Origin of the sequence: Sorangium sp. KYC3313 (genome assembly GCF_052075895.1) — a bacterium.
GTDB lineage: Bacteria > Myxococcota_A > Polyangia > Polyangiales > Polyangiaceae > Sorangium > Sorangium cellulosum_B.
Window position 1 is genome coordinate 10,885,880 of the sequence record NZ_CP197255.1, and the last position, 461,373, is coordinate 11,347,252.

The window sequence follows — 461,373 nt, forward strand, 5'->3', positions numbered from 1 at the left end:
AGCGGGACGTGCGGCACGAGCGGATCGTGGCCCACCACGTAGCGCGAGCGCTCGATCCGGCTGTACCCGAAGTACCCGCGCGCCACGCCCTCGATCCGCTCGCTCAGGCGGGCGCGATAACGCACGCTGGTCAGGACGAGCGACTGCGTGTTGTCGTTGCGGGCGTCGTCAAAGGCCCCGACGCGGTTCTCGTGGAGATCCATGAAGGGCGCGGCCCACGACGAGCGCGTCGCCTGCGCGACGGCGCTCAGGTCGCCGGCGTCGAGGCGCACGAAGGCGCCTGCCTTGCGGCGAAACCACTGCTCCTCCACCGTGCCGCCCCAGAAGCCGGGCTCGGCGTGCGAGCCGAGATCCATGACGGACACGCCGTCCGCCAGGACCGGGAGCCGCTGCTTCGGGAAGCTCACCTCGGGCCCCTCGAAGCGGTGGATGTCGACCGCCGCCACCACGCCCGCGGGCTGCCCGAGCAGCGTGAAGCGGCGCCCGAAGCCGAGCGTCGCCGTGCTCTCGCCCCCGACGCGCTCGACGTCCGGCGCCCTGATGTCGCCCGATTCGTCGAGCGGCGGCGACGCCCCGAGCGTCAGGGAGGCGCGGAGGCCCTGGTGATCGGCGGCCTTCTTCGTGACGACGTTGATGACCCCCAGCATGGCCTGCGCGCCGTAGAGCACGGAGCCAGGGCCCAGGACCACCTCGATATGGTCGACGATCTCGATCGGGATATCGTGCAGGAAGACGGCGCCGCCGCCCTGCTCGTTCACGACCATGCCGTCGAGCACGATCAGCACGTGGCTGTTCGAGTCCCGGGTCAGGGCGACCCCGCGCGCGCCGACCTCCGGGACCGACATGCGGTCGTGCGCGAAGACGCCGCTCGCGAGGAAGGTGAGCGCGTCGGCGAGGCGCCGTATGCCGAAGAGCTTGAGCTGCGCGCCCGTGATCACCGACGACATGGCGGGCGCGTCGCTCTCGCGCTCCGCGGAGCGCGAGGCGCCCGACACGACGTTCTCTTCGAGGATCTCGAGGAGCGAGCTGACGTCCTCGGCCCGCGCCGCGCGCGGGGCGGCGGTCGACCACGCGAGCGACGCGGCGCAGATCAGTGCGAGACGGGTCGAGCTCACTCAGTAAATCCTTGCCAGTTTGAGGATGGGAGCGGGGAAGTCGATGTGCTGGGCCCGGGCCTGCGCGAGGTTGATGCTCATGCGCGGCTTGCCGTCCGCGACGTCGACGCCGAGCACGGCCCCCTGCGAGACATAGGGCTCCACGGCCGCGAAGCTCAGGATGCCCGTGTCCGTGAGCGCGCCGCGTATCGCGGCGACCTCCCTGCCGAGCCCCGAGGAGATGTACACGACGTTGATGTCGCGCGCGCGGCACGTCGCGGCGAGCTCGGACGCGCTCGAGTACTCGGCGCTCTCCACGCGGATCGGTTTGTCACGCACCTTGCCGATGTCGTTCAGCGCCCTCCTCATCTGGAGCGCGGCGCTCGCCGAGTCCGCGTCGCCGGCCCGAGAGAGCAAAAGGAAAGAGACCTGTCCCCTCACCCGCTCTGAAAAGCCCCTGTCGTACGGCAGGATGCGCGTGACGATCTCCGCTTGCACGGCGAAGGGCGCCGTCGCCGGCTCCGCCATGACATGGAGCGGGACGAGGGCCGCCGCGACGAAGAGGCCGAGCACGAGGGCGCGCCGGCGAGGCGTCATGTCTTGCGTTCCTTGCCGCGCGACAGGCCGGCGAGCTTGCGGATGCGGAGCGCCGCTTGCACCTGCGGGGTGAGGGCGAGGAGATCGCCTTTCCTGCTGAAGACACCGTCGAAGCCGAGCTCCGCGTAGCGCGATCCGGCCTCGGCGTCCGTGGTGTAGAGGTAGAAGAGCGGCGGCCTCTCGCCCTCGGGCACGGCGGCCTTGAGCGAGCGGAGGACGGCGGCGCCGTCGAGGCCCGGCATGAAGAAGTCGACGATGACGAGATCGCAGCCGCGCAGGTGACGGGCCGTGCCCACGAGCTGCGTCGTCGTGGCCACCTCGTAACCCGCGCTCGACAGCTCGACGCGGATCCGCATCAGCACGATCTCGCTGTCATCGATCACCAGGATGCGTCCGCCGTGTGACATCGAGTCATTCTCCGTTGCTGAGAGGGACAGCCTGGGGGCGGATCACGAACGCCGCGCCGGTCCGGCGCGACGCGTCCACCTCGATGAGCCAGCCGACCGAGAGGAGATCGGCGCGGACCGCGGAGAGGCCGATGCCGCGGCCCGCGAGGTCGCTCACGTCGCCCTTCGTGCTCACGCCGGGGGTGAACAGGAGCTCGCGCGTCCGGCGCAGATCCTTCGGATCGACGCCGGCGCTCGTCGCGAGGGCGTCGAAGTCGATGCCCTGACCGTCGTCCTCGACGAGGAGGGTGGGCAGCGGCCGCTCGTCGATGCAGCTGGCGCGGATCACGCCGACCTCGGGCTTGCCCATCCGGGTGCGCGCGTCGGGAGGCTCGATTCCATGGGCGATCGCGTTCCGCACGAGGTGGAGGAACACGCCCGGGAGCAAGCGGGCGAGATCCGAGGGAATGGAGGCCTCGCGGCCGTCGATCTCGAGGCGGGCGCGCTTGCCCTCCCGCTCGGCCCAGCGGGGGACGCGCTCGAGGAGCGGCGCGAGCACCTCGCCGAACGGCCGGGCCGCGAGGCGGCGGACGATCTCGGCGGCCTCGCCGCCCTGCGGGCCGACGAGCTCGCCGAGCCGGGTGACGTCCGTGCGGCGGACCGTGATCTGGTCGAGGATCGCGCTGCCCACGGGCGAGGCGTCGACGAACGTCTCCTGGGCGCGCGTGAGCTCGTCCGCGACGCGGGTGAGCCGCGAGCGCCACGACGCCGAGTGCCCCTCGACCGAGGGCCTGTCCTCCGAGCGCGCGCGCGCCTGGACCCTGGAGAGCTCGTCCTCGAGCGTCATGATCTCGTCCGCGAGGCGCTCCAGGTCGAACGACCGGGCCTCGCCCTTCATGGTGTGCAGCTGCTGCAAGAGCTCGTCGATGTCGGCGGGGCAGAGCTCCCCGCCGGGCCTCAGGATCTCGCTGCACCGGGCCACGCGCTCGCGCGAGATCTCGATGAAGCGGACGAAGACCTGGCCGCCGCCGGCGATGAGGCGGCGCATGGCGGCGATCTGGCGCGCGTGCTCCTCGTCCTTGGTCTTGACGCTCTCCGTGAGGCGCCTGAGCTCGGTCTGGTCGGTCGCGAGCAGCATGATGCGCGCGATCTTCTGGCCGGAGACGATGGGGCAGAACTCGATCCGCAAAAACCTCCGGTCGCCCGGCGCGCGCTCGAACCACACCTCGCGCGGGGCGAGCTCGGCGACCTCCGGGAAGGCGTCGACCTCCGCGTCGAACGCCGCGTCGACCCATTGCCGGAGCGCCTGGCTCTCGACGCAGAGCGGCCCGCCGCGGTAGAGGAGCTCGGCGACGTGGTTGCCCTCCGCGGCGCGGTCGCCGAAGATCTGCCTGGCTTCTTTCGAGGCCTCGCTGCCCAGCCGGCCGTCGGGCCCGAAGGCGACGATGGCCTCGCGCATGTTGTCGAAGAGCTCGCGGAGGCTCTCCGTGGCCATCTCGAGCCTGCCCTCGCGCTCGAGGATGGCAGAGCTCATCGCATTGAAGACGTCGGCGAGCCGGCCGAGCTCGTCGTTCGTGCGGACGTTCACGCGGACGGCGCGGTCCCCCTCCCCGACGCGCCGCGCGGCGTCGACGAGCCTCGAGAGCGGACGCACGATCTGCCACCTTGCGAACGCGAGGAGCAGGAAGGCCGTCATCGCGCCGACGATGCCCGCGAACTCGAGGATGTCGCGGCGGGCCGCGGCGAACGCGGCGTTCTCGGGCTCGAGGGAGAAGACGAGCACGAGCGTCCCGAGGCGCCGCCCGTCGTCGCGCACGACCGGGCGGGCGACGCGTATCTCGCGCTCCAGGACCAGGTTCTCGGCGCCGCGCGCGGTGAACGCCGACAGGCCGCCATCCGGCTGACCGATCTTGGCGACGGGCTCGGCGTCGCTGCCCCACGCGACAGCGGCGATGAGCGCGCGGTTCGACCGGAGCTGGTCGAGGTCGCCCTGCGCCGTGTCGCGATCGCCGAAATCGAGCGGCGCGGTCAGGGAACCCGAGAGAAGGTCCGCCATCATCGATGCGGCGTTCGCCTTCGCCGACACGAGGTCATCTCGTGTCTTCTGGATCACCTGATTGGCGACCAGCACGGTGACGCTGGTGAGGACCACCACGGTCGCTGCGGCGAGCTTGACGCCGATGCCGAGCTGAACGCCGGAGCGCCGTTGAGCCGCCGGGGGCCGGGAAACAGGGGCAGAGACCAACATCACGCGCTCGGCGCGGCAGGCCGTATCCGAGCCAAGAAATGGTCGAAACCAAGAGCGTGCGTCATCCGCGCCCCCCTCCACGACAGAAGCTTCGCCAGGCGCACCATCGGAGGCACCCGAGGGGCGAGGACAGGCGCACGGCGATGCCCTTCCGACCTCGACGGTACGTAGTTCATTTCATTTCTGCAACAGGATTTTCCGGTCCCGGCGACGGTGACCCTACGGGATCGTGTAGGCTCGCGGACATGCCCATCACGCGACTCACGAAGCCTGATTCGAAGTTTCGCCTCGATGACGTCTCGACCGATCCGCCTCGGGACGCGACGAAGCAGGAGGCGGCGGAGCGGCTCAAAAAGCTCGGCGAAGAGCTGCTCGAGATGCAGGAGCTCATGTGGGGGGCGAGGACGCACAGCATCCTCATCGTCCTTCAGGGCCGCGACGCGGCCGGCAAGGACGGGGCGATCAAGAACGTCGTCGGCGCGCTGAACCCGCGCGGCGTCACGGTGAGCTCGTTCGGCGTGCCCACGACGGAGGAGCGAGAGCACGACTTCTTGTGGCGTATCCACCGGCAGGCGCCGCGCGCGGGGGAGTTCGCCATCTTCAACCGCTCTCACTACGAGGATGTGCTCGTCGTGCGCGTGCACGACCTCGCGCCCAAGTCGCTGTGGGGGGAGCGCTACGGCCACATCAACGACTTCGAGGAGCTGCTCGCCGAGCACGGGACCATCGTGATCAAGTTCTTCCTGCACATCAGCAAGAAGGAGCAGGAGGAGCGGCTGCTGGAGCGCGAGGAGAACCCGTCGACCGCGTGGAAGCTGAACGTGAACGACTGGAAAGAGCGGGAGCACTGGGACGAGTACACCGAGGCTTACGACGAGGTCTTCCGGCGCTGCTCGGCCAAGCACGCGCCCTGGTACATCGTGCCGGCCGATGCGAAGTGGTACCGCAACCTCGTCGTCGCCGAGACCGTGGCGGAGACGATGCGGGAATACCGCGACGGCTGGCTGAAGACGCTCGAGCGGAACGGGAAGGCAGGCCGCGAGGAGCTCGACGAGTACCGGAGGTCGCGGGGTGGGCGGAACAAGGGGTGAGCGCGCCCGACCGATATCCGCCCTGACCAGGCGCAGAGCGCAAGTCGCGCGCTGCGACCTGCGTGGGCTCCCGACGCCATGGCACGGAGCGCCACGCGAGGGATTCCTTGGTTGCATGAACCATTGAGTTCGCCAGCCGGCGGGGCCAATCGACGACCTTTGTACCCGTCGGCGATCTCAACACGTGGCCACGCGCGGCGCAGTCAGGAGGTCGTCCACGGTGGCCGCCGGGGGGACGGCCCTCGGCTCGCCGACGTGCTCGTCTTCCACGGAGGCCGTGGCCGGGCGCCGCCGCGCGTGCGCCGTGCGGGGCCGAGCGGCTCGGCCGATTGACGCGCTGTCGCTCGGGTGATGCAATTCCGGCGAGGAGGAGGGGGCATGCAGCTCGACGATCCCAGGCACGAGTACAACCCGTACGCTGCTCCGACGACCGGCGACGCGCGCTCCTATGGCGAGGACGAGCCGGACGAGCACGTCCTCGCCGAGCGCGGCGCGCGGTTCGGCGCGCGGGTCCTCGACAATCTGCTGCTCGTCGGCTCGGCGATCCCCGTCATGAGTCGTCGTCGCCCCGCCCAAGGCGGGATCCTGATCGCCCTCCTCGCCGCATGATCCACCGCGACACGCTCCGCGAGCCGCTCGACACGAGCGCCGAGATCGAGACACCGGAGCACGTGCGGTTCCGCCACCAGATCGCGGGCCCCGCGCGGCGCGCGCTCGCGTACCTCATCGATCTGGTCGTGCGCGGCATCATCGTCTTCGCGGTCGGGATGCTCGCCGCGATCGGCGGCATCGCCGTGGGGCCAGCGCTGCGCGGCGCGTCGACGGGCTTCGTGCTGCTGGTCCTCTTCGCGATCGAGTGGGGGTATTACGTCTTCTTCGAGACCCTCTGGAGCGGCTGCACGCCCGGCAAGCGCGCCCTCTCGCTGCGCGTCGTCACCGACGGCGGCCAGCCGCTCCGCTTCGGGGACAGCCTGCTGCGCAACCTGCTGCGCGCCGCGGATCTCCTCCCCCCGTTCATCGATCCGCTCTCGTTCCTCGGCACGTACGCGGTCGGCCTCGCCGTCATGGGCCGTGATCCGCGCTTCCGCCGCCTCGGCGATCTCGTGGGCGGCACCCTCGTGATCGTCGAGGCGCGCCACACGGTCGCCGGCCCGCTCGTCCTCCGACCTGCGCCGAGCCCCGCGGAGCTCTCGAGGTTGCCCGCGCGCCTCCCGCTCTCCGGCGAGGAGCTCGACGCCATCGAGCTCTTCCTCCGCCGCCTCGATCGCCTCTCGCCCGCGCGCGCGAGCGAGCTCGCGGAGATGACCGCGCCCGTGTTCGCGCGGCGCATGGGCGTCCGCTACAAGGACGCCACGCGCTTCCTCGGCGTCCTCCACCACCGCGCGCACGCGCACCGGGGCGGCCAGGAGGGGGCCGCGAGCGGCCCGGAGCCCCGCCGCGAGCGCAAGAAGGAGGTGAGCGCGTGATCGGCGCCCGCTCCCAGGACGAGTTCGTCGCGGCCCGCAGGCGGGACTGGCAGGAGCTCGATGGCCTCCTCCTCCACGACAGCGGTTCGCTCGCGAAGAAGGACGGCGCCGCCATCTCGCGCCTCGCCGCGCTCTACCGCTCGCTCTGCACCGATCTGATGCGCGCGCGCGCGGCGCGCTACACGCCCGATCTCACCGCGTACCTCGACGCGCTCGCCGCGCGCGCGCACGCGACGCTCTACGGCGCGGAGCCCTTCCGCCTCCCCGACATCGTCACCTTCTTCACCCGCGATTTCCCGGGCGCATTGCGCGCGAACGGCCGCTTCTTCGCGATCGCCTGCGCGCTCTTCTTCCTCCCCTCGCTCGTCGGCATCGCGGGCGCGCTCGCCTCCGACGAGTTCGCCACCCACGTGCTCCCGAGCCCGGTGCTCCAGGGCATGGCCCAGATGTACAGCGAGGGCCTCGACGGACGCGACGCGGGCACCGACACGGGCATGGCGGGGTTCTACGTCTTCAACAACGTCGGCATCGCCTTCCGCTGCTTCGCCACCGGCGTGCTCTTCGGCGCGGGCAGCATCTTCTTCCTCATCTACAACGGCCTCTTCACCGGCACCGTCGTCGGCCACGTGATGAGCGTGGGCCACGGCGGCAACATCTGGACGTTCATGTGCAGCCACGCGCCCTTCGAGCTCACCGCGATCGTGATCGCCGGCGGCGCGGGGCTCGAGATGGGCTACGCGCTCGTCGAGACGCGCGGCCGCACGCGCGTCGGCTCGCTCCGCCGCGCGGCGCCGTCCATCGTGCGCCAGGTCCTCGGCGCGGCGGCGATGCTGCTGATCGCCGCGGGGATCGAGGGCTTCTGGTCCCCCTCGGGGCTCCCCCCGCCGGTGAAGTGGACGGCCTCGGGCGTCTTCTCGCTGCTCATCGTCCTCTACCTCGCGCTCGCGGGTCGCCCCGCGAAGGAGGCCTCGCGATGAACCTCGGCGCCTCCGCGATCGTGCTGCGCCCGCGCTCGCTCTCCGAGATCCTCGATCTCGCCTGCCGCCTCTGCATGTCGCTCGCGCTCGGCCTCTACGCGCGGCTCTCGGCGATCCTCTTCCTCCCGATGCTCGCCGGCTGCCTCGCGCTGCGGCATGCGGCGGGCTGGTCGTGGCCCGAGGTGTGGGGCGTCGCGATCGCGCTCGGCGGCGTCGCGCAGGGCGTATTCACCGTCGCGGTGGGGCGCCTGCTCTTCTCGGAGGAGCTCGGCGCGGGCCAGGTGCTCCGCCTCTTCAGGGCGCGCCTCTCGTCGTACCTGTGGATGCTCTTCTTGAGCCGCCTCCTGCTCGCCGCGGCCGCGCTCCCGCTGCTCCTCGGCCTCCCCCTCGCCTGGCCGCGCCTCGTCTTCGTGCACGAGGCCAGCTTGCTCGAGGCCGCGCGCGCCGGCGACGCCATCCAGCGCAGCAGCCGCTTCGTCACCGGTCGCGTCGCCGCGGTCCTGGGCGCGCTGATCGCGCTGCTCCTCGCGCAGGCCGGCGTCGCGCTCACGGTGGAGCTGCTCGGCCAGTCGCTCGTCGACGCGATCCTCCAGCTCGGCAAGCCGTTCGGCGCGCTCCTCGACGACGGCGGCTCGCCCTTCGCGCTCGCGGGCTTCTTCGCCGGAATCCCGTACGTCGCGACCGCGCGCTTCCTCCACTACATCGACGCGCGCACGCGCGCCGACGGCTGGGACATCCAGCTCCGCTTCCTCGCCATCGCCGCGCGCGAAGGCGAGAAGAGGGCCGCCGCGTGAGCCGCCGCGCGCGCCTCGTCGCCGCCCTCTTCGCCCTCTCCGCGGGCGCGCCGCTCGCGCGAGACGCCCGGGCGGAGGACGTGGAAGAGAACGTGTACGGGAGCGTGCGCGACGCCCTCGAGGACGATCGCTACCGCTTCTGCCACGAGGCCGACTACCCGCTCACGCCCGACGAGCACGCGTGGTGCCCGATCATCGCCGGATCGAGCGACGTGTGCCCGGAGCTCCCCGCCGCGTGCAAGCTGCCCCCGGTCGAGCTCTCGCGATCGGCCGCGCCCGGCCGCGGCGGCCGCGGCGCGTCCGGCAAACATCGCGCGGGCGGCGCGCCGGTCGATCGCGGCCCGAGCGAGGACGACCGCCGCCGCCCCTGGCCCGAGATGCGCGTCGATCTCTCGGGGATGAGCTTCTTCGCGTCGGTGCTCTTCATCGGCCTGCTCGTGGTCTTCTTCGGGGGGGTGATCCACGCGCTGCTGAAGAACCTGCTCCGCGATCGCGCGCCCGCCGACGAGGCCAAGGAGGAGAGGGCGCCCGCGCGCGGCCCCACGCCCGAGGACACGGCGAAGCGCGAGGTCGAGACCGACGTGCAGCGCCTGCTCGCGCGCGCCCGCAGCCACGCGGCCCGCGGCGACCACGCGCGCGCGATCGACGACGCGTACGCCGCGCTCCTGCGCCGCCTCGACGGGGATGGTCTCATCGAGATCCACCCCTCTCGCACCAACGGCGACTACGTGCGCAGCCTGCGCGAGCGCCCCGATCTCAGGGGCGCGATGAGATCGATCGTGCGCGACGTGGAGGGCGTGCAGTTCGGCGTCACGCCGCCCTCCGAGCCGATCTTCCGCGCGGTGATGGACCGCGTCGTCCCGCTCGTGAGCCGCGCGCTCGCGCTCGCGCTCGTCGCCTTCGGGCTCTCCGCCGCGCTCTCCTGCACGCCGCACGGCGGCGGCGACGAGGGCGGCGGCGATCGGTCGCCCTCGGGCACCCAGGCGGTGCTCGAGGTGCTCGAGGAGCAGGGCTTCAAGGCGCGGCGCCGCGGCGAGGCGCTCACGGCGCCCGATCGCGCGCTCGCGCTGGTGGTGCTGCCGGGCGCGGCGATCGACGACGCGACGTGGAAGGACCTCTTCGCGTGGGTGAGCGACGAGGGCGGCACGCTCTTCCTCGCCGGGCTCCCGCGCCTGCCCGACGAGGTCGAGCTCGGCCTGCGCGTGGCCCAGGACGCCGAGACGTCCACGGCGCTCGCCGCGGACTGGTCGCGCGGGCTCCGCGCCTCGCTCCCGCCCGGCAAGCGCCTCGTCGACGCGGCCGGCGACGAGCCCGAAGAGCTCTACATGATCACGCGGGGCGAGTCGTTCTCGACCGCGGGCGTCGTCCGCCGCCTCGGCCAGGGCAAGGTCATCGTCGTCGCGGACGATCGGCTCGTGTCGAACGTCTCGCTCGCGGCCCCCGACAACGCGAAGCTCTTCCTCGATCTGCTCCGGTTCGCGCCGTACGCGACCGAGGTCGAGCTCGTCGACGAGTGGACCGGCGTCGGCGCCGAGACGCCCTTCGCGGCCGTGCGCGACGCGAACCTCTGGCCCGTGATCGCGCAGCTCTTCCTGCTCCTCGCGCTGCTCTACCTCTGGAAGGGCAGCGCCTTCGCGCGCCTCCGCGATCCGCCCGCCGCGGGCCGGCGCGCCTTCGCCGATCACGCCCGCGCGCTCGGCCTCGCCTACCGGCGCGCGCGCGCCTCGCGCCACGCCGCGGGCCTCTACGCGAGCTGGGCGCTCGATCGCCTGCGCGAGCGCGTGCACCGGTCCGGCCGGCGGGGCCTCATCCCGCTCGCCGAGGCGATCGCCGCGCGCACCGGCCGCCCCGAGGCCGAGGTGATGCGCGTGCTGGTCGAGGCCTCCGGCGCCCGCGACGACGCCGCGCCCGCCTCGTCGCTCCGCGCGCCAGAGAGCGCGCGCGGCGCGCGGCCCTCGCCTCGCTCGCGCGACGGCGCCGCCGCCGATCTCGAGCTCGTGCGCGAGCTCCAGGGCTTCCTCGACGCGACCGGTCAGCGAACCTCCGATCGAAAGACGACATGAACCCGATTGAATTCCGCGATCGCTTCGATCTCCTCCGCCGCGAGGCCGGCAAGGTGCTCCTCGGCCAGGACGATCTCATCCTGCACACGCTCGTCGCCGTCCTCGCCGGCGGCCACGTGCTCATCGAGGGCGTGCCCGGCCTCGGCAAGACGCTGCTCGTGCGCACCCTCGCGCACGTGCTCGGCGCCACCTTCAAGCGCATCCAGTTCACGCCCGATCTGATGCCGAGCGACGTCACCGGCGGCAACGTCTTCAACCAGAAGGAAGACCGCTTCGTCTTCCACGAGGGGCCGATCTTCACGCAGCTCCTCCTCGCCGACGAGATCAACCGCGCGCCCGCCAAGACGCAGAGCGCGCTGCTCGAGGCGATGCAGGATCTCGCGGTCACCTCCGACGGCATCACGCGCGCGCTGCCGGATCCGTTCTTCGTCATCGCCACGCAGAACCCCATCGAGTCGCAGGGCACCTACCCGCTCCCCGAGGCGCAGCTCGATCGCTTCTTGATCCAGGTCAACGTCAAGCACCCCTCGCAGGCGGTCGAGCGGCTGATCCTCAAGAACCACGTCAACGGCTTCCACGCGGCGCGCCTCGATCGCTTCGAGATCCAGCGCGTCGCCACCGCCGCCGAGCTCGTGGAGATGCGCGAGGGGCTCGCGCGGATCCGCGTGGACGACGGCATCATCGAGTACATCGCCGACATCGTCGGCCGGAGCCGCGTGCACCGCTCGGTCTACCTCGGCGCCTCGCCGCGCGCGTCGATCGGCCTGCTCGCGGTCGCGCGCGCCATGGCCGCGAGCGAGGGCCGCGAGTACGTCATCCCCGACGACGTGAAGGCGCTCGCGCCCGCGGTCCTGCGCCACCGGCTCATCCTCCACCCCGATGCCGAGATCGAGGGCGTGAGCGCCGACGACTGCGTCGACGACATCCTCCGCGAGGCCAAGGTGCCGAAGACGGCGGCCTGAGCGCGATGATCCCCTCGCGCGCCCTCGTCCTGCTGGCGGTCGTGCCCCTCGGGCTCGCGGTGGCGACGCTCGTCGATCGCACGCTGCTCCTGCCCATGCTCGCCGCGGACGCGGGCATCGCGCTCTGGGCCGCGATCGACGCGCTCCTCGCGCGGAGGCCGCTGGTGACGGTGAGGCGCCACGCCCCCGCGGTGCTCTCCATCGGGCGCCTCAACCTGATCACGCTCGAGATCCGCTCGCTCTCCCGCCGCAAGCTCTCGATCGAGGTCGCCGACGATCTCTTCGATCACGCCGAGAGCGACGACCTGCCGGTGAAGCTCGAGCTCCCGCCCAGGGAGCGCGCGACGGCCCGCTACCACGTGCGCCCCACCCGCCGCGGCGCGCACACGCTCGGCGATCACCACGTGCGCTACCTCTCGCCGTTCGGCCTCTGGATCCGGCAGGTCACGGTGCCGGCCGAGACGCCGGTCAAGGTGTACCCCGACGTGCAGGCCGTGCGCACCTTCGAGCTCATGGCGCGCCAGGATCGCGATCCGTCGGCGCTGCGCGCCTCGCGCAAGCGCGGCGGCGAGAGCGAGTTCGAGCGCCTGCGCGAGTACCGCCGCGGCGACGAGTTCCGCTCCATCGACTGGAAGGCGACCGCGCGGCAGAAGAAGATCATCAGCCGCGAGTACCAGCTCGAGAGCAACCAGAACCTCCTCTTCCTCCTCGACGCGGGCCGCCTGATGACCGCGCAGACGCAGGGGCTCTCGCTCTTCGATCACGCGCTGAACGCGAGCCTGATGCTCTCGCACGTCGCCGCGCGCGGCGGCGACCGCGTGGGCCTGCTCGCCTTCGCCGACGGCATCAAGAGCTACGCGCCCCCGGTGAGCGGCGCGGGCGCGGCCAAGCACGTGCTCTCCGCGGGCTACGACCTCTACCCCGAGCTCGTCGAGACCAACTACGGCGCGGCGTTCCAGCACGTGGGCCTGCGCGTCCGGAAGCGGAGCCTGATCGTGCTCTTCACGCAGGTCGTCGACGACGTCGCCGCGAGCGAGCTGCTCCGCCTGATGCGCGGGGTGATGCCGCGCCACCTGCCGCTCATGGTGCTGCTGCGGGACGTGGAGATCGACGCGCTGGTCGAGGGCGGCGACGCCGACCCTTACACGCGCGGCGCCGCCGCCGAGCTCTCGAGCTTCCGCGACCGGCTCGTGCGCGACCTCAAGAACCACGGCGCGCTGGTGCTCGACGTGGCGCCCGGCCAGCTCACCGGGCAGCTCATCAACCGGTATCTCGAGATCAAAGCGCGCCATTTGCTCTGATCTGCGCGGTGGCCCTGGCGCCCATTGCTGCTCCAGCAGCAATGGGCGCTGATCCATTGCTCCTGCACGAGCACACCGGCGCCGGCCCGAGCGGTCGATCAGGGCTCAGCGCGTCACATTCGGCGGGGTGATCGCTTTAAGATGAGCCCATGTCCAGCGAGCAACCCGAGCCGTCCCTTCCCCTGCCCCGCGCCGAGCTCCGCGGGGCGAGCCGCGTCCTCGACGCGCTGGAGCGCGCCGGCAACAGGCTGCCTGATCCGGCGGTGCTCTTCGTCCTGCTGGCCGCGGCGGTCGTGCTCCTCTCCACGGCGCTCGCGACGCTCACGTTCAGCGAGATCGACCCGCGCACGAAGCAGCCGCTCGTGATCCACAGCCAGCTCTCGGGCAAGGCGATCACGGAGTTCCTCTCGACCATGGTGCAGACCTTCACGAGCTTCCCGCCCCTCGGCGTGGTGCTCGTGGCCCTGCTCGGGGTCGGCATCGCCGAGCGCTCGGGCTTCATCAACGCCGGCCTGAAGAAGGTCCTCGCGGTCACGCCGAGGGTGCTGCTCACGCCGATGCTGATCCTCGTGGCCATCGCGAGCCACACCGCGGCGGACGCGGGGTACGTGCTCGTCATCCCGCTCGGCGGCGTCATCTTCCAGGCCGCCGGCCGGCACCCGCTCGCGGGCATCGCCGCGGCGTTCGCGGGCGTGTCGGGCGGCTTCAGCGCGAACTTCATCCCGTCGAGCCTCGACCCGCTGCTGCAGGGCCTCACGCAGGCCGGCGCGAGCATCCTCGACCCGAAGCGCACCGTGAACCCGCTCTGCAACTGGTTCTTCTGCAGCGCCTCCTGCCTCGTGATCGTCGCGGCCGGCTGGTACATCACCGACCGCGTGATCGAGCCGCGCGTCGCCCGGACCCCCGTGGACGCCGCGCCCGAGGCGGAGCAGCGCATGACGGCGGCGCTCACGCCGCGCGAGGCGCGCGCGCTCTGGCTGGCCCTCGCGTCGATGGCGGCCAGCGTCGCGCTGCTGGTCGCGGCGAGCGTGCCGGCCTCGTCGCCGCTGCGCGCCCCGAGCGGGCAGCTCACGGTCAGCGGCGCGCCGCTCATGGGCGCGATCGTCCCGCTCATCTTCCTCTTCTTCCTCGTCCCTGGGCTCGTCTACGGCTACGCGGCCGGCACGTTCACGAGCCACCGCGACGTCATCGACGGCATGAGCAAGACGATGAGCACGATGGCCTATTACCTGGTCATGGCCTTCTTCGCCGCGCAGTTCATCTACCTCTTCAACCGCTCGAACCTCGGCGCGCTCCTCGCGCTGAAGGGCGCCGCGGGGCTGCAGGCATTGGCGCTCCCGAGCGCGGTGACCATCGTGGGCGTCATCCTGCTCACGGCGATCACCAACGTCTTCATCGGGTCCGCGTCGGCGAAATGGGCGCTGCTCGCGCCGATCCTCGTGCCCATGCTCATGTCGATCGGCATCTCGCCGGAGCTCACGCAGGCGGCGTACCGGGTCGGGGACTCGACGACGAACATCGTCTCACCGCTGATGGTGTATTTCCCGCTCGTGGTGGTCTTTTGCCAGAAGTACGTGAAGGGCACGGGGATCGGCACGCTCGTCGCGCTGATGGTGCCTTACTCGGTGACCTTCCTCGTCGCCTGGACGCTGTTCCTCCTCGCGTACTGGCAGCTCGGGCTCCCGCTCGGGCTGGACGCGCCCTATGTCTACCCCTGAGAATGGACCTCTCCGGGACGGTCGCGCACGAGCCCGCCCTGGAGCCACGTCCTGTCGCACGGCGCCCGGCGCGACGAGGCGCTGGCCCGGGCGCGGCTCCTGAACCCGGCCTGTCGAAGCGGCGAGGGAGCGCGCTTACGGGCAGCCGCCGCCCGGACAGGTGTTGCAGGTGACGGTGATGCCGCCCGCGGAGTCGTCGACGCGGCACGCGGGACAGCCCGGGTCCGCACATTCGCAGGTGACAGGGCCGGTTCCGCAGGGATTGGCGATGCACGTCCCGAAGAAGGCGCCGCCCTGGATGACCGAGCAGATCTCGCCGGGCATGCACTCCTGGCTGTCGGTACAGGGAAACGCGGCGCAGGGTCGCGTCTCGAGCGTCCACCCCGATACCAGGCAAGTCGCGACCGTACGCTGGCCGCCTTCGCAATCGCCATAGAAACAGGAGGGGCCGTTTTGCTGCCGGCACTCCGCCTCGGGCACCGGAATGGCCTCCGGGCAAAGCGCGGTCGGAGGCGGTCCGCCGGCGCCGCTGGTGGTGGCCGCGCCGCCGGTCTGCGAGCCTCCGGTGGTCGCGCCGCCCGCGCCCGCGCCGCCGGTCGTCGAGCCACCCGTGCTCGCGCCGCCCGAGCCGCCGCCGCCATCCAAGCTATCGCCGGATCCGGACGTCGCGCCGGCCCCCGCGCCTCCGCTGCCCCCCGATCCGCTTCCGGCGTTGGTGCTCTCTCCGCCACAGCCATGGAGCGCGGCGAGCACCAGTACAAAGCTACCACGAACGTGAACAAATGCGGTTCCTGACATGGGCAGAGCGATTAACAAGCCGTGTACCAAGCGGTTAATTGCACGGGAATCCGAGCAGCTCGTGGCGCTCCTGCGCCGGCCGGCCCGATCCAGACGCCAGAGGACGCCGACGTGGTGGCACACTCGTGCGCTGCTCGTGCTCGCGTGAGCGAGCGCCGCGCCCACCGGCGTGTCCTGTGGACATGGTTGGATGGAACATCGCAGCAGCGTCGTTCGCCAGGTAGGCGCAGGCTGGCTGGCTGCGCTCGCGCTCCTCGCCTCCGAACGCCGACGCGTTCGTCCCTGCCGCCGATGTGGACACCCGTTCCTATGGAGTGTACACTCGTCCATATGCCGACCCCTCACGATCCCCGGTCCATGCGCGAGCGGATGCTCGCTGGCGACCTCTACATCGCCGACGATCCCGAGATCGCCGAGCAGAGCGCGGCGGCGCTCGATCTCATGGCGGCCTACAACGCGACGTCGCCACGGCAGCGCCCGCTGCGCCGCCGCTTGCTGGAGCAGCTGCTCGGCGCGATCGGCGAGGGCACCGAGATCCGCCCGCCGTTCTACGTGGACTACGGCTCGCGCATCACCCTCGGGGCGCGCTGCTTCGCGAACTTCGGGCTGGTCGCGCTCGACGTCGCGCCGATCACGATCGGCGACGACGTGCAGATGGGCCCGAACGTGCAGCTGCTGACGCCGACCCACCCGGTGGAGCCCGAGCCCCGGCGGCAGAAATGGGAGGCGGCGAAGCCCATCACGATCGGGAACAACGTGTGGCTCGGCGGCGGCGCCATCGTGCTCCCGGGGGTGACCATCGGCGACAACACCGTGGTCGGCGCGGGCTCCGTCGTGACGCGCGACCTGCCGGCCAACGTGGTCGCGGTCGGGAACCCCGCCCGCGTGATCCGCGCCCTCGACGCCGCCGGGGCCGCGCAGGCGCCGGGCGAGGCGCGGGGGTGACGGAGGCGCGATGAGCGCCACCAGGGCGAGGCGCGCCGCCCCCGCGCGGCGGGCCCGCCGCCACGACCCAGGGCGCCGGGAGCGGCTCCTGGCGACCGCGCTCGACGTGATCGCCGAGCACGGCGTCGCCGGCGCGTCTCACCGCTCGATCGCCCGGGCCGCCGACGTGCCGCTCGGCTCGACCACGTACCACTTCGCCTCGATCGACGAGCTGCTCGCCGCGGCGTTCACCCGGCACGCGGATGCCGTGGCCACCCGCTTCGAGGAGCAGATGCGCGCCGCGTGCGACCGCGGGGCCGCGGTCGAGCTCCTCGTCGAGCACCTCACCACGGCCCTGCTCGGCTCGGAGCGCGACCTGGTGCTCAGCGTCGAGCTCTACGTCGCCGCCGCCCGGAGGCCCGCGCTGCGCGCCGTCACCCAGGCCTGGATGCTGCGGAGCCGGCGCGCGCTGGAGCTCCACTTCGACCCGGTGACCGCGCGCGAGCTCGACGCGCTGATCGAGGGCCTCGTGCTGCACAGCGCCCTGTCGACGGATCCCATGGCGCCCGAGCAGATCCGGCACGCCATCCGCCGCTTCACCCGCTGACCTCCCGCAGGAGATTGCCCGTCAGGGGCGAGCGCTCGCCCGTCACTTCAGCACGACGCGGACGAGCGCGAACTCCGACCCGAACCAGCCGCTCGTCGGCCGCGAGTACGTGATGTACTGCACCCGGCCGCCGTCCTCCTCGTACTCCGCGTGGTGGACCGCGTCGTACGGCGCGCGCTCCTCGGGGGCCGAGTACAGGGTGGCCTCGTCCGACCAGGGGCCGGTGAGGTCCGGGGCGGTGCGCGCCACGATCCGGTGGTCGAACGGGGGCGAGTAGACCGCCAGCCACGCCCCGAGGTGCTCACAGTACGAGACGGACATGATGGGCGCGCCGTCGAACAGCTCCGCGGCATCCCCGGCGTCGTCGCTCCAGCCATCGCCGTCGAAGTAGCGGAAGGCGCCCCGGTCGAGGGGCGTCTCGAGCGGCACGCGCGCGAGGCGGCACGGCTTGGACAGGCTGCCGTCGCACGCGAAGGTGTACAGGTCGTCGCCGTGGGCGACCAGCGCGGCGCCCCAGCCGGGCTCGCCTTCCCCGAAGAGCAGGTCGGGGTGCTCGGCGCTCGCGTCCACGATCGGCCGCTCCGGCGCCTCATCGAGGCCCCCCCAGATCGCGAACGACTGGCCCACGCCGCGGAAGTTGAAGTCGCCCGGCTCCGCATAGATGAGGCCATACGGGATCAAAGCGCGGTCGCGCGCCGCATCGAACACCGGCGCCCCGGGCCACACCGCCCAGCGGGCGCCGCACGGCGCCTCGGCGCAGTCATCGCCGGCGTGAGCGTCGTTGAACGCCTGCTCGTCCGCGGTGGGCGCGATGAAATACCCCGGCGCCCCCGCGCCGTCGGCCGGGGATGAGAAGCCACCGATGCCGTCGGACGCGTCGAGATCGTCCGAGATGTCGAACGAGTTATGGTGCCAGTTCGTCCCGGCCTCGTCAGCGTTGGTGAGAACGGTATCGCCATAGACCCAGACCGACTTGCCCCACGCGACAGCGCTGTCCCCACCGTCGCGCCCGTCGATCCACGAGCTCTTCTCGATGACGCCGATCTCCTCGGCAGACTCGACGCCTGGGCCCGGCTCCCCGCCGCACGCCGCGACGACCAGGAGCGCCAGGACCCTGGCGACGGAACGGCACGGCGCGGTGGATCGGAGCACGGTGCACATGACACCATCATCTCACGACAGCCGACCGTGCAGCTCGGCGGAGCAGATTTTGGCCTTCTCAGGCCATCCGCCGGACCATCCTCGTGTGCGGGATCCCCGCCTCGTCGAAGATCGGCCCGTCCTCGACGAAGCCGAGCTTGCGGTAGAACGCCGCCGCAGCGACCTGGGCGTTCAGGACCAGCGCGCGCGCGCCCTCGGCCCCGGCGACGCGGATCGCCTCCTCCATCAGCCGCCGCCCGAGGCCCGCGCCGCGAAGGTCTTTCCTTACGGCCACGCGGCCCACCTTGAGCGCGCCCTCGTACGGCACGAGCCGCATCGTCGCAACGACCTCGCCGCCGTCGAGGACCACGAAGTGTTGCGCGACGGCGTCGAGCTCGTCGATCTCGATGTCCTCGGGCACGGACTGCTCGACGACGAAGACCTCGCGCCGGAGGCGGAGCGCGCCGGCGTAGAGCGGCGAGTCGCTGCGGATCGGGAGGACGTCGCCGGCCATGCCCGCTTCGTGCGCCGTCTCGGGCGCCGCGTCCACCCGGTTCAGCGCGCCTTTTGACTGCTCCGCGCAGCCGCCCCGGCCTCGGAGGAGCTAGCCTGATCGGACCGTGAAGATCATGACCTTCAACATCCTCTTCGGCGGCGAGGATCGGTTCGAGGCGATCCTCGCGATCGTCGCCGCCGCGCGCCCCGATCTGCTCGTCCTCCAGGAGTGCGTGGGCTGGGAGGACGGCGCCCGGCTCCGGGCCGTCGCCGAGGCGATCGGCGCGCCCGCCGGCGAGCGGCACGCCGTCCTGGGCAACGCCAACCCGCGCCCGAACGGGAGGCGCAACCATGTCGCCGTCGTCAGCCGGGCGCCGCTCGCCGGCGCGCGCGTGCACGCGCCCGAGGCGCTGGCCCACTGCCTCGTCGAGGTGGAGCTCTCGCTCGGCGGCGAGCCGCTCGTGGTGCTCGGCACCCACCTCAACGCCGGCAGCGAGGATCGCCGGCTCACCGAGGCCCGCTGGCTGCTCTCGCTCGTGCCGCCCGCCCGGTTCGCCGCGGGCCTCTGGGCGCTCGCCGGCGACCTCAACGCGCTGTCGCGCCGCGACCCCTACCCTCCGGACCTCGGCGCGCGCCTCGCGGCGGCCGGCATCGAGAAGTACGGCAGCCCGCCGCGGTTCGACACGATGGATTCGATCGAGGCGTTCGGCTGGGCCGACGCCCTGCTCCTGAGGCCGCGCTCCTCGCGCTGGTTCACCGCGCTGCGCGGGCGCGACGGCGCGCAGGTGGAGACGCGGACCGACTACGTGCTTCTGTCTCCGCGGCTCGCCGGCCGGCTCGCGCTGGCCGACGTCATCGACGTCGGCGCCGCGTCCGACCACCACGCGGTCGTCGCCGAGCTCTCCTGACGCCGCGCGCCGCGCGGAGGATCCGTCCACGCCTCTGCACCTGCAACAGCGAAGCACCGTTCGCTCAGCAATCCTCACGGCCAGCGCGGCGGCGGCGGCGCTCGAGCAGCGGACGGAGCGCCGGTGTGACCGGGTCGGACCGGGACGACGCCACTGGAACAGCACACGATGCGATGTCTTCGGCTCGCCAGCGGCCGACAACATGATTGAATCGGCGGTATCGCGCGCGACACGCGCGGGGGCTCCGGTACGCAAACGCTTCGGTCCGCGCCATGGATTCACCCTACCGCCTGCACGCTGGCAGCATCATCGGCGGCGACTTCGAGGTCGTGCGCCCGCTCGGCTCGGGCGGCATGGGCAGCGTCTATCTCTGCCACCAGCGCAGCACCGCGCGCCAGCGCGCCGTGAAGGTCATGCACCCGGTGCGCGCCGTCGACCCCGAGGAGCGCCGCCGCTTCGAGCGAGAGGCGCGGGCGCCTGGGCTCATCGGGTCGCCGCACATCGTCGAGGTGCTGATCGCCGGCGTCGACGGCGTGACGGGCCTGCCCTACCTCGCGATGGAGCTCCTCCAGGGCGAGACCCTCTCCGCCTGCGTCGAGCGCGCAGGCCCGCTCCCGATCGCCGAGGCGCGCCGCGTCCTCGGGCAGCTCGGGCGCGCGCTCGAGGACGCGCACGGCGCGGGCATCGTTCACCGCGATCTCAAGCCCGAGAACGTCTTTCTCGAGGAAGCCGGCGGCGGCGCCGCGCCGCGGGTCAAGCTGCTCGATTTCGGCATCGCCAAGATCATCGCCGACGCGCGCGCCTCGCTGACGGCCGCCGTCGGCACGCCCCTCTGGATGGCCCCCGAGCAAGCGCGCGAGAGCCAGGGGGCGCTCCCCCAGAGCGACGTCTGGGCCTATGGGCTCCTCGCGTTCTTCGTCCTCACGGGCAAGCCCTTCTGGCAGGGCCGAGACGTCCCGGCGCTCCTCCGGGAAGTCCTGTTCGAGCCCATCCCCACCGCGAGCCGGCGCGCGGGCGAGCTCGGACTGCCGCCCTTCTTCGCCGGATTCGACGCCTGGTTCGCTCGCTGCGTCGAGCGCGACCCCCTCGCCCGCTTCACCAGCGCGTCCGCGATGTGCCCTGCCCTCGATCGCCTCCTCGACGGCGCCGCGCGCGTGGCGCCGACCGCGCCGGCGTCGACCGCGCCGGCGTCGACCGCGCCGGCGTCGCGCCGCCGCACCTCGCTCCCGCCGCCGGAGGCGTCGCTCGGCGCCGCGGCGTCGCGTCGCCGCAGCTCGCTCCCGCCGCCCGAGGCCTCCCCGGCCGGCATGGTCACGGCGAGGCCGCCCGCCCCGGTCTCCGCCTGCTTCAACAGCACGCTCGCGGCCCCGCCGCTCAGGGACCACGACGATCCCGCGCCGCCCGCGAGCTCGCCGCCGCCGCGCAGCGAGGGGGGAAGCAGGGCGACGAGGCCTTTCCTCCACGCGCTGGATGAAGATCACTGCGTCGCCACCTGGAAGGGCCTCCTCTTCCAGATCTGGCGCCGGCACACCACGGCAGCCGCGGTGAGCGAGGTCCGGAGCATCCTGCGCGAGCGCGGCAGCGAGCTGCAGGCGACGCTGGTCATCCTCGAGGAGAACACCGTCCCGGCGGGGCGGGAGGTCCGGAGCTCGCTGGCGGAGCTCTCCAGGGAGCTCGCGGCCCGCGGCATGTGCGCCGCGCTGGTGTTCGAGGGCCACGGCTTCAAGGCGTCGCTCGTGCGCAACGTGGCCATCGAGTTCATCCTGCTGAGCCGCTCGCGGCTTCGTTACGAGGTGTTCAGCACCATGGACGACGCCGTCGCCTGGCTGATGCGCAATCGCCCGACGCGGGACTGGCTCAGGGAGCTGCCGGGGGTCACGGAGGCCCTCCGCCGCGAGGTGGCGGCGCACGCGGCGCGGGCGTCGCACATGCCCTAGCGAGGAGGCCGGGGGCGCCGACCCGGGACGAGCGCGGCAGCTCGCCGGGCGCGCTCCGCGATGATCCTGCGCGCGCCGCCTTTCGGCTACGCTCGCCGCGCGACCTCTCGCGGGAGGAGGAAGCAGGAGGAGAAGCGAGCGTGGTGGATCTGCCGATCATGGACCGTGCGCCCGGGGGCGACGCGGCGGCTCGACGCGACCGCCTGCTCGCCGCGCTGCTCCGCGGGCCGGACGCCCTCGTGCTGCTCCGCTGCGATCCGGGCCTGGCGTTCCTCGCGGGCAGGTCGGCGCCCCTCCAGATCGCGCTCGTCACGGCGCCGGGGGACCCCACGGCCGACGAGATCCACGCCCTGCTCGAGCCGCTCGTGAAGGCGGTGCGGCCCGGCGGGCCGCCGACGCACGTCGTGCTGGTGGGCGGCGGCGCTGCCCCAGGCCAGGCCGCGCTCGCCAAGGTCGCGCCGTTCGTGCAGCCCGTGCCGATGGGCTTCCACCACCTCGACGCGGCGGGCGAGCTCGCGCGCGTGAAGGGGCAGGCCCTGCCGGCCCTCGAGCGGGCCCACGAGCGCCTCGCCGAGGCGGGCCCGCTCGAGCCCGAGGCGCTCGCCGAGGCGCTCGCCGAGGGGCAGGCGCTCGCGCAGCAGGAGCGCGCGATCGTCGACCGGCTGAGGGGCAGCCGCCGCGTCACGGCGACGCTCATGATCGCGTGCGCCGCGCTCCTCGCCGTGAGCTACGCCTTCGGCTCGGGCACCCACCAGGCGGCGCTGTGGCGCATGGGCGCCAACAGCGGCGAGGCGGTGCGCCATGGGGAGCTCTACCGGCTCCTCGCCTCGGCGTTCCTGCACGCCGACCCGATCCACCTCTTCGTCAACATGCTGGCGCTGTGGTCCTTCGGCCCGATGCTCGAGGCGCTCCTTGGCCCGCGGCGCTTCCTCCTGCTCTACGGGGCCTCGGCGCTTGGCGGGTCGCTCGCGAGCGCGATGCTGGAGGACCGGTGGAGCGTCGGCGCGTCGGGCGCGATCTGGGGCCTGATGACGGCCGGCATCGGCGTCGCGCTCCGGCCGCACGGGCTGCTGCCCCCCGCGATGATCGCGCAGATGCGCAGCCGCGCGTGGCTGCCGCTCGGGATCAACCTCGTCTACAGCTTTCAGCCCGGCGTCGACCTGCTCGCGCACCTGGGCGGCGGCGTCGTCGGCTTCGCGCTCGTCGTCACGGTCCTCCCCCGGGGCCTCACGCCCGTGGACCGGCGCGAGCGCGCGGCGGACGCCGAGCCGAGGCCGCGCTCCCTCCTCACGGCGGCGGCCGCCCTGACGGCCGCGGCGATGGCGCTGTCCGTGGCGACGGCGTTCGCCGCCGGCCGCCCGTGGGAGCTCCGCGCGCCGCCGGCGCTGACGCGCACCGCGGTCGCGGACACGGGCGTCGCCCTGGACCTGCCGGAGGCGCTCGCGAGCGCCGCGTCCGTGGAGGAGCTGTCCGGCGTCCGCTTCCACACGTACGGTCAGCTGCCCCGGACGCCCGTCGTGTTCCAGGTCGCCGTCTTCCCGCTCGAGGGCCCGGTGCCGCCCGATCAGCTGGACGCCCTCCTCGAGCAGGAGCGCAAGGTGCTCGACGAGCAACGGCCGGCGAACACCGTCACGAAGGGCCCGGCGGCGCGCGTCACGCTGGGCGGGCGGCCGGCGGTGAGCGTCAAGAACGGGCTGAAGAACGGGGTGCAGATGGTGAGCTACGTCGTCGTGCTCGGGGACCGCGAGGTGATGCTCCAGGCCTACTCGACGGCGGATCGGCCGGCGACATGGGAAGGGATCGAGGACAGGGTGGCGGCGACGATCGGGGCGCAGTAACACGCTGCTGGCGGCGCCCGCGGCCGGCGCCGCGAGCGAACCACCTTGCGGAGATAGCGATCCCGTGGAGCACATGAATTCTCTGATGCAGCCGATCGGCCACCCTCTCCCCGGCTGGACGCCGCGGCCGCTGCCGCCGCGCGAGATCCTGCTCGGGCGCACGTGCCGACTCGAGCCGATCGATCCCGAGAGGCACGCGGCGGACCTCCATGCGGCCAACCTCGCGGACGCGGAGGGGCGAGGCTGGACCTACCTGCCCTATGGGCCCTTCGCGACCCTGGCGGACTACCGCGCCTGGATGGACGCCACGTGCCTGGGCGATGATCCGCTGTTCCATGCGATCATCGACGCGACGACCGGACGGGCGGTCGGCGTCGCGGCGTACCTGCGGATCGACCCCAATAACGGCGTCATCGAGGTCGGGCACCTCAGGTACTCACCGCTCCTTCAGAGGACGCCTGCTGCGACGGAGGCGATGTACCTGATGATGCGGCGGGCATTCGACGAGCTCGGCTACCGGCGCTACGAGTGGAAATGCCACGCGCTCAACGCGGGCTCGCGGGCGGCGGCGGTGAGGCTCGGGTTCCGCTTCGAAGGCGTGTTCCGGCAGGCCGCGGTGGTCAAGGGGCGCACCCGCGACACCGCGTGGCACGCGATCATCGACAAGGAGTGGCCGGCGGCGAAGGCGGCGTTCGAGCGCTGGCTCGATCCATCGAACTTCGACGGCGCGGGCCGCCAGCGGCAGAGCCTCTCCGCGCTGATGGGCGCGGAGGACCGGCGGTAAGCGGGGGTGACCGGGCGACGACGAGGCGCTCCGCGTCGCCCGGTGGTGGGGTACTTTGGCCGAAGGTGGCGTCTTTTAAACCGCCAAGACGCCACGAGACGCCAAGAAAACAAGAATAATCTTGGCGTCTTGTGGCGTCTTGGCGGCTCCATCATTCCGGCAGAATGGGGGAATTCCCCACCACCTGCATTTCATCCCCACACAACGCGGTCGAAGTCCGGATCGATCCCCGGTCGGGTCGCGTCGGCCCAGGCGCGACGTTCGTCGATCTCGTACTCGAGCGACTCATCGGCGAAGGCCTCCTGGATCTCCTCCCATCCATAACCTGGGCCCTCCGTCGTCCGCAGAACGTGGGTCTGCGTCCAGTACCTCACCGCCGCGCGCGCTTCGCCCGACCCAATCCACGAGAGCGCGGCCCGCACGGCGGCCGACTCCTCGAACGTGGCGGCGTCGTCCAGCGCGAGCAGGAGCTCTCGAAGGCACCACGCCTGACCGAGCGCCGCGAGCGCTGCGGCGACGTCCGTCCGGACCGCGGGCGTGCTCGATCGCAGCCCCCGGCGGAGCGCGGCGAGCGCGTGCGGAGGCGCATGCTCGAGGAGCAGCAGGGCAAGCTCGCCGAGGAGCGGGTTGCCCAGGTAGCCCTCGACGACCTCGACGCCCGCGAACGCCAGCACCACCTCGACCGCGCGATCGCGCTCTATCCCGCGGCGCAGCAGGTACCGGGCCGCGGCGTGCACGGCGTAGGGATGATGCAGCGCCGGATCCGCGCGGGCGAGCAGCCTGGCTACCGCCGGACAGACGGGGTAGTCGGGGTGTACGTCGAGCCGTTCGATCGCGCGCCCAGAGGTCGTGTTCACCGACGCGTCGATCAGCCCCGCGCACACATCGACGAACTCCGCTGGATCGAGCGCTACCTCGAGGGGCTCGATGAACGCGCTTGCCGTCGCCTCGCTCGCGATCCCCGCGAGCAAGTACCGCCTGTAGGCCTCGCGCTGCGCGGCGGCACGCGCCTGGGTGGCCGCCGAGGGCCGCTCGACGGCGAGCAGCTCGTGATCGCCGAGGTGCTCCGCCCAGCGAGCGCGGAGGGACGCGTCGGAGAAGTCGATCGAGGCGAACGCCCCGGCGTTCTCCTCGATTTCAGGGACGACGCGGAAGACGTGCCCGCGCTCGTTGACGACGAGCGGTCCCTCCCGGGTGAGCTCGCGGATCGCGGCGGCCATGACGTCCGCGGTCGGAAGATATGCGAGCAGGCGCCGCTCGGGGAGCGCGGGGCAAGGTAGGCTCAGGATGCGCTGCGTGAAGAACCAAGGATCGATCGTGAGACCGTTATCGCCGTGGTCGTCGACGTCGATCGTCTCGCCGTCGGGTGCGGTCAGGCAGAGGCCGATGCCGTGAAAGTAAAACTTCCAGCCCGGCATGCCCGGTACGTCGCCACGGCGGGAGGCATGAGAGAGGCGCTCACGCTGGACCCGCACCAGCCAGCGCTGCCGATCGACCTGCCGCGCGAGCGCCACGAGGAGCCACGCGTGCCACGGGTCAGGAGGCGGACCGGCGGCGACGGGGCCCCCGGCGAGGGCGGTGCGAACGGCAATAAGGACGGGATGCACAGGCGTCGTCGTGACGCGGCTGAGCGTGCGCGGCAAGGCGGGGGGGCGGGCGTCGACGTGAGCGCTGGGGGGCCGCTTCATCTCGTCGGCCACGAGGCGATCGCGGGTTCGCGGCCAGTACTTGGGCGGCAGCCTGTCTCAAACCTGCTGGCATTGCCCGCTACACCGAAGGTACCAGGCAGGTCACGCTCCATGACCTCATGTGCTGCCATCCCATCGAATTCATTGCTTTTATGATCCAGCGGGCGACACATCGCCCCCTTCAACGCCCGCGCGCATGGCTCAGCCAAAGCATGTATTTCTTGGGCCGATTGACGCACCTCGCCACTGTCCGACCCGGCCCGATCAGCTGGTTGATCCGCCTGACGATTTCGAGGTCCCCGCTGAGGAATCGGCCGTTCCGGCGCCGAGCTTTCCCGCTGCGTGAAGTTCAAGGAGCTGCTCGTATGCGCCTTCGAACGACGCAAGGCTTTCAAGAACTCCCCGAACGTCAAGCGCGCCCGCGGATCCGTTCCCACAGCACCTTGGCGCCGCCCGCGACAGCCACCAGGCCGAAGACGACGAGCTTCTTGCTGGCGAGCAGCAGGGCGAACAGCCCCTTGAACAGCCCCGCCTTGGCCGCCACCTTGCCCGCGACCAGGGCGCCGATGCCGTACACGGCCACCTGGTCGATCTTCTCGTTGAAGTCCTCGTAGCGGTTGCCGGGCTTGAACTCGACGAACTTCAGCACGCTCTGCATCTCGCCCCGCACGGACGCGAGCTGCTTCATGCCGGAGACGGCGTTCAGCTCGAGCACGCCTTTGCGCCCGAGCACGCGGATCGAGTAGTTGAGCGTGTGGTGCTCGTTGCCCTCGAACTCGAGCTCCTTGGCCCAGTACAGCTTCTTCGTCGCGGGATCGTAGTGAGGCGGCTCGGCCCAGCCGATCAGGCGCACGGCGGGGAAGCCCGCCTTCTGGCGCTCCAGGTTCCCCTCGCCGGTGTCCTTCTGCATCTCGGCCAGGAGCTCGCCGAAATCGATGTCCTTCGCGTCGTCGTCGTCGACGTGGCCCTCCTCCACGTAGCTGATCACGACCCCCCACGAGTCGTCCGCGATCGGGCTCAGGCCGGCCGGGAACAGCATGCCGAGCGCTTCGGACCCCGGAGGATTGCCCCAGGCCTCGAGCACCTTCCTGGTGCCTTCCGGGCCCGTGAAGCGGAACGCCTCCGGCACGTCGAGCTCGGCCAGGTTGTCGCCGACCGTGACCTTCCCGCTCTGGAGCTTCAGCTCGGCATCGAACTTCTGCATCGCCGCGGCGATCTCCTCCGCCGTCGGCTCCCGCGCTGCGTCGCCGGATGGCTCCGCCGCAGCCGGCTGCGCGTCCCCCGCGGGCACGGCGCTCGCCGCTCCGGCCGCGGCCCCGGCGGGCGCGGCAGGGCTCGGGTCCCCGGCCGCGGCGAGCGCGCTCGCGCCGAGCACCAGGGCCACCGAAGCGATCGAAGCGAGTTGACGATTGGACATTTTCCCCACTCCTGACGGAACACCCTGCCGTCTTCGAGAATATTCGGGGCATTCAACCAGAGTGCTCCATGGCGCACAAGCGCAGCGTGGCGCTCCCGCAGGCTGTGGAGAAGGCAGCTCCTTCAATGCATGGATAAGTTGTTGATGCAGTGTCATTTTTCCAGGAGGGGGGGCGGGGCGCGTCAGAAACGTGCTTTCGCCGCGAATGCAATACAGCCGATTCCCTTCGCCAAGCACCGCTAATGGACATGCGGCTCCACGATCCGGCTGGGTGCACGACACCTTCCGGCCAGATTCATCCAGTCGACCTGTGCGTGACTGCCCGGAGCAATCCGCCACCGCGAAGGCGACGGCCTCCCCCAGGCGGGCGTACACGGGGGCTCAGCTCTCCCCGGCGAGCTCGACCCCTCCCCGACCGCCGCGCAGGCGCCCTTCCCGCCCGCAACGCACGCCGCCTGGCCGGCGGCGCCGCTGCGCCCTACCCTGACCGCCATGAAGAAGCTCCGTATCGATGTCTGGTCCGACATCGCGTGCCCCTGGTGCTACGTCGGCAAGCGCCGGCTCGAGGCCGCGCTCGCCAGGTTCCCGCGCCGGGAGGCCGTCGAGGTCGTCTGGCGCGCGTTCGAGCTCGACCCCTCGGCGAAGCGCGTCCTCGACACCGACGTGTCCTACGCCGGGCGCCTCGCGAAGAAGTACGGCATGCCCGTCGCCAAGGCCGAGGCGATGATCCGGCAGATGACCGAGGTGGGCGCGGCGGACGGCCTCGATCTCCGCTTCGACAAGGTCCGGCCCGGCAACACCTTCGACGCGCACCGCGTGCTCCACCTCGCGGCCGAGCGCGGCGTGCAGGACGCGGTGAAGGAGCGGCTGCTCCGCGGCTACATGACCGAGGGCGAGGCCATCGGCGAGCCGGAGGTGCTCGCGCGCCTCGCCGGCGAGGCGGGGCTCGACCCGGAGGAGGTCCGCGCGGCGCTCGCGAGCGACGCCCACGCGCGCGAGGTGCGGGCCGACGAGGCCGAGGCGCGCGCGATCGGCATCACGGGCGTCCCCTTCTTCGCGTTCGGCGGGCGGTACGGCGTCTCCGGCGCGCAGCCGGCCGAAGCCCTCCTCGGCGTGCTCCAGAAGACGTGGGACGAGGCGGCCGACGCGCCCGAGCAGGCGCTCCCCGAGGGGGCGGCCTGCGGCCCGGACGGGTGCGCGTGAGCCGCAGGGCGTGATAGAGCTCCGCGACGGATGTCGATCCAATGGTATCCAGGCCACATGACCAAGGCTCGGCGCACGATCGCCGAGTCGATCCCGTCGCAGGACGTCGTCATCGAGGTGCTCGACGCCCGGATGCCGCTGGCCAGCGAGAACCCCGTCCTGGCCGAGCTGCGCGGCCAGAAGCCGTGCATCAAGGTCCTGAACAAGAGCGATCTGGCGGACCCGGCCGTCACCACGGCGTGGCTCCGCTACTTCGAGGCGGAGCGCGCCGCGCCGCCTGACGAGGCCGAGCGCGGCGCCTCGCCGGCGGGCCAGGTGCTCGCGATCGCGATCTCCGCGAGCCAGTCGTCCGAGGCGCGGCGCCGGATCCCGGAGCTCTGCAAGCGCCTCGCGCCCCCCAAGAACGGCCCCGGCAAGGTGGTGCGGGCCATGATCGTGGGGATCCCCAACGTCGGCAAATCGACGCTCATCAACGCGCTCATGGAGCGCAAGGTGGCCAAGGTCGGCGACGAGCCCGCGGTCACGAAGAGCCAGCAGCTCGTCACCTTGAAGACCGGCATGGCCATCTCCGACAACCCGGGGATCCTCTGGCCCAAGATCGACGACGAGGCGGCCTCGTTCCGCCTGGCCGTGGGCGGGGCGATCCCCGACACGGCCATCGACTACCAGAGCGTCGCCCTGTTCGCGGCGGGGTACTTCCTGCGGCGCTACCCCGAGCTCCTCGTCGCCCGCTACAAGCTGAAGGAGCTGCCGGAGACGGCCGCCGCGCTGATCGAGGAGATCGGCCGCCGCCGCGGCTGCCTGCGCAGCGGCGGGTCGGTGGACCTGCACAAGGCGTCGGACATCCTGGTCCACGACTTCCGCGCCGGCCGGCTCGGGCGCATCAGCCTGGAAGAGCCGCCGGGGCTGGAGTCGCCGTCGGGGATCGAAGAGAGCGCGTGAGCCGAAGCGCGGCGCCGACGGCCAGGCTGGCCGATCGACGTCGGCGTCCAGGATCTTCGACCCGAAGGCCGCCGACGCCCGCTACCATGCCCACCGCGACGGCTGCCCAGCGGCGCCGCCCGTGACGTTCGCCACGCTCCCTGCGCTCCCTCCCCCATTCACCCGACGAGGACCTCACTCCATGGCCGGAAGCAGCCTGCTCGCCCTGATCGACGACATCGCCACCGTGCTGGACGACGTTGCCGTGCTGACGAAGGTGGCCGCCAAGAAGACCGCCGGCGTGCTGGGCGACGATCTGGCGCTGAACGCGCAGCAGGTGACGGGCGTCAACGCCGACCGCGAGCTGCCGGTCGTGCTGGCCGTGGCGAAGGGCTCGATGCTCAACAAGGCCATCCTGGTGCCGGCGGCGCTGGCGATCAGCGCCTTCGCGCCCTGGGCCGTCACGCCCCTGCTGATGGTCGGCGGCGCCTTCCTCTGTTACGAGGGCTTCGAGAAGGTCGCCCACAAGGTGCTGCACAGCAAGCACGAGGACGAGGCGCACCACGCCGAGCTCGTGCAGGCGCTCTCCGATCCGAAGATCGACCTCGTCGAGTTCGAGAGGGACAAGATCAAGGGCGCGGTGCGCACCGACTTCATCCTGTCGGCCGAGATCATCGCGATCACGCTGGGCACCGTGACGGCGTCGCCGTTCGGCACGCAGTTCGCCGTGCTGAGCGGCATCGCCGTGCTGATGACGGTGGGCGTCTACGGCCTGGTCGCCGGCATCGTGAAGCTCGACGACGCCGGCCTCTACCTGAGCCGCCAGAGCGGCGATCTGCAGCAGTCGCTGGGCAGCGGCATCCTGAGGGCGGCGCCCTGGCTGATGAAGGGCCTGTCGGTCGCCGGCACGGCGGCGATGTTCCTCGTCGGCGGCGGCATCCTGACGCACGGCGTGCCGTGGCTGCACCACCCCATCGAGGACATGACCCAGGGCGCCGGCGCCATGCTCGGCGCCGTGGTGCCGTCGCTCGCCAACATGATCGTCGGCGTCGCGGCCGGCGCGGTCGTGCTGGGCGTCGTGACCGCGGTGAAGCAGGCGATGAGCCGCGAAAAGGACGGCCACTGACCCTGGAGCGCGGGCTCGCGCCGCTCAGCCCTGTCCGGACCGCCCTGGCCGCACCAGCGTCGCGAGCAGCCGATCGAGCGCCGCGGCCGGGTCGGCGCCGAGGCCCGCGTGGACACGCGAGGGCTGGACGACGGTGCTCGCCGGGGACACCACCCAGCCGAAGCGCTCGGCCTGGGGGAGCTCGGCGACGTACCCGCACGCCCGATCGCCGGCGCAGACGCGGCGGATGAAGTCGAGGTGGCCGCGGACCGCCTCCAGGTCGAGGTCGGGCCAGAGGGCGAGCAGGCGCCGCTCGTCGGGCTCGAAGCGCGCGTCGAGGAAGCCCCGGGCGCGGCAGAAGAGGACCACCCCGACGTTGACGCGCTCGCCGCGCTCCACGCGCGGGACCACGCGCAGCACGGCGTAATCGAACGGGTCGGCGGCGTCGGCGTCGCGCGCGCCCGGAGGGCTACCGCCGGGCACGTGCTGCATCGAGCGCCTCCTCGACGAAGCCCCGCGGCGACGCGAGGCGGTGGGTCAGGTAGGCGGCGTACGCCGCGCGCCGCGCCGCGACCGGCGCGGCGTCGGGCTGCGGCGCATCGACCGCGTCGGGCGAGAACGCGGACCGCCGCTCGCCCGGGGGCCGGTCGCGGGGGTCCTGGTCGGCCAGCCACGCGTCCGGGATCGCGGCGACGATCCCCGCGATGCGCTCGGGCGTGAGCCGGGCGCTCAGCGCGGCGTCGGCCGCGGCGAGATCGCCCGCGAACGGGAGCAGGACATGGCTCTTGACGAGCGGGAAGCGGTCGTCCGCGTCGGCGCGCGGGTCGGTCGCGTCGGTCCAGGCGTGGTGGACATAGAGCGCCGCGCCGTGGTCGATCAGCCAGAGGCGGCGGTGCCACAGGAGCAGGTTGGGGTTCTTGGGCGTCCGGTCCACGTTGCTCGTGAAGGCGTCGAACCAGACGACGGCGGCGGCAAGCCCCGGGTCGATCGCCGGGCCGGCGAGCGGCTGGAAGGCGAGCGAGCCGGGCAGGTAGGCGAGGGCGAGGTTCAAGCCGGCGCTTGCCGAGAGCAGGTCGGACAGCTCCGGATCCGGCTCGGCCCGCCCGAAGGCGGGGTCGAGCTCCATGAAGACGATCTCCGGCACCGGGAGCCCGAGCGCGCGCCCGATCTCCCCGGCGACGAGCTCCGCGATGAGCGCCTTCGGCCCCTGGCCGGCGCCGCGGAGCTTCAGGACATAGAGCCCGTCGTCGTCGGCCTCGACGAGGGCCGGCAGCGACCCGCCCTCGCGGAGCGGGGTGACGTAGCGGGTCGTGTGGACGGTTCGGATCATGCAGCAGCAGCGTGGTGGGCGGGGGGATTCCCCCACCCTGCCGGAAGGATAGGGCCGCCAAGACGCCATGAGGCGCCAAGATTTTTGTGTTTTTCTTGGCGTTTTTGGCGTCCTTGGCGGTTCAAAAGACCTCGCCGTCGGCCAGAGCCCCCGCAGTTACGTGAGACGGGGACGCTGGTCGAGCTGAGCGCACCGGACGCGCGCCCTCGAGGATCGATGAGGCGGGCCGGGCGCTCGCCCCGCGCAGCAGCGGGAGAGCGAGCGCCGCAGGCCCTCGTGGATCACTCGCCGAGGGGATCCAGCCTCGAGCCTACCACGGGCTGGTAGTCGCCGACCTGGAAGTTCTGCAGCCCGTCCGTGAACTCGAACGGACCGATCACATGGACCACCTCGCCGCTCGCGCCGCCGGCGCCGCCCTCGCCGCTCGTGCCGCCAGCGCCGCCCTCACCGGTGGCGCCCGCCGAGCCGCCCTCGCCGCTCGTGCCGCCAGCGCCGCCCTCACCGGCGCCCGCCGAGCCGCCCTCGCCGCTCATGCCGCCAGCGCCGCCCTCGCCGCTGCCGCCAGCGCCGCCGGCACCACCCTCGCCGCCGGCACCACCCTCGCCGCCGGCACCACCCGCGCCGCCGGCGCCGCCCGAACCGCTCGTGCTAGCCGGCCTCGTGACGGTGATGGAGTCGATATAGACGATGGTCGGGTTGGCCCAGGGCCCCTCGGCACCTGCGTCGACCTTGACGCCGATACGCCTCACCTCGGTACTCTCGAATTTCCCGTTAGCAGCGGCATCGGCCGCATCAGAGGCATCGACGTCGATGGTGAGGTCGGTCCACTCTTTCAGATCGCTGAAGCTCGTCCACGCCCAGGGGACGCCCGCCCAGTTCTGCCCTTCTCCGTTCTGCACGAAGACCTGCAGACCACCGCCGGTGGCGGTTTGAGCCTTCACACGGAACGTGACGGTAGCGCCGGTCAGGTCGACCAGCGGAGCGAAGTCGAACTGGAACAGCGTCCCCGTGGAAGCCGTGGTGAGCGGCACGGCCAGCCGGGCGCAACCCGAGCAGCTCTCCTCCGGACCGGGACCGATGTCGGGGGCCCCGCCGCCTTCGCCGCCGGCGCCGCCTTCGCCGCCGGCGCCGCCTTCGCCGCCGGCACCACCGTCGCTGCCGCCCGCGCCGCCTTCGCCGCCTTCGCCGCCGGCGCCGCCGTCGCTGCCGCCCGCGCCGCCTTCGCCGCCGCCCGAGCTCGACGTCGTGCTGGAGCTGGTCTCACCGCCCGCGCCGCCCGCACCGCCGCTGCCGGTGGTGTCGTCATCACCGCAACCCGTCATGGCGAATGCGCCGACCAGCATCCCGCACATTGCCAAAGAAAGAACTGATCTCATCCTGACCCTCTCCTGATGTGCACCACGAGGCCACGCAGCCCGGGCCGCCGTTCGCCATGGCGGTTGCCACCGCCCGCTAGCTCCACCGAGCCAGCCGCCTGGCGCAAGCTACCCTGGGCAGAAATTTTTCTCAACAGCCCGAACGTGTGTGCCCGCCAACCAGATCACCCCCGTCGAGGCGCGGCGCTCGGCGCACGCCCGACAAAAGCGCCGCGGCGGGCCCGACGACGGCGCCGCGACGGAATCGTGCGGCACGCCCTCGCCGGGGCGGCCCCTCAGGCCGCGCCCCCGCGCTTCACGTCGTACCGGAGGAGCGAGACGCCGTTCGCGTACGACGTCGCGCCGAGGAGCGCCAGCTCGACCTTCCTGGAGCTGCCGCCGAAGAGCCGGACCCCGTGCCCGAAGACGATGGGGTTCACCTTGAGGACGAGCTGATCGATGAGGTCGTGATCGAGGAGGAAGCCCGCGAAGGCGCCGCCCCCGCAGAGATAGATGCCTGAGAAAAATTTGTGGGTGAGCCATTCGGGCGCCGGCAGGTTCCCGAGCGCGTAGTAGAGGGCGATCTCCGCGTGGTCGAGTCATCGTCGAATCATCGTCGAGTGCAAGGCGGCGGCCGCCCACAACCTGCGCGGCGCCTCGCGGGCGGAAGCGCGGCACGGCGGTGTTGTTCAGCTGCCGCACGCGGGATCTTGGCTGGTTTGCGGAAGCGGACGGCGGACGGCGCGCGCTGGTAGCGCCTGCGCCGCGCCGGCCGCGTCGTCGGCGGACGGGCTGGCCCGTGGACAGGGCGCCCCGCCGGCGTCAGGGGGTGTAGATCTCGGCGCTCGACACGGCGGGGAAGAAGCCGTCGCTGCCGCCCACGACCAGCACCTTGCCGTTCCCGAGCCGGACCGCTGCATGAGCGAACCGGCCGCTGCTCAGCTCCCCAGTCAAGAGGGCGTGATTCGTCACGGGATCGTAGAGGAAGACGGTCCTCCGCGCGTTCGAGGGCAAATTCAGGCCCCCTGTGATCAGCACCTTGCCGTCGTTGAGCAACGTCGCGGTCGGCGAGGTGCGGGCGCCAATAATATTAAGGATGCCGGACCACGTATTGGACGCTGGGTCATAGACATCCGCGTCGGTCGTCGCTCCCCCCGCCGCCAGCACCTTGCCGTTGCCCAGCAACGTCAACGTATGATAGCCGCGAGCTGGGCTCACCGAAGCTGCGGAGGACCAAAAATCGATCAACGGGTCGTAGATATAGCTGCCGGCGAGCGCCCCCGTCGAGTTCACACCTCCCGAGACGAGCACCCTGCCATCGGGGAGCAGCGTCGCGGCATGGTAGGCACGCGCAGCAGCCGAAGCCGGCAAGGAGGCGACGGCCGACCAGGTGTTGGTCGCCGGATTGAACAGCGCCGCGTCGCGCAGATAAGTCGTGGGGGAGGCGGGCACCTGCACGCCTCCGACCACCAGCACCTTGCCGTTGGGGAGCAGCGTCGCGGTGTGCCCCTGGCGGTTGAGGTTCGGGTTTGACGAGGAGCCCACGGACGACCAGGTGTCGGTCGTGGGATCGAACAGCTGGGCGTTCGCGGGAGCCGCGAAGGTCTGAACGCCCACGACCAGCACCTTGCCATTGCCGAGCAGCGTCGCCGTATGGTACTCGCGTCCCGCGCTCATCACCGGCCCCGGGGCCCAGGTGTTGGTCGCCGGATTGTACAGCTCGGTGGTCGTTCCCGACACCAGATCACCGCCCGCTACGAGCACCCTGCCATCGTTGAGCAGCGTCGCGGTCGGCGCCATGCGAGTAGTTATCATCGATGCGACCGGCGCCCACATCGTGGCCGCCGGATCGTACAGTTCGGCGCTCGAGTAGTACGTGTTATTGGGAACGCCAAAGTTGAGCCCACCCGCGAGTAGCACCTTGCCGTTGCTCAGCAGCGTCGCAGTATGACCGACGCGGACGTTGCTCATCGACCCGGCCGCTGCCCAAACGTTGGTTCCCGGATCGTAGACCTCGGCGCTTGCACTGGCGACCATGGGGGCGCTCCACCCGCCCGTCAGGAGCACCTTGCCGTTCGGGAGCAGCGTCGCGGTAGGGTTGGAGCGCTTGCTGCTCATCGGCGTCGCCGTCGTCCAGACGGGTGGCGACGAGGACGGGTCGTAGATCTCGACGCTCTGCAGCTCGCTGGTAGCATTGATGTAGCCGCCTGCGACGAGCACCTTGCCGCTCACGAGCAGCGTCGCGGTGGCGTTGTGGCGGGGCCCGGTCATCGAGGCCGTCGGCGACCAGGCGCCGGTCCCCGGATCGTAGAGCTCGGCGCTCGACAGAGAAGCGGCGTTGCTCCCGCCGGCGACGAGCACCTTGCCGCTCCCGAGCAGCGTCGCGGTGTGCATGGAGCGGCTCGCCCCCATCGGTGAAGCGGGCGACCAGACGCCGGTCGACGGATCGTACAGCTCGGCGGTCGCCATCGCCACAGAGGAGGCGTTCCATCCCCCGGCGACCAGCACCTTGCCGTTGCCGAGCAGCGTCGCCGTGTGGCGGCCACGGCCCGCGGCCAGCGCGCCGGTAGCCGTCCAGGTATTGGATGCCGGATCGTACAGCTCGGCGCTCGTATGGACCACCGAGCCGCTGGCGTCCCCGCCCACGACCAGCACCTTGCCGTTGCCGAGCAGCGTCGCCGTATGATGGTAGCGGGCCGCGGCCAACGTTCCGGCCGGCCACCAGGTATTAGAGCACCTAACAAAAGCCCGTTCACCCCGCTTGCTTGAGGGAAGCCGATGGTGCGGCAGAATACAGCGTGGGCAAGCTGTTGGTGCCGGACGAACTCTGGGAACGAATCGTACCTCTATTGCCGAAAACGGAGCCGAAGCCGCAGGGGGGCCGGCCGCGTACGCCTGATCGGATCGCGCTGACCGGTATCTTGTTCGTGCTCAAGACCGGGATCCCTTGGGAGTATCTCCCGCAAGAGCTCGGCTGCAGCGGCATGACGTGCTGGCGCAGGTTGCGCGACTGGCAGCAGGCTGGCGTCTGGGATCGGCTCCACGAGGTCTTGCTCGATGAGCTCGGCGAAGCCGATAGGATCAACTGGGAGCGTGCTGCGCTGGATGCCTCGCTGGTTCCGGCAAAAAGGGGGGTGAAAAAACTGGCCCGAACCCCACGGATCGCGGCCGGCCGGGCACGAAATATCACCTTCTGGTCGATCAGAATGGTATCCCGCTCGCCGTCGAGATGACGCCGGCGAACGTCCATGACTCGAGGATGTTCACTCCTATGGTGGACGCGGTGCCGCCGATCGCGCGTCCTTGCGGCCGACCGCGGCGCCGCCCCAAGAAACTGCATGCCGATAAGGCCTACGACGACCCGGCCCTGCGGTTGGCTTGTCATCTGCGCCACATCGTGCCCCGCATCGCTCGCAAGGGCATCGAGTCGTCGGAGAAACTCGGCCGTTACCGCTGGGTCGTCGAACGGACGATCGCTTGGCTCCGGCGCTTCCGGCGCTTGACCGTGCGGTATGAGCGCCGTGCCGACATTCACCGAGCGTTCCTCCTGCTCGCCGTATGCCTGATCTGCCTCAACTATATCCCGACGGGCTTTTGTTAGGCGCTCTTAGATACCGTATCGTACAGCTCGGCGCTCCCCAGCACAGAACCCGCATTCTGCCCACCCACGACGAGCACCTTGCCATTCCCGAGCGGCGTCGCCGTGTAGTTGGCGCGCGCTGCGCTCATGGCTCCTATCGGCGCCCATATCGGGTCGACCAGCACCTCGTCGCTGCCCGCGTCGACCCACAGCGCGATCGTCGCCCCGCGCACCTCGAGCCGCGCCTCGACCGGCCGACCGCCGCTCGCATACGCCGCCGGCGCCGTCACCCGCAGCCGCGCCGCGCCCGCGTCGTCGACGACCTCGACCGCGTCGCCCTGCTGTCGCAGCGTCGCGCCGTCGACCTCCCATTCCGCCACCGGCGCGCCGCCGTTCGCCACGCCGGCATCGAGGAGCAGCCACTCCTCGTAACCAGCGTCGACCGCAGACCAGAACGACGTCCCGCCCTGGCGCCGATACGCCACGGCGCGCTCGACGACCGCGCCCTCGCCCTCGGCGCCGATCTCGCGCACGCCGATCTCGAAGCCGCCGGGCAGATGGAAGCGAACCTTCCCTTCTCCGCTCGCAGGCAGCACGGCCTTCAGCCCGCCGCGGCGCTCGAACCGAGCCTCGATCTCACGGGTCGAACCGCCTGTCGAGGCGAGCGCGAAGCCTTTGTCGACCGCGACGAACCCCTCGTCGCCCAGGAGCACCTGCGCCGCCTGGCCAGGGAAGCGAAAACGCAGCTCGTCGCCCCCTGGCGGCGCGGCGTCGAGCGCGCATCCGAGGCCGCTCAGGAAGAGCGCTCCGATGAGGAGCGCGGTGAGCCGTATAAATGATGAGAAAGGTAAACCCCGAAGCACGAAATGGACACGCGTCATGAATGCCCCCTTGGCAGGAAGAAAAGCCCATCAGGCCCGCATGGTATGGAGCGCGATGAGGCTCGCGATCGAGAGCGGTCGGGGATCGCACGCCGCACACGGGGACGCAGAGCTTGGCTTCCGGCCAACTGCGCCATCGCGGCTCGCGTCCCCGGCGCGAATGAACCCCGCTTCTCGATCAAAAAAAACCGGAAGTTGACCCCAGTTTGAAAGATGACACACACCATCTGCTCGATTCGCTTCTCGGTCAAGTTCAAATTTCCGCCACGTTGAGCGACGCTCCGCGCGCTTCGATGCGAACAGGCGCAACGGTCGCCTCTCCAGAGGCTCGCGACCCCATGCACGTCGCCACGCGCACCGCATCCAGACGCGTCCTTCACGCGCTCGACACGCGAGAGCGGCACGACGGCCAAGCGTGCATGTACACGAGCGTCCCGCCCTTGTCGTTGAACGCGGCGTGCGGCCCGTCTCGAACCTGTTGGTATTGTCCGCCCCGGCAACAGGCTCAGCCCCGTCGAGGTGCGGCGCTCAGCGCCCGCCGACGATCGCGTCGCGACGGAATCGTGCGGCACGCCCTCGCCGGGGCGGCCCCCTCAGGCCGCGCCCCCGCGCTTCACGTCGTACCGGAGCAGCGACACGCCGTTCGCGTACGACGTCGCGCCGAGGAGCGCCAGCTCGACCTTCCTGGTGCTGCCGCCGAAGAGCCGGATCCCGTGCCCGAAGACGATGGGATTCACCTTGAGGACGAGCTGATCGATGAGGTCGTGATCGAGGAGGAAGCCGGCGAAGGCGCCGCCCCCGCAGAGATAGATATCGGCCCCGTCGCCCTCCTTCAGCCGCTTCAGGGCCGCGATCTCGTCACGGTCCACGACCTCCACCTCGGCGCCCTCGCCGAAGCGGAGGGTCTTCGAGAAGATGTAATGTGCCATGTGCGGGTAGGCTCGCTTCCCGGGGACGAGCCCGAAGGGATAGCCCCACTCGTACGTCCTTCGCCCCATCACGACGGTGTCGTAGCCCTTCAGGCGCTCGACGTAATCGGCGGCGTGCTCTCCTTGCATCGCGAAGCCGTCCACCGAGCCGTCCTCGTGCGAGATGAAGTTGTCGAGCGTCACCGCGATGTCATAGACGATCTTTCTCATTCGAATCCTCCTTGATACGCTGTCCTGAGCTCGCCGGGGGTCCGTCCATCGAGCGCACCGGGTCCTGGCGCGTCGAGGCCATTCTCATCGCGCCGCTCGCGCCAGCGCCACCGGAGAAAGCTCGCCGGGGGGCTGTCGAGCCCCTCCGGCTGGCTTTGTCAGGGTTCAGGCTGTTGGATGCTCTGGCGCGCCTTGCGCGCTTCGCTGCGTCCGGTGCAGCGCGCTCCCCGGCTGCGCCGGGATCACTCGGCGATGTGGGTCAGCAACGAGCCGGCCACCGGCATGTAGTTGCCGATCACCATCGGCTCCGCGCCGGCCGTGAACTCGAACGGACCCACCACGTGGATCACCTCTCCACTGGAGCCGCCGCCTTCACCGCCCGCGCCGCCGACACCGGCCGAACCGCCTTCGCCGCCCGCGCCGCCGACACCGGCCGTGCCGCCTTCGCCGCCTGCGCCGCCGACACCGGCCGAACCGCCTTCGCCGCCCGCGCCGCCGACACCGGCCGTGCCGCCTTCGCCGCCCGCGCCGCCCACGCCGCTCTCGCCGCCGGCGCCGCCCACGCCGCTCTCGCCGCCGGCGCCACCGTCGCCGCTCCACCCGCCGGCGCCGCCCTCACCGCCGGCGCCACCCTCGCCGCGCTCGCCGCTCGGTGCGGCGCCTCGCGCGGCGCTCGGAGCGCCGGGTTTCGTGACGGTGATGGAGTCGACGTAGACGACGGTCGGGTTGGTCCAGGGCCCGGTGCCGCCCGCCGTGAGCTGAAGTCCAATCAACTTCACCTGCGTGCGTTGGAAGGAGGGCTTCGACCCGGCCAAGGCGTCGACATCGATCGTGATCTCTTGCCAGTCTGCCAGGCCGGAGATCGAATTCCACGAATAACCGATGTTCTGATAGCCCAGCTCCACCCCGTTTTGCACGAACGGCTGCACGCCGCCGCTGGTGCCGGCGTGGGTCCTCACGCGGTACGTGACCGTGCTCCCCGTCAGGTCGACCGGCGCGGCGAACTCGATGAAGAACTGCGTCGCGGTATTCGCGGTCGTGAACGGCACGGACAGCCGCGCGCAGCCGGAGCAATGCTCCTCCGGGACCGAGCCGCCGCCGCCTTCACCCGAGCTGCCGCCGCCTTCGCCCGAGCTGCCGCCGCCGCCAACACCCGGGCTGCTGCCGCCGTCGCCCGAACCACCGCCGCCGTCGCTCGAACCACCGCCGCCGTCGCCCGCACCCCCGCCGCCATCCGCGTTTGAACCGCCATCACCCGCGCCGCCGCCGCCGTCAGAGCCCGAGCTGGTCGAGCTCGACGACGTGCTGGAGGTGGACGAGCTCCCGCCGCCCGTCCCGCCCGCACCGCCGCTGCCGGTCGACTCGTCGTCACCGCAGCCCGTCATGGCGAACGCGCCAACCAGCACCCCGTACGCCGCAAAAGAAAGTACTGATCTCATCGTGACCCCTCCTGGATAGGCCCCCGCGAGGCTGCGCGACCTAAGCCGCCGTTCGCCGGAGCGGCTCTCACCGCACTCGATCTCTACCGAGCCAGCCCCGCAAGCAGCGACATTATCCCGGACAGACGACTTTCTCAACAGTCCGGACGTGCGAATCCGTCGCCAAAACCCAACACGCTCGGCATCGCTCGGCGCTGGCGCCGCTGCGAGCGCGGCAGCCACATGAGACCACCTGCGGAGCCGAGCAAAGCGGGGCGCGGCAGCCACATGAGACCACCGGCGGAGTCGAGCCCGAGCACAGCGCGGCATCCCGAGAGCGCGGATCAGCGCGCTCTCATGCCAATCGCTTCATCAGCGACCGTCGTCGCCGCGACGACGCCACCGACGGCGCACCTCGATCATTCAAGGCACCTCCGGACGCGGCAGCGCTCTGCTCGTCGAGCCCCTCGCCGTCGCGCCCGGAATCGTCGTCAGATCGGTTCAGATGGATTGCTTCAACACGCCTCGTGAACCTCGCTGACGGGGTACAGCGGGCGCCACGGGATAGCCAGGGGTCACGGGGCGACGTGGGTCACCGTCGAGCCTTCCACGGGCTGGTAATTGTTGATCTCCATCGGCTCCTCGCTCGTCGTGAACTCGTACGGACCCATCACATGAATCACATCGACGCTGGAGCCGCCGCCTTCGCCGCCTCCGCCGCCTTCGCCGCCTCCGCCGCCTTCGCCGCCTTCGCCGCCTCCGCCGCTCGCGCTGCTGCTGCTGCTGCTCGAACTGCTGCTGCTCGCGCTGCTGCTGCTCGCGCTGCTGCTGCTGCTCGCGCTGCTGCTGCTCGCGCTGCCGCCGCCTTCGCCGCCCGCGCCTCCGGCCCCGGCCACCCCACCCGCGCCTCCTGCGCCGCTCATACCCCCCGCGCCGCCATCGCCGCTGGTGCCGCCCGCGCCTCCGGCGCCGCTCATCCCCCCGGCGCCGCCCGCGCCTCCGGCGCCGCCCGCACCTCCGGCGCCGCCTTCGCCGCGCTCCCCGCTAGCGCCAAAGAAGAAGCGCTGGCTGCTCGGAGCCCCTTCGCCCGTGCCGGGTCTCGTGACCGTGACGTAGTCGACATCGACGACGGTCGGATTGGCCCAGGGCCCCGTGTTGCCCGCCGTGACCTGAACCCCGATCATCTCCACCTCGGTGCGGTTGAAGGATGTATTTGTCGGAGCCAGCGCATCGACATCGACCTTGATCTCCGTCCACTGTCCCAGGTCGACAAGCGCGTTCCACGAGTAGCCGATGTTCGCATAGCGGAGATCGCCCCCGTTCTGCACGAACGGCTGCAGACCGCCGCTCGTGCCGGCACGGGTCCTCACGCGGAACGTGACGGTCGCGCCGGTCAGGTCGACCTTCTCGTTGAAGAAGATCATGAACTGCGTGGCCTGCATCGCCCTCGTGAGCGGCACGGAGAGCCGCGCGCAGCCAGGGCAGCCATCGCCCGGATCAACGATGCCTCCACCCACACCGCCGCCGGCACCGCCACCTGCGCCGCCATTACCGGTGGTCGCTGCGCCGCTCGAGCTGCTGGTCGCGCCCGAGAGGCCCGACGATGTGCTCGGGGGGAAGGGGAAGCCCCCGCCCGTACCGTCCTGGTACGCGGGGTTGTCCGTGCAACCCATCACGGCGAACGCGAAAACCAGCAGCCCACACCCCGCTGTAGAACGAACTGTTCTCATCCTAGCCCCTCCTAGATCCATCCCGCGAGGCCCCGCGGCCCATGCCGCCGTTCGCCTCCAGCGGCTCCGATCGCGCCCGAGAGCCAAACAGCACGGGACGAGACTATCCTGGACAGAGCAACTTCTCAACAACACGGACGTGTAGATCCGTCGTTACAGTTCAGCGCATTTCGCGATCACCGACGGCGGCGCCAATGCGCGTGAAGAGGCCACATCATGCCACCTGCGAAGTCGCGTCCGGAGCGCGGGCGCCCGCCGGCGCCAGCGGCTGAGTGTCCCTGGCTGCTCGGCCGTGGTGCCATGTCGAGGCCACGGGGGCGCGCGCCGCGCGGCGCCCGCGGCGCGGCCCATCGGTCATCGGGGCGCAGGGCTCAGCGCCCGCCCGACGACGGCGCCGCGGTGGGGTGGAGTAGCATCATGGCAATGGCGATCACATAAAACGAGAGGCCGACCAGCAGGAACGCGATGGCGACACGGTAGATCGAGGTCTTGCGATCGCGGTAGGCGAGCGAGGCGAAGAGCCAGCCGCGCAGGTCGTCGCCCGGTTGCTGCGTGAGCCAGCGGATGTGCTGCACACCCCAGACGATCAGGGTCGCGGAGAGCAGGACGATCGCCACGCCGGCGATGATCAGCCCCTGCGCGTGGGGGCTGGTGCCGGCGATGAGGCGGCCCGAGAAGCCGGTCGTGGTGATGACGATGCCGCACAGACCGATGAGCACCTGGGCGCGGTTGTGGAGGACGGCGAACTGACGCTCCAGGATCCCGTGGATGACGTCCCATGTCCCGGCGCCGACGAGCTCGACGAGCCGGTCCACCTCTTCCTCTCTCTCGATCTTCTTCATGACAGGCGCCCTAGCACCGCGGCGCCCGCGCCTCATCACGCCGCGCCGCGCGCGCGACGAACAGGGCGAACGCCGCGCTCGTCAGCGCGACGAGGAGCGCGCCCGAGGCCCACAGCACGGGGCGGTGCCCATAGCGATCGACGCCCATCCCCACGACGGGCCCGAGCAGCACGAAGGCGAGGCGGAAGAGGAAGCTGCGGAGCGAGACGCAGCTCGCGCGATCGCCGTCGGGCGCGAGGCGCTGCTCCTCGTGGTGGAGCAGCGGCATGTGCAGCCCGCGCACGAGCGTGAGCAGGAAATAGAACGCGACCCCGAGCACGTGGCGCGAGAGCGCAAGGCCGAGGTACCCGACCGCCACCAGGACGACGCACGCGAGCAGCGTCCCCGTCATGCCGAGGCGGCGGCCGGCGCGCTCGCTCAGCATCGAGCCGAGCGCGGTGGTGAAGCTCGCGACGGCCCACATGGGGCCTATCCACGCGACCGGGGCGCCGGCCTCGGTCGCGTACAGCGCCATGAGCCACGTCGGCAGGTACGACGCCAGCGCGAGCGCGACGCCGAGCAGCAGCACCGCGCGGAAGTCGGCGCGCTCGAGCAGCGCGTCGCGCACGATCGCGCGCATCCGGCCCAGGTGGTCCTCGACCTTCGGCTCGGCGCGCCGGGTCTCGCCGAACCGGAGGGCGATCCCCGCCCCGAGCGCCCAGGCCGCGGCCTCCATCGCGAACGGCAGGCGGGACCAGCGCGCGTAAAGGAAGCCCGCGGCGAGCGCCGCGCTCCCCGAGGCGATCTGCGCGATCGAGCGCATGCGGCCGTACCAGCGGGCGAACTCGTGCTCCTTGCCCTGCTCTCGCAGCGAGTCGAAGAGGAGCGCGGAGTCCGCCCCCGAGACAAGGGAGAACCCGACGCCGAGCACGAGCTCGGCGAGCAGCACCGACCAGAGCCCGCGCGCGAGCGCGTAGAGGACCCAGCCGATCAGGATGCAAAAGGCGGCGATCACGAGCGCGCGGCGGTGGCCCAGGCGATCGGCGATGTAGCCCGACGGGAACTCGAAGAGCACGATGCTCAGGCTGAACGCGCCCTGCACCGTCATCATGGTGGCCACGCTCATGCCGATGTCCTGCGTCCAGAACAGCGGGAAGATGGCCGCCGGGAACATCAGCGACTGAACGCCGTGGTAGACGCAGATGCGCCAGGGGTTCTGCTGGACGGACGACATGGCGGGGAGCCCTGGGGCCCGCGCTGCTGCGGGCGCGCCGGACGCCTAGAACTCGGTCCCGATCCTGTACCTGAGTTGCCCCGTCTTCAGCGAGAACACGTAAAGCGCCGTCCAGCTGGCGAAGAAGACGTCGTTCGCCGAGATCGCGATCCCGGACGAGACCTGCGACTTCTTGTGGACCTGCACGTCCCACAGCCGCTTGCCGGTGCCGGCCTCGAAGCAGGCGAGGCGCGTGCCGTCCTTGTGATCCTTCATGTCATAGGGGATGACCAGGAACCCGCCTTCATAGGCCCCCACGTCCACCCCCGTGGCCTTCGTGGTCAGCGGGTCGACGCCGGGCACCACCGTCGTCCAGAGGACCTTCTTCTTGTCCACCGCGGCCACCATGCCGACCTGGCTGCCCTTGCTCCGGCCACCGAGCAAGAACCGCGGCCCGGGCCCGCTCGGGATGATCGCGCCGCGCACCGACATGCCCTCGACTTCATGCGAGCCGGGCAGCCCGAGCTCGTCGAACTCGTGCCAGCGGGCGAACCGATACCCGGGCGCCTCTTCCTGGATCGAGCTCGGGACCGCCTTGCAGGCCGCGTCCTTCGCGAGCTCGCGCCGCTTCCCTGTCGCCGGCTCGAGCCCGTGCTTCGCGTCGTCGACCGTCTCGACGACGATCACACCGTCGCCCTCGCACAGCCGCCTCGCCTTCTCGCCGAGCAACGCCGACCACGACGGCGCCCCGGTGCGCAGGTCATAGGCCTGCACCTTGCCGAGCGCGTCGATCGAGATGAGACGGCCGGAGGCGATCGCGCGCCGCGCCTCGTGGTTGGCCGCGTCCTTGGTGAGCGCCGCCGTCTTCCAGATCGGCTTGCCGTCGCGCCCGTCGTAGGCCGCGATCCACTCCTCGCCGCCGGGGACGTTGCTCTTGCCGATCACGTCCGGCGCGCCGTCGCCGTTCACGTCGGCGAGCATCGGCCGATCGCTGAAGTACGCCTTCGGTCCCAGGCCGACGAGCGGCGCCGACCGGCCCTTGGACGGCCCCGACGCGCTGAACATGACGGCGCCGGCGACCGCGCCGGCCACGACCATGCCCATGACGACCGACATCACGATGACCCCCGCCGCGTTGCTGGACGGCGGGGCGACCCGGACGACGTGCATGCCCTGCGGGATCGGCGCGGTGGTGGGCTTCCTGCCGCGATCGATGAGCGACCGCGCGCCGCAGTACTGGCAGGTGACTGCGTCCATCGCCGGCTGAATCGGCAGCGGGGCGCCGCAGCGCGGACACCTGGAATCGACGATCCGTGCCATCGTCCCACTCTACACGAGCTCGAGACCGACTATTTCTTCTTCTCGCGCTCGCCCGGGGCCGCGCGCGACGCCGCGCGGCCCGAGGGCGGGGGTTCCAGCAGCGCCGCGCGGGTGAGCCCCTTCCCGCCGAAGCGCTCGGCCACCTCCGCCACGACGCCCTCGAGGCGCCGGCGGCGCTCGGAGGCGACAGGGAACAGGCTCAGCGTCGGGCCGCCGGTCTCGCTCGTCAGGTCGCTCGCGGCGACGCCGACGAGCCGCACCGGCCGCGAGAGATCGAAGCGCGAGAGCAGCCCCTTCGCGCAGGTGTAGATCGAGTCCGTGTCGCTGACCGGCTCGGACAGCGTCGTCTGGCGCGTCCGCAGCGTGAAGTCCGCGTACTTGAGCTTCACCACCACCGCGCGGCAGGACAGGCCCGCCTTGAGCAGGCGCCGCGCCACGCGGCCCGACAGATCGAGCAGCCAATGCTCGATCGGCTCCCTGCCCCGGAGGTCCTCCTCCACGGTCTCCTCCGCGCCGATCGACTCCGCCGCGCGGCCCGGGACGACCGCGCGCTCGTCGGCGCCCGCGGCGAGCAGCCGCACGTGCTCGCCCCACGCGGGGCCGAGCAGCTCGTGGAGGCGCGGCGCGGGGCAGCGCGCGAGATCGCCGATGGTCGCGAGCCCCGCCGCGCGCAGCCGCTCGGCCGCGCGCGGGCCCACGCCCCACATGCGCTCGAGCGGCAGCGGCGCGAGGAAGGCGGCGACGTCGCCGGGGACCACGACGAGGCCGTCGGGCTTTCGCAGATCGCTCGCGATCTTCGCGGCGAACTTGCAGGGCGCGACGCCCGCGGAGGCCGTGAGCCCGGTCTCGTCGCGGATCGCGCGCTTGATCTGCGCCGCGATCGCCTCGCCGTCGCCGAAGAGAGCGCGGCTCGCGGTCACGTCGAGGAACGCCTCGTCGAGCGACAGCCCCTCCACGAGCGGCGTGAAGCGGCGGAAGATCGCGAAGACCTGCGCGCTCACCTCGGCGTAGCGGGCGTGCCGCACCGGCACGACGATCGCCTGCGGACAGCGGCGGAGCGCCTCCACCATCGGCATCGCCGAGCGGGCGCCCGAGGCGCGCGCCTCGTACGAGGCGGCCGCGACGACGCCCCGCCGGGAGGCGCCGCCCACCAGGACGGGGCGGCCTCGCAGCGACGGGTCGTCGAGCTGCTCGACCGACGCGAAGAACGCGTCCATGTCGATGTGGAGGATCTGTCGCATCGCGGGGCGCCGATCGCACCCGAGAAGCGCGCCGGGATCAACCGCCGGAGCGCGCCAGCGCGCGCCGCGAGCCGCCCGGGTCGGGTCAGCCGCCGGGCGGGCCCAGGATCACCGGCCCTGGCGAGAGGACGTGGGTGCCGTTCATCAACCACACCGCAATCTGGCTCGTCCCCAGGCGTTGCCACACGACATCCGCCATCAGATCGGCGTTGACGTCGCCGGCGGTGATCGCTCTCCAGCCGTCGCCGATCGGCCCGGGGATCACCGGCCCCGCGGCGAGGAGCTCGACGCCATTCATCAGCCACACGGCGACGAGGCCCCTCTCCTCGTTGGTCCAGAGCACGTCCGCCATGCCGTCAGCGTTGAAGTCGGCCGCCCAGAGGACGTCCCATCCCTCGCCGATCGGCCCGGGGATCACCGGCCCCCGCCCGATGACCTCCGTGTTGCTCATCAGCCATACCGTCATCAGGTTGTGCACCTCGTCGTTCCAGATCACATCCGCGATGCGATCGAAGTTGACGTCGGGCACGGAGCCGATCTCCCAGTCGCCGCCCGGCCCCGGGATGAACGGGCCCGGCGCGAGCAGCTGGAGGCCATCCATCAGCCACACCGTCATCAGGTTCTGCTCGTCGCTGTAAAAGAGCACATCCGAGGCGGCGTTGCGGTTGAAGTCGTTCGGCCGGATCACCCAGCCTCCGCCTCGCGGCCCGGGGAGCATCGGGCCCTGCGCGAACGGCCGGCCTCCGTCCGTCAGCCAGATGGTTATCAGATTCCGCTCATCGTGACGCCAGATCACGTCCGCCATGCCGTCGAGGTTGAAGTCGTTCCCTATGGCGATCCAGCCTCTACCGGCCGGCCCACGGACGATCGGGCCCGGCGCGAGCAGCTGGACTCCGTCCATGAACCAGATGGCCATGAGGCTGCGCTCGGGGTCGATCCAGAGCACATCCTGCTTTCCGTCGAAATTGTAGTCGATCGCCTGGATGACCCGCCACCCGTAGGTGCTGGCCCGCTGCTCTGCGACCCCGAGGGTGGGAGCCGCAGCCGCCGCGGATCCGCCCTCGTCGAGCAGGTCGACGCCGGCCGCGCAGCCGAGCACGGCGTGAATCGCGGCGGCGGCACACAGATACTTGGTCACGACCACAGGACTCGTCACGCTCGCCTCTCTTGCGCCGGGTGCGCGGCAAGGCCGCCGATCCTGGGGGGGAATGCGCGACCTCGCCCGTGGGCACGCCGCTCACGCGCCTCGTGGGACGGCAAGCGGCAGTCCATCCGGGATCGGCCCTCGGACACCAAGGCGAGCGCAGCGGTCGCGGCCCTCGTTGGGCTCCGTATCGCAGGCTTCTTCGGGTTCTCGAAGAAGTGGGAAGGACGGTACTGACATCCTCGCCCGGAGCGGTGATGCCGGTGCGAGCGCTATGCCTGGCAGCAGAACGTCGACGGCTCGGCCGGCAGCAGCTCGCCGGTGGGCTCACCGCCGCTCGGGGCGCAGCCGCCGGGATCCACGGCCACGACCTCCGCCGACTTGCTGCCGAGGGCGACGCCGGGCGGGGTGACCCCGCAGAACGGCGCCATGGAGCTGACGAGGTTCGATGCGACCTGCTCGGCGCACGCGCCGTCGCTGTAGACCGAGGCCATGACGATGCACGACGCGCCCTCCGGCTCCCCGCAGCCGCACTCGGAGCAGCCGCGCGTGTCGTCGGCACCGCCGTAGAAGACGTGCCTGTCCAGGTAGGGCTCTTCGCACGTCACGTCGCCCTCGTGGAAGATGCACGTCAGGAAGCCGCCGGGCGGCGGGACCCCGGGCTGGTCCGGCGAGGGCATGCAGGTGCTCCGGTCGCCTGGGCACTCGGTGTAGGCGCCGGGCAGGCAGGCGAGCGCCCGGGTCTGCCACGGATCGAGGAGCGCCGGCGGCGGGGGCTCGTCGACCCTCGGCGTGCAGGCGGCGGCGGTGACCAGCACGGTGGGCGCGTCGATCGAGATCGACTTCACACACGGCTGCCCGCCGCAGTCCTGGCCAGCGGAGATGGCGTTCTCGGCGGTGCAGGCGCCGTCCCAGCCGTCGGGCGCAGCGAAGGGGGTCGCGACGCTGCCGGGGTCGCCGGCGCAAGTCATCGAAGAGTGCGCCGACCAGCCCAGCGGGAGCTGGCACGAGGCGGTGGCCGCGTCAGGCGGATCGCACAGGCAGGCCGCGCAGGCGAGCGGCGCGGGCGCCAGGTCGGCGAACCCCTCGTAGCCGACGTTCGGCGCGGCGGCGGGGCAGTCCGGCACCTGGTCCCGCGGGCCGAACCAGAGGAGCGCCGGGCCGAACCAGCCGAGCGGCGCCGGTGGGACGCAATCGCCGGCGCAGGCGGTCTCGTCGCCGCCACCTGCACCGCCACCCCCGCCTCCGCCCCCATCCCCGCCATCGCCCGCATCCCCCGTGCCTGCCTCGGGATAGGGGCACGCCGAATGCTGGCCCCATTCCCTTGGCTGACACGGGCCTTCGATGGTCGGAGTTTCGCCGCAGCCCGATAGCAACAGAAGACCGACGATCGAAGAGGAGCAGATGCGCATGCCGCGCAGACTACCCGAAGCCAATGCAAGCGCGCAATTGGCCTCTTTCTTCGTGCTTCCACCGCGCTCGTCATTCCGATGTCCTTTTCGAGATTCTCACCCGATGTTCTCGGCCGGATGTTCTTTTTCCGAGCGCCAGTCAGTTCGTGGCCGTAATGCCTAGCCCGAAGACGCCGCCGAGCGGCGGTGACGTCCAAAAGACGGCGCCTGGCGTAGCTCTGTCGTACGGTCTACGCCTGAGCCCCGCATCGTCCACAATCCAGGTCGCCTCGGCATACCCGAGCACGGACCACCTGCCGGAGAGGGGCCACTCGGCGCCGAGCCGCGCCCCGAAGCCGAAGAGGACATCGCTACGCGAGCGCATGGTCCACGGGTCCCGAGGGGTAAAGCGAACTGCACCGAGGGTGGCGAGCCCGCATCCGAACAGCAGGCGGCCGCGATAGCAGGCCACAGTAGCGGCTGTGAACGCCCTGGTGCCGACGGGCACCGCTTCCACCTCCTGCGCCAGGGCTACGAACCCCCTCCCCTCCACTGCGACCGACCACTCGGACCAGCGAGCGCCCGCGGACAGCGTCATCCCGGCCGCCATCCCCGGCGTGATCCCCAGGCCCAGGGTCGCCCCGAGCCCCGCTTCGAGCCGCAGCCGCTCCGGCGGAGCCAGCGCCGCCTCCGGCCGGAAGGACGCCTGCGACGGCTCGGCCGGCCGAGGTGGCTCCGGCGCGGCACGGTGCGCTTGCGGGGGCGGCGCCGCGGGCGGCGAGGGCTCGGCCAGCGGCGAGGGCTCGGCCGGCGGCGATGCCGGCTCCCGCGCGCTCAGGACGCGCGCCACGATCGCCAGGGCCACGCCGGAGAGCAGCTCCTCGCAGCCGCTCCGGGTGCCGAACCCGTCAGCCCACCGGGTATCGCCCTCGCGGTCGCGCAGCGCCAGCAAGGCGGTGAGCTCCGGCCCCTCCTGCGCGATGCGGACCGTGAGCACCCGCGGCGCGTCGTCCTGGAACGGGTCGGCGCCGAGCCGGCGCGCCACCTCCGCGCGCAAGAACGCGTCGCCTGGGCAGCTTTCGGCGCCCGGGCCCCGCACGACCTCGATCCGCATCGCCGCGCGCGGCGCGTCCGGCGCGGCGCGGGCGTCCCCGGCGCCAAGAAGGACAGTGGCCGCCGCCACGGCGGAGCGCGCCGAGCGCCCCGCGCCCCGGAGCGGTCCGGTGGCGCAGAGGCCGCGGGCCGGTGGCGCGCCGAGCCCCGGTCTCGGTCTCGCCCTGGACCGGCTCATCGCGCCGGCCCTCTCCCTGACGCGCCCGGCTCCTGATGGGTGAGGCGCGCCCGGGCTGCCGTGCGAAGCTGCTCTCGCACGGACTTCAGCCGCCCTGCGGGGAACCGCGCCTCGTGCGCGGCGAGCTGCCGGAGCGCCCCGGCGGGATCGCCCGTGGAGAGGCGCTCTTGCGCCGCCGCGAGCAGCCGGCGCTCCTCCGCGAAGGCGTCCTCCCGCGCGCCGGCCGGCGGCGCCGCCCGCGGCGCGGCCGGGCACGGGCGCGCGGGTGCGTCGACCGCCGCCGCCACCGGCCGCGATTCCGGGGTTTGCTGCGACGGCGGCGACGGGGGAGCTGCACGGCCGGCGCTGGCCGCGGGGAGCTCGTAGACCAGCGCCGCCTCGAAGCGGCGCGCCCAGGCGGGCCGCGACGGGGCGAGGGCAAGCAGCACGGCGGCGGTCGCGGCGCCGCCCGCCGCGGCGGAGCCGACGGCGCGGCCGAGGCGGGCGAGCCGCGCTCGCTGACTCGAGCCGGCAGGCGCGCCCGGCACGCCGGCCAGCGGTGCGGCGGCGCTCGCGCCGCCGTCGCGCACGAGGAAGTCGGACGCCAGGGGAAGCACGAGCCAGCAGGCGCGCAGCGCCTGTCGCCGCTCCGGGCGCAGCCGCTTGACGGCGGCACGGTAGTCCTCGCGGGCAAGGCGCAGCCGGTTGCTGGCGGTGTTGTAGTTGAGGCCGAGCTCGCGCGCGATGTCGACGAGCGGCACCTCGTAGGCCTCGTGGAGGACCAGGAGGACCCGCCGCTCGGGCGCGATCGTCAAGAGCACGTCCCTCGCGACCTCCAGCCGCTCTTGCTCCGCGATGCGCTCCTCGCTGAGCGGCGCGGGATCGATGGCCTGGTAGCGCGACGCCGGACGCAGGCCGTCGGGCACCTCGCGGCGGCGGTAGGCGCGATCCAGGTGGTGGCTGACCTTTCGCCACGCGATCCCGAACACCCAGCGGGCCTCGGGGCTGCTGTGCTGGCGCCGGCCCTCCCGGCGCAGCGGATCGCCCGCGGCCCCGGCCTCGCGCTCCGGCGGGGACCAGGCGGGGTCGAACCGATCCAGGCTCTCGTACGCCGCGAGCAGGACCTCTTGCAAGACGTCGTCGATGTCGGGCTCGGCGACCCCCAGGAGCCGAAGCGCGCGGGGGAGAATTTCCACCGCAGCAGCGTGAACGGAATTCCATGTATGGTCGCGGGAGGAGCCTTCGGCGGGGAAAAGAAGTGCGCTCATATTCTCAAATTGCGCGGAGCTTTCCGGGGTTGTTTGTAAAACGCGCCTCCCGGTGCGCGGGGTTGGAGGCACGCCGCCCGCGGTGGGAGGCGCCCCGGTCCGCCGCGATCGCCCCAGGCTAGCTCCGCTGCCCCGGCGCACCGGCCGCGGTCGCCCCTGCCTGGCTCGGCTGCCTCCGGCGCACCGGACACGGTCTTCCCGGGGCAGCCACGCTGCCCTCCGCACACCGGACACGGTCTTCCCGGGGCAGCCACGCTGCCCTCCGCGCACCGGACACGGTCTTCCCGGGGCAGCCATGCTGCCCTCCGCACACCGGACACGGTCTTCCCCGGGCAGCCACGCTGCCCTCCGCACACCGGACACGGTCTTCCCGCGGCAGCCACGCTGCCCTCCGCACACCGGACACGGTCTTCCCGGGGCAGCCACGCTGCCCTCCGCGCATCGGACACGGTCTTCCCGGGGCAGCCACGCTTGCCTCCGGCCCCCCGGATACGGTCGTCCCTGGCTAGCTCCGCTGCCTTCGGTGCACCGGCCGCGGTCGCCGTCGATGCCCTTCGTCGCAGATGGCACAGCCTTCGCTCCAGGTCGACGCCGACGCAGGCGCGAAAGCCGTGGCGCAAGATTACGACTCTGGCGGCACCTCGTTCATGAATTCAGCCGGCACCGTTGACACCCCACGATGCGTCATTACCCCTGGCCGGAACGTCCGGCGCGCGCCGGACGCTCACATCACGTCCAGCGCGGGGGTCGGGAAGCATGGCAGTCCGTGTTCTCTCGGCGCCCGGCGAAGGACATCGACGAGAGGTGCTCCCCTCATGACCAAGCCTTCGACTCCGATCAAGAAAAAGCCCGCTCCCAGGAAGCCCGCAGCCCCGCCCCAGGCGGCGGCGGCGTTCGACAGGGCTCTCCCCGAGATCGCGGCGCTGAGCCCGGATCGGCTCGTCGCCATCAACCTCGATATCCCCCGCGCTGTCTCCCAGGTGCTGGGCGTGCTGCCTGGCCTCCTCGCGCTGCGCCCCGCCATCGCGGAGCAGCTCCAGAAGCACGATCTCGCGCTGCTCGATCGGCTCGAGACCTACGCGCTCGCCGCGTGGCACGCGCACCTCATGTGGCTGTCCAGCAGAGCCCCCGAGAGCGGGGTGAAGCCGCTCCTCGCAGAGGCGGTCCCGCTCCGCGAGAACCTGCTGGGCGACGCGGAGGCGCTCGCCCGCCGCGGCCTGCTCGACGCGGAGGCGGTCGCGGAGATCCGCGCGGGACAAGGGCACATCGACACAGCCAACGACCTCGTCGCCCTCTCGGCGCTCTTCAACGGCAGCTGGGCCGAGATCGCGGGCAGGACGGCGGCGACCGAGGAAGAGGTGAAGCGAGCCGGGGAGATCGGGCCGCAGCTGCTCGCCTCCCTCGGCGTGAGAGAGCACGGCGCAGGGCCCGGGCCGACCGAGGCCGCGGACAGGCGAGCGCGCGCGTTCGCGCTGCTCGTGCGCGCCTACGACCAGAGCCGCCGCGCCGTCGCCTACCTGCGGTGGGACGAGCGGGATGCCGACACGATCGCGCCGTCGCTCTACAAGGGCCGTGGCCGCGCGGCGTCGTCGAGCGACACCGCTGCTGCGCCGGAGGACGCCGCGCCGCCCGGCGCTGCACCGGCGGGCACGCCGGCGCCGGCGGCGCCCGGCGCAGCGCCGGGCGGCTCACCGCCGCTCAACTAGCTTCACTCCGGGAAGTTGCCCCGGATCAGCAGAAAAACCGCCAAGGACGCCAAGGACGCCAAGGACGCCAGGGGGAGAGGGGGAAGGGGCATAGGCGTCAACCACGATCGTTCGGTCACGTTACGCCTGTGCCCCTTCATGCCAGGATCGACTCAAGGGCTCTTGAGCCGGTAGCCCACGCCTGGCTCCGTGATCAGGACCGACGGGCGCGCAGGATCGCGCTCCAGCTTGTGCCGGAGCTGCGCCATGTAGACGCGCAGGTAGTGCGCCTGCCCCGCGTAGGCAGGCCCCCACACCTCGCCGAGGAGCTGGCGATGGGTGAGGACCTTGCCCGCGTGCCGGATCAGCGTCGTGAGCAGCTTGTACTCGATAGGAGTCAGGTGGACCTCCTCGCCCGCCCGCAGCACGACCCGGCGCGCGAGATCGACCTCGATGTCCTGGACCGCGAAGCGGTGGCCCTCCGCCGTCGCCCCGCGCGCCGCGCTGGCGGCGTGGCGTAAGGCCACGCGCAGCCGCGCCAGGAGCTCGCCGGCGCTGAAGGGCTTGGTCAGGTAATCGTCGGCGCCGCCGTCCAGCGCGTCGATCTTGTCCTGCTCCTGACCGCGGGCCGACAGCACGATGATGGGGACGGCGCTCCACTCCCGGAGCCGCCGGGTCACCTCCTGGCCGTCCATGTCCGGGAGCCCCAGATCGAGGAGCACGAGATCCGGATTGCGCGTCGTCGCCTGGGCGATCCCGTCTCCGCCCGTCTCCGCCTCCACGAGCCGGTAGCCGCGGGCCGCCAGCATCGCGCGGAGGAACCGGCGCATCTGCGGCTCGTCCTCGATCAGCAGCACGAGAGGAGACGCTTCCGCCATCGCCCACCCACGAGTTCAAGCGCCCGCGACCGCCGGCAGCTCCGGGGCGGCGAGGTTCGGCGGGCAGCCCTCGATGGGCAGCGTCACGCGGAAGGTCGCGCCCCCGTGAGGCCGGTTCTCCGCCGCGATCCGCCCGCCGTGGGCGGTCACGATACCACGGCAGATCGTGAGGCCGAGGCCGATGCCCCGCTGCGTGTGGCCGCGCCCCCGGTGGAACTTCTCGAAGATGCTCTCCTCCTCGCCGGGCGGTATGCCCGGACCGCGATCCTTGATCTCGAGCGTGGCCACGTTCCCCTCGGTGAACCCCCGGATCCCGATCGGGCTGCCGGCGGGCGAGTACTTGAGCGCATTCTCGAGCAGGTTGAGGAGCACCTGCTCGATCAGCACACCATCCATCGGGACGAGCTCCGTCGCCCGGTCGAGCTCGATCGAGACCTCCCGGCCTTGAAGGTGCTCCTCGACCCGGTTCAGCGCAGCCCCGACGACCTCCTCCAGCGGCAGCCACTCCTTCCTGACCGCGAGCGCCCCGGACTCGAGCCGCGTCATGTCCAGCAGGTTGCGCACGAGGCGCTCCAGCCGCTGCGCCTCCTCCAGCACCGTCTGCGTCAGATCGCGGCGAGCGGCCGGGTCGAGCGCCGCCCCGTCGTTGCCGTCATCGAGCAGCGCCCCCGCCGCGCCGGTGATCGTGGCGAGCGGCGTGCGCAGATCGTGCGAGACGGAGCTCAGGAGGGCGTTGCGGAGCTCCTCCGCCTGCGCCTTCAGCCGGGCGCGCTGGGCCTGCCTCGCGAGCAGGGCGCGCTCCAGCGCCAGCGCCGTCTGCGTGGCGAAGGCGCCGAGCAGCTCGCGCCGGCTCAGGTCGAGGAACGGCCACGGTCGGCTCGGGCGGACGCTGAGGACGCCGATCGGCCCGGAGGAGCCCTGGAGCGGCAGGTGCATCGCGCTCGCGCTCGGGAGGGTGTCGGTGCCGGCGCCCGCGGCCTTGCCGCGCGCATACGCCCACTCCGCGACCGCCCGCTCCTGCTCCCCCGCGACCAGATCCTCGGCCGTGCCCGCCCGGACGGCGAGGCGGCCGTCGGGGCCGGGCAGGAGGACGACGGCGTCGGCCTCGAAGACCTCGCGCACATGGCGCGCGGCGGCCAGGCCGAGCTTGTCGATCCCGCGCAGAGCGGCCAGCTCCCGGCTCATCGCGTAGAGCGCCGCGGTGCGCTGCTCGCGCTCGCTGGCGCTCTCGGCCTGGCCGCGGATGCGCGCGGTGAGGCTGGCGATGACGAGGCCCACGCCCAGCATGATAGCGAACGTGAGGAGATAGCGAAGGTCGCCGACCGCGAAGGTCAGGTACGGCCTTACGAAGAAGAAATCGAAGGCGGCGACGCCGAGCACCGACGCGAGCACCGAGGGCCCGGCGCCGAAGCGGCTCGCGACGAAGACGACCCCGAGCAGGTACACCATGATCAGGTTCGCCACGTCGGAGAACGGGTGCATGAGCCACGAGACCAGCGTGCAGATCACCGCCGCGCACGCGCCCCAGGCGTAGGCCAGCGGCCGGAGCCCGCGCCGCTCCGGCGGCCCGGGCTCCGGCTTCGCCGCCTCCGCCGCCCCCTGGATGACGTGGACGTCGATGTCGCCGCTCTGCCGCACGAGATCGTCGAGCAGCGAGCCGTAGATGAGATCCTTCCAGCGGGGGTGGGTCGGCTTGCCGACGACGATCTTGCTGACGTTGTGCTTCCTGGCGTACCGCAGCACCTCCCCGGCGACCTCCGCGCCGTGGAGCTGGACCGTGGTGGCGCCGAGGCGCTCGGCGAGCGCGAGGTTCCGGTCGACCCGCTCGCGATCGGCCTCGGACAGCCGCGCCTGGGCCGGCGTCTGCACGTAGACCGCGTGCCACTCCGCCTTCAGGCCGCCGGCCATCCGCCGCGTCGCCCGGATGAGCCGCGCCGACATGGGGCTCGGGCCGACGCAGACGACGATCCGCTCGGCGACGGCCCACGTCTTCTGGATCCCGTGGGCGCGCATGTAGCCGCGCATCTGGTCGTCGACGCGCTCGGCGGTGCGCCGCAGGGCGAGCTCGCGCAGGGCGATGAGGTTGCCCTTGCGGAAAAAGTTGCTCGCCGCGCGCTCGATCTGCTCCGAGAGGTAGACCTTGCCCTCGCGCAGCCGCTCGAGGAGGTCGTCCGGCGGGAGGTCGATGAGCTCGATCTCGTCGGCGCGCTCGATCATCGAGTCGGGCACCGTCTCCCGGACCACGACGCCGGTCACCTGGGCCACCACGTCGTTCAGGCTCTCGATGTGCTGGACGTTGACGGTGGTGTGGACGTCGATCCCCGCGTCGAGGAGATCCATGACGTCCTGCCAGCGCTTCGGGTGCCTGAGCCCCGGCGCGTTCGTGTGCGCGAGCTCGTCGACGACGAGGAGCTTCGGCCGGCGCTTCAGCGCGGCCTCGAGGTCGAACTCGCGCAGCGTCCGGCCGCGGTGCTCGACCTCGATCGCCGGCAGGCGCGGCAGCGGCGGGGGCTCGTCGAGGAGCGCCTCCGTCTCGGCGCGGCCGTGCGTCTCGACCCAGCCGACGACGACGTCGACCGCTTCCTCGCGGAGCGACCGCGCCGCCTCCAGCATCGCGTACGTCTTGCCGACGCCGGGCGCGGCGCCGAAGAAGAGCTTGAGCTTGCCCTTCTTCCCGCGCTCCTCCTCCTCGCGGGCCGCGGCGAGCAGCGCCTCGGGATCCGGCCGGTCGTCGCTTGCGTCCACCACCTCGCGCTCTCCTCAGCGGGCGCCGTCGAGGGCGAGGTTCAGGAGGAGCACGTTCACGTGGGGCTCGCCGAGGAGGCCGAGCAGGCGCCCCTCCGTGTACCGCGCGACGAGGCGGCGCACGTCGTCCTCTGCCAGGTTCCGCGCGCGCGCCACGCGCCGCACCTGGTACTCGGCCGCCGCGGGGCTGATGTGCGGATCGAGTCCGCTGCCGGAGGCGGTCACCAGATCGACCGGCACCGGCGCGGTGGCCTCCGGATCCGCGGCGCGGAGCGCCTCGATCCTGGCCTTGACCGCCTCGGCCAGGGCGGGGTTCGTGGGCCCGAGGTTGCTCCCGGCGGAGGCTTGCCCCGCGTAGGGCACAGGGCTCGTCGCCGAGGGGCGGCCCCAGAAGTAGCGCACGTGGTCGAACGGCTGGCCGAGCAGGCTCGATCCGACCACGCGGCCGTCCTTGAGCACGAGGCTGCCGTTCGCCTGATGGGGGAACGCGGCCTGCGCGATGGCGGTCGAGAGCAGCGGGTAGGCGAACCCCGCGAGGCCGGTGAAGACGAGGAGGAGGACGAGGGCGGGTCGCAGGTGCGCGAGCATGGTGTTCTTTCCTTGGGACCTCAGGCGAGGCCGAGGGCGGAGAGGAGCAGATCGATGAGCTTGATCCCCACGAACGGCACGACGAGCCCGCCGAGGCCGTAGACGAGCAGGTTCCTGCGGAGCATCCGCTCCGCGCCGACGGACCGGTAGCGGATGCCCCGGAGCGCGAGCGGGATGAGCGCGACGATGACGAGCGCGTTGAAGATCACCGCGGAGAGCACGGCGCTCCGCGGCGTGGCGAGCCCCATCACGTTGAGCCGCCCGAGCGCAGGGTACGTCGAGACGAAGGCCGCCGGGATGATGGCGAAGTACTTGGCGACGTCGTTCGCCAGGCTGAAGGTCGTGAGCGCGCCCCGCGTCATCAGGAGCTGCTTGCCGATCTCGACGATCTCGATGAGCTTGGTCGGGTTCGAGTCGAGGTCCACCATGTTCCCGGCCTCCTTCGCGGCCTGGGTGCCGGTGTTCATGGCGACCGCGACGTCCGCCTGCGCCAGCGCCGGGGCGTCGTTCGTCCCGTCGCCGGTCATGGCGACGAGCCGGCCGCCCGCCTGGTACTCGCGGATCATCTTCAGCTTCGCCTCGGGCGTGGCCTGCGCCAGGAAGTCGTCGACGCCGGCCTCGGCGGCGATGGCCGCGGCGGTGAGCGGGTTGTCGCCCGTGATCATCACCGTCTTGATCCCCATGCGCCGGAGATCGCCGAAGCGCTCCTGGATGCCGCCCTTCACGATGTCCTTGAGGTGGATGACGCCGAGCACCGCGCTGCCCTCGGCGACCACGAGCGGCGTGCCTCCTTTCCTGGCGATGGCCTCCGTCACCGAGCGGACCGGGGCCGGGACCGCTCCGCCCTTCTCCTTGACGTAGGCCTCGATCGCGTCGAAGGCGCCCTTCCGGATCTCGCGCGCGCCGCTGTCGACGCCGCTCATCCGGGTCTGTGCGGTGAAGGGGACGAAGCGGGCGCCGAGGGCCGAGAGATCGCGCTCGCGCAGGCCGTACTTCTCCTTGGCGAGCACGACGACGCTGCGCCCTTCGGGGGTCTCGTCGGCGAGCGACGCGAGCTGCGCGGCGTCGGCGAGCGCCCTGGCCTCGACCCCGTCCGTCGGGATGAGCTCCGTCGCCTGCCGGTTGCCGAGCGTGATCGTGCCGGTCTTGTCGAGCAGCAGCACGTCCACGTCGCCCGCGGCCTCGACCGCGCGGCCCGACATGGCGATGACGTTCGCCTGGATCATGCGGTCCATGCCGGCGATGCCGATCGCCGAGAGCAGCCCGCCGATCGTCGTCGGGATCAGGCACACGAGCAGCGCCGTGAGCACGGTGATGCTGATCGGGGTCCCCTGCCCTGCCGCCCGGACGCCGAAGACCGAGTACGGCAGCAGCGTCACGGTCGCGAGGAGAAAGACGATGGTGAGCGCGGCGAGCAGGATGTCGAGCGCGATCTCGTTCGGCGTCTTCCTCCGCTTCGCCCCTTCGACCATCGAGATCATCCGGTCGAGGAACGCCTCGCCGGGGTTCGCGGAGATGCGGAGGATGAGCCAGTCGGACAGGACGCGCGTCCCGCCGGTGACGGCGCTCCGGTCGCCGCCGCTCTCCCGCACCACCGGGGCGCTCTCGCCGGTGACGGCGCTCTCGTCGACCGACGCGACGCCGACGACGATATCGCCGTCGCCGGGGATGATCGCGCCCGCCTCCACGAGCACGAGGTCTCCCTTCCGGAGGCTCGACGCGGGCACGGCGACCCGCTCCGCGTCGCGCTCCGGGCGGGCGAGCTTCACGGCCTCCACGTCGCGCCGCGCCTTGCGGAGCGTGTCCGCCTGCGCCTTGCCGCGGCCCTCGGCGACGGCCTCCGCGAAGTTCGCGAAGAGCACGGTGAACCAGAGCCAGAGGGAGATGGCGAGGATGAACCCGGCCGGCTCCTCGCCCTCCCCGACGAGCGCGTGCACGAACAGGGCCGTGGTGAGCGCGCTCCCGGCGAGGACCACGAACATCACCGGGTTGCGTACCTGGTGGCGCGGGTCGAGCTTGCGGAACGCCGCGACGATCGCCGGCTTGACGATCGCCGGGTCGAAGAGCGGCCTCGCCGCGGTCTTCTTCCCCTCCACGTCGCGGGACGGGTGGCGCGGCCTCGGCGGCGGCGACAGCTCGGGGGGCGGGGGCGCGGGGGCGCCGGGCTTGGCCCTGGCGATCGCCTGTCCGGAGGTGTGAAGGTTCATGGTCATCGCGTCATCTCCAGGTGCTCGACGACCGGCCCCAGCGCGAGCGCCGGGACGAACGTGAGCGCTCCGACGAGCAGCACGGTGCCCGTCAGGAGCCCGACGAACAGCGGCGTGTGCGTGGGCAGCGTGCCCGGGCCGGCCGGCACGAGCTTCTTCCTCGCGAGCGAGCCCGCGAGCGCGAGCACGGGGACGATCACCGCGTAGCGGCCGACGAGCATCGCGACGCCGATGGCGGTGTTGTAGAAGGGGCTGTTCGCGCCGAGGCCGCCGAAGGCGCTGCCGTTGTTGTTCGCGCCGGACGAGAACGCATAGAGCACCTCGCTGAACCCGTGCGGCCCCGGGTTGAAGACGCCCTTCTGCCCTCCCTCGGTCATCACGGCGATCGCGGTGCCGACGAGGACCGTGATCGCCGGAAAGAGCACGACGAGGGACGCCATCTTCATCTCGAACGCCTCGATCTTCTTGCCCAGGTACTCCGGTGTGCGGCCGACCATCAGGCCGGCGACGAAGACGGCGATGACGACGAACATCAGCATGCCGTAGAGGCCCGAGCCGACCCCGCCGAAGACCACCTCGCCGAGCTGCATGAGCCAGAGGGGCACGAGCCCGCCGAGGGGCGTGAAGGAGTCGTGCATCGCGTTGACGGAGCCGTTCGAGGCCGCCGTGGTGGCGGTCGCCCAGAGGGCGGAGCTTGTGATGCCGAAGCGCGCCTCCTTCCCTTCCATGTTGCCGCCGGCCTGGAGCGCGCTCGCCGCCTGATCGACGCCCAGGGCGGAGAGCGCAGGGTTGCCCGCCTGCTCCGAGGCGACGCACGCGACGAGGAGGACAGCGAAGATGGCCGTCATCGCGGCGAGGACGGCCCAGCCCTGGCGCCTGTCGCCGACCATCCGGCCGAACGTGTGGCACAGCGCGGCGGGGATGAGCAGGATCGCGAGCATCTCGAGGAAGTTCGAGAGGGCCGTGGGGTTCTCGAACGGGTGCGCCGAGTTCACGCTGAAGAACCCGCCGCCGTTCGTCCCGAGCTGCTTGATCGCGATCTGCGAGGCCGCTGGCCCCATCGGGATCACCTGATGAACGACCGCGCTGCCGCCCTGGTCCTTGACGGCCTGGAGCAGCGACGCGCTCTGGTACCCGCCGAAGCCCTGCACGACCCCCTGGGACACGAGGAGGACAGCGAGCAGGAGCGAGAGCGGCAGGAGGATGTAAAGGGTGCTCCGGACGAGATCGACCCAGAAGCTCCCGACGGTGTCCGCCGTCTTCCGCGTGATCCCGCGGATCAGCGCGACGAGCACGGCCATTCCGGTCGCGGCGGAGACGAAGTTCTGCACGGTGAGCCCGGCCATCTGCGTCAGGTGGCTGAGCGTCGACTCGCCGCCGTACGCCTGCCAGTTCGTGTTGGAGGCGAAGCTCGCCGCGGTGTTGAACGCGAGATCGGGCGGAACGGCGGCCATGCCTTCGGGGTTCAGCGGCAGGACGCCCTGGAGCCGCTGGAGGGCATAGAGGACGAGGAGCCCGGCCAGGTTGAACGCGAGCACCGCGAAGGCGTAGTCCTTCCAGCGCATCTCCTGATCGGGACGCACGCCCGCGGCGCGGTAGACGAGCCGCTCGAGCGGCCCGAGGAGGCGGACCATGAGGCCGCGCTCGCCCTGGTAGACCCGCGCCATGTACGTGCCGAGCGGGACGGAGAGGCCGATGAGGACGGCCAGGTAGAGCGCCAGTTGAAGCGCGCCGCTGGCGGTCATGACAGGCGCTCCGGCTTGAGGAGGGCGAAGATCAGGTAAAACAGGAGCCCCAGGGCGAGTGTGCCCGAGATCCAGGTGAACGCGATCATGGCGCTCAGACCCTTTCACAGAGCTGGATGAGCCCTGCAAACAGCAAGAAACAGGTGACTGTCAGTCCCAGGTAGACCATGTCCATGGCGACCTCATCGGAGGCCATCGGACGCCGCAGACCCCGCGGCGCCCGCGCCGACCGAGCGGGACAGAACGTAGTCCCGCGCGGGTCAAGGGACCGTCAAACCGAGGGGGCCCCTCGTCAAGAAAGTATCAAGATGGCGGGATCCGGCCGCTCGGCCTTCCCCTGGCGCCTGCGAGCGGCTTGACGATCTCTTGACGGTGCCCGACCGCCTCTTGGCTGAGCGACGTCTACGTCCTCGTCAACTTCCGCCCCGCCGTCACCAACAAGAACTGGCGCATCGACTGCGGGGTGGCCGGCTACGACAACAGCTTCGGACTGCCGCCGTTCTTCCCGACGCGGCTCCGGTTCGAGGACGACATCTACCGGCTCTGGATCCAGCAGCGAGGTGTGGCCGCCGCCCACGTCGACGCCGCCCAGACGCACGTCAAGAACAACTACATGCGAAGCCCGCTCGCCGCCGAATACAGGAACAGCCCTCCCCCTCGCTTCTTGTCGGCCTTGGCGCCATGGCGGTTTCTCTGCTGAGCCGGGGCAGCTTCCCGCAGTAGTGCCACGTGCTGTGCGAGGTCACACAAGCAACCGAGCATGTTCCGGTAGGGTTCTCGGGATCAGGCAGTCCGCGCGGTGAACGCATCCACCGTGCTTTGCGCCGGACCTGGGCGAAGCTCCACCTGCACGCCCACACGGCCAATCCTCGCTTCTTGCATCCATGGCCGTCGGAGATGCATTCGATGCACATCGAGCTGGTCGCGCCCGTGGATCCAGGGTGCTCGCCACGTTTGCGCGATGGTTTCGGGAGGCCGAGGGAGAGCATCGGCTCCTCGGCGCTCTCCACGCCTGAACGGCCCCGTCTCTTCGCTGCGCTGATCGCAATCCAGGGGAGTGAACATGTTCGTTCCTGACGTGAAGCGCGTGCTCGGCACGGCGATGCTGCTCGTTCCATCCATGACTTGCGTGAGCCCGCGCGAGGTGTCCGAGGTACCCGAGCGCGCGGACAGCGGCGTGCGAGCCGGGGTCGGCGAGGCCCGGCAGCCCCTGTGTTTTGGTCAGACGATCACGAACGTCCTCGTTCTACCGGAGACGTTCCACTGGGAGGATGCCGCCCACCTGCTCCGCGTGGCGGAGGGGTTCGGCCCGCGGACCCTCAGCGTCTCCGTGTCGGCGAGCGTCTCTCCGGCGGTGCGCGTGCTGAGCACCACCGCGCCCAGGGTACCCCCGCCCCGACCCGTGGTGCGCGCGCGGGGCAGCCGCGCGCCCAACGACCTCTGGCCCTTCCCGGCGCTATCGGAGGACGCGCCGTTCGGGTTCTTCCAGCCCATCCCGGGCATGCCGGGCGGCGACGACACCTGGGGCCCTCAGCCATCGACGGGAATGCCGGGCAGCGGCGGCGGCTGGAGCTATCAGCCCGCGCCGGGCATGCCGGGCGGCGGCACCTGGGGCCCTCAGCCTTCCTCGGCCACGTCGGGCGGCGACACGTCGTCGAGCGCCCAGCCCACACCGGGCCCGCTGGACGATTGCGTGCCGTCGGACGACCAGATCACCAGGGCAGTCGGCTTCGACGTGAGCGCGACCGTCGCGCTCGACGCGACCTCGGTCCTGTTCGTGCCCACGGCCGCGCTCGCGCGGGTCTCGGCCTATCCGGTGTACCAGCAATACACCTGGGATATCGTCAGCACCGTCGGCTGGAACGGGGAGACCCATGCAGCAGAGACCGCCGTCGTGGGATCTGGCATTGCCTACAGGCCGATCGGGGTCTATTTCGATACCGACCTCATCTATGATCTGGCCGCGATCGGCGGCGGTCTGATCGACCCGGGCCCGTACGTGGACCCCGGCGGCGCGGGCGGCGCCGGCGGCGCGGGCGGCGACGGCGGCGACGGCGGCGCGGGCGGCGACGGCGACGGCGGCGCGGGCGGCGACGGCGACGGCGGCGCGGGCGGCGACGGCGACGGCTGCGGCGGCGGCGCTGGCGGCGACGACGGCGCGGGCGGCGCGGGTGGTTCTTGGCTCGTCGATCCGTAGGCCGCTGGCAGCGCCGGCGCTTCGGGTAGGGCGGCCGGCACCGGCGGGCTCGCGAAGCGGCCGATCTAGACGATGCGGCGCGCCGCCCAGCGCGCCGCCCCTACCGCGCCGCCCGCGCGATCTCGTCGGCCGCCCCCGCCCTCTCCTCCGCCGACTTCGACAGCGGCCCCGTCAGGAGCGCCTGCGCCTCGCGGAAGCGCGCCGCCACGTCGGACCAGTAGCTCGCCTCCGCGCCCTGCGGGGCGGCGATCTGCTTGATGAGCGCCGCGTCGTACGCCGCGATGCCCGCGTACGCCGAGGCGGGCTTCGCGCGGGCCACCCAGTCGAGCGCGGCGAGTTCGCCCAGGCCGAGCCCCGCGAGCGGCGCCCGCCGCATCATGAGCGCCGCGTCCTCCGGGCCGTTGCGCAGGCCGAGCGCGACCGCGAGCAGCGCCGTCGCCTCGGCGGGGCGCGGGGTGTCCTCGGGCCACGCCGCGAGCAGCGCGGTCGCCTGGTCGAAGTCCACGGCCCGCCAGTACAGCCGGCCGAGCTCGAGCCGCGCCCTCGCGTAGAGGAGCCTCGACTCGGGCGAGAGCTGCGCGGTGCGCAGCGCCGCGCGGTGCTGGAGCGGGACGCCCCGGCCGAGCAGGACGCGCAGGAGCTCGGGCCGCGCCGCCGCCTCGGGCGCGATCAGGCGGCCCGCGTAGTACGTCGGCAGCCGGGCGGCGAGCCGCTCGACGGCCGACGCCGGGGGGGCGCCCGCCGCGAGCGGCGGCAGCTCCAGCGCGTCCAGCGCGTCGACGCGCCGGCCGCCGTAGAGGCGGGAGAGCATCTCGCGCGCGCCGTCGACGCGGGCGTCGCGGAGGACGCCGACCGACGAGAGCTCGCGCAGGCCGACGAGCGCGGCGTCACGGCCGCGGGCCTTCCAGGGATCGAGCAGCTGATCGAGCTCGCCGTAGTAGACGTTCGCGAGCTCCGCGTCCTTCCGCATGGCGTCCGGCAGCGGCGCGGACCGGACCGCCTCGACGAGCCGCATGTCGGCCCGCCCGGACTCCACGGCGACGATGCCCTTCGCGTAGAACGGAAGCTCGACGCCGCGCCGCCCGAGATCCTCGATCGCCCGGGCCTGCTCCGTCACCCACGCGAAGAGCGGCCCCTTGGTGAACGCGAGGACGCGCTGGACGTCGTAGGGCGGCCGCAGCGTGGGCGGCTCGGTCGCGGTGCGCGCGAGCCGGGCGGAGAGCGTCAGGCCGAGCAGCACCTGGTAGAGGTCGCCCCGGAGCGCGGCGGGCGGCGCTTCGAGGAGCGGCGCGGCGAGGGCGTCGCCGCAGGTGATGGGCGCGAGCTCGGCCCGGAGCGCGCGCGCGAGGCCCGCCTCGAGGCCCGCGCACGCCTCGACGCCCGCGAGCCGCGCGTCCCGCTTCGCGGCGTCGTCCTCGGCGAGCGCGGCGTCGAGCGCCTCGATCACGCCCTGCGCGTCGCCGCAAGGCTGCGCCGGCGCGACGGGGGCGCGCCGCACGAACGCCTCGCAGGCGCGCGGCGCGGCGGGCACGCCGGCCGGCGCCGGGGGGACCAGCGCGGTCTTCGGGTCGAAGGGCGCCGGCTTCAAGATCGGGAGCCACTCGTCCTTGAGCGTGCCGTGGACGGCGAAGGCCTCTTCCTCCGGGAGCGGCGCCGGCGGCGGCTTCGCCGGGCGGCCGTCGCCCGGCGAAACCGGCGCGTTCGGCGCGGGCGGAGGTGCCCCGGCGCAGGCCGCGAGGGAGAGCCCGATCGCGGCGGCGAGGGCGTTGAAAGCGAAGTGCGAGCGATGGTTGGAGGGCATCACGTCTCCTTGGACACGGGCGGTCCGCGAAGGTTTCGCGGAGGAGCGGCGGGCGTCCATCACAATCCGAGCGGGGGCGCAAGCCGGGCGGCCGGCCACGGCACGACGCCGCGGCCGGCGCCCGACCTGGGGTCCCTCTCTCGGTCACGCTCTCACCACAGCCCGACAGCCGCGTTCGACGATCATCGATCGCAGAACACAAACAGCGAACCTTGTGGTGCGCATCGCACCCACGGCCCTTGACAGCTCCGTCCTCAATGCGATGTCATCGTCTCGAAGGACAACCATGTACACTGGGATGCCTACCGTTCGGGACTGCCTCCATCGAGCCGGCGCGTGGCTGGGCGCTCGCAGGCGACGCATGCGCTGTGTGGAGACCGGGCTGATTGTGGGACTCACGTCCCTGCTCTCGACGTCCTGCTCGTCGACGGCGCCCGATGAGCCCGAGAACGCCATCAAGATTGGGGCCCTCCTCCCCTTCTCCGGGAGCGAGTCGGCCATCGGCCGCAACCTCGAGCAAGCCATGTTGCTCGCGGTCGAAGACCTGACCGCGGCGGGCGGGCTCGAAGGGAGGCCGTTCGACATCGTGAGCCGAGACAGCCATTCGAGCCCGGAGCGCGGGCTCGACCAGCTGCTCTCGCTGATCTACACGGATCAGGTCCGCTACCTGGTAGGGCCCGAAGAGAACGATCTCGCCCGCGACATCGCGTTCGAGGTGAAGAAGGAGGACCTCCTCCACATGCTGCCGGGCTACGCGGCGCCCTCCATCGCGCGCCGCGAGGACGTGGGCGGCAGGATGAGGCTCGCCCCTTCCCCCTTCGCCATCGGCTGCGCGCTCGCGAAAACCATCGTTCGCGATGGTGTCCGCACCGCCAATAGCCTCTCCGCGCGGGACGACTTCAACGCCGGCGTCAGCACCGAGTTCACGACCCATTTCGCGGCGCTCCAGGGCAGGATCCTCCCCTCGGTGACGTTCATGTCGGGGCAGCCCACGTACGAGCGCAAGATCGAGGCCGCCTTCAACCTGGACGACCCGGATCGGGCGCCGGCCGGCCGCACGCTGCTGGCCGCCTATCCCGCCGCCGCCTCGACCATCGTGACCGAATGGACCGTCCACGGGCGCCCGGGCAGGTGGCTCCTCGGGCCTGCGTTGCACACCGAGGTGTTCCTCGCCAACATCCCTCAAGGCACGCTCGACGACAGCTCCTATGGAATCTCGCCCTCGCTCAGCCTGCGGAGCGAGTGCAGCCCCGCCCCCGACGACCCGACCGGGGAGGCGCTCCGCTGCACGCGCTGGAACGCCGACGCCTTCGCCTATCACTTCTCCCGCCGGTGGGACCGCGAGGCGCCGTTCCCCGCAGCGCACTTCTATTACGACGGCGTCGTCCTCATCGCGATGGGCCTCGTGTACGGCTACGCGACCACCGGGCAGATCATCACGTCCGGACATGAGCTGCGGCAGAAGATCCTCGAGCTCAACGACCCCAAGAACGACGTGGCCTTGTGGTGGGATCTGAACACCGCGATGGCCATGCTCCGCGCGGGGACCCCGCTCCGCTACATCGGCGCAGCCGCCGAGTACGAGTTCGATTCCTACGGGGCGAGCCGGAATCACATCATGCAAAGGTGGAGCATCGAAGGCGACCAGTTCCGCGATCTCGACCCCTTCGACGCCAAGTGTGTGGCCCAGCAATGATCTAGGGCGGGGAGCAGGCTCGTGCGCCACGGGCTCATGAGCCGAACGCCCCGGATGAGCCCGTATCCCACGAATCTGCACCCCCGCTCCGGAGCGGCGGTCAGTAACGGTGTCGTAGCTCGAAGAAGATCTCGCGCGGCGCGAGCGGGTACTCGAAGCCCGAGAACCCGGGATCCGGGCCGAAGGTGCCGAGGATGTTCTTGGCGCGCACGGCCAGGGTCGTCTCGTGCCCCGGGATGATCCACAGGTTGCGCGCGACCAGGCTGGCGTTCCACCTGAGGTACGTGGGCAGCTCGAACGCGCCGCCGGCCTCGAGGGTGCTCGCCTCCGCGGACCGCCGGGGCCCGACGAGGATCCCTTGCGTCGAGAGCTCCAGCGGCACGGAGCTCGGCGACGGCAGCTTCACATAGGCGCCGGCGCGGGCGATCCAGCTCGGGTAGGCGACCATCGACGAGCCGACCAGATCCGCCTGGTACCCCACCTGGCCGGAGTCCCGGGTGGAGCGCACCGTCTCGAACGACCCGTAGCCCCCGAAGGCGTCGCCGTGCCGCAGGTCGGCGCGGGTCGCCCAGATCAAGGACTTCTGGCTGGCGACGTTCAGGGCCGTCTGGTTGATGCCCCGCGGAACGAACTCCGCCTTGTCGTTCAAGAGGCTGTACGACACCCCCGTGCTCGCCGAGGCCCAGACAGCAGGCCTCCACGTCAGCTCCGCGTCCACGGTGTGGATGAGCTGAGGCGACAGGCGCGCGTTCCCGATCACGTCGCCCGGCACGAGGGGCTCGGCGAAGAGCAAATACGGGGACGGCGCCTTGAAGGCGCTGCCGTACAGCAGCTTGGCCACGACCGTCTTTCCCAGGTGCGAGGTCGCCCCGAACCGACCGGTCAGCTGATTGCCATACTTGCTGTGGTGATCGTAGCGGAGCCCGCCCGTGACCTTCAGCCACGGATCGAGCACCTTGAGGTTGGCGCTAAGGAGCGCCCCGACGTCGACCAGCTCGGCCGATTCCTGCTCCCGCTCCGGCGAGCCGAAGGACTGCCCCGACTGCTTGGCGACCCGGCGGAAGGACGGCATGTCCTCCTTGTCGTAGACGGACTCCAGATTCAATATCACGTTGAATCGGTCCCACGGCATCCACCGGGCCTCGACGCTCGCGTCCACGCCGCGATACGCCATGCGCCGCTCGATGTAGTACCAGCCGCCGGCGACGTCGATGCGGTCGTCCGGCAGGACGCCGCCCTGGAAGTACATCCCCTGCACCGCGAACGCGAGCTCTCGGTTCAGCTGGTAAAGCCCGTCGACCGCCACGCGACGCTGCTGGAGGCTGATCACCGTGCCGGCACGGTTCCCCTTGTCGTCCGTCCCGCCGGTGAGCTGTGCCCATTGCGCAAAATCGCCGCCGCGCCGGAGGCCTGACCAGTACGCGCTGAGCACGAGGTGGTGCCCACGCTCGGGATGGCGATACCCGAGCCGCGCCCCGACGACCCCCGACATGCGCTCGAGGTTCTGCGCGTCCAGGCGCCCCGCGTTGTAGGGCGGGATGAGGGGAAGCGGGGACTGGGTAGGCATCTCCAGGCCGCTTCGATCGTCGAGCTCCCCGGCGGCCGTCAGCATCATCTCGAAGCGGTCGGTGAACATGCCGCCCACGAGGTCGAAGCGGCCGCGCGGGTGGTCCTTCGTCACGCCGACCTGCACCGTGCCGTCGACGAAGGGAATGTCCTCCGGATCGAGGGTGATGATGTTGACGACCCCGAGGAACGCATCGGCGCCATAGAGCGCCGACGCCGGACCGCGGACGATCTCGATCTGCTTGATGGCCGACAGCGGGATCAGCTCCGCGCCCAGCCAGTTGCCGCTGGTGGTCCGGAACGCCGCCGAGCGCCCGTTGATCATCACCTTGATCCCGCCGCTCTCGGCGCCCAGCCCGCCCGTCATCCCCTGCACGCCGGCGTTCGGCAGGATGTGATCGTCGATGAGATAGAACCCGACGACGTGCTCCAGCACCTCTCCGACGCTCGTGTATCCCCAGCGCCGGATCTCTTCCGCGGTGATCGCCGTCATGATGGCGGGCGCGTCGTCGAGGGTCTCCAGCGTCTTCGTGGCAGTGGACACCTCGACGTCGAGCAGCCGGAGCAGGTCGACGTCCTCGAGCGCGTCGTTCCGGCGCTCACCCCCCACCGCCTTCGGCGCTCCCGGCGCCGTCGCGGTCGTCGGCTGAGCCCATGCGAGACCGGGGATCGAAGCGATCACCAGCGCGACCATCCACCGGGTTTCGAGTGAGGCAAGCATCATGCGGGTTCAGTGGGCTCCAGACATTCGTCCATCGTCGATTCGGCGCGCTCGTCACGTCGCCTTGGCGGTCGCGGCGAGCTCCTCCTTCAGGGCAGCGCTCACGGCGTCGAACTCGTCACGTAACCGCGCGAGGTCGCCCGCCTGCGGCAGCTCGCCTTGCCCCGCGGCGAGCTGCATCTTCTCCGCCAGCTCCGCGACGCGCGCCGCGCCGATCGAGAGCATGCTGCCCTTCAGCTTGTGCGCGTTCGCCTTGATCTCTGCAGCCACGGCGCTCCGGATGACCCCCTCCAGGCCGTCGAGCTGCGCCGGCACGTTCTTGAGGACGAGCTCGATCAGCTTCCGCGAGCGCGGGACCTCCGGGTCGAGCACCGGCGCGCGCGCCGCCTCCAGCTCGGGGACGGAGGGAGACGGCGACGACCCGGGCTCGTCCCGGCTCAGGACCACGTGCCGCCACAGGGTCTTCTGCAGAGATTGAGGGCGCACCGGCTTGGCCAGATAATCGTCCATCCCCGCCGCGAGCACCCGATCCCGCTCGCCGACGAGCGCGTGCGCCGTCAGCGCGATGATCACCGTGTGGCGATTCCTCGAGCGCTCCCAGGCCCGGATCTCCTGGGTGGCGGTGTACCCGTCCATCACGGGCATCTGGCAATCCATCAGCACGGCGACATACCGCTTTCGCTTGACGCACTCCAGAGCCTCCTGGCCGTTGCACGCGGTCTCCACGCGCAGCCCCAGCTGCTCGACCTGCTCCATCGCCACGTAGCGGTTGATCTCGTTGTCATCGACGACCAGCACGGGGAGCTTGCTCGCGATCCTGCCCGGCTCCGCGCCCGGCTTGCTGGGCGGCGGGGTCGAGGCGCCCGTGAGCGCGCTCTGCAGCGTGTTGTACAGCTCGGAGACGCGGAGCGGCTTGGGGAGCTGCGTGACCATGCTGGAGTCCATCCCGCTCAACGTCACGCTCGATCCCATGTGATAGAGCGCCACCACGGGCAACGTCTGCAGCGCCGGGACCGACTGGATGGTCCTGAGGAACTCCTCGAGGCCGAGGTCGTCCATCTGGACACCGACGACGGCGGCGCTGAACGGCCGCTTCTCCAGCACCGCGAGCTCGAGCCGGTTGATCGCGTCCCTCCCGGAGGCCGCGGACTCGGCGTCGAAGCCCCAGGCCACCAGGTGCTCCACCACGACGTCGCGCCAGCTCCTGCTGTTCTCCACGACGAGCGCGCGGCGCCCGCTCGCCCACTCGGCGGAGCGGATCTGCTCGCCTCCGGCCGTGACGCCGACCTTGATCGTGAACCAGAACCGGCTGCCCTGCCCCGGCGTGCTGTCGAGGCCGACCTCGCCGCCCATGACCTCGACGAGGCGCTTGCTGATCGCGAGCCCGAGGCCCGTGCCGCCGTGCTTGCGGACCAGCGAGCCGTCCACCTGCGAGAAGGCCGCGAAGAGCTTCTTCTGGTCGTCGGGCGCGATGCCGGGGCCGGTGTCCACCACGGCGAGCTTGATGAGCGCCGTCGCCTTGTCCTGCTGAGAGATCGAGGCGTCGATCAGCACCTCTCCGCGATCGGTGAACTTGATCGCGTTGCCGACCAGGTTGGTGAGCACCTGGCGGAACCGGTCGGGATCGCCCACGATGCCCGTGGGGACGCGGCGCTCGACGCGGTACACGAGCTCGAGGCCCTTCTCGTGCGCCTGGCTCGCCATCAGCTCCGCGACCTCCTGGATGACGAGGCGCAGATCGTAGGAGACGTGCTGCGCCACGTACTTGCCGGCCTCGAGCTTCGAGAAGTCGAGCACGTCGTTGATGATCGACATCAACGTGTTGGCGGAGGCGTCGACGGTCTCCACGTAACGCCGCATCTTGCCGTCGAGCGACTGGTTCTGCATGAGCCGGATGACCCCGAGGATCCCGTTCATCGGCGTCCGGATCTCGTGGCTCATGTTGGCGAGGAACTCGCTCTTCATCCGGGACGCCTCGAGCGCCTGCGCGGTCTTCACGCGCAGCTCCTCGAACGCCTGCTCGTTCGCCTCGACCATGCTGTTGAAGGCCGCTCCGAGCAGCTCGAGCTCGTCGCCGCTCGTGATCTGCACGCGCTCCCACTTCTTCCGATCCACGATGGGCGATTCGGTCGGCGGCGCGCTCGAGCGGAGCCCGGTGGCGATGGCCCCCGCCGCCGTGCGCAGCGCGAGCAGCGGCTCGGTGATGTGGACCGCGACCCGCTTGACGAGGAAATAGCTGGCCGCCCCGCTGCCGAGGATCAGCGCCACGATCAGGCCGAGCGTGGTCACGAGCCGGTTCGCGGCGAGGTCCCGGGCCTGGACCATGCGCTCGACGACGCTCCTCGTGCTGATGCCGTAGATCACGGTCCCGGCGTGGGCCCCCTCCGAGATGACCGGGGCCGCGACCTCGAGGACGTCCTCCCCGCCCAGGGGGTTCTGCCGCCGCCGCAGCGCGAGCCGGGACGGGTGCGCGGTGCTGATCCCGAGCGACTCCAGGTCCGCCGCGGTGAGGGTCGGCGCCGCCGGGCTGGGCGCGTCCTTCGAGGCGGGCACCCGGGCCAGGCCGCTCGCCGCCCAGACCCGGTTCTCCGCGTCGAAGAACAACCCGTAGGCGATGTCGTTGTTCTCCGAGACGGTCTGGTGAATGAGCGCCTTGACATCCCCGAAGAGGTTGTCCGCCACCAGGCTGCGCAGCGCCAGCGCCTGATTGAAGCCGAGCAGGCGCGCCTTCTCTTCCAGACTGCTCAGGAGCTCCTGCTCACGCTTGGCCTGGACCGCGCGATCCGTCGAATAGATGAGCGCGCCGCTCGCGAGCAGCGTGGTGCCCCCGAGCAGCAGCAGCGCGCCCAGGATCAGGCGCAGCAGCTTGATGCGGAGCGAGCCGTGGGTGTTCGGGGTTGCCATGCACTCTACTTCGGACGCCGCATCGAGGGCGGCGGGTTAGAGGAGGACGACGCCGCAGAAGACCCCGCAGACGACGGCGGCGGGCTGGTCTTTCCGGCGCGCGCGGCCACCGCGCGCTCGACCGCCGGCGCCAGCGCGACGTGCAGCTTCGCCTTCGAGACGATGCCGTCGGCGCCGACCTTCTCGCCGATCGCGCTCAGCTTGTCGATATCACAGCTGGAGACGAGGACGATACCCAGGTTCGAGAGCTGCGTGTTGTCCCGGAGCAGCTTCGCCAGCTTGTCGCCGTTGATGGTCGGCATGTTGATGTCGAGCGCGACCACGGAGATCTTGTCTCGCTTGATGACCGCCGTCGCGCCGATGGGCGTGGCGAGCTCGACCACGTCGAAGCCGGCCCTGACCAGGACGGCCCGCATCGCCTCGCGGGCGATGTCGTCGTCATCGATCACGAGCACCCGGATCATGACGCCGCGCTCCAGGGACGACAGCTACGCGAGCGACGCTCTCCACGCGACGAGCAGACGGCAGGCCTGCTCGGGCGCTCGATGGTTCGAGCCGGCCCGCCGCATCGTGACCATGTGCCCGGTTGGAAAGGTAATCGCACGGCGCCTCCATTCCCCCCGATACGCGCTCACCTACCGATGAGAAAGTCAACCTGGCCGAACTGACTGGAATTCAGCCCGAAGCGCCGCGCGAGCCTCACGTCGACCAGGCGTTTCACCGAGATGGGCAGGCGGACGCCCGACGACCGGAGCTTCCAGTCGGCGTCCGCGAGCTCGTAGAGGAGATCCGCCGCTTGCACCGCGAGCGCCTGGGTGTCGGGGATGGCAGCGAACGTCCCGAACTCCGCGTGCTCGTTCACGAGCGAACGCACGGCCACGACCACCGGCGCGCCGAGCCGGTCCACGTAGGGCAGCCAGACGTTGGTCAAGAACCTCGGGCTCAGGAGGCCATTGTCGTTCGGCAGCCAGATCGCGTCGACCTTCGCCCGCTGGAGGTTCACGAGCGCGGCGCGGAGGTCCTGCACGCGCGGCTTGTTCGAGAGCTCTTCCTTGACGAAGGTCAGCTTCTCGACGTGCATGAGCGTTTCTTGTCGCGCGATGTGATCCGCGAAGCCCTGGCGGTAGACGACGCCGACCCGGTGAGCGTCGAGGCCCAGCGTGCGCAGGCCCACCATGGCCGTGACCGCCGGCACCTCGTAGGAGATGGCGACCGAGTTGGGGACGGTGCGCTGGAGCTCCTCGGCGAAGGACGCCATCAGGATCAGCGCGACCGGCGGGGTCGGGACGGTGCGCGCCCACTCGCGATACAGGAGCACGGTCGAGTTGTTGACCAGCACCACCGCCTGCGGGCGATCGCGGGCGACGATCCGCCCCACGAGGTCGGGGCCCGACTCCTCGCCGCGCAGCAGCGAGATGATGACGCGGTGTTCCCCGGACAGCTCGACGCGGAGCGATCTCAGCATGTCGTCGAGCTGCGGATCCGAGGGGGCGATGACGGAGATGACCGGCCTCGCGTCCGGAGGCGGCGGCTTGAGCGTCGGCGCCGGGTCGCTGGCGACGGGTGTGGCCGGGCCCGACGAACAGCTCAGCGACAGCACGAGCCCCGCGAGGGCGGAGGCCCGCAGCAGCCAGCGCCGAGAGAGGGGACGCGTCGACCTTACTTCCATTCGTCAACCCCCAGATCGGCCAGCACGTGTTTCGGGAGCCTCCGGATCGCGCCCTCCACCGCCTGGCGCTCGCTCAGGAACGTGACCGCCACCAGCCCGACCTTCGCCGTCGAGAGGCTGAGGATCGTGAACGTCATCTTGCTCCTCGACTCGAAGTCAGAACGAAATCGCTCGGGGAGGAGGACCGCATCAGCCGTCTGGAACTGGAGCAGCTGCAGGAGATCTTCGATCTTCGTGACGCGCTGGACCTCAGGCGCGGAGCTCACACCCAGCAGCCCGGCCACGAACTTAGGGAGCGATTTCCGTTCGACCAGATCGACGATCCCGTATTTGAGACCGGAGAGCATCTCCTTGGTCAGCGCCCTCGTCGAGACCAGGAGGTACTGCTCCGCGTCGCTCCCCGCCTTCATGCCCTGGATGTCGGCGGTCCGATTGAGCGAAGCCAGGACCGGCTTTGGCGAGAGGGCCGCGTCGGGCGGCGCCGACTCGAGCGCGGCTTTGAAATCGCTCAACTTTCCGAACACGGTGACATCGACGCCGGGCATCGACTCCTCGATCTTCTGCTCGAGGGCGCGAGCGCGAAGCGGTGTCACCGCATACACATAGAGCGTGGCCACGGGCCCAGCCGTGATAGGCGGGCTGAGCAGCAGAAGACAGCACCCGATGAGCAGAGCCGCCGCGAGGAGGGCCACCGGCGCGCGCGGCGTTCGGAGCCCCCGGCGAAGCGGAACTCCGGGCCTGTCGGGCCAAGCGCGCTCGGCGAGAGTCCTGAGGAGTGAGCGAAATCCCCCGTGCCGAACCGGAGGAGCCGCGCGGTTATTTCGTGGCACCCACGATGATGCCCAGCGGGTCGCGATTCGCGCCCGACACGCGAGGTGCCCCACGGCCCGCTCGACCGCTGACCGCCGTGCTCCCGTGGAGCGCCTGCAGCTCGTTTCCACCAGGCTCATGTCCTCCCGGTCATCATGGGTAGGCAGCGTAGCCGATGGTTAACCCTCTTTGTCAAGCGCCCCCTGGGAGGCGCCCCCGCGGTCCCACCGAGCTTGGCGAAACGGGGACGCCGGAGAGGGTGACAACACCCGACGGCCGCTCCCCCGCCAGCAGCCGGCCAGCACGACCACGCCGGCGCTGCCGAGCACGCCAGATACCGGGGCGAGCGCTTGACACGCGCCTCACACACCTCGGTCTCAGGGCTCGATCTCGAGTCCCAGGGGCGGCATGCCCCCCGCACCGCGCAAGCAAGAGATGGCGCCTCCGAGAAACCAGCAGATGGCGCGCCGGATTCGCCCGACACATCATACCTCGTCGACCTACATGGTGAGCGATAGTGCATCGCGATGCCCGGTAATTTTTACCTTGTCATGCACAAACAGGGGAATCCATGGGCGCGCCTTCGCTCCCTGCCGCCGAGCTCGAAAGCTCGCGCATCGCGCTCGATCTACGTACCGCTTGCGTACCGCTGGCGCTCTGCCGCTGGCGCTCTGCTGGTGGCGCTTGCCGCTGGTGCAGGACGATCGTGGCGTCCAGCTCTCCGTGCGGCGTCCCGCCAACAATCGCTCCGACAATGGGATTGTAGTCCATCGGGTCGCCGCACAGCAACCCTCGCGAGCCACGAACGCAGGCTCGGGGTGTCGCGGATCACAGCGGATGGCGCGCACAGAGGCGCTGGCGCCGAGCGCCGCGCAGACGTGAGGCAGGGCCCCCTGCGATGCTGCGTATTTGCAAGGAACTCTCTTGACCTGGAGAACGAAGGTTCCACTCGAAGGGCACTCGGCCAGCGGACGGGCAAACGGCTGCCCGCCGCTGCCCGGCGAGGCGGCGCGCCGCGCTCCGGCGCGCCGTTCGTCTCAGTACCACTCGCTGCCGAGGCCCAGCGTGAAGGTGAATGTCGGCCCCTCTGGCAGGAACACCGGGTGGAGATCCGCGCTGATGGCGAAGCCGCTCCGCCGCGCGCCGCTCCCGGCCAGGCCGCCGAGGATCAGGGCGCCCCGCGCGTGAGCGCCGAGGTACCAGGTCGCCGTGCTCTCACAGCCGGCGCTCGGGAGCGGGATGCCGCCCGCCGGGACCTCCGCGCCGCAGGTCGCGACGGCCACGTAATCCATGGAGGGTCCCGCGCCGAGATCGAGGAAGTGGAACAGCGTGAAGCCCGCGAGCACCGAGTTGTAGTCGATGAACCCCGCCTCGAATCCAGCGCTGTTCGCGGTGCTCTCGGGGGTGAGCGTCACCATCGGTGTGTTCTGGTAGTATATTCCGAAATAGTGGTTGACCTGGACACCGAGCCGGCCCGAGAGCGCGAAGACGGCCCCCGCGCCCGTGGGTGACTCGATGATCCCGCCGCCGAGCGTCGTACCGAAACGAAAGCGCATCCCGTCCTTCTCGTCGTCCTCGGGCTCCTTCGGTTGCTCCTCGGGAGCGGGCGGAACCGGCGCGGGCGGCTCCGGAGCGGGCGTGTGCGCGGCCCGCGGCGCGGGCGGCGGTGCAGGCGCAGGCGCGGCCCGCGGCGCGGGCGCGGGCGGCGGTGCAGGCGCGGGCGGCGGTGCAGGCGCCGGTGTCGACCGCGGCGCGGGCGCAGGCCGCGGCGCAGGCGGCACCGGCGCGGGAGATGGCGGCGGGAACGGCATAGGAGCGGGCGCAGGCGCAGGCGCAGGCGCGGGCTGCGCCGGAATCGGCGCAGGCGCAGGCGCAGGTGCGGGCTGCACCGGTGTCGGCGCGGGCGCGGGCTGCACCGGTGTCGGCGCGGGCGCGGGCTGCACCGGTGTCGGCGCGGGCGCGGGCTGCACCGGTGTCGGCGCGGGCGCGGGCTGCACCGGTGTCGGCGCAGGCGCGGGCGCTGGCGCGGGCGCGGGCTGCACCGGTGTCGGCGCAGGAGACGGCGGCGGTGCTGGCTGCGCGGAGGCAGACGGGAACGGCTCTGGAGGAGGAGGCGGCGGGAGGGGAGCGTCGCCCTGGGTCAAGGCCGTCGCCGAGACCGCCAATGGAACGGTGAGCGCCGCGAGCGCGGCAAGCCAGCGAGGGGGTGTCATCCGGTCTTCCTCGATGCGCTCCTCGCGGCCGTCAAGCGCGCGGAGGTGCGCGCTGTCGGTCGCGGTGCGCCGCAGCGGATGATCCGCCCGCGAGCCGTGGAGCGCCAGCCCATCGACGACCGCCCGATGCACGTCGCCCCCCGTCCCTGTACTTTCCTTCACGGAACGCGGCGGCTCCGGCCACCAGCCCCTCGACCCATGCGCCGAGCTCCCCAAGCCCTCGTCTGCGGTATCAGCCCCCCGCTCGGGGTCCTCTTCTCCGTGGCTTGCGTGGAGGAAACGCTCCCCCCAGACGCGACCGGGGGCGGCGGCACTGGAAATCTCCATGAGACGAGCGGTGAGCTCACCACGCTCGGCGAGCTCGACATCTCGCTGCCCCACGAGGAGGAGCGCAGCCCGTGACGGCCCGCGCGGCGGTCGCCCCGTCGACGCCTCCGCCCGCCGGCGCGGCGGCCGCCGTCCCCGCGGCCGGCGTGCAGGCCGCGCCGCTCGACTTCGCCGAGGTGTACGAGGAGATGTTCCCCTTCGTCTGGCGGACCGTGCGCCGGCTCGGCGTGGACGCCTCGGCGCACGAGGACGTGTGCCAGGAGGTGTTCGTCGTCGTGCACCGGCGGCTCCCGGAGTTCCTGGGCCGCTCGTCGCTGAAGACGTGGGTCTTCGGGATCGTCGTGAACGTCGTGCAGACGCACCGGAGATCGCTGCGCCGCAAGAGCCCCGCCCACCGCGGGACAGGAGAGACCGTGGATCCCGAGCTGCTCGCGGGGCCGAGCAACCTCAGCCCCTACGAGGCCATGACGAGGGCGGAGGCCGCGCGCGTCGCGCACGAGCTGCTCGCGTCGCTCGACGAGGAGAAGCGCGTGGTGCTCCTCCTCGCCGAGCTGGAAGAGATGCCGGCGGCGGAGATCGCGCGGGGCATCGGGGTGAACGTCAACACCGTGTATGCGCGGCTGAGGGCCGCTCGACAGGCGTTTTCCGACGCGGTGCACCGCCACCACGCCAGGATCCGAGGAGGCCGCAATGGATGAGCTGGGGACCGGGGAGCGAGCGCTCCTGAACGCCCTTCGTGACGAGGACGAGCCGACCGACGACGACAGACGTCGGACGCGCGCGGCCGTGTGGGCGAGGCTCGGCCTCACAGGGACGGCGGCCACGGCCGTGGCCACGGCCGTGGCCGCGAGCGCCGAGGGCGCCGGAGCCGCCGGCTCCGCGAGCGCCGGCGCGGCTGCGCACGCGGTCGGCCCCGCCGCCGCGAGCATGGCCGCGAGCGCGAGCACCGCGGTCGCAAAAGGCGCGGCCATCACGCTGCTCGGCGCCCCGATGAAGATCGGGCTGGCGGCGCTGGTCGTGGGCCTCGCGACGGGGGCCGCGCTCTACTTCCCGTTCCCGACGCCGGGCGAGGCGCCCGATGCGCAACGCGCGCAGGAGGAGGCGGCGAGCGCGGCCGAGGCGCCCCGAGCCGCGCACGCCGCCGCGCCCTCCAGCGCCCCGAGCGATGAGACGCCTGCGTCCGCGGAGGCGAGCGCCTCCAGCAAGGCCGACGCTCCCGAGGCGTCCGGCGCGCCCGCCGAGCCGAGCGCCGCGGCGGCCGCCGGGGGCGCGGCCGCGGCGGCGCGCGCGACGGCGTCGCGCACGCCCCGGGCGGCGGCCGCCGCGAGGCAGGGCGCCGAGGGGCTCGACGCGGAGATCGCGCTGCTCCGCGACGCGCAGCAGGCGCTGCAGGCGGGCCAGTTCGCGCAGGCGCTCTCGAAGCTCGACGAGCACGCCAGCCGGTACCCGAGGGGCGTGCTCGCGACCGAGCGCGAGGCGTCGCGCGCGATCGCGCTCTGCCGCTCCGGCCGCGCGCCGTCCGGCAGGGCGATCGCGGCGAGGCTGCTCGCGAAGAGCCCGGGCTCGCCGCTCGCGACGCGCGTGCGCGCCGCGTGCGGACAGGAGGAGTAGAGTGCGCGGGTGCACGTCTCAAGGTGGGCGCATGCGCCGTCGATCCTCCCGGCGCTGATCGTCGCGGCAGGGCTCCTGCCCGCGCGCGCGCTCGCGGCGCCCGCCGAGCCGCGCACCATCGATCTCCGCTGGGAAGCGCCGGCGGGGTGCCCGCCGGTCGACGAGGTCCGGAGCGAGATCGCCCGGCTGCTGGGAACGTCGGAGCAGCGCCTGCCGATCGAGGTCGAGATCGCGATCGCTCGCGAGCGCGACGAGCGCTACCGGCTCGACCTGCGCATCCGCGCGCCGGCGCCGGGCGAGCGGGTGATCCGTGGCGACGACTGCGCGTCCATGTCGCGGGCAGCGGCGCTGATCGTCGCGATGTCGATCGATCCCGACGCGGTCGCGCGGAGCGCCGCCGCGCAGCCCGCGCCGCCCCAGGCGATCGCCGCCCCCGCCGCCGGCGCGCCGCGCCCGCCGCCTCCCGCGCCGCGCCGCCCACCTCCCGCGGCAGCGCGGCCGTCCGCCGCGAGCGAGCGCGACGTGGAGGGAGCGCTCTGGGTGAGCGCGCAGATCGAGCAGGCGCTCGTCCCGACGATCGGCGTCGGGCTCGCCGCGGGCGGCGGGCTCCGCAGCGGCTGGTTCCGCGCGGACGGCGCGGCCGGCGTGGTGCCGTCGAGCTCGGGCCACATCGCGGGGCTGGCTGCAGGCGCCGAGTTCCGGCTCTGGTTCCTCGAGGTCGACGCGTGCGCGCGCCCGTTCGAGCGCCCCCTCCGCGTCTACGTCTGCGCGCTCGGCCGCCAGCACTGGCTCCGCTCCAGGGGGCGGGACGTCGATGAGCCCTTCACCCTCACGACGCCGATCTTCGCAGCCGGGCTCGGGACGCTGCTCGAATGGCGCGTCGCCGCTCCCGTGAGCGTCGAGGGCGCGCTGCACGCCGTCGTCCCGCTGAGGCGGCCCCGCTTCGTCGTCGAGAACCTCGACGGCGTCGTCTACCGCCCCCCGGTCGCAGGCCTCAGCGCGCGCCTCGGTCTCGCGCTGGCCTTCTAGTATTTGGGTTGCGCTTGCTAGAGTCCAGCTTGCGACGAGCAGTGTACGATCGAGCCTGCTGGACGGCGCGTCTTGCCCAGGGGCCGTGAGCGCCTACGACTCGCCGCGACCCGAGACGTTGCCCCAGATGACTCGCAACAAAAGAGCGAGACCCGAATCTGGGGCGAGCGCAGAGCAGAGGGAGGCGGCGGAGCTCGAGGCGCACTGGAGCTTCGTTCTGCGGCATGGCCGCGGCAGGGTCTGCGGGCGAGTGGCGGGGCCGAGCGCGTGGATCAGGCGCCGCGGGGCCGATACATGAACAGCGCGGGATAAAGCGCCCAGAGATGCCAGAAGGAGATGTCCATGACGAGGTACGTCCCGAGGTGGAACGCCATTGCGGCGAGCGCCACGGCTCGGCGGCTGCGGCGCCACAGCATCAAGGGAAGGAAGGCGAACTCGAACAAGCCGCCGAGCGCGGTGAAGACCTGGAAGATCCAGGGCCACTGCGTCAGGTACCGGCCGAGCTCTGCGCCCGAGTTGATCGTGAAGCGATACGCTGTCACGCCGCTCGTGAACCAGGCGAGGCCCGAGGCGACGAGCTTGGACACACCTGCCTGGAAGTAAAGGAGCGCAACATAGAGCTGCATGAACGCGAGGAGGAACGATGCCAGCTGAATGTCGCGCGCGGAGGCTGGCATCGTCCACCCGAGCAGGTCGTCCAGCGAGCCGCGCGCGCCGCTCCGCCCGGCGCAGAGCGCTATCGCGAAGAAATTGAGGTGTGTATCGTAGTTCCAAGAGATAGAAGCGGTCGAACGGGCCGAGCACGACCATCACCAGGATGACCAGCCCGAGGCTCGCCCGGGTGGCGGCCAGACGCGTCAACGACGCATCTTGCGCGAACAGGAAGCGGTCTGCTCGGCTGGAGAGGGGCTTCATGGGTGGGAGCTCCGTTCGATCAAGGGATACGAGAAGACGGGCGGCTCGCACTCCGGACGGTAGTCGGCGCCGTACCGGTACTGCGTGAAATCCCACTCGCAGAAGGTGACCTCCAGCCGGGTGAACGTGGCCCCGGGCGACGGCCGCGCGGCCGCCCATACCTCGTCGAACGCATCCCATGGCCCCTGGCGCAGCCGCGTGAGGATGGCGCGGGCGAGCTCGACCTTCGGCCGCGGGTCGCTCTGGGGAGAGTAGGTGGAGCGCAGGAGAGCGTTGGCGCGGAAAAACTCTATCGGCAGCACGTGCCCCGGCTCGACGAGCTGGGTTCGGCCGGAAGAGTCATGGAGCACCACATGCGGGCGTCGCATCCTGGCCGGTTGCAGGTACGAGAACATGCTGTACGGCGCGAATGGCCAGAGGTCCTTGCCAAAGAAGAGCGAGAGGGGGAGCTGCACGGCCTGGATCCCGAAGAAGACGGCCAGCGACACCGAAAGAGCCCACCGCGCGCGGTGCGTGAGGACCGTGCTCATCGGGATCTCTCAGGCAGAGAGCACGAGCCGATGGTGCTGGCCCGCAGACGCTGCGTCAAAAGCACCGTCCGCAACAGGCTGCGCCGATCCGGATCGACCTCTCGCTGGATACGGAGAGAGACGAAAACCGAGCTGAGCTGTTCGGACACGGGGACCCTCGTTACCACAGTTCACGCTCATATTCCCACGCTGGGACGCCCCGGATCCGCGTCATGCCCCGTCATCGCGAGCGCCCGACGCGCGAGGGCGAGTTTTCGACGTGATGCACCAAGCTCCCTCGAAATGCGGCCGCCCTTCCGGGAAACGCGCGCATCGCGGCTCACGCGTCGACTGTTCGACCTCGGCGAACTCTTCCACATCGGACAGGACGTCGCGTCATCCCTCTGCGCGGGTCCAGACCGCTCGGACACGTAGCCACGTTCTCCCGACTCAGCGCACCTCCACCATCGGCTCGCACACGGCCATCTCGACGCCGTGCCTCACGTGGGCCCGCACACGGACCCTGCACATCTGGGCCATGGTGAGCATCGGGACGGTGTGGGAACAGTCGAAGCTCGTCACGACCGGATACCCTCGGCGCAGCCCGAGCACCTCGAGCAGGAGCTCGTCATGCCTGAACGGGGCGCCCTCGGTCTCGGTCATCTCCGCCTTGCCGATCACCAGCGCCGCGATCTCGTCAAGCGCGCCCATCGCCTCGATCTGCCGTAGCTGCCGCTCCTCCCGTGAAAAGCAGCAGTCCATCTGCTCCAGGATCAGGATCGCTCCTCTGAGCGGCGGGAAGTACCTCGTCCCCGCGAGCGAAAGCAACGTGTTCAGGTTCGCGATGATGGCCGGCCCTTCGGCGTCCCCCGACACGAGAGCGCGCCAGCCGGCGTTCGGCTCGTACCGACGTGGAGCGGTGCACCACTCGGACGTCTTCGCGTCCCGGAAGTGGTTGCTCCACCGCGGCGGGCACAGGAGAGCCCTCGCGCCGTCCGTGTGGCGACCGGTGGCGTCGAGGAACGAATCGAGCGTGAACTCATCGACCCCGGGCCAGTCGCCGAAGGAGGGGACGACCGCAGGGCCGTAGAACGTCGATAGCCCGGATTGCGTGAGCAGGCCCATATGCAGCGCGGTAACGTCGCTGTACCCGCAAATGATCTTCGGGTTCTCTCTCACCCTCTCGAAATCGATGTGCCCGAGCAGGCTCGACGAGTTCGCGCCGCCTATCGTGGCGATCAACGCGCGCACCTCCGGGTTCGTCACGAGGTCCATGAATTCCCTCGCGCGCGCCTCGGGGGGGCCCGAGCGGTAGCCTTCTGCCACGGCCTTCGCGGTCAGCTCACCCTCGATGACACGGAACCCGAGCTTCCGCAGCGTCTCTCTGCCGTGGAGGTACTTATCGCGATAGACGACATGGGCGGGGTACGAGGGAGTAAAAATGCCGATCGCGTCGCCCTGCTTGAGCGCGCGCGGGCGGATGATCCGCCGACCGGTCCCCGCGTTCCTGTCCTCTGCTGCCATAAGCATTCGTCATTCTCAGTTAAAGCGCGGCGTCCACACGGCGCGGTGGAGGCGCATATAACTCTTGTTCTCGTCGAACACGCGGTTCCATTCGCGCCAACGCCGGGAGATCTGCTCGAATCGCTCATCCCCCGAGCCAGGAAGCTGGTCGAGCAACCCGGCGTCTGACAGCATTTGCCTAATCCCACCCGGCCCCGGCGCAGCGATATTGCTCAAATCGCCCGCATCCCAGTGCGCACTCGCAAAATCGGCGAACAGCTCTCTCCAGTCCGCTTCGTAGAGGAGCGCGACGTCCTTCCCGAATATCTCCCTCAGCTCGCGTCGTACATGCTGGGGCGGCTCCTCCACGTAATGCATGTCAATCACGCAAACGCGCGACCTGCCGTCCGCCATGACTCTGGCACACTCGCGTAGGGCCTGCTTCGGATCGGAGATGAAGCCAAACACGCACTCATAGAGCACGACATCGAATGAACTCGCGGGGAGGCATGACAGATCCTCGGCGCTACAAAGGTAATGCTTGGGCCGCATCTGCGTCATGCGCATGCAGTTCCTTAGGGCCGCCTGGAGCATGCGCTGGGACGGTTCCACGACACTCACGTCGAGCCCGGCGCTCAGCAGCGCACGCGTTGTATGGCCGGTACCGCAGCCGATCTCGAGCACCCGATCCTGCGCCCGCAGGCTGGCGATCTTGAGTAGATCGACGGTCGCCGCGAGCCCGCCGGGGTGAAGCGCGAATTCCCCGAGGCACGACAGGAACTCGAAGTATGGTAGCGCGAGGAGATCGGCGAACGACGTAATCCCTCGCAGGGGGGACATCGACTCGCTCATGGCGCCGCCTCTTCGAACCGGGGGGACGCCGGTCCTGATGCCCGGCTACAGCGATTGCATGTCGGCGCGTGCGGAATCCTCGTGACTGTGCTGCACATGGTCAGCGCATCCATGGCAACCACGGCGTCGAGCGTCTGGACCAAGTGCTCCAGGCCCCCGAGCCAAGCGAGCGCCTCCTTCGCCTGCATCGACGCGGCGAGCCCGTTGACCGGACCGAACGATGAAACCTGAAAGCGCCGGTTGATCTCGCTGATCAGTGGTAGATCCCTCATCGGTAGAGCCTCGTCCTCCGGTATCATGCAGCCTCTGCAAGCCGTCCGGCCAGGCGCGATGAGGGGGCCGCACACCGCAACAGAATGCGCGTACCCAGCCGCGGACCAAGGAATGTGCCTGCGGTACGAGTAGCTGTCGACGATGTCATGTATGTTCGCAGGGGTGTCACCCGAGAGCAGGATCAGGTCGACGTCGCCCACCAGCTCATCCATGTCACTCTCGTGTAGGATCGAGCGCGGGAGCGACTCGCACGTGATGCCCGGGTTGATGTTCAGGAGGCTCTGCCGCGCGACGTCGACCTTCGGCTTTCCGATGTCGCGCGGCGTGAAGTAGAGCTGTCGGGTCAAGTTGCTCTCCTCAATGAGATCGCCGTCGATGAGCTTGATGTGGCCAACGCCAGCCGCGCCGAGCAGGAAAGAGAGCCAGGTGCCAATGCCGCCGACCCCCACGATCGCGACGCGCGCGCTTTGCAACCTGCGCTGCACGGACGGCGCATGCGCGCCGACGCTCCCGTAGAACAGGAGATGCCTCGCATATCGGTCTCGCGTGCCAGGCATCAACTCCGGATGCGTCGACGCGTCAACCAGGATGCCACGCTCGACGAGAGCGCAAAGCTCGTCCTCGCATGCGTCGTCGAGCCCGGCAAACTCTTCACGCACGCGCTCACGGCATTCGCGGAAGGTTCGCCGACCGTCCGCAAGCGAGAGGAGGAAGAGCGTCGCAGCGCTGACCTCAGCGCTGGTCTCGTAAGGAGTGGATGGAAACGCCGCGAGCCGCAGGCCGAAGCGCGGCGGCTCCGATTGGATCAATCGGGCTGCGGTGACCTGCAGGTACGCCGGCAGCAGCGGGTAGAGATCGTCGGGTAGAGTCGCCACGATAGTCTCACCTTGTTGTAACATCGCATGTGGAGAAGATACACTCCACGACCAGATCGCGGAGTGTATCTTCTGGTCACGTCGACCCGATGGCGGCTCCGCGATGCAGCCGCTCAATAGCGGTGCTGAAGAACGCCACGCTCCGTAAGGTGCATCGCGTAGCCCGGCCTCATGCTGTCAGTTGGGCACCTCCATCCTGATGGTCGACTTCACGAGTTTGATCAGGGTATCAATGATGTCCAACTCCACCGGCGCCCCCTGGACGACGGCCGAATTGGCCGACGGCGACTCAGCTGCCTGCGCAGCGCCCGTGGCGCTCGCGGAAGCACCAAGGATCGACACCAGGAGCCCCACCTTCTCCCTTGCACTCATAGATTTCTCCCCTTGTTTGTTCCCCCCCCAGCGTACGAAGCAGTATTCGTCCCTTCGGGTCGAGTCAATCAAATTGTCCATCGGACTCATGCTCCACATGTTGCCTCTGGCGTGCGGCGCATCGCCGTGCGCCGACACGCGCCACTGCCTCGGAGCCCACGGCCAGCGCATCAAGCCGCCCATGTGCGCGACATCAAGGATGTTTGGCCCCTATGGCCCCGTACGAAAGAAGTCATAAGCATCCGTCGATGACGGAAAGTTCATACGCGCTCGCCCGCTCGGAAGCCGCCGCGCCCATACGGCAGGACGACGCTCCGGTGCGCCCCGCGCCCCGCGCCTTCCCGTTCGCCTCCCCCCGCTCGCCCCCCAGAGCTCCTTCTCCGGATGGCACGTGCCCACCGGCAGCACCTCGATCCGCCGGCACTTGGCCCTGAACCGCACCCGCCACGACCTCACCGACAGGCGTATCGCCCTGCTGACCCGGATCCGTTAGGAACGGGGGCGGCTGCGGCCCGAGCGCGAGCACCAGATCCACCCGCAGCCGCAGCGCGACCCTGTGCGCCTCGTCCAGCCACGCCGCCTGCTCGACCGCTTGGGCGCTCCACGCCACCTCAAGACCGGGCTCCCCGCAGGCTGTGGAGTGAATGCGGCCCTCTCGATGCATAGATAAGTTATTGATATAGCGTCACCATTCCAGGAGGGATGCGGATCGCGTGAGGTTTTATACATTGACCAGGGCGTGCAGCATCACTGTACGGTGGTTGGGACGGCCGCTACGAGGAGCTTGACTTTCGAATCGCGTTTGGATTTCCTACCCCCGGGATAGCCGCGCACTCCTTTCGCTCGTGTCGCTCGGCTTGCCCGAGCTCAACGAGCGGCGTGCGGCGCAGTCGCTCCCTTTACTCGCGCCTCCACCAGCGATTGACATCGTCCCGCGCACGCCGAATGTGAGACGGAGAAGCGGAGGAAGGCTTTGTGATGTCGTCGCCCAGCGACCCCGGTCATCACGCGCCTCGGTCAGCTGAACGGCGCGTCTTGCCCAGGGGCCGTGAGCGCCTACGACTCGCCGCAACCCGAAACGTTGCCCCCCGATCATTGGCGACAAAGAGGGCAAGACCCGTGGGGCTTGGTCTTTTGTTCCTCAGCAAACCTGCTCGAAACCGCGCGACTCTGCATCCATCTCGAAGGCGCTGCTCAGCGGCATCTCCAACACCAGCAAGGGCTTGATCGCGACGGTCACGTTCAGCGCCAGGCGCGACGAGGAGCAATGACGCGATGCGCCCGCCCTCGGCGGCCTGGCGACGGGAAGTCTCGAGAGGCGCTCCAGGCCTCACGGCCGATCCGGGCCGGCGCGGAAGGCAGCCTCGACCGCGCAGCCCGCCAGCGCCTCGCGGTAGATGCGTAGCTCGTCGTAGCGTCCGCCAAAGTACGGGTCCTGATCGAACTGGGACCGCCCGAGCCAGTTGTTCACGTCCTCGATCGCCGACAGCGGGAAGCCGACCGGCGCGCTGCCGAGGAGCGCGCCATCCAGGTAAAGGGCCATGGCCGCCGCCACGCCGTCGACGACGACGGCGACCTGATGGATCTCGCCGTCCTCGAGCGACGCGTCGGTGGGGATCGCCACCTCGCCCGCGGCGCCGCTGTCGCTCGCGAGCGCTGCGAGCCCCCGCACGTCGAAGCCTGTTGACGGGGTGATGGCCAGGTAAGACTGCCCGACGCTTCCATCTCCCTCGACGGGATCCTCACCTGTGCTGCCGATGCCGAAGTCGACGACGCGCAGGTACGCCCCTCCGCCGTTGCGGGCGACCCAGACCATCACGGTGACGTCGCTCGACCCCGTGAGGAGACCCGCGGGCAGATCGACGTAGTCGTCCTCTCCGTCGAGGGTGAGCACCCCTCCGCCGTCGAGGCTCGCGCCGCCGAAGATCTCGCCGTCGGCGCCGCCGACCGTATCGGCGACGACCGCCCCCACCCCGTCGAACGAGTACCGATGAGCCAGCGACGGCAGCGCATCGCAGGGGGCCGCGCCGCCGCCCCCGTCCCCGCCGCCGCCCGCCTCACCGCCGCTTCCCGCCTCACCGCCGCTCAGCGCCCCACCACCACGCCCCCCTTCCCCGCTGCCACGACCACCTTCCCCGCCGCCGCCCACAACCGACGTCGGCGTCATACGGCCCACCGCAATATCCACATCTGCCCCACATCCGGACAAGCCGAGGAGCAGCACCATCACCGTAGTCTTCCGCGCGCACGACACAGGCTGATCCTAGCGCGGATGTGCTGTCGATTCGATCACGAAAGGCGCGCGGTCCGGCGACGAGGGGGAGAGCGCTGATTCCACACGCGGGAGCCGACCATGATGTGCCGACTTGACCGAGTGTTCGCAAGTCCCTGGCTCGTCGCCGGGGGATGTCTCTTGAGCATCTCGTGCACTGGCATCCTCGGAAGCGACGACGATCCGGGACAGGACCCCGGAGGCGACGACGCCGTCGCGCCAGGCGGGATGCCTTTGCACCACATGACAGCATCGGAGTACAACAACACGGTCGCCCACCTCCTGGGCACGCGCCTGCGGCCGGCGGACGGGTTCCCGGCCTCCGGCGCGAAGGGCTTCGACGCGAACGCCAGCGCGCTCTCGAGCCTCTCGCAGGTCCTCGTCCAGGGGTATTACGACGCCGCCAAGAAGCTGGCGGCCGACGCGTTCTCGAGCGAGGCGCAGCGCGCCCAGATCCTCGTGTGCGACCCGGCGGAGGGCGCGGGCGACGGGTGCGCGCGCGAGATCATCGAGCGCTTCGGGCTGCGCGCCTTCCGGCGCCCGCTCGAGGCGGCGGAGGTCGACCGGTACGCGGCGCAGTACGACGACGCGCGCGCCACCCTCGAGATGTCCCCCGTCGAGGCGGTGCAGCACGTCGTCCGGACCCTGCTGACGTCGCCGAATTTCTTCCTGCGGATCGAGGTCGGCCCCGACTCGACGCGATCGCCGGGCGCCCTCGGCGGCCATGAGATCGCGTCGCGCCTCTCGTACCTGCTCTGGAGCTCGCTCCCGGACGAGGAGCTCTTCGAGGCCGCGGAGGGCGATGCGCTGGCCACCGAGGACGAGCTCCGGGAGCAGGTGGACCGCATGCTCGCCGACCCGAAGAGCGCCGCGTTCTTCCAGAACTTCTTCGGGCAGTGGCTCGGGACCCGAACGCTCCCGAGCCACAGCGTCGACACAGGGCTGTTCCCGGGCTGGAACGACGAGATGAAGGGCGCGATGATCGACCAGGCCAACGCCTATTTCACCGGCTTCACGACCGGCGAGCGGCCGTGGTCCGAGTTCCTCACGGCGCCCCACCCGGAGAGCCCGCCGCTCGCGCCGCTCTACGCGAACGACCCCGAGGCCGGGCGCGGCGGGTTCCTCACGCTCCCCGCGTTCCTCACGCTGTCTTCCCGCGCCGATCGGACCTCCCCCACGTCCCGCGCGAAGACGATCCTGGCGCAGCTCTACTGCTCCGACCTGGCCCCTCCCGCCGGGGTGGATATCCCGGAGCTCGAGGCCGCGGGAGGCGACTCGGGCCCCGTCGACAACGTCCGCAAGAAGCTCGAGAAGCACCGCGAGTCGCCCGACTGCGCGGGCTGCCACGATGTCCTCGATCCCATCGGGCTGAGCCTCGAGAACTTCGACGCGATCGGCGCCTACCGGACCGAGTACCCGAACGGCGACGCGGTCGACGCGACTGGCGAGTACGGGGGCGCGGCGTTCCAGGACATCTCCGGCCTCATCCCGGAGCTCCAGAAGGACCCCCAGCTGGGGCTCTGCCCCTCCGAGCAGCTCTTCACCTATGCGTTGCGCCGGCGCCCGATCGGCGGCGACAGGGACACGCTCGAGGCGATCGCCGCGCGCTGGGAGAAGGGGACGATCGCGGATCTGGTGAAGCAGGTGGTGACCAGCGAGGCGTTTCGCCTCCGCGCGGCGAAGGTCGGGGCGAAGTGAGGCCGCAGGGCGAAGTGAGGCCGCAGGCGCTGTTTCCGCACGGAACCAGGCACGAAGGAGCGATGCGCACATGAAACGCGGAATGACACGCAGGAACCTGTTGCGCGGCGCGGGCGTCTGCCTGGCGCTGCCGTTTCTCGAGAGCCTCGCCCCGCGCAGCGCGCGCGGCGGGGAGCCCGGCACGCCGAAGCGCTTCTTGCTCTGCACCTTCCCGAACGGGGCGCCCCACCACTGGTGGGAGACGGCGCCCGCGTTCGGCAAGACGCTGAAGGGCGCCGATTTCAAGCTGCCCAGGGTGCTCGAGCACTTCGCGCCGGTGAAGTCGAAGATGCTCATGATAAGCCGCCTCGGCAACCACACGTGGAGCAAGGAGCAGAACGCGTTCATCGAGCCGTCCCACTCGCGCTGCATGGCCGCGCTGTCGACCTGCGTGGACGCCGATGAGCTCGGGAGGGCCGCTGGGCAGGACCTCGGCGAGTGGGTGGGCAACGGCGTCTCGGTCGACCAGCTCATCGTGCAGAAGGCAGGCCCGGAGCAGGCGACCCGCATCCCGTCGCTGCAGACGGGGCTCGGGGTGAAGCCCGGCTTCTTCGACGGGCGCAGCTACGCCTACAATCAGGCCGTCTCCTGGAAGAGCCCGCGCGAGCCGCTGAAGCGCTCGGTCAACCCGAAGGCGGTGTTCGACGCGCTCGTCAACGCGGGCGCCGCGAGCGCGCCCCCCGTGCCAGGGCAGACCGACGAGCAGGCCCGGATCGAGGCCGAGCGCCGCGCGGCGACCGAGAAGAGCGTCATCGACGCGGTGCTCGCGGACGCGAACGCGCTCATGCGCAAGGTCGGCTCGGACGATCGCAAGATCGTCCAGCAGTACCTGGACGCCCTGCGAGAGACCGAGAAGAACGTGACCCGCGTCCAGTCGACGATGACCCCGTCGAGCCTGGGCTGCAGCCCGATCGGCGCGCCCGGCGTGGTCCCCGAGCCGCCGGGGCAGCAGGAGGGGCTCAACGAGAACGACAGCACGGAGGCCGGCGAGTACAAACACGACGATCACGCGAACGTCATGATCGATCTCATCGTCATGGCCATTCAATGCGACGTGACGCGCGTGATCACCCACATGCTCGACGACGCGCGCTCCGAGTTCGAGTACCGGTGCATCCCGGCCGACGTCCGCGCGAAGGTGGGACTCGAGTACAGGGCGGGCAGCAGCCTCCATTATCACTCCTGCCAGCACGGCCCCGGCAACCTGGGCGCCGCGGACGAGGGCGGCCGCTACGCGGTCGTCGAGGAGAGCAACCTCGATTTCGCGGCGATCAACTGCTGGCTCGGCCAGAAGACAGCGCAGCTCGCGCAGCGGCTCGACGCGATCCCCGAGGGGGACGGGACGGTGCTCGATCACTCGGTGATGGTCTACATGAGCGAGATGCGCACGCACGACCACGACGCGTACGATCTGCCCATCGTCCTCCTGGGCGGCGACGGCGTCTTCCTGAACGACGCGCACGTCGCGTATGGCCCCCTCGGCCAGGATCGCCAGCTCCGCGATCTGTGGTTCACCATCATGAACCAGTACTACGACCTCGGCGTCGCGTCGTTCGGCGAAGATCGCCGCGGGGTGCCGAACGCGCTCCTCGAGGAGGTCCTGCGGTAGCGCTGCGGTTCACGGTCTCGATGGATGGGCTCACACCGGAGGTCGAAACGCGATGTTCGAAGGCCGCTCACGTCGGTTGGTGTCCGGGGGTCTCCATGTCGCGCTCGGGCTGCTCGTGACCTGCACCGCAGAGCTCGGGTGCTCGAGCGACCCGTCGCCCGCGTCTCCCTCGCCGGCGTCGCCCTCGCCGGGCGACGGGGGCGGTACGGAAGGCGCGCCGCCCTGCGAGGAGACGAGCGACGGGCCAGCGCTGCCGCAGGCGTTCGCGCTGAACTGCGGCGGGTGCCATAGCGCCCACGGCAAGCCGACCGGCGGGTTTCCCGATCTGTTCGCCTTCGACGGCACCCTGGAGGAGTTCACGGCGCAGGTGCGCACGGGGGAGGCGCGCATGCCGGCCTTCGGCGAGCAGCAGATCGCGACGGCCGACATCGAGGCGATCTTCGCTTATTTCTCTGCGGGAGCGCCGCCCGCGCCGGCCTGCGACGGCGGCGAGGTCGATCCCGGCGAGTGCTCCGGCGTGGACGGCGAGATCTCCCCGCTGTTCCCCTCGGCGACGGCGGGCAAGCCGATCACCACGACGGCCGCCGATGGGACCATCACGCTCGAGGCCGCAGGGCGCGTGCGCGGGCGCCACGAGAAAGAGGAAGAGTTCAGCCCGTACCAGCCGCGTTATTTCGAGAACCGAAGCTACAAGTTCATCGTCGAGGACACGATCCCGGCAGGCGGCAGCACCATCAAGTTCACCTGGCTCCCCAAAGCAAACGCATCGAACAGCCAGACCATCAATTTCCGCTGTTGGTACTCGGGCGAGGGCAACGTGTTCGACTCGAACAACGGCATGGAGCGCATCACGAGCACCCACTGGGAGTTCGTCGTCGATCGCAACGCCAGGGACGGCAGGGAGATCCGCGCGGGAGATCTGCTGGAGTTCGAGTTCGGGGTGTTCCTTGACGCGGGCACCGTCGAGGGGAGGACGAGCTATTACAGCGACACGTTCCGCTACCGCGTCGGCAGCGGCGAGCTGACGCCGTTCAACGAGCCGAACGAGGCGGCTCTGTCGGGCGGCGACGGGACGATACCGTACATCTACGAGGAGCCTCATCTCTATTACGAGCAGATGGCGCTCAACATCCAGGAGAGCTCTATCCAGCCCTTCCTCGAGGGGCGCCGCCTGTTCCATACGGATTTTGCCACCGGCGAGCACAGCGAGGGCGGTAACCCCGTCTTCGACGAGCACGCCGGCAAGGCGGGGCCGCTCTCGAACCAGGCGGCGTGCGTGAGCTGCCATATCAACAACGGTCGCGGCGCCCCGCCCGAGCCCGGCGAGGCGATGGAGACCGCCGTCGTGAAGCTGTTCGGCGCAGGCGCGAAAGCGGACGGCGGGCCCACCGCCGACCCGAGCTACGGCCGGCAGCTGCAGGACAAGGCGCAGGGCGGGGGCGCCAGCGAGGGTACGGCCACCGTGGCCTATACCGAGGAACCCGGGCAGTTCCCCGATGGCACGGCGTACGTCCTGCGAAAGCCCACGTTCCGCTTCGACGGGCTCTCCGCAGGGCCTGTCGCGAGCTACTCGGTCCGCGTGGCCCGCCCGCTCGTGGGCATGGGCCTCCTCGAGGCGATCGCGGAGGACGCGCTGCTCGAGCGCGCAGACGGGATGGACTGCAATCAGGACGGTATCTCGGGCCGTCCGAACCTGATCCCGGATCCGGTCTCGGGGGCACTGCGGATAGGGCGCTTCGGCTGGAAGGCGAGCAAGGTGAGCGTACCGCATCAGGTCGCCGACGCGCTGGTGGCGGACATGGGCGTGACGACGAGCCTGTTCCCGGTCGAGGAGTGCGGCGAGGCGCAGACGGGTTGTCAGGCCGGCACGCGCGGAGCTCCCGAGCTCTCCGACGAGGATCTCGACAGGCTCGCGGTCTACATGCGCATGCTGGGCGTGCCGCCGCGCCGCGACACGGCGGACCCGGCCGTCCAGCGCGGCGAGGCGCTGTTCAGCCAGGCAGGGTGCGCGAGCTGCCATGTCCCCTCGATGAAGACGGGGAGCCGCCACCCGCTCGTCGAGCTGCGGGATCAGCGCATCCAGCCCTTCAGCGATCTGCTCTTGCACGACATGGGCGAAGCGCTCGCGGACACGTCGTCGAGCGAGCACCTCGCGGGGCCGCGCGAGTGGCGGACGCCGCCGCTGTGGGGCATCGGGCTGCTCGAGGCCGTGAACGGCCACACCCAGCTGCTGCACGACGGCCGCGCGCGGGACGTCGTCGAGGCGATCCTGTGGCACGGCGGCGAGGCGGACGTCGCGAAGCAGCGTTTCGTGGCGCTCCCCGCGGGAGATCGCGACGCGGTGGTCGCCTTCCTGCGCTCGCTCTGAGCCCCCGCCTCGCGGAGCTCGCTCCGGGCGCCCTCTCCCCGCCCCCACCTCCCTTCGGCTTGCTCGGGTGCTCGACCCGCCCGGCGTTCCCGGCGCGGGAGGAGCGCGCTCCGCTCAGAACCCCGAGCGGCGCGCCATCCGCCTGGAGAGCCAGCGCATGGGGCCGGGCGCCACGCGGGCGGCGAGGCTCGCGGTCTTCACGAACAGGCTCGTCTCCAGGACGTCGCGGCCCGCCTCGACGGCGCGCACGATCATCTCGGCGACCTCGTCCGGGCTCTGCTTCTTGTGGCCGGGCGGGCGGTAGCCGACGTTGTCGTCGGTCACGACGGCGTTCGCGTGGAACGGGGTCTCTACCGGCCCCGGCCGCACCACGAGCACGCGCACGCCGCGCGACGAGAGCTCCGCGCGGAGCGACATCGCGAGCGCCTCCAGCGCGAACTTCGACGAGGCGTACGGGCCCATCCGCGGCGCCGCGACGAGCCCCGCGATCGAGGAGACCATGACGAGGGTGCCTTTCGTGGCCGTGAGGGGCTCGATCGCGAGCTGCGCGAGGCGCACGGGGGCGACGACGTTCAGCCGGTAGAGCGCCTCGAGCTCGGCGGGGTCAATCTCGATCGACGGCGTGTAGTAGCCGCGCCCGGCGTTGTTCACCAGCACGTCCAGCCGGCCGTACGCGCCGAGCGCCCGCTCGCAGAGCGCCTTGCGGTCCTCCTCGACGGTCACGTCGCCGGCCACCGCGAGGGCGTCGCCGCCCGCCGCGCGCACCTCCGAGGCGACCTCTTCGAGCGCGTCTCGCCCGCGCGCGCTCAGCACCACGCGCGCACCGCGCTTCGCCCAAGAGAACGCGAGCGATCGACCGATTCCGCTGGATGCACCGGTGATGACGACGACGGGAGCCATGTCGGCGAGAGTACACCCTCCGCGGGTGAACCGAGGGAAATACGCTGTTCGCGCCCGACCCGGGCGCGCCAGGCACCGAGAGATCCCGGATAGGGACGGTCGGGATGTTGCGTGGCCGCGCGATCGAGCTGCTTTCGACCGCCCGCGCGCTACGATGCGGGCCTTGCTTCGCTGTGCGCAGCGGCGACGCGACACCGCCCGATTCACGCCGCTCCTCAATCGTCCTCGCCCGGTGACCATGAAGAAGCCTGTCAGAACGCTGTTGGTGGGAACCCTCCTGGCGGCCGCCGCCTGCGGCGACGGCGAGCCGCCCTCGGGCGGGGCAGGAGGCGGCAGCGCGGGAGACGGCGGCTCCGGCAACGGCGGTGTGTCCGGGAGCATCCGTTGCCCCGGCTCGGACATCGTGTGTCCCGTCGGGGCGCGGTGTCAGATCGACGCCGAGGGCAAGCCGTCGGGCTGCGCCGCCGCGTGCGACGAGGCGCGCGCCTGCGGCGACGCGGCGTGCTGCAGCCCCGGCGCCGCGTGCGTGCGCGGCGGCTGCGAGGCGGCGGACCTCGTGCTCGGGCCCCCGGAGCGAGGAGAGCCCGTCACGTTCGCCACGGTCCGCGTGGACGAGGACGCGTGCGAGCTGCTGCATGGGTGCTTCGGCGCGAGCGGCCGGCGGGCGCTCATGCGCTTCCACGTCTCGCTCGAGAACGCCGGCGACGTTCCGCTCGACCTCGGCGTGCCGTCGGAGAGCGACGTCTTCGAGCCGAACTTCTGCGAGGACAGCTACGTCGTTCCGCGCTTCTTCCGCGCGCGCCTCCGCCAGGGCGGCGCGGTGGTCGCCGAGGCCGAGCTCGACGGGCGCTGCGTCGCGATGCCAGGCGGCCAGTACGGCTGCGACGCGCAGGGCCTCGGCCCGGGCGAGCGCGTCGAGCAACCCGGCACCCTCGCGTGCAACGCCCTCGACGTGACCGGCGTCCCGGCCGGGCTCTACGAGCTCGAGATCACCGTGAACCCGAACAGGACCCTCGCCGAGGCGCGCTTCGACAACAACACGATCGTCCTCCCGGTCGATTACCCCGCCTGCGACGGCGCGATCTGCGGCGGCGCGTGCTGCCCCAGCGGCCACGCGTGCGAGGCCGGCGTCTGCATCGTGCCCGACCTGCGCCCGGACAGGCAGCGCATCGTCGACACGATCCGGTTCTCGTACCAGACGTTCCCCAGAGACGCCTGCGAGCTCATGGAAAGGTGCATCGGCGGCCCCGGCCGGCGACATCTCCTCGAGTTCGAGGGGCGCGTCGAGAACGCAGGGCCCGGCCACCTCGACCCCGGCCCCGAGTTCAACAGCCCGCTCTTCGAGTATGCGCAGTGCCACCAGCACTTCCATTTCCTGGACTTCACCGATTACCGGCTGGTCGATGCGGAGGGCGAGGTCGTCTCCCTGGGGCACAAGCAGGCGTTTTGCCTCGTCGACATGGAGCCCCTCGACCCTTCGTCCCCCGCGCCGCGCGGCTACCCGACCTCGGGAGGCATGGGGTGCAACTTCCTGAGCGCGGGATGGGCCGACACCTACGACGTCGGCACGCCGTGCCAGTGGGTCGACGTGACGGACGTGCCCGAGGGGGACTACACCCTCCGCGTCACCGTCAACCCCGTCGGCGCGATCGCCGAGCAGGCGATCGAGAACAACGTGGTCGAGGTGCCCGTCCACGTCCCGGCATTCGCGCCCTGCGAGCCCGAGCCGGAGATCTGCGGGGACGCGGTGGACCAGGACTGCGACGGGCTCCCCGACGACGGCTGCGAGGGCGAGGGGTGCGCCTCCCCGGTGCCCGAGGTGTGCGGCAACGCGGTCGACGAGAACTGCAACGGCGTCCCGGACGACGGCTGCGCGCCGATCCCGGGCGTAGGCAGCTGCGAGACGCCGGGGGAGCTGACGGGCTCGATGGATTACGCGGCGGAGATCACGGCCGAGAACACCTCCGACGTCGCGCTGCCGTGCGGCGGCGGCGGCGGCGGCGAGGTGTTCTTCCGGTTCACGCTCCCGTCCGACGAGGTCGTGTACCTCGGCACCCTGGCGTCGGACGTCGACACGGCGCTCGCGGTGCTCGAGGGCGAGGGGTGCGGCGGCCCCCCCGTCGGCTGCGCGGCCGACAGCTGCGGCGACGCCGCGCCGGGCGCGCACTTCGCGGCCAGGCTCCGGGCCGGGACCTACACGGTGGTGGTCAAGGCCGCGCACCCCGAGGCGCGCGGCACGGTCCGCCTCAGGTTCCAGCGCGCGTCGTGCCTCGGCGAGAGGGCCGGGGTCATCTCGGGCAGCGGCCTCGTCAGCGGCGACACCACCGGGGCGCCGATCCCTCCCAGCTCCTTGTGCGGCGCGAGCAGCCCTGAGCAGACGTTCTATGTTCCCGTCTGCCCGGGGACGTCCACCGTGGTGTCCTCGTGCGGCCTGACCGACTTCCCGATGACGATCAAGACCGCGGACGACGCATGCCATCCCATCAACATCGAGTGCTTCGGCCCGCTCAGCGCATGCGCGGGCGAGAGGGAGGGCGTGAACTCCCGGATTTACGGGGCACGACCTGGAGGGAGCCTCGGCGCCATCACCGTGAAGGGGCGTACTCCGGTGGATTTCGGGCCGTACCAGATCTTCGTCACACCATTCCAGTGACAGGGGCGCGCCGCCGGGCGTGAACACACAGCGCCGCGCCCCCATTCCACGAGCGAAGTTTGCGCTCGACCTCGGGCAATCTGCGCTAAAACCGCGCCCATGCGAGCCCACCATCGGTCCGAACGGACGCGCCTCCGGGCGCTCTCGTCCCTGTCCAGCGCGCTCGTCGCCGCGCTCGGCCTGACGTTGCCCGCCTACGCCGCGCCCCCGGCCGCAGCGCCGGCGCAGCCTGCGGCGGCTCAACCTGCGGCCAAGCCCGCGGCGGCGGCGCCGGTCGCGCCGGCGGCTCCGCCTGCGGCGGCGGCGACCAGCGTGAGCGTCGCGATCCCGGTCGAGAAGTACACGCTGGAGAACGGGCTCGAGGTGGTCCTGCACGAGGATCACCGCACGCCCGTCGTGGCCGTCAACCTCTGGTACCACGTCGGCTCCAAGGACGAGCCGCGGGGGAAGAACGGCTTCGCGCACCTGTTCGAGCACGTCATGTTCCAGGGCTCGAAGCACGTGGGCGAGGACATGTTCTTCAAGTACCTGGAGCGGGCCGGCGCGAGCGATCGCAACGGGACGACGAACACCGACCGCACCAACTACTTCGAGACCGTCCCCGCCAACGAGCTCGCGCTGGTGCTCTGGCTGGAGAGCGACCGGATGGGGTGGCTGCTCGACCACGCGAACGACGCGACCTTCACGAGCCAGCGCAGTGTCGTGAAGAACGAGCGCCGCCAGAACTACGAGAACGCGCCCTACGGCCTCGTGCCGCAGTTCCTCCGCGCGGCCCTGTTCCCGGAGGGCCACCCCTACCACCTGCTGACCATCGGCACGCCGGAGGATCTCGACGCGGCGCAGATGGACGACGTGAAGGCCTTCTTCCGGACGTTCTACGTGCCCAACAACGCGACCCTCGTCGTGGCGGGCGACATCGATCGCCGCCGGGCGAAGGAGCTCATCCAGAAGTACTTCGGCCCCATCGCGAAGGGCGCCCCGCCGCCCGTGGCGACGAGGCCCGACCCCGGCGACCTCGCGACCGAGAAGCGCCTCGACATCGAGGCGGACGTCGAGCTGCCCCGCGTGACGATCAGCTGGGTGACGCCGCCGAGCTTCGCGCCCGGCGACGCCGAGCTCGACCTCGTCGCCAACGTCCTCGCCTCGGGCAAGACGAGCCGCCTCTACAAGAAGCTCGTGTACGATCTCCAGATCGCGCAGGACGTCTTCGCGTTCCAGCAATCGAGCCAGCTCGCCAGCACCTTCCAGATCACGGCGACGCTGAAGAAGGGCAAGTCGCCCGAGCAGGCCCTGAAGCTCATCGACGCCGAGCTCGAGCGGCTGCGCAAGGCGCCGCCGACGCAGGACGAGCACGACAGGGCCCAGGCCAAGGTGCTCTCGGAGCTGGTCTTCAGCATGGAGCAGGTGACGGCCCGCGCGAACGCCATCAACAACTACAACCAGCTCACCGGCGATCCGGGGTACTTCCCGAAGGACGTGGCCAGGTACGAGAAGGCCACCGCCGCCGACCTGCAGAAGGCGACCGCGGATCTCCTGCCCCAGGGCAGGCGCGTGATCGCCCTCGTCACGCCGAAGCCGGGCGCCCCGAAGGCCGGGCGCCTCGTGAAGCAGACCGGGGCGGCGACGCCCGCGGCGGCGGGCGCGAAGCCCACCACCGCGGCGCCGTCGGCAGCGGCGAGCGTGAAGCCCGCGGTCGCGGCGCCCGCGGCCGCGCCGGCGGGCGCGAAGCCCGCGGCCGCGCCGGCAACCGAAAAGCCGGCGGCCGCGCCGGCCATCATGAAGCCCGCTGGCGACAAGCCCGCGGTCGACAAGCCTGCGGCCGGCCCGGCCGCGCCGAAGGGGGGTTGAGCCCATGCGCATGAAACGAACCGTCTCCGCCTCGCTCGCAGCCGTGGCGCTCGCCGCCTGCGCTCCGGTCACGTCGACGCCGCCCCCGGCGCCGCCCAGCGCGCAGCGCCCCGCCGCGGCGCCGCCCGCCGCCGCGCCGGCGGACGACTTCCGCAAATCGCCGCCTCCCACCGGGCCGGAGGTGGTCTTCCAGCCGCCGCGGATCGAGGAGGCGAAGCTCGCGAACGGGATCCGCGTCCTCGTCGTGGAGCGGCACGAGCTGCCGATCGTGGCCGTGGACGTGACGACCGTCCGCGGCGCCGACCAGGCCGAGCCGGCCGTCGGCGCGTTCGCGGGCGCGATGCTCATGCAGGGCACCAAGACCCGCAGCGCGCTCTCGCTCAGCGACGCGCTCGGCAAGCTCGGCGCGAGCTTCTGGTCCGCGGTCGGCTTCGACGGCGGCGGAGTGCAGGGCCAGAGCGTGACGCCGCGGTTCGGCGAGATGCTCACGCTGCTCGGCGACGCGTACATGAACCCGGCCTTCGCGCCGGCGGAGATCGAGCGCGAGCGGTCGCGCCGCATCACCCAGCTCGCCGAGATGAACGATCGCCCCGCGTCGCTCCTCTCCATCGCCCAGGCCCGGGTCCTCTACCCCGAGGGCCACCCGTACAACGCGCCGCTGATCGGCACCGAGGCGGCGCTGAAGAAGATCACGGCGGGCGCCCTGGCGAAGTTCCACGCCGCGCAGTTCCGGCCGGAGCTGACGACCGTCGCCATCGCCGGGGACATCACCAAGGCCGACGCGGTGAAGGAGGTGGAGCGGGTCTTCGGCGCCTGGAAGGGCCCGGCCTCGGCGCCGCCCGCCCCCGCCAAGGCGGCGATCCCCGCCGATCCGCCGGCGATCGCCGCGGGCGCGCCGCGCGTCGTTGTCGTCGACCGGCCAGGGCTCACGCAGTCGACCGTGACGGTGGCGCTTCCGGGCGTGCCGCGCGCGACGGCGGACTACGACGCGCTGCTCGTGATGAACACCCTCCTCGGCGGGCAGTTCTCGAGCCGGCTCAACCTGAACCTGCGCGAGAAGCACGCCTACACCTACGGCGCGCGCTCCGGCTTCGACATGCGCCACGGAGCGGGACCGTTCTCCGCGGGCGGCGCCATCGTGCGCGAGAACACGGGCCCCGCCGTGAGCGAGATCTTCGCGGAGATCGACCGGATGCGGAGGGAGCCCGTCACGAACGAGGAGCTCGCGGACGCCAAGGCGAACCTCATCCGCCAGCTGCCGGCGCGCTTCGAGACGGCGGACGCGACCGCGTCGACGATCGCGGGCCTCGCGGTCTACGATCTGCCGCTCGACGAGTACGCGACGCGACCGGCGAGGCTCCAGCGGATCACGCCCGCGGACGTGCAGCGGGTCGCGCAGAAGTACCTCGTGCCCGAGCAGCTCCGGGTCGTCCTGGTGGGCGACGCCGGCGCTGTCGGAGAGCAGCTCTCGGCGTTGCAGCTCGGTGAGGTCATCGTGCAGAAGGCGCCAGGCGTGGCGGCCGGACCGGCGGCGGCGCCCGGCAAGCCGGCGGCGCCCGGCAAGCCGGCGGCGCCCGCCGCGCCCCAGGCTGCGAAGCCCGCTGCGCCCGCGCAGCCTGCCGCGCCCCCCGCAGCGAAGAAGCCGTGAAGTACGGCGCGCCGCTCGCCTGCGTGTGCGCGCTGGCGTGGAGCGCGCCCGCCGCCGCGCAGGCGGGGCCGGCGGCCCCGGACTGGGCGTTCGGCACGCCGGGCGGCGAGGCGGCCCTCGCCGCGGCCTGCACCGCGTCGCTCGCGACGTACCTGCTCCCCCAGCGGCGCTCCGGGTGGGGCGCCGCCTCGAGCGAGGAGCGCAACGACGCGATCGGCCTCGCCAGCGACATCACCGGCGCCGCGGTGGGCACGCTGCTCCTCCTCGGCGGCGGGTACGCCCTCGAGGGCAGCTACCTCGCGGGCGCCGGCGTCCCCCGCCCCTACGCGCGGGCGCTCAGGACATCGCTCATCGAGGTCGAGGCGGCGGCGCTGTCGACCGGCCTCTCGAACGTGATCAAGCGCCTGTCGGGCCGGTGCCGGCCGCGCTCGTGGCGGACCGATCGGTGCGGCGAGACCGACCTCGATTTCGACGCCTTCCCCTCGGGTCACACGACCCCGGTGGCCGCCGTCGCGGGCGCGCGCCTGAACCTCGCGCTGCGCACGACCGGCGACGCCGCGCCGCGCCTCGGCGCGCTCGCCCTCGCCGAGGCGGCCACGGTGGTGACGATGGCGCTGCGGATCGGCGCCGGCGCGCACTCGTGGCAGGACGTCGGCGCCGGCATGATCCTGGGCCACGTGACGGGCTTCGCGATCGCGGCCGTCCACCCGATCCAGCCGAGCGAGGCCAGGTACGCGGCAGGCACGCTGCCCGGCCCGCCCCCCGAGCCGGCAGCGGTCACCTGGTCGTGGGCGTTCTGACGCCACGTCGGGAGGCCGCCAGGAGCGGCAGTGATGCGCGTGCGCTCCTCGAAGAGGGGCGCGACGCGATCCATGCTCGCGCATGCCCACCTTCGAGAAGCGCACGCGCATCGCCGCGCCCCCCGAGCGGGTCTTCGCCTTCCACGAGGAGCCTGACGCCCTCGAGCGCCTCACGCCCCCCTGGGAGCACGCGCGCGTGCTGGAGAAGGCCGGTGGCATCCTCGTCGGCGCGCGCGTGGTCGTGGAGACGCGCGTCGGCCCTGTCCCGCTGCGCTGGGTCGCGGAACACACGCAGTACGAGCGGGGCCGGATGTTCCAGGACACGCAGCGCAGCGGGCCGTTCAAGCGCTGGGTGCACACGCACCGCATGGACCCCGACGGCTCGGGCGGCTGCTACCTCACGGACCGCGTGGAGTACGAGCTCCCGCTCGGCGCGATCGGCCGGCTCGGCGGCGGCCTCTTCGTCCGGCGCAAGCTGGAGCGGATGTTCGACTACCGCCACGAGGTGACGCGACGGGCCTGCGAAGCCCCGCCGCGATAGCCCGCCCGCCGACAGCCGCGTCCGCCGCGCGGCTCACGCGCCCCCTGGTTGCCAAGGCTCACGCCGGACCCAAGTTGCTCGCAATGCCGCGGCACGCGGCGACGGCAAGGAGAAGGAGCATGGCTATCTACCGTTGCGGCCGTTGCGGCTCGATCAACCGGGTCGCGGACCAGCGGATCAAGGATCGACCGGTCTGTGGCCGCTGCAAGGCCCACCTCGACACGACGGGCGCTCCGCAGCCGGTGGACGGGGCCGCGCTCGAACAGGCGATTGCGAGCTCTCCTGTCCCCGTCCTTGTCGACTACTGGGCCACCTGGTGCGGCCCGTGCCGAGTCGTCGCGCCGGCCCTCGACGAGCTCGGCCGCAGGAATGCGGGCAAGGTGCTGGTCCTCAAGCTCGACACCGACGCCGATCCGGCGGAAGCCGGGCGCCGGCGCATCCAGGGGGTGCCCACCTTCGTGCTCTTCAGCGGAGGGCGAGAGCTCGATCGCCGCAGCGGCGTGACCTCGCGCGCCGATCTGGAGCGCTGGATCGAGGCCAAGGCCGGACAGCCCTCCACGCGCGCGAGCCACGCTTGAGCCCGCGCTGCGGGCCCTGGAGGGAGCGGAGCTGGGGAGCTGGGAGCCGAGAAGAGCGGGTGACGCGACGCGCCTGGTCGAGGGCTCGCCCCCGCACGCCGGGTCGCCCCCGGCCGGCCTCCCCGTCGCGCTCCTGAGGCGCCCCCGCCGGCCTCGCTCGCCTCACCGCGCCCGCCGCGCCCCGCACAGCCGAGCTGACGCCCCTCGCTCAGCGCACGCTCAGGTCGTCCCCGGGGCGCGCGGCGCGGTGCTCGCCTCCCCTCGCCCGAACGCGGCGGCCGCCCCGCCGCGCGACGCCCGGTAGCGCGCCAGCTCTCCGAACTGCGCGAGCCGCGCGCGCACGATGTTCCGGCTGATGCCGAGCAGCCTCGCCGTCTGGAGCTGGTTGCGATCGCAGTAGCGGTACGCCGTCCGGATGATCGTCTCCTCGATCTGCTCGTGCAGGTTCGGCAGGTTCTGCTCGAACAGCGCGAGCAGCGCGCCCTCCAGCGCCGTCGCCTGCGGCGTCGGCCTGACCTGGGACACGGCGTCCGTCGCGCCCTGCTCCGGCGGAGGAACGCTCGCCCCGGCCTTCGGCAGGAGCGCCGTGAGGCGCAGATCCGCCGGGGTGACCTCCTGGCCTTTGCAGACCAGGAGCGCGTGGTGCATTGCGTTCTCGATCTCCCGGATGTTCCCGGGCCACGGGTGCCCGAGGAGCCGCGCCGTCGCCTCCGCCGTGAGCACGGCCGGCCCCGAGCCGAGCCGGTGCGCGTAGAGATCGAGGAAGTAGCGCGCCAGCGGGAGGATGTCGCCCGGCCGCTCGCGCAGCGGCGGGAGCGCCAGCGTCGCCACGTTGAGCCGGTAGAAGAGATCCTCGCGGAACTTCCGCGCGATCACCGCCTCCTCCAGGTTCACGTTGGTCGCCGCGATGAGCCGCACGTCGATGGGGATCGGCTGGCGCGAGCCGAGCCGCACCACCTCGCGCTCCTGCAGCACGCGGAGCAGCTTGACCTGGAGCGGCAGCGACAGATCCCCGATCTCGTCGAGGAACAGCGTCCCGCCGTCCGCCGCCTCGAACCACCCGGCCTTCGAGGTCGTCGCCCCCGTGAAGGCGCCCTTCTCGTGGCCGAACAGCTCGCTCTCGACGAGCGACTCCGACCAGGCGCCGCAATTGACCGCCACGAAGGGCCGCCCCCGCCGGTGGCTCAACGCGTGGATGTGACGGGCCACGATCTCCTTGCCCGTGCCGGTCTCCCCCGTCACGAGCAACGTCACGTCGCTCGGCGAGAGCTGCCCGATCCGCTCGAGGATCGCCTGCGAGCGTGGATCCTGGAAGACAAGCGCCTTGGCGCGCACGGAAAGGGCCGGCGAGCTCGTGTTCGGAAGCGTGAGCAAGGGCATCGTCATCGGGCTTCACTCACCATAATAGCGGATGGTTCATCCATTATAACGGATGAACCTGCCGTGCGCCAGAGATCTTTCTCTGGCGCGGCCTCACCGGCTGTCCCAGGTGGCTTCGGGCCTTCCGTCACGCTGCGCCTCGATCCGTCGCGCTAGGCCTCGAGGAGGTAGCCGCGCACCTCGTCGACGAGGGCCTTGATCTCGTGATCGGTGCGGGACCTCGGGCGCGGCGCGCTGACGGGGACGACGCGCTTGATCCTCCCGGGCCGCGGCTCGAGCACGACGACGCGATCGCCGAGGAACACCGCCTCCTCGACGTCGTGCGTGACGAGGATCATGGTGATCTTCTCTTCCTGCCAGATGCGCTGGAGCTCCTGCTGCAGCTTCGCGCGGGTCAGCGCGTCGAGCGCGCCGAACGGCTCGTCGAGCAGCAGGATGCCCGGCCGGTTGACCAGCCCTCGCGCGATCGCCGCCCGCTGGGCCATCCCGCCGGAGAGCTGGTGCGGGTACGCCCACTTGAACCCGGACAGGCCCACGAGCTCGAGGTGCTCGTCGACCGCGCGGGCCTTCTCGGCGTGCGTCCACGCCGAGCTCTCGAGCCCGAGCGCGACGTTCTGCTCGATGGTCAGCCAGGGGAAGAGCCGGTGCTCCTGGAAGACGATGCCCCGATCGAGGCTCGTCCCCTCGACGCGCGCGCCGCCGATGAGGAGGTCGCCCTCGTAGTCGCCGTCCAGCCCGACGAGGAGCCGGAGGAGCGTCGATTTACCGCAACCGCTCGTGCCCACGATGCTGATGAACTCGCCGGGGTGAATGGTCAGCCCGATCCCCCGGAGGACCTCCAGGGGCTTGTCCTTGACCACGTACTTCTTGCTGACATCGCGAATGTTGATGACTCCAGGCGAGCCCATGAGTTCCTCCTCGAAGCAGACGGAATCAGACGGAATCAGACGGAAGCAGACGGAAGCAGACGTTGACGACGCTGACGACGTTCACACGCCGGGGACGCGCCATCGCAACAGGCGGTCTTCCGCGGCCTTGGCCAGCGCGTTCAGGCCGAAGCCCACGAGGCCGGACACGATCAGCCCGACCAGCACGACATCCATGGCGAAGCGCTCGCGCCCGTCCACCATCAGGGTGCCGATCCCGGGGGCGGGCTCGAGCAGGTACTCGGCCCCGAGCGTGCCGAGCCACGCGTAGATGAGCCCCTGGTGCACGCCCGCGAAGAGCGACGGCGCGGCGGACGGCAGGATGACCTTGCGGAGGATCTGCCACCGCGAGAAGCGGAGCACCCGCGCCACCTCGATGTGCTCGACACCGACGCTGCGCACGCCTTCATAGGTGTTCACGACGACCGGGTAGAAGGCGGAGAGCGCGATGAAGGCGATCTTCGCCTGCTCGCCCACGCCGAGCCACACCGACATGAGCGGGATCCACGCGAACAGCGCGACCTGCTTCGCCGCGTGGAAGCTCGGTGAGAACAGCTTGTCGGCGGTGCGCGAGACGGCGAGCAGACCGCCGACGGCGCCGCCCGCGACGATCCCGAGCACGAGCCCAAGGAGATCCCGGACGAGGCTGGCGCGCAGGTGTGCCCAGAGATCGCCGCTCTCGTGCAGCGCGCTCGCGGCCTTCCAGACCGCGAGCGGCGGGACCAGGATGCGGGTGTTGGCGAGCTCGTAGCGGCAGACAACGAGCCACGCGACGAACAGCAGGACGGGCAGGACCAGGCCGCGCCGCAGCCGCGGCTGGATCAGAGCATGGGTGATGGCGCTCATCGTAGGTGTTCTTCGGTGAGGTGTACCAGGGCGGCGCGCCGCCAGCGGAGGAGGCGCGCCTCGATCGCCTCGAGCCCCTTGTCGAGCACGAGCCCGACGATCCCCACGACGAGGATCGCCGCGAGCACCACGTCGAGCTGGAACAGCTGGCGGCCCCAGACGATCAGGAACCCGACGCCCTCGGACGAGGCCAGGAGCTCGACCGTGACGAGCGACAGCCACGCTTGCGTCAGGCCGTAACGGACGCCGACGGCGATGGACGGCACCGCGGCGGGGAGCACGACCTTCCGGAGCAGCTGAGCATGGCTGAAGCGGAAGACCCGGGCCACCTCGATGTACGATCTCGGCACGTTCTTGATGCCCTCGAACGTGTTGATCGCCACGGGGATGAGGCTCGCCTGCGCGATGAGGATCAGCTTGAGCGACTCGCCGATCCCCGCCACCATCATGACCAGCGGCAGCCACGCGAGCGCGGGGACCTGCGCGAGCGCCTTGAAGAGCGGGTGGACGTGCTCCTCGATCCGCCGCGAGAGCCCCATCGCGATGCCGAGCGCGAGGCCCGCCGCGCCGCCCGCGGCGAAGCCGCCGAGGACGCGACCGAGGCTGATGGCGATGTTCGTGTGCAGATCGCCCGAGCTCGCGAGCTCGGTCAGCGTCTGCACGACGAGCCCTGGCGCCGGCAGGATCTGCGCCGGGATCAGCTCGCGCTGCGAGGCGTAGCTCCACGCGAGGAAGAGCGCCGCCGGGAAGACGAGCCCCACGGCGACGTTGCCCACCTTCCGCGACAGGAGCCGGGAGGCGCCGCCCGCGGGCAGCGCCACGTCGGGCGCCGCGAGCTTGTAGCCGGCCTGGGTCCGGCTCTCTTGAATTCCCTGCTGCGTCATCTTGGTTGCCTTTCTCTCGTGGCGTTCCGCCCTGCGCTAGGCTCCTTCGCCGCGCGCTCTCCTCTCATGGCCTCCCGGGGTGCTTGACCTTCCCGTTCACGTCGAACTCGGGCCAGTAGCCCTCGAGGTTCAGCTCCTTCAGGGCCGCGTTCAGGAACCGCAGATCGATCCAGGAGTCGACGTCGAAGGTGTTCCTGATCAGGCCGAACCGCTTCGCGTCGGCGACGGCCGCCTTGTAGCGGGAGATCAGGTATTCATCGAACAGCGGGCTCGCGCGCACCTTGAGCGAGTCGCCCGTCTGGTCCGCCTTGAAGTTCGAGTACGGCACCCCCGACTTGGACCAGAGCTGGTAGATCGGCGCCGGGTTGGCCTCGTTCTGCGCGATCCAGTGGGCGGCCTGCACGACGACCTTGACGACGCGCCTCGTGATGTCGGGATATTTGTTCGCGAAGTCCTCGGTGACGATCAGGTGGGCGTGCCGCAGGTAGGCGGGCGAGTCGTTCTTCGTCGAGTAGACGATCTTGGCGACCCCCTGATCCTGGAGCGTGAGCAGGTCGTACCCGCCGAAGGCGGCGTCGATGTCCCTCGTCGCCAGCGCCGCCTTCGCGGTCGCGCCGTCCATGTTGAGGATCCGCAGATCGCGCTCCGACAGCCCGCTCCCCGCGAGGATCTTGTTGACAGCGAGCTGGAGGTTCGTGCCCTTGAAGAGGGCGACCTTCTTCCCCTTGAGGTCCGCGAGCGACGCGATCGACGAGTCCGACGGGACGGCCAGGTACGTGTGCTGCCTCGTCGACACCCCCGCGAGGAGCTTCGTCTTGAGCCCCCCTGCTCTGCCGATGCTCGACGGCAGGTCTCCCTGGAGCGCGAAGTCGAGCAGCCGGTTCGCGTACGCCTCGTTGACGGCGGGCCCGGCCCCCTTGAAGAAGAACCACTCGATCTTGATGTTGTCCTTCTTGAACTCCTCCTCCAGGAGCCCCCGCGCGTGCACCACGCTCAGGCTGCTACCGCCGACGAACGGCCGGTTCCCGATCCCCACCCCCGCAAATGCCACCCGGATAACGCTAGGCGCCTCCGCCCGCGCCCCATGCGCCGACAACGTCAAAATCACCACAACCAGTATCTGCACCAAAACCAAAGCTCGTCTCATGAATCTCTTCTCCTAATTCGCTGCATACCGCCGCCAGAGGGGGGCTCGCCCGCACAGGAGACGGGCCCAGATCGGCGTTTTCGGCGCGCAGGCGTACTCACGTACGCCGAGCACCGAAAACGCCGAGGTGGGCCCGTATCCGAAGCGGGCGAGCCCCCCTCTAGAAGGCGCCTTGGAGTTGGGTTAGTACCTCGTGCTTGGCCCCCTCGGTGCTCGTGCGGTCGTCTCGGCGGTTGACGTTGAGCTGGAACTTCGTCGTCTCCGCGAAGAAGACGTTGAAGCCGAGCGTGTAGACGTCGACCCGGTTCTCCTTCACCTCGGTGCTGGGGTCGAAGAGGTCGACGCGGAGGAACGGCTGGTAGGTCTTCGGCCACCAGTCGTCGTAGCGGCCCTGGTTGCGGTAGCCCCTCAGGAACTGCTCGCCCCAGTTGTAGAAGAAGGTCGCCACGTGCGACAGGCTGGTTTGCCTCGTCTTCCGGGGGTCCTCCGCCGTCGTCCCGAGCGTCACGTCGTCCTGGCCGTAGATGAACTCGTAGGTGACGCCGATCGGATAGTGGTTGTAGTAGATGTCGCCGCCGAAGCGGCGCTTGACGCCCTTGCCGGACAGCGTCTTCTTCTCGTCCTTGAGGAACGTGTTCTGCCAGCCGACGTACGCGCTCCCGCCGAGCGTGATCTGGCGGAGGATGGAGTTGTAGTCGGACGGCACGGTGAACGCGAGGCGGCCGATGATGTCCTTCTCGCTGTTGTCGTCGGGCGTGTTCGGCCCGCTCCCGTTGACGATGCCGATCGCGTAGGCGAGGAGGGGCGCCCGGTAGTTGTAGCCGTAGTCCACCTGCGGCAGCACGTCGCCGCGGACGATGAGCCCGAGGTCGCGCCGGTTCAGGCCGAGCTTCGTCGTGAACTGCGCGTTGGTGATCACCGGCTTCAGCTCCTCGCTCGCGGGGACCTCCAGCCCGAAGGGCAGGAGCTGCTGGCCCAGGGTGACCTGCAGGACCCAGTCCTCGGGGGCGAGGGTGGGGAGCACGGAGTACGCCAGCTGGGCGTCCAGCAGGTTGAGGAAGCTGTTGTTGCTCGCCTGCTGGGGCGAGGCGCCGAAGCGCACCGAGTAGGTCAGGTTGCGGCCTTCCTCGTAGTCCTTGTAGAGGATGCCATTGAACGTGAGGGTCGCGGCGCCCGTGTCGAACGTCACCTTGCGATCGTTCGAGGTCGCCGTGTTCACCGGCTGCTCCGCCCATCCGATGCGCGCCTGGATGACGCCGCCGACGAGGAGCGAGCGGGTCGAGAGGGCGGTGTGGAGGTCGCGCTCTCGCTGCCACTGGAACTTGAAGTTCTCGAGGTCGGTGACGAGCCCTTGCAGGTCGTCCCGCGTGACGGCGTTGGGATCGGGCTCGACGAAGGCCTCCGCGGCTGCGTCGCCCGCGGGCGGGGTGCCGGGGTCCGGCGCGCCGGCAGGCGCAGGCGCGGGACGCTCGCCCTGGGCTCTGCCGGGCGGGTTCTGCGCGCTCGCCTGCGTCACGCAAAGGACGACGGTCGTCGCGAGGATCGATGAGATGGCGGTTCTTGAGCGGTCGAGCAAACGCATGAATGGATCCAGAGGGGTTCGTTGATTCACAGCTACGGTCGGGCGGGGCGGCTTCCGTGGCCCCGCCCGACGCTCCACGTTCAGGCCGCCTTGCTCTTCCGCAGCTTCTGCTCGACCGCGGTCCCCGCGAAGAAGCCGGGGTTCTTGCCGGCAAAGAAGTTGTATGGGTGGGTGAACACGAGATCGCGGAAGTTCGCCTCCGTGAGCGCCCCGCGCTCGACGAGGCTCCAGGTGTCCGCGAGGACCTCTGTCAGATCAGGCACGTCCCAGTGGCCGCTGTCCGACGCCCAGAAGGCGTTGAGCTGCACGCCGAGCGGGTTGACCTTCGTGTTGAACGCGTACGCGATCGTGGGGTCGTCCGCCTCCGAGCCGAAGTAGAAGTTCGGCACGTACCGGTCGCGGATGTCCTCGATCCGCTCGATGCCCGCCGCCGCGAAGTCGTCGAGCGCGACCGGGTCCTGCGGCTGCCTCCGCGAGTTGTTCGAGACGCCGAGCGCCCCGCCGAGGACAGCGTTGATGTCGCCGAGCCGCGCCCCGACCTCTTCGCCGCCGTACTGATGGTACAGCGCGTACAGCAGCTTCGCGTCGATCAGATCAGGGTTGTAGTTCTGGACCGCCCTGCCGTTGCGCTTCTCCCAGTGCCCCACCAGATCCGCGAACAGCGTCGCGCCCCACGCCGCCCCTCCCTCGAGGAAGCCGACGCGGAGATCGGGGAACCGGCGGGTCACGCCGCTGAAGAAGAGCGACTTCGCGAGCGCCTCCGAGGCGGAGGCGAAGTGGCCGATGTGGTTGTACATGTAGCTCGAGACCGAGCTGCGGCTGGTCCACCCCATCCCGGCGGAGTGGGTGGTCAGCACCGTCCTGAGCTCGACCGCCTTGGCCCAGAACGGGTCGTAGTTGTGCTCGCTGTCCACGCCGAACGTGTCGAGCCAGTTCGCGTGCCGCGCGACGTCCGGGTGGTGCCGCGACGGGTACTTCTCGGCCACCGACCGGATGGGCCGCCGGAGGTTGCCCGGGATGAGGGCGACCTTGAGGCCGAGCTCGCGCACGGCGAACTCGAGCTCTTCGACGCCCTCCTCCGGCGTGTGCAGCGGGATGGCGGCGACAGGCGTGAGGCGGTCGGCGTACGGCCGGTACACGTCGGCGTGATAGGCGTTGACCGCGCGGATGAGCACCCGGCGCAGGTCCTCCTTGCCGACGTGGGTGGCGAACGTGGAGACGTTCGGGAAAAGAACCGCGTAGTCCGTCCCCGAATCGCCGAGCCGCTCGTGCAGCAGCCTGGGCAGCGACACCGTGGCGAGATCGAGGGTGTTCTTCGTCGGCAGCGCCCACCACGGCGGGCGGACCGAGCGCTGCGCCGCGCGCTGCTCGGGCGTGAGCTCGTACCACTCGTTGCTCAGGTAGCCGAAGCCCCGGTTGATCGCGTCGCGGAACTCGTCGACGGACTTCGCGCCGCCGTACTTCGCGATGTAATCCTCGAGGATCGGCGCGAACTCGATCGTGTGCAGATCGGTGTCGATCACCGGGTAATCGAGCTTGTCGCGCACCAGCCGCGAGCGAGAGGTCTTCTTGCCGTCTTTCAGCGAGAGGTGAGAGGATGAGACGCTCATGATGATGACTCCATGGCGCGGTCGCGCGGTCGCGCGGCGGCCCTCGGCGCCGGGCAGCCGCGCCCAGGGCGCACGAGGCCGCGCGCCGACCAGGCGCCCGCTCCTGTGCTGAGAATGTGAGAGGCCTTCGAGCTAGAGCGCCGCGAGCGCGGCGCCCCTACAGCGCGTGGCGGTCCATCGCTCGACGTCAGCGCCGATCCGGCGGGACGCGAGCCGCCGCGAGCGCCGGGGGAGCGCCGCGGAGCGCGCCTGCGCGCGGAGCGCAGAGCGCGTCGCGACACGGCGCCGCACGACGCCCGGCGCGCGCGGGAGGGCGCTCGTCAGGGACGTGATCGCGAGGGTGGATGAGACCGCGTCGAGCGCGATCACTGGATCTTTCATGGCTTTCTTCAGGTCGACTATCGCCCTGACGCATTGCACTGTGCGGACCAAGCCTTCACCGTGGCCAGCAGGGCAGGTCGGGCGGAAGCACCATCGATATGCGCGGCCTTGTGACCGCGCCCGCACGCTCCAGCGCGCCGTCCCGGGGGAGAATTCAGAGAGGCCTCGAAGGCCCCGACGCCTCCCGGCAACGAAGGAAACTCGGCCGCACGCGGCACACGCCGCGCACGCTGTCAGGAAAGCAGCTCACGCTCGTTGCGCCGCTGCGGGTTCCGTTCGGCGTTCTGCATGATTCTGCATGCGGCGTACCAGCCTTGCGTCCGCTTCAAAAGACACGAATCCGTTATACCGGACAATGCCTTGCTGCTGGAGCAGCAGGCGCGTGCTGCGCGGGTGCTGCTCCAGCAGCAGCCCGCGGGCAAGGTGCGTCAAGGCTGGGACGGCGACGCGGGCGAAAGGCTCATCCCGGTCGCGAACGAGATCGCGCTCTGCAGGTCGCGGCGGGTCACGATGCCCGCGAGATCGATGTCGAGGCAGACGATGGCCTGGGACACCTCTGGTCGAATGCCCGTCAGGACGACCTGCGCCCCGAGCAGCCGGACCGCACGCGCCACCTGCAGGAGGGCGCTCGCCGAGGCCGCGTCGATGTGCGGGACGCCGGTGACGTCGATGATCGCCACCCGCGCCTGCCGCTCGACCACCTTGCTCAGCAGGTTCTCCATCATCTGCTGCGCCCGCGCCGCGTCCAGCACGCCCACGAGCGGCAGCACGAGGACGCCCTGGCTCATGGGCACGATGGGCGTCGACAGCTCCACGAGCGTCTTCGCCTGCAGCCGGAGCGTATCCTCGAGCCGCTTCCGGTCGGTGATCACCTCGGTGAACAGCATGATCCCGCCGATCTCGCCGCTCGACTTGTACCAGGGGAAGATCTTCCAGCGCACCCAGTCGACGCTCCCGTCGGCCCGCGGGAAGGGCTCTTCATCGTTCGATTCCGAGGCTCCTGCGATGCAGCGCCGGTGGATCGCCCTCCAGTGCTCGGGGATCTCGGGGAACAGATCGTAATGACATCGGCCGATGATGTCCTGCTCCTTCATGCCGAAATCTTCCCGCCAGCGGTGACTGGCCAGGATGTAGCGCATGTCCTTGTCGAACATGGCCACCGCAGCCGGGCTGTAGGTGACAAAGACGCGCGCATGCTCCTCGCTCTGGCGCAGCTCCGCCTGGAGGCGATCCCGCGCCGCCTCGGCCTCCTCCAGCTCCCGGATGCGCTGCTTCAGCTGCTGGTTCTCCGCAACGACAGCCATGTAATCCGTGCACCGTTCATCCGTACCCTCGGTTCCGTCCTGGCCTGTATATCAAAGAAGCGCGGTGCACGGCGCTCGACCGGCGCAACGCGTGCGCTACCGAGGAGCGGAACAAGGTCGCAGCGTGCGCTGCATTCAGCGTGGCGTCATGGCCAGCCGCGCAGGACGTCGAGCGCCCGGGCTTCCTGTCGCATCTCGCGCAGGAGGGCGGCGGCGACGACGCCGGGGTGCGTTCGCTCCGGCGCGGCGCCGAACGCGGCGAGGACGTCCGCGAGCGGGCGGGACGCGTCGTCTTCAGGAGGCGGCCCGCCGAGGCGCGCTGCCCCGAAGAAGAAGCTCGCGGCGTAGAAGGCGAGGGCGATGGCGCGCGCAAGGCCCGCCCGCGCGCGCTCGCCGTCGCTCGCTTGCCTCCCCAGGTACGCCTCGAGCAGCGCCTCGCGCTGCTCGGGCCGCGGACACGCAAAGACGCCGAGCTGCGCGAGATCGATGAACGGATCTCCCGCGCCCGCGTGGGTCCAGTCGACGAAATACACGCGCTCGGCCGCCACGAGCACGTTGTTCGGGTTGAGGTCGCGATGACACGCGGCCGCGTGCGCGTGCGGCGCGCTCACGCGCTCCAGCTCGGCGACGGTGCGCACGAGCTCGGCTGGCAGGCCAGCGCCCGCGAGCGCGGCGCACTGCGCGTCGAGGGAGCGCAGGAAGTCCATGCGCGACGGGCTGCGCGGGAACGGTGGACCGTCGTGAAGGCGCCGCAACGCCGCCGCGACCCGCTCGATCTGCGCCGGATCGCGCGTCGGGCGGAGCTGTGTCCCCGCGATGCGGTCCATGATCGTCACGCCCGTCCGCGCGTCCGCGTGGCGCAGGCGCGGCGCGACGCCGCGCTCGGACGCGATGCGCATGCACGCGCTCTCGCGCGCGGCGCGCGCCGGATCGCTCGGATCGACCGCGAAGCGCTTCGCGACGTACGGCGCGCCGTCGACGACGAACGCGATCAGCGCGGCGCCGGAGAACCCGCCGGAGAGCGAGGTCACGTCCTGGACCGGGCGCCCCGGGAAAGCAGCCTCGAGCGCGGCGGTGAGGTCCGGGTGCAGCTCCGGGGCGCTCATGCCCACCCCCGCATCGAGGCGAGCCGCTTTGCGTAGAGGCGGCTCCGCGCGGCGAGATCGGCGGGCCGTGCCCAGTCCCACCCGATCGCCTGCCAGTCCGGGTCGTCGGGATCGAGCCCGAGCGACGCGACGAACGCGCGATCGGCGACGAAGAAGTGGTGTTTGTACGCGAGGAGATAGCCGCGCGACGCCTCCGGCAGCGCCTCGACGTGGGCGCGCGCCTCCTCGTAGGTCGCGAACCAGTGGTGCAGCACGCCGCCATCCCGGCCGTAGAGCAGCGCCCCGAGCTCGGGCGCGCCGGGCTCTCCCGCGAGGGCGAGGCGCGCCCGCTCCCAGCTCGAGAAGCCGCACTCGCGCGCGACCACCGCGAGGCAGTGCTTCCGGCGGATGCCGGCGACCGCCGCGGCGAGCGCGGCCTCGTCGGCGCGACCGAGCTCGGGCAGCGCGCGCAGGCGCAAGAGCGCCCTGGCATCGTTCGACGCGAGCTGCTTGTGCAGCAGCTCAGCGCGGGTCTTCAGCTCGCGAACGGGATCCATCATGGACGTCTCCTCTCGAATCGGCCGCTGCCCGCTCCCTCGGCCCGAGGATGTCGACGTGGTCATGACGGTGCGAGGTGACTCGCGGTCGTCGCGTCGCAGGGTGAAAGGCTTCTTTCCGGCGGGGAGGGCGCCCCTGCGCACCCTGGCCAGACGCTAGCGCTTCGCGTCGGGGCGCGCCAGACCGAATCCAGGAGCGCGCGGGCGCTGAACGCGCGTCAGGCCCGCGCTGCCGCGCGGGCAAGCCCGCGAACGACCGGACGCTAGACGTTGATCTTGTAGTTCAGCTTGACCTCGTCGCCGTGCATCCCGCGAAACCCCCAGTCGTGGGCGGGCGACTCCGAGATGCAGATCTCGATGTCCTGGTGCTCGATCCCGACCTCGTCCCGGATCTTGTCGAACAGGAGCCGCACGAGCTTCTTCTTCGTCTCCACGCTGCGCCCGGTGATCATCGAGATCTCGATGATCGTATAGGCGTCGGTCCGCCCGCCCGGCGCCAGCATGTCCTCGCGCTCCATCGGGAAGAAGCGATGCGCCCGCTTGTCCTGCGGCATCTGCAGCGCCTCCATGACGCAGGCGTGGATCACCCTCGACAGGGCCTCCTTCACCGGATCGAGCTTCTCCTTGATTCCGTAGATCTTCACCTGAGCCATGGGGAGTTCTCCTGGAGCAACGTCAATTCGTTTCAGTCGTCCGCGTCCTCGCCCCTCGGCCCGGACCGCCCCGCGGCGGCCTCCTCGCCCTCGTCCTCGGGGAGCCCCGCGTCCGCCGCGCCCGGCGCCTCCGCCGCGAGCGCCATCCGCTCGGCGAGGGGCCGCTCGGGCAACGCGAGCAGCGGGCCGTCGCCGAGCTCGCCGATCATGTTGAGGTACGCGTTCATCGCGTGGCACACCGAGTCGGTGCGCACATAACGATCCCTGACGCTCCAGAATACCCCGCCGGCGGCCGCCTGCGGGTTCTTCACCACGAACGAGCTCTCCGGACCGTAAGTGTACTGCAAGAGCAACCGGATCGCGGCGACCACCGCATCCTTGTACCGATCGCAGCCCTCCGTGCCCTTCTTCCGGCAATGGTGGTACACCTCCGACATCACCTCGGCGAGCCAGCCGCTCCCGCTGCTCGACAGCGACCGCTGCCAGCGGCCGTAGCGATAGGCGTCCTCGGGCCTGCGCCACTGCCGCTTCACGAGGTCGTCGGCGCAGCGGAAGACGGTCTGCTCGACGCGCTGGTCGCCGCCGGCCTTCGCGAAGTCGAGCAGCGACTGGACCGCCCACGAGCTCGAGATCGGGTTGGGCTTCCTGTAATCGTCGCCGAGGAAACACCCCTTCTCCGCGATCCTGGCGAGCAGGTGGTCCGCGGTCCGGGCCGCGGCGTCGAGGTACTTCTTGTTGTTCGTGGCCCGGTAGGTGCGCGACAGCGCCGAGAGGACCTGCCCCGTGTAGAGCGTCGAGTCCTTGCCCTGGACCTTCCAGGCCCCGCCCTCCTGCCCGGTCAGGGCTGAGCGCACGCTGCCGTCTGGCCGCTGCATCGAGATCAACCACTCGGCCGCGAGCACGGCGGACTCGAGGTACCTCTTGTCCTTCGTGACGCCGTGGAGCTCGAGGAGCGTGAAGATCGACTTCGACGCCGTGCCGACGACCAGCCGGCGCTCGGGCCGCTCGCGCTCCAGGTCGAACGCATAGAAGAAGCCGCCGGCCGTGCGATCGCGCGCCTCGCGGCTCTGCATGCCCATCATGAAGCCGGCGGCCTCCGTCGCCAGCCGCAGCAGGCGCTCGTCGGGCTTGTAGGCGTGCAGCTTCAGCAGCGTCAGCGCCGTGGACGCGGTGTAGATCGTGTGCAGCTCGCGCTCGAACCGGTCCGCGGGGGCGTGGTAGTACTTGTGAACCCCCTTGTGCCGCGGATCGATGACGCGCAGGAGATAGCCTTTGCCGTCCTCGATGCGCCGCGCGAGGAGGGGCTTGTCGAGGACGCGCACCGGCACGAGCCCCTCGACGAGCTCGACGCCCTTCCCCGGGCGCTCGACGCTCTCCACCATCGACTCGTGATGATCCGGAAGCTCCACGACCAGCCGCGCGCCCGCGAGCGCGCTCGTCATCGCCGCCGCGCCGCCCGCCGCGGCCACGGCCCTGCGCGCGGCGCCCTTCAGCGCGACGCAGAGCCCCGCGTCCGACGCCTCCCCGCGGGCGATCTGCTTCCCCTCCTGAAAGGCCATCACGACAGCGCGGAAGGGGCGCCTGGACGAGAGGGCGAGATCGCACGTCACCTTGTCGCCGCCCGCCGCCACCTGGCGGACAAAGGCGATGGCGCGATCGCGGAAGGTGCCATTGTCGAGCTCGACGCCCGCGCCCCCGCCCTCCGGGGCGAGGATCGCCGGGTCGGGCACCCGGGGTAGGTTCGCCGCGATCTGGGCCGCGAAGCGGTCGTCGCCGGCGGGCAGGGCGCGTTTTCGACGTTCCGCACCATCCGCGCCTTCCGCGGCGCTGGCCGCCGCGGAAGCCGCGGCGGCGGGCTTCCCGGCCGCAGGGTCCTCGCTCGGCTTGCAGCCGTCACAACCGCTCGTGACCCCACACGACAGCGCGGCGAAGGCCGCCAGGGTTGCGATGGAGCGCGCGCGAGCAGACGGCATGAACAAGGACCCCGGAAGCAGCGATTCGACGCGTATCAAGAACCCAGAGGTCCCGCAAGGCCGAACCAGGTAGCCGCGCCCCTCGCGATCGCCCGCACGCGCCCCTCGCTGTTCGCCCGCGCGCGCCCCGCGCTATTCTGCCCTCATGGGACCCGCGCAGATCAAGGGCAAGAACGTGGACATCAAGCTGTGGACTCGGCCGGACGAGGTCGAGGAGATCGCGCTGGAGCAGCTGCGGAACATCAGCGCCCTGCCCTGGGTGTTCCACCACGTCGCCGCCATGCCCGACGTCCACTTCGGCAAGGGCGCGACCGTCGGCTCGGTCATCGCGATGCGGGACGCGGTCGCGCCGGCCGCCGTCGGCGTCGACATCGGCTGCGGCATGGGCGCGCTCCGCACGAACCTCACCGCGGCCGATCTGCCCGACGACCTCCGGCGGATCCGCGGCGACCTCGAGCGGGCGATCCCCGTCGGGTTCGCCGCCCACGACGCCCCGCCGGCAGGGTTCGAGCGCCTCCCGCTCTGGGACGAGTTCGCGAGCCTGAGCCCGAAGGTCCAGGGGCTGTTCGCGCGGGCGCGCTGTCAGCTCGGCACGCTGGGGGGCGGCAACCACTTCATCGAGCTCTGCCTCGACACGGACGGCGGCGTGTGGCTGATGCTCCACTCCGGCTCTCGCAACATCGGCAAGGAGCTCGCCGAGATCCACATCGCCACGGCGAAGAAGCTCGCCCACAACCGCGATCTGCCCGATCGCGATCTCGCGGTGTTCCTCGCCGGCACCCCGGAGATGAAGGCCTACCGGCACGACCTCTTCTGGGCGCAGCGGTACGCGCGGGCGAACCGCGAGGCCATGTTCCACCTCGCCGAGGGCGTCCTGCGCCGGCACTTCCCCGAGCTCGCGATCCAGGAAGCCATCACTTGCCATCACAACTACGTGGCAGAAGAGTGTCATTTCGGTGAAGACGTGCTGGTGACGCGCAAGGGCGCGATCCGGGCCGGCAAGGGCGAGCTTGGCATCATCCCCGGCTCGATGGGCACGCGCTCGTACATCGTCCGCGGCCTCGGCAACCCCGACGCGTTCGAGAGCGCCTCGCATGGCGCGGGCCGCAAGATGAGCCGCGGCGAGGCGAAGCGGCGCTTCACGGTCAACGACCTGGCCGCGCAGACGGCCGGGGTCGAGTGCCGCAAGGATGGCGGTGTCCTCGACGAAATCCCCTCCGCCTACAAGCCGATCGAGCGCGTCATGGAGGACCAGCGCGATCTCGTGGAGGTCGTCGCCGAGCTCCGGCAGGTCCTCTGCGTGAAGGGGTGAGCGGCCGGCGCGGGTCCGGACGGGGAACTTTTCGCGGCGGCCCCGTTCGTGGCCCCTCCCCGCCCCGCTCTCGGCTACGATGCGCGTCGCTCTCACGACGCGCGCCGCGCACCCACCGCGGCGCCCGCCGCCGCGCGGAGAAGCCATGAAGTCGGACTGGATCGATCTGGGCCCCCTCTCCGAATATCCGGCGGAGGTGCCCGTGCTGCGCAAGGACGACACGGGGCGGCGCTTCGCCTGCGTCCTCCGCGGCGGCGAGGTCCACGCGCTCGACGATCGCTGCCCGCACCAGGGCTACCCGCTGTCGCAGGGCGCGCTGCGCGGCGGCGTGCTGACCTGCGCGTGGCACAACTGGAAGTTCGAGCTCGCCTCGGGCGCCTGCACGTTCGGCGGCGAGCCCGTGCGGCGCTACGCCACCCGCATCGACGGCGGGCGCGTGCAGCTCAACCGGGCCGTCGACACAGCGGCCGAGGTGCGGCGCCTCGTCGCCGGCCTGCGCGAGGCGATCCTGCGCGACGAGCCGGCGCGCGCGCTGCGCGAGGGCCTCCGGCTGGGCGCGCTCGGGCTCCACCGGGGCGAGACCGGCCTCGGCAGCCTGCACCTCGCGTTCGAGGTGCTCGCCAGGGACGGGGCGGAGCGCGCCGAGTACGGCTTCGACCACGGCCTCGCCCTGCTCGCGGACCTCTGCGCCTGGGTCGAGCGCGGCAGGATCCCGGCCGAGGAGGCGTTCGTGGTCGCCGCCCACGCGATCGGCGAGGCGTCGGCCCGGCTAGGCCCCCGCGGCAAGGGCCCCGGCAAGGCGGGGGCCCGCTCGCCCCTCGTGCGCATCGCCGACTTCGAGCTCGACGAGCCGGCGAAGGTGAGCGAGGCGCTCGCGGCGGAGCGCCGCGACGAGGCCGAGGCGCGGATGCGCGAGCTCGTCGAGATCCGCGGCACGGCCGGCGCGCGCCGCGCGCTCATGCCCTTCGTCGCGCAGCACCTGTACGACTACGGGCACGGCGCCATCTTCCTCTCGAAGGCGCTCGAGCTGGCCGAGCGGTTCTCGTCCGCCGCCGACGAGGTCCTCGCCGCCTCCACGGTGCAGCTCGCCTGGGCGACCGCCGACACCAGCCTGCCCCCCTTCACCGCCACGCGCGCCGCGCTCGCGCGCCTCGCCGATCTGCCCCTGCCCGGCCCCGACAGCGCCGCGGCGGCCGCGCGCCCGGACGCCGCGCCGCTCGAGGGCGCGGAGCGCGCCGCCTTCGAGGCCGAGGTGCTCGCAGGAGAGCAGCCGGCCGTCGAGGCGACCGTGCGCTGGCTCGCGCGCGGCGCCGGGCCGCTCGCGCTGCTCGGCGCGATCGGCCACGCCGCCGCCGTCCGCCTCGCGCGCTTCGACTCGGCCTGGGAAGCGCGCCTCGACGCCGAGGTCGGGGTGCTCGACGTCACCCACGCCGTCACCTTCGCGGAGGCGGCGGCGGCGCTCGGGCGCGAGGCCCTCCCGCGCGAGGCCGCGCAGCTCGCGGTGCTCGCGGCCGGCTTCGTCGGCAAGCTCCGCAAGGCGGACGCCGCCGCGCCGCACGCGTCCGCTACCGCCACGACCCGCGCGCGAGGCGGCGGGCTGCTCCAGGCGGCGGAGGCGCGCGACGTCGGCGCGGCGCTCGCGATCGCGCGGGAGCTCGACGCCGCGGGTCGGCGGCGCGCGTTCGCCGAGCTCGCCCCCTTCGCCGCGTTCGACGCCGCGGTGCGGCCCATCTTCACGGCGCACGCCGTGAAGACGCTCGAGGCGCTGGAGCGGCTCGAGTCGGCCGATCCTCGGCCCGACGGCGCGTACCTCGCGGCGCTGCTCACCCACGTGGTCCCCGTCCGGCCGGAGCTCTCCGCGCGCCGGATCGCGGCTGTGGCCAAGAAGTTCATGTCCGATGGGCGGCCACCCGATGGGCTGTATTGAGCCGCGCGGCCGCCCGCTGGCGACGCGACTCGCACAAGAGAAACGTGCACTGGTGCGAGCATCATTCATACTGACTGTCTATGCGGCTTGAGCCTGGATCCCACGTAGCGCCGCACCTGACGCTCGACACCCTCCTCCGGATGGGAGGCGTCGGCAGCATCTGGACGGCGCATCACCTCGGGCTCGGCAAGGAGGTCGCCGTCAAGTTCATCTCTGCGTCGCTCGCGACCGACGCGACCGCGGTCGCCCGGTTCCACCGCGAGGGCGCGCTCATGGCGAGGATCAAGAGCCCTCACGTGGCCGAGGTGTACGAGCACGGCGTCGCCCCCAACGGCCTCTCGTACATCGTGATGGAGCTGCTGCGGGGCGAGGAGCTGTCCGACCTGCTAGCGCGCGCCGGGCGCCTCCCCCTGGAGGAGACGCTCGCGCTCGTCTCGCAGCTCTGCACGGGGCTCACCGCGGCGCACAAGCTCGGCGTCATTCACCGGGACATCACGCCGGAGCACGTCTTCCTCGTCGACACCGGCGGGGGCCCCTGCGTCAAGCTGCTCGATTTCGGGGTGGCCAGGGGGGATGTCGACCCGGATGGGACCACGCTGACGAACACGGGCGCGGTGGTCGGCAGCCTCGTTTATATGAGCCCGGAGCAGTTCTTCAACCCGAAGCTGGTCGACGGCCGCTCGGATCTCTGGTCCGTGGGCATCATGGCGTACCACGCGCTCACCGGCGCGCCGCCGTTCGAGCAGAAGGGGATCGAGGCCCTCCTCGGCGCCATCCGGCTCGGCACCTTCTCGCCTCCGAGCCAGCGCTGCGCCGAGATCACCCCCGCCCTCGACGCGTGGTTCGTCAAGGCGCTCGCCCGTGAGCCGTCCGGCCGCTTCGGATCGGCCGAGGAGATGTCCGAAGCGCTTCGCCGGGCCGCCGCCGGACCGCCGGGCCCAGGGAGCGCGCTTCCCAGGGTAGATTGACCGGCATGGCGCGCACCCGCACCCCGAGCCGTTCCAACCATGAGCTCGTGTTTCGCAGCGCCCGCAAGGGCGAGGAGGGCACCCTCGCGACGGTCGCCTACCGCGCGTTCCAGGCGGGTGATCCCGAGGCGTGGCTGCGGTATTTCACCGAGCACGCGCACCTCGCCCTCGACAACGTGATCGTCGCGGAGACCGACGGCCAGCTCGTCGGGTACGTCGCCTCGCTCGACCTGACGATGAGCTTCGCGGGCGCGGACGTGCCCTTCCAGGGCCTCTCGTCCGTCGCGGTGCTGCCGGAGTTCCGCCGCCGGGGCATCGCGGATCGGCTCGTCCGCGAGAGCCTCCGCCGCATGCGCCGCCGGGGCGAGGCGCTCACCCTGCTCCACCCTTTCCGGCTCTCGTTCTACCGGCGGTTCGGCTTCGGCGTCTGCGAGCTCCGGGACGTCGTGCGCACCTCGCCCGACCGGCTCCCGGACTCGGTGCTGCGCCGCCACGTGCGGGCCTTCTCCCGCCCGCGGGACGAGCCGCTCATCAAGCAGGCCTACGACGTCGCGCGGGCCGAGACGACGGGGCAGCTGAAGCGGAGCGACTACTGGTGGGACGTGCGCGTCTTCAAGCGCTCTCCGAGCGGCGCCGTCTACGTGGATCCGGGCTCCAAGGCGATCGCCGGCTACCTGTTCTTCGACGTACCGGAGGGCGGCGCCTACGGCGCCCAGCAGCTGCTCGTCCGCGAGCTCCACGCGCCGACGCCGGGCGCGTACCGCGGGCTCATCGGCTTCCTCGGCGCGCTCGGCGATCAGTACGAGGTCGTGGAGCTGGCGCTCCCGCGCGGCCAGGGCGCGCCGCTGCTCGACGAGCCCGGCATCCGCGACGAGCCGATCGTGTACGAGACGGCGGCCCGGCACCCCGGCCTGTGCCCGCCCGCGCACACGGCGCAGCGCCGCACCGTCCTCGGCCTGACGGCGGCGGGCGCGATGGGGCGCATCGTCGACGTCGCCGCCGCGCTCGCGCTCCACCCGTCGCCGCGGAAGCACGGCGTCCGCGGCGCCATCGGCGTCGACGTCGAGGACCCGGTGTTCACGGACGCGCCGCGCGCCTTCGACGTCACCTTCGCGGCGCGCGGCGTCCAGACGGCGCCCGGCAGCACCGCGGGCGATCGCCTCTCGCTCTCCATCGAGCGGCTCACGCAGATCTATTTCGGCGCCTCCTCGGCGCGCGATCTCCTGAGCCAGGGCTTCGTCGTGGGCAGCGCCAAGGCGGCCGCCCTCCTCGACGCCGCGTTCGCCGGCCCCCCCCTCTTCCTCGGCGCCTTCAACGCGTTCTGAGCGCCCCGCTCTGCAGCGATCTCCGCCCACCTCTGCGCTATGCAGAGCGCCGGCTGCGGAGGAAGAGCTTGAGCGAGCGCGACGCCAGCGCCGTCTCTTCCCCGCCCCTCCGCGTCTCGACGGCGGCGTCGTCCTGGGTGTCCACGAGGAGCTGCCACGGCCTGGGCTCATCCGCGAAGGGCAGGAGGAAGCCCAGGTCGCACGGCGACGCGTTGAGCAGCAGGACGAAGTCGTCGTCGATCAGCCGATCGCCCTCCTCGTCCACGTCGTCGAGCCCCTCCCCCGACAGGAACACGCCGAGGCACTGCGTGAACGGGTTCGACCAGTCCTCGTCGGTCATGAGCTCTCCGTCCGGGCGATACCACTGGATATCGTAGGTCTTGCCGCCGCGGATCGGGCGCCCCTTGAAGAAGATCGAGCGCCTGAGCGCCGGGTGCTCGTGCCGGATGCGGAGGCATTTGCGCGTGAACTCCAGGAGCGCCCGCGACGTCTCGTCCCAGCCCCACGGCTGCCACGTGAGCGGGCTGTCCTGGCAGTACCCGTTGTTGTTCCCCTCCTGCGTCCGCCCCCGCTCGTCCCCGTGGAGGAGCATCGGAGTCCCCTGCGAGAACAGGAGCGAGGCCATGATGTTCCGCGCCTGCCGCGCCCGCAGCTTCAGGATCTCGGGATCGTCGGTCGGCCCCTCGACGCCGCAGTTCCACGAGCGGTTGTCGTCGGCGCCGTCGCAGCCCCCCTCCCCGTTCGCCTCGTTGTGCTTCTCGTTGTACGAGACGAGATCCGCCAGGGTGAAGCCGTCGTGGGCCGTGACGAAGTTGATGCTCGTGTACGGCTTTCTCCCGCTGTTCTCGTAGAGGTCGCTGCTCCCCGTGAGCCGGAACCCGAGATCGGAGGCGATGCCGCCCGAGCCCCGCCAGAAGTCGCGCAGCGTGTCCCGATAACGGCCGTTCCACTCGGCCCAGCGCACCGGGAAATTGCCCACCTGGTAGCCGCCCGGGCCCACGTCCCAGGGCTCGGCGATGAGCTTCACCTGGCTGAGCACCGGGTCCTGGTGGATGATCGTGAAGAAGCTCGAGAGCTGGTCGACGTCGTGGAGGCCGCGCGCCAGCGCCGCCGCGAGGTCGAAGCGGAACCCGTCCACGTGCATCTCGAGGACCCAGTACCGCAACGAGTCCATGATCAGCTGGAGCGTCTGCGGGTGACGCACGTTGAGGGTGTTCCCCGTGCCCGTATAGTCGAAATAGTAGCGCTCGTTGCCGGGGACGAGGCGGTAGTAGGTCGGGTTGTCGATGCCGCGCAGGCTCAGCGTCGGGCCCAGGTGGTTGCCCTCCGCCGTGTGGTTGTAGACGACATCGAGGATGACCTCGATGCCGGCGGCGTGGAGCGCCTTCACCATCTCCTTGAACTGCCGCACCTCCGACGCCACCTCGGCGCCGGCGCGGTACCCGACGTCCGGCGCGAAGAAGCCTATCGAGTGGTATCCCCAGTAGTTCCGGAGCCCCTTGTCGAGCAGGAATTTCTCGTGCACGAAGGCGTGCACGGGCAGGAGCTCGATGGCCGTGATGCCGAGATACCGCAGGTAGCCGATGATGGCCGGGTGGGCGATGCCAAGGTAGGTCCCGCGGAGCTCCTCCGGGATCTCCGGGTGCTGCATCGTCATGCCGCGGACGTGCGCCTCGTAGATGACGCTGCGGTGGAACGGCACGTACGGGCGCCGCTCTCCGCCCCAGTCGAAGGACGGGTCGATGACGACGCCGAGCGGCGCGCCGAGCGCCTCCCCCTCGGCCATGGCGAGGTCGCCGTCGGGCTCACCGCTCCGGTGGGCGAACGCGCCCGCGTCCCACTGGACCCGCGAGGCGAGCGCCTTCGCGTACGGATCGAGCAGGCGCACCCGCGGGTTGAAGCGCAACCCCCGCTCCGGCGCCCACGGGCCGTGCACGCGATAGGCGTATTTCTGCCCCGGTCCGACCTCCGGCACGTAGACGTGCCAGACGAGGGAGGTGCGGTGACGCACCGGCAGGCGTTGCTCGTTCCCCTCGTCGTCGACGAGGCACAGGTCCACGGCCTCGGCGTTCTCCGAGAAGAGGGCGAACTGCGTTCCAGCGCCGTCCCATGTCGCGCCGAGCGGGTACGGCTCCCCGGGGCGCATTCCTTTGCGCTTGTAGGTCATGCTGGTCTCGATTTCGGGATCCACGGCCGGGGCGCGGCGCCCCCTCGGGCCTGGTCGCCCCGGCCGCCCGGCCGGCTTCCCGTAGAGCTAGGCGACGTGAGCGCGCCGGCTGCTCATGGCGTCGGTCACGACATCCACGACGCTCCGTGCCATCCCCTCCGCGATGCGGAGCGCCTGGGCCTGATCGCCCTCCGGAGTGCACACCCTGAGGCGCTCGATCATGTCCACGAGCCGCCGGGCTAGCTCGCACGCCTCGGTCATCGAAGCTGGTGACTCGAGGGAGGCCCTCCGCGGGAGGGAAACCATCTCTTCGCTCAGCGTCGTCGCGGTTGACATCATGCCTGGCTCCTTCTCGGTGATGGCTACGGTTGGTCGGTGGTGGCTACGGTCCGCACCCCCAGAGCAGGCGTCGTGCCAGCGCGCCTGCCGTATGGATGCTCACCGCAGACACAATGGTAGGTGCTCGGCCGACAGACTGGGCGGCACAAACCGCCACAGGTGGGGCGATTTGTCCCCCCAGAGCGGCCGTCGCTCGGCAAAGCAGGGCGGCGCACCGAACAGCCAGGCGCAAAAATTGAAGAGACGATGCATGCCGTAAGGGTTCGCTGCACGGTGGCTGCTCGGGACGGCCGTCCGGGCTCTGCTGGGGTGTGCTTGAGCTTCCATGGCCGCTGCGCACCCCTTGCCGTGGGCGGGCGGGCCGGGCCGCGCGCGCTCGCTGCTTGCGGGGCGAGGACGGCGTCGCGCGCGTCTCGCGGGGAGACGAACGGGGCGCGCACGATCACGACGTACGCGCCGTCGCGCGCCGTCCGGGAGGCAGGTGGGCCGCGCTCCGCGCGGCGTCGCGTGAGACCGCGAGGTAATCTCGATCACTGCGCGGCCCCGAGGCGGCTATGGCTACGCCCGGGGGGGCCAGGTTAGTATCCGTTCCGCCGCGGCGGCCGCCGGTCCAACGCGTCGCGGCCGAGAGAGCTCATGATCGGAACACTCCAGGCGAAGATCCAGTATCTCAAGAACAAGAACCTTCACAACTGGCTCGGCGGCTACGCCCGGCAGAGGATCGAGAACGCCCGTGCTCCGCGTCCGCTCGGCCCGCGGCACCTGCTCTTCGCGGTCTGCGATCACTGGGAGCCAGGGTGGGAGAACCCCACACCGGAGGTCGGCGACGCGCGGGTGAGGGCGTGGTCGAAGGGGTATCCCGAGATGGCCGGCGCGTACCGCGACGCGGACGGCCGGAACCCGCGTCACAGCTTCTTCTTTCCGGGGGAGCAGTACACGCCCGGGTGGCTCGACGCGCTGGCGGACCTCACGCGCCGCGGGTTCGGCGAGGTGGAGCTGCACCTGCACCACCACAACGACACGGAGGAGAACCTGCGCGCGGACATCCTCAGGTACCTGGACATCCTGGGGAAGCACGGGCATTTCTCGCGCGACCCGGACGGGCGCATGCGTTACGGGTTCATCCACGGCAACTGGTGCCTGGCGAACTCCGGGCGGGACTCGCGGAACTGCGGAGTCGACGCGGAGCTCCCGCTCCTCTTCGAGACGGGCTGCTATGCCGACTACACGTTCCCGTCGGCCCCCGACGAGTCGCAGCACTCCATCGTGAACCAGATCTACTGGCCGACGGGCAACCTGGCGCGCCGGAGCGCCCACGCCGTGGGCGCGCGGGCCAAGGTCGGCGAGGTGCTGGAGGACCGGATCCTGATGATCGAGGGCCCGCTCGCGCTCGCGCTGACGCGCCGGGGGAGCCGGGTGCGGATGCGGATGGAGTACGGCGCGCTCCAGGCGATCGATCCGCCGACGCCGGACCGGGTGAAGACGTGGGTGGATCAGAACATCCACGTCGAGGGGAGGCCCGAGTGGGTGTTCGTGAAGGTCTACACGCACGGCGCGCCCGAGGACCAGGCGGAGTCGCTGCTCGGCGCCGGGGGCCACGCGCTGCACCGGGAGCTCACCACCCGTTACAACGATGGCAAGGAGTGGGTGCTCCACTACGTGACAGCGCGGGAGATGTACAATATCGCGATCGCCGCGCTCGAGGGGAAGACAGGCAATCCCGGTGACTACAGGGATCACCGCCTGAAGCCGCCGCCCTGCGCGAGCTGACCGTTCATCCCCGAGGCATCCCCTCAAATTCTTCGGGGAATTCACAGGGAGGCGGGGAGACGGGGAGACGGGGAGGGAGATCTTCAATACTCCCTGTCTCCGTCTCCCTGTTCAATTTCCCCGTTGAATCAGCCCGGCCCGCGACCGCGCTGCTCGCCGAGGACCTCCTCCAGGAGCGCGTGATAGCGCTCTCCCACGACGTCCCATGACAGCGCCCCCACGCTGCCCCGCAGCGCCTCCGGCTCCCACGCCATGTCCAAGGCTCGCGCCAACGCGGCCCCGAGCGCCCCGGGATCGCCGGGGGGGACGAGGAGGCCATTGCCCCCGTGCCCTTCGCGGACGAGCTCCGGCACGCCGCCGACCCGGGTTCCGACGACGGGGCGGCCCGAGGCGAGCGCCTCCAGGACGACGTTCGGGCAGCCCTCGCGGCGGCTCGGCAGACAGAACACGTCGCACGCGGCCATGTAGTCCGGGATCTCCACGGGCAGCGCCCAGCCGAACAGCCGCACGCGATCGCCCAGGCCGAGCGCGCTCACCTTCGCGCGCAGCGGCTCGAGCAGCTCGCCGCCGCCCACCATCATCAGGTGAATGTCGCGGCGACCCGCCCGGTCGAGGTGCGCCATCGCCTCCACGAGGACGTCCACGCCCTTCTCGGGCACGTGATAACCGGCGTACAGCACCACCTTCGCGTCCGCCGGGACGCCGAAGCGCCGCCGCGGCTCGGCCCGATCCCGGATCGCGAACCGCGCGCCGTCGACCGCGTTGAGCTGCACCACGACGCGCTCCCGCGGCACCCCGAGCTCCACCAGGCGCTCCCCGAGCGCCCCGCTCACCGCGACCACCCGGGCGCAGCGCTGGAGCGCCGGCGCGATCTGCGCCCGCAGCGCGGCGTTCCTCGGCTGCTCGTTGATGTCGCTGCCGAGCACCGTCGTGACGACCGGCACCCCCGCCTCCCGCGCGAACGCCACCGCGGCGACGGTGTCGGGATAGGCCCACGCGGCCAGGATCGCGTCGTACGGGAACTCGCGCCGCAGCGCCGCCATCGTACGCCCGAGCGATGCGCGGAGCGCCCGAGCGTGCAGGCTCGGCAGCCCCGGGACCGACCAGTACGTGGGGAACAGCGCGTCGATGCCGGTGTGCGTCTCGCGCGTGCCGCCGAAGATCTCCCGCGGCGCGCCGCGCGCGCGCGTCCACCAGGGGATCGGGGCCACGAGCCGGAGCTCGCAGCGGCGCGCGAGCGCCCTGTACGTGTGGTGGCTGTACGGCGCCATCGTCGGCAGCCGCGTGGAAGGGTAATGATGGGTGAAGACGAGTACCTTCATCGCGCGCTCGCCTGTCACGTGAGGCGGAAATAGAGTTGCTCGTATTTGCGCGTCATCTTCTCGAACGAGAAGTCGTCGCGCACCCGCGCGTGACCGGCCTCGCCGAGCCGCCGCCTCAGCGCCGGATCGCTCGCGAGCCGCTCGATCGCGTCCGCGAGCGCGTCGTGCCCGTCCACCGGGACGATCAGGCCGTGCTCCTCGTGCCGCACCACCTCCGGGACCCCGCCGACCGGCGTCACCACGACAGGCAGGCTGCGCGCCATGGCCTCGAGGACGGCGAGCGGCAGCCCCTCGTCGCGCGAGGGCAGCGTGAAGAAATCGGCGGCGACGAGCAGATCGGGCACGTCCTTGCGGAAGCCGAGGAAGCGCGCCTCGGCGCCGTGGACCCCGAGCTCCCTCGCGAGCCCATGGATGCGATCGCGCTCGTCGCCGTCGCCGACGACGAGCACCGCGACCGCGACGCCCCGCTCCCGGAGCCGCGCGAGCGCCCGCAGCAGCACGTCGTGCGCCTTCACCGGGTGGAACGCGGCGGGCATGATGCCAAGGAACACGTCCGGGCCGAGCCCGAGCTCGGCGCGGACCTCGTCGCGCGTCCGCTTGGCCGGGGTGATGTCGATCCCGTTGTGGATGACAGAGATGTTGCTGGCCACGCCGACCGCGCCGCTTTTGTCGGCCGTGTCCTGCGAGCAGCCGACGACAGCGTCCGTTTCACGCCACTCGAAGCGCGACGGAACGCGGATGATCCCGCGCGTCTGGGCGTGATCGGTGAAGACGAGCCGCGCGCGCGTGAGGAGCTTGCCGATCGTGGCGTAATGGAGCGCAGTGGGGTTGTGCGCGTGGACGACGTGCGGGCGGGAGCGCGCGAAGGAGAGGGCCGCGCGCGCGAGCCGCGTGGGGAGGCGCCCGCCCAGCACCGTGGTCGGCAGCGCCCGCTGCCGCGCAAGCTCCGCCAGCGGCCCGCCGCGCAGCGCGAGGATGGAGGCGTCGTGGCCGTGGCGCCGCTGGGCCTCGGCGAGGCGCAGCACGAAATGCTCCATACCTCCACCATTGAGGCTGCTCACGACATGGACGATCCGCAGCGTCGAATTCCCCATGAAGGCTTGCTACCCGAATCGGGTCTCCTGTTGAAGCGCAAACCGCACCCAGCATCACCCCACGCGCTGCACACGCGCTGCCAAACGCCCACCCGGCACGCCGGCGGTCCTGGCCTCTGGCGCGGGTCGACGTTCGTCGGCGAGCGTCGGCGAGCGTCGGCGAGCGCCCAAGGTCGCTGGATCAGCGTACCACCTCGCCTCGCCGCCACCTCACCTTTTGATTTGCCGAACGGAAGCGGCTACTAGACGGGCATGAACCCTGAGCTTCGGCGCGCCCTTGACGAAGGCATGCGCCGCGTGCCCGGCATGGACGCCGCGACGAGGCTGCTCGCCGTGCGGCTCGAGACGGTCAGAGCGCTCCTTGCGCGCCGGCTCGCAGAGAACCCGCTCCCCGTGCCCGACGCCGTGACCCCGAGCGAGATCCCGTCGGTCGCCGAGCTCGGCCCGGGGGACAGGGTGCTCGCGGAGCTCGATCAGGACGGCTTCGCCTTCGCGGTCCACCCGGCCGACGTCGCCTTCTTCAACCGGCGGAGCCAGAAGATGCCGCGCCTGCGCTACCGGCTGCACGTCGTGCTGCGCGGCGGCTACGTCTGCGTCCGCAAGCGCTTCGTCGGCCAGCCGCAGAACGCGCCGCTCCAGGCGCACCTCTTCGCCCTGCTCGGCCTCTTCTTCTACAACGAAGCGGCCGCGCTCTTCCGCCTGCGCGACCTCCCCAGCGTCCCGAGGATTCGCGATCTCAGCCTCGCCACGCGCACCCTTTACCTCGACTACGTGCGCGGACGGACGCTGCAACATCAGGTCGCCGAGCGCGGGGAGAAGGTGCTCGACATCGACCTCGCGCCGCTCGGGCAGCTGTTCGATCCAGACCGCGACCGGCGGGAGATCGAGGCGTTCGCGAGCGGCGGCCGCGCGGCCTACCGCGGCCGGATCGAGGAGATCGTCCGGGCGATGAACGCGCGCGGCGTCGCGCCGCTCGACGTCAAGCTCGGCAACGTGCTCATCGGCGAGAAGACGGGCGCCCTGTACTGGATCGATTTCGAGCGAGCCGCGCTCGAGGGCACCCCCCGCTACCGCGATCGCCTCGACGAGCACCATGACCTCGTGAACCGGTGGTTCGGGCTCGCGCTCTCCGGCGACGGCGGGGCGTGAGGCGCGCGACGCGGTGCGACGCGGTGTGTTGCGGTGCGCTCAATGAGCGATCCCCGCGATCGAGGGTGGTTCGATGACGAGAGATGAAGGCGCGGCGCCGCGGAGCGCCATCGAGCGGATCGGCGAGAAGGCGGGGCGATCGTGGCCGAGCATCGAGGCGGCCGCGCGGCTCTCGGCGGAGACCCGGGCGCGGCTCGCGGCGCTGCTCCGCGAGCAGATCCCCTGCGACACGAGCGTCGTGGTCTTCGGCTCGCTGGCGCGGGGCGAGTACACGACCGGCAGCGATCTCGACTGGACGCTGCTCATCGACGGTCAGGCCGACGAGGGGCATTTCAGCCAGGTCCAGGCCATCACGAGGATCCTGAGGGAAGCGAAGTTCCATGAGCCGGGCCCGACGGGCGTGTTCGGCAACGTGGCCTTCAGCCACCCGATCCTCCACCAGATCGGCGGGCAGGAGGACACGAACAAGAACACGACCCAGCGCATCCTGCTGCTCCTCGAGTCGCTCGCGATCGGCCAGCCGGACGCCCACGAGCGGGTGCTCAGGCTCGTGCTCTCGCGGTACGTCGAGGACGACCGCGGGCTGCGCTACGGCAGCAAGCGCGAGATCCTCCCGATGTTCCTCCTGAACGACATCGTCCGGTACTGGCGCACGGTCGCCGTCGATTTCGTCTACAAGCAGCGGGAGCGCAGCTCGGGCTGGGCGCTCCGCAACGCGAAGCTCAGGATGTCGCGTAAGCTCATCTTCGTGAGCGGGCTCATCACCTGCTTCGGCTTCGAGCTGTTCTGCAAGGATCGGACGACGTTGACCGACGACGGCGAGCGGCTCTCGATGCCGGCGCTCGTGCGCTTCCTGCGAGAGCGCATCCGGGTGACGCCCCTGGAGAGCCTGGCCGAGGTGCTGCTCCGGCCCTCGATCTGCGCGGAGACGGCGCGCACGCTGTTCGACAGCTACGACGCGTTCCTCGCGCTCCTCTCGAACGAAGAGGAGCGCGGCCGGCTGAAGCAGCTGCCGCTGGACGACCAGCTGGGCAGCGACCCGACCTTCAAGCGAGCGCGGGACATCGCGCGTGAGTTCCAGGGCGGGCTCGACCGGCTCTTCTTCAAGGAAGACGACGAGCTCCGCAAGCTCCTCCAGACCTACGGGGTGTTCTGATGCTCCTCCAGACCTATGGGGTGTCCTGATGCGACCCGTGGGCTACTCGACAGGGGCGCTCGCCCTCAGCGACGTCGAGCGAGCGCTCTCGATGCTCGAAGGGAGCTCGGCGACCGCCGTGGAGCTCTCCGCGCTGCGGATCTCGGAGCTCAAGCCGCTGCTCCGGCTCCTCGGCTCGCTCGACCTGTCGCGGTACGGCTACGTCTCGTTCCACGCTCCGAGCCGCTTCGACGCGGCGGAGGAGCGCGCCGTCGCCGACGCCATGGCGGAGGTGGCCGCGCTCGGATGGTTGATCGTCCTCCACCCCGACACACTCCATGATCTCGGCGCGTTCCGGCAGCTCGGCGGCCTCCTCGCCATCGAGAACATGGATAAGCGAAAGCGGACAGGCCGCACCGTGGAGGAGCTCGGTCCCTTCTTCGACGCGCTGCCGGACGCGTCGTTCTGCTTCGATATCGGCCACGCGCACCAGGTCGATCGCACGATGACCGAGGCCCATTTCCTCGTACGGGAGCACAGGACGCGGCTGAAGCAGCTCCACGTGAGCGAGGTGAACGCCGGGAGCCGCCACGGCGCCCTGAGCCAGAGCGCGGCGCACGCGTTCCAGCGGATCGCCGCCCACGTCCCCGACGGCGCGGCGCTGATCCTGGAGACCCCGGCGTCGCCCGCGGAGCTCGAGCGGCAGATGGCCGTGGCGCGGGCGGCGCTGTCGAGCCCGAAGGGCTTGGAAAACACGCACGCCTGAGGCCGCGCGCGGCGCAGCCCCTCCTCTCCCACGAGCGCGAGAGCGCCCGCGTCGCGCTGACTCGATCCGCGCCGCGATCGACCGCTACGGGGCCGGCTCGCACGACGCCCGCGCGCCGCAGGGCGGGCTCGACGAGCTGCGCGAGATCGCCGTCGCGTTCAACGAGATGGCCGCCGCGCTGGCCGAGCAGCGCAAGAGGCAGCTCGGGATCCTCGCGGGCGTCGCGCACGACCTGCGCAACCCGCTCGCCGCGCTGAAGCTCACCGTCGACGGCCTCCGGCCGGATCGGCCCCTCCCCTGCGAGGAGCGGCTCCGGTCGATGCTCGCCCGCATCGGGAAGGAGGCCGCGCGCTGCGACCGGATGCTCACGGACCTCATGGACATCGCGCGGATCGAGGGCGGCGAGCTCGATCTGCGCCGCGAGGCCCGGGACGCGCGCGAGCTCGCCCGCGACGTCGTGGAGCTCTACCGCCCGACCGCGACCGCGCACGAGCTCAGGCTGTCGCTCCCCGAGGAGCCCGTCCGGCAGGTGACGAGCGCCGCTGGCAGGGGCTCGACCTTCACCCTGCAGTTGCCGTCCGCGTCGGGCGCGCCGCCCGCGTAGGACCTCTCGCTTACGTTCTCCTCGCTGGTCCTGCGCGAGGTCGCGCCAACTCCCCTGGGGCCTACCGAGCCCGGGGGGAGACGGGTTGACCCAGACGAAGGCCCGAGATCAGGCCTCACCCCTTTTGCGCCGGCGGGCGCGGCCGAAGATGCCGCGGCCTGCGAGGCCGGCGAGAGCCGATGACGCCGCAAACGCCATGACGGTCGTTGCGCCGACCTCCGCCTGAACGGCGAGGCCATCGTCAAGATGATCATCACTCACAATCTCCGGCGACGCTGAAGACCTCGCCGGCGATCTGGCCGAGCTCGAGCACCGCCCCGAGCGCGCGGCGCTGAGCACTGGTGTCCACCATCGCATCCACTCGCTCAAGTTCCCCACGTCGTGTTCCAGATGGGTGGGTTGAGGGTTCCGCCGCCCGCGTTCTCGACGTTGTCGTTGACCCTCCGAGCGATGAATTGGGCACCGTCGACGATCGCCTGTGTCCAATCTACCTGTTTCAACCGAACACTGTCATCATCCTTGAACCCGAGGATCTCCACGGCAACAGACTATGAAGCGCCATCTGGATCGAGCCGCACGTCACTCATTCGAAGCGTGATAATCCGCTGCGGACCGCCGCCTGCTGGGGTGAATGTCGTAATTAACTCAAACATTGGACCTCACCTGCATCCATCCTCGCAGTCGCGAAGACACATGGATCGGATGCCCCTCACTTTCCGTGACAAATCCGCACGGGCCGCCGCAATGCGCTCGGCCGTGGACCCGCCCATCCCGTCGGTATCCTGCCGCCCCAGGATGGTATAAAGGGGACGCCCCGCTGCCCCGGGTCGGCGGTGCGTCGGGTCCGCCTCGTTTCGCCTGAGGAGTTCCATGGGTGCTTCTGGACTGGCCGCTCGCTCCCTTCAGGCGGCGACACTCATCTCGCTGGCGCTGTGCTCCTTCTCGTCCCAGGTCCACGCGGAAGGACCGCCGCCTCGCTCGCCGGAGCTCCTGGCGCTGTTCCGCGCGGCCGACGAGGCGATGGCTCAGTTCGACGTGGGCAGCGCTCGCGCCATCTGGGGCCAGATCCACCTGCTCGAGCCCTCCAACCCGGCCCTGTGCCAGCTCGGGCAGCTCGATCGACGCCTCGAGCGCTGGGTGACGGCCGCCGGGGAGCTCTCCATGTGCATCGAGCGGATGCCCGCGCCCTACGATGCCAGGGAGCGCGGGCTCCACGAGGCGCGCCACGCCGACTTCGCCGCCGCGCGGCAGCACGTCGGCGAGCTCGAGCTGAGCCCGCCGCCTGGCGCGGAGCGCGTCCTCGTCGCCGGGAAGGACGTGGACGCGAAGCACAAGGTCTACGTCGCGCCGGGCGAGCACGAGATCACCGCGATGGGCCCCCAAGGAGTGTTCGCGCGGGCGCGCGTGAGGATCGAGGCGGGAGAGACGCTGAAGCTGCCCCTCACCTACGAGGTGGCGCCCCGGTCGCTGGAACCGGCGCCGGCGCCGAAAGCTCCCCCTGCGCCCGGACCGCACGACGCCCCGGCCGTCAAGGGTCCTGTGCTCGACAAACCACGCCCTGCGCCCAGGCCGCCCCCTCCGAGCGCGGGCCAGGCGGGCCCGACCCCGTGGATCGTCGGGACCGGCGCCCTCACGGCCGCGAGCCTCGTCGGCACCGGGATCGGTCTCCACGTGGCCGCGATCGACGCGAGCCAGGACGCGACCCGGCAGAAAGAAGATATCGACACGAGCGGACGGGACCCGTCGCCGCCTGCCGGCGCCGACAACACCTACGAGCGAGCGTTCGGCGCCTATGAACGCGCCAACCGGCTCCACACGTGGGGCGCCGCCGTGCTGATCGCCGGGGTAGTGGTCAGCAGTGCGACGCTGGTGTACGTCGTTCTTCCGCGCAATACCGAGATCCGGGCCCACGCCGGCGGCGCGGAGGTGCGCTTCGTATGGTAACCGTCGGCGACACCTGGGAAGGCTACGAGGTCCTGAGCGAGATCGAGCGGGGCGCGGTGGACACGTTCCTCGCGCGGCCGCTCGGAGACACCACCGGCCTCGTCCGCCTGCACATCCGGGAGGGCGCGCGGATCCAGCCCGATCGGTTCGCCGCGGAGATCGAGTTCCTGCAGCGCGTGGCGGCCGAGATCCCCGAGATCGTGCCCGTCCTCCACGGCGGCGTCACCGGCTCCGTCGCCTGGGCGGTGTCGCCCGTCCAGGGAGGCGCCGTCCGGCTCGTCGACGCGATGCGCGGCGCGGACCTCGGGCCGGCGGTTCTCAAGACGCTCATCGACCTCGGAAGCTGCCTCGCGCGCGCCCATGCGCTCTCCGCGATCCATGGCCTGCTGGGTCCGGATCGTGTCTTGGTCGTGGGCGAGGGTCGAACCGCCATCACCCATGTCGGGTTCGTCCGCCTCTTCGATCTCGGCGCCGACGACGTGATCCGCGAGCCCAGCTACGCGGCGCCGGAGCTCCTCTCCGGGGCTCGCCCGGGTCCCCGCGCGGACATCTACGGATTTGGCACCCTTCTCTACGAGCTCGTGTGCCAGCGCGAGTTCTCGGTCGAAGAGGAGATCCTCCCCCTCGTGCGGGAGGCGACGGCCGCCCGTAGCGCCGCCGCGATCCCGACCGCGCTCCAGTGGACGATACGCCGTGCCCTTGCGGAGAACCCCAAGCGGCGGCAGCCGAGCATCGAGAGCATCCTCGAAGTCTTGACGCCCCTCGCCCGCGAATGGGAAGAGCTGGGGGGGCCGCCCGAGCTCCCCCATGACAATCCCTTCCTGGATGTGTCCACCTCCCGGCGCCAACCGCGCGAGACGGCGATGGACCTCGAGCCCGACGACGAAGCGCCGCTCGCCTCCGGCGAACGGGCGGGAGGCACCAGTGCGCCGCCACCGTCGCTCCCGTCGGTGCCGCCGGACACGCTCAGGGCCGGGACGACGCCGCAGAACGACGTCGGCACGCCTCACGCGCCTCCTGCCACGCCGCGGTTGCCCGTCGCCGTCAAGGTGCCGGAGCTCGATCCCTTGCCCCCGCCGCCGCCCGTCGTGTCTCTCGATGCGCGCTCGGGCGAGCGAAGACGCCTTCTCAGGCCCCTGCTCGGCTACGCGCTCGCGCTGGCATCCTTGCTGGCCACCGCTTGGCTCTTCGTCCTGTGGCAGCGCGCGCCTCGGCCCGTGGACCCACTGCCACGGGTCGTCCACGTCGCGACCGCGCCGTCGTCCGCCGCTCCGCCCGCGCCCGTTCCCGCCGGCACCGTCGAGGCGCTCTCGACGCCCGAGCTGCCCGAGGGAGCGCCACCAGAGCGGCCCCACGAGCGCCGCCGCACCGTCTCTGTGTCACGACCGGTCCACGGGTCGTCGACGTCGAGGCGGGAGCCGCTCGGCCACTCCCGGTTCTATCTGCCTGCCGGGAACACGGCCTACTGAGAGACGAAGCGGAGAGGACTCACGATGCGATGCGGGCTACCGTCTGCGCTGATCGCGTTCACGCTCACAGCGTGCCTCGACCTGGACAACTTCTATATCTATCCCCCGAAAAAAGAACAGGAACCCATGTGGCTCTGGTCCGGCGATCACGAGGACGCCGCCCCGTGTCCAGGGGATCGCAAGATCTGGTGGGAGGGATGGGCGGACGAGGTGTTTCCACCGGAGTGCGGCCCGTGCGCATGCAGACCGGCCCGCTGTGCCCTGCCTACCGGCGTTACGACCCACGCGGCGGAGTGCCCCGGCGACGGGCTGCCGAGCTCGTTCGAGGCGGACGAGGTGCTCGAGGCAACGTGCATCGTCCCCGTGCGTCCCATCCCGGCGAGCTCCTTGGCCTCGGTGACCTACCCTCCGCCGGCCCTCGCCCCGTGTACGCCGTCACCCACGCCCGAGCCGCCACCCATCGACGGAGTTTTTGCGAGGGCGTGTCGGGCGGGCCAAGCGAACGAGACGCCTCCGCCGGGCTGGTCGTTCTGCCGTCCGCCCGAGGACGACGGGACCTGCCGGCCCGAGTTCCCGATCCGGCGGGAATTCCGCACGCTGGGCGCCGATCATCGCGCCTGCTCGCCATGCGAGTGCGGCCCGCCGAGCGGGGGCACGTGCAGCACAAGGGTCACGCTGTACGGCGATACGGACTGCACCCGCCCGTTCGACAACGCGGTGCGGTCCGACACCGACGTCGCGCTGTGCCACGACCTCGCGGCGCCGGCGGAGCTGACCGCCTTTCGTATCGATGTGATCCGGCAAGAAGAGGGCGCGTGTACGCCGAGGCGCGCCACGTCGATGGTCACCGGCACCGTCGAGGAGGGCGAACAGCGTGTCGCGTGCTGCCGCGACTGACCCTTGCCGGGCGGCGCACGCTCAGGAGCGAACCATGACAGCGCCTCGTTCGAGAGGTACGAGAGCAGGAAAGTGAACCCATGGCCAGCAAAGCCGCTTTCCCATGGAAGGTCTCGGGAAGCTGGAGAGCGCACCCTGGCCGGCTCCTGTGCCTCGGTCTCGCGACGCTCGTGCTCGGGTGCAGCGAAGCGCCGGCTCCCGAGGTCGCCGGCATTGCCCATGTCCTCCTGTTCAACGAGTTCGCGCAGGAGTATCGGTTCACCCTGGACACGGGCAAGAGTGGAACTCAGCCGGTGCAGAGCGACGATACATGGTACATGAGCTGCGATATGAGCATTCCTGGCTCTCCGTCGATGTACGTGGCCCGCAAGGACCACGCGGAGGTTGCCCAGCGTGAGCCCGACGCCATCACTATCATGTTTCTCAGGGTATGGCCGGAGTCGTCATCGGAGCGGAGCGTCGCCGCGATGCTCGACGATTACTACTACATGATGGGCACGTGCCCGGTCACGTTCGAGGCGGCGGACAACGACCCCACCGCAGGCACCTTCTCGGCAGCGGCCTGCGATGTGGCGACGAAGTTCGGGGACAAGGGCCGTCTCGAGTTCGCCAAGTTTCATGTCAAGAACTGCACCACGGAGCCGTCCGAGTGAAGCGCGCCGACGGGCGTCGTGGAGATTCGGGCTCCCGCGCTCACAGGGCGCCCTCTCACCGAGAGTGGACCACCGGTCGCTCCGCCCGGAGAGCGGCCCACCGACAGCTCAGGAGCACCACGATGCGATCCGTCCTGCCGTTCGCGCTCGTTGCCCTCACCGCCGCAGCGTGCCCCCTTGAGAGCGAGTACATCGAGCAGCCCAAACCCATGTGGCTCTGGACCGGTGACGAGGCGGCGGCGCCCCCGTGCCCGGATGGCGCCGAGCCTGCCTGGGATGGCTGGCAGGTCGAGGACCCGTCGCCGGACTGCGGCGAGTGCTCCTGCGCGCCGGCCGTGTGCAAGCCGTCGACGGCATACGAGACCTTCGGCGCGGCGTGCGGCGAGGAGACGGTGCCCACGAACCACGTCGACCTGCCCGAGGGCTGGGACGGCGCCTGTTTCGCCCCCAATTTGTCCGTCCCGCCGCTCTCCTACGCGTCGATCCTCTACCGTCCTCCGGTCGTGGTGCCGTGCGAGCCATCGCCCACCCCGGCGCCGCCGGCGCTCACCGCCGAGATCGGGAGGGCTTGCCGGGCGGACGCCGCGCTGGCGCCGCCCTCGGGCTTCGTGTCCTGCATGACCTCGACGGTGGGTGCCGCCTGCCCCGCCGAGTTCCCCCTCCGACGCGTGTTCACCGAGCACCGCATCGACTACCGCACCTGCTCGCCGTGCGCGTGCGAGCCGCCGAGCGAGCTGCAATGCGCCGTCCAAATCACCGCCTACGCGGACAGGCCCTGCGAGCAGGCGTTCGACAGCGCGACGCTCTCGTTCACGGATGATCCCGTGTGCCATGATTTCCCGTCGCCCTCCCGACCGAGATTCTCGGCGCTGCGGGCCGAACCCACGCCCCCCATCGCGGGCGTCTGCGCCCCCGTGCAGCGCCGCTCCGTCGTCGTCGACGAGATCGTGCGGAGCCCCCCGGAGTTCCTCTGCTGCGAGCCATAAGGCCCTGCCCAGCTCCGGCGCGCCACACCAGGCTGCCGGAGCGCCGAGAAACCGGCCCCGCTTCTCGGTGCCGGAGCGCCGCTCGGACCCGTGAGGTCTCGCCGGTCCGTGCCACCGGCGGCCCGCGGACCCAGAGGCCGGCCTGTCCAAATTCACGCGGTTTCCGAGGAGCGTCGACACACGGGAGCGCTCCATCCTTGCTCAACCGGTTTGGCCCGCGGCTCGGACGGAAAGCACAACGAGCGAGCCACGTGCTGCAGAGATGGTGTTGTCGGAACTGGAAGGCGCTGCGAGGGATCCAGAAGCTGCCGAGATGATGGATGGCGGAGCTGTGGACGACGCCATGGAGGAATCGCCGGACGCGATCGGGGGCATCAAAATCATTCGCTGCAAGAAAGCTGATCGTGGCATTCGATGCATGATGAAGTGCGCAGACGAGGGGATATCGTGTGCAGCGAAGCGACCTCATCCAACAGATCGCAACGTCGGAGACGGCGAGCTTGGGCAGTGCAGGCGAAGAAGCGTCGTCAACAGTTGTTGGTATCACTACCCGAATGGCCAGCTTTGTGTCTTTGTCCTGTGGAGGTCGTTCTGTCGCATTGATAACGAATGATGGGGAAGTTTATTGATCGGGATCGCGCAAGCTGCGGGCAGCTTCTTGCGCGGCTCGCTCCCAATCCGAACCGAACAGACCCTCCATGCACTGGAGCGAGAGCTGGTACAGCTCGGCCGGCCGCTCCCCTCCGGCCAGCGCTGCGGAGCCCATCGTATGAAGCCGGCGCATCCGCTCGACGTCCTCCAGGGTGATGGTCGTGGGGCCCTGAATGCGCCCGTCCACATGCTCCATCATCGCCCACTCGACGGCGCCCATGGTGTTCTCCCACGCGGATGGATCAACCCCCAGATCGGCGTCACCGCGCTTCAGCGCGCAAGCCAGAAGGTAGATATAGCCCATGGCGACGACCTGGGCATCGACCGCCCATGCGAGCTCTTCTTCCAGGTCTTCCGCGTCGGTCCGCTCATCGCTGGTCATGGCGTGGACTGTACTCCGGTTCTTAGGGGCTGCCAGCGGACAGGACCCATCATGGCTTCCCCTTCCGTTCCAGGTCGCCTTCGCGCTCCAGCACGGCGCGCAGCGCGGCGAGGGCCCTCGCGCGGTGCTTGTACAGCGTCGACAGGGACATCCTGGCCGCCTCCGCCATGCGCGCCATGGGGATCCCCTCGAGATCGTGGGCGACGAGGACCGCGCCGAGCTTCGGGTCGATCTCTCCCAGCGCCTCGACGATACGAACCTCGACGCGTCGGCTCGCCATCGCGTCCGCGGCGTCCGGCGCAGGATCGACGGGGTCCGGCAGCTCCGCCGTCAGCTCCTCCCAGCGGTGCCGCGCGCGCTCGTGGTAGTGCGCCACGACGTGCACCGCGATCCTGTTCAACCAGCGCGCGGCGCTGCCGCGCCTCGGGTCGAACGTGCGCCAGCTCTTCCAGGCCTGCAGCCAGACCTGGCCCGCGACGTCGCCTCGATCTCGCTCCGGGACCCCGAGGCGCGCGAGCCAGCACAGCACGTCGCGGCGAGCCTTCTCACCACCGAACAGGCGCGCTGCCGCCAAGGCCCGCGCCGCTTCGAGCTTCGTCCTCTCCATCGGATCGTCCCCCATGGCGAAACTCCGGCCTACACGCGAGGCTTGCTGCCCGTTCCAGGCAGGGTGGCCTCGAAGATCGAGCGCTCGACCTCGGCCCGTCCGTCGCCGTCGCCAGGGCGAGCGTCTCCACGCAGGACCGGGAAGTCCGTGAGCATGGAGGCTCGCCCGAGCGCCGGCGTCCCGCCCTGCGCCGGCGCGGCGCCCGGATGCTTGCCGCGCGGCTTCGGCGGTGGAGGCAGCCCGCCGAGCTCACGCCGTGCCGTGCTCGCGCCCGCCGGCTCGGAGACGGCGGGGCGCCGGGCCACCGCAGCGGCGCGCTGGGCGGGCGCAGCCGCGGGCGGCTGCGGTGCGACCGGGCGGCTGACCGGTGGAACGCGTGGCGCCGCCGGCTCCGCGACGGCGCGGCCGTCATCGACGAGCTGGAGCACCGGACGCGGCTCGAGCGGCGCCTCCTTGCGCCCGCGCTGCGCGCCGTCGATCAGCATCACGACCGTCTGATCGACCTCCGCGCGGTAGTCGTCGTGCAGCCGCCACAGGTGCTCCCAGAAGCGAGCGGGCGCGCCCGTGAACAGCTCCAGCTTCCGCGCGAGGCCTGGCCTCACCGGCAGGGCGTTCTTCAACAGCCTGTCCACCTCACCCGGCTGGAGACCGGTGGTCCGGGCCAGATCTCGTTTCCAGTCGGCGTGCCAGGAGCACAAGCCCGCCAGGACCGCCCCGGGCGACGGGACGGCCCGCTCTCGAAACTCCGTTGCTTCGGCGACGATCGCGTCGATGTGGCAGTCGAGCAGGCGCCTGAACCGGCCGATCTCCTCGAGCTCCCAGTCCTTGTTCGCGGCCAGCGTCTTGAGGGCCGCGTCGCGCGCCCGTTCCGCGGCCGCGCGGAGCCCGCGCTCCTTCCCCAGCGCCTCGCGCGCGGCAAGGGCCAGGCCGAACGCGAAACACGCCATGATCCCCAGCGCTATCGGCGACAAAGACACCATCGCATCGAGTACCCTGTGCATGCTCTGACCTCCAGAAGGCGCGGCGCAGCCCGAGCCGGCAGCCGCGGCGTAGTGCTCTTCGCTATCAGGTCCGGGTGCGGCACCGACGCCGCGCCCGCTACAGAAGTCGGCGCTCGTCTCGCGAGCCGAGGTGAAGCGAATCCGCGCTGATCCCCTCGATCGACAGGCCCGCCTTGCGAGCCCTGGCCTGCACGATCAGGGTGACCCCGCGCTCGGACAGCCGTCCACCACGCTGCCCCCATCGGTTGATCCCGACGAAGAGCGGCCCGCTGGGCACCAGCGCGGCAGCGTCGATCCACGAGCACACCGCGAGTGGCGTGCACGTGATCGGATCACGCCCCGGCGCGATGAGGATCCGCCGCGCCGGCACCAGGAGCTCGATCCCTTCGCCGCGGCGGACGACGTCGGCGACGTTCAGCTCGACGAGCTCCGCGGGTCGAAGCCTCGCCGCGAAGCCCACGAGCAGGAGCGCGCGGTCGCGAAAGGCGGCCAAGTCATCCCCCATGGCCGCCACGATCCGCCGCAGCTGAGCCGCCGTCAGGCCGGCCGTTCTCTGCGGTTCGTGAGAGCATGTGTCCGTGAGGCGACGCAGCCACGTCATCACGAGCGGGTGGCTCATGGGCGGTACGTGGCCGTGCAGCTCGTGAGCCCTGGCGATCGCGTTGCAAGCGACCTTCAGCGTTGAAGCCGACAGGCGCTCCTCGGCGAGCATGGCGAGATAGAGGATCAGAAGCCGGGGCCGAGCAGGGAGCGCGAGCGAAGGGCGCGCGGCGCACCAGCCGGCGAACTTCCGCCATTGTGCCGCGTAGAGCCGGCGCGTGTTGTCGGACAGCGCGACACCCTCGAACAGGCTTTGGAGCTCCGTGTTTGTCTTCGCGGCCTCGTCGCGATCCATGGTCGCCAGCCCCCCGTGAGCTGAAGACGCCCCTTGACACACTGAGGCACTGACGCGCCGACCCATCGCTGCGCTCAGGCATCGCGGGTGGTCGGCAATGCGCCCGTCGCCTTGCCAGACTGTGCTTCAACATCGGAACCAACGCAAGCAATAACGGAAGTGACTGCGCGAGGGGCTGACCTGGAGACGCATCCGGCGCGAGCACCGGACGCGTCGCCAACGCCGAGACCTCACAGGAGCCGGCGCTCGTCCCGGGAGCCCGCGCGGAGCGAGTCGGCGCTGATGCCCTCGATCGACAGGCCGGCTTTGCTGGCCCTGGTCTGGACGATCAAGCCGACGGCGCGATCGGACAGCCGGCCGCCCAGCTGCCCCCATCGATTGATCCCGACGAACAGCGGTCCGCTCGGCGCGAGCGCGGCAGCGTCGATCCACGACCGCACCGCCCCCGGGGTACACGTGTGCTGGTGACGCCCTGGAGGGATGACGATCCTCCGCGCCGGCACCAGGAGCTCGATCCCTTCATCGCAGAAGACGACGTCGGTGACATCCAGCCCGACGAGTTCCGAGCGCCGGAGCCTCGCCGCATAGCCGACGAGCACCAGGGCGCGATCGCGCAGGTCGACCAGGTCAGCGCCCATGGCCGCTGTCATCTGCGCGACCTGGGCCGCTGTCAGCTCGGCCGCCTTCTGGGGCTCTTGATCGCCTGCTTCGATGAGCCGGCGCCGCCAAGCCACCACGATCGGATGGCTCGTCGGCGGCGCGAAGCCGCGCAGCTCATGCGCCTTGCCGATGGCGGTGCAGGCGCCTCTCAGCGTTGAAGCCGACCGGCCGCCCTCGGCGAGCGCGGCGAGATAGGCGACCACGAGGCGCGGCCGTGCCGGAAGCGCGCGAGCCGGGCGCGCGAGCCGGGCACGCGTGACGCACCACCCCACGAAGTGTTGCCATTGCGCGCTGTAGACCCGACGCGTGTTGTCAGGGAGATCGACTCCGTCGAACACGCTCTGAAGCTCGGTGCCGTTCGTCGCGGCTTCGTCGCAGCCCATGATCACCACCCCGGTGAGACAGACACGGTCCTCGGCGCACGCTCCTGACCCCCGAGGTGGTTTGGAGATGCCTGCGCCTGTGCCCGGACGATGCATCAACATCGGAAGTAATGCAATCAATAACGGAAGCTATAGCCAGGCCCCGTGGATCTCCTGCCGCCGGTCCCGGGCCGAGCCTTGTCGTGCTCGGCGCCCGCCCTTTGCACTTGACAAGCTTACGGGATCATCGGGTACCACGAGCTGCACCAGGTGCCGCAAGCGCCCTCGCGACCCGCTTTCAGGTGCTGCAAGCCCGGTCGCGACCCGCTCTCAGGTGCTGCAAGCCCGGTCGCGACCCGCTCTCAGGTGCTGCAAGCCCGGTCGCGACCCGCTCTCAGGTGCTGCAAGCCCGGTCGCGACCCGCTCTCAGGTGCTGCAAGCCGGTCGCGACCCGCTCGCAGCACCTGCGAGCCTACCGGCGACCTGCTCTCCGCCGGTGCGAGGAACCGCGGCGCCTCACGCCGGCTTGTCACTCGAGGCCGCGTCGGCCTCGGCTCCCTCCTCTTCCGGTTCCGGCTCGGTCGCCGCGCTGGCCGCCGGCGGGGGATACCGCTTGAGCAGCTCGAGGAACGGCCTGTGCAGCGCTTCGACCTGCTCGCGCTTCTTCCCCGCGGGCAGGTGCTCGAGCAGCCAGACCATCTCGTCGTGGATGGTGTTGAAGGCGTTCACGCAGACCCCCATGGCCTCGCGCAGGCGCGTCGACCGCGCGCCCGGACGGCCCTCCACCGCGCCGCGGCCCATCGCCTTCGCCAGCGCGTCCGTCGCCGCCTCGATCCGCTTGAGGTGGGGCAGCGCGCCGATCTTCTTGAGATCGGCCTCCATGCGCTTGTTCTTGGCCGCTTCCAGCTGCGAGCGCCCGAAATCGACCTCGGCACCATAGGTCAGGGTGGTCTGCCCGGTGCCGCCCCCCTTCAGCATGGCGCGCCGGACCCGCGTCGCGGCCGTGCGCACGGCCGCGTCCTCGTGCTCCTCGGCCGCGGCCACCGTGTAATCGAACGCCCGCTGCGCCGAATCCCACGCCGCGTCGAGCGAGCGGAGCACGTCGTCCGACGCGACCGCCAGCACCTCGTCGAGCCGCGCGATGCTCCACCGCGCGCGCAGCTTCCACGCCACCGGCCGCGGCGCCTCCAGGAGCAGCGGCGCCACCTGATCCGGCGCGTCATACTTGTCGATCGAGATCTCCTTCCACGCCCCTTCCTCGAGATCACCGATGAACGCGTGGAACCCCCGGTCGGGGACGTGACTGTACCCATAAGCTGCCATGTCTCTGCGCTCTCCTTTCGCCCTCCCCCGCGAGCGCGATTCTACGCTGAGCTCGGCCGGCGAGCGCAACCGGATCACTCGTCGGGATCGAGCTCCCAGCCGAAGAGCCCCGGGGTGCGGGCGCGGTGCCTGCCGAGCGCCTCGCCGAGGAGCGAGGGGCCGTCGGCGGCCCAGCGGGCGGTGAACGCGTCGCGCAGCACGAGCTCCGCGAGCTTGCCCCTCGGCGAGAAGCCCCACTCGGCCTCCTGCGAGACGTCGTCCGGATCGGCGTAGAGCCGCCAGACGAAGAAGCCGGCGCACGTGCGCGCGTCGAGGAACGGCGCGATCACCGCGGCGTAGGCCTCGGCCTGCGAGCGCTGGTCGACCACCACGCCCTTCATGCGGTCGGGCCACTCCCACGGACGCACGGCGGGATCGCGCCGCGTGGTGTAGCCGATCTCCGTCAGCAGGACCGGCTTGCCCCACGCGCGCGCCACGTCGTCCACCCCGGCCGCCACCTTGCGCCCCCCGCGCAGGAGCTCCTCGAACGACGCGCCCTCGCGCTCCGCCAGCGGATAGAACGCGTTGATGCCGATGAGGTCGAGCGCGTCGAAGATCAGCGTGTGCTCGACGTCGTCCCAGTTCGCCGAGTAGGTGAGCAGCCCCGGGTACACGCGGCGCACCGCCTCGATGATCGGGAGGAAGCTCGCCGCCCGCGGCGTCGTCACCCAGCTCCGCAGCTCGACGCCCACGCTGAGCATCTCCGCGCCGCCCTCGCGCGCGACCGCGGCCCACGTGAGCAGGAACCGGCGGTACGACTCGGCCCAGCGCGCCCAGCCGGCGTCGTCCCCGGGGTCGATCAGGGCGCGCCACTCGCCGCTCTCGACCCAGAGGTGCGGGACGAGCAGCACCTTGAGCCCGCGCGCGTGCGCCTGCGCGATCGCCGCGAGCACGTTGCGCCGGTTCTCCTCGAACGGCGCCTCGAAGGCGAGATCGACGCCCGTGCCCTTGCCGTCCCACACGCGGCCGAACGGCGTCAGGCTGACCCACGTCGCGCCCATGGCGACCGCCTCATCCATCGCCCGCCCGCTCGCCGCGGTGCCGTAGCCGCGGCCCGGGTGCCGCAGGTTCTCGATCGGCCCGATCGTCACGCCGCGCACGCCGCCCCAGCCCGACACGGCCCACCCCGCCGCGCCGTACGGCAGGTGCTCCGGCGCGACCCGCGGCGCCTGCTGCGCGGCCTGCGGCGCCTGCTGCTGCGCGACCCGCGGCGCCTGTTGCACGGCCTGCGGCGCGGCGATCGCAGGGCGCACAGGCGCGCCGACCGCCGCCGCCGACACGGCGACCGCGGCGCCCACCGCGCGGGCGAGCGCGTAACCTCCTCGACTCCTCCCTGGCACGGGCCGCCTTATATCAGGCAGGCGGACCGCCGGGCCGCGGACGTCACCCGCCGTCGCTCGCCTGAGGTCGCTGCGCGCCGTCGCCCTCCGCGGCTTGCTGCGGCGCGCGCGCGCCTTCGGCGGGCTGCGCCGGCCCAACCGCGCCCTCCTCGGGCCGCGGCGGCTCGCGCCGGGACGCGTCGCGCTCTTGCCGCGCGCGGGTGGTCGCCTCACGCCACGCCCGCTCGCGCTCGAGCTTCTCGCGCCGCCGCCGCCGCTCGCGCTCGACCTCGTCGTAGATGACCTCGGGGCGCCGCGCGTCGAGGCGGGCCCCTCGCGCTTGCGCCACCCGCGGCGCCTCGCTGTCAGGGCCCGCGAGGCTCGCGGGAACCAGCTCGGCCGCCTGGAGCTCGGCCGCCGAGGGCTCGGCCGCCAGGGGCTCGGGCGAAGGCTCCGGCGCGGCAGGAGCGGCCGCGCTCGATCGCCTCGCCACCACCGACGAGCGCGACTCCTGGACCGCGCGCTTCGCCAGCCCCTTCGCCGCAGGCAGCGCGCTCCCGCCTCCGTCGAGCGTGCGCATCTGCACGAGCCACACGCCGCCGATCCCCGCGAGCATCCCGAACAGCGCGAACGCGATCGCGACCCGCCGGGGCCACGGCGACGGACCCCGGCGCACCACCGTGAGCCGCTCCGCATCGGCCTCGGCCAGGGTGCGCGCCGCGAGCGCCGGCGTGACGCGAGGCGCCGCGCCGTCGCTGACGCGGTGCACGACCTTGCGGCCGAGCGGAACGGGCGTGTCCTCGGCGGTCGGCGGCTTCCCTGGCCCGCCCGCCTGGGGATCGGAGCGGCGCTCCGGCGGGCTCACCGTCAGGACCGGCGGGGGCGGAGTCCGGCTCGCCCGGAGCTGATCGCCGCCGTCCCACCCCGCCCCCGCGTGCGACACCAGCGTGACGTCGGACAGACGGCCTGCGGGAGATTCCCACTTGGCCGTCGTCTCGAGGTCGCTCATGAGATCGTCGGGCGACATCCTCGGCAGGTCCGCCAGCGTGTCGGCCTCCCACTCGTCCGCGGCGACCGGAGCAGGCGTCGCCATGCGGACGGTCTCGTCCGCCCGGAGCGCCTCCCACACGCGCTCGGCCGCGTCCTCCGCGCCCTCGCCCCCGAAGCGCGCGAGCGCGAACGCGAGCTTCGCGACGTCCGGGGGACGCGCCCCCGGGTCCTTGGCGAGGCAGCGCAGCAGGAGGGCCCGCAGCTCCGGGGGCTCGACGCCCGCCGGAAAGGGCGCGGGCGGCTCGGTCAGGACCTTGGTGCAGATCTCGAGCTCGGTCGGCGCATCGAACGGGCTCGCCCCGCAGAGCAGGGCGTAGGCGACCGCGCCGATCGACCAGATGTCGGCGCGCTCGTCGATGCCGCCCGCCGACCGCATCTGCTCCGGCGCCATGAAGAGCAGCGACGTCCGCATGGCGCCCGAGGCGGCGTTCGGCCCCTCGCTCTCGACGCCGCAGGCGACGGCCGACACCCCGAAGTCGAGGACCTTCACGCTCGGGGCGCCGTCGCCGAAGCTGAGAAAGAGGTTCTCGGGCTTGATATCCCGGTGGAGGATCCCGATGCCGTGCGCCTCGGCGACCGCCTCGCAGATCTGCAGGAGGTACTTCACCGCCTCCCTGACCCGGATCGGCCCGCGGCGCCGCAGGTAGCTCGTGACGTCGGAGCCCTCCAGGTACTCGCTGACCACGAACGGCGCGCCACCTTCGACCCCGACGTCGAGGATCCGCGCGACGTACCTGCCCTTGAGCGCGCGCGCGGCGCGGGCGCCCCGGAGCAGCCGATCGACGGCGTGCCTGTTCTCGACGAGCCTCGGATCGACGCGCTTGAGCGCGACGCGCTGGCCCGACAGGCGATCGGTGGCGAGCTGGACGACGCCCACGCCGCCGGCGCCGATCCGGGTCTCCACCGCGTACCTGCCGGCGACGATCTCTTGCCACCTCGGGCCGCCCTCGGCCGCCCGCGGCGCACGTTCAGCGTCGGTCCACGCGTCGGTCCGCTCCCGTGCGGCCGCGCGATCCTCTCCTCTGGGCTTCAGCGACGTCAACGCACTGCCTCGGTGTGAGTCCGCGAGCTCCGCGGACAGAGTCAAAGCCTGTCCCCTGAATAACAGATTCAGAGTGCTGCTATCGCGTCCATGACGTGTCGTCCAGGGACACTCGGGCACGAAAATGTCCGTTCTTCACGCATTTTGGCGCAGCTGGCTGGCCGGCCAGCTGGCCGGCCGGCCGGCCTGCAGCCATCTCCATCAGCGGCATCCGCGGCTACTTTCATGCGCCATCGAGCCATCGACACCGCTTCCATGCGTTCCGCGTGCCACCCGCGCGACTCACGGCGGGAGCCCCAATGCGAGCGCGACCAGAGAATCGACGCCGCTCAGGATCAGGACGAGCGCTGCGGCGGACGCCGCGCCGAGCCCGAGCGCCTTCACCGCGCGGAAGGGCGCTGTTCCGCGTGTTCCACGCGCCCCCGGCCGCCCGTGCTGGACGCCGCGCGTGACCCAGCACCACCCGAGCATGGACAGCGGGCCGAACGCATAGAGGGCCGCGCCCCAGGTGGCTCCGTTCCAGCAAGCGGCGCGCTGCTCGGGCGTGAGCCGCCGTCGGTCCCAGCGCTGCAGCGCGAACGGTAGCGCGAACCCGAGGACCATCTGGAGCGCGAGGCGGAGCGTGCTCATTTCGTGCGCCGAGCTCCCGGGCGAGCGCTCCACTCAGGCAGCGCCGGACAAGCGCAAATCGCCAGAGCACGCCGCAGCGCGTCGCGGCAGAGCTCGGGTGAGCGACTCGCTGCCCGGCTTCGCCGACCTCCTGCCGCGAGGAAAGCGCCGCAAAAATCGCGTGCCGGCCTTCTCGATCTCGACGGGGATTGGTACGAACGAGGGATGACAACGACTGAGGCAGGGGACATCAGGAACGTTGCAATCATCGGACACAAGGGGGCTGGGAAGACATCGCTTGCCGAGGGCATGCTGTACGTCGCCAAGGCGACGGCCAAGCTCGGCAAGGTGGACGACAAGTCGAGTGTCCTCGACGAGACCGCCGAGGAAAAAGAGCACGTTTGCTCGTTCGAGGCGAGCGTCGCGCACCTCTCCTGGGCGGGGAAGAAGGTCAACCTCGTCGACACGCCGGGCGAGGGCAGCTTCCTCGCCGAGACGCGGCTCGCCCTCGCGGCGGTCGACGCGGCCATCCTCGTCGTGAGCGGCAAGGACGGCGTGCAGCCGATCACCGAGCGCGTCTTCGGCTGGGTGAGGGACGCAAAGCTACCGTGCATGATCGTCGTCACGAAGGTCGACGCCGAGAACGCCCGACCCGACGAGGTGCTCGCCGAGGTCCGCGCGCGCCTCAAGGCGCCGCTCGCGGTGATGGAGGAGCGCGTCGGCGAGGGGCTCCAGCACCGGGGGGTCGTCGCCATCCGGACGAAGAAGGCCTGGCTCGACAAGCCCGAGGCGCCCGCCACGGCCGCGGGCTCTCCCGCGCCGGCCGACGCCGCAGGCGCCGTCGAGAAGGCCCGGGGGAAGCTCGTCGACGACGTCGCCGGCAGCGACGACGAGCTCACCGAGCGGTACCTGACCGAGGGCGATCTCACGCAGGAGGAGCTCGATCAGGGGCTCCGCGCCGCGGTCCGCCGGGGGGCGCTGATCCCGGTCTACTTCGCCTCCGGGGTCCGCCCGAGCGGCGTCGCCGCGCTGCTCGACGGCATCGTCGAGCTCGTGCCGCCGCCGACCGAGCACCCGGACTGGAGCGGCGTCGTCCCGAGCGGCAAGCCCGGCGCCGCGCCGCAAGCCGCGGAGCGGCCGTCGGCGGCGGAGGCCCCGGCCGCGGCGTTCGTCTTCAAGACCTCGATCGATCCGCACGCCGGCCGTACCTCGTTCGTGCGCGTGCTCTCCGGCGTGCTCCGGCCCGACGCCACGATGCTCAACGCGAGCACGGGCGGCTCGGAGCGGCTCGGCAAGATCCACGGCGTGGTCGGCAAGGACCACAAGCAGATGGACGAGGCGCGCGCCGGGGACATCGTGGCGCTGCACAAGCTGAAGGCCACGCTGAGCGGGCACACCCTCTCCGACGAGAAGCACGCGTTCCTGCTCTCCGCGCCGGAGCTGCCGCCGGCCCTCTTCTCGCGCGGCGTGCGGTTCGACGCGAAGGGCGGCGAGGACAAGGTCGGCAACGCGCTCTACCGGCTGACCGAGGAGGACCCGGGGCTCAGCGTGCACCAGGACGCGTCGACCCGCGAGCTCGTCGTCTCGGGCCTCGGCGCCCTGCACCTGGAGATCACGGTGGAGCGCATCCGCCGGCGCGTCGGGGTCGACTGTCGGCTCGGCCCGCCGCACATCGCCTATAAGGAGACGATCTCGAAGAAGGCCACGAACATCGAGGGCAAGCACAAGAAGCAGACGGGCGGACATGGCCAGTTCGGCGTCTGCTACATCGACATGGAGCCTTTGCCGCGCGGCGGCGGCTTCGTCTTCGAGGACGCGGTCGTGGGCGGCGCCGTGCCGCGGCAGTTCATCCCCTCGGTCGAGAAGGGCATCGTCAAGTCGATGTCGAAGGGCGTCCTGGCGGGCTACCCGATGATCGACGTCAAGGTCCGGCTCTTCGACGGCAAGTACCACGACGTCGACTCCTCGGACGCGGCGTTCCAGATGGCGGGCAGCAAGGCCTTCAAGGCCGCCGCCGCGCAGTGCGCGCCGGTGCTGCTCGAGCCCATCGTGCGGCTCTCGGTGACGGCGCCGAGCGTCGCGATGGGCGACATCATCGGCGACATCAACAGCCGCCGCGGGAGGATCATCGGCACGGACTCGGTCGAGAGCCAGACGATCGTGAACGCGTTCGTCCCGCTCGCCGAGGTGCTCGAGTACGAGTCGAAGCTGAAGAGCATGACCCAGGGCAAAGGCACGTTCACGATGAACGTCGAGCACCTGGAGGTCTGCCCGCCGATGGTGCAGGACAAGGTGATCAAGGAGAGCGGCTTCAAGGCCGAGGCCGACGAGGACTGACCCCCGCCGCTCCGCTCTAGGGATGGATGTGGACGATGGTCCCTTCGCCCGTGATCTTCCCCGCGCTGACCCCGTGCCACCCGTCGGGCACGGGGGGATCGGTCCAGAGGAAGACCCGCCGCGCGTCGATCGGCGACAGGTTGATGCACCCGTGGCTGCGCGGCTTGCCGTAGTCGTCGTGCCACGGCGCCGCGTGGATCGCGTAGCCGGCCTCGAAGTACTGCACCCACGGCACGTCGCGGAGCTCGAACTTGTTGTCGACCTCGTGCGCGTCCATGGTCGTCGTGACGTGTTTGTCGCGGATCCGGAACGTCCCGCGCACGGTCGAGAAGGTCTTCTTGGGGTCGCCGAGCCCGTCGCGGCCCGTGGCCGCCGCGGTGGCGTAGACGGGCTTTTTGCCCTCGTAGAGGATGAGCGTCTGGCTCAGGATCGAGATGTCGATCCACTTCACGGTCCCCTGCGCGTGCGACGGCAGCTCCGAGGGCTTCACCGCGATGGCGACGTCGGAGTCGCGCACCCACGTCCCGTCCTTCGCCTCGACGAGGCGGGCGCCGCCGACCTTCTTCGAGCGCCCCGTGAGCTGCACGGCGGTGTGCCAGGGCAGCTCGCCCGCCTTCTCCATCTCGCCGCCGGAGATGTCGTAGCGCTTCGCGTCCTGCCGGTGCACGAACGCGAGCGGCAGCTCCCACCCCTTGGTCATGTCGACGCCGTGGAACGTGGAGCCGCGGGCGGGCTTGAGCTTCGAGGTGGGCACGAGCCGCGCGTCGGTGGTCAGGGCGAAGCGCCGCCCGCCGTCGCCCATGAAGGTGTCGATGAGGGCGAGCCCTGCCTTGCGCGCGATCCGGTTGGTGATGATCGCGTAGCCCGGGACCTTGAACGACGAGATGTTCGGGAGCTGCCGGCCGCCCTTGAAGAACCAGGGGATCTCGTCGCTGCCGTTGCCGCCGAAGAGCTCGCTGTCGCCGATCTCGGGCGGCGCCGCGGGCGGGTCGGCGACGGCGTTGCCCGCCGCGTCGAGCGGCACGTCGTTGGCGCCGACCTTGATCTCGTCCCACTTCTTCTTGAGCTTCTTGTAGCTGCGGAGGTGCCGCTCCAGGCTCATCTCGTACTTGAGCTGCTCCTTCGTGGACGGCATCCGGTAGTAGTTCGGCGCGATGGCCCGGACGAAGGCGTACGGGTACGGCATCGGCTTGGACAGGTCGGGCCGCCGCGTGAGCGCCCGGACGATCGGGTGCTGCGTGTCGATCGTGGCGTCGCCGTCCGCGCACATGTACCCGGCGGGCAGCACGCGGTAGTAGCCGCCCTGGCAGTCGTCGAACGCGGCGGGCTTCTCCCCGCGGGGCGCCGTCCCGCCCGCGCGGAGGTAGCCGAGCTTGGCCGAGCGCCGGTCCGCCTTCTCGTAGATGGGCGCGACCATCTGCACGGCGCCGATGCGGGGCCCGTCCGGGCGCGGGAGGGTGGCGGGGTCGTTCTCGGCGGCCTGCTGGGCCGCGCCCGCGGAGAGGCTGATGATGCCCTCGGGCGTGGCGTTCTCCCCGCCGGTGCAGGCCGGCAGGGCGAGGGCGGCGACGGCCAGGGCGAGCGGGAGGGGTCCGCGCGCGGGGGCCGGGAGCGCGGAGCTTCGCTGTCGGGCATCCATGCCCCGGGAATGCCGGACAGACGGGCCGGTGGCCAAATTTTGGCCGTCGCCACGCCGCCCTCGCGGGCGGGCGGGCGGGCGGCGGCGCCACGGCCGGCGCGGGCCCTCGGCGAGCGACGGGCGACGCGGCGTGGGCGGGGCGGGATGGCGGCAGCGCGCAAAGGTGCAGGAATGGGGTTGCGCGAGAGCCAGGTCTTGGGTAGGTTCGGGGCCCCTCGCGAAACCCGCGAGAGTGCGCCACTAGCTCAGCTGGATAGAGCGTCGGCCTCCGGAGCCGAAGGCCAGTGGTTCGAATCCACTGTGGCGCGCTGAATCGACCTCGAGGCGGTGGCTGCGAGCTGCTCCGCGCCGGCCTAGACCTCGACGACACGGCGGACGCGGAGTTCTTCGTCATGGGCGTCCGCGCTGCCGACGCATCCATTGCCGAGCAAGAGCGCTGAGAGCGGGATCGGCTCCGCTGACGCCGCGCATTGCGGTCAACGGTCTATATTTTCCACATCCTGCGCCATCGATCGGACGAGAGGCCCGTAGTAGCCTCTCGGGCATGAGTCCCCGACGAGACAGCGCCGCGCCTGCTCGGCAGCGGGCCATCCCCGAGAACGACCCGGTGTGGCAGGCCGTTCTGCGCGCGCCGATCGATGACGAGCCGCTGACGGAGGAGGAGTGCGCGGCGATGGAGGCTGGGGCGGACGGCCAGGGGATCCCGCACGAGGTGGTCACGGCTGAGCTCCGGCGGCGGGCAGAAGCCGAAGGCGCTGAGGCGGAGTTCGACGAACTGATGCGCGCGCGCCTGCGTCGATGAGCTGGGAGGTCGAGTGGATGCCGTCGGGCATCATCTCACTTCAGCGGATCCACTGGCGTGACGGTGAACGCATCGACGCGGCCGTGCAGCGCTTCGCCACGACCGGCGAGGGCGACGTCCGCCGCGTCCCCGCTGACCATGTCGGTGTCATGAGACTGCGCGTCGGGCGGTACCGCGTCCTCACCACGCTCGACCCCTGGGACGGCGTGCTGCGCGTCTGGTGGGTGTACGGGGTGTAGGTCGAGAGCGAGCGCCACCGGGGTGGAGCGAGCGCCAGAACGGCAGTCGGTCACCCCCGGATCCTGGTAGCCTGGTTGCGTGGGGGACGACCGAACGCCCGCCGGCAACCAAGGCTGGGAAGGGCTCACGTTCGTCCAGAAAGCGGGCACCATAGTCCTGCTGTCCTCGATGTTCGCGTTTCTCGTGTCGCGAGGGTTCGATGACCAGCCGTCGCGCAGCAGCCCCCGCCCGAACCCCGACGCCGACATATTCGCCAGGGCGGAGCGCGCGAACCAGGAGCTTCGCGAGCGGCACGAACAAGAGCAGCGGAAGCAGGAGAAGGCGCGCCTCGCGGCCATCGAGGCGGCCAGGCCGCCGGCGGAGCGCGCCGCCCTCGCAACCGAGGTCCTCACGAGCGATGGCGGTGAGGCGAAGCACGCCTACTGCCGTGCCAGAGAGCTCCTCGATCCCATCGAAGCCAAGGACCGACCCGCGCCCGACGTCCGCAAGGCGCTCGCCCTGATGAAGGCGAAGGAGGCGCCTCTCCTCCGCGTTGAGCGGGCCGAGTTCGAGAAGCTGCGGGGCCTCCTGTGTCGGGACGGGACAATGAGCCCCACCTGCAGCTGCCACGGGCCACACCGAGGGTGCTGCTCCCACCACCGCGGCGTCGCTGGCTGTGAGCCGCTGCCGACGGAAGTCTCTTGCCCGTAGCTGGCGTGGAAGACGCCGAGCTTATGAGGCGGCGTGTGACGGGCGCTGGCTAAGCGCGACAGGAGGAACTCCTACCGGCAGGCGCAGACGCCGCCGTGCCGCGAGCAGCAGCCGCGGTGGACGGTCGTGCAGCTCGGAGAGACAGTGCCATCGCAGCAGCAGACACGACCGACCTCGCTCTCGGCTGGCGCTGCTCGCTCGCGGGCGCTGGCGGCCTGACGCTGTCGTTCCCTCGCCGGCTCGGACGCGGTGTACTCCATCGCCATGATCACGTTCCGCAGCGACGCCGCCTCGATCGGGGTGTCCGCTGCCGCGATGATCAGGCGCGTCAGCTGGGGGTTGCACCGTCCGCCCGGGCAGGCGTTTCGCAGCGCCTTCTCACGAGCCGCGGGGCCGATCGCCCGATAGTGCTGCCAGCGCGGGTCGGAGCGCTCTTGCGACCGTTCCTCTGGAGCGGGGCCGATGCCGATCCGACCGTTGCCGGGCTTCGCGCTGATCGTCGCCGTCGCCGTGGCGATGACCTGCGCCGTCTGCGGCTGTACGTCGGGGCGCGGCTTTGGACGAGCGCCGGGGCTCAAGAAGAGCAGCGAAGCGGTGCACGACCCCACGGCGGCCGTCACGAGCGTGGCGATGACCGCGCACCCCTTCCCGACCGCGCGATCCCTGTGCCCCATGCGAGCCAGCGTACGCGGAGCAGTGCGTGCCGTCTGCTGAACGCGCGCCCCCTCGATCGCTGAGCCGTCGCGAGCCTTGCGGCCGATCGGATGCGAGCCGTAGCCTGACCGTGGAGGGTCCCACATGCTCACTCGCACCGCGTCGCTGCTCGTGTTCTGCCTCGCTATCGCCGGCTGCTCCCAAAAACCAGCTGCTGCCGAGGTTTGCTCGAAACTCGAGGCCGCGGGCATCGCCAAGAACTGCCGGGAGGCGAAACCCCTCGCGCTGACCGCGCGCGCCGCGCAGAAGTATGACTTCGACCTCGTCGAGGTCCCTGGTAAGACGGGCCAGGTGCTTACCTTCGCCGCGGACGACGACTACTCGGCTACCGTCGAGGCCTTCAAGGCCATGGCCATGCTCGCTGGTCCGCACCGGTACGGGAACCAGAAGGCCCGGGTCTTCCTCCAGATGAACGACGGAGCCAGCCTCGACACAGGCAAGAAGGCGCAGGGCGTCATCGAGGGCCTGTAAGGTGAGCGCGCGCAGTGGCATCCAGCCGGCGTTGTGCGTAGCCTGAACCCCTCACCTCATGCGCCACTGCGTCGCCGTCGCCGCGAGGCGGCGGATCCACGCCTGCGAGCGTCGCGCGCCAGGTCAGCACGACCTCCTCGATCGGTACATCCAACGCGGCCCAGACGGCGAGCGCGCAGGCGTTCTCGACGGCGCTCGCCGGCGGCGCGAAGCCCTCCCAGGCCCGGCGCCCTAGCGAGCCCCGCTCGGGAGCCGAGGCTGGCAGCACGACGTCCGCCATGCCCAGCAGCGCCTCGAGTTCCTGGAGGTCGCGCTGGCCCTGCTGGCGAAGCTCCTCGCGCGTGCCGCGCCCTGCCTGGAGCTTCCTCACGACGCCAGCGATCGCCAGGGCGAGGTTCGCCGCGCGCTCCCGAGTGACCTCCATGGCGTCGACCCGAGCGGGCCGGCGGCGCCTCCTCGGTTCGGGAGCATCGGCGCACGTACGCGCCACGGTGGCGCGCACGCGGGGCACACCGAGATCGAGCGGCGGAAGCGTGGGCGCGGCGGCCGTTGAGGATGCAGGCCTCACCGTCGACCCTCGCTTACCGGGCTTACCGGGGCGAGTTCGTCGAGTTCGGCCTCGAGCACGTCCCACACCAGCGACGACGCGAGGACCTGCCGTCCTACCTGAGCGAGGCCGCCGCGGCCTCCGGGTCAGCCGACGCCTGGACCAATTCGGGCCAATCGGGGCGAACCCGCCGATTTCCCTGCGGTTCGCGACTCAGGCCAACGGGGCCATGGCTCGCGATTTTCTCGGTCGGATCCGGTCTGGCGGCATCACCAAGTCGGCCTCCGGAGCCGAAGGCCAGTGGTTCGAATCCACTGTGGCGCGCTGGGTCCTCTGCCTCTCCGCAACGTTCGCGGCTGGCTCTGCTGCGCTTCGCCCGGAATCCGCGCGCTGATCGCCGATCGAGGGATCGCCGGCGAGGGCGCGACGGTGGCCGACCGACGCCTCGGCGGTCGCGTCGGTGGCGTGGCCGCGCGCTCCAAGCGAAGTTCTAGCGGCCATCCATCGCTTTTGCGCCAATCAGGACACGCCACTCGTCAGCGTAGCTCGGATCGTCGCCCGGGTGGCAGGCGTCACCGTCGCTCATGTGGTTGTCCACGCTCGTGCCCACGATCGCGCGGTATGCCCCGCTCGCGTCGATATCACCTTCGTGCCCGTCGAGAATCGAGGCGCCGGGCACATGGTCGACCCAGAACTGGATCCGGGATCTGCGGCTGCTCAGGCATTCACGTCGGATTTCTACGGGACATCCTTCTCCGGTGGCCGGCACCATCGAGATCGGCGCGAAGTAGGCTTCAGGGGTCCAGCTCGAAGCGCGAGCGCCTCCCGCGAGCAGCGCGCCCGTGACATCGGAGCCGGCGCGCACCTCGAACCACTGATAGACCTCGCCGAACTCGTCATATCGCGCCGCCCGAAGGAACACGGGACCGCTCGCCGGAATGGCACCGACGATGTGCAGATTGGAAATGGTGAGCGTCAGGCCGTGCACCGTGCCGTCTGCATACGTACACGCGAGGTCGCGCGATGCTGCGCTGGCTGCCTCCACCTGGCAGGGCGCGGCGAGATTGTAAGAATACTCATCGGACGGATCATCCGGCCAATCCTCCACAATGAGCTCGAAATCAGCCGAAATCCCGGCCTGTTAGCCGCGCGGCCCCGTCGGCCGCTCGAGCGCCGATTCACGCACGGACGAGCTGCATCTCCGTCGACGTGAACGGCCGCGGCGGCAGCGCCGCGCGGTCACGGAAACCGAACCGCGCGTAGAACGTGTGCGCGTCCTGGGTGCCCAGGTGGACGTGGCTGGCGCCGCGGACCGCCGGGTGCCCGAGCAGCAGCCGCACCACCGCCTCGCCGACGCCGCGGCCCCGCAGCGAGGGCGCGACCGTCACGTCGTACATCCACGCGCGCCTGCTCCCGTCGCTGATCGCCCGCGCCGTCGCCACGAGCCGGCCCGCCGCGTCGCGCGCGCCCACCCACGCCGACGAGCCGAGCAGCGCCCGCGCGATCGCCTCGCGCGACACGCCCTGGTTCCAGTAGCCACCCTCCAGCAGATCGACCGCCGCAGCCACGTCGCGCGGGCCCAGCGCGCACGCGAGCACGCAGCCCTCCGGCGCGCGGAGGAACTCGGGCACCGGCGTGTCCGGGCAAGCGCCGCGGAGCAGCTCGATCGCCGCGGGATCGCCCGGCGCCCCCCGCTCCCAGAGCTTCGTGAGGAGCCGCGCCCGCTCCTCGGGCGTCCGGTTCTGCGCGAGCTTCGCCTTGCCGTCGAGCCGCGACAGCGGGACCGCGAGCACGAGGATCCCCGCGATCGCCTTGCGGTAGAGCGGGCTCGACGCGTCGAGCGGCGTGTACCCGCCCTCGGGCTGGTACTTCCGCATCAGCGCCTCCAGCACCTCGGCCTTGTGATCCGGATCGTCCACGCGCTCGATCACCCCGTGCGCCTGCGCGCTCCGGTAGAGCGTCGTCGCCGGACACGCCCGCTCCGGATCGGTGAAGTAGCTCGGGATCGACGCCACGATCTGCTCGCACGACACCACCGCGGGACGGCCGACGGCCTCGGTCTTCTCGCCCACGGGCGCGCCGTGGAACGCGATCGCGCCCCGGACCACGACGCCGTGCACCGTCCTCAGCACCGGCTCGCCCTCCGCCGTCGTCGACGCCAGGTGGACCACCTCCGCGAGCCCGAGGAGCGCCTCGGCCTCCGCCCTCTCCATGCGAAAAATCTCCCTGCGCATGGACCGAGGTTGGCGCGCACCTGGTACGCTCAAAAGATCCGGTTCGCCGATTTCTGCTAGACCAGCTGGCATGCCCTGGGAGCTCGCCCTCGCGGTCGATCCCGCCGCCCCGCAGCCGATCTTCCTTCAGATCGCGCGCGCCCTCGCCGACGACATCCGCCGCGGCCGGCTCCGCGCCGGCGCCGAGCTGCCGGGCAGCCGCGCGCTCGCGCGGTCCCTGTCGGTCCATCGCAACACCGTCCTCGCCGCGTACCGCGAGCTCGCCGCCGAGGGCTGGATCGAGGCCAGCGCCGCGCGCGGGACCTTCGTCTCGGCGGAGCTGCCGGCGCCGGCGCCCCGCGGCTTCGCCCGGCGCGCGGCCGCGCGGGCGGAGGTGCCGGCGCGGCTCGGCTTCGACCTCGGCGCGACCTCGCTCCGGCACGTGCCCATCATCCCGCCCGGCACGCTGCGCATGAGCGGCGGCCTCCCCGACATGCGCCTCGTCCCGACCGCGGCGCTCGCGCGCGCCTACCGCCGCGCGCTGCACGCCGGATCGAAGCAGCTGCTCGACTACGCCGATCCGCGCGGCGACGGGCGCCTCCGCGCCGCCCTCGCCGCGATGCTCTCGGCGGTGCGCGGCCTCGCCGCCGGGCCGGAGTCGGTCCTCGTCACGCGCGGCAGCCAGATGGCGCTCGACCTCGTCGCCCGCGCCCTGATCGCGCCGGGCGACGCGGTCGCCGTCGAGTCCTACGGTTACCGCCCCGCGTGGGAGGCGCTCCGCCTCGCCGGCGCGCGGCTCCTCCCGCTGCCGGTCGACGCCGCGGGCCTCTCCGTCGACGCGCTCTCGGAGCTCGCCGAGCGGGAGCGCCTGCGCGCCGTCTACGTCACCCCGCACCACCAGTACCCCACCACCGCGGTGCTCGCGCCCGGCAGGCGCATCGCGCTCCTCGAGCTCTGCCGGGCCCGCCGGATCGCGATCCTCGAGGACGACTACGACCACGAGTTCCACTACGACGGCCGCCCGGTGCTGCCGCTCGCCAGCGCGGACACGGCCGGCGTCGTCGTCTACATCGGCACCCTGTCCAAGATCCTCGCCCCCGGGCTCCGGATCGGCTTCGTGGTCGCCCCCGGACCGCTGATCGAGCGCCTCTCGCTCCACCGCACCTTCGTCGACCGGCAGGGCGACCACGCCGTGGAGCGCGCCGTCGCCGAGCTCCTCGAGGACGGCGAGGTGCAGCGCCACGCGCAGCGCGCGCGCCGCGCCTACCGGGCGCGGCGCGATCTGCTCGTCGCGTCGCTGCGCGCGCGGCTCCCCGACGCGCTCGACTTCGCCGTGCCAGCCGGCGGTATGGCCCTGTGGGCCAAGGTGGACGCCGCGATCGACGCGGACGCCTGGGCCGAGCGCGCGCTCGCGCGGAAGGTGGCGTTCTCCGCGGGGCGGCGGTTCGCGTTCGACGGCAAGAAGCGCCCCTTTCTGCGGCTCGGGTTCGCGGCGCTGGACGAGCGGGAGATCGGCGATGCGGTGGAGAGGATGGTCGAGGCGGTGTGAGCGCCCAGGCGGGCGGACCCGATGAGCGCAGCGGCCCTCCGAGGGTCGACGGCGCACGTGGACGCGTGGAAGCGTCGACGAGACATCCCTATCTCCCTGTCTCTCCGGATACGCCTTTCCTATGCACCACCGTGTTCCTCCTCAAGCGCCGATACGGCTGAACTCTCCTTCTCCCCGCAGGCGCTGTCTCCGACAGACCTCGATCGTACAGCGGCCCCGCCGTCGTCGAAGCGCGCTGCGCCCGCGGTGGATGGATGATGGATCCGACGCGGCAAAAGCCCCGCTGGCTTGACCTCGCACGCGCCCCCTCTCACGATGCGAAGTAAGGGGGAATACAATGAATGGCGCGGTGCTCTACGACCTCGCGATGCGGCTGCCGCTCGCCGTCCTCATGCTCTATAACGCCCTGTTCGTCGGGCGCGACCTCTATGCTCACCTGTTTCTCTGGAGCGGGCCCAAGGGGCTCACGTACGGGACGACGGTGGCCTCGCTCGTGGCCACCGGGGCCTACCTGCTGCTCGTCGCGGCGTTCACGCTCGTTCGTCTCCGCCCTGTACGCAAGCTGAGCGGCATCGTACCTCGCATCACCGCGCTCGCCGCCGGCCTGCTGCCGGCGAGCATCGCATGGCTGCCCAAGGCCCCGCCGATGCCCGGCCGTCAGGTGGTGGGCACGCTGTTCATCATCGCTGGCATGGCGCTCGCCATGGTCAGCATCGGGTGGCTGGGCAAGTCGTTCAGCGTCATGCCCGAGGCGCGACGCCTCATCACCAATGGCCCCTACCGGCTCGTGCGCCACCCGGTCTATCTCGCCAGCCTGATCCAGGGGACGGGGATCATCTTGATCTATCCGTCCATCGCCGCGGTCCTGCTCTACACGGTCGAGATGATCCTGCAGGTCATCCGCATGGGATACGAGGAGCGCGTGCTGCGCGAGACCTTTCCGGAATACGACGACTACGCGCGCCGGACGTCCGCGCGGCTCGTCCCCCGCCTCTACTGAGGAGGGCGCGCGCCCTCCGCAGTAGAGGCGGGCACGCGGCGCCATGGGACAGGATGCAACGCCTGTCGCGGGATGCCTCGCTCGCCCGGACCCGGCGCTCCTACCTGGACGGGTCGGTCACGCGGCCGACGAACAGGATCGCGCTCGTCGCGCGATCCCGGATGACGAAGAGGAACGGGCGGTCGAAGCGGATGGTGGCGGGCTCGGGCGCCGACGTCTCGCCGATCACCACCGCCGTCGCCGCCGCCGCCTCGGTGCCCGCCTCGTTGACGGAGACGAACGCTTCGTGGAGCACATCGGTGATGAACAGGCCGCCCTGGCCGTCGATCCCCGAGAAATCCGCGCGATCGGAGAAGGCGGCGGGCATCCCCAGATCCTCGAGCGGCGGGGCGAGATCCAGGGTCGAGGCGATCTTGAACCGCGGCAGCGCCATCGTGACGCTCCGTGCCCCGAGGGAGGCGAGGACGCCCTCCAGCCGCTCCGGATCGAGCCCCGCCTCGAAGCCGCCGAGCTCCGACGGGAGCACGAGCACCATCGACAGCTCGCCGCCGTCGTAGGGCAGCTCCAGCGCCTCGTAGCCGTCGCCCTCGCCATAACGGACCTGCGCGTGGTTGGTCATCATCGGAACGGACACCGTGGAGCCGTCCGCCAGCGTGAAGCTCCCCGGAGTCGTCTCCTCCTCCTCGAACGGAAACTGCCAGGCAGCGTTGAAGTAGATGGCGTTCGTCAGCACGAGCCGGGTCGAGGGCCCGAGGGCGCCTTCAGGCACGATGTCCTTGATGCGGTCCTCGGTGCGCTCGGCTACCCAGCCATTGATGATCTCCCGCGCCTCGTCGGGCGCCTTCACGAAGTCGACGACGTGCAGCCCGGCCCCGTAGCTCTCCGCCAGCACGTCGAGGAACGACGGCACGAACGCGGAGCCGACCTGCCCCCAGATCGCGTTGGCCACGTGGAGCCGGAACCCCTTGCCGTCCTGCCCCTCGGCGCCCTCGCCGCGGCGCGCGAGCGCCAGATCGAGCGCGTTGAACGCCGGGTGGAGCCGCGTTTCTGGCAGCGTGAAGCGCAGCGCGCGCGCCATCTGCTCCGCCGTTTCCCCGCGCGCGCCGGCGTACGTCATCGCCAGCGCGCTCGACACGCTGTACGGCGAACAGAAGAGGTTGCCCGGCGCAGCGCCGATGCGGCGGTAGAGCTCGAGCGCGAACGCCGTGTTGCCGAGGGCGAGCTCCCTGGCGTCGGCCTCCGGCACCCGAGGCGCGCGGGCCCGCTGCCTGTCCGAGGCGACGACGCAGCCCGCGGTGCCCGGATCGGCGCACCCGGACGGCGAGGGCCGCGGCTCCGGCCCGGCGCCGTCAGAGGAGCAACCGGCGCAGAGGAGGGAAAATGGCAACAGGACCACAGGGATCGGAGGCCTACGCATGCGCCCGGCGCAGCAGGGGGCGTGCCGAACCGCCCATGATAGGATGGCTCCCACCATGCGAAGAGCGCGAGAGACAGCCCTCGGAGAGGCGCGGCGCCCGTGATCGTGCTCGTGATGGGCGTGAGCGGCGCCGGGAAGACGACGGTCGGGGCGCGCCTTGCGCGCGAGCTCGGATGGGAGCTCGTCGACGCCGACGACCTCCACCCCGCCGCCAACATCGAGAAGATGCGCGCCGGCAAGCCGCTCGACGATCGGGATCGCGCGCCGTGGATCGCGGCGCTCACCGCGCGCATCCGCCAGCTCCTCGACGCGGGGCGCGGCGCCGTGATCGCCTGCTCGGCGCTCAAGGCGGCGCACCGCGCGCAGCTGCTCGTCGACCCCGCGCGGATGCGCCTCGTGCACCTGACCGGCGATCCTGCGCTGATCGCCGCGCGCCTCTCGGCGCGCAAGGATCACTTCATGCCCCCCGGCCTCCTCTCGACGCAGCTCGCCGCGCTGGAGCCGCCCGAGGACGCGATCCGCGTCGACGTCGGCGCCCCCCCCGAGGAGATCGTCGCCGCCGTCCGCCGCGCGCTCGGCGTGTGAGCCGGGCCCGCGCCGCGCCGTCTGCCGACGCCGGGCGCTTTCCAGGCGCTCTCTCCGGGAGAACCCGAGCGCCCGCGCGCGGTCAGCCCGGGTCCGGCAAGCGGGTCAGGAAGAGCGCGCCCTGGTCGCTGGAGAGGCGTTCGCCCCCGAGCGCCATCGTGCCCTGGAAGGACCCGGCCAGCATCGGGCTCTCCCACGGGTCCATCTCCAGCCCGGAGACGTGGACGTCCACGCCGATGCGCCGGGTCCACTGCTCCTCTCCGCTGGAGCTGAGCCCGGCCGCCCACGCGCTGCACGACGCCGGCTCATCCGCCGGCTCGCACAGCGCATCGCCGGCCAGCACCACGCGCTCGCCGCTCGCCGTGACGCGGCGGGGGCTCCGCGCGTCGAAGCGCTTCACCCAGATCACACGGCCATCCGGGCCGATCTTGGCGACGAACGGCCGCGGGCCGCCCGGCAGATCGGGCTCGCCGAAGACGCCGCTGCCGGAGAGCAGCGCGGCGCCTTCCGGATCCACGGCGAGGTCGTACGCCTCCTCGAGCTGGTCCGGCGAGCCACGGAACCGCTTGTGCCACACGAGCTCTCCGTCCCGGTCCAGCTTGGTCACGAACGTCGCCGTGCCCCGCCCGTCCTGGCTCGCGAGGATCATGTTCCCGTCGCGGTCGACCTCGATGCCGATCTCTTCGCTGTCGGAGCCGCTCGGCGGCAGGCTGACCCACGCGAAGCGACCGGAGGCGTCGAGCCGGACGACGAAGGCGCCGATGGCCCGCCGCTCGATCCGCGCGCCGGCGACCTTCGCGGCCCCCTCCAGCCTGCCGAGCACGAGCGCGCCGCCGCGGCCATCGGCGGCGAGCGCCGTACCGCTCAGGATCGCGTCCTCCTCCGCGGAGATCTGCGCCGCCCAGCTCGCCGCGCCACGCGGGCCGAGCTTCGCGAGGAACAGGTCCGCGCCCGACGGCGACGCCGCGGTGAGCCGGTGCGCGCCGAAGCGGACCGTGCCGGAGAAATCGCCGAGCACGAGCGACTGACCCCCGCCGCTCGCGGCCACGTCGATGGCGCTCTGCGCCGTGCCGTCGCCGAACTGCTTGCTCCAGAGCGGCGCGCCGCACGCGTCGAGCTCGGCCACGAAGGCGTCCGTCGCGCCCGCGCTCCGCAGCCGGGTGCCGCCGAAGGTCAGCTCCCCTTCGAAGGAGCCGGCGAGCAGCGCGCGGCCGGCGCCGTCGATCGTGAAGCCGCGCAGGGTCGCGCTCTTGCCAGGATACTGCCGGCTGAACGATCTCTGCCGACATGCCCGCTCGGCCCGCTCGCCGTCGCCGAGCCCAGCCGCGCCGGCCAATCGCCCGCCGGGTGCGACCGCGGCACCCAGACACACGCCCCCGGAACCGACTGCCCCCATCTCGCACATCCCGGGAGGCGAGGCGTGCTCGGCGTTCGCCCGCGCCGCACCGCCGCTGTCGCCTCCCGGTTCGCCCTCCGCCACAACGTCCGCAGCCTCCGAGGACATACACCCGGCGCCACAGCAGATGACGCCGCAGAGGGCGCTCCGTGCTCTCAAGACAGACCACATACTGCATCTCCTCTCCCGCCTCGACGCGGGCACACTGGAAACATTGCAGGATGCGGACCATGGCCCGCGCCTTTCAAGCTTCTCGCGAAGTTGAAAAATCCAAACTTTTCTCGCTGGATGCGGGCTCATCCGGGCAGGAGGACGCGTTCGTTCAGCGCCGCTTCATGTCCTCCTCACACCATCGCTCCCGGGCGAACCGGCCATTCGACCCCGGTCGCGCGATCGATCGACTCACGCGCTGGCAGGCGCGCGCCGACAGAGATGGATAGGGCATCTCTCGCCCGGACACCGCCTGTTCCGGATCCAGATCATCGATGGTCGAGATCTGGCCGAGTCGCTCGCCGCTGCGGTCGAGGCGCGGGCGACTGGCATCTTGGACGCCGCCTGGCCCGGCGAGGCGCAGACGATGGGGCGGGCAGCTCGCACGCAAGGCCCTGACGCCGGGCGGGCGCCGGGAGCCGCGAGCCGCGGGGCGCTCGCGCGGACCCCGGGGCCGCCCTCCCCCGGCTCCGCGGGTGGCCGGCCGCGCGGGCAGGCCGAGAAGACGGGCGCCTACCACCGTAGCGCACCCACGCCCACTTAAGGTAGGATGCTGTCACACGACTCCGGCGGACGTATTCCCGCTGGAGGAGCCCGCGACCGCGGGCGCCGGCTGCTCCATGATCCCCTACCCATCTACGATCACGACGGAGCTCCCTGCGAGCGAAGGCGCGACTGCGCGGCCCCCCCGCGCCAGCCCCGCCTCGCCGCCGGCGCCCCCCCGCGATCGCCTCGGAGATGGCGATGAAGTTGCTCTGCAAGCCCGCTGACGAGCGCACTGCGCGTGCGCAGGTGCTGAAGATCGAGATCGACGCCTACGCCGCCCTCCCTGACGCGGAGCGGCGCGCGGTCCACCTGCGCCTCGGGCGCATGGCCGAGGCGCGATCGCAGCGCGAGCGCTCGGACGAGGCGCTCTTCGAGGCCGCGCACCACCTGAACCTCGGCGCGCCCCTGATCGTCGAGCCGCGCGAGCGGGCGGCGCTCGCCGCGATGAACCTCGCCGCGGGCCGCAAGGCGAGGGAGCGGGGCGCGACCCCGGCGGCCGCCGATCTCTTCGAGGCCGGGATCGCGGCGCTGCCGGACGGGAGCTTCAAGCGAGACCACGAGATCGCCTTCTCGCTGCACGCGGAGGCGGCCGAGTGCGCGCACCTCGGCGGCCGGCTCGATCGCGCGGAGGCGCTGCTCGACGTGCTCGCGGCGGAGGCGCGCTCGGATCTCGAGCGGGCCAGGGCGCACGAGCTGCGCATCGCCGTGTATACAACCCAGGGCCGGCTCGACGAGGCGGTGGCGCTCGGAAAGACGGCCCTCGCGATGCTCGGCGTCCCCCTCCCCGAGGACGGGCCGGGGCGGAAGGCGGCGGCAGACGCCGAGCTCGCGGCCGCGCGCGCCGCGCTCGGCACGCGCCGGCTCAAGGATCTGCTCGACGAGCCCGAGGCGTCGGACGCCCGGACCCGCGCGGCGCTCCGGCTCCTCATGGCCCTCATGCTCCCCGCCGCAACGGTGAACCCGCCGCTCTGCACGTTCATCGCGGCCAGGCAGGTCAACCTGTCGCTGGAGCGCGGTCATGGCGGAGTCTTCCCGTACGGCTACATGGCCTACGCCTGGGTCGCCGCGCGGGTGCTCCGCCGCTACGACGAGGCCTACGAGCTCGGCCAGCTCGCGCTCGAGATGAACGAGCGGTCCGGACAGCCCGAGCTCTCCTGCCGGCTGCGCGTCGTGCTCGGGGCCCACGTCAGCGTCTTCACCGATCACCTCCTTTCCAGCCTCGATCTCTTCCAGGCCGCGCTCGAGGCGGGCCACAGGACGGGCGACCTCACCTACCTGTCCCAGGCGTGCGTCCACACCGCGCTCGTTCGATTCGGGCTCGGCGACGAGTGCGAGGCGGTGCGGGCCGAGGTCGACGGGTTCCTCTCGCTCGTGCGGCGCGCGAGGGAGGAGCTCGCCGCCCTCGCGCTGACCGGGGTGCGCCGCGCGCTCGACGACCTGATGGACGCGACGCGCGCCGGCGCGTCCCGCCCGCCCAGCCACGGCGATCTCGACGACGCAGGGGATGAGGCGAAGCTCTCGGCACCGGCGTACGGCGCCGCCGCGCGCGTCCACTACGCGCTGCGGCAGCAGATCTGCTTCCTCAACGAGGACCACGAGGGGGCGCTACGGATGGGCTCGCTGGCCGAGGCGAGGATGCAGGGCGGCGTCGATGATCACCTCGCGACCGAGGTGTTCTTCTACACCTGCCTGACGCTGCTCTCGCCCACGCTGGCGCGCGGCCGGCAGCTGACCACCGTCTCGGTGGCGCGCTACCGCGATCGGTTCTCGGAGTGGGCCGAGCGGTGCCCGGACAACTACCGTCACAAGCACCTCCTCCTCCGCGCGGAGTCCGCGCGCGCCGCCGGCGAGGAGCTCGCGGCGATGAAGCTCTACGATCAGGCGATCGAGTCGGCGAAGGTGAACGGTTTCGTCCGGGACGAGGCGCTCGCCAGCGAGCTCTGCGCGAAGTTCCACCTGGCGAGCGGCAGGGAGAGGATCGCCCACGTCTACATGGCCGACGCCCACGAGGGCTATCTGCGGTGGGGCGCGCAGGCCAAAGCGCGACAGCTGTCGCGAAAGTACCCGCACCTCGTGGCGCGCGCCGCGCTCGTCGGGCAGCAGAGCCGTCCGCCGGAGTCCGCGCTCCCGGCGAGCACGGAGCGCCCCACGTCGCTCGACGCGTTCGCCCTCCTCCGCGTCTCGCGCGCGCTCTGCGGGGAGCTCGTCCTGGAGCGCCTCTTCGAGCGGCTCCTCCGGGCCCTGAGCGAGAGCGCGGGGGCGCAGCGCGCCGTGCTGCTCCTCGCGCGCGACGGCGCGCTGACCATCGAGGCCGAGCTCGACGGCGACCGCGGAGGGGTCCGCGTCGGACCCGCGACGCCGCTCGAGTCCACCGCCGATCTCGCTGCGAGCGTCGTCCAGCATGTCGCCCAGACACAGCAGCCGATCGCCCTCACCAGCGCGGCCATGGACGAGCGGTTTGCGGACGACCCTTACCTGCTCGAGGGCGGCCTTCGCTCGATCCTGTGCCTCGCCATGACGCATCAGGGCCGCCTCACGGGCGTGCTCTATGCAGAGAACGGCGCGACCGCTGGCGCGTTCCGCGCCGGCCAGGTCGAGCTCTGCGGCCTCCTCGCATCGCAGGCGGCGGTGGCCGTGCACAACGCGTTGCGCCACCGTGACGCGCAGAGCACCTCGCGCGAGCTCCGTCGCTGCAACGAGGCCCTCGTCGACGAGGTCGCCCGCCTCACCGAGGAGCTTCGCGCGTGCAACCGCGACGCTAGCCCCACGAGCGAGCTTCGGCGCTGCAACGAGGCGCGCTAGCCCCGCTAGCACGCTGTCGTCCGGTCCGTCCCGCCCGACAGGAAACGAAGGACTTCAGCGCGGCTTCCCGGGGCGCCGCGGGCAAAGCTCACATCGCGGAGGGGACATCCCCTCTGGAAAATCCATGACGCCGGCACCAGAGGGGCCGCAAAACATGCATAGCGTGGACGCGCCTGCACCATGGCTCCGTCCGAGATGCGTGCAAGCGCGGAGGGGAACGCAGTCGTGCGAACAAGGTACGCCGCAGCGTGAAAGGCACGTGGCAGCGCGGTAGAGCGCGCGACGGCAGCGCAGACAGCCCCTCGAGGCCGGCGCTGACAGGCACATGTTCTGAAATCAAAATGCTCGGGACACCACGGGACGGAGGGAAGACCCAAAGCACCTGCCGTCTCCCGGCCCACCCGTGATTCCCGAGCCTGCAGCGGGGCGCATCTTCGTGCGCTACGGGCTCATCCGCGTCGTTCGGCTCGCTTCAGCGCACGTTCGCACGCCTCACGCGCTGGCCTGGCGGTCGAGCTAGCATTCCACGAATCTGCACATCGCGATAGAGCGCCGAACAAAGCCAGACCGAGCCATGCAGCCGCGAAGGCGCATGGCGACGGGAGGTAATGCGTGGCGCTCCAACAGCCTATCCCCCGCCCGCCGTACCGCGGGCTCGGCGAGGGATGGCCGCTATCGACACGCTCGACTCAGGCGCCGCCCGCGCCGCCTTCGCCGGCGCCGCCGGCGCCGCCGGTGCCGCCGCCCTCGCCCGCGCCGCCTTCGCCGCCGGCGCCGCCGGTGCCGCCGCCCTCGCCCGCGCCGCCCTCGCCGCCGGTGCCGCCGCCCTCGCCCGCGCCGCCTTCGCCGCCGGCGCCGCCGGTGCCGCCGCCCTCGCCGCCCGTGCCCGTCGCCGAGCTCGTCGAGGTGGAGGTGGAGGTGGTGGCGGTCTCCCCGTCATCGCCGCATCCGGCGCCGATCATCATCATGGTCGCGCCTAGCAGCAGCGCGCTTGCAAAGATGCTCTTCGAAGCGTTCATGGTTCGTTCTCTCCGTTGGGTTGTCCCCCCCAAAGAATGACTGGGCAGAACCCCGCGCCGATCACCGCTCCACACCGCCAAGCGACTCAATCCACGCAATTTCGCGCAAAAGGTGCGTTTCCAAAAGCGCTATGAGCACGCTGCGTTCGATGGGCCGGTGTCAACTCCGTGGTGATTCCGTTATGGTGGACAATAGGCCACCATACTGGATTACGCAAGCTTTTTGTCTCACTGCATCATCGTTGCATGTGGGCGCATTCCCGTGAGCACCCACCAGTCAAGCACATTCGCCTACATCGGCGCGGGCGAACATGACGCGTGAAGAACGACTGTGCCTGACCGATCATCCGCCATAACGGATGGACCTCCAGAGGTGAGGGCCCCATGAGCCAAAGCCTGCTCGCGTGAGCGACCTGGAGGAGCGGCGCCGGCGCCGCGCAACACGCGAACAGAGCCCGACTGCAGCGCGGACGCGCCTCGTCTGGCCGCCGATGGGTCGGCTCCCTGTCTGGTCATGAGGACACGTTCGCGTCATGAAGTGCAAGTCCCAGGCCCAATGCCCATCGACCATGGTCCTCGTCCCTGCTCATGAGCGCGGGCACGCTGGGGAGAGACCCGAGTTCGCTGGCGGGCCGGGCAAGGTAGCGGGCGAGCTCAGGTTGGATTTGAGAGCGGTAGAGAACGCGGAGGCGCGCCGCTATGGAGCGCCCGCGGCCCCTCGCCTCCGCGCGATCATCACAGGTTGATCTCCTCGCTCGACCCTCGCTCCCGGGCGCAGGGGAGGTCGCCTGCGCGGGCCCGGGCCGCGAGGCTGGCCACGGCGGCCACGAGGGCGGCGGGCTCGATCGGCTTCGTTGCGTGCATGTGGAAGCCGGCGTCGAGCGCGCGCTTCTGGTCCTCCTTGCGAGCATAGGCCGTCAGGGCCAGCGCGGGCAGATCGCCGCCGGCCTGCGGCGGGCGCTGGCGGATGGCGCGGATGAGCTCATAGCCGTCCTCGCCCGGCATGGCGATATCGCTCACGAGCACGTGCGGGAGATCCGCGCAGAACGCCGCGAGCGCCTCGTGGGCCGAGGCCACGGCCGTCACCTCGGCGTGGTGCTGCGACAGCACCTCCTGAAGGAGCTCCCTGGCGTCCGCGTCGTCCTCGACGAGCAGGACGCGGACCCCACCGAGGTTGGACGCGGGCTCCGAGCACGCGAGCGAGCGCGATCGTCCCTCCCTCGTGAGCGCCGTGAGCGAGCTGCGCTCGACCCCGAGGAGCGGGAGCCGGACCACGAACGTGGACCCCTTGTGCAACCCAGGGCTGTCGGCCACGACCGAGCCGCCGTGGATCTCGACGAGCTGGCGCACAAGGGACAGCCCGATGCCGAGGCCCGCGTGCGTCCTGCGGCTCGTGCTGTCGGCCTGGCGAAAGCGCTCGAAGACGAGCGGGAGGAAATCCGGCGCGATCCCCTCCCCCGTGTCGCGCACCGTGAGCTCCGCCGTCGCGCCGGCCCGCCGGAGGGAGACGAGGATATGGTCCCCGTGACGCGTGAACTTGAGCGCGTTGGACGTGAGGTTCGAGACGACCTGCTGCAGCCGATCCGCGTCGCCGTTCACCTCGATGTCGGGGTCGAGCGAGACGTCGATCGTGAGGCCCTTCGCCTCGGCGGCGGGGCGGATCGCGTCGATGGCGGTCTCCACGACGGGCGCGAGCGCCATCGGCGCGGCGCTGATGCTCAGCTTGCCCGTCGTGACCCGCGAGACGTCGAGGAGATCCTCGATGAGCTTCGTCTGCGCGGCCACGTTGCGCTCGATCACCTCGAGCCCGTGGGACACCCGCTGCTCATCGAACGGCTCGGACCGCAGGAGGTGCGTCCAGCCGAGGATCGCGTTCAGCGGGCTGCGCAGCTCGTGGGAGAGCGTGGCGAGGAACTCGTCCTTCAGGCGGTTCGCCTCGCGCGCCTCGGCGTGCACGCAGTTCTGGATGGCGATGGAAGCGAGCTGCGCGAGCTGCACGAGGACGGTCTCGTCGTCGTCGGAGAACTCGCCGTCGTTCCGATCCGAGAGCTGGATGGTCCCGATGTTCTGGCCGTCGGCCGCGGTGAGGGGCGCCGCGAGGTACCCCCGCGGCGGCGGCCTCTGCCCGAGGTTGTCCAGCCACTCCGGGTGCAGCGAGAGCTCTCGCTGCGTCAGCCGGAGAGGCCTGTTCCTGGCGCAGACGAGCGCGCACAGCTTGCCGGCGATGGGGGGAGGCGCCTCCTTCTGGAACGTCGTGTACCGCTCCGAGAGCGACACCGCGGTCCGCGCCCGCTCACCGGGCCGCTCCAGCTTCACGAGGGTCATCGCCTGATGGGCGCCGCCGACGTCGCGGGCCGCCTCCGTGATCGCCGCGACCATGGCGTCGAGCGACAGGGCCGAGTTGATCGTGAGCGCGGCGCGGTTGAGCCGCTGGAGCTGCTGCGCGTGCGCGCGCAGCGACTCCGCCTGGAGCTTGATCTTCTGTGTCTTCTTGAAGAGATCGACGAAGACTGACACCTTGGTGCGGAGGACCTCGGGGGCGAACGGGGTCATGATGTAATCGACCGCCCCGAGCGAATAGCTGCGCTCGACATAGACGCGCTCGGTGTGCGCCGTCAGGAAGATGATCGGCGTGTGCAGCGTGCTCCGCCGCTTGCGGATGAGCGTCGCCGTCTCGAACCCATCTATCTCAGGCATCTTGATGTCGAGGAGGATGACCGCGAACTCCTCCTGAAGGAGATGGCGAAGCGCTTCCCTCCCGGACGCCGCCTTGACGATGTTCTCGCCGAGCGGCGCGAGGACTGCCTCCAGGGAGAGGAGCTGCTCAGGCCTGTCGTCAACGATCAGGATGTTGACTCTGCCCACGTCTGCCCTCATCCCGCGTCTCCTTGCCCCCCTTGCTCCGTTGTCAGCGCCGCGGCCAGCCTCGCAGCATCCTCAGGAATGGGGCTGTGTCCACCGCTTTCGGGCGGCGTCTGCCGCGTCCGCTCCAGCCCGCTCCAGCCCTCACTGCGAGGAGGCTCGGGGAAACCACGTCGCCGCGGTGACGCAGCGCGCGCCCGGGGCAGAGGGTGAGCACGCCCGCCACGCTCAGCCCGCCCGGCATGGCCGCTCCGCAGATCCATTCCAGCCCTCCCGTGCGCTGCGCTGCGCTGCGCCGACGAGCTCGTATCGTAATCGAGGCGCTGTCTTACCTGCGACCCAGGCCTCGCCTGCAGTATCCACAAGGAGGCGCCTGACGCCGCTGCATGATCCCCGCACGCAGACCCTACACCGGAGCACGCCAGAGTGGAAGGAGGAATTCGTGCGCCACGAGCGCCTCCCTCGAAGAGGCCGTGAGAGCAGCGCGAGAATTGGAGAGAACACGAAGAAAACCGACGCAAGTGGCGTGGACGGCGATGCATCGACGCTCTCCTGACCCTCTGTCGATACCGCGCTCGGTGTGCCTCGTGTTTCGGTGGTGAGGAGCCCGCCGCCTGCGCCGCGCGCTAGACGGCGGAGCGCCGCTCCTGGAGCGAGCGCGAGTGCCGGAGGATCACCTCGAAGACCTCGGCGACGCCGTCGGGGTCGAGGCCGAGCTCGACGGCGCAGCGGCGGCGCGACTCCATCAGCCGCGCCTCGCGCACCGGATCTCGGACCGCCGCCCCGATCGTGGCCTTGGCGCGCCCGGCGCGCTGGACGAGCTCGGCCCTCCGCGCGAGCAGGCCGACGAGCTCCAGATCCAGGTCGTCGATGAGCTCCCGCGTCTCGCGGAGCTCGGGAGAGAGCGCGCCGAGATCGGGGATCGCGAGCGCGGCGAGGTCCTCGGGCGCGGCGTCCTTGGTCGGGACGTCGAGGCTTCGATCGACGGCGACGAGCGCGTCGATGAGGCGGCGGCGCGCCTCGCCCGCGAAGGGGTTCTCGCGGTGCAGCGCGGCGAACAGGTGCCCCGCGTCCACGCGCACCGTCTCGATCGTGTGCGCGATGCCCTGGAACGAGGGCGGCGCGTAGGGCGCGCCAGCGGGCACGCCCGCGTCCATCATGCCCTTCGCGATGAAGAACGCGAGCGCGTGCGTGAAGGCCATGACGCGGTCGTGCTCCTCCGGCGCCTGCTCCAGCACCTGACAGCCGATCCGCTCGAACAGCGCGACGATGCGGCGCACCGCGTCCGGGTGCGCCGGGTTCGGGCAGACGACGACGCGCAGCGGGCGCTCGCCGCGGGCGAGGCTCGCCGGGCCGAACAGCGGGTGCGTCGCCACCCAGGGCCGGCCTTCGCCGAGCACCTCGGCCATGGCGCTCGACGGCACGCTCTTCACGCTGCCCACGTCGGCCACCAGCTGCCCCGGCGCAAGGTGCGGCCGCAGCGACAGCAGGGCCTCGCGCACCGCCGGCACCGGGACGGCGACGATGACGAGCTCCGCGCCGTCCACGAGCTCCGGGAGCGAGGCGGCCCGCGCGGCGCCGCGGATCTCCGCAGAAGGATCGAACGCGCGCACCGAGATCCCCGCATCGTGGAGCAACGACCCGAGCGCCGCGCCGAAGCGGCCATACCCGAGGAATGCGACCTTGCCAATGCGCGCGGGCGGAGCGAGACCGCCCCCGGAATGTGGGAGAGAACGCGGCATGCGGCGGATACTACGACAGCCGGTCTACGCGGATGTCACGTTTTCTCGGCATAGCCGCGAGGATCTGCGACCGTGTCCGTGGGAGACAGGACGGCTCTCCGGCTTCTCCACGCCTGCCGCGCTCGCGGCGACGATGCCCCTCCGGCGACGGCCGGAGGCGGCGCTCCTGCGCCCGCGGCGGCTCGGCCGGCGCCGGCTCACCTGAGCTGCGTCGCGGCCACGCCGAGGATCGCGAGCAGCGACGCGACGGCGGCGATCAGCGCGATGCGCGCCCTGTTGCGCCCCGTGTCCTGCGCGCCGTACGCGCCGTGCCGCGACGTCACCGGGCCCGCCTCCGAGCTCGGTCCGGCGCTCGCGGACGGACGGGGCCTCGCGCTGAGCCCGAGCCCGATCGTCGGGAGCGAGGCGCGGGGGCGCCGCGGGAGCGTCGCGCCGAGGAGGCGCGCGGCCCGCTCCACGTGATCCTGGCCCTCCGCCGACGCGTGAGGGGCGAGCGCGATCGCCAGCTCGGCCACGCTCGTGGGCCGCCGCGCGGGGTCCTTCTCGAGGCAGCAGAGGAGCACGCGGTCGATGGCAGGGGGGATGTCGGACCGCAGCGCGCTCGGGAGCGCCGGCGCCGCGCTCGCGATGCGCGGCGCGAGATCGGCGAGCGAGCTCGCCTCGAACGGCGGCCGCCCGGTCAGGAGCCGGTACAGGATCGCGCCGAGCGACCAGACATCGGCGCGGGCGTCGACGGCGACCGAGGATCGCATCCGCTCCGGCGACATGTAGAGCGGCGCGCCGAGCTCCTCCCGCGCCTGCGCCGGCGCGCCGCCGTCGCTCGCGCCGGGCAGCTCCCTGGACGCGCCGAAGCCGAGCACCTTGAGGAGCGTCGCGCCGCCGGGGGTCGTCGCCAGGAACAGGCGCGCCGGCTCGAGGTCGCGGTGAACGATCCCCGCGGCGTGCGCCTCGGCCACCGCCACGCAGGCCTGCAGCACCCAATCGATGGCCTCCGAGAGCTCGATCCGGCCGCGGCCGCGCAGCAGCTCGGAGAGGTCCTGCCCGTCGAGGTGCTCCGTGACGATGTACGCGACCCCCGAGGCGAGCAGGCCGACGTCGAGCACGCGCGCGACGTGCTCCCCCTTGAGCGCCACCGCCGCGCGCGCCTCCCGCAGCGAGCGCTCCACGCGCTCCGGGCTGCCGTCGGCGAGCAGGAGCTCGATCGCAACCCGCTGCGGAAGCACGAGGTGGCTCGCGAAGGCCACTGTCCCCAGCTCACCGCTGCCCGAGATCCTGTCGACCCGGTACTTCTCGGCGATCACGTCCCCTGCCACGACAGGTGCGTTCATCAGAGCTCCCCGCAGCGCGCACCGGCGCGGGGGCAGCCGCCCGCCCCCCGTACATGCGCTGATTCATCCTAGCACCTTCGCTCGCCGGATTGGCGGTCGCCGGTCGTCGCCGGAGCTCGAGGCCGGCGCCGCGCTGCCCATTTCACGGCTGCCCATTTCACGCCTGCCCGCGCGGGCCCACGGCCCGGCAAAAGACCGCTGGAGGGGAACCCTCGCGACGAGGGGGAGGCCGCGCAGCGCGCGCGTCGTCGTGCCGAGAGGGAGGAGGCGGCGGCGCCGCCGCGCGACCGCGCGAAGCGCACAACCCGACGTCTCTCCCATATCACGAGACCCGGGACTTCCCGGCTCGCACCAGCACACATCCTGCTTTATAGTCTCGCGGCAACGCGCGAGGGGGAACGCGTATGACTCGGGCGGAAGCGACTGAGGTCCACCGCTGCAGCCGATTTCTGCTCTGCAGGCAGAGGCTTGCCGGGAGGATGGTCGTGCAGAAAACCGTTCGGGGGCGTCATCCAGCCCCGGGCGCGGCGGCCCTCCTGCTGCGCGAGCACGCCTTCCTGCGCCGGCTCGACGTGCCGGGGGTCGTGCGGCCGCTCGCGCTGGAGGGCCCGGAGAGCATGCCGGCGCTGCTCCTCGAGGACGCAGGCCCCGAGGACCTCGAGCGGCGGCTCGCGCGAGGGCCGCTCGCGCTGGACGCGTTCTTCGACGTCGCCATCGCGCTCGCGGAGACGTGCGCGCGCATTCACGGGCGCGGCGTCGTCCACCGCGCGATCGCCCCGGGCCGCGTGGTCCTCGGCGAGGACGGGCAGGTCACCCTGGTCCATTTCTCGGACGCGGCCGAGCTGACGAGCATGCCCCGCGCCGTGGAGCTCGAGAAGCTCGACGCGCTCCCCTTCCTGTCCCCCGAGCAGCTAGGGCGCACCTGCTGGTTCATCGACGCGCGCTCGGATCTGTACGCGCTGGGAGCGACCTTCTACGCCATGCTCACCGGCGCGCCGCCCTTCAAGGACGCCGATCCGCTCGCGCTCGTGCACGCCCACATGGCGAGGAGCCCCGTGCCGGCGCACGTCGCGAGCCCCAGCGTCCCGGCGGTCCTCTCCGAGCTCGTGCAGCGGCTCCTCGCGAAGATGCCGGACCTGCGATACCAGAGCGCCGAGTGCCTCGCCCAGGACCTCCACGAGGCGCAGAGGCGATGGCGCGCCGCAGGCACCATCGCGCCGTTCGAGCTCGGCCGCATGGACCTCGCGCGGCGGCTCCCGCTGCCCGAGCGTTTGATCGACCGCGAGCGCGAGCTCGCCGCGCTGCGCGGCGCGCTCGCGCGCGTGTCGAACGGCGGGACGGAGCTCGCGCTGGTGACCGGGGAGGCAGGCGTCGGAAAGACCGCGCTCGTCGAGGCGCTGCAGGCCGCCGTCGCCGAGCGAGGCGGGCGGTTCATCCAGGGCAAGTTCGACCTGCGCGCGGCGAACGTCCCTTATGCGTCCCTGGCAGAGGCGCTCCGCGCCCTCGCCGCCGCGCTCCGCGCCGAGCCGGAGGAGAGCCGCGCGCAGCTCAGGGAGGCCGTCAGCGAGCGGAGCCGCGCCCTCGGCGAGCTCTGCCCGGAGCTCACCGAGCTCCTCGGGGACGCGCCCGCGCCGCCGGCCGCGGATCCGACGCGCGCGGAGAACTGCTTCCTGCTCGCGATCCAGGACTTCGTGCGCGCGGTGGCCAGCCAGCGGCCGCCGCTCGCGATCTTCCTCGACGATCTCCAGTGGACGGACGCCGCGTCGCTCCGCGTCCTCCGCGCCCTCGCCGCGGATCCAGGCAGCAAGCACGTGCTCCTGCTCGGCGCGTACCGGTCGAGGGAAGTCGGCGCCGCGCACCCGCTCCACCAGACCATCGAGGAGATCCGGGGCGCGCAGGTCCCCCCGATGACGCACCTCTCGCTCGGCCCGCTCGGCGTCGAGGGGGTCGTCGCGCTGCTCGCCGAGGCGCTCCGCTGCGAGCCGGAGCGGGCGCGCCCTCTCGCGGGGCTCTTCCTCGCCAAGACGGCGGGGAACCCCCTCTTCATCCGCCAGCTCCTCCGATCGCTCCAGGAGAAAGGCCTGCTCCTCTTCGACGCGATCCGCTCGACATGGACGTGGGATCTCGCCCGGATCGAGCGGATCGGGGTCACCGACAACGTGGTCCAGCTGATGTCGGAGTCCGTCCGCAGGCTGCCCCAGGCGGCGCAGGAGCTCCTGCAGGTCGCCGCGTGCATCGGCAAGCGCGCGGAGCTCAGGCTCATCGCGGCGGTGCTCGGCCGATCCGTCGACGAGACGACCGCGTCGCTCGTCCAGCCGCTCCGCGAGGGGCTCGTCGCGCCGGACGGCACGTGCGAGCACGAGGCGGGGCTCGCGATCCGGTTCGTCCACGATCGGGTCCAGCAGACGGCCTACGAGCTCGGGCCGGAGCAGCTGCGGATGCAGCTGCACCTGCAGCTCGGCCGCTTCCTCGAGGCCACCTGCACCAACGGGACGGACGCGGCGCTGTTCGACGCCGCGGACCAGCTGAACCTCGGCGCCGCGCTGCTCGACGCGGAGCAGCGGGACCGCCTCGCCGAGCTCAACCACCGCGCCGGCGTGAAGGCGCGCCGCGCCGCGGCCTTCGGCCCGGCGCTCGCGTACTTCCGCAGCGGCCTCCGCCTGCTGCCGGACGGCGCCTTCCGCTCGCGCTACGAGCTCTGGTTCTCTCTCCATCGCGACGCGGCGGAGTGCGCCGCGCTGACCGATCAGCACGCGGCGGCCCGCGCGCTCGTGGAGGAGGGGCTCCGCCACGCGGCGTCGATCCCGGAGAAGGTCGATCTGGAGGCGCTCCGGATCATGAGCGCGACGATCACCGGCGATCACGATCTGGCGCTCGGCTGGGGGCGCGACGCGCTGCGCGCGCACTTCGGGGTCGAGCTGTCCCTGGCGGACCTCGACAGCGAGATCGCGGCGCGAAGGCGGGTCATCGCCAGGTACCTCGCGGAGCGCTCGCCCGAGTCGCTCGTCGATCTCCACCGCGTGACCAGCCCGGAAGAGCGGGCCCGCATGAGGCTCCTCGCCGAGATGGTGGCCCCCGCCTGGTTCGCGGACCGGAAGCAGCTGGTGCTCCTCGCCGCCCTCGGCGTCTGCTTCGCGCTGGAGCACGGCAACTCGAGCGAGTCGATCCTCTCCTACGCAGGGCACGCGATGCTCCTCGCGGCCGAGGGCGACCTCTCGAGCGCCAAGGGCTTCGGTCAGCTCGCCGTGGAGCTCGCGCGGCGGTTCGAGGATCGCGCCCAGGAGACGATCGCCCGGTACATGTACAACGAGTTCGTTCACCCGTGGGTCGCGCCGCTCGCCTCGAGCGGGGCGCCGTTCCGAGAGATCATCGAGCTGGGCGTGTCGTCCGGCGAGCTCCGCTTCGCCTCGTACGCGCGCACGGGGCTCATGGCGCACTCGTTCGCCGCAGGGGTGGAGCTCGATCGCGTGCTGGTCGATCTGAACGACGGGTTCGCGTTCAGCCGGCAGACCGGCAACAAGTCGACGCTCCTCCACCAGCTCGCCTTCCGGCAGACGATCCGGTGCCTCAAGGGGCTGACGAGGGGCCGGAACGTGGCCGATGACGCCGAGTTCGACGAGCGGGCCTTCCTCGAGGCGACGCGGCGGGAGCGGCCGGCGAGGTGCGTGTATCACATCGGGCGCCTTCAGGTCTCGTACCTGCTCCGGGACCTGGCCCAGGCCATCGCCCACGCCGACGCGGCGGCCCCGTTCACTCACTTTCTCGGCGGCTACATCCCCGAGTGCCAGTACGCGCTGTTCACCGCGCTCACGCTGCTGTGGCGATGCGATGAGGCCGACGAGCAGGAGAGGGCCGCGCTGCTCGCGCGCGTGGCCGACCTGCAGCGCGCCCTGCGAAGGTGGGAGCTCGGCTGCCCGGAGAACTTCCGCCCGCGGCGCCTCCTCGTCGACGCGGAGATCGCCCGCGTCGAGCGCAGGTTCGAGCTCGCCGGCGCGCGGTACGACGAGGCGGTCGAGGCGGCGACGCGGGGGGGGTTCCTCCACATCGCTGCGCTCGGCAACGAGCTGGCAGGGCGCTTCTACCACGGTCTCGGGCGGGCGCGGATCGCGGCCATGTACCTGAGCGCCGCGCACCAGGGGTTCGCCCGCTGGGGGGCCTCGGAGAAGGCCCACGCGCTCGCGGAGGAGTTCGGGCTCGGCGGGCCCGGCGACGAGCCCGAGCTCGCGGAGCGGCTCCCGGCGGTCGCCCTCGACGCGCTCAGCCTGCTCAAGGCCGCCGAGACCCTCTCGAGCGAGATCGTGCTCGATCGGCTGCTCGAGAAGCTCCTGGGCGTCTGCCTGGAGGCAGCCGGCGCGCAGCGCGGCGCGCTCGTGCTCGAGGAAGAGGGGGAGCTCTTCGTGCGGGCCCGGGGGTCCGTCGCCACCCCGGTCTCCATCGAGCGCACGCCGCTCTCCCGGTCGCGCGAGGTCCCCCGGCGGGTCGTCGAGCACGCCCACATGGCGTGCGAGCTCCTCGTGCTCGACGACGCGGACAGCGCGCCGGCGCGCGACCACGATCCTCACTTCGCCGGGGGCGGCTCGCGGTCGGTCCTGGTCCTGCCCATCCAGCGGAACGAGGCGCGGCTCGGGGTGGTTTACCTCGAGAACAACCTCACCACGTACGCCTTCACGCGCGCTCGCGTCCACGTGCTGGAGCTCCTCTCCGACCAGATCGCGATCGCCCTCGAGAACGCCCGCCTCTACCGCGAGGCGCAGCACGCGGTGCGCGTCCGCGACGAGTTCCTCAGCGTCGCGTCGCACGAGCTCAGGACGCCCGTCACCTCCCTGCGCCTCGGCCTCCAGGCGCTGCTCCGCCGGGGAGACCACGCGGCCGACGAGCGCCTGTCGCGCGCCCTGCAACGGATGGATCGGCAGGTGCAACGGCTCGTCCGGCTGATCGACGACGTGCTGGACGTGTCGCAGCTCCACACCGGCCGGCTCGAGCTGCACGTCGAGCTGGTCGATCTCGCGGAGGTCGTGGACGACGTCCTGGAGCGGCTCACCGAGCGCATCGCGCAGTCCGGCTCGTCCGTGAGCGTGCGCGCCGAGCCGTCCGTCGTGGGCTCGTGGGACAGGAGCAGGCTGGAGCAGGTGGTCTCGAACCTGCTCGACAATGCCCTCAAGTTCGGCGCGGGCAAGCCGATCGACGTCTCGGTCGCGCGACAGGACGGCACGGCAGAGCTCGTGGTGCAGGATCAGGGCATCGGGATCCCGGCAGGGCGGCTGCCGCACGTGTTCGACCGGTTCGAGCGCGCGGTGTCGAGCCGCCATTTCGGCGGGCTCGGGCTCGGGCTCCACGTCGTGAAGAGCATCGTCGAGGCGCTCGGCGGCGCGGTGCGCGTCGTCAGCCGGCCGGACGAGGGGGCGCGGTTCACGGTGGAGCTGCCCTGCGAGCGGCCGGCGGCGAGCCACGCGGCGTCGGCGACACTCGGCGGCCTGCACGCCTGACCCGAACCGACGCGAACCGACGCGAACCGACGCGAACCGACGCGAACCGACGCGAACCGATGGCTACGGCCTGCTCTTCGGCTGCTGCGGGACCATGAGGATGTACGGCGTCGCAGGCTCCTCCTCCGGCGACACGGCCTGGGGCGCGGGGGCGCCCTTCTCGCCGAGGCTCCGGATGAAGCGGTACATCGCGACCAGATCGCGCTCGTGCAGGGTCACGTAGTTGAGCCATGGCATCGGCGGCCGGCCGGCGCCCTCGCGGAACATCCGCACCCAGGCCTCCTCGCTGAGGTTCTGGGCGGAGATCCGGAGGTTCGCCGCATAACTCGTCCCCCACGGACCTCGGTAGCCGACGCCGCTGCCCGTCAGCCACTCCGAGGTCGGGAGCCCGCCGCCCGATCGGTCCCATCCGGGCGTATGGCAGTCGTTGCACCCGCCCACGAGGATCAGGTACCGGCCGGCCTCCTCCGGGGTCCCCGCCGCGACGTGCGGCGAGACAGGCGCCCGTGCCGCGGCTGCACAGCCGATCAACGCCAGGAGCGCCGCGCCGGGCAGCCACTGCACAGTCCGGCGCGCCGCGCGCGCCCGATCCGCGGCGGACAATCCCGATCCGGCGCGCGTCTCGCTCTGCATTCCAACCATTCCATCCCTCGTGCAGCGCGCGTGCCGGGCTGCGGCGCGGCGCGCGGACGAGCGCGCTAGGGGCCGCCGGCGCGGGCCTTCCTGCGCGGCGCCGCCATGAGCGGACGCAGTCCGTTCACGCAGGCGAGGACCGCGGAGCCGTTGTTCATGAGCGTCGCCGCGACCGGGTTGAGGAGCCCGGGGATCGACAGCGCGTACGCGACCGCGTTCACGGCGAGGATCATCGAGAAGTTCTGGTGGATGAGGCGCATCGCGGCGCGCGAGATGTCGATCGCCTCGATGAGCTTCGACAGGTCGTCCTCCACGAGGACGACGCCCGCCGTCTCCCGGGCGATCTCGGCGCCCGCGGACACGCTGATGCCGATGTCGGCGTACGACAGCGCCGGGGAGTCGTTGATGCCGTCCCCGACGACCGCGACGGTGCGGCCCTCCTGCGTCAGCCGGCGCGTGATCTCCGCCTTGTCCTCGGGCAGCATCTCCGCGAAGTACCGGGTGATGCCGAGCTCGAGCGCGACCTGCCTGGCCACCTCGCGGCTGTCGCCCGTCAGCATGACGATATCCTCGATCCCGCGCGCGCGCAGGCTGCGGATCGTCGCGCGGCTCTCGGCCCGGATGGCGTCGCGGCAGGCGAGCGTGGCGACGTGCCGGCCGTCGACGGCGAGGAAGAGGAGCGATTTCGCCGCCGCCTCGAGCGCCTTCCTCGCGCCGGGCTCGGCGCGGCAGGTGATGCCGAGCTCGTCGAGGAAGCGGGGGCTGCCGAGCTGCACGACCTTGCCGCAGACCCTGGCCTGCACGCCCCGGCCGACGAGGTAGCGGGACTCCTCCCGGTCCGGGATCGTCAGGCACCACGCCTCGGCGAGCCGGAGCACGGCCTGCGATACGGGGTGGGTCTGCCGCGCGGACACCGCGGCGGCGAGGGTCGCCGCCTCGCGCTCGGACAGGGCGTCATGGACGACGAGGTCCGTCACCTCGGGGATGCCGGAGGTCAGCGTGCCCGTCTTGTCGAACACCACGGTCGACACCTTCGCGAGCTTCTCGATGTACGCGCCGCCCTTGATGAGGATCCCACGCCGCGCCGCGGCGTTCATCGACGCGAGCACCGTCGTCGGGGCCGAGACCCGCGGGCCGGTGCCGAAGTCGATCGTCAGGATCGCGGACACGCGGCCGAGGTCCCTGGTCGCGGCGAGCACGACCGCCGAGCAGGCGAGGGCCGGCGGGACGAGCCGGTTCGCCACGAGCTCCGCGTAGTTCTGCGCGCGCGTCTCCAGCGCGGGCGCGTTCTCGATGAGCCGCGCCGTGCTCGCGGCGGTCGTGTCGCCGCCGACCCGCTCGGCGCGGATGTACAGCTTGCCGTCCTTGATGACGGTCGCCGCGAAGCAGCGGTCGCCAGGGCCCTTGAGCACCGGCATCGACTCGCCGGTCAGCGTCTGCTGGTCGACGAGCCCCTCGCCGTCCGTGACCGTCCCGTCGACCGGGATGACCGATCCGGTATAGACGACGAGGAGGTCCCCGGCGGCGAGCTCGGCCACCGGGATCTGCACCTTCGCGTCGCCGCGGACCACCCACGCGAGGTCCTGCTGGTACTCGAGAAGGCCGCTGATCGCGCGCCGGGCGCGCGCCTGGGTGAGATCGCGGATGTGGTCGCCGAGCGTGACCAGCCAGATGATGCCGGCCGCGTTGATGGCGTTTCCGGTCGCCACGGCCGACGCGATCGCCAGGCTGTCGAGCAGGTCGACGTTGAGCTTGCGGTCCCGCACCACCGAGTTCCACGCCCTCTTGAGGATGGGCGCGGACGTCGCGGCGATGAACGGGTACGCGAGCAGCGGCGAGACGAAGCTGCCGAGCGAGAGGACCATGCCGACGCTCGACAGATAGAGCGGGTGCTTCGCGAGGGCGGCCGCGCGGCGCGCCCCCCGGGCGGCGCGCGCGGCGCGCAGCGCCCCCCGCGGGGCCGGCGCGGCGGAGGCCGAGGCGGCGGCGCCCACGAGGGCGTCGAGGTCGACGTGCCGCGGGTCGTGCTCGACGACGGCGCTGGACGCGCCCTCGGCGATGCGCACGGACAGGACCCCCGGCACGGCGGCGAGCCCCGCCTCGAGCAGCGGGCCAAAGGCCGCGTCCTTCCCGAGGCGGGGGAGCCGCAGGCGGACCCTGCCCGGGATCGCGTGGACCACCGAGACCGGCTCGGTCACGGTCGACAGGAGCGCGGCCATCGTCACCCCGCCTCGCCGCCGGTGGGTGCGCCCGCGCCCGCGCCCGTGCCCGTGCCCGCGCTCGCGCTCGCGCTCGCGCTCGCGAAGAAGCTCTGGATACGACCGTGGTTCAGCACCACGAAGAAGTCGACCCCGTACTTCACGAGCGTGATCCAGTGGGGCATGCCCGGGGAGCGCCGCGTCAGCACCTGGAGCAGCCCGGACCCGACCAGGAGCGCCGGGAGCAGGAGCTTGAGGTCGACATGCGGCGGCGGAACGACCTGCGACGCCGCGTTCAGCCTGTCCGCGGCCTGGAAGACGATGCGCGCCGTCCGGACCGGGCTCGGCGGCTCGGCGGGCGCCGCGCAGGGCGAGGGCGTGAGCTCATCGATCGGGCGACAGCTGCAGCCCGAGAGCTCGGGGATGTGCGCGAGCTCGGAGAAGACGTCCTCCAGCGGGACATCGGGCTCGTGCTCCACCGTGAGGCTCCCGGCCCACGCGCTCGCCCGCGCGTCGACGACGCTGGGGCAGGCGCGCGCCTGCTCCGCGATCTCCTCGGCCCTCGCCGGGTCCCTGCGCAGCGCGGGGACGGCGAGGCGCACGCGCCCTGGAACCCGGTGGATGATGACGACCCCTCGATCGCTCGGCATGGCTCACCTCCCGGCCTGCGAGGCCGGGTCACCGCAACACCCCTCTCGTCAGCTCCCGGGCGGCTCCATCTCCGCGCGCGACCACCCCTGCGCGCCGCCCGAACCGGCGCGCTGCTCCTGGCGCGCCATCTCCTCCCTCACCTCGGCGACGAGGTCGGCGAGCCTCTCCCTGCCCTCGCCGAGCGCGCCCCTGATCGCGTCCACGGCGACGAAGCCTAGCTTCATGGCCCTCTTGACGGTCGGACGGGTGATCCTCGTCAAGCTGGTGAGCCCTATCCCGATGACGATGCCGAGCCCGAGGCGTTCCATCCCCACTCCTCTCCTCGAAATCCACGATCCAAGGCGCGCCATGGCGCGCCGGACGCTGATGGCGCGCCATGGCGCGCCGGATGCCGACGACGCGCGATGGCGCGCCGGAAGACAGAGAATCTGGATCCCACAGGCACGGGGAACACGGAGAGATAGAGACAGTCGACGTCCGCTGTCCCTCCGTGCTCCCACTGCCCATTTCAGTCGGTCCCGAGCCGTTCGGAGCGCTGGCGCCGCGCAGCCACGACCAGGACGGGCGTCGGCGCCTGATCCGGGAGTGCGAGAGGGCATACTCGAACGAAAGCCCTTATGTCTTCGGCTTCCGTGGGAGCACCCACACGTGATTTGTAACACTGTAGTCGCGCGATCGCCATGGGCTTTTCATGTCCGGTCGACACCTGACTGGCGTGCTGAGGGAGCGTTCCGCGCGGGTGTCCGAGGCGCGCCGAGCGCGCGTTTCTCCTCTGGCCGCGCCGCGCCCCGCCGCCCCGGGCCCGCGCGGGGCGCGGCGCGCGGGCGCCGGCGTGTCCGTCGCTTCCAGCCGGCGAGCGACCGTGGTAAATTCCGGACATGCAAGCGGGGCAGCACGAAGAGCCGGTGATGGGGAGCAACGGCTCTCTCCTTGCGGAGCTCCTGGCGGAGACGGGGGTCGCCCCTTCCAACGGCGCCTACCACGATGTGAAGCGGGGCGTGGAGGCGGTGGTCGGCAAGGTCGCGGGCCGCCCGGAGGCCGGCGCGGCGCTGGACAGCGCCCTCATCGACCTGTGGATCGCGGAGATCGACCAGCGGCTGTCGCGGCAGATCGACGAGATCCTGCATCACCCGGTGTTCCAGCGCCTCGAGGCCGCGTGGCGCGGCCTGAAGTTCGCCATCGATCACATCGACTTCCGGGAGAACATCCGCGTCGAGCTCCTCAACTGCTCGAAGGACGATCTGCTCGCGGATTTCGAGGACTCGTCCGAGGTCGTGAGGAGCGGCCTCTACAAGATCGTCTATTCGTCGGAGTTCGGCAGTTTCGGCGGCAAGCCGTTCGGCGCCGTCATCTCGAACTACGAGTTCGGCCCCGTGCCCCAGGACATCGCGCTCCTCCAGAAATGCGCGGCGGTGGCGACGATGGCGCACGCGCCCTTCCTGGCCGTCGCGGGCCCGCAGTTCTTCGGGCTCAAGGACTACCGGAAGGTGCCGCACCTCGGCGACATCAAGGCGCTCTTCGAGGGGCCGCAGTACGTGAAGTACACCGCGTTCCGCGAGTCCGAGGACGCGCGCTACGTCGGCTTGGTCCTCCCCCGCTTCCTCCTGCGCCTGCCCTACGGGGCGAGCACCTCCCCCATCCGGGCGTTCTCCTACGAGGAGGACGTCGTCGGCAACCACGCGGCGTACTGCTGGGGGGCGCCCACCTACGCGATGGCGACCCGGCTCGCCGAGAGCTTCGCGCGCCACCGCTGGTGCCTGCACATCATCGGGCCGCAATCCGGCGGCACCGTCGAGGGGCTCACGCTCCACGAGTACGACGCGCTCGGCGCCATCCAGACGAAGATCCCGACCGAGATCATGCTGACCGAGCGCCGCGAGTTCGAGCTCAGCGAGGAGGGCTTCATCGGGCTCACGTTCCGCAAGGACACGGACAACGCCTGCTTCTTCTCCGCGAACTCGGCGCAAAAGCCCAAGTACTTCGGCCAGAGCGAGGAGGGGCGCGCCGCCGAGGTCAACTACCGGCTCGGCACACAGCTGCCCTATGTCTTCCTCGTCAGCCGGCTCGCCCACTACCTCAAGATCATGCAGCGCGAGCAGATCGGCACATGGAAGGAGCGCGGCGACCTCGAGCGCGAGCTGAACGGCTGGCTCGGCCAGTATGTCGCGGACATGGATGTCGTGTCGCCCGCCGTGCGCTCGCGCAGGCCGCTCCGCAAGGCGCGGACCTCGGTGACCGAGGTCGAGGGGAGCGCGGGCTGGTACCGGGTCCACCTCGAGGTGCGCCCGCACCTCAAGTACATGGGGGCCTATTTCACCCTGAGCCTGATGGGCAAGCTCGACCGGGAGTGAGGCCGGCCCCGCTCCGGACGGATGCGGTCGCGCGCGCGCGATCCGCGGCGGGCGGCCATCGCGAGCCCGCGCAGCAGCCGGTCCGTGGTAGAGCGCTGTATGCGCACGCCCCGACAGCCTGCCGCTCCCCTCGCGCTCACCGTGGCCCTCTCCGCGCTGGCGGCCTGCGGCCCCGCCGCGAGCCCGCCGCCGGCGCCCCCGCCCCCCGCCGTCAAGGCGCTGATGCCGCCGGCGCCGCAGGGCCTCCCTGTCGTCGAGACGAAGCTCGAGAGCGTCGGGCTCGACGAGGCCGCGCTCGACCGATCGGCGAACCCCTGCGAGGACTTCTACCAGTTCGCGTGCGGCGGATGGCTGGCGAAGACCGAGATCCCGGGGGACGAGTCCGCCTGGATGCGGAGCTTCAACGAGATCGAGAAGCGCAACGAGGCGGAGCTCCGGCGCATCCTCGAGGACGCCGCGAGCGCCGGCGACCGGGATCCGGTGACCAGGAAGATCGGCGCCTACTACGGCGCGTGCATGGACGAGCCCGCGGTCGAGGCCGCCGGCGCGAAGCCCATCGCGGACCTCCTCGCGAAGGCGCGGCGGGTGCGCGACCCGAAGGGCCTCGGGGCGCTCGTCACCGAGCTCCACCGCCGTCGCATCTGGGCGCTGTTCGACATCGAATCCGCGCAGGACATGAAGGACGCGACGCGCGTCATCGCGCAGCTCGACCAGAGCGGGCTCGGCCTGCCAGACCGCGACTACTACCTCAACGAGGACGACAAATCGAAGGCGCTCCGCAAGACCTACGAGGAGCACGTCGCGCGGATGATGCGGCTCGCCGGCGCGCAGGAGGCGGCGGCGAAGGCGGCGGCGCTCGACGTCGTGCAGATCGAGACCGAGCTCGCGAAGATCTCGAAGACGCGGGTCGAGCGGCGGGACCCGGCGAGCCTCTACAACAAGCTCGACCGGGCGGCGCTCGCGAAGGCAGCGCCGGCGTTCTCGTGGGACGCGTATTTCCAGGGGCTCGGCCTCCAGGACGTCAAGGAGGTCAACGTGACCTCCGTCCGGTTCTTCGAGGGGCTCTCCCGGCTGCTCACGTCGGTGAAGCCCGCCGCGTGGCAGAGCTACCTTTCGTGGCACGTGGTGCGCTCCATGACGCCCGCGCTGCCCAAGGCGTTCGTCGACGAGAGCTTCACGCTGCAGGCCGCGCTCACCGGGCAGAAGGAGGTGCGACCGCGCTGGAAGCGCTGCGTGGACGCGACCGATGACGCGCTCGGCGAGCTGCTCGCGCAGCCGTTCGTCAAGACGAGCTTCCCCGGCGCGAGCAAGCCCGCGGCCGAGGCGATGGTGCACCAGATCAGCGACGCGTTCGCGCGCGACGCCCGGGCGCTCGACTGGATGGATGAGGGCACGCGGCAGCGCGCGCTCGCCAAGCTCGCCGCGATGGCGTACCTCATCGGATACCCCGACAAGTGGAGGACCTACGATTTCGAGGTCGATCCGCGATCGTACGCGAAGAACGCGCTCGCCGCGCGCGCCTTCCACACGCAGTGGGACCTCGGGAAGATCGACAAGCCGCTCGATCGCGACGAGTGGCAGATGAGCCCGCCCACCGTGAACGCCTATTACGACCCGCAGCGCAACCACATGGTCTTCCCGGCCGGCATCCTGCAGCCGCCGTTCTACAGCGTGAGCTCGGCCGCGGCGGTGAACCTCGGCGGCATCGGCATGGTGGTCGGGCACGAGCTCACGCACGGGTTCGACGACGCGGGCTCGCAGTTCGACCAGAAGGGCAACCTGGAGGACTGGTGGTCGAAGGAGGTCGCGGCGGCGTTCAAGGAGAAGACCGGCTGCGTCGAGGCGCAGTACTCGGCCTTCGAGGCGCTGCCGGGGCTGAAGCTGAACGGCAAGCTGACGCTGGGCGAGAACATCGCGGATCTCGGGGGCGTCAAGCTCGCCTTCATGGCGTACCGCGCGATGCGCAAGGGCGCGGCGGAGCAGACGGTCGCGAGCGGCTTCACGGAAGATCAGCAGTTCTTCCTCGCGCACGGGCAGTCCTGGTGCGGCAAGCTGCGCGACGAGGCGCTCCGGCTGATGGTCCAGGTGAACCCGCACTCCCCGCCGCGGTTCCGCGTCAACGGCCCGCTCGCGAACCTCCCGGAGTTCGGCGAGGCCTTCAAGTGCGCGCCGGGCACGCCGATGCGGCCGACCAGGACGTGCGCTGTCTGGTAGCCGCGCGCGGCAGGCTCGGTTAAACGAGCCGTCATGATCCTGATTGGCCAGTACGACTCTCCCTTCGTGCGCCGCGTCGCCGTGGCGCTCCAGCATTACGGGCTCGCGTACGAGCACCGCCCGTGGTCGGTGTGGGCCGACGCGGAGTCCATCGCGAGGTACAACCCGCTCCGGCGGGTCCCCGTGCTCGTGACGGACGGCGGGGAGCCGCTCGTGGAGAGCGCGGCGATCCTCGACGCCCTCGACGACCTGGTGGGGCCCGATCGCGCGCTCCTGCCGCGCTCGGGCGAGGCGCGCCGCGCCGGGCTGCGGGTCTCGGCGCTCGCCACGGGGCTCGCGGACAAGGCGGTGAGCCTGCTCTACGAGCACGTGCTGCGCACGGGCGATCGCCGGAGCCCTGTCTGGGTGGAGCGCTGCTCCGCGCAGATCGGCGAGACGCTCGATCTGCTGGAGCGGGAGCGCGCCGCCCGGACCGGCGACACCTGGTGGCTGGGCGCCTTCAGCCACGCCGACATCGCGGTCGCCTGCGCGCTGCGCTTCGCCTCCGAGGCGCACCCGGCCCTCACCGACGCCGCGAGGCGGCCGGCGCTGGCCGCGCACGCGGCGCGCTGCGAGGCGCTCCCGGTGTTCGCGGCGGTGGTGCAGCCCCTCCACGTGGCCGTGTAACCCCGCGTGCCAGGAATTACCTGGCCATCGACCGCCTGTGAACTGCATTGGATCGAGCTGCTTCCGACTGACCAACGTCAAGAGCGGCAAGGTGCACCGCTCCGGATCGAGCACATCCGCGCGCCGGTTCATTTCGATTGACGCCAGCCGTGTGAACGTTCACATTTTACGCCAGGTAGTCTTCGGCGTTGCCCTGGATAGGTGCGTCATGCGCACCGGGCCTTTCTCATTGTGCGCGTTCGCCGTGCCGGTCGGGCTGCTGGCTCCAGGTGAGGCGCATGCAGGGGGAGGAGCGTGCCGGCGCCCGTGCTCGGTCGGCATCTCTGCTTCGCGACGTACCGCTGCTTCGCGAGGCTCTGGCAGGGCTCGCGGCAGCATCGCTGCGGGTCGGTTCCTCACTGAGTTGACGTGATCTGGAAGCGGCGCGGTGCTCCGCGTGGGCGGCTGGCTCACCTTCCCTTCGAGGCAAGAATCATGCGTGAGAGTCACGATTCCACCGTTCGTCACGTCAAGCTGCTGGTCGCCGCATTCCTCACGGCGTTCGCTGGGTTGGCTGCCTGTTCATCGGACGGGACGAGCCCCAACCTGACCGGCGGCGACAGCTCGGCTGGCGGCAGCGCAACCGGCGGAGCCGACGCCACTGCAGGAGCCGGAGGAGCGGCAGCGGACGGGGGCGGCGGCAGCGCCGGCGCGATGGCCGGTGGCGGAACGGGCGGCGGCGGCGGCGAGGTTCCAGACGAGACCGGGACGCGGCAAGCGGCGTACTACGTGTCGCCTTCCGGTAGCGACGACAATCCAGGCACGGCCAGCGCGCCGTTCGAGACGGTCACCAAGGCGCGCGACGCCGTCCGCACCCTCAACGCCAACATGACCGGCGACATCTACGTTTACCTCCGAGCTGGCACGTACAGCCTCACCGACGCCATCGCCTTCGCGCCGTCGGACTCGGGCACGAATGGCCATCGCATCTACTATCAGGCTTACCCCGGGGAAAAGCCCGTCTTGAACGGCGCGACGAAGGTGACCGGATGGACGCCGGACGCAGGCAATATCTACAAGGCCAAGCTGGACCGAACGACGAAGCTGCGCAACCTGTACGTGAACGATGCTCGTGCCCTGATGACGAGCAAGCGGGTCACGTCGCGCGGAGGGGTCGGGACGTACAGCGTGACGGCCGGGCAGCACAGCTGGGCTTGGGCGACCGGCAGCGGCAGTGACGGCGCCAAGTACGACCTCAACGCGGTACCCGCCATCGCCAGCAACAAGGACGACCTCGAGATCGTGAACGGCACCACTTGGAACGAGAATATCGTCTGCGTTCGTGATGTCATCACCACGCCAGACAACTTCCGCGCGCTGCTCTTTCAACAGCCCTACGGCGCCATCGCGCAGACCCCCGGCTGGAATTCGGGCTTCAGCGTTTCTGGTTCCCACACGATTTACAACGCGCGCGAGTTCTTGGACTCACCCGGTCAGTTCTATTTCGACAAGACGACCGGGACCCTCTACTACTACCCGCGGCAGGGCGAAGACATGGCTCAAGCCGACGTGCAGGCGCCGATCGCAGAAAAGCTGATCGACATCGTCGGCGCCTCCAGCGCCAGCCGCGTCAAAAACCTCACCTTCCAGGGCATCACCTTCGCCAACACCGACTACAACCTATACAGCGTAGACGGATCGCGCGGCAAAGCGACGGTACAGGGCGCCACCATCTACGTTGCTTACGGCGACGGCAACTGGCACAACAGCAAGTACGAAATCATCGACACGCTGCCCGGGATGATCACGGTCAACAACGCCGACTCGATCGACTTCATCGGCAACGTGGTGAAGCACAGCGGCAACGAGGGCATTTCCTTCATCAACGACGTCGTGAATTCCAGCATCGTCGGCAACTACATCACCGACATCGCCGGCAGCGGCATCACGGTCGGCCACCCGCAGCACCTGTACGCGGGCGACTCCGGCCCGCACCACAAGTTCGGCCCCGGTGTCGAAGGCATCTGTAAGAACGACACCATCAGCAACAACCTGCTGTACGACGTGAGCTCACTGCCGGGTTTCGGTGGCCATTCGGGCATCACCGCCTTCTTCGTGGATGGCCTGAAGATAACCTACAACCACATCCAGAAGACGGCCTATAACGGCATCAACCTGGGCTGGGGCTGGCGAAACTTCCCCGACTCGACCACCTGCAAAGACAATGCGATCAACAACAATCGCTTCATCGATACCTTGAGCAGGCTACACGACAGCGGCGCGGTCTACACGCTAGGTCAGATGCCGGGCACGACCATCAACGAGAACTACGTCAAGGGCATTCCGCCCGCGACGAGCGGCCCCACGTACGGCCTGCACAACGACGAGGGCAGCGCGCACATCACGCAGAACGACAACGTGCTCGACCTCGACCCCGGCGTAAAATACACGATCAACTGCGAGGATTTCGGGGCCAAGCACCACCTCACCATCCTGAGGACGTACGCCACCGTGAACAAGATGGGCATCAACCCGCCCGATAGCAGAATCGACCCGCCGGTCGCGGTTCCGGACAACATGTGGCCTGCAGCGCAATACGAAATTTGCCTGAGCTCCGGCATCCAGGAAGAGCATCGGGGCATCATCCCCAGCAGCCTGCTCGCGGTTCAAGACTACGTGTTCCCGGCGAGCGCCTCGGTGGCATCCGGCACCAAGACGATCAAGATCAGGAGCACCGGCGCGGCGGCCAACGCCGTCTGGCTCGCGCCGGCCGGCACCGGCACGTTCACGGAGGGCGCGACGATGACGAAGGCGGCGGGGGACGCGACGTCCATCGCCGTGCCGGCCAGCGCCGGGACGTACAACCTGCATGTGGTCGATGCGCAGGGCGAGAAGCTCGGTGAATCGGCGGCGCAGCTGCGGGTGCGCTGACGTGCCGCGGTGGGCGCTACAGCAGTGGCGCCCACCTTGCTTCCCCGACTGGCCGTGGCAGCGGGCGCCGGCGTCAATTCCAATCCACGGGCTCATCGATCGGCGCGGGCCGTTCGCCGCTCTCCCCTCGGTGGTCCCGGTTCAGGTTCACCCCACCGCCGTCCTCCGGCGACGACGGATCAAGCTCGAAAGTGCAACTGCCAGAGCAACCAGGGAAGTCCCGACGGACTCCCTCGAATCGGCCCTGCCGACCGCGCACGATCCCGAATCAGCGCTACCGGCCGGGCCACCAGCCGTGACGGCGCCACCCGTTCCACCGCTCCCGCCGCTTCCGCCTGCGGCGCCGCTTCCGCCTGCGGTGCCGCTTCCGCCTGCGGTGCCGCTCGACCCCGTGCTCCCGGCGGGCCCGCCGCTCATGCCGCTCTGCCCCTGTCCGCCGCCCCCACCCTCTCCACCGGTTCCGCCTGCGCCGCCGCTTCCGCCCGCCCCACCGCGGCACTGCTCTATCTCGGGATCGACCGGCCCGGTCTTGTCGAGACCCAGAAAGGGGATGACGTACTCAGCGGGGAATAACGCGTCGGAGGGGCCGTGATCGCCGCCAATCGAGGTGAACGCGTCGAGGACCACGTAGCCGCACTCATTCTCCCAGCGCTGCCGCGTCGCATCGTGATTGCCGAGCCGGACTCCCGTATCGGACGACGTCGGGCTCGCGCCCACGCCCAGAACATGGGTCCATTGCTTGATGGCCTCCGTGTGGTTCGGGTACCTGATGAGTGTGTCCGCGTCGCCGTGGAAAAGCTGCAGCCGCGGGCGATGTCCCGCATACCCCGGGGCCAGCGTACGGGCGATGTCTCCCCACTCTTGCGCTGTGTGGGTCACCGAGCCGCCCGCGCACGCTCCGCTATATCCGCCGTTGTTGCCTGATTCGTTGGCTGCGCGGCACCCGGCCGGCATGCCCGCGAACGCGGCGCCTGCTTTGAAGACGTCCGGGTAGAGGGCAAGCAGGAGCTCGGTCATCATGCCGCCGGACGAATCTCCCGTCGCATAGACGCGATCCGCGTTGCCTCCGTACGTGTCGAGCGCGTACTTCACCATCTGCCTGATGGCGTGACTGTCGCCACCGCCTTCGCGCGTGCGAGTCTTGTCCGAGACGACGTCCCAGCATCTTCCGCTGCTGGGGACGACCATGATGAAGCCATGGTCGTCCGCCGCGTCGACGATGCCCCCGCCCCGCGCCTGACCAAACACTGCACTGGCGGTCCCGCCGCAGTAGTGCACCAGCGTCAGAATCGGAGGATTCGGCTCCACGTGGTCCGGGACATAGACGTACATGCTCACGTCACCAGGCAGACCACTCACCTTCCAGTCGTTGATCTGCTGCAACGTCGCCGCTCCCGCGGAGGGTACCGGCCCCAGCATGGCTGCCAGCAAGGCGCCCCAAGCAGTCCAATTTCGGCTCATGATGGAGTTCTCTCCTGTGTATAAATTTGCTCTCTCGAACCAAGCAAGGCTGCGACGACATGACGCCGGCGATGTCAATGACGAATCGCCACGCTCACCTCAGGTGACAGAAGGTCCCGTACGCGATCCGCCTTCCTCTTGCCGACGATGGCGAAGCAGACCCTCCGGACGGAGTCGGCGCCGAGATCCATCGGATGACGAAGATCGCCGTGTTCACGACGACCCATCCATGGCGAAGCAAAAGGATACCGGTCGGGTCTATTGTGAACGTTCACATAGACAACGTCAATTCCAATCGATCGGCCCGCGGTGTCCTCCAGCCCGAGGGAGAAGAGGCTGGCGGGGCGCCTCTGGAGCGCGGCGTCACGAGAAGCGATCCTCGCTCGTTCGCCCTCTCTCCCGCTCCGCCCCGCTCCAGGGCCGGCGTCCTGCCCGCCTTCTCCGCATGACCGCAGCAAGCTCGGGCGGAGACAGGCGGTCTTCGTGCAGTATCAGCGGCCTGGCCATGGTGGTTCCTCGCGACACGCGTCCTTGCGGCGTCGCGCAGACTTGCCGCGCCAAACGACACGGGTTACCGTCGATGACATGAGCGTGGCAGCCTCCCTGTTGCAGATCGATCCCCGAGATGATGTGGCCGTCGCCGTGCGCGGCATAACCGCAGGTGATTCGGTGGCCGACGCGATCACCGCCCGCGTCGACATCCCGGCCGGGCACAAGGTGGCGCTGCGCGCGATGGCCGCTGGCGAGCTGGTGCGGAAGTACGGCTGGCCAATCGGGCGCGCGACAGTGGACATCCAGCCGGGCGACCACGTGCACACGCACAACCTGGCCACCGCGCTCTCCGGCCTCGACACCTACGCCTACGAGCCCACGACCCCTGAGCCCCTTCCCGCGACCGAGAACCGCACCTTCATGGGCTACCGGCGGAAGAACGGGCGGGTGGGCACCCGCAACGAGATCTGGATCCTGTCGACGGTGGGCTGCGTCTCGCGCACCGCCCAGAAGGTGGCCGCCGAGGCGGACAGACGCTTCAAGGGCCGGGTGGACGGGGTCTACGCCCTTACCCACCCCTTCGGCTGCTCCCAGCTGGGGGGCGATCTCGAGGCCACCCGCCGGATGACCGTGGCCCTGGCCGGCCACCCGAACGCGGGCGGAGCGCTGATCATCGGCCTGGGCTGCGAGAACAACCAGCTCGGCCCGCTCCTCGGGAGCGCCTCGCACCTCGATCCCGATCGCCTGCGGTCGTTCACCGCCCAGACGGCCGAGGACGAGCTCGAGGCGGGCCTCGAGGCCGTCGAGGAACTGGTGAGGATCGTCGAGCAGGACCGCCGCGAGCCCTGCCCCGTCTCCGACCTGGTGATCGGCCTCAAGTGCGGCGGCTCGGACGGCTTCTCGGGGCTGACCGCCAACCCGCTGGTCGGCCGCATCGCCGACAAGGTCTGCGCCGCCGGTGGCTCGGCCATCCTGACCGAGATCCCGGAGATCTTCGGCGCCGAGCGCCTGCTCATGACCCGCGCCGAGAGCGAGGCGGTCTATGAGGACATCGTCGGCGTGGTGAACAACTTCAAGAGCTACTTCATCGCCCACGGAGAGCCGGTGTCGGAAAACCCCTCGCCCGGCAACATCGCCGGCGGCATCACGACGCTGGAGGAGAAGTCCCTGGGCGCGGTGCAGAAGGCCGGCCGCGCCCCGGTGACCGAGGTGGTCCACTACGGTGGGCAGATCCGCGGCACGCCGGGCGTGGCTCTGCTGGAGGCCCCCGGCAACGACGCGGTCTCGTCCACAGCGCTCGCAGCCGCCGGCGCGACGGTCATCCTCTTCACCACCGGCCGGGGCACGCCCCTCGGTTTCCCCGCGCCGACCCTCAAGCTCGCCACCAACTCCAGCCTGGCCCAGCGCAAGCAGCGCTGGATCGACTTCGACGCCGGCCGCATCGCCTCGGGCGAATCCATGGACGCGGCCGCCGACGCCCTGATGGACCTGGTGTTGGCCACCGCCTCCGGCCGTCCAACCCGCGCCGAGGAGAACGGCGAGCGCGAGATCGCACTTTGGAAGCGGGGCGTCACCCTTTGAGCCGAACGCGCCCGTCGGGGGCCGGGCTCCGCCTCGTTCCGCCGCACGTCGAACGGCCCGCCTGGCCTCCTCCGGTCACCGGACCGGATGGACGACCTCATCCTGCGCTGGTAGGCGAACTATCTCGGTCAATATCCAGGCTGGGGTACCTCGCGGCAACCGGCGCCGACCTGGCCTGGAGCGGCTCGATCTTGCCGACGATGACGAGGTAGCTGAACGCGCCGAGCAGGCAGAAGCCGCCCGCAACGACGAGCGGGATCGTGAACGATCCTTTGGTCAGCGAGAGCATCACGCCGGTGAACGTCGTGATGACGATGCCGGCCAGGTTCGACGCAAAGTTCTGGATGCCGCTGATCGAAGCCACATGGCGCGGCGTGGGCGCGACGTCGCCGGGAAGGGACCAGACGCTGGCGCCGGCGAACGCGAGGCTCGCGTACGAAATGCCGAAGAAGGCGAGCATCAGATAGATGTTGGAGGTCAACGCCGACAGCGTGATCGCCGACGACACCAGCATGCCGCCGACCATGCAGGTCTTGCGTGCGGCGGTGAGGCTCCAGCCACGGCGATAGAGCGCGTCGGAGACGAAACCGCCGATCCAGCCGCCCGGAATCGCCATCAGCGCGGGGATCATGCCGAGCGTGCCGAGCGACTTGAGCGAGAAGCCGCGCGTTTGCACGAGGTAGCTCGGGAACCACGTGATGAAGAAGTAGTTGGTGAAGTTGAGGCAGAAGAAGCCGAGCATCATGCCCCAGAGCGTGCGGTGGCGGAAGAGCGACGCCCACGTCACGTTGTTCTGCGCGTCCTCGGCGGGCGCTGCGTGGACGACGTCCTGCTCGCCCGTCATGTCGCCATGTGCGGGGCTCCGGTAGATGACGACCCAGCCGAGGATCCACACCGCGCCGAACAGGCCCGTGATGATGAAGGCCGCCTTCCATCCGAGCGAGTCGATGATGAGCGCGACGAGGGGAATCGACAGCGCCGAGCCGACGCGCGCACCGCTGTCGAAGATGCCCGTCGCGAGCGCGCGCTCGCGCGGCTTGAACCACTGGCTCACGAGCTTGGCGCAGGCCGGGTAGGCGCCGGCCTCGCCCACGCCGAGCAGCAACCGGTAGCCGAACATGGCCGCGACGCTCGACGCGCCGGCGGTCGCCGCGGTGAAGAGCGACCACCAGCCGACGGCGATCGGCAGCGCGATGCGCGCGCCCACACGGTCGACGAACCAGCCGAACGGCATCTGCATGAGCGCGTAGGTCCAGAAGAAGCCGCTCATGATGAACCCCATCTGGGCGGGGCCGATGCCGAGCTCCTTCTCGATCTGGGGCGCCGCGACCGCCAGATTGGCGCGATCGATGTAGTTGACGGCGACGGCGAGAAAGCACAGGAAGAGCACGACCCAACGCATCTTTCTCATCTGCATGTCTCCTTCGGGCAGCCTCACCTGCTCATGCGGGCACGGCCGTGCAAAGAGCCGCGTGCAGCCGGGGCTGATCGAGGTTCAGGCCGAGCCCGCGCGCGAGCTCGATCACGGGCCCGAAGCGGCGTCGCTTCTTCTCGCCATGGTTGCGCGCGATATCGGAGAGCCGGTGATCGAGGAATGGGTTCTGGAAGCGCTGGCGCACCTCGTCGAGGTAGGCGCGCGCGGCAGCACCCTTGCCGAGCGCATCGAAGACGGGCACCACCTCGTCGCGCCAGAGCGCCTCGAGATCGGCGCGCAAGGCCGGATCGCGCATCGCGCGCAGCGTGTTCTCGTCCGCGGGGCGCCCGTCCAACCGCCAGCGCTCGGCGAGGTAGGTGTGCCCGAGGTTCAGCAACAGCAGCTTCAAGCGTTCGTAATGGAGCAGGTCGTCCGTCACGATCATCGCTTCATGCTGGCACGGCAGCACCATCCCCTCGCGCCGCTCGATCGCCCAGAGCGCGTAGGGCTCGGCAACCGCGCCGACGGGGCGGATCGGCTCCGAGACGATCCGGTCGACGAGCGAGTTCACCCAGATGCACGTGTGCTCGATGTAGCGCAGGAACGCGGCATCGGCGCCCCATTGGCGCGCGACGCCGGCGACGAGCGCACGCAGCGTGTCACCGTTGTTCGAGACGAGCTCGCAAGGCAGCAGCGTGAGCGGCGCGGCGCCCGCCTCGAAGCGTGCGCGCAGCAGGATGACGAGCTTCGCGGCGAACCCGCGCGGCACGCCCGCGCCGGGCGCGAGCAATGTCGCCGTGTCCTCGGGCAAGCAGACGTATCCGCTGTCGCTCGTGTTCGAGATCACGACGCGCGCATCCTTCGCGAAGCGCTCGCGCACGAGCGGCCAATCGGTGTTCGCATCGAGCGCTTCCGTGATCGAGCTGCATTCGATCGTCGTATCGACGACCTCTTCGCGGCGCAGCCCCCGAATCCGCACGGGGTGACGCCCCCGCGCGCGCAGCGCGTCGATGCGCGCGCGGCTTTCGGGGTTCGACGTGGTCTGCACCACGGTGATGGTCCCGAGCGCGCGGCCGGCGCCGAGCGCCTCCGAGATGAAGAGGTCCGCGTGAGCCTGCAGGAATCGGCTCGTGCCGAACTGAAGAATCGGATTGCCCATGTCGGTGCTCCGGCGGCTCAGCGGGCGCGTACCCACGCGAGGCTCGTGTGCGCGAGGCTCCCGCTCGCGCTCGGCGACACGGTCGACTCGGGATCGTGCTTCGAGAGCAGGCTCTTCATCCGCAGAAACTGATGGATCGTCTTCATCCGAAATCCCTTCCGTGAAGGCGCCGAATCGCGCACGCTCACGACATACCCACCATGATCTTGGAGGTTCGACCGGGGTGGGCAGCCCAGTCAGCGAGCGCCTCGGGCACGCCTTCGATGGGGATCGATTTCGAAATCAGGATGTTCGGGTCGAACGTGCGTCGCTCGAAGAAGGCGATCACGTCCGAGAACTCGTTCAGGCAGTTGCGCGAGCCGAGGATGTCGAGCTCCTTCATCACGAACAGCCTGGTCTCGTAGCTCACCGGCTCTTTGCCGTACCCGATGTACACGACTCGGCCGCAAAATTTCACCCAATCCACCGCATTGCGGTAAGTCGCGGTCGCGCCCACGGCTTCGATCACGACATCCGGCCCGTCGCCGTTCGTCAGGTCCATCACGCGCTGGCGTGCATCGGCGTTCCCGAGCACCGCCTCTCGCGCGCCGAGCGCCCGGGCGAGCGCGAACTTCTCGTCCTGCGTGTCGAGCGCGATCACGCGCGCGCCGCGGCTCACCGCGCCGGCGACGGCCCCGAGCCCCACGCCGCCGCAGCCCATCACCAGCACGGTCTCATCGGCCTCGACGCGCCCCCGCGCCGCCGCGTGAAAGCCTACCGAGAACGGCTCGACGAGCGCGAGCTCCGTGAGGCTCAACTTCCGTGACGTGAAGAGCTTCTGGTACGGCACGGCCACGAGCTCGGTCAGCGCGCCGTCGCGCTGTACGCCCATGGTCTTGTTGTCGCGGCAGGCGTTGCGCCGTCCCGCGCGGCACGAGGGACACCCGCCGCACGCCGTGTACGGCGTGAACGTGACGTCGGTACCGACGCGCCAGTCCGCCTCGACGCCCGAGCCGAGCTCCACGATCGTGCCGGCCACCTCGTGCCCCAGCACCCGAGGGTACGTCACCATCGGGTTCTTGCCCAAGAACGTGTTCAAGTCGGAACCGCACAAACCGACCCGCTGCACGCGGATCAACACCTCATCGTGCGCCGGTTTGGGCTCGCGGATCTGGCTCACCTGTGCAACCGACGGACCGGTGATCGTCAGGGCTTTCATGCTGTCATTGCCTCGCTGAGCGACTTCGTTCACTCGCGGCTTTCACGGCGCGCTCCGCAGCCGGGGCCGCTTCGTTCTGCTAAAGAACAGAGCGCCATGTCGAATGGCCGTAGCCGAAGCGGCGTGGCGTTGCTCTACGATCCGTGAGCGGGGCGGCAGGCGCCGCCTTCCCCGTGGCGCTCGGGACGCCGCTGTTCAGGGGTGACGCGCGTAGAACTTTTGCGCATTCTTGTACATGACCTTGTCACGTGCTTCCTGACCAAACTCCTTGAGGTAGAGCTCGGCGATCTCGATCTCCGAAGCGAGGCTGCCCCCCATATCGACCACGGGCCAGTTGCTGCCCCAGATCAGCCGGTCTTCGCCGAAGGCCTTCATCAGCACGTCGAAGTGCGCCTTGTACGCCGCGAGGTCGGTCGGCGCCTTCCAGGGATCGTCCTCGGTGGCGGCCGGGTTGTACATGTCGAAGAACGACGAGAACTTGATGTAGATGTTCGGGTGCCTGGCCAGCCGCTGCATCGCATCGACCCAAGCCGGATCCGGCGTCGGCCCCTTCGCGCCCGCCAGGTGATCGATGATGATACGGAGCTTGGGCACCGCGGTTGCGAGCGCCTCGACCCTGTCCTTCGGGTTCAGGGTGCCGCGGCTGATGATGTCGAGGGTCATGCCCTTGGCCGCGAGCTCCTCCAGCGAGGCGAGTTGCTTGGCGTCGAGCGCCAGCTTCGGGCTCCAGAGGAACCCGCGAATGCCGACCACGCGCGGGTCCGCGACGAGGCGCGCCAGATCGGCGCTGAAGCTCGGCGAGCCGATCTCGAGCTGCGCGACGAGGAACTTGAAGAAGTCGTTGCCCTTCGTCGTCTCGAGGACCTTGAAGTTGTCGTCGACGACGGGGCTGGCTTCGACGACGCCGGTGCCGATGATGCCATTCTGCTTCGCGATGGCTTCGTACTCCGGGGGCAACACGTCGCGGTAAATCGGCTTCTGCTTGGCTTCCGGCCAGACGACGCCGCCCGGACGCGTGACCTGGTAGAGATGGATGTGCGTGTCGAGGATCGGACCACGCTGCTTCGCCGGCACGGCCAGCGGGGCCGCCGCTTTGCTCGTGCCGCCCGCCGTCTCGGGTGGCGTCGCCGTGGCCGCGGAAGACGACGCACACGCCGCGAGCGGCGAGAGCGTCATCATCAGGCACAACTTGGCGAAACTCGCCGGAATACTCGTGAGTATTTTCATGGTGGAGTCTTTTTGGAGTCGGTGCCGAACGCGATCCCGATAGCGGAGGTGTCGCTGCGCATGACGACCCCCTCATGGCAAAGCAGAATAAGGAGGCCTCAATGTGAACGTTCACATCAGCGATGTCAACACCATTTCGCCATTGAGGCCAAGCTCGGACTCGGGTGGCGGGCAAGTCTCCTCCGGAGCGCCGCGGCAAGAGCGGCAGGCACCGGACCGCGGTTATGTTCGATGTAGATTCCAATTTCCAATCCGCTTGCCCCCGGTCAAGGGCCCATCTCGGTAGAGAGCACCTGGGATCACCGCTGTCGCGGGCGGGCTGGACGATTCGGTCCCGGTGGTCGCCGTCGGCCAACACGACGGCGCGGCGGCGGCGACCCGCCATCTCCTCGACCTTGGGTCATGGGCGCCGTGGCCGGCCGCCGCTGCGCGCCCATCGGGATCGAGGATGACCTCACGCCGATCCTTTTTCGTTGACACCCGCAATGTGAACGTTCACAATTTGTCTTGGGGTTTCTTTTCGCTCTCCCCCTGAGCAGGCCATCATACGCGGCGGCCCTTCGTCCCTGGGATCGGGATCGATCACCAACCCTGGAGAAGCGACGCTGGAGAACCGTTCGATAAGTTTTCCAGCATCGTCGCAGCGCTGCGCCGCACGCTGCCGGCTCGCTTGCCACGCGCACGGCGTGGGGCATCGGAGACTGTGTTGAACGCCTTGTCAAACAGCCCGCTAGTTCAATAACTCATCCATGCATCGAAGGGGCGGCGTTCACTCCACAGCCTGCGGGGCAGAGCTCGGTCGCCTCGACATCCTCGTGAACGACGCGGGGCGGATCCGCAGGTCGTCGGCCGCCCAGCACTCGGACGAGGACGGCGGCTGGATGAGTTGTCGAGGAGAAGAATATGCAGATTCGCAGTGCAAAGGGTTGCCAGTGGGACCAGGTGAGCCTCGGCGAGGTGATGCTGCGCCTCGACCCGGGTGAGCGCCGCGTCCACACGGCGCGGACGTTCGACGTCTGGGAGGGCGGGGGCGAGTACAACGTGGCGCGGGGGCTCCGGCGCTGCTTCGGGCTCCGCACCGCCATCGTCACGGCGCTCGCGGACAACGCCGTCGGGCGGCTCATCGAGGACCTGATGCTCCAGGGCGGGGTCGACACGTCCTTCCTGCGCTGGGTCGACTACGACGGCGTGGGCCGGGACGTGCGCAACGGCCTCAACTTCACCGAGCGCGGCTTCGGGCCCCGCGCCGCCGCCGGCTGCTCGGACCGCGGCCACAGCGCGGCGTCCAAGCTCAGGCCCGGCGACGTGCCGTGGAAGACCCTCTTCGGCGAGCGCGGCGCGCGCTGGTTCCACACCGGCGGTATCTTCTGCGCTCTCTCGGAGACCACGGCCGGCGTGGCGCACGAGGCCATGGAGGTCGCGCGCGCGCAGGACGTGCGGATCTCCTACGACCTCAACTACCGGCCCTCGCTGTGGAAGAACTTCGGCGGCCAGCGGCGAGCGCGCGAGGTCAATCGCGCCCTCATGCCGTACGTCGACTGCGTGTTCGGCAACGAGGAGGACTTCGTCGCGGGCCTCGGTTTCGAGGTGTCCGGCGTGGACAGCAGCTACAGCCAGCTCGACACGAGCGGCTTCCGCCGGATGATCTCCGAGGTCGTCGCGGCGTACCCCAACATCTCGGTGGTCGCCACGAGCCTCCGGACGGCCAAGACCGCCAGCGTGAACGGCTGGGGTGGCATCCTGTACTACGAGGGCGAGTTCCACGAGATCCCGCAGCGAGACATCGAGATCCTGGACCGCGTGGGCGGCGGCGACTCGTTCGCTTCGGGGATCATCTATGGCCTCTTGACCGAGCAGAGCCCGCAGTGGGCAATCGAGTGCGGCGTCGCGCACGGCGCGCTGGCGATGTCGACCCCGGGGGACACCTCGATGGCGTCGCTCGCCGAGGTGCGGAGGGCCATGAGCGGAGCCGGCGCGAGGATCGAGCGATGAACAGGGAGCAAATCGTCCGTCGCATCGAGGAGATCGGCATCGTCCCCGTCGTGCGCGCGCCGAGCGGAGAGCTCGCCGTGCGGGCCGCTCGCGCGCTGTGCGCGGGCGGCATCGAGGTCATCGAGATCACGATGACCGTCCCCGACGCCCTGTCCGTCATGCGCGAGATCGCCTCGCGGATGAGGGACCACGTCCTCGTCGGCGCGGGCACCGTGCTCACCGCGGACGCGGCCCGCAGGTGCATCGAGGCCGGCGCCGAGTTCATCGTGAGCCCGGGGCTCAACCTGGAGGTCATCCGCGTGGCGCACGATCTCGGGAAGGCGGTCTTCCCGGGGGCGCTCACGCCGACCGAGGTGATCACCGCGTGGAACGCCGGCGCCGACACGGTGAAGCTGTTCCCGTGCTCCGCGATGGGGGGCGCGAAGTACCTGCGCGCCCTGCGCGCGCCGCTCCCGGAGGTGAAGATGATGCCGACCGGCGGGGTCAACCTGACGACAGCCAGGGATTTCATCGAGGCCGGCGCCGTGGCGCTCGGGGTCGGCGGCGAGCTCGTGGACGCCGCGGCGCTCGCGGCGGGCAAGGACGAGGTCCTCACGGAGCGCGCGCGCGAGTTCATGTCCGTGGTCAGCGCCGCACGTGCAGAGCTCGAGAACAGCGCGCGGACGTAGAGAGCAGCTCCGGCGGGCGGTGCTCGGCAGCTCACCATCGACAAGGCGTTCCTGGCGTGCCCGCGCGCTGGCGCGCTTGCCCGACTCCCCCGAGGACATGGTGCTCGCGGACGACGCGCTCTGGGTGCTGCTCTGGAGCAAGGGGAGCTCGGCGGACTCCTCGGTCGTGCGGATCGATCCGGCCACGGGAGCTCAACGCCGCTCGCCCGCGCTCGGCCGGGACGCCTTCGCGCTCGCCGTCGGGCACGGCCGGATCTGGGTGGCGCACGGCGACGGAGACGTGAGCGTCGTCGACCAGACCTCGCTTGAGCCGCGCGACGATCTCCACATCGGCGACCTCCACCAGCACATCGCCGCCGGCCCGGGCGCGGTGTTCACGGATGTGCGCTCCGGGGTCGTCCGTCTGGATCCGGCGAGCGGCAGAGCCACGCACGAGGTCGCGCTCGGCGAGCCCGTCTCCGTGCTCCTCCAGACGGGAGACGAGGTCATCGCCGTGGGCCAATCTGGTCGCACGTGGCTGCTCGACCCGGAGGACCTGACCCTCCGCGCGAGCCTCGCCGCCCCCGAGGGCGTGAGGTCGCCGCGCGCCGCAATGCGATACGGAGAGACGCTGCTCCTCACCGAGTTCGACGACGCTGGCGCAGCAGGGAACGCGGACGGCCGCCTGCTCATCCTGCGATCTTCGCCTCGCTGACGCCGAGCCGAACGTCTGCACAGGCGCGCGGCGACGACGGCGACCACGCTGCCCTGAGATGGCCTAATGAGAGATATTGACGAAGACGTTCACGCTCCCGTCCTGCTGGACCGGGGTGGAGACGACGAGCACGTCCGGCCTCTGGTCGGCGTTCACGTCTCCGATCGCGAGCGCCCTGGTGAAGACGCTCTGGTACATGAGCGCGGAGTCGAACGTGCCGTCGCCCTTGCCGCGAAACACACCCACCGTCCCACCGCCGCCGAGCGCGACGAAGATATCGGGCCGCGTATCGGAGTCGAAATCCGCCGTGCTGAGCGCTGTCTCGAGGGGGAGGTAGACCGGCATGGTGATGGGCGCGCCGAACATCCCCCGTGGCTGGCCAGGTAGGACGCCGACGACGCTCGCGCTACCCACCGTCGCGAAAGCCATATCGAGCACGCCGTCGCCCGTGAAATCGGCGGGCGCGACGGTCCACGCGGAGCTGCCCACCGGGAGGCTCGTGGCCGCCTCGAACGTGCCGTCTCCGTTGCCAATGAGGAGCCGAATGTCATCGCTGTCGTAGTTCGCCGTCACCAGATCCGTCTTCTCGTCTCCATTGAAATCGCGAGCCGCCACATCCAGGATGTTCATCCCCGCGGGATACGCGATCGGCGGCAGGAACCCGCCAGCCCTGTCATTGAGGAGCACGCGCACGTTGTCGAAGGTGGTCGCTGCGATATCGGCGGCGCCGTCTCCATTCATGTCGGCGAGCGCGATCTTCCTCCCGCCCTCGTGGAGCACCACGGGGCCGAACGAGCCTGCGCCGTCGCCGAGGAGCACGCCGACCTTTCCCGCCGCGTCGGTGCCGAACACGACGTCGAGGTGCCCGTCGCCGTTCACGTCCCACGCGACGACCTGCTCCGGATCCACGCCGCCGGCAGGCAGGGTCACGGGCATATCGAACGCGCCGCTCCCTCTTCCGGCAAAGAGCGAGAGCGACTGGCCACCGGCATACGCGACGACCACGTCGGCCTTGCCGTCTTCATTCCAATCGCCGAGCGCCGCGCCGCTCGCGCCCTTGCCCCCGAGGAGCGCCGGAGCAGCGTGGAACGTGCCATCTCCGCGACCTCGCGCGACAAGGAGGCCGCTCGTCGACATGACGAGATCCGCGTTGCCGTCCCCGTCGAGATCTCCTGACCGGACGCGCGAGCCACGTTGTCCAGTGAAATAGGTCACCCGCGGCTCGAGCCCCCCGAGCCCGTCCCCCCGGAAGACGCTGAGCATCGAGTCGTCCGTGCTCTCCACCGCGATGTCTTGTCTTCCGTCGCTGTCCCAGTCGCCGATGACGACGCCGCTCGGCGCGAGGCCGGCCGGGACGCGCCTGGTCGCCGAGAGCGCGCCCGACGGGCTACCCATCAAGAGGGTCATTCCCTTCGTATCCACGGCAGCGATATCGGGGTTGCCGTCGGCGTCGAGGTCGCCGACCGCCAGATCTGCCGCGCTGCCGACCGGCACGCCGTCTCGCGCGGCGATCGTGGTCTTCGTCACGGGGCCGAACGCGCCGCCGGCCTGACCGAAGCGCACGCTGACGACCGGCGTGGAGATCTCTGTGTCGAAACCGACGATGTCGCGCACGCCGTCGCTATCGAGGTCGGCCAGCGTGATGAAGCGACAGTTCGTGGTCCCGGTGAGCGTGCTCGACGTCGTGAACGCGCCCGCGCCATCCCCCGCCAGGATCGTGATGCTATTGCCATTGCGGCTCGCCACGACGTCGAGCTTCCCATCACCGTTCACGTCGGCGAGGACGGGCGAGACGTAGTCCGCCCCCGGGCTCGAGATCGGGGCCTGGAACGTGCCATCGCCGTTGCCGAGCAGGACGCGGACGCCGGCGTCGGCGCTCAGGAGCGTGACGACCAGATCCTGGTTCAGGTCGCCGTTCACGTCGCCCACGGCGACGTCATGCGCGCCATTCACGACGTGCTCTGTCCGAGGAAGAAACCCACCCTTGCCATCGGCGAGGAGCACCGAGACCCTGTTCGCGCTGCGTAGCGCCAGCGCGCCGTCGGCACGTCCATCGCCATTGAGGTCCGCGAGCGCGAATGGGGTGCCTACATAGCTCGATCCGGTCGCATAGAACCTGACGACATCAAAATCGATCGTCTCCGCGGCCTGAGGCGCGCCCCCACCTGCTCCGCCTGCGCCATCTTGGCCGCCGCTCCCGCCCGTGCCGCCGGCGCCGCCGCTCCCGCCCGTGCCGCCGGCGCCGCCGCTCCCAGCCGTGCCGCCGGCGCCGCCGCTCCCGCCCGTGCTGCCGACGCCGCCTGTGCCGCCCACGCCGCCCGTGCCGCCGGCTCCGTCGCTCCCGCCCGTGCCGCCGACGCCGCCCGCCTCACCTTGACCGCCGAGCCCCCCGGCGCCCCCCTGACCCACGGGCTGATCGGACGGAACGTCCCCACACGCATAGCTGCAGAAGATGACGAACGCCGATGCCAGAACTCCGCCATGTGTACGCATTTGGACATCACCTTGCAATGAGCCGCGATTGGGAAGAGCTAGCCGACTCAGCGCGCAGCGGTCAGCCGCTTGGCAGGCGGGGTTGTCGCCCTCGCATAGAGGCTATCGAGGAACAGGGTCATCGAGAGGTACAGCTGCGCACCAGGGCTGTGGAACAGGGAACGGCGCTGTCCGTCCTCCCCCAGGCTGGGCGCGGTGTTGTCGTAGCCGAGCTCGAACCATGCGATGTCCTCGGCCGGGTAGCTCAGCGACACCTCGAACGTGGTGCTGGTCGTTGCCGACGAGCCGCGCGACTCCACGGGTACGCACGTCAGCACGGTCTGAACACAGCCTTCGTCGGACGGCACATCACGGAATCGGGCCACGAGCCCCCACGTGTTGCCGAGCGATAGATCGCCCCAGAGGTTGACCCAGAAGCTCATCCGCATGGACAGCTGATCGCGCAGCAGAAAGTCCCCCGAGAGCCGATCGTCGAGCTGCACCTCGCCCGACGGGGACGTACGAGGTCTGACGGGATCGCCGTTCGCGGGCGTGGTGGCCTGCGAGAACAGGTGCTCCCATACGCCGCCGGCCGAGAAGAAGACGCCGTTCAACCACTGTTCATCGAGCAGGGGGAGGTTCGCGAGCACACCGAGCCCGAGCCGCGTGCGCGCGTAGACTCCGGTGTACCGGCTCGCCGGCGACGTCGGGAGCGCGACGCCGAGCCGAGGCCCGGCGAGCAGGGCGAGGCCCTTGTCGTCTTGAAAGATCGTGTAGGTGTACGCGGCCTGGAGGGGAAGGTCCGCCAGGGTGACGGAGTCCTCTCCGGGGACATCGCCGTCTGACAGGGGCACGTTCAGGGCGATGTCGGTGCCCACCCAGGCCCAGTGTTCCTTCGTGCTCACGAACGAGTAGCGGGGAACGAGCGAGAACGTCATGCCGGCGTACTCGCCGTCGTCGCTGTAAGGCCCGCCGTCGAGGCCGAAGACGCTGGTGGTGGCGCTGGTGGTCCAGCCGAACCGGCTCGTGCGAAGCGCGTTGTCGCGCGCGCCGAGGTGGAACAGCGGCGCCCCGCCCCGGAGCCCCTGCGCCCGGCCCGGCCCCTGCGCCACAGGCGCCGGCTCTTCCGGGAGAGGATCGGCCGCCGGTTGCGCGAGCGCCTCGCCCCGGCAACAGACGAGCGCAGCGGCGAGCAAGCTCGCGCTGAGCGCTGCCCTTGCGACGCGACTGGACGGATCCCCCGGCATCCCGGCCAAAGCATACCCCCGCGTCCGCGAGATTGGAACGGGTCGCTCGGCCGTTCGCTGCTCGTCCACCACGGTGAACGACGCCCCGTCGAAACAGCCGCCGAACGACGGCATGTTCACGCAGGCTGGTGTGTGAACGCGGCCCCCGCGATCCGCGCTCGGGGCGCACCTCCTGCCGGCTCGTAGACCTACGGTCGGGAGCTGGTCAGAATCGTGACGACGAACGCGCCTCCAGCACGCCCCCGACAGGTCCGATCGTTCATCTCTGCTTGCCCGCTGGCGCCGGCCTCTCGTCGAGCTTCCTCTCGAGCGGCCCCGCTTCCGCGCTCTTCTTCTTTTCGATCCACGCGATCACCGGATCTCGCCACGACACCCCCGTCCCCACGGGCTTCGGATCTCGCGCCGCGAAGACGGCGCCGTCTCCGCCCCCGTACATGAAGTCGGTGATGATGACCGTGTAGCGCTTCTTCGGATCCATCGGCTTGCCGCCCACCGACCAGCTTCCGTTCGGCGCTCTCCTCGCGCCGGAGATGATGAACGACGTCGCCTCGAGGTCCTTCGCGAGCGACGCGCCGTCGACAGACACCTTCACCAGGCGGTTGTCGAACGGGAGCACGCTCCAGATGGTCGCGTGCGAGATCGGCCCCCGCGGAATGGTCTGTCGCACGCCACCTCGGTTCATGATCGCCACATCGCCGCCCAGCTCGTGGAGCCAGGCGTCGCTCACGATCTTGCCGACGGCCTCCTCCGGGCCGATCCCTCCCTCCGAATAGCCGATCACCTTCCCGAGCGCGCTGTCGACCTTCGTTCTCCACGCCGTGACGAGCCGCGCGAGCGGAGGATCCGCCGGGGCTTGCGGATCGGCGGCCACGTCGACGATGGAATGGCTGATCGTGACGACGCGAGCCCGCGGGGGATTGTCGGGGTTGATGGTGATGGCGACGCGGGCGTACTGGTGCAGGCGCCAGCCGGGGGAGACGACGGGCGTGTCGCCCGCGCGCGCGTCGATCTTCCTGTGGCAATGGCCCCCTCCGACGAACGCGAGCTGCCACTCCGGGTGTCTCGCCACGATGGGCACGAGATCGTCAGGGCACTCGTGCGCGGTCACGACGACGACGTCGGCTGCTCCCCTCTCCCGCGCTTCACGGATCGCGCTGTCGAGCGAGGCCTCGGTGGGCTCGAACGTGATCCCTCGAAAGCGCTCGGCCATCGCGGCCTTCAGCGTGTCTGCTGCAGCGAGCCCCACGACGCCGATCTTCACGCCCTTGCGCTCGAAGACCTCGTAACGCCGGATGGCGAGCTCGCCCGCGAGCTTCGCGTCGTCGATCTTCACGTTCGCCGCGAGGTAATGCAACCGGGCGAGGTCACGGAGCTTCGAAAATTGAGGCACGCCGAAGTCGAACTCGTGATTGCCGAACGCCGATGCGGCATAACCCATGCGACCCATCGCGCTCGCCATGGACACGCCGTTGAAATACGTCGAGATGGCGGGGCCGGTGAAATTGTCGCCGCCCGAGAGGAGGAGCGTGCGCGGCGAGGTGCAATCCTCGGGCGCGGCGGGCGTGAGCGCCCCTGCCGCCTCGATGCCCGCGGGAACAGGCCCTGGGCAGTGCCCTTCATACTTCACGAGCCTCCCGAGCAGCTCGGCCGCGCCTCCGCGGCTCACGCCGCCCTCGGACAAACCCTCCATCCAGCCGTGTTCATCCGTCGTGTAGAGCAGCGTGACGGTGACGTCGCCTCGCGGCTTCACGGCGAGCGGAGGCGCCTCGCTCGCGGGGTCCGCTGCGCCCGCCTCCGCCGGGGCGCCCGGGGGCTTCAGCGGTGCTCCAGGGCCCCCCTGAGGCTGGGCAGGGCCGCAAGCGAGAGGAAACAGGACGGTGCACGAGCCGAAGAGCAGGGCCAACGGGCGCATGGTCGAGCACGATAGTCCAGGCCGGATGTCGTCGGTACGAAAAACAAGAGGAAGGCGATGCGTGCAGCCCTGGAGGCGGGCTCGGACTCTGCCACGTCGCAGGGTCATTGAGCCGCCTGCCCGAGCTCGATCCGCCGAGCCATCGTGGCGGCCGCGCGGCGACGGGCGCGTCGCTCTGATTCAGAACCAGCGCGCGAGCACGTGGTCGAGCGACGTCGACGAGGCGTCTGTCCACGCGATGCAGCCGTCGGGACGGACGAGCATCGATGGACCGTCTTTGGTGCACGCATGGTGCACGTTCTGCGGGAGCGACCGTTCCGAAGGCGAGATGAAGAGGCCGCCGCCTCTCTCCATCAGCGCATAGAGCCGCGCTTCGCCGCCTTCGAGCGCGAGGAGCCGGTCCTTCGCGAGGGTGCCGACGAGCGGGTCGTCGTCGCCGAGATCGTAACGAACGCCGACGCCCGTGAGCATCTCGCCGAAGTAGCGATTGCCTTCGGGCAGCTGCATCAGGTCGCTCACGATGGCGCGGAGCGCGCTCGTGAGCGGGTCAGGTCGCATGAGCGCGACCTGCGCGCGGGTATTCTCGAGGACGCGCGCAGCGACGGGATGGCGCTCGGCGGTGTACGAGTCGAGGAGATGCTCGCGCCCGTTCACCGCCGCGGCGAGCTTGAAGCCGAGGTTCGCGGCGTCGACGAGGCCGAGGTTCAAGCCCTGGCCGCCGAAGGGCGAGTGGACGTGCGCGGCGTCACCGGCGAGAAGGACGCGACCCATCCGGTAGGTCGTTGCTTGCCGCGCGTTGTCGGTCCAGCGCGTCGCCATCGTCATCGACAGGATCTTGACGTCGGTGCCGCTCACGCGCTGGATCGCCGCCTCGACCTCGGCTTGCGTGATCGGCGCATCCCTGTTGGGCGGCGGCCCGTTGAACTCCGCCGTGAAGACGCGCCCCGGCATCGGTCCAGACGCGACGAGGCCGCGCGGCGTTCGGTGCCAACCCGTCGCGAGCTTCTCGGGCGTATCGAGCTCGACGACGGCTTGATAGCCGGTGATGGTCGGATCCGTGCCGGGGAACTCGAAGCCGGCGAGCTTGCGGACGCGGCTCCGGCCGCCGTCGCAGCCGACGAGGTACTTCGCGCTCAGCGGGCCCGCGCTCGTCTGCACGGTCACGGCGTCGTCGTCCCGCTCGAAGCCTTCCACCGTGACGCCGCGGCGGATCTCGATCCCGAGCTCCGTCGCGCGCGCGCTCAGGATCCTCTCGAGCGCCTCTTGCGGCACGGGGCGCATGTGGCGCTCCGGGTCGCGCTGGAGGCTCGGGTCGATCAAGAACAGTCCAGAGAAATGGCCTCCCGGCCTCTTCATCGGTCCAGGTCCGGAGCGCGCCTTGAGCGCCGGCATCATCAGCGCCATGGTGGCGCGGCGCTCGTCGTCGAGCGCACCCGCGAGCCCGCGTCGCTCCAGCGCCTCGGCGGCCACCGCGCCGACCCCGGCGGCCTTGATCGTGCGGTCGGGCTCCGCGAGCCGCTCCAGCACGAGCGGCGCCACGCCCGCGGTCGCGAGCTCGATCGAGAGGAAGAGCCCGACCGGGCCAGCGCCCACGATGATCGCGTCGTGAATCATGACGTTAAATTATACCGGGTACAATTTTGTGCAAGATAAAATTTTTATCTCGGTCTACTATTCGATCCATGGGCGAGCTCCGTGAAAGCAAGAAGCGCGAGACCAGGCAGCGGATCTCCGACGTCGCGACGGCGATGTTCTTCGCGCGCGGCTTCGACGCGGTGACGGTCGAAGAGATCGCCGCCGCCGCGAATGTCTCCAAGATGACGGTGTTCAACTACTTCGCGCGCAAGGAGGACCTCTTCCTGGATCGCGAGGACGAGGTGAAGCTGCTCCTGCGCGAGGCAATCCGCGGGAGGCCGCAAGGGCAGCCGCCGATCGACGCGCTCCGCCGCCTCGTCGACAGGCTGTGCGAGCGGAAGCATCCGTTCGCTCGCATCGACGGCCAGACGGTCGGCTGGTGGCGCGTCGTTGCGGCGAGCCCGTCGCTCAAGGCGCGACTCCGCGAAATCGGGGACGAGGTGGTCGAGGGGCTCGCGGTCGAGCTCGCTGGTCCAACGCCCGACGGCCTCGCCCGGCTCGTCGCCGGCATGGTCGCGCTGACGTGGCGCACGGCGTACGGCGAAGCGATCCGCGTGTTCGAGCGCGGAGGCTCTGCGAAGAAGGCGAACGCTGCGTTCATCGCGCTGATCGATCGCGGCTTTGCGGCCGCTCGCGGAATGGCGGCGGGGTCGGGCTGGCAGACGGACGGATGACCCATCTCGACCCAGGAGCCCGCTGCCCCACCACTCCGGTCCTCGCGGCGCTCGCCTCCCCCGCTTCGGCGAGCTCGAGATCCTGTAAGGCTCCCGCCAAGCATCAGCGTCATGCCCTTGGCGCTGGACGCTCGAGCCGTCCCTCCGGGGCTCGTCGTCGCCGCAGCCCACCGCAGCGCCGGCGCCGGCGAGACTGCATAAGTGCCAGAGGAGCAGAAGTCGACGCATCGCCGCACGCTCCTGCTGCAAGGAGTTGCCATCTCCGGACTCGGAGCCCGGGGCGAAATGCATTAAAGTCGATCGGCAGGTCGATACGTGGAAGGGCGCCGAGCTCCGGCGCCGAGTGGGAGCAGCGCGATGAACGAGATCAATTTCTACGAGCTTCCGCGTACCATCCAGGACGGCGTGATCGAGGCGTTCCGCGGGCGGTTCGCGCCGGCGCCGATCGTCAGCCGGTTCGGGACTCGGCGCACCATCGTGGCCTGGCTCGCGGTCAGCGCCGCGTCGGGGCTCCTGCTGGCGGCGCTCTGTGCGGCCGGCCTGGGCGACGTCAACAGCGTTCTCGCGCTCCACCCGACGTCGGCGGCCGCCGCGTACGTGCTGCTCGCCGCGACCACCGTCATCGGCGTGCTCCGGGCGCTCGCCTACAACGCGGACCTCATCACGCTGCCGTTCACGCCCGGCCTGTTCGTCTTCCCCGCGAACCTGATCGACGCGCGCGACCACAGGCTCCGGGTCTTCTCGCTCGCGGAGCTCTCGCGCGTCTCGGCGGGCCCTCGGGGCGCCGTGGTCCTCACGTTCGGCGGCACGCAGCACGCATTTCCCCTCGAGGACCCGTCGCGCTCGGACGACGTGATCCGGGAGGTCGAAGCCGCGTGCAGCCGCATGAGGGCGAAGCCCGACGCCGCGGAGCTGCGCCGGCTCGATCCGTTCGAGCCGCCTGCCATCGAGAGCCCGTTCGCGTCACCGATCCCGCTCTCGCGCGAGGTCCCCGGGTGGCGAAGCTATGCATGGCTCCTCGCGGCCGCGGTCGGCGTGGCCCTCGGCCTGGGGCTCTTCTTCCTCCGCAACCGGATGAGCGACGCTCGGATGTACGCCGCGGCGCGGGCGCGCGACGACGTGGCCGCGTACCAGAGCTACATCACGCGGGGCCGCGACCACGCGGAGGTCGTCTCGCAGGTGCTTCTGCCGCGGGCCGAGCTGCGCCTCGCGGTGGCGAAGGGCTCGGTGGAGGCGATCGACGACTTCACCCGCGCCTACCCCAGGACGGGCATCCAGGCCGAGGTCGCCGCGGCCCGCCGCGCGGCGCTCGCCGCGGAGCTCGAGCGGGCGCGCGAGGTGGGTACGCTCGCGGCGCTGCTGGCGTTCGCGGAGCGCTACCCGAAGCACGGCCTGGACAAGGCGTTCAACGACGCCAGGCACGCGCTCTATGCGCGCGCGCTCGATCGGTACAAGGGCGAGATGCCCGAAGGGAGCGAGCAGAACGCGGACTTCGTGCGGCGGCTCCTCGCCTACGCGGAGCGCGTGGGGCCCAGGAGCACGCCGGAGGGCCTCCGCGGCCCGGCCGTCCAGGTCCGCTTCCGGCGGCTTCCGTCGCAGGACCTGGAGCGCGCCGACGACATCGTTCGGAAGATCCCGATGTTCAGCGGCGCCGCGTCCCTGCCGACGCGCTACGTGGATGCGACCCGCCTCGATCCCCAGGAGAAGCGGACCGCGGCGGCCCTGGTGGAGGCGCTCGGGCGGGGGTTCGAGCCGGAGCTCGTCACCTTCGAGCCGGGCCCGCCCTTCGAGGGCGCCGCCGAGGAGCAGCTCACCGTGACCTCCCCCTCCCTCGTGGTGACCTATCGCGTCGAGTCGTCCGGGATCGCCCATGCCAGCAAGAAGCCGCAGATCATCATCATGGGGCTCAAGTTCTTCTTCAAGACGGAGTTCATCTTGCCCGGAGACGCGGAGCCGCTGCGCACGAGCTACAAGATCGCGCGGCGGGTCCCGGCCGGGCTCATTCAACAGCAGACCCCCGCCCCGCGCCCCGGGATCCTCGAGGCCATCGTCTACGAGGCCATGATGCGCGAAGCCTTCATCGACCTCGAAGAGCGCTACCTCTCCAAGTGGTTCAGGAAGCGCGACGCGCCCCCGTGAGGGTGGACGCGGCGGGCGCGCGCGACGCCGGGATCTCGCGAACGGGCGCCGCGGCGGGGGTTTTACGCACGCCGCGCCAGTGGTAGTTGATGTTGGAGGACGAGGTCAGGATCGACGTTGCATGGAAGTACGTCCGCGTTCGCAGGTAGGGGTCGGCCTCTCTGCCACGCCTTTGGCTTCGTGAGCGCGACGTAGGTGTGGAGGACGCCGTTCGCCTCGCGGTGCGTGATGATGCCCTTGCCGGGCGTGAGCGCGTAGAGCGCGCCCCCGCCGACGAGCCTGGCGCTGACGGAATGCCGCGCGTCGGCGTCGAGCAGGTACGTCTCGATGTAGGAGGTGCCGACGTATTCGGGCTTCGCGTCGGAGAGGAGCGGCCGGATCTTCGACCACGCGCCGTCGGCGCCGACGACGAGGCCGGTGGTCACGGTCGACCCGTCGAGCATCCCGCCCTGCGTACGCGCCTCGGCGGAGGCGTCCGCCTCGCACACGGTCGCCCGGATCCCGTGGACGTGGAGGACGCGCGCGAGGGTGAGCCCGCCCGGTCCGGCGCCGATGATGGTGACGGAAGTCATCTTGATTCCTCTCGTTCTTCAGCCCGAATTCATCCTGGAACGTCGTTCCAACAATTTACCTGGAACGCCGCTCCAGAGCTGTCAAGATGGAGCCGTGGCGAAGAAGGCGACGCGAGGGCCGGAACGCGAGAAACGCCGTGAAGATGCGCTCTCGCGCGAGCGGATCGTCGAAGCGGCGATCGCGCTGCTGGACGCGGACGGTGAGGATGGGCTGACGTTCCGCGCACTCGCGACGAGCCTTTCGACGGGCCCGGGCGCAATCTACTGGCACGTCACGAACAGGAGCGAGCTCCTCGCCGCCGCGACCGACGCCTTGGTCGCGCGCACGATGGGCGAAGTGCGCGGCTCGACCAGGCCGCGCGAAGCGATCCATCGCGTCGCGCTCGGCGTGTTCGACGCGATCGAGGCGCACCCATGGGTGGGTGCGCAGCTCGCACGCGCTCCGTGGGAGACGGCGATGCTGCGGATTTACGAGCGCCTCGGCCGCCAGGTCGAGGCGCTGGGCGTCCGCGGGAGGGCCCAGTTCACCGCGGCGTCGACGCTGCTCAGCTACGTCATCGGGGTGAGCGCCCAGAACGCCACGGCGATCCAGTTCGCGCGCCGCGAGCTCGCGCCGTCGACGAACCGCGTCGACTTCCTCGAGGCGGCAGCGGCGCGCTGGCGCGAGCTCGACGCCCGCGAGTACCCGTTCACGCGAAGCGTTGCCGCCCACCTCCCCGGCCACGACGACCGCAAAGAGTTCCTCGCCGGGATCGACCTGATCCTCGCCGGGATCGCGGGCTCGGAGTGAGCCGCGGACGTCGCGCCGGGCCCAGATCGGCGTTTTCGGCGCGCAAGCGCACGAAAGGGCGCTGAGCACCGAGAAAACGCCGAGGTGGGCCCGTATCCGAAGCGGGCGACCGCCGCTCTAGAACGGGACGAAATCCTGATCGCCTGCGGCGTGCGGCACGCGCCCGTTGCTCGATGCGCCGCCGCTCGGGGGGCCCTTCTGCGGCGGCCTCCACAGCGCCTTGCCGCCGCGGCGGTCCGGTAGATGCCCCGGCGCCGCAGGCCTCTGGCCCGGGTCGCCGTCGCTCTCCTGCGCGAGGCGGAACGACGCCATCACGTTCTGGAGCTGCTCTGCCTGCGCCGAGAGCTCGGCCGCCGTGCTGGCAAGCTCCTCGGAGATCGCCGCGTTGCGCTGCGTGGCCTGCTCTATCAGCTCCACCGCCCCGCTGATCTGGGCCACGCCGTTCGACTGCTCCTTGGATGCCACGGCGACGCCCTGCACCAGCTCCGCGGTCTCACGGATCGACGGGACGAGCTCCGCGATGAGCTGCCCCGAGCGCTCCGCGACGACGATGCTCGACGCGGCGAACGAGCCGATCTCCTTCGCCGCATCCCGGCTTCGCTCGGCCAGCCGCCGCACCTCCGTGGCGACCACGGCGAAGCCCTTGCCGTGCTCGCCCGCGCGAGCCGCCTCGATCGCGGCGTTCAGGGCGAGCAGGTTCGTCTGGTACGCGATCTCCTCGATGATCACGATCCGCTGGGTGATCGCCTTCATCGCCTCGACCGTCTCCCGGACCGCCTGACCGCTCTGCTCCGCGTCCCTCGTCCTCCGGTGCGCCGTCTCCTCGACCTGCTTGCAGTTGGCGGCGTTCTTCGCGATCGTGCCGTTCAGCTGCTGCAGGCTGGTCATCGTCTCCTCCACGGACGCCGCCTGCTCGCTGGTGCCCTGCGACAGGCTCTGCGCCGTCGCCGAGAGCTGCACCGAGACCGAGGAGACCGAGACCGCGCCGCTCCGGACCTCGCCGATGAGGCCCGCCAGGCGCTCCGACATGGCCTTCACGGCGCCGAGCATCTGGCCGAACTCGTCGGAGCTCTTCACCGTGACCTGGCCCGTGAAGTCGCCCCCGGCGATGCGCTGGTGGATCGACACCGCCTGGGTGAGCGGCAAGAGGATCATCCTGCTGAAGACGACGGCGAGCACGGCGGCGACGACGATCGCGAGCAGACCTCCTATCTGCAGCGTCACGTACATCGTCCTGACGAGCGCGTTCGTCGCCGCCTGCCGCTGGCCGAGGAGGGAGATCTCCTCGTCGTCGATCTCCTTGAGCGCCCCGCGCATCTGGTCCATGAGGCTCTTTCCGCGCCCCCGCCTGACCTCCTCGACGGCGCGATCCGCCAGCGCCTTCGCCTCGTCCGCGCTGCGGTGGTGCTGGATGGTCGGCTCGAGCACGGAGGAGAGCCACTCGTCATGGAGCTTGTCGATCTTCTCGAGGCGCGTCTGCTGGCGCGGGTTGTCCCTGGTGAGCTCCCGGGCACGGCTCAGGCTTTGCTCGAACCGGTCGCGCCCGCTGCGGTACGGCTCCAGGAACGCTTCCGCCCCGGTGATGACGAAGCCGCGCTCTCCTGTCTCGGTGTCGAGCAGCGACGCCATGATCTCTCTCGTCGTGAGCATCACCTCGTACGTGTGCTGGTCCCACGAGCGGGCCTCGTCGAGCTCCGCGAACCTCTGGTAGGCCGTGCCCGCCAGTCCGAGGACGATGACGACCATGGCGGCGAAGCCGAGGTAGAGCTTCCGGCCTACTCCGATATGCGCAAGCATGATGCATGCTCCGGGCTAGATGTGGTGCGGCTTCCTTCGAACCCGCCGGGGGCAGGAGCCGATAAATAAACGGATGGCGCGATGCCCGAGGCGCGCTTGACGAGCCTCTGGAACAGCGCGAACTCCTCGTCGCTGAGGGCGCGGGGGCCCAGCTCGGCGAGCGAGATCATGGCCTGTCCCCTTCGCCGGCCGGCGCACCGTGGCCGCCTGGGAGCGCCGGCGGGGCCCCGGGGGCCGAGGGGCCGGGCGGCGTCGAGGCCAAGAGCTCCGCCGGCGAGAGGATGCGGTCGATGTTGAGCAGCAGCACGAGCTTCTGGCCCACCTTCGCCATCCCGAGCAGCTGATCCACGCGCACCTGCGCGCCAAAGGCCGGCGCGTGCTCTATCTCGTCCTCGGAGAGCGTGAGCACGTCGCCCACACCGTCGATGAGCAGGCCGAGGCGGGTGTTCTCGCCGTCGAGCTCGGTCTCGACGATGAGGACGCACGTCCACCGGCTCACCCTCGTCGGCGGCAGCCCGAGCTTGATCGCGAGATCGATGACCGGCACGACGCTGCCCCGAAGGTTCATGGCGCCGACGATGCACGCTGGCATCATCGGGACCCGCGATGTGACGCTGTGCTCGACGATCTCCCGCGCCCGGAGGATATTCACCGCGTACTCGTCCCCCGCGATGACGAAGGAGATGTATTGCGACACGGGGCTCGACGCGTCGGAGATCATGACGCCTCCATGGAGAGAGATGGCAAACGGGCGCCCTGCGCGCCGGGGCGCCGGCTCATCCTGGGCTGCCTCCGGCGGCCGCTGGCGCTGCCCTGCGCTCGTCGGGGGCCTCGACCGGGCCGAGGTCCCCGAGGACGCCGCCGAGCAACGCGTCGACGTCGAGGATCATCGCCACGCTGCCGTCGCCGAGGAGGGTCGAGCCGGAGACGCCCCGGACGCGGCGAAACAGCTGGCCGAGCGGCTTGACCACCGTGCGCCCCTCGCCGTCGAGGAGGTCGACCACGAGGCCGGCCTCGGAGCCGTCTTCGCCTTCAGCCCTCCGCGCCGCGCTTCCTCCAGGCGCGCGACGACCTCTCTATGCGAGGTGCTGCGCTCGGCCCGCCCCCGCTCGACCTCGGCAACGAGCCGGCGGGCTGCGTCCACCGTCTCGAGCAGCAGCGAGACCACGGGCGTCGAGAGCGAGACCTCGCCGCGGCAGAGCGCCTCGATGACGTCCTCGGCGGCGTGCCCGAGATCGCTCAAGCCACCGAGGCCTACCGAGCCGGCGCTCCCCTTGAGCGTATGGGTGGCGCGGAAGACGCGCTGGAGGACCTCGTGAGCGTCGCCGCCGGTCTCGAGTAGCAGCAGCGCGCGCTCGATCTCGTCGAGGAGCTCGTGTGCCTCTGGCGTGAACGTCTGGAGCAGCTCGTCGCGATCGCTGTCCATGCGGCTCACAGAGGCCGGATCGAGATGGCGCCGTCGCTCGTCCGGAAGACGATCTCTAGCGCTTGCTCAGCGCCATCTGCTCGATATGCAGGATGGTCTGAGAATCGTCGACCAGCAGGATTTTCTTCCGCGGCATCGTTTCCCCCCTCGATCCGATTCAGCGAACATGGCGCGGCTGTGCCATCGCGCATGAGCACGACTCTCCCTCTTCCACGTGCCAGCCACCTGCCAGCAGGGCGTCTCCCCCGAGCAGGATCACCCTACCACGAGAGCAGGCGGAACCTCCAATAGAAATTTGCAACAGGCACGCATCTGGTCCCTGTCGATCGCGATGATTTACCGGCTCGCCCGGATCCTCTCCATGAGGTTCGCGGCCACGGCGCTGGTGGCATGCGGGCGGGCAGGCGCTGGTAGGCCTGCAGCCGGAGCGCGCGGCCTCGAGTGGAGGCGCCATCCCCGCAGCGACAGCGAACGCGGACCAGGCGCGCGAGCTCCGCGACCGGGAGCTCATGGAGGTCGACGGCAGCTGAAAGGGAGGCGGTAGGGAGACAGGTAGCAGGGAAGCAAAGGATGTGCGCCGCAACAACGCACAGCAAGCCTGAAGGAGCGACGCGCGGGTGCGTTCGGATGTCGAGCCACAAGGACGCCTGGAGAGCGTGAGCGCCGCACGCGACCCATGGACGGTGCGGTCCGGGGAGATCCGTTGTCGGACCGCACCCTCGAATCCATCGCTCGGCGCTCCACGAGGGTTCCTGAGGGTCGAGAGCGGCGCCCTCGAGAAGGCAGAACAGGTCGAGCTCGACCGCGGGAGCGTGGTAGCTCGACTGGCACAGCTGCCAGAGCAGCCGATCATCGATTGCGCGTAGACGGAATCAACGCTGGCGCTCGCTCGCGGGTCACGATGCCGTTCCTGCCGAAGCATCACGGTTACTTACCGACTGCTGCCCCATCAACACCAGGATCGCGCGACGGGCCTCGCCCGACCGGATCGCGCGGATCGACCGGCGTGAGGGTCGCCGTGTCGTACGCCTCGAGCAGGTTCAGCGCCTCCGCGACGGCGATCCCGCCGCTGCTCGGGAGGCCCAGGCCGTAGAGGGTGTAGTCGCGGTACGTCGTCGAGAGCGCGGGGCGAGCCTCTCGTCCGGTCCGCAGGCGCTGCAGGAGGCGCAAAGGAGGAAGAGAGCGAGAAGGAGTCCGGGTGTCTTCATGGGTTCTCTCGGGGTGCGCTGGAGGACGGACGGCTCGCGGTCGCACCCCGCCTCATGCGGCAGAGTCGGCCGTGAGGGCCCTGTCGAGGAGCCGCCATGTGCGGCATCGCCTTGCCCCGGAGATTCACAATGCAACCACCGTACCGGCGCTCGCAGCCGAGCGGGCGTCCGTGAGGTCGAGCCGGTCCTTGCCACGAGGCGGCCAACGCGGTAATGGTTCGGCAGGTCATGAGCGCCAGCGCGTAGCCCCGGCTCGCTGGCCGACAACCCTCCGATCCGCGGTGGGGTGTCCCGGGTGACGACCTGGCCGGCCGCATGTGCGGCGGGCAAGCGCGGACTCTGGTCGCCCGGAGTCCCCTGGACTCGTGAGGTGGTATGTCGCTCGCTTCCATCGTGGACTTTCGCCCTGACGCGGGCGCGCCGGCGTCGCCTGCCCTCGGCGCGCTCCCTCTGCCCGTCGTCGGGGCGGACCTCTCCGTGCCGCTCGTCACCGGCGAGCAGGTGGGCTACGTGAACCTCGATTACGCGGCGAGCGCGCCGTGCCTGCGCTCGGTGCTCGACGCGGTCGCGGCGCTGCTGCCCTGGTACAGCAGCGTGCACCGCGGGGCGGGGTTCACGTCCACCGTGACGACGGAGCTCTATGCCGCCGCTCGCCAGGAGGTGGCGGACTTCGTGGGAGCGCGCGACGAGGACACGGTGGTGTTCACGAGGAACACCACCGACGCGCTCAACCTGCTGGCCGCGGCGCTGCCCGACGACACGACGGTGGTGATGTTCGCCTCGGAGCACCACGCGAACCAGCTGCCGTGGCGGCGCGGTCGGTCCGTCGTCCTCCCGGTGCCCGCGAGCGCGGACGAGGCGATCGCGCGGGCCGGCGACGCGCTGCGCGGCGTGCCCTCACGCCATCGGCTGCTCGCCGTGACGGGGGCGAGCAACGTCACGGGCGAGCTGTGGCCGCTCCCGGAGCTCGCCGCGGTCGCCCATCGCCACGGCGCGCGGCTCGCCGTGGACGCGGCCCAGCTCGCGCCGCACCGCGCGATCGCGCTCGCCGGGATCGGGGCCGATTATGTCACGCTGTCCGGTCACAAGCTCTACGCCCCCTTCGGCGGCGGGGTGCTCGTCGGCCGCGGCGACTGGCTCGACGCCGCGCGCCCCTACCTCGCCGGCGGCGGCGCCGTCCGGCGCGTCACGCACGACGGCGTCGAGTGGGCGAGCGGCGCGTCCCGCCACGAGGCCGGCACGCCCAACGTGGTCGGCGCGGTGTCGCTTGCGGCGGCGTGCCGCGCGCTCTCCGAGGTGGGCATGTCCGCGGTGGCGGCGCACGAGGCGAGCCTGCTCGACCGCGTCACGCGCGGCCTCGGCGCCGTGCCCGGGATCGAGCGCCTCGCGATGTGGGGCCCGGAGAGCCCGCGGATCGGCGTCGTGACGTTCAATGTGCGGGGCCTCCATCCCGGCGCTGTCGCCGCGGCCCTGAGCGCCGAGCACGGCATCGGCGTCCGCGACGGCTCGTTCTGCGCGCACCCGCTCATGACGGCGCTCGCCGGGGAGCGCGCGCCGGAGGCGAGCGGGAGCGCGGCGGCGGTGCCCCTCGCGGTGCGGGCGAGCTTCGGCGTCGGCACCAGCGCGGCGGACATCGACCGGTTCCTCCTCGCGATCGCCGATCTCGTCGCCCGGGGTCCCCGCTTTCGCTATCGCCTCGACGGAGGGCGGCATGTCCCCGATCCGGATCCTCGCCCGCGCCCTGCGCTGGCGGGCCTGCTCGCCGGGGGCGCGGCCGGCGCGGCGCTCGGGCCCCTGGCGAGCCAGCTCGCGCCGTGCCAGGCGCTCCTCTGAGGCGGATCAGCCCCCGGGCCCGCGGCCCAGGGCGAGCGCGCGCCGCGCGAGCGCGCGCAGGTCGGCGAGGGTCGCCCCTTCCAGCGGCGAGGCCTCGGCGTCGACGTCCTCGCCGCGCGCCGGCGCATCCCCCCGGCCGAGCGCGTCGAGGAGCCAGCGCGCCGTGAGGACGTCGCCGCCGAGCCACGCGCGCGCCGGCGGAACGTGCGGGACGCGCGGAACGTCGGCGAGCGCTGCGGCCTCGATCCAGCCGATGGGCACGCGCGCCAGCGCCGCGGCGGAGGCGCCCGGCGGCACCGGGTCGTCGGGCGCGGTGATGGGCTGGAAGCGCTCGGCGGCGAGCTCGGGCGCCTCGCCGCCGTCGATCCGCGGGAGCGCGGCGCGGAGGGCGACCCCCTCGACGACGGCGCGCGCGAGCGCCTCGAGCGAGAGGCGCGCCGGGAGGACGTCGGAGAGCGCGGCCGGGGCCTTGCCCAGCCAGCGGTCGATCACGCGCTCGTCCGGCGCCGCGAGCTCCGGGGGGATCGCGGGCGCCGCGTCGAGGCCCGCGAAGACCTCGATGAGGACCGCGCCGTCCGGCGTGGCGTCGAGGCCGAGCAGCGCGGCGGGGCGGTGCTGCAGCGAGATCCACTCCCGCCCGAAGTAATGCGCGGGCGCGCCGGCGCGGGAGAAGCCCTTGAGAAAGCCGCGCACGTTGCGGTTGAGGACCGTCCGGGCCGTGGCGTCGGGCGCGAGCGCTGCGGCGTGCGGCAGCGCGAGGGTCCACACGACGCCGCGCCCGCCGAGGAACGCCGCGGTGCCGGTCGTGGCGCGCCGCAGGACCTTCGCGCCGCGCGCGGCGCAGGCCGCGAGGTCGACCACGCGCGCTGCGCGCTGGGCCGCGCCCAGCACCACGGCGGGCCCCTCGACGAGGCTGGCGGCGAGCCAGGGCGCCGCCTCTGCCGAGCGGGCGCGCGCGAGCAGCGCGGGGCCGAGCGCGAGCGCGTCCTCGAGAGGACGGTGAACCGGCGGGAGCGAGTGCATGGCGGGCATCGAGGGAGTCTCCTTGGCGTGAAGCTCGGCGCGCGGCGATGCGGCGATCTGCCGGCCTGCGAGAGCCATCGACCCGTTGACGGCAGCCCGGGGCGGGGTGTGCCATGGTGCCATGTTCAACGCCCGCCCCGATCGACCATGGCTCCCCGCCGGGCCCACGGAGCGACTGCTCCGGGTGGAGATCACGGTACCCCGGCCCGAGGGGAGCCTGGCCCGCAAGCCTGTCCACCTCTCGCTGGTGATCGACCGCTCCGGCTCCATGTCCGGCGAGAAGCTCCGGCTCGCGCTGGAAGCTGCTCGCCAGGCCATCCGCACCCTCCAGCCCGGCGACCGCTTCAGCGTGGTCACCTTCGACCACCAGGTCGAGGTGCCCATCCCCTCCACCGAGGCCACGCCCGGGGCGCGGCTCCGCGCCGAGGCCGCGCTCGACACGGTGACAGCGCGAGGCAACACCGACCTGGGCGGCGGCTGGCTCCGCGGCTGCGCCGAGGTGAGCGCGCACCTGCCCGAGGATGCCATCGGCCGCGTCCTCCTGCTCACCGACGGCCAGGCCAACCACGGGATCACCTCGCCCGACGAGCTGACTTCCCGCGCCCGCGCCCAGCGGCTGCGCCGGGTGACCACCAGCACCATTGGCCTGGGCGAGGGCTTCAATGAATTCCTCCTGGGCCGCCTCTCCGAGGAGGGCGGCGGCAACTTCTATTTCGCCGCGCGCGCCGACGAGCTCCCCGGCTTCGTCGGCCGGGAGATCGGCGAGGTGCTCTCCGTGGTCGCCCGCGACGCCGCGCTCGTGATCCGCGCGCCCGGGGGCGTCGAGGTGGCGTCGCTCAATGACTACCCCTGCACCCGCGACGGCGGGACTTGCTCCTTCTCGCTCGGCTCGCTCCCAGGCGGGAGGGTGCTGGCCCCGATGTTCCGGCTGCGCTTCCCGGCCGGCGCGCTCGGCGAGACGCTCGTGGTCGACGTCGCGCTCACGGACCGGGACGGCGCGCTGACGAAGGAGCCCTGCACCCTGGCATGGCCTCGGGTCGCGGAGGAGCAGGCGCGCGCCCAGCCGGCGGATCCGGAGGTGCTCCGGGCTGCGGCTGCGCTCGACGCCGCCCGCGCTCGCCGGGTGGCCCTGGGGCTCAACGACGATCGCCTGTGGCAGGAAGCCGCGTCCACGCTGGCCGACGCGGCCAGCCGGCTCCGAGGCTACGCCGACGGGGATCCCGAGATCCGGGCCGAGGCGGACCGGCTCGACGCCGAGCGGGACGCCTATTCCAGGCCGATGTCCTCCCTGAGCAAGAAGAGCCATTATTACGACGCGATGATGGCCATGAAGATGGGCGGGGGCGGCCGCGGCCGCGCCAGGCAGGGCCCTCGGGTCCTCGGGGTCTCCACGGCTGCCCGGCTGGCTCCGCTGCTCCAAACGGCATCCCAGGCGCTCGGCGGTGTGAGGGGGGCGCCGGCCTTCGACGTGGACGTGACGTTCCCGGGGTCGCCGCTCCCTGCCGGTCCGCTCTCGCAGCGTGGCGAGGACGAGCTGGTCGCCGACGCGGACGCGCTGGACCCCGGCGCCCTCAAGGTGGTCTTCGTGGAGCAGCCCCTGACGGACCGCTGGTTCTCGCACTGGCATCCGGGACACCGGACAGCGGTGATCTCGCTGGCCGGCCTGGATCAGCTCATCTCCTTGCCAGCCGCGTCCTTCGTGGCCTACGAGCTGCTCCTCTACGGGCTTCACGCCCTCTCCGCCGATTATGAGCCCGCGAAGCTGTTGCACACCGAGACCCTCGCCTGCCTCTTCGACCTCTGCCAGCAGAAGGCCGAGGTGGCTATCAAGCTCCAGGCCGGTCACATCTGCGCCGGGTGCCTCGGGAAGCTCTCTGCCGTCGGCCTGGATCGCGACGTGGTGACCCAGCTATGGCGAGCGGTCCAGGCGCTCGCTCAGTCGGGGACTTCGACGGGGCGCTGACCACCCGCCTTTGCTTGTCCTCTCCGCCGCAAGAGCGCAGTCCTCGCCCCGAGGAACGCGGACGGGGCCCTGCAAGAGGGGCGCGGACGAGCCCCTGCGGGACGAGGCCCTGCGGGGAGCCGCCGGTGGTAGCATCTCCCCATGGTGACCGAAGAGGAGCTGGCAGAGCAGCGCGTCGGCACGCGGATCGGCCCCTGGGCGGTGGAGAGCGTCCTCGGGGTCGGCGGCATGGCGAGCGTCTTCTTTTGCCGCCGGGCTGACGGGTGCGTGGCGGCGGTCAAGGTCCTGCACGCCGAGCTCGCCGAGATCGAGGCGGTGCGAAAGCGGTTTTTGCGCGAGGGGCCGATCGGGAGCGCGCTGGCCGCCGTGGCGCCGCTCTGCGAGGGGCTCCCCCAGGTGCTGGAAGCCGCGGCCACGGCCGACGGCCTTGTCTACATGGCCATGGAGGTGCTCGAGGGAGAGACCGTGTTCGACCGCATGGCGCGGCACGGGACGCTCCCTGTCGGGCAGGTGATCGCGCTCGGCGAGCGGGTCCTCGACGTGCTGATCGTGGCGCACGAGCACGGCGTCGTTCACCGCGATCTCAAGCCCGAGAACCTCCACATCGGCAACGACGGGCGCGTGAGGGTGCTGGATTTCGGCCTCGCGCGCGTCCTCGACCCGCTGCTCGAGGACGTCGCCGGGGTGCCGGAGATGACGAAGACCGCGACGGGTGTGTCGATCGGCACCGACGATTACATGGCGCCCGAGCAGGCCCTGGGCCTCATCCGCGAGATCGACGGCCGGACGGACCTCTTCGGCCTCGGAGCGACGATGTTCCGGCTGCTCGCGGGCCGCACGATCCACGGCAACCTGGACGACGCGCGCCTGCTCATCGCGGTCGCCACGGAGAAGGCGCCGCCCCTCGCGATGCACGCCCCCACGGCGCCGCCCGGCCTGTGCGCCGTGGTCGACCGCGCCCTCGCCTTCCTCAAGCAGGAGCGTTATCCCGACGCGAGGACGATGCGCGCCGATCTCGCCGCCGTGCGCGCCGGTTACGAGCCGCCTTATGCGACGGCCGCGGCGCGGCAGCCGCGGGGGGCGTAGGGACCGCGGCAGGCAGCGCTCCACGTGGAACCAGAAGGCGGGAAGGCCGGAAGAAAGATCGATGATCTTCGTGCCTTCATGGAACTCTCTCCGGGCCGATGGACGCTGACGGGCCGGCAGGCCGGTCATCCCTTGCTCAGCGGCCGCGCGATCTGGACGATCTTCTCCCGCGCGAACTTGCACGCCTCATCGTCGTCCGTGGCGGCGGGCCACAGCAGCTCCATGTACCCGGGCTGGACCTCGAACGGCAGGGGCTTGGTCCGGAGGTGCGGCCTGACGGCGCGGATGTCGTCGGCGACGATCTCGGGCACGGTCGCCAGCATCGCCGTGCCGTCGATCAGCGCGCCCAGGTTGGAGAAGGTCGCGACGGAGCACCGGATCCTCCGCGTCTTGCCGAGCAGGTCCTCCACGAAGCCGCGCAGGTCCCCGTTGTACGAGACGATGACGTGATCGTGCGCGAAGTACTGGGCCTCCGTCAGCTTGCGCAGGCGCGCGTGGCGCGGGTCGTACAGGCAGGTGAAGCCGGTCTTCAAGAGCCGCTTCCGGCAGACGTTCGAAGGTAGATCGTCGGCGACCGTGATCGCCGCGTCGACGCCGCCCGCGAGCGCCGCGCCGACGGTGCGGAACTGCACGGGCACGGCGACGACGCGCATGCGCGGCGCCTCGCGCTCGAGCGCGCGCAAGAGGGGCGAGAGCAGCCACACCTCGGCCGTGTCGGAGAGCCCGAGGCGAAGGGTGCGCTCGCACGTCTTCGGGTCGAAGGCCGGCGGCGCCAGCGCGGCCTCGATCAGGGCGCCGAGGTGCGGCTTCAGCGACGCGCGCAGCCGTTCGCCGCGGCTCGTCAGCGCGACCCCGCGCCCGCTCCGCACGAAGAGCGGCGCGCCGATCGTCGTGGTCAGGCGCCGGAGCGCGGCGCTCACCGCCGGCTGCGTCAGGTACAGCCGGCTCGCCGCCTCCGTCACGCTGCCCGCCTCGGCGACGACGGCGAAGACGCGGAGCAGGTTCAGGTCGAGGTGTCTCCCATAAATTTCAGACATGTCGAGAATACATCCTATTCATTGGATCAATGAAACGCGAGCGCCTAGGGTGACGGCATGACGACGAAGAACACCACCAAGCTCGGCAAAACTGGCCCCTCCGTCTTCCCCCTCGCCCTCGGCTGCATGAGCATGGGCGGGGGCAGCTGGTACGGCGAGAGCGACGACGCGGAGAGCATCGCGACCATCCACGCGGCGCTCGATCGGGGCGTGAGCCTCCTCGATACCGGCGACTTCTACGGCATGGGCAAGAACGAGATGCTCGTCGGCCGGGCGATCAAGGACCGGCGCGACAAGGCCGTGCTCAGCGTGAAGTACGGCGGCCTGCGCGCGCCCGACGGCACCTTCCTCGGGTTCGACGCCCGTCCGATGGCGACGAAGAGCTTCCTCGCCCATAGCCTGTCGCGCCTCGGCGTCGACTACATCGACGTCTACCGGCCCGCGCGCCTGGACCCGGCGGTCCCGATCGAGGACACGATCGGCGCCATCGCCGACATGGTGAAGGCGGGCTATGTCCGCCACATCGCCCTCTCCGAGGTGGGCGCGGAGACGATCCGCCGCGCCGCGAAGGTGCACCCGATCGTGGACCTCCAGATCGAGTATGCGCTCGTGAGCCGCGGCCCCGAGGCGACGATCTTCCCCGCGCTCGCCGAGCTCGGCGTCGCGGTCACCGCGTACGGCGTGCTCTCGCGCGGCCTGCTGGCCGGGAGCAAGCCGGCCGGCGCGGGCGACCTGCGGGCCCACATGCCGCGCTTCTCGGGCGAGAACGCCCGGAAGAACCAGGCGCTCGTCGACGCCTTCGTTCGCCTCGCAGAGAGGCGCGGCGTCACCCCCGTGCAGCTCGCCGTCGCCTGGGTCCGCGCCAAGGGCGCCGCGCAGGGCGTCACGGTGATCCCGACGATGGGCGCGCGCACGCGGAAGCAGCTCGACGATGCCCTCGCCGGCCTCGAGATCGCGCTGGCGCCCTCCGACCTCGCCGAGCTCGAGGCCGCCGTCCCCGCGGAGGAGATCGCCGGCACCCGCTACCCCGCGCCCATGATGGCGATGCTCGACAGCGAGAGGTGACCTCAGGGCGGCCTCCTCGTCGATGCATGGATGAATTGATCGGGGTGGGCGGAGAGGAAGAAGGAAGGATTCACAGGGAGGCGGGGAGGCGGGGAGACGAGAGATGGGGATTCTAGTTCTTCCCCCTCCCCGTCTCCCTGTGTACGCTCTCGCTCTGCTTCGCGTGCTGTGGAGTGAAGGCCGTCCGCATCGAAGGGGCCGCCTTCACTTCACAGCCTGCGGGGCCGCAGGATGGACGCGCGTCGTCCCGCGGCGAGCGCGGCGTCCGGGGCCATCACCCTGACGGGCCGGACGTCGAGCCCGCCGCTCGCGTGGGCTCGCTGCCGGAGCCTTGCCGCTTGCCAGCGCGCGCGGGCTGTGCGGAGATCGCCTGCGCGCGGCGATGCGATGGGCCTCGCCGCCTCCCCGCAACGAAACAGACAGGAGATCAGGATGAAAGTCCGCGTGCTGGTACTCCCCCTCCTCGTGTTCACGAGCCCCGCCTCGGCCGGCGCCCCGCCGCCAAACTTCTCGCAGCAGGTCTATCTGTGCAACAGCCATCTGCAAGCGAAGGTCGATATCACCTTCGGCCAGACCACCAGCACCGCGATCGTCCAGTCGCAGTCCGGGCAGGTCAAGGACAATCCGTTCGTGCCAGGCGTCGAGAGCGGCATGGAGTACTCCGTGTTCGTCGCCTCCTCGATCAAGCCCAGCTCGACCGCGTCCTGGTCGGCGGTGAGCGCGCAGCAGGACGGCCTGGTCGGCACGCCGCAGGCCCCTGTCGCCATCGGCAACAGCACGTTCGTGAGCTCGTCATCGTGCCAGATCAAGGGCACGGTGATCCTTTCGACCGGTTGCCCCAGCGCCAGCGGAATGACCCAGGACTACAAGACCATCGAGCGCACCTGGGTCGGCTGCGGCCTGTGATCGCAGAGCTTTGAAAAGGAAGCTCCATGAAGCTGTACTTCAGCCGAAACTTGAATCCACGGGTCGCCGTCGCCGTGGCGCGCCACCTCGATGCACCCGTGGAGTACGTCCACGCGGCTCCTCTCGACCCGTCACAGCGGGAGAAGTTTCGAGCGCTGAATCCGAACCTGCGCGTGCCCATCCTGGTCGAGGGGGACCAGTCGCTCTGGGAGACAGACGCGATCGCGTGCCGCCTCTCGCAGCTCACGGGCTCGGACTTCTGGCGCACGGGCACCGCGCAGCCGGAGATGATCCGCTGGTTGAGCTGGGGCACGCACAACTTCGTCGCCGCGTGCGACAAGGTCCATTTCGAGCGGGTGACGAAGCAGCGCTACGGGCTCGGTCCCATCCGCGACGACCTCGTGGCGGAGGGGCTCTCGGGGTTTGCCGAGGCGGCGACGCTGCTCGAACAGGTCCTGAGCGGCAGGGACTGGCTCGTCGGGAGCGCGGTTTCGTATGCAGACTTTCGGATGGCATCGGTGCTTCCGTTCGCGGATCTCGCCGGCCTGCCGCTTTCGGATTACCCGCGCGTCGCGGCCTGGCACGCGCGCCTGTGGCAGCTCGACGCCTGGCGCGATCCGTTCGCGGGGCTCGATGCCCCGGAGCTCCCGGAGGTTCCGCGCTTCGATGCCACCGGTCGGCGAGGGTGAACAGGTCAGCCGTGGGCGACCAGCCATGGCCATGGGCGCGACCGCTCGCCGCTCTCGCCGGGGTCGACGCCGTCGCTGGAGGATGTCTCGAGCGCCGAACGAGCTCCCCGACGCGCGCTCATCGTGTCTGCGCGACCACGGCGAGGAGGGCGTCGAGATCGATCGGCTTCTTGAGCAGCGCACGTACGTCCAGCGTGGCGGCTTTGGCTTCCAGAGAGTCGACGCCCGACAGGATCGCCACCGGGATGTCCGCGAGCGCGGGCTCCCGTCGCTTGAGCGCGAGAAACTCCCAGCCATTGATCTCCGGCATCATGAGGTCGAGCAGGATGATGCCCGGGCGGAGGCCGCGGCGGAGCAGATCCAGCGCCACCGCGCCATTTTCCGCGCAGACGACCTCGTAGCCGCATGCCTGCAACAGCTCCTCCACGACGGCGCGAAATCCGCTGTCGTCGTCGACGATCAAGACACCGTCGCGAGGATCATCCTGCGGGCTCATCGGGACCTCCCGCCGGCGGAGACACCCCGGTCGGCAGCGCGTCGCGGCGCGGGCGCAGGGGGAGCTCCACGATGAAGGCAGCCCCCGCGCCGAGCTCGCTCTCGACGCGGATCGAGCCACCATGGCCGTCCACGATCTGGCGGCTGATGTACAGCCCCAGGCCGAGACCGCCGTAGTGCTGCGCCGAGACGCCTCGCTCGAAGCGCTCGAAGATGTACGGCAGGCAGCTCGCAGCGATCCCGATGCCGCGATCGGCGACGACCAGCCTGGCCACCTCGCCCTCGGCCGCGACGCTGATCTCGATCGGCTTGCCCCTCCCGTACTTGATGGCGTTCAGCACCAGGTTCGTCACCACCTGCTCCAGACGGGCCCTGTCCCACATGCCCACTACGGGGGCGTCGGCCCGCCAGCTCACTGTACTTCCTGCCTGCTTCAGCTCCACGTCGAAGTGCTCCACGACCTCTCGCGAGAGCGCCCGGAGATCGACGTCTCCCAGCCTCAGATCGAGTTTGTCTGCCTGGATCCGAGCCACGTTGAGCAGATCTTCGATGAGCCTGACGAGCCGCTGGCACTGCCGCTCGGCCATCCTGGCCAGCTTCGTCGCGCCGGCGGGGAGCGTCGTCGCCTCGCGCATCAAGCCTTGCACGGCGAGCTTCAGGCCCGCGATGGGGGTATAGAGCTCATGGGAGGCGATCGACAGGAAGTCGTCGCGCATCCGCACCGCCGCTTCGGCGGCGGTCCGAGCCCTCTGCTCGTGCTCCAGGACCAGGGCGCGCTCCGCCTCGATCTTCTTGCGCTCCGTGATGTCCGTCGAGATGCCGCCCACCGCGTACGGGACGCCGGCGACGTCGCGCAGAGGGAACTTGATGGTGAGGTAGGTGTGCAGCCCGTCGTCCTCGGGCATCACCTCTTCGTCTTTCAGCGCCGTCCCTGCGAGGAGCGCCCGCCGGTCGAAGGCGCGAAGCGCCTCGGCGTGCTCCCGGGAGAACACGTCATCATCGCTCTTGCCCACGATGGCCTCGCGAGCGACGCCGAACAGCTCCTCGAAGCGGCGGTTGACGAGGAGGTAGCGCCCCTCGATGTCCTTGACGGCGACGATGGCCGTCGAGCTGTCGATGATGGCGCGCAGGAGCTCCTGGCTCGTGCGCAACGCCTCCTCCGCGCACCTGCACTCCTCCGCGACCTTCCGCAGCGCCGCCTCCGTCCGCTCGTGCTCGGCGATCTTCTGCCTGAGCTGGGCGTTGGCATGGCGCAGGTCGGCGGTGCGCTCGGCGACCTGCTGCTCCAGCCGCTCTTTTGCCCGGGCCTCTTCTGTCAGGCGAGCCTCGAGGGCGAAGATGGATTTCAAGTCCATCTCGATCACGTCGCGACACTGCTCCATGAGCGCCTGGTAGGCCTTGCTGTAATGGTTCGCGCGGTCATCCAGCACGCAGATGGTCCCGAAGATATCCCCCGTGGGCCAGGTGATCGGGAAGCCGAGATAGGATATCAACCCGAGCTCGATGTCCGGATTCGACCTCCACTGCTCGTCTTTCAGGGCGTCAGGGATCAGCAGCGGCGTTCGGGTCTTCATCACGCTCTCGCAGTAGAGCCCGGTGCCGAGGCGCGCTCGTTCGTTGACAGCGAAAGGGTTCCCCTTCGACTCGCTGGAGACACAGACGACGATCTCCGGCGGCTCGATCCTCATGATCAGAGCGGCCGGGACGCGCAGGATCTCCGCGAGGAGATCGGTCATCTCCTGCCACTTGCGAGCGATGTCCGTCGGGATGTCGGTCGCGACCGTGCTCGACTGGGCACTTCGGCCGCTCCCCGGCGGAGGGATCTTCGTCCCGAGATCGTCCGCACGCTGCTCCGGCGGGCAGCCCGAGGCGGCCTGATGTGGCCCGAGGCCCGCGCGCTCAGCGGGCTCGCCCGGCCCCGGGTGGCGGGCGTGCTCGACAACGAGCGCGCCTGGCTCGGTGTGATCGTCGGGTCCGGTACGCATGCTCCCCCACGAGGACGAATCGTGCGAAGGGCCATCAGGTTGTCAAGCAATCCACAATGACGCTCACCGACCCCCCCAGCGATCCGGCAACGTACGCGCCCCGGACCTGGTGACGTCACGCTGGCCGGCCCGCCGCCGCTCGGGCGAGCGCGGCGGCTCCCGGGTGTCCGGATGGTGAACATGGGGCGAAGCCGGCGGATCGCCTCCTGGGCCCCGGCGAACAGCCGGGCGCTGGCGAGCGCGACCGCCGCACCTCGGCGAGCCGCAGGTCGGCAGCGCCGTAACAGCGCCGGGGCGTGGTCGCCGGCGCGGATCCCCCGTCTTCCTGGACGGCGCCCGAGTCATCGTCTGGAAGATCAACGCCAAGGTCGACGACGCGGGCGGCGGCCCCCTCACCCATCTGGAACACGAAGCAAAGCGCTTGATGATGCACCTGGCTGGCCAAGCGCAGCCACGGACGCCAGATAAGGAGCATCGTCGGGTGCTGGGCGCACCGCGACTGTACGTGTAGCACAACAGCTCACGCCGGCCCCCAGGCTGCTTCGCTCGACGCCTGCAAGAGGCCGCGCAGCTCCGCGGAGCGCAACGCGAACTCGCGTCCCGCTGCACTGGGCCGTTCTCCCAGGTGCGCAGATTGGCCTTCCACTGGCTGCAGATCCCTGTAGCATTCTCCATGTGCGGGGAGTTCGAGGGCATGGCCGCAGTGGACGGGCACGCTGGGATCTTGGCAGGCCAGCCACGACGGTAGTCGTCGGTCTGCCCTCCGGTGGGCTCGACAACAGAGAGGTTCGCTCCTCTTGCAACCTCTGCGTTCGAAGGTTGTGCAACGAACCCAACAACAAGGAATGGGCGTGATGTCTGCGAGACTGCTGCATGGACCTCCCCCCTCGGCGTCACGCCGATGGGGTCGAGTCTTTCTGATGGCCAATACCGTTGCTTTTTCGTTCCTTGGTTGCGTCTACGACAGCGAACAGCCCTGTGGACCTGGCCAGACCATCAGGGCCGAGTCGGAGTACTTTGAGGCCTGCGTCTGCGCCGAGGGGCATGCTGCGACGACGGCGGGCTGCGTGCGCTGTGGCGAGAACGAAGAGGTCGGGCCAAGCAGCTGTGTCTGCAAAGCCGGATACGGCCGCGCTGAGGCCACGGCGTCCTGCACGGCGTGTGGCGAGAATGAGGTGACCGGAGCGACAGGGGCGTGCGAATGCGCCGCCGGGTTCAGCAGGGCGTCCGCCGAGGCGCCATGCACGGCGACCCCGGCCGGCCTGGCTGCGGCGTGCGACACCGCGACGATGCCTTGCCCCGAAGCCACGTACAACACCTGTCACGCCGTCTCGGGGACCAGCGGCTACTGCACAAGCCAGGGATGCGAGGGCTCTGGCGACTGCGCGGGTGGATACATGTGCGACCTCACGGTCACCCCGTCCTACTGTCGCCGGCCACCGATCGGCGCGGGGAAGCCCTGCACCAGCGACGCGGATTGCGCAGGAACCGAGGCCACGTACTGCAATGTCCATCTGACGCAAAAGTGTCAGGTCCAAGGCTGCACGCTCTCGCCGAACAATTGCTTCACCGGCACCGTGTGCTGCGACTTGACCGCCTATGGAGTCGAGCAATATCAGTGCGTCGCGGAAGGGAGCTGCCCCAATTGAGAACGCGATCCATTGAACTCCGCGGCGTGCCCATTCACCTTGCCTTCGCCGTCTCCTCCGCGCTGTTGCTCGGGTCGTCGTCCGCGGCGGCACAGGCAGCTCCGGCGCCTGCGGAGGCCACGGGGCCAGCGGCCCCCTCCGGACAAGCGCCGGCGCCGGACGCCTCGGGCGCCGTTGGCTCTCCGGAGCCAGCGTCTCCGGCGCAACCTGCCGCGAGCGCAGAGCCGGGCGCAGCAAACACACCTTCGCCGGCGGCCAGCCCGGCTTCGAGCGCCGCGGCGCCTCGACCAGAGGCAGGGGCTGCCGGCTCGGTCGACGCGGGCGCTGCGCCGGGGGCCGGCGGAGATGCGATCGCTCAAGCGTTGGCCGGCGAGGAAGCCGCGGCGGAGCTCACCTCCGAAGAGACCAAGCTCAGCGTCTACGGCTTCGCTGATTTCACCTTCGCCACGCTGCTCAGCGACGAGAAGACATCCGGGCTCCTGACCGGAGTGGGCCCGAACCCGACGTTCTACGTCGGCAATCTCAACGTCTACCTCGACTCGAACCTGGGCAAGAAATTCCGCTCCTTGATCGAGCTCCGCTTCACTTACCTGCCGGACGGAGCAATCATGACCGACCCGGCGACGTTCCAGAGCACCCGCATCAGCGCTGCCTTTCCAGACTACACCGACTTCTCTCGGGCGAAGAAGGTGGGCGGGGTGATCATCGAGCGCGCGTGGCTTGAATACGCTGCCCATCCTCTCTTCAACGTCCGGCTCGGACAGTGGCTCACCCCGTACGGGATCTGGAACGTGGACCACGGGACACCTGTCATCCTGAGCGCCACGCGACCCTATGTCGTTGGCTCCGAGTGGCTGCCCCAACGACAAACCGGCATCGAAGCGTATGGAAGCCATGGCATCAGTGACACGCAGGTGGGGTACCACCTGACGTTGTCCAATGGCCGTGGCCCGGTCGACAGCTACATGGATCTGGACAAAAACAAGGCAGTCGGCTGGCGTCTCTGGCTACGGCAAGACACTCCGTTCGGCAACTTCGCCGTCGGCACATCGGGCTATAAGGGCCGTTACACCGACGCCGGGCAGGTCACGACGCTGGAGAACGGCGCGTTTGTCACCAGCTTCCCGATCACCTCGAGATACGACGAGCTCGGCCTGGCCGCGGATCTCAAGTACACATGGGGCGGATTCTTGTTCCAGACCGAGTACATCATGCATGATGTACGCTACGACGACGACCACCGGCCTGCCGGCCTTACCCCAGGGACATGGACCCCTGACAACCGTGCCTGGGGCGTCTACTTTCAAACGGGTTATCGGTTGCCCTGGTACGGCATCATGCCCTGGTTCGGCTTCGAATACGACCGCACGGGCAAATCCAGCTTCGTGTACGAGGCGTGCGACATCGTCGGCGGCTTGAACATACGCCCCACGGAGAACGTCGTGCTGAAGGTCGTGGGTGTGCATGTATGGATGCCCTACCTGAAAGAGAAGAGCTACGATCTGGATCAGTTCATCACGCAGGCCGCGTGGAGTTTCTAGCATGATCGCGCGAAGAACCCTCTTGACGTCGTGCGCATTGGCGTTCGCGGCGGTGGTCACGGCAGCGCCGGAGGAGACGTACGGCGCGGGAGACCTGGGGCCTCTGGCGATCGTCGTCTCGAAGAGCTTCCCCGCGGAGGGGATCTCGTTTGGAGATCTGAAGCGCGCGTACATGGGCAGCCAGGTCATGGTGAACGGGAAGCTGCTGGTGCCCGTCACCTATCCCAGGGCCGCTCCAGAGCGCATCGCTTTCGACGAGGCGGTCCTCGGCATGTCACCCGAGGAGGTGGGTCTCTACTGGATCGATCGCAAGATTCGTGGCCAACCCGGTCCGCCGAAAAGCGTGCCGAACGCGGCTACGGTCGTCTGGATCGTGGGCAGGGTGGACGGGGCGATCGGGTTCGTTCGCGCGTCTGCAGCGGGAAATGACGTCAAGGTGCTTCGCGTCGACGGCAAGCTGCCGCGCGATCCGGGGTATCGCCTCTAGCGCATCGATTTCATCGAGCTACAGCGGTTTCCGTCCCCCTCTGCGACGTGCAGAGCAGCAGAGCGGCGGTCACCCGCACAGGAGACGGGCCCAGATCGGCGTTTTCGGCGCGGAAGCGCACTCCGGTGCGCTGAGCACCGAAAGCGCCGAGGTGGGCCCGTATCCGAAGCGGGTGACCGTCGCTCTAGCCGGCCCCGCTCTCGGCCTCGCCCACGCGCCCCTCCTCCTCGGGCGGCTCTTCCCACGGCCGCGTGATCTGCGCGGGCCGCACCAGCGGCACCCACGGCCTCGGCCCCGCCGCCGCCATGCGCCCCTCCTCGGCCGCGATCTCCGTCAGGCTCTCGCGGCTGATGCTCACCAGCTCCAGGCGCACCGCCTCCGGCATCGATCCCACCCGCGCCGGCTCCGGCATCTCCACCCCGATCGCCGCCGCGTCCCCCTCCCCCGCCGACGCCGCGCCCACCCGGATCTCGGGCGCCGACGGCCACGCCCCGCCGAGCTCTCGCCCGATGGCGTCGAGGCTCTCGCGCCCGAGCGTCGCCTCGCCGATGCGGATGTCCGGCAGCGACCCGGCCGGCCGCGCCGGCGCCCCGGGCGACGCCGGCGCCTCGCGCAGCGCCACCGGGCGCGCCAGCGACCGCGGCGGCCCCCCGTTGGCGAGGAGGGCCAGCCCCGCGACCGCGCTCCGCTTGCGGGCCGGCGGCGACGGCGGCGGCGGGCGCCTCGAGGCCGGAGCCGGCGCCTCGCACACGACCGCGGCCCCGCAGATGGCCGGAGACACCTCGCGCACCTCGCCGACCGGCCGGCGCGCCGAGGCAGGCACCGCCTCCCCCCGCGGCCGCGACCGGGTGCGCCGCGGCGCGCTCCGGATCGGCTGCGGCGCCGCCGGGGCCCCCTCGTCGATGGCCCGCAGGCCGCGCTCGATCGCGGGCACCACGTCCCGCCGGTCCGCCCACGTGGGCATCACCACGCAGAGGATCGCCTCGGCGGCCACGCCGAAGTACACGTCGACCGGCGCCGCGCCCCCGTACGGCACCAGATCCTCGCGCCGCAGCTCGACGCACCCGAGCCGCCCTCGCTCCCCGAGGCTCTGCGCCGCCTCGACGATCTGGCTGCGGCCCTCCCTGGGCATGTCGCGCGGCACGCGTTTGGTGATGACCCGCCCCCGCCGGGTGATCACGAACGCGAAGTCCGCCCCCGCAGCCACGTAGGTTCGGTCCGAGATCACATCGAGATCCACCACGCTCCCATCCTACCCGATCCAGGGCGACTTCGTCTCGAGATCATGCCTGTCCACGCCTCGCAGCCCCTCCCACCGCGCCGGAGGTGCTGTGTTGTGCGAGATACCGACAGAGCCCCTGTTTTTCTACAGCGCTGTTATCAGCCCAGCCCGCGCACCGCAGGCCCCCCGCGTCCCGCTCCGCGCGCTTCGCCGCCTCCCCCGGCGGCCGCCTCTCGCCGCTCTTGCCGCACGACTTGCAGCATCCCCATCATCCCCGCGTCGGCGTGATCGAGGATGTGGCAGTGGAACATCCACATGCCAGGCCGGTTGTCGTAACGCACCGCGAAGCGCGCCGCGCCGTCGACAGGCACGTTCACCGTGTCCTTCCACGCGAGCGGCCTCACCGGCTGGCCATCGGCGCCGAGCACCTGGAAGAAGAATCCGTGCAGGTGGAACGGGTGATCGAACGCCATCGTGTTCTCGACGGTCCACACCGCGGTCTCGCCCAGCGCCGCCACGAGCGGCTTCGCCTCCCAGGAGGGCACGCCGTTGATGCCCATCACGAGGTCGCCCGGGCCCTCCTCCCGCGTCAGCTGCAGATCGACGCGCCTCGCCGCCGCCGTGTCGAGCGCCTCGATGCCCCCGCGCGATCTCGGGGAGCGGATCGTCCTCGGCCAGGGGCTCGGCCGCGAGGCGCAGCCGGAACGCCTCGACCTCGGGCCTCCCGAAGGTCGCGCCGTAGCCGCGATCGTGGGGCCCCCAGCGCACCGAGAGCGTCGCGCCCGGCGCCCCGCGCGGCGTCACCAGCACGTCGGCCCGCTCGCCGGGGGTGAGCAGGATCCTGTCAGGTGTTGCGACCGACCACGTCGAGCAACGCGACGAGATCGACAGGCTTCTTCAGGATGTCGACCGATCCGAGCTCCGTGGCCCGCGGCGCCGCCCCGGCCGTCAGCACGACCACGGGGACGTCGGAGATCGCGGGCGTGCGCAGCTGCTCTGCGCGGAACGCGTAGCCATCCATCCCCGGCATCATCAGATCGAGCACGATGAGCGCCGGCGTCGGCGCCTCGCGGAGCCTGGCCAGCGCGTCCGCGCCGTCCCTGGCCGTCATCACATCGTATCCCTCATCGCACAGGACGGTCACGAGCGCATCGCAGACGCCTGGGTCGTCCTCGATGACGAAGATCGTCTTCCGTCGAGAGGAGCCCTGCTCGGCGAGCCTCCGCCCCATCGCGACCGGAGGGCGCGGCGGCGCGGCCGACGGATCGCCCCGCTCCGCGCCGCACCCCCTTCCGGGGGCGCACGGGACATCGACGCCGCCGCCGCTGCGCAATCCGCTCCGGACCATCGAGGGACCCATAAGGCGCAGAGCCGCGGCGCGCAATTTGAATCGCGCCGCATTCTATGCGCCATGCGTCCTCCGCGGCTGCGGAGCCTGCCAGAGGGCCGTTCCTGACGATGCCACGACGGTGCGCGCGGCGAGCTCGGCCGGAGCGCCATGTGAAGCGCCCCGGCCGTGGTCACGGCGGTATGAGGGCTGCATGCGCGCTCGGCATGAACGTGGCCGTGATCTTCTATTCCCGCTATGGCGGCACGGCCGCGCTCGCGGCCGCCGTCGCGCAGGGCGCCGATCAGGCCGGAGCGACCGTGCGGCTCCGGCGCGTCGCCGATCTGACGGCGATCGACGACCGGTGGAGCGCGGCGAATGAGCGGATCCGTTCCGCGCGGGAACACCTCACCTCCGTCCCGCTGGCGCAGCAAGACGACCTCTTCTGGGCGGACGGCATCGCCATCGGCTCGCCTGCGCGCTATGGCGCGATATGCGCGGAGATCCGGCGCTTCCTCGACGGATCGAGGCGGCCCTCGGGAGATCTCGCCGGCAAGGTAGCCTCGGTGTTCTGCTCGCCTTCCGCGGTCCAGGGAGCTCAGCGCGCGACGCTCCAGGCGACGCTCGCCTCCCTCGCCGGCCGTGGAGTCCTGCTCCAGGCCCCCGCCCGCGCGGAGATGGATTTGGATTTGACGAGCAGGGCCGCGCAGCGCGACGGCCCGCCTCAGGCGAGCGCGGATGACGCGCCCGCGCAGCTCGACCTCGCGCCGGCGCGCGCCCTCGGCCGCAGGCTCGCGCGGCTCGAGGGCCGGACTCGCGGGTAGGCGCGGAGAGCCGGCCGCGCCGTCGGCCTGTGCCGTTGACCGCGCCAGCGCCGCCGGCCCTGGAGTCCCGGACAACCGCGCAGCAAATCAGCAAGCGCCAGCCTCTTCTCCGGCGCTCGCGTAGAGCGCGTCCGCGTTGGGCTGTTACACCAGCGGCGATACCTCGCTACCGGTCATAACCGATGGCTTGTCAGGCAGAGCCCGAGATGGGCCGCCGACGACCACCTCAGCCGTAGACAGGAGAGGGCTCAGCGAACCATGAGCGGACAGGCTCACCGCAAGAACTATCATCCTTCGCCTCGGCGCGAAGGCAGGCTCAGGAGCTCGAGGCACTTTCCGAGGACGACCGCGCAGCTGACGGCCGCGCGCCGATCCAGCCAGCCGGCCGGCGCGGAGCGGGTCCGCTTCTTCGTCCGGGTGGGCGCCTATTTCAAGGGCGAGTGGGCGCGCCTCGGGGCGCTCGCCGTGCTGGTCTGCGTCTCGATCGCGATCAGCCTGCTCCAGGTGTGGCCGGTCGCCGTGATCGTGGATCTCATCTCGACCGGCCCGCGCGCGGGGGACTTCGTCCATCGCCTCCTGCTCGCCCCGCTCCCGGACAGCCTGCTCGGCCGCGTCCTCGGGCTCGCGGCGCTCACGCTCGTCCTCCGCGTGGCGCAGGAGTTCGTGGGCATGGGCCGCGCCTTGCTCACGTTCCGCATCGGCTATGGCGGGCTCACGCGCGTGCGGCGCGACGTGTACCGGAAGCTCCAGGCGCTCCACATCGGCTATCACCGGGCGCAGCCGCAGGGGGACGCCCTCTACCGGCTCAACCAGGACGCCTCCGGGTTCCACGGCATCCTCAACGTGGCGGTCGCGGTGATGGGGAGCGCGCTGACGCTCGCCGTGATGATCTGCATCATGGCCTCGCGCAGCCTGGAGCTCACGCTCCTCGCGCTCGCGGTCGTCCCGCCGCTCCTCCTCACGAACGCCAGGTTCGGGCGCGTGCTGCACAAGAAGTGCACCGAGGCGAAGGAGGTCGAGAGCGAGTTCGCGACGTCCGTCCAGCGCTCCATGGCGTCGATCGGCCTCGTCCAGGCGTTCGGCCGCGAGGCGGACGAGGAGGCGCGCTTCCACACGACGCTGCGCAACAGCGTGAAGGCGTGGCTCCGGCTCCACCACGACGAGCTCCGCCACACGCTCGCCATGGGCTCGATCCTCGGGCTCGGCGGCGCGCTGGTGCTCGGCTACGGCGGCACCCTCATCGTCCAGGCCCGGGCGAGCGGGGGCGAGGCCGGCATGACGCTCGGCGCGCTGACGGCGTTCCTCGGCTACCTGGGCATGCTCTACGACCCGCTCTGCAAGCTGACCGGCGCCGGCGCCGCGGTGCAGGGCGGCGTCGCGGGCGCGCAGCGCGTCTTCGAGGTGCTGGACCGCGACCAGGCGGTCGTCGACAGGCACGACGCGGCCACCCTCCCGCCCCAGCCGCGCGCGCTCTCGCTCGATGGCGTCGGGTTCGAGTACCGCCCGGGCCACCCGGTGCTGCGCGGGCTCGACGCGACGATCCGGCCGGGCGAGATGGTCGCGTTCGTGGGCTCGGTCGGCGCCGGCAAGACGACGCTGCTCGGCCTGCTGCCGCGCTTCCACAACCCGACCTGCGGCGCGCTGCGGCTCGACGGCATCGACACGCGCGCGGTCCGCGTGGCCGACCTGCGCCGGCACATCGCGCTCGTCCTCCAGGACAGCATCCTCCTGCCGGCGACGATCGCGGAGAACATCGCCTACGGCCGCCCCTCCGCGACCGACCCGGAGATCCGGAGGGCGGCCGAGATGGCGGGGGCGGCCGGCTTCATCGAGGCGCTGCCGGACGGCTACCGGACGGCGATCGCCGACGGCGGGCTCAACCTGTCGACCGGCCAGCGGCAGCGCATCGCGATCGCGCGCGCGCTGCTGACGGACGCGCCCATCCTGGTGATCGACGAGCCGACCGACGGGCTCGACGCCGAGCACGAGCGGACCATCGGCGAGGCGCTGCGGGCCCTGAAGGGGAAGCGGACGATCGTCCTGATGAGCCACCGCCTGAGCACGGTCGTCGACTGCGACCAGATCTTCGTGATGGAGCGCGGCCGCATCGTCGAGCACGGCGGGCACGGAGAGCTCCTGCGGCGGGGCGGCGTCTACACCAAGATGGCGCGCTGGCAGCACCTCCACACCGGCCACGCCCCCGCGGCGAAGAGCAGCCCGCGCCGCATCCCGTCGGCGTCGTCCCCCGACGCGTATCGCGGCGAGGAGGGCAGCTGGGCCGATGGGCTGATGGGCTGAGCGAGACGTCGGGCGCCGTCTGCCGCCCCGAGGCGGCGGGGACGTGATAGAGCAGATGGAGCGCGCGCGCCGGCCGCGCCTTCGCCGGATCGCCATCGATGCTGCGGGCCACGAACATCGACAGCTTGAGCCGAGAAACGTTCGACGTCCTCGTCCTCGGCGCCGGGATCAACGGCGCCGTCGCGGCCGCGGCCCTCGCCGCGCGGGGGGCGAAGGTCGCGCTGATCGATCGGGGCGACTTCGGCGGATTCACCAGCCAGGAGTCGTCGAACCTCGCCTGGGGCGGCATCAAGTACATGGAGAGCTTCGAGTTCCGGCTCGTGCGGAAGCTCTGCACGTCGAGGAACCGCCTCCTCAGGAGCTACCCGTCGTCGGTGCAGGAGATCCGGTTCTACGCCGCGCACGAGCGGGGCTTCCGCCACGGGCTCTTCAAGCTCTTCCTCGGCACCTGGCTCTACTGGATCATCGGCAGCTTCTTCACGCGCATCCCTCGCCTGCTCTCCCGCCGGGCGATCGCGAGGGAAGAGCCGATCATCCACCTGGACGGCTGCGATGGAGGATTCGAGTACTCCGACGCGTACCTGGTCGACAACGACGCGCGGTTCGTCTGGGGCTTCGTGCGCGCGGCGCTCGATCACGGCGCGCGGGCGGCCAACTACGTCGAGTCGCTCGGCGCGCGGCGCGAGGGGGGCGCGTGGGTCACGCGCGCCCGCGACGTCCTGTCGGGCAGGGAGCTCGCCGTCCGGTCGCGCGTGCTCGTGAACGCCTGCGGGCCGTTCGTGGACGCGCACAACGAGCTGACGGGCCAGCGGACGAGGCACCGCCACATCTTCTCGAAGGGCATCCACCTCATCGTGGATCGGCTCACCTCGAGCCGGCGGGTGCTCACGTTCTTCGCGGACGACGGCCGGCCGTTCTTCGTGATCCCGATGGGCTCGAGGACGTGCATCGGCACGACCGACACCCGCGTCGAGGGCCCGCGCGCCGCGGTGACGCCCGAGGACCGCCGCTTCGTGCTCTCCAACATCAACAAGCGGCTCAACCTGCCCCGGCCGCTCACCGAGGCGGACATCATCGCCGAGCGCTGCGGGGTGCGCCCCCTGGCGGTCGAGGACGGCGGCGGCGGCGAGGACTGGCTGCAGCTCTCGCGCAAGCACGCCCTCGAGGTGGACCGGGAGCGGGGCCACGTGAGCATCTTCGGCGGCAAGCTCACCGATTGCATCAACGTGGGCGACGAGGTCTGCGCCGTCGTGCAGCGGCTCGGCGTCCCGCTGCCCCGCCCTGCGCAGCGCTGGTATGGCGAGCCGGGCGAGGCGCTTCGTAAAGAGTTCTTTCACAAGGCGCGCGCCCTCGATCTCGACGCGCTGACGCCGCCGCGCGCCTCGGAGAAGCTCAGCGCGCGGCTGTGGCGCCGCTATGGCGCGCAGGCGCTCGGGCTGCTCGAGGACATCCGGAGCGACCCGGCGATGGCCGACCCGCTGATCGAGGGGGCGGAGGATCTGCGCTGCGAGGTCGCCTACGCCGCGAAGCACGAGATGATCGCGAAGCTCGCGGATTTCCTGCGGCGGCGCACGAAGATCTCGCTCGTGATCCGGAAGGAGGAGCTCGCCGCGTCGCCAGGGCTCCGGGAGGCCTGCCGGCTCCTGTTCGGCGACGAGGCCGACAGGCGGCTGGAGGAGTACTTCCACGAGCACGGCGCCGGCCGCCTCGCGGAGGGGAAGGCGCCCGCCGCGGCGCTGCCGGTCAGGTAGCGCCGCGCCCCGGAGCCAGATCAGGGCCCCCGAGCCGCCCCAGCGCCGCCCTGGCGCTCGATGGGCGCGCGCGCCCCGCCTGGCTCACCGCGCCGGCGCGCCGCAGATGCGGTGAACCAGCTCGAGCAACGGCTCGATCTGGAGCGGCTTCTTCAAGAGGCCCGCGACGCGCAGCCGCGACGCCTCCTGCTCGACCCGCACGTCGGCGGACACGATCACCACCGGGATCGACGAGAGCTCCGGGTCGCGCTGGAGCTCGGCGCGGAGCTGCCACCCATCCATGATCGGCATCATCAGATCGAGCAGGATCAGCGCAGGCGGCCCGTCCCGCCGCAGCAGCGCGAGCGCCTCGGCGCCGTCCGCCGCCTCCTCGACGTCGTACCCCTCGAACGCGAGGAGCTGCGTCAGAATGCTCCTGATGTCCAGATCGTCCTCGACGACCAGGATGCGGCCCGTTTTCTCGATCATGACCGAACCTCACGACCGGACTGCGCCGCGCGGCGCGCTCCCTCTGCCGACCCGCCGAGCAGCCCAGCTGCGGCCCTGACCGATCGAGTGTTCATGGGGCCGGTGACGCAACTTGAGCGACAGCCGCGGCCGTGGCAAGCGGCCGGCCCCGCGAAGCGGCCCCGCGGCGCGCCGGAGCACGGACGGCGCGCCGCCTGTCGGAGCCCGTCCGCCGCGGACGGCGGCGCGCCCTGCGCCGCCGCCGTGCCTACTGAGCGGCCTCCTCGGGAAGCTCATCGGAGGCCCCGCCCGAGGCGGCGTTGCGCTCCTCGCCCGCCCCCGCGCGATGGTCGTGGACAGGCAAGAGCACGCGGAAACACGCGCCCTTGCCGACCTCGCTCTCCACGCCGATCTCGCCCCGGAAGCTCGTCACGATGCCGTGGCAGATCGCGAGCCCGAGCCCCGTCCCTTCCCCGATGGGCTTCGTCGTGAAGAACGGGTCGAAGATGCGGCTCCGCAGCTCCGGCGCGATCCCAGGCCCGGTGTCGCACACCTCGATGCACACGCGGCCGGGCGGCGCGGGGGCCGTGGAGATCCGGATCTCGTTCTCCGACACCTTCCCCTCCGGCAGCGCCTGGGCGGCGTTCACGAGCAGGTTCAGGATCACCTGGCCGAGCTGCGCCTCGTTCGCGTGGACGGCCGGCACCGGGCGGAGCTCCAGGACGAGCCGCGCCTTGCTCTGTATCTGCTGCTGCGCCATCCGCAGGACCAGCTGGATCACCGGGTCGACCTCGACCGGGCCGAGCTCTCCGCCGTCGGCCCGCGAGAACGTCTTCAGGCCGCCCACGATGTGCCGTACCCGCGAGCCGCCCTCCGCGGCCTCGTCGAGCGCCGAGAGGAGCGCGTCGAGGCGCGCGCCGGCCCCCTTCGCGCGGAGCTCCTTGCGCGCGAAATCGACGTTCGCGACCATGTACGCGAGGGGGTTGTTGATCTCGTGCGCCACCCCGGCCGCGAGCGTGCCGAGCGAGGCCATGCGGTCGGCGAGCTGGAGCCGCGTCTCCATCTGCCGGCGCTCCGTGACGTCGGACACGGCCCCGAGCATCCGGTACGCCCTGCCGGTCGCGTCGCGCAGCACGATGCCCCGGTCGTGGACGTCTGCGTAGCTGCCGTCCGCGAGCAGGCACCGGTACCAGAGCTCGAACGTGCCCTCGTCCCCCTCCATCGCGCGCCGCAGCCCGTTCATCACGCGATCGCGATCCTCGGGGTGGACCCGCTCGAACCACCACGCCGCGTCCTCCTCGATGTCGGCGCCGCCCGTGCCATAAAAGCTCCGCATGCGCTCGCTCCCGGTGACGCGCCCGGACGAGAGATCCCAGTCCCAGAAGGCGTCGCTCGTGGCGCGCACGACGAGCCGCATGCGCTCCTCGCTCGCCCGGAGCGCGTCCTCTGCGGCCTTGATCACCTCCGCGGACGCGTCGCGGAAGGAGCGCGCGGTGCGCTCGAGCAGCGCGCGCTCCGCGGGCGCCCGGTCGGCCACGTGCGCCGACGGCCGCCGCGCCCACCACACCGCCGCGTCGAGCTGGATGGCGATCGACGGCTCGAGCGCCGCCGCCACGACGGTCGCGCCCGCCTCGAGCAGCGCCGCGGTCGCGCCCGCGCTCCCGGTGACGGCGACCACGGCCACGCGATCGCCCCCGGGCGCCGCGCGCAGCCGCCGGCAGAGCGCGAGCGTGTCCTCGAGCGGCCCCTCGTCCGCCAGCACGGCCACGTCGAACGGCTGAGTCGCCAGGAGATCCAGCCCGGCCTCGACGTCCCGCGCCGGGACCGCGACATAGCCGCGCGCCGCGGCGAGCGCCTGCGCAGCGCCCGAGGGGCCGCCTGGGAAGATCAGGATCCTGGGTGCCTGTGGTCCCGCCACGCGCGCAACATCCCGCGCGCGGCGCGCAGACGCAATACCGGCGCAGCGGTCATCCACGTCCTCGCACGTCCCCGCACGTCCCCGCGCTTTCCCGCGCTTTCCCGTGCGCTCCGCGCCTACCCCGGCCTCACCCGACCCCGGCCCTCCGGTCGTCGAACCATTGCCACGCGTTCGCGAACCCCACGCGCTGGGATGATTTCTTGTAGCAGAGGAAGTAGAGCCTTCCGCCCTGAACACCGCACTCGGTGCGGTCTTTCCAGCAGGTGAGGAGATCCGGGTCCACGGCCGGATTGCTCGAAAACACCGTCCCTTCCTCGAGCTCCTGTGTCCCGGCGGCGTCCGGGAAGGCCGCCGGGACGGAGGCCACCGGAATGCCCACCGCGCGCGATTCCACGCCCGTGTTGAAGAGCGCCTCGGCCACCCGGCGCACGGCGGCGGCGCGGTCTGGACCGCAGAGAGAGAGGATATCGAGGCTCGCGCGATCGACCTGGACGAGAATGAAGTTGCGCCCCTCGATGACGGTGAGCCCGAGCCCGCCCGCAGCGTACTCGTGGCGGAGCAGGTCGGGCGTATCGTCCGTGGCGGCATGGAACGCGTGGCGCGCGTTCACGGCCTCCCCGTGCGGGTTGAGCTCGTCCCGGAAGATGGAGTCGCACCAGTAGAACGACTCCGCGCGCGCCTGGGCCGGCACGTCGTCGAACCGCTCGACGGGCGTGAAGCCATCCGGCGAGACGCGCGCCACGGCCGCGAGCCACCCCGCGATCTTCGCGTCGACGTCCTGCTTGTGAAATGCGTCCGCGCTCATCCCCAGCCTCCGTTTCTGTAGGTCGCCACGATCTGCTCCACGCGGTACCCGTCGTCCGGCGCCGAGCTGAACCAGATGAGCCCCCAGAAGACGCCCAGGATCGGCTCGACGGAGTCGAACACGCCGGCGCCCCCCGCGTAATACCTGGTCACGCCGCCGTGGGAGAACTCGAGGCACGCCTCGTACCGGTTGAGCCCCGGGCTGAGCGTCCCGTCGGGGAGGCGCGTATGGGACGCCGGGTAGGTCCTCCCCACCTCCACCGGCCCGTCGACGAGCGCGGCGCGCCACACGCGGCCGCCCTCGACCTTCGTGGCGTCGAGCCCCGCCCACGGGTTCTGCTCGACATCGGCCGACAGCGTCCTGCGCCCGCCGCCCACGTTGGGGTCGCCCCAGACCACGATCATGCGCGTCCGCCCCGGGATGCCGAGCTGGCGCAGCATGCCGCGGAGGAGGCGGATGATCGCCTGGCACTCCCCGCTCTCCTCCACGTAATCGGTCATCGGCCAGGCGCCGCCCTCGTCGTTCATGTACGTCGGGTGATGGTACTTCCGGGGCACCCTGGGGCTCGGCAGGAGCGTGTACGTCGGGAACCTGGCCATGACCCCCTCCACGATCTCGTGGGGATTGAGGGTATCCATCGGCGCGATCCAGGAAACCGCCCTGTCCATCCGCTTCAAGGTCACCCCGTCTTCCGGCCAGACATCCTGTCTGTCGGTCTGGGGCCTGCCCATCGTGACATAGACGACGTTCGAGGTCCGGGCGGGCGACACCGCAGCTCCCGCCCCTGCAGACCAGCTCAGGGCGAGGTTGAACTTCTGGATCTTCCTCCCGAGCTGCCGCGAGGAGAAGAGATCGAGCGGCGCGGCGACGGCCCCGCCACCGCGGCTCTCGAGGACGATGCCCCCCGGCCCCACGGCGCGGATCTCGGCCGCCGCCGCGCTGTAGGCGTCGCGCTGCGAGAGCTCGAGCCGGACGACGATGTGCCGCCCCATCGAGATCGAGAGGGGGACGGCGCCCCCCGGCGTCCACTCCGGCCGTGGACACAGGGCCCCTTCGTTCCTCCAGCCCCTCTCCTCCTTGCAGTCCTTCAGGAGACCGTGATCGGACCTGAACTCGATGGAATGCAGCGCGATGGGCCGCGCCGCATCCGGCTGCGGGCTCTCCGTGGTCGGATCCGCCATATCGACCTTCCTCGCTCGCGGCGCTCATGCACTCGACGCTTGCCGAGCCACACGCCGGGTCACGACGATCGTAGTGCGCGAGCCGGCCGGGCCAAGTCGGGAGTCCACGCAGGGAGCGACGGCGCTCTGCCGGCCGCCGCCCCGGCCCGCCCTGCCACCCGCCGCCCGGAGGCAGCGCGCTCGGCCGGGCCCGCGCGGCCTGCGCGCGCTCTCCCGGAACGCCGGCCGCAGCGCGAGCCGGGTTCCTGCGGCAGCGCGCCCGAGCTAGATTGCGCGCATGTCCAACAGCCTGTTCGTCGTGCACGTGCATGTACGTGTCAGACCCGAGCTCGTCGACGCCTTCCGGAGCGCGACGATCGAGAACGCACGCGAGAGCGTCAAGGAGCCGGGGATCGCCCGGTTCGACGTCGTCCAGGACACCGAGGATCCCGCGCGGTTCGTGCTCGTCGAGGTCTACAGGACCAAGGAAGCGCCGGCCGCGCACAAGGAAACGGCGCACTACCAGCGGTGGCGGGACACCGTCGCGGAGATGATGGCCGAGCCGCGGACCAGCCGGAAATACGTCAATGTCTTCCCTGACGACGCGGGGTATTGACATGGCGCCTCGCGACCAGGAGCCCGCCTTCGAGTTCGCCACCGCGACGCGCATCGCCTTCGGCGCAGGCAAGGTCGCCGAGGTGCCCGCGGCCGTGCGGGGCCTCGGCGGGACGCGGGCGCTCGTCGTCACCGGGCAGGACCCCGGCCGCGCCGCGCCGCTCCTCGCCGCGCTCGCGGCGGCGGGCGTCGCCGCGGTGCGCTTCGCCGTCGCGGGCGAGCCCACGGTGGACATCGCCCGCGAGGGGACGTCGCGGGCCGCGGCCGAGCGGTGCGACGTCGTGGTGGCGCTCGGCGGCGGCAGCGCGATCGACGCCGGCAAGGCGATCGCCGCGCTCGTCGCGAACGGCGGCGACCCGCTCGATTACCTGGAGGTCATCGGCAAGGGGGGAGCGCTCTCCAGGCCGTCCGTGCCGTTCGTGGCGATCCCCACGACCGCGGGCACCGGCGCGGAGGTGACGCGCAACGCGGTGCTCGCGTCGCGGGAGGCCGGCGTCAAGGCGAGCCTGCGCAGCCCGCACATGCTGCCGTGCCTCGCGGTGATCGACCCCGACCTGCTCGCGGGCGCCCCGCCCGGGGTGCTCGCGTCGAGCGGGCTCGACGCGCTCTCGCAGCTCATCGAGCCGTTCCTGTCGAGCCGCAGCAACCCGCTCACGGACGGCCTCGCGCGCGAGGGCATCCGACGCTCGGTGCGCTCGCTGCGCCGCGCGGTCCTGGAGGGTACCGACGCGCCGGCCCGGGACGACCTCGCGATCGCCAGCCTGCTCGGCGGCCTCTGCCTCGCGAACGCCGGCCTCGGGGCGGTCCACGGCTTCGCGGGGCCCGCGGGGGGCATGTTCGACGCGCCGCACGGCGCGGTGTGCGCCGCGCTCTTACCCGCCGTCCTGGAGGTCAACCTGCGGGCGCTGCGCGCGCGCGACCCGGCTCACCGCGCGCTGCCGCGCTTCGACGAGCTGGCCGCGCTCGTCACGGGGCGCGCCGGGGCCAGCGCCGAGGAAGGGATCGCCTGGGTCCGCGAGCTCTGCCGTGACCTCGCGATCCCGGGGCTCCGGCGCTACGGCATGGCTGAGGCGGACCTCCCGGCGCTGGTCGCGAAGGCCAGGGCGGCGAGCAGCATGAAGGCGAACCCGCTGCCGCTCACCGACGAGGAGCTGTTCGACATCGCGGCGGCGTCCTTGTGATCGCGGCGCTGGTGGTATCATCACGGGGTGGCAAGCCCGTACCGCACGAGACCGCCCACTCCGCCGCGTGTCCGGTCGATCGACCAGCGGCGGCGGATCAGCGTGGCCAGCCTCGTGTTCGGCATGCTCTGCGGCGTGACGGGGATCTCGCTCGCCGACGAGGGTCGGGCAGAGTGCGCGCTGCTGTTCACGGGTGTCTGCGGCTTCGTCTTGCTCCTCCAGCGCTAGAGTGCACGCTAGCCTTGACCCCACCCCCGACGACCGGAGCTCGATGAAGAACGATACCGCCCCGAATCCCACCCTCGACGCCATGCTCGCCGCCCAGCGCATCGCGTTTGCGCCCGTCATGTTCCAGGTGGCGCGGGTGATGCGAAACCGCGGCGTCCTCAAGGCGCTCCAGCGCGCTGGCAAGCGCGGCAGGACACCGGCGGAGGTGGCCCAGGGCACCGGCCTCTCCGCCTATGCCGCCAAGACCTTGCTGGAGGCGAGCCTGAGCTTCGGCCTGGTGGAGCGCGCAGGCGGCGCAAACGCCGCGAGCGGCGCAAACGCCGCGAGCGGTGCAAACGCCGCGAGCGGTGCAAACGCCGCGAGCGGCGCAAACGCCCACGCAGAGCCGCGAGAGCGCGGCGAGCGGTACAGGATCACGCGGGTTGGGCTCATCGTCGAGAATGACAGGATGACCCGCATCAACATGGATTTCATCCATGACGTCTGTTACGAGGGCATGCGCTTTCTCGACGAGGCCATCGAGGGCGGCAAGCCGGCTGGCCTGAAGGTCTTTGGCGAGTGGCCGACGGTCTATGAGGCGCTCCCGGCGCTCCCGCCGAAGGTGAGGGAGAGCTGGTTTGCGTTCGATCACCTCTACTCCGACTCCGCGTTCCCCGAGGCGCTGCCCGCCGTGTTCGAGCGGAGGCCGAGGACGCTCCTCGACATCGGCGGCAACACGGGGCGGTGGGCGATCCAGTGCTGCGCGCACGACCCCGACGTGCGCGTCACGCTGCTCGACCTGCCGGGCCAGCTGGAGGACGCGCGCGTCAACGTCGAGCGGCACGGCCTGCTCGGCCGGATCATGGGCACGCCCATCGATTTCCTTGATCACGGCCAGGCGTTCCCGACGGGCTTCGACGCCATCTGGATGAGCCAGTTCCTCGTGTGCTTCTCCGAGGCGGACATCGTCCAGATCCTCCGGCGGGCCGCGTCGGCCATGGGGGACGAGACGGTGCTCTGGATCCTGGACACGTTCTGGGATCGGCAGGCGAACGGGGTGGCGGTCCACTGTCTTCACGGCTCTTCCCTGTATTTCACGTGCCTCGCGAACGGGAACAGCCGCATGTACAGCGCCGCCGATATCCGGCGTTGCATCGACGAGGCAGGCCTCGTCGTCGAGGCGGAGATCGACCACCTCGGCCTCGCCCACACGCTGCTCCGGTGCCGCCGGCGCGACGCGCCCGCAGGCAAGCGCGCGTGAGCGTCCGGGTGAAGCAACGCGCGTGGCAGCCTGGACGATCCCGACCCCGGAGCGAGCGGCGACACAACGGATGAGGCGGCTCGGGGCGGCGCGCCCCGTCCGCCGCCGGCGCGGCGTGGCCTGCGTTGCGCCGCGGCGATGACCGGGCGTGGCGCGCTCGAACGGCTTTCGCTCGTGGCCCTCGCGTAGCATAGTGGAGTGACGCCGCCACGGCGCCGCGCTGCGCCATGGGCCCACAAGGAGAAACCGTCGTGTCCCACCCCCCGCTCACCCAGCTCTCCGACGAGGAGCGCCTCTTCCGCGACTCGGTGCTTGATTTCGCCCGGAAGCGCGTCGCGCCGCGCGCGGCGGCGATGGACGAAGAGGGCGCGCTCGACCACGATCTGCTCCCTCCGCTGTTCGAGCTCGGCCTCATGGGCATCGAGATCCCGGAGGCGTACGGGGGCTCCGGAGCGGGCTTCTTCAGCGCGATCCTCGCGATCGAGGCGCTCGCCGTGGTCGACCCGAGCGTGAGCGTGCTCGTCGACGTGCAGAACACGCTGGTGGCCAATGCGTTCCTCCGCTGGGGCACCGAGGCGCAGAAGGAGAGGTACCTCCCGCGGCTCTCCCGCGACTGGATCGGCTCGTATGCGCTGAGCGAGGCGGGCTCCGGCTCGGACGCGTTCGCGCTCGCGGCCCGCGCCGAGCGCCGGGGCGACCGCTGGATCCTGAACGGCCGCAAGCTCTGGATCACGAACGCGAACGAGAGCTCGGTGTTCCTGGTGTTCGCCAACGTCGATCCGACGAAGGGCTACAAGGGCATCACGGCCTTCGTGGTCGAGCGATCCTTCCCCGGCTTCTCGGTGGGCAAGAAGGAGAACAAGCTCGGGATCCGCGCCTCCAGCACGTGCGAGCTCGTCCTCGAGGACTGCGAGGTGCCGGAGGGCAACGTGATCGGCGAGGTCGGCAAGGGCTACAAGATCGCCATCGAGACGCTGAACGAGGGCCGGATCGGCATCGGCGCGCAGATGCTCGGCCTGGCCGCGGGGGCGTTCGACCACGCGATGCGCTACATGGGCGAGCGGAAGCAGTTCGGGCAGCCGATCGCGAGCTTCCAGGGCGTGCAGTTCCAGGTTGCGCGCGTCGCCATGGAGATCGAGGCCGCGCGCCTCCTCGTCTACAACGCCGCGCGGCTCAAGGACGCGGGCCAGCCGTTCGTGAAGGAGGCGGCGATGGCCAAGCTGTTCGCGTCCGAGGTGGCCGAGCGGACGGCGTCGCTCTGCATCGAGTTCATGGGCGGCGTCGGCTTCACGAAGGACTATCCTGTCGAGAAGCTCTACCGCGACGCGAAGATCGGGAAGATCTACGAGGGGACGTCGAACATGCAGCTCTCGACGATCGCGAAGCTGCTCCAGGCGGGGTACGACGCGAAGGGCTGAGCGGGGGTGTTCGCCCCCGTCCCAATACCGGAGTTGCCTTCAGCCTCTCCGCTTCCATGACTCGGGTCTTCGGCGCGTGTGAAAGCACGCGACGAAGACGACGACGTCATCCATCAGACGAAAGAACAGCCCATAGGGGAAGCGCCGGACGAGCGCTCGCCGTGTTTGGCGGTGCAGAACAGCGTAGGCCGTCGGCGCCTCGATGACCGCCTGCATCGCCGCGCGGACCTCCACGAGGAACTCCTCTCCTAGCCCGTCGCGCTCTCGCTCGTACCAGGCATATGCCCGCGCGATGTCCGCCGCAGCAGCGGGCCGAACGAGGTACGGCCTCACCGTGACCGAGCGCGTGCCTGGGCGACGACATCATCCCAGGTGAGCCCGACCGGCCCCTCGGCCTCGAGCTCATCAAGGCGCCGATCGAGCTCGACCCGCTGGGCGTCGCTGAGAGGCAGCGCGTCAGGGTCTCGCCCGAGGCTCGCCCACAACTCGTCGAGGAGGTCGAGCTGCTCGTCGCGGCTCAGTCGGGTAATGTCCAGCGCAGCCCTGCCCATACGCCCGAAAGTATCGCACGGGGGGCCCGCCCGAACAATCCGTCGACGGCTTCGCGCGTCACGGCAGCTGCCGCTTGAGATCCGCGAGCGAGCGGCGCGTCGACACCTGCTGCGGCAAGATCACGTCCCGCACCAGGGCGTGCGACTCGGTGTCGAGCTCCTCGATGTCGTCCCGGTAGTCCTTCAGGCCGTGCTCCTCCCCCTCGGCCAGCGCCGAGAGCGCCGTCTTGTGGCCGAGCGCCAGCGCGGTCCCCTCGACGGCCTTGGCGAACGCGCCCCATGGCCCGGAGCTCGCCGGGGGGTCGCCTCCGAGCTCCTCGATCCGCCGGCGCAGCACCTTCACCCGCGCCTCGTGCGACGCGAGGTTCAGCCGGAGGTGGTGAGCGACCCAGCCCTGGCGCGCCGCGGCGATGGCCTGACGGTAGGTCTCGACCGCGGACATCTCGCCGCGGCAGAACGATTTGAGCTGCTCGATCGAGTCATCGTCGATGAGTCCGTCCAGGCCCACGCTCTCGTCTGCGAATGCCACCGGTTCCATGGGTACTCTCCTGAGCTGTCTGGTGAACGCCCGATTCCTCTCCTCCTTACCTCCCGAGGTGGGCCTCCACGCCATACGTCCACGCAGGAGCCGCGATCGCCAGGGATCGTCGCCGCTGTGGGAAAGCGCGCGCCCCCTGTTGCCCCAGGGGTACATGTTCGCCTTGTACCGAATCAGTCTCGGCTGAGCTCTTTCATTCCCTTCCAAATCCCTTCCAAGTCCCTTCCAAATCCCGTTCCAATGTCCAGGACTTCTCGGCCATGAAGCGAGCTCATCGTTCCGGCGGCGGCTCCCTCCAGCGGCGACGCGGAGCGCGGAGCGGTGAGCGCCGGCGGCTCACAGCGCGGCGAACACGCGGGCTCCCTTGCCCGTGCCGCAAAAATCGCCGTTGCCTGCGTCTCGCAGGATCGCGCGCAGCGCCGCGGCGTCCTTCTCGTCGCGCGCGAGGGCGCCGAGGAGCATCGCGCCTTCCTTGAGGCGCCGCTCGACCTCCGGCGCGCTCTGCTCGGGGATCCCGGCGTCGACGAGCACGCTGCTCAGGCTGGCCGTCTCGCTCGCCGAGCTCGCGTCCGCGAGCCTCACCGCGATGGGGCCGGCCACCGCGAGCCGCAGCCCCGAGACCACGAGCCCCGCGCTCGCCGCGGCGAGGACGGAGGTCAGCGCGCTCCCGTGCGAGGCCGCACCGAATGCGCGCGAGCGCAAGATGTGCTGGCGGCGCGTCGCTTCGCTCACGATGGCGCAGACGTCCCATCGCGTGTGCCCGCCGTCCAGGATGCGCCGGACGACGTCTTCGGCCTCCCCACGTCCTCGCACCATCCCGGTGATCAACCTCTGGCTCGCCATGCAGACCTCCTTGGCTGAGGGTTCGCGCCGCGCGCGCTGGTTTCCAGGGAGCTGCACACAACACGAACCGTACCGCGCGCGTACCCGGCGGGAGATCGCGGGCCGCTCGCGAACCCAGCAACAGCGCCCGTCGCGTCCGCGGCACGATGCCACAGCGAGGCGATCACGCTGTGACGCAACGACACGGCAGACCCGTCGGGAACAGCGGGGCGAGCCGCATCCCCGCGCGGCCGCTGCGGCGCTCGCCGCCGGCGCGGCTCAGGCCGCGGCGCGCCGCTCCCTGGGGGGACGCTTCGCGCCCTTGCCGGCTCGCCGCGCGTTCACCGCGCGCACCGCGCGCACGCTCTCGCTGAGGCGGGTCACGAGCGACACGGCCTCTCGCTCGCCGAAGCCGCGGACGATCCGGAGCATCTTCGCCTCTTCGGGCCGGAGCGCCGCGAGCGCTCCGTCCGCGACGGCCTCCTCCGCGTCGATCAGGGACTGCAGGGCTCCCTCCGTGTAGGCGCGGATCACGGCGGGGTGGACATAACAGCGCTGACAGACCGCGCGCGTGTTGCCCAGGCGGGCAGACACCCTGTCGATCACCTGCGCCACGCGCTTCTTCACCTGGCGGACCGAGCTCGAGATCTCCATCTCGCAGAAGAACGACGCGCACAGCACGGTGCCGGTCCAGGTGCGGAAGTCCTTCGCCGTGAAGTCGTGGCCCGCGACCGAGCGCAGGTACGTGCTCGTCGTGGAGCGTGGTGAGTCCATACGAGTCGTTGTCGCGCGCGTACTCGTCGTTCCCCACGCGGATCGACGTCTCGTCGAGCAGGCGCACCACCGCCGCCAGCACCTTCTCGCGCGGCAGGCCAGGCAGCGCGAGATCCCGCTCGCTCGCCGCGCGGATCGCCGGGAGCGCCGCGCCGAACGCGAGCATGCGGTCGTACTTCGTCTCGTCGCGGACCTCGCGCCAGCGCGGGTGATACCGGTACTGCTTTCGGCCGCGCGCGTCCCGCCCTGTCGCCTGGATGTGCCCGCGCTCGCTCCGGCAGATCCACACCTCGGTCCACGCGGGCGGGATCGCGAGGCGGCGGATCCGCGCGAGCGTCGCCTCGTCCTTGACGGGGCGACCGTCGGCGTCGACGTAACGGAAGCCCTTGCCCGCCCCTCGCCTGGAGATCCCCGGCTCACCGTCGTTCACGTACCGGAGCCCGGCCGACTCGGCGGACTCGACCGGTGACGGGGTGAGCTGCCCTGTCCCCGCGACCTCGCCGCTCGCGCGGGCGAGCTCGACCGCCTCGACGGACTCGACCGACACGCTGACGCGGCGCCGGCGGAGGACGACGCCACTCGCGGCGGAGCGGCGCGGAGCGCTCCGCCGGCGGCGCCTCTCATGGGGGGTCGTGGCGCTTCCGCTCTTCATGGCGCGGGCCGCTCAGAGCGCCTCCTGCGCGACCGCGCTCGGAGCGCGCCGCCGCGCGCGATCACGGTGCGCGTCATCGATGCACCGCCTCACCTCGGCGTCGATCGCCGCGATCGCCATCCGGTTGAACATGCGCAGCGGCAGCGGCATGTCGATCGCGAAGTCGACGGCCCTGGGCCGGAGCTCGAGCCGCCCGGAGAGCGTGAAGCCCTTGAAGGAGAGGCCGAGATCCGCGCGCCGCTCGTCGCTCCAGGAAATGGAGGGAGCGTACTCCGCGTATCGATCACAATACTTCGCCATCGCCCGCAGGACGGCGCTCTTCGCTTCTTCGTCGTTCAGGTCGTGATGGACAGTGTGGTTCATGATGACCTCGAGAGATGGCTGGAAGATCGACTCCAGCGGGCCTCCAGCGGCGTCGACGCGCGACAGGCTCGCCAGCGCCGACGTTCGCGGGGTTAGCAAGCCGGGTGCCTGTCGGGTCCGACGGGGGCCGAGCGCTCACGGCAGGGCCATTTCCGGGCGCCGCCGCGCGAGATCGGGCCCCCCCGCCGTCCGCGCATGTCGACGTTCGCCACGAGCGGGGCAGATCGCCACGGCCAGCCCTGAGCCCGCCCCCTCGCGCGCCGCGGCTCAGCTCGCGGCATGGCGCGTGCGATCGATGCGCGCATGCACGCGCTCCTGCACGAAGCTGCCGCGCTGAAGTCCCCACCTGCGCTCAGCGGGCGGCACGGGCCACGGGCGAGGAGGGCGCTGAAGGCGCTGTTGATCCTGCCTATCGCGCTCTGGCTCGGCTACGTCGTTGTCGTGAACGTGATGCTGAGCACGGGGCTCATCGCGAGGCTCGTCAGCTACAACCCCGTCGACGCCTCGCTCTATCACGGCTCGGCGTGGAGCCTCTGGCCGGGCGTGGTTCACGTCGAGGAGCTCCGGCTCAGCGGCTCCGACAGCGTGCTTCAGTGGGCGGTGGAGCTCGACGAAGCGGACGTCGATATCCACCTGACCGATCTCCTCCGGAAGAAGTTCTATGCGGAGGACATCCGCGCGAGGGGCTTCGTGTTCCGGCTGCGGATGCTCGTGGATCCGACGAGCGAGCGCGATCTGGAGGCGCCGCACATCGAGGCGCTGCCGCCCATCCCGGAGTTCGCGAACCCTCCGCTCAAGCCGGAGCTGCCGCCGAAGCACGATCTCGAGAGCTCGGACGAGGGCTACAACCTGTGGACGGTGCACCTCGAAGGCATCGACACGACGCTCAAGGAGGTCTGGATCCAGCAAGTCCGGTATGCCGGCGGCGGTCGCGTGCGGGGAGGGTTCTATTACAAGCCGCTCCGCGCCGCTCGCGTCGGGCCCGTCGCGCTGGAGCTCCGGTCGGGCGAGATCCACGTCGCCGATCGCGTCGTCGCGCGGCTCGACGCCGACGCGGACGTGACGATGAGCACGTTCGATCCGAGGGACGTCGACGGGCTCGACGTCCTCGATACCGCCTGGGCGCGCCTCCGCCTCGACGCGCAGCTGCCGGGGCTCGATTTCATCCACCTTCCCGCGGGCGAGGGCGCCGGACCCCGGCTCGAGGACGGGAGTGGAGAGCTCCGGACGAACCTCGTCGTGAACCGGGGGAGCGTCGAGCCGGGCAGCACCGTGTCCTACGAGACGAGCCACCTCGTGGCCTCCGCCGCGTCGCTCCGCGCGACCGCCGAGGCGCGCGCGGCGCTCCGCGTCGACGAGCGCGGAGCGGCGCGCCTCGCCGTGACGCTGCCCCGCGCGACGCTCGAGCGCCCGGGAAGCGGGCTGCCGCCCATCGTCGTGGAGAGGGCGAGCGCCACCTTCGACGCGCCGGAGCTCCACCTCCTGCGGCTCCAGCCGGGGTTCGCGTCGAAGGTGGATGTCGTCGCCGCGGCGATCCCGGACCTGCGCTGGCTGAACGCCGAGGGCGCCGCGCCGGACGCGCCGCGGTTCACGGGCGGCGCGGCCTTCGTGCGGAGCAGCCTGGAGGTCGACCCGCTGGGCCGGGGGACGGGCTCGCTGCACCTGCTGTTGAAACACGGCGCCCTGCAGTGGAAACAGACGAAGGTGAAGGGCGACGTGGCGGCGCGCATGACGCTCGACGCGGCGAACGTCTTGAATCCCACAGCCAAGCTGCGGAAGGGCCGCATCGACATCGAGGATCTCGCGATCGAGCACGAGGGCGAGGCCGTCCCTGGCTGGTGGGCGCACATCGACATCGAGGACGCCGAGGTGAGGCGGGGGCTCATGGAGGCGGCGATCCGGGTGCAATGCAAGGACGCGCGGCCGGCCGTGATGCTGCTCGACGCCGAGGATGCCATTCCCGGCTGGGCCGCGGGGCTCCTCACGATGGAGGGGCTCAAGGCGTCCGCGAAGGTGAGGCGCGCGGACGACGGCGTCGATTTCAGGCTGCTGGAGGCAAAGGGGGGCGATCTCGCGATCCGCGGGCGGCTCACGAAGTCCGACGGGCAGACCCCCAGGGGGGCGTTCCTCGTGAAGAGCGGGCTGCTCTCGGTGGGGATCGCGCTCGAGCGGGACGGGGCCGGCGTGCACCCCCTCGCCGGCGACGACTGGGTAAACGAGAAGATGATCGCGCTGGGCAGGTGAGCTCGCCGGACGACGGCGGCGGGCCGTGCGACGACCACCGCGCGGCTCGGCCCCGCGCGCGTATCGGGGCGGCGTGCGCCGCGACCGCATCATCATACCCGAGACCCCTCTGTAGTCATTACCGGGAGATTCGCTGTGTACCACGGCATCCCGGGTGAGATTCTCCATCCGGCCTTCCAGCTCGATGCCGTGCGACGGTGCGACGGTACAACGGCACAAGGCGCACGACCTCGGCGCCGCATCGCATCTCATCTCACGAGGCTCGACGCTGGCTTCCGCACCGGGTTAATCTTTGCTTTGCTCAGCCCACCAGAGCCCAGCGGTCGGTGTCTCGAGAGGCGGGGGCACGACAGAAGGACGCGAGAGCTGAGCAGGAGGAACTCAGTATGTGCCAGAAGCTCTGCGGAAACGACTCGAACCATGACGGAGAGCCGGGCGAGGCGGGCTCGTCTCGTCGCCGGTTTCTCGCGGCGGGAGCTTCAGCGCTCGGTGCTGCGGCGGCCTTCTCGACTCCCGCGGCGGCGAGGGGAAGGTCGGAGCACGAGGATGACGTGCCGCACGGGACCGGCGCCCCGCACCGGCGTTACATCCTGAGAGGCGGCGCCGTGCTCAGCATGGATCCGAACGTGGGAGACTTCGCCCGGGGCGACGTGCTCGTGCAGGGCAAGAAGATCATCGCGGTCGGGCCGCACCTGCACGCGCCAGGCGCGGAGATCATCGACGCGACGGGCACGATCGTGATGCCGGGGTTCGTCGACACCCATCACCACCAGTACCAGACCGCGCTGCGGAGCTTCCTCTCGGACGGCCTCCTCGCCAACGACGGGCTGCCGCACGGCGAGAAGAACTACCTCGACTACATCCACTTCACCATCACGCCGGTCTTCCGGCCGCGGGACGCCTTCCTCGCCATACTGGCCTCCTCGCTCAGCCAGCTGGATGCCGGGGTGACGACGGTCGTCGACACGTCCCAGGTGGGCCACACGCCGGAGCACACCGATGCCGTCATCCATGGGTTGCAGGAATCGGGCCGCCGCGCGCTCTTCGTGTACTCGCCGGGCGCGGGCCCCGGCAACATCTTCCCGAACGATCTCGATCGGATCCAGAGCCAGTACTTCTCCTCGACCGACCAGCTCCTGACCCTGGCCATGGGCGGGGAGGTGTTCGACCCGGCGTGGCGCGATACCTGGGCGATCGGGCGCCAGCACGGCCTGCCCATCGTGACCCACCTCGTCGGCAGCATCGGCCAGGGGACGCTCATCGAGCAGATCGAGAGCGAGGGCCTGATGGGGCCCGATCTCGAGTTCATCCACGCCAGCGCCATCTCGGAGGCCTCCTGGCAGGCGATCGCCGATTCGGGCGCGAGCGTCTCGATCGCGGCCCCGATCGAGATGACCATGCGGCACGGCACGCCGCCTATCCAGGCCGCGCTCGATCACGGCGTCCAGCCCGCGCTGAGCACCGACGTCGAGTGCACCATGACCGCAGACTTCTTCACCCAGATGCGGACCGTCTTCACGCTTCAGCGGGCGCTCATCAACGAGCGGGCGCTGGCCGGAGAGACGGATCTGCCCGAGCTCCTCACGTGCCGCGATGTCATCCGCCTGGCCACGGTCGAGGGGGCCCGGGTGGCCGGTCTCTCCCACAAGGTCGGCTCGCTGACTCCGGGCAAGGAGGCCGACATCATCCTGTTGCGAGCGGACGCCATCAACGTGGCGCCGCTCAACAACGTGCCAGGGGCCGTGGTGACGTTGATGGACCGCAGCAACGTGGACACGGTCATCGTCGCGGGAAGCATCAGGAAATGGCGAGGCAAGCTCGTCGGGGTGGACTTTGGCCGGCTCCGCGCCGGCCTCGAGGCGTCCAGGGACTACCTCCTCGACGCGGCGGGCGTCGAGCGCGTGCTCTTCTGAGGCCGTAGTCGCCGCGCTCGGCCAGGCACCTCGCCGCCCCGGCGGCGCGTCACGGGGACACGGGCGCCTCGAGGGCGAGCTCGCGTCGCAGCAGGATCTGCTGGAGCCCGGGCTGGCCGAGCGTGGTGCCGACCGAGAGGAGTTAGATGGTGTGGATGCGGAAGCCGGGGCGAGCGCTCCGGGCGAGGACGGGGAGGATGAACGCGAGCGCGCGTGTCCCCGAGGCGACGAGCGAGGGCCAGGTGTGGCCGGAGCTCACCAAGGCCAGTCGACGTCGAGGTCCTCGCCGTCGAGGTTCTCGGGGTTGCCTTGGCCGACGGATCCGCCCACCGTGTTCTGCGCCTCCTCCCAGCTGTCGGAGTCGCCTGCGTGGGTGTGGCCGACGAATCCGCCTCCGTGTTCCTCGACCTCGTCCCAGCTGTCGAAGTCAGCGTGGCCGTGCCCGACCTGCTGGAACCCACCGAATTCTTGGTCGGGCTGCTGCCAAGCTGCCGATGCCGTCGCTGCCGGCTTCGCTTTCGCGGCCTCGAGCCTCGCCTGGTGGTCGTACTTCACCTGCATCATCTGCGCTCGCAGCCGGGGAGCTAGATACGTCAGCTCGACGATCGTGTGCTTCTCGCGGATGTTCTTGGCTTCCTGCTGGTAGTGCTCATCCAGGGCGCGCTCGAGAGCGGCGTCGGGTTTGGGCGGCTTCGCGCCCCTCAGGGCCGCATCCAGCTCCGTGAGCGCGTGTCGGCGGTAATCGAACGCGCCCTCTGCAGCCTCCTCGTCGCTCTCGGGCACGTCTATGGCGTCGAAGCTGAGCGTGACGCCGTCGCCCAGCGTCCGTCGAAGCCACTCCATCGTGCTGCCCACCATGCAGCACAAGGGCAGGCCGCCGCCGGTCCATCCGTCCTCGCCCGCCACCTCGCTGCCATAGTTGTTGAGGAGAACCGGCCGCCCCTGGCTGTCCACCCAGATGCCGCCCGACTCGCCGGCCACCGAGACGGGATTCGGGCTCTTCAGGACGGCGACGTTGACGAAACGCGCATAGAGATCGCCGCCGAAGGAACACCGTCTACCTTCGTCGACGAAATCGAACGTGCCGCAGACGAGCCCCCTCCCGGTCCACATGCTCAGCACCTCGCCCTTCTCCAGCGGTTCCTGATCGAGATCCCGGACGGGCCCTCGGACGAGGGGGTGGGCCCCGACCTCTCGCCCAGGGCGCCGAACTGCCGAGGCAAGTGCTCGCGGAAGTGCGCTGAGAGCTCGCCGACGAAGCGATCGACCGCTATCTGCGCGAACATCGCCGACTGGCGGCGCCGGATCGTGAGCATCGCGCGGAGACTATCCCGCCCGCCTGCTGCCGTCACCACGCCCGAGCGGCGCTACCTCCGCCGCCGCGCCCTCCTGCCAGGAGCGGCGGATCTCCGTCCCACGGGCTCGCTCCGCGGCAACACCGATCACGGTCGCGAGAGGGAAGTCCATGTGAAGGTCGCGCCCTCTCGCTCCACCGTTCGCCCTGGCGAGCGATGCACGCGCTGGTGAAGCGGCAACAAGCGGCAACAAGCGGCAACAAGCGGCAACAAGCGGGCACAAACGAGCGTGGATCGGCGGCACCGCTCTTGAAGTTTTCCGAAGGAAAGCACAGAGTGGCGGGATGATGAAGCCCTCGTGCCTTGTGGCGATCGCCGCCTTGCTCGCAGCGCCGCTGCTCATCTCTTCTTCAGCGCGGGCGGACATCCCGCCGCCCGAGAGCTGCGGCACGCCGGGGTCGAGCTGTAACAACGCAGGGCCCAATTACAATGAGCCTGGCACGTGCACGCAGCAGAAGTGCCAGCGAACGCTGCCGGGCGAGGACGGCGGCTTCACCACCGTGGAGTACGACTGCAATCTGTGCATTTCCTCGGGCGGCAGCTCGACGTCGGCCTCGGGCGGGGACTCGACGTCGGCCGGCAGCGCGGGCGCGGACAAGGCATCGTCGGACACCGGCGGCTGCGCCATGAGCGGCGCCGCCTCGGGCGGCGCAATGGCGGGGCTGATGCTGCTCTGCGGCGCCGCGGCGCTCGTGACCGCCCGCCGGCGCCGCTGAACCGGGCCTCGACCGTGCGCGCGCCCGGTCCTCCGCCTGCGAGCGTGGCCCGCCTGCTCGAGCGCGGCGTCGCGCCGCTCGACGGCGCGCGACGGCGCCTCTTCGGCCTGCTCCGCCGGAGCGAGCTCGCGATCGCGGTCGTGGCGCGCCCCGATCGCAGGATAGCCACCGTCGCCGCGGCCAACGCGCTCGGCGCCTTCACCATGGCGGTCTTTGCGCCGAGCGCGCTGCTCGTGCTCGGGCCAATCCTGCTCGGCGTCCTGCACGTCGCGGCCGACGTGCGCTACCTCGTGCTGCGGCGCGGGCTGCCGTCGTGGTGGCGCGGCGTCGTCTGGACGGCCTGCGCCGCGCTTGTGGGGCTGCGAGGCGCCCAGGAGCTCTTTGGCTCGGCCGCGGCGCTGCTCCGCGCCGAGCACGCGTTGCTCGCCGCCTGGCTCGGCGCCGCGGTCGTCGCCGGCGCGCTCGCGTCGCGCGCGTGGCGGCGCGTCGCGCTGGCCGCCGCCGCCGCCGTGGCGCTGTCGGCGGCGGCGCTCGCCGCGCCGCGCGGCTTCCGGCTCGTCCTCGCGCACGCGCACAACCTGGTCGCGCTCGCGCTGTGGCTCGCGCTCTTCCGCCGCCGGGCGCGCGCGGTCGCCTGGCCGCTCGGCCTCGTGCTGGCCGGGACCGCGCTCCTCGCGAGCGGGGCGATGACCTCGATCACCCTGCGCTCCGGGTGGCTGGACGCCTTCGGGCTGCACCTCTTCCTGGCAAGCGACTGGCTCGCTCCCGGGCTGCCGACCCGCTCCGCGGTGGCGCTCACGGCATGTTATGCGTTCCTGCAGTCGGTCCATTACGCGGTCTGGCTGCTGCTCATTCCCCAGGAAGATCACCCGGGCCAGCGGACAGCCACCTTCCGCATGTCCGCGCGCTCGCTCCGGCGCGACTTCGGGGACGCAGGGCTCGCGGCCGTGGCGGTCGTCGCCGCCCTGGTGCTGCTCGGCGCCCTGCGCAGCGCGCTCGGCGCGCGCAACCTGGTGCTCTCGCTCGCCTCCTTCCACGCGTACCTGGAGCTCGCGCTGCTCGCGTACTTCTATGTCCGCGGCGACGTCGGCCGGCGCGCCGCCGAGGCGCGCCAGGAGCGGTCCGGGCGCGCGCGCGGCGTGGATCGCAGCGGGCCCGAGGTCGCCGCGCAGCCGGCCGCGCCATGAGCCGCGCCTTCACCGATCCGCTGGTGGCCGCCTGGGCGCGCGCGTTCGCGTTCACGCTGCTCATCGAGCTCGCCGTCGCCTCACCGCTGCTCGGCGCGGCGGAGCGGTCACGAGGCCGCCGCGCCGCGCTCGTGGCCGTCGCCAACCTCGCGAGTCACCCGGCGGTGTGGTTCATCTTCCCCGCGCTCGCGATCGGCGCCACGGCGCGACTGGCCCTCTCGGAGCTCTGGGCGGTGCTGATCGAGCTCGGCGTCTACCGGCTCGCGCTGCGCGAGCTGCCTGCCACGCACGCCATCGCGGCCTCGGCGCTCGCGAACGGCGCGTCGCTCGGGTTCGGGCTGCTCCTGCGCGCCACGACCGGCTGGGTGTGAGCGTGCCGCGGAGCGCCGCTCCGCCGGCTCCGGAGCAACACCACCGCGGACAGCGCCCCTGCGGGCGGGCTCGTCCGGCGCGAGCGAGACGCGACATCGCTCGTTCGCCGACAGCGTGGGTGTTCGTCACACGCAGCGCGGACGGCTCCGCTGCGCTATGACTGCGGGATGTTTGGTCCAGGGCGCCCTCAGTACCCTCCGCAGCAGCCGCCTCAGTATCCTCCGCAGCCGCCGCCTTACTACCCTCCGCAGCCGCCGCCTTACTACCCTCCACCGCCGCCGCAGCGCCCGAAGTCGGGCCTGTCGCCGATCGTGATCGTGCTCATCGTCCTCGGCGGGCTGTTCGCGCTGGGCGTGGGCGCCATCTTCGTGATCGGCGGCGCGGTGTACCTGGTGGCGAGCGCATCGCCGGAGCAAACCGTCGTCGAGACCACGCCTTCCGGCGTGTCGACCGCCGGCGGCGTCTCGCCCGTGGCGCCCACGTCGACGAGCACCCCGCTTCGCCCCGACCAGGAGGCCGACGAGGCGGCGGGCGAGGACCCGTCCACCGGCGACCACGCCGCGGGCGAGGCGCCGGCGCCTCTGTCGACAGCGGCGCGGACGCCCGCCTCCCCGAGCGAGGGCTCCTCGAATGGAAGCCCGAGCAACGGGGGCGCGGCGGGCGGGACGTCCTGGTGGTGTACGGCGAGCGCGTCCGTGCGCGTCTGCGGCTTCGCGGGCGCGTGCAACTATCAGATGGTGTTCGGCAACGGCTCGGCGAAGGACCGCTTCATGGCGTCGCAGCAAGCGAAGAGGTCCTGCGAGGCGAGCGCCCGCGCCAAGGGCGCCACGGCCTTCTGCGTCGTGCAGTGCAGCCCTCGCTGACGGGCGATGACGTCGCTCGCTCCGCTCCGCTCAGCTCCTCGCGCCCGCGCTAATAACCGCCGCTGCCGCCGACCCCCGCCGCGCTGTAGCCAGAGCTGTAGCCAGAGCTGTAGTCGCCGCCGCCCGCGCCCCCGGTTCCGACCGCAGTTACGTTTCCACCGTAGTAGTAGTCGTCCGGATCTTCGTAGACGTTGATGTCGAGGTTCACCTTGCCGTTGAGCCACAGCTCGCTGCTCCCGATACCGAACGCATACTGGGCCCAGGTCGTCGAATGCGGCGAGACGTACACGTAGACCCGTTGCGACGATAGCAGCGTGGCCTCCACGTTCGGATCCGTCACCGTGCCGTCCTCGACCTTCTCGAAGTGCCAGCCCGGAAGGAGCGTGACGCTGTACCCTCCCTGCTCCAGATCGACGACGAGGGAGCTCTCGTTCGGATCCTGATCCTCGCTGCTGACCGTCACCACGGTTCCGTAACCACCACCGACAGCCATGGCGGAGGTATTCTCGTCTTCGTAGTAGTAATAACCGTTCGAGATCTCGAACGTGGCGTCGCGGAGCCGATACCGCGCTCCAGACGGCGCATCGGCCGCGAGCGGCAAGCTGAGCGAGCCGACGTCCGGCCCGCGATCGGCCCCCTGCGAGCCGCAACCGCTGAGCAAGGCCGCAAACGCCACGCCAGCCGCCGCCACCAACCCAAACCCCTTGATCGACTTGGTCATTCTATCCTCCAGATAAGCTGCCCCTCCGGCCCGATGACGGCGTGTGCCGTGACCTGCCATCGGTCCAGCGTGGGCCACCACGTATAAGCAACACGCGGGCCAATCTGGATTCGCCGAAAAATTAGGGGGGAAGGCGGGAGCCGCCCAGGAATCGGCTCAGAATGTGTCAGCCACACTGAGCCAAACATGGCCTGTGCCACCGTCGAACATGTGCCACTTCGAACGCGCGCAGGCCGAGCGCGGGGACGTGGGGCGCTGAGGGCGTTCGTTCAGCCGAGCCAGAGCTGCCCGTCATCAGGCCGACGGCTCGCCGGCAGCTACCCCTCGCCCGAGAGCACCGCGGCGATCGCGACGCGCTGCCCTCGCGGCTGCCCCGCCGCGTCGGCGTGGGCCATGTCGAGGGCGGCCAGCACCGTCGACAGCGTCGTCTGGTCCAGGACCGACGACGCCTCGACGGCGTGGAGGTCTTCTCCCACGAAGTTCTTCGGGCAGGCGTCGATGACCGGCAGCGCGCGCTCGCTGGCCGGCGCGAACCGGATGGGCAGGCCGTGCGTGCGGCAGATGAGCGGCCGCGCCGCGTAGATCGCGCACCTCCCCTCCCCGTCGAGCGCCGGGCACACGCCCGGATCGCCCGCCCGCGCGCGCTCGGCCAGCGCCGCGCGGTCGGCCTCCGGGAGCGCCGCGAGCGCGTCGCGGATCGCGTCGGCCTCGATCGACGTCACCGAGAAACGCCGCCGGCAGCAGTCGCTGCACCCGGTGCGGCAGGCCATCCGCCCGCCGTGGCGGGCGCTCGCGCTCGCGAAGAACGCGTCGACCTTGGTGAAGAGCTCGTGGAGGCGCTCGCGCGGCGTGCGGTGCATTCGCCGGCGTCTATAGCGGGGCGGATCCTCGTGCGCCAAGGGCCCATCCGCGCCGCTCGGCTCGCCCGGGCGTGCTTTCCACGTCATCCGACGGCCACGGCGCGGCCGCCGGCGACCTCCTGCGAGGGCGCGTGCCGGGCCACGAGCTGGGCCACCTCGCCGCGGCAGGAGCCGCACCCCGTGCCGGCCTTGGTCGCGGCGCACGCCGCCTCGAGCGAGCAGGCGCCGCCCTCGATGGCCTCCCGGAGGGTCGCCTCGCTGACCTTGTGACAGGTGCAGACGATGCGCTCGGCCTGCGCCGGCGGCCCCGCGCCGCCGCCGGCGCAGAGCGCCTCCAGAGGGTCGGCGGGCAGCGGATCGTTGCGATCGAAGAGCTGCACGAGCGTGGCCGCGGCCGCGGTGTTGCCGACGAACTGGGCGCCCAGCAGTCTCCCGTCGCGGAGGATCAGCTTCCGGTACGTGCTCTTCCGCGTCTCCACGACCTGGAGCACGTCGTCGCTCTCGAGCTCCGGCTCGGTGCTGCCCATGGAGGTGACGTCGACGCCCGCCACCTTCAGCCGGGTATACAGCTTCGTGCCTCGGTAGCGCGCCTGCGGGTTCGCGCCCGTCAGCACGTCGGCCAGGACGGCGGCCTGCTCCCAGATGGGCGTCACGATGCCATAGAGCCTGCCCCGGTGCTCCGCGCACTCGCCGATCGCGTAGATGCCGGGCACCTGGGTGGCCATCGTGTCGTTGACGACGATGCCCTTGTTGATGGGCAGGTTGGAGGCGCGCGCGACATCGACGCGAGGCCGGACGCCGCACGCGAGGACGACCATGTCGGCCGGCAGGACGCTGCCGTCGTCGAGGCGACACCCCTCGACCGCCTCGCCCCCGCAGATGGCCTCGACGGTGCGCCCCGTGCGGACGAAGATGCCGCAGCGCTCGATGTGCTGCTCGAGCATGTCGCCGCCCATCGGATCGAGCTGCGCGTTCATGAGGCTCTTCGCGACGTGGATGACGGTCACGTGGAGGCCCATGTCGCTCAGCACCTTGGCCGCCTCCAGGCCGAGGAGCCCGCCGCCGACCACGATGGCGTTGTCCCCCGCCCGCGCGCAGCCGCGCATCCGGACGCAATCGTCCATCGTCCTGTACACGAAGACGCCCGGGCGCAGATCGCCCTCCGAGGTCGTCATGCCCTCGAGCGGCGGGACGAGCGGCTGGCTGCCGGTCGCGAGCACGGCGACGTCGTAACGATGGCGCGCGCCGTCCGCCGCCACGACCGCCCTCGACCCGGTGTCGATCCGCGCCACGGAGGTCCCGCTGACGAGCCGCACCCCGTTCCGCTCGTACCAGGCGGGGGGCTTCGTGACGATGGAGTCGGGCGCCTCCCCTGCGAGCACCTTGCTGAGCAGGACGCGGTTGTAGGCGCCGCCCCGCTCCTCGCCGAAGACGGTGATGTCGTAGCGGTCCCTGGCGCCGCGCGACATCAGCTCGTCCAGCAGGCGGCACGCCGCCATGCCGTTGCCAACGATGACAAGGTCCTTCCTTCGCATCAGTTCGACTCCGAGACCCGGCGCGCCCTGACGGCGCACACCTTGAACTCCGGCATCCGGCTGGTCGGGTCCAGCGCCGGCACGGTGAGGATGTTGGCGGCCTTCTTGCCGCCCCAGTGAAACGGAGCAAAGAGCGTGTCCGGCCGGATCGAAGGCACGACCGCGACCCGGAAGGTGACCGCCCCTCGCCGGCTCTCGACGAGCAGAGAGTCGCCCTCGACGACGCCGAGGCGCGCCGCCAGCCTGGGGTGGACCTCGACCTTCGGCTCGGGCTTGGCCTCTTCGAGCTTGGAGACCCGGCGCGTCTGGGCGCCGGAGTTGTAGTGTTCCTTGTAGCGGCCCGTCGTGAAGTAGAGCGGATAGGCGTCGTCGGGGAGCTCGGCAGCGGGGCGGTGGTGGACCGCGTGGAACCGCGCCCGGCCGTTCGGGTGATGGAACCGCTCGGCGAAGAGGCGCGGCGTCCCCGGGTGCTCGACCGACGGGCACGGCCAGAAGACGCCTCGGTGCCGGCGTATCTTGTCGTAGGTGATGCCGCTGTAGTCCGCCCTGGCGCCCGCGGTCGCCCGGCGCAGCTCGTCGAACACCTGCTCCGCGGACGTGTACTGGAAGTGCTTGCCCGCGCCGAGGCGGCGCGCGAGCTCGCAGAAGATCTCGATATCGGTCTTCACCTCGGGGGGCGCGGGGCGGACCTTCTGCCGCAGGATCACCCGCCCTTCGAGGTTCGTCATCGTCCCCTCCTCCTCGGCGAACTGGGCGACCGGAAGGAGGACGTGGGCGTCCCGGGCCGTCTCGTTGACGAAGGCGTCACAGACGACGAGCAGATCGAGCGAGGCGAGCCGCCGCTCGATGTTGAGCGCGTTCGGCGACGCGACAGCCACGTTGGAGCCGAACACGAGGAGCGCGCGGATCCCCCCCTCGGGGCCGAGCGCGTCGAGCAGCTCGTAGGCGCTCTTCCCCTTCGTCGGCAGCTCGGCAGGGTCGATGCCCCAGACGCGGGCGATGGCCGCCCGGTGCTCCGGGTCCTCGATATGCCGGTAGCCGGGGAGCTGATCGGCCTTCTGGCCGTGCTCGCGGCCCCCCTGGCCGTTGCCCTGTCCGGTGAGGCAGCCATAGCCGCTGTACGGCTTGCCGACCTTGCCGAGCGCGAGCATCAGGTTGATGAAGGAGAGCACGGTGTCTGACCCCTTCGACTGCTGCTCCGGCCCGCGGCCGGAGAGCAGCATGCTGCTCGGCGCCTCGGCGAGCAGCCGCACGGCCTTGAGCTGATCCTGCGTGGAGACCCCGGTCAGCCGCTCGACGTGCGCCGGGTGGTACGAGAGGACGACGCGCCGGAGATCGTCGAACCCGTCCGTGCGCGCGGCGATGTACGCCGTGTCGACGAGCTTCTCCTCGAGGGCGAGGTAGAGCAGGCCGTTGGCGAGCGCCAGGTCGGACCCGGGCGTGGGCTGGAGGTGGAGCGCCGCGGCGCGCGCCGTGTCGGTGCGCCGCGGGTCGACGACGATGAGCGCGCCGCCGTTGTCGCGCTGCGCGAAGATCCATTGCATGATCGGCGGCAGGGTCTCCGCGCAGTTCGCGCCCCAGAGGAGGAGCGCCTTGGTCTGGGCGATGTCGGACACGGGGAACGGCAGGCCGCGGTCGATGCCAAACGCCTTGTTGTGCCCCGCGGCCGCCGAGGACATGCAATAACGGCCGTTGTAATCGACGTTCGGCGACCGGAGGGCGAGGCGGGCGAATTTGCCGAGGAGGTAGGTCTTCTCGTTCGTCAGGGCGCCGCTGCCGAACGCGGCCAGCGCCGCGGGGCCGTGGAGCTCGCGCAGCCGGAGGAGCCGCTCGGCGACGAAATCGAGCGCCGTGTCCCAGCGCGCCGGCAGGAGGCGGCCGGCGCGCCCGCGGATCTTCGGCGCCGTCAGCCGCTCGGGGTGATCGAGCAGCGCCGCGGAGGTGAACCCCTTGATGCACATCTGCCCGCGGTTGACGGGGAAATCGTCGTCCGGTCGGACGTCGATCGCCCCCGCGTGGTCCGCGCGATCCGTCATGACCACGCCGCACTGGAAGGCGCAGTAAGGACAGTGGGTGTGCGTGGTCGTCTCGGAGGTGACGATCTTGAGCCGGAGGGAAGAGCGCGGTGCCATGGAGTCGCGTCGGCCACCCTCACCGAGCGCGTCGAGGAGGCTCCCCATGGTGTAGCAATCGCTCTGTTTCGAACGTATTTCTGAGGAATGTGCGGGCAGTTAATCTGTCGACGCCCGATGTCGCCGGCGCAGCAGGAGGTTCTCTCCCAGCGCCCACGCCTCGGCCCCGTCCCCGCGCACCTCGAACAGGGTGCCCCAGGAGCCGGACGCCTCGCCTCGCCATGTGTGGCCGCCATCGATGGAGCGCAGGAGCACGCCGCGCGCGCCGCACGCCCACAGCGTGCCGGCGTCGTCTCCCCAGAGGCTCCTGAGGCTGCCGGAGACCTGGGCCAGCACCTCCCACGTCGCGCCGTCGTCTCGAGAGCGCAGCACGTCGCTGACGCCCAGTCCGCCAGCCACGAAGAGCTCGTCGCCCCTGCCCCAGATCGCGGACAGATCGCGGGAGCTGCCGCTCTCCGCGGCTTCCCACGTGGCGCCGTCGTCGATCGTGTGGACGATGGTCCCGCCGGAGCCGACCGCCACGGCGCGCTGCTCCGCCCCTGCCCAGACGGCGCGGAGGCGCGGCGCGCGCGGGACCTCCAGCTCCAGCCATCGTGAGCCGCCCGCGGCGAGGCGGCAGACCCGGCCCTCGATGACGGCGAACACCCTTGTCTCGTTCTGCCCGTGGACCGAGGCGCCGCCGGGTTTGCCTGCCACTTCTATCCAGGAGCGCCCGCCGTCCTCGGTCCGGAGCTGCGAGGCGCCCTCGCCGACAGCAAGGATCGTCTCGCCGCTGCCCCACACGGAGATCAGCGCGCCGGCGTCGTCCACGGCGCTCCTCTCCCAGGTCTGGCCGCCGTCGTGGGTTCGCGCGATGGTGCCTCCGTCGCCCGCCAGCACGACCCTCCCCTGGGCTTGCACCCAGAGGCCCCGGAACTTCCCTCGGACAGGCACCTTCTCCCAGGGCCCGTCGAGCGGCGCGTCCCCTGCCTGGACTGGCACCTTGGTGAAGCTCTTCCCGCCATCGAGGGATCGGGCGGCGGGGCCGTCTCCCACGCACCAGATCGCGCCCTGGTCATCGCCCCATGCCGCGCAGCGGTGCTGATCGGACCGGAGCGCGGTGCGCCTCCAGGTGCGGCCCTCGTCCTCGCTGACCGCCAGGATGCCGCTTTCGCCGGACGCGATCACGACGCCCGCGGCGCCGAGCCACAGCGCCTTGATCGAGCGCCCGGTCCCGGTGGAATGCGACTCCCAGGAGGCGCCCCCGTCCCGGCTCGCGTGGGCATGGCCGTCGCCGTCGCCCACGATCACGAGCCCGCCTCGCGCGCAGAGCGCCCTCGGACTCCGGCCCGGTACCTTGTGGCGCGTCCATGTCGCTCCTTGCAGCGTGGCGAGCTGCCCTTCGAGCGCCAGCGCGAGGAAGCGGCCCTCGGCGTCGACCGCTGCGGCCTCCAGGCACAGGTCTCCGGGGCTCGGCCCGGCTCCCCAGGTCTGGCCGTGATCGCCGGAGCGGAGGACCGTCCCGCCGAGCCCCACCGCGATGGCCTCGCCGTCGTCCCGCAGGGCGACGCCGCGCAGGTCCGCCGTCGCGCCGCAGCCCACGTCGGACCAGCGCTGCCCGTCATCGCGCGAGGACAGCAAGGTCCCGCAGTGTCCGGCGGCGATCAGCGCCGCGCCGGTGCCTGTGAGCGCGCTCAGGTCCTGGCGGGTGGGCGTCTGCGCCCTCTTCCAGCGCTGGCCGCCGTCCTCCGAGCGGAGCACGTGCCCCTCGGATCCCGCGAGGACAATCAGCTGGCCTCGTCCCCAGACGGCGCTGTGCCGGATGCTCATTCCGGGCACGATACCAGGCCAGTGCACCCGGGGCGCTCGCGATCGCGTCGAGGCCCCCGCGCGCTGCCGGCGGAGGCACGCGACGGTCGTCATCGTCGGTTGGCAGCGGCGGTGGTCGTCCAGCGTCTCATGCCCTCACCACAAGGAAGATGGGATAGCACTGTTTCATTTCTCGAACGCCGCCGTTCCAGCCCGCCGTCTGGCGTCGCCCACGGTGTCGCCGCATACTCTGGACGTGATCCCGGCGCGGTTGCGGGGCGGGCCGGATGCGCCTGCCTCCGCACCTCGGGCAGCAGCGGGCTCATCATGTGGCTCCGCCGGTGCAGAGGGCATCACGGCGGATGGAACCTGGCCTCGATGATCCGCCGCGGTGCTCCGGGCCCGTCCTTCCAGCGCGAGGGGCGCGCGCGGGCGCTGCGGCTCGTGGAGGCTGGCGATTGCCGTGAAGGGAGACGACGTCGCGAGCGGCACGCGCCTCGCCGAGCTCCGGGACCCACGAGCGAATTGCAGAGCCCGACGGAAGGCAAGGCCTGTTCTACTGACCGGGTGACTGGGATCAGATTGCCATTTCCACTCCAATCATAGATATCCACGAAAACGACACGTTCGTTTAGACATTGACACCGTTTCCGCGTCTGAGAATGATGCCTCCGCGCTGGTCGATGAAGCACGGAGCGGGCTCTCCACTGCGGAGCCCACAGGGCATCTTGCGACGTGACCAGGATGCACCAAGGAACGCCTGCGCGCGACCACGCGCTTGGCTTGGAAACTTAAACCATAACAACAACACATTGGCGAACAAATGAAACACTTCTGTCACACGATGCCCATGGGCGCCCTGATCTGCGGCCTTGTCGCCGGAGGCATCTCGCTGAGCGCACCGGCTCAAGCTCAGGCGCTGGAGTTCGGAGTATACGAGGGAGAATCTTGCCCCGCAGGGTACACACCGTTGACCCCACTCGACGCCTTCTGGACGTTCTTCGCCCGCTGCGATGAGCTCCCCTATTCAGGGGTCTTTCGTATCGCAGACGGGTCCTCGATAGATGGCCCGTGGAACAGCTGCCAGCAGCACGCCGATGATACCCGCGAGCTGGACTACATCCTCTGCAAGCCCAACTACCAGCTCTTTGAGATTGACGGGACCACCTTCGCGGTAGTGAGAGGCGGAGATCAGTGCCTGGAAGGCTTCGAGCACGTGGATTTCGCTACCGCCTCCGCCTACTCGGATGAGATATGCACTCACGTCGGGTACTGGGGGATTGCGAGGATCGGTGGAGGGGGCTCCATCGACGGTGTAGGTTACGGCTGCGGCGTCCGCGCAACCGACTCTCGCGAGCTCGGTGACGCCATCTGCGTAGAAATCGAGTGAATATCCCTAAGCAGCGGCAGCTTGTGCGATCCCACCAGCCTGGCGGCCAGGGTGCGCAGCAACCGGGTTAGCCGCTTCGGATCGTACCCCTCGCGCCGCGCGAGCTCCTCGGCGCTCAAGCCGCTCCGCTCCCAGCTCCAGGAGGGATGCGGATCGCGTGAGGTTGTCTATGTCAACCAGCGCGTGCAGCGTAGCTGTGCGGTGGAACGGCCGCTACGAGGAGCTTGCCTTTCGAGTCGCGCTTCGATCTCCCTTGACGGATTGCAGCCATGCTCGACAGAGCGATTCGCTGTAGGCAATCGGCTCTGGCGGGCGGCAAGCAGGAGGTGATCGAGCCGCTCCGCGCCCTCGGGAACTTCTACGCGTATCTCTGCTGACAGGTCCTGGAGCGACAAGCGGGCCGAAGCTGCGTGAAAAGCGCAGAATTTTGAGCCGCTAAGACGCCAGAGGACGCCAGAAGACGCCAGAGGACGCCAGAATATTTCTTCTTCTGGCGTCTCATGGCGCCTTGGCGCTCACTTCTCGCTTGAACGACGTGAGCTGTGTTCTAGTCTCGACCTGAGCACAGCTGCCCGGCGTCAGGCAGCTGTGTCCGAGTCGAGACTAGCAGCCGAAGACCCCGGCGCCCCGCTCGATCTCGCCGAACGGATCCATGAGCGCGCGCAGGATCAGGCGCGCCGGCGCGCTCTCGATGCCCCCCGCCGCGCGCCAGGTCGCGTACCGGAGCTCGCCCAGGAGGACCCCGGCGAGCGGCGTGTAGACAAGATCGAGCGCCGAGGGCCGGACGCCGTTGGCCTCGTAGCCGTACTCCCAGAGGTGGGTGCCGGCGATGGCGAACGCGAGCGCGGCCGGGGCGCCGAAGCGGCATATCCGCGCCCTGAGGTACATCTCGCTCCCGAGCAGGCCGTGGCCGACCACGTTGATCGGCCACGGGTCGTGATCCCACCGGAAGGCGGGCTGAGCGGCGTCGAAGACCGGCGGCTTCGTGAGCGCCTCGCCATAGTGGTATCCCCATCGCTCCGCGCGAAAGTCGGCGAAGGGCTCGGGCCACAGCACCGCCTCGACGCTGCGGGTCACCGTGAGCACGGCCAGCGTGTGCACGATCGGCGGCGCCCAGGCGGGCTCCACGGTCTCGGCCGCGGCAGCAGGCGGTGACGCCTGGGGCTCCGGCGCGGCAGGCGCGCGCTCCGGCAAGGGGGTCGGGAGGCCAGGCGGGAAGGCGGGCTCGGCCGGAGGAACCGCCGTGGTCCGGCCGGCGCACGCGGCGACGAGGACGGTGAGCGAAGCGGCAGCGCACAGGCGGATCGGAGCCATCGGGGAGCGGCCGCGGCGCGCGGTGGGTGCGGCGACCAGACTCGAGTCTAGAGCGACCAGCGGGTCGAAGCCGCATGCAAACAGCAAGAAGTTGAACTACCAAGCAAGAAGTTGAACCGCCAAGTCGCCAAGGACGCCAGGATTTTGATGTCTTCTTGGCGTCCTTGGCCACTTGGCGGTTCATTCTCATGTCGCCTTGGCGCCCCTTGCGGCTTGCAGGTTGATTTCTCCGGTTTTCAAGCGGCTTGCTCTGGCGCGCGACCGCGGGCCTGACGGCGCGCCGCCTCGCCGCGGGCTCGCGTAGGCTCCCGCGCCATGGCCGACATCATGCTCATCACGGGCGGCAGCCGCGGGATCGGCGCCGCTACCGCGCTGCTCGCCGCGAGCCGAGGCTACACGGTCGCCGTGAGCTACCTGCGCGACGAGGGCGCCGCGGCGCGCGTCGTCGACGAGATCCGCGCGCACGGCGGCGTCGCCCTCGCGATCGCGGCCGACGTGAGCCGCGAAGAGGACGTCGTGCGCCTGTTCCAGACCGTCGACCGCGACCTCGGCCCGATCGCGGCGCTCGTCAACAACGCGGGCGTGCTCGACCGGCAGGCGCGCCTCGAGGACATGACCGCGGCGCGCGTGGAGCGCATCCTCTCGACCAACGTCGTCGGCAGCTTCCTGTGCGCGCGCGAGGCGGTCCGGCGCATGTCGACGCTCCGCGGCGGCAAGGGCGGCGCGATCGTGAACGTCTCCTCGCGGGCGTCGCAGCTCGGCTCTCCGGGCGAGTACATCGACTACGCGGCCTCGAAGGCCGCCGTCGACACGCTCACGATCGGCCTCGCAAAGGAGGTCGCCGCCGAGGGCATCCGGGTCAACGCCGTGCGGCCGGGGATCATCGCGACCGACATCCACGCGAGCGGCGGCGATCCGGGGCGGGTCGAGCGGCTCCAGGCGAGCCTGCCGCTGGGCCGCGCCGGCAGCCCCGAGGAGGTCGCGCGCGCCATCCTGTGGCTCGCCTCGAGCGAGTCGTCCTACTGCACGGGCTCGCTGCTGGACGTCGCGGGCGGCCGCTGATCCCGCCGCGCCGCCGGCGCTTCATCTCGCCTCGCCCGCGCCGATCGCCTGCGTCACGACCGCCGCCAGCGTCCGCGCCGCGTCCCGGAGCACGCCCTCCGAGTGCGCGCCGAACCCCAGGATGAGCCCGGGCGCTCGCGGCGCGCGCGCCGCCGTGCTGCGCGAGAGCGGCAGCGCGTCGACGCCCCGCGCCGCGAGCGCCTGGACGATGGCGACGTCGTCCACGCCCGCCGGCAGGTCGAGCGTCAGCACCGAGCCCCCCGCGGGCGCCCGCGCCCGGACGGCGCTCGGCAAGAGCAGCCCGAGCTCCGCGAGCAAGAGGTCGCGCCGGCGCCGCGTCGCCTGCTTCAGCTTCCGGAGGTGGCGCGCGAAGTGGCCCTCGTCGATGAAGTCGGCGAGCGCGGCCTGCAGCAGGTAGGGCGGCGAGCGCGTCGACGCCGCGCGCACCGCGGCCACGGCGCGCACCAGCGCGGGGGGCACGATCATGAAGCCGAGCCGCAGGCCCGGGAACAGCGAGCGGCTGAAGGTCCCCACGTGGATCACGCGCTCCTTCACGCCCTCGAGGTCGAGGCTGAGGAGCGAGGGCAGCGGGGTGCCGTCGAACCGCAGCTCGCCCTCGTAGTCGATCTCGACGACCACGGCGCCCGCCCTGGCGGCCCAGGAGAGGAGCTCGATGCGCCGCGGCAGCGTGAGCCGCGCCCCCGACGGGAACGCGTAGGCCGGCGACACGAAGGCGACCCGCGCGCGCGCGCCCCGACGTCGATGCGCGCCGGCGTGCACCTGGAGCCCGTCCTCGTCGACCGGGATCGGGATCAGCCGCGCGCCCGCCATGCGCACCGCCGCGCGGAGGGCCAGCGGCCCCGGGTCCTCCACCCAGGCGGCGTCGCCCGGGTCGAGCAGCGCGCGGCAGCACAGGTCCACCGCGGCCTGGGATCCCTCCGTGATGAACACCTGGTCGACCGTCGCGCGCACGCCGCGGGCCACCGCGATGTGGTGGAGCACCGCGCGCCGGAGCAGCGGCGCGCCCCGCGGATCGTGATCGAGCGCGTCGGCCGCCGACATCGAGCGGACGCGGCGCACGAGGCACCGCTCGAGGATGCGCCACGGGAGCAGCTCGAGGTCCGGCAGGCCGACCCCGAACGGGCGCGACCGCGCGCGGCCGCCGAGGAGCGCGTCGAGCTTGTCGGGAGGCACCACCGCCGAGAGCCGCCGCGCGCTCTTCGACGTGCGCGGCGCGGCCGCCGCCGGCTGGGCGCGGGCGGCGCCCTGCCACCCCGCGGGCGCCGGCACGTGCGCGACGACCGGCGCCCGCCGAGCGCGCACCACGATGGTGCCGTCCGCGGCGAGCGCCTCGTACGCCGCCACGGCGGTGTTGCGCGACACGCCGAGCTCCCGCGCGAGCTCGCGGGACGACGGGAGCAGGTGATCGGGCTGGAGGACGCCGTCCAGCACGGCGCGGCGCAGCTGCTCGACCAGCTGGGCGGCCAGCGTCGCCGGCGCGCCGCGCTGCAGGTGGAGGAAGGCGTGGGCGGCGTGGGAGGTGGAGCGCGCTGGCACCATCGAGATCGGCTTCGCTGGCCCTTTCCAGGGTGCCAGATCCAGGGCATCGTGTCGACGAGGAGCCAGCCATGCCCACCGCCGACGACCTCACGACGCTGCCCTCCGCCCGCGAGCGGCCGACCGCTCCCCCGCGGCGGCCGCTCGAAGACGGCAAGACGGGCGAGCTCTCGTCGCGCATCGCCCGCCGCGCGGCCGAGGCGCACGCCGGTCAGCCGCTCGATCGGCTCCTCGCCGAGGAGCTCCCGGGCAACGAGCTGACCACGCTCCTGCTCCACTGCCTGCGCCGGCGCGCGCTGCGGCGGAGCTTCGCCGACGTCCTCGACCACGCGGAGCGGGCGCCCATGACGCACGCCTCGACGGCGGACGCCCGGCGGCTGCACGCCCTCGACGCGGCGGCGTACGCGGCGGCGGCGGGCTTCGAGGCGGTGGATCTCGCCCCGATCGGGCCGCTCGGCGCCACGGCGTGCGCGGGCGTCGAGCCGAACAACGTGCTCGCGACGGTCCGCTTCGCCGAGGTCGCCGCGGATCCGACGACGGGCCTCGCGCTGCACGCCGCGCGGCGCCGGCGCGGGACCCGGGGCGGCGAGCCGCTGCGGCTCTGCGCGAGCCAGCGCGTCCTGCGCATGCAGCCCACGACCCAGCCGGGCTTCACGCCGCATTTCCGCCTGTTCGCCCTCGCGACGGCGGCCCGCTCGCCGGCCCGCGGCGAGGACGACGCGTGCGAGCGGCGCGCCCTGCTCGAGCACCTCGTCGTCTGGGCGGACCTCGTCCGCGCGCTGCCGCACGCGGGCTTCCGCGCCGCGGGGCTGCGCGTCGTGCTCTCCGACACGTCGCTGGTCCGCGCGAGCCTCGGCGCGCGCGGCGTCGACGCGGACGCGATGGCGCGGCGGGCGAAGGCGCACGAGCCCGGGTCGTCCGAGGCGGCCCTGCGCGAGGCCGGCGTCGATCTGCCGCGGCGCGCGGCGGATCTCGTGGGGGCCGCGCGGTCCCTCGGCCTCGGCCCCGAGCTCCTCGCGCGCGCCGAGCGCTGGGTCGCCGAGGTCAGCGAGCCGCTCGCGCGCGCGCGGCCGGAGGTCGAGGTCGTGCACGATCTCGGGCGGCTGCAGGGGCTCGGCTACTACGCCGGGCCGTTCATCCAGCTCGTCGTCCGTCGGGACGACGGCCTCGAGCTCCCGCTCGGGGACGGCGGCGCCTTGCCGTGGCTCGGCGCGCTGCTCTCGAACCGCCGCGAGCGGATGGTCGCGACCGGCATCGGGAGCGAGATGCTCGTGAAGCTCTTCGATCGATCGGAGGCTCGGGCCGGCGAGGCTCGACCGGAGGGAGCGACGCCATGATCCTCGAGACGCCCGCGTTCACGCTGCGCCCCTGGGCGGCGGCCGACGTCGACGCGCTCGTGAAGAACGCGAACGACCGCCGCGTCTGGGCGAACCTCCGCGATCGCTTTCCGCACCCGTACACGCGCGACGACGCCGAGGGCTGGATCGCCCACTGCGCGGCGCGCGCGCAGCCCGGCGAGGCCCTGGCGATCGTGGTCGCCGGCGAGGCGGCCGGCGGCATCGGCCTCGAGCGCCTCGACGACGTGCACCGGCACACAGCGGAGCTCGGCTACTGGCTCGGCGCGGCGTACTGGGGCCGCGGGCTGGCGACCGAGGCGGTGATCGCGCTGACGCGGTACGGCTTCGAGCAGCTGGGCCTCGAGCGCATCCAGGCCGGCGTCTTCGACTGGAACGGGGCGTCCGCCCGCGTGCTCGAGAAGGCGGGTTACGCGCTCGAGGCGCGGATGCGCCGCCACGTCGTGAAGGACGGGCGGATGGGCGACGTGCTGCTCTACGCGCGCGTCCGGGAGGACGCGCTGGCCTGCGACCCGCGGGGAGTCGCGGGACTACACTGCACCTGATGGTCTTCCGCGAGCCCGCCTTCCACCCCGCCTCGGGCAACGTCCGCTACGGCCCGTTCCCTGTCCGCACCGGGCGCCTCGCCTTCTCGCTCTTGCTGGTCCTCGTCGCGATCCTCCTCGCGCTCGTGGCGCTCGCGCGGGATCACCTCGCCTGCACGCCGCGCGCGACGTGCGTCGTGACGCGCGCGTTCCCGTCGAGAACGCTCGCGTTCCCGATGTCGGTGCTGCGCGACGCGCGCGTCAACATCGAGCGGGGGTCGAAGGGGAGCAGCCACGGGGTGGTGGTCCTCGTCATGGCCGGCGGGCGCGAGCTCCCCCTGCAGCGCGTGAGCCCCGAGAGGGCTGCCGAGGTCGCCGCTGCCATCCGCGCGGGCCTCTCCAGCGAGCAGCGGATCGACATCACGCTGCGCGGCCCGTGGTGGATCTTCCCGTTCGCGCTCGGGATGCTCGCGATGGGGCTCACGATGGCGCGCTCGGCCGTCAAGGGTCTCGGGCGCTTCCGGCTCGACGTCACGCGCGGCGGCGCCGCGCTCCGCGTCCAGCGCTATGTCCTCGCGATCCCGGTCTCGTCCCGTGAGGTCTCCCTCGAGGGCGTCGCCGACGTGCGCGTCGAGGCCGGAACGCTCGGCGAGAGGTGGCTCAACAAGGGAGAGGCGCCTTGGCCAGCCGGGCGCATCGTCCTCGTCGACCGCTCCGGCGCGACGCGCCCGCTCACGGAGGCCGTCTTCCCCGGCGAGGCCGTACACCTGTGCGCGGCGTCCGAGCTGCGGGAGATCCTTGGCCTCGAGCGCCGACGCCACGGCGTCGAAGAGCAGCTCGCGTCGCTCCCGCGCGTCGTGACGCCGCTCGGGGCGCGCATCGCGGCGCTGTGGACCGCCGTGGCCGTCGGCGCGCTCGCTGGCACCGCGCTGTTCGGGATCACCGGCGTCGCGCTGGGACTGCTCAGCATTCGCGGTCCGCTCGAGGTCTTGCACCTCGCGGCCGGCGGCGGCGGTGGAGCGATCGCGGGCGTCGCGCTCACCCTCTACCTCACACGCAGTCGGCCGCCGCGCTGAGCGCCTATCGTCGCAGCTCGGCTTCCATCCTCTGTCCACCCGAACCCGCGCTAGACTCGCCTTGCATGGATGTCGTCTCGGCCTGTCCTCTCCGCGTCGCATCGAGCCTCTGGCAGCCACTGGCCGGCGCTTGGGCGCTCACGATCGTCTGCAAGGCGACCTACACGCTCGCGCCGGGCGAGTCGCTGATCGCGCCGGAGCAGGACGCGCCCAGCAGCATGGATGTCTACTGGGAGGACGACGTTCACCGCAGCCTCGTGTGCGGGAGCGATCTGGCCCCCTTCAAGCGGCGCGCCGACGTGCTCGTCGTGGGGCACGCGTACGCGCCCGGCCGGCGCCCCGTCACGTCGCTGCTCGCGCGGCTCGCCGTCGGCGCGATCGACAAGTCGATCGCGGTGTTCGGCGATCGCGTGTTCACCCCGGACGGGGCGCTGAGCGCGCCCGCGCCGTTCGTGAAGATGTCACTCCGATGGGAGCGCGCCGCCGGGGGGGCCGGCACGGCGAACCCGGTCGGCGTGCCGCTGGGTGCGGCGCCGCACGGGCGGGGAATGGTGCCCGCGCCTAACCTTGAGATGCCTGGCGCTCACGTCACTGGCCACCGCGACGCCATCGAGCCGGCGGGCTTCGGGCCGATCGCCCCGAGCTGGCCAGGCAGAGCGCACAAGCTGGGCTGGCACGCGGCGACGTGGAGTCATGCGCACTGGAACGAGCGGCCGTTGCCAAACGACATCGACGCTGGCTATTTCAACGCGGCGCCACTCGATCAGCAGATCGACGAGATCTGCCCGGACGAGCGCATCGTGCTGGAGAACCTGCACCCGACGCACGCGCGGCTGTTCACGAGCCTCCGGGCCGCGGTGCCGTGCGCTGTCGTGGAGTCGGGCGGCGCCCCCGCGCATGAGAGGAAGCTCCGGTGCGACACGCTGTGCATCGACACCGACCGGGGGACCTGCTCGCTGACGTGGCGGGGATATGTCCTCCTGGACCATCCTCAGCAGGCGGGGCGCGTGGTGATCGCGCTCGCAGAGGAACGGAGAGGGCTGATGGCCGTCGCAACCGCCAGCGAGCTCGACGTTGCCGGTACGCTCCCCGCGCCGCTCGAACTGCAGTCGCGCGAGGTGCTCCCGTTCACCGGGACCACGGAGCTGCCGCCCCTCTCGCCGCTCGCCCTGCAGCCGCGCGAGGCGCTCCCGTTCAGCGGGACCACGGAGCTCCCACCCCCTTTGGCGCTACCCTCCCAACTCGGCGCGCCGCGCGTTCCGTCATCGCCCTTTTTGCCGGAGCTCGCCCCGCACGATGCCGTGCGCGCGGAGGCCGTCGCGCCAAGCACGCCTCCCCCCGTCGCCGAACCGCCGCGGTTCGGCCCGCTGGTGGCGCTCTGGGATCCCCCGCTCCCGGAGCCGCAAGAGACGCAGGAGCCGGAGGAGCCCGCGCCTCCCGCGCAGATGGCGACGCCGGACCTGCGCGAACCAACGATAGAGGAGGTCTCGGTCGAGGCGTGCGCCGCGCTCGACGCGTCGCTGGCGTTGCGCCCGCACGAGAAGGGTCTCATCCTGAAAGCGCGCCGGCTCGACGAACCCGCATGGGCGCGGCTTCGCGCCGCGTGGGCGGCGGAGGTCAAACGCGAGCTGCAGCGAGGTCGGAACGAGCTGCTCCGCACCTACGACGCGACCTATGTAGCGCAGATCGAGAAAGAGCGCGGGCCCATCTCCGCCGATGAGCTCGCGCGCCTCACCGTGGGCGCGGAGCGCGGCAACCTCGCGGAAGCGTTACGCGATCTCGGGCTGCCGGCCGAGAGCGTGATTCGCGTCCAGCGGACGTGGATCGCCAGGATCGCCCGCGATGCGGCGCTCGGCGACGAGGTGCGCAGGGCCGTGGCAAGAGCGCGAGCGGGGTGAGCCGGAGCCCGCGTGCGCGGGCGCGTCCGGGCATTCCGCGCGTGTTCGCGCGCTTGCAGCCGTAGCAGGGCTCGCGTAGCATCGCGCTCCTGCCGTCATGCGTCGGCGATCCTCGGCGGAAAACAGGATTAAGATGAGGCCATGACCAGCCCCTCTTCACACCTCTTATCGGTCCAGGTCGCATCCGGCGACTCGCTCGATGTGCGGAAGTTCCAGATCACCGAGCAGATCTCGAAGCTGTTCGAGGTGTCTGTCCTCACGCACAGCATCAATCCCGACATCGATTTCGACGCGATCGTGGGTTATCCCGCGTCGTTCACCGCGCATTTCGGCGTGGAGGTTCCGGCCTCGCGGACATGGACCGGCATCTGCACCTCGCTGCAGCAGGTCGCTGTCGAGCCTGACGGCGTCTCCACGTACCAGATCGACATCGCGCCGTCCCTCTGGTTCCTGACGCAACGCCGGCGCAACCGCATCTTCCAGCGCATTTCGGAGCTCGGGATCGTGGAGAAGATCCTAGACGAATGGAGCATCCCATTCGACAGGCGCATCTCGCTCGATCACAAGAAGCGCAAGTACCGTGTTCAGTACGGGGAGAGCGACTTCGTCTTCATCTCGCGGATGCTCGAGGACGCGGGCATCAGCTTCTACTTCGATGCCGCCTCCGGCGACAGCAAGCTGGTGCTCTGCGACACGCCGCAAAGCAACGAGACGCGCCGGCCGATCCGGTTCATCGACGCGCCTGGCGGCCGCGACCTGGAGTACGTCACCGCGGTGCGCGTCGGCCGCAGGATTCGACCGGGGAAATACACGCTGCGCGATCAGGATTACCGCAGACCGCCGACGTACCGCCTGATGCAGTCCGGGACCGGTGGCACCGCGCCGGAGCAAGGGCTCGAGCGATATCATTATGTGCCCGGCGCATTCCTGTTCGAGAGCGCGAAGGGGGACGATACACCGGCCGCTGACGACAAGGGGAAATACCGCACGGACGAGAGACTCGCGACGGAGCTCGCGCAGAAGCGGCTCGATGCAAAGCGGGTGACGGCGCGGACCGTCCAGTTCGAGACGAACTGCCTCGACGTCGCGCCTGGCGTGGTCGTCACCTTCCTCGATCACCTGAAGAGCGAGGTCTCGACCGGCAAGCGTCTCCTCGTCACCTCGGCGGAGATCTCCGGTACGTACGGAGGGGAATGGTCGCATGCCTGCCGTGCCGTCGGCGCGGACATACCGTATTACCCGGCGCTCTCCACGCCCAAGCCCAGGACCCAGGGCGTCGAGACGGCCACCGTCGTCGGACCGCCCGGTGAGGTGCTCCATGTCGACGAGTTCGGGCGGGTGCGCGCGCAGTTCCACTGGGACCTGGAGGGATCGATGGACGACGCCTCTTCGTGCTGGATCCCCGTTTCCCAGACAGGGGCGGGCGGCGGCTTCGGCCACATGAACCTCCCGCGCGTGGGCCAGGAGGTGATCGTCGACTTCCTGGGCGGCGACCCGGACAGGCCGGTCGTCGTGGGCCGCGTCTACACGAACCTGCAGAAGGTGCCTTACTCGCTCCCCGCGCTGAAGACGCAGAGCGGGTGGAGGAGCCAGACGATCGGCGGGGCGGGCTACAACGAGATCATGTTTGAAGACGCGCCCGGCCGCGAGCTCGTGCGCGTCCAGGCCGAGCGGGACGCGACGAGGCTGGTCAAGCACGATGAGTCCATCACCGTCTGCAACGATCGCACGACGACCATCGGGAACAACGACTGCCTGACGGTCGGCAACGACCGCACCCACACGGTCGGCAACAACGAGTCCATCCAGATCGGCAACTCCCAGACGATCCTCGTCGGCGTCAACCAGTCGATTACGGTCGGCGCGGATCAGACGATCACGCTCCCGGCCGGCAACCAGACGGAAACCATCACCGGCAACCGGACCTTCACGCTCACGGGCGATCTCACCGAGACGATCACCGGCAACAGCGCGCTCACGCAGGTCGGCAATCAGGCCGAGCAGGTGACGGGCGACTCCTCGCGCACGCAGACAGGCAACCAGTCGGTCACGCTGGTCGGAGATCGCACGCACCTCCAGGTCGGCAGCCAGGCCGAGCTGCAGGCGGGGAACCGGAGCTCGCTCCAGCTCGGCGATCGGCTCGACCTGCAGGTCGGCGGCCGCAGGGACTTCCAGCTCGGCAGCCGGCTCGACGTCCAGCTCGGCGGCACCACCCGCATCGAGATCGGCGCCCTGAGCGACACCGTCGTCGGCACGCGCACCGAGGGGACGACCGCCGACTCCACCGAGAACGTCGGCGCGGCCAAGAACGTCAACTCCGCCACCTGGACCGTGACCACCGGCGCGGCGAAGATCGACGGCGGAGCGTCGTTCGAGGCGAGCGGCGCCGCGGTCAAGGTGAACGGAGGCGCCATCAACATCGAGGCCGGCGGCGAGACCGTCATCAAGGGCAGCATCATCCGCCTCAACTGAGAGCAGCGTGATTCCAACGAGAACCCGATGAGCGCTCACGACCCGGAAGGCATCGCCCCCCCCGACACCGCGCCCGACGCGGGCGTCGGCGCCGCGCCCCACACCGTCGCCCTCGCGCACGGCCACTCCCTGGTGGTCGAAGGGGGACAGGAGCACAACCGCCTCCAGCTCGTGGACCCGAGCGGCGCCGCGCACCTGGAGATCTCCATCGGTCCGGAGGGCATCCGCCTCGTGGTGCGCGGGGCCGGCCTCTCCCTGGCGACGACCGGCGCGCTCGCGATCGAGGCCGACAGCCTGTCGCTCCACGGCAAGAACGGCATCTCGCTCACGACGGAGGGGGACGCCCGCGTCGAGGCCGCCGGCCGCATCGAGACCGTCGGGCGCAGCCAGCTCATCCGCTCGGCGCGCGGCAACGTGCGCATCCAGGCCAACGACGACGTCGAGGTCACGGGCGAGCGCGTCCGGCTGGGCTCCTGACGGGAACGAGGGGCATGGAGCTCGAGAACCACACCCGCTTTCCCGCACGGCTGTTCCGCACGGCGATCGACGACGATCGCATCGCCGCGTCGCTCGTGACCAAGGTCACCTATGACCTCCGGGGGACCGAGCTCGTACCCAGCGAAGAGCAGCCGTGGCGCATCTCGGCGGAGCCGTGGGAGAGCGAGTACGGCGTCATCGACACCGATCAGCTCTTTTATCGCGGCGGCGTCGATCTCTTCCTCTTCGGCCACGCACGCCCCGAGAAGCCTGGAACGACGCGGTTTGTCCTGTCCATCCTCGTGGGCCGCGCGTGGAGGCGGGAGGTCGCGGTCTCCGGCGTGCGCGTGTGGCGAAAGGGCCTGTCCGGGCTCGCCCCTACAGCACCGCTCGCGATCGAGGGCATTCCCCTCACGATGGCCTACGCGTACGGCGGCAAGGACGTGTGGGATGGGCTGGAAGTGCCCTATCCCCTCAACCCGGACGGGATCGGCTGTTACCTCTGGCCGCAGAGCGCCGAGGACAGACCGCTCCCGAACCTGGAGGAGCCCGACCAGCTCATCTCGTCCTGGGAGGACAGGCCGCTGCCGGCCGGTGTGGGCCCCTGCCCGCCCATGAGCGGCATCCGCCTCGCGCGCCTCGCCGGGCCGGCGCTCCACGCGCACGCAGCCGGCGCGCCCGACGCCGCCGCCGCGGGGCCGCCCATCCAGTTCGACGCCACCTTCTTCAACGCGGCCCACCCGCGCATGATCGTGCCCTCGATCGAGCCGGGCACGCGCATCGCCGTGGCCGGAGTCACGGGCGGGGCGCCGCTCGTCATCGACCTCCCGGAGGTCCTGCCGCGCGGCCGCGTGCGCTTCGAGGAGGAGGTGGACGAGCGCCCGCTCGCCATCGACCAGGTGGGAATCGAGGCGGACAAGGGACGCGTCTTCGTCAGCTATCGGTTCCCCTTCAGGTACGTCGTCGTCCCTGAGCAGATCCGTGAAGCGCACCTCTTCTTCTGAGGCCGATCATGTACTGCAACGTCCTCGTCCACGTGAACCCGATGATCGGCCTGGACCCGCACACGGCGCTCCCGCCGCCGGTCGGCCTGCCGATCATCCCGATTCACGCCCACATCACCGGCGCGTTCAACCACTGGGCGATCTGGGGCTTCGCCACGGCGAAGGACAGCTCGATCGTCCTGTGCGACGGCAACAAGACGATGCAGCGGGGGACGGACATCGGCTTCTTCGTCATCCACGTCCCGATACCGCTCATCCCCCACTTCCTGCTCCCCATCTGGAACACGCTCACCGGCTCCAAGTCGGAGTTCGGCGTCAACGCCGTGCTGGTGGAAGGCGCGCCGGTCGCGGTGGCGGTCGCCAAGATCGTCAACCTCAACCTCAACTGCTTCGGGTACACGTCGCCGCTGCCGGGCGTGGGGGTCGTGATCACGTGGACCAGCGTGCAGGCGAGCATGACGATGGCAGACTTCCTCGCGGGGCTCGCCGCGGCGCTCGTCGACTGGGCGATCCAGGCCATCGTGAACAGGGTCACATCGAAGGCGGTCAACCCTTTTAAGCTTGGTAAGATCACGGTTGGCCCTCTCAACTTCGGTAAGTTCGTTGATCGGCTCACCGGCCCCCTGTGGCGCCGCATCGCGCCCGGGCTTGTCGAGCGCCTGCCGGCGGGCACGATGCTCGGCTCTGCGCTCCATGCTACGGGCTGGAACCGGTACGCCGCCTACTTCGCGGGCAACATCCCCGCCGCGGCGATCAGCATCCTGGGGCACGGATCCCCCCTCGGGTATTCGGCCTTCTGGACGCCGGGCGGCGGCCTCAACATCGGAGATACATCGTATTTCGACCCGTCCGGGTGGGCGCACAGCGCTGTGTACGACTACTTCAACAGCCCCGCGGTGCCCCAGTATCCATCCGCGCCGGCGGGGCCCGTGCCCGCGCCGGGCGCCGCGCCGACGCCCTCCACCGCGACGGCTGCGCCGACAACGCCGTCCACGCCGACCCCCGCGCCGACCCCGGGTCCGGCGCCTACGCCGACAGGCTGGTGATGAAAGAATCGTTCTCCAGCCCCGGCCCCACGGCGCGCCAGCTCTCGGCGCAAGATCCCGAGGGCGGCCAGATCCTCTCCGTCGTCTGCAAGCGGACGTACAGCGTCGACGGCCGCGGCCGCCTTTCGCGCGCGCCCGAGCAGGTACCGCTGTTCGACGACTTCATCGTCGATCCGGCCGCGCCCACGGTCGTCGTGCACGACACGGACCTCGTCGCCTTCAAGCCCCTCACCGATGTGCTGGTGCTAGGCCACGCCTACGCGCCCGGCCCTGCCCCCTCTGTCCTCACGGCGGTGCGCGTCGGCGATCGCTCGAAGCAGGTGCTCGTCATCGGGGACAGGCGAGCCGCGCTGTCGCCTACCGGACACCTGCTGTTCTCGGATCCGGCGCCGTTCGATCGCATGCCGCTCGGGTACGACCGTGCTTACGGCGGCATCGACGCCGTGGCCGAGGCGCGGCTCGGCGATCCCACCGCGCCGATCAAGGCGTGCCTCCCGCGCGACGCGCAGGGCCCCGGCGCGAGCGAGTACAGCTACCCGCGCAACTTCGCGGGGAAGGGTTATCTGATCGAGGCCACGCCGGACGCGGTGGAGACGCTCGTCCTACCCAACCTGGAGGACCCCGAAGACAGGCTCACACCGGAGCGGCTCGTCGTGGGCGCCACCCTCGCGTGGCCCAGGATGCCGCTTCCCGCGTCGTACGGCGCGCTGGACTATGGGTGGTTCCCTCGCTTCGCGTACATGGGGGTCGTGCCGCTCCACGATCAAGAGCACGCCGTGTTCCAGGAGGTACAGCGCGGCTTCGCGCCCGCTTCCGTCCTGAAGGAGACATTCCTGAGCGCGGACCACGACGTCGACTTTCGCTTCACGTGCTGCGGATCCCTCGGGTTACAGCTCCCGCACCTCTCGGGTGACGAGGAGCTCGTGCTCTACAACTTGCACCCGCGGCACCCGAAGTGGACGATCCGGCTCCCCGGCGAGCGCCCGGAGATCTCCACGGATGGCCGCAATGGCAAGATGAACAAGGCCGATCCGGTGCTCCAGACGGTCACGATCGAGCCCGATCACGATCGCATCAGCGTGGTATGGCGTGGAGCGGCCAGGGCCATCCGTCCTTACATGCCGGCGGAGCTGGAGAAGATGCCGCTCCGCGTGGCGTGGTGAGCGTCGCGATGGCGCGCCACGGTGGAGCGCAAAGGGCCCAATCCCAGGCCGGGTGGAAAGAGGGCGCCGCCGCGTGCCGCGTGCCACGTTAGTGAATCGACGCCTCACCCGCGCGGGCGGCCCTCGCCTGCCACCGAGGGCGCGGGCGCCTCTGCCGCCGCGGGCTCCTCTTGTGCCGCCGCCTCGGCGATCGGGAGCGTGAAGTAGAACCGGGCGCCCTGCCCGACCTCGCTCTCCACCCAGATGCGGCCGCCGTGCGCGTCGACGATCCCCTTGGCGATGTAGAGCCCGAGGCCGGTGCCCTTCTTCCCGGGCGCCTCGTCCTTCCAGAACCGCTCGAAGATGCTCGTGAGGTTCTGCGGGGGGATCCCCGGCCCCGAGTCGAGGACGGCGAAGCGGGCCATCGCCCCGTCCCGGTCCACCGAGAGGGTCACCCGGCCGCTCCTGGGCGTGAATTTCAGCGCGTTCCCGAGGAGGTTCGACAGCACCTGGAGCACGCGCTCCCGCTCCGCGCGGATCACGAGCCCGGGCTCCTTCAGCGATTGCTCGAACCGGACCTGCTTCGACTCGGAGAGCGGCCCGAACGTCTCCATGGTCGCGTGCAGGAGATCCTCCACCGCGCACGGCCTCGGCGTCACCGAGAACCTGGAGGCTTGCATCGTCGTCACGTCGAGCATCGTCCTGATGAGGCGCTCCATCCGCAGCGAGACGTGCTCGATCGACTCCGCCTGCTGCCGTGTTCGCTCGGAGTCGGCGCCCCGCCGCAGCCACGCGGCCTTCAGCGTGATGGCGCCGAGCGGGTTGCGCAGATCGTGGGCCACGATGCCCATGAGCTCGTCGCGGGCCGCCAGCGCCAGGCGCGCGGCGTCGCGCGCCTCCCGCGCCTTGTGGTACGGGTCGCCGAGGAGCTTCGTGAAGTACAAGGCGATCCCCAGGCCGGCCAGCACCAGCAAGCCCAGCAGGCCATCGAGCCACAGCTCCAGCCGGGCTCGCTCCGCCTTCGCTTCATCGTAGAGCTGCCTGAGGACGTCTTGCTTGTAATCGACGAGGCGGGCGAGGGAGCCCTCGAGATCGCGGTGACGCGGCCTCAGCTCCTCGTCGAACCGACGCACGAGGCCGCTCGCGTCGTCGGTCCGCTGCCGCGCGGCGAGCAGCTCTTCCTGCACCCGGACGAAGCGCCTGGCCGCCTGCTCGACCTCGGCCACCCGCTCGAGACCGGCCGGACTGAGCGCCTGATCGCGAAGACCGCTGACGTGCTCGCCGAAGCTCGCCCTGGCCCTCTTCGCCTGCTCGAGGAGCTCGCGATCGCCGGAGATGAGGTAGCCCCTGCCGTGAGACACGATGAGCTCGCTGCTCCACCGGAGCCGCTCCACGAGCGTGATCTCGTGCTCCTTGGCGCGTAGCCGATCGATCTGAGCCTCGGCCACGGACGAGAAGCGCCGCACCGAGAACGCCATGCCGAGCGCCAGGAGCAGGGTGAGGATGGCGTAACCCGTCCTCGCCGTGGCCTCGAAGCGCGTCCGCGTCGGCATGACCGAGGTCCCGTCCTCTCGGCGGGCGTCGGCGGATCCGTGGGGCTGAGCCACCCCGCGAAGGCTAGGCCGCGTTGCGCGAAGGGCAAGGCGCCCGGGCGCTGCACAGCACGGCGAGACGCGCTCCGGCGGCGAGCGGGAGCGTGGCAGAGCGTGGCAGGGCGACGCGCGACGAGCGGGGCGGCTCGACCTGTCGAGGGGACGAGGGGCGCCTCGGGCCACCGCCGGATGACAAGCGAGCGTTCCTCGGTGTAAAGAGTGTGCGTCATGACGGATCGAGCGTCGAACCGGGTTCGCGGGCGGCGCGAGGCGCGCGGGCTGTCCCAGGTGGCGCTCGCCGAGCGCGCCCGCCTCACGAGGCAGAGCGTGGGCGCCATCGAGGCGGGCCGCGCGACCCCGGCGGTCGACGTCGCGCTGCGCCTCGCGAGCGCCCTCGACTGCTCGGTCGAGGACCTCTTCGGGGAGCCGAGCGCGGCGGCGGACCTCGCGACCGAGACCGACGCGCCGGCGGCGCTGGGCCGCGCCGCGGTCGCGCGCATCGCGGACCGCTGGGTCTCCTACCCCCTCGAGCAGGACGCGGTGCGGATGGCCGCGGACGGCATCGCGACCGGTGAGCGGCGCGGGAGGGCTGTCGTCGAGCCCCTCCGGGCGCTCGCCGAGATCGAGGAGAACGTCGTCATGATGGGCTGCGCGGCCGGCCTCGGGCTGCTCGCCGACCGGCTCAACACGAGGCCGGGGCCTGGGCGGTTCCTCTGGTTCCCCCGCTCGAGCACCGCGGCCCTCCAGGCGCTGGCCCTGCAGCGGACCCACGTCGCGGGCGTCCACCTCGTCGACGCGCGCACCGGCGAGGCGAACGTCGCCGACGTCCGCCGGCTCGGGCACGCCGAGCCGATCGTCCTCATCACGCTGGCGCGCTGGGAGGCGGGCCTCCTCGTTCGCCGCGAGGACGCCGGCCGCGTCCGCGGCGCGGCCGACCTCGATCTCCCCGGCCTGCGCCTCGCCGGCCGCGAGGCGGGCGCCGGCGCCCAGCGGCTCCTCGAGCGCGAGGTCCGCGGCCAGGGGCTGCCGCTCGGGCTCGCGCGCAAGCCGCACCTGCGGGTCGCCGGCCACCTCGACGTCGCGCGCGCCGTGGCGATGGGCGCGGCGGACACCGGCGTCGCGACGCGCGACGCGGCGATGGCGTTCGGGCTCGGCTTCGTGCCCCTCGCCGAGGAGCGCTACGACCTCGCGGTCCCGCGCGAGGGGCTCCACGATGGCAGGGTCCAGCGCCTGCTCGACGTCCTCGTCTCGGGAGAGTTCCGCCGTGAGCTCTCGGCGCTCGCCTACGACGCTCGGCAGGCGGGCGAGCGGGTCGCCGAGGTGCGGGCGGCATGACGGCGCAAACGGAGCCACGGAACGACGGAACCCAGGAGTCTCCCGGATGACTTGCCCCCGACGACAGCTGGCGCGCGCCCTCCCCCTCCTGATCCTCGCGGCGTGCCTCGCCGCCCTCGGCGGCTGCGAGCGGCCGAAGCCGGCGTCCGTCCAGCGGGAGGACAGGCTCGTCGTCTTCGCCGCCGCCTCCCTCCGGGGCGTGTTCACCGCACTGGGAAAGGACTTCGAGCGCTCTTATCCGGGCGTCGAGGTGACGTTCAACTTCGCCGGCACGCAGGAGCTCCGGACGCAGCTCGAGCACGGCGCCGCGGCCGACGTGTTCGCCTCGGCGGATCAGCGCCACATGGACGAGCTCGTGAAATCCCGGCGCGCCGCGGGCCCCGTCGTCTTCGCGCGCAACGAGCCTGTCCTCGTCGTCGCGAGCGAGAGCGCCGCGACCGTCCGGGGGTTCGCCGACCTCCCCGCCGCGACCCGCGTCGTCCTCGGCACCCCCGAGGTCCCGATCGGCCGCTACACGCTGCAGATCCTCGATCGCGCGTCGGCCTCCCTGGGCGCGGATTTCCGCGCGCGCGTGGAGTCCAAGGTCGTCTCGCGCGAGCCCAACGTGCGGCAGGTGCTCGCCAAGGTGCGCCTCGGGGAAGCGCAGGCGGGCGTGGTCTACCGGACGGACGCGCAGGCGGCGCAGGACGGCGTGGTCGTCGTGGCGATCCCGCCCGAGGTCAACGTCATCGCCGAGTACCCGATCGCCGTCGTGTCCGGCGCCGCGCACCCCGAGCTCGCGCGCGCGTGGATCGACCTCGTGACGTCGGAGGCCGGCCGGACGGCGCTGTGGCGCGCCGGGTTCCTGGTGCCTTCCGAGGGCGGCACGCCTCGGTGAGCGGGCGCCTCCGCGCGGAGCGGGTGGCCCTGGCCACGGTCGGCGCGGTCCTCGTGGCCTTCCTGGCCGTCCCGATCCTGGCCTTGTTCGCGACGGCCACGGCGGGGGACGTCGCGCAGGGGCTCCGCCACCCCCTCGTGTGGCCCGCGCTGCGCCTGAGCCTCCTGACGACCTCCGCGAGCCTCGCCGTCGTGGTCGTCCTGGGGACGCCGCTCGCCTGGACGCTGGCGCGCTCGCGCGGGCGGCTCTCGCGCGCGGTCGAGGCGGTGGTGCAGCTGCCCATCGTCGTCCCGCCCGCGGTCGCGGGTGTCGCGATGCTGCTCGCGTTCGGCCGCCGCGGGCTCCTCGCCGGGTGGCTCTACCCCGCGGGGTGGTCCGTCTCGTTCACGACGACGGCGGTCGTCATCGCCGAGGTGTTCGTCTCGGCGCCGTTCTTCGTGCAGGCGGCGACCAGCGCGTTCCGGAGGGTCGACGCGAGGCTCCTCGTTGTGGCGCGGACCTTCGGCGCGTCGCCGCTCCGGGTGTTCTTCCGCGTGGCGCTGCCGCTCTCGGCCCCTGGGCTCGCCGCGGGGGCCGCGATGAGCTGGGCCCGCTCCCTCGGCGAGTTCGGCGCGACGCTCATGTTCGCCGGCAACCTGGAGGGGCGGACGCAGACGCTGCCGCTCGCCATCTACACGGCGCTCGAGTCGGAGCTGCGCGCCGCGCAGGCGCTGTCGATGGTCCTTGTCGTCGTGGCGTTCACGCTGCTCCTGTTCGTGCGGGCCGTGCTCCGGCGCTCCACCGGGGCCGAGCGCCCCGAGGCGGCGCCGTGACGGCGGCGGAGCGCCTCCGCGCCCGCGTGACCGCGCGCATCGGGCGCCTGCGCATCGAGGCCGATCTCGACACCGGCGGCGGGTCGCTCGTCCTGGTGGGGCCGAACGGCGCCGGGAAGACGACGTTGCTCTCGCTCCTCCTGGGCGTCTTGCCCGTGGAGCGAGGGCGCGTGGAGGTCGGCGAGGCGGTGCTCCTCGACACGGAGGCCGGGATCGACGTGCCCGTCGAGCAGCGCGGGATCGGCTATGTGCCCCAGGACTACGCGCTGTTCCCGCACCTCAGCGTCCGTGAGAACGTCGCGTTCGCGGTGAGGAGCGATCCCTCGCGGCGGGGGCGCGCGGCCGGCGCCGAGGTCGTCGACGCCATGCTCGACGACCTCGGCATCGCCGCGCACGCGCACCGGCGGACGCAGGCGCTCTCCGGCGGCGAGAAGCAGCGCGTGGCGCTCGCGCGCGCGCTCTCGGTGAGCCCGCGGGCGCTGCTCCTCGACGAGCCGCTCGCCGCGCTCGACGTCCACTCGCGCCGCGAGGTCCGGGCGTTCCTCTCGGGCTACCTGCGGACGCTCGCCCTGCCCACCGTCGTCGTCACGCACGACGCGACGGACGCGCGGCTCCTCGGAGATCGCATCGCTGTCCTCGAGGCAGGGCGCGTGACGCAGGCAGGCACCTGGGAGGAGCTCTCCGCCCGACCGGCGTCGCCCTTCGTGGAGGAGTTCGTCGCCGCGGCGCGCAGCGCCGGCGACGCGCCGCCCTCCCGGAGCGCGGATTCAGCCTGAAAATTCAGCAAGGAGCAGCGAAGACCCTCTGTCAACGGCGGTGTCCGGGTCGCTGCTCACGTACGCCGCCTGTTGCAGAAGCTCGAGGCGCCCGAGGCGGTGAAGGTAGCTCAGCGGCCCGAAGCGCCCCGGTGTCGAGGTCGGCTCGGGGGCCACAGCCGGCGTCCGCGTCAAGGTTCTGGGCGGCGCTCGACGGCTTCACCGGACTGCTTGCGCTGCAAGCCGCTCCCCTATCGCGTTTCCCGTTTCCGCGGCGGAGGCGACGGCTCCTCGACCATCCGGCGCAGCCGATCGAGCGCGCGATCCCAGCCTGCGGAGATGCCGTCGAGGAACACGCGGGCTTCCTCGATCCGCCGCGGCTCGAGCGCGTAGAGGACCTCGCGCCCGCGCCGCGCGTGCGTCACGAGGCCCGCGCCCTCGAGCACCCGGAGGTGCTTCACGATCGCTTGTCGCGTCACCTTCGCTCCGTCGGAGAGCGCGGTCGCCGACAGCGCCCCTCCGGCCCCGAGCCGGGTCACCACCGACAGCCGCGTCCCGTCGCCGAGGGCGAAGAAGACGTCAGCGACCGCCGGTTCACACGCTTTCGACATACTTCGCGATGTTCTCGGCCTGCGCGGCCCATCCGCCCTCGTTCATGCGGAACGCGCGCTCGCGTCGATGCGCTGGCACACGGTCGAAGCCGGACTCCACGATGGTGAGCAGGGTGCCTTCAGCGACCCCCTCGAGGCGGAACTCGACGAGCGTCGTCGGCTCGTTGTCCGGATCGGCCTCGGCGTCGATGCCATACGGGATCCAGCGAAAGCTGAAGTACCGCTCCGGCTCGATGCGCTCCACCGTGCAGAACACCGCGCCCTTCTCGGGGAGCTTCACCTTCGAAGGCCGGAGACCACGGCTCTTCTGGTAGTCGATGATGGCGGCCTCGTTGAGCTCCTCGTCGAACGCGCCGGTGAGCGTCTTGCCCGCGACGAACTCGCCCTCGAGCTCGACGCCGAACCAGCGCCCGAACTCCCGGGCGTCGGTGATCGCCCGCCACACGCGCGACACGGGCGCGCGCAGCGTGACCCGCTTCTCGATCCTGTCCGTCGATGCCATGTGCAACCTCCTGGATGCACAATACCGAGCCGCGCGACGAGGTGCAACCAATTGATTGCACCTCGATCTTCGCTTGACTTCCAGGCATCGATCCACAACCTTATGGTTGTGGATTCGCTGAGCACGACCCTGGCCGCCCTGAGCGACGCCACCCGGCGCGCGATCCTCGTGCGGCTCAAGGCGGGGCCTGCGTCGGTGCACGAGCTGGCGCAGCCGTTTCAGATCTCGCAACAGGCCATCTCCAAGCACCTGGCAACCCTGGAACGAGCGGGCCTGATCGAGAAGCGGCGCGACGGGCGGCAGCACGTCTGCCAGCTCAATCCCGCGCCGATGCGGGCGGTGGCGACCTGGGTCGAGCAGTACCGGCAGCACTGGGAGGAGGCGTTCGGCCGCCTGGACGACCTCCTGCACGAGCTGCATCCGCCGAAGAAAGGGTGATCACGTCACGATGCAATTCTCTCAAACCCCTCATGAGCCCACGGTCCTCATCGAGCGCACGTTCGATTTTCCGCGCGACGTGGTGTTCGATGCGTGGACGAACCCCGACCTGCTGGCGCGCTGGTTCGCGCCGCGGGGGTGCACCCTCCGCTTCGCGCGGATCGACGTCCGACCGGGAGGGGGCTTCCACTCGTGCATCCACAACCCGCAGTTCGGCGATTGCTGGACCGTCGGTGTCTACCGCGAGGTCGTGCGGCCGGAGCGGCTCGCGTTCACCATGCGCATCGCCGACGCGAACGGGAATCCCGTCTCCTCCGAGAGCCAGGGGCACGATCGGGACTGGCCCGAGGAGACGCTCGTGTCGATCACCTTCGTCGAGCGGAACGGGCGGACGCTCGTGAGGCTCGAGCAGAACGTGAGCGAGGCGCTCGCTCGCCGGACCGGCGCGCACCCGAGCTGGCTCCAGATGCTGGACGCGCTCGGCGAGGAGCTGGCGAGGGGCGCGAAGCAGTGAGGCCACCATGACAACACCGATCCTCTACGCCCACCCCTTCTCGTCCTACTCCCAGAAGGCCTTCATCGCCTTCCATGAAAAAAACGTCCCTTTCGAGCTGCGCCTGCTGGAGCCTTCCAACCCGCAGGCCGGCGCCGAGCTGGCGGCGCTCTGGCCGCTCGGCAAGTTCCCCGTGCTCCGGGTCGGCGACCTCGCCCTGTGGGAGGCGACCATCGTTGTCGAGTGGCTCGACCAGGCGCATCCGGATCCTGCCCGCCTGATCCCGCGCGATCCGGCCGCCGCGCTCCAGGTGCGGATGTTCGACCGCATCTTCGACAACTACGTCATGAACATGATGCAGGTGATCGTGAACAACCGCATCCGCGAGATGCAGTCCAACCCGCGCGATGAGTACGGGGAGGTCCAGGCCCGCGCCGCCCTGGACAAGGTCTACGCCTGGCTCGACGGCGAGCTCGCCGGCCGCACCTGGGCGACAGGCGACGCCTTCACCCTCGCCGACTGCGCCGCCGCCCCGTCGCTGTTCTACGCCGACTGGGTCCACCCCTTCGACGACCGCCCCAACCTGCGCGCCTACTACCGCCGCCTGCGCGAGCGCCCGTCCGTCGATCGCGCCGTGGAGGGCGGCCGACCCTACCGCCACTATTTCCCGGGCGGCGCGCCGGCCGATCGCGACTAGCTCCGGTCTATGGGCGGATCGCCAGCAGCTCGGCGGCCTCATTCGGCACCGCGGTCGCCATCATGTCGATGAGCATCCGGGGCTCCGCGGCGCCGAGCGCGCCGAGGTTCCGGAGCTCCTGGGTGCGGCTCATGAGCCACAACAAGCCGGTCGTGAGCGTGCGCGGCAGACGGCTGAGCAGCGCCACCACGGTGGGCTCGATGGCGTGGCCCAGGCCGCGCACGATGTGAAACCCCTGGGCGAGCGCGGCGGCGTAGCGGCGCGCCTCACGCCATGTGATGCCGGCGTTCCGGTGCGCCACGACGACGCCGATCGACATGAGGGGGATCACCATGGCGGCGTGCGAGCGCAACCATCCATGCATATCGGCGCTGGTCACGGTCGGGATCCCCGCAGCGCCGAACACCTTCGCCCAGGCCGCATCGCCCACGGTGGTGCCGGGCAGGATGCGCCTCCGCAGCTTGCCGTCGATGAGGTGCGCCAGCACGCCGCCGGGGAAGCCGAACGAGAAGCGCTCGGCGCCCACCGCGTCCCGCAGTCGATCCAGCGGCTCGAAGGTGTTGAACATGAACATGATGTGTCTCGCGGCGCTCTGTCGCAGCGCGGGTAGGACGCTGTCGACCTGAGGCGCCAGCACCGTCACGAGCACGAGATCGTACGAAACGCTCGGGTCAAGCGTGCCGGCGACGGCCACAGGGGCGCGCGCGCCATCGCTCAGGACAATGGCGCGGTCTTCCCGCAGGCGCTCCAGCCGTGCGCCGCGCGCGACGGCCGTGACCTCGTGGCCGGCGTTAACGAGCTGGTAAGCGAATGTACTGCCGATGGCTCCTGTACCGAGCACTGCCATTTTCATGGAGACAGCATAACCTGCGCCGCACCAAGGAGGTTTTGCGCTGGTACAAACCCGTTTTGCATGGACGACGATCCGCCGAGATGGCACGGTCGTCCCATGGACTGGGACGATTGTCGTGTGCTGCTCGAGGTCCACCGCCGCGGGAGCTTCCTCGCGGCCGGACAGCGCCTCGGCATGTCGGCCTCGACGGTCATGCGGCGCGTCTCGACGCTCGAGCGCGCGCTCGGGCGCTCCGTCGTCCACCGGACGAGCCACGGGGTGCGGCTGGAACGCGAGGCCCTCGCGCTCGTGAACATCGCCGCCGGGTTCGAGCAAGCGCTCGGGGCGCACGATCGTGAACGAGCCGGCACCGTGCGTCTCTCCGTGCCGGAAGGGTTCGGCGCCGTGGCGGCCCAGGCGGCGCAGCGATGCTGGGAGCAGGACCAGACGACCATCGTCGAGGTGTCGGTCGAGTCGCGGCTCGTCGATCTGGCGGAGCGCGAGGCCGACATCGGGCTCCGCGGGGGTCGTTCGGCCTCGAACGTGCTCATCGAGAGGCGCGTCGGCGAGGTCAAGCCGGCTTTGTACGCGAGCGCCGCTTACCTGGCAGCGCATCTGCCCGGACGCCGGGTCACGCGAGACGACTACGCAGGCCAGCGCTTCCTCGTCGATGAGCGAGTCAGCCAGGGACTCGGCCCCTTCCACTGGCTCGTGGAGCGCGGCGCGCAGAACTTCCCGCTTCGTTCAAACGCCGTGGAGACGCGGCTCGAGGCAGCGCGAGCAGGCATGGGCATCGTCGTGCACGCGGCCGGCGTCGATGTTCCGGGTCTGGAGCCCGTGGCCCTCGACGCCGCGGGTCCGTCGGTCCCGTTCTACGTCGTGATGCATCGAGAGCTGCGCCAGGTGCCGCGCATGCGCGCGATGGCGAGGGCGCTCGGCGAGCTGTTCGCGGAGTACACGACCAAGGCCACCGCTCGTGGAGAACAGCGGGTCGATGGCCCATCGGCGTGCCGCCGCGTCGCGGCTGCCCGAGGCGACGTGGCATGAGCGCCGCGACGATCGTGGGGCCCGACGGTCGAGCGCGTTGCCGCTGGTCCGGCGCGGCGCCGGAGTTCATCGACTACCACGATCGCGAGTGGGGGTTTCCTGTCAGCGACGACCGCCGGCTGTTCGAGAAGCTGAGCCTCGAGGGCTTCCAGTCCGGGTTGAGCTGGCGCACCGTCCTCGCCAAGCGTGAGAGCTTCCGCGCGGTGTTCCACGGCTTCGACTTCGACGAGATCGCCCGCTTCACCGGGCGAGACGTCGAGCGGCTCCTCGGAGATGCGCGGATCATCCGCCACCGCGGCAAGATCGAGGCGGTCATCCACAACGCGCGATGCGCCGGAGAGCTCGTCGCGCGCGAGGGCTCGCTGGCGGCGTTCGTCTGGCGCTACGAGCCCGAAGCGGCGCGGCTCGCGCGCCCGCAGACCGTATCGACATCACCGGAGTCGGTCGCCCTCTCGAAGGACCTGAAGAAGCTCGGCTGGAAGTTCGTCGGCCCCACGACGGTGTACGCGTTCATGCAGGCGATGGGGCTGGTGAACGATCACGCCGAGGGCTGCGTCATCCGAGGAGACGTCGAGCGCTCGCGCGAGCGATTCAAGCGCCCCCGGCGCTGACAGCGCGCACCCGTCACGGTCGGGACACCGTGGCTCTCAGCTGCCCATCCGCCCACCATCATGGCTTGCGGTGCGAGCCAGCGCGCAGCGCGCTGACGATCCCGGCGCTCAGCGTCAGCACGGCGCCGATGCCGAGGCCGACGCGCGGCGCCGCATCTACGGGCATGAGCGTGAAGAGCAAGGTCATGACGACAGCGCCCGCCGTCTGGCCTGCCAGCCGCGCGGTGCCCTGCATGCCGCCCGCGGCGGCGCTCCGCGCGCGCGGCGCCGCGAGGAGCATGTTGCGGTTGTTCGGCACCTGGAACAGGCCAAAGCCCGCGCCGCACAGCGCCACGAACGGCACCAGCGAAAGCGCGCTGCCGCGCGCCGGCGACAGCGCGAGCGCAGCGAGCCCCAGCGCGAGACACCCCGCGCCCGTCGCGCACAGCCAGGCCGTCGAGATGCGGTTGGCGAGGCGGCCCGCGACGGGCGCCAGGAAAGCCACGCTCAGCGGCCAGGGCGTGATCAGCAGCCCGGTGCTCAGAGCGTCCTGGCCAAAGCTGTGCCGCAGATAGAAGGGCAGCGCGACAAGCGCCGAGGCCTGTCCCGCGAAGCACGCGACCGAGGCGATCACGGAGATGCGAAACGAACGGCTGCGCAGCAGGTCGAGCGGCACCAGGGGCGCCTCCTTCGGCAGCTCGCGGCGGAGCAACAGCGTCGCGCTCAGGACGGCCGCGGCGAGCAAGCCGGCCCCGAGCGCCGGCGCGGCCGGCAGCAGCTCCGCGCCTGCGATCAGCGCGCCGAAGGCCGCCGCGTTCAGCGCCATGCTGGTCGCGTCCAGCGCGCGCGCCGTGCCGGGGACCTCGGGGAGGCCGCGCGAGGCGAGCAGCACCGCCACGCCGAGCGGAAGATTGACGGCGAACAGCCAGGGCCAGCTCGCGCTCGAGAGCAGCGCGGCGCCGACCGTGGGCGCCGCGGCCGAGGACAGCGCCACGGCGAGCGCGTTCCAGCCGATGGCGGCTGCCAGCTGCGCCTGCGGAACCACGAAGCGCAGCAGCGCCACGCCGAGCGCCATCACGGCGGCGCCCCCGAGCCCCTGCAAAAAGCGCGCAGCGACCAGCCAGTGGAGCGACGGCGCCAGCGCACACAGCACCGACGCGCCCGTGAACAGCCCGACGCCTGCCGTGAACACGGCGCGCTGGCCCAGGCTCTCGCCCAGCGCGGCGCACGGCAACAGAGCCATCACCAGCGCGAGCTGGTAGGCGCTGACGACGCGCACCGACGCGGCGGGCGTCACCTGGAACGCGTGCGCCAGCGCAGGCAGCGCCACGTTGGCGATGCCCGCGGACAGCACCACCAGCACCATGGCCGCGAGCACGCACGCGATCGCCTCCGCGCGCGCCGGGCTCTGCACGCCGGAAGCCGCCTGATCGGGCGCCTCGCCCGGCAGGGGCGCGCCCGCGATCGAGGTGCGCAGCGCCATCATGTGCCCACCGTCCAGACGCCGTTGCGCTCGACATAGCGGGTCACGCGCCGCGCGACCTGATCTTCCTGCCGGAGATCGCGCTCGGTGAAGCGGAACAGCAGCGCCGGGCCGGCGACGCAGCGCGTGTCGTGGATGTCTCCCGGCAGGAACAGCTGCGCCTGTCCGGCGCGCAACAGCGTCTCGTCGCGCTTGACCAGCTGGACGCCGGCTCCGGCCTCGACGCGAGCGTAGGTCGACATCGCGATCTCTCCGCGCTGCAGGGCGTAGATCACCCAGCTGCGGCCGTGGTCGTGCGGCGGGCGATAGAGCCCGGCCTGCTCGGTGTGGGCCTGCAGCACGAAGCCGTGCTCCGCATCCCGGTAGAGCTCCCGGGACGCGGGCGCCTCCTCGTGCAGCGCCGCGAGCCAGGGCTCGGCTGCGTGCGCCTTCGCCAGCTGTTCCAGGTGACTGCGACAGCTGGCGACAAGGTCGCTGCTGAGCGGTCCCCAGCTGGCGCGGGTGCGATGGACGAACAGGTCAAGGGCGTTCTCGGTCATGCGTGGCCTCCGGCTCGGCTCGAATCGAGGTGATCCGACCTTCGACATCGAAACTAGAGCGCCGGCGCGGATTGCGGAACGCGCAACGATCGCAAACACTATGTGCGTCTGACGCCATGGTTCGCCCCGACCTCTGGTAGCCTGGTGGCATGTCGCTGCCCGACCTGAACCTGCTCGTGACGCTCGACGTGCTGCTCACGGAAGGCAGCGTCACCGGCGCGGCCCGACGCCTGCGCCTGAGCCCCTCGGCGATGAGCCGGGCGCTCGCGCGCCTGCGGGAGACCCTGGGCGACCCCCTGCTGGTGCGCGCTGGGCGCGGCCTGGTGCCGACCCCGCGCGCGCTCGAGCTGCGCGAGCGCGTGAGCCACCTGGTGCAGGGCGCCGAGGCCGTCCTGCGGCCGGCCGAGAAGCTCGACCTGAAGCGCCTGGTGCGCACCTTCACGCTGCGCACGAGCGAGGGCTTCGTCGAGAGCTTCGGTCCGGCCCTGATCGAGCGCACCGGCGCCGAGGCGCCAGGCGTCCGGCTGCGCTTCGTGGCCAAGCCCGACAAGGACAGCGGGCCGCTGCGCGCTGGCGCCGTCGACCTCGAGACGGGCGTCGTCGACGAAGACACCAGCCCCGAGCTGCGGACCCAGGCGCTGTTCCGCGACCGCTTCATCGGCGTCGTGCGCAGCGACCACCCCCTCGGCCGCGCGAAGATCACGCCCGCGCGCTACGCCGCCGGACGCCACGTCGTGTTCTCGCGGCGCGGCGTGGCCAAGGGGCGCATCGACGAGAGCCTGGCCGCGCTCGGTCTGGCGCGCGAGGTGGTGACCATCGTCGGCGGGTTCGCCACGGCGATCGCGCTGGCGCGCGCGACCGACCTGATCGCCACCGTTCCGGATCACCACACCAGGAGCCTGCGCGACGGCCTGTTCAGCTTCGCGCTGCCCTTCGCCGCGCCGGAGATCACCGTCTCGTTGCTGTGGCACCCGAGGCTGGACGCGGACCCCGCGCACCGCTGGTTGCGCGACAGCGTGCGGGAGGTCGTGGCAGGCGGGGAAGAGACGGCGGCGCGGAGCGGGCGTGCCGGGCAGCGCCGCGAGCCACGGAAGAGGCGAAGGGGCTAGTGTCGCCCCTCAGCTTCGACGATGACCCAGGGCTTTACCCCTGTGGCCCGGCGGCCAGGCTGGCGGTGTCGATGACGAAGCGATACTTGACGTCGCTTTTGAGCATCCGCTCGTACGCCTGTTCGATCCGCTGGATCGGAATCACCTCGATGTCGGCGACGATCCCCTTCTCCGCGCAGAAATCGAGCATCTCCTGCGTCTCGGCGATGCCGCCGATCGTCGACCCGGCGATCGTCCTGCGCTTGAGCACGAGGTTGAAGACGGCGGGCGACGGGTGGGCGTCCTTCGGCACGCCCACGAGCACCAGGGCGCCGTCCCGCCTGAGCAGCCTCGTGAAGGCGTCGAGGTCATGGCTCACCGCGACCGTGTCCAGGATCATGTCGAAGCTCTCGGCGTGAGCGTCCATCTCGCTCGCGTTGCGCGACACGACGACCTCGTCCGCGCCGAGGGCCTTGGCGTCTTGCCGCTTCGACTCCGACGTCGTGAACGCGACGGTGTGCGCGCCCATCGCGTGGGCGAGCTTGACGCCCATGTGGCCGAGCCCGCCGATGCCCACCACGCCGATCTTCTTGCCGGGCCCGGCGTTCCAGTGCCGGAGCGGCGAATAGGTGGTGATGCCGGCGCAGAGCAGCGGGGCCACGGCCGCCAGCTGCTCCTCGCGATGGCTGATCTTCACCACGTACTTGTCGTCGACGACGATCCGCTGGGAGTAGCCGCCCAGCGTGTGCCCGGGGGCGTCCGGGGTCGGAGAGTTGTAGGTGAGCGTCATGCCCCGCTCGCAGTACTGCTCGAGGTGCTCGGCGCAGGACGCGCAGCGCCCGCAGCTGTCGACGATGCAACCGACGCCGACCAGCTCGCCCTTCTTGAAGCGAGATACCTGGGCTCCCACAGCGGATACCCGCCCCACGATCTCGTGCCCAGGAACGCACGGATAGAGCGTGCCGGCCCATTCACCTCGGACGGTGTGCAAGTCCGAGTGGCAGACACCGCAGTAGATGATGTCGATCTGCACATCGTGGTCGCCTGGGGCGCGACGAAAGATGTTGAGCGCTTCCAGCGGCTTGTCGGCGGCATGGGCACCAAAGGCTTTCACGGTCATCTTGAACTCCTGGAAGAGCTTGAGCTCCGGGAAGGGGGAGGATCGGCCCTGCTCGCTCGCCGGCTGCCGGGCCATGTGCAGCACTATCATGCGCTCGGCGCCGACGGTGAACCAGAGCGCCGAACGGGCAAAAATCAGAACAATTACGATAATTTCGCAGGCAGTGCACCGCGCGACCCCCTCCTCGCCCGCGCAGCACACGGTCTGGAGCGGTCCCTTTCTTGCGAGGGCCCCTCCAGCGCGAACGGAGCAGTACTCCCGTGCCCCCGAAGGAGACGGCCATGCCCAGCAATACCGAGACGAGACACCTGCACCGCTGCGTCGAGATCGCGGCGCCGGCGCGCTGGGCGGCTGCGAACCTCGCGCCCGACTTCCATTCTGCGCGCTGACGCGCGTGGCCGTACTGGCAGGGGACGCTCATGGAAGGGAACTTTGGTTTTTCCAAGCCCCTCTGGGAGATCGCCCTGCGCACGACGCTCGTCTATCTCGCCCTCGTCATCCTGATCCGCGTCATCCCCAAGCGACGCACCGGACATCTCTCACCGAACGACATGCTCGCCCTCATTCTCATCGGTGGTATGGCCGCCGACGGCATCATGGGCGGATCGAGCTCGCCCGCGGACGCCTTGCTCATGATCGCGCTCATCGTCATGTGGGGCTACGTGCTCGATATCCTGGAGTTCCGCGTCCCCTTCTTCCGGCGTTGCCTGCGCGACACGCAGACGACCCTCGTCCGAGACGGCCGCCTCCAGCGGGACAACATGCGCCGCGAAATGGTCACCGAGGAGGAGCTGCAGGCGGCCCTTCGCAGGCAAGGGATCACGGACATCACCACGGTGCGCTCTGCCTGCCTCGAGGCGGACGGGGAGATCAGCGTGGTCAAGAAGCAGGGTGCGCAGGGCGGCGAGCCGTGAGTCGGGCCGACCGACGGCCCCTTCAGCGAGAACACGTGTGCGTTGTGGACCAGCCAATCGCAGTTCGCGTCGGCGCTGGTGGGTTTGCGAGCATCTCGTGCCAACGTTTCATCGGGACCCGGATGGTCACCACGGTCGAGCGCTCGTCGTACCTGTCTTCCAGCACCTCGAGCAGATCGCGCCGCTTCGCGTCCTTCATCGGCGCGATCAGCAGATCGTCGAGCATCTCCTTTCGAAGTTCGGGGCGCGTGGCATCGGGTCGAATGGCCGCTTTGCCACAGACACGCCGACACCGTCGCCATCACGCGCGGCTAAGGTCGAGCCGATGGTGCGGGGGCTGTTCCCGCGGGTCGAGCAGGAGGCTATCCAGCTGCTACGAGCGTCGTGAGCCGCTGAGGATGCTGCCCGGCGTCGGTGATCGAAACGGGCCCCGGTATCCATGCATGTCGGCCCGTCGGCCCGGCACGCCTTCTACGTCATCGTCCCCCCACCGCCGTCACGTTCACGGGGAACCAGCACACGCACGCGCTATCGTGACATCACGACACGCTGGGCGCGGGGCGCCGACATCGAACTCCCGGAAGATCGGAGGGGCGGGCAGGTTCGCCACGCGGCGCACAGCGGATGGATGCCTCGGTCTGCTGGAGGACCTGCCCCCTTCCCGTCGGGCATCCCACGCGCTCGAGGGGATCGCCCCTCGTCCGAGCTGGGCATGGCACCGGGTCGGAGGGGGGCCGCATCGGGTCGGAGGGGGCCTCGGCCCGGCCCGATTCTGTGACGGCCGCGAGAGACGCCCCGTAATTCTGAGCATGAGCCCTTCTCGTCCTCCGGCCGACCCGGTCCAGCACGGCGCCTGGACATCCATGCACACAACCGCCGTTCATGTCCTCCCTGGGATGCTCCGGTTCCTCGGGGTCGCCAAGGTCTCGCGCGCGAGTGAGGAAGACTTTCTCCTCAAGCGCCGCATCGAGAACCTGCTCGCACGGGCGACGCCGTCCTCACACGACGCGTCCGACGGGGAAGAATCATGAGTCCGCGCAAGGCGGCTGGGCGACCGCCGCACCCGACCAAGAAGCCCAAGGCGGGCGGCTCGAAGAAAGGCGCAGCGCCGCTCCGACAATCGCCGGGCGCCGCCGTCGAGAAGGCGGCCCCCGTGTCCGGCGCCCAGCTCGAGGCCGACGTGGCGGTGCTCGTGCGCGACCTCGGCGCGATGATCGACGCCGCGCGCAAGCAGGTGGCGGTCACGGCGAACGCCGCGCTCACGGGGCTCTACTGGCAAATCGGTCAACGCGTCCACACGGAGGTGCTCGAAGGGCGCCGCGCGGCGTACGGGGCCCAGATTGTCTCTGCAGCGGGGAGACAATTGGAGGCGCGCTACGGGCGCGGCTTCGGCGAGAAGAGCCTGCGGCACATGATTCGGTTCGCGCGCGCGTTCCCCAGCGCGGAGATTGTCTCCGCACTGCGGAGACAGTTGTCGTGGAGCCACCTCAAGCAGCTCATCTACATGGAGGACGAGCTGAAGCGCACCTTCTACGCCGAGATGTGCCGGATGGAAGGGTGGTCGACGCGTGTCCTCGCCGAGCGCATCGACGGCATGCTCTTCGAGCGCACAGCGCTCTCCAAGAAGCCGGAGGCGCTGATCCGCAAGGGACTGGCCGCGCTACGCGAGAGAGGCGAGCCCTCACCTGCGCTCGTGTTCCGCGACCCGTACATGCTCGACTTCCTCGAGCTTGCGGACACGTACAGCGAGAAGGACCTCGAGTCGGCGATCCTCCGCGAGATCGAGCGCTTCCTCCTCGAGCTGGGGGCGGGCTTCGCCTTCGTCGAGCGGCAGAAGCGCATCACGCTCGACGGCGACGACTACTATCTCGACCTTCTGTTCTTCCACCGGCGCATGCAGCGGCTCGTCGCCATCGAGCTGAAGATCGGCGACTTCAAGCCCGCCGACTCCGGCCAGATGGAGCTTTACCTGCGCTGGCTCGACCGCCACGAGCGCCAGCCCTTCGAGCGGGCTCCGCTCGGCATCATCCTGTGCGCAGGCAAGAAGCGCGAGACGGTCGAGTACCTGGACCTCGACGCGCGGGGCATCCACGTTGCCGAGTACCTGACCGAGCTGCCTCCTCGTGAGGTGCTCGAGGAACGGCTGCACCGCGCCATCGAAGCGGCGCGGAACCGGCTCGTCTTCGGCGCCGGCATCGATGCCGTGATCGACGTGGCCCCGACGCGCACCGCGACGGTCAAGCGCAAGGGACGGAAGAAGTGACGACAGCTCTGTCGCCCATCATCGTCGCGTCGCCGGGCGGACCGTGCCCGACGTGCCCGCGCTGCATCGGCTCCTGCGGCGCGCATTCCAGCTCTCGAAGGCACTTCCGAACGAGCTCCTTCACGCGTTCGCGAAGCAGGTCGCCGCGCTGCCAAAGACCACGGAGGCCGAGCGCCTCGTGGTCCAGCGTGTTGGCCAGAACCTGTTCCGAGAAGGGCTCCTGGACCTGTGGGAGGGGCGCTGCGCCGTGACGGGGCTTGCCGTGCCCGCGCTCCTGCGCGCGAGGCACATCAAGCCGTGGGCTGACGGCGAGACGGATGCCGAGCGGCTCGATGTCTACAACGGCATCCTGCTCGCGCCGCACCTCGATGCCGCGTTCGACCGCGGCTTCATCACCGTGGCGGACGACGGGGCGATCGTCGTGAGCGACGCGCTCGACGCCGAAGCGTGCACGACGCTGGGGCTCGACCGGCCGCTTCGCGTGCGCGGGCTGGCGGATGGCCATCGCACGTATCTGCCGTGGCACCGTGACCGGGTGATCAACAGGAAGGGAGCGGGGTGACGCTGGCGAGCTCTTCAATTCGCCCTCGTGTGGCCGGCGGCGAGTTGGTGAAAGGTCAGCAGCTCCCTCCCGCCCCCTCTCGTCCGCTCGCTCGAGGAGCGGCTTGCGAGGCGCCGGCCTGCGTCCCGGTGCGGCGCCTGCATGCCCCTCACGCGCGGTCGCTGGCGATGCGCCCGTCGACGATCTCGATCACGCGTTCGCACTGCTCGGCGATGCGCGGATCGTGGGTGACGACGAGGAACGTCGTGCCGAGCTCGCGGTTGAACCGGCGCATCAGCGCGAAGACCTCCGCCGACGACTCGGTGTCGAGGTTCCCTGTCGGCTCGTCGGCGAGGACGAGCGGCGGCCGGCGCGACAGCGCGCGCGCGATGGCCACGCGTTGCTGCTGGCCGCCCGAGAGGGCGGTCGCCCTGAAGTTCATCCGATCGGCGAGCCCCACCGCTCCGAGCAGCTCGGCCGCGCGCGCCTTCATGGTCGACGAAGGGAATCCCTCGTCGCCCCAGGCGGGCAGCATGACGTTCTCGAGCGCGGTGAACATCGGCAAGAGGTGATGGAACTGGAACACGAAGCCGAGCGTCCGCGCGCGAAGCCTTGTGAGGCTCGCCTCGTCGAGCCCCGTCGTGTCCTTGCCGTCGACCACCACGCGCCCGCGCGTCGGCCGGTCGAGCAGGCCGATGATGTTGAGCAGGGTGCTCTTGCCGGAGCCGGACGGGCCGATCAGCGCGGCGAACTCGCCCTTCTCGAGCCGGAGATCGACGCCGTCGAGCGCGCGCGAGACGACGGCCTGGCCGTATTCCTTCACCACGCCTTCGACGACGAGCAGCGGATCAGCCATTGCGTCAGCCATTGCGAATCGCCGACGCCGGATCGAGCATCGAGGCACGCCGCGCGGGGAGCACGGCGGCGAGGAGCCCCACGCCGACCGCGAGGGCGGTCGCGAGCACGAAGAGCTCGAGATCGAGCTGCACGGGGAACTTCGGGGCGCCGTCGGGCCCGCGCACGAGGCCCTCGAAGAGCTTCGACAGGAGCGCCCCGAGCGCCGACCCGACGAACGACCCGAGGAGCCCGAGCACCGCGCCCTGGATCAGGAAGATGCGCAGGACGCGGCCTCGCGACGTGCCGACCGCGCGGAGGACGCCTATCTCGCGCGACTTCTGGACCACCGACACGATGAGCACGCTCGCGATTCCCAGCGCGACCGCGAGGACGACGAAGAACTGGATCATGCTCTTCGAGCTGCTCTGCGCCGAGAGGCCGGTGAGCAGCTCGGCGTTGATCTTCATCCAGCTGTCCGCCTTCAGCCCCGTCCTCCCGCGCAGCTCGCCCGCGACGGCCTCGGCGGCGAACACGTCGGCGACCTTGAGCTCGATCGAGGTCGCGCCGCCGGGGAGCGCATAGAGCGTCTGCGCCCTGCGGAGCGACGTGATCACCCACGTCTTGTCGACCACCTCGTTGCCGAGCGAGAAGACGCCCGTGATCGCGACGACATCGTCGATCCCCTCGGTCGTCGTGATCCGGATCTTGTCGCCGACGCCGACGCCGAGCTCGTCCGCGAGCACGGCGCCGATGACCACGTCGCCCCCGGCGACGTCGAACCGGCCCGCGCGCATGCGCCTCCGGACGTCGATGATCGCGAGGAAGCGCTCGGGATCGACGCCGCGCACGACGACGGCGTTCTTCGCCTCGGCGCGGACGGCGAAGCCGGCGCCCACGATCGCCGGCGACGCGGCGATGACGCCGGCGGTGCGCTCCGCGTCGGCCATGACGAGCGGCCACTGGTCGATGGAGCGAAGGCGCTGCGGCGCGGGCTGCACGGAGCGCGCGACGGCGCGATCGTCCGAGGGGTCGACGAGCGGACGCGCCGCTTCGCGCTGCACCTGCAGCGTGATGTGCGGCTGCGAGCCGAGCGTCTTGTCGATGAGCGACACCTGGAGGCCGTTGATGAGCGCGGAGAGGAAGACGATGACGCTCACGCCCACCGACACCGCCGCGAGGATCAGCGCGGTCTGCCCCTTCGCGTCGCGCAGGTAACGGAGCGCCACGAACCACTCGAACGGCATCTCAATCGAGCTCCGCGCGCACGCGCTGGCCCGGCGCATGGAGCCGTCCGTCGGGCAGCACAACGACGCTCCCCTCGCCGAGGCCCTCGACGACCTCGACGGCGCCCTCTCCGCGAATGCCCAGCTTCACGTCCTTGCGCACGAGGCGATTGTCCTCGACCGCGAACAGCCAGGGCGCCGGCGTCGCCGCGTCGCGCACGGCGTCGCTCGGAACGACGAGCGCGCTCTCGCGCCGCGCGACCGAGAGATCGATGGAGACGGTCATGTCGGGCAACAGAAAGGCTGGCGCGCTCGGCACAGCGAGGCGCACCTCGACACTGCCCCTCTGCGGATCGATGGAAGGCGCGATGTAGCTCACCTCGGCGTCGAACACCTGTTGCGGATAGGCGTCCGCGGACGCGCGCGCCTTCTGCCCCAGCGCGATCCACGCGAGGTTCCGCTCATCGGGCTGGAAGACGAGCTGCGGGCTCCCGTCCGCGGCGAGCACCATCAACGTTCGCGCCGGCTGCACGACGTCGCCGGGCTCCACGGAGCGCGTGAGCACGACGCCGTCCTGATGCGCCACGATCCGCGTCTGCGCGAGGCGAACGGTCGCGCCGACGTGCTGCGCCTGCGCCTGGAGGAGCGCGGTCAGCGCGACGCGGGAGTCCGCGCCCATCGGGGTCGACGCGATGCGCTGCGCCTCCGCCGCGACCTTTTGCGCGCGCGCGAGCTCGACGCTCTGTCGGGCGTTGTCGAGCTCGGCTTGAGCGACCGCCCCCGACGCCGAGAGCTCTCGCACCCGCGCGAGCTCGACCTCGGTGCGCTCGAGGTTCGTCTCCGCCTGACGGAGCGCCTCCGTCGCGACGATCGCGCCGACGCGGCGGAGCTGCTCGACGCGCGCCGTCGCCTGGTCGACGGCGGCCTTCGCCTGCGACACCGCCGCGCGCGCCTCGGCGTCGTCGATCTGCACGAGGAGATCGCCCCCCTTCACGCGTTGCCCCTCGATCGCGCCGACCGCGACGACGAGGCCCGGGACCTGCGCCGCGACCTGAACGCGCGTCGGCACCCTCACCCGTCCGCTCGCGACGACGCGCTGCTCGAGATCCTTCCGAGCGGCCACGGCGACCTTCACCTTGGGTCCGCGCGCGCGCACCGCCACCACGATCGTGGAGGCCGCGAGCAACGCGATCAGGAGCCAGAGCCCAGGGCGCCGAAGGAGCGTCCTCATAGGCCGAACCGTTTACCACCAAACCGACGCGGCCTGCGAGGCCCGTCATGCGGAACGCTGGCGCAGGAGAAAAGACGGAGCCCCCACCGGAGGCCCGCTTGCCCATCGCCCGAGGTTCCGGCCCGGGAGGGCGGAGCGTGGGTCAAGGGCGGCGCAGCCGGCTCGCGTCGCGAGCGCACCCTTGACCCGCGCGAGCACTCCCGGATGCTGACTGCGCGCTGGGCCGACTTCACCGATTTTCTTCACCGCCTTTCCGCGCAAGTACAAGCTCACCAACACGAATAGCCTCCTTGCCACAGAAGCGGCCACCCGGCGCGTACCGCCCGCGTCGATCGCTGCCAACCCGGAAGCGCTGCCCGAGTAGAATGCGCCAGTGAGCAACGTGCCCAGCGCCGCCGACGAGGTCGAGCGGTACCTCCGCACCGGCGAGACCGACCCTCACAGCGCGGCGTGGCCCGGCGAGTTCATGGAGCGTGCGAACCGCGCCCACGAGGAGCTCCGAGGCGCGCTCGTGCGCGAGGTGCGGCGGCGGACCGAAGGACTCGCGCACCAATCGCTGCCGCACGCCGACACCGTCGCCATCACGCGCGGCAAGGTCGAGCCGATGGTGCGGGGGCTGTTCCCGCGGGTCGAGCAGGACGCGGTGCTCGCGACGCTCGAGAAGTCGGTCGTGTTCGTCACGAGCGCGAACATCGAGCCGCTCTTGCTGAAGCATGGATACGACAGCTCGGCGTGGACGCTCGCCAACCTGTACCTCGCGAGCCTCGGCGCGGATCTGCTCTGCGAGGACGCGCCGCGCCTCGTTGGCTTGAGCGAGGGGACGACCTGCTATGTCTCGGTCGAGTACTTCGCGGACGACGATCCGTTCGCCGACTTCATCGTTCACGAGGCGGCGCACGTCTTCCACAACTGCAAGCGCGCGACCGTCGGTCTTCGCGAGACGCGGACGAAGGAGTGGCTCCTCGACATCGAGTACCGCAAGCGCGAGACGTTCGCGTACTCGTGCGAGGCCTACGCGTGCATCCTCGCGCGCGCCAAGGGCCCGGCCGAGCGCCGTGCGCTCGCCGCGGAGTACGGTGCGACGGCGCGGCTCTCCGAAGAGCGGGTGGACGCGAGCGAGGTCGCAGACATCGTCGCGGAGGCGGCGAGCGCACGGAACGGCTGGAAGATCATCCTCGCGCGGTGCGCTCCGGCGAGCCGTCCGCAGTCGGCTATCCAGCTGCTACGGGCGTCGTGGGCCGCGGAGGATGCTGCCCGGCCTCGGTGATCGAAATCGGCCTCGGCATCCATGCATGTCGGCCCGTTGGCCCAGCACTTCATCTACGTCATCGTCACCCCGCCGCCGTCACGTTCACGGGGAACCAGCACACGCACGCGCTATCGTGACATCACGACACTCTGGGCGCGGGGGGCCCGCCATCGAGCTCCCGGAGGATCGGAGGGTCGGGCAGGTTCGCCACGCGGCGCACAGCGGATGGATGCCTCGGGCTGCTGGACGACCTGCTCCCCTCCCATCGGGCGTTCCACCCGGTCGAAGGGGTCGCCCCTCGTCCGAGCTGGGATCGCACCGGGTCGAGGGGGGCCGCATCGGGTCGGAGGGGGCCTCGGCCCGGACCGATTCTGTGACGGCTGCGAGAAACGCCCCGTAATTCTGAGTATGAGCCCTTCTCGTCCTCCGACCGACCCGGTCCAGCACGGCGCCTGGACATCCATGCATACAACCGCCGTTCATGTCCTCCCTGGCATGCTCCGGTTCCTCGGCGTCGCCGAGGACGACCTCGACGACCTGTGCCAGGACGTCCTGCTGGGCGCCTACCGCAGCTTCCCCCGGTACGACCCGATGCGGTCCAGCAGCGCGCGCGCCGCGGTCCTGGTGGACTCGCCAGACACCGTGGGATACGCCGCAGCGCCCGCGCAGGCCGCTGTGGCCGCAGACAGCGCACCGTGCGACACGCCTGCCTGGCTGCGCACCACACCCACGGGCATGCCCGATCCATCTCGGCCGGAGCGCCTCGGCGAGCACTGGAGGGCCGAGGCGTCGTGGCTCTTCGGGATCGCCTGGCGGCAGGTCCGCCATCATCTGGAGCGCGCCTACCGGCGCCGCGAGGTGCCGGTAGGGCTCGCGGACGCCGCCCACTTCCAGCGGGCAGACGCCGCGGCGAGCAGCGAGCATCACATCGCCGCGAAGGAGCGGCTTGCGCTCGCGATCCGCCTCCTGTCGGAGGTCGCGCCCGAGCGCCGCGCCATCCTCCTCCTGGCCGACGCGTACGATGTCCCGATGCGCGAGATCGCGCGCGCCCTTTCGCTCAACGAGCACACCGCCGCGAGCCGGCTGCGCCTCGCGCGCCGGGACTACCGCGCCGCCGAGAAGCGGCTGCGCCCCGAGGAGAGGCGGGCGCTCCGGTCCAGCGTCGTCGTGCTCCCGCTGTTCTCCGCGACCTCCTTGCGTTCGCTCCGCGAGACGATCCTGCCCGCGAGCGACCCGGCCACGCCGAGCGCCGGAGCGCGGGGCGATGGGACACGGTGGCGAGCACGCTTCGTGCGGCTCGCGCGCCCGGTCGCCCGGGCCCTTCGAGCGGCGCTCGGGTGGGGTGCGGCAGGCGTCGCCGGCGGCGTGCTCCTGGCCGCCTGGCTCGCTCGAGCACCGGTCGACTGGGCGCGCCACCTCGGCCCGGGCGCGATACCCATCGTCGTCGCCCGGAGCACACATCCAGCCCCGACGCCGGAGCCGCGACCCCGGGGCGTTGTCGGTGAAGCGCCTCGCCCCGACGACGCCACGCGCTCCGCCGACCCCCAGAGCCCCCGAGCGCCCGCGGCACGGACGACCGATGGGCCAGGCCAGCGCAAGCCCGCCGGATGGAGGCACGTCTCGGCGCCCCCAGAGCAGAGCCAGGATCGGCTCGACGAGGAGCTCGCGCTGCTCGATGCGGCCAGACAAGCGCTGCTTCACGGCGAGCGCGGCGCTGCCCTGAAGCACATCGACGCGCACGCGCAGCGGTTTCCACAGAGCCGGCTGAGGTTGCTGCGCGAGCGTCTTCGGTCGAGGGCGGAGGTGCTGCCGGCGAAGACGACCGGCGGCACGGCAGGGCACGAGCGGCGATGACCGCAAAACCGCCGCTTCACGCGCGCGTCGCGTCGCGCGCCCCGCGATGGGGAAAGCGGGCATGGTGCGCAGCGTTCGCTTCGATGGTCGCGGCCCTTGCCGCGCAGCTCGCGGCCGCGCCGGTCCGGGCCGATTCCGGACCGCCCCGGGCGCGCGTGCGGATCGAGCTCACGCGCGGCCCAGGGGCCGAGCGCTGCCCCGACGAGCGGTTCCTGCGCGCGGAGATCGCCCGGCGCATGGGCTTCGACCCCTTCGACGCGGAGGCTCCGCTCACGATGGCGGTGTCGATGGAACAAGGGCAGCGCGAGCTCATCGCGTCGATATACCTGCGCGATCGCCGCGGCGTGGTGATCTGGACCGACGGCTACAGGGCGCGCGGCGACTGCAGGGCGCTGGTGTCGACGGTGGCCCTGTCGATCGCGGTGCAGCTCGACGAGACGGGCGAGCTTCCGGCCCCGCAGGCAGCGCCGGCCCCGCGGGAAGAGCCGGCGACGTCCGCGGAAGCGCCGTGCTCCCCCGAGCGCCCGTGCGCGGGGCAGCCGGCGCCGCCGCCGAGCGAGGCGCCGCCCGCGCGCCGGCAGGGCAAGGCGCCGCCCGCGCGCGAGCTGCGATCCGTGCGGGCGCCGCCCTCGAGCAGTGCGGGGCAAGCCGCGGCGGAGCGCATCCGGTGGAGCGTTGGCGCCGGCGCCACGATGGCGCTGGGGCTGACGCCCGGCGTTGCGGTTGGGCCGACGTTGGCGGTCACGGGACGCTGGCCGGCATGGTCGGTCGCGCTGGAAGCCCGCGGGCTCTCGTCGCTGTCGACGAACGTGGACGACGTGCGTGTGGCGACATCGGCGCTCACCGCGAACGCTGCCCTGTGCCTTCACCGGCAGTTTCTCTTCGCGTGCGGGGTCGGAGAGCTCGGCGTGCTCCGTGTCGTGCCCGAAGCTCCAAGGATCGCAAGAATGCTGCTGAATCTTCGTGCCGGAATTGGCCTGCGAGCCGGCGTCAGGTGGCCGCTGTCAGAGGGCCTCTCTGGGTACGGAACTGCCGAGGCGGTCCAGCGCACGATCGACGCGTCACTCCTCCGTCGTGGAGGCATCGCCGAAGCAGAGCGCGCAATCTGGAGCGCTCCCGCGCTCGGTGCGGCGTTCGGGATCGGTCTCGAACTGAACCTATGAGGAGGTCCGGCGGCAGAGATATCCGCCCTCCCCCAAGGTGACAAAAAAAAATGAGAAACGTTTCACGACCGAGGGAATGCTCAGCGCGCGCCAGGCCCGCGGTACGACAGCCGCCTTGCGCTCAGGGCCATCATTCCCATAGGGTACGACGCATGCGCGTTCCGAGCTTTGCCCTCGCAGGCGTCCTGTTGACTGCGAGCTGCACCCAAGCCCCCATCGTCATTGAGGGCCCATGTTCGGACGAAGAGCGCGTCCACTATCCTGAGTGGTGCGAGAAGTACGGCGGCGACGGCGGTCAGGGCGGCGGTGGTGGTGGTGACGGCGGCGGTCAGGGCGGCTCTGGCGGTCAGGGCGGCTCTGGCGGACAGGGCGGCGAGGAGCACAGCGCGCTGTGCTCCGGCCAGTGCGTCTCCCCCGCCCCTCTCGGCTGGTCCGGCCCGGCGCTCCTCTGGTTCGGCCCGCCGGAGGCCACCCCCGAATGCCCCGCCGACGCGCCGACGATCGGGTACGAGGGCTTCGCCGATCTCCAGCAGGTGCCGAAGACGTGCCCGACCTGCGCGTGCGACCCGCCCGAGGTCTCGTGTTCGCTCCCCACCGCGTGGGCCGCATCGTCGTCCTCGTGCCCCGGCGATGCGCCCGACGCCGTCGCGACGCCATTCCCCGCGCCCGACGCGTGGGACGGCGCCTGCACCGCCGGGAGCGCGATCCCCGCCGATCAGGACTGCAACGGCGAGCCCTGCGTGCAGTCGCTGACGATCGCGGCGCCCTCGATCACGGCCGGCGCGTGTACGCCGCGCATCGAAGTCCCGCAACCCATCCCCCAGAACGCGCGCTGGTGGGCGACGCGCGCGAAGGCCTGCGTCGCCGGGGCGCACACCGCGTGCGCCGACGCGACGACGTGCGCGCCGGCAGCGCCGCCCGGGTTCCTGACCTGCGTCTACCACGAGGGAGAAGCCGAGTGTCCGAAGGGCTACGCCCAGAGGCACGTCTTCTATAAAGACGTGCTCGACGGCCGCGATTGCACCCCCTGTAGCTGCGGCGAGCCGACCGGCGCCTCGTGCACGATCATGGCGTCCGTGTACCGCGACGCGGCATGCACGGACCTGGTCGCGTCGACCCTCGTCGACTCGAGCGTCCCGTTTTGCGGGGTGACGCCGCCCGGCCTCGGTCTGGGGAGCAAGTCGGCCGCGGTCGTGGCGATGGAGCCGGGCGCGTGCGCGCCGCAGGGCGGCGAGCCCGTCGGCGAGCTCCAGGCGACCGAGCCGTCCACGTTCTGCTGCATCGCCTGAGCTCGCCGGAGCCGCCCCCGCCGGAGCCGCCGCCGACCGGGATGACGACGGCCGAGCGCCGGCCGATGTCTAGGAGGTCGCGGGCGCGGGGGTCGCGGGCGCTGACGCCGCCGCCGGCTTGCCGTTGGCCTGTCCGGCCTCGGCGGCCTTGCGGGCCTTCTCGCGCCGCGCCGACGCGCGCCGGCGCCGCTCGTAGGCGCTCGTCACCTCGCGGGCGATCTCGGGGTGGCGCCGGAAGACGTGGGCCGCGGTCTTCCGGATGGCGCCGACGCGCCCGACCATGAGGTGCAGCAGCTGGTTGCGGATCGTGGTCGCGGCGGTCGAGGCGCCGACCTCGGGGGCCGCTTCCAGCGCTCGCCGCTGCAGATCCTCCGCGAGCTTCCTGGCCTCGGCGATGAGGCGCGCGTCGAACGCCTCGTCCGCCTCGACCAGGCGATCCTTGAGCGGCTCCGCGAGCCCCGCGTAATCGCGGAGCGCCTGGGAGAGGGCGCTCGAGCGCTGGCCGTCCTGCGCGTGGAACTCCTTGATGCGCGCGAGCTGCGCGTCGGCGGGCTCGTCGACGTCGTCGTCGAGCAGGAACTCGAGCGCCGACTCGAGCTCATCGACGACGAACCGGGCGCGCTCGCCGAGATCGGCCACAGCCGGATCGACGATGAGGAGCAGCCGAGTCTGCGCCTCCTGCACGGCCTGCACGATGGAGAGCAGTTCGTCGCTGCTCGATGCGGGCAGGCGGCTCTTGACCCGCTTGAGGCCCGGCCGCTCGCCGTCGGGCTCCCAGTACTTCTTCACGAACGCCGCGGCGGCGACCGCCTCGCGCACAGCGATGTCGTACGGAATGTTCAGCGGGTTGTCGGTCCGCTCCGACCCGGCGGCGACCTTGACCCAGCGATCGAAATCCTGTCCTTGCTTTGCCATGATGATTGCCTGACCCCTCCTCCTGCGACCCGCGCCCCTCGGGGCACGACGCAAAGCGGCAAGGATGAGCTCGGTTGTGGAGACGTCCAGCACGGAGCAGGATCTGGACACGGGTGGGCGGAGCCGGAAGGCGAGGCGGAGGGGTGGGATGTCCTGATGAGCCCACCACCTGTCCAGATGGGCGCGCGGGTTGTCCAGATGACCCCTCTCCCTGTCCATATGGGCAGGCGGGGGTGGCGAGCGCCTCGGTCAACGCGTCGAAGTACACCGAGGAGCTGGGGAAGTTCGAGGCCGCGCGCAAGCTCATCGAGGCGAAGCTCCGCGCCGAGACCGACCGGCTCGTCGCCGCCGAGCACCAGCTCGCGGAGACAGCGCGCGACCGGCTCGACCTCGAGGTCGCCGACAAAGAGGCCGAGTAGATCGGCGCCGCGCTCCGCGACTTCGCGCGCGTGTGGAAACTGATGACGCCCGAGAACCAGGGGCCCCTCCTGCGCGCCCTCGTCGCTGCCGTCCGCGTGAAGGAGGAGACCGGCGTCGTCGAGGTCGAGCTGGTGAACTTCGCCGCCGATGCCGGCTCGAAGGAGGCCGCATGAGTCTCGACACGCAGCAGGCCGTGATGTCCGAGGACGCGCCCAAGGACCGCCACATCCTGACGGGCACGCTGTTCCGAAGGCGCAGCTCGCGCGTGACGCTGACCGAGGAGCCGCCGCCCTCGAAGCCCGAGCCCGTGCGTCGCCCCGCCAAGGTCGCCCGGATGCTCGCCCTCACGCATCACCTGCAGAGTGCCATCGACCGCGGCCTCGTGGCCGACCGGGCCGCGGTTGCGTGCAAGCTGGGGCTCACGCGGGCCCGGGTGACGCAGCTGCTCGATCTCTTGCACATGGCGCCCGATCTTCAGCAAGCCGTCCTGACGCTCGAAGCCGTCGACGGCACCGAGCCCATGAGCGAGCGGGCCCTGCGGGCTGTCGCGCACGCCGGGAGCCGGGTGGAGCAGCGGGGGGCGTGGGAGAGGACCGACCCTGGACTCGTTTCATCGACTCTGGTCGACTTATGTAGAATATTGTTTGGGAGTGCCGACGCTGGTAGGGTCTGAGCGAATGCAAACCGTCGCGCAGGTTCAGACCGCCGAGCCCTGGGTGTCCGTCGAAGAGGTGGCCCTGCACCTCGGCGTCGCCAGAGACTCCGTGTACCGCTGGATCGATGCGAAGGGCCTGCCGGCTCACCGGATCGGAAAGCTCTGGAAGTTCAAGCTCTCGGAAGTGGACGACTGGGTGCGTGCAGAAGGAGCGAACGAGGCGCAGGCGCGAGCCAAGCCCGTGTGCCGCAACTCCACGAGGAAGAAGAAATGACCACGGCCCACGCCCGCACATCAACGAAGACGACGCCCATGCTGTTCGCGCGCCAGCGACAGCTGCTGCAGCTGCTCGACGCGGTCGGAGGCTCGGCAGGGAAGCTCGACTTCCAGAAGCTGTTGTTCCTCTAATGCCAGGAGCCGTCGTCGGGCGCGCCGTACGACCTCGTGTCGTACAAATTCGGAGCCTTCTCGTTCACGTCCTACGCGGATCGCCGCAAGCTCATCGAGCGAGGGCTGCTCGTAGACGACGAGCACAGCTGGCAACTCACCGATGACGGCCGCCGCATCATTGGTCGGACGGGCAACATGCAGCTCACGGCGTTCGCCAAGCGATACCGCGCGCTGCGCGGCGATGAACTCGTTGCCGACACGTACCGTCGCTTCCCTTTCTTCGCCACGCGCAGCGAGGTCGCCGAGCGCGTGCACAAGGGAGACCGCGACGCGCTTGCGCGCATCGCATCAGCGCGGACAGGGGCGAGCGGGCGGGCGCTGCAGACGACCGGCTACGAGGGACACACTCTCGAGAGCTACCTGAACCTGCTCCTCAAGGGCGGCATCACGGTGTTGTGCGACGTCCGACGCAACCCCCTCAGCCGCAAGTACGGCTTCTCGAAGAGCACGCTGGCGTGGGGATGTGAGGGCGTGGGGATCCGCTACGAGCACCTGCCTGAGCTCGGCATTGCCTCCGAGCAACGGCAGAGCCTCGAGACGCAAGCGGACTACGACGCGCTCTTCGCTGAGTACGACCGCACCTGGTTGCCGAAGCAGGCAGACGCACTGAAGAAGAGCCGGGGTTGGGTCGATGGCGGGGAGCGCGTCGCGCTCACTTGCTACGAGCACCTTCCAAACCAGTGCCATCGCCACTGCATGGCCGAAGCGCTCGAAGCGCGATTCGGGAAGGACTTCTCCGCGACGCACCTGTGAGGGGGGCATGGACAAGGAGCGCATTCTCATCACGGTCAAGACGTACTCGACGCTCTCGCGGAAGTACGGCGAGACCGTATGCACGGCCGGCGTTCGCGAGGACGGATCGTGGGTCCGCATCTACCCCGTCCCCTTCCGACGCCTCGACGAGAAAGAGCAGTACAGCAAGTTCCACTGGCTCGACTGCCGCCTCGTTCGAAACGCAACCGACCCTCACCCAGAGACCTTCCGTCCCGTCGACGAGCATGAGTTACATCCTGTCGAGCACATCGACACCTCCGACAACTGGCGCGAGCGTCGGCGCATCTTGCTCAAGACCGCACGCGTGTATGATCGCCTCGACGACCTGATCGCAGGCGCGAAGGCGAACCAGGTCTCGCTCGCGGTGTTCAAGCCAACGCGCATCCTGGAGTTCGTGTGGGAGGCTGAAGAGCGGCAGTGGAACCCGGACAAGGTCCGCGAGATGCGAGAGGCAACGAAGCTGTACGACCTTTTCGCCGACAAGACCTGGCGCGAGACCTTCAAGGAGATCGACAAGCTGCCCTACAGCTTCTCGTACAAGTTCGAAGATGCAGCCGGGCGCCAGAGCGAGCTGCAGGTGCTCGACAGGGAGGCTGGTGCCCTCTACTGGAACTGCCTCCGCTCCGCTGACGGCGACGAGCCGCGGGCGCTCGCGAAGGTCCGGCAGAAGTACTTTGGCGAGTTCCTGCCGAAGGACCTGCACTTTTTCCTCGGGACCACGCAGCAGTTCCACTTCGTCGCCCCAAACCCGTGGGTCATCATCGCCATGTTCCCCATGCCGCACGAGAAGCAGCTAGAGGACCGATCAGGTTGATTTTGTGATAATTCCGGTCGTTTCGATGCAAGGCTCGACGGTCTCGTCGGGCCATGATCTCGTCCGCGTCCGGAGGTGCACGGATGGAACGATGGTCGCCGCCGGTGGAGCTGTCGCGGCAAGAGCAGGCGCTGATGAAGCGGCTGACGCGCGTGAGAGCACTGTTCGGCTTTCTCAGGCAGCACCGGCACGAGCTGTTCGATGAGACGTTCCAGGAGCAGCTGGAGGGCATGTACCGGACGACGGGGGCAGGCGAGCCGCCGCATCCACCGGCGCTGATGTGCATGGTCACGCTGCTCCAAGGCTACGTCGGCGCATCCGATGCCGAGGCGGTGGAGTTGTCCGTCGTCGACCTGCGCTGGCAGATGGTGCTCGGCTGCCTGGGTGCGGCGACGCCGCCGTTCTCGCAGGGCGCGCTGCAGGCGTTCCGAGAGCGGATGGTCGAGCATGAGATGGACCGGATGCTGCTGGAGCGGACCGTGGCGCTTGTTCGGTCTGGCGCTATGACGGAGGGCGAGAGGCGTGCGGTGTCCAAGGCGCTGCGCGTGGCCATTGATAGCCGCCCTTTAGCGGGGGCCGGGCGGGTTGAGGACACGATCAACCTGCTCGGCCATGCTGCACGCAGCATCGTCCGCGTCGTGTCGAAGATCACGGAGCGTCCGCCCGAGGAGATCTGCCGCAAGGCGGGCATCCCGCTGCTTCTGGCTCCCAGCATCAAGGCCGGGCTCGACCTGGACTGGAGCGACCCGAAACAGAAGGCGGCAGCGATTCAGATCCTGGAGCGGCAGGTCTCGTCGCTGCAGCAGTGGGTCGACCGCCACCTGGACGACGTCGTCGAGCAGCCGCTTCGTACCTATCTGGAAGCGGTCACACAGGTCCGAGCCCAGGACCTGGAAAGAGCCGAGGATGGGACCGTTCGCATCCGGCGAGGTGTTGCGCCTGACCGCCGTGTCTCCATCGAGGACGCCGAGATGCGCCACGGCCGCAAGAGCCGCTCGAAGCGGTTTGACGGCTACAAGGAGCACATCGCACGCGACCTTGACGTTCCCGTCATCGTTGCCTGCGCGGTGACGCCAGCGAATCGACCGGAAGAAGAGGGGGCAGCGCCGATCGCCGAGGACGTGCAGCATCAGGGGCTACGCGTCGTTGAGCTGCACATCGATCGCGCCTACGTGAACAGTCCCGTTGTGGGCCGCGTGATCGGCGCGGGCGGCCAGGTGTTCTCCAAACCCTGGGGGCAGCGGGCTCGCAAGCTCGATTTGTTCAGCAAGCTCGATTTCAAGATCGACCTGCGCGCCAAGACAATCACATGTCCCGCCGGACAGGTCGAAGTGTTCGAACCGGGCGACACGGTCGAGTTTGATCCCGAGGAATGTGGCGCGTGTCCCCTCCGAGCCAAGTGCACCAAGGCCGCCTCGGGACGAGGGCGGACCGTGTCCATCGCCGAGGACGAAGCTTTGCAGCGCAAGTTCCGGAAGCTGCAGCAGACCAGGCCAGGGCGCGCCGTGCTCCGGCAGCGGATAGCTGTGGAGCATGCCCTCGCCCACATCGCGGCGCGGAAAGGACACACCGCGCGCTATATCGGCGCCAGGAGAAACCTGTTCGATCTTCGGCGTGCGGCAGCGATCCAGAATCTCGAGGCGGCCTAGCGGCTGCTCCAGGAGGCAGCATAAACCATTGGAATCAGACGATTTTCAGTATGTTCGCCGTTCTAGGGCTCTTCTGACCGGTGGCTCCGGCCGAGGCGTGGCCCGAGCAACCGAGCCCTACGCGCCTTGGCGCTCGGCGGGGGCCTGGTGGACCGGCACAGCCGGCGGAGCGCTGATCGCTACCCGCAGCCGGTGGAGCGTTGCGCGTCGCGCCCGGCCTGATGTAACCTGGCGTCGGCTGGCAACTTCTGCCAACCGCTACCCAGGTCGAGCCTGGTCCCTGCCGGACGAGATTCTCACGCTGCCAGAGGTCGCTCAGTTGCTGAAAGTCGCAGAGAAAACCGCCTACACGATGGCCCAGAAGGGCGCGCTCCCGGCGTTCAAGGTTGGCGACCAGTGCCGGTACAAGCGCGACGACGTCGACGCGTGGATCGAACGGCAGAAGGCTGCTCTGCGCGACCCGGGCGAGGAGAAGTAGCGTGGCCCCGACCTGCGCCATCTTCGCCCTTGGGTTGGTTCCACGCGGGGGGAACACATGAAGCTCGAGGAGATCTCGACTGGGGCGAACCTGGACGGCGTGGAGCCCACCAGCGTCGTGTCGGTTGTGGCGGCGATCCTGATTCCGCCCGACGCGCTACAGCTCGTCTACCGCCTTCCTGACGGTGCGCTGCGCGAGCGGCTCCTGTCGCGAGCAGACGAAGGTTCGATCAAGATCGCGACCGAAACGCGCCCGTGGTCGTTCGACGGTGACGGCGCAGCCTTTCAGCTCACAGCCGAGGCGAAACGCATCGACCTCGCCTTTCTCTTCGACCCGATGATGGCGGTCCACACGTCCAACGTCGATCCGTTGCCGCACCAGATTACGGCAGTCTACGAGTCGATGCTCCCCCGACAGCCCCTCCGCTTCGTCCTCGCCGATGACCCGGGCGCCGGCAAGACGATCATGGCCGGGCTCTACATCCGCGAGCTCATCATGCGCGCCGATGCCCGACGCATCCTGATCGTTGCGCCCGGCAGTCTCGTCGAGCAGTGGCGGGACGAGCTGTTCGAGAAGTTCGGACTCGAGTTCCGCGTGTTCTCCAAGGACCTTGAACTCGCCTCGCCAAGCGGCAATCCGTTTGAAGGCGTCGATCACCTCATTGTTCGGCTCGACCAGATGTCGCGGGCCGAGGAGATGCACGAGAAGCTCTGCGCCGCCTCGTGGGACCTCGTTGTCTTCGACGAGGCCCACAAGCTCTCCGCGCACTTCTTCGGTCAGGAGCTTAAACGCACGAAGCGGTTCAATCTCGCCGAGAAGCTCGGCGCGCGCACGCGCCACCTGCTCCTAATGACGGCGACACCGCACAACGGGAAGGAAGAGGACTTCCAGCTCTTCCTCTCCTTGCTCGACTCGGACCGGTTCTACGGCAAGTTCCGCGACGGCGTGCACAAGGTCGACACCTCCGACCTCATGCGAAGGATGGTCAAGGAGGAGATGGTCAGGTTCGACGGGACGCCGCTCTTTCCAGAGCGCCGCGCCTACACCGTCAACTACAAGCTCTCGGACCTCGAGGCCGCGCTATACGAACGCGTCACGACCTACGTCAAAGACGAAATGGGCAAGGCCGATGAGCTGAACGGTCAGCGCCGTGGCTCCGTCGGCTTCGCGCTGACTGCCCTCCAGCGTCGACTCGCCTCAAGCCCTGAGGCCATCTTTCAATCGCTCAAGCGCCGACACGCGCGTCTCGAGCGCCGGCTCCGGGAGGAGAAGCTCGGTGCCCGCGGTCGCCGCCCCCTCGCAGAGACCATCCCGTCTGTGCCGGACGACGAGGACGAGCTCAACGCGGACGAGCAGGAGCAGCTCGAGGAGACGCTCGTCGACGAGGCCACCGCTGCGCGCACGATCGGCGAACTCGAGGGCGAAGTCCTCGTGCTGCAGGCGCTGGAGCAGCGTGCGCTCGATGTCGTCGCCTCTGGACAGGATCGCAAGTGGGAGGAGCTGTCGCGCATTCTCCAGGACGATCCGCACATGCGCGATGCAGGCGGCCGTCTTCGCAAGCTCATTATCTTCACCGAGCATCGCGACACGCTGAACTACCTCCACCAGAAGATCGCCGGCGTGCTCGGCAACCCCGACTCCATCGTCACGATCCACGGCGGGACTCACCGCGACGAACGCAAGCGGATCCAGGCGACGTTCTGGAGCGACGCCGAAGTGCGGGTGCTGATCGCGACCGACGCAGCGGGCGAAGGCGTGAACCTGCAGTGCGCGAACCTGATGGTGAACTACGACCTCCCGTGGAATCCGAATCGCCTCGAGCAGCGGTTCGGTCGCATCCACCGTATTCGCCAGACCGAGGTCTGCCACTTGTGGAACCTCGTTGCGAAGGAAACGCGCGAGGGCGACGTCTACCATCGACTCCTTGAGAAGCTCTCCGTGGAGAGCGAGGCGCTGAAGGGCCGCGTCTTCGACATCCTGGGGGAAGTCTTCGAGGAGACGAGTCTCAAGGACCTACTGCTTCAAGCGATTCGATATGGAGACCAGCCCGAGGTCCGTTCTCGCCTGTACCAGAAGGTCGAGAAGGCCCTGAACATCGAACACCTCCGAACGATCCTCGATCGCAACGCGCTCGCGCAGGAGTCGATGAACGCCGAGCGCCTCTTCGCGGTGAAGGAGGAGATGGAGAAAGCGGAAGCTCGACGTCTTCAGCCATTCTTCATTCGGTCCTTCTTCATGAAGGCCTTTGAGGGGCTGGGTGGTTCCATCCATCCGCGTGAGGCAGGACGGTTCGAGGTCACGTACGTCCCCACCTCCGTGCGCGAACGTGACCGCCAGATCACCGGGCGCAACCGTCGCGATACCACTCCGGTCCTCAAGAGGTACGAGCGCGTCTGCTTCACGAAGGACGCCGTCCGTCCAGAGAAGCCCGGTCTCGCGGTCGCGAGCATGCTGCATCCCGGCCACCCGCTGATGCTAGCGGTCACCGACATCCTCTTGGAGCAGAACACCAATCTGCTGCGCCAGGGGGCGGTGCTCGTCAATGCCGCCGACGACGGCGTCGAGCCACATCTCCTCGTTCTACTGACGCACGAGATCAAGTCGGGCGACGGACAGGCTCTCTCCAAGCGGCTCCAGTTCGTCCGCGTCGAGCCGAACGGCAACGCCAGTTTCGCTGGCTGGGCTCCACATCTCGATCTGCAACCACTGGAGGAGAGCGATCAACCCCGCCTCAAGGAGGTGCTCGAGGCGCCGTGGATTCGAGCTGACCTCGAGCAGAAGGCGCTCGCCTTGGCGGCGAGCACGCTCGTCCCAGAGCACTTCCGAGAGGTCGCGGCGCGTCGCATCGCACACGTCGACAAGACGTTGGCAGCGGTGCACGACCGCCTGAGCAGGGAAATTTCGTTTTGGTCGGACCGCTGGATGAAGCTCCGAGAGGATCAGCAGACCGGCAGGGACGTCCGGCTCAATCTGGAGAACGCACGACGCACGATCACCGACCTCGAGGGGCGTCTTGAAAACAGGCGGCGCGAGTTGCAGGCCATGCGGCACGTCGCGTCGGCCACGCCGATAGCGCTCGGCGGTGCGCTGGTGGTGCCGATGGGGCTCCTACGTCGACTGCGCGGCGAAGCTCCTGACGGCGTTGGCTTCTCCACTGACCCGGAAGCAAGAAGCCGCATTGAGCACCTCGCGATGAAGGCGGTTCGACGAACGGAGGAGGCCCTTGGGTGTCGTGTCGTCGATGTGTCCGCGCAGAAGTGCGGCTGGGACCTGACCTCGTATCCACCGCCCGTGGACGGCAAGCATCCGGAGGCTCGGCACATCGAGGTGAAGGGGCGCATCAAGGGCGCCGCGACTATCACGGTCACGCGCAACGAGATGCTCTACGCACTCAACCAGGCCGAAAAGTTCTACCTGGCGATCGTGATGGTCGGCGACGACGATTCACTTGAAGGGCCGTTCTATCTGCAGAACCCGTTTGAGGCCGAGCCCGGATGGGGCGTTTCGTCCATCAACTTCGAGATCAAGGCGTTGCTCGAGCGCGCGAGGCGCCCATGACGCTACCGAGCACCCTTCGGCTCGACAGGCTGGCGTTGCGGAACTTCCGCTGCTTCGCGGACTGTTCCGTCGAGTTGCATCCCCAGCTGACCGTCCTCGTTGCGGAGAACGGCCGCGGGAAGACCGCTGTCCTCGACGCCATTGGCATTTCGCTCGGGCTCTTCGTCGACACCATTGCGGGAACGCACCAATCGCATGGGTTTGAGCGCTCCGATGTGCGGCTCGCACGCACCCCGAACGGAGCCATGCTGCCGGCTCTTCCCGTGGAACTGACGGCTAGCGGCTCCGCGGATGGGGCCCGTCTCTCGTGGCGTCGGGCGCTCAACGGGACCGGCGCCCGCGCGCGCACCACAACGAAAGACGCCGAGACGCTGCGCGCTGCTGCGGGGCAACTTCGCGAGCGGCTGGAGGGTTTTGCGGCAGGCGGTCGCGAACAGCCACCTCCGCTTCCTCTGGTCGTCTTTTACGGCACTGGGAGGTTGTGGAGCGAGCATCGTCTGACCGAAGGCAAACGGTCCGGGGACAGTTCGGCGCTCGGCCGCCTGGCGGGCTACCTCGACAGCCTCTCGTCCTCCTCGTCCTTCAAGACGTTCGTGGCCTGGTATGAGGCGACTGCCAACGCGGCGCGCAGCGGCACCGCCGTCGCCTACGGCCCTAACGAAAGACCGGAGAAGCTGCTCGCTGCCGTACGGGAAGCCACGAGGACGGTGCTCGAACCCACGCGCTGGAGAGACATCGACTGGGAGTTCCCGCCGAAGGATGAACACGGAGCCCCGAAGGGGGCCGGCTATCTCGTCGTCGAGCACGAGGATCACGGGCGCCTCCCGCTGTCGATGCTGAGCGATGGGGTCCGGAACATGATCGCGCTCGTCGCCGATCTCGCACACCGGTGCGTTCGCCTCAATCCCCACTTTGGAGAAGCGGCCGCACGGCTCACGCCCGGCATTCTTCTCATCGACGAAGTGGACATGCATCTCCACCCACGCTGGCAGCAGCGAGTCGTGGAGCTTCTCCAGAAGGCCTTCCCCGCGATGCAGATGGTGTTGAGCACGCATAGCCCTCACGTGCTGTCGACCGTCGACGTCGCTTCGATCCGGGTCATCCGCGTGAATGACGGACACGGCGAGCTGGAGACGCCCACTTTCCAGACGCGCGGCGTCGAGAGCGCGGACGTCCTTGCGTCGATCATGGGAGTCGACCCGGTTCCCCAGGTGGAGCAGGCCATTTGGCTTAGCAGCTACCGTGCGCTCATCGAGGATGGATCCGCGGAGCGTGGGGAAGCGCTCGCCCTGCGCACGAAGCTTGTTGAGCACTTCGGGGCGAAGCATCCCCTGATGCGCGACTGCGAACGGCTGATTCGTTTTCAGTCCTTCAAGCGTGACCGACCGCGCACGGGGGAAAGCTGAGTTGCGAAAGCTCGACCGCACCGTCGCCCCCGCTCCCGCCTGTCTTGGCGGGTATCACCACGGAACGAACACCTGGGACGACGTCGTCGGTGACCACAAGCGCGAGATTCGCCAGTGCCTCGAGCAGATGCAGGGCCGACGCTGCGCCTACTGTGAAGGCGCGCTGGACGTGTTGGGCCAGCACATCGAGCACTTTCGCCGCAAGCGCCATCATCCCCACCTCACGTTCTCGTGGGGCAATCTTTACTGGTCCTGTGACCAGCGAGACTCCTGTGGCCACTACAAGGACCACGGTGCCGGCAACTACACACCCGCCGATCTGCTCGAACCAGGCGTAGATGACCCGGACCTCTACTTCCGCTTCCGCTCCGATGGAACGGTGCAGCTGCGGCCAGGGCTCACGCCGCAGCAAGAGCATCGCGCCCGAGAGACACTCAGGGTCTTCAATCTGCACCCGGGCTTCGGACGCCTTCGGAACATGCGCAAGGGCGCCGCGGCGACCTATCTCGGGCTTCTCGATGAGCTCGTTGTGCTGACGGAGGCGGACCGGCGCGACTACGTGCGCCTTGAGATTCAGGCAAGCGATGGCGAGCCGTTCTGCACCCTGATCCGGCACCTCTTCGAGGACCTCCTATGACTGCATCCCATCCAATCAAGTCCCCGAGGAAGCTCATCGAGGTCGCGCTGCCACTCGATGCGGTCAACGTCGCTGCCGCACGCGAGAAGTCGATTCGCCACGGGCATCCAAGCACGCTGCACCTTTGGTGGGCTCGCCGTCCTCTTGCAGCCGCAAGGGCCGTGATCTTCGCCCAACTCGTCAACGACCCCGGGTTTCAGCAGGGTGGTGGATTCAGGTACGGCAAGAACAAGAAGGAGGCCGCCGCCGAGCGCAAGAGGCTATTCAAGATCCTCGAGGAGTTGGTGAAGTGGGAGAACACTTCGAATGAAGAAGTCCTCGAGGCGGCGCGTACCGAGATCCGTCGCTCCTGGCGGGAAGTATGTGAACTAAATAAGGATCACCCGCAGGCCGCCCAGCTGTTCGACCCTGCCCGGCTGCCGGGACTTCACGATCCCTTCGCCGGAGGAGGGGCCATCCCGCTCGAGGCCCAGCGCCTTGGCCTCGAGTCGTACGCGACAGACCTAAATCCCGTCGCCGTCTTGATCAACAAGGCGATGATAGAGATCCCTGGCCGCTTTTCGGGAAGGCCGCCTGTTGGTCCCCTCGTCCGGGGCGAGCAGCTAACATCCGCGAACTGGAGCGGCGCGACCGGCCTCGCCGAAGATGTAAGGCGCTACGGCGCTTGGATGCGAGAAGAGGCCTGGAAGCGCATCGGGCACCTATACCCGCCGGTGGTCATTACGCCTGAGTTGGCTCGGGAGCGGCCGGACCTGCGTGGACTTGTTGGCGAGAAGCTGACTGTCATCGCGTGGATTTGGGCCCGGACTGTGCGCAGTCCTAACCCGGCCTTTTCTCACGCACACGTACCGCTTGCGTCCACCTTCATCCTCTCCAGCAAGTCTGACAAGGAAGCCTTCGTCACGACCACCGTCAAGAGCGACACTTACCGGTTTCAGGCGTGCGTCGGAAAACCGACTGCGGCGGCGGCAGCAGGTACCAAGTCCAACGGTCGTGGCGCGAACTTCCGGTGTATTTTGTCCGATGCACCCATTTCCGCCGACTACATACGCGCCGAGGCTCAGGCCGGACGAATGGGGCAGCGACTCATGGCAGTCGTTGCTGAGGGGCCGCGAGGACGCGTCTTCCTCGGGCCAGAAGACGATGCTGAGGAGGTCGCGAGGAGTGCAGAGCCTACCTGGAAGCCCGATGTAGAGTTCTTTCAGCAGGCGCTGGGGTTTCGCGTTGGAAACTACGGCATGCGTCAGTGGAGCGATCTGTTCACGCCGCGGCAATTGGTAGCACTCGACACGCTCAGCGATCTTGTCATCGCGGCTCGCGACCGAATCCATCATGACGCTGTCACAAGCGGCATGGCTGACGATGCCGTTCCCTTCGATCAAGGTGGACGAGGTGCCTCTGCCTACGCGGACGCGATCAGTGTCTACCTTGCCTTCCTCGTGAGTCAGGTAGCCAACCACTCGTCGACCATTTGCGGATGGAATCATCCGAACACGCAGATGCGCAGTGTCTTCTCGCGACAGGCTATCCAGATGACTTGGGACTTTGCGGAGGCAAACGTCTTCAGCGACTCGTCAGGAAGTTACGCGAACTTGTACGAGCGGCAAGTAAAGGGAATGAGCGCGCTCGGTGCCAGCGCATTCGGCTTTGCCATGCAAGCGGACGCGCAGACCCAAGACGTTTCCACCGGCAAGTTCGTGTCAACGGACCCACCGTATTTCGATAATATTGGATACGCGGATTTGTCGGACTTCTTCTATGTGTGGCTGCGTCACTGTCTGCGCCCCTCATTCCCCAACCTGCTGGCGACCATCGCGGTCCCGAAGGCCGAAGAACTCGTAGCGACTCCGGCGCGACATGGCGGCAAGGCAAAGGCCGAAGAGTTCTTCATGGGAGGAATGACCGCGGCTATGCGCCGTCTTTCTGACCTCGCGCATCCCTCCGCGCCGATCACCATTTTCTATGCATTCAAGCAATCGGAAACCGAGGACGAAGACAGCATTTCCTCCTCGGGATGGGAGACGTTTCTCGAGTCGGTTCTCGCGGCTGGAATGCAAGTGAGCGGCACCTGGCCGGTGCGAACGGAGAAGGAAGGTCGAACGCGAGACAATGATTCCAACGCGCTAGCGTCAAGCATTGTCCTAGTGTGCCGAAATCGCTCACGCAATGCTCCTTCCATTTCGCGACGGGAGTTTCTTCGAGAGCTGAACTCCGTACTTCCGGAAGCGCTGGATGAGATGACGAAGGGGGCGGGCGGCGAGCGATCCCCTGTCGCTCCGGTGGACCTCTCTCAAGCGGTCATCGGCCCCGGCATGGCGGTGTTCTCAAAGTACACTTCGGTACTGGAAGCCGATGGGTCACCAATGAGTGTGCGAACGGCTCTCCAGCTGATCAATCGATTTCTCGCTGAAGATGATTTCGATCACGACACTCAGTTCTGTCTGCATTGGTTCGACCAGTACGGCTGGGGCGAAGGTGCGTTCGGTGAGGCTGACGTACTCGCCCGCGCGAAGGCCACAAGCGTTAGCGGACTTGACGGTGCAGGCGTGGTTCGCAGCGGCGGCGGGAAGGTGCGCTTGCTTCGGCCTAGCGAGTACCCGTCAGACTGGGACCCAGGAAGCGATGCTCGGCTCCCAATCTGGGAGGCGCTGCACCAGCTCATTCGCGCGTTGCGTGAAGAAGGAGAAACGGGCGCCGGTCATCTTCTCGCGGCAGTCAAGGCGAAGAGCGAGGCGATCCGCCAGCTCGCCTATCGCCTCTACACGCTCTGCGAGCGTCGGGGCTGGGCCGACGACGCGCGGGCGTACAATGAACTCGTGACATCGTGGTCTGCGGTCGAGTCCGCGGCTGGCGAGGTCCCAGAGGCGAACGTGCAGCTCAAGCTATTTGGAGGCAAAGAATGAAGCCGTGGCGTGAAATCAGCGTGCCTCATCCCGACGTTCTAGAAGGCACGTTTCAGCAGTCGGAGTTCGCGGCGGACATCACCGCTGTGCGCGACGGCAAGGCCACGCGCGAGTACCAAGACGCCGGCGCCTTCTACCAGCGCACCTTCATCACCGAAGGCATGCGGCTCCTGCTCACGCAGGTCGCGCAGCGGGTGAATGGCAAAGGCGGTGAACCGGTCATCCAGCTCCAAACAGCCTTCGGCGGGGGCAAGACGCACACGATGCTCGCCGTGTTCCACCTTGCCTCGCGCGCGTGCCCGCTCAAGGAGCTTGCAGGCGTTCCGGCGCTCTTGGACCAGGCCGGCCTCATGGACGTTCCGAAGGCCCGGGTCGCGGTGCTCGATGGGACCTCTCATGCTCCGGGACAGCCCTGGCCGCACGGTGACGTTCGGGTGCGAACGCTCTGGGGAGAGCTGGCCTGGCAGCTTGGAGGCGACGATGGCTACGCAATGGTGCGCGAGGCCGACACGACGGGCACTTCACCGGGCAAGGAGACGCTCCGCGCACTGCTCGAGCGGTTTGCGCCGTGCGTCGTACTGGTCGATGAGCTGGTCGCCTACATTCGTCAGTTCCCCGACGCGCAAGCCCTGAGCGGAGGGACGTACGACAGCAACCTGTCGTTTGTCCAAGCTCTGACCGAGGCAGCGAAGCTGGTGCCGACTGCGATGGTGCTCGCGTCACTCCCGGAGTCGGAGGTGGAAGCCGGCAGCTCCAGGGGCGTCGCCACGCTGAAGGCCCTGGAGAAGACGTTCGGACGCGTCCAAGCACTGTGGAAACCAGTCGCCACGGAGGAAGCCTTCGAGATCGTACGGCGGCGACTCTTCGAACCGATTCGGGACACGCAGGCTCGCGATGCCGTCTGCCGCGAGTTCGCGAAGGCCTATGCGACCGAAGGGACGAAGCTGCCTTCGGAGACCCACGAGGCCCGCTACTACGAGCGGTTGGTTCAAGCCTATCCGATTCACCCTGAGGTGTTCGACCGCCTCTATGAGGACTGGACGACGCTCGACAGCTTCCAGCGCACGAGAGGCGTGCTGAAGCTGATGGCGCGCGTGATCTACCGCCTGTGGAAGGACCAGAATCACGATCTGATGATCCTGCCAGGCAGCCTGCCGCTCTACGATGGGCCGTCGAGAAACGAGCTCGTCTACTACCTGCCTCCGGGGTGGGATGCCGTCCTCGAGGGAGACATTGATGGTGACCGCGCTGAGACCACTGAGCTCGACACGAGAGAAGCCCGCTTCGGCGCTGTTCACGCAGCGCGACGCGTTGCTCGCACGCTGTTCCTCGGCAGCGCTCCGTCGTCGGGTGACGCGCAGAAGGGGCCCCGTGGCGTTGATCGTGCACGAGTGCTCCTCGGTTGTGTGCAGCCCGGCCAGCCCTCAGCGGCGTTTTCGGATGCGCTGAATCGCCTCTGCGAGCGCCTGCACTATCTCAACAGCTCAGGGGACAAGGCTCACGACAACACGCGGTTCTGGTTCGACACTCGCGCAAACCTTCGTCGCGAGATGGAGGACCGCAAGGGTCGCTTTGATGACCGTAGCGAGGTACGCGGCAAGATCGCCGAAGTTCTGAAGAAGCTGTCGGGTGGTTCGGGGTTCTTCGATGGCGTGCATGTCTTCACGCCGAACGGGGATGTTCCGGACGACTCGTCGCTGCGGCTCGTATTCCTTCCACCTGAGAAGGCGTACAGCAAACAGGAGTCGAAGACGTCCTTCGACGAGGTCCTCGAGGTCGTGCGGACCAACGGCTCGAAGCCGCGCTATCGCGGCAATCGCCTGGTGTTCGTCGCGCCCGATCAGGGCTCGCTCATTCGCCTGCGGGACTGCGTTCGTACGGCCTTGGCTTGGAGTTCGATCGTCGACGACATCAAGACCGGGCGCTTGAACATCGACCGCTTGCAAGAGGAGCAGGCGAAGAAGGAACTCGAGACGGCCGAGAGCGTGGTACCCCGCGCAGCGCGCGAGTGCTTCAAGTGGCTGCTGTGCCCTGTCATGACTTCAGCCACGGACCGTCAAGCGACGGTGGAGGCCTTCCCGCTGAACACGAGCGGAGGCGGGTACCCCGCGGAGATGGATCGTGTCTGCCAGGAGAACGAGCTCGTCATTTCAACGTGGTCACCGGTGCACCTCCGGAACAAGCTGCGGGAACTCTATTGGAAGGAGTCCACAGTCGCGGTGCGCGCGGCTGCCGTCTGGGAGGACATGCAGAAGTATCTCTACCTCCCGCGCCTGAAGCACCGGAGCGTGCTCGAGCAGGCCGTCGTGAAGGGCGCAGCCAGCCGAGATTTCTTCGGCACCGCGTACGGCCAGAGTGGTGAGCAGTTCGAGGGCTTCAAGCTGGGTGATGCCAATATCCAGTTCGACGACACGCTGTTGCTCGTAGAGCCGGCCGCGGCAGTGGCGTACGAGGCCGCTCAGAAGAAGCCAGTGCCGCCGGTCGAGACTGGCTCGGGCGGCACATCAACAACTCAGGGCACTGGCAAGCCGACGCCGGTCGCCGTCGGTGCCGGGGCCCAGACGGGAGCGACGGGGGAGGTTCGAACGAAGCCTGGCAGTGTGCCTCCGCCGCGTGCGAAGGCGTTCTTCGGCTCCGTCGACGTGAGCGCCACCACCGCGAAGATGAAGCTCGTCTCGATCGCCGAGGAGATCATCGCCGTCCTGGCAGCCGATCCGAACGCTACGGTCAAAGTCACGCTCGAGGTGTCTGCCGAGTTTCCCGGCGGCGCCTCGGACCAGACCAAGCGTGCCGTCGCCGAGAACGCTGCGTCTCTCGGCTTCAAGAGCAAGCTATGGGAGTGAGCGGTGGCTCGCGACGTTCCGACATCCAAGCGCGGCGACCATCGGCAGCAGGCTGAGAGCCCTCTGCCGACGGTCTTCCGCCACTTCGTCGCGACCATGAGCTGCGCGCCAGGCGGCACGCTCCCGTTCTACTGCGACCCCGATCGCGTCGGAGCCTTCGCAGTCGTCCCTGACGAACTCGCGGCCGGGGACGACGCAGCGGTCTTCCGCCTCTTCGTGACGCTCTCGATGTACCAGGCGCTGCGCGACGTCGTGATCATGCGCCAGCAGCGGTCGCTTCCGCAGGCGTCGATGCGCGTGGTCGCGGACGTTGCCTTCGTGAGGCGGTCGATCGCTCGGCACGAGTGCCCCATGCTGCGCTCGACCGACGCGTTCGAGGAGGGCTGCGATGTCTCGAAGGTCGGCGAGGTCGTCGACTGCGGGACCTGCCCCGGCACCGCCTGCCACGTGAAGGATGCGACGGTCGTGTTCAACCGCATGGGGGACATGGGCAAGCTGCCGACCTCGGCGTGCCTCCGGCTTTGGAAGGCCGGCGGCGTGCGCGAGGTCCTCGCCGAGGTCTGCCGTGACGAGGCCTCGCCGACGAAGCGAGCCGCGCTCCTCGTGGAGCGCTTCGCGCGCGTCCACCGGGTCGGGCGCAAGCTCGCGACGATGTTCGTGAGCGCGCTCTCGACGCCGGCTCTCGCACCGGGCCTCACGCCGTGGTTTCCGGACATCGACGGCAACGACCTGGTCGTGGTCGACACGAACGTCGCGCGTGCCGTGGACGCGCTTCGCGAGCCGGGTGCAGCGAAGACCTACGACGCGCGCGAGCGGTGGGTGCGCGAGCAGGCCGCCCAGTTCGACCTGCGCGAGTTCCGGCCGGACCTCCCGAGCTACGCGCCGAGGCTCGTCCAGCAGGCCCTCTACGCGTTCTGCTCGAAGTCCAACCGCGTGGCGCAAGGGGACGCCTGCTCCGGACGCGCCGCTCCGTGCGCGGGCTGCGCACCCGCGTTGTGCCCGTTCGCAACGTCGACGGAGGGCGCCGATGCGCTGGCCAGTTCAACGTCAGCGGCTCCGTCCCGGAAAAACGGGCTCCGCTGTTAAACGCTCTCGGTTCCTCTCTCCCCGCTGGCCAGAAGAGAGAGCGCGAACGCCGTCCAGAAGGCCCTCGGCGCGCGCTCCTTCACGCCCGCGGCGCTCTCTGCGCGAACGCTGTCCACGCGCTCGTGGCGCTCGTGGCGCTCGCGGAGCGGCGAATGTCGCGGAAACGTGGGGGAGAAACGCAACGGCCCCGGAGATCGCTCTCCGAGGCCGGTGTTAAGAAGTGCGGGGTCGCGTTTCCGCGACCCCGCTTGAATGGCTCCAGCTGCTGGACTCGAACCAGCGACCCGGCGGTTAACAGCCGCCTGCTCTACCAACTGAGCTAAGCTGGAATGCGTCGGAGACGGGCGCGAGAATAGTCGGCCGGCCCTTCCCGTCAAGCGAATCCGCGCGGCGCTTCACTTTGGTGACACCCGCGTGAGCTCGCCCGCTCCCCTTCTCCCCTTCTCCCTCCTCCCCCTGCCCGCGCTTCCCTTCCCCTCGCCCTCCCGCGAGATTGCCCGCCTGGCGTGCTTCTGCGACAACCGCGCCGTGTCGCGCGCCGCCGAGCCCTTCCCGCCGCCCGAAGCCGCCGCCCCCTCGCAGGCCGCCCCGGCTCCTGCCGCGGCCTCTCCGGCCCCGTCCCCTGCCGCCCCCTCCCCCTCCGCCGCCCGCTCCGCCGGCCGCGGCGGCCTCGCCATCGCCGGCGCCAAGGTCTCCTTCATCCTCTTCGGCTTCGTCCAGCAGCTCATCCTCCCGCGGCTGCTCGGCACCGACGGCTACGGCGCGGTCTCCGTCGTCCTCGCGGGCGTCGGCGTCGTCAACAACGTCATCGTCGCGACCGGCATCCAGGGCGTCTCGCGCGCCGTCTCCAGCGTCGCGGAAGCGGACGTCGCGGCCGCCTTCCGCCGCACGCTCGCCCTCCACGCCCTCCTCGCCGTCGTCGTCTCCGCCGGCTTCGCGCTCCTCGCCGGCGCCGTCGCCGACTTCTCCGAGGCCCCGCACGTCGCGGGCCCGCTGCGGCTCGCCGCCGCCGTCGTGCTCCTCTACGGCCTCTACGCCCCGCTCGTCGGCGCGCTCAACGGCCAGCGGCGCTTCGTCACGCAGGCCGCCTTCGACGTCGGCTACGGCGCGCTCCGCACCGCGAGCATCGCCGCCTTCGCCCTGCTCTTCCTCCGCGCGGGCCAGAGCGGCGTCCTCGGCGCGATCGCCGGCTTCGTCGCCGCGGCCGCCGTCATCGTCCCCCTCGCGCTCACCAGGACCGGCCTCGGCCGCCGCGGCACCGCCGGCCCCTCGATCCGCGAGCACGCGGCCTTCCTCCTGCCGCTCGCCGTCTCGCAGACGTTCCTGAACCTCCTGCTCCAGACCGACTTCTTCCTCCTCCGCCGCTTCCTCGGGCAGGCCACGAGCGGGCTCGCGCTCGGCGCGAAAGCCGCCGACGACCTCATCGGCGTCTACCGCGGCGCGCAGCTCTTCGCGTTCCTGCCGTACCAGCTGCTCCTCTCGGTCACGTTCATCCTCTTCCCGATGCTCGCCCGCGCGCACGCCGAGCACGACCGCGCCGCGGTCCGCCGCTACGCCATGACGGGCGTCCGCCTCTCGTTCCTGCTCACCGGGCTCCTCTGCGCCCCGATCTCGGGCCTCGCCCCGCACGTCCTGCGCTTCGCCTTCCCTGTCGAGATCTGGAGCCGCGGCGGCGACACGCTCCGCGTCCTCTCCCTCGGCATGGGCGCGTTCGCCGTCCTCGGCGTCGCCTCGGCCGCGCTCACCAGCCTGCACCGGGAGCGCGTCGCGGCCGCCCTCACCGCCACCACCGTCGCCCTCGTCGCCACCGGCTGCTCGATCGCCGTCCCGCGCGCCGCGTTCGGCCCCGACATGCTGGTGCGCTCCGCCGTCGCCACCTCGCTCGCGCTCGCCACCGCTGCGGTCGCCGGCGGCGTCCTGCTCCACCGCGCCGCCGGCGGCTTCGTCGCCGCCCGGACGCCGCTCCGCGTCGGCGCCGCGCTGCTCGCCGCGATCGCCGTGGGCACGCAGCTCCCGTGGCTCGGCAAGATCGCCGTGCTCGGCGAGGCGATCCTTGTCGGCCTCGTGTACCTCGCCGTCCTCGTCGCCACGCGCGAGGTCGGCCGCGAGGACCTCGCCGCCCTCAAGCAGGCGTTCGGGCGCGGCGCGCGGCGCGCCTAGCTCCGCCCGTCCGTCCCGACGCGCGCCCTGCGCGCCCGCCTACAGCCGCCTCCGCGCCCTCTTGACCGTCAGCCGGCGATCTCGCATACGGCCTCTCCCCCCAGCCCGGCCAGCGCCGCGCCCGCTCGAAGGCCGAGCGGAGCCCCACGGCGCGCCGGGCACGCACAGGCAGGCGAAGACGTGGCCCCTCAATTCATCTTCACGATGCAGGATGTCCGGAAGGTGCACCCCCCGAACAAGGAGGTGCTGAAGGGCCTGTGGCTCTCCTTCTACCCGGGCGCGAAGATCGGCGTCCTCGGCTCGAACGGCGCCGGCAAGAGCACCCTGCTCCGCATCATGGCGGGCGTCGACAAGGAGTACCTCGGCGAGGCGAAGCCCGCCGACGGCATCCGCATCGGCTACCTCGCCCAGGAGCCGCAGCTCGAGGCCGGCAAGACCGTGCAGGAGCACGTCGAAATGGCGGTCCACGACGTCCGCTCCCTCGTCCAGCGCTTCGAGGAGATCGGCGCGAAGCTCGGCGAGTCGCCCCCCGACATGGAGGCGCTCCTCGAGGAGTACGCCGCGCTCCAGGACAAGATCGAGGCCGCGAACGGCTGGGAGATCGACCGCGTCGTCGAGCGCGCCATGGACGCCCTCCGGCTGCCGCCGCCCGACGCCGACGTCACCAAGCTCTCCGGCGGCGAGCGCCGCCGCGTCGCCCTCTGCAGGCTCCTCCTCGAGAAGCCGGATATCCTGCTGCTCGACGAGCCGACCAACCACCTCGACGCCGAGAGCGTCGCCTGGCTCGAGCGCTTCCTCCACGACTACCCCGGCACCGTCGTCGCGGTCACCCACGACCGGTACTTCCTCGACAACGTCGCCGGCTGGATCCTCGAGCTCGACCGCGGCGCCGGCATCCCGTACGAGGGCAACTACACCGGCTGGCTCGAGCAGAAGAAGAAGCGCCTCGAGCTGGAGCAGAAGCAGGAGAGCGCGCGCAAGCGCACCCTGGAGCGCGAGCTCGAGTGGGTGCGCCTGGCCCCGCGCGCCCGCCAGGCCAAGAGCAAGGCCCGCCTCGCCGCCTACGAGACGCTGCTCGCCGAGGACAGGTCGAAGAAGGTCGAGGAGAACGAGATCCACATCCCCGCCGGCCAGCGGCTCGGGAACGTGGTCGTCGAGGCCGAGCACCTCCGCAAGGGCTTCGGCGACCGCGTCCTCATCGACGACCTCAGCTTCTCGCTCCCGCGCGGCGGCATCGTCGGCATCATCGGGCCGAACGGCGCCGGCAAGACCACGCTCTTCCGCATGATCATGGGCCTCGAGCAGCCCGACGGCGGCGCGCTCAAGCTCGGAGAGACCGTGGAGCTCGCGTACGTCGACCAGTCGCGCGACGCGCTCAACCCGAACAACAACGTCTGGCAGGAGATCTCCGGCGGCGAGGACCGCCTCCTCGTCGGCAAGCGCGAGGTCAACTCGCGCGCGTACGTCGCCAGCTTCAACTTCGCCGGCAGCGACCAGCAGAAGAAGGTCCGCGATCTCTCCGGCGGCGAGCGCAACCGCCTCCACCTCGCCAAGCTGCTCCGCCGCGGCGGCAACGTCCTCCTGCTCGACGAGCCCACCAACGACCTCGACGTCGACACGCTCCGCTCGCTCGAGGAGGCGCTGCTCAACTTCGCCGGCTGCGCCGTGGTCATCAGCCACGACCGCTGGTTCCTCGACCGGATCGCGACCCACATCCTCGCCTTCGAGGGCGACAGCAAGGTCGTCTGGTTCGAGGGCAACTACGCCGACTACGAGGCCGACCTGAAGCGCCGCCTCGGCGCCGACGCGGCCGAGCCCCGCAAGCTCCGCTACCGCAAGCTCACCGCGGGCTGACCCGGCCCGGCGCGCCTCGCACGGCGCCCCCGCGGCGTTCCACCCTGGAGCACGTTTCCGGTCGGGTGCGACGCGCACGCACCGGCATTTTCCCGTCACAGGATCCCCCCGCCCACGTAAGCGTCCGACCGCGCATCAGCTAAGCTGCGCCCCGATGCACGGCACGAGGAGAAAGGGCTCCCCGCCGAGCGCCCGCAGGGACTGGGGGCGCCTCGCCGTGCGCGTTTTGTGCGCCGTGTTCGCGGTGATCGGCGCGATCCCGCTCGCGCTCGGCTTCCTCGTGCGCACCGAGACGGTGCGGGCCTGGGCGGCGCGCGAGACGGCGGCGCTGCTCCAGCGCGAGCTCGGCATCACGGCCCGCTACCAGGTGCGCGTCCAGGCCTGGCCCCTCATGGTCGGCCTGAACCGGCTCGTCGTCGACTCCTCGGACGGCGGCGCGCCGTTCCTCGAGCTCGAGCGCGTGGCCATCCGCCCGCGCCTGTTCTCGCTGCTCGCCGGGCACATCGACGCCGGGGACGTCGAGATCATCGGCCCCCGCGTCCGCGCGGTGCTGAAGGACGGGGAGCTCCGCAACCTCACCCTCCCGAGCACCGGCGGGGGCGGCGGGGGCGGCCTCGACCGCGCGCCGCTCTCCTCGGTGGCCATCACCGACGCGCGGCTCGACCTGACGATCGACAACGTCCGCGTCCAGGCCACCGAGGTCGACGTCGACGTCTCCGCCGAGCCGTCGGACGCGTTCGAGATCGCGATGCGCTCCGGCCTCGTCTCGGTCGTCCGCACGCACCCGGCGCCCGGCCACGAGGCCGAGGAGGACAGCGTCGACGAGGACGTCGTCTGCCGCTTCGACACGCGCGTCCGCGTCGAGCCGGGCCGCGCGCTCGTCCGCCGGCTGATCCTCGAGGGCGCCGCCGACTTCGACCCGGATCCCGGCACCGCGCCGCCCTGCGCGCTCCAGGACGGCGACTGGCGCCGGGTGGAGCTCGAGCTCGGCGCCCTCCGCGCCGTGGGCCTCGGCGACGGCATGCCCCACCGGATCGAGGGCCGCGTGCGGGCGCGCCTCCCCGTGCCGATCGTGCACCGCTTCCTGGCCCTGCCGCCCGCGTCCGGCTCGGTCTCGCTCGACGTCGACGCGGAGTACGACGCGGCGTCCGCGCCGCTCGGCCTTTCGCTCCCCCGCGTCAAGGGCACGCTCCTGCTCGACCGGCCGGGCCTCGACGGCAGGGTCTTCGTCACGCGCCTCGCGGGCAAGGTCTCGACGACCCCGGACGCCGTGCAGCTCTCCGACGCCGACGTCGCCTGGGCCGACGGCACGCTGAAGATCTCGAGCGCGGAGATCAAGCCGTTCGAGAAGGGCGTGCCGCTCCAGGCCGGGCCGATCGGCCTCGCCAACGTCGAGCTGCCCGGCCTGCTCCGCGACCTCGCGGTCCACCCGCAGGCGCACGTCGCGTGGACGCTGCGCGAGGGGAGGTTCGATCGCTTCGGCGGCACGCTGTCCCCGCTCTCCCTCGAGGGCCCGCTCGCCGTGCAGACGCACGGCTTCGAGATCTTCGATCACCCGACGAAGGACCCTGCCCGCAAGCGCCTGATGGGCGTCAAGGAGGCCACGGTCCGCGGCTCGTTCCAGGTGCGGCCGCACGCCGTCGTGCTCTCGGGCTTCTCGGTCGACACGCCGGGCTCGCACCTCAGGACCACCGTCTCGCTCGGCTTCAACGACCAGCTCGGGGTCGAGGTCCACCCGGGCTCGCGCGTCGACCTCGCCGAGGTCTCGCCGCTCGCCGCGCTCGAGCTCGCCGGCGTCGCCACGATGAAGGCGGCGATGCACGGCTCGTACGCGCACCCGAAGCTCACCGGCGAGATCGGCGTCGAGAAGTTCGTGTTCGGCGGCTTCCCCATCGGCGACCTCGAGCCCTCGCCGGTCGCGTTCGAGCCGCTCGCCGTGACGCTCGAGAACGCGCGGGTCCGGCACGGGGCGAGCCGCGTCCGGGTCCCGTCGATCAAGGTCGATTTCGACCCGGCCGGCAACCTGCCCAAGGGCCGCCCGCTCGACAGCTCGGCGGGGATCGTCGTCGTGGACGCGACCGTCGACACGCGCGAGGCGCCGCACCTCGCCGCGCGCGACCTGCTCGAGGTGCTCCGCCTCGACAAGGATCCGCGGTTCGCCGACTACAAGGCGACCGCGAGCGGGACGGCCCGCGCCCACTTCGCGCTCGGCGGCCCCGAGGACCGCTGCGGCGGCGGCACCCTCGCCGTGAACGCGGGCATGCGGCTCACCGGCGTCGAGCTGCTCGACGAGCGCTTCGACGAGGGCGAGATCGACCTCGACATGATCTGGGACGACCAGGCCGCCGGCGCCGACGGCATGCGGCTCGACGTCCGCTCGGCGTCGCTGCGCAAGGGCACGGGCTCCGTGCTGGCGAGCGCCTCCGTGGCGCACGGCGGCGCGCTGAAGGGGAGCGTCATCGCGAGCGGCCTCCCGCTCTCGCGGATCGACGGGCTCGGGGCGGCGGCCTCGCAGTTCGACGGCTCGGTGTCCGTCGTCGCCAGCCTGGGCGGCACCGTGAGCAGGCTCGCCGGCTTCGCGGACGTGCACGTCTCGCGCGTCGGCATCCGCCGCACGCACGCGAGCCTGCCGCCCTCGCGGGTCGCGCTCACGATCGTGCCGAACGACAAGCCGCCGAAGATCATCGGCAGGACGCCGATCTGCGGCAACCCCCAGGGCGCGCCGTTCGATCCGGCGGAGTACGAGCGCGACCTCCCCGACGGCTCCTTCATCGCGAACGGCTCGCTGTTCGGCGGGCAGGTCGCGCTGAAGGGGCTCCGCGTCACGCGCCAGCGGCGCAAGATCGTGGACGGGGACGCGCGCATGGACGCGCTCGACCTGGGCACGCTCGCGAACCTGATCCCGGGCGCCGCGCTCGCGGCGGCGCCGAAGGGCACGATGACCGGGTCGCTCGACATCGAGCGGCTCCCCCTCACGGATTTCCGGCAGGCGGCGCTCACGCTCACGGTCGACGCGCTGAAGCTCGATCGGGAGGGCCAGGGGGTCCACCTCACGAGCCCGAGCGGCCCGATCCGCCTCGCGGGCAACACGCTGAAGGTGCCGGAGCTCCACCTCGAGGCGCACACCGCCTCGCGCCTGTCCGCCGCGTTCACGGCGTCCGGCGAGGTCAAGCGGGTGTTCACGGCGCCGGACCTCGACGTGGCGATCCGGGTAAGCCCGACGAACCTGTCGCGGCTCAGCGCCGACATCCCGCAGATCCGGCGCGCGCGGGGCACGGTGGAGGCCGAGGTCCAGGTGGCCGGGCCGCTCCAGGGGCTGCGCTACACGGGCTCGGCGACGCTCAAGGAGGGCGAGCTCGACGTGGTCGGCCTGCCGGTCTCGCTCGACGACATCGACGTGGAGATCGCGATCGGCGGCGACCAGGTGCGCCTCACGAAGGCGAGCGCGCGGGTCGGCACGGGCACGGTGACCGCGGTGGGGCACATGCCGGTGCGCGGCCTGACCCTCGGCACGGCGCAGGCCTCCATCGTGGCGACCGGCGTGAAGCTGCCGGTCGCCGAGGGGGTGAACCTCACCGCGAACGCCAACCTGACGGCGAGCTTCCGGCCCGGCGTCGAGGACGACGCGTCGGGGGAGAAGAACCTGCCGCGGGTCGAGGGGAAGATCACGCTCACGTCGTTCAGCTACACGCGGCCCATCCTGATGAGCATGGACCTCGGCGATCTCACGGGGCGCCAGCGGACGACGGTGCAGACCTACGACCCCGCGGACGACGTGGTCCGGTTCGACGTCACCGTCGCCTCGCCGAACCCGCTCCGCTTCTCGAACGATCTGGCCGACATGCGGCTCGAGGTCTCGCAGCCCGGGCTCGCGCTGTCGGGCACGAACCAGCGCTTCGGCGCGCGCGGCACGCTGCGCATCCTGCCCGACTCGAAGCTCATGCTGCGCAGCACCGAGTTCGAGGTCCGGGACGGCTACGTCCGCTTCGACGATCCGTTCCGCATCGCGCCCAAGGTCGACGTGCGCGCCGAGAGCGAGTACCGCCGCTACACGTCGACGAGCACCGCCGCCGCGGCGGACGCGACGTCGGGCGCGGAGCCCGCGGCCGCGGCCAGCAGCGCGAACTCCAGCGGGCTCTGGCGCATCAAGCTGCACGCCCAGGGCGACGCCGACAACCTCCAGCTCAACCTGACGAGCGATCCGCCGCTCAGCCAGGAGGACATCGTCCTGCTGCTGACGCTCGGCATGACGCGCGCCGAGCTCAACCAGGGCGTCGTGTCGTCGCTCGGCGAGACCATGGGCCTCGAGGCGCTCTCGTCGCTGACGGGCGCCGACAAGGCGGTGAAGACGATGGTCCCCCTCATCGACGAGTTCCGCTTCGGCACCGGCTACTCGTCCAAGAACGGCGCCCCGGAGCCGACGGTGACGATCGGCAAGCGCATCACGGACGCGGTGCGCGCCAACGTGACGACGGGGCTCTCGCAGGGCAGCCAGGTGCGCGCGGGCGTCGAGGTGAAGCTCAGCGACCGGATGAGCCTCCAGGGGTCGTACGACAACTCGAGCGACGCCTCGAGCTCGCCGCTCGGCAACGTGGGCGCCGACCTGAGGTGGCGGCTCGAGTTCGAGTGACGTTCGAGCCGCGGACGGCGCTCGGACGACGCTCGCGTGGCGCTCGATCCGCGGCCGTCAGGTGGCCGCGGCGAGCGCCGCGTCGAGGGCGCCGTACCGGTCGTCGCGGCCGGAGACCCACTGCCTGTGGCCCATGAGCTCGAAGATGCGCCGGTGCTTCGGGTTCTTCCAGGTCATGCCGAGCAGCGCGCGCTGGAACGCCTCGGCCTTCGCCTCGGGCAGCGCCGGCAGCGCGTCGAACATCGCGAAATCGTAGGCCGGCGTGGTCCAGAGGACGTCGACCCGGCGGAGGTCGATGTGGCCGTTCGCCTGCTCGGCGAGCCACACCGCGTCCCCGACCGCCGCCGCCTGCGCCTTGCCCTCGTGCAGCGCCGCGAGCGCCTGGACCTCGCTCGTCGCGGTGTCCCCGTGCTTGCCGACGTCCACCTCGAACGGCACGAGCTGGATCTTCTCCACGGCCACGCCCGCCTGCCGGAGGAAATGGAGCGGCAGGATGCGCGCGTGCGCCGAGTCGACGCTCCCGACAGCGAGCGCCTTGCCCTCCAGATCGCTGAGCGCCCCGACGGCGGCGTCGCGGCGGACGAGCAGCTTGCTGTGGAAGTCGCGATCGACCTCGCGCATCGCGAGCGAGCGGGACCGGCCCTCGGTCTGCCGCTTCACCCGCACGTGCGCGACGGCGCTGTTCCAGGCGACGTCGATGTGCCCGCGGATCAGCGACTCGACCTGGCGCTCGTACGTAGAGAACAGCGCGAAATCAATCAGGATTCCATGTTCGCGGAAGTGCTCGCGCAGGCTCTCCCACAGCGTCACCACCTTGGCGTCATGCGCCACGGCGCCGACGAGCATCGCCAGGTCCTTCATCCAGTGCCTCGCACGGGCGGCGACGCTAGCACGAGCTCTGCCCGCCGAGAGCCCCACGTCTCGCACATCGAGGCCTCGCGGGCGGCCTCTTGCCCATCCAGCGCCCAACCGGGCTACGCTGCGTCCGTCGTGCACGCCGGCGCCGGTTCATTTCCGCTTCGTCCCCCGGCGCTCCGCGCCTGATGGCTCGCTTCCGTTCCACCCTCATTGCCCTTCTGCTCGGCTTTTTGCCGCTCGGCGCGATCGCCGTCCCGGCGCACGCCGCCCCGCCCCCCGCACGTCCGGCTCCGGCCAGCCCCAACCCCGGTCAGGCCAGCCCCAACCCCGGTCAGGCCAGCCCCAACCCCGGTCAGGCCGGCCCCAACCCCGGTCAGGCCAACCTCAACCCCGGTCAGGCCAACCTCAACCCCGGTCAGGCCGGCCTCGACCCGGTCGACGCTGTCAACCCTGCGGCACGGGCCGTGCCTTCGGGCGAGGCCGGCACCCAGGCCACCGACGTGCCGTCGCTCGGCCAGCCGCTGGCGCTGGGAGAGCTCGTCGGCAAGCCGATCGTCCGCATCGATGTCACCGCGCAGGGCGACCGATGGCAGATCGTGTCGCCGGTCACCAGCGTCGACCTCGGCGAGCCCCTCAGCCCCGACGCCGCGCGCCGCGCCATGCGCGAGCTGCTCGCCTCCGGCAACTTCGCCCGCGCGTCGGCCGAGGCGTACGCCGTGCCGGACGGCGCCGCGCTCCGGATCGTCGTCGTCCCCCGCAGGAGCATCGCCACCGTCCAGATCACCGGCGGCGCGCTCGACCGGCAGGACACCCTCGAGGCCGCCGGCGTCGCCGAGGGCGGCGAGCTCACCACGGCCACGCTGGCCGAGATCAGCCCCCGCATCCGCGCGTTCTACGCGCTTCACGGCTACCCCGCGGCCGCCGTCACGATCCGCGCCGTCGACACCGACGAGCCCTCCCAGGTCGTCCTCGCCCTCGACATCGAGGCCGGCGCGCCACGCGTGGTCTCCGAGCGCGTCTTCGTCGTGGCGCCGCGCGCGGACCGGGAGCTCGGCTCGCTCAAGCAGAGCTACGGCCTCGGCGTCGGCGCCCGCGTCGACGAGCCCGCCCTCGCCGAGGCCGACCGCGAGATGGCCGAGCTGCTCCGCCGGAGCGGCTTTCACGACGCCGAGGTCTCCCACCGCGTGCTCGCGGTCGGCCCGCACAACTACCTCTACGTCTACCTCGAGCCCGGCGCGCGCATCGTCCCCGCCTTCGACGGCAACCGCGCCTTCGACGACGACGCCCTCGAGGCCGCGCTCGATCTCGGCGAGACGACCGAGACGAAGACGAACGATCTCACCGATCGGCTCCGCGCGTTCTACGTCGAGCGCGGCTTCCTCGACGCCGAGGTCACCCCGTCGCTCGGCGGCAAGCCCGACGATGCGGTCCGTTACCTGACGTTCACCGTCCGCGAGCACGAGCAGGTGAGGGTCACGAAGCGCGTCTTCCCCTGCCTCACGGGCGACCTCGGCCCGGACGACCTCGGCCGCGAGATCGAGAGCTTCCTCGAGGAGGACCTGCCCGGCGCCGACGCCTTCTCGATGCCCGACCCGCGAGGCATCTCGGACCTCTTCGGCCCGACCCGCGGCGCCGGCGGCCGGGCCAGGCCGGTCGAGCTCATCCCCTCGATGACGTACGCGCAGGAGACCTACGAGCGCGCCCTCAAGCACCTTCGCGATCTCTACTTCAGCAAGGGCTACCTGAACGCCGTCGTCGGCCCGGTCTCCGTGCTCCGCGCCACCTGCTCGCGCCGCTCCCCGCCGGGCGCCTGCATCCCCGAGCCGGTCGCCGAGCGCGTCACGGCCCAGTGCCTCACCGACGCGCAAGGGCTGCCCCTCCCCGAGCCGCCCGTCCCCGCCGCCCTCACGTGCCGCCCCGACGCCGCCCGGCGCATCGCGTGCTCCCCCGAGGTGACGCTCCGCATTCCGGTCCATCCCGGCCCGCAGACCCAGCTCTACGATCTCGCCTTCGAGGGGAACAAGGGCTTCTGCGGCCAGGCCGGCCTGAGCGAGCGCGACCGCGCCTTCTGCGCCGAGACGCGGCCGTTCAGCGAGCGCTGGCTCAGCGACCTCGTCGATCTGAAGGTCGGACAGCCCCTCTCGACGCTCGCGCTCGACGCCGCGCGGCTGCGCATCATGGATGCTTACCGCGACCTGGGCTACGCGTTCGCCGAGGTCCGCACGGCCATCGAGCCCTCGCCCGACCGCACGCGCGCCCGCGCGCGGTTCATCGTCTCGGAGCGAGATCGGGTGTTCGTCACCGGCATCGTCGTCAAGGGCGCCGTCCGGACCGACGAGCAGCTGATCCTCCGCCGCGTGCTGCTCCGCGAGGGCGCGCCGTTCCGCCAGTCGCAGGCCCGCCTGAGCGAGGAGCGCATCGCCGCGCTCGGCCCCTTCTCCAGCGTGTCGATATCGCTCGAGGATCCCGACGTCCCGCAGAAGAACAAGCGGGTCGTCATCCACGTGGTCGAGCAGCTGCCGCAGTACCTCAACCCGCAGATCGGGTTCTCGACCGGCGAGGGCGCGCGCGTCGCCTTCGAGTACGGACACCGCAACATCGGCGGCCTCGCCATCGGCCTCACGATGGGCGTCCATCTCAGCTACCTGTTCGAGTTCATGATCGTCGACAAGGCGGCGAGCCGCCACTACGAGGATCTCCAGATCGACGACCAGCTGGAGCGCCGCATCGCGGTCTCGGTCACGCTCCCGGACATCGGCCTCGGCCCGCTCGTCGGCATGTCGCTCGCGGGCATCAACGTGCGCGACAACCAGCTGGATTTCGGCGTCACGAAGACGGCGATCATCCCCGCGATCACCTACCGCCCGCGGCGCGCCGTGACGACGCAGCTCGCCCTGTCGACCGAGCTGAACAAAGTCGGATTCTTCCCGGGCGCCGTCGGCGCCGACAAGCGGGATATCCTCGACCAGCTGCGCATGCCCGAGGGCGAGACGATCGCCCTGGCGCAGCGGATCGACGCGTCCTGGGACACGCGGGACACCCCCTTCGCCGCGACCCGGGGCTTCCTCCTCTCCGGCGGCGTCGAGCACGTCGACGCCTTCGACGCCTTCGCGTCGGTCCGGGCCCAATCGAGCTTCCCCGAGAGCCACTTCCTGCGATTCACGGGCCGCGTGTCGGGCTATATCCCCCTCGCGCCGCGGTCGCGGCTCACCCTCGCCCTGAGCCTGTCCGGAGGGTACATTCAGCCGCTCGTGGCCGAGAGCGGGACGTACCCGGATCGCCTCTTCTTCCTCGGCGGCGTCGACTCGCTCCGTTCCCATCTGGCCGAGTCGCTGTATCCTGAGGACGGGCTCGAGGAGGCGAGAAAGGCGCTGGGCGGGGACGCCGAGGTATCGACCGACGATATCCCGCGCGGCGGGACGGTGATGGTGAACCCCCGCGCCGAGCTGCGCATTCCGCTGACGGATCTGCTCCAGCTCGGGCTCTTCCTCGACGCGGGCAACCTCTGGATCAAGGCGAAGAACGTCAACCTCGATCCGCGGCTCTTGCGCTACGGGCTCGGCGCCGGCCTGCGGGTGAACACGCCCATCGGCCCCCTCGCCTTCGACTACGGCTTCAACCTGGATCCGCGCGACGAGCTGGATGAGATCGACGGTGCACTCCACTTCTCCGTGGGGCTCTTTTGACAGGCGGCCTCGCGCGCGACGCGCGCGAGGCCGCTCCCAACGCATGATGATAACGAGGCTCCCCTGATGAACCGTTCACTCCGCATGTGTGCTTTGCTCGCCCTGACATCGACCCTCACGATCGCCGGCTGCGGCGACGACGAGAGCGCCGCGCCGAGCAGCGCGGCGAGCACGTCCGGCGCCGGCGGGCACGGTGGGCATGGTGGGCATGGTGGGGCCGGCGGATCGGCGGGCAGCGGCGGAGCGGGCGGGCAAGGCGCCTCGACGAGCAGCGCCTCGGCGGGCGGCGGCGATGCCACGGGCGGCGGCGGAGCGGGCGGGCAGGGCGGCTCGACGAGCAGCGCCTCGGCGGGCGGCGGCGATGCCACGGGCGGCGGCGGAGCGGGCGGGCAAGGCGGCTCGACGAGCAGCGCCTCGGCGGGCGGCGGAGCAGCGGGTGGCGGCGAGGCCACGGGCGGCGGCGGAGCGGGCGGGCAAGGCGCCTCGACGAGCAGCGCCTCGACGAGCAGCGCCTCGACGAGCAGCGCCTCGGCGGGCGGCGGCGGCGGCGGCGACTCGGTGAGCAGCGCCTCGACGAGCAGCGCTTCGACGGGCGGCGGCGACGCCGCCGGCGGCGGTGGAGAGGGCGGGGCGTCGGCGTGCGGCGATCTGACGTGTGACGCCGGCGAGACGTGCGATTCGTGCGCCGCCGACTGCGGCGTGTGCCCGCCGGTCTGCGGTGACGGCACATGCGAGCCCGACAGGGAGAACTGCCAGGCGTGCGCCACCGACTGCGGCGTGTGCCCGCCGGCCGAGTGCAGCCACGACCTCTGCGAGGAAGGAGCGCCCCTCCTCATGGGCTGCGACCCGTGCGTGACCGCGCTGTGCGCGGAGGACCCGGCGTGCTGCATGAGCTCGTGGGACACCCACTGCGTCGCTGGCCTCACCGCCGCCTGCGGGCGGGCCTGCGGGTGCGCCCACGACCTCTGCGAGGAAGGCGCGCCCCTCGACGCGACCTGCAACAGCTGCGTCGAGACCGTGTGCGGAGAGGACGGAGACAGCTTCTGCTGCACGCTCGGGTGGGACGAGAGCTGCGTCGCGCTCTCGGGGACGATGTGCGGCGTCACGTGCCGGTGAGCTCGGCTCGCCGCCCGAAAGGCGAACCACTCCTGGCGCGGTAGCGACGGCGCTCCGCCGTGAACCTGACCGGCTCCGCGGGTGGAACGCCATCCGGCGGGCGCGCTCAGCGCGCCGTCGCCGCCTTCATCTCGCGCACGAAGCTCGCGACGGCGCGCGCGGCCGCCTCGGGATCGCCGAGGTTCGCCGCCGCCCGCTGCACGACCGCGGACCCGCTGACCACGCCGAACGCCCCGGCGGCGAGGGCGTCGCGCACGTGCTCGGGCTTCGAGATGCCGAACCCCAGGATCGCGGGCGGCGCGCCGAACCGGCGCAGCGTCTCGAAGAGCGCCCCGTGGCCCAGGCGCAGCTGCTCGTCCGCCCCCGTCACGCCCTTGCGCGTCACGCAGTACGTGTACGCGCTGCACCGCTCCGCGAGCCGCTGCAGCGTGGCCTCCGAGGCGTTCAGCGGCGCGATCAGCACCGGCGCCACCCCCGCGGCGCGCGCCGCCGCCACGTACGGATCCGACTCCCTCACCGGCACGTCGGCGACGAGCACGCTGTCGACCCCGGCCGCGGCCGCCGACGCGTAGAAGCCCGCCAGATCGCGGTGCTTCACGAGGTTCGCGTACGTCAGGATGCCGATCGGCACCTCCGGCGCCTCCGCCCGGAACCGCGCCAGGAGCTCGATGCAGTCGCCCGGCCTCACGCCGGCCTCGAGCGCCCGCACGGCGGCGGCCTGGATCGTCGGGCCGTCCGCGATCGGATCCGAGAACGGGATCCCGACCTCGATCGCGTCCGCGCCGCCCTCCACCGCCGCGCGCAGCAGCCGCGCGCTCGTGGCGAGGTCCGGATCCCCCAGCATCAGGAAGGGGATGAACGCCCCCTCGCCGCGCTGCCGCAGCCGCTCGAATGCGCGATCGTAGCGCGTCGTCACCGTCTCCCGACTCATGTCGACCTCCCGGGATCGAGCAGCCTCTGCGCCTGCTCCATGTCCTTGTCTCCGCGGCCCGACAGGTTCACGACGAGCACCGTCTCGCGCCCTGCCTGCGCCGCCTCCGCCACCATCTTCAGCGCGTGCGCGATCGCGTGCGCCGACTCGAACGCCGGGATGATGCCCTCGCTGCGCGAGAGCCGCTGGAACGCGTCGAGCGCCTCGTCGTCCGTCGCCGCGACGTACGTCGCCCGGCCCGACGTCATGAGGTGCGCGTGCTCCGGCCCGACGCCGGGGTAGTCGAGCCCCGCCGAGACCGAGTGCGTCTCGGCGACCTGTCCGTGCTCGTCCTGGAGGATGTAGGTCTCCGACCCGTGCAGCACCCCCGGGCGGCCCTTGAGGAGCGTCGCCCCGTGCTTGTCGGTCGACAGGCCGTGGCCGGCGGGCTCCACGCCGACGAGCGCCACGCCCTTGTCCGGGATGAACTCGGAGAAGATCCCCATGGCGTTGCTGCCGCCGCCCACGCACGCGACCACCGCGTCGGGCAGGCGCCCCTCGGCCTCCAGGATCTGGGCGCGCGCCTCGCGGCCGATCACCCACTGGAAATCGCGCACGATCGTGGGAAACGGGTGGGGCCCGGCGACCGTCCCGATCAGGTAATGCGTGTCCTCGTAGCTCTCGGTCCAGTAGCGCAGCGCCTCGTTGAGCGCGTCCTTCAGCGTCTGCGAACCCGAGGTCACGGGCACCACCTCGGCCCCCATGAGGCGCATCCGGAAGACGTTGAGCCGCTGCCGCTCGACGTCCTTCGCGCCCATGTAGATGCGCGTGGGCATGCCGAGCAGGGCCCCGATCATGGCGGTCGCGACGCCGTGCTGGCCGGCCCCGGTCTCGGCGATGAGCCGCCGCTTGCCCATGCGCCGCGCGAGCAGCCCCTGGCCGAGCGCCTGGTTCGTCTTGTGCGCGCCGCCGTGGAGCAGGTCCTCGCGCTTGAGGTACAGCTTCACGCGCGGGTCGCCGGTCAGGTTGCGGCACAGGGTGAGCGGCGTCGGTCGCCCCGCGTAGGTCGTCAGCAAGGCGTCGAACTCCGCCGCGAACGACGGATCGCCGCGCGCCTCCAGGTACGCGCGCTCGAGCTGCTCGAGCGCGGGCACGAGGATCTCCGGGACATAGGCGCCGCCAAAGGCGCCGAAGCGGCCGCTTTGCTGCATGGTGATTGCCTCGATCGTCGGTTGTGCGTTGTGGGTCGTGAGAGCTGCCGTCAGGGAGAGGCGCGGTCCGACGGGGCCGCGGGATCACGGTCGTGGCGCGACGGGCCGCGCGCGCCGTCGAACAGGCGCACGAGCAGGTCGGCGCACTTCTCGCCGGGCGCGCGCTCGACGCCCGACGCCACGTCGAGCCCCCACGTCCCGACCCGGCGCGCCGCGGCGATGTTGTCCGGGTTCAGCCCGCCCGCGAGCAGGCTCCGGGCGCGCGCCGGGTGGCCGTCGATCGCGCTCCAGGCGAACGTCCGCCCCGTGCCTCCCCGCGCCTCCGCCGTGCGCGTGTCGAAGACCAGCCGATCGGCGCTGCGCTCGACCTCCGCGCCCGCGCCGCCGTCGCCCGCCTCGCCGCCCGCGCCCGCGGCGCTGGCCGCCTCCCCGGACGGCGCCATCGGGACCGCCTTCCAGACCTCGCACCCCTCGGGGAGCGCGCGCCGCAGCGCCTCGACGAACGCGGCGTCCTCGTCGCCGTGGAGCTGCACGGCGCGCAGCCCGATCGCCCGCGCCGTATCCGCGACGAAGTCCATGGATTGATTGAGGAAAACGCCGACGAAGGGCAGCCCCGCGGCCGTGGCGACCACGATCTCGGCCTGCTCGCGCGTCACCCGCCGCGGCGAGGTCTCGGCGAAGACGAGGCCGCCGAAGCGGGCCCCGAGCCGCTCCGCCTCGCGCGCGTCCCCGGGCCGGGTCAGGCCGCAGATCTTGACCCTGCCGGTCACCAGCGCGCGCGCGGCGTCCGCGATGTCGGGGCTGCGCATGAGCGACGTGCCGACGAGGAACCCGTCCACCGAGGGCGCGAGCCGCTCCACGTGGGCGCGCGACTCGACGCCCGACTCCGCGATGACGATGCGATCGCGCGGCACGCGCGGGGCGAGCCGCTCGGAGACGGCGAGATCGACCTTGAGCGTCTTGAGATCGCGGTTGTTGATGCCGATCACGGGCGCGGGCAGCGCGAGCGCGCGCTCGAGCTCCGCCTCGTCGTGGACCTCGACGAGGCAGTCCATGCCGAGCGCCTCGGCGGCGCCCAGGCACAGGAGCGCGGTCGCGTCGTCCAGCACCGACAGCATGAGCAGGATCGCGTCCGCGCCGTTCGCCCGCGCCTCGATCACCTGGTAGGGCGCCACGACGAAGTCCTTGCAGAGGATCGGGACGTCCACGACCGCGCGCACGGCCTGGAGGATCTCGAAGCTGCCCTGGAAGAAGGGCTCGTCGGTCAGCACGCTCACCGCGTCGGCGACGCCGTAGTACGCGGCGGCGACGGCGTGCGGGTCGAAATCCGGCCGGATGAGGCCCTCGGACGGAGAGGCCTTCTTGCACTCCAGGACGAACCGCGCGCCCGGCGCGGAGAGCGCGCGCCGGAGGCTGCGCGAGGTGGGCGGCGCGCTCGCCCGGAGGCTGGCGAGCGGGGTCCGCCGCTCGCGCTCCGCCACGTCCGCCCGCTTCCGCTCCACGATGCGCGCGAGCACATTGCCCTGCTCAGCCATGTTTCGCCTCCTTCCGCGCTTCCTGGGCCCCGTCCCGGCTCAGCGCCACGAAGCGCGTGAGCCGCTCCGCCGCGCGCCCGGAGCCCAGCGCGTCGAGCGCCAGGGCCGTCCCCTCCCGCAGCCCCTCGGCGCGCCCGGCGATCCAGAGCAGCGCGCCGGCGTTGATCGCGACGGCATCGCGGTGCGCGGGCGCGCCGCGCCCGGCGAGCAGGTCGCGGAGCCACGCCGCGTTCGCCGCCGGGCCGGCGCCCCGGAGCGCCTCGATCGGCGCCGGCGCGACCCCCGCGTCGGCCGGGTCGATCGTGAGCTCCTCGACGACCCCGTCGCGGAGCCGGGCCGCGCGCGTCGGGGCGTGCAGGGCGACCTCGTCGAGCCCGCCGCCGTGGACGACGAGCGCGGCCTGGCACCCGAGCATGCCGAGCGTGCGCGCGGCGTCGGTGACGAGCGCCGGATCGTAGATGCCCATCACCTGGATCGGCGGCGCGCTCGGGTTCACGAGGGGGCCGAGCAGGTTCATGATCGTGCGCACCTTGAGGGCGCGGCGCACGGGCATCGCGTGGCGGAGCCCGGCGTGGTACTGCGGCGCGAAGAGGAAGCAGAAGCCGACCTCATCGAGGGCGCGGCGCGAGACCTCGGCCGGCGGGTCGAGCCGGGCGCCGAGCGCCTCGAGCGCGTCGGCGGAGCCGCACTGGGAGGAGACCGAGCGGTTGCCGTGCTTGGCGACCGGCAGGCCCGCTTCGGCCGCGACGAAGGCGACGGCCGTCGACACGTTCACGGTGGACTGCCCGTCTCCGCCGGTGCCGCAGCAGTCGGCATAGGCATACGCCGGCCGCGCGAACGGCACCGACATCCCCCGGAGCGCGCGCGCCGCGCCCGCGATCTCGGCGGGGGTCTCGCCCTTCGCCTTGAGCGCCACGAACAGCGCGGAGAGCTCGATCTCCGTCAGCGCCCCGGCGATCAGGTCGCGGAACAGCGCCTCGGTCTGCTCCGCGGAGAGGTCGACGCCGGCGCAGAGCGCATCGATGACTGCATGCATCATGGTTCTCTCCTCATGTTCACGGCTGTTCTGGCAGACACGGATCCTCGGGACTCGGGCGTCGGGCCGCGGCGCACTGCATAGCGGACAAAAACGAAAAGGCCCACCGTTGTTCCGGCGGGCCCTCTTTCTTCTTTCCTTCAGGTCGTCCTCCCCGCAGGGAGGCGCGTTACCCGTGGTAAGGGCCCGCCTTGGTAGAGCACCAGCGCCACCAGCGCAGCCCTGCCACGCACGAACCCACCTCGACGGCCGAGCACGACGCGCCGCCGAGGACGAAGGCCTCGGAACAGCGGCGAGCGCAGGACGCGGGGAGCGCGCGGGACATGCGGGGAACATAGCTTGCGGGCGCGACGAGCGTCAAGCGGGTTCCGCGCGCGCCTCGAGCCGCCCCATCACATCGGCACATCGGTCATGTGGCCGACGGGATAGAAGGCGCGGAAGATCGCATAAAAGAGATCGTTGGGTGGCTGGCTCGAGGAGAAGCCCGGGAGAGCGCACACGCATTACCTGGAGATCACGAGCCAGGTCAGCTCGTCGATCCCGGAGCCGGGCGACGTCCTGATGACCGAGCCGTCTGCCTCACCGGCAACCGGCGCCGAGAGCTTGCCGTCGTACTCGCTCAGGGTCCGGAACCTCACGGGCGTCCCTGGCGCCAGGTCCGAGGGGGCCTGGACCCCGACGGGCGAGTCGCTGATCGTCGCGAACGGGTAAAGCGCGTAGACCGCCACGATCTCCTCCCCGCCGAGATCGGGGAGCGGTGGCACGCGCTCCGGCGGGATCTTCCGGGCCGCGATGTCGTGGAGGGCCTCGCCGAGCGGCGTCGCGAGCGCAGCGCGGTTCACGGTGAGCTGGAGGCCATCGCCGACCTCGAGCACCTGCGGATCGTCGCTGTTCGGCCCGAGGACGGCGCCCGCGGGCAGGTGCGGCACGAAGAGCGATCCCGCGTCGACGGTGACCGCGTCCGTGAAGCGCAGCGGGAACATGGTCGTTCCCCGGCGCGGCGTCGTCCCCGCGTCCTCCATCGACTTCACCACGAAGTCGACCGGCGGCTCCGCGTCGCTGCGAAAGGTGAAGCGGCCATCCGCCCTCGATCGGTCCGAGTAGCAGACCGCGGTATTGCAAAACAGCACGGTGGCTCCGCCGATGGGCTGTCCCGCCTCGTCCGCGAGCACGCCGGTCACGCCCGGACCCGCCGGCGCGCCGCCTGCGCCGGAGCCGCCCGTCGCTGCGCCGCCGCCTCCGGTCGCTGCGCCGCCGCCAGCGTCGCCACCGCCGCTGGTCGCTGCGCCGCCGCCTCCGGTCGCTGCGCCGCCGCCGGCGTCACCACCGCCGCTGGTCGCTGCGCCGCCGCCTCCGTCGCAACCGGACGCAATCAGCGCGACCATCAGGAGCAGGGCGCGCTTCATCATTCGGCCAGCGCCTGCTCGATGACCGCCGTCATGGCGTCGGGGTCGTACTCGTGGCTGGCGTACCGGACGATGCCGTCCTTGCCGACGATCACGTCGACCGGGAACGGGTTGGGGCCGGGGAAATTGGACGTCACGGCGGCGTAGGTGCTCGCGGTCTCCTCGAGCCCGACCGGGAAGCTGACCTTGATGTTGTCGCAATACGCCTGCACCTGGCCGATCTGATCGACCGGCTCCCTCGGGTTGAGGGCGACGATCTGCAGGCCTTGGTCCTTGTACTTCAGCCAGAACCGCTCCTCGGTGTCCGGCAGGTGGTTGGCGCAGACCGGACAGAAGGTGGCAAAGTAGGTGAGCAGAAGCACGCCCCCTGCCGACTCCTCCGAGGTCCATGTCGTGCCGTCCAGCATCGTGCCCGTGGTCGCGGGCAGGGGCGCCCCGACGCTCACGCCGGGCGCGTTGCCGACGAGATAGCTCTTCCGCACCGGGGCTGCGGGGTCGTCCGAGGCGATGTGGAGATAGCCGATCTCCTGGTCCGTCGCCGAGGCGAGGTACGTCATGTTGAGCTCGATCGTCTCGCCGGGCGCGATCCGGGCCTGGCGCGGCTCGACGCTGAACGCGGAGCCGCTGACCCAGCTGTCCACCAGGGTGAGCGGCGCCGTCCCCTGGTTCGTGACCTCGAGCGGGAGCGTCTTCGTGTCCCCGGCCGCGACCGGGCCGAAATCGATCCGCGCAGCGGATTCCGGGAGACGGATGTTGGGGGCGAGGCGGTCCGGCTCGAGTCGGTAGGAATACGGGTTCTCCCAGGTCCCGATGAACACGTCCTGACCCCGGGCGGCGACGCCGAAGGTGCGCATCGTGGGGAGCTCGCGATCCGGATCGTCGTACTCGAACGCCCTCGGGATGCGCACGGCCGCGATGAAGGTCGGGGCGGCGGGCGTGGACACGTCGTACACGCGCACGTCGTTCCACGCGGCGACGAAGAGGCGGCGCTCGGAGTAGGCCAGGCGGAGCGGGGTCCCGGGCATCTCGGCGCGACCGACCACGACCGGGCGCGTGAGGTCGGAGATGTCGACGACGGCGACGCCCGCAGAGCCCGCTGCCACATAAGCGAAGTCGCCGTCCACGACGACGCCCTTCGCCTGGCCGCCGGTCGCCACGCGCCCGAGCTCCACCGGCGCCGTCGGGTCCGTCGCGTCGACCGTGACGAGCCCGTCCACGCCGTCGGCGACGAAGACATGGTTGTCGCGCGCCGCGACCCCCCACGCATTGGTGAATCCACCCAGGCTGCCGACCCGCGTGAACCCGACCTCGCCGTCGTAGCGGTAGACGCCGAGGCCATCTCCGTGCAGCCCCACGAAGATGTTGTGGTTCGCGACGTCGACCCCCTCGTAGCTGATCCCCTCCTCCTGCAGGACGGGCAGCTGCACCGGAGCCTCGGGATCGCTGATGTCCCAGCCGCTGAGGAAGGCCGGGTTCCGGATGTTGCCGAGGTGCGTGGTGAAGACGAGATCGTCGTCCCACGCGAGGTGCTTGCAGCCGGGCGTGCGGGTATCGCCGGGGATGGTGTGCTTGAGCCCCCCCGCGAGCACCTCCATGCCGGCGGGGTCCTCCGCATCGATGACGTTGAATGTGTAGCTGCAATTGAGGAGCAAGTCATCGTCGCGGACGCGGACCTCATCCGTGTGGCTCCCGACTTCGTGCAAGCTCTGGAGCTGCACCAGCGGGCTCAGGAAATGCCCGGGCTGGAGCGCGGTCGGGACGCATTCCCCGTCGACGTCCTCGGTGCCCTCGCCGCAGACGACACCGGGGCTCGTCGCCGAAGGCACGCACGCGCCGTCGACGTCCTCGGTGCCCTCGCCGCAGACGACACCGGGGCTCGTCGCCGAAGGCACACACACGCCGTCGGCGGCCTTCGTGCCTGGACCGCACGACAGCCCGGTCTCGCTCACCCCATCGTCGTCTCCGCAGGCGGACAAGGCGAGCAAGATCAGCGCGGAGACGGAAGCACGGCGTCGCAGCAGCGTCATGAAGAGCTCCTTGGAGGGGAGGAAGGACAGGGCGGCCGATGAAGCAAGGGCAGCGTCTTTGCGACGATACAAGTCGTCGGGGGGGCCTGGGCAAGGAGAACCGGGGTCGCGGCGGCGCCGGCGCACATCTCCGACGGTGTCCGCCGCTGCGCCGTCCGGACCAGGCGTCGAGACGCCGCTCTACTGCTCGTCCTCGTCCGGATCGTCCCCGAAGAGCGCCCCGACGGACCACGTGATCGCGTCGAACGGCTCTGCCCTGACGCGCTCGCCCCGCTCTGCCGTGAGCACGTTCAGATACCCGTCATCCATCCAGCGATGCACGGTGAGCACCTCGTTCATTGGATCCACGATCCAGCAATGCGGCACCTTGCACCGGTGATAGGTGCGCATCTTCTTCACAAGATCGTTGCGCGTGTTGCGCGTGTTCGAGACGCTCAGCACCTCGCAAACCCAGTCGGGCCGCAGCGCGGGGAGCGACACGGCTCCGCCATCGTGCCGTACCCGCGCGGAGCCCGCCAGCGGGCACGTGCCAGGCGCCGCGCGGGCCCCCGGCGCACCCGTGCAGCCATCTTGCCGGCTTCGCGTGCCGCAGCCTCGGCGCCGAGCGCGTCGCTTCCGGGTTGCCGGCCGCCGGCGCCCCGAGCTCGTCCGCTCCCGCAGGATACTTTGCGGCCCGGTACACCGATGGTAGGCCCCGTTCTCCAGGGCGCACGTCCTCGCGGCCAGGCGCGACAGGCCCTCGCGAGGCGCCCCCCGCGGCCCTCCCCCTGTGTGCCCATGATCACTGCCGAACCAGGTCCCCCGCCGCCGAGCGCCGCCGGCTCTCATGACAGCGTCCCGCCGCGATCGCCGAGCGGCCCGCCCGCCCGGCAGAGCGCGCCGCCGGGGCGGTCCGTCCCCCCGCCGGGGCGGCCGGCCCCTCCGCCGCCGCGCCGCAGCGCCTGGACGACCCGCCTCGGCGAGGCCTGCGTGCTCGGCCTCGGCGTCGCCTCGCTCTCCGCCGTGCCGACCGCGCTCCGCACCGCCCGCGCCGGCGCGTCCTTCCTCGACGGGCTCCTCGTCGGGACCGCCGTCCTGCTCCCGCTCGTCACGCTCGCGCTCATCCTCTCGCGCGCGGCGGGCCGCGGCTTCCGCGGCATCGTCGGCGCCGGCGGCGAGCGGCTCGCCGTCCTCCGCGTCGCGCTCTGGATCGGCGTCGCCTTCCCGGTGCTCGCCGCGCTCGCCGCCCTCCTCAAGGCGGCGACCCACCACCGGGGCCTCGCCGGCGCGACCTTCGGCGTCCTCGGCCTCGCCGGCGTCGTGGCGGCGGCGCTCGTCACCCAGCGCCTCGTCGCGCTCGGCGATCGCCTCGCCGCCCGCGGCGTGAAGCCGTGGCTCCTCGCCGCCGCCGGCACGGCCATCGGGGTCGTGCCCCTCGTCGCCGCCTTCGCTCCGCTCGCCGCCCACGCGGCCAGCACGACCGGCGACCCCGGAGCCGCCGTGCGCGCCGCCATCGTCGACGGCGCCATCGCGCTCGTGGCGACCGCGCTCGTCTCGAGCGTCGACCTCAGCGCGGCCGTCGGCCGCGTCGCCGGCGTCGCGGGCGTCCCGCTCGCCGCCCTGGTCCTCATGACCGCGACCGCCCGGATCGAGTCGTTCCCCCCGCTCGGCCAGGCCGTGCGCGCCGGCGGCGGGCTCGCGGCCACCCTCTTCAGCGCGCTCGAGCAGTGGACCGACCGCGACGGCGACGGGATGGGCTCGCACTTCGGCGGCCTCGACTGCGACGAGGGCGATCCCACCCGGTATCACGGCGCACCGGAGACCCCGGGCGACGGCATCGATCAGGACTGCAGCGACGGGGCCCACGAGGGCGCCGCCCCCCTGCCCGCCAGGGCCGTCGCGGGCTCGCCTGCCGGCGCGCAGACGACCGCGGCCGCCGGCGCCCCGCCTGCCGCCGCTTCCGGCGCCCCGCCGGCCGCTCCTGCCGGCGCCACGGCGGCCGCGCACGTGCGCGCCGCCTCCACGCCCGCCGCGCGCGACGAGGGCGGCGCGGTCATCCCGGCCGTCCTGACCAAGACCATCTCCCCCGCCGGGACCACGCCCGCATCCCCCGCGCCCGCCGCCGCGCCGACGCGCCCCGACGTCCTCCTCGTCACGCTCGACACGGTCCGCGCCGACCACACGTCGGCCTACGGCTACGGCCGCGACACCAGCCCGCGGCTCGCCGAGCTCGCGGCCCGCGGCGTGCTGTTCGAGCGCGCCTACGCCGCCTCGAGCGAGACGCAGCGGGCCATCTCGCCGCTCGTCACCGGCCGCCGCCTCAACCGAGCGGCGCGCGACCGCCGCGAGTGGCCCACGCTGCTGCCCGAGAACGACACCCTCGCGGAGCGCATGAAGCGCGCCGGCTACCTCACCGCCGCGGTCAGCTCGTTCACGTGGATCAGCCAGGAGCGCGGCTTCGATCAAGGCTTTGACCGCTTCGAGACCGTCTACGGCGACGCCCACCCGGAGCGCGAGGCGACAGGCCATCTCGCGGTCGAGAAGGCCATCGCCCTCCTTGAGGGGTATGCCCAGCGCACCCAGCCGATCTTCCTCTGGCTCCACCTCTTCGACGCCCACGAGCGCTACCTCGCCCACCCCGGCATCCGCTTCGGCTCCGGCAGGACCGCCGCCTACGACGGCGAGATCGCCTATGTCGACCGGCAGCTCGGCGCCCTGCTCGACGCCGTGGCGAGGGGCCCCCGCGCCGGCCGCACGGCGATCATCGTCCACGGCTCGCAGGGCGAGGGGCTCGGCGAGCACGGCCCCGTGGGGCACGGCGTCGAGCTCTACGAGGAGGCGATCCGCGTCCCCCTCGTCATCGCCCTCCCCGGCGCCGCGCCGGGCCGCTACCCGCATCCGGTGAGCACGGTCGACATCGCGCCCACCGTCCTCGACGTCGGCGGCGCGGAGGCCACGGCCGTCGAAGGCGCCTCCCTGGCCGCGATCGCCGCCGGCCATGGCCAGGGCGACCGCGCGCCCCGAGGGCCGGTGTTCGCGCGCACCGCCCGCCGCGCCGCGGTCATCGACGGGCAGCTCAAGCTCCTCGTGATCGAGCGGAAGCAGAAGCAGAAGCGGAAGCAGCAGGACCGCCTGCTCCTCTTCGATCTCGGGAGCGATCCCCGGGAGAGCCGCGACCTGTCCGGCGAGCGGCGCTTCGAAGCCGACCTCGCGCGGCTCCGCGAAAAGTTGTCTGCCTTCGAGTCTGCCTCGCAGTAGAGTTTACTGCGAGGGATCATGCATCGACTCGCCCCTTCGACGCGGAAGCCCGCGCCCCCCCGCGCGAGGGCGCTTCGCGCCGCCGTCGCCGTCGGCTTCGCGCTGGGCATCGCCTCGCTCGCGCTGCTCGTGGTGCGGCTCGCGGACGCGCCGTCGGTGCCGCTGACGCACGGCGCGGGCGCCATCACGGGCTCGCTGCCGCGGCGCCTCCGGTTCGAGTGGCGCCTCGTGCGCGATCGCCACTGGCAGATCGCCTCGTCGCCTGCCGAGTCGCGCGAGGCCACCGACCAGATCGAGGGCACCCGCGGCACCTGCCCGACGGGCATGGTCGAGGTCTCCGGCCTCATGAAGCTCGACCCCGCCCCGAAGGCCCAGGGCGACCTGCGCTCCATCGACGAGATGCAGCGGACCACCTGCAAGCACTGGATCAGCAGGGACTACCCCGAGCGGTGCGCGGAGTTCGATCGCGAGAAGTGGCTCTCGATGTCGAAGGACCTCGACACGAAGCCGATGCACTTCTGCATGGATCGCTACGAGTACCCCAACCAGAAGGGCGTCTATCCGTTCATCCTCGTCTCGTTCTACGAGGCGAGCGAGCTCTGCGCCGAGGAGGGCAAGCGCCTCTGCGACGAGGCCGAGTGGACGTTCGCCTGCGAGGGCGAGGAGGCGCGCCCCTACCCCTACGGTTACGTCCGCGAGCCTGAAGCGTGCGTCGTCGATCAGGCATGGCGGCCGTACATCGAGACCGCGCTGCGCCCGCGGGGCGGCCCCGCGGCCATGGCCGAGATGGACCGGCTCTGGCAGGGCATGGCGGCGGGCGCCCAGCCGCGCTGCCGGAGCCCCTTCGGCGTCTACGACATGACCGGCAACATCGATGAGTGGACCCGTTCCGTCCGCGAGGGCGAGCGCCCCTCCATCCTGAAGGGCGGCTACTGGGGCCCTGTCCGCACGCGCTGCCGCCCCTCGACCCGCTCGCACGACGAGAACCACATGTTCTACCAGCAGGGCTTCCGCTGCTGCGCGGACCACGGCGCCACGATCGGCGTCCCCGCGGAGCGCGCCGTCTCCGGCGATCCCGCCGCCGCCCCGCTGCCGCGCGAGCTCCGCTGACGCGCTCGCCGCGCGCCGCCGAGCGCCGCCGCGCAGTCGACCGCGCTCGCCACAGCGCGTATCCTCTGCGCTGATGGACCACCCCCCCGCCGGACAGGGCGCCTCGCCTGGCCCCCGCGACGTGCGCGCCGAGCACGCCGGCACGCGCCTCGCTGCCCGGGCGGAGCCGCCGGGCGCCGCGCCGGCCCCGCCGCGCGCGCGCCAGCTCGATCGGCTGACCGGGCTCGCGCTCCTCGCCTCCGCCGCCGTCGTGCTGCTCCCGGCGGCGCCGGTCGTGTTCCGGGCGGTCGCCGGCGATCGCGCGCCGGCGCAGAGCGCTGGCCGGTTCGCGCACCTCCTCGACGGGCGCTCCCCGGCGGACCGGCGCGCGCAGGTCCACCCTCGTTTCCCGTTCGACGACGATCCAGGCTCCGACGAGCGGCCATCCCTTCACGACGACGGCCCTGCCTTCGACGACGAGGAGGACCCGGGCGGGCCTGCGCGCCTCCAGGCGGGCATCGCCTCGCGCGGCATCACGCTGCTCGACGAGCCGCGGGCGGACGGCACCCGGGTCGGCGCCATCGCCGCGGGCGAGATCGTGATGATCGTGCGCGAGTCGGGCGCGTGGGCCCTCGTCATGAAGAACGGCGGGGGCGAGCTGCTCATGGGCTGGGCCCGCCGGAGCGAGATCGCCATCCGATGAGCGCGCGGCCGCCGGAGTCGCCGCGCGCCTACCGCGGTCGCCTGCTCACCCCGATCCCCGCGTCGCCGGACGGCGCTCGGGTCCGCACCATCGACGACGCGCTGCTCGTGGTCGGCAGCGACGGTCGGATCGCCCAGGCAGCGCCGTTCGCTCCGGGCGCGTTCCGCGGGCCGGTGCTCGACCTGCGGCCTGCGGTGTTGATGCCGGGCTTCATCGACGCGCACGTCCATTTCCCGCAGACGCGCATCATCGGCAGCGCCAGCGGCCCGCTGCTCGACTGGCTCGATCGGTCGGTCTTCCCCGAGGAGGCCCGCTTCCGCGACGAGGCCTATGCCACGCGCGTCGCCGGCGAGTTCACGGGCCGGCTGCTCGCGTCGGGCACGACCACCTGCGCCGTCTTCTCCAGCTCGTGCGCCGGCGCGACCGACCGGCTGTTCCGCGCCCTGCTGGCCGCCGGCTTGCGCGGCATCGCCGGCCTCACGCTCATGGACCAGAGCTGCCCGGAGGCGCTCCGCGTCCCTCGCGACGAGGCCATCCCCGCCGCCCGTGATCTCGTGCAGCGCTGGCACGGCGAGGGCGGCGGCCTCCTCGAGTTCGCGATCACCCCCCGCTTTGCCCCGAGCTGCTCCCGTCCCTTGATGGAGGCGGCCGCGCGGCTCGCCCGCGATCACGGCCTCCTCGTCCAGACGCACGTCGCCGAGAACCCGGCCGAGGGCGAGGCCACGTTGCGCGCGCACCCCTGGGCGCGCGACTACGTCGACGTCTACGACCGCGTCGGCCTGCTCACCGGGCGCGCCCTGCTCGCGCATGCCATTCACCTCTCGCCGCGCGAGTGGGACCGCCTCGCGGAGACGGGCTCCTCGGTCGTCCACTGCCCCGACTCGAACTTCTTCCTGGGCAGCGGCCGCATGCGCCTCGCCGACGCGCGCGCGCGCGCGGTCCCGGTCGGGCTGGGCAGCGACGTCGGCGCCGGCCGCAGCTTCGACATGCGCCGCAGCATGTCGAGCGCCTTCGACAACGCCCTCTGCCTCGGCGACCGCCTGACCCCGGCGGATCTCTTCGTCATGGCCACGCAGGGCACCGCCGACGCCGTCGGCCTGGGCCACGTCGTCGGCAGCCTCGACGCCGGCAAGGAGGCGGACTTCATCGCCGTGCGCTTCCCCGAGCACGTGATCGGCGAGGCCGAGACGCTGAACCACCTCGTCTTCGCGTCCGACGCGACCGTCCAGCGCGCGTTCGTGCGCGGCCGGCCTGTCTACCCCTGACCTGTCCCCCGCTCGTCCTCGGCGGCCTCGTAGACCTCGAGCTCCCAGACGAGGATCTCGAAATCTCGCCGCAGGATGTACCGCGCGCCGTCGTCCCCGCGCACCTTGAAGTAGAGGTGATCGCCCCCGGGCCACCGGTCGAGGATCTCCGTCACCCGCACGCGGCGCTCCCCCAGGGTGACCGCCTCGGGCTCTTCGCTCCCGCCGTGGCCGGCACGGCACGCCACATCGACCCGCATCTGCCTCTCGCGCAGGGTAGCAGGCGCGGGCGCCTGGCTCCCGCGATCCCTCCAGGGAGAGGGCTCGCTCGGCCGGACACCCCGAAGTGGCGGCGCTCCCGGGGTGCCGCGCCCGGGAGCGCCTCCTCGCTCAGTCCGGGGTGACCGAACAGCCGTAGAGCAGCTCCATGCCCGCGGTGTTGTCCTGCGCCGCCATGGCGCACGTGTCCTCGCACAGCTTGATCTGCCCCTCCTCGATGTAGAACGACGAGGTCGCCCCGGCGCACTCCTCGAGGCTCTTCACCTGGGAGAAGGTCTTCTTCGGCCCGCCGTCGCTCGGCGAGAACTCGATCTGCACCGTCTTCAGGTCGATCGAGTGCCCATCCGGCGCCGTGGGCACATCGACCTCGCACGACAGCTTGGCGCCCGAGATCACGCTGTCTGCGATGGCCTGGAACACCGCATCGTAGGTGGCGTGCTGCTGGATCGGGTATCTCAGCCCGCCGGTCATGACGCTGAGGACCTGATAGGTCGTCCCGGGATCGACCGAGTCTGGCCGGCACTGCTCCCACGTGGCTGGCGCCTCCGGCGGCCAGGGGGTGGTCGGTGGATTGTTCTCCTTGATGCCCACGAAGCTGAAGAACTTGTAGTTGCGCGCGTCCTTCGAGCCGAAGAACTCCGGCGCGACCGCCATGAGGGCCGCGTCGAAGGTCTCTGCCGAGCTGGTGCCGCCGGCGACGTTCCTGTTCGCAGGCTCATCATCGTCGAGGTCGTAAAGCTTGATGTCAGCCCCCTCCTCGAAGACCGCCTTGTCCGCGCCGAGCGACTTCGTCGTGCAGTCGACGCCGTCATCGGTGATCTCGACGAACACCTTGAGCGAGTCCTCCCGCAGCCACTGCGACCACCCGGGTGACATGGTCTCTCCCCTGGGCTGGACCGCGCCCTTCAGCGTGTCGATCGCCATACAGAGCGAGTCGAGGCTGCTGATATCCAGGTTGTACTGGTAGAAGTGCGGCGGATTGGTGTTCGGGGTGGACGGGACCGGCGAGCAGCTCCCGCTGCCGAGCGGCGCCTCGATGCAGACCGACTGCTCCACGTCCGAGCTGCCGTGCCTCGAGAGCATGATGACGCGGAAATCGATCTTGCTCGCCGCGATGATCGAGGCGAAGTTCTGGTTGATGTTCCGCTGGACGCTGTTGATCTCGTCCTTCATGCTCTCCGAGTTGTCGATGATGAAGATGATGTCGGCCGGGCGCTGCTGGTAATCGGCCTGCAATCGGGTCGCGACGCACGCCGTATCGCCATTGAGCCCCGCGTCCTTGTCCCCGGTCCCTGAGCCGACATCGAACTCACCGCCGTTCCCGAGCCCGCTCCCGGACGTCTCGCCGCTGCTGCCGCTGCCGCCGCTGCCGCTGCCGCTGCCAGAGCCGCTATTGCCGGGGTTCGCCTCACCACCCCCGCCGGAGCACCCACCGATGGCTGCCGCCGCCGCAAGCAAACCCAGACCAACCAGCCCAACAAGCGTCTTCGTCGAGAGCTTCAAAATGACCTCCAGATCGGGGAACGCGACAATGCGCAGCGACGGATGTTACCAGACTCACGTCCCGGTGGACGCGATCGACATGAAATAATCTAGACCGACATGAGGTAGACAACCGACCACCGTTGTCGGTCCAGGTACCTTGTCCACGACCGTTCGACTCGCCCTCTGGGACACGCTCACCAAAGGAGCGAGGACATGGCCGAGGGCGGGTGAACCGGAGCGCCGCACGACACGTCGGCCCCGGGGCAGCCCTGCGAGACCACCCTCGGGTACACGCAGCGAGCGCGGCGCACAGCCATCCTGACGTCTCCCCTCGGCCGCTCGGCGACGTGAATCGCAACTTTGCGGCGGGGGGAAGCGCTAGACTGCGCTCTTCGAGGCAACGAGTTCGCGCGCCGCCGCGAGCAGGCGCTCGGGCGTGTTCGCCTCGGGCTCTTCGGTGACGAGCTCGACGAGGCGCTCCAGGAGCTCGCCGACGAGCCGGCTCGGCGGAATGCCGAGCTCCTTCATCAATCGATTGCCGTTCACGGCGAGATCCTTGGCGGAGAGCGCCGCGCCCGCGGCGAGCAGCGCGTCCACGCGCTCCCGGAGCCGCCCGATCGTGGCGATGTCCTCGGTCGCCTCGCGCCCCTTGCCGAGCGCGTCGGCGACGCCGATCTCGTAGAGATCCGGCGCCAGCGCCGGGGTCACCCGGCGGAGCCAGCGGCGCACCGCGGCGTCCGTCCAGGTGTCGTCGTAGCAGATCAGGTGGTGTCGGATGAGCGCCACGATCCGCGCGCGCTCGTCGTTCGAGAAGCGGAGCCGCGTGAGGATCGGGTCGGCCATCTCGGCCCCGACCCGCTCGTGCTCGTAGAACGTGTAGTCCCTCGTCTTCTCGGAGAACTCGCGCGTCCTCGGCTTCCCGATGTCGTGCATCAGCGCCGCCACGCGGAGGATCGGCTCGGGCTTGCACGCGTCGAGGCAGGCCATCGCGTGCCCCCACACGTCGTAGGCGTGCCATCGGTTCTGGTCGCACCCGACCGACTCGATCATCTCCGGGCAGGTGATCGCCAGCAGCTCCGTCCGGCGCATGATCTCGAACGCCACGCTCGGGCGGCGGGCGCGCATCGCCTTCAGCCACTCGTCGCGCACCCGCTCCGCGCTCACGCAGCGGAACGTCTGGTGCGACCGCGCGGTGCCCATCGCGCGCTCGGTCTCCGGGTCCAGCGTGCCCTCCAGCGTCGCCGCGAAGCGCGCCGCGCGCAGCACCCGCAGCCCGTCCTCGGCGAACCGCTCGCCCGGATCCCCGACCGCGCGGATGATCTTCGCCTCGAGATCCCTTTGCCCGCCGAACGGATCGATGAGGTGCCCGTCCACCGGATCGATCGCGATGGCGTTCATGGTGAAGTCCCGCCGCGCGAGATCGGCGGTGATGTCGTCCACGAACTCGACCCGGTCCGGCCGCCTGCCGTCGCTGTAGGTCCCGTCGCCGCGCAGGGTCGTGACCTCGTACGGCACGCCGCGCACGAGGACGGTCACCGTCCCGTGCTGGATCCCGGTCGGGATCACCTTCCGGAACGCGGCCACGACCTCCTCCGGCCGCGCGTCGGTCGCGACGTCCCAGTCCTTGGCGTCCTGCCCGCGGAGCAGGTCGCGCACGCAGCCGCCCACGATCCAGCCGCGCTTGCCGCGCTCGCGGAGGCGGCGACAGATGCCGAGCACGTCCTCGGGGACGGCCTCGATGAGGTGATCGATCCGGGTCACGCCTGCGGCTTATCACGGGGCACGGCGAGCAGGGCCCCCGCCGAGCGCACGCTCACTTCTTCGGGTGAGCCCAGGGGTCCCGGACATCCGGGTTCTTGGGGGTCCGGACCGTCGGCACCGCCGGCGGCCGTCCCGCCCCGGGCCTCGTCCTGGGACCGCTCTTCTCGTCGGCCTCGAGCTTCACGAGCTTGCTCGGCTCGGTGCCGTCGAGCACCACCGTGCTGGGCTGGTACCCCTCGGCCCGGATGTCGATCGTGACCGTCTGCCCGTGCTCCACGTCGATGCTCGCCGGCAGCTTCAGCTCCACGCCGTTGCGGTAGCCGACCGCCGTCTCCGGCACCGCGGCCAGCGCCACCACCGTCTTCTGGACCGGCGGCGGCTCGGGGGGCGCCGGCTTGGCGGGCGCCTCGACCGGCGGCCTCTGCGCCTTCTGGGCGTTGTCCCTGGCCGACCCGCTCGCGCCGATGACGAAGATCGCCGTCACGATCCCCACCGCGGCCGCCGCCCCGGCGACCCACACGTAGCGGGGCCAAGGCGAGCGCGGGGGCGACGGCGGCGTCGCGGGGACGATCACCTTCGAGGTCTTGAAGTAATCGTGCGGCACGTTGAAGCCGCCCGAGCGCGCCATCATCTCCGCGACCGCGCCCGGCACGCCCCCGCACTTCACCTGCTCGAGGTCGGCGTGGAGATCGCTCATGGTCTGGTAGCGCGACTCCGGCTTCTTGGAGAGGCACTTCAGGATCACCGCCTCGAGCCCGGGCGGGCAGTCGGGGCCGCCGACGAGCGCGCGGATGGGGACCGGCGCCTTGTACATGTGCTGCGTCAGGATCCCCATGAAGTTGTCGGCGTTGAACGGGAGCTGGCGGCTCACGAGCTCGTAGAGCATCACGCCGAGCGAGTAGATGTCGGTCCGGTGATCGATGGGCGCCCCCGCGGCCTGCTCCGGGGACATGTAGTGCGGCGTCCCGAACACCGCGCCGGCGCGCGTCAGCTTGGTCGTCGTGCTCGTCGACACCTTCGCGATCCCGAAGTCGAGGATCTTCACGAAGTTCGGATCGCTGCCGCGGGCGACCACGAAGACGTTGTCCGGCTTGAGATCGCGGTGGATGATGCCGGCGTCGTGCGCGGCGGCGAGCCCCGCGGACAGCTGCATCGCGATGTGACAGATGCGCTCCATCGGCAGCTCGTTCGGCGAGTCGATGAGCTGCGCCAGGCTCACGCCTTCCAGGTACTCCATGACGAAGTACGTGGAGCCGTCCGGCAGGTCGCCGAAATCGGAGATGTCCACGATGTGCGGGTTGCCGATGCTCGACGCGGAGCGGGCCTCCTGCACGAAGCGCTCGAAGATCTCGCGGTCCCTGGCGAGCTCCGCGCGGAGCACCTTCACCGCGACGCGCTTGTCGATGACCTTGTGGCGGGCGAGGTAGACGAACCCCATCCCGCCCTCGCCGAGCAGCCGCTCGATCTTGTACCGGTGGTCGAAGGTCGTCCCGATGTAAGGGTCCTTGGCGCCCGGCGGCCGCCGCTCGCGCGGCTCGACCTCGTCGGGCGGCGGGATCTCCAGGGAAGGCTCCCCCTCGCTGATCGGCGCCGGGCTCGTTCGCCCGCTGATCTCGTCATTGTCGGGCTCGCTCTGCCGCCCGAACCGCGGGGCCATCTGGCGCAGCGGCGGCGGCGCCCGGAAGCTCGGCGGCACCTCGCTCGCGGGCCCCTCGACCCACCCTGCCCTGGAGGGCCTCGACGAAGGCCGGAGCTCGACCTCCACCGGCACGTCGTCGTCGGCGCCGCTCGGCGCCATGGCGGAGGGAGCGAACGCGGCCGCGACACCGGACGAGCGAGGACCGCCCGCCGCGCTCTCGGGGCGCGACGGGGGCGCCTCCTCGAGCGCGCCTTCCTCGGCGTTGAAGACCCTGCTGCGCGCGGTGTGGTGCTCGTTTTTGGTGGCGCTCATGAAAGGCTCGCGGGCAGAAGTGCACGCCACATGCCGGCAGCTGCGACAGGGTTGGATTCTAGCAGGCGTTCGGTCCGGGAAGCGAGATCATGCGGACCCCGCGCGCGAAAGGCCACGGCGAGCGCGCGTCGACCGCATGTCGGCCCGCCGCCGACGATCGCGGCCCAGCGTGCCGCGCGCGCCGCGTTCTGCTAGGAGGGCACCGCGATGAGCTACCCTATCGAGGTCGCGCTGCGATATCTCGGCTCCAAGAAGCGGGCGTTCATCTCGGTCGGCACCACGTTCGCGATCCTCGGGGTCGCGCTCGGGGTCGCGGCGCTCGCGACCGTGATGAGCGTGACCGGGGGCTTTCAGGCGGAGTTCCGCGAGAAGGTCCTGGGCGTCAACGCGCACGTCCTGGTGATCAAGTACTCGACGGACTTCCGTGAGTACCGCTCGATCATGGAGCAGGTCTCCAAGGTTCCCGGCGTCGTCGGCGTCGCGCCGTTCAGCATCAACCCCATGATGCTGACGCACGGCGACGCGACGGCGACCGGCGTCCTGGTCAAGGGGGTCGACCCGGCCAGGAGCCTCGGCGTGGGCGCCGAGGGCGCCTCCACGGCCGTGCTCGACCTGCCCCGTCACATCCTCCCGGGCGGCGATCTCACCGGGCTGCGGCGCCCCGGCTCGAAGCCCGCCGAGCGCGCCGTGCCGTCGTTGCCCGAGGTCCCCCTCCTGGAGCCGGACGCCGGCGCGCGGGGCGCGCTCGCGCCGGACGCGGGCGCCGAGCTCGATCTGCTGAAGGCCTACGAGGCGCGGATCCTCGAGGACGAGCGCGCCGCGGCCGCGCGCGACGCCGCGCTCGCGCCCCCGACGCCGCGCGCGGCCGAGGCCGAAGGCGCGCCGGGCGCCGGGGCCGAGGAGGCGGAGGTCGCGCTCGACGAGGGCGCCCCGCGGGGCGCGATCGAGCCGCAAGGCGGCTATGGCAGCGTTCTCCCGGAGGACGACGAGCTGCCGCCCGACGTCGATCCGGACCCCTGCGCCGACAAGGAGCAGATCGCCAGGATGCCGGGCATCGTGATCGGCGCCGCGCTGGCGAAGAACCTGTCGCTCGACCTCGGCCAGTGCGTCACCGTCACCTCGCCCACGATCGGCTTCTCGTTCGCGAACGGCGCCATCAAGCCGCCGGTCGCCAAGCGATTCCGGGTCATCGCGATCTTCGAGGCCGGCTTCGAGCAGTACGACACCAAGCTGGCGTACGCCGATCTCTACGAGACGCAGGCGTTCTACGACCAGGGCGACACGGTGACCGGCGTCGAGATGAAGGTCGACGACATCGACGACGCGAGCGGCATCGCGCGCGAGATCAGCAAGCTCCTCGGCAGCGGGCTCTATTACACGATGGACTGGGAGGAGCTGAACCACGGGCTCTTCACGGCGCTGCGCATCCAGCAGATCGGCATGAGCGCGGTGCTGGCGCTCATCATCGTGGTCGCCGCGTTCACGGTGATCGCGACGCTGATCATGGTGGTGCTCGACAAGAAGAAGGAGATCGCGGTCCTCAAGGCGATGGGCGCGACGGACGGCGCCGTCCTGCGCATCTTCCTCTACCAGGGCGGGATCATCGGCGTCGCGGGCACCACGCTGGGCCTCTTGCTCGGCGTGGCGGTGTGCAAGGGGCTCCTGGTGTACGGCTTCCCGCTCGACCCGAAGGTCTATTTCATCTCCCGCCTCCCCGTCCAGGCGCGCCCGCAGGAGTTCATCATCACGGGCTGCATCGCCATCCTCATCTGCCTCGCCGCCACGATCGTGCCCAGCCTCTACGCCGCGCGCCTCCGCCCCGCCGAGGGCTTCCGCGCGCAGTGAGCCCTTACCTACCCGCGCGGCTGCAGGCCCGAGGTGGGCCTGCTCGCCGCGCCGCCTACCGCCGAGAGGCGGCGTAGAGCTTCTGCTGCCCGTCCCTGTCGGACGCCAGGTAGAGCGTGCACTCGTCCGGGGACAGCGACGCCGTCATGACGGCGACGCTCGGGCTCAGGTTCGGCAGCAGCATCCTCGCCGGCTGATCGTCCACGGGCAGCCCGTCGTCGCCGAGCGCCACGTAGAAGCTCCGCAGCACCGACGCCGTCTCGCACTCGCCGCGCGCGCTGTAGGGCGCCTGGAAGAAGAGCAGGCGGCCGTCGGGCGTCACCCACGGGGCGAGGTCGTCTCCCCGCGCCGGGCAGTCGCCTGGCAGGTGGATGTCGAGCACCTGCACCTCCGCGTCCTCCGCGCGCTTCGTGACGAGCCGGCTCGTGGTACCGCCGGCGTCCTGGAGCCTGTTCATGAACCAGTACCGGTAGGAGGGCCGCTGCCCGTGGGCGACCGCCACCGAGCGGCTCCCCCCGTCCGGGGTGAGCGCGGGGAGCGCGTCCGCCTGGGTCGCCTCCAGCCCATCCGCGACGAACAGCTGCGGGAGGCTGCCCGGCGCCGTGAGGAGGCGATCGAAGAGCAGCGAGCCCGCGGGGAAGCCGCCCCGCGGCGAGGGCGCGTCCAGGGGCAGGAGCAGCGGGCCCGACTCCTGGCCTTCGGCGTCGTCGACGAGGAAGTTTGAGACGACCTCGCCAGCCGTCCAGGGCCGCCCGGTGGCCGTGGCGATCTTCGTGTCGTCCGATCCGAACTTCGCGGTGTAGACGAGCCGGAGCGTCGCCTCGCCCTCTCCGGGCTCCGCGCGCACGCGCGGGAACGCGGGCATCGCCCCCACCACCTCTATCTCCGAGAGCGCGCCGAACGACAGCGCGCGGCCGCGGGCCGCGCAGGAGACGCACGTCTCGCTGGCCGTGCAGAACTCCCCGTCCCTGCACGCGCCGCACCCGCCCTCGCCGCCCCCGCCCGACGCGGCGGACGACGAGGCCGAGCCCCCGCCTCCCCCGCTGCCCCCGCCCCCGTCGCCGCCCTCGCCGCCGGCGCCGCCCTCGCCGCCCTCGCCGCCGCTCGACGACGTGGACGTGGCGCTCGCTCCGGCCGCCGTGAACCGCTCGCCGCAGCCGGCGAGCGCCGCGAGCGCCAGCTGCGCGGCGAGCGAGAAGGTTCCGTAGAAGCGAAGCGTGCGCACCCGAGCTGCCTCCTGTCGTGGTCCCGCCGCGCGGAGCCGGCGTGCGCGGTCAAGACGCCTTGTTGTAGTCCGTGTCCTCGAGAAGGATGACGTTCGTCTTCGAGCGGGTCTCGCCGACGCTGGTCACGTAGACCGCGGGCTTGTCCTGCACCGGGCACACCTTCTCGCACGCGCCGCAGCCGATGCACAGCGACGGATCGACGTGCGGACGCTGCACGTGGACCATCTTCATCGGCGGCTCCTTGCCGTGCTCGGCCGCCACCGGCTCGCGCTTCGGGATGTCGACCTCCTCGACCCAGATCGCCTTGGGCGACGTCGGGCAGAACTCCTCGCAGACGATGCACGGCACGCTCATCGACCACGGCAGGCAGCGCCCCTGATCGTAGAACGCGGTGCCGATCGAGATCGGCTTCTGGCCGACGCCCATCTTCTGCTCCTCGGTGATCTTCTGGATCGCTCCGGTCGGGCAGACGTCGCCGCAGAGGACGCAGGAGTGCTCGCAGTACCCGATGCGCGGGATGACGATCGGCGTCCAGAGCCCCTCGATGCCCGCCTCGAAGAAGGCGGGGTGGATCGCGTTGTTGGGGCAGACCTTCATGCACTCGGCGCACCGGATGCAGCGCTCCAGGAACTCGCGCTCCTCGACCGAGCCCGGCGGCCGGATCACGCGGTGGTCGTAGTTCGCGTCGAGCACGTCGGCGATGCGCGCCGTCGGGATGATCACCGCGCCGGCGGCGGCGGTCGCGAGGGCGGTGCGGCGGCCCGTGTCGGGCGTCACGAGGGCGCTCTTCCGGTTCGGCAGGAAGCGGAACTTGATGACGTCCTCGGGGCAGGCGCTCTCGCAGTTGAGGCACATGTGGCACTCGTCCTGCCGCCACTTCACCCCGCCCTGGGGCGAGTCGGCGCCCTGGCAGTGCACGAGGCACAGGTTGCAGTCGGTGCACTTCGCGTGATCCTTCTGCATCCCGAAGAGCGCGAAGCGCGCGAACACGCCGAGGAACGCGCCGAGCGGGCAGAGCACGCGGCACCAGAACCGCGGGATGAAGCGGTTCATGAACAGGATCGCGACGAACAGGATCCCGACGAACCACGTGTGGTGGAAGTAGAACTGCTTCGTCTGCCACACGCTCGCGGCCAGGAAATCCTGCGCGTGATCCGCGACGAGCTGCACCGGCCGGCTCCCGGTCGTGGCCGCCGAGCCGGTCACCACGGCGGCGACGTACTGCGCGGCCGGGATGACGGCGAGGCCGATGGCCCGGACCGCCACGCAGATCGGATCGAACAGCCCGCCGATCACGCTGCCGGTCGCGCTCGCCGCGAGGAAGGCGTACATCAGGTAGTACTTCACCCGCTGCCGCGTGTACGTCTTGTTCGCCTCGACGCGCTTGCCGCCCTTGCCGTAGCGCGACGGGAAGATCCACCCGAAGACATGGTGGAGGGTGCCGAAGGGGCAGATCCAGCCGCAGAACACGCGCCCGAAGACGAGCGTCAGCGCGAGGATCCCGAGCGACCAGAGCAGGCCGCGGTAGACGGTGTGCGTCGAGAGCAGGGTCATCGCGCCGACGAACGGGTCGGCGAGGAGGAAGCCCTCGACGGGGAGCGGCAGGCGCACGCGCGCCTCGGCGGAGGCGAACGAGCCGCGGAAGCCCGTCTGGAACAGGAAGTAGAGGAACAGCCCGAGGCAGCCGGCCTGCACGGCGCGGCGCACCCAGACGAGCACCTGGATCACCTTGCGCGCCGGCAGCCCCGAGCCGGGCCGGCGCTTCGGGGCGGGCCGGACGATGGCGCCGGCCTTGCGCAACGTGCGCAACGTGCTCAACAGCGCACCCCGGCGGGCCTCCTTCGCGGGCGCGGCGGGCGGCGCCGCGCTCGCCTTCGCGGGCGCCACGGCCGCTCCTGCCGCCGGTTCACGGTGCGCCGGCGCGGCCGGTGTCGGATCGAGGTTTGCCATGAGAACTACACCTCGGCGAGCCGCAGGTTCTGCCAGTGCATCGTGCCCAGGCCCCGGTCGTGGCCCATCTTCAGGTACGGGATCTCCTCCGGCTTGCGGCCGATGAGCTGACAGCCGTACGCGTCCGCGGCGACCTGGTCGGTCGTCGCGATCACGGTGTGCATGTCCTTCGCGTCGGCGACGTTCCCGCCCTGCGGCCCGTTGCGCATGAGGACGCGGACGGCGTCCACGATGGTGAGCGTGGGCTGGATGAACGTCGCGAGATCGGCGATCGACACGTCGATGTTCTGGTGGAGGCGGTTGCGCCGGCCGCCGAGCGCCCCGTACCAGTTCTTCATCGCGCCGGTGTACCTGGACAGGTTGTGGTGCTTCGCGATGGGGACGTTGATGACCTTGTCCGCGTTGACGAGCGGCGTGTAGACGGGCCAGTCGTCGAGCACCTCGCCCTTCAGGCGCATGCCGCGGAAGCGGTGCGCCGCAGGGATGACGACCTCCCCGCCGACGTCGTAGGCGGCCTTCCAGATGCCGGAGCGCTGGAAGCAGCGGTTCGGCTCGTTGCACGAGGCGTCCGTCACGATGACGCTCTTCGCGCCGGCGTCGTAGGCGAGGCGCACCACCTCGGCCACGACCTTGGGGTTCGTGTTGGCCGCGTGGATCGGCGTGCGATCCCAGCCGATGTTCGGCTTCACGACCACCACGTCGCCGCGCGAGATGAAGCGGCGCATCCCGCCGAGCGCGTCGACCGCCTTCCGGACCAGGGCGGCCGGGTCCGGGGCGCCCGCGGCGAGCGCCTCGGCGCCGGCGCGGGCGACGACGAGCTCCGGCACCCCTGCGGGCGCGTCCCGGAGCCGGTAATCCCGCGTCTGCTGGCGCTCGGCGGCGGCGACGGCGCTGCCGCCGCGGTCCCACCGGGCCGCAGCGAGCCCCCCCGCGCCCCCGAGGACGAGGCCCGCCGCACTCAGCCGACGCAGCATTTCACGTCGAGAAATGTCACCCATGGCCCTCGCCTTCCCTGGACCTACGGATAGCCTCCCCGGGCGGTCGCCACAAGCAGAGGTGGCCTGGCGGCAGCGATGTGCGCCGCTTCCCGGCGCTTCCAGCAACGGCGCTCTCAAGGAGGAGCCGCGGTGGACGTCGCCGGGGCCGCCGGGGCCGCCGGCGACGCCGGAGCGCCTGCGGCGGGGGAAGCGCCCGTGCTCGCCGGCTGCGGCGCCTGCGGCGGCGCGCCGCTCGCGGCGGGCGGCGCGGGCGCAGGCGGCGAGGGCGGCGGGGCGGCGGGCTCGTCCGGCTCGTACGGGTCGGCCCTCAGGCGATCGCGCTCCGCAAAGCAGCTGGCGCGCTCCGCGTCGCACGCGGCCCGCAGCTGCGCCGCGCTGGCGAGCTCCGCCGAGCGCTGGTCGGCGAGCGCCCTGGCCTCGTCGCGCTCGGCGGTGACGGCGGCGCGCTCCTTCTCGACCTCGGCGAGCCGCTCGCGCTCGTCCATGGCCGCCTTCTGCGCGGCCGCCGCGCTGTCCTCGCAGGTCTTGAGGCGCGCCGCCTGGGTCGCGTGCAGCGCCTGGATCTCGCGGGCGTGCTCCGCCTCCGACGTGGAGCCGCTCTTCTGGAGGGTGGCCAGCGTCGCGTTGAACTCCGCGCGATCCTGCTCGCGGGCGCCGCGGCACGCGATCGCCTCGGACTGGGCGATCTGGTGGCCGGCGACGCAGGTGTCGAGCTTGTCGAACGACTCGGCGCCCCGCTGGCGGGCCTGCTCGAGCTCGTTCGCGAGCCGCAGGGTCTCGCGCTTCGAGAAGCCGAGCAGCACGACCGCGCAGCCCACGAGGGTCAACGCGCCGGCCGCGATCCGCGCGCGCAGGTAGGACGTCTTCTGCTTGATCCGCAGCCGCTCCGCCTCGCGCTCCGCCTCGCGCTCCGGCTCGAGCAGCACGTCGAGCTCCTCGGCGAGCTGGGTCATCGACGGGCGCTCGTTCGGATCGATCGCGAGCCATCGCCTGAGCGCGGCCTGGAACATCTCGCGCGGGCGCCCGGTGAGGCCTGGCAGCGCGTTGTCGGCGAGCGGCTTGTCGGCGCGGACGTCGTGCGCCTCGGCGAGCTCGGTGCGGCTCTGCGCGGACTCGCCCGGGAAGTCCCTGGGGTTCACGAGCGAGTAGAGCAGGGTCGTGGCGAGCCCGTACGTGTCCATCTTCTCGGAGAGCGGCACGGCGCCGGGGAACCCGTTCAGCGCCCGGAGCTGCTCGGGCGAGGCATAGAGCGCGGTGCCGGCGCAGAAGGAGGCCTCTCGCTCCGCGGCCACGCCGAGATCGAGCAGGATGGGGTGGACGCGGCCGGCGAACCTGGCGAGGAAGAGGTTGTCGGGCTTGACGTCCTGGTGCCGGAGCCCGGCGGCGTGGAGCGCCTCGAGCCCGCGCGCGACGGCGAGGAAGATGTCGTGCGCCTCGCGCAGGGCGAGGGGGCTGCGCTCGAGGCGCTGGGCGAGGGTCTCGCCCTCGTAGACCGGCATGGTGAGCCACACGTAGTCGGCGTTCATGCCGTGGTCCTTCAGCTGGACGACGTGCGGGTGCCCGACGGTCGCGAGCATGACGAGCTCTCGCTCGACGTTCCGCATCGCGTACAGCGAGCGGGGCATGAGCTTGAGGGCGACCTGGTGCTCGGGGACGTCGATCCGCTGGGCGACGTACACCTTGCCGAACATGCCCTGCCCGAGGAGGCGCCCCAGGCGGTAGAGCCCGCCGACGACCTGGCCGACCTCGGGGAGGATCGAGGGGCCGCGGCTGCTGCTCCTCGCGGGGTCGTCGGTCCCGCCGCGCGACGTGGTGCGCACCAGGCTGGACGGATCCGCCACCGTGACGGCGAACGCGTGGACGATCGTGGTGCGGAGGTTGGGGTCGACGGGCGGCACAGCGATTGCCAGAGTAGCGGAAGCAGCGCGCGCTGAGAAAGAAGCCGGCGGACGGAGGACGGCCGGCGCGGGGCGTTTATTCGAGAAAGCTGGCGGAGGCGCCGGGGGGCTCACCCGTTCGCGCCGTTGCGCCGCCGGTGTGTGGACTGTGCCCCGGCCTCGCTCTCTGGATCGCTCGCCGCGGCGAGGCGAGCCCCTCGCCTGCCGCTCAGCCCTCCAGCGGCATCTCCGGCGCCGCTGGCGAAGGCGCCGCCGGCGCTGGCGTTGCCGGCGAGGGTGCCGCCGTCGCCTTGGCCCGCCGGGCCGCCGCGCGCTTGCGGCGCTCGTACGCGCTCGTCACCTCGCGCACGATCTCGGGCTGGCCACGGAACACGAAGCGCGCCGCGTTCCGGACGAGGCCCATGCGCTCGACGAGGAGCGTCGCCAGCTTGTTGCGGAGCAGCAGCGCGTCCTGCGCCTGCCTGGAGATCGCCTCCGCCTGCGCCGGCCGGCTCCGCAGCTCGGCCGCCACGGCGCGCGCCTCGTCGAGGTGAGCCGCGTCGAAGCCGCCGAGCCCGTCGAGCGCGTCGCGGTGCTTCTCCCCGAGCAGCGCGTAGTCGTCCAGCGCGCTCGCCAGGGCGTCGGCCGTGTCGGGATCCTCCGCGTGCGCCGCGTCGATGCGGGCCAGCATCTCGTCCTTCGCGTCGTCCACGCCGTCGTCGAAATAGAAGCGCAGCGTCGCCGAGATCTCCCCCAGCAAGAACTTCCCGCGCTCGCGGGGGCTCTCGTTCTTCTCGACGGTCAGGAGATACCGCGTCTGTGCCTCCTGCGTGGCGCGCTGCAGCGAGAGGATCTCTTCCGCCGTCCTCGGCCCGAAGCGCGCGGCGTCCCCTTTCTTGGCGTCCTTCGGGACCGCCGACTCGAGGCCCAGGCGGGTCACCCGCTTCTGGGCGTCGACCTGTGTCTTCCAGTACTTGTCGCAGAACCTCGCCACGTCGACCGCCTCCCCGAAGAGCACGTGCAAGGGCACCGTGATCGCCGGGAGATTGCCGGCGCTCATCTGCTGGACGACGTCCGACCACCGCTCGATATCGCTCGTCTTCTTCGCCATCTCGACCTCCCCTGGGTTGCGGCGCCGGACACCCCGTCCGGAGCGGCAATCCCGGGCATCCATTCCGGAGAGCCCTGGCTCGGACTCCCCTCCACAAGGACCTGAGCCCGAGACTCCCGCTCTCTCGCACCACGAGCCGCCGAGAGCGGGTCATGAAGCGCGCGAGATGCGGGAGCTTCGCGGCAGGGCGACAGGGATCCACGTCCCGTGCCTGGACGACACGGCGCCAGGGACACGCGAAGACGCTCCAGGGTGTCCCTGGCGCTTCACGACGTGTCCCTGGCAGCGATCTCCGTGTCCCTGGCGACGATCTCCGTATCCCTGGCGACGATCTCCGTGTCCCTGGCGAGAACACCGCCGGTCGGGATCGGTGCTGCCGCTTGTCCCTGTCGGCCTGTTCCCTGTCCCTGCTCCTCATTTCCATGTCCCTGGCGCCGCTCGACGAACAGCGGCATGACCATCGCTGCCGGCTCGCTCGGATGGTCCTTGTGGATCATTGCAATGAGGGCAGTCGATCCCGGGGCGTCGCTCGCGACAAGAGGTCGCATGCGGGGGCTCAGGCGCCGTCGTCGGATGCGCAACAGCGCAATCCATTGCGCAATGGGCAGAGGCGACAGGAGAGGTCGTCGCGGCGGTCGCGTGCCCCGGAAGAGCGAGAACCTGGCGATGAGGGTTGGTGGAGGGGATGCCGGCGCTCGCCGCGCTCCGAGCAGCGCCAGGAGCAGCAGCCAGGGGGCGGCGCTCGCGCGTGCGGGGAGGCGCGCCGTGCTGCACCCGCCGGCATCGCCGTCACCGCCGGGCGTCGAGGCGCCGGAGCTGCCCTGTGCGGAGGACGCGACGCCGGAGCCGCCCGCGCCCGAGGCGATGTCGCCGGCTCCGCTGCCCGCGCTGGACGTGCCGCCGCCCGCGCCGGGCGCGTCGCCGCCCGCGCCACCCGCGCCGCCGGCGCCGCCGCCCTCCGGCATGCACACGCCGCGCTCGCAGGTGCCGTCCCCCGGGGCGGTATCGCCAGGCGCATAGAGCAGGGCCCGGCAGTCGGGGCCCCCGAGCCGGCACGTGGCCGTCAGCAGCACGCGACCATCGGCGAGCCCTACCAGGCCGCCGACCCCAGGCTCCTCCGCGAGGGACGGGACCAGCGACCACGTGTCGCTCTCCGGCTCGTAGAGCTGAACGGCAGAGGCATCGCGCCGAGGATCGGACCAGCAGCGGACGACCAGGACCCTGTCATCGGCGAGGAGCACGGCGCTCGGGGCCACACAGTGCGCAGGGGCCGCCACGCGCCAGGTGTCGTCTGACGGATCGAAGAGCTGCACCGGGTACTCCGAGCCGCTCTCGGTGCGGCTCACGGCGAGGACCCTGCCGTCCGCGAGCCGTGTGGCCGAGTGCTGGTGGTACCGATTCCAGCTCCGCATGGGGATGGTGGTCCAGGCGTCGTTCGACGGATCGTACACCTCGGAATGGCTCCCGCCGACGACGAGGACCCGGCCGTCGACCAGCGGTGTGGCCGACAGGCCCGCGCGCGCCTCGCTCATCCGGGCCACGAACGTCCAGGTATCCGCGACGGGATCGTACTGCTCGGCGCTGCGCTCCGACGAGCTCCCGTCGAAGCCGCCCACGACGAGGACGTTGCCGTTCGGGAGCAGCACGGCCGCGTGAGCTCGGCGCGCCACGTTCATCGGCGCGGCTGCGCTCCAGGCGCCCGTCGCCGGGTCGTAGCGCTCTGCCGCTGCGGTCACCGGGGCCCCGCCCGCGACGAGCACGGTGCCGTCCGGGAGCAGCGTGGCCGTGGGTCGCGCGCGCGCGTGGAGCATCGCGCCGGTCGGCGTCCAGGTGTCGCTCGCCGGGTCGTAGCGCACGGCGCGGTCGACCTGGACCCGGCCCCCTTCCGGCGTCGGCGCTTCCCCGCCGGCGATGAGCACGGTGCCGTCCGGGAGGAGCGTGGACGAGTGCGCGTCGTATAGACCATCGGGCACGGGGGCTGCCGGAGCCCACGCGCTCGAGGTCGGGTCCGGGCAGGGAGTCCCGTCGGGCAGCGGGGTCGATGTCGGGCAGAATCCGCTCGACGGAACGCACGCGCCCGGCGCGAAGCAGCTGCTGCGCACGGGGCAGACCTCGGGCGCGCCGGCGCAGGCGCCCGCCTGGCAGGCGTCGGCGAGCGTGCACGCGTCGCCGTCGTCGCACGGCGCGCCGTCGGGCCTCGCGGACTCGACGCAGGCGCCCGTGGCGGCGTCGCAGGCAGAAGCCCTGCACGGCGCCGAGGCCTCGCACACGACGGACGTCTTCCCGACGCAGGCGCCGGCGTCGCACGTCTCGCCCTGGGTGCAGGCGGTGCCGTCGTCGCACGGCGCGCCCCAGGGCGCCAGCGCGCCCTCGCACCGGCCCGTGGCCGGATCGCAGAAGGGGGTCTGGCACGCGTCCGCCGGCGCAGCGCAGGCGACCGGGTCCGCGCCGGCGCAGGCGCCCGACTGGCAGGCGTCGGCCCGGGTGCACGCGTTGCCGTCGTCGCACGGCGCGCCGTCGTCCACGGGCGCTCCGGCGCAGGCGCGCCCGCCGCAGTCGAGCGAGGAGCCGCACGGAGCGCCGGGGACGACCGCGAACTCGAGCCGCTCGACGCCGTTCGTCGCGTAGAAGGTCCACGCTTCGTCTGCGTAGACAGTGCCGCCCGTGACGAGCACCGTCCCGTCGAGGAGCAGCGTCGCCGTGTGATCGCCGCGCCCGCCGTTCATCCCCGGCCCCATCGACCACGAGTCGGTCGCCACGTCGTAGATACCGACGGTATCGTAGAAGAAGAAAGAAGGCGGAAACGGCTCGCAGCTGATGGTGCCGCACGAATCTGCTTCCACCGTTATGCCTCCGGTCATCAAGGCGCGGCCGTCCGCGAGCAGCAATGCGTGCTGACCTCCCAGGTCGAACCTCGCGTCCCAGCCGCTCGATGACACGAACCTCCACGCCCCGGTCGCCGGGCTGTAAATCTGGTCGATGCCCCAACCAATCCTGTCGAGCAGGAGGACCTCGCCGCCCGGAAGCAACATGCCGGCGTGAGACATGTGGCTCGAGAGCATGGGTGCGCCGGGCGTCCATGCATCGGCGACCGGATCATAGGTCTCGGTGGTCGTGTCTGTCTCGCGGCCGTACCCGCCGCTCACGAGGACCTTGCCGTCCAAGAGGAGCGTGGCCTCGTGCGAGGAGCGGGCTCTGTGCATGGATCCGCCGGCGCTCCACGCGTTGAGCGCAGGATCGTAGATCGCACAGCTCGCGATAGCGTGCAGGGCGCTCCCCGTCGGGGTCCCTCCGGCGACAAGGACCCTCCCGTCGGGCAGCGGCGTTGTCGTGTGGCCGAGCCGTGGGGTGTCCATCGGCGGTACGGCGGTCCAGACGTTCGCGGCGGGATCGTAGACCTCGGCTGTGGCGAGCGGCACGGAGCCGTACGCGCCGTTGCTGCCGCCCACGACGAGGACCTTGCCGTTCGAGAGCAGCGTCGCGGTGTGCATGGAGCGCGCCGAGCCCATCGACGCCGCGGCGGTCCAGGTGCCGGTCGCAGGATCGTAGAGCTCGGCGCTGGAGAGCGCGTCGTCGTACCGGGAAAAGCTGCTCATGGGCTCGCCGCCCGCGACGAGGACCCTGCCGTCGAGCAGGCGCGTCGCCGTGTGGAACACGCGCGCGGCGCTCATCGGGGGCACGGCGACCCACTCCAGCGCAGCCGGCGCGGTCTCGCGGAGCCGCGCCTCGGCGAGCTGCTCGGCGCCGGGGTTGGCCGTCCCCGCGTCCGGCCGGGCGCACCCGGCGGTCCACGCGATGACGGCGAGGGCCAGCGAGAGCCACGCGTCGAGCGCGCGGCGCGTGCGGCGCTCTCCTCGACAGCGATTCATCCAGCGATCTCCTGTCAACGAGGACGCGCCGTGCCCTGCAGCGCCACCGGCTCTGGTCACGCGCGGGCCCCCCGGGGTGCCTCGTGCTTCTTGGATGCGATGCCACCGCCCGCCGTTCATGCCGCCGCCGTCGCGGGACGGATGCCGCGCCCCGCACCTGGCCGGCGCTCGCCCGCGGCAGGGCGATGCTCCGCGGCGCGAGCCAGCCAACCCGCGCGCGCGAGCACGCCCCCGGCGCAGGCCAGATCAGCCCGGCTCGTCCGCGGGCAGCGAGCAGCCTGCGCGCACGGATCGCGCCGGCCAGGCTGGCCTGCCCGATGCACAGCGCGATCCCAAGGCGCGCCGCCGGGAGCGACGGTGCCACCGGCGCCGCGAGATCGGGAATCCACGCAAATGCTCGCCAGGACCGCGCTCGTGATCGCCTGTCTGGAGCTCGCCGGGTGCGCTGCGTTCCGGCCGCCGGCGTCACCGCCCGAGCTCGCCCGCTCCCGGGCGGCGATCCGCGCGGCCGAGCGGGAGGGCGCGAGCGCCGACCGGCGCGCGGCCATGCACCTCGCGCTGGCGAGGAGCGAGCTCGCGCGGGCGCGGCGGCGGATCTCGGTGGGCGACGTGGAAGGGGCGCGCTGGCTGCTGCGGCGGGCCGAGGTCGACGCGGAGCTCGCGGCGCTCCTCGTGAGGGAAGCGGGGCTGCGCGACGCCGCGGGCCGCACGCTGGACCAGGCGAGCGCACTCGCCGAGGGGAAGGAGTAGGGCCCGCGTGCGCGCCGGAGCCCCGCTCGCCATGGCGCTCGCGCTCGCGGGCTGCGCGACGCGCGCGGCCGCGCCGCCGCCCGAGCTGCTGACGGCGCGCGCCGCCGTCGTGCAGGCGCAGGACAACCCGCTCTCGCCGCTCGCGCTCGCCGAGCTCAGGCAGGCGGAGGAGGCGCTCGCGATCGCCGAGCGCGTGGCGCGCGAGCGCCCGCGCTCCACGATCGCGCGCGACGCGGCCTACGTCGCGCGGCGGAGGGCGCAGTGCTCGCTGCTGTCCTCGCTCGTGCGCGCGAACCAGAGCGCGCTCGTGCGCGCGCGGCAGAGCCAGCGCGCCGCGGAGCCGCGCGCGCGCTCCGGCGGCGAGCCCGAGCCCGCGGCGCCCGACCCTACCGACGAGGTCGGTCGCGGCGTCACGCTCGACGGCGCACGCACGCGACCCCAGCAGTCCGCCAGGTGATCGCGGCCGCGCTGCCGCGCCGTCGCGCTCACCGCTGCGCGCCCGCGCGACGCCTGATTTGCGGCCGGATCCGGGCGGATCGGCCCGAGCGCCCCCGCGCGCCGCGTACCGCCCAGGGCGTCGGCGCGGCTTCCATGGAACAGTTTCTCCTGGGAGTGGCCGATTTTTGGATCCAAGATGCGCGCGACGCGCCTCCGCCGGCATCGAAGGCGTCCCGGAGGTCAGCGTCGGTCGAAGTTCGAAGTTCGACGGGACCCTCGGTCCCGCGTGCGAGGAGAGCGCGATGAAGGAAGGCGCGAACGTGATACTGGTGCCTGTCGACTTCGAGGCGGCCTCGATGAAGGCGATCGAGCTCGCGAGGGATCTCGGCGCGAGGCTCGGGCACCGGGTCGTGCTGCTGCACGTCTACCAGCTCCCGGTCTACACGTACCCCGGGCTCGAGCCGGCGCTGATGCCCGGGTTCCACGCCGAGGTGAGCGCCGCCGCGTCGCGCGCGGTCCAGCAGCTCTCGGCGCAGACAGGGGGGCTCTCGACGGCGCTGCGCGAGGGCGACCCTGCGACCGAGATCCTCGCCGCCGCCGACGAGCAGAGGGCGGCGATGATCGTCATGGGCACGCACGGCCGCCGGGGGATCTCGCACCTCTTCCTCGGGAGCGTCGCCGAGCAGGTGATCCGGAAGAGCAACGTCCCCGTGCTCACGGTGCGCGTGGCCAGCTGATCCTCCGCGGCGCCTCGCGGTGGGCGGGCCGGCGCGGCTGCCGGCCGGGGCGCGGCGGGCAGGGCCGCGCTCGACTGGGTTAGGGCGGGCTCGACCGCGCTCGACGTGGGTCAGGGCCCAGGCTTCTGCGTCGCATGCGGCGCGTGGAGTTCCTCGCATGTCGACCCTGTCTCCGCGCGATCTCGCGCTTCCGCCGAACCTCGTGAGCCTGGCCCGGCTGCCGCTGGCGGCCCTGTTCCCGATCGTGGCCACGCGGCCTGCGCTCGCCCTCGCGGTCCTCTGCTGCGCAGGCCTGACGGACGTGCTGGACGGCTGGCTGGCCCGCCGCTCCGGTCAGGTGACGCCCACCGGGGCGATCGTCGACCCGATCGCGGACAAGGTGTTCGCGCTCGCGGTGGTGGGCACGCTCCTCGAGAGCGGCGCGCTCCCCCTCTGGGGCATCCCGGCGCTGCTGGCCCGCGAGCTCCTCGAGCTGCCGCTCGCGCTCTGGATCGCGGTGAGCCGCCGCTTCCAGGGCGCGCGCCTGTCGACGGCGAGCGCCAACATCCCTGGCAAGCTCGCGACGGTGGTGCAGTTCGCGGCGGTCTTCACCGCGATCGCGCTCCCCTCGGCGCTGCCCGCGATGCTCGCCGCGTCGGCGATCGCGGGCGCGGGCGCGGGCGTCTCGTACTGGGCGCGCCAGCTCCGCCGCGCGCCCGGGGCGGCGTAGGCGCATCGGCGCTGGCCGGGACTGGCGCGCGCGGGCACGCAGCACGCGCTCGCCACCGCAGGGCTCCCCTCCGCGCGCCGCCCCCCCCGACGGCGCTCCGGTGGCTCAGCTCAGCCCGTCGAACACCTCGGCGAGCGATGCAGCGACGATGGCCCGCTCAAGCCACCGTTCCAGCGTCTCCGGATCCTTCTCGGCCAGGATGCGCTCCCGCACGACGTCCGACACGGCGATGCCGCGGACCCGGAGCGCGGTCAGCACGGCACGCGCCGCCTCCCGGGCGCGCCCCTCGTTGAGGCCTTCCGTTCGCGCCTCGGCCCGAAGCTTCTGCTCGTACTCCTCGACCCACGCCCGGATTTCTGCGCTCACCTCGTCCTCCTCGTCGATCGGCTCCTCGGTTCCGAGCCGGAAGTGTATCAGCAGCGGCCTGGCGATGCCCTTCTCCCAGGCATCGTCCGGCAGCAGCGCCAGATCGGCCAGCGCCTCGTGCAGGAGGCGGCCGGAGCCGAGCAGCCGCAGGAGCAGCGTCGAGCGCGTCCGGGGCAGCTCCGCGAGCACCACGACGCGCGTCACCAGGCCGGGCACGGCGTGGTAGACGCCTGGCTGCGCCGGCTCGCAGCGGTAGGCGTCGAGCACCGTCTCAGGACGCCCCGGGCCGATGACGACCAGCGCAGGGAAGTCCACCGCCGGCTGCGGCGGCGCATCGACGTCCTCGTTTGGAACGACGGAGCCGGCTGCAGCGCGGGCACGGCGTTCGAGCTCATGATGCCATGTGAGCTGCTTGCGCAGGCACTGGCGGACCTGACGAAGGCTCGGCGTGCGGTGGAACGGCTCGAACAGGCTCGGCTCCGCCGAGAGCTCGCCGAGCAGGCCCATCCTGGCGCGTTCGGCCTCCCGAGCTGGATCAGGCATGCTGAAGACATCGATCTTCTGGGTCGCCGCCAGGACCTCGACCTCGGTCTGCGCCGTTGAGGCGAGGCTCAGCCCGTCGCGCAGCAAGCTCTTCGCGAACTGGTCAGAGCGGTTGTGCATCGGCGAACGTCCCTAATCCATCGTCGCGTCCTGCGCCACCCTGGATCGATTCGAAGAAACGAATGGAGGAATCGTCGCGTCACGCCGCATCGCGCCCTGTCTTCCAAGCTGGCCCGTGTCGGCGCGTTGAACAACGAGCGCTTACCGACACAATGAGCCAATCGTGTGGGAATCGTTATCGGCTGCGTGATCTTTGGTGCGGCCTGGGCGAAAGGAATGGAATGCCAGACCGGGGGCCAGGCACCGAGACAGCGGGGTGAGCGGGGTGATGTGCACCCCACCGCCGCCGCGGACATCAACTATCGTGATGCGATGGCTTTGCTATGGATAAGCAGCTCGCGCGGAACCTCGGCGCGAGGCTGGGGCACCGGGTCGTGCTGCTGCACGGCTACCGACTCGCTCCGGACCTCCCCGCCACCCGCCACGACCACCCCCCCGGCGCCATGGCGCGAGACGTAAGCAGTCCTGCCTGAACCGCCGCCTTCCCCCCTACTGAAGTAAGCCCTCTTCCTTTTTTCGCCGCCTGCCGGGGGTGCGCGGCAGTCCACTGGCGCAAATCGGGTGGCGGGCGGCGATCACAAGCAAGATGGCTTACGCTGCCCCTCTGCCAGGCGGCGATTTGAAGTATGTTATCTTACGTCAAATCGCAGCCGGGCGGCGATCACAAGCAAGATGGCTTACGTCGAACCCCCGCCGGGCGGCGATCGCCGAGAGTTGGCTTGCGCGGAGTGCCCCCGGGCGAGGACAGCGAGCAAGATGGCTTACATCGAGACGCCGGCGGTGGCCGCTCGCCGGCAGCGGGCATGCGTCGGACCCCTGCCGGCAGTGCGCCGGTGACGAGCACGAGGCACGAGGCACGTCGGACCCCTGCCGGCGGTGCGTCGGGTCCTGCCGGCTTGAGTCGGCTGGGCGCGTGCCGAGCCTGGCGGACCGAGCGCGCGCCGATCCCATGCGGCGAACGCCGTCTCGCCGTCCCAAGACGGCTGAGCCGATGGTGTAAGGTCGGTCGCGGCGGCGCGTTGAGCACCTGCCGACGGCCCGACGCTCCGAGGAACCATGCGAAGAACGCTGCCCGCCTGGGCTCTCCTTGCCTTGCTCGCAGGCCCTGCGGCCTGCGCCTCCAGTCCCTACGCCGCAGCGAAGGACGCCGCGGGCGCGCCGATGCCGGGATACGCGCCGGCGCCTCCTGCCACCGCGATGGCGCCTCCGGGCGGCGACGCGGTCGAGGAGTCGTTGCGCGGCGACTCGTCGTACGACCTCGAGCGGTCGGTCACCACGGCGGAGCTCGCGAAGGCCGCGCCCCCGCCGACGTCGACGAACGCCTCGGGCGGGGCGCCCGGGCGGGCGGCGCCCGGCCCCGCCGCGCAGACCCCGGCCACCGGCGCGCAGACCCCGGCCACCGGGCCGACAGCGGCCGGCGCCGCGCCGCAGGGCGCCGCCCAGGTGAGCGAGGCGCCGGCGCCCCTCCTCGTCTACACCGCGGAGATCGCGATGGCGGTGTTCGAGGTGGGCGCGTCGCTTGGCAAGGTCGAGGCGCTCGCGCGGGAGCTCGGCGGCTTCCTCGCCCGCCGCGACGATCGGACGATCACCATCCGCGTCCCCGCCGCCCGGTTCGACGAGGCGCTGAAGCGCCTGGCGGAGCTCGGCGACATCCTCCAGCGCAACGTGGTCGCCCAGGACGTGACCGAGGAGTTCTTCGATCTCGCCATTCGCATCCGGAACGCGCGCGCCGTGCGCGATCGCCTCGAGAAGCTCCTCGAGAAGGCCGCGAAGGTCGAGGAGTCGATCCAGCTGGAGCGCGAGCTCGCGCGCGTGTCCGGCGAGCTCGAGCGCCTCGAGGGGCGGCTCAAGTTCCTGCGCGATCGGATCGCGTTCTCGACCCTCACCGTGTCCTTCCAGCCGCGCTCGACGGAGACCCTCGCCCCGTCGGGCCCGCGGCTCCCCATCGACTGGCTCAACGAGCTCGGCCTCTCGCGGCTCCTCAACCTGTGAACCGGGCGCCTCCGATGAACCACTCCCTTCGCCACGCCTTCGCCCTCTTCGCCACGCTCACCGGCGCGGCGGCGCTGCTCGGCTGCGGCCGGCCCTTCGTCCCCGCGACCCCGCCGGGGTTCGTCGATCTCGGCGATCGCTACGGCGGCGACGAGTACCGCGCGACCACCGCCGAGGGGCTGGTGATCGGGATCCGCGCGTTCGAGAACGATCCGGAGGGCGACCTCGCCTTCTGGTCCCGCGTGATCGAGAAGCGGCTGCGCGAGGGCGGCGGCTACGCGCTGCTCGGCAAGACCGACGTGAAGGCCCGGAACGGCCTGCCGGGCGTCCAGCTGCGCTTCGGGCACGACGAGGGGAAGGAAGCGCACCTTTACTACCTCACCGTCTTCGTCAACGACGATCGCGTCTTCCTCCACGAAGCAGGCGGAGCGAAGGCGCTGGTCGAGCGGCACCAGCAGCAGATCGACTGGGCCATCCGCAACTTCCTGCCGGAGTGACGCGCGCTGCCCGCGTCGGCCGCGCGCGCGTCCCTGCAGCCGCGGCGCCGCTGCGCTTGCTCGCGGAAGCCCTGTTTGCTACCTGGCGGACGTGCGTTCCCGCCCCATTCCCTGTGACGCGCGGCAGCGCCGGTGGAGCCAGGCGCTGCTCCTCGCCCTCGCGGCCACGCTCGGCAGCGCCGACGCCCTGGCGCACGGCGGAGGAGAGAAGCCGCTCGCCACGGTGCCCGCGCCGCCCCCCGGCGACGGCGCCAAGGCGGCGCAGATCCTCCGCGAGATCGAGGGCCGCGTCGCGCCCCCGCCCGCAGCCATCGCCGGCGAGAAGGCCACCGGCGAGAAGGCCGCCGGCGAGAAGGCCGCCGGCGGCGAGAAGGCCGCCGATGGCGAGGAGGCCGCCGACGGCGAGGAGGCCGCCGACGGCGAGGAGGCCGCTGTCGGGGCGCCGAGCGCGGCGAGCGGGCCCTCGCCGAGCGCCGCGAAGGTCGTGGCCGAGCCGGTGGCGCACGCGAAGCGCGCGCTCCAGCGCGCCCACGGCGCGCGCGCGGCGGGCGACGCGACGAACGCGCGGCGGCTCGACGCGGTGGCCCTCGAGTGGGCGGAGGCGGCGAGGACGCTGCTGCGCGCCGCCGCGGCGGAGACGGCGGCCGTGGAGGCCGCGAAGCGCGCGCGCGAGGTCGAGACGAAGCTCGAGCGGGCGCGCGCGCTGCTCGAAGAGACGCAGGCGCGGCGAGGTCGCGCCGCGGCGGAGCTCGAGCGGATCGAGGCCGAGGCGCGCGACGCGACCAGGGCCGCGGCGAACGTCGAGGCGCAGCGGATCGAGGCTGGCAAGAGAGGGGCGGCGCGCAGGGAGGCGACGCGGGGAGCACCGACCGCGGCGCCAGGCGCCGGGCCCAAGGGCGGCGCCGGCAAGGCGACGGCTCCGGTGGGCCAGGAGGGCGCGCCTTGAGCGCGCGTCGCCTCGCAGGGGTCGCCGTCGCGGGGGTGCTCCTCGGCGCGTGCGCGCCGATCCCGCGGCCAGCGGTGCTCGATGAGCTCGATCATGTCCGCGCGGGGGCGGCCGCCGCCGAGTCGAAGCGGCACGCGCCGGGCGCGTTCGCGCGGGCGGAGAAGCTGCGCGGCGACGCGCTCGCCGCGCTCGAGAGCGAGGATCGATCCGGGGCGCAGATCCTGGGCGAGCAGGCCATTGCGGCGCACGCGCACGCGCACGCGCTGTCGCGGGTGGCTCGGGCCGAGGCGGCCGAGACCGAGGCGAAGGCGCAGCGCTCCGCGGGCGAGGCGTCGCTCGCGGGCCTCGAGGCCGAGCAATCGCGCGTCGCGGCCGAGATCGACGCGCTCGACATGCGAACCAAGGTCGCCCGGGACGCGCAGCCCGTGGTCCCGTCGGGCAAGGCCGATGCGGATCGCGAGAAGGCGCGCCTCGCCGCCGCGCGCTCGCTCGCGCTCCAGGCCCGCTTGCTGTGCGGCGCGGCGCGCCTCCTGATCGCACCGGCGCCGCAGGACAGCTCGCAGCCCGCGAGCGCCGGCCCCGCTGGAGCCCAGCCCGCAGGAGCGAGCCCCGCAGGCGCCCAGCCCGCGGCCGCGAGCCCCGCAGGCGCCCAGCCCGCGGCCGCGAGCCCCGCCGGCCCCCAGCCCGGCAGCGCCGAGCTCGCGACGCAGCTCGAGGGGGCGACCGCCGCGATCAAGAAGCTCGACGCGGAGCTCGCCGAGGCGAGCGGCTCCACCCGCGCCGTCCCGGCGCCCATCGACCAGGCTTCCCGCGCCCGGGCAGGCTGCCTCGCCGCGCTGACGGCCGCGCGCCGCGCCGCCACGCCGGTGACCCGCGCGCCTGGCGCTGGCGACGCGCTCCTCGCAGAGCTCTCGGCCGCAGGCACCTGGTCGCCCGTCCGCGACGATCGCGGCATCGTTGTCACGCTTCGCGGGCTGTTCGCCGGCAACGCCCTCACGAAGGCCGGCGAGGCGCGCCTCCGCGACCTCGCGCTGGTCGCCGCGGCGCACCCCTCCTTTCCCGTGGCCGTGGTCGTGCACACGGACCGGGAGATCCGCGCCAGGGAAGAGCCCGCGTGGGCGGCGCGGGCCGATGCCGTCGTCCGCGCCCTCGCTCCGGCGCGAGGTGCGACCGCCGCGGGGGCGCCCGCGGGCCCGTCCATCGCGCCGTTCCTCGCGGGAACCGCGTCCCCGGTCGTCGATCCCGGGGGCAGCGAGCGCGCCCGCAACGCCCGGGTCGAGATCATCTTTGTAACCCCGGAAACCCTGTGAGGCGTGATGGTCCCGGCCGCCGGAACTCCGCTCGCCTCGGAGAGTCGTTCTCGATGATGCGCTCTTCCACCTTCGCCCGAAGCGAAAGCAAGCCTGCCGTGCTCGCCTGTGCGCTGGCCGTCGCCCTCGGGAGCGCGTGTCAGGAGGACGGCAAGACCTCCCAGAAGCACGCCGCGGAGCTCTGCGCCAAGCTCGCGCCGGTCGTCGCGGAGGACGTCGGGCAGGTGCGGACGGGCCTCCCCGCGGGCTCGCAGAAGCTCGCTGCGCTGGTGGACACCGACCCGGGCGCGAACCTGCTCGGGCTCCAGAAGGCGATCGCGGGAGCGCGCGCCTCGGTGAAGGACCTCGAGTTCGCGAAGAGCACCTTCTTCTCTTTCGCCGATCCGAGCGGCACGGTGCTGCGCAGCGAGGCCGATCCGGACATGCTCGCCAACAGGTCCGTCCTGGCCTCGTTCCCCGAGCTCAGGAAGGTGCTGGCCCCGGGCAGCGGCGTCGTCGAGGCGTTCGGGGAGATGCAGGAGATGCGCGGGGTCAGGAACGGCCCCGATCTCCAGTGGGTCGCCGTGCATCCGGTCACACGGAGCGGCGGCGAGCTCCAGGGCCTCTTCGTCACGGGCTGGTCGTTCCGCGCCTACGCGTACCGGCTGCAGGAGGCGGCCAAGCGCGACATCGCCGAGCTCGCCAAGCGCGACGGGCTGAAGTCGACGCCGCTGCTCTACGTCTTCGCGTGGAAGGGCGCGAAGGCGTACGGCGGACCGGTGACGCCCGACGTCAACACCGAGGCGCTCGAGAAGCTGGACCTGCCGGCGAAGACGACCTCGGGCCCCTGGAGCGGCACGGTGGAGATCGCCGGCCGCACCTTCGGCGCCGCGGCGCAGCGCGCTCCGGAGCTCGCCGCGGACGCCGGCGTCGCCGCGCTCGTCTCGACGCTCTGACCGCGCCCTCCGGGGCGGTCCCCTGCGGCCCGGGTGCTGTGGCGGCCGGCGGCGGGCCTGGGGAGCTCTCCTTATCGAGCGCTACCGTGCTAGGCTGTGGCGACTGGCTCGCGCTGCCGAGCTCACCCCCATGCCGGCTTCCATCGATCAGCTTCTCAAGGTTTGTCGCGAGGTGATCGCGCCGCTCGTCCGAGCCGACGGCGGTGAGCTCTACATCGTGGCCGTCGAGCCCGATCACCTGACGCTCCACCTGGCCGGCGCGTGCTCGGGCTGCCCCGGGGCGATGCTCACCGCGCGCGCGGTGATCGAGCCAGCGGTGCTCGCCGTCGCGCCGTCCGCGCGGGTCATCGTGACCAACGGGATGCGTGTCCCCGACGGCGCCTCGCTAGCGTGAGGCGGGCACCCGCTGCGGAGACGGGCCCATCTCGACGTTTTCGGTGCTCAGCGTACAAGAGTACGCTTCCGCGCCGAAAACGCCGATCTGGACCCGTCTCCTGTGCGGGTGACCGCCTCGGCTGGGTTGCCGGGATGCGGAGGGACCGCCTCGGCTGGGTTGCCGGGGCGGGACCGGGAAAAGGGCTACTTCTTCTTGCCGGGCTTGTCGGCGGAGGGGGGCGGGCCGGGAGGGGGGTCTTCCTTGCGGACGGCGGAAGCGACGGCGGGGTCGATGGCGTTCGCGTCGACCGGCTTGTTGGGGCGGAGCGAATCGAGGCTGCCCAGCGTGACCAGGTCCTCGTAGGCGAACGCGATCTCGGAGTCGTTCCGCTCGATCGCACGGAAGCGCGTGGCGGCGTCCTTCCAGTCGACCTCGTTGCCGTAGCGGCCCTTGTCCGGAGCAGGCGGCGTCACGCGGCCCGGCACCCCGAACGCCGTCGCGAGCTTGACCACGGCGGACGCATAGTCCTTCCCGCGGGCGGCCTTCTCGCCCAGCGGGTGCTCGTCGATGATCTTCCAGAGCTTGTCCTGGATGAAGAAGAAGTACCGCTTCCCGCTCTCGCGGGTCAGCGTCATCATCGATTCCTTGTTGAGGTACGTGTACTCGCCCTTGAGCGGCGTCGCGTCGATGCCGGTCGGCAACCCGCCGAAGTCGATGCGGCTGCGGCGGAACGCGCTCTTCTCCTCGGCGAGCTCCGCGTCGAGCGCCCTCATCTTCACGCCGGGCGAGATCGCCTTGTAACGCGGCACGTACGCCTCATCGAGCATCTTGTCGATGACCGCCGCCACCTGCTTGGTGGTCATCCCCCAGGCGATGCCCGGAGGCGTCAGCGCGATCGTCTTCTTCGTCACCGGCGTATCGGCAGGCTTGGCAGGAGCCGCGGCAGCCGCCCCGCTCGTCCCCCGCTTCTGCTGGGCAGCCGCCACGGTCGCACTCGTGATCGCCGCAAGGCCCAGCCCCAGAGCCAGCGCCGCTCCCAGGAGCCTCTTCGCTTTCATGTTTCTCCTCCAGCCGGCGCAGGCCCTGTCCCTGCGCTCTGTGCAATCGCAAAAGCCAGGAAACCCAGCCCGGCAAGCCGGAGAACGCTAGCACCTGCGGTAGGACAGGAGAATAGGTTCTCCGCACCGAGCGGGGTCGACCGCCGTTGGACGATCGCTCGGCCGGATCGATGGAGAGCGAGCACGAGGCGGACCGCGACGAGGGCAAAACAGGCTCGACAGCGCATGTAGCCAGTGTGTGCCGGGTCCTGACAGGGACCGGCCGACGTGCTACGAGCTCTGGCCCCAAGGATGATGCCTGCCGCCGGTGCTGCACCTTTGCGCCTTGCGCTCGCCGCGCTGGCGACCGTTGGCGCCGCCGGCGGCTGCGTCGCCGATCACGAGCGGCCCGCGGCGTCCGTCGATCCACAGGCCGGCCTGCCCCCGTGGGAGGGGCGCGCGCGCGAGGTCTTCGACGACAACATCGAGCCTGCCGCCGTGGGCTTCTCGCTGGACGGCCCCTCGCCCAGATCCGACCCGTTCCTCCGCGAGCGGGCGCAGACGGGAGACGTGGTCGCGCGGGTCCGCGTCAACACGGTGACCGTCGACTCGATCGGCGAACAGAGCACCTACCACCTCGGGATCCAGGTGGGCTACCCTCCGCTGGCCACACCCCGGGCGCCGGACCGGGCGTTCGAGCTCCACATCCGGCCCCAGAGCCGCGCGTTCGGCGTCGCGAAGGCGATCGACGCGCGGCTCCGCGGGCTCACCTTCATCGCCTTCATCCGGCGCTTCGCGGGCGAGGCCGGCGAGCCGGAGATCCACTGGCACCTTTCACCTGATACAGCGGAGGTCGCCGCGGCCGTCAAAGAGGCCGTCGTCCTCGGGGAGCTGTCTGCGCCGTGAGCAACGTGAGCATCAAGACGGTCAAAGAAGTCGACGCCCTCCGCACGGCCTCACAGATGGCTGCGGAGACGCTCCTCGGCGTCGGCGAGATGATCCGCGCCGGCATCACCACCGAGGACATCAACACCTTCGTCCACGAGGACACGATCCGCCGCGGCGGCTACCCCGCGCCGCTCAACTACCACGGGTTCCCGAAGAGCGTCTGCACCTCGATCAACGACGTGGTCTGCCACGGCATCCCGTGCGATCGCGTCCTCGTTCCGGGCGACATCATCAACGTGGACGTCACCACGATCTACAACGGCTTCTACGGCGACACGTCCGCGACCTTCTACATCGGCAAGCCCTCGGCCGAGGCGAAGCACGTGACCGAGGTGTCCCGGCGCAGCCTGCAGCTCGGCATCGCCCAGGTCCGGGACGGGGCGCGCCTTGGCGACATCGGGGCCGCCATTCAAGAGTTCGCCGAGGGCGAGGGCTGCTCGGTGGTGCGGGCCTTCGTCGGGCACGGCATCGGGCGGCGCTTCCACGAGGCGCCGCAGGTCTCGCACGTGGGCAAGTACGGCAGCGGCGCCCGCCTCCGCGCCGGCATGTGCTTCACGATCGAGCCGATGATCAACCTCGGCACCTACGAGGTCGAGATCCAGGAAGACAAGTGGACCGCGCTGACGGCCGATCGCTCGTTGTCGGCGCAGTTCGAGCACACCATCGTCGTGACGAGGAACGGCTGCGAGGTGCTGACCCGTCGCAGCCGTCCGCTCGCGAACAGCGAGATCTTCCCCGATCCCTTCGTCGTCTCCGCGGCGCGAGCGCTCTGACGCAGAGCGCGCTCGACGACGCGCACGACGCCGACGACGCGCACGACGCCGACGACGCGCACGACGCGCACGACGACGCGCACGACGACGCGCACGACGACGCGCACGACGACGCGCACGACGCGCACGACGCCGACGACGCGCCGTGCCCGGACCGCGCGCGCGCCGGCCAGCCCCGGGCACGAGGGCCGGCGCGGCGGTGCGCCGACGTGGCCCGGATCGGTCGATCGGAAACCGAGTTTTGTCGACCGTCCGGCCTGCGATTGGGAGTAGAAGCAGGGGCATGGCCTTGGACGAAGCGTCGCGTGCCCGAATCGCGCCGTATGTGTCGAGCCCGACGGCCGACGTCTTCTCGCTGTCGGGTCTGCCGGAAGAAGTCATCGCCGTCCTGTTCGCGTACTACTCGCGCAGCCGGGACGATCTGCGCACCAACCTGGCGCGCCTGCTCGGCGACGAGGAGCTCGACGTCGCCCCGGAGGCCGGCGGCCGGCCGCGCCGGGGCCTCGCGTTCGCGTCGGACAAGGCGCGGAGCTTCCACGAGAAATGGGTCGTGGGCTACGGCCACGCGTCGGTCGCCGAGCACGCCGTGGTGCACCTCGCGATCGAGAACGTCAGCATCGTCGCGTCCAAGGTGATCGAGGACCTGCGGCTCGGCTCGTACACGGAGAAGAGCACGCGCTACGTGGTCTTCGATCAGCACTCGTTCGTCGACCTGCCGGAGCTCGACGCCGAGCACGCCGCGAAATACAAGGCCTCGAGCGAGCGGCTCTTCGCGACCTACCTCGACCTCGTCCCCCGGGTGACCGAGCGGCTCGGCGCGCGCTCGCCGAAGCCCGAGAAGATGTCGGACGCCGCCTACAAGGGGGCGCTGCGCGCGCAGGCGTGCGATCTCCTGCGCGGCCTCCTGCCGGCGGGGACGCGGACGAACATCGGCCTCACCGCGAACGCGAGGGCGCTCGAGGTCCTGCTCACGAAGATGCTGTCGCACCCGCTCGAGGAGGTGCGCAGGGTCGCCCGCGAGATGCACGCGGCGGCGCTCGCTGTGACCCCGACGCTCGTGAAGTACGCCGCGCCGAACGAGCTCCGGCAGACGCTGCAGGCCACCGTCGCCGCGGCGATGAAGCGGGTCTACACGCCGCCGGACGAGGGCGTGAGCGCGACGATGGTGATCAACCAGCCCGTCCGGCTGGTGCGCTACGACAAGGACGCGCTGGAGCGCGTCGCGCTCGCGCTCGCGTACGACGGGAGCGATCCGGGCGTGCACGCCTACAACCTGGGCGACGCGCTCCACCGCGCGACGCTGCCGGAGCTCATCGGGATCGCGAAGGCCGCGTGCGAGAAGCGCGGCCCGTACGACGCGCCGCCGCGCGCGTTCGAGGCGTCGACGATGACCTTCGAGCTGATGCTCGACTACGGCGCGTACCGCGACCTGCAGCGCCACAGGATGCTGACGCCGGCGACGCAGCGGCTCACCTGCCGGCTCGGCTTCGAGACGCCGCAGGCCCTCTCGGATCTCGGCCACGCCGAGGCCTACCAGGACGCGATGCTCGCCGCGCGCGACGCGTGGAACGCGATGGAGGAGCGCTACCCCCTCGAGTCGCAGTACGCGGTGCCGCTCGGCTTCCGCGTGAGGACCCTCTGGACGCTGAACCTGCGCGAGCTCTTCCACGTCATCGAGCTCCGCTCGGCGAAGCAGGGGCACACGAGCTACCGGCGCATGGCCCAGGGGCTCTACCGCACCGCGATCACGGTGCACCCCTGGCTCAAGGAGATGATCCGCGTCGATCTGAACGACTACGCGCTCGCGCGGAGCTGACGTCCGGGACGCCGGCGCCCGCTGGCGTCCGCGTCAGAGGCGAGCCGCCTCGATGAGCTCCGTCGCGGCCCTGAGCGACGCGCCGGTGACCTTCGCCCCCGACAGCATCCGCGCCACCTCGGCGATGCGGTCCTTCTTGTCGACGCGCGTGACCGAGCTCTTGGCGATGCCGCCCGCGTTCTCCTTGGCGACGACGAAGTGAGCGCCGGCGAACGCCGCGATGGGCGCGAGGTGGGTGATGCAGAGCACCTGGTGGTGGCGCGCCACGTCGCCGATCGCGCGCCCGATCTTGTCGGCGACGGCGCCGCCGACGCCGCTGTCGACCTCGTCGAAGACGTAGAGCCCGGCAGGCCCGCACTCCGCGAGCACCCGCTTCAGGGCGAGCAGGGCCCGCGAGAGCTCGCCGCCCGAGGCGATGCGGCGCAGGGGGCGAGGCTCGATCCCCTTGTTGGGGGAGATGAGGAACTCGACGCGGTCGATGCCGTCCTGGCCGAGGCGGGCGCCGTCGACGACCAGCTCGGCGCGGTCGCCGCCGTGCGGCTCGATGTCCACGACGACCCGCGCCCCGCCCATGCCGAGATCGGCGAGCTCCGAGGAGATCGCGGCGCCGAGCTTCTCGCCGGCCCTCCGCCGCTTCGCCGAGAGCTTGCGGGCGCGCTCGGCGGCGACGGCGAGCAAGGCGTCGCGCCGCCGCTCGAGCTCCGCGACGTGGCTCTCGACCCCCGAGAGGCGCTCCAGCTCGGCCGCGAGGCGCGCCCGCGCGGCGAGCACGTCGTCGAGTGTGGGGCCGTGCTGCCGCAGCAGGCCCTCGAGGCGGTACATGCGATCCTCGATCTCGGAGAGGCGATCCGGGTCGGCCTCCGCGCGCTCGGCGTAACGGGCGATCTGGCGGGCCGCCTCGCTGAGCTCCGTCCAGCAGCCGTCGACCGCGCGGGCGACATCGTCGAGCGCGGGATCGATCTCCGCCGCCGCCCGGAGCTCCGAGGCGAGGCGCGCGAGCTCGTCGCACATCGCGTCGTCCCCTTGATCGAGGCGGGACGCGGCGCGCCGCGTGATGTCGTGCAGGCGGCCCGCGTGGCGGAGCCGGTTGCGCTCGGCCGCGAGATCGGCGAGCTCGCCGGGGCGCGGCGACAGCGCGTCGATGGCCTGGAGCTGGAAGGAGAGGAACGCCTCGCGCTCGCCGCGGCCGCGCTCGAGCTCGCGGGCGGCCCTGAGCTCGGCGGTGAGCGCCTCGAGCGCGCTGACGTCCGCCGCGAGCTCGCTGCGCGCAGGCACGAGGCGGCCGAAGCGATCGAGGTAGCCGAGGTGCGTCGACGGATCGGTCAGCGCGACGCTCTCGTGCTGCGAGGCGACGTCGGCGAGCTCCGGGGCGAACGCCTGGAGCTCGCCCGCGGTGCAGAGGCGGCCGTTCAGGTAGGCGCGCGAGCGGCCGGTCGCCTGGACCACGCGGCGGACCACGAGCTCGCCCTCGCTCGCGATGCCGGCGGCGTCGAGCATCGCCATCGCGCGATCGGAGCCGCGCACGTCGAAGAGCGCCTCGATCTCGGCCTCGTCCGCGCCGGGGCGGACCTGCTCGGCGCTCGCGCGGCCGCCGAGGACCAGCGAGAGCGCGCCCACGACGATGGACTTGCCCGCGCCCGTCTCGCCGGTGAGCACGTTGAACCCCGGCTCGAGGCGGAGCTCGAGGGCGTCCATCAGGATGAAGTTCTTGACCCGAAGCGCGACCAGCACAGCGGCGGGAGGATAGAAAGCTTTCGACCCGTCGTCAGCGGATCTTCACCTGCTTCATGACGGTGACCGGAATTCCTTCGAAAGGCGGCACCGCGACGTCGCGGAACGCAGCGGCGATGCACCCGGCGGTGGCGGTCCCGACCAGGTCGCCCCCCTCCACGCGCGCCGACATGGCTTTCCCCGTGAGCGCGAAGGTGACGGCCACGCGGGCCGTGCCGGTGAGGCCCTCGCCGGTGCACCCGGCGGCGACCGCCGCCGCGGACGCAAGGACGCTGGACGCCGCGCTCTGATCGAAGCGCGCTGGCTCGTCCTTCGCCGGAAGGAGCGGCGCCGGCGGCGGCTGCTTGCCCGCCGGCTTGGCGCGCTCGGGCTCGCTCGGCGCCGCGGCCCGGGCCGGGCGCTCGGGTACATCAGGCTTCTCGCTGGCTTGCGGCGCGGCGGTCGCCGCCGGCGCGGGGGTCGGCTCGGGCGCGGGCCCGGGAGCGGCCCCTGTCTGCACGGGCTGCGGCGGTGCAGCTGGCTCGCCGGCAGGGCTGGCCGAGGCGGCCAGCGCCTGCTCCGCAGGGCCGGGAGAAGCGGCCAGCGGCTCCGCGACCGGCTCGTCATCCAGGGACGGCTCCCGGTCGGCGGTCTGGCCAGCGGGATCCGCCGCGGCGGACGACGGAGGCGGCACCTCGGGCGGCGCCGCAACGAGCGCGCCGCTGCCTGCGGGCGCGCCCTGGGTCTCCACGGCGCTGGACGAGCGGCCGTAAGCCTGCGCGAGGTAGAGCGCAGCGCCGAACACGATGAAGACGACGGTCACCCAGCCGGCAAGCGCCATGTTCTGCCGCGATGCCGGCGTCGAGAGGGCGCGCAGCTTCTCGGAGACGAGGGAGCCGGCCGTGATCGAGGTGCGCACCGGCGTCTCTTCCCCGGAGGACGTGTGTCCCTCGACGGCCAGGAGCTCGGGCTCGACGGGCTGCGAGGGGAACGAGGCGTCCGAGCTCCGCTCGGCGGCGGCGTCATCGAACAGCCCGCTGTTGATGCTCAGGATCTCGTGATCGGCCCGGTCCTCGTTGCGGCGCGCCTCGCCCTCCTCGCCGGGCGGCGGCGCCATGCTGCGCAGGTCGATCAGGCCCGAGGTCTCCTTGCGCTCGGCGCGCCCGCGAGGCTCGGTCTGGCCGGGCCAGTCGCCCGCCGCGTGGGCGGTCGACCGCGGCGAGAGGTTCGTGAGCGCGAGCGGCTCGTGCGACGGCCGCTCGTCGCTCTCCTGATCCTGCGGCCCTCCCGCGGCGCCCTGCGCCTCGGCCGCCTCGGACCTGGCGCGGTCTCGCCGCTGCTCCTCGGCGGCGCGCGGCGGGCCCGCGGCCGGCGACGGGGCGAGCGAGCCCAGCAAGGCGAGGTCCGCCGGCGAGGCGTCGGCGAACTGCGCGGCGCTCGGACCGGACCGGGCGCGCCGCGCGGACGGCATGGGCTGCGGGGCGAGCGCCGCCATCGCCTGCACGTCCTGGAGCCGGAGCTCGGGCGACGAGCGGTGCGACGACGGCCGGCCCTCGTCGATGGAGAGCGGCGCCGACGGCATCTCGGAGAGCGGCGCCGGCGGCATCTCCGACGGCGGCGCGATGGGCCGCGCGGAGCCGCCGGCGCGCGGGACAGCAGCGGCCCGCGGCCGCGCCACCGGCGCCGTGGTGCGCTGCTCGCGCCGCGCCGGCGGTCGCGCCGGGACCGGCGTGCGCGGGGCCGCGCGGGGCACCGCGGCGGGCTCGAGCGCGGGCGCGGGCTGGCTCGCGCGCTCCTCCTCGAGGACGTGCGAGCCGAACGAGAGCGACGGCGGCTCGACCCCCGGGGAGAGCATCTGCGCGAGGTCCTGGATCGAGACGGGATCCGAGTCGGCGGGAGGGAGCGCGGACGGGCTCCTACCGGCCGGCGCCGCGCCGCCGCGGGGCGTGTCGTCCCAGGAGAGGCCCGCGAACGTGCGCTGCCGCGCCGGGACCTCGCGCCGCCCGAGCCCGCCGTCCGGCGTCACGACGGCGTGCTCGAGCGAGGCCTCGGCCGCCGCGTAGAACGCGTCCAGCGCCCTCGGGCTGGACTCAGGCGCGGCGTCCAGCTCCTGCTGCGCGATCCGCTCCGCGAGCGTGAGCCCTCGCCTGCCCCCGGCCGCCGCCGGCGCCGCGCGCCGCTCCGCCTCGCCCGCGGGCTCCAGCCGGCGCTGGATGCCAGCGCCCGGGAGCGTCGTCTCGGCGTCCAGCACATCGCTCGACAGCCCGGCCCCCCTCTCCGAGCGGCGCCCGGAGGAAGGCTTCGCGCGCTCCGGCTCGCTCGACGGCTCCCGCCGGTCGCGTCCGCTCGCGGAGCTCGGAACACCCGAGGGAGAAGACCGTGGCTCCCCCCTCTCGGCCGCGGATTGCTTGCTCTTCATGCGACACGTCTTGCAGACAAACGGCAAGGACGGACGCATCTCGCGTCCTACACCGATCTCCACGTAGGTCCTGCAGAGAGAGCAGGCGAGTTGCACCTTGAGAAGAGAATCGCGCAGCTCGCCAGCACGCGCAATCTTCTTCACAGGTGACCGGGGCGGTCGTCCTCGGGCTCGCCCGCTCCGCCCGGCTCCGGGCCGCGGGATTCCGCCGGATCCCGCTGGATTCGCCTAGGCGGAGGGCTCACCGGCGCGCGCCGGCAGGGGCGCGGGCGGGCGCACCCAGCATTGCTCCAGCCACTCCAGCGAGACCGGCGCGCTCCGCAGCGCCGCATCGACGGCGCGCGCGACCGGATCGGGGGCCGGGGCGGACCCGGAAGCGCGGGTCGACAGGATCCAGTTCGACAGCTCGTAGTGGTGGAGGAGCGGCGCGAACCGGTGGGCGTCGAAGCCGGCGAGGATCTCCGCGGCGCGGCTCAGGCGATCGCAGCGCACGAGCGCCGTCGTGACGTCGAAGAGCAGGGCGCGGAGGTCCTCGAAGGCGCGCTCCGGGTTCCCGGCCACGCTCTCCAGGAGCGCCTCGAACCCGGCGTCGGAGAGGCCAGCCGCCTCGGCCGCCTCGGCCATCGCGGGCACCTGCGTGGCCAGGAAGTCGGAGTTGGGGGCGTGCCCAAGGAGGCGCCCGACGAGGTACAGATCGAACGCGCTGGCGATGGCCTCGGCGAGCAGGAGCGCCTCCGCGCTGGGCGGAGCGCCGGCGCCCGCGGCCGTGAGCGCGCGGTGGGCGAGGTGGTGCCACGCGACGTGCGCGACGACGTCGGCGGCGAGGTGGTCGCCGGCGATCAGGTCGCCTTGCTCGCTCTGGCTCCAGAACGTCAGGTTCAAGAAGACGACGCGATCCCAGCTCGCCTCGCCCTCGGGCACGCGAAAGCGGTACCCTTCGCGCCGGAGCGCCTGCTTCAGATCGTCGTAGAGCGCGACGTGCCGGAAGGAGCGCTCGTCGTCGATGGTCAGCTCGTCCAGGGTCAAGGTTCGCAGCTTCACGCGGCGGACATTAGACCCGGAACGTTTCGTCAGCCACAGCGGAGGCCGGGGAGGGACAGCCCCGCCGGAGGCCTGGAAGAACCGAGCGGCGTCGCGTGTTTGGGGCCGAGGGCGGGGTTTTCCCGACCAGGGTCGCAAGTTCTCGCCCCTGGCCGGGTGTTGCAAGCGCCGCCGGCTTAGGCATGATGCGCCCGTTCCTGCGCCAGCCGAGGAGGCACACCGAATGATTTCCGTCAGGTCTCTCTGTTCTATCGCGCTCGTGCTCGTCGCCAGCGGTGCCGCCGGCTGCAAGGAGGACCCGCCCCCTCCCCAGCCGGAGCCGGCAAGCTCCGCGGCGGCGACCACGAACAAGGGAAAGGCGAGCCTGCGGACGCCCGTGTCGCCGATGGCGAAGGTCGACCCGCAGTCGATGAAGGAGTACCGCGTCGACGTCTGCTACTTCGGGACGCTCTCGCTGAAGCAGGCCCGCGACGCGTACCTCGCGAGCCTCGGCAAGGAGGAGCCCAGCGAGAAGAAGATCCCGAGCTTCGGCAACGACGATCAGGCGAAGGGCGCGCTCCCCGCGAAGCTGCCCGGCGCCGCCGCGCCGAAGACGACCGGCCTGCCCGGCACCGCCGCCGCGCCGGGCGGCACCAGCGCCCCCGCCGCCAAGGGCGCGCCGACCCCGCCTGGCAAGCCGGAGGAGCGCCGGCCGATCAACTTCAGCGCGCGCGCGCCGCACGAGCGCAACGCGCGCGCTTGCACCGTCGCCCTCAGCCTCAAGGAGCCGGCCATGGCGGACGTCGACGCCACGCTCGCCGAGTACGCGCCGTTCGCGACCGAGCTGGCGAAGAACATCGCCGCGGCGGCCAACTACTACCAGCGCGAGGAGTACAAGAAGGACAGCTTCGCGAAGGGCAAGGAGCTCCACGCGAAGCTCCTCGCCGAGTTCCAGAAGCTCGACGCGCACTCCGACAAGCTCGGCCTCGCGGTGTCCGCGTGGCACGCGTCGCACCTGCCCGACCTCGCGAAGGCGGAAGAGGGCCAGAAGGAGGCGATCACGGCCCTCGAGGACGCGCGGGCGCTCATGCTGATCCTCTCCAGCAAGAACGTCGATCCGGCGGCCGAGAAGACCGCGCTCCAGAAGCTGGAGACGTCCGCGGCCGCGCTCAAGACGTACGGCTCGACCCACCAGACCGACCCGTGGGCCAAGATCATGGAGCCCGCGCTCGCCGGCTTCATCCGCGACGTGAAGGCGGCCGAGCCCAAGCTGACGGACAAGGGGATCACCTCCCCCGCCCTGTTCCTGCCGGTCGTCACGAGCTTCGTGTCGGTGATCGAGGGGAAGCACCGCGCGCTCTCCCGCTCGCTCATGGCGAAGAGCCAGGCGGCGACGCGCGCGGCCGCCGGGACCGCGCAGCCGGCCGCGCCGGCCGCCCCCGAGAAGGAGTGACGCGCCCGGGCGCGCTCCCGCGAGGGAGGCGCGCGCTCCCCGCATAGGGAGGCGCGCGCCGCTCGCGCCGCGCCTCCGCCGGGGGCGCGGGCGCGATCAGAACGGGCGGCCGGTGCGGCGGGCGATCGCGAGGCGGTAGAGGGCCTCGTACTGCCGCGCGGCTTGCGCCCAGCCGAAGTTCTTCTTCATCGCCCGCAGCTGCATCGACCGGAAGTAGGCCGGGTCGGCGCGGTAGAGGTGCACCGCCCACGCGACGGTGTTCCCGAGCGCGCTCGACGACATCTCCTCGAACTTGAAGCCCGTGACGTTGTTCTCGACCGTGTCGTCGAGGCCGCCGACGGCGCGCACGACCGGCAGCGTCCCGTAGCGCTGGCTGTACATCTGGTTCAGCCCGCAGGGCTCGTAGCGCGACGGCATCAGGAAGAGGTCGGCGCCCGCCTCGATGCGGTGGGCGAGCCCCTCGTTCATGCCGACGTAGACGCGGAAGCGGTCGCTCGCGCCGGAGATCCGCGAGAAGAGGTCCTCGGCCCAGCGCTCGCCGGAGCCCAGGACGATGAGCTGGACGTCGAGCGAGAGGATGTGGTCGAGCGCGCCCGCGAGGATGTCGATCCCCTTCTGGGTCGCCAGGCGGCTGATGAGCCCGAGGAGCGGGACGTCGGGGCGCTCCTCGAGCCCCATCTCTCGCTGGAGCGCCGCCTTGCAGAGGCGCTTGCCGCCAAGATCCTCGGCGGAGAACGGCGCCGCGATGTGGGGATCGGTCGCGGGGTTCCAGATGGAATCGTCGATGCCGTTGAGGATCCCGATCACGTCGGTGCCGCGATCCCGCAGCACGCCGTCGAGCCCCTCGCCGCCCTCCCACGTCTGGATCTCCTGCGCGTACCTGGGGGAGACCGTGGAGACGAGCGTGGCGTTGTAGATGCCGCCCTTGAGCAGGTTGATGCTGTCGTACGCCTCCAGGCAGAACCTGTGGAACTGATCCCACCCGAGCCCGGTCGTGGGGAGCTGTCCCTTGTTGAACCAGCCCTGGTAGCCGAGGTTGTGGATCGTCAGCACGGACGCGGCGCGGGCGAGCGGCGACCGGTGCTCGAGGACGTTGAGGTAGAGCGGGACGAGCGCCGACTGCCAGTCGTGGACGTGGACGATGTCCGGCCAGAACTCGAGCGCGTGGCAGAGCTGCAGCGCGCCGCGAGACAGGAGCGCGTAGCGGGCGAGGTTGTCGCCGAACTCGCCGTGCGCGTCGCCGTAGATGCCGTCGCGATCGTAGAGCACGTCGTGCTCGAGCAGGTACACGCGGGGCGCAGGCGCGCCGGGCGCGCCGGAATCGAGGCGCGTCTCCCAGACGGCGGTCCACGCCTCACCGCCGCCGAGGGGCACGCCGAGCGAGAGCGGCAGCCGGTGCGGCATGAAGCGCTCCGCCGGGGGCTCGCCGCCTCCGCCTTGGGCCGCGTCGGCCGCCGGGGCCGCGCCGGCCGCCGGGGCCGCGCCAACCGCCGGGGCCGCGTCGGCCGCCGGAGCCGCGTCGGCCGCCGGAGCCGCGTCGGCCGCCGAGGCGGCGAGCCCGTTGCCGGCGGCGGCCGCCGCGGCGACGGCCGGCGCGGCGACGGCCTCGCTGCCCGCAGGCTGCTGCTCGGCAAGCGCGATCTGGCGGGCGAGGTAGCGCTTGGCGGCACGGTACGCCGGCATCACGACGCGCACGTCGTGACCGGCCGCGGCGAGCGCGATCGGCAGCGCGCCCGCCACGTCGGCCAGACCACCTGTCTTGCTGAAGGGGACGCACTCGGACACCACGAAGAGAATTTTGAGGCGCGGCATGGACATGGGTGAGGAGGGGGAGCGCGCCCCCGACTCAAGGCGAGCGCGTCGCGTTCCTTCTACCAGCTTCACGCGCGATCTTGACCACGCGATCGACAGAGCGCGCGAGACCGAGCGCCGACGTGTCCACCGAGAAGTCGGCCTGCTCATAGAGCGCGCGCCGCGCCTGGAAGAGCGCCCTGAGCTCCTTCATGGCGTCGGCCCGGTTGGCCATGGGCCGCGCGTCCCCCTGCTCGACCACGCGGCGCCAGTGGTCCTCGGGCGTCGCCCGGAGCCACACCGTCACCGCGCAGCGCCTCAGTCGCTCGAAGGTCGCCGGATCGGTCACCAGGCCGCCGCCCGTGGCCACGATCCCGTGGGCGCGCGCGCCCTCGAGCCGCGCGAGCTCCTCGCGCTCCAGCCGCCGGTAGTAGGCGTTCCCATGGATCTCGAACAGGGCGGCGAGGCTCATCCCCGCGCGCGCGGCCACGAGGGCGTCGAGCTCGAGGAACGGCACACCGAGCCGCGCCGCGACGCGGCCGCCGATCGTGGTCTTGCCGGCCCCGCGCAGGCCGAGCAGCGCGACGAGGGGCTCGCCCGCCCCTCCCCCCTCCTCGCCGGCCGATCGGCCGCGCGGCGGCGCCTCCTCGCCGAGCTCGCCCGCCGAGAGCAGCGCGGCGGCCGAGGTGCCCAGCGCGCGGCCGATGTCCTCGAGCCGCACCACGGAGACGTTCGCCCGCCCGCTCTCGAGCAGCACCAGGAAGCGCTCGCTCACGCCGGCGAGCTCGGCGAGCTCGCGCAAGGTGAGCGCGAGCTCCGTCCGCCGCTGCCGGAGCCGACCGCCGAGGTGCGCGAGGATCGGCGGCGCGCCGTCCGCCGCGCCCGCCGCGCCGTCCGCCGCGCCCGCCGCGCCGGCCTCCGGCCCATGACCTGCGCGTGCCCTGCGCGATGTCTGACGGGACGCCATCTCGTCGATGCACTATATTTCATGAAAGCCGGTCCAGCAAGAACTATACTGCTTGACTGAACCCCGGCGCGGTGGTGGGCTCGTCGGGTATGGAAGCGACCACCTCTCCTCCTTCCGCGGCGCCGGCGCCGCAGACCAGGGCCCGGGAAGACGGCGCGTCCGGCGAGGACGCGCCCCTCCGCTTCGAGACGGAGCCAGGCCGTTACAGGCACTGGAAGCTCTCGTTCGAGGGGGCGATCGCGCGCGTGGCGATGGACGTCGACGAGGACGCGGCGGCGCGGCCCGGCTACCAGCTGAAGCTCAACAGCTACGACATCGCGGTCGACATCGAGCTCGCCGACATCGTGCAGCGGCTGCGCTTCGAGCACCCCGAGGTGAAGGCGGTCGTCGTGACGAGCGCGCAGCCGCGGATCTTCTGCGCCGGCGCGAACATCTACATGCTCGGGTCGTCGACGCACGCATTCAAGGTCAACTTCTGCAAGTTCACGAACGAGACGCGCCTCGCGCTCGAGGAGGCGTGCTCCGAGAGCGGGCAGCGCTACCTCGCGGCGCTGAACGGCGTCGCCTCGGGCGGCGGCTACGAGCTCGCGCTCGCGTGCGAGGAGATCTTCCTCGCCGACGACGGGAGCAGCGCCGTCTCGTTCCCGGAGACGCCGCTGCTCGCCGTGCTCCCGGGGACCGGGGGGCTCACGCGGCTCGTGGACAAGCGCAAGGTGCGGCGCGACCTCGCGGACGTGTTCTCGACGCTGGCCGAGGGGGTGCGCGGCAAGCGCGCGGAGCAGTGGGGCCTCGTCGATCGCTCGATCCCGAAGAGCCGCTTCGAGCAGGCGGTGGCCCAGCGCGCGGCCGAGCTCGCGGCGGCGACGCCGGACAGGGCGGGGCCCGGGGTGAGGCTCTCGCCGCTCGAGGCGCGGCGCGCCACGGCGGGCGACGTATCGACCTGCGACTACCGCCACGTGTCGATGAAGGTGGACCGCGCCGCGAGGACCGCGGAGATCCGCGTGCTCGGGCCGGACGGCGAAGGGCCCGAGGCGCGCGAGGTGCGCGAGGTGCGCGAGGTGCGCGAGACGCCGACCGACGCCGCCGGGATGCGCCGGGCGGGGGCGGACCTGTGGGCGCTCCGCGCGTTCCGCGAGCTGGACGACGCGCTGCTCGACCTCCGCTTCAACCACCCGACGGTGGGCCTCGTGCTCCTGCGGACGTCCGGCTCTCCCGCCGCGGTGCGGGCCGCGGACGAGGCGCTGTGGGCGAGCCGCGACGACTGGTTCGTGAGGGAGGTGCTGCTCCACATGCGGCGCGTGCTCAAGCGGCTCGACCTCACGGCGCGCAGCGTGTTCGCGCTGATCGAGCCGGGCTCCTGCTTCGCGGGGAGCCTGTTCGAGCTCGCCCTCGCGGCGGACCGCTCCTACATGCTGGACGGCGGAGGGGACGAGGGGCAGGCAGGGGCGCCCGCGTCGCCCGCGTCGATCGCGCTGAGCTCGCTGAACTTCGGTCCGCTCGTCATGTCGAACGGCCTGACCCGGCTCGCGTCGCGCTTCCTCGGCGCGCCGGAGCGCGTGGCCGCGCTGAAGGAGAAGACGGGCCTCCTGTCCGCCGAGGAGGCGCTGGAGGAGGGCCTCTGCACCTTCGCGCCGGACGCGATGGACTGGGACGACGAGGTGCGGCTCGCGATCGAGGAGCGGGTGAGCCTGTCGCCCGACGCGCTCACCGGGATGGAGGCGAGCCTGCGCTTCTGCGGGCCGGAGACGATGGAGACGAAGATCTTTTCGCGGCTGTCGGCCTGGCAGAACTGGATCTTCCAGCGCCCGAACGCGGTGGGCCAGCGGGGCGCGCTGACGGTGTACGGGCGGCCGGAGCGCCCCGAATTCGACTGGAGGCGGACATGAGCGCGGTGGTCAACTCGGAGAGGATCCCGAACAACGTCGACCTCGCGTCGGACAGGAAGCTGCAGCGCGCCCTCGAGGCGTGGCAGCCGAAGTTCCTGGACTGGTGGCGGGAGACGGGGCCCGAGGGCTTCCAGGCGGACGACATCTACCTGCGCACGGCGATCAGCGTCGATCACGAGGGGTGGGCGCATTTCGACTACGTGAAGATGCCGGAGTACCGCTGGGGCATCTTCCTCGCGGATCGGGTGGCGGACCGGGCGATCGGCTTCGGCGACCACCTGGGCGAGCCGGCGTGGCAAGAGGTGCCGGGGGAGCTCCGGAACATGCTGCGGCGGCTGGTGGTGACGCAGGGAGACACGGAGCCCGCGAGCGTGGAGCAGCAGCGGCTGCTCGGCCAGAGCTGCCCGAGCGTCTACGACCTGCGGAACCTGTTCCAGGTGAACGTCGAGGAGGGGCGGCACCTCTGGGCGATGGTGTACCTCCTGCACAGCCACTTCGGCCGCGACGGCCGGGAGGAGGCGGAGGCGCTCCTGGAGCGGCGCAGCGGCGACCCGGACAAGCCGCGGATCCTGGGCGCCTTCAACGAGCCGTGCACGAACTGGCTCTCGTTCTTCATGTTCACCTACTTCACGGATCGCGACGGCAAGTACCAGCTGCTCGCGCTCGCGGAGAGCGGCTTCGATCCGCTGTCGCGCACGACGCGGTTCATGCTGACCGAGGAGGCGCACCACATGTTCGTCGGCGAGACGGGCCTGCTCCGCATCGTCGAGCGCACGTGCCAGCTGATGAAGCGCAACGCGAACGAGGACGCGCGCGCCGAGGGCGGCATCGATCTGCCGACGATGCAGAAGTACCTGAACCTCTGGTACTCGCTGTCGCTCGACCTCTTCGGCGGGGAGATCTCGTCGAACGCGGCGTCGTTCTTCGCCTCGAGCGTGAAGGGCCGCGCGAAGGAGGCGTCGTACGACGACCACCGGGCGCTCGACGGCGTGTACGTGATCGACGTGCCGCACGTGCCCGCCGCCGGGGGCGGCGCGGTGACCGGCTGGCGGCGCGAGGAGGTGCCGCTCAGGAACGCGATGAACGAGGTGCTGCGCGACGAGTACGTGGCCGACTCGCAGCGCGGGATCGACAAGATGAACCGGGTGATCGAGGCGTCCGGCGTGTCGTTCAGGCTGAGCCTGCCGAGCCGGCGCTTCCACCGGAGCTCGGGGATCTACGCGGGGCTCCACTTCGACGTCGACGGCAACCCGCTCTCGAAGGAGGCGTGGGAGCGCCGGCGCGACGCGTGGCTGCCGACCGCGAGCGACGAGGCCTACGTGCGGAGCCTGATGGAGAAGCCGGTGTTCGATCCGCAGCAGATGGCGAACTGGATCGCGGCGCCGACGAAGGGGCTCAAGGGCAAGCCCGTCGACTTCGAGTACGTGCGGCGCGGCTAGGGCGCGCCCGCGTCGGGCGAATCAGGCGAAGACGCGCCCGCGTCAGGGGGAGGCGCGCCCCCGCCCGCGGGCGCCTTCTTCGGCGGGTCGCCGTGCTCGGCGGTGAGCTTCTTCACGAGCCCGTCGAGGAGCACCTGCTCGTGGTACTGCGGCATCGCCGGGAGCTGCACGGCGACGTGAACCCCGGCGCGGCCGTCCACGACCTCGATCGCCCCCTGCGTCACCCGGCCGCCGCTCTCCGGGCTCCGGTACTCGAAGAGCAGGTAGCCGTTGGAGACGTCCTTCTCGACGAGCTTGAAGCCGAGATCGACGCGCACGAGGCGCAGCGCCGTGCCGAAGGTCTGCTCGAAGGTGTAAGGCGACTCATAGGCGACGCTGGCGCTGGCGTGCCGCTCGCCGAGGCCGCTCGCCACGGGGACGGCGAGCGCGACGAGGGCGGCGAGCGCGATCGACGGGAGGCGGCGCATGACCGCTGCGTAGAGGGGCTGGCGAGGGCGGGCCAAGTTCCTTGCTACCGAGCGAGCGGCTATGCTGGCGTCGATCTCGATGGACCGACCCTACGTCGAGCAGCTCCGCATCCAGGGCTACGGCTGCGTGCAGGACGCGACCCTGCAGCTGACGCCGCTGCATGCGCTCATCGGGCCCAACGACAGCGGCAAGAGCACGGTGCTGCGGGCGCTCCGCGCGCTCTCCTCCGTCCTCGAGCGGGCGCTCGGGGCGCCGTCGCAGGACACGCTCGGGCGCGCCGGCCCCGCGAGCAAGGCCCCGGACGGCGCCGTGTTCGAGGTGTCGGCGGCGAGCACGACGTGGCGTGTGGAGCTCGACGCCGGGGGGCGAGTCCGGTCCATGTCGTTCCCCAGGGATCTCGAGCCCCCTTCCCTGCTCGACGACGCAGACGGGGACGACGCGGGCGGCGCGCCCAGCCCGGAGCGCCCTGCGCTGGACATCGTCCAGGCGCTGCGCGGGGCCCAGATGCTCCGCCTCGATCCCGACGCGCTGAGGGCCCCGCACCCGCTCATCCCCGACGGGCACCCGCTCTGCTTCGCCGACGAGCGCGGCACGGGCCTGCCGGCTGTCTACGACGCCGTCATCAGCCGCGATCTGTCGGCGTACGTCGATCTGAACGAGGAGCTCACCCGCCTGTTCCCCAGCGTGAAGAGCCTCCACCTCGCCAACCCGAGCTCCACGACGAAGGCCATCGGCGTGAAGCTCGAGGGCGGCGCCGTGGTGCCGGCGTCGCTGATGAGCGAGGGCATGCTGTACTACCTCGCCTTCGCGGCGCTGCCGCACCTCGATCCGACGCCCCTGCTCCTCGTCGAGGAGCCCGAGCACGGGCTGCACCCCGCGCGCATCGCCGACGTGATGCGCGCGCTGCGCCTCGTCTCCGAGAAGACCCAGGTCCTCCTCGCGACGCACAGCCCGCTCGTGGTGAACGAGCTGCAGCCGGAGGAGGTCACGGTCGTCACCCGCGCGGGCGAGCGGGGGATGAGGGCCACGCGCATCCTGGACACGCCGGGCTTCGAGGATCGGGCGAGGGTGTACGCGCTGGGGGAGCTCTGGCTGAGCTACGCCAACGGCGGGGACGAGGCGCCGCTCCTCGGGGGAGGGCCGCGGCCGTGATGAAGGCGCCCGATCGGATCCGGGTCTTCCTCGTCGGCGAGGGCGAGAGCGAGCTGGGCAGCCGCGCCGGGGCGCCCGCCTTCCAGTCGGACAAGCACCCCGGCGTGCTCTTCACGCTGCTCTCCCGCGTCCAGCCGAGCGGATGGGTCGTCGGCGGCGCCCGCGAGTGGAAGAGCATCCGGAAGTACCAGGCGCGCGGCGCGGCCCACGAGGACACGCACCACGTGCTGGGCGCGGCGCTCGACGCGCAGGAGGCGGGGTGCGAGATCCTCGCGTTCGCCCGCGACATCGACCGCGATCCGGCGCGCCGCGAGGCGATCGCGGAGGGCATCCGGCGCGTCTCGTCGGCGCTGTCCTCGCCGCCCGACGTGATCGGCGGCGTGGCAGCGCCGGCGCTCGGAGGCTGGATCCTCGCGCTGCTCGGCGAGAAGGCGACCGAGGAGATGTCGCCCCTCAGGGCGCAGGCGATGCTCGCCGCGAAGGGCATGATGCCCGGCGACGGCGCCGCCATGGTGCGCGTGGCGGAGGACGCCGACCTCGACGCGGTCCCCCCGGACGCCACGTCGCTCGGCGAGTGGCTCGCGCGCGCGCGCTCGGTGCTGCCGCGGCGGGCAGGGCGCGTCGTGAGGTGAGCAGCTGACGCGCTCACGATGGAACAGCCATCGTCGGAAGGGGCTATCCCAGGAGTCGAAGCGTGCGAGCTGCTTCGGCGGCGACCCTCGCACGTTTGTCCTTCACGAACGTCTCGATGAGAGGTCGATCCTGTTCGCGGCCGAACTCTGACAGTACCGCGAGGGCGCCGATGAGCTGCGCGGTCTGGCCGGAGGAGCTCGTGAGAATCGAGAGCGCGCGGTCGCGGTGGTCGACGCTCCTGTGGAGCTTGCGGAGGTAGCGCCGAGCGTAGAAGCGCACATTGGCGTTGCCGTCGAGGCACGCGGCCTCGATGCGATCAGCGTCTGCGCGCCGACGATACTCACGCAATGCCAGGAGTCGGAGCGACGGGCTGCGATTGTCCGCGAGCAGCCGAAGAAGAGGTTCCAGCTCATGTTGTGGAACGACGGAGAGCGCGGTCCGTCCTGCCCATCGTCGGACGGGAGGGCTCGCGTCTTCGAGGGCTTGAGCGAGGCGCGGGGTCAGCTCGTTCGGGAACAAGCGAGCGAGGTGGGTGAACGCGCTCAGGCGCAAGTATTGGTCTGGCGAACGGGTCGCGAGATCGAGCTCGGCGACGGCCGTGTCCGGGAAGCGGGACATGAAGCCATCGACGTCTTGCAGAACACTGGAGCGCGCGCCGCGTGGCGTCTTGATGAGCATGTCGACGAGCGGGAGGCACCAGACCAGGTGCTGGATGCTCGAGGTTGCCAGCAGAGAGGCCCAGGCATCGCGCGCCTGTTCAGCGACCTGGGGAACGGGGTCGACGATCCGGTTCGCGACGCCAGCCAGCGAGATGGATTCCACTCGGACGGCGAGCGCAGAGACAGCGCGCTGGCGCAGGTAGCCGTCGCGCTGCATGGCGAGACAAACCAGGAGCGGAGTCGACAGACTGGAGATATCGAAGGGGAGCAGCGAAGAGAACTCGGTGAGATCGAGACCGACCCTGGCGTAGGCTTCACGGCTGCGCAGGATCCGGTCGAAGTAGCGAAAGGCGCGCGCCCCGTCCCGCTCGAGGCGAGCTCGCAGGGTCGGGGAGTGCGTGGCGTCGTCCAGCAGCGCGTCCCGAACCAGCTTGTGAAGGCTGAGCATGCGTCTCGTTGGCCAACGAAGGAGAGAGCGGAGAGCGAGGGGCATCGCAGGCGGCCTGCCGACCCCCTGCCGGCCTTCAATTCTCGGTCAGCGGCGGCGGCACTGCGGCGCCGCGGAGAGCGCGGCCCTCGCCGCCTCGCGCAGGCCGTGCGGCGTGTCCTTGTCGAGCAGCGGCCTGAGGCGCGCGGGCAGATCCGCCGGGTGCACCGACCCGAGCGCCGCGAGCGCCGCCGAGCCGAGCCGCTGATCGTGCTCGCCGATCGGCGCCTTCGCCCGGAGCGCGAGCCGCGTCCACAGGTCGACCGAGCTCGCGTCGCACATCGCCCCGAGCGCGAGGATCGCCCGCGCGCGCACCTCGAGGTCCTCCTCCTTATCCTCCGCCCGGTCGCGCACGGCCTCGATGTGCGCGGTCGCGCGGTGCGCGCCGAGGCCGTCGAGCGCGTGCCGGCGCACCTCGGGCGAGCTGTCGGCGAGCGCCCCGACCAGCGCCCGGTCGCCCGCCGGCGTCGCCGGCATCGCGCCGATCGCGAGCGCAGCGCCGCCCCGGATGAACGTCCACGGGTCCGAGGTGAGCCGCGCCGCGAGCGCCTCGGCCGCGCCGGCGGGCAGCTTCGCGCCGGCAGAGGCCGCGCGCGCGAGCGCCACGATCGCCGCCTCGCGCACGCGCGCGTCCGGATCGGAGGCCGCCGCGAGCAGGTCCTGCGCGAGCGACGGCACGTCCGCCGCGACCTCGGCCGCGCGGAGGCGCACGTGCGCGTCCGCGTCCTTCCGGAGCGACGCCTTGAGGTACGCCGCGGCCGGCGCCTCGCCCGCGCGCGCGAGCGCCGCGGCCGGCGCTTGCAGCAGGTAACGCCGCTCGAAGGGCGCGCTACCCGCCGAAGCGAGCGCCTGGAACGCCGCCCCGCCGCCCTTCACCCGCCCGAGCGCCGGCCCGAGCGCGCGCAGCAGATCGAGCTGCGCGTCCTCCGGCCGGGCGCGGAGCCGCTCGATCTGCACCTCTTCCTCGACTGCGGAAGCGGCCCGCTCGCTCCGCGCCGCCAGCGCGAGCGCGGCCCGGAGCTCCCTCCGCGGCGCGCCGCGCGCCCCGGCGAGGGCGTCGAGCAGCGCCGGGATCGCCTCGGCCGGCGCGACGAGCGCGAGCTCCCGGGCCGCCGCCACCCTGGCCGCGGCCGCGCCCGCCCTCACGATCTCCGCGAGCGCCGGCGCGGCCGCGCGCCCGCAACGGCGGATGCGATCGCGCGCGTGGTGGAGCTCCGGATCGGGCTCGGGCGGCGCAGCGCGAGCGGCGCGCCCCGGCGCGGCCGGTGCCGGCCCGGACGCGCGCCCCGCGGATGCCGCGCCGGGCGCGGGCTGCGCCGCCGACGCCGCGCCGGACGCCAGCCGCGCGGTGAGGAACGGGATCTGCACCGCGCAGGGCGCCGTGTCGATCACGCCCCGGGCGAGCTGCCTGCCCGCGGGGTCGAGCCTGTCATAGCCGGCGATCGCCGCCTCGACCGCCTCCGGTCCGCCGCGCGCAAGCAGCGCCGCCGACGCCCTGGATCGCTCGCCGCCGCCCGCGAGGGCGCCCACGAGCGCCGCCGGGCCCTGCCCGTCGAACGCCGTGCGCGCCGTGACCTCGGCGATCGTGACCCGCACCTCCGGCGTCGCGGGCGCGCCGCGGCCCCCCCCGGCCCCCGCCGGCGCGTACGCGTCGTCGAGCACGACGGCGATGCACGAGGCCTTGATCTCCTCGGGGAGCTTCACCTCGTAGCCGGCCGACTCCTTGAGCCACGCGTCCTCGGGCAGGCTCACCTGGAAGAGCCGGTCGGGCGTCGCCACGAAGAACGTGCGCGGCGCGGCGCCGCCCTCGACGCCGTCGGGCGGCTTGATGCGTAGACCGAAGCCCGTGATCCCGACCTCGTCCGCCGACGAGAACGACACGAACTCGCCCCGGCCCGCGCCCGCCTTGCCCTCGGACCACGCGGTCCTCGGGTCGCCGTCGGCGATCTCCGCGAAGCGCTTGCCGACCGCGCTCGACGCGGCGGTCGGGCGCAGCAGCCGGAAGGCGGCGGCCGCCGCGTCAGCGTCGCGGCGCTCGGCGACCACCTTGCCTGCGGCGCGCCGCTCCTCCGCCGAGAGGTTCTGGAAGCTGGCCCCCTTCAGGAGCGTCATGGTCCGGGGATCGACCTCGCTCGCGCCGACCAGCGCCGGCCGCCCGCAGAGGGTCACGTCGTCTCGCAGCTGCCCGACGAGCACACGGCTGCCGCTGCCGAGCGGCTCCACGACCACGGCGTCGCTCCGCCCCTCGCCGTGCTCCCCGGTCGCGACGCCGGTCCAGCCGCTCCAGAGCACGAGCGGCTCCGTCCCCTTCCCCGCGAGCGGCGCCGCGAGCAGCATCACCCAGCTGCCGCTCGCGCCTTCCGGCGCGCCAGCGCCCGCCGGCTTTCCCGCGGCCGGCGCCTCGATCTTGGCGAGGCGCTTGCCGTCCGCCAGGGTGACCGGCACGACGCGCGCGCCGCCGAGCAGCGGCGCCACCTCGGACGGCACGGCGAGGACCTTGCCGCCGTCGGGCGCGCACGCCCCCGCAGCTGGACAGGCGCGGGCAGTGACCCCGCCCGGATCGACGCGGACAGCGAGCGCCTGCTGGCCCGCCGCCTGAGGGAGCACCACGGGCGCGGCCTGCGCGGCGGCGCTGCCCCCCACGGCCGCGGAGGCTGCGATCACCCCGGCCGCGGCGCCAAGGCGAGGCCGCCGGAAACGAAACGGCGATCTGGACATGCGCGCCATCCTAATCGCCCGGCGCGGCGAGACTGCTCGAGAGTTGATCGAGAGTTGACGCCTCGAGCACAGCGCCGCTCCCCCCGGAGCGGCGCTGCGGCGCGTCGTCCTGGTGGACCCACCGCGCCCGGCGGGCCCGCGCACCCTCGCTACTTCGGCGTCTCCGAGGCGGGGATCCAGAAGCCGCCCTCGTCCGGCGGCGTCATCCCGAGCGCCTTCGGGAGCACGTTGGTCCAGCCCGCCACCGTCTCGAGCAGGTAGATCTCCGCGCCGGCCTCGATCTCGCCGATCGGCTTCTCCTTCTCGTCGCGCCGCGCGCGCACCGGGATCGCCCTCGTCGCCTTCACGATCGGCGGCGCCTTGTCGAGCGCCAGCTGCGCGCCGGCCACCGCGGTCGTCGGCGGGATGTACTGGTCCATCATCTCGCCCTTCTTCAGCGGCTCGAGATCCTTGAGGCGTCCCCAGGCGTCGATCGTGAGGTCGCCCCGCGACATCAGGTGGACGAAGCCTGACTTCGCCTCGGTGCTCCAGAAGAGCTGGGCCGTCCCCTCCAGCATCCGCAGCGTGAAGATCACGTCGCCGTCCGGACGATCGAAGAGCTCGATCGTCGACGTCTTCATCAGGTACCCGCGGGCGCTGCCGGGGATCTCCATCTTCGTGGAGACACCGCGCTGCAGCGCGAAGGCGTCGCACGGGGCCGAGGCCTTCGCCGTCTGCCTTTCGGACCCGGAGATCGAGAGCTCCGCGCGCAGCGAGTCGCCGGTGGCCGCGACGAGCTTCACCTTCTGCGCGCTCGAGATCCAGACGTGCCCGGCGATGACCGGGATGTCGCGCGTCGTGAACACCGAGACGTCCGAGGGCGCGATGTAGCCGTCGATCCGCAGCGCAGGCGAGCTGTCCGACGTGCTCAGCCGCGCGCGGCCCGCCGCCGGATCCGCCGGGATCGCGCTCAGCGTCATCGGGACCAGCGCGCCGGTGAAGCTCGCGACCGTCCTGCCGCCGCTCGGCGCGTCATGCAGCCGGGCGCCCTTGGGCACCGGCGCCGTCCCCTTCAGCTTGCACGCCGGCCCCGACACCGCCTGTCCGATCGTCGCGGTCGCCTGCGCGACCGCCCCCGTCACCTGCGCGGCCGACACCACCACCTGGGCGGGCTCTGCCTTCGCCTCGGAGACGGCCGGCGTGCCCGGGAGCCCCGCGCAGAGCACCCCCCCAAGAGCCAGAAGACCGAGTCCCAGAACGTTGCTTCTCATCCACTTCCTCCGACACAGGCCGGCAGCCCCGCTCGCGCGGCGAGCCCGAGCGCGGTCGCTCCTGTCGAGTCTCCCTGGAACCGCCGGCCTGCTCTGCGCGGCGGCGCACTGCAGGGCCGCCCGGCACGCCGAGCCGCCCCTGCCGTTGGTCGGATCATCCTAGCGGATCATTCAGGCCTCGCCCGAGAAAGGTCCTCCACCGCAGCGCTTCGACCGTTTCGGGTGTATGGAGCAGGGCGCCCGACGCGGCACGCGCCGGGTCGCCCGGCTGGACGGTACCTACCTCCCCGGGAAGCCACGCCATGCATGGATTCGATCTCGCCTTCGCCTCCCCTCGCAAGCTCCCACGCGCCCGCGATCTGCGCGGCAACGTCGCCGTTCTCGACATCGCCTTCGCCTCGGAGGCGGGGGGCAAGAGCTTCGAGACGGTCACGCTGCCCTTCATCCAGGACCTCGGGCCGCGGCTCGCCGCCTGGGTCGACCACCACGACAGCGCCCACCACGCGCGCTTCGCCGGCGACCCCCGCTTCGTCCTGTCGACCAAGGCCGCGCACGGCGCCTGCCCCGAGATGATCACGCCGGAGCTCGTCGCCCGCGCCGGGCGCGTCGACACCCTCGTCTGCCACGTCGACTTCGACGGCCTCGCCAGCGGCGCGAAGTGGATGCGCGGCGGCGTCGAGCCCTACCCCGGCTGCGACGACGACGCCCGCGCCATCGACACCCGCATCGGCGTCCCGGGCCCGGCCGCCACCCGCATGGACCGCGCGCTCCGCGCCCGCCCCCGCGATCAGGCCCTCTTCGGCCTCATCGTCCGGCACCTCGCGTCAGGCCTCTCCGACCCGTCGCTCTGGACTCCCATCGACCAGGCCGGCGCCGAGCTCGCCACCATGGAAGCCGAGACCCGCCGGATCGCGCTCCGCTACGAGCGCGTCGAGCCGGGCCTCGTCCTCGTCGACGCCTCCCAGCGGGGCGGGGCCTACGACAAGACCCTGCTCCTCCTCATCGGGCAGGAGCGCGCGCCCATCTCCGTCGTCGTCGACAACGACAGCATCACCTTCGCCGCCCGGTTCGACAGCGGGGTGAACTTCCTCGAGACGTTCAAGATCTCCGGAGGGATGCCGACCCGCATCTCCCTCCAGCGCTCCCGGCTCCAGGAGGCGCTCGTGGCCCTCGGGGTCAAGGCGACCGACGCGAGCCGGCTCGCCGCGACCCCCTGAGCCCCTCCTCACAGCGCTCCCGCCGACATCGTTGACGCTGTGGGCCTCGGCTGCTACGGGGCATTGCAGATCTGCAATTTGCAATTCTGCAATGAACATCTGATCCGAGGCGTCACGTCTGCGCCGAGCGCGAGGGGGTATGGCAGCGATAAACTTGTCGTCGACGGCGAGCAGCGGTGTCGACGAGCTCCTGTTCCGGAACGACTCCGTCTCGCTCTGTCTCCTGGTCAATCGACGGCACCGGACGCTCCGCATCGTCGACTTCCGCGCGGGACCTACGCCGTCCAAGCGGAGCTTCGTCCTGTCGACCGCCAAGCGCGAGGGGGTCGAGAAGATCTTCACGCTGGTCGAGCGCGACGAGGTGCCGACGTGGACCCGCCTCGGGTTCACGCGGGAGGGGTCGATCCCCGGCTTCTACAAGCGCAGCGACGCCTGGATCCTCGGGGCGGTCGTGTCCGAGATGACGTCGCGGCTGCGCACGAGCGGCGACGGCGAGGAGGGCGGCGAGGGCGACGACGTCGCGGCCTCTCCGGGGGTCCTGCTCGCGGAGCGCACGATCGCCCGCGCGAGGCGGCTGCTCCGGGAGGCCGAGGGGCGGCCGCTGCCCGCGATCAAGATCGCGCCCGCGAGCGGCGTCGAGCTGCGGCGCGCGGTCGCGGCCGCGCAGCGGGCGGGGCGGGCGCTGACGGGCTTCGAGCCGTTCGGGCGCGACGCGGTGCGGACGGGCTACGTGCTGTCCGCGCGGGGCGGCTTCACGCTGCACGCCGCGTGGGAGATGCAGTCGTGCTTCGGCAACTCGTTCCTGGAGATCCTGTGCCCGCCGCGCCACGAGGCGGAGCGGCTCGCCACGACGGCCGCCATCGGCGCGCTCTGCGAGCGCCTCGTCGAGGAGAAGGCCGTGAGCACGTTCACCTTCGCCCCCGCGGACGACCAGGAGCTGTGCGCCGCCCTCCTCGCGAACGGCTTCCGCCGCTCGGCCGTGCTGGCGCGGCACCTCGTCGTCGGCCGCGCCCGCAAGGACGCCATCCTCTGGGCGAAGAAGCTCGTCGCGCCCGAGGCCTGAGCCGCCGGCCCCGCGGGGCGAGGGCTACGGCGCGATCGTGACCTCGTAGTCCTCGATGACGGTGTTGGCGAGCATCTCGTCCGCCATCTTCTTCAGCCGCTGCTCGAGGTCGGGCGCGCTGCCGAGCGAGGGGTCGAGCTCTATCTCGATGAGCTTGCCCACGCGCACGCCCTTCACGCCGGGGAACCCGAGCGAGGTGAGGGCGCGCTTCACGGCGTCGCCCTGCGGATCGAGGACCTCTTTCTTCAGTCGGACGTTGACGACGGCTTTCACTGGCTTTGCTCCACGCGCTCTTCGCGCGACGCGATGGCGGTGCGCACCTGCGCCCCGCGACGATTCATGGGGGCGCGGCCGCGCCCGCCTCACACCCCCAGGTTGCGCGGGATGCGCACCGCCGGGTCCTCGAGGTCGGGGACGAACGCCGCCCCGGTGATCCGCTCGAACGCCTCGATGTAGCGGCGGGACGCCTCGATCCGGACCTCGTCCGGGATCGAGGGGATCGGCCCGTCGCCCTGGAAGCCGCGCGCGGCGAGCCAGCGGCGCACGTACTCCTTGTCGAACGACTCCGGGTCCTCGCCGGCCGCGAAGCGCTCGCCGTAGGACGAGGCGAACCAGAAGCGGGACGAGTCGGGGGTGTGGATCTCGTCGATGACGACGATGTTCCCGTCCCGGTCCTTGCCGAACTCGTACTTGGTGTCGACGAGGATGAGCCCCTGCTCCGCGCACGCGCGGGCGCCGTGCTCGAAGAGCGCGAGGGCCATCTCGGCGGCGGCGTCGAAGTCGCGCGGCGCGATCGTGCCGAGGGCGAGGATCTCCTCGCGCGAGGCGGAGAGGTCGTGCCCGCCCTTCGGCGCCTTGGTGCTCGGCGTCAGGATGGGCCGCGGCAGGCGCTCGTTCTTGCGGAGGCCCTCGGGGAGCCGGTGGCCGCAGAAGACGCGCTCGCCGCGCGCGTAGTGCGTCCAGATGCTGGTCGAGGTCACGCCCGTCACGTAGGCGCGCACCACCATCTCGACCGGCAGGGGCACACACTCGATCGCCTCGAGGACGTTCGGGTCGGGCTGGGAGATCATGTGGTTCGGGGCGACGCTCCGCGTGCGCTCGAACCAGAAGGCGGACAGCCGGTTCAGCACCTGGCCCTTCAGCGGCAGCGTGCCGAGCACGCGATCGAAGGCGCTGATGCGGTCGGTGACGACGAGCAGGCGGCGGCCGTCCGGCGTCGTGTAGCAGTCCCGCACCTTGCCCTCGTAGCGGGCGAAGGGGCCCGCGAGCGAGGTGCGCTCGAGCACCCTGCCGAGCGCGGTGCGCAGATCGTCCTCGGTGACCATGGGGCGCGGCTTACCCGGGCTCGCGGGCCGAGTCGACAGGTTTCGAAGGCGCCGGCCGAGTTCCCTCCCCCGCGCTCGCCTGGAGCCCCGTTGGTCTCCGGCCGGGGGGGTGGTAATAGGGCCGCCCATGGCAAACCGAAGAAAGATCGCCCTCATCGGCGCTGGCAACATCGGCGGGGAGCTCGCGGCCCTCATCGCGCGCAAGGAGCTCGGGGACGTCGTGCTGTTCGACATCCCCCAGAAGACGGACTTCGCGAAGGGCAAGGCGCTCGACCTCGAGCAGAACGGCGCCGTGCTGGGCTACGACGCCTCGATCAAGGGCACCTCGAGCTGGGCGGACTGTGCGGGGGCCGACGTCCTCATCGTCACGGCCGGCATCCCGCGCAAGCCGGGCCAGAGCCGTGACGACCTGGTCGCGACGAACCTGCCGATCATCCGCAGCGTGGCGGACGGCGCGAAGGAGCACTGCCCGAACGCGCTGGTGATCGTCATCTCGAACCCGATCGACGCGATGGTCTACGAGTTCAAGCGCCGCACCGGCTTCCCGCGCGAGCGCGTGCTCGGCATGGCGGGCGTGCTCGACAGCGCGCGCTTCCAGCTGTTCCTGGCGCGCGAGGCGAACGTGTCCGTGAAGGACGTGCGCGCGATGGTCCTCGGCGGCCACGGCGATGACATGGTGCCCATCCCGTCGGCGTGCACGATCAACGGCGTGCGCGCGACCGAGCTCATCAGCAAGGAGAAGCTCGACGCGCTCATCGCGAGGACGCGCAAGGGCGGCGGCGAGATCGTCCAGCTCATGGGGACGAGCGCCTACTACGCGCCCGCCTCGAGCGCCGTCGCGATGGCCGAGAGCTACCTGCTCGACCAGAAGCGGCTGCTCCCCGTCGCGGCCTACCTGGACGGCGAGTACGGCTACAAGGACATCTTCATGGGCGTGCCGGTCATCCTCGGCGGCAAGGGCATCGAGAAGATCGTCGAGCTGCCGCTGACCGCAGAAGAGAAGGAGATGCTCGCGAAGAGCGCGAAGAGCGTGCAGGGCATCACCGACGTGGTGAAGGCCTCGAGCTAGCGCCGGTCGCGCGGCGCGCCGCGCGGTACGAAGAGCACGCGCGCCAGGAGCGGGAGGGAGAGGAGAGGGCGAGGGGCTCTCCCTCTCCCTCGGCGCTTCAGCGGTTCACATCACACCGCCGCAGAGGCCATCCAGCACGGCCGTCAGCTCGCGCCGGGGCTCGCGGGCGAGCTCGCCGGGGCTCGCGCCGCCCGCCGGCACCTCGGCGGCCGCGTCGCCGTCCCCCGCAGCGATGTCGCTGATGCGCTGGCAGATCAGGTTCATCATCTGCCAGCCCTCGGTGAGCGCGCCACGCAGCGGGCCGAGATCCAGGCCGGGGAGGCCCTTCAGAAGGCTGTACCCGAGCTTGAAGTGCTCGGCGTCCACCTCGGCGTGCGTCGCGAAGTAGTCCGAGTCGGGGAAGACCTGCTGGGCCGCCGTGAGGAGGACGTCGGCGCAGCGCTCGATGACGAAGTGGACGAGGACCGTCCGCTCCTCGGTGGACGCCGAGCCCATCCGCTCGATGAACCAGGACGACGCCGCGGCGATGCCGCGGTCCCAGGACGGCGAGCTCCGCGGGTCGTGCATCCTGGAGAGCCTCCGGTTGTGCCCGACCTCGTCGGCGAGGTGGCGCTCGGCGATCGCGATGGCCCCGGGGTGCGACTCGAAGACGACCCTGGCGCACAGGACCTTCTGGAACGCGTTCGACCAGATCTGGAGCGCGCCGAGCATCCGCCGCTTCACGTCGTCCCGGAGGGCGCGCTCGGACCGGATGAGCCGCATCAAGGGGCTGCCCGCGAACTCCCGCGCGTGGACCTCGTTCTCCTCGACGAGGGCATCCACGGGGGACACGGCGCGATCCGGGGACGCCTCGTCCGCGCTGTCCTCCCGCCCGAGCGCCGCGCACAGGCACGGCGTGTCCCAGCGAGGCTCGCTTTCGTCGAGCTCCTCGAGATGGATGGATATCGCGGAGAGCCCGTCCGGCGCGCCGCCCACGAGCCCCTGCAGCCCGCCGGGGGGGACCATCACGACATCTCCCGCCTGGACGCTGCGGGGCGAGCCCCCGATGACCTCGCCCGAGCCTTCGGTGACGACGATCATGCCTTTGCCGAGGAGCGCACGAGGCCTGAGCGGCTGACCTTCGAGGAGGCGCACCCATCTCAAGGACAGGCGGCAGACTTCGGGCAGGTAAGCCGAGAGCTCCGAGTGTTTCCGGAGTTCCTTGAACAGCCCCAGCAGGGTGCGCTCATCCGCCTTGAGAGACTCGATCGCGAGGATGTCGGCTGTGTTGACTACGCGCATCTACACGGTCCTCCGGGTCGACATGATGGTGCGTCGACTCTGCACGGCTTGATCGCTTGTGTCTAGATCACACGCGGGCATGAAGGCGAATCGTGCGGGCCTGAAAAGGGGAGAACTCCCGCGGTTCTTCTCATTCACGCTTCCCGCTCCATGCGCCGCGGCTTCTCGGCATCTCTATTTTTCTGCTCGTCTGTTTCTCTGCCCCTCTGCCTCCCTGCCCGGCTCCTGCCGTGATTCCGTGATCGCGTGATTCCGTGCGGGACCGCCGTGTGTTGTGCCAGGATGCGTGCATGAGCCAGCCGCAGCTCGTAACCGCCATCCGCCGCGCCGCCGAGGCAGATCTGCCGGCGATCGTCCATCTCTTCTCGATCCCGGACGAGGGCAACGCGAAGACGGACCACCCCGGCCCACCGCTCGATCCGCGCTACCGCGAGGCGCTCGCCGCCATCGCGGAAGATCCGAACAACGCGCTGCTCGTCGCGGAGGTCGAGGGGCGCGTCGCCGGCGCGTTCCACCTGACCATCATCCAGTACGTGGCGAACCGCGGAGCACGGGTGGCGCAGATCGAGAACGTCATCGTGGACCCGAGCCTGCGAGGCCGCGGGATCGGCGAGGCGATGATGCGATGGGCCATCGACGAGGCGCGGCGGCGGGGGTGCTTCCGGGTGCAGCTCACCTCGAACAAGGCGCGGCTGCGCGCGCACCGCTTCTACGAGCGGCTCGGCTTCGTGGCGAGCCACGAGGGGATGAAGCTGAAGCTGTAGACGCGAGCAGCCGCGCGGCCAGCGGGATCGCCACGGCGCGGGGAGCGCCGCCTCAGCGGCCGCTCACGAGGAGCGGCTCCCCCTCGGCCCCGAGCAGCGACAGCGGGAAGACCTGCGCTCCGGCCAGCACGTCGCGGCAATAGAGCTCCACGTCGGGGCCGCGCAGCGGCAAGGCCGCGAGCTCGTCCAGCGTGACCCAGCGCGCCTCGAGCGAGTGCTCGTCCGGCTGGCTCTTCGGGGGCGTGGCGTCCCGGGGGCGCGCGAGGAAGATCACCCGGAAGCGCGCCTGCCAGGGGCCCGGGCTGTGCTCGATGCGCAGGATGCCCTCCAGCTCCACCGGGACGCCGGTCTCCTCGAGCGCCTCGCGCCGCGCCGCGTCCGCGAACGTCTCCCCGGGCTCGACGCGGCCCGCCGGCAGATACCAGAGCTGGTCGTGCTTGCGCTCGTGCACGAGGAGGAACCGGTTCCGGTGCCTCACCAGCACCACGGCGAAGCACCAGGTCGGGATGGCCGTGCGCGACATGATCGAACCTGCGACAGCTTACCCGGGGGCGCCGTTCGCCAGAAGGGGGGATGCGAGGATCACCCCGGCGCCGCGCCAGCCGGAGCCGCAGGCCCGGGGGGCTCGCTCGGCACCGCGAACGCGGCGACGGTGAGCACCGCCATGAGGGCGCCGAACACGAGGAGCCCCATGAACAAGGCGATCCCGGCGTGCAGCGCCACGGTGGCGACGACCCAGGGCAGCCGGGTGCGGCGCGGCCAGATCAGGAAGCCATAGCCGATCTCCACGAGCAGCACCGTCCACCCGGCGACCGCCGCGAGCCAGGGGGCGCCGGCGAGCCACGAGAGGTCGAACTGCCGGTATTCCGGCAACATGACCGAACGCCAGATCGCCTCGCCGTCCCACCATGACTCGCCCGCTGCTTTTCCCAGCCCGCTGACGAGGTAAGCGAACGAGAGGTGCAGCTGCGCCACGCGCAACCCGAGCCGGGCTGCCGGCGTGGGCCCGCCCCGCGCGCGCCCGAGCCGGCGATCCATGGAGAAGGCGGCCTCCGAGGGCATCCAGAGGAGATAGAAGAGAAAGATGGTGGCGAAGCTGTCCGCGCCATAGACGGTGGAGCTCGCCGTCGCCACCAGCATCAGGTGGGTGAGCCACGCCAGGAAGGCCGCGGCCCTCGTGCACCAACCGACCAGGAGCGCGACGAGGGCCACCACGTAGATCACCCCCGTGCCCAGGATGACCGGATCCTCCCCGATCCCGAGCGGGGCGAGGAGCTCCACCGCCCAGCCGATGCGCGGCAGATCGGCCCTCGCGAACACGTCGCGCAGAGGCCCCTGGAGGATCCCGGACCGGCCGTAGAGCTCGAAGAGCGCGGGCGCGACGAGCGCCGCTTGAAGCAAGAGCACGGCCGCGAGCCCGATGCGGAGGGCCGCGAGCGGCGCCGCCGAGGCCGGCGCCAGCGCGAAGCGCTCGATCGCGCGGAGGACGCGCGCGGGCTCGCCGCCTGCGGCCGCCCCGCGGACGCCGATCGAAGGGTCCTTCACCGCGCGCCCCCGCTCGCCTCTCGCGAGGTCCGGAGCTTCGAGCGGATCACGAACTTCGCCTCGTACTGCAGGTTCCAGCTGGACCGCTTCCCCTCCCGGTACTCCCGCATCGACGGCAGATCGCACGTCTCCAGTCGGACGAGGACGCTCTCGGCCGCGGGGTGCCTCGCCAGCACCTTGCCCGCCCACGAGGCAGCGATCGAGCGCTGGATCGCCGGATCCTCCACGTTCAAGAAAGGCGTGATGAGGTTCAGTATCCGGATCTCCGTCTCGCGGCTGGCGCCCGACTCGAGGGCGTCGGTGAGGGTCGGGCCGCCGGCACCCGAGACGTGAAAGCTGGCCCTGGGCAGCGGGGTGATGCTGTCCGCGAAGAAGGCATAACCGCTCTCGGCCCCGGAGAGCGCGCCGTGAACCGCGAGCGCCCGCGCCAGCCAACCGTCTCCCTCGGGATGGATCTGGAGAGCCCCCATGACGACGAGGCCTAGATGGCCCACGACGGCGACCAGGGCTGCGGCGTGACTCCGGCTGTTCCGCTTTCCCTCCATGCCGCTCCCTCCGGGTGTGCCCGCCTGCGAGCGCCCGCGAACCTGACCGACGAGAGCGAGACGGGGAGAGAGCCGCCCGTCCCGCGCCCCTGCCGCGGCGCCGGCGCCCTCAGCGATCCGCCCTGCCCCCCCCTCGGGCGTCCGCCGGCCGAGGGGGCGAGGCCCCCATCGGACCGCCGCCGGTCATGTCACCGCCAGTGCCCGTACCAGAGACCATGCCAATGACCATGCCAGTGACCATGCCAGTGACCATGCCAGTGACCATGCCAGTAACCGTGCCAGTGACCATGCCAGTAACCATGCCAGTAACCGTGCCAGGGCCTGTACCAATGACCATACCAGAACGCGTACCAGGGCCGCTGGCGTGCAGGACGAGCGTCGGCTGCATCCGCGGCGACGGGAGCTCGTGTCTCCGCCACGAGGACGAGCTCCTCGACGGGCGTCGTGGGTGCGGCCGAGGCGAGCTGCGCTGCCCCGAGGCATGCGAGCGGCGCGGCCAGCATGCCGATGATGTTGATGCGCTTCATGTTCATCCCCCCGTGTGAAGGCTGCTCATGACGAGCGCCGAGCATGGCCGAACGTCCTCAACACCCATGCAAGCCGCACGCCCCGGCTGCATCCGGCGAACGGTCGTCGCTTCCGCGATCTCGGGGTGACAATCACGACAAAGCGGAGCTCACGCACCTTGCTCGGCGCGCGCGCCGCTCGGGCCCCCGAGGGCGCGGCTCGACGCCGGCCGGCGACGGCAGATCCTGCGCTATTCCTGCGCTATTCCTGCGCTATTCCTGCGCTACTCCTGCCAAAGAACGCCGAGCTCGATCTCCACGGCGTCGAACGGCGCCGCGCGCACGGTGACGTCACCCTCCCACACGCCCACGCGCGCGAACCGCCCACCGTCGCTGCGGTAGACCTCCAGGAGCCGGAGCCGCGGGTCGATCAGCCAGTAGTGCGCCACGAGCTCGCGCGCGTAGATTTCCATCTTGTCGCGGCGATCGAGCGCCTCGGTGGACGGCGAGATCACCTCGCACACCCAGTCGGGCGCGAGGAAGATCGCCGCGTTCCGCATCGGGATCTGCGGCATCCGGTCGCGGCGCCACGCGGCGATGTCGGGGATCACGATGTCCGGATCGGTGCCGAGGTGCAGCTCGGGCTCGACCAGCAGCGCCCACCGGCCAGGCCCCTTGATGCCCCGACGAAATGGCAGGTACAGCTCGCCCGCGAGCACCGACGTCACGTTGCGGGAGGACACGGAGGGACGCGGCGTCGCGTGGAGGACGCCGTTCAGGACCTCCGCCACCTGGTTCGGCGGCGTGTCAAGCACATCCTGGTACGTGGCGCGACGGGCGCAATCGGACATGGTCGGATGTTAGCATGCACGCCGCGCGCGGCGGCTCGCCCGGCGAAAATCCGTGAGCAGCCCCCCTCCGATCGCCGCGGGTTCGTTGTAGATTCCGCCGCCATGAGCGAAGCAGCCCCCTCCCCCACGCAACGCCCCCGTCCGCTCGTCCTCTGCATCCTCGATGGATTCGGCGAGCGCGAAGAAAAGGACCAGAACGCGATCGCCCTCGCGGCGATGCCGAACCTCGACGCGATCAAGCGCGACTCCGAGAAGACGCTGATCGGGACGAGCGGCCCGGACGTCGGGCTCCCGGTGGGGCAGATGGGCAACAGCGAGGTCGGCCACCTGAACTTCGGCGCGGGGAGGATCGCGCTGATGGACATCTCGCGCATCGACGTCGCGATCGCCGAGAACAAGCTCGGCTCGAACGAGATCATCGACCGGACGTTCCGGATCGCGCAGGACCGCAAGTGCCGGGTGCACCTCTTCGGGCTCGTCTCCGACGGCGGCGTCCACTCGTCGCTCGACCACTTCCTCGCGCTGATCAAGCTCGCGAAGTTCCACGAGGTGCCCCTCGTCCTGCACGCGTTCCTCGACGGCCGCGACACGCCGCCGAAGAGCGCGTGGGGCTACGTCGAGAAGATCGAGGAGGCGCTCCAGGGCATCGGCGTCATCGGCACCATCTCGGGCCGGTACTACGCCATGGACCGCGACAAGCGCTGGGACCGCGTCATGAAGGCCTACACCGCGATCGTGCGCGGCGACGCGCCGCGGGCCGACACGGCGTTCGACGCGATCCAGCAGTCGTACGCGGCCGGCAAGACGGACGAGTTCGTCGAGCCCGTCCGCATCGGCGACTATAACGGCATCAAGGGCGACTTCGTGGCCGACTTCGCCTCGCAGGAGCCCCGCTGGGAGTGGCAGGGTGAGGAGGTCGGCCTCTCCGTCAACTTCAGGCCCGACCGCATGCGCGAGATCTCGGCGATGCTCACGCGGCGGAACCTGCCGGCCGAGGTGCTGGAGCTCCTCTCGGACCGCGGCAAGCCGGTCTTCGCCTTCCAGGAGAACTGTTACAGCGGCATGACCGAGTACGACGCGGCGCTGAAGCTGCCGGTCGCGTTCCCGAAGGACGAGGTGACCGAGTCGTTCCCCGAGGTGATCGCCCGCGCCGGGCTCACGCAGCTCCGGTGCGCGGAGACCGAGAAGTACGCGCACGTCACGTACTTCTTCAACGGCGGCCGCGAGGAGACGTTCCCGGGCGAGGACAGGAAGCTCGTGCCCTCGCCGCGCGACGTCGCCACCTACGACAAGAAGCCGGAGATGAGCGCGGCGGGCGTCGCGAACGAGGTCGTGGCCGCGATCAAGAGCGGCAAGTACGACTTCATCCTGGTGAACTTCGCGAACCCGGACATGGTCGGGCACACCGGCATCCTCGAGGCCGCCATCCACGCCAACGAGGCGGTCGACAAGGGGCTCGGCGCCATCGGGGACGCCGTGCGCGAGGCCGGCGGTGCGCTGATAATCACCGCGGACCACGGCAACTGCGAGCAGATGAAGGACGAGCACGGCAACCCGCACACCGCCCACACGCTCAACCCGGTGCCGCTCTACTACCTGAACAAGAACGACCCCGGCATCGTGCTCCGGTCCGGCGGCCGCATCTGCGACGTGGCGCCGACGATGCTCGAGATCCTCGGCCTCCCGCAGCCGGCGGCGATGACGGGGCGCACGCTCCGCGTCCGACAGCGGTAAGTGGGCGCCGACCAGAGGCAGCTCGGCCCGTACATCCTGCGCGAGGCCGTCTCGTCGCGGGCGCTCACCGTGACGTACCGGGCCGAGCACGCGGGGCTCGGCCGGGCGGCGTTGATCAAGACGCTCAAGCCCACGGTGTCGGCCGCGAGCGCGTTCGCGGCCGGCCTCGAGCGCGAGGCGAAGATCCTCGCGCGCATCCGGCACCCCAACATCATCGACATCCACGACTTCCAGCGCGACGAGGACCGGATATGGCTCGTGCTGGAGCCGCTCTCGGGGCCGACGCTCGCGGCCCTGTGCGCCCGCGCTGGCCGCCTCGACGAGGGCGCCGCGGCGGCCATCGCGCTGGAGATCGCGCGCGGCCTCGGGCACGCGCACGAGCGGGGCGTCGTGCACCGCGAGCTGCGCCCCGAGCGCGTCATCGTCACGACCGCGGGCGGGGTGAAGATCCTGGAGTTCGCGGCGGCGTCCGACGGCCGGCTCCCCTCGGTGCCAGAGCCGTTCGAGGGCAGCGACACGTTCGCGCGGCCCGACTACATGGCGCCGGAGCAGATCCTCGGGGCGGAGCCCGGGCCTCAGGCGGACGTGTTCGCGCTCGGCGTGGTGCTGTTCGAGATGCTCACCGGCGTGCGCCCGTTCGACGAGCCGAAGGCGGGGCCGGAGGATGCCAATCCTACGTCGAGCCGCGCGTCGAGCCGCGCGCCCGGCGCGCCGCGCGAGCGCGACGAGGACCGGTGGGCCGAGGGCAGGGCCGTCGCGCACCGGATCCGCAACGCGCCGCCGCAGCCGCTGCGGGGGCTCGTGCCCGACGTGTCGCGCGGCCTGGAGCGCGTGGTGCTCCGGTGCCTCGAGAAAGAACCGGAGCAGCGCTACGAGAGCGGCCGCGCCGTCGCGGACGCCCTGGCCGAGGAGCTCGCGGAGCGCGGCCATCCGCAGCCGCGCGCGCTCATCGCGAGGGCCCTCGCGGCGGCCAAGCTCGGCGGCGACGAGCCGCCGCCCGCGCAGGCGCCCTCCGCGCGCCCCGCGGCCGAGCATCGCAGCGCGCCGTCGCTCGCGCCCGACGTGGCGCGGCTCGTCGGCGTCTTCGCGCTGGTCGTCGCGGGCGGCGCGCTCATCGAGCTCGGCCTCCGCCAGCACGACGCCGCGGAGCCGCCCAGCGCCGAGGTCCAGCAACCCGGCGGGCGCTCGGAGGAGCGCGGCTACCTGAAGGTCCTCGCCAGGCCGTGGGCGGAGGTCGTCATCGATGGGGAGCTCATCGACGTGACGCCGATGGCGCGGGCGATCCCGCTCCAGGCCGGGCGGCACTACGTCACGTTCCGGCACCCGAACGCGCCCGAGGAGAAGCGCACGATCACCGTCTCCGAGGGGCAGACTGTCACGCTCGACGTGAGCATGCGGATCGATCGCAGCGCGATCGACGCAGGCGCGCCGCCGGTGGAGGACAGGGACGCGTCGCCCTGACGGCGACGCCGGCCGCGCCTACACGGCGCCGCCCGCCGCCCCCGCGCCGTTTGGGCCCCCCGCGCCGCCCTCGCCGCTCGCGCCGTTTGGGCCCCCCGCGCCGCCCTCGCCGCTCGCGCCGCCCGCGCCGTTTGGGCTCCCCGCGCCGCCCGCGCCTCCCTCGCCGCCCGCGCGGCGGCGGAGCGCCTCGAGCGCGAGGAGCGGCCGCTCCCGCTTCTCGTGAAGCTCGCCGAGGCACGCGCCGCTGCCGCGCTCGAGCGCGCGGCAGCAGTCGGGGCGCACCTCGTAGATCGAGCACAGGAAGCGGCCGTGCTCCGCGTCCAGCGTGAGCGCGGCGCAGCGGCCGTCCTCGATGCGCATGTAGCAGCGGTTGCCGATGAAGCGCGTGAGCCCCCGCGCGCGATCGTCCATGCGATCGTGGTCGCAGCCGAAGACCCGGACGTACTCCGGCAGGGCCGAGAAGCAGCAGGTGCCGCACGCGGTGCACTCGGGGACGACCGCGCCCCCCTCACCGCCCGCGCGCGCCGCCCGCTCGCCCTTGCGCGTCAGAGCCGGACCTCCACGTGCGTCCCGCGCTTCAGGTCGTCGAGCCACTTCTGCTTGGCCTTCGTCATGATCTCCGCCTGCAGCCGCTGGAAGACCTCCGGGCGAGCGGCCTCGAGCGTCGTGAAGCGGGACGGCTGGCGGCTCAGGAGCTTCATGACCACGAACGCGTCGCCCGCGCGCATCGGCCCGGTCACGCCGCCCGGCTCGATCGCCATCAGCGCGGCCTCGAGCTCCGGGGCCATCACCTCGCGCTGGCCGGTCGCCGCGGCCTGCGTCCCCTGCGGCGCGCGGACCCCGAGGTCGCCGCCCTCCTCGCGGGTCGCGGTGTCGTCCGAGAACTGCCGCGCGAGCGCCGCGAAATCCTCGCCGCCGCGCGCGCGCTCCGCGAGCGCCACGGCGAGCGCGCGGCGCTCCTCGACCGCCTCGGCGCTCGAGCCGGGCAGGACGCGCAGGACGATCCACGCCGGGTGGTAGTCGCGCCGCCGGCGCTCCTCGCGCACCAGCCGATCGAAGGCGGACCGCACGTCCTGCTCGGTGATGCGCACCCGGCCCTTCACCCGGAGCTGCAGCATCTTGCCCTCGAGGATCTGCCGGCGGATCTCGTCGCGGTACTCCTGCTCGGTGAGCCCCGAGCTCGCCCGCGCCGTCCGGAACAGCTCATCGACCGTCATCTGCTCCGCGGCCGCGATGTTCCGGAAGGCGTTCTCGATCTCCTCGGAGGTCACGCGGATATTGGCCTTCTCGGCGGCCTGGCCCTCGAGCTCCTCGTCCACCATCTTCTGGAGGAGATCGCGGAAGACCTGCGATTCGGCCGCCGCCTGCTGCGCGCCCGGCGGAACGCGGGCCTGGATCTGCAGCAGGAAGGGGCGAGCCCGCTGCCGCAGATCCGAGAGCAGGATGGCGCGATCGCCGACGACGGCGACGATCCGCTCGCTCACGACCGCGTGGGCGAGCGGCGAGGCGAAGGCGGCGGCGGCGACGAGCCCGGCGAGGGCGAGGCGGAGCGAAACACGCATCGCGCGCCTCTACCACTGGGCCCCAGGCGGTTCCACGCGTTTCCGGCCCCGCGCGGCCCGGATGGATCAGCCGGAGCCGGGGTACACCGTCCGACGGGAGGCGCGCTCGCGGACGGCCTCGCGCGCGAGCGCATCGGCGCGCTCGTTGAGCAGCACGCCCGCGTGCCCCGGCACATACACGAGGCGCGCGCGAGGCCGCGCGGCGAGCGCGCCGCGCAGCGAGGCGATGAGCTCGGCGTTCGCCTTCGCCTTCCACCCCTTCTGGAGCACGCCGATCGAGTACTGGCTGTCCGTGTGGATGACGATGGGCCGCCCCGGCTCGTCCACCTCCTCGAGCGAGCGGAGGATGGCCGTCAGCTCGGCGATGTTGTTGGTCGCGGTGCCGAGGAACTCGCTGCGCTCGATCCGCCGGCCGCCGTCGATGATCACCACGCCGAGCCCCGCGGGCCCCGGGTTCCCCGAGCACGCGCCGTCTGCGTAGACGATGACAGCCCCTTCCGGGACGGGCGCCGCGCCGGCCTCCCCCCGCGCCGGCGCCTTGCGCTGCGCGCGCCCGGCCGGCGCCGGGGCGGCCGCGCCCCCCTCGGGCTGATCGCCGGCGCGCGCCTTCACGACCGCCTCCGCAGGCCCACAGGTGTCGTCGGGCAACACCTTCGGGTCGACCACGGTCAGGTTGTCGGCGCGCGCCTTGTACCTGCGGCCGTCGTGCGGCTTGTAGCGGATCTCGACGCCGCCGCCCTCCTCCGCGACCAGGGCGCCGGCGGCGTCGGCGCGAGCGTAGACGGTTTGACCTCGAAGCGATGCGCGGACCCAGGGCACGAGCGCACCCTGGCATGGATCGAAGGCCGCCGGTACGGGAGACCACGCCAGGCGAGCCCGGCCGATCGGGCCGGCCGGGCGCGGCCGCGCCTGCCCGCGCCCACCAGGGTTGCAGCCCTCGCGGCGCGCGCGGCGGACAGCGTGGCTGGCGGCGCGCGCGCGGCCGCGCCGCCCTGCGATCACGGGTCGATGCAGAGCGCGAGCGACCACGCGGTCAGCGTACCGGAGTCGGACCCGGCGTCGTCCCCGACCCGGAGCGTCCACGTGCCGTTCGCCGGCCCCGAGAGGAAGGCCGCGAACGACGACTCGGGGCGGAAGCAGCCGCGGAACGGCGCCATCGCTCCCGTGACCGCGGTCGCGCAGCCCATGTCGAAGACGGTCCTCCGGTAGTTGTCGCCGGAGCCGCCGTTGTCGCTCGACACATCGACCGTCGCGCCAGCCGGAGAGGTGAGCGAGATATCGAGATCTCCGTCGAACGAATGCACGATATCGAGCTCGAGCGTCACGCGCCGGATCGCGCCCCTCGAGACGACCGGGAGGACGCTTACAGCGACCGCGCGATCCGTGACGGTCTTGGGGATGTCCGTGGACGACTGCACCCACAGCACCTGCCCGGGCGAACACGCGCCGATGGCATCGTCGCAGCCGAGCGCGCAGTCCGGGTCGGCGCAGTCCGTCTCGCCGTCGAGGTCGTCGTCCGCCGCGTCGCTGCAGTTGCGCTCCTTGGAGTACGTGCACACGCTCGGCGTGCCCCGGCAGGTGTACCGCGCTTCCACGACGCAGGCCGCGCTGCAGCCGTCGCCGCTCGACGTGTTGGCGTCGTCGCAGCCCTCGACGCCGTCCCGCACGAAGCCGTCGCCGCACCTCGCGAGGCGACAGGTGATGGGACAGCCGTCGGCGCTGTCGGCGTCGCCGTCGTCGCACTCCTCGCCGGCCTGGATCACGCCGTCGCCGCAGCCGTCGAGCAGGCACCCTGGGCTGCAGCCGTCGCCCGCGTTCCGGTTCCCGTCGTCACACGCCTCGACGCCGGCACGGACGAACCCGTCCCCGCACACGGCGCGCGTGCAGCTCGTCGTGCAGGCGTCGGTGTTGCTCGCGTTTCCGTCGTCGCACGCCTCGACGCCCGCGCGGACGAACCCGTCCCCGCACGAGGCGGCGACGCACGTGGTGAGGCACGCGTCCGTGGTGCTCGTATTGCCGTCATCACACGCCTCGGCGGCGGCGTTGACCACGCCGTCGCCGCAGACCGGTGCGGCGCAGGTGCCTGCCGAGCCGCACACGTGGCTCAGGCAATCGCGCCCGACGGCGCAGCGCATTCCGGCGGCGCACCCGACGCACGCGGGGCCGCCGCAGTCGATATCGGTCTCCGCCCCGTTCCGGGCGATGTCGGTGCACGACGGGAGGCACGTCGTCCCCGAACAGCGGCCGCCCAGGCAGTCGCCGTCCGCGGCGCACGCCTTGCCGGTGGCGCAAGGCGAGCACGCCGGTCCGCCGCAGTCGACGTCGGTCTCCGCCCCGTTCGTCGCGCCGTCGGTGCACGACGACGCGCGGCACCTGCCGTCCGCGCAGATCCCGCTCCGGCAGTCCGCGCCGGTGAGGCAGGCCTCGAGATCCGCGCACGGCACGCAATCCGAGCCGCCGCAGTCGACGCCGGTCTCGGCGCCGTTCATCGCGCCGTCACCGCAATCGGGCGCGACACAGCTGTTCTCGACGCAGATGTTGCTCAGGCAATCACCGGCGACGAGACACTCGACACAAGCGCCGTTCCCATCACAATAGCGCGCTCCGATCGCGTCGGGCCGGCCGCACTCCGTGGTCGCCGGCGCCGGGAGGTTCTTCGGCGCCCCGGCGACGCACACGTCGGCCGAGCACGGGTCTCCGTCGGAGAAGGTGTCTTGGTCGTCGTCGAGCTCGATCACGGCGCCATGCCCATCGCAGACGCGCGCCTTGCAGTCGCCCAGGACCTGCTCGCCCGCGGGCTTTCCCCGCGGCGCGGCGTCGAGGGCGCACCGGCCGCCTTCGCAGGTGCGCAGCTGGCACGCGCCGTCGACCCCGGGGCAGTCCGCGGCCGTGACGCAAGGCGCTCCGCCTCCGCCGCCTTCGCCTCCGCCGTCCTCGCCGCCTCCGCCGTTCCCGCCGTTCCCGCCGTCGCCAGCCTCCGGCCCCGGCGCCTGCCGGGGACGAGCGCAGTCGACCGCTGTCAAAGCAGCAGCGATGACGAGCGGCGACAGAACCTTCGTGAACGGAGCGCTTCTGAGGAGGTCCGCTCGCACTGACACCTCGATTCCTCCGCTTCTGGCGGGAACGGCGACGTCCCCTCAAGGCTCGATCCGAGCCTGACGGACGCGCAGGCGGTCGATCATCGGCGCACTAGACTGATATGGAATCGAGAGGACGCCAGCAGCCAAACGGATCGGGAGAGCCCCTATTGCGACGCGCGGCGCCCGCAGCGCGCCGGGGGGCCGTCCGAGCATCCCCCCTGTTCCCCGGTTTTCTTGGCGCCCTCGGCGGCTTGGCGGTTCACTTCCCCGCCCGACTTCCCGCAGTAGAGCTAGTTCCGCCCGTCAGAGGTATGGCCAGGGATCTGGCGAGAGATTTCAACGCAAAGGCGCAAAGGCGCAAAGGCGCAAAGGCGCAAAGGCGCAAAAAAAGAACAAATCTGGGTCGATCCGAGCGCGAAGCTCACGGTCGTCGTCCCGACCAACACCGCCTTCGCCGGCATGGTGGGCGAGCTTCCCGACGCCGCTCGGCGCGCGGTCTACGGCCCCGCGCAGCCGTGATGTTCGTCCCCGGGCTCGGGACGCGAGGCGTTGGCCGCTGCGAGCTGCGCATACAGCGCGGCGTACTCCGCCATGATCGCCCTGCTCGCATAGCGGCGCACGGCGCGCCGGCGCGCGGCCTCGCCGAGCTGCGCCCGCAGGGAAGGGTCGTCGCGCAAGGAGCGGAGCGCGCCCCGCAGCGCGCCCTCGTCTCCCGGCGCCACCAGGAGGGCCACCCGACCGCCCTCGCCCTGGATCACCTCCGGCACCGCGCCGACCGGCGTGACGACGCAGGGCAGGCCGCTGGCCATCGCCTCCAGCAACGCGTTGGGCATCCCCTCGCCATGGCTCGGTAGGCAGAAGACGTCCGCGTCGCGGTAGACCGCGGGCATCGCGTCTTCGGGCACGTCGCCGAGCAGGCTCAGGCGGCCCTGCCGCTCGAGCTCCGCGAGCGCCTCGTCGAGGCGGCGGGACGGGCCGGCAGCGCCGCCTGCGTCGCGAGGCCCCGCCAGCGCGAGGGTCAGGCCCTCGACCGCCAGCACGGCCCGCGCGAGCTCCAGGACCCCCTTCTGCGGCGTGACGAGCCCCGCGAAGAGAACCCGCAGCGGCTGGCCGGGCGAGCGCGGCGCGGCGGCAGCGGGGTGGAAGCCGCCGGTGTCGACCGGGTTGGCGATCCGGAGGACGCGGCCCCCTGGAACCAAGGCCTGCACGTAACACCGCAGCTCCTCCGAGAGCGTGATGACGGCTGCGGCGCGGCCCAGCACGGCGCGCACGGCCTGCCGAGCCGGCCAAGGCAGGGCCCGATGCCAGGCGATGATCTGCGGCGACAGGCGCAGGTGGAGCACGGCCGGCACCCCCGCGCGACGGCACAGCTCCACCGCGAGGCCGTCGCGCGCGGTCGCCCAGAACAGTGTTGTGCACAGATGAACGACATCCGGCCGGCGTCGCGCGAGCAGCCGGTGAAGCGCCGCCAGCGCTTCGCCCGCGCGGATCACGCGCGCGGGGCGAAGCCTGCTCACGGGATCGATCGAGGCGCCTCGGGGCGAGGTGTCGATGACGTCCGCCTCGACGCCCGCCGCTGCCGCCGCGTCGAGGTAATTCCGCATCCACCGCGTGATTCCGCCGGTGGGCGGCGGGAGGGGGCCCCAGAGCGCGACGCGCATGTCCCTAGAAGCGCGCGTCGGCCTCGATCTGGGCCCAGCGCTCGCGGAACCACGCCACGGTGCGCGCGAGCCCCTCGCGCAGGCCCGTCTGCGCCTCGAAGCCGAGGACGCGACGGGCCTTGTCGGTGGACGCGACCCGACGGAGCTGCGTATCCCACGCCCGGCGCTCGACGAACCGGACGCCGGCGCGGTTGCCCGTCATCTCGTTGATGGCTCTCGCGACGTCGAGGATGGCGATCTCCTCGCCCGACGCCAGGTTGAACGCCTCGCCCGAGGCGGCCGCCGCGGTGCCCGCCCGGAGAAATCCATCGACGATGTCGCCCACGTAGGTGAACGAGCGGGTCTCCTCTCCCGTCCCGGTGATCGGCAGCGGCTCGCCGCGCAGGGCCCAGTAGACGAAGTTGGGGATCACATTGCGGTATCGGCCAGGGACCTCGCCCGGACCATACGAGTTGAAGGGGCGGACCCGCACGGTGCTCAGCCCGTCGTGGCCAGCCGAATGACCGCAAAAATAATTGCAATAGAGCTCGCCGAGCAGCTTGGTGGCCTGGTAAGGCGTGTGGACGTCGAGCGCGAGGTGCTCCTCGTGGACGGGCCGCGGCGGGTCGCTGCCGTAGGGCGCGCACCCGGACGAGGCGAAGACGACGCGCTGCGCCCCGCTGCGCTGCGCGTGCTGCAGCACCCGCAACGTGCCGAGGCCGTTGACCTCGAGATCGCGCTCCGGGTTGTCCACCGAGTTCTGGTTCGCGAACAGCGCGGCGAGGTGGAAGACATGCGATGGTTGCTCGCGAAACACCGCCGCGAGCAAGCCGTCATCAACGACGCTCCCCTCCACGAAGCGCACGTTGCGCCGCGCCGGGATGCCCCAGCGGGAGGAGGAAGAGAGGTCGTCCACCACGATCACCTCCGCGCCCGCGTCGGCCAGAGCCGCCGTGAGCGCGCCGCCGATCGCGCCCGCCCCACCGGTCACGATGATCCGCCGATCCTTGTAACCCTGCATGATGCTCACCGCTGTGTCTGTCGTTTCGCCCAAGAAACGTTGCTCACCGCAATGCCCCGGTGCATTGCGTCCTCAGGTACCCCCAGCCTCGCGCCGGCGCCCGAGGGCGCCGGCGTCCTCACGACAATGCTTCACCCGCTGCGCGCGCGAAGATCTCCTCATAACGACGCACGAGCGGCTCTCGCGTGAACCAGCGAAGGAAATAGAGCCGGCCGGCCTCCCCCATCGCGCGCCGCGCCTCCGGCGTCATGCCGTGCAACCGCCGCACGGCGTCCGCGAGCGCCGCCGGGTCCTCGGGCTCACAGGCGAGCCCCGCCCCGCTGTTGCGCACCAGATCCGCCGGATCCCCGCCCGCCGCGACGAGCACCGGCCTGGCGGCGGCCATGTAGGCCGGGATCTTCGAGGGGATCGTGATCTCGAAGCGCGGATCGCGCCGGAGGTGCGAGAGCGCCACGTCGGCCAGCGCGAAGAAATGCGGCATGCGCTCATGAGGTTGCTGGCCGATGAAGACGACGTTCGAGAGGGCCCGCGCCTCAGCCTCGCGCCGGAGCCTGAGCGCGTCGTTCCCGTCCCCGACCATCACGAACCGCACGTCGGTGAGGTCGCGCAGCCGATCGGCCGCGTCGAGCACGCTGGAGAGGGCCTGGGCAGGGCCCATGTTGCCGGCGAAGAGGACGACGAACCGCCCCGACAACCCGTGCTCCGCTGCGAGCTGCGGGTCGGGCTCCACCGGCCTGTAGATCCGATCGTCGGCCCAGTTCGGGATCAGGTGCACCTTGTCTGTCGAGACGCCTCTGCGGGAGAGCGCGCGCTCGAGCCCCGGGCTGATGACGGTGATCGCCGCGGCGCGCCGGAAGAGGGCGCGGTTCACGCGATCGATGCCAGCGAACACGAGCCTGCTGTCGAGCATGCCCGAGGCCGCCGCGGTCTCGGGCCACAGGTCCTGGACCTCATAGACCCACGGTATCCGGCGGAGCGCGGCGAGCCAGGAGGCGGCGAGGGCGTGGCTCGGTGGGGGATTGTGGACCCAGGCGACGTCCGCCGGCCCGGAGAGGGCGGTCCCGAGCAGCGCGGTCGAGGCAGCGAAGCTCGCGTAGTTGAGCGTCCGCCGCACGCGCGATCGGCTGTGATCGGGGTAGGTCGGGAGGCGTATCACCCTGGTGCCGCTCGCGTGCTCCACGTCCCAGAGGCGCTGTCGGTACCCTGGATAAGTGCGGCCATGCGGGTAGTTCGGGAACGCGGTCACCACCGTCACCTGGTGCCCGCGCTCGGCCAGCGCCTCCGCGAGCAGATGGGGGCGCGCGATCGGCTCGGGGTGATACCACTGCGACAGGAGGAGAATCTTCACTTACCGCGCTTCGATGCACCGGCGCTCGCGGACATTCACGCGATCCACGGTGGGCGGCGCCGAAACGTCGCGGCGGGGTACGACGGGCGGCGCTCGCCTCGATGGGACGGGCGACCATCACGCCTCGACAGCATCACGAGGGGCGGCTGGCGCCACGGTGATGACGCTGGCGCCGCGGGTCGCGCCAGACGGCTGAGACGCGCGCGCCGGGAGCGGTTCGAGCAACGCTGCGAAGATGCACCCCCGGCGGAGCCGCCGTCTCGTCAGTACTCGACGTCCTGCTTGAAGACGAGCTCCGAGGACGGCGACTCGGGATTGGCGGCCTTCTCGAGGCTGATGACGAGCTCGAACCGGGTGAGCGGCACGCTCACGTCCTTGAGCTTGCCGGTGCGGGCGTCGGGGTCGAAGGTGAGCGCGCCGATCCGCTGCCAGGGCGAGTCGCTGTCCGGGCGCGCCCAGACGACGTAGGCGGCGCCGCTCGAGTCGAGGCGATCGGGCGGCGGGAGGTCCTTCGCGTTGATGTCGAGGCGGGTCATGGCCGCGTCGAAGTTGACGTCGGCGATGATCACGGCGTCCGCGCCCGGCGCCTTCCCGATGCCCTGCGGCGTGTAGCGCAGCGGGCCGCCGCAGCCCGCCATCAGCGCGCACGCAAACGCCACGACAGCGAGCCGCAGCACCCTGGAAACATGTCCTCTCATCTCGGTAGCTCCTCCTTCGTCCCTCTGCTGCGGGCGTAGACGCCTCGCGAGCCGCCAGCACCGGCCGGCGGCCGAAACAGCCGCGGCATCATAGCCGCTTTCGGCCACGCCGACGGCGCTCGACGCAGCGGGAGGCGGCCTTTCCCGCCGGGCGTGCTCGACGCGCCGGAAACCCCGCCGCCTCGCGCGCCCGCCCGGCGAGGCGCCGCCCGCGAGCGCAGCGCGCGCCCCCGGCGTCGGGGAACGGCGCGGCTCGGACGGATCGCATGGCGGAGCGCCGCCCATCGACTAAAGTCTCGAAATCGAGATGGATTTGGCACACACACGGCTCGGAGCTCGGGGCGATCGCTGGTCGACCGGGCGGGGAGTCCTCGATGTTCGAACGCCCGCGTCCGACGTCGTGACGAGGCGCCTCGAGGGGTACGCGTCGCTCGATCTCATCGAGCCGGCGATCAGGCACCTGGAGACCCTCGTCGAGGCGGGCGTGCACCCGGTCGTGTTCGACGATTTCGAGCTCGGCACCGGCTATGACAGCGACGTCCGGGCCAGGCTCACGGCGTGGCACCTCCGGAACCCCGGCAAGCTGAAGGAGGTCCATATCCTCGTGCGGCCAGGGCTCGTCGCCATGGGCGTCACGGTCGCCAACCTCGCCACGGGCGGCCGCTTCAACGTGTACACCGACCGCTCCGCGTTCGAATGGGCGCTCGCGGGCGTGCTGACGACGAGGATCACGGCGGGGCCCGCCTCGTCGGTCCGCGCGCCGTCCCTGCGCTGACGAGCGCACCCGGCGGCGTGCGCGCGGGCTCGCGCGCCGTCGGCCCGAGCTCAGGGGTGCTGAACGGCCCCGTTCGCCGGAGCACCCCTGGCGCCGAGCGTGATCTCGCTCATCCGCTCCGGGTGCTTCCCTTCGATGCCCTCGTAGTGACGGCAGATCGCCGCCATGTCGGCCTCGATGTTGCCCGTCGGGTGGAACACCTGGAGGATCCCGCCCCGCTTGCGGGGGAAGTCGAGGTATCCGAGGAGGATCGGGACGCCGGCGCCGAGCGCGACGTAGTAGAAGCCCGTCTTCCAGCGCTTCGTGCGCGAGCGCGTGCCCTCGGGCGCGACGATCAGGATGAGCTCGTCGCGCTCCTTCAGCACGTCGACCACGGCCGCGACGAGGTTGTTCCGGTCGCGGCGGTCGACGGGGACGCCGCCGAGCCACTTGAAGAAGAAGCCGAACGGCGGCTCGAAGAGCGTGTGCTTGCCGAGCCAGGAGAACTCGAGGTCGAGCACGTAGCTGACCGCGAGCGTGAACGGGAAATCCCAGTTCGAGGTGTGGGGCGCCGCGATGATCACCGCCTTCGACGGGAGCTCCGTCATGCCCTCCACGCGCCAGCCGAACACGGACAACCAGGTGCGGCCGACGAACCGGCGAACGGCGCGGCGCGCGGCGGAAAAACGTGGAGCGGGTGCGTTCGGCATGGAGGACCTCGACGGTAAGCAGCCGGAGGTTCGTCGCTGCCCGGGTGGAAGTCACGTCACCTTTCCGTCATCCCGCGCCGCGGCTCGCGCGCATGGGAAGCATGGCGCGATGAGCGCGTCGCGCGCCGCGTCGCGCTCCATCCACGCCGCTCCATCCACGCCGCTCGCTCAGCGCCGTTCGATTCCGTGCGGCTTGCCCTCGCCGTACCCCGCCAGCGTCTGCACCCCGATGACGGCCTTGTCGTGGAGCTCGTCGAGGTTCGCCGCGCCGGCGTAGGTGCACGCCGACTGCACGCCGGTGATCATCTCGATCAGGATGGCGCCGACGCTCTCGCGCCCCTCGTGGATGTAGATGCGGGACGTCGAGATGCCCTCGCGGAAGAAGGCCTTCTTGGCGCGCTCGAACGCGTCGAGATCCGCGGTGCGCTCGCTGACCGCGCGGGCGCTCGCCATGCCGTAGTTCTCCTTGTAGAGCAGCCCGTCGCGGTCCTCCATGACGTCGCCCGGGCTCTCGTACGTGCCGGCGAGCGTCGTCCCGACCATGACGCGCGAGGCGCCGGCGGCGATGTAGAGCGCCACGTCGCGCGGGTGACGGACGCCGCCGTCGGCCCAGACGCGCTTGCCGTGGCGGCGCGCCTCGCGGGCGCACGCGAGCACCGAGGAGAACGTCGGGCGACCGGCGCCGGTCTGCATGCGCGTCGTGCACATCGCGCCGGGGCCGACGTTCACCTTCACGATGCCGGCGCCCGCCTCGATGAGCGCCCGCGTGCCCTCCGCCGTGCAGACGTTGCCGGCCACGAGCGGGACGGCGTCGCCGACGGCGCCCCGCACGGCGCGGATCGCCTCGATCATCCGGCGCTGGTGGCCGTGCGCGGTGTCGAGCACGATCGCGGACACGCCGATCTCGAGCAGGCGCGCGGCGCTCTGGGCCGCCTGCGCGGAGATCCCGATCGCCGCCGCGACCATGAGCTCGCCGCCGCCGTCGAGCGTCGGCTTGAGCAGCTCGAGCCGCACGGCGTCGTCGCGCGTCAGCACGCCGTGGAGCCGCCCGTCCCCGTCGAGCACGGGGACCGCCTTCACGCGGGCGTCCTCCATCAGCAGGAAGGCCGTCCGGTTCGGCGTGCCGGCCGGGATGGTGATGAGGCGCGACGACATGAGCGCGGACGCGGGCGTGTACTGGTCCCGGTCGCGCAGGTCGGCGTGGGTGACGATGCCGATCGGCCGCCGCTCGTCGTCGACCACGACCACCATGTCGTGCGATCGCTTGCGGATGATGCCGTGCACGTCGCGGAGCGTCGCCCGCGGGGAGACCGAGAGGGGCGTGTCGTAGCGCGGGTCGGCGCGCTTGATGTGGTGGACGATGCGCTCGACCGTGTCGAGATCCATGTCCTGCGGGAGCACGCCGAGGCCGCCGAAGCGGGCCATCGTCTCCGCCATCCGCTTGCCGGTGACCGCGTTCATGTTCGCCGAGACGATCGGGTGCGAGCCGCCAGGGAAGTCCGCCGGGCGCAGGTCGGTCTCGAGGCGGGAGCCGCCGGCGAAGTACCCGGGGGTCAGGAACACGTCTTCGAGGGCGAGCTCCAGGCTCTCGTCATGCTCGGGGTGGAGAAAACGCATGCACAAGCTCCGAGGAAGGGGGATGGCGCCGCGAAGGCGGCGCTGCGCGCGCCAGTCTAGTTCCACCCACCAGGAGCCCTGCCAGGGATCCGGAGCGAGATTTCAACGCAAAGGCGCAAATGCGCAAAGGCGCGAAAAAGAGCAAATTTCGTGCATTTTTGGGTCTTTGCGTTGAGATCTCTCCTCGCTCGCGAGCCAGGTCCCTGGCAATCGGTTTCAAGCAGGCTGGCGGGCGCGACGGGCGGCGGGCGCGTCGGTGATGACGCGGTCCAGGATCGCGGCGACGCTGGCCGCGGCCGCCTCGGACGACAGCGCCGCGGGCGGAGGCGCCGGGACCGGCAGCGCGCCCGTCTCCCGGAAGCGCGCGAGGTGGCGCGCGAGCGCGGCGGCGATGCCGTCCGCGTCGTCCGGCGCGACGCGAGCGTTGTCGCTCCGGTACGAGAGGAGCTCTTCGACCTCGCGGTTCGCGGTCACGCTGACGACGGGCATCCCCGACGCGGCGTAGTCGTAGGTCTTGGCCGAGACGCGCAGCACGACGTGGGGGCTGAGCATCGCGAGCAGCACGTGCGCCCGCCTGAGCTCGCCGAGCACGTCGCGCTGCGGGACCGGGGGGAGCGCCTCGATGTACGGCGTGAGCCCCAGGCGCTCGAAGCAGGCGCGATCGTGGTCGGACATCCGGCCGATCTGCCGGAGGACGACGTCGCCCGGCGCGAGCCGCTCGCGGTCGATGAACCGCCGCAGCGCGGCGCCTATCTGGTCCGCCGAGGCCTCCTCGCGGATCGTGCCGAGGTGGAGCACGACGAAGCGGCGGGGCGGCTCCGGCGCGGGCGGCGGCGCGTACAGCGCGAGATCGAAGTGGTTGCGCACGAACGAGGACTTCGACGAGAGCTCGGGGAAGCGCGCGCGGTAGGCCTCGAGCGCGGCCCGCGTGTTGAAGATCACGTGGTCGGCGCCCTCGAGCCAGCGGCGCTCCAGGCGCGGGACGATGGCGCGCCGGGCCCGCTCGGCCAGGCCGGACGGCGGCCCGCTCCCCGTCTCGTGCAGCGAGTACGGGTCGCGCATGTCGAGGACGAGCGGCACGCCGAGCGCCCGCTTCACGTGGAGGCCGACCGGGCAGGCCGAGTACGGCCCGGCGCTCACCACGACGGCCCGCGCGCCGGTGCGGCGGGCCAGGGCCACCGCCGCGCGCGCCCCGCGCGGCGCGTGCGCGATCCAGCGATCGGTGATCGCCTGGAACGGGCGGAGCCCGACGAGCGGCCCCGCGCGCCCCGCGGGGAGCGGCGCCCGCGCGCGGAGGGCGCGCAGCGCGGCGCCCGCGGCGAGGACGGCCGGATCGAGGTACTCGTCGAAGACCTCGACCTCGGGCGGCAGCGCGGCGAGCAGCCCGTCGTCGCGCGGATCCTCGGGGAAGGTCCCCGACAGGACGGCGACGCGGAAGCCGTGGCGCGGCAGGTGCCGCGCGAGCTTCACCCAGCGGAAGGCGCCGACGCTCGTCTGGGGCGCGAAGGCGGGGGAGATCAGCAGGAAGGGGCGCACGTTCGGTCCTCTCGCGAGCAAGCTGGCGTCCACGACGTCAGCCGTCGCCGCGCACCCCGCGTTCGAGCAGGTCCGCGTAGAGCGCGAACAGCGCTTCGAAGTGCTCGTCGCTCGTGGGCAGCCGCTCCCCCGCGGCCCGCGCCGCCGCGACGCGCTCCTCCCGCGGCCGCGCGAGCACCCGCTCGATCGCGGCGGCCACCTCGCCCGGCGACGCGCGCGGCGCGTACACCTCGGCGGCGCCGGGCTGCACGAAATCCAGCGCGGCGCCGGCGGCCGGGACGACGAGCGGCAGGCCCGAGCACAGCGCCTCGCCCAGCACGAAGCCGAACGTCTCGGCGGCGCCCCCGTGGACGAAGACGTCGGCGCTGGCGTGCAGCGCGGCGTAGGTGGCGCGGTCCTTGGCGAAGCCGAGGAAGGTCACCTGCGGAAGGGCGGCCGCGCGGCGCTCGAGCCGCGCCCGCTCGGGCCCGTCGCCCAGCACCGCGAGGGCGACCGGGCGCCGCGCCGCGAGCTCTCGCGCGGCGTCGATCACGAGCGCCACCCGCTTCTCGACGGCGAGCCGGCACGCGACGAGGAGCAGCGCGGCCGACGGCTCGTCGGCGAACCGGCCGAGCAGGCTGCGGCGCAGCGCCGCGTCCGCGCGGGAGGGGCCGAAGTCGCCGCGCTTCACGCCGAAGGTGACGCGGTGGACGCGCTCGCAGCCGTGGCTGCGGAGCTGCTCCGCGATGAACGTCCCGGGGGCGATCGTGGCGTCGAACCGCCGCGACAGCGCGCGCGGCCAGGCGAACAGGGCGCCCTCGAGCGCCCGGGCGACCGCGCGCGGGCGCACCCGGTCGAGCAGCGGCGCCGCGTAGGTGCTGATCTGATCCGAGTGGTACACGAGCGTGCGGAGCGGGACCTCGCGGGCGCTCGCCGCGACGAGCGCGGCCGTGTACGGCGCGCTCGCCTGCACCACGTCCGGCGCCTCGCGGCGGATGATCGCCCGCGCCGCGCCGAGCCGGAGGAGCGCGTGGTAGGTCGGGTCGTACGGCATCGGCGGGCCGGCCACCCGCACGATGCGGCCCCCCTCGAGCGGCACCACCTCGTCGCGCGGCCCGGGCGCCACGACGACGATCTCGTGGCCGCGCCGGCTCCCCTGGCGCACGAGCTCCTCCAGGTACGACCGCACGCCGCCCCCGCGGGACGAGAAGAACTCCGCGACGTCGAGGATCTTCACGAGTGGTTGCTCCCGCGCAGGAGGAGGCCGCCCTTCCACGAGCGCCGCATCCGCGCCGAGCGGTTCATGACGTGGAGCAGCGCCGGGAGGAACAGGAGCGCGGTCGCGACGCACGCCACCTCGCCGCTGACCGCGACCCAGCCGAACGAGTTCAGCGCCTGGTTGTCGGCGAAGACGAGCGACCCGTAGCCCAGCACGGTCGTGTAGCTGCAGAGGGCCACGGGGCCGGCCGAGCGCTTGAGCGCGAGCGACACGTCGCCGCCGAGCAGCCGCGCGCGATCGAAGACGTTGAAGGGGTACTCGCAGCCGATGCCGAACGTGATCGGGAGCGCGATGAAGTTCAGGAAGTTGATCTTGACGTCGAGCGCCGCCATGGCAGTGGCCGTCGCGAGCACGCCGAGCACGAGGGCCAGGAGGACCGCGAGCGCGCCCGCGACGCTGCCCGTCGCGAGCACCACGACGATCGTGACCGCGAGGAACGAGGCCGCCGTCGCCAGCGGGCCGTCGCGCTCCATCGACCGGATCATCTCGGCGAAGACCGTCGGCCGGCTCGCCGTGACGACGTGGGTCCCGTCAGGGAGGACCACGTTGCCGGTCGTGTCGGCCATCCGCAGGAGGTTCCTGCCGTTCGAGAACGAGACGTTGTTCTTGTACTTCACGTAGAACACCGTCCCCACGACGCCGTTGTTCTCCTCGAACCTGCGGCGGATGAGGTCGGGCAGGTCCTTCGGGCCGATGACGTGCAGCGTCTCCGGCGGCTTCATGCTGAGGACGCGCTCCCGCTCCTCGGGGCGCAGGGCCTTGAGCACCCGCGGGGTCAGCCGGTCCCGGATGCGCTCCAGGATCTCGATCTTCCGCTGCTGCTCCTCGGCCGTGCCGGGGAGGGCGTCGGCGATCGTCGCGACGTCGGCCACGAGCTGGCCCTGCGGATCCTTCGCGTCGTTCGCCAGGATCTGCGCCTTGATGGCAGGCACCTGCTCGGGGGTGTCGGCGAGCATCATCGCGCCCGCGACGTTCATCTTCCCGCCGAAGACCTCGGACGCCTTGAGCGACCAGCTCCCCGCGCCCTTCGCCCGCGAGCTCTTCGAGCCGAGGCGCGCGAAGTTGTACTCCCAGGGATCCCGGATGTACGCGGGGAGCTTCCACGCGGCGAGCGCGACGATGACCGGCGCGAACGCGAGGAACGCGAGCGGCCACCGCGACGTCACGCGCGCGAGCGCCCGCGCGCCGGGCCCCGCGGTGCCCTCGTCCGAGACGCGCGGCGCCGGATCGCGCATCCAGCGAGGGAGCCTCGCCTGGATGCGCTCGATCGCGACGAGCGTCGCGGGCACGAGCGGCACGATGGACGCCCACACCATGAACATCCCGACGAAGCCGATCGTGCCGAACTGGCTGAACCCGCGGAAGTGCGTGATCGTGAGCGATCCGTAGGCGATCGCCGCCACGCTCGCCCCGACGAGCTCGGCGCGGAACGCGTTGATGACCGCCTCGCGCCGCGCCTCGTCCGCGGGCATGCCGCGCGCGCGGAAGTCGCGGTACCTCGACAGGAGCACGATCGGGTAATTGACCCCGTTGCCGACGATGATCGCCCCGAGGAAGGCGCCGACCGTGTTGACGTAGCCGTAGGTCAGGGTCGCGAACGCGTACCCCGCGCTGGCGCCGAAGGCCGTGGGGAGCAGGATCACCACGAGCGACCAGGGCGAGCGGTAGTAGATCATCACGCCGCCGACGATCAGCACGAGCGCGATGACGGTGGCCCACACCGCCTCGCTCACGAGCGACTTCTGCTCGGCGATGGCGTTCGGGATGTCGCCCGCGTACCCGACCTGCATGGCCGGGTGGAACGCCGCGGGATCGAGGCGCGAGACGAGCGCGGTCACCTGGTCGAGGAGCTCCGCCGCGCGGCGATCGCCCATCCCGGCGCTGCGCGAGACGATGCGGAGCGCGACCATGCGCCCGTCGGGCGTGGCGAAGTAGCCGCTCGGGAACTCGTCGATCTTCTTCAGGCGCCGCTGGAGCTCCTGCCAGGTCTCGTCGAGCGACAGCCCCTTTTGGGCCGGCGCCGCCGCGCCCGCCGCGCCCGCCGCGCCCGCGTCACCGCCGGGCGCCCCGGAGGCCTCCAGATCCTCGATGAGGCCGCTCCGCAGCGCGAGCTCCAGCTCGATCGCCTCGTCCGCCGCCTCGAGCTCGCGGACGCTCGCGTAGAGCCACTTGTTCGCGTCGAAGAAGCTGCGGACCTCCTTCGTGCCGGACTCCACGTAGCGGATGAGCGCCGGCGGCCCGCACGCCGCCCGGCAGGCGTCGTCGCCGCACGCCGCGGCGCAGGCCGCGCGCTTCCGGAGCGGCTCGTTCAGCTGCTCCGCGAGCGCGTCGATGAACCGCTCGTTCGCGCCGCGATCCGGCGACTCGGCGATGACGATGAGCTGCGCTCCGCCGTCCACGCGCTGGGCCTGACGCTCGTAGGCCTGGAACGCCGGGCTGTCGCGCGGCAGGAGCTCGCGGAGCTCCGTGCGCAGCTCGAGCCGCGACGCGTACCCCCATAGCCCTGCCATGGAAAGGAGGGCGAGCGCGATGACGAGCCAGGGACGGCGCCCGCTGATATCGACGAGCGCACCGATCATCCTGAGGAGCATTCGAAGGACACCTCGAAACCGGGGACACCTCGAAGCGGCCGCGTGCGGGCCGGCTTCGGGCCGGTCTTACCACGCGCGCTAGGCGCAGAACGACGGCTGGATACCCTTGGGCCGCGGCGCCGCCGCGGGGCGCAGGTGGCCGAACGCGAAGAGGCCGCCGGTGAAGCCCATCCAGGTGCGGAAGTGCCGGAAAGTCTCCAGCCACTGGAGCGCCTTCGGCCCGTCGACGAGCGGGCGCAGGTTGGATTGCCTCGCGTGCTCGCGCGCGTGCGCGAACGCGTTCGCGAGCATCCGCTGCACGACGAGGGGCGAGGACCGCTCGCGCGCCCGCTGCGAGGCCGCGCTCCCGATCCGCGCGGCGGCGAGCGGATCGCGCGTGAGCGCGAGCACGGCCTTGCCGAACGCGACGTTCGCGCTCTCCTCGGCGCTCGGCCCGCGGCCCGGGTCGATGAGCAGGCCGTTGTGGCCGCTCTGGATCTGCGAGCTCACGCCCATGCCGTCGGCGAACGCGACCGTCGGGGAGCCGCACCAGAGCGCCTCGCTGAGCACGTTTCCGAACGTCTCGCTCAGCGAGGCGTGCAGGAAGAGGTTCGCGTGCCGGTAGTAGTCCGAGATCTGGCTGTACGGCACCTCGCCCGTGAAGATGACCCGGCGCGCGACGCCCAGCTCGCGCGCGAGCGCCGCGTACGCCACGCTGTCCGGCCCGTCGCCGACGAGCGTGAGCGTCGCCTGCGGCTCGTGCGGGGCGATGTGCTCGGCGAAGATGCGGATCAGCCGGTGCTGCGACTTCTCCCGGGTGTGGCGGCCCGCGCAGACGAGGCGGGGACCGCGCGGGTCGAGCCCGCGCTCCTCGAGCAGCTGCACGTAGGGGTCGGGGCCGAGCGGGCGCTCGAACACGTCCTCGGGGACCATCCGCGGGATGACGTGGATGGGCACCGTCACGCCCCGTTCGCGCCAGTAATCGCGCAGGCCCTCGCTCAGCACGACGAGGCCGTCTCCCTGGTTGTACAGGTCCACGAAGAGCCGCTCCATCGGCGCGCGGAGCGTCTTGTGGAGCACCGTGTGGACCGCGCCGATCCGGGAGACCCGCTCCGGCAGGAGCACGTCGTACGCGGCCGCGAGGTGCGTCGTGTTCACGCAGAGCAGCGGGATGCCGCGCATCTTGCGCAGCCAGATGCCGAACTCGACGAGCAGGGTCGTGGTCTGCGCAAAGCAGATGTCAAAATCCCACCGCATCGGATCGAGCACCGAGGATCCCACGGGGATGGGCAGGTGCACCCCCGGGTAGGTGCGCAGCGGCAGGCTGGGCAAGGCGACGGTGCCGGGGGGGATCTCGTCGGCCGAGGCATCCGGATCCCGAGGTCCGATCAGTGTTGCCTGGTGACCACAGGTGTTGAGCGCGCGATACAGGGCCCGCGTCTGGAAGACCGCGCCATTCGCGTAAGGAATGCGCGTGAAATCGCTGAGGATGGCGACCTTGAGCGGCCGCCCGTTGGCGCCGGAGAGGGCAGCGAAGGGATTCTCTGGAATGGCCGCTTGCACCCTGACGGAGGAGAGCCCTCCCCGCGCGGGTCCCGTCGACGGCGTGGGACGCGCCGGCGCGATCGCCTCGTGCGGCGCGCGATCGCTCCGGTGGTCGCTGAGCGGCAGAATTGCATCCATCGTCATCTTCGTTGCTCCTGGAGAAGCGGCGCGAACCGTGGTCGATGACCGACCGAGGCGCGCAGCGTGACGGGCGGTAGGGCATTCGTGTCGCGCCCGCGACAGCCGTGTCGCGCTGCGGCCGCGAGCGCTGCCTGCTGCTCGGCACAGCAGCCATTCCTCGTCGGCCGATGGGCCTGTCGGCGGTGGGCGTAATTAGCAAACCTCATGCCGCTTGTGTCGACTTCGGCCACGGTGCGAGGTGCGAACGTCGCGATGCACCTCGTCACGAGGCGCCCGCGCACGCCTCCTCCAGCAGGGTGAGCATGGCGGAAGGCGCGCTCGGCAGCGCGCGCTCCAGGTCGATGCGAGCGAAGTCGGCGGCGCGGCAGCGATCGAAGAAGCGCGCCACGACGTCCGGCGAGAGCGCCGCGAGCGAGCTCGCGACGGCGACGCCGGCCCGCTCGGCGAGGAGCGCGTTGAGCGTCTGCTCGTCGTGGCGGTCGTCGTAGAGCGCGAGCACGGGCTTGCCGGCGAGCACGCACTCGGCGAGGACGTTGCTGCCGGCGGTGGTCACGACCGCCGACGCGCCCTCGAGGTGACCGAGGAACGCGCCCGGATCGAAGGGGCGCGCCTCGACGCCGGGCACGTCGAGGCCCGGGTCGCCGAACGCGATGACGCGCCGGCCGTCGCGCGCGACGAGCTCGAGCACGCGGCGCGCGTCGCACTCGCTGAAGTAGCAGACGACGGCCCCGGGCTCGCCGGCGCGCGCGGGGGCGAGCCGGCGCTCGGGCCGCGCGACGAGGGTGCCCGGCGTCTCCGGCTCGATCGGCAGGAAGTGGACGGCGACCGCGCGGCGCGCCCGGCTGGAGGCCCAGGTCGTGCGCCGGCACGCGAGCACCCGCAGCCTCGGCAGCCCCTCGGGCAGGCGGCAGCGCGAGAAGACGAGATCGTGGCCGAGCGCGACGGCGGGGATCCCGAGCGCGCGCGCGGCGAGCAGCGACGGGACGTCGCCGTCGCTCACGACGGCGTCGGGCCGGAAGCCCGCCTGCTCGACGATCTCCTTCGCCAGGCGGCGCGGGAGCTCGATCACGCCCGCGAGCCCGCGGCGGATCGGCCGCACGAGGCGGTGCTCCGGGAGCGCGCCGAGCAGGTCCGCCGCCTGGCCGCCGCCGTAGATCCGGAGCTCGTGGCCGCGCTCGCGGAGGGCTGCCGCGATCGGGAGCGCGCGGCTCGCGTGCCCGCGCCCGCGGCCGTGGACGTAGTAGCCGATCTTCGCCACGGGCCGTCAGCGCACCGGCGCGCCGCAGCAGCCGCGCGCGCGCGAGAGGGCCGGTCCCAGGATCACGCGCGGGCCCATGGCCGCCCGCGCGGGGGCCGCGCCGGCGAGCACGCCGTTGCGGACCGCGATGATCACGAGCGCACGTCTCTGCTTCATCCCATTTCCCCGCGGCTCGCCGCCGAGATCGCCGCCATTGCGGGGGGCTCGGAGCGAGCGCGGAGCGCCTCTACAACGGACGCCCCGCCGGCGGAACCCCGGAGGCGCGCTCGCCGCGCCGCGCCCGGGCGGCGCTCGTGCGCACGACGTGGGCAACGCGTACGACGTGTGTGATGCGTGCGATGCGCGCCGCACGTACGTCGCGTGCGACACGTGCGTTGCGTCATTTCTCGCTCCTCCGGGCGGGCGACGTGCGCTTTGACTCCGCGCCAGCGCGGAGCTCCAATGGCCTGCGATACGGCCCGCGCCGCACCATGACCGCCTCGAGCAGCTTCCATTCGACGGGATCCCAGGGACCTCGAGGCGTCAGCTCGGCGGACGAGCGCCGCGCGATGGCGCGGGGCCTCCCCACGGCGCTCGTGACCTGGCCCACGTTCGCGGCGCTCGACGTGTTCGTGGTGCTCGCTGTGTTTCCGAGCGCCTCGGTCACCCGGCTGCTGCTCTACCGGCTGCTCGGCGAGGTCATCCTGCTCTGGCTGTACCTCCTCGCCCGGCGCGAGCAGACCTCGGCCGAGCTCCTCGACGCGGCGCACGTCTTCGCGGTCTGGAGCACGGGGGGGCTCATCTCCGTGATGGCGCTGGAGTTCGGGGATCTGACCTGGAACTACATGCACGGGCTGTCGATCGTGATGCTCGTCGACGCGACGATCCTGCCCACGCACTTCTCGCGATCGCTCCGGATGACGATCCCGGTGGCGCTCAGCTTCCCCATCATCATGGGCGCGGGGGCGTCCCTCGACCCGGCGCTCGCGGCGCAGTGGGCGTCGCCGCGGTCGCTCGTGATCTTCGCCTGCAACTACATCTTCGTGCTCGCCACCGCGATCCTTGTGTCGGCGGCGAGCCACGGCCTCTGGTCGGCGCGCCAGCAGGTCTACGAGGCCCGCAAGCTCGGCCGCTACCGGCTCGTGGCGCCGGTCGGCCGGGGCGGGCAGAACGAGGTGTGGCTCGCCTGGGACGAGTCGCTGCGCCGCGACGTGGCGCTGAAGCTGCTCCGCAGCGAGAGCAAGTCCGAGGGCGACGTGCGCAGCTTCGAGCGCGAGGCGCGCGCGACGAGCCGGCTCACGTCGCCGCACACCATCCGGATCTTCGATTTCGGGGCGAGCAGCGACGGCATCTTCTACATCGCGATGGAGCACCTGGCCGGCGCCGACCTGGCCACCCTGGTGCGCGATCACGGCCCGATGCCGCCCTCCCGGGTCGTCCACTTCGCGCGGCAGGCCTGCCTCTCGCTGGCGGAGGCGCACGACGCGGGCGTCATCCACCGCGACATCAAGCCCCACAACCTCTACATCACGCGCGTGGGGGACGAGCAGGACGTGCTCAAGGTGCTCGACTTCGGGATCGCGAAGCAGGTGAGCCTGGAGGGAGACGCGAGCATGACGGACGTCGGCGTGATCAAGGGAACGCCGACGTACATGTCCCCGGAGATGATCTCGGCCGGCGCCGTGGACGCCCGGAGCGACATCTACTCGCTCGGGGTCACGCTCTATTACCTGCTGACGGGCGTGGCCCCCTTCGACGGCCGGAGCTTCGGCAAGCTCGTCTACTCGCACCTGACGATGCCGCCGATCCCGCCGTCGCTGCGCGCGCCCTGGCCGCTGTCGTCGGAGCTGGAAGAGGTGGTGATGCGGTGCCTCGCCAAGCGGCCAGGCGACCGTTACCAGAGCGCGCGCGAGCTGCTCGCCGCGCTCGACGCATGCGAGCCGGCGCCGGCGTGGACGCCGGACGACGCAAGGAGCTTCTGGACGGCGCGCGCCGCGATGCCACGCGCCGAGCCGCCGCCCCCGGATCCCGGCCCCACCGTTCGCCTGCGGCCAGAAAAGGCCGTGCCCGTGGCCTGAGGCGGGGCCAGGGCGAGCGCGGCCCTTCAGGCCTGGCCGACCCCGAGCTGCGCGCCGTCGGGGAAACGCCGCGAGGGGGGCGGCGCCCGTCGCACGGACGCAGGGGGGTGCGCGTCCGCCTGGAGCGCGGGGCCCTTGTCGAACACGGGCACGCGCAGCGGCGCGGGCGCTGGCGAGCGCCGCTCGCTCCGCGCCAGGACGAGCGTGTCGTGGAGCGCGCGAGCGCTCTCGTCCCACCCCTTGCACCCGGCGAGCGCCGAGATCCGCTCGGGATCGTAGGGCGCGTGCGCCGCGCGCGCCATGGCGCCGGCCAGGGCGGGGAGATCGCCGGGCGAGACGAGCTCGCCGAGCTCGGGGCGGCGGATCACGTCGGGGATGCCCCCGACCCGCGTCGCGACCACCCGGCGGCCCGACGCGATCGACTCGATCACGACGTTGGGCGTGCCCTCGTGATGGCTCGGCAGGACGAGCGCATCGCAGGCGGCGACCCAGCGCGCCACCTCGTGGTGCGGCAGGCGACCGGTCATCAGGACGCGCCCGCCGAGCCGCTCCGCCGCCGACCTGCAGGCCTGCTCGTCCGCGCCGCTCCCGACCAGCGCGAGGTCGACGTCGGGGTGCGCGGCGGCGATGCGCTCGAAGGCGGCGATCGCGTCGAGCGCGCCCTTGTCGCGGAGCAGGTGGCCGACGTAGAGCAGCAGCCGGCGCTCCGCAGGGCGGCCCAGGGCGGCGCGGGCCTCGCGCCGGTCGCGCGGGTAGAACATGCTGCGATCGACGCCGTTCATGACGACATCGATGCGGTCGCGGGGGACGCCGAGCGCGTGCACCCCCTCGGCCAGCTGCTTGCTCACGGCGACGACGCGGGTCGCGCGCTGGAGACCCCACTCGAGCGAGGGCCTGACCGCCGCTTGCTGCGAGAGCACGTCGACGTCCGAGCCGTGCACCTTGACGACCGCCGGGACGCCGAGCAGCTCCGCGAGGCACACGGCGGCGAATCCGTCCGGATAGGCGAACGAGCCGACGATGACGTCCGGCGCCGGGCGGTGGCGCGCCAGCTCGACGAGCATGGACGCCGCGTAGAGCGGACCATTGAGATAGGGCGCCACCTTGGGCACATAGAGGAATCGCGGGTGGCGCACCGGCAAGCCATCGATCACGTCCTCGCGAGGCGCGTCGCTCGACATGGACCACCGGGAGAACCTGGAAGCCCCCGGAAACCAGGGGATCGTCGCGAAGACGTCGATGTCGCAATACCTCGAGAGCGCAGCGAACTGCCGCCGGTTGAACGGCGCCTGTCCCGGGTTCATCGCGTTCGGGAAAATCTTGGTGATAAGCAGGACGCGCATACCTCTGCTCCTTCGAACTCGCCCGCTCGGCTCGATGGAACCCCTGAGTTCAGGGGAGCATCTCGCCGCGCGGTCGAGCGGCGTCGAGCAGAGAACATGCCACTCCGAGAAGGCTGGAAACGAGGCAAGAATTGAGGCCATGCGCCCAGACGAGCGATGAACGAACAGCCATGCCGCCCCAGCGAGGCAAATTGCCACGCGCCGGGGGGTACCTCGGCAGACGGGATCGGCAACGGCGCGCAGCGCCGCCGAGCGCGGCATTTGCGATGAGAACGGCATTTATTATAAAGAGAGCTTCGCGACGAACGCGTCGCCCTGGCCTGCGCTCGAGAGCGCCCCTTGACCGAAGTTGATGGCGCCGTAGAAGCGGCCGGCGATCAGCACGCTCGCGCCTGAGCCCGCCGCCACGTCGAGGCCGACCTGCGTCTGGACGTCGCCGAACAGCTTGCTGAACACGTGAGCGCCCGAGGCGCCGAGCTTGGCCAGGTAGACATCGGTCTTGCCTCGGCTCGCCAGCGGCCCTCCGCCGAAGTCCGCCGAGCCGAACAGCGGCCCCGCGAGCAGGAGATTGCCGGCGGAGTCCACCGCGACGCTCGCGCGCGCCCCGGTCTCGAAATCGGTGAGCAGCTGGTCCTCGGCGTCGCCGAAGCGCCGGCTCATGAGGTGCGCTCCGGCGCCGGAGAGCCTGGCGACGAACAGATCCCGCCCGCCGGCGCTCACCAGCGGACCGCCGCCGAGATCGATGGTCGACGCGAACGTGCCCGTGAGCGCCACGTCGCCCGTCGCCTGGTGGACCGCGACGTCGTGGGCCTCGTCCGCCTCGGCGCCGCCGAACCGGGCGCTCCAGACGTGGTCACCGGAAGGGCGGAGCTTGGCGAGGAAGATGTCGGAGAGGCCGGCGCTCTCGAGCTGCGCTCCGCCGAGATCGATGGATCCCTCGAAATACCCCGCGACGAGCAGGTTGCCGTCGGCGTCGACCGCGATCCCGTGGGCGTAGTCGTCGCCTTCGCCGCCGGCGCGCATGGCGAGGAGCGTCCGGCCGTCGTCCGAGGCGAGGCGCAGCACGAAGGCGTCGCGCATGCCCGCGCTCGTGAGCTCGCCGGCGCCGAAGTCGACGGCGCCGTGGTAGCCGCCCGCCACGAGGACGTCGCCCGCCGCGTCGACGGCGATGCGGTCGCAGCGCTCCGCGCCGGATCCGCCGAAGATCCTGCTCCAGATGTGCTCGCCGCCGCCGCCCAGCTTGACGACGAAGACGTCGTCGCTCCCGCGCGACGCGAGCTCGCCGCCGCCGAGATCGACGCGGCCGAAGGCGCGGCCCGCCACGAGGACGCTGCCCGCCGCGTCGACCGCGAGCGCCATCGCGAACTGGTTGCCGTCGCCCGGGAACAGCTTGCTCCAGACGTGCGCGCCGAACCTGTCGAACTTCGCCACGAAGGCGTCCGTGCCGGTGGCCGTGAGCGGGCCGCCGCCGAGATCGACGGTCCCCTCCAGCTGGCCGGCCACGAACACGTTGCCATCCGCGTCGAACGCGACGGATCGGGCGTACTGGCCGTTCGCGTCGCCGAAGCCGCGGCTCCACACGTCCTCGCAGGCGGGCGCCGCGCCGTCGCAGTCCTCGTCGTCGGGCGTGTCGCACGCGTCGAAGGCGGGCAGGACCTCCCCCATGCACGGGCCCCACGACGTGCCCTCCGCGTTGCAGGCGCGCGTGCCGGCCGCGCAGCGCCCGACGTCGCGCGTCCCCTCCGGGCCCGTGTAGCACGCCTCCTGCGCGCCGGGCGCGCACACGCACCCGGGACAGCCGCAGTCGAGGCCGCTGCACACGGCCGGCCTGAGCTCCGCGATCCAGGCGGCGACGCACGCGATCTCCTCGGACGAGTACGGGGCCCCGCCGAGCGGCATGCGCGCGCCGCACGAGGGCGCGTCGGTGAGCCGCACGTAGAGCGCGCTCTCCTCCGGCCGATCGGGGTCGGCGAGCACGCCGGCGCAGTTTGTGGCCGGGCGGCCGGCGACCCGATCGCCGACGCCGAGCGTGACGAGGTCGAGGCCGGCCGCGGGCTCGCCCGGCCCGTGGCAGCTCGCGCCGCCGCACCGCTCGGCGAACACCGCGGGCACGTCGGCGCACGCGGCCTGCGGGTCGCGGTCCCGCCGGTCGAACCGCTCCTGGTCGTCGATCGTCCCCGGACACCCCGCGAGCAGCGGCAAGGCCGGCGCGGCGAGCGCCGCCGCCGTCGCCGCCGCCGTGAAGCGCGCGCGGCGACGGGTAGACCCGGCGCGCGCCGCGCGCGCTGAGCGCGCCTCACTCCCCATGATAAGCCACCCCCAGGTGAACGCTGAAGAGCTGGTCGAGCGCCCCGCCCGCGATGTACGTGTCCTCTGGCTCGGAGTCGAAATCGTAGAAGAACCGCGCGTACGACACGCCCGCGCGCGCCTCGAGCCCCGGCGCGAACGGGGCGGCGACCGCGACGCGGAAATCGACGCCTCCGGCGCTCGGCGCGCGGAAATGAGACGCGAGGGCTCCCATCGAGAGGGGCGCCTGAACCCCTCCCCCGGCCTCCAGCGCGACCGGGCCGACCGGCAATCGCCCGTCCACCCCGACGCGCAAGGCGACGTAGGACACCGACGCGGCGTCGCGCGAGGGGTCGCCCGTCGACTCGATATCGAAGTCGGTCCACCGGAGTCCGCCGCCCGCGAACAGGACCGGCCCGTCCTGCCCGGCGAGGCGGTAACGGCCCCGGAGGCCGGCGTGGAGCCGGCTCCACGAGGTCGATACGCTCGCTCCGCCGGCGCCCTCCGAGTCGAGGCCGAGCGCGCGAGCGTACGAGAGCTCGACGCCGAGATCGCGGAGCACCGGGACGGCGCTTCGCGCGAACGGGTACAGCTCGCCCCGAAGCGACGGCATGGGCACGCCCAGCACCTCGTAGGTGCGGAGGTTGTCGGAGAGCAGATCGCTATAGGACAGCGTACGACCCGCGATCTCGAGATCGACACCCGCGCTGAAGAGCGCGGTCCCCGCGGTGGGGGGGCGGGCGCCTTCGTCGCGCTCGGCGCTGGACGCCGCGCCGGGATCGGCGAGCGCCGAGCCTGGCGAAAGGAGCGCGAGCAGCATCGACAGCGCCGAGAGCGCCGCGCCGAGCAGCGCGGCCGCAGGAGAGCGGCGCGCGCGGCGCCGCGGCGCCCGAGGAGAGAGAGGAGAGAAAGGACAGGCGAGCGTTCGCCTTTGCATCGGGCGCGAGCATAGTCGCTCCGTACACCGCAGGTCGAGCCGCCTTCGAACGCCGGAGTCCGCGGCAACGCCGTAAGACACGCGCACACGGGATGATCACATCGGCCCCGCGCTCCCACTTGATTCGGCCGCTCCGAGCGCGGCTCCTATCCGGGAGCGACGGTTTGCCATACGCTCCTTGAAGATGGCGAGATGGCGCGCCACGCACACGGCCGCGCCGCGCACGCTGCACGGAGGGGAACGCGCCGTGCCCTGCTCGCGCTCGCCGACGAGGCACCATGGCTGAACCAAGAGCTCTCCGCTGGCCCATCGGCTTGCTCCTCCTCGCCTCCTGCTCAGGGCAGTTCGGCGATCTCCCCGCGAACGACGGCGACGACGGCGACGACGGCGAGGAGACGGCGCCGCTCTGCGCCTCCATCGAGCCAGGCGAGTCGCCGCTCCGCCGCATGACACGGGTGGAGTACGACAATACGATACTCGATCTCCTCGGCGACGACAGCCGCCCTGCGAGGGGCTTCGTGCCCGAGGAGGAGTCGCTCGGCTTCAACAACCAGGCGGCGGCGCTCGTGGTGAGCCCGCTGCTCGCGGAGCAGTACATGACCGCCGCCGAGGGCATCGCGGCGCGCGCGGCGGGCAAGCTGCTCGGCCAGGCGCCCTCGTGCCGCGGGGCCGCGGCGGGCGCCGCGTGCCGCGGCGAGATCGCGGCGCTCATCGCGTCGCTCGGCAAGCGGGCGTTCCGCCGGCCCCTCGCCGAGGACGAGGTCGCCGAGCTCGCGGCGCTCTTCGACCGCGGGCTCGGCCTCGGGGAGACGCCCGACGACGCGTCGACCGGCCTCTCGCTCGTCGTCCAGGCGATGCTCCAGTCGCCGCACTTCCTCTACCGCGTCGAGCTCGGCATGCCGGATCCGGTCGAGGGCGACGTCGTGCCGCTCTCCTCGTACGAGATCGCCTCGCGGCTCTCGTACCTGCTCTGGGGCACGATGCCCGACGACGGGCTCTTCGCGGCCGCCGAGGAGGGGGCGCTCGGCACCGCCGCGGAGATCGCGGCGCAGGCGCGGCGCATGCTGGACGATCCGCGGGCGCGCGAGGCCGTGAAGAACTTCCACCGCCAGTGGCTCGGGCTCTCGAAGATCGGCGAGATCGCCGCGGGCGGGAGGGACCCGGAGCTCTACCCCGAGTACCGGGACGAGCTCCTGCCGCTGTTCCAGGCCGAGACCGAGGCGTTCCTGGATCACGCGATCTTCGAGCAGGACGCGAGCGTGAGCACGCTGTTCACGGCGCCCTATTCGATGATGAACCGGGAGCTCGCCGCGCTCTACGGCGTCGAGGGAGGCCCGAAGGGCGAGGCGTTCGAGCGGGTGGAGCTCGATCCGTCGCAGCGCGCCGGCTTCCTGACGCACGCCGGGCTGCTCTCGCTCTACGCGAAGCCGAACCGGTCCTCGCCGGTGCACCGCGGCCGGTTCGTGCGCCAGAGCCTGCTCTGCCAGATCCCGCCGCCGCCGCCGGACGTGGTCCCGGAGCCGCCGATGGTCGACCGCGCGAAGACGACGCGCGAGCAGTTCTCGCAGCACGTGTCCGACCCGGGCTGCAGGAGCTGCCACACGCTGCTCGACCCGATCGGGTTCGGCTTCGAGCACTACGACGCGCTCGGCCGCTGGCGGGACGCCGAGAACGGCATCCCGGTCGACGCCAGCGGCGAGCTCACGCAGACCGACATCGACGGGCCGTTCGACGGGGCGGTCGAGCTCGCGCACCGGCTCGCGGAGAGCGAGCAGGTGCGCGCGTGCGTCGTGAAGCAGTGGTTCCGCTTCGGCTACGGCCGCGCCGAGCAGCGCGAGGACGCCTGCAGCCTCTCGCAGGCGACGGAGGCGTTCGAGGCGTCCCGGTACAACATCAGGGCGCTGCTCGTGGCGCTCACCCAGACCGACGCGTTCCGCTACCGGCGCGAGATCAACGTGGGAGGCGCCTCGGAGAGCGCCCCGGGAGGAGAGCCGTGATGAAGCCGTTCCGACTCAGCCGCCGCGCCGTGCTCAGGGGCCTCGGCGGCGCGGCGCTCGCGCTGCCGTTCCTCGAGGTGATGGGCTGCTCCAAGCGGCTCGCGCCGGCCTCGGAGCAGACGGGGCGGGCCGCGTTCGGGCTCGAGTTCCCGAAGCGGTTCATCGTGCTCTACACGCCGAACGGGACCGTCCCGCCGGACTTCTGGCCGTCGTCCTCGACATTCCAGAACGGCGAGGAGCTGTCGCCCATCCTCGCGCCGCTCAAGGACCACAACAGGGATCTGCTGGTCCTCGGCAACGTGAGCGCGCTGTCGGCGCTGACCGGGCCGGGCGACGCGCACCAGAAGGGCACGGGGCAGTGCCTGACCGCGCGCGCGATGCAGGAGGGCGACTTTCCCGGCGACGCCGGGCTGTCGTGCGGCTGGGCCGACGGCATCTCGCTCGACCAGGAGATCGCGAACCACATCGGCACGAAGACCAGGCTCCTCTCGCTCGAGCTCGGCGTGCTCGTCTACGGGGCGACCGTGGGCGCGCGCCTCGCGTACCGCGGGCCGGCGCAGCCGCTGCCGCCGGAGAACAGCCCGTACGCCGCGTTCGACCGGCTCTTCTCCGACCTGTCGGTCGCGCCCGCCGACGCGACGCGGAAGACCGAGCAGCGCAGGGCGGTGCTCGGCAAGGTGGCCTCGGACTACGACCGGCTGCGCCAGCGGCTGGGCGCCGCGGATCGGCTGAAGCTCGACGGGCACCTCGCGTCGGTGGAGGACATCGCGTCGCGCCTCGATCGCGGCTCGGCGCCGACCTCGCCGGCGTGCGCCGCGCCGGCGCTGACGCCGGATCTCGACGTCGACAAGGTCGCCAGCATGCCGGAGCTCTGCCGGCTCCAGCTGGATCTCATCGCGATGTCCCTCGCCTGCGATCTGACGCGGGTCGCGAGCCTGCACTTCACGAACTCCGCGACGACCAAGGTGCTGAGCTTCCTCGGGCCGGACATCACCGAGGGCCACCACCCGATGGCGCACAACGGCTACGCCGATCAGGTGAACCGCGGGCGGCTCACCAGGATCAGCCGCTTCTACGCCGAGCAGCTCGCGTACCTGATCGCCAAGCTGAAGAGCATGCCGGAGGGCGACGGCACGGTCTTCGACAACACGGTGATCTTCTGGACCAACGAGCACGCGGACGGCAATCACCTGCGCAAGAACATCCCTTATGTCGTCGCCGGGAGCGCGGGAGGTCATTTCAAGACGGGCCGATACGTCGTCCAGCAGAAGGAGGTCGCGCACAACAACCTGCTCCTGTCGCTGCTCCACGCGATGGGCATCGAGGCCGACTCGTTCGGCGACCCGGACTTCTGCACAGGACCGCTGGTAGGGATGATCTGACGGCGGCCTGCCGGCCGCGCTCGCCGGAGCGAGGCGCACGTTCGTGGGCGAGCGCCGCCGTGGACGGCGGCGGCCCCCTCAAAACCGGCCACCGAATCCGGTCGGGCGGCCCTCGCTGGGGGCTTCCTGGCCCGCCCTCACCTGCGCGGGATTGTGATCGTGCAAGAGGAGGATGCCGGCCGACAAGGCCGCCGCGACGACCGCCCCGGCGCCGACGATCCATATCCACGCCGGCGTCCCGCCGAGCTTCTCGGCCGGCACCAGGCCGACGCGGACGCTGCTCAGCGCCTCGTCCCGAACCAGGATCTGGGCCTGGTAGGGCACCTTCCCCGGCGCCGTCACCCGCACCGCGTGACGGCCGCCCGGCACGATGCCCTCCCACTGCCCTTCGCCCAGGAACTCGCCGTCGAGCGCGAGGCGATCGCCCGGAGAGGCAACGATGGAGAGCCTGCCGCCGTTCATCGGCCGCGCCAGCCGGACGTCGAGCGCCAGCTGCGCGCCAGGGGACACGCTCTCCACGCGGAGGTGCTCCTTGAACCCCGGCTTGAAGACACGGATTCGCCGCGTGCCGGCGTCGACGATCACCTTGCCCGGGAGCGGCGTCTTCCCGATCAGCTGGCCGTCGATCGTCACCTCCGCGTCCCGCTCGCTCACGGCGACGTCCAGGTGACCGACGAGGGCCCTGGCCTTTCGCTCGACCTCGTCGATCGTCGCCCAGTCCTCCGGGAGCAGGGCGCCCCGATCCTCCTGCTTCAACCTCTCCACCAGCGCAAGGAGCTGGCTGTACCGGTGCATCTTGGACGTGCAGGCGATCATGTTCCAGAGGAGGCGCGCGTCCTTCGAGCTCTCGTAGGCGCTCTGGAACTTGAGGAAGGCGCCGGCGAAGTCGCCGCTGCGAAAGAGCGTCTTGCCGGACTCGTAATCGGCCCTGGCCTCACCGCTCAGCCGCTCGCGGGCGGGCGCAGAAGCAGCCTCACCCGGCGCGGGAGCGGCCTTCGCAGGAGCCGCCGGCGCGGGGGCGGCCGGCGCCGGAGCCGCCGCTGGGGCGGGCTGGGGTTGCTGCGCGGCCGCGCCGCCGGCCGTGATCAACACCACGATGGCGGCGGCTGGCGCGAGCCCCGTCGCCGGGCGGCTCGAACGCACAGGCGCCTCGCCTGCATCCGGACGGAATGCGGGGTGCAGCGGGTCGGAGGCCGGTGTTTCCTGTCTCATCTGAGCGGTGGTTCCAAGGGATTCGTCCCTCCGGGCGCCGACGGGGGCAACGCGACCGCGCCCCAGAGGGCGAGCGCGAGCACGGCGATCACGACCGCCCCGAGCGCCGCCCCGAGGATCCTGCGCGACCCGGGCCGCGCGGACGTCCGCGTGAGCCCCCGCGTCGTGGGCAGGAGGCTCGTCATCGCGCCGGACGGGGCGCTCGGAGGGCCGCTGGCCGTCACGAGCCGCGGCGGCGGCACCGAACCGGTCGGCGGCGGCGTCACCTGCGCCCCCGCCCCGAGGATCCGCGCGGCGCGCTCCGCGCGCTCCTGCCCGCCCGCCGTCGCGAAGGGCACCAGCGCGCGCGCCAGGTCGGCCACGGTCTGCGGCCGCCGGGCCGGATCCTTCTGGAGGCAATGGAGGATCGCGGCCTCGAGCGCCGGCGGGATGTCGCTCCTGAGCGCGGTGGGCGGGATCGGCTCGGCGCTCGCGACCTGCAGCACGAGCTCGGCGAGCGCCGGGGCCTCGAACGGCGGCTGCCCTACCAGGAGGCGGTAGAGCAGCGCGCCGAGCGCCCACACGTCGGAGCGGGCGTCGACCGAGCGCGACGACCGCATCTGCTCCGGGGACATGTAATTGGGCGAGCCGAGCATCTCCCGCGTCTGCGTCAACGACGCGCCGACGCCCTCGGTGCTGCCCGGCACCTCCTTCGAGATCCCGAAGTCGAGGACCTTGATGAGCGTCGCCCCGCCGGGCGTCGTCGTGAGGAACAGGTTCGCCGGCTTGAGATCGCGGTGCACGATGCCCGCGGCGTGCGCCTCGGCCATCGCCAGGCAGGCCTGCAGGACGTAGTCGGCCGCGTCCGCGACGCTGAGCGTGCCGCGGGCGCGGAGCACATCGGAGAGATCTTGGCCCTCCAGGTACTCCATCACGATGTACGGGATGCCCGAGCCGAGCTCGCCGACGTCGAACACCCGCACGACGTGCTCGCCCTTGAGGCGGACCACCGCGCGCGCCTCGCGGAGAAACCGCTGCACGAGCGCCGGGCTCTCCGTGCTGAGGAGGAGCTTGATCGCGACACGCTGCGGGAGGAACAGGTGGCTCGCCGCGACCACGATGCCCATGCCGCCTCGGCCCACGACGCGATCGACCCGGTACTTGCCGGCGATGACGTCTCCTTCGACGACAGGTGGCTTCATCAGAGCTCCGCGCTTCACGCCCGGCCACGGGGCGTGCTGCCATCCGAGCCTGCTGTGGTCGATGGTAGCACAGGCGGCCCCCGGCCGGTCCATGGACGGAGGCTTGCCCTCGTCTGCGATCGCAGGCCGGAGGGCGATACGATGCGACGATGAAGCGCTCACCTCGATGCATTTCAATGGCGGTAGGCTCGCTCGTGCTGCTCGTCCAAAGCGCGTGCGGCGGCGCGGTGATCATGGACGGCGGAGGAGGCGGGGCCGGCGGCGCGGGCAGCACGAGCGGCCAGGGCAGCACGAGCGGCCAGGGCAGCACGGATGGCCCGGATGGCCCGGTCTCGACGACGA

The 461,373-nt window shown here is 71.3% G+C and carries 370 protein-coding genes, 2 tRNA genes, 6 pseudogenes and 1 riboswitch (2 of these 379 only partly in view); of the genes and pseudogenes, 178 read left to right on the forward strand and 200 right to left on the reverse strand.

What is annotated here, in order from left to right; all coding sequences use genetic code 11:
- The 4 genes in view from ACSRUE_RS41380 to ACSRUE_RS41395 are tightly spaced (at most 4 nt apart) and all read right to left on the reverse strand, a layout consistent with a single transcriptional unit that may run on beyond the window.
- Window positions 1-1,115 carry the 5' end (the start) of a TonB-dependent receptor plug domain-containing protein gene (locus ACSRUE_RS41380; protein ID WP_441288360.1) on the reverse strand. Its footprint begins 1,315 nt before the window's first position, so 1,115 of the gene's 2,430 nt are visible here — the first part of the coding sequence; the start codon lies at window positions 1,113-1,115; its stop codon lies off the left edge, out of view.
- On the reverse strand, window positions 1,116-1,691 hold the full coding sequence (locus ACSRUE_RS41385; RefSeq protein ID WP_437769668.1) for a YfiR family protein: 576 nt from the start codon (window positions 1,689-1,691) through the stop codon (window positions 1,116-1,118).
- Window positions 1,688-2,098, reverse strand: a complete 411-nt coding sequence (locus tag ACSRUE_RS41390; RefSeq protein WP_437769669.1) for a response regulator — start codon at window positions 2,096-2,098, stop codon at window positions 1,688-1,690. The genes ACSRUE_RS41385 and ACSRUE_RS41390 overlap by 4 nt, the downstream gene beginning before the upstream one ends.
- A 4-nt stretch (window positions 2,099-2,102) precedes the next feature.
- Window positions 2,103-4,325: a HAMP domain-containing protein gene (locus ACSRUE_RS41395; protein ID WP_441288361.1), complete on the reverse strand. Its 2,223-nt coding sequence runs from the start codon at window positions 4,323-4,325 to the stop codon at window positions 2,103-2,105.
- A gap of 245 nt (window positions 4,326-4,570) precedes the next feature.
- Between ACSRUE_RS41395 and ACSRUE_RS41400 the strand changes: the two genes are divergently transcribed.
- The 9 genes from ACSRUE_RS41400 to ACSRUE_RS41440 all read left to right on the forward strand — a co-directional run bounded on the left by ACSRUE_RS41400 (window position 4,571) and on the right by ACSRUE_RS41440 (window position 14,697).
- The gene (locus ACSRUE_RS41400) at window positions 4,571-5,416 is read left to right on the forward strand and encodes a PPK2 family polyphosphate kinase (protein WP_441288362.1); all 846 of its coding nucleotides are present in this window, start codon (window positions 4,571-4,573) and stop codon (window positions 5,414-5,416) included.
- Window positions 5,417-5,794: 378 nt separating this feature from the next.
- Complete coding sequence (locus ACSRUE_RS41405) at window positions 5,795-6,025, forward strand: hypothetical protein (RefSeq protein ID WP_441288363.1); 231 nt, start codon at window positions 5,795-5,797, stop codon at window positions 6,023-6,025.
- Window positions 6,022-6,882, forward strand: coding sequence for an RDD family protein (locus tag ACSRUE_RS41410; protein WP_437769672.1), 861 nt, complete (start codon window positions 6,022-6,024; stop codon window positions 6,880-6,882). The genes ACSRUE_RS41405 and ACSRUE_RS41410 overlap by 4 nt, the downstream gene beginning before the upstream one ends.
- Window positions 6,879-7,859, forward strand: a complete 981-nt coding sequence (locus ACSRUE_RS41415) for a stage II sporulation protein M (protein ID WP_441288364.1) — start codon at window positions 6,879-6,881, stop codon at window positions 7,857-7,859. The genes ACSRUE_RS41410 and ACSRUE_RS41415 overlap by 4 nt, the downstream gene beginning before the upstream one ends.
- Entirely contained in the window at window positions 7,856-8,653 is a 798-nt protein-coding gene (locus tag ACSRUE_RS41420; RefSeq protein WP_441288365.1) for a hypothetical protein, read from the forward strand. The genes ACSRUE_RS41415 and ACSRUE_RS41420 overlap by 4 nt, the downstream gene beginning before the upstream one ends.
- Complete coding sequence (locus ACSRUE_RS41425; protein ID WP_441288366.1) at window positions 8,650-10,716, forward strand: DUF4350 domain-containing protein; 2,067 nt, start codon at window positions 8,650-8,652, stop codon at window positions 10,714-10,716. Before ACSRUE_RS41420 ends, ACSRUE_RS41425 begins: the two co-directional genes overlap by 4 nt.
- Window positions 10,713-11,678, forward strand: a complete 966-nt coding sequence (locus ACSRUE_RS41430; RefSeq protein WP_441288367.1) for an AAA family ATPase — start codon at window positions 10,713-10,715, stop codon at window positions 11,676-11,678. Before ACSRUE_RS41425 ends, ACSRUE_RS41430 begins: the two co-directional genes overlap by 4 nt.
- 5 nt (window positions 11,679-11,683) lie before the next feature.
- On the forward strand, window positions 11,684-12,979 hold the full coding sequence (locus ACSRUE_RS41435) for a DUF58 domain-containing protein (protein ID WP_441288368.1): 1,296 nt from the start codon (window positions 11,684-11,686) through the stop codon (window positions 12,977-12,979).
- A 149-nt stretch (window positions 12,980-13,128) separates the two neighbouring features.
- Complete coding sequence (locus tag ACSRUE_RS41440; RefSeq protein WP_441288369.1) at window positions 13,129-14,697, forward strand: AbgT family transporter; 1,569 nt, start codon at window positions 13,129-13,131, stop codon at window positions 14,695-14,697.
- A 135-nt stretch (window positions 14,698-14,832) separates the two neighbouring features.
- Here the strand turns inward: ACSRUE_RS41440 and ACSRUE_RS41445 are convergent, their stop codons facing one another.
- Window positions 14,833-15,450: a hypothetical protein gene (locus tag ACSRUE_RS41445; RefSeq protein WP_441288370.1), complete on the reverse strand. Its 618-nt coding sequence runs from the start codon at window positions 15,448-15,450 to the stop codon at window positions 14,833-14,835.
- Between the two features lie 375 nt (window positions 15,451-15,825).
- On the opposite strand from ACSRUE_RS41445, the gene ACSRUE_RS41450 reads away from it, so the two are divergent.
- Together ACSRUE_RS41450 and ACSRUE_RS41455 are read left to right on the forward strand one after the other, a co-directional pair.
- Entirely contained in the window at window positions 15,826-16,440 is a 615-nt protein-coding gene (locus ACSRUE_RS41450; protein ID WP_441288371.1) for a sugar O-acetyltransferase, read from the forward strand.
- A gap of 10 nt (window positions 16,441-16,450) precedes the next feature.
- A complete protein-coding gene (locus ACSRUE_RS41455) occupies window positions 16,451-17,026 on the forward strand; it encodes a TetR/AcrR family transcriptional regulator (RefSeq protein ID WP_441288372.1) in 576 nt (191 codons plus the stop codon).
- A gap of 42 nt (window positions 17,027-17,068) precedes the next feature.
- Here ACSRUE_RS41455 and ACSRUE_RS41460 read toward each other — a convergent pair whose 3' ends face one another.
- Complete coding sequence (locus ACSRUE_RS41460; protein ID WP_441288373.1) at window positions 17,069-18,187, reverse strand: DUF4185 domain-containing protein; 1,119 nt, start codon at window positions 18,185-18,187, stop codon at window positions 17,069-17,071.
- Window positions 18,188-18,245: 58 nt separating this feature from the next.
- Window positions 18,246-18,716, reverse strand: a complete 471-nt coding sequence (locus ACSRUE_RS41465; protein WP_441288374.1) for a GNAT family N-acetyltransferase — start codon at window positions 18,714-18,716, stop codon at window positions 18,246-18,248.
- Between the two features lie 79 nt (window positions 18,717-18,795).
- On the opposite strand from ACSRUE_RS41465, the gene ACSRUE_RS41470 reads away from it, so the two are divergent.
- The 4 genes from ACSRUE_RS41470 (at window position 18,796) to ACSRUE_RS41485 (ending at window position 24,128) form a co-directional block, all read left to right on the forward strand.
- Entirely contained in the window at window positions 18,796-19,569 is a 774-nt protein-coding gene (locus ACSRUE_RS41470) for an endonuclease/exonuclease/phosphatase family protein (protein ID WP_441293185.1), read from the forward strand.
- A gap of 272 nt (window positions 19,570-19,841) precedes the next feature.
- Window positions 19,842-21,506, forward strand: coding sequence for a protein kinase domain-containing protein (locus ACSRUE_RS41475; protein WP_441288375.1), 1,665 nt, complete (start codon window positions 19,842-19,844; stop codon window positions 21,504-21,506).
- Between the two features lie 140 nt (window positions 21,507-21,646).
- On the forward strand, window positions 21,647-23,344 hold the full coding sequence (locus ACSRUE_RS41480) for a rhomboid family intramembrane serine protease (protein WP_441288376.1): 1,698 nt from the start codon (window positions 21,647-21,649) through the stop codon (window positions 23,342-23,344).
- Window positions 23,345-23,417: 73 nt separating this feature from the next.
- Window positions 23,418-24,128, forward strand: a complete 711-nt coding sequence (locus ACSRUE_RS41485; RefSeq protein WP_441288377.1) for a GNAT family N-acetyltransferase — start codon at window positions 23,418-23,420, stop codon at window positions 24,126-24,128.
- 191 nt (window positions 24,129-24,319) lie between these two features.
- Here ACSRUE_RS41485 and ACSRUE_RS41490 read toward each other — a convergent pair whose 3' ends face one another.
- Both ACSRUE_RS41490 and ACSRUE_RS41495 read right to left on the reverse strand, forming a co-directional pair.
- Window positions 24,320-25,735, reverse strand: coding sequence for a DUF6896 domain-containing protein (locus ACSRUE_RS41490; RefSeq protein ID WP_441288378.1), 1,416 nt, complete (start codon window positions 25,733-25,735; stop codon window positions 24,320-24,322).
- A gap of 490 nt (window positions 25,736-26,225) precedes the next feature.
- Window positions 26,226-27,233, reverse strand: coding sequence for a DUF2167 domain-containing protein (locus ACSRUE_RS41495; RefSeq protein ID WP_441288379.1), 1,008 nt, complete (start codon window positions 27,231-27,233; stop codon window positions 26,226-26,228).
- Window positions 27,234-27,725: 492 nt separating this feature from the next.
- Between ACSRUE_RS41495 and ACSRUE_RS41500 the strand changes: the two genes are divergently transcribed.
- From ACSRUE_RS41500 to ACSRUE_RS41510, 3 genes are all read left to right on the forward strand, one after another.
- On the forward strand, window positions 27,726-28,436 hold the full coding sequence (locus ACSRUE_RS41500) for a DsbA family oxidoreductase (RefSeq protein ID WP_441288380.1): 711 nt from the start codon (window positions 27,726-27,728) through the stop codon (window positions 28,434-28,436).
- Between the two features lie 57 nt (window positions 28,437-28,493).
- Window positions 28,494-29,378 carry a ribosome biogenesis GTPase YlqF gene (ylqF, locus tag ACSRUE_RS41505; RefSeq protein ID WP_441288381.1) on the forward strand — a complete coding sequence of 295 codons (885 nt, stop codon included), beginning with the start codon at window positions 28,494-28,496 and terminating at the stop codon, window positions 29,376-29,378.
- Window positions 29,379-29,559: 181 nt separating this feature from the next.
- Window positions 29,560-30,483: a DUF808 domain-containing protein gene (locus ACSRUE_RS41510; RefSeq protein WP_441288382.1), complete on the forward strand. Its 924-nt coding sequence runs from the start codon at window positions 29,560-29,562 to the stop codon at window positions 30,481-30,483.
- A gap of 24 nt (window positions 30,484-30,507) precedes the next feature.
- Here the strand turns inward: ACSRUE_RS41510 and ACSRUE_RS41515 are convergent, their stop codons facing one another.
- From ACSRUE_RS41515 to ACSRUE_RS41535, 5 genes are all read right to left on the reverse strand, one after another.
- Window positions 30,508-30,954, reverse strand: coding sequence for a DUF3037 domain-containing protein (locus ACSRUE_RS41515; protein ID WP_441288383.1), 447 nt, complete (start codon window positions 30,952-30,954; stop codon window positions 30,508-30,510).
- Entirely contained in the window at window positions 30,932-31,792 is an 861-nt protein-coding gene (locus tag ACSRUE_RS41520) for a HipA family kinase (RefSeq protein WP_441288384.1), read from the reverse strand. Before ACSRUE_RS41520 ends, ACSRUE_RS41515 begins: the two co-directional genes overlap by 23 nt.
- A 281-nt stretch (window positions 31,793-32,073) precedes the next feature.
- The gene (locus tag ACSRUE_RS41525) at window positions 32,074-33,135 is read right to left on the reverse strand and encodes a hypothetical protein (protein WP_441288385.1); all 1,062 of its coding nucleotides are present in this window, start codon (window positions 33,133-33,135) and stop codon (window positions 32,074-32,076) included.
- Window positions 33,136-33,443: 308 nt separating this feature from the next.
- Complete coding sequence (locus ACSRUE_RS41530; RefSeq protein ID WP_441293186.1) at window positions 33,444-33,731, reverse strand: dihydrofolate reductase family protein; 288 nt, start codon at window positions 33,729-33,731, stop codon at window positions 33,444-33,446.
- 238 nt (window positions 33,732-33,969) lie between these two features.
- Window positions 33,970-35,853: a Kelch repeat-containing protein gene (locus ACSRUE_RS41535; protein ID WP_441288386.1), complete on the reverse strand. Its 1,884-nt coding sequence runs from the start codon at window positions 35,851-35,853 to the stop codon at window positions 33,970-33,972.
- 92 nt (window positions 35,854-35,945) lie between these two features.
- Between ACSRUE_RS41535 and ACSRUE_RS41540 the strand changes: the two genes are divergently transcribed.
- Window positions 35,946-36,748 (forward strand): IS5 family transposase gene (locus tag ACSRUE_RS41540; RefSeq protein WP_441285630.1). Its coding sequence is split into 2 segments (ribosomal slippage): window positions 35,946-36,270 and window positions 36,270-36,748, totalling 804 coding nucleotides; the frame shifts between segments, so codons are not numbered across the junction.
- Here the strand turns inward: ACSRUE_RS41540 and ACSRUE_RS41545 are convergent.
- From ACSRUE_RS41545 to ACSRUE_RS41600, 12 genes are all read right to left on the reverse strand, one after another.
- Window positions 36,745-37,608: a kelch repeat-containing protein gene (locus tag ACSRUE_RS41545; protein ID WP_441288387.1), complete on the reverse strand. Its 864-nt coding sequence runs from the start codon at window positions 37,606-37,608 to the stop codon at window positions 36,745-36,747. The two genes, ACSRUE_RS41540 and ACSRUE_RS41545, sit on opposite strands and share 4 nt — an antisense overlap.
- Before the next feature lie 593 nt (window positions 37,609-38,201).
- Window positions 38,202-38,747, reverse strand: coding sequence for a dihydrofolate reductase family protein (locus ACSRUE_RS41550; RefSeq protein WP_441288388.1), 546 nt, complete (start codon window positions 38,745-38,747; stop codon window positions 38,202-38,204).
- Window positions 38,748-38,989: 242 nt separating this feature from the next.
- Window positions 38,990-40,186: a hypothetical protein gene (locus ACSRUE_RS41555; RefSeq protein WP_441288389.1), complete on the reverse strand. Its 1,197-nt coding sequence runs from the start codon at window positions 40,184-40,186 to the stop codon at window positions 38,990-38,992.
- Between the two features lie 554 nt (window positions 40,187-40,740).
- Window positions 40,741-41,895, reverse strand: coding sequence for a hypothetical protein (locus tag ACSRUE_RS41560; protein ID WP_441288390.1), 1,155 nt, complete (start codon window positions 41,893-41,895; stop codon window positions 40,741-40,743).
- Between the two features lie 371 nt (window positions 41,896-42,266).
- A complete protein-coding gene (locus ACSRUE_RS41565; protein ID WP_441288391.1) occupies window positions 42,267-42,737 on the reverse strand; it encodes a hypothetical protein in 471 nt (156 codons plus the stop codon).
- 10 nt (window positions 42,738-42,747) lie between these two features.
- Complete coding sequence (locus ACSRUE_RS41570) at window positions 42,748-43,950, reverse strand: MFS transporter (RefSeq protein WP_437769698.1); 1,203 nt, start codon at window positions 43,948-43,950, stop codon at window positions 42,748-42,750.
- A 45-nt stretch (window positions 43,951-43,995) separates the two neighbouring features.
- Window positions 43,996-45,186 carry an outer membrane protein assembly factor BamB family protein gene (locus ACSRUE_RS41575; RefSeq protein ID WP_441288392.1) on the reverse strand — a complete coding sequence of 397 codons (1,191 nt, stop codon included), beginning with the start codon at window positions 45,184-45,186 and terminating at the stop codon, window positions 43,996-43,998.
- Between the two features lie 92 nt (window positions 45,187-45,278).
- Window positions 45,279-46,490, reverse strand: a complete 1,212-nt coding sequence (locus ACSRUE_RS41580; protein WP_441288393.1) for a DNA polymerase IV — start codon at window positions 46,488-46,490, stop codon at window positions 45,279-45,281.
- Between the two features lie 85 nt (window positions 46,491-46,575).
- A complete protein-coding gene (locus ACSRUE_RS41585; RefSeq protein ID WP_441288394.1) occupies window positions 46,576-47,628 on the reverse strand; it encodes an FG-GAP repeat domain-containing protein in 1,053 nt (350 codons plus the stop codon).
- A 278-nt stretch (window positions 47,629-47,906) separates the two neighbouring features.
- On the reverse strand, window positions 47,907-49,046 hold the full coding sequence (locus ACSRUE_RS41590; RefSeq protein WP_441288395.1) for a hypothetical protein: 1,140 nt from the start codon (window positions 49,044-49,046) through the stop codon (window positions 47,907-47,909).
- Window positions 49,047-49,185: 139 nt separating this feature from the next.
- A complete protein-coding gene (locus ACSRUE_RS41595) occupies window positions 49,186-50,208 on the reverse strand; it encodes a hypothetical protein (RefSeq protein ID WP_441288396.1) in 1,023 nt (340 codons plus the stop codon).
- Window positions 50,209-50,312: 104 nt separating this feature from the next.
- Window positions 50,313-51,491 carry an RNA polymerase sigma factor gene (locus tag ACSRUE_RS41600; protein ID WP_441288397.1) on the reverse strand — a complete coding sequence of 393 codons (1,179 nt, stop codon included), beginning with the start codon at window positions 51,489-51,491 and terminating at the stop codon, window positions 50,313-50,315.
- Between the two features lie 887 nt (window positions 51,492-52,378).
- Here ACSRUE_RS41600 and ACSRUE_RS41605 point away from each other — a divergent pair.
- Window positions 52,379-53,269, forward strand: coding sequence for a hypothetical protein (locus ACSRUE_RS41605; RefSeq protein WP_441288398.1), 891 nt, complete (start codon window positions 52,379-52,381; stop codon window positions 53,267-53,269).
- Window positions 53,270-53,421: 152 nt separating this feature from the next.
- Here ACSRUE_RS41605 and ACSRUE_RS41610 read toward each other — a convergent pair whose 3' ends face one another.
- The 6 genes from ACSRUE_RS41610 to kdpF are packed head-to-tail and all read right to left on the reverse strand — an operon-like array spanning window position 53,422 to window position 61,500.
- On the reverse strand, window positions 53,422-54,126 hold the full coding sequence (locus ACSRUE_RS41610; RefSeq protein ID WP_441288399.1) for a response regulator: 705 nt from the start codon (window positions 54,124-54,126) through the stop codon (window positions 53,422-53,424).
- Window positions 54,127-54,141: 15 nt separating this feature from the next.
- Window positions 54,142-56,874 carry a DUF4118 domain-containing protein gene (locus tag ACSRUE_RS41615; protein WP_441288400.1) on the reverse strand — a complete coding sequence of 911 codons (2,733 nt, stop codon included), beginning with the start codon at window positions 56,872-56,874 and terminating at the stop codon, window positions 54,142-54,144.
- A gap of 12 nt (window positions 56,875-56,886) precedes the next feature.
- On the reverse strand, window positions 56,887-57,459 hold the full coding sequence (gene kdpC, locus ACSRUE_RS41620; protein ID WP_441288401.1) for a potassium-transporting ATPase subunit KdpC: 573 nt from the start codon (window positions 57,457-57,459) through the stop codon (window positions 56,887-56,889).
- 20 nt (window positions 57,460-57,479) lie between these two features.
- Window positions 57,480-59,672, reverse strand: coding sequence for a potassium-transporting ATPase subunit KdpB (gene kdpB, locus ACSRUE_RS41625; RefSeq protein WP_441288402.1), 2,193 nt, complete (start codon window positions 59,670-59,672; stop codon window positions 57,480-57,482).
- Window positions 59,669-61,411: a potassium-transporting ATPase subunit KdpA gene (gene kdpA / locus ACSRUE_RS41630; protein ID WP_441288403.1), complete on the reverse strand. Its 1,743-nt coding sequence runs from the start codon at window positions 61,409-61,411 to the stop codon at window positions 59,669-59,671. Before kdpA ends, kdpB begins: the two co-directional genes overlap by 4 nt.
- Entirely contained in the window at window positions 61,408-61,500 is a 93-nt protein-coding gene (kdpF, locus tag ACSRUE_RS41635; RefSeq protein WP_437869545.1) for a K(+)-transporting ATPase subunit F, read from the reverse strand. The genes kdpA and kdpF overlap by 4 nt, the downstream gene beginning before the upstream one ends.
- 302 nt (window positions 61,501-61,802) lie before the next feature.
- On the opposite strand from kdpF, the pseudogene ACSRUE_RS41640 reads away from it, so the two are divergent.
- Window positions 61,803-62,057 (forward strand): annotated as a pseudogene (locus ACSRUE_RS41640) (hypothetical protein); the annotation flags it as partial.
- A gap of 417 nt (window positions 62,058-62,474) precedes the next feature.
- Window positions 62,475-63,608: a hypothetical protein gene (locus ACSRUE_RS41645; protein ID WP_441288404.1), complete on the forward strand. Its 1,134-nt coding sequence runs from the start codon at window positions 62,475-62,477 to the stop codon at window positions 63,606-63,608.
- Between the two features lie 100 nt (window positions 63,609-63,708).
- Here ACSRUE_RS41645 and ACSRUE_RS41650 read toward each other — a convergent pair whose 3' ends face one another.
- Entirely contained in the window at window positions 63,709-65,409 is a 1,701-nt protein-coding gene (locus ACSRUE_RS41650; RefSeq protein ID WP_441288405.1) for a hypothetical protein, read from the reverse strand.
- 388 nt (window positions 65,410-65,797) lie between these two features.
- Here ACSRUE_RS41650 and ACSRUE_RS41655 point away from each other — a divergent pair, with 388 nt between their 5' ends.
- Window positions 65,798-67,105: an ABC transporter substrate-binding protein gene (locus ACSRUE_RS41655; protein ID WP_441288406.1), complete on the forward strand. Its 1,308-nt coding sequence runs from the start codon at window positions 65,798-65,800 to the stop codon at window positions 67,103-67,105.
- A 100-nt stretch (window positions 67,106-67,205) separates the two neighbouring features.
- On the opposite strand, the gene ACSRUE_RS41660 is transcribed toward ACSRUE_RS41655, so the two are convergent.
- From ACSRUE_RS41660 to ACSRUE_RS41685, 6 genes are all read right to left on the reverse strand, one after another.
- Window positions 67,206-69,353: a TonB-dependent receptor plug domain-containing protein gene (locus ACSRUE_RS41660; protein WP_441288407.1), complete on the reverse strand. Its 2,148-nt coding sequence runs from the start codon at window positions 69,351-69,353 to the stop codon at window positions 67,206-67,208.
- Between the two features lie 93 nt (window positions 69,354-69,446).
- On the reverse strand, window positions 69,447-72,296 hold the full coding sequence (locus ACSRUE_RS41665; protein WP_441288408.1) for a response regulator: 2,850 nt from the start codon (window positions 72,294-72,296) through the stop codon (window positions 69,447-69,449).
- A gap of 5 nt (window positions 72,297-72,301) precedes the next feature.
- Window positions 72,302-72,760, reverse strand: a complete 459-nt coding sequence (locus ACSRUE_RS41670; protein ID WP_437769712.1) for a response regulator — start codon at window positions 72,758-72,760, stop codon at window positions 72,302-72,304.
- A 167-nt stretch (window positions 72,761-72,927) separates the two neighbouring features.
- Entirely contained in the window at window positions 72,928-73,965 is a 1,038-nt protein-coding gene (locus ACSRUE_RS41675; RefSeq protein ID WP_441288409.1) for a hypothetical protein, read from the reverse strand.
- Complete coding sequence (locus ACSRUE_RS41680; protein WP_441288410.1) at window positions 73,956-74,582, reverse strand: hypothetical protein; 627 nt, start codon at window positions 74,580-74,582, stop codon at window positions 73,956-73,958. Before ACSRUE_RS41680 ends, ACSRUE_RS41675 begins: the two co-directional genes overlap by 10 nt.
- Before the next feature lie 1,230 nt (window positions 74,583-75,812).
- Window positions 75,813-77,150 carry a hypothetical protein gene (locus tag ACSRUE_RS41685; protein ID WP_441288411.1) on the reverse strand — a complete coding sequence of 446 codons (1,338 nt, stop codon included), beginning with the start codon at window positions 77,148-77,150 and terminating at the stop codon, window positions 75,813-75,815.
- Window positions 77,151-77,258: 108 nt separating this feature from the next.
- On the opposite strand from ACSRUE_RS41685, the gene ACSRUE_RS41690 reads away from it, so the two are divergent.
- From ACSRUE_RS41690 to ACSRUE_RS41705, 4 genes are read left to right on the forward strand one after another with little or no spacing between them, the layout of a single operon-like run.
- The gene (locus ACSRUE_RS41690; protein WP_441288412.1) at window positions 77,259-77,390 is read left to right on the forward strand and encodes a hypothetical protein; all 132 of its coding nucleotides are present in this window, start codon (window positions 77,259-77,261) and stop codon (window positions 77,388-77,390) included.
- Entirely contained in the window at window positions 77,387-78,013 is a 627-nt protein-coding gene (locus ACSRUE_RS41695) for an RNA polymerase sigma factor (protein ID WP_441288413.1), read from the forward strand. The genes ACSRUE_RS41690 and ACSRUE_RS41695 overlap by 4 nt, the downstream gene beginning before the upstream one ends.
- Window positions 78,006-78,926, forward strand: coding sequence for a hypothetical protein (locus ACSRUE_RS41700; RefSeq protein ID WP_441288414.1), 921 nt, complete (start codon window positions 78,006-78,008; stop codon window positions 78,924-78,926). The genes ACSRUE_RS41695 and ACSRUE_RS41700 overlap by 8 nt, the downstream gene beginning before the upstream one ends.
- A gap of 9 nt (window positions 78,927-78,935) precedes the next feature.
- Window positions 78,936-79,955, forward strand: a complete 1,020-nt coding sequence (locus ACSRUE_RS41705) for a hypothetical protein (RefSeq protein WP_441288415.1) — start codon at window positions 78,936-78,938, stop codon at window positions 79,953-79,955.
- A 272-nt stretch (window positions 79,956-80,227) separates the two neighbouring features.
- Here ACSRUE_RS41705 and ACSRUE_RS41710 read toward each other — a convergent pair whose 3' ends face one another.
- From ACSRUE_RS41710 to ACSRUE_RS41740, 7 genes are all read right to left on the reverse strand, one after another.
- Window positions 80,228-80,734: an HTTM domain-containing protein gene (locus tag ACSRUE_RS41710; RefSeq protein WP_441293187.1), complete on the reverse strand. Its 507-nt coding sequence runs from the start codon at window positions 80,732-80,734 to the stop codon at window positions 80,228-80,230.
- A 132-nt stretch (window positions 80,735-80,866) separates the two neighbouring features.
- Window positions 80,867-81,400 (reverse strand): hypothetical protein, encoded by a 534-nt coding sequence (locus ACSRUE_RS41715; protein ID WP_441288416.1) that lies wholly within the window; start codon window positions 81,398-81,400, stop codon window positions 80,867-80,869.
- Between the two features lie 429 nt (window positions 81,401-81,829).
- Window positions 81,830-82,909 (reverse strand): S66 family peptidase, encoded by a 1,080-nt coding sequence (locus ACSRUE_RS41720; protein ID WP_441288417.1) that lies wholly within the window; start codon window positions 82,907-82,909, stop codon window positions 81,830-81,832.
- A 9-nt stretch (window positions 82,910-82,918) separates the two neighbouring features.
- On the reverse strand, window positions 82,919-83,734 hold the full coding sequence (locus ACSRUE_RS41725; RefSeq protein WP_441288418.1) for a class I SAM-dependent methyltransferase: 816 nt from the start codon (window positions 83,732-83,734) through the stop codon (window positions 82,919-82,921).
- Window positions 83,731-84,882 (reverse strand): HesA/MoeB/ThiF family protein, encoded by a 1,152-nt coding sequence (locus ACSRUE_RS41730; RefSeq protein WP_441288419.1) that lies wholly within the window; start codon window positions 84,880-84,882, stop codon window positions 83,731-83,733. The genes ACSRUE_RS41725 and ACSRUE_RS41730 overlap by 4 nt, the downstream gene beginning before the upstream one ends.
- A gap of 177 nt (window positions 84,883-85,059) precedes the next feature.
- Window positions 85,060-85,335 (reverse strand): hypothetical protein, encoded by a 276-nt coding sequence (locus tag ACSRUE_RS41735; protein WP_441288420.1) that lies wholly within the window; start codon window positions 85,333-85,335, stop codon window positions 85,060-85,062.
- 1,249 nt (window positions 85,336-86,584) lie between these two features.
- Window positions 86,585-87,421, reverse strand: a complete 837-nt coding sequence (locus ACSRUE_RS41740; RefSeq protein WP_441288421.1) for a LamG-like jellyroll fold domain-containing protein — start codon at window positions 87,419-87,421, stop codon at window positions 86,585-86,587.
- A 348-nt stretch (window positions 87,422-87,769) separates the two neighbouring features.
- Between ACSRUE_RS41740 and ACSRUE_RS41745 the strand changes: the two genes are divergently transcribed.
- From ACSRUE_RS41745 to ACSRUE_RS41755, 3 genes are all read left to right on the forward strand, one after another.
- Window positions 87,770-89,224 carry a DUF1592 domain-containing protein gene (locus tag ACSRUE_RS41745; protein WP_437944008.1) on the forward strand — a complete coding sequence of 485 codons (1,455 nt, stop codon included), beginning with the start codon at window positions 87,770-87,772 and terminating at the stop codon, window positions 89,222-89,224.
- A gap of 70 nt (window positions 89,225-89,294) precedes the next feature.
- On the forward strand, window positions 89,295-90,872 hold the full coding sequence (locus tag ACSRUE_RS41750) for a DUF1552 domain-containing protein (protein WP_441288422.1): 1,578 nt from the start codon (window positions 89,295-89,297) through the stop codon (window positions 90,870-90,872).
- Window positions 90,873-90,951: 79 nt separating this feature from the next.
- Window positions 90,952-93,240, forward strand: a complete 2,289-nt coding sequence (locus ACSRUE_RS41755; RefSeq protein ID WP_441288423.1) for a di-heme oxidoredictase family protein — start codon at window positions 90,952-90,954, stop codon at window positions 93,238-93,240.
- A gap of 114 nt (window positions 93,241-93,354) precedes the next feature.
- On the opposite strand, the gene ACSRUE_RS41760 is transcribed toward ACSRUE_RS41755, so the two are convergent.
- Window positions 93,355-94,140, reverse strand: a complete 786-nt coding sequence (locus ACSRUE_RS41760) for an SDR family NAD(P)-dependent oxidoreductase (RefSeq protein WP_441288424.1) — start codon at window positions 94,138-94,140, stop codon at window positions 93,355-93,357.
- 265 nt (window positions 94,141-94,405) lie between these two features.
- On the opposite strand from ACSRUE_RS41760, the gene ACSRUE_RS41765 reads away from it, so the two are divergent.
- The 6 genes from ACSRUE_RS41765 (at window position 94,406) to ACSRUE_RS41790 (ending at window position 102,208) form a co-directional block, all read left to right on the forward strand.
- A complete protein-coding gene (locus ACSRUE_RS41765) occupies window positions 94,406-96,793 on the forward strand; it encodes a lysyl oxidase family protein (RefSeq protein WP_441288425.1) in 2,388 nt (795 codons plus the stop codon).
- Between the two features lie 99 nt (window positions 96,794-96,892).
- Window positions 96,893-98,641, forward strand: a complete 1,749-nt coding sequence (locus tag ACSRUE_RS41770; RefSeq protein WP_441288426.1) for a M16 family metallopeptidase — start codon at window positions 96,893-96,895, stop codon at window positions 98,639-98,641.
- Between the two features lie 10 nt (window positions 98,642-98,651).
- Window positions 98,652-100,289 carry a M16 family metallopeptidase gene (locus ACSRUE_RS41775; RefSeq protein WP_441288427.1) on the forward strand — a complete coding sequence of 546 codons (1,638 nt, stop codon included), beginning with the start codon at window positions 98,652-98,654 and terminating at the stop codon, window positions 100,287-100,289.
- Window positions 100,286-101,089: a phosphatase PAP2 family protein gene (locus ACSRUE_RS41780; RefSeq protein WP_441288428.1), complete on the forward strand. Its 804-nt coding sequence runs from the start codon at window positions 100,286-100,288 to the stop codon at window positions 101,087-101,089. Before ACSRUE_RS41775 ends, ACSRUE_RS41780 begins: the two co-directional genes overlap by 4 nt.
- A gap of 82 nt (window positions 101,090-101,171) precedes the next feature.
- The gene (locus ACSRUE_RS41785) at window positions 101,172-101,630 is read left to right on the forward strand and encodes an SRPBCC family protein (protein ID WP_441288429.1); all 459 of its coding nucleotides are present in this window, start codon (window positions 101,172-101,174) and stop codon (window positions 101,628-101,630) included.
- A 119-nt stretch (window positions 101,631-101,749) separates the two neighbouring features.
- A complete protein-coding gene (locus ACSRUE_RS41790) occupies window positions 101,750-102,208 on the forward strand; it encodes a thioredoxin family protein (RefSeq protein WP_441288430.1) in 459 nt (152 codons plus the stop codon).
- Between the two features lie 219 nt (window positions 102,209-102,427).
- On the opposite strand, the gene ACSRUE_RS41795 is transcribed toward ACSRUE_RS41790, so the two are convergent.
- The 13 genes from ACSRUE_RS41795 to ACSRUE_RS41855 form a co-directional block, all read right to left on the reverse strand.
- Window positions 102,428-103,588 carry a sigma-54 interaction domain-containing protein gene (locus tag ACSRUE_RS41795; RefSeq protein WP_441293188.1) on the reverse strand — a complete coding sequence of 387 codons (1,161 nt, stop codon included), beginning with the start codon at window positions 103,586-103,588 and terminating at the stop codon, window positions 102,428-102,430.
- A gap of 152 nt (window positions 103,589-103,740) precedes the next feature.
- Window positions 103,741-104,496: an ABC transporter ATP-binding protein gene (locus tag ACSRUE_RS41800; RefSeq protein WP_441288431.1), complete on the reverse strand. Its 756-nt coding sequence runs from the start codon at window positions 104,494-104,496 to the stop codon at window positions 103,741-103,743.
- A gap of 81 nt (window positions 104,497-104,577) precedes the next feature.
- Window positions 104,578-105,360 carry an ABC transporter permease gene (locus ACSRUE_RS41805; RefSeq protein WP_441288432.1) on the reverse strand — a complete coding sequence of 261 codons (783 nt, stop codon included), beginning with the start codon at window positions 105,358-105,360 and terminating at the stop codon, window positions 104,578-104,580.
- The gene (locus ACSRUE_RS41810) at window positions 105,357-106,244 is read right to left on the reverse strand and encodes an ABC transporter permease (RefSeq protein WP_441288433.1); all 888 of its coding nucleotides are present in this window, start codon (window positions 106,242-106,244) and stop codon (window positions 105,357-105,359) included. Before ACSRUE_RS41810 ends, ACSRUE_RS41805 begins: the two co-directional genes overlap by 4 nt.
- Window positions 106,245-106,308: 64 nt before the next feature.
- The gene (locus ACSRUE_RS41815) at window positions 106,309-107,295 is read right to left on the reverse strand and encodes an ABC transporter substrate-binding protein (protein ID WP_441288434.1); all 987 of its coding nucleotides are present in this window, start codon (window positions 107,293-107,295) and stop codon (window positions 106,309-106,311) included.
- A 256-nt stretch (window positions 107,296-107,551) separates the two neighbouring features.
- Window positions 107,552-108,973 carry a hypothetical protein gene (locus ACSRUE_RS41820; protein ID WP_441288435.1) on the reverse strand — a complete coding sequence of 474 codons (1,422 nt, stop codon included), beginning with the start codon at window positions 108,971-108,973 and terminating at the stop codon, window positions 107,552-107,554.
- 80 nt (window positions 108,974-109,053) lie between these two features.
- Window positions 109,054-110,583, reverse strand: coding sequence for an amidohydrolase family protein (locus ACSRUE_RS41825; protein ID WP_441288436.1), 1,530 nt, complete (start codon window positions 110,581-110,583; stop codon window positions 109,054-109,056).
- Window positions 110,584-110,715: 132 nt separating this feature from the next.
- Window positions 110,716-110,964, reverse strand: a complete 249-nt coding sequence (locus tag ACSRUE_RS41830; protein ID WP_441288437.1) for a hypothetical protein — start codon at window positions 110,962-110,964, stop codon at window positions 110,716-110,718.
- A gap of 428 nt (window positions 110,965-111,392) precedes the next feature.
- The gene (locus tag ACSRUE_RS41835) at window positions 111,393-112,268 is read right to left on the reverse strand and encodes a PAS domain-containing protein (protein ID WP_441288438.1); all 876 of its coding nucleotides are present in this window, start codon (window positions 112,266-112,268) and stop codon (window positions 111,393-111,395) included.
- Between the two features lie 146 nt (window positions 112,269-112,414).
- Complete coding sequence (locus tag ACSRUE_RS41840; protein ID WP_441288439.1) at window positions 112,415-113,374, reverse strand: phosphotransferase; 960 nt, start codon at window positions 113,372-113,374, stop codon at window positions 112,415-112,417.
- Window positions 113,371-113,913 (reverse strand): hypothetical protein, encoded by a 543-nt coding sequence (locus ACSRUE_RS41845; RefSeq protein WP_437943984.1) that lies wholly within the window; start codon window positions 113,911-113,913, stop codon window positions 113,371-113,373. Before ACSRUE_RS41845 ends, ACSRUE_RS41840 begins: the two co-directional genes overlap by 4 nt.
- Window positions 113,914-114,173: 260 nt before the next feature.
- Window positions 114,174-114,563 carry a tautomerase family protein gene (locus tag ACSRUE_RS41850; protein WP_441288440.1) on the reverse strand — a complete coding sequence of 130 codons (390 nt, stop codon included), beginning with the start codon at window positions 114,561-114,563 and terminating at the stop codon, window positions 114,174-114,176.
- A 32-nt stretch (window positions 114,564-114,595) separates the two neighbouring features.
- The gene (locus ACSRUE_RS41855) at window positions 114,596-116,536 is read right to left on the reverse strand and encodes a D-glucuronyl C5-epimerase family protein (protein WP_441288441.1); all 1,941 of its coding nucleotides are present in this window, start codon (window positions 116,534-116,536) and stop codon (window positions 114,596-114,598) included.
- 145 nt (window positions 116,537-116,681) lie between these two features.
- On the opposite strand from ACSRUE_RS41855, the gene ACSRUE_RS41860 reads away from it, so the two are divergent.
- From ACSRUE_RS41860 to ACSRUE_RS41875, 4 genes are all read left to right on the forward strand, one after another.
- Window positions 116,682-117,848 (forward strand): RtcB family protein, encoded by a 1,167-nt coding sequence (locus ACSRUE_RS41860; protein WP_441288442.1) that lies wholly within the window; start codon window positions 116,682-116,684, stop codon window positions 117,846-117,848.
- A gap of 145 nt (window positions 117,849-117,993) precedes the next feature.
- Window positions 117,994-119,775 (forward strand): Rieske 2Fe-2S domain-containing protein, encoded by a 1,782-nt coding sequence (locus ACSRUE_RS41865; protein ID WP_441288443.1) that lies wholly within the window; start codon window positions 117,994-117,996, stop codon window positions 119,773-119,775.
- A gap of 80 nt (window positions 119,776-119,855) precedes the next feature.
- Complete coding sequence (locus ACSRUE_RS41870; RefSeq protein ID WP_441288444.1) at window positions 119,856-120,743, forward strand: serine/threonine-protein kinase; 888 nt, start codon at window positions 119,856-119,858, stop codon at window positions 120,741-120,743.
- Between the two features lie 5 nt (window positions 120,744-120,748).
- Complete coding sequence (locus tag ACSRUE_RS41875; RefSeq protein ID WP_437769746.1) at window positions 120,749-122,068, forward strand: GNAT family N-acetyltransferase; 1,320 nt, start codon at window positions 120,749-120,751, stop codon at window positions 122,066-122,068.
- Between the two features lie 37 nt (window positions 122,069-122,105).
- Here ACSRUE_RS41875 and glgX read toward each other — a convergent pair whose 3' ends face one another.
- The gene (glgX, locus tag ACSRUE_RS41880; RefSeq protein WP_441288445.1) at window positions 122,106-124,235 is read right to left on the reverse strand and encodes a glycogen debranching protein GlgX; all 2,130 of its coding nucleotides are present in this window, start codon (window positions 124,233-124,235) and stop codon (window positions 122,106-122,108) included.
- Window positions 124,236-124,322: 87 nt separating this feature from the next.
- Window positions 124,323-124,574 carry a hypothetical protein gene (locus ACSRUE_RS41885; RefSeq protein ID WP_441288446.1) on the reverse strand — a complete coding sequence of 84 codons (252 nt, stop codon included), beginning with the start codon at window positions 124,572-124,574 and terminating at the stop codon, window positions 124,323-124,325.
- Between the two features lie 636 nt (window positions 124,575-125,210).
- Here ACSRUE_RS41885 and ACSRUE_RS41890 point away from each other — a divergent pair.
- Window positions 125,211-126,344 (forward strand): hypothetical protein, encoded by a 1,134-nt coding sequence (locus tag ACSRUE_RS41890; protein WP_441288447.1) that lies wholly within the window; start codon window positions 125,211-125,213, stop codon window positions 126,342-126,344.
- A gap of 128 nt (window positions 126,345-126,472) precedes the next feature.
- On the opposite strand, the gene ACSRUE_RS41895 is transcribed toward ACSRUE_RS41890, so the two are convergent.
- Window positions 126,473-127,666, reverse strand: coding sequence for a glycosyltransferase family 4 protein (locus ACSRUE_RS41895; protein ID WP_441288448.1), 1,194 nt, complete (start codon window positions 127,664-127,666; stop codon window positions 126,473-126,475).
- 14 nt (window positions 127,667-127,680) lie between these two features.
- A complete protein-coding gene (locus tag ACSRUE_RS41900; RefSeq protein ID WP_437769751.1) occupies window positions 127,681-128,760 on the reverse strand; it encodes a glycosyltransferase family 4 protein in 1,080 nt (359 codons plus the stop codon).
- Between the two features lie 252 nt (window positions 128,761-129,012).
- On the opposite strand from ACSRUE_RS41900, the gene ACSRUE_RS41905 reads away from it, so the two are divergent.
- The 10 genes and pseudogenes from ACSRUE_RS41905 to ACSRUE_RS41950 all read left to right on the forward strand — a co-directional run bounded on the left by ACSRUE_RS41905 (window position 129,013) and on the right by ACSRUE_RS41950 (window position 138,363).
- On the forward strand, window positions 129,013-129,909 hold the full coding sequence (locus ACSRUE_RS41905) for a hypothetical protein (protein ID WP_441288449.1): 897 nt from the start codon (window positions 129,013-129,015) through the stop codon (window positions 129,907-129,909).
- Window positions 129,910-129,982: 73 nt separating this feature from the next.
- A complete protein-coding gene (locus ACSRUE_RS41910) occupies window positions 129,983-131,065 on the forward strand; it encodes a nucleotidyltransferase domain-containing protein (RefSeq protein ID WP_441288450.1) in 1,083 nt (360 codons plus the stop codon).
- Window positions 131,066-131,093: 28 nt separating this feature from the next.
- Entirely contained in the window at window positions 131,094-131,810 is a 717-nt protein-coding gene (locus tag ACSRUE_RS41915; RefSeq protein ID WP_441288451.1) for a TIM barrel protein, read from the forward strand.
- Between the two features lie 76 nt (window positions 131,811-131,886).
- A pseudogene (locus tag ACSRUE_RS41920) lies at window positions 131,887-131,937 on the forward strand (hypothetical protein); the annotation flags it as partial.
- A 39-nt stretch (window positions 131,938-131,976) separates the two neighbouring features.
- Window positions 131,977-132,414, forward strand: a complete 438-nt coding sequence (locus ACSRUE_RS41925) for a sensor histidine kinase (RefSeq protein WP_441288452.1) — start codon at window positions 131,977-131,979, stop codon at window positions 132,412-132,414.
- An 870-nt stretch (window positions 132,415-133,284) separates the two neighbouring features.
- Complete coding sequence (locus tag ACSRUE_RS41930) at window positions 133,285-134,358, forward strand: hypothetical protein (protein ID WP_441288453.1); 1,074 nt, start codon at window positions 133,285-133,287, stop codon at window positions 134,356-134,358.
- A complete protein-coding gene (locus tag ACSRUE_RS41935) occupies window positions 134,352-135,827 on the forward strand; it encodes a protein kinase (RefSeq protein WP_441288454.1) in 1,476 nt (491 codons plus the stop codon). Before ACSRUE_RS41930 ends, ACSRUE_RS41935 begins: the two co-directional genes overlap by 7 nt.
- A 717-nt stretch (window positions 135,828-136,544) precedes the next feature.
- A complete protein-coding gene (locus tag ACSRUE_RS41940; RefSeq protein ID WP_441288455.1) occupies window positions 136,545-136,724 on the forward strand; it encodes a hypothetical protein in 180 nt (59 codons plus the stop codon).
- Window positions 136,725-136,804: 80 nt separating this feature from the next.
- On the forward strand, window positions 136,805-137,377 hold the full coding sequence (locus ACSRUE_RS41945) for a hypothetical protein (RefSeq protein ID WP_441288456.1): 573 nt from the start codon (window positions 136,805-136,807) through the stop codon (window positions 137,375-137,377).
- Window positions 137,378-137,499: 122 nt separating this feature from the next.
- Window positions 137,500-138,363, forward strand: coding sequence for a hypothetical protein (locus tag ACSRUE_RS41950; protein ID WP_441288457.1), 864 nt, complete (start codon window positions 137,500-137,502; stop codon window positions 138,361-138,363).
- A gap of 622 nt (window positions 138,364-138,985) precedes the next feature.
- Here the strand turns inward: ACSRUE_RS41950 and ACSRUE_RS41955 are convergent.
- From ACSRUE_RS41955 to ACSRUE_RS41995, 9 genes are all read right to left on the reverse strand, one after another.
- On the reverse strand, window positions 138,986-139,396 hold the full coding sequence (locus tag ACSRUE_RS41955; protein WP_437769762.1) for a hypothetical protein: 411 nt from the start codon (window positions 139,394-139,396) through the stop codon (window positions 138,986-138,988).
- A gap of 49 nt (window positions 139,397-139,445) precedes the next feature.
- The gene (locus tag ACSRUE_RS41960) at window positions 139,446-140,003 is read right to left on the reverse strand and encodes an RNA polymerase sigma factor (RefSeq protein ID WP_441288458.1); all 558 of its coding nucleotides are present in this window, start codon (window positions 140,001-140,003) and stop codon (window positions 139,446-139,448) included.
- Between the two features lie 29 nt (window positions 140,004-140,032).
- Window positions 140,033-140,950: a helix-turn-helix transcriptional regulator gene (locus ACSRUE_RS41965; RefSeq protein WP_441288459.1), complete on the reverse strand. Its 918-nt coding sequence runs from the start codon at window positions 140,948-140,950 to the stop codon at window positions 140,033-140,035.
- A 151-nt stretch (window positions 140,951-141,101) separates the two neighbouring features.
- Window positions 141,102-141,899 carry an integrase gene (locus tag ACSRUE_RS41970; RefSeq protein WP_441288460.1) on the reverse strand — a complete coding sequence of 266 codons (798 nt, stop codon included), beginning with the start codon at window positions 141,897-141,899 and terminating at the stop codon, window positions 141,102-141,104.
- Window positions 141,900-142,129: 230 nt separating this feature from the next.
- Window positions 142,130-142,942 carry an integrase gene (locus ACSRUE_RS41975; RefSeq protein ID WP_441288461.1) on the reverse strand — a complete coding sequence of 271 codons (813 nt, stop codon included), beginning with the start codon at window positions 142,940-142,942 and terminating at the stop codon, window positions 142,130-142,132.
- Window positions 142,943-143,437: 495 nt separating this feature from the next.
- On the reverse strand, window positions 143,438-144,244 hold the full coding sequence (locus ACSRUE_RS41980; RefSeq protein WP_437769772.1) for a hypothetical protein: 807 nt from the start codon (window positions 144,242-144,244) through the stop codon (window positions 143,438-143,440).
- Between the two features lie 74 nt (window positions 144,245-144,318).
- Window positions 144,319-145,623: a glycoside hydrolase family 113 gene (locus tag ACSRUE_RS41985; protein WP_441288462.1), complete on the reverse strand. Its 1,305-nt coding sequence runs from the start codon at window positions 145,621-145,623 to the stop codon at window positions 144,319-144,321.
- Between the two features lie 43 nt (window positions 145,624-145,666).
- Window positions 145,667-147,694 (reverse strand): protein kinase domain-containing protein, encoded by a 2,028-nt coding sequence (locus ACSRUE_RS41990; RefSeq protein ID WP_441288463.1) that lies wholly within the window; start codon window positions 147,692-147,694, stop codon window positions 145,667-145,669.
- 282 nt (window positions 147,695-147,976) lie between these two features.
- Window positions 147,977-148,324, reverse strand: coding sequence for a transcriptional regulator (locus tag ACSRUE_RS41995; protein WP_437769777.1), 348 nt, complete (start codon window positions 148,322-148,324; stop codon window positions 147,977-147,979).
- Between the two features lie 204 nt (window positions 148,325-148,528).
- Here ACSRUE_RS41995 and fusA point away from each other — a divergent pair, with 204 nt between their 5' ends.
- Window positions 148,529-150,640, forward strand: a complete 2,112-nt coding sequence (gene fusA, locus ACSRUE_RS42000) for an elongation factor G (RefSeq protein ID WP_441288464.1) — start codon at window positions 148,529-148,531, stop codon at window positions 150,638-150,640.
- Window positions 150,641-150,656: 16 nt separating this feature from the next.
- Here the strand turns inward: fusA and ACSRUE_RS42005 are convergent, their stop codons facing one another.
- Window positions 150,657-152,279, reverse strand: coding sequence for a L,D-transpeptidase (locus ACSRUE_RS42005; RefSeq protein ID WP_441288465.1), 1,623 nt, complete (start codon window positions 152,277-152,279; stop codon window positions 150,657-150,659).
- Between the two features lie 234 nt (window positions 152,280-152,513).
- Between ACSRUE_RS42005 and ACSRUE_RS42010 the strand changes: the two genes are divergently transcribed.
- The 4 genes from ACSRUE_RS42010 to ACSRUE_RS42025 all read left to right on the forward strand — a co-directional run bounded on the left by ACSRUE_RS42010 (window position 152,514) and on the right by ACSRUE_RS42025 (window position 154,011).
- Window positions 152,514-152,587 (forward strand) — tRNA-Arg (locus tag ACSRUE_RS42010).
- Between the two features lie 299 nt (window positions 152,588-152,886).
- Complete coding sequence (locus tag ACSRUE_RS42015) at window positions 152,887-153,081, forward strand: hypothetical protein (protein ID WP_441288466.1); 195 nt, start codon at window positions 152,887-152,889, stop codon at window positions 153,079-153,081.
- A complete protein-coding gene (locus ACSRUE_RS42020; protein ID WP_441288467.1) occupies window positions 153,078-153,320 on the forward strand; it encodes a type II toxin-antitoxin system RelE family toxin in 243 nt (80 codons plus the stop codon). The genes ACSRUE_RS42015 and ACSRUE_RS42020 overlap by 4 nt, the downstream gene beginning before the upstream one ends.
- Before the next feature lie 79 nt (window positions 153,321-153,399).
- Window positions 153,400-154,011 carry a hypothetical protein gene (locus ACSRUE_RS42025; protein WP_441288468.1) on the forward strand — a complete coding sequence of 204 codons (612 nt, stop codon included), beginning with the start codon at window positions 153,400-153,402 and terminating at the stop codon, window positions 154,009-154,011.
- A gap of 71 nt (window positions 154,012-154,082) precedes the next feature.
- On the opposite strand, the gene ACSRUE_RS42030 is transcribed toward ACSRUE_RS42025, so the two are convergent.
- Entirely contained in the window at window positions 154,083-154,685 is a 603-nt protein-coding gene (locus ACSRUE_RS42030; RefSeq protein WP_441288469.1) for a hypothetical protein, read from the reverse strand.
- Window positions 154,686-154,809: 124 nt separating this feature from the next.
- Here ACSRUE_RS42030 and ACSRUE_RS42035 point away from each other — a divergent pair, with 124 nt between their 5' ends.
- A complete protein-coding gene (locus ACSRUE_RS42035; protein ID WP_441288470.1) occupies window positions 154,810-155,196 on the forward strand; it encodes a hypothetical protein in 387 nt (128 codons plus the stop codon).
- Here ACSRUE_RS42035 and ACSRUE_RS42040 read toward each other — a convergent pair.
- The 3 genes from ACSRUE_RS42040 to ACSRUE_RS42050 form a co-directional block, all read right to left on the reverse strand.
- Complete coding sequence (locus tag ACSRUE_RS42040; RefSeq protein WP_441288471.1) at window positions 155,180-155,566, reverse strand: hypothetical protein; 387 nt, start codon at window positions 155,564-155,566, stop codon at window positions 155,180-155,182. The two genes, ACSRUE_RS42035 and ACSRUE_RS42040, sit on opposite strands and share 17 nt — an antisense overlap.
- 667 nt (window positions 155,567-156,233) lie before the next feature.
- Window positions 156,234-156,851 carry a hypothetical protein gene (locus ACSRUE_RS42045; RefSeq protein WP_441288472.1) on the reverse strand — a complete coding sequence of 206 codons (618 nt, stop codon included), beginning with the start codon at window positions 156,849-156,851 and terminating at the stop codon, window positions 156,234-156,236.
- Window positions 156,852-156,921: 70 nt separating this feature from the next.
- Entirely contained in the window at window positions 156,922-157,956 is a 1,035-nt protein-coding gene (locus tag ACSRUE_RS42050; RefSeq protein WP_441288473.1) for a GNAT family N-acetyltransferase, read from the reverse strand.
- Between the two features lie 91 nt (window positions 157,957-158,047).
- On the opposite strand from ACSRUE_RS42050, the gene pdxR (ACSRUE_RS42055) reads away from it, so the two are divergent.
- Complete coding sequence (pdxR, locus tag ACSRUE_RS42055) at window positions 158,048-159,505, forward strand: MocR-like pyridoxine biosynthesis transcription factor PdxR (RefSeq protein WP_441288474.1); 1,458 nt, start codon at window positions 158,048-158,050, stop codon at window positions 159,503-159,505.
- A gap of 337 nt (window positions 159,506-159,842) precedes the next feature.
- A complete protein-coding gene (locus ACSRUE_RS42060) occupies window positions 159,843-160,505 on the forward strand; it encodes a methyltransferase family protein (protein WP_441288475.1) in 663 nt (220 codons plus the stop codon).
- A 100-nt stretch (window positions 160,506-160,605) separates the two neighbouring features.
- On the opposite strand, the gene ACSRUE_RS42065 is transcribed toward ACSRUE_RS42060, so the two are convergent.
- The gene (locus tag ACSRUE_RS42065) at window positions 160,606-161,922 is read right to left on the reverse strand and encodes a serpin family protein (protein ID WP_441288476.1); all 1,317 of its coding nucleotides are present in this window, start codon (window positions 161,920-161,922) and stop codon (window positions 160,606-160,608) included.
- 99 nt (window positions 161,923-162,021) lie between these two features.
- Here ACSRUE_RS42065 and ACSRUE_RS42070 point away from each other — a divergent pair, with 99 nt between their 5' ends.
- Entirely contained in the window at window positions 162,022-162,507 is a 486-nt protein-coding gene (locus ACSRUE_RS42070; protein WP_437769785.1) for a gluconokinase, read from the forward strand.
- Window positions 162,508-162,589: 82 nt separating this feature from the next.
- Here the strand turns inward: ACSRUE_RS42070 and ACSRUE_RS42075 are convergent, their stop codons facing one another.
- Entirely contained in the window at window positions 162,590-163,843 is a 1,254-nt protein-coding gene (locus ACSRUE_RS42075) for a hypothetical protein (RefSeq protein ID WP_441288477.1), read from the reverse strand.
- A 290-nt stretch (window positions 163,844-164,133) separates the two neighbouring features.
- Here ACSRUE_RS42075 and ACSRUE_RS42080 point away from each other — a divergent pair, with 290 nt between their 5' ends.
- Window positions 164,134-164,343, forward strand: a complete 210-nt coding sequence (locus tag ACSRUE_RS42080; RefSeq protein ID WP_441288478.1) for a hypothetical protein — start codon at window positions 164,134-164,136, stop codon at window positions 164,341-164,343.
- Window positions 164,344-164,857: 514 nt separating this feature from the next.
- The gene (locus ACSRUE_RS42085; protein WP_441288479.1) at window positions 164,858-167,461 is read left to right on the forward strand and encodes a GAF domain-containing protein; all 2,604 of its coding nucleotides are present in this window, start codon (window positions 164,858-164,860) and stop codon (window positions 167,459-167,461) included.
- A 689-nt stretch (window positions 167,462-168,150) separates the two neighbouring features.
- Here the strand turns inward: ACSRUE_RS42085 and ACSRUE_RS42090 are convergent.
- From ACSRUE_RS42090 to ACSRUE_RS42105, 4 genes are all read right to left on the reverse strand, one after another.
- A complete protein-coding gene (locus tag ACSRUE_RS42090) occupies window positions 168,151-168,480 on the reverse strand; it encodes a hypothetical protein (RefSeq protein WP_441288480.1) in 330 nt (109 codons plus the stop codon).
- A 735-nt stretch (window positions 168,481-169,215) separates the two neighbouring features.
- Complete coding sequence (locus ACSRUE_RS42095; protein WP_441288481.1) at window positions 169,216-171,345, reverse strand: response regulator; 2,130 nt, start codon at window positions 171,343-171,345, stop codon at window positions 169,216-169,218.
- A 623-nt stretch (window positions 171,346-171,968) separates the two neighbouring features.
- Window positions 171,969-173,084, reverse strand: coding sequence for a prephenate dehydrogenase/arogenate dehydrogenase family protein (locus ACSRUE_RS42100; protein WP_437769790.1), 1,116 nt, complete (start codon window positions 173,082-173,084; stop codon window positions 171,969-171,971).
- Between the two features lie 197 nt (window positions 173,085-173,281).
- The gene (locus ACSRUE_RS42105) at window positions 173,282-174,412 is read right to left on the reverse strand and encodes a serine/threonine-protein kinase (protein WP_441288482.1); all 1,131 of its coding nucleotides are present in this window, start codon (window positions 174,410-174,412) and stop codon (window positions 173,282-173,284) included.
- A 479-nt stretch (window positions 174,413-174,891) separates the two neighbouring features.
- Between ACSRUE_RS42105 and ACSRUE_RS42110 the strand changes: the two genes are divergently transcribed.
- The gene (locus ACSRUE_RS42110; protein ID WP_441288483.1) at window positions 174,892-179,898 is read left to right on the forward strand and encodes a sensor histidine kinase; all 5,007 of its coding nucleotides are present in this window, start codon (window positions 174,892-174,894) and stop codon (window positions 179,896-179,898) included.
- 63 nt (window positions 179,899-179,961) lie between these two features.
- Here ACSRUE_RS42110 and ACSRUE_RS42115 read toward each other — a convergent pair whose 3' ends face one another.
- The 4 genes from ACSRUE_RS42115 to ACSRUE_RS42130 all read right to left on the reverse strand — a co-directional run bounded on the left by ACSRUE_RS42115 (window position 179,962) and on the right by ACSRUE_RS42130 (window position 183,688).
- Window positions 179,962-180,531 carry a cytochrome C gene (locus ACSRUE_RS42115; RefSeq protein WP_441288484.1) on the reverse strand — a complete coding sequence of 190 codons (570 nt, stop codon included), beginning with the start codon at window positions 180,529-180,531 and terminating at the stop codon, window positions 179,962-179,964.
- Between the two features lie 65 nt (window positions 180,532-180,596).
- Window positions 180,597-182,750, reverse strand: a complete 2,154-nt coding sequence (locus ACSRUE_RS42120; RefSeq protein ID WP_441288485.1) for a heavy metal translocating P-type ATPase — start codon at window positions 182,748-182,750, stop codon at window positions 180,597-180,599.
- Window positions 182,751-182,752: 2 nt separating this feature from the next.
- Window positions 182,753-183,379 carry a hypothetical protein gene (locus ACSRUE_RS42125; protein ID WP_441288486.1) on the reverse strand — a complete coding sequence of 209 codons (627 nt, stop codon included), beginning with the start codon at window positions 183,377-183,379 and terminating at the stop codon, window positions 182,753-182,755.
- 48 nt (window positions 183,380-183,427) lie between these two features.
- Entirely contained in the window at window positions 183,428-183,688 is a 261-nt protein-coding gene (locus tag ACSRUE_RS42130; RefSeq protein WP_437761102.1) for a hypothetical protein, read from the reverse strand.
- 570 nt (window positions 183,689-184,258) lie between these two features.
- Here ACSRUE_RS42130 and tssC point away from each other — a divergent pair.
- The 4 genes and pseudogenes from tssC to ACSRUE_RS42150 form a co-directional block, all read left to right on the forward strand.
- Entirely contained in the window at window positions 184,259-185,731 is a 1,473-nt protein-coding gene (gene tssC, locus ACSRUE_RS42135; RefSeq protein ID WP_441288487.1) for a type VI secretion system contractile sheath large subunit, read from the forward strand.
- A gap of 99 nt (window positions 185,732-185,830) precedes the next feature.
- Window positions 185,831-187,945 (forward strand): M13 family metallopeptidase, encoded by a 2,115-nt coding sequence (locus tag ACSRUE_RS42140; protein ID WP_441288488.1) that lies wholly within the window; start codon window positions 185,831-185,833, stop codon window positions 187,943-187,945.
- Between the two features lie 33 nt (window positions 187,946-187,978).
- The gene (locus tag ACSRUE_RS42145; protein ID WP_441288489.1) at window positions 187,979-188,611 is read left to right on the forward strand and encodes a glutathione S-transferase family protein; all 633 of its coding nucleotides are present in this window, start codon (window positions 187,979-187,981) and stop codon (window positions 188,609-188,611) included.
- Window positions 188,612-189,373: 762 nt separating this feature from the next.
- A pseudogene (locus ACSRUE_RS42150) lies at window positions 189,374-191,515 on the forward strand (right-handed parallel beta-helix repeat-containing protein); the annotation flags it as partial.
- A 153-nt stretch (window positions 191,516-191,668) separates the two neighbouring features.
- Here the strand turns inward: ACSRUE_RS42150 and ACSRUE_RS42155 are convergent.
- A complete protein-coding gene (locus ACSRUE_RS42155) occupies window positions 191,669-192,982 on the reverse strand; it encodes an extracellular catalytic domain type 1 short-chain-length polyhydroxyalkanoate depolymerase (protein ID WP_441288490.1) in 1,314 nt (437 codons plus the stop codon).
- A gap of 585 nt (window positions 192,983-193,567) precedes the next feature.
- Between ACSRUE_RS42155 and ACSRUE_RS42160 the strand changes: the two genes are divergently transcribed.
- Window positions 193,568-195,055 carry a UxaA family hydrolase gene (locus ACSRUE_RS42160; protein WP_441288491.1) on the forward strand — a complete coding sequence of 496 codons (1,488 nt, stop codon included), beginning with the start codon at window positions 193,568-193,570 and terminating at the stop codon, window positions 195,053-195,055.
- 97 nt (window positions 195,056-195,152) lie between these two features.
- Here the strand turns inward: ACSRUE_RS42160 and ACSRUE_RS42165 are convergent, their stop codons facing one another.
- The 5 genes from ACSRUE_RS42165 to ACSRUE_RS42185 form a co-directional block, all read right to left on the reverse strand.
- Window positions 195,153-196,466 carry an MFS transporter gene (locus ACSRUE_RS42165; RefSeq protein WP_441288492.1) on the reverse strand — a complete coding sequence of 438 codons (1,314 nt, stop codon included), beginning with the start codon at window positions 196,464-196,466 and terminating at the stop codon, window positions 195,153-195,155.
- 31 nt (window positions 196,467-196,497) lie between these two features.
- The gene (locus ACSRUE_RS42170) at window positions 196,498-197,628 is read right to left on the reverse strand and encodes a mannitol dehydrogenase family protein (RefSeq protein WP_441288493.1); all 1,131 of its coding nucleotides are present in this window, start codon (window positions 197,626-197,628) and stop codon (window positions 196,498-196,500) included.
- Between the two features lie 17 nt (window positions 197,629-197,645).
- Window positions 197,646-197,774 carry a hypothetical protein gene (locus ACSRUE_RS42175; RefSeq protein WP_441288494.1) on the reverse strand — a complete coding sequence of 43 codons (129 nt, stop codon included), beginning with the start codon at window positions 197,772-197,774 and terminating at the stop codon, window positions 197,646-197,648.
- A 38-nt stretch (window positions 197,775-197,812) separates the two neighbouring features.
- Window positions 197,813-198,826: a zinc-binding alcohol dehydrogenase family protein gene (locus ACSRUE_RS42180; RefSeq protein ID WP_441288495.1), complete on the reverse strand. Its 1,014-nt coding sequence runs from the start codon at window positions 198,824-198,826 to the stop codon at window positions 197,813-197,815.
- 195 nt (window positions 198,827-199,021) lie between these two features.
- Window positions 199,022-200,053 carry an amidohydrolase family protein gene (locus ACSRUE_RS42185; protein WP_441288496.1) on the reverse strand — a complete coding sequence of 344 codons (1,032 nt, stop codon included), beginning with the start codon at window positions 200,051-200,053 and terminating at the stop codon, window positions 199,022-199,024.
- 903 nt (window positions 200,054-200,956) lie between these two features.
- Here ACSRUE_RS42185 and ACSRUE_RS42190 point away from each other — a divergent pair.
- The 3 genes from ACSRUE_RS42190 to ACSRUE_RS42200 all read left to right on the forward strand — a co-directional run bounded on the left by ACSRUE_RS42190 (window position 200,957) and on the right by ACSRUE_RS42200 (window position 203,407).
- Window positions 200,957-202,045 carry a PfkB family carbohydrate kinase gene (locus ACSRUE_RS42190; RefSeq protein WP_441288497.1) on the forward strand — a complete coding sequence of 363 codons (1,089 nt, stop codon included), beginning with the start codon at window positions 200,957-200,959 and terminating at the stop codon, window positions 202,043-202,045.
- Window positions 202,042-202,713, forward strand: a complete 672-nt coding sequence (locus ACSRUE_RS42195) for a bifunctional 4-hydroxy-2-oxoglutarate aldolase/2-dehydro-3-deoxy-phosphogluconate aldolase (protein WP_441288498.1) — start codon at window positions 202,042-202,044, stop codon at window positions 202,711-202,713. The genes ACSRUE_RS42190 and ACSRUE_RS42195 overlap by 4 nt, the downstream gene beginning before the upstream one ends.
- 76 nt (window positions 202,714-202,789) lie before the next feature.
- Entirely contained in the window at window positions 202,790-203,407 is a 618-nt protein-coding gene (locus ACSRUE_RS42200; RefSeq protein WP_441288499.1) for a YncE family protein, read from the forward strand.
- Window positions 203,408-203,470: 63 nt separating this feature from the next.
- On the opposite strand, the gene ACSRUE_RS42205 is transcribed toward ACSRUE_RS42200, so the two are convergent.
- From ACSRUE_RS42205 to ACSRUE_RS42220, 4 genes are all read right to left on the reverse strand, one after another.
- Window positions 203,471-205,900: an FG-GAP repeat domain-containing protein gene (locus ACSRUE_RS42205; protein ID WP_441288500.1), complete on the reverse strand. Its 2,430-nt coding sequence runs from the start codon at window positions 205,898-205,900 to the stop codon at window positions 203,471-203,473.
- 47 nt (window positions 205,901-205,947) lie between these two features.
- Window positions 205,948-207,246 carry a hypothetical protein gene (locus ACSRUE_RS42210; RefSeq protein ID WP_441288501.1) on the reverse strand — a complete coding sequence of 433 codons (1,299 nt, stop codon included), beginning with the start codon at window positions 207,244-207,246 and terminating at the stop codon, window positions 205,948-205,950.
- Between the two features lie 139 nt (window positions 207,247-207,385).
- Window positions 207,386-209,038: a bifunctional metallophosphatase/5'-nucleotidase gene (locus tag ACSRUE_RS42215; RefSeq protein WP_441288502.1), complete on the reverse strand. Its 1,653-nt coding sequence runs from the start codon at window positions 209,036-209,038 to the stop codon at window positions 207,386-207,388.
- A gap of 180 nt (window positions 209,039-209,218) precedes the next feature.
- Window positions 209,219-210,652, reverse strand: coding sequence for an FAD-dependent monooxygenase (locus tag ACSRUE_RS42220; RefSeq protein ID WP_441288503.1), 1,434 nt, complete (start codon window positions 210,650-210,652; stop codon window positions 209,219-209,221).
- Between the two features lie 26 nt (window positions 210,653-210,678).
- On the opposite strand from ACSRUE_RS42220, the gene ACSRUE_RS42225 reads away from it, so the two are divergent.
- Window positions 210,679-211,347, forward strand: coding sequence for a TetR/AcrR family transcriptional regulator (locus tag ACSRUE_RS42225; protein ID WP_441288504.1), 669 nt, complete (start codon window positions 210,679-210,681; stop codon window positions 211,345-211,347).
- 357 nt (window positions 211,348-211,704) lie between these two features.
- Window positions 211,705-213,486 carry a hypothetical protein gene (locus ACSRUE_RS42230; protein WP_441288505.1) on the forward strand — a complete coding sequence of 594 codons (1,782 nt, stop codon included), beginning with the start codon at window positions 211,705-211,707 and terminating at the stop codon, window positions 213,484-213,486.
- A gap of 164 nt (window positions 213,487-213,650) precedes the next feature.
- Here the strand turns inward: ACSRUE_RS42230 and ACSRUE_RS42235 are convergent.
- A pseudogene (locus ACSRUE_RS42235) lies at window positions 213,651-214,058 on the reverse strand (FAD-dependent monooxygenase); the annotation flags it as partial.
- Between ACSRUE_RS42235 and ACSRUE_RS42240 the strand changes: the two are divergent.
- Entirely contained in the window at window positions 214,039-214,848 is an 810-nt protein-coding gene (locus ACSRUE_RS42240) for a TetR/AcrR family transcriptional regulator (RefSeq protein WP_441288506.1), read from the forward strand. The pseudogene ACSRUE_RS42235 and the gene ACSRUE_RS42240 sit on opposite strands and share 20 nt — an antisense overlap.
- A 117-nt stretch (window positions 214,849-214,965) precedes the next feature.
- On the opposite strand, the gene ACSRUE_RS42245 is transcribed toward ACSRUE_RS42240, so the two are convergent.
- The 5 genes and pseudogenes from ACSRUE_RS42245 to ACSRUE_RS42265 form a co-directional block, all read right to left on the reverse strand.
- On the reverse strand, window positions 214,966-216,645 hold the full coding sequence (locus ACSRUE_RS42245) for a methyl-accepting chemotaxis protein (protein ID WP_441288507.1): 1,680 nt from the start codon (window positions 216,643-216,645) through the stop codon (window positions 214,966-214,968).
- 166 nt (window positions 216,646-216,811) lie between these two features.
- Complete coding sequence (locus tag ACSRUE_RS42250; protein WP_441288508.1) at window positions 216,812-217,366, reverse strand: chemotaxis protein CheW; 555 nt, start codon at window positions 217,364-217,366, stop codon at window positions 216,812-216,814.
- A 55-nt stretch (window positions 217,367-217,421) separates the two neighbouring features.
- Window positions 217,422-217,649, reverse strand: coding sequence for a chemotaxis protein CheW (locus tag ACSRUE_RS42255; protein ID WP_441288509.1), 228 nt, complete (start codon window positions 217,647-217,649; stop codon window positions 217,422-217,424).
- 185 nt (window positions 217,650-217,834) lie between these two features.
- Window positions 217,835-218,071 (reverse strand): annotated as a pseudogene (locus ACSRUE_RS42260) (Hpt domain-containing protein); the annotation flags it as partial.
- Between the two features lie 927 nt (window positions 218,072-218,998).
- Window positions 218,999-219,241: a hypothetical protein gene (locus ACSRUE_RS42265; protein WP_441288510.1), complete on the reverse strand. Its 243-nt coding sequence runs from the start codon at window positions 219,239-219,241 to the stop codon at window positions 218,999-219,001.
- A gap of 262 nt (window positions 219,242-219,503) precedes the next feature.
- Window positions 219,504-219,618, forward strand: a riboswitch (SAM riboswitch).
- Between the two features lie 36 nt (window positions 219,619-219,654).
- On the opposite strand from ACSRUE_RS42265, the gene ACSRUE_RS42270 reads away from it, so the two are divergent.
- Window positions 219,655-221,112 carry an aminotransferase class V-fold PLP-dependent enzyme gene (locus tag ACSRUE_RS42270; protein WP_441288511.1) on the forward strand — a complete coding sequence of 486 codons (1,458 nt, stop codon included), beginning with the start codon at window positions 219,655-219,657 and terminating at the stop codon, window positions 221,110-221,112.
- Between the two features lie 6 nt (window positions 221,113-221,118).
- Here the strand turns inward: ACSRUE_RS42270 and ACSRUE_RS42275 are convergent, their stop codons facing one another.
- Window positions 221,119-222,144 (reverse strand): lipoyl protein ligase domain-containing protein, encoded by a 1,026-nt coding sequence (locus ACSRUE_RS42275; RefSeq protein WP_441288512.1) that lies wholly within the window; start codon window positions 222,142-222,144, stop codon window positions 221,119-221,121.
- A gap of 112 nt (window positions 222,145-222,256) precedes the next feature.
- Between ACSRUE_RS42275 and ACSRUE_RS42280 the strand changes: the two genes are divergently transcribed.
- Entirely contained in the window at window positions 222,257-224,098 is a 1,842-nt protein-coding gene (locus tag ACSRUE_RS42280) for a vWA domain-containing protein (RefSeq protein ID WP_441288513.1), read from the forward strand.
- Window positions 224,099-224,239: 141 nt separating this feature from the next.
- The gene (locus ACSRUE_RS42285) at window positions 224,240-225,184 is read left to right on the forward strand and encodes a serine/threonine-protein kinase (protein ID WP_441288514.1); all 945 of its coding nucleotides are present in this window, start codon (window positions 224,240-224,242) and stop codon (window positions 225,182-225,184) included.
- A gap of 125 nt (window positions 225,185-225,309) precedes the next feature.
- Here the strand turns inward: ACSRUE_RS42285 and ACSRUE_RS42290 are convergent, their stop codons facing one another.
- Window positions 225,310-226,221, reverse strand: coding sequence for a LysR family transcriptional regulator (locus ACSRUE_RS42290; RefSeq protein ID WP_441288515.1), 912 nt, complete (start codon window positions 226,219-226,221; stop codon window positions 225,310-225,312).
- A gap of 57 nt (window positions 226,222-226,278) precedes the next feature.
- Between ACSRUE_RS42290 and ACSRUE_RS42295 the strand changes: the two genes are divergently transcribed.
- The 3 genes from ACSRUE_RS42295 (at window position 226,279) to ACSRUE_RS42305 (ending at window position 228,881) form a co-directional block, all read left to right on the forward strand.
- Complete coding sequence (locus ACSRUE_RS42295; RefSeq protein WP_441288516.1) at window positions 226,279-227,286, forward strand: aldo/keto reductase; 1,008 nt, start codon at window positions 226,279-226,281, stop codon at window positions 227,284-227,286.
- Window positions 227,287-227,718: 432 nt separating this feature from the next.
- Window positions 227,719-228,192, forward strand: coding sequence for a hypothetical protein (locus ACSRUE_RS42300; protein ID WP_437761144.1), 474 nt, complete (start codon window positions 227,719-227,721; stop codon window positions 228,190-228,192).
- Between the two features lie 26 nt (window positions 228,193-228,218).
- On the forward strand, window positions 228,219-228,881 hold the full coding sequence (locus ACSRUE_RS42305) for a glutathione S-transferase family protein (RefSeq protein ID WP_441288517.1): 663 nt from the start codon (window positions 228,219-228,221) through the stop codon (window positions 228,879-228,881).
- 118 nt (window positions 228,882-228,999) lie between these two features.
- Here ACSRUE_RS42305 and ACSRUE_RS42310 read toward each other — a convergent pair whose 3' ends face one another.
- A complete protein-coding gene (locus ACSRUE_RS42310) occupies window positions 229,000-229,377 on the reverse strand; it encodes a response regulator (protein ID WP_441288518.1) in 378 nt (125 codons plus the stop codon).
- Entirely contained in the window at window positions 229,361-231,361 is a 2,001-nt protein-coding gene (locus tag ACSRUE_RS42315) for an ATP-binding protein (RefSeq protein WP_441288519.1), read from the reverse strand. Before ACSRUE_RS42315 ends, ACSRUE_RS42310 begins: the two co-directional genes overlap by 17 nt.
- A 1,675-nt stretch (window positions 231,362-233,036) precedes the next feature.
- Here ACSRUE_RS42315 and ACSRUE_RS42320 point away from each other — a divergent pair.
- Complete coding sequence (locus tag ACSRUE_RS42320) at window positions 233,037-234,551, forward strand: hypothetical protein (RefSeq protein ID WP_441288520.1); 1,515 nt, start codon at window positions 233,037-233,039, stop codon at window positions 234,549-234,551.
- Between the two features lies 1 nt (window position 234,552).
- Window positions 234,553-235,038, forward strand: coding sequence for a hypothetical protein (locus ACSRUE_RS42325; protein WP_441288521.1), 486 nt, complete (start codon window positions 234,553-234,555; stop codon window positions 235,036-235,038).
- A 184-nt stretch (window positions 235,039-235,222) separates the two neighbouring features.
- On the opposite strand, the gene ACSRUE_RS42330 is transcribed toward ACSRUE_RS42325, so the two are convergent.
- The 3 genes from ACSRUE_RS42330 to ACSRUE_RS42340 all read right to left on the reverse strand — a co-directional run bounded on the left by ACSRUE_RS42330 (window position 235,223) and on the right by ACSRUE_RS42340 (window position 237,608).
- Window positions 235,223-236,281, reverse strand: coding sequence for a hypothetical protein (locus ACSRUE_RS42330; RefSeq protein ID WP_441288522.1), 1,059 nt, complete (start codon window positions 236,279-236,281; stop codon window positions 235,223-235,225).
- Between the two features lie 137 nt (window positions 236,282-236,418).
- Entirely contained in the window at window positions 236,419-236,820 is a 402-nt protein-coding gene (locus ACSRUE_RS42335) for a multicopper oxidase domain-containing protein (RefSeq protein ID WP_441288523.1), read from the reverse strand.
- 284 nt (window positions 236,821-237,104) lie between these two features.
- The gene (locus ACSRUE_RS42340) at window positions 237,105-237,608 is read right to left on the reverse strand and encodes a response regulator (protein ID WP_441288524.1); all 504 of its coding nucleotides are present in this window, start codon (window positions 237,606-237,608) and stop codon (window positions 237,105-237,107) included.
- A 206-nt stretch (window positions 237,609-237,814) separates the two neighbouring features.
- Here ACSRUE_RS42340 and ACSRUE_RS42345 point away from each other — a divergent pair, with 206 nt between their 5' ends.
- The 3 genes from ACSRUE_RS42345 to ACSRUE_RS42355 all read left to right on the forward strand — a co-directional run bounded on the left by ACSRUE_RS42345 (window position 237,815) and on the right by ACSRUE_RS42355 (window position 242,460).
- The gene (locus ACSRUE_RS42345) at window positions 237,815-238,411 is read left to right on the forward strand and encodes an NAD(P)H-dependent oxidoreductase (protein ID WP_441288525.1); all 597 of its coding nucleotides are present in this window, start codon (window positions 237,815-237,817) and stop codon (window positions 238,409-238,411) included.
- 258 nt (window positions 238,412-238,669) lie between these two features.
- Window positions 238,670-240,709: an ABC transporter ATP-binding protein gene (locus ACSRUE_RS42350; protein ID WP_441288526.1), complete on the forward strand. Its 2,040-nt coding sequence runs from the start codon at window positions 238,670-238,672 to the stop codon at window positions 240,707-240,709.
- A gap of 98 nt (window positions 240,710-240,807) precedes the next feature.
- Complete coding sequence (locus tag ACSRUE_RS42355; RefSeq protein WP_441288527.1) at window positions 240,808-242,460, forward strand: glycerol-3-phosphate dehydrogenase/oxidase; 1,653 nt, start codon at window positions 240,808-240,810, stop codon at window positions 242,458-242,460.
- Window positions 242,461-242,544: 84 nt separating this feature from the next.
- On the opposite strand, the gene ACSRUE_RS42360 is transcribed toward ACSRUE_RS42355, so the two are convergent.
- The 4 genes from ACSRUE_RS42360 to ACSRUE_RS42375 form a co-directional block, all read right to left on the reverse strand.
- The gene (locus ACSRUE_RS42360; RefSeq protein WP_437761157.1) at window positions 242,545-242,928 is read right to left on the reverse strand and encodes a response regulator; all 384 of its coding nucleotides are present in this window, start codon (window positions 242,926-242,928) and stop codon (window positions 242,545-242,547) included.
- 247 nt (window positions 242,929-243,175) lie between these two features.
- Complete coding sequence (locus ACSRUE_RS42365; protein WP_441288528.1) at window positions 243,176-244,825, reverse strand: hybrid sensor histidine kinase/response regulator; 1,650 nt, start codon at window positions 244,823-244,825, stop codon at window positions 243,176-243,178.
- 127 nt (window positions 244,826-244,952) lie between these two features.
- Window positions 244,953-245,630: a hypothetical protein gene (locus tag ACSRUE_RS42370; protein WP_441288529.1), complete on the reverse strand. Its 678-nt coding sequence runs from the start codon at window positions 245,628-245,630 to the stop codon at window positions 244,953-244,955.
- Window positions 245,627-246,811 (reverse strand): hypothetical protein, encoded by a 1,185-nt coding sequence (locus ACSRUE_RS42375; RefSeq protein WP_437943933.1) that lies wholly within the window; start codon window positions 246,809-246,811, stop codon window positions 245,627-245,629. Before ACSRUE_RS42375 ends, ACSRUE_RS42370 begins: the two co-directional genes overlap by 4 nt.
- 277 nt (window positions 246,812-247,088) lie before the next feature.
- Between ACSRUE_RS42375 and ACSRUE_RS42380 the strand changes: the two genes are divergently transcribed.
- The 5 genes from ACSRUE_RS42380 to ACSRUE_RS42400 all read left to right on the forward strand — a co-directional run bounded on the left by ACSRUE_RS42380 (window position 247,089) and on the right by ACSRUE_RS42400 (window position 251,472).
- A complete protein-coding gene (locus ACSRUE_RS42380; RefSeq protein ID WP_437298262.1) occupies window positions 247,089-247,406 on the forward strand; it encodes a putative quinol monooxygenase in 318 nt (105 codons plus the stop codon).
- A gap of 1 nt (window position 247,407) precedes the next feature.
- Window positions 247,408-248,586: an iron-containing alcohol dehydrogenase gene (locus tag ACSRUE_RS42385; protein ID WP_441288530.1), complete on the forward strand. Its 1,179-nt coding sequence runs from the start codon at window positions 247,408-247,410 to the stop codon at window positions 248,584-248,586.
- Between the two features lie 102 nt (window positions 248,587-248,688).
- Complete coding sequence (locus ACSRUE_RS42390) at window positions 248,689-248,814, forward strand: hypothetical protein (RefSeq protein ID WP_441288531.1); 126 nt, start codon at window positions 248,689-248,691, stop codon at window positions 248,812-248,814.
- A 43-nt stretch (window positions 248,815-248,857) separates the two neighbouring features.
- Window positions 248,858-250,054 carry a class I SAM-dependent methyltransferase gene (locus ACSRUE_RS42395; RefSeq protein ID WP_441288532.1) on the forward strand — a complete coding sequence of 399 codons (1,197 nt, stop codon included), beginning with the start codon at window positions 248,858-248,860 and terminating at the stop codon, window positions 250,052-250,054.
- A gap of 251 nt (window positions 250,055-250,305) precedes the next feature.
- A complete protein-coding gene (locus tag ACSRUE_RS42400; protein WP_437761164.1) occupies window positions 250,306-251,472 on the forward strand; it encodes an acyl-CoA dehydrogenase in 1,167 nt (388 codons plus the stop codon).
- A 39-nt stretch (window positions 251,473-251,511) separates the two neighbouring features.
- On the opposite strand, the gene ACSRUE_RS42405 is transcribed toward ACSRUE_RS42400, so the two are convergent.
- The 6 genes and pseudogenes from ACSRUE_RS42405 to ACSRUE_RS42430 all read right to left on the reverse strand — a co-directional run bounded on the left by ACSRUE_RS42405 (window position 251,512) and on the right by ACSRUE_RS42430 (window position 255,271).
- Window positions 251,512-251,805, reverse strand: coding sequence for a type II toxin-antitoxin system RelE/ParE family toxin (locus ACSRUE_RS42405; RefSeq protein ID WP_437761165.1), 294 nt, complete (start codon window positions 251,803-251,805; stop codon window positions 251,512-251,514).
- Window positions 251,802-252,023, reverse strand: a complete 222-nt coding sequence (locus tag ACSRUE_RS42410; protein ID WP_437761166.1) for an addiction module protein — start codon at window positions 252,021-252,023, stop codon at window positions 251,802-251,804. The genes ACSRUE_RS42405 and ACSRUE_RS42410 overlap by 4 nt, the downstream gene beginning before the upstream one ends.
- A 58-nt stretch (window positions 252,024-252,081) precedes the next feature.
- Window positions 252,082-252,561 (reverse strand): DUF2383 domain-containing protein, encoded by a 480-nt coding sequence (locus ACSRUE_RS42415; protein WP_437943927.1) that lies wholly within the window; start codon window positions 252,559-252,561, stop codon window positions 252,082-252,084.
- Between the two features lie 336 nt (window positions 252,562-252,897).
- Window positions 252,898-253,404 (reverse strand): hypothetical protein, encoded by a 507-nt coding sequence (locus tag ACSRUE_RS42420; RefSeq protein WP_437761167.1) that lies wholly within the window; start codon window positions 253,402-253,404, stop codon window positions 252,898-252,900.
- A gap of 258 nt (window positions 253,405-253,662) precedes the next feature.
- A pseudogene (locus ACSRUE_RS42425) lies at window positions 253,663-254,809 on the reverse strand (DNA topoisomerase IB).
- A 12-nt stretch (window positions 254,810-254,821) separates the two neighbouring features.
- Window positions 254,822-255,271: a polyhydroxyalkanoic acid system family protein gene (locus tag ACSRUE_RS42430; RefSeq protein ID WP_437761169.1), complete on the reverse strand. Its 450-nt coding sequence runs from the start codon at window positions 255,269-255,271 to the stop codon at window positions 254,822-254,824.
- Window positions 255,272-255,475: 204 nt separating this feature from the next.
- Between ACSRUE_RS42430 and ACSRUE_RS42435 the strand changes: the two genes are divergently transcribed.
- Window positions 255,476-257,416 (forward strand): hypothetical protein, encoded by a 1,941-nt coding sequence (locus tag ACSRUE_RS42435; protein ID WP_441288533.1) that lies wholly within the window; start codon window positions 255,476-255,478, stop codon window positions 257,414-257,416.
- A gap of 386 nt (window positions 257,417-257,802) precedes the next feature.
- Entirely contained in the window at window positions 257,803-259,329 is a 1,527-nt protein-coding gene (locus tag ACSRUE_RS42440; protein ID WP_441288534.1) for an amidohydrolase family protein, read from the forward strand.
- Window positions 259,330-259,584: 255 nt separating this feature from the next.
- Here the strand turns inward: ACSRUE_RS42440 and ACSRUE_RS42445 are convergent, their stop codons facing one another.
- The gene (locus ACSRUE_RS42445) at window positions 259,585-260,451 is read right to left on the reverse strand and encodes a hypothetical protein (RefSeq protein ID WP_441288535.1); all 867 of its coding nucleotides are present in this window, start codon (window positions 260,449-260,451) and stop codon (window positions 259,585-259,587) included.
- A gap of 517 nt (window positions 260,452-260,968) precedes the next feature.
- On the opposite strand from ACSRUE_RS42445, the gene ACSRUE_RS42450 reads away from it, so the two are divergent.
- The 4 genes from ACSRUE_RS42450 (at window position 260,969) to ACSRUE_RS42465 (ending at window position 263,822) form a co-directional block, all read left to right on the forward strand.
- Complete coding sequence (locus ACSRUE_RS42450; RefSeq protein WP_441288536.1) at window positions 260,969-261,400, forward strand: hypothetical protein; 432 nt, start codon at window positions 260,969-260,971, stop codon at window positions 261,398-261,400.
- A 44-nt stretch (window positions 261,401-261,444) separates the two neighbouring features.
- The gene (locus tag ACSRUE_RS42455; protein WP_441288537.1) at window positions 261,445-262,587 is read left to right on the forward strand and encodes a hypothetical protein; all 1,143 of its coding nucleotides are present in this window, start codon (window positions 261,445-261,447) and stop codon (window positions 262,585-262,587) included.
- Window positions 262,584-262,958 carry a hypothetical protein gene (locus tag ACSRUE_RS42460; RefSeq protein ID WP_441288538.1) on the forward strand — a complete coding sequence of 125 codons (375 nt, stop codon included), beginning with the start codon at window positions 262,584-262,586 and terminating at the stop codon, window positions 262,956-262,958. The genes ACSRUE_RS42455 and ACSRUE_RS42460 overlap by 4 nt, the downstream gene beginning before the upstream one ends.
- A 168-nt stretch (window positions 262,959-263,126) precedes the next feature.
- Window positions 263,127-263,822 carry a hypothetical protein gene (locus ACSRUE_RS42465; RefSeq protein ID WP_441288539.1) on the forward strand — a complete coding sequence of 232 codons (696 nt, stop codon included), beginning with the start codon at window positions 263,127-263,129 and terminating at the stop codon, window positions 263,820-263,822.
- Window positions 263,823-263,871: 49 nt separating this feature from the next.
- Here the strand turns inward: ACSRUE_RS42465 and ACSRUE_RS42470 are convergent, their stop codons facing one another.
- The 5 genes from ACSRUE_RS42470 to ACSRUE_RS42490 form a co-directional block, all read right to left on the reverse strand.
- Window positions 263,872-264,543, reverse strand: a complete 672-nt coding sequence (locus ACSRUE_RS42470; RefSeq protein WP_441288540.1) for a hypothetical protein — start codon at window positions 264,541-264,543, stop codon at window positions 263,872-263,874.
- Between the two features lie 317 nt (window positions 264,544-264,860).
- Window positions 264,861-265,403: a YkgJ family cysteine cluster protein gene (locus ACSRUE_RS42475; protein WP_441288541.1), complete on the reverse strand. Its 543-nt coding sequence runs from the start codon at window positions 265,401-265,403 to the stop codon at window positions 264,861-264,863.
- An 83-nt stretch (window positions 265,404-265,486) separates the two neighbouring features.
- The gene (locus ACSRUE_RS42480) at window positions 265,487-266,938 is read right to left on the reverse strand and encodes an FAD-dependent oxidoreductase (RefSeq protein WP_441288542.1); all 1,452 of its coding nucleotides are present in this window, start codon (window positions 266,936-266,938) and stop codon (window positions 265,487-265,489) included.
- Complete coding sequence (locus ACSRUE_RS42485) at window positions 266,938-269,070, reverse strand: molybdopterin oxidoreductase family protein (protein ID WP_441288543.1); 2,133 nt, start codon at window positions 269,068-269,070, stop codon at window positions 266,938-266,940. The genes ACSRUE_RS42480 and ACSRUE_RS42485 overlap by 1 nt, the downstream gene beginning before the upstream one ends.
- 99 nt (window positions 269,071-269,169) lie before the next feature.
- Window positions 269,170-270,879, reverse strand: a complete 1,710-nt coding sequence (locus ACSRUE_RS42490) for a WD40/YVTN/BNR-like repeat-containing protein (protein WP_441288544.1) — start codon at window positions 270,877-270,879, stop codon at window positions 269,170-269,172.
- Window positions 270,880-271,708: 829 nt separating this feature from the next.
- On the opposite strand from ACSRUE_RS42490, the gene ACSRUE_RS42495 reads away from it, so the two are divergent.
- Window positions 271,709-272,248 carry a hypothetical protein gene (locus ACSRUE_RS42495; protein ID WP_441288545.1) on the forward strand — a complete coding sequence of 180 codons (540 nt, stop codon included), beginning with the start codon at window positions 271,709-271,711 and terminating at the stop codon, window positions 272,246-272,248.
- A 603-nt stretch (window positions 272,249-272,851) separates the two neighbouring features.
- Here ACSRUE_RS42495 and ACSRUE_RS42500 read toward each other — a convergent pair.
- Entirely contained in the window at window positions 272,852-273,562 is a 711-nt protein-coding gene (locus ACSRUE_RS42500) for a DUF3943 domain-containing protein (RefSeq protein WP_441288546.1), read from the reverse strand.
- Window positions 273,563-273,877: 315 nt separating this feature from the next.
- On the opposite strand from ACSRUE_RS42500, the gene ACSRUE_RS42505 reads away from it, so the two are divergent.
- Window positions 273,878-274,624, forward strand: coding sequence for an SDR family oxidoreductase (locus ACSRUE_RS42505; protein ID WP_441288547.1), 747 nt, complete (start codon window positions 273,878-273,880; stop codon window positions 274,622-274,624).
- A gap of 21 nt (window positions 274,625-274,645) precedes the next feature.
- On the opposite strand, the gene pdxR (ACSRUE_RS42510) is transcribed toward ACSRUE_RS42505, so the two are convergent.
- Window positions 274,646-276,184 carry a MocR-like pyridoxine biosynthesis transcription factor PdxR gene (pdxR, locus tag ACSRUE_RS42510; RefSeq protein ID WP_441288548.1) on the reverse strand — a complete coding sequence of 513 codons (1,539 nt, stop codon included), beginning with the start codon at window positions 276,182-276,184 and terminating at the stop codon, window positions 274,646-274,648.
- 68 nt (window positions 276,185-276,252) lie between these two features.
- Between pdxR (ACSRUE_RS42510) and ACSRUE_RS42515 the strand changes: the two genes are divergently transcribed.
- From ACSRUE_RS42515 to ACSRUE_RS42555, 9 genes are all read left to right on the forward strand, one after another.
- A complete protein-coding gene (locus ACSRUE_RS42515) occupies window positions 276,253-277,518 on the forward strand; it encodes a hypothetical protein (RefSeq protein ID WP_441288549.1) in 1,266 nt (421 codons plus the stop codon).
- Entirely contained in the window at window positions 277,515-278,081 is a 567-nt protein-coding gene (locus ACSRUE_RS42520) for a GNAT family N-acetyltransferase (RefSeq protein ID WP_441288550.1), read from the forward strand. The genes ACSRUE_RS42515 and ACSRUE_RS42520 overlap by 4 nt, the downstream gene beginning before the upstream one ends.
- Window positions 278,081-279,136: a hypothetical protein gene (locus tag ACSRUE_RS42525; RefSeq protein ID WP_441288551.1), complete on the forward strand. Its 1,056-nt coding sequence runs from the start codon at window positions 278,081-278,083 to the stop codon at window positions 279,134-279,136. The genes ACSRUE_RS42520 and ACSRUE_RS42525 overlap by 1 nt, the downstream gene beginning before the upstream one ends.
- Before the next feature lie 65 nt (window positions 279,137-279,201).
- A complete protein-coding gene (locus tag ACSRUE_RS42530) occupies window positions 279,202-281,034 on the forward strand; it encodes a DUF2169 domain-containing protein (RefSeq protein ID WP_441288552.1) in 1,833 nt (610 codons plus the stop codon).
- A gap of 141 nt (window positions 281,035-281,175) precedes the next feature.
- Window positions 281,176-283,506 carry a type VI secretion system Vgr family protein gene (locus tag ACSRUE_RS42535; protein WP_441288553.1) on the forward strand — a complete coding sequence of 777 codons (2,331 nt, stop codon included), beginning with the start codon at window positions 281,176-281,178 and terminating at the stop codon, window positions 283,504-283,506.
- A gap of 27 nt (window positions 283,507-283,533) precedes the next feature.
- On the forward strand, window positions 283,534-283,983 hold the full coding sequence (locus tag ACSRUE_RS42540) for a hypothetical protein (protein WP_441288554.1): 450 nt from the start codon (window positions 283,534-283,536) through the stop codon (window positions 283,981-283,983).
- A gap of 14 nt (window positions 283,984-283,997) precedes the next feature.
- Window positions 283,998-284,987: a DUF2169 domain-containing protein gene (locus ACSRUE_RS42545; protein ID WP_441288555.1), complete on the forward strand. Its 990-nt coding sequence runs from the start codon at window positions 283,998-284,000 to the stop codon at window positions 284,985-284,987.
- An 8-nt stretch (window positions 284,988-284,995) separates the two neighbouring features.
- On the forward strand, window positions 284,996-286,033 hold the full coding sequence (locus ACSRUE_RS42550; RefSeq protein ID WP_441288556.1) for a hypothetical protein: 1,038 nt from the start codon (window positions 284,996-284,998) through the stop codon (window positions 286,031-286,033).
- Window positions 286,033-287,196, forward strand: coding sequence for a DUF2169 family type VI secretion system accessory protein (locus ACSRUE_RS42555; protein WP_441288557.1), 1,164 nt, complete (start codon window positions 286,033-286,035; stop codon window positions 287,194-287,196). The genes ACSRUE_RS42550 and ACSRUE_RS42555 overlap by 1 nt, the downstream gene beginning before the upstream one ends.
- 104 nt (window positions 287,197-287,300) lie before the next feature.
- Here the strand turns inward: ACSRUE_RS42555 and ACSRUE_RS42560 are convergent, their stop codons facing one another.
- Window positions 287,301-288,728 carry a sensor histidine kinase gene (locus ACSRUE_RS42560; RefSeq protein WP_441288558.1) on the reverse strand — a complete coding sequence of 476 codons (1,428 nt, stop codon included), beginning with the start codon at window positions 288,726-288,728 and terminating at the stop codon, window positions 287,301-287,303.
- A 267-nt stretch (window positions 288,729-288,995) separates the two neighbouring features.
- Between ACSRUE_RS42560 and ACSRUE_RS42565 the strand changes: the two genes are divergently transcribed.
- The 4 genes from ACSRUE_RS42565 to ACSRUE_RS42580 are packed head-to-tail and all read left to right on the forward strand — an operon-like array spanning window position 288,996 to window position 292,567.
- Window positions 288,996-290,102 carry a substrate-binding domain-containing protein gene (locus ACSRUE_RS42565; protein WP_441288559.1) on the forward strand — a complete coding sequence of 369 codons (1,107 nt, stop codon included), beginning with the start codon at window positions 288,996-288,998 and terminating at the stop codon, window positions 290,100-290,102.
- Window positions 290,103-290,148: 46 nt separating this feature from the next.
- Complete coding sequence (gene modA / locus ACSRUE_RS42570; protein ID WP_441288560.1) at window positions 290,149-290,979, forward strand: molybdate ABC transporter substrate-binding protein; 831 nt, start codon at window positions 290,149-290,151, stop codon at window positions 290,977-290,979.
- Window positions 290,976-291,791, forward strand: coding sequence for an ABC transporter permease (locus ACSRUE_RS42575; protein ID WP_441288561.1), 816 nt, complete (start codon window positions 290,976-290,978; stop codon window positions 291,789-291,791). The genes modA and ACSRUE_RS42575 overlap by 4 nt, the downstream gene beginning before the upstream one ends.
- Window positions 291,788-292,567: an ABC transporter ATP-binding protein gene (locus tag ACSRUE_RS42580; protein WP_437761196.1), complete on the forward strand. Its 780-nt coding sequence runs from the start codon at window positions 291,788-291,790 to the stop codon at window positions 292,565-292,567. The genes ACSRUE_RS42575 and ACSRUE_RS42580 overlap by 4 nt, the downstream gene beginning before the upstream one ends.
- Window positions 292,568-292,797: 230 nt before the next feature.
- Here the strand turns inward: ACSRUE_RS42580 and ACSRUE_RS42585 are convergent, their stop codons facing one another.
- Complete coding sequence (locus ACSRUE_RS42585) at window positions 292,798-293,157, reverse strand: ArsR/SmtB family transcription factor (RefSeq protein WP_441288562.1); 360 nt, start codon at window positions 293,155-293,157, stop codon at window positions 292,798-292,800.
- A complete protein-coding gene (locus tag ACSRUE_RS42590) occupies window positions 293,141-293,659 on the reverse strand; it encodes an SRPBCC family protein (RefSeq protein WP_441288563.1) in 519 nt (172 codons plus the stop codon). Before ACSRUE_RS42590 ends, ACSRUE_RS42585 begins: the two co-directional genes overlap by 17 nt.
- Before the next feature lie 108 nt (window positions 293,660-293,767).
- On the opposite strand from ACSRUE_RS42590, the gene ACSRUE_RS42595 reads away from it, so the two are divergent.
- Genes ACSRUE_RS42595 through ACSRUE_RS42605 form a run of 3 tightly spaced genes read left to right on the forward strand, consistent with a single transcriptional unit; the run spans window position 293,768 to window position 295,287 of the window.
- Complete coding sequence (locus ACSRUE_RS42595) at window positions 293,768-294,097, forward strand: ArsR/SmtB family transcription factor (protein ID WP_441288564.1); 330 nt, start codon at window positions 293,768-293,770, stop codon at window positions 294,095-294,097.
- A gap of 10 nt (window positions 294,098-294,107) precedes the next feature.
- On the forward strand, window positions 294,108-294,611 hold the full coding sequence (locus tag ACSRUE_RS42600) for an SRPBCC family protein (RefSeq protein ID WP_441288565.1): 504 nt from the start codon (window positions 294,108-294,110) through the stop codon (window positions 294,609-294,611).
- 7 nt (window positions 294,612-294,618) lie between these two features.
- Window positions 294,619-295,287, forward strand: a complete 669-nt coding sequence (locus ACSRUE_RS42605) for a glutathione S-transferase family protein (protein ID WP_441288566.1) — start codon at window positions 294,619-294,621, stop codon at window positions 295,285-295,287.
- A gap of 7 nt (window positions 295,288-295,294) precedes the next feature.
- Here ACSRUE_RS42605 and ACSRUE_RS42610 read toward each other — a convergent pair whose 3' ends face one another.
- Window positions 295,295-296,275: a ketopantoate reductase family protein gene (locus ACSRUE_RS42610; RefSeq protein WP_441288567.1), complete on the reverse strand. Its 981-nt coding sequence runs from the start codon at window positions 296,273-296,275 to the stop codon at window positions 295,295-295,297.
- Between ACSRUE_RS42610 and ACSRUE_RS42615 the strand changes: the two genes are divergently transcribed.
- Both ACSRUE_RS42615 and ACSRUE_RS42620 read left to right on the forward strand, forming a co-directional pair.
- On the forward strand, window positions 296,258-297,166 hold the full coding sequence (locus tag ACSRUE_RS42615; RefSeq protein ID WP_441288568.1) for a LysR family transcriptional regulator: 909 nt from the start codon (window positions 296,258-296,260) through the stop codon (window positions 297,164-297,166). The genes ACSRUE_RS42610 and ACSRUE_RS42615 overlap by 18 nt on opposite strands.
- On the forward strand, window positions 297,163-297,777 hold the full coding sequence (locus ACSRUE_RS42620) for a DNA-3-methyladenine glycosylase I (protein WP_441288569.1): 615 nt from the start codon (window positions 297,163-297,165) through the stop codon (window positions 297,775-297,777). Before ACSRUE_RS42615 ends, ACSRUE_RS42620 begins: the two co-directional genes overlap by 4 nt.
- Window positions 297,778-297,835: 58 nt before the next feature.
- Here the strand turns inward: ACSRUE_RS42620 and ACSRUE_RS42625 are convergent, their stop codons facing one another.
- Both ACSRUE_RS42625 and ACSRUE_RS42630 read right to left on the reverse strand, forming a co-directional pair.
- Window positions 297,836-299,242 carry an MFS transporter gene (locus ACSRUE_RS42625; protein ID WP_441288570.1) on the reverse strand — a complete coding sequence of 469 codons (1,407 nt, stop codon included), beginning with the start codon at window positions 299,240-299,242 and terminating at the stop codon, window positions 297,836-297,838.
- A complete protein-coding gene (locus ACSRUE_RS42630) occupies window positions 299,239-299,778 on the reverse strand; it encodes a hypothetical protein (protein ID WP_441288571.1) in 540 nt (179 codons plus the stop codon). The genes ACSRUE_RS42625 and ACSRUE_RS42630 overlap by 4 nt, the downstream gene beginning before the upstream one ends.
- A 149-nt stretch (window positions 299,779-299,927) precedes the next feature.
- Between ACSRUE_RS42630 and ACSRUE_RS42635 the strand changes: the two genes are divergently transcribed.
- Window positions 299,928-300,887, forward strand: a complete 960-nt coding sequence (locus ACSRUE_RS42635) for a LysR family transcriptional regulator (protein WP_441288572.1) — start codon at window positions 299,928-299,930, stop codon at window positions 300,885-300,887.
- Window positions 300,888-300,921: 34 nt separating this feature from the next.
- On the opposite strand, the gene ACSRUE_RS42640 is transcribed toward ACSRUE_RS42635, so the two are convergent.
- Complete coding sequence (locus tag ACSRUE_RS42640; protein WP_441293189.1) at window positions 300,922-301,986, reverse strand: NAD(P)-dependent alcohol dehydrogenase; 1,065 nt, start codon at window positions 301,984-301,986, stop codon at window positions 300,922-300,924.
- Window positions 301,987-302,405: 419 nt separating this feature from the next.
- Between ACSRUE_RS42640 and ACSRUE_RS42645 the strand changes: the two genes are divergently transcribed.
- Entirely contained in the window at window positions 302,406-302,900 is a 495-nt protein-coding gene (locus tag ACSRUE_RS42645; protein WP_441288573.1) for a DUF421 domain-containing protein, read from the forward strand.
- Between the two features lie 22 nt (window positions 302,901-302,922).
- Here ACSRUE_RS42645 and ACSRUE_RS42650 read toward each other — a convergent pair whose 3' ends face one another.
- Window positions 302,923-303,126 (reverse strand): ATP-binding protein, encoded by a 204-nt coding sequence (locus tag ACSRUE_RS42650; RefSeq protein WP_437992686.1) that lies wholly within the window; start codon window positions 303,124-303,126, stop codon window positions 302,923-302,925.
- An 801-nt stretch (window positions 303,127-303,927) separates the two neighbouring features.
- On the opposite strand from ACSRUE_RS42650, the gene ACSRUE_RS42655 reads away from it, so the two are divergent.
- Both ACSRUE_RS42655 and ACSRUE_RS42660 read left to right on the forward strand, forming a co-directional pair.
- Window positions 303,928-305,163 carry a PDDEXK nuclease domain-containing protein gene (locus tag ACSRUE_RS42655; RefSeq protein ID WP_441288574.1) on the forward strand — a complete coding sequence of 412 codons (1,236 nt, stop codon included), beginning with the start codon at window positions 303,928-303,930 and terminating at the stop codon, window positions 305,161-305,163.
- Window positions 305,164-305,215: 52 nt separating this feature from the next.
- On the forward strand, window positions 305,216-305,725 hold the full coding sequence (locus ACSRUE_RS42660; protein ID WP_441288575.1) for an HNH endonuclease: 510 nt from the start codon (window positions 305,216-305,218) through the stop codon (window positions 305,723-305,725).
- A 148-nt stretch (window positions 305,726-305,873) separates the two neighbouring features.
- On the opposite strand, the gene ACSRUE_RS42665 is transcribed toward ACSRUE_RS42660, so the two are convergent.
- The 3 genes from ACSRUE_RS42665 to ACSRUE_RS42675 are packed head-to-tail and all read right to left on the reverse strand — an operon-like array spanning window position 305,874 to window position 308,995.
- A complete protein-coding gene (locus ACSRUE_RS42665; protein ID WP_441288576.1) occupies window positions 305,874-306,572 on the reverse strand; it encodes an ABC transporter ATP-binding protein in 699 nt (232 codons plus the stop codon).
- Window positions 306,565-307,785, reverse strand: a complete 1,221-nt coding sequence (locus tag ACSRUE_RS42670) for an ABC transporter permease (protein ID WP_441288577.1) — start codon at window positions 307,783-307,785, stop codon at window positions 306,565-306,567. Before ACSRUE_RS42670 ends, ACSRUE_RS42665 begins: the two co-directional genes overlap by 8 nt.
- A gap of 1 nt (window position 307,786) precedes the next feature.
- A complete protein-coding gene (locus ACSRUE_RS42675; RefSeq protein WP_441288578.1) occupies window positions 307,787-308,995 on the reverse strand; it encodes an efflux RND transporter periplasmic adaptor subunit in 1,209 nt (402 codons plus the stop codon).
- Window positions 308,996-309,368: 373 nt separating this feature from the next.
- Between ACSRUE_RS42675 and ACSRUE_RS42680 the strand changes: the two genes are divergently transcribed.
- From ACSRUE_RS42680 to ACSRUE_RS42695, 4 genes are all read left to right on the forward strand, one after another.
- Window positions 309,369-310,262 (forward strand): hypothetical protein, encoded by an 894-nt coding sequence (locus ACSRUE_RS42680; RefSeq protein ID WP_441288579.1) that lies wholly within the window; start codon window positions 309,369-309,371, stop codon window positions 310,260-310,262.
- 444 nt (window positions 310,263-310,706) lie between these two features.
- Complete coding sequence (locus ACSRUE_RS42685; protein ID WP_441288580.1) at window positions 310,707-312,098, forward strand: sigma factor-like helix-turn-helix DNA-binding protein; 1,392 nt, start codon at window positions 310,707-310,709, stop codon at window positions 312,096-312,098.
- A gap of 83 nt (window positions 312,099-312,181) precedes the next feature.
- On the forward strand, window positions 312,182-313,261 hold the full coding sequence (locus ACSRUE_RS42690; RefSeq protein ID WP_441288581.1) for a hypothetical protein: 1,080 nt from the start codon (window positions 312,182-312,184) through the stop codon (window positions 313,259-313,261).
- Between the two features lie 152 nt (window positions 313,262-313,413).
- Window positions 313,414-314,550: a hypothetical protein gene (locus ACSRUE_RS42695; RefSeq protein ID WP_441288582.1), complete on the forward strand. Its 1,137-nt coding sequence runs from the start codon at window positions 313,414-313,416 to the stop codon at window positions 314,548-314,550.
- A 69-nt stretch (window positions 314,551-314,619) separates the two neighbouring features.
- On the opposite strand, the gene ACSRUE_RS42700 is transcribed toward ACSRUE_RS42695, so the two are convergent.
- Window positions 314,620-315,465, reverse strand: a complete 846-nt coding sequence (locus tag ACSRUE_RS42700; protein ID WP_441288583.1) for a hypothetical protein — start codon at window positions 315,463-315,465, stop codon at window positions 314,620-314,622.
- A gap of 233 nt (window positions 315,466-315,698) precedes the next feature.
- On the opposite strand from ACSRUE_RS42700, the gene ACSRUE_RS42705 reads away from it, so the two are divergent.
- The 15 genes from ACSRUE_RS42705 (at window position 315,699) to ACSRUE_RS42775 (ending at window position 333,138) form a co-directional block, all read left to right on the forward strand.
- On the forward strand, window positions 315,699-315,884 hold the full coding sequence (locus ACSRUE_RS42705) for a hypothetical protein (protein WP_441288584.1): 186 nt from the start codon (window positions 315,699-315,701) through the stop codon (window positions 315,882-315,884).
- 42 nt (window positions 315,885-315,926) lie between these two features.
- The gene (locus tag ACSRUE_RS42710) at window positions 315,927-316,058 is read left to right on the forward strand and encodes a hypothetical protein (protein WP_441288585.1); all 132 of its coding nucleotides are present in this window, start codon (window positions 315,927-315,929) and stop codon (window positions 316,056-316,058) included.
- A complete protein-coding gene (locus ACSRUE_RS42715) occupies window positions 316,055-316,558 on the forward strand; it encodes a hypothetical protein (protein ID WP_441288586.1) in 504 nt (167 codons plus the stop codon). Before ACSRUE_RS42710 ends, ACSRUE_RS42715 begins: the two co-directional genes overlap by 4 nt.
- A gap of 4 nt (window positions 316,559-316,562) precedes the next feature.
- A complete protein-coding gene (locus tag ACSRUE_RS42720; protein WP_441288587.1) occupies window positions 316,563-316,814 on the forward strand; it encodes a helix-turn-helix domain-containing protein in 252 nt (83 codons plus the stop codon).
- Window positions 316,811-316,948, forward strand: a complete 138-nt coding sequence (locus tag ACSRUE_RS42725) for a hypothetical protein (protein WP_441288588.1) — start codon at window positions 316,811-316,813, stop codon at window positions 316,946-316,948. The genes ACSRUE_RS42720 and ACSRUE_RS42725 overlap by 4 nt, the downstream gene beginning before the upstream one ends.
- 177 nt (window positions 316,949-317,125) lie before the next feature.
- Window positions 317,126-317,743, forward strand: coding sequence for a DUF488 domain-containing protein (locus ACSRUE_RS42730; protein WP_441288589.1), 618 nt, complete (start codon window positions 317,126-317,128; stop codon window positions 317,741-317,743).
- Between the two features lie 7 nt (window positions 317,744-317,750).
- A complete protein-coding gene (locus ACSRUE_RS42735) occupies window positions 317,751-318,578 on the forward strand; it encodes a hypothetical protein (protein ID WP_441288590.1) in 828 nt (275 codons plus the stop codon).
- A gap of 83 nt (window positions 318,579-318,661) precedes the next feature.
- On the forward strand, window positions 318,662-320,227 hold the full coding sequence (locus tag ACSRUE_RS42740; RefSeq protein WP_441288591.1) for an IS1182 family transposase: 1,566 nt from the start codon (window positions 318,662-318,664) through the stop codon (window positions 320,225-320,227).
- 319 nt (window positions 320,228-320,546) lie between these two features.
- Window positions 320,547-320,705: a helix-turn-helix domain-containing protein gene (locus ACSRUE_RS42745; RefSeq protein ID WP_441288592.1), complete on the forward strand. Its 159-nt coding sequence runs from the start codon at window positions 320,547-320,549 to the stop codon at window positions 320,703-320,705.
- 57 nt (window positions 320,706-320,762) lie between these two features.
- The gene (locus ACSRUE_RS42750) at window positions 320,763-324,263 is read left to right on the forward strand and encodes a helicase-related protein (RefSeq protein WP_441288593.1); all 3,501 of its coding nucleotides are present in this window, start codon (window positions 320,763-320,765) and stop codon (window positions 324,261-324,263) included.
- Window positions 324,260-325,669: an AAA family ATPase gene (locus ACSRUE_RS42755; protein WP_441288594.1), complete on the forward strand. Its 1,410-nt coding sequence runs from the start codon at window positions 324,260-324,262 to the stop codon at window positions 325,667-325,669. Before ACSRUE_RS42750 ends, ACSRUE_RS42755 begins: the two co-directional genes overlap by 4 nt.
- A 1-nt stretch (window position 325,670) precedes the next feature.
- Window positions 325,671-326,306 carry a retron system putative HNH endonuclease gene (locus ACSRUE_RS42760; protein WP_441288595.1) on the forward strand — a complete coding sequence of 212 codons (636 nt, stop codon included), beginning with the start codon at window positions 325,671-325,673 and terminating at the stop codon, window positions 326,304-326,306.
- On the forward strand, window positions 326,303-329,209 hold the full coding sequence (locus ACSRUE_RS42765; RefSeq protein WP_441288596.1) for a DUF1156 domain-containing protein: 2,907 nt from the start codon (window positions 326,303-326,305) through the stop codon (window positions 329,207-329,209). Before ACSRUE_RS42760 ends, ACSRUE_RS42765 begins: the two co-directional genes overlap by 4 nt.
- Window positions 329,206-332,052, forward strand: coding sequence for an ATP-binding protein (locus ACSRUE_RS42770; RefSeq protein WP_441288597.1), 2,847 nt, complete (start codon window positions 329,206-329,208; stop codon window positions 332,050-332,052). The genes ACSRUE_RS42765 and ACSRUE_RS42770 overlap by 4 nt, the downstream gene beginning before the upstream one ends.
- Window positions 332,053-332,148: 96 nt before the next feature.
- Entirely contained in the window at window positions 332,149-333,138 is a 990-nt protein-coding gene (locus ACSRUE_RS42775; protein ID WP_441288598.1) for a hypothetical protein, read from the forward strand.
- A gap of 253 nt (window positions 333,139-333,391) precedes the next feature.
- On the opposite strand, the gene ACSRUE_RS42780 is transcribed toward ACSRUE_RS42775, so the two are convergent.
- A tRNA-Asn gene (locus tag ACSRUE_RS42780) sits at window positions 333,392-333,467 on the reverse strand.
- 85 nt (window positions 333,468-333,552) lie between these two features.
- Here ACSRUE_RS42780 and ACSRUE_RS42785 point away from each other — a divergent pair.
- The 3 genes from ACSRUE_RS42785 to ACSRUE_RS42795 all read left to right on the forward strand — a co-directional run bounded on the left by ACSRUE_RS42785 (window position 333,553) and on the right by ACSRUE_RS42795 (window position 341,782).
- Window positions 333,553-335,298, forward strand: coding sequence for a lipopolysaccharide biosynthesis protein (locus ACSRUE_RS42785; protein WP_441288599.1), 1,746 nt, complete (start codon window positions 333,553-333,555; stop codon window positions 335,296-335,298).
- A 180-nt stretch (window positions 335,299-335,478) separates the two neighbouring features.
- Entirely contained in the window at window positions 335,479-337,152 is a 1,674-nt protein-coding gene (ettA, locus tag ACSRUE_RS42790; protein ID WP_437716071.1) for an energy-dependent translational throttle protein EttA, read from the forward strand.
- 154 nt (window positions 337,153-337,306) lie between these two features.
- A complete protein-coding gene (locus ACSRUE_RS42795; RefSeq protein ID WP_441288600.1) occupies window positions 337,307-341,782 on the forward strand; it encodes a translocation/assembly module TamB domain-containing protein in 4,476 nt (1,491 codons plus the stop codon).
- Between the two features lie 57 nt (window positions 341,783-341,839).
- Here ACSRUE_RS42795 and ACSRUE_RS42800 read toward each other — a convergent pair whose 3' ends face one another.
- The gene (locus ACSRUE_RS42800) at window positions 341,840-342,643 is read right to left on the reverse strand and encodes a phosphate/phosphite/phosphonate ABC transporter substrate-binding protein (RefSeq protein WP_437761226.1); all 804 of its coding nucleotides are present in this window, start codon (window positions 342,641-342,643) and stop codon (window positions 341,840-341,842) included.
- 182 nt (window positions 342,644-342,825) lie between these two features.
- Here ACSRUE_RS42800 and ACSRUE_RS42805 point away from each other — a divergent pair, with 182 nt between their 5' ends.
- Together ACSRUE_RS42805 and ACSRUE_RS42810 are read left to right on the forward strand one after the other, a co-directional pair.
- Entirely contained in the window at window positions 342,826-346,326 is a 3,501-nt protein-coding gene (locus tag ACSRUE_RS42805) for a POTRA domain-containing protein (RefSeq protein WP_441288601.1), read from the forward strand.
- A gap of 66 nt (window positions 346,327-346,392) precedes the next feature.
- Entirely contained in the window at window positions 346,393-347,442 is a 1,050-nt protein-coding gene (locus tag ACSRUE_RS42810) for a hypothetical protein (protein WP_441288602.1), read from the forward strand.
- Between the two features lie 106 nt (window positions 347,443-347,548).
- On the opposite strand, the gene trpA is transcribed toward ACSRUE_RS42810, so the two are convergent.
- From trpA to ACSRUE_RS42845, 7 genes are all read right to left on the reverse strand, one after another.
- Window positions 347,549-348,373 (reverse strand): tryptophan synthase subunit alpha, encoded by an 825-nt coding sequence (gene trpA, locus ACSRUE_RS42815; RefSeq protein WP_441288603.1) that lies wholly within the window; start codon window positions 348,371-348,373, stop codon window positions 347,549-347,551.
- The gene (trpB, locus tag ACSRUE_RS42820; protein ID WP_437761230.1) at window positions 348,370-349,563 is read right to left on the reverse strand and encodes a tryptophan synthase subunit beta; all 1,194 of its coding nucleotides are present in this window, start codon (window positions 349,561-349,563) and stop codon (window positions 348,370-348,372) included. The genes trpA and trpB overlap by 4 nt, the downstream gene beginning before the upstream one ends.
- A gap of 50 nt (window positions 349,564-349,613) precedes the next feature.
- Entirely contained in the window at window positions 349,614-351,098 is a 1,485-nt protein-coding gene (trpCF, locus tag ACSRUE_RS42825) for a bifunctional indole-3-glycerol-phosphate synthase TrpC/phosphoribosylanthranilate isomerase TrpF (protein WP_441288604.1), read from the reverse strand.
- Window positions 351,091-352,134, reverse strand: coding sequence for an anthranilate phosphoribosyltransferase (gene trpD / locus ACSRUE_RS42830; RefSeq protein WP_437769895.1), 1,044 nt, complete (start codon window positions 352,132-352,134; stop codon window positions 351,091-351,093). The genes trpCF and trpD overlap by 8 nt, the downstream gene beginning before the upstream one ends.
- Before the next feature lie 503 nt (window positions 352,135-352,637).
- The gene (locus ACSRUE_RS42835; RefSeq protein WP_441288605.1) at window positions 352,638-353,543 is read right to left on the reverse strand and encodes a hypothetical protein; all 906 of its coding nucleotides are present in this window, start codon (window positions 353,541-353,543) and stop codon (window positions 352,638-352,640) included.
- Entirely contained in the window at window positions 353,540-355,567 is a 2,028-nt protein-coding gene (locus ACSRUE_RS42840; RefSeq protein ID WP_441288606.1) for a redoxin domain-containing protein, read from the reverse strand. The genes ACSRUE_RS42835 and ACSRUE_RS42840 overlap by 4 nt, the downstream gene beginning before the upstream one ends.
- Before the next feature lie 180 nt (window positions 355,568-355,747).
- Window positions 355,748-356,047, reverse strand: coding sequence for a Uma2 family endonuclease (locus ACSRUE_RS42845; RefSeq protein ID WP_441288607.1), 300 nt, complete (start codon window positions 356,045-356,047; stop codon window positions 355,748-355,750).
- Window positions 356,048-356,344: 297 nt separating this feature from the next.
- Between ACSRUE_RS42845 and ACSRUE_RS42850 the strand changes: the two genes are divergently transcribed.
- The 4 genes from ACSRUE_RS42850 to ACSRUE_RS42865 all read left to right on the forward strand — a co-directional run bounded on the left by ACSRUE_RS42850 (window position 356,345) and on the right by ACSRUE_RS42865 (window position 361,861).
- A complete protein-coding gene (locus ACSRUE_RS42850) occupies window positions 356,345-358,804 on the forward strand; it encodes a sulfatase-like hydrolase/transferase (protein ID WP_441288608.1) in 2,460 nt (819 codons plus the stop codon).
- 18 nt (window positions 358,805-358,822) lie between these two features.
- Window positions 358,823-359,914, forward strand: a complete 1,092-nt coding sequence (locus ACSRUE_RS42855; RefSeq protein ID WP_441288609.1) for a formylglycine-generating enzyme family protein — start codon at window positions 358,823-358,825, stop codon at window positions 359,912-359,914.
- Window positions 359,915-359,987: 73 nt separating this feature from the next.
- Window positions 359,988-360,596 carry an SH3 domain-containing protein gene (locus ACSRUE_RS42860; RefSeq protein ID WP_441288610.1) on the forward strand — a complete coding sequence of 203 codons (609 nt, stop codon included), beginning with the start codon at window positions 359,988-359,990 and terminating at the stop codon, window positions 360,594-360,596.
- Entirely contained in the window at window positions 360,593-361,861 is a 1,269-nt protein-coding gene (locus tag ACSRUE_RS42865) for a guanine deaminase (protein WP_441288611.1), read from the forward strand. The genes ACSRUE_RS42860 and ACSRUE_RS42865 overlap by 4 nt, the downstream gene beginning before the upstream one ends.
- On the opposite strand, the gene ACSRUE_RS42870 is transcribed toward ACSRUE_RS42865, so the two are convergent.
- From ACSRUE_RS42870 to ACSRUE_RS42885, 4 genes are all read right to left on the reverse strand, one after another.
- A complete protein-coding gene (locus tag ACSRUE_RS42870) occupies window positions 361,852-362,100 on the reverse strand; it encodes a hypothetical protein (protein WP_437761239.1) in 249 nt (82 codons plus the stop codon). The two genes, ACSRUE_RS42865 and ACSRUE_RS42870, sit on opposite strands and share 10 nt — an antisense overlap.
- 130 nt (window positions 362,101-362,230) lie before the next feature.
- Window positions 362,231-363,622 (reverse strand): hypothetical protein, encoded by a 1,392-nt coding sequence (locus ACSRUE_RS42875; RefSeq protein WP_441288612.1) that lies wholly within the window; start codon window positions 363,620-363,622, stop codon window positions 362,231-362,233.
- Window positions 363,623-363,982: 360 nt separating this feature from the next.
- Window positions 363,983-365,365, reverse strand: a complete 1,383-nt coding sequence (locus ACSRUE_RS42880) for a CCA tRNA nucleotidyltransferase (RefSeq protein ID WP_441288613.1) — start codon at window positions 365,363-365,365, stop codon at window positions 363,983-363,985.
- 52 nt (window positions 365,366-365,417) lie between these two features.
- Window positions 365,418-367,316 carry a serine/threonine-protein kinase gene (locus ACSRUE_RS42885; protein WP_441288614.1) on the reverse strand — a complete coding sequence of 633 codons (1,899 nt, stop codon included), beginning with the start codon at window positions 367,314-367,316 and terminating at the stop codon, window positions 365,418-365,420.
- A 207-nt stretch (window positions 367,317-367,523) separates the two neighbouring features.
- Here ACSRUE_RS42885 and ACSRUE_RS42890 point away from each other — a divergent pair, with 207 nt between their 5' ends.
- Window positions 367,524-369,161 (forward strand): ABC transporter permease, encoded by a 1,638-nt coding sequence (locus ACSRUE_RS42890; protein ID WP_437761243.1) that lies wholly within the window; start codon window positions 367,524-367,526, stop codon window positions 369,159-369,161.
- Between the two features lie 55 nt (window positions 369,162-369,216).
- Here the strand turns inward: ACSRUE_RS42890 and ACSRUE_RS42895 are convergent, their stop codons facing one another.
- The 6 genes from ACSRUE_RS42895 to ACSRUE_RS42920 form a co-directional block, all read right to left on the reverse strand.
- Entirely contained in the window at window positions 369,217-370,386 is a 1,170-nt protein-coding gene (locus ACSRUE_RS42895) for a hypothetical protein (RefSeq protein ID WP_441288615.1), read from the reverse strand.
- A 49-nt stretch (window positions 370,387-370,435) separates the two neighbouring features.
- On the reverse strand, window positions 370,436-372,337 hold the full coding sequence (locus ACSRUE_RS42900) for a 4Fe-4S binding protein (protein WP_441288616.1): 1,902 nt from the start codon (window positions 372,335-372,337) through the stop codon (window positions 370,436-370,438).
- Between the two features lie 5 nt (window positions 372,338-372,342).
- Window positions 372,343-373,335 carry a DUF362 domain-containing protein gene (locus ACSRUE_RS42905; RefSeq protein WP_437761246.1) on the reverse strand — a complete coding sequence of 331 codons (993 nt, stop codon included), beginning with the start codon at window positions 373,333-373,335 and terminating at the stop codon, window positions 372,343-372,345.
- A gap of 113 nt (window positions 373,336-373,448) precedes the next feature.
- Window positions 373,449-375,233, reverse strand: coding sequence for a serine/threonine protein kinase (locus ACSRUE_RS42910; RefSeq protein ID WP_441288617.1), 1,785 nt, complete (start codon window positions 375,231-375,233; stop codon window positions 373,449-373,451).
- Window positions 375,234-375,441: 208 nt separating this feature from the next.
- A complete protein-coding gene (locus ACSRUE_RS42915; RefSeq protein ID WP_437761248.1) occupies window positions 375,442-376,323 on the reverse strand; it encodes a hypothetical protein in 882 nt (293 codons plus the stop codon).
- A gap of 266 nt (window positions 376,324-376,589) precedes the next feature.
- Complete coding sequence (locus ACSRUE_RS42920) at window positions 376,590-380,192, reverse strand: kelch repeat-containing protein (protein WP_441288618.1); 3,603 nt, start codon at window positions 380,190-380,192, stop codon at window positions 376,590-376,592.
- 393 nt (window positions 380,193-380,585) lie between these two features.
- Between ACSRUE_RS42920 and ACSRUE_RS42925 the strand changes: the two genes are divergently transcribed.
- The 4 genes from ACSRUE_RS42925 to ACSRUE_RS42940 all read left to right on the forward strand — a co-directional run bounded on the left by ACSRUE_RS42925 (window position 380,586) and on the right by ACSRUE_RS42940 (window position 382,826).
- Complete coding sequence (locus tag ACSRUE_RS42925) at window positions 380,586-380,942, forward strand: DUF4398 domain-containing protein (protein ID WP_441288619.1); 357 nt, start codon at window positions 380,586-380,588, stop codon at window positions 380,940-380,942.
- Between the two features lie 7 nt (window positions 380,943-380,949).
- Entirely contained in the window at window positions 380,950-381,399 is a 450-nt protein-coding gene (locus ACSRUE_RS42930) for a hypothetical protein (RefSeq protein WP_441288620.1), read from the forward strand.
- Between the two features lie 283 nt (window positions 381,400-381,682).
- Entirely contained in the window at window positions 381,683-382,117 is a 435-nt protein-coding gene (locus ACSRUE_RS42935) for a universal stress protein (RefSeq protein ID WP_441288621.1), read from the forward strand.
- Window positions 382,118-382,274: 157 nt separating this feature from the next.
- Window positions 382,275-382,826 (forward strand): CDP-alcohol phosphatidyltransferase family protein, encoded by a 552-nt coding sequence (locus ACSRUE_RS42940; protein ID WP_437761254.1) that lies wholly within the window; start codon window positions 382,275-382,277, stop codon window positions 382,824-382,826.
- Window positions 382,827-382,931: 105 nt separating this feature from the next.
- Here ACSRUE_RS42940 and ACSRUE_RS42945 read toward each other — a convergent pair whose 3' ends face one another.
- On the reverse strand, window positions 382,932-383,855 hold the full coding sequence (locus ACSRUE_RS42945) for a hypothetical protein (RefSeq protein ID WP_441288622.1): 924 nt from the start codon (window positions 383,853-383,855) through the stop codon (window positions 382,932-382,934).
- 1,056 nt (window positions 383,856-384,911) lie between these two features.
- On the opposite strand from ACSRUE_RS42945, the gene ACSRUE_RS42950 reads away from it, so the two are divergent.
- From ACSRUE_RS42950 to ACSRUE_RS42975, 6 genes are all read left to right on the forward strand, one after another.
- Complete coding sequence (locus ACSRUE_RS42950; RefSeq protein ID WP_437761257.1) at window positions 384,912-385,847, forward strand: DUF4349 domain-containing protein; 936 nt, start codon at window positions 384,912-384,914, stop codon at window positions 385,845-385,847.
- Window positions 385,848-385,861: 14 nt separating this feature from the next.
- On the forward strand, window positions 385,862-386,344 hold the full coding sequence (locus tag ACSRUE_RS42955) for a serine/threonine protein kinase (RefSeq protein ID WP_437761258.1): 483 nt from the start codon (window positions 385,862-385,864) through the stop codon (window positions 386,342-386,344).
- 91 nt (window positions 386,345-386,435) lie between these two features.
- Window positions 386,436-387,290, forward strand: a complete 855-nt coding sequence (locus tag ACSRUE_RS42960; protein WP_441288623.1) for a hypothetical protein — start codon at window positions 386,436-386,438, stop codon at window positions 387,288-387,290.
- A complete protein-coding gene (locus ACSRUE_RS42965) occupies window positions 387,287-388,600 on the forward strand; it encodes a hypothetical protein (RefSeq protein WP_437761260.1) in 1,314 nt (437 codons plus the stop codon). Before ACSRUE_RS42960 ends, ACSRUE_RS42965 begins: the two co-directional genes overlap by 4 nt.
- A 98-nt stretch (window positions 388,601-388,698) precedes the next feature.
- Window positions 388,699-389,535 (forward strand): hypothetical protein, encoded by an 837-nt coding sequence (locus ACSRUE_RS42970; protein WP_441288624.1) that lies wholly within the window; start codon window positions 388,699-388,701, stop codon window positions 389,533-389,535.
- A gap of 130 nt (window positions 389,536-389,665) precedes the next feature.
- On the forward strand, window positions 389,666-389,929 hold the full coding sequence (locus ACSRUE_RS42975) for a NifU family protein (RefSeq protein WP_012233706.1): 264 nt from the start codon (window positions 389,666-389,668) through the stop codon (window positions 389,927-389,929).
- A gap of 185 nt (window positions 389,930-390,114) precedes the next feature.
- On the opposite strand, the gene ACSRUE_RS42980 is transcribed toward ACSRUE_RS42975, so the two are convergent.
- Window positions 390,115-390,969 carry a hypothetical protein gene (locus tag ACSRUE_RS42980; protein WP_441288625.1) on the reverse strand — a complete coding sequence of 285 codons (855 nt, stop codon included), beginning with the start codon at window positions 390,967-390,969 and terminating at the stop codon, window positions 390,115-390,117.
- A 318-nt stretch (window positions 390,970-391,287) separates the two neighbouring features.
- Between ACSRUE_RS42980 and ACSRUE_RS42985 the strand changes: the two genes are divergently transcribed.
- The 3 genes from ACSRUE_RS42985 (at window position 391,288) to ACSRUE_RS42995 (ending at window position 394,485) form a co-directional block, all read left to right on the forward strand.
- Window positions 391,288-391,854, forward strand: a complete 567-nt coding sequence (locus ACSRUE_RS42985) for a cobalamin ABC transporter substrate-binding protein (protein ID WP_441288626.1) — start codon at window positions 391,288-391,290, stop codon at window positions 391,852-391,854.
- Window positions 391,851-392,669 carry a type I methionyl aminopeptidase gene (gene map, locus ACSRUE_RS42990; protein ID WP_437761264.1) on the forward strand — a complete coding sequence of 273 codons (819 nt, stop codon included), beginning with the start codon at window positions 391,851-391,853 and terminating at the stop codon, window positions 392,667-392,669. The genes ACSRUE_RS42985 and map overlap by 4 nt, the downstream gene beginning before the upstream one ends.
- A gap of 283 nt (window positions 392,670-392,952) precedes the next feature.
- On the forward strand, window positions 392,953-394,485 hold the full coding sequence (locus tag ACSRUE_RS42995; RefSeq protein ID WP_437761265.1) for an FAD-dependent thymidylate synthase: 1,533 nt from the start codon (window positions 392,953-392,955) through the stop codon (window positions 394,483-394,485).
- A gap of 33 nt (window positions 394,486-394,518) precedes the next feature.
- Here the strand turns inward: ACSRUE_RS42995 and recN are convergent, their stop codons facing one another.
- From recN to ACSRUE_RS43010, 3 genes are all read right to left on the reverse strand, one after another.
- On the reverse strand, window positions 394,519-396,216 hold the full coding sequence (recN, locus tag ACSRUE_RS43000; RefSeq protein ID WP_437761266.1) for a DNA repair protein RecN: 1,698 nt from the start codon (window positions 396,214-396,216) through the stop codon (window positions 394,519-394,521).
- A gap of 34 nt (window positions 396,217-396,250) precedes the next feature.
- Window positions 396,251-398,614, reverse strand: coding sequence for a hypothetical protein (locus ACSRUE_RS43005; protein ID WP_441288627.1), 2,364 nt, complete (start codon window positions 398,612-398,614; stop codon window positions 396,251-396,253).
- A gap of 228 nt (window positions 398,615-398,842) precedes the next feature.
- Window positions 398,843-399,655 (reverse strand): hypothetical protein, encoded by an 813-nt coding sequence (locus tag ACSRUE_RS43010; protein ID WP_441288628.1) that lies wholly within the window; start codon window positions 399,653-399,655, stop codon window positions 398,843-398,845.
- 223 nt (window positions 399,656-399,878) lie between these two features.
- Here ACSRUE_RS43010 and ACSRUE_RS43015 point away from each other — a divergent pair, with 223 nt between their 5' ends.
- Window positions 399,879-401,087 carry a DUF3829 domain-containing protein gene (locus ACSRUE_RS43015; protein ID WP_441288629.1) on the forward strand — a complete coding sequence of 403 codons (1,209 nt, stop codon included), beginning with the start codon at window positions 399,879-399,881 and terminating at the stop codon, window positions 401,085-401,087.
- A 96-nt stretch (window positions 401,088-401,183) separates the two neighbouring features.
- On the opposite strand, the gene ACSRUE_RS43020 is transcribed toward ACSRUE_RS43015, so the two are convergent.
- Both ACSRUE_RS43020 and ACSRUE_RS43025 read right to left on the reverse strand, forming a co-directional pair.
- Window positions 401,184-402,899: a glycogen synthase gene (locus tag ACSRUE_RS43020; protein ID WP_441288630.1), complete on the reverse strand. Its 1,716-nt coding sequence runs from the start codon at window positions 402,897-402,899 to the stop codon at window positions 401,184-401,186.
- A gap of 34 nt (window positions 402,900-402,933) precedes the next feature.
- On the reverse strand, window positions 402,934-403,845 hold the full coding sequence (locus ACSRUE_RS43025; RefSeq protein ID WP_441288631.1) for a helix-turn-helix transcriptional regulator: 912 nt from the start codon (window positions 403,843-403,845) through the stop codon (window positions 402,934-402,936).
- Between the two features lie 89 nt (window positions 403,846-403,934).
- On the opposite strand from ACSRUE_RS43025, the gene boxC reads away from it, so the two are divergent.
- Together boxC and boxB are read left to right on the forward strand one after the other, a co-directional pair.
- On the forward strand, window positions 403,935-405,731 hold the full coding sequence (gene boxC, locus ACSRUE_RS43030; RefSeq protein ID WP_441288632.1) for a 2,3-epoxybenzoyl-CoA dihydrolase: 1,797 nt from the start codon (window positions 403,935-403,937) through the stop codon (window positions 405,729-405,731).
- Window positions 405,728-407,170, forward strand: a complete 1,443-nt coding sequence (gene boxB / locus ACSRUE_RS43035; RefSeq protein ID WP_441288633.1) for a benzoyl-CoA 2,3-epoxidase subunit BoxB — start codon at window positions 405,728-405,730, stop codon at window positions 407,168-407,170. The genes boxC and boxB overlap by 4 nt, the downstream gene beginning before the upstream one ends.
- Here boxB and ACSRUE_RS43040 read toward each other — a convergent pair.
- Window positions 407,167-407,637: a hypothetical protein gene (locus ACSRUE_RS43040; RefSeq protein WP_441288634.1), complete on the reverse strand. Its 471-nt coding sequence runs from the start codon at window positions 407,635-407,637 to the stop codon at window positions 407,167-407,169. The genes boxB and ACSRUE_RS43040 overlap by 4 nt on opposite strands.
- 79 nt (window positions 407,638-407,716) lie before the next feature.
- Here ACSRUE_RS43040 and ACSRUE_RS43045 point away from each other — a divergent pair, with 79 nt between their 5' ends.
- Together ACSRUE_RS43045 and ACSRUE_RS43050 are read left to right on the forward strand one after the other, a co-directional pair.
- Window positions 407,717-408,790 carry an AAA family ATPase gene (locus ACSRUE_RS43045; protein ID WP_441288635.1) on the forward strand — a complete coding sequence of 358 codons (1,074 nt, stop codon included), beginning with the start codon at window positions 407,717-407,719 and terminating at the stop codon, window positions 408,788-408,790.
- A complete protein-coding gene (locus ACSRUE_RS43050) occupies window positions 408,790-409,422 on the forward strand; it encodes a hypothetical protein (protein WP_441288636.1) in 633 nt (210 codons plus the stop codon). The genes ACSRUE_RS43045 and ACSRUE_RS43050 overlap by 1 nt, the downstream gene beginning before the upstream one ends.
- A gap of 43 nt (window positions 409,423-409,465) precedes the next feature.
- Here ACSRUE_RS43050 and ACSRUE_RS43055 read toward each other — a convergent pair whose 3' ends face one another.
- The 3 genes from ACSRUE_RS43055 to ACSRUE_RS43065 all read right to left on the reverse strand — a co-directional run bounded on the left by ACSRUE_RS43055 (window position 409,466) and on the right by ACSRUE_RS43065 (window position 414,537).
- Complete coding sequence (locus tag ACSRUE_RS43055; protein ID WP_441288637.1) at window positions 409,466-410,530, reverse strand: hypothetical protein; 1,065 nt, start codon at window positions 410,528-410,530, stop codon at window positions 409,466-409,468.
- 87 nt (window positions 410,531-410,617) lie between these two features.
- Window positions 410,618-413,287: a HEAT repeat domain-containing protein gene (locus ACSRUE_RS43060; protein ID WP_441288638.1), complete on the reverse strand. Its 2,670-nt coding sequence runs from the start codon at window positions 413,285-413,287 to the stop codon at window positions 410,618-410,620.
- 149 nt (window positions 413,288-413,436) lie between these two features.
- Window positions 413,437-414,537, reverse strand: a complete 1,101-nt coding sequence (locus ACSRUE_RS43065; protein ID WP_441288639.1) for a hypothetical protein — start codon at window positions 414,535-414,537, stop codon at window positions 413,437-413,439.
- A gap of 302 nt (window positions 414,538-414,839) precedes the next feature.
- Between ACSRUE_RS43065 and ACSRUE_RS43070 the strand changes: the two genes are divergently transcribed.
- Together ACSRUE_RS43070 and ACSRUE_RS43075 are read left to right on the forward strand one after the other, a co-directional pair.
- Window positions 414,840-415,754, forward strand: coding sequence for a hypothetical protein (locus ACSRUE_RS43070; RefSeq protein WP_441288640.1), 915 nt, complete (start codon window positions 414,840-414,842; stop codon window positions 415,752-415,754).
- Between the two features lie 139 nt (window positions 415,755-415,893).
- Entirely contained in the window at window positions 415,894-416,817 is a 924-nt protein-coding gene (locus tag ACSRUE_RS43075; protein WP_441288641.1) for a hypothetical protein, read from the forward strand.
- Window positions 416,818-416,841: 24 nt separating this feature from the next.
- Here the strand turns inward: ACSRUE_RS43075 and purS are convergent, their stop codons facing one another.
- Complete coding sequence (purS, locus tag ACSRUE_RS43080; RefSeq protein WP_437532982.1) at window positions 416,842-417,090, reverse strand: phosphoribosylformylglycinamidine synthase subunit PurS; 249 nt, start codon at window positions 417,088-417,090, stop codon at window positions 416,842-416,844.
- Between the two features lie 89 nt (window positions 417,091-417,179).
- Window positions 417,180-418,142 (reverse strand): phosphoribosylaminoimidazolesuccinocarboxamide synthase, encoded by a 963-nt coding sequence (locus ACSRUE_RS43085; RefSeq protein WP_437744547.1) that lies wholly within the window; start codon window positions 418,140-418,142, stop codon window positions 417,180-417,182.
- A 127-nt stretch (window positions 418,143-418,269) separates the two neighbouring features.
- On the opposite strand from ACSRUE_RS43085, the gene mdh reads away from it, so the two are divergent.
- On the forward strand, window positions 418,270-419,211 hold the full coding sequence (mdh, locus tag ACSRUE_RS43090; RefSeq protein ID WP_012233684.1) for a malate dehydrogenase: 942 nt from the start codon (window positions 418,270-418,272) through the stop codon (window positions 419,209-419,211).
- Window positions 419,212-419,316: 105 nt separating this feature from the next.
- Here mdh and ACSRUE_RS43095 read toward each other — a convergent pair whose 3' ends face one another.
- A complete protein-coding gene (locus ACSRUE_RS43095) occupies window positions 419,317-420,492 on the reverse strand; it encodes a hypothetical protein (RefSeq protein WP_441288642.1) in 1,176 nt (391 codons plus the stop codon).
- Window positions 420,493-420,782: 290 nt separating this feature from the next.
- Between ACSRUE_RS43095 and ACSRUE_RS43100 the strand changes: the two genes are divergently transcribed.
- The gene (locus ACSRUE_RS43100) at window positions 420,783-421,256 is read left to right on the forward strand and encodes an N-acetyltransferase family protein (protein WP_441288643.1); all 474 of its coding nucleotides are present in this window, start codon (window positions 420,783-420,785) and stop codon (window positions 421,254-421,256) included.
- A 52-nt stretch (window positions 421,257-421,308) separates the two neighbouring features.
- On the opposite strand, the gene ACSRUE_RS43105 is transcribed toward ACSRUE_RS43100, so the two are convergent.
- The 5 genes from ACSRUE_RS43105 to ACSRUE_RS43125 all read right to left on the reverse strand — a co-directional run bounded on the left by ACSRUE_RS43105 (window position 421,309) and on the right by ACSRUE_RS43125 (window position 424,703).
- Window positions 421,309-421,779 carry an NUDIX domain-containing protein gene (locus tag ACSRUE_RS43105; protein ID WP_437761282.1) on the reverse strand — a complete coding sequence of 157 codons (471 nt, stop codon included), beginning with the start codon at window positions 421,777-421,779 and terminating at the stop codon, window positions 421,309-421,311.
- A 59-nt stretch (window positions 421,780-421,838) separates the two neighbouring features.
- Window positions 421,839-422,801 (reverse strand): HTTM domain-containing protein, encoded by a 963-nt coding sequence (locus ACSRUE_RS43110; RefSeq protein WP_441288644.1) that lies wholly within the window; start codon window positions 422,799-422,801, stop codon window positions 421,839-421,841.
- Window positions 422,798-423,271, reverse strand: a complete 474-nt coding sequence (locus ACSRUE_RS43115) for a hypothetical protein (protein WP_441288645.1) — start codon at window positions 423,269-423,271, stop codon at window positions 422,798-422,800. Before ACSRUE_RS43115 ends, ACSRUE_RS43110 begins: the two co-directional genes overlap by 4 nt.
- A 263-nt stretch (window positions 423,272-423,534) precedes the next feature.
- A complete protein-coding gene (locus ACSRUE_RS43120; RefSeq protein ID WP_441288646.1) occupies window positions 423,535-423,873 on the reverse strand; it encodes a hypothetical protein in 339 nt (112 codons plus the stop codon).
- Window positions 423,874-424,136: 263 nt separating this feature from the next.
- Window positions 424,137-424,703, reverse strand: coding sequence for a Uma2 family endonuclease (locus ACSRUE_RS43125; RefSeq protein ID WP_441288647.1), 567 nt, complete (start codon window positions 424,701-424,703; stop codon window positions 424,137-424,139).
- Window positions 424,704-424,805: 102 nt separating this feature from the next.
- Here ACSRUE_RS43125 and gpmI point away from each other — a divergent pair, with 102 nt between their 5' ends.
- Window positions 424,806-426,437, forward strand: a complete 1,632-nt coding sequence (gene gpmI, locus ACSRUE_RS43130) for a 2,3-bisphosphoglycerate-independent phosphoglycerate mutase (RefSeq protein WP_441288648.1) — start codon at window positions 424,806-424,808, stop codon at window positions 426,435-426,437.
- Window positions 426,438-427,898 (forward strand): serine/threonine protein kinase, encoded by a 1,461-nt coding sequence (locus ACSRUE_RS43135; protein WP_441288649.1) that lies wholly within the window; start codon window positions 426,438-426,440, stop codon window positions 427,896-427,898. It abuts the gene before it with no gap.
- A gap of 18 nt (window positions 427,899-427,916) precedes the next feature.
- Here ACSRUE_RS43135 and ACSRUE_RS43140 read toward each other — a convergent pair whose 3' ends face one another.
- The 8 genes from ACSRUE_RS43140 to ACSRUE_RS43175 all read right to left on the reverse strand — a co-directional run bounded on the left by ACSRUE_RS43140 (window position 427,917) and on the right by ACSRUE_RS43175 (window position 437,247).
- Window positions 427,917-428,492, reverse strand: coding sequence for a YkgJ family cysteine cluster protein (locus tag ACSRUE_RS43140; protein ID WP_441288650.1), 576 nt, complete (start codon window positions 428,490-428,492; stop codon window positions 427,917-427,919).
- The gene (locus tag ACSRUE_RS43145) at window positions 428,444-429,460 is read right to left on the reverse strand and encodes a peptidylprolyl isomerase (RefSeq protein WP_441288651.1); all 1,017 of its coding nucleotides are present in this window, start codon (window positions 429,458-429,460) and stop codon (window positions 428,444-428,446) included. The genes ACSRUE_RS43140 and ACSRUE_RS43145 overlap by 49 nt, the downstream gene beginning before the upstream one ends.
- Window positions 429,461-429,526: 66 nt before the next feature.
- Window positions 429,527-430,279, reverse strand: coding sequence for a ribonuclease HI (locus tag ACSRUE_RS43150; protein ID WP_441288652.1), 753 nt, complete (start codon window positions 430,277-430,279; stop codon window positions 429,527-429,529).
- Between the two features lie 179 nt (window positions 430,280-430,458).
- On the reverse strand, window positions 430,459-432,483 hold the full coding sequence (locus tag ACSRUE_RS43155; RefSeq protein ID WP_441288653.1) for a DUF4215 domain-containing protein: 2,025 nt from the start codon (window positions 432,481-432,483) through the stop codon (window positions 430,459-430,461).
- A gap of 554 nt (window positions 432,484-433,037) precedes the next feature.
- Complete coding sequence (locus tag ACSRUE_RS43160; protein WP_441288654.1) at window positions 433,038-434,144, reverse strand: glycosyltransferase family 4 protein; 1,107 nt, start codon at window positions 434,142-434,144, stop codon at window positions 433,038-433,040.
- 61 nt (window positions 434,145-434,205) lie between these two features.
- Complete coding sequence (locus tag ACSRUE_RS43165; RefSeq protein ID WP_441288655.1) at window positions 434,206-435,201, reverse strand: NAD-dependent epimerase/dehydratase family protein; 996 nt, start codon at window positions 435,199-435,201, stop codon at window positions 434,206-434,208.
- Window positions 435,202-435,319: 118 nt separating this feature from the next.
- Window positions 435,320-436,549 (reverse strand): glycosyltransferase family 4 protein, encoded by a 1,230-nt coding sequence (locus ACSRUE_RS43170; RefSeq protein WP_441288656.1) that lies wholly within the window; start codon window positions 436,547-436,549, stop codon window positions 435,320-435,322.
- A gap of 263 nt (window positions 436,550-436,812) precedes the next feature.
- Entirely contained in the window at window positions 436,813-437,247 is a 435-nt protein-coding gene (locus ACSRUE_RS43175) for a hypothetical protein (protein ID WP_437761295.1), read from the reverse strand.
- A gap of 307 nt (window positions 437,248-437,554) precedes the next feature.
- Here ACSRUE_RS43175 and ACSRUE_RS43180 point away from each other — a divergent pair, with 307 nt between their 5' ends.
- A complete protein-coding gene (locus ACSRUE_RS43180; RefSeq protein ID WP_437867452.1) occupies window positions 437,555-438,022 on the forward strand; it encodes a hypothetical protein in 468 nt (155 codons plus the stop codon).
- Window positions 438,023-438,072: 50 nt separating this feature from the next.
- Here the strand turns inward: ACSRUE_RS43180 and ACSRUE_RS43185 are convergent, their stop codons facing one another.
- The 8 genes from ACSRUE_RS43185 to ACSRUE_RS43220 form a co-directional block, all read right to left on the reverse strand.
- Window positions 438,073-438,711 (reverse strand): lysophospholipid acyltransferase family protein, encoded by a 639-nt coding sequence (locus tag ACSRUE_RS43185; protein ID WP_441288657.1) that lies wholly within the window; start codon window positions 438,709-438,711, stop codon window positions 438,073-438,075.
- Window positions 438,712-438,879: 168 nt separating this feature from the next.
- The gene (locus tag ACSRUE_RS43190; protein WP_441288658.1) at window positions 438,880-440,328 is read right to left on the reverse strand and encodes a GuaB1 family IMP dehydrogenase-related protein; all 1,449 of its coding nucleotides are present in this window, start codon (window positions 440,326-440,328) and stop codon (window positions 438,880-438,882) included.
- Between the two features lie 216 nt (window positions 440,329-440,544).
- The gene (locus ACSRUE_RS43195; RefSeq protein ID WP_441288659.1) at window positions 440,545-441,897 is read right to left on the reverse strand and encodes a glycosyltransferase; all 1,353 of its coding nucleotides are present in this window, start codon (window positions 441,895-441,897) and stop codon (window positions 440,545-440,547) included.
- Between the two features lie 4 nt (window positions 441,898-441,901).
- Window positions 441,902-443,080, reverse strand: coding sequence for a glycosyltransferase family 4 protein (locus ACSRUE_RS43200; protein ID WP_441288660.1), 1,179 nt, complete (start codon window positions 443,078-443,080; stop codon window positions 441,902-441,904).
- Entirely contained in the window at window positions 443,077-445,713 is a 2,637-nt protein-coding gene (locus ACSRUE_RS43205) for an MMPL family transporter (RefSeq protein ID WP_441288661.1), read from the reverse strand. Before ACSRUE_RS43205 ends, ACSRUE_RS43200 begins: the two co-directional genes overlap by 4 nt.
- A 78-nt stretch (window positions 445,714-445,791) precedes the next feature.
- Window positions 445,792-447,381: a glycosyltransferase family 4 protein gene (locus ACSRUE_RS43210; protein ID WP_441288662.1), complete on the reverse strand. Its 1,590-nt coding sequence runs from the start codon at window positions 447,379-447,381 to the stop codon at window positions 445,792-445,794.
- A gap of 259 nt (window positions 447,382-447,640) precedes the next feature.
- Window positions 447,641-448,636: a glycosyltransferase family protein gene (locus tag ACSRUE_RS43215; RefSeq protein ID WP_441288663.1), complete on the reverse strand. Its 996-nt coding sequence runs from the start codon at window positions 448,634-448,636 to the stop codon at window positions 447,641-447,643.
- A 6-nt stretch (window positions 448,637-448,642) separates the two neighbouring features.
- Window positions 448,643-448,792, reverse strand: a complete 150-nt coding sequence (locus ACSRUE_RS43220; protein ID WP_441288664.1) for a hypothetical protein — start codon at window positions 448,790-448,792, stop codon at window positions 448,643-448,645.
- Window positions 448,793-449,184: 392 nt separating this feature from the next.
- On the opposite strand from ACSRUE_RS43220, the gene ACSRUE_RS43225 reads away from it, so the two are divergent.
- On the forward strand, window positions 449,185-450,693 hold the full coding sequence (locus tag ACSRUE_RS43225) for a serine/threonine-protein kinase (protein WP_441288665.1): 1,509 nt from the start codon (window positions 449,185-449,187) through the stop codon (window positions 450,691-450,693).
- A 26-nt stretch (window positions 450,694-450,719) separates the two neighbouring features.
- Here the strand turns inward: ACSRUE_RS43225 and ACSRUE_RS43230 are convergent, their stop codons facing one another.
- The 3 genes from ACSRUE_RS43230 to ACSRUE_RS43240 form a co-directional block, all read right to left on the reverse strand.
- Window positions 450,720-452,036, reverse strand: coding sequence for a glycosyltransferase family 4 protein (locus ACSRUE_RS43230; RefSeq protein WP_441288666.1), 1,317 nt, complete (start codon window positions 452,034-452,036; stop codon window positions 450,720-450,722).
- A 282-nt stretch (window positions 452,037-452,318) separates the two neighbouring features.
- On the reverse strand, window positions 452,319-454,343 hold the full coding sequence (locus ACSRUE_RS43235) for a nucleotide-binding protein (protein ID WP_441288667.1): 2,025 nt from the start codon (window positions 454,341-454,343) through the stop codon (window positions 452,319-452,321).
- Window positions 454,333-455,259, reverse strand: coding sequence for a hypothetical protein (locus tag ACSRUE_RS43240; RefSeq protein WP_441288668.1), 927 nt, complete (start codon window positions 455,257-455,259; stop codon window positions 454,333-454,335). The genes ACSRUE_RS43235 and ACSRUE_RS43240 overlap by 11 nt, the downstream gene beginning before the upstream one ends.
- A gap of 278 nt (window positions 455,260-455,537) precedes the next feature.
- Between ACSRUE_RS43240 and ACSRUE_RS43245 the strand changes: the two genes are divergently transcribed.
- Window positions 455,538-457,256, forward strand: a complete 1,719-nt coding sequence (locus ACSRUE_RS43245; RefSeq protein WP_441288669.1) for a DUF1592 domain-containing protein — start codon at window positions 455,538-455,540, stop codon at window positions 457,254-457,256.
- Entirely contained in the window at window positions 457,256-458,638 is a 1,383-nt protein-coding gene (locus tag ACSRUE_RS43250; RefSeq protein ID WP_441288670.1) for a DUF1552 domain-containing protein, read from the forward strand. Before ACSRUE_RS43245 ends, ACSRUE_RS43250 begins: the two co-directional genes overlap by 1 nt.
- 78 nt (window positions 458,639-458,716) lie before the next feature.
- Here ACSRUE_RS43250 and ACSRUE_RS43255 read toward each other — a convergent pair whose 3' ends face one another.
- Window positions 458,717-459,781, reverse strand: coding sequence for a PEGA domain-containing protein (locus tag ACSRUE_RS43255; RefSeq protein ID WP_441288671.1), 1,065 nt, complete (start codon window positions 459,779-459,781; stop codon window positions 458,717-458,719).
- A 65-nt stretch (window positions 459,782-459,846) separates the two neighbouring features.
- A complete protein-coding gene (locus tag ACSRUE_RS43260; protein ID WP_441288672.1) occupies window positions 459,847-461,031 on the reverse strand; it encodes a serine/threonine-protein kinase in 1,185 nt (394 codons plus the stop codon).
- A gap of 194 nt (window positions 461,032-461,225) precedes the next feature.
- On the opposite strand from ACSRUE_RS43260, the gene ACSRUE_RS43265 reads away from it, so the two are divergent.
- On the forward strand, window positions 461,226-461,373 hold the beginning of the coding sequence (locus ACSRUE_RS43265) for a hypothetical protein (protein ID WP_441288673.1). It continues 434 nt past the right edge of the window; the window shows 148 of its 582 coding nt (coding positions 1-148); the start codon lies at window positions 461,226-461,228; the stop codon falls past the right edge of the window.

Coding starts and splice junctions, on each gene's coding strand:
- ACSRUE_RS41715 (WP_441288416.1), bottom strand. CDS start 81,400: ATGAGCACGGTCCTCACGCACCGCGCGCGGTGGGCTCTTTCGGTGTCG.
- ACSRUE_RS41570 (WP_437769698.1), bottom strand. CDS start 43,950: ATGTCGTCCGTCCAGCAGAACCCCTGGCGCATCTGCGTCTACCACGGC.
- ACSRUE_RS41850 (WP_441288440.1), bottom strand. CDS start 114,563: ATGGCTCAGGTGAAGATCTACGGAATCAAGGAGAAGCTCGATCCGGTG.
- ACSRUE_RS42585 (WP_441288562.1), bottom strand. CDS start 293,157: ATGTCGAAAGCGTGTGAACCGGCGGTCGCTGACGTCTTCTTCGCCCTC.
- ACSRUE_RS42840 (WP_441288606.1), bottom strand. CDS start 355,567: ATGACGCTGCTGCGACGCCGTGCTTCCGTCTCCGCGCTGATCTTGCTC.
- ACSRUE_RS43045 (WP_441288635.1), top strand. CDS start 407,717: ATGGACCGACCCTACGTCGAGCAGCTCCGCATCCAGGGCTACGGCTGC.
- ACSRUE_RS41525 (WP_441288385.1), bottom strand. CDS start 33,135: ATGCTGGTCGGCGCATTCGCCATGACGGGTTGCGGTGATGACGACACC.
- ACSRUE_RS41745 (WP_437944008.1), top strand. CDS start 87,770: ATGACAGCATCGGAGTACAACAACACGGTCGCCCACCTCCTGGGCACG.
- ACSRUE_RS42410 (WP_437761166.1), bottom strand. CDS start 252,023: ATGGGCAGGGCTGCGCTGGACATTACCCGACTGAGCCGCGACGAGCAG.
- pdxR (WP_441288474.1), top strand. CDS start 158,048: ATGCCCTGGGAGCTCGCCCTCGCGGTCGATCCCGCCGCCCCGCAGCCG.
- ACSRUE_RS42065 (WP_441288476.1), bottom strand. CDS start 161,922: ATGCGTAGGCCTCCGATCCCTGTGGTCCTGTTGCCATTTTCCCTCCTC.
- ACSRUE_RS41810 (WP_441288433.1), bottom strand. CDS start 106,244: ATGACGCAGCAGGGAATTCAAGAGAGCCGGACCCAGGCCGGCTACAAG.
- ACSRUE_RS41760 (WP_441288424.1), bottom strand. CDS start 94,140: ATGGCTCCCGTCGTCGTCATCACCGGTGCATCCAGCGGAATCGGTCGA.
- ACSRUE_RS42770 (WP_441288597.1), top strand. CDS start 329,206: ATGAAGCCGTGGCGTGAAATCAGCGTGCCTCATCCCGACGTTCTAGAA.
- ACSRUE_RS41545 (WP_441288387.1), bottom strand. CDS start 37,608: ATGACGCGTGTCCATTTCGTGCTTCGGGGTTTACCTTTCTCATCATTT.
- ACSRUE_RS42130 (WP_437761102.1), bottom strand. CDS start 183,688: ATGGAACGCCTCGGGCTCGGCATCGTCATCGGGATAGGGCTCACCAGC.
- ACSRUE_RS42590 (WP_441288563.1), bottom strand. CDS start 293,659: ATGGCATCGACGGACAGGATCGAGAAGCGGGTCACGCTGCGCGCGCCC.
- ACSRUE_RS41500 (WP_441288380.1), top strand. CDS start 27,726: ATGAAGAAGCTCCGTATCGATGTCTGGTCCGACATCGCGTGCCCCTGG.
- ACSRUE_RS42810 (WP_441288602.1), top strand. CDS start 346,393: ATGAACCGTTCACTCCGCATGTGTGCTTTGCTCGCCCTGACATCGACC.
- ACSRUE_RS42345 (WP_441288525.1), top strand. CDS start 237,815: ATGAACGTGGCCGTGATCTTCTATTCCCGCTATGGCGGCACGGCCGCG.
- glgX (WP_441288445.1), bottom strand. CDS start 124,235: ATGACCTACAAGCGCAAAGGAATGCGCCCCGGGGAGCCGTACCCGCTC.
- ACSRUE_RS43070 (WP_441288640.1), top strand. CDS start 414,840: ATGCATGGATTCGATCTCGCCTTCGCCTCCCCTCGCAAGCTCCCACGC.
- ACSRUE_RS41675 (WP_441288409.1), bottom strand. CDS start 73,965: ATGGAAGTAAGGTCGACGCGTCCCCTCTCTCGGCGCTGGCTGCTGCGG.
- trpB (WP_437761230.1), bottom strand. CDS start 349,563: ATGCAGCAAAGCGGCCGCTTCGGCGCCTTTGGCGGCGCCTATGTCCCG.
- ACSRUE_RS41790 (WP_441288430.1), top strand. CDS start 101,750: ATGGCTATCTACCGTTGCGGCCGTTGCGGCTCGATCAACCGGGTCGCG.
- ACSRUE_RS43160 (WP_441288654.1), bottom strand. CDS start 434,144: ATGCGGAATTACCTCGACGCGGCGGCAGCGGCGGGCGTCGAGGCGGAC.
- ACSRUE_RS42360 (WP_437761157.1), bottom strand. CDS start 242,928: ATGATCGAGAAAACGGGCCGCATCCTGGTCGTCGAGGACGATCTGGAC.
- ACSRUE_RS41430 (WP_441288367.1), top strand. CDS start 10,713: ATGAACCCGATTGAATTCCGCGATCGCTTCGATCTCCTCCGCCGCGAG.
- ACSRUE_RS41865 (WP_441288443.1), top strand. CDS start 117,994: ATGAAGTCGGACTGGATCGATCTGGGCCCCCTCTCCGAATATCCGGCG.
- kdpF (WP_437869545.1), bottom strand. CDS start 61,500: ATGATCGCGTTCACCTGGATCTCGGGCACACTCGCCCTGGGGCTCCTG.
- ACSRUE_RS42480 (WP_441288542.1), bottom strand. CDS start 266,938: ATGCGAAGGAAGGACCTTGTCATCGTTGGCAACGGCATGGCGGCGTGC.
- ACSRUE_RS42465 (WP_441288539.1), top strand. CDS start 263,127: ATGTTTGGTCCAGGGCGCCCTCAGTACCCTCCGCAGCAGCCGCCTCAG.
- ACSRUE_RS41605 (WP_441288398.1), top strand. CDS start 52,379: ATGACCAAGCCTTCGACTCCGATCAAGAAAAAGCCCGCTCCCAGGAAG.
- tssC (WP_441288487.1), top strand. CDS start 184,259: ATGCAAGCGGGGCAGCACGAAGAGCCGGTGATGGGGAGCAACGGCTCT.
- ACSRUE_RS41805 (WP_441288432.1), bottom strand. CDS start 105,360: ATGAGCGCCATCACCCATGCTCTGATCCAGCCGCGGCTGCGGCGCGGC.
- ACSRUE_RS42955 (WP_437761258.1), top strand. CDS start 385,862: ATGAACCACTCCCTTCGCCACGCCTTCGCCCTCTTCGCCACGCTCACC.
- ACSRUE_RS42470 (WP_441288540.1), bottom strand. CDS start 264,543: ATGACCAAGTCGATCAAGGGGTTTGGGTTGGTGGCGGCGGCTGGCGTG.
- ACSRUE_RS43040 (WP_441288634.1), bottom strand. CDS start 407,637: ATGCGCCGCCTCCCGTCGATCGCGCTCGCCGCCCTCGTCGCGCTCGCC.
- ACSRUE_RS41700 (WP_441288414.1), top strand. CDS start 78,006: ATGGATGAGCTGGGGACCGGGGAGCGAGCGCTCCTGAACGCCCTTCGT.
- pdxR (WP_441288548.1), bottom strand. CDS start 276,184: ATGGTGCCAGCGCGCTCCACCTCCCACGCCGCCCACGCCTTCCTCCAC.
- ACSRUE_RS42325 (WP_441288521.1), top strand. CDS start 234,553: ATGATCGCGCGAAGAACCCTCTTGACGTCGTGCGCATTGGCGTTCGCG.
- ACSRUE_RS42490 (WP_441288544.1), bottom strand. CDS start 270,879: ATGAGCATCCGGCACAGCGCCGTCTGGGGACGAGGCCAGCTGATTGTC.
- ACSRUE_RS42765 (WP_441288596.1), top strand. CDS start 326,303: ATGACTGCATCCCATCCAATCAAGTCCCCGAGGAAGCTCATCGAGGTC.
- ACSRUE_RS42635 (WP_441288572.1), top strand. CDS start 299,928: ATGTCGCTGCCCGACCTGAACCTGCTCGTGACGCTCGACGTGCTGCTC.
- ACSRUE_RS42380 (WP_437298262.1), top strand. CDS start 247,089: ATGTCCAACAGCCTGTTCGTCGTGCACGTGCATGTACGTGTCAGACCC.
- ACSRUE_RS42550 (WP_441288556.1), top strand. CDS start 284,996: ATGTACTGCAACGTCCTCGTCCACGTGAACCCGATGATCGGCCTGGAC.
- ACSRUE_RS42710 (WP_441288585.1), top strand. CDS start 315,927: ATGACGCCCGAGAACCAGGGGCCCCTCCTGCGCGCCCTCGTCGCTGCC.
- ACSRUE_RS43085 (WP_437744547.1), bottom strand. CDS start 418,142: ATGGTCACCGAGGACGATCTGCGCACCGCGCTCGGCAGGGTGCTCGAG.
- ACSRUE_RS42555 (WP_441288557.1), top strand. CDS start 286,033: ATGAAAGAATCGTTCTCCAGCCCCGGCCCCACGGCGCGCCAGCTCTCG.
- ACSRUE_RS41935 (WP_441288454.1), top strand. CDS start 134,352: ATGGTAACCGTCGGCGACACCTGGGAAGGCTACGAGGTCCTGAGCGAG.
- ACSRUE_RS41395 (WP_441288361.1), bottom strand. CDS start 4,325: ATGTTGGTCTCTGCCCCTGTTTCCCGGCCCCCGGCGGCTCAACGGCGC.
- ACSRUE_RS42975 (WP_012233706.1), top strand. CDS start 389,666: ATGCCGGCTTCCATCGATCAGCTTCTCAAGGTTTGTCGCGAGGTGATC.
- ACSRUE_RS42860 (WP_441288610.1), top strand. CDS start 359,988: ATGGACCACCCCCCCGCCGGACAGGGCGCCTCGCCTGGCCCCCGCGAC.
- ACSRUE_RS42450 (WP_441288536.1), top strand. CDS start 260,969: ATGATGAAGCCCTCGTGCCTTGTGGCGATCGCCGCCTTGCTCGCAGCG.
- ACSRUE_RS41875 (WP_437769746.1), top strand. CDS start 120,749: ATGGCGCGCACCCGCACCCCGAGCCGTTCCAACCATGAGCTCGTGTTT.
- ACSRUE_RS41410 (WP_437769672.1), top strand. CDS start 6,022: ATGATCCACCGCGACACGCTCCGCGAGCCGCTCGACACGAGCGCCGAG.
- ACSRUE_RS41910 (WP_441288450.1), top strand. CDS start 129,983: ATGACGAGAGATGAAGGCGCGGCGCCGCGGAGCGCCATCGAGCGGATC.
- ACSRUE_RS42270 (WP_441288511.1), top strand. CDS start 219,655: ATGTCGCTCGCTTCCATCGTGGACTTTCGCCCTGACGCGGGCGCGCCG.
- ACSRUE_RS42530 (WP_441288552.1), top strand. CDS start 279,202: ATGGATGTCGTCTCGGCCTGTCCTCTCCGCGTCGCATCGAGCCTCTGG.
- ACSRUE_RS42750 (WP_441288593.1), top strand. CDS start 320,763: ATGAAGCTCGAGGAGATCTCGACTGGGGCGAACCTGGACGGCGTGGAG.
- ACSRUE_RS41555 (WP_441288389.1), bottom strand. CDS start 40,186: ATGAGATCAGTACTTTCTTTTGCGGCGTACGGGGTGCTGGTTGGCGCG.
- ACSRUE_RS42120 (WP_441288485.1), bottom strand. CDS start 182,750: ATGGCCGCGCTCCTGTCGACCGTGACCGAGCCGGTCTCGGTGGTCCAC.
- ACSRUE_RS41725 (WP_441288418.1), bottom strand. CDS start 83,734: ATGAGCGAGTCGATGTCCCCCCTGCGAGGGATTACGTCGTTCGCCGAT.
- ACSRUE_RS42175 (WP_441288494.1), bottom strand. CDS start 197,774: ATGAAGACGATCCATCAGTTTCTGCGGATGAAGAGCCTGCTCTCGAAG.
- ACSRUE_RS42640 (WP_441293189.1), bottom strand. CDS start 301,986: ATGACCGTGAAAGCCTTTGGTGCCCATGCCGCCGACAAGCCGCTGGAA.
- ACSRUE_RS42195 (WP_441288498.1), top strand. CDS start 202,042: ATGAACAGGGAGCAAATCGTCCGTCGCATCGAGGAGATCGGCATCGTC.
- ACSRUE_RS42060 (WP_441288475.1), top strand. CDS start 159,843: ATGAATGGCGCGGTGCTCTACGACCTCGCGATGCGGCTGCCGCTCGCC.
- ACSRUE_RS42145 (WP_441288489.1), top strand. CDS start 187,979: ATGATCCTGATTGGCCAGTACGACTCTCCCTTCGTGCGCCGCGTCGCC.
- ACSRUE_RS41650 (WP_441288405.1), bottom strand. CDS start 65,409: ATGCCCTCCAACCATCGCTCGCACTTCGCTTTCAACGCCCTCGCCGCC.
- ACSRUE_RS41720 (WP_441288417.1), bottom strand. CDS start 82,909: ATGCTTATGGCAGCAGAGGACAGGAACGCGGGGACCGGTCGGCGGATC.
- ACSRUE_RS42655 (WP_441288574.1), top strand. CDS start 303,928: ATGAGTCCGCGCAAGGCGGCTGGGCGACCGCCGCACCCGACCAAGAAG.
- ACSRUE_RS42315 (WP_441288519.1), bottom strand. CDS start 231,361: ATGCGTACCGGACCCGACGATCACACCGAGCCAGGCGCGCTCGTTGTC.
- ACSRUE_RS41775 (WP_441288427.1), top strand. CDS start 98,652: ATGAAACGAACCGTCTCCGCCTCGCTCGCAGCCGTGGCGCTCGCCGCC.
- ACSRUE_RS42800 (WP_437761226.1), bottom strand. CDS start 342,643: ATGAAGGACCTGGCGATGCTCGTCGGCGCCGTGGCGCATGACGCCAAG.
- ACSRUE_RS42340 (WP_441288524.1), bottom strand. CDS start 237,608: ATGGTCCGGAGCGGATTGCGCAGCGGCGGCGGCGTCGATGTCCCGTGC.
- ACSRUE_RS42925 (WP_441288619.1), top strand. CDS start 380,586: ATGCTCGCCAGGACCGCGCTCGTGATCGCCTGTCTGGAGCTCGCCGGG.
- ACSRUE_RS42295 (WP_441288516.1), top strand. CDS start 226,279: ATGACGACGAAGAACACCACCAAGCTCGGCAAAACTGGCCCCTCCGTC.
- ACSRUE_RS42885 (WP_441288614.1), bottom strand. CDS start 367,316: ATGAGCGCCACCAAAAACGAGCACCACACCGCGCGCAGCAGGGTCTTC.
- ACSRUE_RS41785 (WP_441288429.1), top strand. CDS start 101,172: ATGCCCACCTTCGAGAAGCGCACGCGCATCGCCGCGCCCCCCGAGCGG.
- ACSRUE_RS41945 (WP_441288456.1), top strand. CDS start 136,805: ATGGCCAGCAAAGCCGCTTTCCCATGGAAGGTCTCGGGAAGCTGGAGA.
- ACSRUE_RS41965 (WP_441288459.1), bottom strand. CDS start 140,950: ATGGCGTGTTTCGCGTTCGGCCTGGCCCTTGCCGCGCGCGAGGCGCTG.
- kdpC (WP_441288401.1), bottom strand. CDS start 57,459: ATGCTCGCGCACCTGCGACCCGCCCTCGTCCTCCTCCTCGTCTTCACC.
- ACSRUE_RS41905 (WP_441288449.1), top strand. CDS start 129,013: ATGAACCCTGAGCTTCGGCGCGCCCTTGACGAAGGCATGCGCCGCGTG.
- ACSRUE_RS42350 (WP_441288526.1), top strand. CDS start 238,670: ATGAGCGGACAGGCTCACCGCAAGAACTATCATCCTTCGCCTCGGCGC.
- ACSRUE_RS41645 (WP_441288404.1), top strand. CDS start 62,475: ATGTTCGTTCCTGACGTGAAGCGCGTGCTCGGCACGGCGATGCTGCTC.
- ACSRUE_RS42620 (WP_441288569.1), top strand. CDS start 297,163: ATGAGCGCCGCGACGATCGTGGGGCCCGACGGTCGAGCGCGTTGCCGC.
- ACSRUE_RS42560 (WP_441288558.1), bottom strand. CDS start 288,728: ATGCCGACGCGGACGCGCTTCGAGGCCACGGCGAGGACGGGTTACGCC.
- ACSRUE_RS43225 (WP_441288665.1), top strand. CDS start 449,185: ATGGCGCGGGGCCTCCCCACGGCGCTCGTGACCTGGCCCACGTTCGCG.
- ACSRUE_RS42275 (WP_441288512.1), bottom strand. CDS start 222,144: ATGCCCGCCATGCACTCGCTCCCGCCGGTTCACCGTCCTCTCGAGGAC.
- ACSRUE_RS42005 (WP_441288465.1), bottom strand. CDS start 152,279: ATGGATGCCCGACAGCGAAGCTCCGCGCTCCCGGCCCCCGCGCGCGGA.
- ACSRUE_RS43075 (WP_441288641.1), top strand. CDS start 415,894: ATGGCAGCGATAAACTTGTCGTCGACGGCGAGCAGCGGTGTCGACGAG.
- ACSRUE_RS42995 (WP_437761265.1), top strand. CDS start 392,953: ATGGCCTTGGACGAAGCGTCGCGTGCCCGAATCGCGCCGTATGTGTCG.
- ACSRUE_RS42630 (WP_441288571.1), bottom strand. CDS start 299,778: ATGACCGAGAACGCCCTTGACCTGTTCGTCCATCGCACCCGCGCCAGC.
- ACSRUE_RS42525 (WP_441288551.1), top strand. CDS start 278,081: ATGGTCTTCCGCGAGCCCGCCTTCCACCCCGCCTCGGGCAACGTCCGC.
- ACSRUE_RS43095 (WP_441288642.1), bottom strand. CDS start 420,492: ATGCGCGTAGTCAACACAGCCGACATCCTCGCGATCGAGTCTCTCAAG.
- ACSRUE_RS42685 (WP_441288580.1), top strand. CDS start 310,707: ATGCATACAACCGCCGTTCATGTCCTCCCTGGCATGCTCCGGTTCCTC.
- ACSRUE_RS42395 (WP_441288532.1), top strand. CDS start 248,858: ATGAAGAACGATACCGCCCCGAATCCCACCCTCGACGCCATGCTCGCC.
- ACSRUE_RS42870 (WP_437761239.1), bottom strand. CDS start 362,100: ATGCGGGTCGATGTGGCGTGCCGTGCCGGCCACGGCGGGAGCGAAGAG.
- ACSRUE_RS43100 (WP_441288643.1), top strand. CDS start 420,783: ATGAGCCAGCCGCAGCTCGTAACCGCCATCCGCCGCGCCGCCGAGGCA.
- ACSRUE_RS42475 (WP_441288541.1), bottom strand. CDS start 265,403: ATGCACCGCACGCCGCGCGAGCGCCTCCACGAGCTCTTCACCAAGGTC.
- ACSRUE_RS41485 (WP_441288377.1), top strand. CDS start 23,418: ATGAATTCTCTGATGCAGCCGATCGGCCACCCTCTCCCCGGCTGGACG.
- ACSRUE_RS42495 (WP_441288545.1), top strand. CDS start 271,709: ATGGGCGCCCTGATCTGCGGCCTTGTCGCCGGAGGCATCTCGCTGAGC.
- ACSRUE_RS41925 (WP_441288452.1), top strand. CDS start 131,977: ATGGCCGCCGCGCTGGCCGAGCAGCGCAAGAGGCAGCTCGGGATCCTC.
- ACSRUE_RS42670 (WP_441288577.1), bottom strand. CDS start 307,785: ATGCCGTTCGAGTGGTTCGTGGCGCTCCGTTACCTGCGCGACGCGAAG.
- ACSRUE_RS42650 (WP_437992686.1), bottom strand. CDS start 303,126: ATGCTCGACGATCTGCTGATCGCGCCGATGAAGGACGCGAAGCGGCGC.
- ACSRUE_RS41495 (WP_441288379.1), bottom strand. CDS start 27,233: ATGTCCAATCGTCAACTCGCTTCGATCGCTTCGGTGGCCCTGGTGCTC.
- ACSRUE_RS42115 (WP_441288484.1), bottom strand. CDS start 180,531: ATGCAGAGCGAGACGCGCGCCGGATCGGGATTGTCCGCCGCGGATCGG.
- ACSRUE_RS41575 (WP_441288392.1), bottom strand. CDS start 45,186: ATGGACGCAGTCACCTGCCAGTACTGCGGCGCGCGGTCGCTCATCGAT.
- ACSRUE_RS42050 (WP_441288473.1), bottom strand. CDS start 157,956: ATGGAGAGGGCGGAGGCCGAGGCGCTCCTCGGGCTCGCGGAGGTGGTC.
- ACSRUE_RS42435 (WP_441288533.1), top strand. CDS start 255,476: ATGCACGCGCTCCTGCACGAAGCTGCCGCGCTGAAGTCCCCACCTGCG.
- trpA (WP_441288603.1), bottom strand. CDS start 348,373: ATGAGTCGGGAGACGGTGACGACGCGCTACGATCGCGCATTCGAGCGG.
- ACSRUE_RS42335 (WP_441288523.1), bottom strand. CDS start 236,820: ATGGGCATCAACGGCGTGCCCTCCTGGGAGGCGAAGCCGCTCGTGGCG.
- ACSRUE_RS42285 (WP_441288514.1), top strand. CDS start 224,240: ATGGTGACCGAAGAGGAGCTGGCAGAGCAGCGCGTCGGCACGCGGATC.
- ACSRUE_RS41915 (WP_441288451.1), top strand. CDS start 131,094: ATGCGACCCGTGGGCTACTCGACAGGGGCGCTCGCCCTCAGCGACGTC.
- ACSRUE_RS42535 (WP_441288553.1), top strand. CDS start 281,176: ATGACCAGCCCCTCTTCACACCTCTTATCGGTCCAGGTCGCATCCGGC.
- ACSRUE_RS41610 (WP_441288399.1), bottom strand. CDS start 54,126: ATGGCGGAAGCGTCTCCTCTCGTGCTGCTGATCGAGGACGAGCCGCAG.
- ACSRUE_RS42940 (WP_437761254.1), top strand. CDS start 382,275: ATGTCGACCCTGTCTCCGCGCGATCTCGCGCTTCCGCCGAACCTCGTG.
- ACSRUE_RS43180 (WP_437867452.1), top strand. CDS start 437,555: ATGGATTTGGCACACACACGGCTCGGAGCTCGGGGCGATCGCTGGTCG.
- ACSRUE_RS42385 (WP_441288530.1), top strand. CDS start 247,408: ATGGCGCCTCGCGACCAGGAGCCCGCCTTCGAGTTCGCCACCGCGACG.
- ACSRUE_RS42600 (WP_441288565.1), top strand. CDS start 294,108: ATGCAATTCTCTCAAACCCCTCATGAGCCCACGGTCCTCATCGAGCGC.
- ACSRUE_RS43015 (WP_441288629.1), top strand. CDS start 399,879: ATGATTTCCGTCAGGTCTCTCTGTTCTATCGCGCTCGTGCTCGTCGCC.
- ACSRUE_RS41670 (WP_437769712.1), bottom strand. CDS start 72,760: ATGATCCGGGTGCTCGTGATCGATGACGACGACATCGCCCGCGAGGCG.
- ACSRUE_RS42915 (WP_437761248.1), bottom strand. CDS start 376,323: ATGGCGAAGAAGACGAGCGATATCGAGCGGTGGTCGGACGTCGTCCAG.
- ACSRUE_RS42165 (WP_441288492.1), bottom strand. CDS start 196,466: ATGAGAAAGATGCGTTGGGTCGTGCTCTTCCTGTGCTTTCTCGCCGTC.
- ACSRUE_RS42190 (WP_441288497.1), top strand. CDS start 200,957: ATGCAGATTCGCAGTGCAAAGGGTTGCCAGTGGGACCAGGTGAGCCTC.
- ylqF (WP_441288381.1), top strand. CDS start 28,494: ATGACCAAGGCTCGGCGCACGATCGCCGAGTCGATCCCGTCGCAGGAC.
- ACSRUE_RS42695 (WP_441288582.1), top strand. CDS start 313,414: ATGCGCGTTCCGAGCTTTGCCCTCGCAGGCGTCCTGTTGACTGCGAGC.
- ACSRUE_RS41970 (WP_441288460.1), bottom strand. CDS start 141,899: ATGGATCGCGACGAGGCCGCGAAGACAAACACGGAGCTCCAAAGCCTG.
- ACSRUE_RS41800 (WP_441288431.1), bottom strand. CDS start 104,496: ATGGGCTCGCCTGGAGTCATCAACATTCGCGATGTCAGCAAGAAGTAC.
- ACSRUE_RS41400 (WP_441288362.1), top strand. CDS start 4,571: ATGCCCATCACGCGACTCACGAAGCCTGATTCGAAGTTTCGCCTCGAT.
- ACSRUE_RS41435 (WP_441288368.1), top strand. CDS start 11,684: ATGATCCCCTCGCGCGCCCTCGTCCTGCTGGCGGTCGTGCCCCTCGGG.
- ACSRUE_RS41470 (WP_441293185.1), top strand. CDS start 18,796: ATGACCTTCAACATCCTCTTCGGCGGCGAGGATCGGTTCGAGGCGATC.
- ACSRUE_RS42220 (WP_441288503.1), bottom strand. CDS start 210,652: ATGATTCACGACGCGATCATCGTGGGCGCTGGCCCGGTCGGGCTCTTC.
- ACSRUE_RS41895 (WP_441288448.1), bottom strand. CDS start 127,666: ATGAAGGTACTCGTCTTCACCCATCATTACCCTTCCACGCGGCTGCCG.
- ACSRUE_RS41995 (WP_437769777.1), bottom strand. CDS start 148,324: ATGAGCACGCTCCGCCTCGCGCTCCAGATGGTCCTCGGGTTCGCGCTA.
- ACSRUE_RS42080 (WP_441288478.1), top strand. CDS start 164,134: ATGGCCCGCGCCTTTCAAGCTTCTCGCGAAGTTGAAAAATCCAAACTT.
- ACSRUE_RS41475 (WP_441288375.1), top strand. CDS start 19,842: ATGGATTCACCCTACCGCCTGCACGCTGGCAGCATCATCGGCGGCGAC.
- ACSRUE_RS41900 (WP_437769751.1), bottom strand. CDS start 128,760: ATGGGGAATTCGACGCTGCGGATCGTCCATGTCGTGAGCAGCCTCAAT.
- fusA (WP_441288464.1), top strand. CDS start 148,529: ATGACAACGACTGAGGCAGGGGACATCAGGAACGTTGCAATCATCGGA.
- ACSRUE_RS41975 (WP_441288461.1), bottom strand. CDS start 142,942: ATGGGCTGCGACGAAGCCGCGACGAACGGCACCGAGCTTCAGAGCGTG.
- ACSRUE_RS43210 (WP_441288662.1), bottom strand. CDS start 447,381: ATGACGATGGATGCAATTCTGCCGCTCAGCGACCACCGGAGCGATCGC.
- ACSRUE_RS41735 (WP_441288420.1), bottom strand. CDS start 85,335: ATGGACAATTTGATTGACTCGACCCGAAGGGACGAATACTGCTTCGTA.
- ACSRUE_RS41385 (WP_437769668.1), bottom strand. CDS start 1,691: ATGACGCCTCGCCGGCGCGCCCTCGTGCTCGGCCTCTTCGTCGCGGCG.
- ACSRUE_RS42440 (WP_441288534.1), top strand. CDS start 257,803: ATGTGCCAGAAGCTCTGCGGAAACGACTCGAACCATGACGGAGAGCCG.
- ACSRUE_RS41390 (WP_437769669.1), bottom strand. CDS start 2,098: ATGTCACACGGCGGACGCATCCTGGTGATCGATGACAGCGAGATCGTG.
- ACSRUE_RS42185 (WP_441288496.1), bottom strand. CDS start 200,053: ATGAAAATACTCACGAGTATTCCGGCGAGTTTCGCCAAGTTGTGCCTG.
- ACSRUE_RS41820 (WP_441288435.1), bottom strand. CDS start 108,973: ATGCGTTTGCTCGACCGCTCAAGAACCGCCATCTCATCGATCCTCGCG.
- ACSRUE_RS41455 (WP_441288372.1), top strand. CDS start 16,451: ATGAGCGCCACCAGGGCGAGGCGCGCCGCCCCCGCGCGGCGGGCCCGC.
- ACSRUE_RS43105 (WP_437761282.1), bottom strand. CDS start 421,779: ATGTCGCGCACGGCCATCCCGACCTGGTGCTTCGCCGTGGTGCTGGTG.
- kdpB (WP_441288402.1), bottom strand. CDS start 59,672: ATGACCATGAACCTTCACACCTCCGGACAGGCGATCGCCAGGGCCAAG.
- ACSRUE_RS42485 (WP_441288543.1), bottom strand. CDS start 269,070: ATGGCACCGCGCTCTTCCCTCCGGCTCAAGATCGTCACCTCCGAGACG.
- ACSRUE_RS43220 (WP_441288664.1), bottom strand. CDS start 448,792: ATGAAGCAGAGACGTGCGCTCGTGATCATCGCGGTCCGCAACGGCGTG.
- ACSRUE_RS42180 (WP_441288495.1), bottom strand. CDS start 198,826: ATGAAAGCCCTGACGATCACCGGTCCGTCGGTTGCACAGGTGAGCCAG.
- ACSRUE_RS42100 (WP_437769790.1), bottom strand. CDS start 173,084: ATGCCGCGTTCTCTCCCACATTCCGGGGGCGGTCTCGCTCCGCCCGCG.
- ACSRUE_RS41870 (WP_441288444.1), top strand. CDS start 119,856: ATGCGGCTTGAGCCTGGATCCCACGTAGCGCCGCACCTGACGCTCGAC.
- ACSRUE_RS42290 (WP_441288515.1), bottom strand. CDS start 226,221: ATGTCTGAAATTTATGGGAGACACCTCGACCTGAACCTGCTCCGCGTC.
- ACSRUE_RS41740 (WP_441288421.1), bottom strand. CDS start 87,421: ATGACGCCGACGTCGGTTGTGGGCGGCGGCGGGGAAGGTGGTCGTGGC.
- ACSRUE_RS41450 (WP_441288371.1), top strand. CDS start 15,826: ATGCCGACCCCTCACGATCCCCGGTCCATGCGCGAGCGGATGCTCGCT.
- ACSRUE_RS41520 (WP_441288384.1), bottom strand. CDS start 31,792: ATGATCCGAACCGTCCACACGACCCGCTACGTCACCCCGCTCCGCGAG.
- ACSRUE_RS43190 (WP_441288658.1), bottom strand. CDS start 440,328: ATGCGTTTTCTCCACCCCGAGCATGACGAGAGCCTGGAGCTCGCCCTC.
- ACSRUE_RS42355 (WP_441288527.1), top strand. CDS start 240,808: ATGCTGCGGGCCACGAACATCGACAGCTTGAGCCGAGAAACGTTCGAC.
- ACSRUE_RS41560 (WP_441288390.1), bottom strand. CDS start 41,895: ATGAGAACAGTTCGTTCTACAGCGGGGTGTGGGCTGCTGGTTTTCGCG.
- ACSRUE_RS42500 (WP_441288546.1), bottom strand. CDS start 273,562: ATGGCTCCGATCCGCCTGTGCGCTGCCGCTTCGCTCACCGTCCTCGTC.
- ACSRUE_RS41750 (WP_441288422.1), top strand. CDS start 89,295: ATGAAACGCGGAATGACACGCAGGAACCTGTTGCGCGGCGCGGGCGTC.
- ACSRUE_RS42725 (WP_441288588.1), top strand. CDS start 316,811: ATGACCACGGCCCACGCCCGCACATCAACGAAGACGACGCCCATGCTG.
- ACSRUE_RS42460 (WP_441288538.1), top strand. CDS start 262,584: ATGAGCCGCGCCTTCACCGATCCGCTGGTGGCCGCCTGGGCGCGCGCG.
- ACSRUE_RS42170 (WP_441288493.1), bottom strand. CDS start 197,628: ATGGGCAATCCGATTCTTCAGTTCGGCACGAGCCGATTCCTGCAGGCT.
- ACSRUE_RS43185 (WP_441288657.1), bottom strand. CDS start 438,711: ATGCCGAACGCACCCGCTCCACGTTTTTCCGCCGCGCGCCGCGCCGTT.
- ACSRUE_RS42730 (WP_441288589.1), top strand. CDS start 317,126: ATGCAGCTCACGGCGTTCGCCAAGCGATACCGCGCGCTGCGCGGCGAT.
- ACSRUE_RS42160 (WP_441288491.1), top strand. CDS start 193,568: ATGAGCGTGGCAGCCTCCCTGTTGCAGATCGATCCCCGAGATGATGTG.
- ACSRUE_RS43260 (WP_441288672.1), bottom strand. CDS start 461,031: ATGAAGCCACCTGTCGTCGAAGGAGACGTCATCGCCGGCAAGTACCGG.
- ACSRUE_RS41960 (WP_441288458.1), bottom strand. CDS start 140,003: ATGGAGAGGACGAAGCTCGAAGCGGCGCGGGCCTTGGCGGCAGCGCGC.
- ACSRUE_RS43060 (WP_441288638.1), bottom strand. CDS start 413,287: ATGTCCAGATCGCCGTTTCGTTTCCGGCGGCCTCGCCTTGGCGCCGCG.
- ACSRUE_RS42310 (WP_441288518.1), bottom strand. CDS start 229,377: ATGAGCCCGCAGGATGATCCTCGCGACGGTGTCTTGATCGTCGACGAC.
- ACSRUE_RS42835 (WP_441288605.1), bottom strand. CDS start 353,543: ATGATGAAGCGCGCCCTGCTCCTGATGGTCGCGCTGATTGCGTCCGGT.
- ACSRUE_RS42125 (WP_441288486.1), bottom strand. CDS start 183,379: ATGCCGAGCGATCGAGGGGTCGTCATCATCCACCGGGTTCCAGGGCGC.
- ACSRUE_RS42735 (WP_441288590.1), top strand. CDS start 317,751: ATGGACAAGGAGCGCATTCTCATCACGGTCAAGACGTACTCGACGCTC.
- ACSRUE_RS42035 (WP_441288470.1), top strand. CDS start 154,810: ATGCTCACTCGCACCGCGTCGCTGCTCGTGTTCTGCCTCGCTATCGCC.
- ACSRUE_RS42900 (WP_441288616.1), bottom strand. CDS start 372,337: ATGGCAAACCTCGATCCGACACCGGCCGCGCCGGCGCACCGTGAACCG.
- ACSRUE_RS42105 (WP_441288482.1), bottom strand. CDS start 174,412: ATGAACGCACCTGTCGTGGCAGGGGACGTGATCGCCGAGAAGTACCGG.
- ACSRUE_RS41770 (WP_441288426.1), top strand. CDS start 96,893: ATGCGAGCCCACCATCGGTCCGAACGGACGCGCCTCCGGGCGCTCTCG.
- ACSRUE_RS43050 (WP_441288636.1), top strand. CDS start 408,790: ATGAAGGCGCCCGATCGGATCCGGGTCTTCCTCGTCGGCGAGGGCGAG.
- ACSRUE_RS42155 (WP_441288490.1), bottom strand. CDS start 192,982: ATGAGCCGAAATTGGACTGCTTGGGGCGCCTTGCTGGCAGCCATGCTG.
- ACSRUE_RS41590 (WP_441288395.1), bottom strand. CDS start 49,046: ATGCGCATCTGCTCCTCTTCGATCGTCGGTCTTCTGTTGCTATCGGGC.
- ACSRUE_RS41840 (WP_441288439.1), bottom strand. CDS start 113,374: ATGAGCGCCCCGGAGCTGCACCCGGACCTCACCGCCGCGCTCGAGGCT.
- ACSRUE_RS43115 (WP_441288645.1), bottom strand. CDS start 423,271: ATGGGGGCTCTCCAGATCCATCCCGAGGGAGACGGTTGGCTGGCGCGG.
- ACSRUE_RS42690 (WP_441288581.1), top strand. CDS start 312,182: ATGGTCGCGGCCCTTGCCGCGCAGCTCGCGGCCGCGCCGGTCCGGGCC.
- ACSRUE_RS43145 (WP_441288651.1), bottom strand. CDS start 429,460: ATGCGTGTTTCGCTCCGCCTCGCCCTCGCCGGGCTCGTCGCCGCCGCC.
- ACSRUE_RS42110 (WP_441288483.1), top strand. CDS start 174,892: ATGGTCGTGCAGAAAACCGTTCGGGGGCGTCATCCAGCCCCGGGCGCG.
- ACSRUE_RS42890 (WP_437761243.1), top strand. CDS start 367,524: ATGAGCTACCCTATCGAGGTCGCGCTGCGATATCTCGGCTCCAAGAAG.
- ACSRUE_RS42240 (WP_441288506.1), top strand. CDS start 214,039: ATGATGGTGACGGAAGTCATCTTGATTCCTCTCGTTCTTCAGCCCGAA.
- ACSRUE_RS41550 (WP_441288388.1), bottom strand. CDS start 38,747: ATGAGAAAGATCGTCTATGACATCGCGGTGACGCTCGACAACTTCATC.
- ACSRUE_RS42715 (WP_441288586.1), top strand. CDS start 316,055: ATGAGTCTCGACACGCAGCAGGCCGTGATGTCCGAGGACGCGCCCAAG.
- ACSRUE_RS42865 (WP_441288611.1), top strand. CDS start 360,593: ATGAGCGCGCGGCCGCCGGAGTCGCCGCGCGCCTACCGCGGTCGCCTG.
- ACSRUE_RS43240 (WP_441288668.1), bottom strand. CDS start 455,259: ATGCAAAGGCGAACGCTCGCCTGTCCTTTCTCTCCTCTCTCTCCTCGG.
- ACSRUE_RS41955 (WP_437769762.1), bottom strand. CDS start 139,396: ATGACCAGCGATGAGCGGACCGACGCGGAAGACCTGGAAGAAGAGCTC.
- ACSRUE_RS42665 (WP_441288576.1), bottom strand. CDS start 306,572: ATGGCTGACGCAATGGCTGATCCGCTGCTCGTCGTCGAAGGCGTGGTG.
- ACSRUE_RS41565 (WP_441288391.1), bottom strand. CDS start 42,737: ATGAAGAAGATCGAGAGAGAGGAAGAGGTGGACCGGCTCGTCGAGCTC.
- ACSRUE_RS41860 (WP_441288442.1), top strand. CDS start 116,682: ATGGGACCCGCGCAGATCAAGGGCAAGAACGTGGACATCAAGCTGTGG.
- ACSRUE_RS42540 (WP_441288554.1), top strand. CDS start 283,534: ATGAGCGCTCACGACCCGGAAGGCATCGCCCCCCCCGACACCGCGCCC.
- ACSRUE_RS41835 (WP_441288438.1), bottom strand. CDS start 112,268: ATGGCTGTCGTTGCGGAGAACCAGCAGCTGAAGCAGCGCATCCGGGAG.
- ACSRUE_RS42720 (WP_441288587.1), top strand. CDS start 316,563: ATGCAAACCGTCGCGCAGGTTCAGACCGCCGAGCCCTGGGTGTCCGTC.
- ACSRUE_RS42935 (WP_441288621.1), top strand. CDS start 381,683: ATGAAGGAAGGCGCGAACGTGATACTGGTGCCTGTCGACTTCGAGGCG.
- trpD (WP_437769895.1), bottom strand. CDS start 352,134: ATGCATGCAGTCATCGATGCGCTCTGCGCCGGCGTCGACCTCTCCGCG.
- boxB (WP_441288633.1), top strand. CDS start 405,728: ATGAGCGCGGTGGTCAACTCGGAGAGGATCCCGAACAACGTCGACCTC.
- ACSRUE_RS42305 (WP_441288517.1), top strand. CDS start 228,219: ATGAAGCTGTACTTCAGCCGAAACTTGAATCCACGGGTCGCCGTCGCC.
- ACSRUE_RS41795 (WP_441293188.1), bottom strand. CDS start 103,588: ATGCCCTTGCTCACGCTTCCGAACACGAGCTCGCCGGCCCTTTCCGTG.
- ACSRUE_RS41420 (WP_441288365.1), top strand. CDS start 7,856: ATGAACCTCGGCGCCTCCGCGATCGTGCTGCGCCCGCGCTCGCTCTCC.
- ACSRUE_RS42415 (WP_437943927.1), bottom strand. CDS start 252,561: ATGGAACCGGTGGCATTCGCAGACGAGAGCGTGGGCCTGGACGGACTC.
- ACSRUE_RS42085 (WP_441288479.1), top strand. CDS start 164,858: ATGAAGTTGCTCTGCAAGCCCGCTGACGAGCGCACTGCGCGTGCGCAG.
- ACSRUE_RS43065 (WP_441288639.1), bottom strand. CDS start 414,537: ATGAGAAGCAACGTTCTGGGACTCGGTCTTCTGGCTCTTGGGGGGGTG.
- ACSRUE_RS42605 (WP_441288566.1), top strand. CDS start 294,619: ATGACAACACCGATCCTCTACGCCCACCCCTTCTCGTCCTACTCCCAG.
- ACSRUE_RS42215 (WP_441288502.1), bottom strand. CDS start 209,038: ATGCGCCCGTTGGCCCTGCTCTTCGGCTCGTGCACCGTCCTGTTTCCT.
- ACSRUE_RS43205 (WP_441288661.1), bottom strand. CDS start 445,713: ATGCTCCTCAGGATGATCGGTGCGCTCGTCGATATCAGCGGGCGCCGT.
- ACSRUE_RS42980 (WP_441288625.1), bottom strand. CDS start 390,969: ATGAAAGCGAAGAGGCTCCTGGGAGCGGCGCTGGCTCTGGGGCTGGGC.
- ACSRUE_RS42855 (WP_441288609.1), top strand. CDS start 358,823: ATGCATCGACTCGCCCCTTCGACGCGGAAGCCCGCGCCCCCCCGCGCG.
- ACSRUE_RS42850 (WP_441288608.1), top strand. CDS start 356,345: ATGATCACTGCCGAACCAGGTCCCCCGCCGCCGAGCGCCGCCGGCTCT.
- ACSRUE_RS41950 (WP_441288457.1), top strand. CDS start 137,500: ATGCGATCCGTCCTGCCGTTCGCGCTCGTTGCCCTCACCGCCGCAGCG.
- ACSRUE_RS43125 (WP_441288647.1), bottom strand. CDS start 424,703: ATGTCCGATTGCGCCCGTCGCGCCACGTACCAGGATGTGCTTGACACG.
- ACSRUE_RS41515 (WP_441288383.1), bottom strand. CDS start 30,954: ATGCAGCACGTGCCCGGCGGTAGCCCTCCGGGCGCGCGCGACGCCGAC.
- mdh (WP_012233684.1), top strand. CDS start 418,270: ATGGCAAACCGAAGAAAGATCGCCCTCATCGGCGCTGGCAACATCGGC.
- ACSRUE_RS42520 (WP_441288550.1), top strand. CDS start 277,515: ATGATCCTCGAGACGCCCGCGTTCACGCTGCGCCCCTGGGCGGCGGCC.
- ACSRUE_RS43235 (WP_441288667.1), bottom strand. CDS start 454,343: ATGGGGAGTGAGGCGCGCTCAGCGCGCGCGGCGCGCGCCGGGTCTACC.
- ACSRUE_RS43025 (WP_441288631.1), bottom strand. CDS start 403,845: ATGGCGTCCCGTCAGACATCGCGCAGGGCACGCGCAGGTCATGGGCCG.
- ACSRUE_RS42545 (WP_441288555.1), top strand. CDS start 283,998: ATGGAGCTCGAGAACCACACCCGCTTTCCCGCACGGCTGTTCCGCACG.
- ACSRUE_RS43055 (WP_441288637.1), bottom strand. CDS start 410,530: ATGCTCAGCCTTCACAAGCTGGTTCGGGACGCGCTGCTGGACGACGCC.
- ACSRUE_RS42090 (WP_441288480.1), bottom strand. CDS start 168,480: ATGAACGCTTCGAAGAGCATCTTTGCAAGCGCGCTGCTGCTAGGCGCG.
- ACSRUE_RS42300 (WP_437761144.1), top strand. CDS start 227,719: ATGAAAGTCCGCGTGCTGGTACTCCCCCTCCTCGTGTTCACGAGCCCC.
- ACSRUE_RS42950 (WP_437761257.1), top strand. CDS start 384,912: ATGCGAAGAACGCTGCCCGCCTGGGCTCTCCTTGCCTTGCTCGCAGGC.
- ACSRUE_RS42250 (WP_441288508.1), bottom strand. CDS start 217,366: ATGATCTCCGACGCGTCGAGCCCCGTGTCGCAATACATCTCCTTCGTC.
- ACSRUE_RS42675 (WP_441288578.1), bottom strand. CDS start 308,995: ATGAGGACGCTCCTTCGGCGCCCTGGGCTCTGGCTCCTGATCGCGTTG.
- ACSRUE_RS41825 (WP_441288436.1), bottom strand. CDS start 110,583: ATGAGCGTCTCATCCTCTCACCTCTCGCTGAAAGACGGCAAGAAGACC.
- ACSRUE_RS43175 (WP_437761295.1), bottom strand. CDS start 437,247: ATGAGAGGACATGTTTCCAGGGTGCTGCGGCTCGCTGTCGTGGCGTTT.
- ACSRUE_RS42645 (WP_441288573.1), top strand. CDS start 302,406: ATGGAAGGGAACTTTGGTTTTTCCAAGCCCCTCTGGGAGATCGCCCTG.
- ACSRUE_RS42805 (WP_441288601.1), top strand. CDS start 342,826: ATGGCTCGCTTCCGTTCCACCCTCATTGCCCTTCTGCTCGGCTTTTTG.
- ACSRUE_RS41510 (WP_441288382.1), top strand. CDS start 29,560: ATGGCCGGAAGCAGCCTGCTCGCCCTGATCGACGACATCGCCACCGTG.
- ACSRUE_RS43245 (WP_441288669.1), top strand. CDS start 455,538: ATGGCTGAACCAAGAGCTCTCCGCTGGCCCATCGGCTTGCTCCTCCTC.
- boxC (WP_441288632.1), top strand. CDS start 403,935: ATGGAAGCGACCACCTCTCCTCCTTCCGCGGCGCCGGCGCCGCAGACC.
- ACSRUE_RS42370 (WP_441288529.1), bottom strand. CDS start 245,630: ATGAGCGCGGACGCATTTCACAAGCAGGACGTCGACGCGAAGATCGCG.
- ACSRUE_RS42755 (WP_441288594.1), top strand. CDS start 324,260: ATGACGCTACCGAGCACCCTTCGGCTCGACAGGCTGGCGTTGCGGAAC.
- kdpA (WP_441288403.1), bottom strand. CDS start 61,411: ATGACCGCCAGCGGCGCGCTTCAACTGGCGCTCTACCTGGCCGTCCTC.
- ACSRUE_RS42775 (WP_441288598.1), top strand. CDS start 332,149: ATGAGCTGCGCGCCAGGCGGCACGCTCCCGTTCTACTGCGACCCCGAT.
- gpmI (WP_441288648.1), top strand. CDS start 424,806: ATGAGCGAAGCAGCCCCCTCCCCCACGCAACGCCCCCGTCCGCTCGTC.
- ACSRUE_RS42505 (WP_441288547.1), top strand. CDS start 273,878: ATGGCCGACATCATGCTCATCACGGGCGGCAGCCGCGGGATCGGCGCC.
- ACSRUE_RS42245 (WP_441288507.1), bottom strand. CDS start 216,645: ATGCTTGCGCATATCGGAGTAGGCCGGAAGCTCTACCTCGGCTTCGCC.
- ACSRUE_RS41440 (WP_441288369.1), top strand. CDS start 13,129: ATGTCCAGCGAGCAACCCGAGCCGTCCCTTCCCCTGCCCCGCGCCGAG.
- ACSRUE_RS41405 (WP_441288363.1), top strand. CDS start 5,795: ATGCAGCTCGACGATCCCAGGCACGAGTACAACCCGTACGCTGCTCCG.
- ACSRUE_RS42795 (WP_441288600.1), top strand. CDS start 337,307: ATGCACGGCACGAGGAGAAAGGGCTCCCCGCCGAGCGCCCGCAGGGAC.
- trpCF (WP_441288604.1), bottom strand. CDS start 351,098: ATGGCTGAGCAGGGCAATGTGCTCGCGCGCATCGTGGAGCGGAAGCGG.
- ACSRUE_RS41580 (WP_441288393.1), bottom strand. CDS start 46,490: ATGCGACAGATCCTCCACATCGACATGGACGCGTTCTTCGCGTCGGTC.
- ACSRUE_RS41885 (WP_441288446.1), bottom strand. CDS start 124,574: ATGATGTCAACCGCGACGACGCTGAGCGAAGAGATGGTTTCCCTCCCG.
- ACSRUE_RS41665 (WP_441288408.1), bottom strand. CDS start 72,296: ATGGCAACCCCGAACACCCACGGCTCGCTCCGCATCAAGCTGCTGCGC.
- ACSRUE_RS41930 (WP_441288453.1), top strand. CDS start 133,285: ATGGGTGCTTCTGGACTGGCCGCTCGCTCCCTTCAGGCGGCGACACTC.
- ACSRUE_RS42020 (WP_441288467.1), top strand. CDS start 153,078: ATGAGCTGGGAGGTCGAGTGGATGCCGTCGGGCATCATCTCACTTCAG.
- ACSRUE_RS41460 (WP_441288373.1), bottom strand. CDS start 18,187: ATGTGCACCGTGCTCCGATCCACCGCGCCGTGCCGTTCCGTCGCCAGG.
- ACSRUE_RS43020 (WP_441288630.1), bottom strand. CDS start 402,899: ATGCCGCGCCTCAAAATTCTCTTCGTGGTGTCCGAGTGCGTCCCCTTC.
- ACSRUE_RS42420 (WP_437761167.1), bottom strand. CDS start 253,404: ATGGCGAGCCAGAGGTTGATCACCGGGATGGTGCGAGGACGTGGGGAG.
- ACSRUE_RS42230 (WP_441288505.1), top strand. CDS start 211,705: ATGAACGAGATCAATTTCTACGAGCTTCCGCGTACCATCCAGGACGGC.
- ACSRUE_RS42905 (WP_437761246.1), bottom strand. CDS start 373,335: ATGGGTGACATTTCTCGACGTGAAATGCTGCGTCGGCTGAGTGCGGCG.
- ACSRUE_RS41980 (WP_437769772.1), bottom strand. CDS start 144,244: ATGGCAGCTTATGGGTACAGTCACGTCCCCGACCGGGGGTTCCACGCG.
- ACSRUE_RS42565 (WP_441288559.1), top strand. CDS start 288,996: ATGACGGATCGAGCGTCGAACCGGGTTCGCGGGCGGCGCGAGGCGCGC.
- ACSRUE_RS42740 (WP_441288591.1), top strand. CDS start 318,662: ATGGAACGATGGTCGCCGCCGGTGGAGCTGTCGCGGCAAGAGCAGGCG.
- ACSRUE_RS41855 (WP_441288441.1), bottom strand. CDS start 116,536: ATGCCGTCTGCTCGCGCGCGCTCCATCGCAACCCTGGCGGCCTTCGCC.
- ACSRUE_RS41845 (WP_437943984.1), bottom strand. CDS start 113,913: ATGATGGATCCCGTTCGCGAGCTGAAGACCCGCGCTGAGCTGCTGCAC.
- ACSRUE_RS42625 (WP_441288570.1), bottom strand. CDS start 299,242: ATGATGGCGCTGCGCACCTCGATCGCGGGCGCGCCCCTGCCGGGCGAG.
- ACSRUE_RS42205 (WP_441288500.1), bottom strand. CDS start 205,900: ATGCGTACACATGGCGGAGTTCTGGCATCGGCGTTCGTCATCTTCTGC.
- ACSRUE_RS43250 (WP_441288670.1), top strand. CDS start 457,256: ATGAAGCCGTTCCGACTCAGCCGCCGCGCCGTGCTCAGGGGCCTCGGC.
- ACSRUE_RS42515 (WP_441288549.1), top strand. CDS start 276,253: ATGCCCACCGCCGACGACCTCACGACGCTGCCCTCCGCCCGCGAGCGG.
- ACSRUE_RS42030 (WP_441288469.1), bottom strand. CDS start 154,685: ATGGGGCACAGGGATCGCGCGGTCGGGAAGGGGTGCGCGGTCATCGCC.
- ACSRUE_RS41830 (WP_441288437.1), bottom strand. CDS start 110,964: ATGAAAGATCCAGTGATCGCGCTCGACGCGGTCTCATCCACCCTCGCG.
- ACSRUE_RS43230 (WP_441288666.1), bottom strand. CDS start 452,036: ATGCGCGTCCTGCTTATCACCAAGATTTTCCCGAACGCGATGAACCCG.
- ACSRUE_RS42920 (WP_441288618.1), bottom strand. CDS start 380,192: ATGAATCGCTGTCGAGGAGAGCGCCGCACGCGCCGCGCGCTCGACGCG.
- ACSRUE_RS41890 (WP_441288447.1), top strand. CDS start 125,211: ATGATCGGAACACTCCAGGCGAAGATCCAGTATCTCAAGAACAAGAAC.
- ACSRUE_RS43120 (WP_441288646.1), bottom strand. CDS start 423,873: ATGAAGCGCATCAACATCATCGGCATGCTGGCCGCGCCGCTCGCATGC.
- ACSRUE_RS42375 (WP_437943933.1), bottom strand. CDS start 246,811: ATGGCGGATCCGACCACGGAGAGCCCGCAGCCGGATGCGGCGCGGCCC.
- ACSRUE_RS42140 (WP_441288488.1), top strand. CDS start 185,831: ATGCGCACGCCCCGACAGCCTGCCGCTCCCCTCGCGCTCACCGTGGCC.
- ACSRUE_RS43005 (WP_441288627.1), bottom strand. CDS start 398,614: ATGAAGAGCAAGCAATCCGCGGCCGAGAGGGGGGAGCCACGGTCTTCT.
- ACSRUE_RS42945 (WP_441288622.1), bottom strand. CDS start 383,855: ATGCACAACCGCTCTGACCAGTTCGCGAAGAGCTTGCTGCGCGACGGG.
- ACSRUE_RS42700 (WP_441288583.1), bottom strand. CDS start 315,465: ATGGCAAAGCAAGGACAGGATTTCGATCGCTGGGTCAAGGTCGCCGCC.
- ACSRUE_RS43165 (WP_441288655.1), bottom strand. CDS start 435,201: ATGCAGGGTTACAAGGATCGGCGGATCATCGTGACCGGTGGGGCGGGC.
- modA (WP_441288560.1), top strand. CDS start 290,149: ATGACTTGCCCCCGACGACAGCTGGCGCGCGCCCTCCCCCTCCTGATC.
- ACSRUE_RS42280 (WP_441288513.1), top strand. CDS start 222,257: ATGTTCAACGCCCGCCCCGATCGACCATGGCTCCCCGCCGGGCCCACG.